The organism is Microbacterium sp. Mcb102, assembly GCF_024519805.1.
In the GTDB taxonomy this organism is placed as follows: Bacteria; Actinomycetota; Actinomycetes; order Actinomycetales; family Microbacteriaceae; genus Microbacterium.
The window spans coordinates 169890-536196 of the sequence record NZ_JALJRG010000002.1; the positions used below are offsets into that span (position 1 = coordinate 169890).

The following is a 366307-nucleotide window of genomic DNA, read 5'->3' on the forward strand; positions in this document are numbered from 1 at the left end:
GCCTCGGCGGCATCCAGATGCAGGGGCATGGCTGCGGCGGCGGTGCGCGCCGACTCCCACCCGTTCTCGACCATCCGATACTCGAGCTGGAAGTGCAGGCTGCCGGCGTTCTGGCCGGAGGCGTGCTGGTTCAACTGGTCTTTCTCCAGCAGCAGTACGGAGGCGCCCTCGCGTGCCAGCATCCAGGTCAGTGCCCCGCCGAGCAGGCCACCGCCGATGACGACCGCGTCGTACCGCATGGTCACGACAACGGCACGGTCGCGATGCCGAGCCCCTCCAGCGTGGTGCGGACACGGTCGACCTGCTCGGTCGAGAGTTCGAGCAGGGGGCGGCGGACGAAACCGGCCGGAACGCCCTGCAGGCGCAGAGCGGTCTTCATGATCGCCTGCTGGTTTCCGAACTGCGCACCGTAGTCCGGCCCGAACCAGCTGGTCATGACCACGCGATCGCGAGCGCCGAGTTCGATCGCCCGCGCCCGATCCCCCGCGGCGAGCGCATCCCAGAAGCCGGGGTGGTCGTTGCCGAGCGGGGCTCCGGAGCCCATGAGACCGTCACCGTGGCCGAGGGTTGCGAGGTCTGCCCCCAGCGCGTTGGTCGGAACACCGAAGTAGCGCACGCGATCCTCCACGAGATACATGGCGTCGAGGAAAGCCCGGAAGTCGCCGGTGGAGTTCTTGATCGCCACGACGTTCTCGATGTCGGCCAGTTCGCTCAGGAGGTCCGGGCTCAGGTCGACGATGCAGCCGCGCGGCCAGTTGTACACGGTGACGGGGAGCGATGTGCCGTCGGAGACCTCCTGGTAGAAGGCCACGATCTCCTCGCGGGTGGGCACCATGTAGGGCGGCGGCGTCACGAGGATACCGTCGAGCCCGGCCTCCTCCGCCGCGTGCGCGTGCCGGATCGCCTCGGCCGCCGTGAACGCGTTGCAGCCGCCGATCACCCGCATGTCCGCGCGGAACCGGCCGCCGAGGGTGAAGAGCTCTGCCCGTTCGGCCTCGGTCATGCTGAACCACTCGCCGGAGGTGCCGGCGAGGATAACGCCGTGCATCCCCTGCGCGGCCAGCCACTGCATCTGCCCTTCGAACGCGACGGGGTCCAGCTCCCCCTCGCGCGTGAACGGGGTGGTGATCGCCGGGATGTACCCGTGCCAGTCGACGGAGTTGCGGTCCATCTGTCTCTCCTTGCTCCGACTCGTGCGACTCACTCGACCGGCATGTCCTGGGCGTGGTGGTGCACGATCCGCCATCCGTCGGCGTCACGACGCACCACATCCGTGACGCGCACGAGCTCGACCAGCGGCTCGCCCGCCGCAGGGCGCACCTCGAGCACGTACCGGATCACCCCGGTGTCACCGAAGTCGCTCGTGACGATGCCGGTCGGCACGACGCTCGGCAGGGTCCGCCGGCGCTCTTCGGGGTCGGCTGCGGGCCCCCGCAGCTCGTCGAGTTCGGTGATGCCGTGCATGAGCGTCGGCCAGGGCGTCTCCCACACCGTCACGTCGTCGGCGAGGCGCGCATCGAACGCGGCACGGTCGGCGAGGTCCTCGTACAGGTCGACGATGAAGTGCTCGAGTTCGGCAGTGGCGGTCATGCGTGTTCCTTCGTCAGATCCTGCAGCAGACGCTCGCGCAGCGGCGCGAGCCCCATCGGTCCGAGCGCGAGTGCCCGGGTGTGGAAGTCGAGAGTGGATGCGGTGCTCGCCGTACGCGCCTCGGCCCAGAGCTTCGCGCCGACCTTGAACGCCAGGGCTTGGCCCGGCCAGCCGAGATAGCGGTCCACCTCGAACCGCGCGGTCACGGGGTCGACGAGGCCGTAGTGCACCAGGAAGTCGCGGGCGATCGCCGGCGTCCACTCCGTCTGGTCGGTGACCTCGTTGCGCCGCAGCGGCCGGCCGGTGTGCAGACCGATGTCGGCGACGATGCGCACCGTGCGCCACAGCTGTCCGAGCAGCATCCCCAGCCGTTCCGGGGCATCGCGCAGCAGACCCAGCTCGTCCGACAGGGCCTCCGAGTAGTGCGCCCAGCCCTCGGCATACCCGTGGATCTCGCAGAGGTAGCGCTGCCAGGGGTGCAGGGACGCATTGGCCCGGTTCACCGCATGCTCGAGGTGGTGGCCGGGGACGCCCTCATGATGGAGACTCGTGAGCTCCTGCCAGGTCGGCACCGACGTCGCTCCGGCGGGGATCGTCCAGACGATCTTGCTGCGCACCGAGCCGTCGGGCGCTCCGGGCGTGTAGTAGACGACGCCCTTCGCGGCCCGCGGAACAACGATGTCGACATCGCGCACGTCCGCGGGCAGCGTGAAGGCCGTGCCGTCGACCCGATCCAGGGTCCAGTCCAGGCGATCACGCAACCAGCCGACGACGTCGTCCGCATCGACGCGGTGCCCCGGGTCCTGCGCGAGCGTGCGCGCAGCGACCGAGACGTCTGCCGGCGCGCCGGTGCCGAGGATCTCCCCCGCGACGCCGCGCGCCTGCCGCCACAGTCGATCGAGTTCGTGCCAGCCGTAGTCGTACACCTCGTCGAGGTCGAGTTCGGTGCCGAGGAAGCTCTGCGCGGTCGCGCGATAGACGCCCTCGCCCACGGCATCCTGCTGCGGCGCGTGCGGCAGCAGTTCGTCGCGCAGCATCCGCTCGAAGCCCGCCATCGCGTCGGTCGCCGCGAGTGCCGCACGATCCAGGGCGATGCGGCGGGAGGCGGACAGATCTGCCGCGCGGAGGGAGCGGAAGTAGTCGACTCCGTCGGGGTCGATCCAGCCCGCGATCTGATCCGCGACCTCACGCACCTGCCGTTCCGCGGCGATGCCGGTGCCGATGAATTCGCCGCGCTCCCCCGCCGCGCGCGCCCACTTCAGGCGGCCGTCGAGCTGGGTCAGCGCCCGCGGCACCGCCGACAGGCGGGTGATGATCTCGTCGCCGGCGGCGTCATCCGTGACGGTGACGTCGTCGAACGCCTCGCGCACCAGATGCACCGGTGTCGCCAGCGGTGCGAGCAGCCGTGCGGTGAAACCGGTGTCGAACAGGGCGATGTCGCTGTCCATGCGTTCGCGAAGAGCGGCGTGCAGCGCGGCATCCTCCGTCGTCGGCTCGACGGTCGCCAGGGCGTCGCGCGTGCGCACGGCGAGCGCGCGACGTTCGACCGCCCAGTCGGCGCTGAGATCGGGCAGCCGATCCTGAGCGGTGACGCCCAGCGCCTGCGCGGCGGCCGGCTCGTGGTCGGCGAGTGTCGCGACGTACTCGTCGGCGATGCGCGCGGTCGAGGTGCCCGAGGTGGGGGTGTTCACCGCCCGGCCCGGTCGTCCCGCAGCACGGCGCCGCCCTGCATGACCCAGTCGATTCCGCGCAGCGCGGCCACATCCGCTGTCGGATCCGTGTCCGTGGCGATGAAGTCCGCGCGGGCACCGACCTCGACGACGCCGAGGTCGTCAGCTCCGAGCAGTTCCGCCGCGGACGAGGTGGCCGAGCGCATGACGTCCAGCGAGGTCATTCCCGCGTCGACCATGAACTCCATCTCGCGCACCGTCGCGGTCGTGCCGTCGAAGTCCGCGGCGGGAGGCATGTCGGTGCCCATGGCGATGCGCACCCCGCTCGCGATCGCGTTCTCGAGGCTCTCCCAGTGACGCGGGCCCGCACCGAGCGCGCGTTCCTTCATCCAGGAGGGCACGCCCTGCGCGTCGAAGAACTCCTCGCAGCGGCTGACCGTGATGGTCGGCACGTACCAGACGCCGCGCTCGCTCATCAGGTCGGTGACCTCGCGGGTCAGCTCGTAGCCGTGCTCGACGCAGTCCAGGCCGAGTTCGATGGCACGGCGCAGCGTCTCGGACGGTCCGACGTGCGCGGTGACCTTGCGGCCCCAGTCGTGCGCGGTCTGGATGACGGCGGCCATCTCGTCGTCGGTCAGCTGCGGGGTGTCGATCTGCTCGTGCTCTCCCGCGATCCCGCCGGAGATGCAGACCTTGATCAGGTCGGCGCCGTGACGGATCTGCAGGCGCGTCAGTCGGCGCAGGTCGTCGGCGCCGTCGCCCTCCAGTGCGTCGGACTCCCACCCGTGCCCACCGGTGCAGCACAGCGCGTGTCCGGCGGTGTACAGCCGGGGGCCCGCGACGATCCCGGCGTCGATCCCGCGGCGCAGGGCGAAGTCGAGGTAGCGGCTCTCGCCGACCAGCCGCGCGGTCGTGACACCCGCATGCAGGGTGCGTCGGGCACTGTCGGCCATCACCAGCAGCAGGTCGGGGTCGCCCTTGGAGGCGATCTCGGCCCCGGCCGTCCCGGGAAGCGCGAGCCCCAGGTGCACGTGCATGTTGATCAGCCCGGGGCTGAGGACCCGTCCGGCCAGGTCGATCACGCGTGCGTCGCCGGCATCCAGGGTGCCGGTGGCGCCGAGCCCAGCGATCACTCCGTCGGCGTCGACGAGGATGTCGAGCCCGTCCCGCAGGTGCTCGGAGCGCCCGTCGAAGATGCGGGCTCGGGTGAGGAGGACGCGGCGGTCCTCGGCGATGGTGATCATGCTTCTCCTCCCGTGGCGGAGGCCGCGACGGCCTCCGCGAGGTCTTCTTCTCTGCCCGGCAGCCGCTTCGTCGGGCCGATCTCCGGGATGGCATCGATGAGGCGCTGCGTATACGGGTGCTGCGCGTGCTGCCACAGTTGTTCGCTGGGACCGCGCTCGATGATCTCACCCGCGTACATCACCGCGGTCTCGTCGGCGATGGCCCGCACCAACGACAGGTCGTGCGAGATGAACAGCATCGCCATGCCGAGCTCGCGGACGAGGCCCTGCAGCAACTCGACGATCTGCGCCGAAGAGAAGGCGTCGAGGGCCGTGACCGGCTCATCGGCGACGACCACGCTGGGCTGGGCGGCGAGCGCACGGGCGATCGCGAGCCGTTGCCGCTGACCACCCGAGAACTGGGTGGGGTAGCGAGAGGCGGCCGACTCGTCGAGCCCGACCAGTCGCAGCAGTCGCGAGACCTCGGCGGCACGGGCGGATCGCTCCAGCGCATCGGGGGCACCGTCCAGCAGCTGCGCTCCGATCGAGCGACGGGGGCTCAGCGAGGCGTACGGGTTCTGGAACACCATCTGCAGCCCGCGGTCGCGACTCGGGCGGCGGCGCATCGTGAGCGGATGCAGCGGCTCTCCGTCGAAGCGCACAGTGCCCGAGGTCGGACGGTCGATCCCCACGGCGACCCGGGCGAGCGATGACTTTCCGCATCCCGACTCCCCCACGAGTCCGACGATCTGGCCGCGTTCGACGGTCAGCGAGACGCCCTTCACCGCGTGCACGGGCGGGGCACCGCGCCGGCGGTGCGTGACGACGACGTCGTCGATCTCCAACGCGCTCATCGTGCGCCTCCTCGGTGGGTGCGCTGCGCGGCGAGCGACTGCGCCCTGGATGCGATCAGCGCGCGGGTGTACTCGTGCGACGGGGTGTTGAGGATCTCGTTCGTCGGACCATGCTCGACGACGGTGCCGTCCTTGAAGATGTAGGTGCGGTCGGCGATCGCGCTCATCACCCCGAGGTCGTGCGTGATGAACAGCATCGACACTCCCGTCTCGCGCGCCAGGCGGTCGAACAGACGGAGGATGCCGGCCTGCACGGTGACGTCGAGCGCGGTGGTGGGTTCGTCGGCGATCAGCAGGCGGGGCTCGCACGCGAGCGCGATCGCGATGGCCGCGCGCTGGCGCATGCCTCCGGAGAACTGGTGCGGGTACGCCGTGATCGCCTGGCGCGGGTCACGGATGCGCACGAGATCGAGCAGCTCGATCGCTCGCGCCTGTGCCTGCTTCTGGCTCACGCCGGTGTGGTGGATGAGGTGCTCGGTGATCTGCGTGCCGATCCGCAGCAGCGGGTGCAGTGCGGCGGTCGGGTCCTGGAACACGATCGAGATGCGGTTGCCGCGCACCTCGTTGAGCTCCCGGGTGCTGAGGGCCAGCAGATCCCGCCCTTCGAACAGGACCCGGCCGGAGGCGGTCGCGCCCTCGGGGAGGATGCCCATGACCGCCGAGGCCGTCATGCTCTTTCCCGAGCCGCTCTCGCCGGCGAGGCCGACGACCTCACCCTGTCCGATCCGGATGCTCGTGTCGTGCACGAGCTCGATCTCGCCGTCCGGCGTCGGCATGACGACGGAGAGGTCCTCGATCGAGAGCAGCGTCGCGTCGCTCATCGCTTCCTCGCATTCCGTGAGCGCGGATCCAGGTAGTCCTGAACGGCGTCTCCCAGCAGGTTGAAGGCCATCACGATCGTGAGGATCGCGAGGCCGGGGAACAGGCTGATCCACCAGTTCCCGAGGTTCTGCGACCCGAGGGCGATCATCGCACCCCATTCCGCAGCCGGGGGCCGGGGGCCGAGGCCCAGGAACGACAGCGCGGCGAGCATGAGGATGGCGTTGCCGAGCTCGATCGTCGCCATCACGAGCGCCGGGCCGGCGCTGTTGGGGATCACGTCCTTGACGATGGACTTCAGGGTCGTCGACCCGAGCAGTCGTCCGGAGAAGACGTATTCCTGCTCGCGCACGCTGAGCACCGAGCTGCGGATGATCCGCGCGTACAGCGGCCAGGAGACGATCACGAGGGCGAGCACGGCATTTCCGACGCTCGGCCCGAAGGCCGCGGCGACCGCCATGGCGAGGATGATCTGCGGGAACGCGAGCACGAGGTCGGCCACGCGCATCAGCACGTTGTCCGCCGCCTTGCCGAAGTACCCGGCCGCGAGGCCGACGGTGCCGCCGACGAGCAGCGAGAACACGACGATGGCGAGGGCGAGTGGCAGCGAGAGCTGGGCGCCGTAGATGACACGGCTCAGCACGTCGCGACCGAGGTCGTCCGTCCCCATCCAGTGCGCGGCCGACGGTGCGTCCAGGAACGGTCCGCTCGTCTCGAGCGGGTCGTACGGCGCGATGACCGGGGCGAGGAGCGCCGCGAGGATCCACGCGGCGATCACGCCGAAGGAGATCACCGTCACCGGCGTCCAGAACGAGGTGCGCGGTGTGAACCGGCGGCTGCGACGGAATCCGCGACGCCGCGGCTCCTTCGCGACGGCGAGCCGGTCGGAGGACAGGATGGTCATTTCGCTCCGATCCGGGGGTCCACGATCGTGTAGAGCACGTCGACGAGGAGGTTGATCAAGGTGTAGACGACGGCGATGAACAGCGTCACGCCGAGGATCGCCTGCAGATCGAGCGAGAGGGCGCTCTTGTAGGCGTACTGCCCGAGCCCCGGCCACGAGAGCACCTGCTCGACGAGCACGGCGCCACCGAGCAGCGAGGCGAACATCAGCCCGGTCACCGTGAGCACCGGCAGCAGTCCCGCTTTGAAGACGTGGCGCCAGGTGATCGTCCGCGCCGGCAGGCCCTTGGCGGTGGCGGCGCGGATGTACTCGGCGTCCAGCACCTCGATCATGGCGGAGCGCACGAAGCGCAGCAGGCCCGAGACGGTGAGCGCGGTGAGGATGCCGACGGGGAGGATGAGGTGCCAGACGGCGTCGGCGAACACGTCCCACTGCCCGGCGAACACGGCGTCGAGCGAGTACATGCCGGTGACGGTGGGCGGCGGGTCGTACTCGTTGCTCAGTCGCCCGCCGTTGGGGACGAGTCCGAGCGCGTAGAAGAAGACGTACAGAGCGACCAGCGCCAACCAGAACGGCGGGGTGGAGAGCCCGACGAGGGACGCGCCGCGGATGCCGCCGTCGATGGCCGAACCCTTGCGGGTGGCGGCGATCATGCCCAGCGCGACGGCGATGACGATCGCGAGGATCATGGCGGGCAGCGCCACCTCGAGCGTCGCGGGGATGTACTGCGCGAGGTCCTGGGTGATCGGGCGGTGGGTCTGCTGCGAGATACCGAGATCACCCTGGAAGAGGTTCGCGATGTAGCGGCCGTACTGCACCCAGATGGGCTGGTCCAGCCCCCATTTCTGCTCGAACGCGGCACGCAGCTCGGGGTCGTCGTAGGCCTGCTGCGACAGGTTCGCGGCGGCCGGGTCCCCGGGGACGATGGTCATGAGCGCGAAGGTCACGACGGTGACCCCCCAGAGGAGGATGATCGCGCTGATCAGCCGGCGGCCGATCATCTGCAGGAGGGCTGGCATTGCTCGTTCGCCTTCGGTGAGGTGGTGAGAACCGGAGGTCGGCCGCCCGACAGGAGGGACAGGCGGCCGACCGCGGCGGACTACTTCGCGGAGATGGCCGCGAGGTCGACCGTCCAGCCTGCCGGCGTGTATGACGCATCGACCAGGTTCGAGGTGGCGACGACGATGCCGGCGTTGTTCGCGAGGACTACGAAGGGCGAAGTCTCGTTCATGACCTTCTGCCAGGCGATCATCGCCTCGGCACGGCCTTCCGGCGTCACCTCGGCGTTCACGGCGTCGCTGGCTTCGACGGCTCGCGGGTCGGCGCGCTCCACGGTCCATCCCGCACGCGTCGAGGTCGACGCACCGGGTGCCATGTTGTTCACGAGCGAGTCCGCAGCCGGGTAGTTCAGGCTGTTCGGCGAGAAGTTGATCTCGTTCTTACCCTCGGACTGCGACTGCAGGAAGACGTTGATCGGCTCGGGCTGCAGCTCGATCTCGATGCCGGCCTTCTTCGCGTCCTGCTGCACCTTCGTGACGATGGTGCCGAGGTCGACGCCGCGGTAGGTGATCGCCGGGTAGACGAGGTTCACCTTCGGCGAGGAGATGCCCGCCTCCTCGAGCAGCGACTTCGCCTTCTCGATGTCCTGCGGCTGCACCTCGGACTCGTCGAGCGCGCCACCGAATGCGGGCGGGACGAGACCGGCCGCGGCCGTCGCACCCTCACCGAAGATCTCAGCGATGCCTGCGCCGTCGACGCTGGCACGCAGAGCCGCGAGGAACGCCGGGTTGGAGGTGATCTCCGAGACGGCGGGGTCCTGGTTCACGCTGAGGAAGTACGACGTGTCGGCGACCCCGGAGACCTGGAGGTCGTCAGAGAGCTCGGCCGCCTGTGGACCGGAGAGATCCAGGGCGATCTCGTCTGCCTTGGCGCGCGAGATCGTGAGCTTCTGGTTCTGGACGTCGACGTTCTGCACGACCACGCGCGAGTAGGCCGGGGCGTCGCCCCAGTAGTCCTCGTTCACCTCGAGCACGACCTTCGAGCTCGAGTCGTAGCTCTTGATCTTGTACGGACCGGAACCGAGGCTGACCTCGTCGAGCTGCGTGCCGATCGTGTCCGCGGAGGCTGCATCGGCCGCGTCGGTCGCGCCGAGCTTCTCCGCCTCCTCGGCGTTCAGGATGCTCGCCGCGGGCATCGCGAGGACGACCGGGACGTTCGGGTTCGGGGTCGGGCTGGTCACGACGACGGTGTCGTCACCGTCCGCGGCGAAGGTCAGCCCCTCGACGGTCTGGGAGGAGGACCCCTTGAGGTTCTGCAGGCGCGTGAGGCTGAACACGACGTCCTCCGCGGTCACCGCGGAGCCGTCGGCGAACGTGGCGTCCGGGTTCAACGTGAAGGTCCAGGTCGTGCCGTCGTCGGACTGCACCCACTCGCTGGCGAGTTCCGGCACGACAGTGGTGACGTCGGAGCCCTCGTACGTCACGAGCGTGTCGTACAGCGCGTGCACGATGATGTTGCCGGTCTGCTCGTAGACGAGTCCCGGGTCGAGGGTCTTCAGCACGAACGAGGTGTCGACCGTGAGGGTCCCACCGCCGCCCGAGGCTGCATTGTTCGATGAAGCTGAACAACCGGCGAGCACGAGTGCGGCGACGGCGAGAGATGAGGCCAGTGCGAGGGGTTTCGCGAAGGATGAAGTCATCGTCGATCTTCCTGTGATCAGGGGGCAGGACGCAGTAGAGTTCTGGGAAGTTGATCCGGTTGCTCGCGCGTTCGGGGGAGCGGATTTCAATCTGATCGAGATTTTCAATCCGATTAAAAGATACAATCACATTGAAATCGAACATGCAACAGTCATCCGTTCGATCGAAAGGATCGATGAATCACGTGCTCGGCGAACGCCTCAAATCCCTCAGGGCCGCAAAGGGTCTCACCCTGCGGCAGCTCTCCGACCTGTCCGGCCTCTCGGTCAGCATGCTCAGCCAGATCGAGAGCGGCTCGGCCGACCCGAGTCTCGGTTCGCTGCGCAAGCTCGCCCAGGTGTTCGAAGCCTCGATCGCCACGCTGTTCAGCGATCCGGATGCCCCCAACGTGTCCGTCAGCCGGCCGGGCGCCCGGCATCGACTCAGCGGATCCGACGCGGGCTTCGTCTACGAGCGACTGACGCCGGGACGCGGCGACCTCGAAGTCCTCACCGCCGACATCCCCCCGGGGGCCGCGAGCTCCGCACACCCCTGGGGCCACCCGTCGACCGAGTGCGTCTTCGTCATCAGCGGGGAACTCACCGTCGAGATCGCGGGGCAGACGTACATCATCGTGGGCAGCGAGTCGATCACCTTCGACTCCCGCCAGCCGCATCGCTACATCAACGCCAGTGACGCGATGACCTCGATCGTCGTCTCGGTCACTCCCCCGTCACCGTGATATGACCCCGCCGCGGCCCACCGCCCGGCACACGAAGAAGCCCGCCACCCCGAATGGGGCGGCGGGCTTCTTCGTGAGCGAAGTGCTTACTCGGACTTCTTCTCGACAGCGTCCTCAGCGGCAGCCTCGGCTGCTTCGCCTTCGGCCTGCGACTCGGCGCCGGCCTCGGCTGCGTCCTCGGCGGGAGCCTCCTCAGCGGGGGTCTCCTCGACGACCTCGGCGGGCTTCTCCGCCTTCTCGGCCTTCGGCGCAGCAGCAGCCTTCTTGGTCGACTTCGCCTTCGGGGTGACGGGCTCGAGAACGAGCTCGATCACGGCCATCGGAGCGTTGTCGCCCTTGCGGTTGCCGACCTTCGTGATGCGGGTGTAGCCGCCCTCGCGCTCGGCGACGAGCGGTGCGATCTCGGAGAACAGGATGTGCACGACTTCCTTGTCACCGATGACCGACAGCACGCGACGACGCGCGTGCAGGTCGCCACGCTTGGCGAAGGTGATCAGACGCTCGGCGAGCGGACGAAGGCGCTTGGCCTTGGTCTCGGTCGTCTTGATCGACTTGTGGGTGTAGAGCGCCGCCGCGAGGTTGGCAAGCATCAGGCGCTCGTGTGCGGGGCCGCCTCCGAGGCGGGGACCCTTAGTGGGCTTGGGCATAATCGTCTAACTCCTGGTCAGAAAGGTCGGGTTTCAGAAGGACTCGTCTTCGCTGCCGCCGTAGAAGTGGGCGCCGTCGAAACCGGGCACCGAATCCTTGAGCGACAGACCGAGCGAGATGAGCTTGTCGCGCACCTCGTCGACCGACTTCTGGCCGAAATTGCGGATGTTCATGAGCTGCGTCTCCGACAGGGCGACGAGCTCCGAAACAGTGTTGATGCCCTCACGCTTCAGGCAGTTGTACGAGCGGACCGACAGGTCGAGGTCTTCGATCGGCATCGACAGCTCGCTGGAGTTCACAGCCTCCACCGGCGCCGGGCCGATCTCGATGCCCTCGGCCTCGACGTTCAGCTCGCGGGCGAGACCGAACAGCTCGGTGAGCGTCTTCGCAGCCGACGCGACGGCGTCGCGGGGGCTGATCGCCGACTTGGTCTCGACGTCGAGGACGAGCTTGTCGAAGTCGGTACGCTCACCGGCACGAGTCGCCTCGACGCGGTAGCTCACCTTGAGGACCGGCGAGTAGATCGAGTCGATCGGGATCTGACCGGCCTCGGCGTACTCGTTGCGGTTCTGCGTCGCCGAGACGTAGCCACGGCCACGCTCGATCGTGAGCTCGAGCTCGAACTTCGCGGTCTCGTTCAGCGTCGCGATGACGAGCTCGGGGTTCTGCACCTCGACACCGGCCGGAGCCGAGATGTCGGCGGCGGTGACCTCGCCCGAACCGGTCTTGCGCAGGTACGCCGTGATGGGCTCGTCGCGCTCCGAGGAGACGACCAGCTGCTTGATGTTGAGGATGATCTCGGTGACATCCTCCTTCACGCCGGGGATGGTGCTGAACTCGTGCAGCACGCCGTCGATGCGAACGCTGGTGACAGCAGCACCGGGGATCGACGACAGCAGGCTGCGGCGCAGCGCGTTGCCGATCGTGTAACCGAAGCCGGGCTCCAGAGGCTCGATGATGAACCGGCTACGGTTCTCGACGATCTTTTCCTCGGTCAGTGTGGGACGCTGTGCAATAAGCACTCTGTGTTCCTTTCGATCACATGCCCGCTATATGACATGTGGTGGGGTGAGGTTTTGAGTTGTGGAAGTCGATGCCCGTACGCGGGCGTCGAGCCGCTCGGACCACGAATGGGCCGAGCGGCTCGAGGCGCGTATCAGACGCGGCGACGCTTCGGCGGACGGCAGCCGTTGTGCGCCTGGGGGGTGACGTCCTGGATCGAACCCACCTCGAGGCCTGCGGCCTGCAGCGAGCGGATCGCGGTCTCGCGGCCGGATCCCGGACCCTTCACGAGGACGTCGACCTTCTTGACGCCGTGCTCCGCGGCCTGGCGGGCTGCGGACTCGGCAGCCATACCGGCGGCGTACGGGGTCGACTTGCGGGAGCCCTTGAAGCCCACGCCACCCGACGATGCCCAGGCGATGACAGCCCCGGACGGGTCGGTGATCGAGACGATCGTGTTGTTGAACGTCGACTTGATGTGGGCCTGGCCCAGCGCGATGTTCTTCTTTTCCTTGCGGCGCGGCTTGCGCGCGGCGGCCTTGGGTGCAGCCATGAAAGTGTTCTCCTAGTCCCTGGGGCCGCGCTTAGCGGGCCTTCTTCTTGCCTGCGACGGTGCGCTTCGGGCCCTTGCGGGTACGGGCGTTGGTCTTGGTGCGCTGACCACGGACCGGGAGACCACGACGGTGGCGGATGCCCTCGTAGGAGCCGATCTCGACCTTGCGGCGGATGTCTGCTGCAACCTCGCGGCGCAGGTCACCCTCCACCTTGTAGTTGCCTTCGATGTGGTCGCGGAGGGCGATCAGCTGGTCGTCGCTGAGGTCCTTCACGCGGATGCTCTCGTCGATCTCCGTCGCCTTGAGGATCTCGACCGAGCGGGTACGGCCGACGCCGTAGATGTAGGTAAGGGCGATCACCACGCGCTTGTCGCGCGGGATGTCAACGCCGGCAAGACGTGCCATGCGGTTCTCCTGGGTGTTGTGGAGGTGTGGAACAGGATCGGTGCCCGGGCCTCCGCCCCGAGGTGTCCCCCGCTTCCGCGGGTTCTGATCCTGCCGTTGTGTTTTCAGTTATGAGATGTGCGTGAGCGATGCCGCGCAGCTCGGGCCCGTCGAGCGGATCGGCGGGCCCGCCGGGGACTCAGCCCTGGCGCTGCTTGTGACGCGGGTTGCTCTTGCAGATCACCATGACGCGGCCGTGACGGCGGATCACCTTGCAGTGATCGCAGATGGGCTTGACGCTGGGGTTGACCTTCATGATGTTTCCTGTTCGCTGTCTTCGTACCGCCCCAGGCAGGGGCAGGCCGTTACTTCTCGACCGATCAGCGGTAGCGGTAGACGATACGGCCGCGGGTCAGGTCGTAGGGGCTGAGCTCCACGACCACACGGTCCTCGGGGATGATACGGATGTAGTTCTGCCGCATCTTGCCGGAGATCGTTGCAAGGACCTTGTGTCCGTTGCTGAGCTCAACGCGGAACATCGCGTTGGGCAGAGCCTCGGAGATCACGCCCTCGATCTCGATGACACCGTCTTTCTTAGCCATAGCCTCGCTGACGCTTCTGCAGATCGGTCGATCTGCGGTGGGTGATTGGGTTTGTGGTGCTGCGCCGACGGACACGCCGAATCAAGGCGCAAAGCACCAAAGATCTATGTTAGACGCTCCGGAGTCATCCGGCAACTTGACCGCCCGTGGCGGACAGCTGTCGGATCAACCGATCAGCTTCTCCATCTCGGTGATCTCGCCGGCCTGCAGGTCGAGGCGCTTGCCGTTGACCTCGATGGTCGGCGTGCCCCCGATTTCATGAGCCTTCGCCTGCGCCGCTCCGAACTTGCGATAGGTCTCGTCAGTGATGCACGAGACCGCATCGTCAGCGCCGACCTGCGATGCGAAGTCGGCGAGCTGATCCGTGGTGAGACCCGCGGAATTCTCTGCCGGCTGGTTGTCGAACAGCGTCTTGGAGTAGTCGAGGTAGAGATCCGGGTTCGACTCCGCAACGCAGAAGGCCGCGCCGGCGGAGCGAGACGAGTACTCGGTGCCCTGCGAGTAGCGGTCCAGAATCGCGATGGGGTGGTACTCGAGGGTGATGCGACCGTCGGCGGCAGCGGCTTCCAGCTGCTCGCCGTACTGCTCCTCGAAGCTGGCGCAGATCGGGCACTGGAAGTCGACGAAGACCGCGACAGTGTCCTCGCCGTCACCGAACGAGATCGCACCGGTCTCTGAATTGAACGTGTCGTTGGCCTTCGGTGCCGCGCCGGGCGAGGTGGCCTGGTTGTTGAGGAACACCACGAGTCCACCGATCGCCACCAGCACCACGACCACGGCGATGGAGACGCCGATCGCGAACCAGTTGGTGTTGCTCTTCGCCGCTGCCATTACTTTCCGATCTCTCGAGGCTCGACTCCGAATGGAGCGAGTCCGGCTCTTCCGCCATCGGGCGCAGTCAGCACCCAGATACCCCCATCATGCAGGGCGACGCTATGTTCCCAATGGGAGCCGTCCGTGCCGTCGACCGTCGTGACGGTCCAGTCATCATCCTCGATGAACGTCGAATCCCCACCCGCGGTGACCATCGGCTCGATCGCGAGCACGAGACCGGGTTTGACGTCTTCGCCACGGTCGGGCGTGCGGTAGTTGAAGACACTGGGGGCTTCGTGCATCTTGCGGCCGATGCCGTGCCCGACATACTCACGGAGGATGCCGTACGGGTCCCCCGACACCGCCGATGGGCCCTGAGCCTCGATGTAGTCCTGGATGGCCGCGCCGATCTCATCGATCGACGAGACGGATGCCATCGCGGCGATCCCCGCCCACATGGATCCCTCGGTCACGCGGGAGAGCTCTTCGCGCTGCGCGACCAGTTCCGGCCGCTCCGGGTCGGGAACCACGACCGTGATCGCACTGTCGCCGTTCCAGCCCTTGAACTGCGCGCCGCAGTCGACCGAGACGATGTCGCCGGGCTGCAGCACGCGCTCACCCGGGATCCCGTGCACGACCTGCTCGTTCACCGAGATGCACGTCGTGTGATGGTAGCCGCGCACCAGCTGGAAGTTCGACTCCGCGCCGCGGGCCAGGATCGTGCGGCTGGCCATCGCGTCCAGCTCGAGGGTCGTCACGCCGGCCTTGATCAGCGGGCGGACGGCATCCAGCGCTGCGGCCGTGATGAGCCCAGGCTCCACCATCGCTCGCAGCTGAGCCGGGGTCTTGTAGATCGACCGGCGGAACATCTCAGGAGGCGGAGGCCGCGAGGCGCAGGCCGCGGGCGGCCAGAGCCGCCGTGATCCGCTCGGTGACGTCGTCGAGAGCGCCGGTACCGTCGATGCGGTCGACGATGCCCTTGGCACCGTACACCTCGATGATCGGAGCGGTCTCCCGCTCGTAGATGTCGAGACGGTGGCCGATGGCCTCCGGGGTGTCGTCGGAGCGGCCCTGCTCGGTGGCGCGGAGCGTCAGACGCTCCAGGCTCTCCTCACGTGGCACGTCGAGGAGGATGACCGCGTCGAGCGACTCCCCCCGCCCCGCGAGGAACGACTCCAGGTGGGCGACCTGCGCAGTGTTGCGCGGGTACCCGTCGAGCAGGAACCCGTGGGCTGCGTCGTCCTGCGACAGCCGGTCGCGCACGATCTCGCTCGTCAGCTCGTCCGGAACGAGGTCACCCTTGTCGAGGATCGCCGTGACCTGCTGGCCCAGCGGCGTCCCCTCCTTGATGTTCGCGCGGAAGATGTCACCGGTCGAGACGACCGGGATGCCGTAGGACTCGGCGATGCGCACGCCCTGCGTGCCCTTGCCGGAGCCCTGCGGGCCGACGATGAGAAGACGTGCGGATGCTGTCATCGGAGGAGCCCTTCATAGTGTCGCTGCTGCAGCTGAGCGTCGATCTGCTTGACCGTCTCGAGACCCACACCCACGATGATGAGGATCGAGGCGCCGCCGAACGGGAAGTTCTGGTTCGCGCCGACCGTGGCCAGTGCGATCAGCGGGATGAGCGCGATCAGACCGAGGTACAGCGAGCCCGGGAGCGTGATGCGGGTGAGCACGTAGTCGAGGTACTCGGCGGTCGGGCGACCCGCACGGATGCCGGGGATGAACCCGCCGTACTTCTTCATGTTGTCCGCGACCTCGACCGGGTTGAACGTGATCGCCACGTAGAAGTAGGTGAAGCCGATGATCAGCAGGAAGTAGGCGGCCATGTACACCGGGCTGTTGCCCGTGGTGAAGTTCGCGGTGATCCAGCTGACCCACTCGGGCGGCGTGGATCCGTCCTGCGGAGTGTTGAACTGCGCGATGAGAGCCGGGATGTACAGCAGCGACGACGCGAAGATCACGGGGATCACACCCGCCATGTTCACCTTGATCGGGATGTACGTGTTGGTGCCGCCGTACGTGCGGCGACCGACCATGCGCTTGGCGTACTGCACGGGGATCCGTCGCTGGGATTGCTCGACGAAGACGACGAGCCCCATGACGATGATTCCCACCAGCAGCACGAGGAGGAAGACCTCGAAGCCCTTGGTCTGCCAGATGAGGCCCATGGCACCGGGGAACGTCGCGGCGATGGAGGTGAAGATGAGCAGCGACATGCCGTTGCCGATGCCGCGCTCGGTGACCAGCTCGGCGAACCACATGATGAGACCGGTACCGGCCGTCATGGTCATGATGATGAGCAGCTGCGCCCACCACACGTCATTGGTCAGCAACTGCTGGCAGGCGGCGAGATCGGTGGATCCGAACAGCTGGCCACTTCGCGCCACCGTCACGAGCGTCGTCGACTGGAGGAGCGCGAGCGCGATGGTGAGGTACCGCGTGTACTGGGTCAGACGGGCCTGACCGGCCTGTCCTTCCTTGTGCAGCGCCTCGAAGTGCGGGATCACCACGCGAAGGAGCTGGGTGATGATCGTCGCCGTGATGTACGGCATGACGCCGAGCGCGAAGATCGACAGCTGCAGCAGCGCGCCACCGGAGAAGAGGTTGACCAGTCCGAGCAGGCCGTCGGTGCCCGCGTTCGCCGCGAGGCACTCCTCGACGTTCGGGAAGTTCACGAACGGCGCAGGGACGTTGGAGCCGAGACGGTAGATCGCGATGATGGCGAGGGTGAAACCGATCTTCCGACGCAGGTCCGGGGTGCGGAAGATCCGCGCGATGGCGCTAAACAAGGACGTTCCTCCTGAAAAGTTGCCGATTCCCGAAGGACGGCTGAAAGACCAGGGTAACGCAATCCGGGGTTCCCGGAATTCGTCACCGATACCAGGCCCGCCGGATGCGGCCCCAGAGCGAGGTCTCGGAGTGTGAAACGACGAGAGGGGCCGGAGAATCTCCGGCCCCTCTCATCTTGCGGTTACTTGACGGATCCGCCCGCCGCGACGATCTTCTGCTCGGCAGAACCCGAGACCTTGTCGACCGAAACGGTGAGCTTCACGGCGATGTCGCCGTTTCCGAGAACCTTGACCTTCTCGTTCTTGCGAACGGCACCCTTGGCGACCAGGTCGCCGATGGTGACATCGCCACCCTTGGGGTACAGCTCCGCGAGCTTCTCCAGGTTCACGACCTGGTACTCGACGCGGAACGGGTTCTTGAACCCGCGCAGCTTCGGGGTGCGCATGTGCAGCGGCATCTGCCCACCCTCGAAGCCGACGCGAACGGTGTTGCGCGCCTTGGTGCCCTTGGTACCACGACCGGCGGTCTTACCCTTGGAGCCCTCACCACGGCCGACGCGAGTCTTGGCGGTGTTGGATCCGGGGACCGGACGCAGGTGGTGCACCTTCAGGACGCCGGGGCGGGATGCCGGAGCATCCTTCGCAGGCGCAGCCTTCTTGGCGGCCGGCTTCTTGGCCGGAGCGTCAGCCTTGGCGGCGGACGCAGCGGTCTTGGCCGGAGCCTTCTTCGCGGCGGGCTTCTTCTCAGCGGCAGCCTTGGGAGCTGCAGCCTTCTTCGGGGCCTTCTCAGCCTCGACGGCCTCGTTCTTCTCAGCCATTAGTCGATCTCCTCAACCTTGACGAGGTGTGCGACGGTCTTGACGTAACCGCGCGTCTGCGCGTCGTCGGGGCGGACGGTGGTGTCACCGATCCGCTTGAGACCGAGGCTGCGCAGCGTGTCACGCTGGTTCTGCTTCTCGCTCACCTTGGACTTGATCTGCGTGACCTTCAGTCGCGCGGCCATCAGGCACCTACCTTCTGTGCGGCGATGGCCTCGGCCTCTGCGCGCACGAGGCGGGCAGGGGCGACCTGGTCGAACTCGAGGCCACGACGCGCGGCGACCGCACGAGGCTCCTCGAGCTGCTTCAGGGCCGTGACCGTCGCGTGCACGATGTTGATCGTGTTCGACGAGCCGAGCGACTTCGACAGCACGTCGTGGATACCGGCGCACTCGAGCACGGCGCGGACCGGACCACCGGCGATGACACCGGTACCGGCAGCGGCCGGACGGAGCAGGACCACACCTGCGGCGGCCTCACCCTGCACGGGGTGCGGGATGGTGCTGCCGACACGCGGAACTCGGAAGAAGTTGCGCTTGGCCTCTTCGACACCCTTCGAGATCGCCAGGGGGACCTCTCGGGCCTTGCCGTAGCCGACGCCGACCAGACCGTTGCCGTCACCGACGACCACGAGGGCGGTGAAGCTGAAGCGACGACCACCCTTCACGACCTTCGAGACACGGTTGATCGTGACGACGCGCTCCAGGAACTGGTTGTCACCACGGTCGCGCGAGTTGCGGTCGCGGCCACCCTGGTTGCGGTCACCGCGGCCACCGCGGCGGCCATCACGCTGATCGCGAGCCGGCTCTGCCTGCGTGGTGCCCGCAGCCGTCTCGGAAGTGGCAGCTGCCGCTTCGGTCACTTCGTTCTCCTTGTTGTCACTCACAGTGCCAGACCCCCTTCGCGGGCGCCGTCGGCGATGGCGGCGACACGACCGGCGTAGCGGTTGCCGCCACGGTCGAACACTGCCTCGGAAACGCCGGCAGCCTTCGCACGCTCGGCGAGGAGCTCGCCGACCTTGCGGGCCTTGGCGGTCTTGTCACCCTCGAGCGAACGCAGGTCGGTCTCGAGCGTCGAAGCCGACGCGACGGTGTGACCCTTGCTGTCGTCGACCAGCTGCACGAAGACGTGGCGGGCCGAGCGGTTGACGACGAGGCGCGGACGCACCTCGGTGCCGACGACCTTCTTGCGAAGGCGGGCGTGACGACGCGCGCGGGCGTCAGACTTTGACTTGAGAGCCATGGTTACTTACCACTCTTTCCGGCCTTGCGACGCACGTTCTCGCCGGCGTAGCGCACACCCTTGCCCTTGTACGGCTCGGGCTTGCGGATCTTGCGGATGTTGGCGGCTGCCTCGCCGACAGCCTGCTTGTCGATCCCGCTGACGGTGAGCTTGGTGGTGCCCTCGACCGTGAGCGTGATGCCGGCGGGCGGGTCGATCAGGACCGGGTGCGAGAAGCCGAGGGCGAACTCGACCGAGCTCCCCTTCTGCTGCACGCGGTAACCGGTGCCGACGACCTCGAGACCCTTGGTGTAGCCCTGGGTCACGCCGATGATGTTGTTGTTGATGAGCGTGCGGGTCAGGCCGTGAAGCGACCGAGACTCGCGCTCGTCGTCGGGACGGGAGACCAGAACCTGGTTCTCCTCGACCGCGACCTCGATGGGGTTGGCCACCGTGAGGGTGAGCTCACCCTTGGGGCCCTTCACCGAGACCACGCGGCCTGCGACCGAAACGGTCACGCCCGCGGGAACGTCGATGGGAAGTCGTCCAATACGCGACATTTCGAATTACCACACGTAGGCGAGAACTTCTCCGCCCACGCCCTTCTGCTCAGCCTGACGGTCGGTGAGAAGACCGGAGGAGGTGGACAGGATGGCCACGCCGAGGCCGCCGAGGACCGTGGGGAGCTCGGTGGACTTCGCGTAGACGCGGAGGCCGGGCTTCGAGACGCGCTTGATACCAGCGATCGAGCGCTCACGGTTGGGGCCGTACTTCAGCGTCAGCGTGAGGTTCTGTCCGACGCGAGCGTCAGAGGTCTCCCAGCCGGCGATGTAGCCCTCCTGCTGGAGGATCTGAGCGATGTTCGTCTTGAGCTTGCTCGACGGCAGGGTCACGGAATCGTGGTGCGCCGAGTTCGCGTTACGCAGACGGGTCAGCAGATCTGCGACCGGGTCTGTCATTGTCATTGTTGTTTTCCTTTGTTCATGAGGTTCCGGCTGCCGTTACACGACAGACGGCCTGCGATGACACGCAATCTTCAATTGTAGGTGCATGTCGGCGAGTACTTCGACAGGCTCAGCAACCCATGGGTCCCTGAGCCTGTCGAAGGGTCACGCCTGTGCGTCTTCCGAGCGGAACGGGAAGCCGAGGTGACGGAGCAGTGCCCGTCCCTCGTCATCCGTCTTCGCGGTGGTGACGACCGTGATGTCGAAACCGCGAACCCGGTCGATCTTGTCCTGATCGATCTCGTGGAACACGCTCTGCTCCTGGAGACCGAAGGTGTAGTTGCCGTTGCCGTCGAACTGCTTGCCCGAAAGACCGCGGAAGTCGCGGATACGGGGCAGAGCCAGCGAGACCAGACGGTCCACGAACTCCCACGCGCGGTCACCGCGGAGGGTGACGTGCGCGCCGATGGCCTGGCCCTCACGCAGCTTGAACTGCGCGATGGACTTGCGGGCCTTCGTGACGATCGGCTTCTGGCCGGTGATCTTGGTGAGGTCGTCGACCGCACCATCGATCACCTTGCTGTCGCGAGCTGCCTCGCCGACACCGGTGTTCACGACGACCTTGACCAGTCCGGGGATCTGCATGACGTTCGCGTAACCGAACTCGTCCTGCAGAGCCTTCTTGATCTCGCTGTTGTACTTCTGCTTCAGGCGCGGCTGGATCTTGCCAGCCGGCGCGGCAGTGTCGGTGCTCATCAGAGGTCCTTACCGCTCTTCTTCGCGTACCGCACGCGGACGGTGCGCTTGACGCCGTCCTTGGTCTGCTCCTCGACCCGGTGGCCGACCTTGGTCGGCTTCTTGGTCGAAGGGTCGACGAGTGCGACGTTCGAGATGTGGATGGAGGCTTCGACGGTCTCGATGCCTCCGGTCTTGGTGCCACGCTGCGTCTGTCCGACGCGGGTGTGCTTGGTGACGTAGTTCACGCCTTCGACGATCACGCGGTTCTTGTCACCGAGGACGTCGAGGACCTTGCCCTGCTTGCCACGGTCGCCGCCACGCTCCTGCGTGGCACCGGTGATGACCTGAACCAGGTCACCCTTCTTGATCTTCGCCATGATTAGATGACCTCCGGCGCCAGCGAGACGATCTTCATGAACTTCTTGTCACGAAGCTCACGACCGACCGGCCCGAAGATACGGGTGCCGCGGGGCTCCCCGTCGTTCTTCAGGATCACTGCGGCGTTCTCGTCGAACTTGATGTAGGAGCCGTCCGGACGACGGACCTCCTTCTTGGTGCGGACGATGACCGCCTTGACGACGTCGCCCTTCTTCACGTTGCCACCGGGGATCGCGTCCTTGACGGTAGCGACGATGGTGTCGCCGAGACCGGCGTAACGACGCTTCGAGCCACCGAGGACACGAATCGTGAGGAGCTCCTTGGCGCCGGTGTTGTCGGCGACCTTGAGTCGGGATTCCTGCTGAATCACTTGGCCTTCTCCAGAATCTCCACCAGACGCCAGCGCTTCGTGGCGCTCAGCGGGCGGGTCTCGTTGATCAGGACCAGGTCGCCGATGCCGGCGGAGTTCGCCTCATCGTGCGCCTTGACCTTCGAGGTGCGGCGGATGACCTTGCCGTAAAGCGGGTGCTTCACGCGGTCCTCGACCTCGACCACGATGGTCTTGTCCATCTTGTCGCTGACGACGTAGCCGCGACGTGCCTTGCGGTAACCGCGGGCAGCGGAGTCGCGGACGTCGTGCTCGGACGACTCGTGTCCTGCGGCCTGCGTCTCCACAGTCGCTTCCTTCTTGGTGGCCATCACTCAGCCTCTTCCTTCACGGCGTCGTCGGCGGAGTCCGCCTTCTTCGCCTTCGACTTGGTCGCCTTCTTGGCCGGAGCCTCGACCGGAGCGGGCGTCGCACGGATGCCCAGCTCACGTTCGCGGATCACGGTGTAGAGGCGCGCGATGTCGCGCTTGACGGCGCGGATGCGGCCGTGGCTCTCCAGCTGGCCGGTGGCCGACTGGAAACGGAGGTTGAACAGCTCCTCCTTGGCCTTGCGCAGCTCCTCAACGAGGCGCTGGTCTTCGAATGTATCGAGCTCTGCCGGGGCGAGCTCCTTGGTGCCGATCGCCATTACGCGTCGCCCTCCTCGCGCTTGATGATGCGTGCCTTGAGCGGCAGCTTGTGAATTGCACGGGTCAGAGCTTCGCGAGCGAGCTCCTCGTCGACACCCGCGACCTCGAAGAGGACACGGCCCGGCTTGACGTTGGCGACCCACCACTCGGGAGAACCCTTACCGGAACCCATGCGGGTCTCGGCAGGCTTCTTCGTGAGCGGACGGTCGGGGTAGATGTTGATCCACACCTTTCCACCACGCTTGATGTGACGGGTCATCGCGATACGAGCGGACTCGATCTGACGGTTCGTCACGTAAGCGGGGGTCAGAGCCTGGATGCCGTACTCGCCGAAGGAGACCTTCGTGCCGCCGGTTGCCTGGCCCGAGCGACCCGGGTGGTGCTGCTTGCGGAACTTGACCTTACGGGGGATGAGCATTATGCCGACGCTCCTTCTGCGACAGGTGCCTCGTTGCGCGGGGCACGGCGGCGGTCGCCACCACGGTCGTCACGACGAGCCTTGGGTGCGTTGGCCTGCTCGCGAGCGAGCTCCTTGGCGGTCAGGTCGCCCTTGTAGATCCAGACCTTCACGCCGATGCGGCCGAAGGTGGTCTTCGCCTCGTAGAAGCCGTAGTCGATGTTCGCGCGCAGCGTGTGCAGCGGCACACGACCTTCGCGGTAGAACTCCGAGCGGCTCATCTCGGCGCCGCCGAGGCGGCCGGAGACCTGGATGCGGATGCCCTTGGCGCCGGCGCGCTGAGCGCCCTGCAGACCCTTGCGCATCGCACGACGGAACGCCACGCGAGCAGACAGCTGCTCGGCGATGCCCTGTGCGACGAGCTGAGCGTCAGCCTCGGGGTTCTTGACCTCGAGGATGTTCAGCTGGATCTGCTTGCCCGAGAGCTTCTCGAGGTCGCCGCGGATGCGCTCGGCCTCGGCGCCACGACGACCGATCACGATGCCCGGACGGGCGGTGTGGATGTCGACGCGGACGCGGTCACGGGTGCGCTCGATCTCGATGTTCGAGACACCGGCGCGGTCGAGCTGCGTCTTGAGCAGGTTGCGGATCTTGATGTCCTCGGCGACGTAGTCGGCGTAACGCTGACCCGGCTTCGTCGAGTCAGAGAACCAACGCGAGACGTGGTCCGTCGTGATGCCGAGACGGAAGCCGTACGGGTTTACCTTCTGTCCCATTACTTGCTCGCCTTCTTGTTGCTGTCGCCCGCGGCGGCCGGAGCTGCCTCAGGCGTCGAGAGCACGACCGTGATGTGGCTCGTGCGCTTCTTGATCTGGAAAGCGCGACCCTGTGCACGGGGCTGGAAACGCTTGAGCGTGGTGCCCTCGTCGACGTACGCGTTGGCCACGTACAGGTCCTTCTCGTCGAGGAACTCGCCGTCGCGATCTGCCTTGACCTGCGCGTTGGCCATGGCCGACGCGACAAGCTTGTAGATCGGCTCGCTGGCGCTCTGCTGTGCGAACTTCAGGATCGCCAGAGCCTCCTGGGCCTGCTTGCCCTTGATGAGCGCGACGACACGACGAGCCTTCTGAGGGGTCACGCGGATGTGTCGCACGCGTGCGATCGATTCGACCATTAGCGGCGCCGCCCCTTCTTGTCGTCCTTCTCGTGGCCGCGGAAGGTGCGGGTGGGCGCGAACTCGCCCAGCTTGTGACCGACCATGGTCTCGGACACGAACACAGGGATGTGCTTGCGTCCGTCGTGGACCGCGATCGTGTGACCCAGCATGGCCGGGATGATCATGGACCGACGGGACCAGGTCTTGATGACGTTCTTGGTGCCGGCTTCGTTCTGCACGACCACCTTGCGAAGCAGGTGATCGTCGACGAAGGGGCCCTTCTTAAGACTGCGAGGCATCTTCTCTTACTCCTACTTACGCTTCTTGCCGGCGTTACGACGACGCACGATGTACTTGTCGCTTTCCTTGTTGGCGTGACGGGTACGACCCTCAGCCTGGCCCCACGGGGAGACGGGGTGACGACCACCAGAGGTCTTACCCTCACCACCACCGTGCGGGTGGTCCACCGGGTTCATCGCGACACCACGCACGGTCGGGCGGACGCCCTTCCAGCGCATGCGGCCGGCCTTGCCCCAGTTGATGTTCGACTGCTCGGCGTTGCCGACCTCGCCGATGGTCGCGCGGCAGCGCGCATCGACGTTGCGGATCTCGCCCGAGGGGAGACGCAGCTGGGCGTAGGGGCCGTCCTTGGCGACGAGACGGACGGATGCACCGGCCGAACGTGCCATCTTCGCGCCGCCACCGGGGCGGAGCTCGATCGCGTGGATGACGGTACCCGTGGGGATGTTCTTCAGCGGGAGGTTGTTGCCCGGCTTGATGTCAGCCCCGGCACCCGACTCGACGATGTCGCCCTGCTTCAGCTTCGCCGGAGCGAGGATGTAGCGCTTCTCACCGTCGAAGTAGTGCAGCAGCGCGATGCGCGCGGTGCGGTTGGGGTCGTACTCGATGTGAGCGACCTTGGCGTTGACGCCGTCCTTGTCGTTACGACGGAAGTCGATGACGCGGTACTGGCGCTTGTGGCCACCACCGATGTGACGGGTCGTGATGCGGCCCTGGTTGTTGCGACCACCGGTCTTCGAGAGCGGGCGCAGCAGCGACTTCTCCGGCGTCGATCGAGTGATCTCGGCGAAGTCAGCCACCGACGAGCCGCGACGGCCCGGGGTCGTGGGCTTGTACTTGCGAATAGCCATTATTGTCCTTATCCCCCGGGTCAGCCGATTGCCGTGAAGATGTCGATGGTGCCCGACTTCAGGGTGACGATGGCGCGCTTGGTGTCCTTGCGCTTGCCGGTGCCGAAGCGGGTGCGACGAGCCTTGCCGACGCGGTTGAGGGTGTTGACCCCTGCGACCTTGACGCCGAAGATCTTCTCGATGGCGAGCTTGATCTCGGTCTTCGAAGCGCGCGGGTCGACGAGGAAGGTGTACTTTCCTTCATCGATGAGCCCGTAGCTCTTCTCGGACACGACCGGCTTCAGGATGATGTCGCGCGGGTCCTTGTTCAGGGCCGTCTGGAGAACAGATGCCTGCTCGCTCATGCGGAGACCTCCTGGTTGGCGCCGGACTTGGAGGCGATGAAGCCCTCGAGCGCGGCCTGGGTGAAGACGATGTCGTCGGAGACGAGCACGTCGTATGCGTTGAGCTGGTCGAACGTCAGCACGTGCAGGTTCGACAGGTTGCGGATGCTCTTCAGCGTCACGTCGTCGTTGCGCTCGATCACGACGAGCACGTTCTTCGACGAGACGACGTTGGTGAGGAAGTTCACCGCGGTCTTCGTCGAGGGCGTGCCGTCGATCCCGAAGGACTCGATGGCGTGGATGCGGTCGCCACGGAAGCGGTCGCTGAGCGCGCCCAGCAGGGCGGCCGCGATCATCTTCTTGGGCGTGCGCTGCGAGTAGTCACGCGGCTTCGGCCCGTGGACGATGCCACCACCGGTCATGTGCGGCGCACGGATGGAACCCTGACGGGCGTTACCCGTGCCCTTCTGCTTGAAGGGCTTGCGGCCGGCACCGGAGACCTCGCCACGACGCTTGGTCGAGTGCGTGCCCTGGCGAGCCGCCGCGAGCTGCGCGACGACGACCTGGTGGATGAGCGGGATGTTCGTCTTGGCGTCGAACAGCGCGGCGGGAAGCTCGATGGAGCCTGCCTTCTTGCCGTCTGCCTTGAGGACGTCGAGCGCGAGAGTGGAGTCAGCCATGTTCAGGCACCCTTCACTGCGTTGCGGACATAGACGATGCGGCCACGAGCACCGGGGACAGCGCCCTTGACGAGCAGCAGACCCTTCTCGATGTCGATGGCGTGCACCGTGAGGTTGAGGACGGTCACACGCTCGCCACCCATACGGCCGGCCATGCGCATGCCCTTGAAGACGCGGCTCGGGGTCGACGATGCGCCGATCGAGCCGGGCTTGCGGTGGTTGCGGTGCGAACCGTGCGAAGCCGAGACGCCCTTGAAGTTGTGACGCTTCATGACACCGGCGAAGCCCTTGCCCTTGCTCGTGCCGACGACGTCGACGAGCTGGCCGGCTTCGAAGGTGCCGTCGACCGTGAGCTCCTGGCCCAGGCTGTAGTCGCCGGCGTCCGCGGTGCGGATCTCGGTGACGTGACGACGCGGCGTGACGCCGGCTGCCTCGAAGTGGGCCGTGAGGGGCTTGTTCACCTTGCGCGGGTCGATCTGGCCGTACGCGATCTGCACGGCGTTGTAGCCGTCCTTCTCGGGCGTACGGATCTGCGTGACCACGTTCGAGGCGAGCTCGATGACGGTGACGGGAACGAGCTTGCCGCTCTCGTTCCAGACCTGGGTCATGCCGAGCTTCGTGCCCAGCATGCCCTTGGAAATCTTGGAGTTGATGTCAACCATGTCCGACCTCAGAGCTTGATCTCGATGTTGACATCGGCAGGCAGGTCGAGACGCATCAGCGAGTCGACGGCCTTGGGCGTCGGGTCGACGATGTCGATCAGACGCTTGTGGGTGCGCATCTCGAAGTGCTCGCGGCTGTCCTTGTACTTGTGCGGCGACCGGATGACGCACACGACGTTCTTCTCGGTCGGAAGGGGCACGGGTCCGACGACGGTCGCACCCGCACGGGTCACGGTGTCGACGATCTTGCGTGCGGACGTGTCGATGACCTCGTGGTCATACGACTTCAGGCGAATGCGGATCTTCTGTCCCGCCATTGTCTGCTCTCTCTCTTTAGGCGTCATACCGTCCGGGACCGGGTGGCCCTGGGGCATTGGACGCACGTCGGCGCTGTTCGCGCCTCGGCACGAGAACGGCTCTCACGAGTCGATCTGCTGCACCACTGTTCTTCTGTCAGCCGGACGCCGCGAGGCGACCGGATGCCCGACCTCCGCCGCGCACGGCGAACCCTTCGGTGAGAAGGGTGTCGGGGTGTGTGTTCTGCTACCCGCGGCCTAGAACCCTGCAGCCCCCATGAGGAACCGCCGTCTATGCACTGCCCTGGCAGTGATCCGGCGCACGCACAGCGGCGACGGAATATCGAACCTGTCTATTCTGCCACGGCTGATTTCACTTCTGCAAACCCGGGCGTGTCGCGCCTCTCAGCGAGGCGGTGACCGACGTCGAAATCCGGCTCAGAAGGAAGGAGATAGCGGGGCGAGGCATCCCCATGCCTCGCCCCGCTTGGGGAGGGCGTTCAGTGCGAGGGGGCACACCGAACGCGAGTAGCCCGGCGTGAAGGGACGCCGAACTCCTCGTTCGAGGGCGCGGCGGAAGACCCGCCGCGCAGGCAGGGTGACGCTCAGGCGCACAGAGTGCGCGCGTCGCACGATGATCCCCAAGATCGCTTATCCCCAGTTTCAACGCGGAAAGCCCGCGTGCTTCGGGAAACCGAACCCCTTCGGCTTCCCCGACCGCAAGATCCCCAGGCGGTCGAGACGATCCTACTCGATACATCTGCGAATCCGCCACATCTGACGACCACTAGATCGAACGGGGGCGTGCCTCTGCATACGAAAGCGGCGATCCACCCGGTGGTGGATCGCCGCTCGAAGAGTGCGGGGCTGCTACTCGTTGCCGACGGCCTTGTCCGCGCTGTCCCGGATCTCGTCGATCTTGTCTGCTGCACCCGGGGCGATCTTCTTCGCGAAGTCCGCGACGCCATCGAGGACCTTGTCACTGATGTCCTCGGCCTGGTCGCTCTTGACGGCCTCGGCGATCTTGTCCTTGTTCTGCTCGTAGAGGTCCTTGCCCTTGTTCACCGCGTCATCGATACCCATGTGAATCCCCTTCTCAGGTGTGCGTCGACGGAGAGGCCGACGAGATCATTGTGCACGTCTTGGCGCGGAGAGGAAACTCCCGACACGACACAAAGCACAGAGGGGCCGGACCCGAAGGTCCGACCCCTCTGCGAGGAAGCAGGTGCTTACTTGACGATCTTCGTGACCGTACCGGCGCCCACGGTGCGTCCACCCTCACGGATGGCGAAGCCGAGGCCCTCCTCCATGGCGATCGGCTGGATCAGCTCGACCGTCATGTCGGTGGTGTCGCCGGGCATGACCATCTCGGTGCCCTCGGGCAGCGAGATGACGCCGGTGACGTCGGTGGTGCGGAAGTAGAACTGCGGGCGGTAGTTCGTGTAGAAGGGGTTGTGACGCCCACCCTCGTCCTTGGACAGGATGTACGCGGTGCCCTCGAAGTCGGTGTGCGGCGTGACCGAACCCGGCTTGACGATGACCTGACCGCGCTCGACGTCCTCACGCTTCGTGCCACGGAGCAGGAGACCACAGTTCTCGCCGGCCCAGGCCTCGTCGAGCTGCTTGTGGAACATCTCGATACCCGTGACCGTGGTCTTGACGGTCGGACGGAGTCCGACGATCTCGACCTCGGAGTTGATGGCCAGCGTGCCACGCTCGGCGCGACCCGTGACGACGGTTCCACGACCGGTGATCGTGAAGACGTCCTCGACGGGCATCAGGAACGGCTTGTCACGGTCACGCTCCGGGTCCGGAACGCTGTCGTCGACAGCCTGCATGAGGTCCAGGATCGCCTGGGTCCACTTCTCGTCGCCCTCGAGAGCCTTGAGAGCCGAGACGCGGACGACAGGAGCGTCCTCGTCGAAGCCCTGGGCTGCGAGCAGCTCGCGGACCTCGAGCTCGACGAGCTCCAGGATCTCCTCGTCGTCGACCATGTCCGACTTGTTCAGCGCGACCAGCAGGTACGGCACGCCGACCTGCTTGGCGAGCAGCACGTGCTCACGCGTCTGAGCCATCGGGCCGTCGGTGGCGGCGACCACGAGGATCGCGCCGTCCATCTGAGCAGCACCGGTGATCATGTTCTTGACGTAGTCGGCGTGGCCGGGAGCGTCGACGTGAGCGTAGTGGCGCTTGGGGGTCTCGTACTCGATGTGCGAGATGTTGATGGTGATTCCACGCTGGCGCTCTTCCGGCGCCGAGTCGATGGAAGCGAAGTCACGCTGCACGTTGGTGTCGGACGGGAACTTGTCAGCAAGCACCTTCGAGATCGCTGCGGAGAGCGTGGTCTTGCCGTGGTCGACGTGACCGATCGTTCCGATGTTGACGTGCGGCTTGGTCCGCTCGAACTTGGCCTTAGCCACTGGGTCCTCCTCAGGACGTCGTTGTAAAGGTGACCGGGCACTGGTTTGCGACCGGTTCTCTACGGGTTAGGTTCTCAGTTTAGTAGAGAGGGAATGTGAAGTTGTAGGTGACCTGGGAACCCCGCGGCGCTTCGCGGTGCTCGGCGCCGCGGGGAGCCCAGAAGAGCGATTACTCGCCCTTGGTCTTCTGGACGATCTCGTCGGCCACTGCGCGGGGAACCTCAGCGTAGCTGTGGAACTCCATCGAGTAGACGGCACGGCCCGAGGTCTTCGAGCGCAGGTCGCCGATGTAGCCGAACATCTCGGACAGCGGGACCTGAGCGCGGACGACCTTGACGCCTGCGGCGTCTTCCATCGACTGGATCTGGCCACGACGCGAGTTCAGGTCGCCGATGACGTCGCCCATGTACTCCTCAGGAGTACGGACCTCGACGGCCATCAGCGGCTCGAGCAGCACGGGGTTGGCACGGCGAGCGGCCTCCTTGAAGCCCATGGAGCCCGCGATCTTGAACGCCATCTCCGAAGAGTCGACGTCGTGCGCCGCACCATCGACGATGGTCGCCTTGACGCCGACCATCGGGTAGCCCGCGAGCACACCGACGTTCATCGCGTCCTGGAAACCGGCGTCGATCGAACCGATGTACTCACGAGGGATGCGACCACCGGTGACGGCGTTCACGAACTCGTAGGTCTTCTCGGAGTCCAGGTCCATCGGCTCGATGGTGAACTGGATCTTCGCGAACTGGCCGGAGCCACCGGTCTGCTTCTTGTGCGTGTAGTCGTGCTTCTCGACGGCCTTCTTCAGGGTCTCGCGGTACGCGACCTGCGGCTTGCCGACGTTGGCCTCGACGTTGAACTCGCGCTTCATGCGGTCCACGAGGATGTCGAGGTGAAGCTCGCCCATGCCCTTGATGGTCGTCTGACCGGTCTCGGGGTTGAGCTCCGTGCGGAAGGTCGGGTCCTCCTCAGCGAGCTTCTGGATGGCGACGCCCAGCTTCTCCTGGTCGGCCTTGGTCTTCGGCTCGATCGCGACCTCGATGACGGGCTCGGGGAACGTCATCGACTCGAGGACGACCGGAGCTGCCGGGTCGGTCAGGGTGTCACCGGTGGTGGTGTCCTTCAGACCGATGACCGCGTAGATGTTACCCGCGGTGACCGAGGGGACCGGGATCTCCTTGTTGGCGTGCATCTGGAAGATCTTCCCGATGCGCTCCTTCTTGTTCTTGGTCGAGTTGATGACCGCAGAACCGGACTCGAGGTGACCCGAGTAGACGCGCACATAGGTGAGGCGACCGAAGAACGGGTGCACGGCGACCTTGAACGCGAGGGCTGCGAACGGGTCATTGGCGTCGGGGTGACGCTCGATGATCGTGTCGTAGTCCTTCGGGTCGTGTGCCTCGATCGAGCCCACGTCGAGCGGGTTCGGGAGGTAGTCGACGACCGCGTCGAGCATCGGCTGGACGCCGCGGTTCTTGAACGCGGAGCCGCAGAGCACCGGGTAGATCTCGGAAGCGACGGTCAGCTTGCGGATCGCGCCCTTGATCTCGGCGACCGTGAGCTCCTCGCCACCGAAGAACTTCTCGAGCAGCGCGTCGTCGGTCTCGGCGACGGTCTCGAGGAGCTGCTGACGGTACTCCGCCGCCTTCTCCTTGAGGTTCTCCGGGATCTCCTGGATCTCGTAGGAGGCGCCCATCGTGACGTCACCCTTGGAGTCTCCGGCCCACACCAGCGCACGCATCTCGACCAGGTCGACGACGCCGATGAAGTCGCTCTCCGCGCCGATCGGCAGCTGGATCACGAGGGGCTTGGCACCCAGGCGGTTGATGATGGTGTCGACGGTGAAGTAGAAGTCCGCGCCGAGCTTGTCCATCTTGTTGACGAAGCAGATGCGGGGGACGTTGTACTTGTCGGCCTGACGCCAGACCGTCTCGGACTGGGGCTCGACGCCCTCCTTGCCGTCGAACACGGCGACGGCACCATCGAGGACGCGGAGCGAACGCTCCACCTCGACCGTGAAGTCCACGTGGCCGGGGGTGTCGATGATGTTGATCTGGTTCTTGTTCCAGTAGCAGGTCACGGCGGCAGACGTGATCGTGATGCCGCGCTCCTTCTCCTGCTCCATCCAGTCGGTGGTCGACGCGCCATCGTGCGTCTCGCCGAGCTTGTGGTTGACGCCCGTGTAGAACAGGATGCGCTCGGTCGTCGTGGTCTTGCCGGCATCGATGTGCGCCATGATGCCGATGTTGCGGACCTTGCTCAGGTCCGTGAGCACGTCTTGTGCCACAGGAGTGTCCTTATCTTTTGGAGCAGTCGTACTGCGAAGAGGGGGTGCCCGCCCTTCGGCGAGTGGCCGAAGGGCGGGCGAAGCTGGTTACCAGCGGTAGTGAGCGAACGCGCGGTTCGACTCGGCCATCTTGTGCGTGTCCTCGCGGCGCTTGACCGCGGCACCCAGGCCGTTCGACGCGTCGAGGATCTCGTTCTGCAGACGCTCGGTCATCGTCTTCTCACGACGGCCCTTCGCGTAGCTCACGAGCCAGCGCAGAGCGAGCGTGTTGGCGCGGTGAGGCTTGACCTCGACCGGCACCTGGTAGGTCGAGCCACCGACGCGGCGGCTGCGGACCTCGAGGGTCGGGCGCACGTTGTCGAGCGCCTTCTTGAGCGTGGCGACGGCGTCCTGACCGTTCTTCGCCTCGACGCCGCGGAGGGCGCCGTAGACGATCGACTCGGCCAGCGACTTCTTGCCGTCGACGAGGATCTTGTTCACCAGCGAGGTGACGATCGGTGCGCCGTATACCGGGTCGTTGACGACGGGGCGCTTGGGGGCTGGTCCCTTACGAGGCATCTAACTCAACCCTTCTTCGCGCCGTAGCGGGAACGAGCCTGCTTACGGTTCTTGACTGCCTGGGTGTCCAGGGCGCCACGGACGATCTTGTAACGCACACCGGGGAGGTCCTTGACACGACCGCCACGGACGAGCACCAGCGAGTGCTCCTGGAGGTTGTGACCCTCGCCGGGGATGTACGCGGTGACCTCGGTGCCGTTGCGGAGCTTCACACGAGCGACCTTGCGCATCGCCGAGTTCGGCTTCTTGGGGGTGGTGGTGTAGACGCGGGTGCAGACCCCGGCCTGCTGCGGGTTCGACTTGAGCGCCGGCGCCTTGGTCTTGGTGACCTTGGGCGAGCGACCCTTGCGAACCAACTGCTGAATGGTTGGCACGTTCTCTCCTCATAGTGCTGCACGGTGACAGCGTGATGGGTTTCACATCATGACCCACCGGCACGCCGGAATCGACGCGCTTTTGGTGTGGTGGGTATGCCGTGGGGGCGGACCGGCATGGTGCCGACGCCCAGTGCGCACGTCAAGACGTGCACACACCTTGTCAAGTGTAATGCCGCGTAACGTGGTGGTCAAATGAACGCAAGTCCGGTGTGACGGCGGAGCGGCGCTCGGAGCATCACGGCAGGTCGGGGTCGAACGGCGAATCCAGCGACTCCGTCAGCTCGGCGAGCAGTGCCTCGATCTGCGGCTCCACGTGCTGGGAGATGGCCGCCTGGATGTAGATCCGGTGGCGAAGCAGGATGCCGCAGATCTCCCGCCCGACCATATTGGCGTACTCGTCGGCGAGGGCGACCTCCTGCCGGAGGGCGATCTTGGCTTCCTCGGTCAGAGGTGGCAACGCCGGCAGCTCCGCGGCGGAGTCATCGGCGAGCCCGGCGATGGTGAAGAGGAACGGCGCGCCGGGAACCGGCTCGGGGTCGAGCGGGAGGCCGTCGAATTCCGGATCGAGGTCTTCGGCAGGGCGGTAGCTGCGGGCGCGGTTCCGGGCGGCCTGCTGATCGAGCTCGCGCTGCAGCATGGGGAGATTCCGTGCCGTGTAGTCCGCGACGGCGTGATCGACGATGGTCTTGATGCGCGTCGAGAGTCCGTGCTGCACACCGTGCGGGGTGTTCGCACCGATTCCCGCCGCCGAGAGGATCGGCGATCCCAGACAGCGGCGGCATGGCGCGACGCGACCGCGGTGGGTCGCCGGCTCCCAGCGCGGCACCCAGCGCAACCAGGCCTCGACGGCCTGGTCCACCTGCGTCTCCAATGAGCGCTCCACCCCACCAGCGTACGGCGCGCCGCCCGTCGTGACCGCGATTTCGCGCATCGCGGCGGGGCGGCCGCGTCACTCCTCGTCTTCTTCGCGCTCCCAGGGCCAGCGCGGATGCGCGGCACGAGTGCGACGGAGGGCGATGCCACCCCAGCCGGCTATCAGCCCCGCGACCACCAGCACCGCACTCGCACCACCGCGGACCAGATCCCCCGCCACCGCAGTCGCGATCACGAAGTCGGACGAGCCGAGGACGACCGTGATCCACACCGCCGCGAGATGAGCCAGAGCTGCGAGGAGAGCGATCGCGATCGTCGCCACGAAGGAGGGATGGCCACGACGGAGCGTCGACCACAGCATGAGCGCGAAGACCGCGACCGCCGCCAGCATCCCGACGGCGCCCGGTGCCTGCCCCAACCCTCGCACCGCGATGATGTCGGTATCGGTGGCCACACTCAGGGCCCCCAGGCCGAACACCGCGAGCGCGAAGAAGCCGATCGTCGCGAGCACCACGGCCAGGACAGCCGAAACCCCCGCGGACTCGGGCCCGCGGGGGTTCGGCGTGGTGGAGTTCGTGATTACCTCGACAGCGTCGGACCGGCTTCGAGGGTGCGCTCGTACTCGCGCTGCGCCTCGGCGTTCAGTTCAGTCTTGCGAGCGCCGCTGCGCGACACCCATGCGCCGAACCAGATGGTCAGTTCGCGCGCGAACACGAATGCGGCGATGGCGAGCGGGGCGAGCAGCTGCTCGCCGACGAGGTCGAGGCCCTGAGACGACGTGAGCTTCCAGAACGGCGCCTCGAACAGCTGTCCGAGGATGTGGCCCGCATAGGCGATGACGCCGACGATGATGCCGAAGACCACCCAGAGGCCCCAGCGGCCGCGGTTGATGATCGCGCCGAGCAGCCAGAAGCCGAGGAAGAAGACGACGACCGGCGTCCAGTAGCCCCAGGTCATCAGCGGTGCCAGCGCGGCCTCACCGATGTTCTCGCCGTTCACCTCGCCGGCGATCGCGCCGAGACCCAGCGCCGTGCCGAGGTACAGCACGGCGAAAACGAGGGTCGCGAGTAGGCCGATGAGGCCGGCGGTGCCGCGGTTGCCGCGGTCACGGGGCGGCTCGGGAGCCTGCACGAAGATGGGTTGAGGCTGCGCTGCCGCGGCGACACCCGTCGCACCGATCAGCGGCTCCGACGGCACGATGCGTGTCTCGGTGTCGTCACCGTACTGGGCGTAGGCGGCCCCGGCCAGGCCGGACTGCTCGTGCCCGAACGGCACGGGCTCGCCCACGATCGGCTCCGGGTAGAAGGATTCGGTCTCCGCGTCGGCCTCCGCCCGGACGTCGCGCGCGGTCTCGCGCGACTCGACGATGGGTGCCGGAGTGACGGCGGGAGGCGGGGACGCGAACGTTCCGGGGTGGTCGCGCTCCGCGGCTTCGAACGCGGCGAGATCGGGGTCGACGATCTTCTCGTCGACGGCGTCTGCCGGTTTGTGGTCCGGCGCATCGGCGGAACCGGGGACATCCGCACCCGCCGCGGCGGCGGCGTCGAGACCGGCGTTCGCGCTGCCGACGACGTCGTCGACGTCAGTCGGCTTCTCGGGCTGGGGAGCGTCGGGGTCACTCATGGGGTGCGCCTCTCATCGGATATGTGCATTGTGAGGGTACCGCCGGGCCGACGACCGTCGACGCAGGCGTGCCGACGTGTCGGGATACACGCGTCGGCGTCCCCTCGCGAGCCGTCAGGGAAGGGCGTTGCGGAGCGCGGTTCCCGCGAACTCCGCGAGAGTCGGAAGGATCGGGAGGGACAGCCAGACGAGCGCCCCGATGATTCCGGCGCACACGATGCCGGCGAACCAGCTCATCGCCAGATTGCGCCCCGCCACCCGTGCCATGTCTCCACGGTATGGCCCGACCGGGATACTGGCCGGGCGCAACGCCGAGCATGCACGCGGCGTGGCGGGGCGTGACTCAGCGAGCGACGCGCCCCCGGAGCCGCCAGAGCAGCCAGAGACCCGACGCCGGGATGAGGAGGAACCCGAGGAGAAGGAGGACGTGCCAGGCACTGAAGCCGGGCAGCAGCGGGTTGTTCACGACCTCATCGGCAGGGGTGCCGGTGCCGGACGAGCTGCCGGTCGAGCTGAACTCCACGAAGCTCATGAACTGCACCAGGAACAACGAGACCGCGCCGAAGACGAACGGCACGATGATCGCGACGACCTTCTCCCACGTCTTCCAGAGGGTGCTGATGCTGACGAGTACCGCGCCGACGAACCAGCCGAGCACCGGGACGAGGAAACCGCCGAAGCTCAGCGTCAGCGCGGCAGCGATCGCGAAACCGCGCGTCGAGGTCGCCGGCGGTCGGGGCGCGGGCGGGGCCGCGACCGGCGCAGCGACCACGATCGCGGGATTCGCCGGCACCTCGTCCTGCGCCTCCCTCGCGATGGCCACCGGATCACCGAGCCGAGCGATCCGCGCGGCGGTATCCGCGGCGTCGAGGTCCTGCAGCTCTTCGACGATGCCGCCACGGATGTCCGACGCGACGCCGTGCGGGAGCCCGCGCATCGCCTCGTCGAGCCGGGCGAGATACTCCTCGCGCAGTGTGTCTGCTGTCGTCTCTGTCATGGTCGTCCCTCTCCGACGATGCCCGTCACGACACGGGCGAACGGGGTCCACTGCACTCGGAAGCGCTCGAGCTGCTCGGTACCCGACTCGGTGAGCCGGTAGTACTTGCGCACGGGCCCGCTCTCCGACGGCAGGTCGAACGTGCTGACCCAGCCGTTGTCCCGCAGCCGTCCCAGCAGCGGGTAGAGCGTGCCGATGCTGGCGATCAGTCCGGCGCCGGTGAGTGCATCGGCCAGCTGCCAGCCGTACATCGGCTCACGCGCGAGGAGTCCGAGCACGCAGTACTCGACCACCCCTTTGCGCATCTGCGATCCGACATCAGCTGTCATGCATGACAAGCTACCATGCCATGCACGCTACCGGCGACGCCGGCCCCCGCGGGTGAACCCCACCGAGGGTCAGCCCTTCGTCGCCCCCGCGGTGAGACCGCCGACGATGTACTTCTGCAGGAAGAGGAACAGGATCATCACCGGGATGGCGGCCATCACCGCGCCGGCCGAGAATGCCGACCAGTCCGCGTAGCGCGGATTCGCCACGAGCTTGGTGAGTCCGACGACGAGCGTCTGCTGCTCCACGTCGACGAGCATCACGCTCGCGATCACGTACTCGTTGACCGTGCCGATGAAGGAGAGGAGTCCGACGACGGCGAGGATGGGCGCGACCAGGCGCAGGATGATGGTGAAGAAGATGCGCGCGTGACCGGCGCCGTCGATGCGGGCGGCCTCGTCGATCTCCTTCGGGATGGTGTTGAAGAACCCGTACATCAAGTACGTGTTCACGCCGAGCGCTCCCCCGAGGTACACCAGGATCAGGCCGGTGTGGGTGTTCAGCCCGATGGCGGGGAACCAGTCCCCCAGGGTCGACATGAGCAGGAAGATCGCGACCACGGCGAGCAGCTGCGGGAACATCTGCACGACCACGATCGTGACGAGCCCGACACGGCGCCCGGCGAAGCGCATGCGCGAGAACGCATATGCCGCGCAGGCGCCGATGAAGACCGTGACCGCCCCGGTCACGACGGCGATCAGCAGAGTGTTGAGGAACCACGTGCCGTACGGGTTCTGCGGGTCGCTCAGGATGCGCACGTAGCTGTCGATCCCGATCGCGGAGAACAGCTGGTTCGATCCGGTCAGCGTCCCCTTCGGATTCAGCGACGCCGACACGACGTACAGAAGGGGGAACAGGGCGAAGGCGCTCACGACGATCGCGACGAGGTGTCGCCATCCGGTATCGGCGAACCAGGCGCCGAAGCTGCGGCGACGCGGGCCGGGTGTGCGCTCATCGGTCTTCGAGGCGGTGGTGGCGGCGGTGGCGGCGGCAGGGCTGGCGGTGCTCATGTCAGTTCAGCTCCTCGAGGGCCTTGGTCTTGCGGAAGCTGATGATCGAGATCGTCGCGACCACGATGAAGATCAGGATGGTGAATGCCGAAGCCAGTCCGTAGTCGCGGGTCTGCCCGGTGAACGCCACCTTGTAGACCATCGAGATCAGGATGTCGGTGTGCCCGACCGGGATCGACACGTCGCTGAAGCGGGGTCCGCCCTTGGTGAGCATGTAGATCAGGTTGAAGTTGTTGAAGTTGAACGCGAAGGACGAGATCAGCAGTGGCGCGACCGTGACGAGCAGCAGCGGCAGTTTGATGCGGCGGAAGACCTGCCACGGGTTCGCGCCGTCCATGACGGCGGCCTCGTTCACGTCCTCCGGGATGCCCTGAAGGGCGCCCATGCAGACGAGGAACATGTAGGGGAATCCGAGCCACAGGTTCACCAGCAGCACCGACACCTTGGCCAGCGTCGGATCCGTGAGCCACGGGATGTCCGCTCCCCCGAAGATGACCTGATTGATGAAGCCGAAGCTCTCGTTCATCATGCCGGCCCAGACGAGCGCCGACAGGAACGCAGGGAACGCGTACGGGAGGATCAGGATGATCCGGTACCCGTTGCGGAACCGCATCCGGGTGTTGTTGAAGACCAGCGCGAGCAGGAGCCCGAGGAAGAACGTCGTGGCGACCGAGATCAACGCGAACGCGAAGGTCCACAGCGTCACGGCGATGAGCGGTCCGCGGATCGAGGAGTCGGTGACCGCGCGCACGAAGTTGTCGAAGCCGACGGTGGTCTGCCACCCCGGGAGCAGCTGCTCGCCGTCATCGGCGGTGAAGGCTCCCTCGCCGGTGTCGGAGTAGACCGTGCCGGTGGTGGTGTCGGTGATGGTGTCGGCGGCCGCGTCGTACTCGAGCGTCGAGACGTACAGATACCCCTTCTGGCCGTCCGGAGCCCGCAGGGCGCCGTCATTGGGGTCATCGCTGAAGGGAACCGACAGCTTCTCGAGCTCTTCGGAGAGCGTGAACACGGTGGCCAGCTGGAGCGTCGTCCAGCCGTCGACCGCGACGGCCTGTCCGCCCTCGAACTGCGCGTCCACCTCTTCGAGCGGCTGCTCGGCCGTGCCGAGAAGCGCGTCGCCGGAGTCCGGGTCGGTGACCAGGAGACCATAGGTGCCGAACTGTTCGACGACCGTGACCGGATAGGTGGGAGAGTCCTCGACCCGCTCCTGCGCCGACGCGAGGAGCGAGGAGATGGCCTGGTCTTTCGTGCCGTTGTGCCCGGTGCCGTAGTTCGTGAAACCGATGTAGCCGGTGTAGAGCAGGGTGAACACCTGGAACAGGATCAGGAAGATGATGCCCGGCGTGAGGTACTTCGCCGCGATGCGCTTGCGGGAGAAGTAGATGTAGTTGACGAAGACGGCCACTACGACGACGATGCCGAGGATCAGCCACTCCTGGTGGGCGAAGAGCACGAACGCCGCGTACAGCGCGATCGCGTCGACGACGGCCAGCAGGAGGATCTTCAGCAGCATCCAGCCGATCGGGCCGGACGCGGCCTCGGCGATCTTCGCGGCCTGTCGCTGGCGTCGGGTCGGAGGAGCAGTGCGCTCGTCGATGTCTGTCATGTCGTCCTCGTCATGATCCTGCCGGGGCGGACCGGAGCGTCCACCCTGGCAGGGCCAGTGGGTGCTGTTACTTGATCGCGGCGGTCACGTCGTCGACGAGCTTCTGCCACGTCGTCTTCGGGTCCGCGCCGTTGATGATCGCGGCCTCGGCCACGCCCCAGAACTCCCACACCGCGCCCATGGCCGGGATGGCCGGCATCGGCACGGCGTCTTCGCCGACGGCCTGGAAGCCGGCGATGATCGGGTCGGACGCCGCGGTGTCGGCGGCTGCGGTGAGCGCCGGCAGGATGTTGCCGGCCTTGAACAGCTCGAGCTGCACGTCTTCGGTGCCGATGTAGTTGACGAGGAAGTCGTTCGCGGCGACCTTGTTCTTCGACTCGGAACTGACGAAGAAGCCCTTCACGCCGGCGAACGGCGAAGCGGTCTCACCGGTCGGGCTCGGGATCGGGTCGATCGCGACGTTGATGCCGGCGTCGGTTGCGGCGCCCACGTTCCACGGACCGGTCAGCCAGAAGGCTGCCGTGCCGTCGAGGAACTGCTGCTTGGCGATCTCACCGTCGACGTCGGTGTTCAGCACGCCTGCGGCGCCCTGCACACCCAGCCAGTCGGCGAACGCGAAGCCGCCCGCACTGCCGAGCTGCAGGTCGGTGGGGTCATAGCTCCCCGAGTCGTCGGTGCCGAAGACCGGAGCACCGAACGCGGTCTGGAACGGGTACAGGTGGTACGGGTTGCCCTCGGTGCCCTGCTCGACGACGAAGGTGCCCTTCGAGACCATGTCGTCGAAGCTGGTCGCGGCGGCCGGGACGAGGTCGGCGTTGCGCAGCACGGCGATGTTCTCGACCGCGTACGGAAGCATGTAGACGGTGCCCTCGTACGTTGCGGCCTGCAGCGCGACCGGAAGGTAGTCCTCGGAGCTGTCGCCGAGCTCGATCGGCGCGACGACGCCGTTGGTCGAGAGCTCGCCCAGCCAGTCGTGCGCACCCATGACGACATCGGGGCCCTTGCCGGTCGGCACCTGCTGGATGAAGTCGTCCTTCATGTCGTCGACCGACTTGCCGACGAGCTCGACCTTGACGCCGGTCTTGTCCTCGTAGGAGTCCGCCGCGGTCTGCAGCGCGTCCACGCGCTCGGCGTCGACCCAGACGACCAGCTTGCCGCTGCCTTTGGAGTCGGAGGTGTCGTCGCCGCTGGTCCCTGCGGAGCAGCCGGCAAGCGTCAGAGTCGAAACGATGGCGATCGCGCCTGCGGCGGCGATGCCCCTCTTGTTCACCTTCATTGGTGTGTGCCTCTCTCGGTGCTGGTGGCCTGCACAGACTGCAAGCGCTTACAGTATGCATCGAACGCGGTGGCTTTTGCAACGACAGCGAGCGTCGATACCAAGCCGTGACCGGGCTGAATGGAGGCAAGCATTGTGAAAACGCTTCCATGGGACGCGAGACGGAGCGCTCGTAGACTGGAGGCATGACGGATCGTTCCCTTCGCGTCGCGCGGACAGCGGCGGGTCTCCTCCTGACGCTGTCGGCGATCGCCCTGAGCGGCTGCACCGCGTTCGCCACGAACTACGCCGTGCTGGATCGAGACGCGGAGGCTGCGGACAGCGTGCCGGACGGGGTGGTCGAGCAGGACTCGGGCGACGTCGCTGACCTCTCGTCGGCGCGCTTGGTCGGCGAGCACTCCGGCAGCTCGATCTGGCTGTTGCGGGGCGTCGAGCCGTCGACGGTCTGCGTACTCGCCTACCGCGACGAGGACGAGTGGGGCATGGGCTGCGGCGGGGAGCGGGGCCCGGTGGAGATGAGCGGACCGGCTGGCCACTTCACGACGGTGCCGGACGACTACCCCACTCCGGACGGAGCCACCAGGATCTCCGACAATGTCTACGCGCTCAGCCCCTGAGTAGGATGAAACCATGGCTGACAGCTCATTTGACATCGTCTCGAAGGTGGATCACCAGGAGGCGGAGAACGCCCTGAACCAGGCCCGCAAGGAGATCGAGCAGCGCTACGACTTCAAGGGCACCGGTGCGTCGATCGCCTGGAGCGGCGAGAGCATCCTCATCATCGCGAACACCGAGGAGCGGGCGAAGGCCGTGCTCGACGTGTTCCAGTCCAAGCTCATCAAGCGCGGCATCTCGCTGAAGAGCCTCGAGTCGGGCGACCCGTTCGCCAGCGGCAAGGAGTTCCGCATCGTCTCGACGCTCAAGGACGGCATCTCCTCGGAGAACGCGAAGAAGATCAACAAGATCATCCGCGACGAGGGCCCCAAGGGCGTCAAGAGCCAGATCCAGGGCGACGAACTGCGCGTGCAGTCGAAGAGCCGCGACGACCTGCAGTCGGTCATCGCGCTGCTGAAGGGCGCCGACCTCGATCTCGACCTGCAGTTCATCAACTACCGCTAGGCGAACCTCCCGCCTGTACGACGAAAGGCCTCATTCGGCGAAAGACCGAGTGGGGCCTTTCGTCTGCCCGCGGGCGCGACTTCGGTCTTCCGGAGCCGCGCAGTAGGATCGCATACCGGAATACCGGCCCGAGTGGCCAAGACTGGAGAGGTCGCCGACAGCCGTGTGCCCCCACACGCGTCGACAGGCGTAGATCGTGTTGGAAACCGATGCGACCTCATGATGCGGTGGCCCACCCGGGGCGAATCATGGGGATGCTCGGGAAATGAAGGGCAACTGGGGGCAGGTCCATGAGCATTATCGGATCGACGAGTGTCGGCGAGAGCAAGCAGCTTCTGGCCGAAGAGGTGTTCCACCACCTCGGCAGACAGATCATCGAGGGCACGATCGAAGCCGGCGAACGCATCCGCGACGTCGACGTGGCCGAAGAGCTGCACGTGTCACGAACTCCCGTTCGCGAAGCACTTCAGCGTCTGGAGCGGCTGGGGATGGTGACGATGTATCCGAGCCGGTACACGGAGGTGACCGAGGTGACGTCGGAGACGATCGCGCAGTCGCTCGAGTTCGCCGGGTACCAGGCGGCGATAGCCGCCCGGTTGGCCGTGCCGCGCATCAGCGACGCGCAGCGCGATCACGTCGTGCGCCTCGTGGCCGCGATGCACGCGTCCCTCGAACACCCCGAGACGACCTCGGACGCGCGATGGGCGGTGTTCTCGTATCTCGGAGATCGGAGCGGGAACGCGCAGCACCGAACACTGATGGAGGACGCGAGCATGGTTCTGTTCCGCAACCTCCGCGACTGGGTGGTCCCCGTGACGGACCGCGCTCGGATGCGCGACGTGTACATCGCCTTCGCGGGCGCCGTCCGCGACGGCGACGGCGATGAGGCGGAGCGCCTCGTCCGGACGATGTACTACCTGTGACGCGAGATCAGATCGCCGCGCACCAGCCCGTGACCCAACGCTCGAGGCGTCGGTAGGCGTCCTCGCGCGCATCGTGGCGCGAGAGGAAGACGTCGTGCAGCGCACCGTCGATGCGCTCCACCGTCACACTCGCCCCGAGCCGCAGCGCCGCGCGCGCGATGTCGTCGACGACGAGCACGGAGTCTGCGCTGGTGAGCTCCTCCGACCACCGCGTCGGGGGCACGAACCGCGCCGAGAGCAACACGCACACCGGAGCCGTGATCCCCAGTCCTGCGGCCACGGCCTTGTGCCCGGAGAGGATCGCGTGCAACCAGCCCGCGTACACCGCCATGGTCTGCGCGGGGCGCCAGAGCGGATTCACCTCCATCGGATCATCCGGGTCGGCGACCTCCAGCTGAGCACGGGTGTAGAAGCCCAGGTCGACCTGCGGCGCCGCCTCCATGGGCCGGATGCGAGCCTGCAGCTCCACCATGGGCGCGATCGCCGCCCGCGCCGGCGCGAACTGGAACTCCAGCCACGGGCTGTTCAGGATCACCGCATCCGCCGCACCAGGATGACGAGACGCCCAGAGGCTCAGGACGAGCCCGCCGGTCGAGTGTCCGAGCAGCACCAGACGCCGGGACGACTCGATTCCGCCCTGCCCCCGTCCCATCGCTTCCAGCGCCGCCCCGATGTCCTCGTCGTAGGTGGCGAGGTCGGCGACGTAGCCGGGCGTCTGTCCGTCGCGGAGGCTGCGACCGTACTTGCGGAGATCGAGCGCGAAGAAGCGGGCACCCCGCGAGGTCCAGAAACGCGCGAGCCGTTTCTGGAAGAAGTAGTCCGACCAACCGTGCACGTAGAGCACGTCGACGCCGTCGAGCAACGGCCACCGTCCACGGATGCGGTTCCAGAGGTCCGGCTCGGCCGGGAGCGCGCGCACCAGGGTGGCCACCACCGGACCCTGCTCATCGGTGCCGAGGTCGAGGGTCAGCTGCTGGAACTCATCGCCGAGCACATCCCGGATCCATTCGGTCATGCATTCCTCCCCCGTCGTCGCCAGGCTAGCCGACGAGACCGGGGACGGCGGAGGCGAACCTCCTATTCGCCCCGGGAGACGCGCACCATCTCGTCGCGCGGCACGACCTTGACGCGGGCGCGCTCCTCGGGAGCACCAAGAGAGATCTCGTGCTCGTCGAGACGGTGCCACCCCTCGAGATCGGTCCAGCGCACGCCGCGCTCGCGCAGCAGCTCGACGACGGCCTCTTCGGAGGGGTCCTCCGGGTGCCACCAGGAGCCCTGGTCGTTGATGATGTGCCGAACGGTCTCCATGGCGTCGGACTTCGTGTGCCCGATCAGACCCACCGGGCCGCGCTTGATCCACCCGGTCGCGTAGATGCCGGAGACCCGCTCGTTGGAGTCCTTCGCGAGCACCTGGCCCTCACGGTTCGGGATGACGCCGTGCTTCTTGTCGAACGGCACACCGGGAAGGGGCGAGCCGAAGTATCCGATCGCACGGTACAGCGCCTGGATCGGCACCTCGCGCAGCTCCCCGGTTCCCACCGCGCCGCCCTGTCCGTCGGGCTGCGTGCGCTCGTAGACGAGTGCCGCGACGCGGCCGTTCTCGTCCTTGCGCACCTCGACAGGGCGCGCCCAGAAATGCAGGTGCAGACGGCGCGAGGCCGTGCCCCCGGCATTGTTCACCGAGTCGCGCTTGCGCCACGACTGCAGGATGCGGTCGATCACCATGACCTGCTTGTTGCTGGCGACCGCATCCTTCGAGGCCTCGTCGTAGTCGAAGTCCTCGTCGTAGACGACCATGTCGACGTCGCGCAGCTCGCCGAGCTCGCGGAGCTCCAGCGGCGTGAACTTCACCTGCGCCGGGCCGCGGCGACCGAAGACGTGCACGTCGGTGATCTCGCTGGCCTTGAGGCCCTCGTAGACATTGGCCGGCACCTCGGTGACGAGCAGATCCTCGGCGTGCTTCGCGAGCATGCGCGCGACGTCGAGCGCCACGTTGCCGTTGCCGAGCACACCGACGGATGCGGCATCCAGCGGCCACTCGCGCGGCACGTCCGGGTGTCCGTCGAACCAGCTGACGTAGTCGGCGGCACCGTAGGAGGCGACCGCATCGATCCCCGGGATGTCCATCGAGGTATCGCGGATCGCGCCGGTCGCGAAGACGACGGCGTTGTAGTGCTTCTTCAGGTCGTCGAGGGTGATGTCCTCACCGAAGCGCACGTTGCCGAACAGGCGGATGTCCCCGCGGTCGAGCACGTCTCGCAGCGCGTTGACGATCCCCTTGATACGAGGGTGATCGGGGGCGACGCCGTAGCGCACGAGTCCGTACGGAGCAGGGAGCTGTTCGAAGAGGTCGATCGAGACGTCGAACTTGCGCTCGGCCTTCAGCAGGATGTCCGCGGCATAGATGCCGGCGGGGCCCGCACCGACGATGGCCAGTCTGAGCTTGGTCATGGGAGGTCCTTTCGTATGCCGACGCAACCGGCGCGCGACCCGACGGTCGCGCGCGATCAGCTGGAGCGTTCGGCGAGGGTCTCTGCGAATCGGGTCAGCGCCTCGCGCACGGTGCCACGCGGCAGCGGTGCGAGCGCGTCGACGGCATCCCGCGTCCACGCGTGCGCGAGTTCGAGGGTCTTCTGCGTCACCCGGTGATCGCGCAGCTCGTCGAGCGGGCCGTCGAGGATCGCGGGGTCGGCGCCATCGGCGATGAGGGCCACCCCGTCATCGATGCGCGCCGCGAGGTCGACGGCGGCGTCATCGGGCTCGGCCTTCAGCAGCAGGTACGGCATGGTCGGGACGCCGGCGCGGAGATCGGTACCCGGCACCTTCCCGGTCTCTTCGGGCTTGGCCGACAGGTCGATCACATCGTCGAGCAGCTGGAACGCGACGCCGATCTTCTCGCCGTACACGCGCAGCGGCTCCTCGTACTCGCTCGGCGCGTTGGAGAAGATCACACCGCCCTGCGTGGCGGCGGCGATGAGAGAGCCGGTCTTGTCGGCGAGCACCTGGATGTAGAACGCGATCGGGTCGTCGTCCTGCTGCGGCCCGAGGGTCTCGTGCATCTGACCGAGGACCAGGCGCTCGAACGTGTCGGCCTGGAGCCGGATGGCGCGCTCACCGAGCCGGGACATCAGCTGGCTGGCGCGGGAGAAGAGGATGTCGCCGGTGAGGATGGCGATGTTGTTGCCCCACACGGCATGCGCCGCCGGCACGCCACGACGGCGGTCGGCGCCGTCCATGACGTCGTCGTGATACAGCGAGCCCAGGTGGGTGATCTCCAGCGCCTTGGCGACATCGATCACCTCGGAGGTGTTGCCGTCGCCGAGTTGGGCGGCGAGCAGCGTGAGCACGGGACGGATGCGCTTGCCGCCCGCCTCGTACAGATAGCGGCTGGCCGCATCGGCCAGCGGGTCGGCGACCCGGACGTCTTGGGCGAGGCCGGTCTCGACGAGCTCGAGGCCGTCTTCGATCGCGCGCGCGACCTTGCGTGCGGCAGGGCCGATGAACACGCGGTCGCTGAACCCCAGACGGCTGGCCAGCCGTGAACCCGGGGCGATGGGGCTCGAAGTCACGGTCCCAGCCTACCTGCGCCGGGATGCCGCAGTTGCGTGCGCGGCGCTCACGCGGGCTTGCGCGCTCGGTGCAGGGCCACGATGCCGAACGTGAGGTTGCGATAGGCCACGTCGCCCCACCCCGCCTCGCGGATCCAGGCCGACAGCTTCTTCTGGTCGGGCCACTCGCGGATCGACTCGTTCAGGTAGTCATACGCGTCGCCGTTCGTGCCTGCCACCCGGGCGACACGGGGCAGCACCTGCGCGTTGTAGAACCGGTATGCGCCGCGGAACAGCTTCCCCGGAGGCGTGGAGAACTCGTTGATCACGAGCCGGCCGCCGGGCTTGGTCACCCGATACAGCTCGCGCAGCGCCTTCTTCGGATCGTTGACGTTGCGCAGCGCGTACGACATCGTGACCGCGTCGAACTCGGCATCCGCGAACGGCAGCGCCGTGGCATCCGCCTGCACGAACGAGAGGTTGCGCGTCGCACCGTGGCGACGCCGGCCTTCTTCGAGCATCCCCGGTGAGAAGTCGGCCGCGACCACCTCGGCGCCGCTGCGGGCGAGCGACGCCGACGACGACGCGGTACCTGCCCCGAGGTCGAGGATCCGCTCCCCCGGCTTCGGGGCGACCGCACGGGTGGTCGCCGCGCGCCACAGCACGTCGTTGCCGAAGGTCATGGCCGTGTTGGTGCGGTCGTACCCGGCGGCGACCTGGTCGAACATGCCGCTGACGCGGGCGGGGTCCTTGCCGAGGTCGGCGCGGTTCTTCTCGTTCGAAGTCACGCGTTCAGTCTAGGCGCGAGGCCCAGGGCTTCGAGGCGGTCGAGCCACGGATCGGCGGTGGCATCGTCGAACGGTACGACCTGCGCGCGCACCCGATCCTCCAGGTCGAGCGCGAGCGTCTCGAGATGCTCCATGACGTCGACGGGATAGCCGTAGCGGACGCTGTGCTCGGCCCACTCGTCGCGGTCGTCGACCCAGGTGCCCCGGGCCCCGGCCACGCGCACGACATCGAGGTCCATGTCGATGCCGGTCGCGAGGAGCGGGTCGTCGGACCAGTGGATGTCCCACCCCAGGTCGATGTAGATCCGCATGCCGCGGCGGTGGCGACGGTTCACCGTCACGGCGTGGTCGCCGCTCGCCGGAACGAGCGTGACGTTGGGTCCGCCCGCATGGAACTCGGCCCCGGGCCGGAAGCTGTGCCAACCCACCGGCTGCCCGATCCAGTCGCCCCATTCGTCGGCGCCGAGATACACGCACTCGTGCCGCCAGTGCGGCGACCCGTCCCACTTGCGCCACTGGAAGACCATCTCGGTGCCGGGTGCGGGGCGTGCAGCGCTCATCCGTTCACCCTACGTCGGCGCAGATCCGTGCCGTGAGAGCGGCATAGGCTGGATGCGTGCACACCACCCACCTGATCGTGGAGACCCGAGAGATCGACCCGGTCGAAGACCTCCTCGCCTACGCGGATCCCGCCCGCCCGCTCGCCTGGCTGCGGCGCGGAGACGGCATCGTCGCGGTCGGCGAACCGCTGGCCGAGGTCCGTCAGCCGTCGGCGGCCGGACTGTCGCGCACTGCGGCGCTCGCGAACGCCTGGCGAGGCATGGTGGCACAGGCCGAGATCTCCGACCCCGTGGACCTGCCCGGCAGCGGGCTGGTGGCTTTCGGCGCGTTCGCCTTCGACGAGGAGTCGGCGGCCGACAGCGTGCTCGTCGTGCCGAGTCAGGTGCTCGGGCGCCACGGCGATCGCTTCTGGGAGACCCGCATCCGCCTCGCCGCATCGCCCGTCTCCGAGGAGCCGTTCGCGACCCAGCCGTACGGTCCGCACTGGGCCGGCACCGTCGGACCGGGCGCCCAGAGCCCGCAGGGCTACCAGGACTCGGTGCGCCGCGCGCTCACCCGCATCGCCGACGGCGAGCTGAGCAAGGTCGTGCTCGCGCGCGACCTCACCGGCAGCATCCCGGCCGGGTCGGACCTGCGCCGTCTCGTGCGTGCCCTGTCGACCGGCTACCCCGACACCTGGGCCTTCGCCGTGGACGGGCTGATCGGCGCGAGCCCGGAGACCCTCGTCACGGTGCACGACGGCACCGTGACCGCTCGTGTGCTCGCCGGTACCATCGGCCGGGGAGCGGATGCGGACGCCGACACCGCGGCATCCTCCCACCTCGCCTCGAGCACGAAGGATCTCGACGAGCACCAGTACGCCGTGCAGAGCGTGCTCGCCTCGCTCCGGACGCACACCCGGGCGTTGGCCGCGAGCGAGCAGCCCTTCCTTCTGAAGCTGCCGAACCTCTTCCATCTCGCGACAGACGTCGAGGGCGAGCTCGCCGACGGCGAATCGGCGCTCGACCTGGTGCAGGTGCTGCATCCGACCGCCGCCGTCGCCGGCACCCCGACGCCCGCGGCCATCGCCGCCATCCGCGAGCTCGAGCCCTTCGACCGCGGCCGTTACGCCGGCCCGGTCGGCTGGGTGGACGCCGCGGGCAACGGCGAATGGGCTATCGCCCTGCGCTGCGCACAGTTCACGGCAGGATCCGGGGAGATCGCGGTGACGGCATACGCCGGCGCCGGGATCGTCGCGGGCTCGGACCCCGAGAGCGAACTGCTCGAGACGCGGGTGAAGTTCCGGCCGCTGGTCGACGCGCTGGCCTGAGCGCGCTCAGCTCGCGGCGAGGCGCTTCTTCTCGGCCTCGACGTCGAAGTCGGCGACCGGCCACTGCGGGTCGATGTCCTCCAGGGCTGCGAGCAGCAGCTCCTGCACCGCGAGGCGGGCGTACCACTTGGCATTCGCCGGGATCACGTGCCACGGGGCCGCCTCGGTGGAGGTGCGGTCGAACACGGTCTGGTACGCCTGCATGTACTGCGGCCACAGCATCCGCTCGTCCACATCGCCGGGGTTGTACTTCCAGTACTTGTCCGGGCGTTCGAGCCGCTCCATGAGCCGCTCCTTCTGCTCCTCGGGCGAGATGTGCAGCATGACTTTGATGATGCGGGTGCCGGATGCCGCGACGCGGGCCTCGAACTCGTTGATCGCGTCGTACCGGCGCTCGATCTCCGCGGCGTCCGCCAGCTCGCGCACCTTGCCGATCAGGACGTCTTCGTAGTGGGAGCGGTCGAACACCCCGATGAAGCCCGGCTCCGGCAGACGCTTCTCGATACGCCACAGGAAGTCGTGGCTGCGCTCCTCGGGTGTCGGCGCCTTGAACGCGGCGAGCGCGACGCCCTGGGGATCGACCCCGCCGACCACGTGCCGCACGATCCCGCCCTTGCCGGCCGAGTCCATCGCCTGCAGCACCAGCAGTACGGCATCCTTCGCCACCCCGACCCGGCTCTCGGCGAACAACCTCTCCTGCAGATCGTTCAGCTTCTCGAGCCCCGCCGCGAGTTCTCGGGCGCCGTGCGACTTGCCGCCGACGTATCCGGGCTTGGTGTCGGGGTCGAGATCGGCGAGGCGGAATCCCTCGCCCACTCGTAGCGTCTGCGTCCAGCGGTGCGCGTCCATACGCACATCCTGCCAGTCAACGCGGCAGCGGCACCTCGATGATCTGACGGCCGCCGCGCGGAGTGGTCAGCGCCTGGTCGAGCGCCGTGCGGGTCGTGACCCTCTGGTACTCCCAGCCGTAGGCCGACGCGAGGTGCTCCAGGCGCACGGTGTGCGGGGTGTAGAAAGCGCGATCGAGGTCGGCCGGCGACGCGGACCCTGCGACCTCCAGGGAATCGAAGATGGTGCCGCCGCCGTCGTTGCCGATGATGACCTGGAGCCGAGGCTCGGTCTCGTCCGGAGGCAGCAGCAGCGCACCGACGTCGTGCAGGAAGGCGAGATCACCCAGCAGCACCCTCGTCACACCGGGGGCTCCGGCCGCCTGACTGGCGAGTGCGATGCCGGTCGCCGTCGCGATGGTGCCGTCGATCCCGGCGAGTCCGCGGTTGGCGTGCACGGGCACCTTCTTGCCGCCGAGCACCTGATCGGCGACGCGCACCAGCCGCGAAGAGCCGAACACCAGCCGGTCGTGCGGCCAGGTGGCCCGCCACACGGCGTCGACCAGGAGTGCACGGTCGAGCGGGCGGCGGACGGCGTCGAGCTCGGCTTTGACGGCTTCTCTGCGGGCGGCGAAGTCGGTGGAGGCCAACCCGTCGGGGTCGGGGGCGTCCTCGCTCAGGTCGACGACCTCGGCAGCCGAGGCCTGGAGCCAGTCGCCGAGCCAGGCGCGATCGGCGGGGCCGGGGGCGACGGATACGGCGCCGACGGCACGGGTGCGGTGGTTGAGGTTCAGATCCTCCCCGCCCCCGCGCACCGCGATCACGTCGACATCCGCACGGGCGAGGAGTGCTGCCACCTCACGGCTGAGCGTCGGGTGGCCGAGCACGACGACCCGTTCGATGCGCCCGCCGAGCTCGTCGCGCGACAGCGGCCGACGGTAGCCGTGCACGACCTGTCGCCCGAAGCGCGCACCGCTCACGATCTCGGCGATCAGGGGCCAGCCTCCTGCGTGGGCGACCTCCTCGGCATCCGCTCCCGCATCGGCGCCCGCGATCACGACGGTGCGCGGACCGCGCTCGAGTGCGAACGGCTCCTCCGCGAGCGGACGGGGCGCGTCGCCCGGGGCTGCCGTGATCGCGGTGAGGTCGCCCGAGAGCGGTTCCCTGGCGGGGAGGTTGAGGTGCACGGGGCCCGCGACGCCGGGCAGCGCGCCATCGACCTCGCGCGCGCCCATCGCGCCCGCCACAGCACGCTCGGCGAGCCCGGCCCAGTCACCGTCCCCCGGCACCGGGGCATCGATCTGGTCACGCACCCAGGGGTGGAAGAGACCTTCTTGGCGCGTCGCCTGATTCGCTCCGACGCCGCGGAGTTCGGGCGGACGGTCGGCGGTCAGCAGCAGCAGCGGGACACCGGCGTGGAAAGCCTCCAGCACCGCAGGAAGCAGGTTGGCGACGGCCGTGCCGGAGGTGCAGATCACGGCAGCGGGCACACCCGTCTCCCGGGCGATCCCGAGCGCGGTGAACCCGGCGACGCGTTCATCGATGCGCACGTGGACGCGCACGTGCCCGTCATCGGCGAAGCGCACGGCGGCGAGCGCGAGCGCCTGCGAGCGCGAGCCCGGCGACAGCACGACGTCGCGCACACCGTTCGCGACGAGGTCGGCGATCAGGGAAGCCGCGGCCTCCATCGCCGGCGACGCCGTCACGGGCGCGGGTCCGAGGCGGGAGGCTCGTCGGTCTCCTCGTCCAGACGGGCGAGCTCCTCTTCGAGGCGGCGGATGCGGGCATCCTGCTCGGTCTTGCTGATGCTGCGCAGGAACGCAGGGTCGTCGTCCGGCGCGATGACGGGGCGGGTACCGGAATCGTTCGCACGGCGCCGGCCGATCACGAACCAGAGGATTCCACCGATCACGGGGAGGAGCACCACGATCGCGATCCAGGCGGCCTTGGACACACCCCGGTGCCGCGTCGCCGGCTGCACTGCGCAATCGACGATGCTGTACACCCAGAACACGGCGGCGAGGAAGCCGCCGACGATCAGTAGTCTCGCCACCCCTCCAGTGTAGGCGTGTCAGCGGTGGCCCGGCCCCGGAGAGACAGAGGCACCGTTGCTAGACTGCGCGGGAAATGCTGCCCTCACCGCCGGATCGGATGCTGCGAGCGCGGGCTGATCGGACGCTGATCGCCCGCGCGATCACCGCCGTCGGCCTCGCGCTCCTGCTGGTGATCGGCGCCTGGTCCAGCTCCCACGGCCCGGCCGATGTGCACGCCACCCTCTGCCTCGCGTCCGGCGTCTCGTCTCCGACTGACACCGTGGCCGCCGGTGGTGGCCCCGACAGCGCATCCGCCGTCGATGTGCTCTCCTCCGACATCGGCGTCTGCGTGCTCGCCGTGCTGTGCGGCGTCGCACTGGTGCTGCTGTTCCTCCGGCTCCGCGGTCGGGGCTCCCGGCCCCTCGGCACCCGCGCTCCCCGCCTGACGTCGCCGAGCCGTGCCGGCCCGCGCCTCGTCGTCCCCGCCCTCTCCCTGACACAGCTCTCGATCTCCCGCACCTGACCCCGACGCGTGCAGCGAGCCGCCTCTCGCGGCATCCTTCCCCGTCGTACCCCTGTGTCTGGAGACCCCATGAAGAACTCTGTCAAAGCGACCCTGATCGCCATCGCCGTCGCCATCGTGCTGCTGATCGTCGGCATCGTGTTCGCCCTCAACCAGAAGGCGACCACCGCACCACCCGAAGGCGAGGAGCGGCAGACCGTGCGCACCGACTCGCACGTGCTCGACGACGGCGGCGAGGGCGCCGTCACCGTGGTCGAATTCCTCGACTTCGAGTGTGAGGCGTGCGGGGCGTTCTACCCGATCGTCGAAGAGCTGCGCGAGAAGTTCGACGGCGAGATCACCTACGTCGTCCGCTACTTCCCGCTGCCGGGGCACATCAACTCCACCCAGGCCGCCCTCGCCGCCGAGGCGGCGGCGCAGCAGGATCGATTCGAGGACATGTACCACCGGCTGTTCGAGACCCAGGCGCAGTGGGGCGAGCAGCCCGAGGAGACACCAGAGGTGTTCCGTGGCTTCGCCGAGGACCTGGGCCTCGACATGGCTGCCTACGACGCCGCGATCGCCGACCCCGCCACCGCGGAACGCGTGCAGGCCGACAAGAGCGACGGCGAGAAGCTCGAGGTGAGCAGCACCCCGTCGTTCTTCGTCGACGGCCGAAAGGTCGAGCTGCAGGAGTGGGACGACCTCGAGCAGGCGATCGAGAAGGCCGTCAACGGCTGACACGGCACGCCGGCTCAGGCGCCCTCGGAGACCGAGGCGCTTGAGCCGGCAGCCTCGGGCGACAGCAGCATGTCAGCGAGCCGGCGCCGAGCATTCCGATACCGCCCCCTCGCCGTGGACGCGGGGATATCGATGATGCGCGCCGCCTCCTCGAGCGTGAAGCCTTCCCAATGCACGAGCCCGATCAGATCCCTCAGATCGTCCGGGAGCCGGCGGACCGCATCACGCACATCGATCGCCTGGGCATCGTCGTGCGTGTGCGGATGGGTGGCCAGGTGGCCCCGCAGTCGCTCCGCGAGCTTCCACCGCCGCACGGATGCCCGTTCGGCGTTCGCGAGGATCCGCCTCGCGACCCCGAACAGCCACATCCGCGCCTCGATGTCGTCCTTCGGCAGGTCGTCGATACGCCGCCATGCCGTGAGCATCGTCTCGGACAGGAGATCGGCGGCGTCAGCGCTCGCCGTTCTCCGTTCGAAATACGCCAGCAGATCCGGCGAGCATGCCGAGATGCAATCGAGGGCACGGGCTCGGGCGCCCCCTCCCGACACCGGGTTCACCGGCCCTCCTCCGTGCAGATCGCCTGCCCGCTCGAGGCGATCATGTTGTCCGGCCGCTCGGGGTCGAACCCGCGCTCCTCGAGTTCGGTGATGACGACGTCATTCACCGCGCGCGACATGGCCATCTGCGCGATGACGTCGTCGACTGTGGGGAGGGTGGAGCGGCCCGATTCGATCCACGAGCGGGCGGTCTCGGTGACGTCGGGCTGCGCTTCCAGCCGACGCTCCCACTGCGCGGGATCGGCCGCCGCGACGACGTCGGTGTCCCGGAAGATGCTCTGGATCGCCGCGCGCACCTCGGGATTCTCTGCCGTGATCTCGCCCACCCGCTCCTCGCATTCGATCCCGCTGGGCAGCACATAGGTGAACGTCCCGTCCGGCGTCTCCGCCCACGGCCGCCAGAGGCCTGTGGCCGCGGCCGCTGCGCCGCCCGCCAACAGGAGGGCGACACCACCGGCGGCCGCGATCGCTCCGACCCGATGGGAGCGAGTTCGCCGACCACGCGTTCTCGTCGCGACCGAGAGCCTCGCCAGCTCCCATTCCAGCTCCGGCGTTCGCGGCGCGATCAGCTCGCCCGCGACCTGCAGCGCGCGGTCCAGATCGTCATCCCCGATGCCGCGCATCTCGTTCTCCTCGATTCGGTCCATACCTGTATATGTGCAGCACAGGACGAAACGTCCACGCCCACCCCGAAACGGTGAGAACGCCGGATGTGCACTCCCGATACGCTGAGACCAAAATCAGGGAGAGGGCCCGGACGACCATGGAACTGACGTCGATTCTGCAGGGGACGCACAACGCTCGAGAGCTCACCGGGCTCCCGCTCACCGGCGGCGGAACGCTCGCCTCCGGTCTCCTCTTCCGCTCCGACGCCCTCGCAGGGCTCACCGACGAGGGGCTGCAGGAACTCGTCGACCTCCGCATCGGGACCGTGATCGACCTGCGCACCGACGGCGAGCGCTCCCGCGCGGCGGACCGGCTTCCCGAAGACGGCACCGTCACCCTGCTGCCCCTGCCGATGCAGGGCGGCGCCATGGACGAGATGGTGAAGCAGCTGCTTCCCGCGGCGGGCGGCGCGAGCCTGTCGGTCACCCAGGTCGCCGACGTGCTGAAGCAGGTGCCGACGCTGGAGGGACTGTACGAGGCCATCCTGGAGGCGAGCGCCGCGCAGTTCGCGACCGTCGCGCGCACCGTGCTCACCGCCTCTCGCACCGAACGTCCCGGAGTGCTGTTCCACTGCACGGCGGGCAAGGATCGCACCGGACTCGCCGCGGCGATCCTGCTGTCGGTCGCCGGTGTGCCGCGCGAGGTGATCGTCGAGGACTACACGCAGACGGAGAAGAACCTGGCTCTCGGTTTCGCCGAGGCGCTCACCGGACTCATCACCTCCCTCGGCGTCCCCCTCACTCCCGCCCTCAAGACGCTGGCGACCGAGTCTCCCGCCTCGGCGATCGAGGCGGCCCTGGAGTGGATCGACGCGAACCACGGCGACGTCTCGGGCTATCTGCGCAGCGGCGGCATGACGAACGACGAGATCGCGGAGCTCCGCCGGGTGCTGCGCGGCGAGTAGCCACAGCACGGAGTCCCCTCGCTACGCTGAGCGCATGACTGAGGAGCGCTCCCCCACGCCCCGCCCGGCCATCGCCGTCGTCCGCCGCATCCCGGCGACGCTGATCATGGCGCTGCTCATCCTCATCGTCGGGGTCGCCTGGAACGGGCTCTGGGCACCGTTCGAGGACACGAAGCTGTTCTCGACCGTGGCCTACGGTCTGCCGAACCTCGTCGACGGCAAGTGGTGGACCCCGCTGACCGGCACGTTCTTCGTGAACCAGCCGTGGGTCTACGTGTTCACGATCGCCGGCTTCTGGGGCATGGCGTACCTGGAGTTCCGGCGCGGATCGCGGGTCGCACTCGCGTACTACTGGATCGGTCAGCTGTTCGCGATCTTCGCCACCGCGCTGCTGCTCCTCCTGCTCTCGCAGTTCCCCTGGGAGTGGGCCACGACCCAGGCGCAGGCGCTCGACGTCGGAGCATCAGGCGGAACCATGGCCTGCATCGCCGCGGCCGTCGGACTGTTCCGCCCACCGTGGCGGGTGCGCGGCTGGCTGATCCTGCTCGGCTTCGTGTTCATCGCGATGCTGTTCTGGGGCAAGATCGCCGACCTCGAGCACCTGCTCGCCGTGCTGCTGATCCTCGTGGTCGACCGCTCGCTGCGCGTGCGGCACACGACCGTCCGCGAGCAGAGGCTGATCGCGGTGATAGCCATCCTCGTGCTCGGCGCGGTCGAGATCATCACGACCCTCCTCCCCACCGACGGCCCGTTCGGCCCGACCGAACCCGCATCGGGTGGCTTCATCGACCTCGCGATCGACGTCGTCGTGATCCTGGTGCTCGTGAACGGTCTGCGCCGCGGCCGCCGCTGGACCTGGGTGCTCGCACTGCTGCTCGGCCTCTTCAACGTCCTGGTCGCGGCGCTCGTGCTCACCCTCATCACCGTCTTCAGCCAGGCCCAGGTCGACTTCCGCTGGGACGGCGAGACCGAGCTCTCCCTGGCGAACGGTTTCCTCTGGCTGGTCATGCTCGTCTACCTCATCTGGGTGCGCCGGGCGTTCGGGGCCAGGCGCAAGACGAAGCTCGGCATCCAGCCCTCCCCCACGGCGGACGACATGAAGAAGGAGCTGCGCACGCACGGCGGAGGCACGCTGTCGTGGATGACGACCTGGGACGGCAACAGCTACGCCCGGGTGACCGGCGGCATCGTCGCGTACCAGCGGCGCAACGGCGTGGCGCTGGCGCTCGCCGACCCGATCGGCCCGGCGGATTCTCGCGCCGAGGCCGTGACGGAGTTCATCCGCACCGCTGAGCAGGCAGGTCTCGTGCCGTGCTTCTTCAGCGCCGATGAGGCCACCCGGGCCGCCGTGCCCTCGACCTGGCGCAGCATCGTCGTGGCCGACGACACGATCGTCGACCTGCCGGGGCTGGAGTTCACGGGTAAGCGGTGGAACTCCGTGCGCACCTCACTCAACAGAGCCGGCCGCGACGACATGACCTTCCGGATGACGCACCTGAAGGCCGAGTCCTGGGGTGTGCAGCAGCAGCTGCGGGCGATCTCCGAAGCCTGGGTCGGCGACAAGGATCTGCCGGAGATGCGCTTCACCCTCGGCACGCTCGATGAGGCGGAGGACCCGGAGGTGCGCCTCGCGCTGGCCGTCGCCCCCAACGGCGACATCGACGGGTTCCTCTCGTGGCTGCCCGTGTACGGCGGCGACGGTGCGGTGCGCGGGTGGACGCTCGATCTGATGCGGCGCCGCGACGGCGGGTTCGGCCCGGTGATGGAATATCTCATCGGATCCTCAGCGAAGCAGTTCTCCGAGGAGGGGGCCGAGATCATGTCGCTCTCCGGCGCTCCCCTCGCCCACGACTATCCGCCGGATGCCGGAGTGATCGCCGCGCTCAGCGACCGGCTGGCGGATGCCCTGGAGCCGGTCTACGGCTTCGGCTCACTGCACCGTTTCAAGCAGAAGTTCCACCCGCGCTACGAGACCATGTACCTCCTGTTCCGCGACGAGAGCGATCTCACCCGCATCGGCGGCGCGCTCACGCGGGCGTTCCTGCCGGATGCCACCCTGCGGCAGTTCGCCGGGGCCGGACTCGAGCTCGTCCGCGGCGGTGGAAGGGACTGACTATTACGTTTTCCGGATAACACAACGCGATGCGGATTTCCGGATATCACCCGCCCCGCACCCGGCGGGCACGACGTGAGTACGATCGGTGTCGTGCTCGATGAAGACCGCCTCCGCTCCATGGCCGACGAACTCACCGGCGTGCCCGGTGTGCGCGCCGTCACACTCGGAGGCAGCCGAGCCCGGGGCACGCATCGCCCGGACTCCGACATCGACCTGGGTCTCTATGTCGACGCGGACGTCGACCGCGCGGGCCTGGGGCGTGTGGCGAGCAGCTGGACGGGTGCGCCCGTCGAGATCGCCGAACGGGGCGGCTGGGGTCCATGGGTCGACGGCGGCGCCTGGCTGATCGTCGACGGCGTGCCGGTCGATCTCATCCTCCGCGACGTGGACCGGGTGGCGGAGCAGTGCGCTCGCGCCGCGAGGGGCGAGTTCGCCTTCCACCCCCAGCCGGGGCATCCGCTCGGCTTCCTCGACGTCGCCTACGCCGGCGAGGTCGCGACGAGTGTGCCGCTGCGCGACCCGGAGGGGATCCTGATCGGCCTCGCCCGCAGCGTGACCCCCTACCCGGAGGCACTGCGGGATGCGTTCCTCACGAACCTCTGGCAGGTCGACTTCCTGCTGAACGCCGCCCTGAAGGGTGCGAAGTCCGGTGACGTCGCCTACGTGTCGCTGTGCGGGACCACGACGACCATGCTCACCGCGCACGCCTGGCACGCCTCGGCCGGCAACTGGGTCACGAACGAGAAGGGGCTCGTCACGAACGTCGCTCGCCTGCCGATCGACACCCGCGGGTTCAGTGCGGCGGCCGCCGAGGCGCTCGGGAGTCTCGGCACCTCCCCCGAAGAGCTGCTCGCATCGATCGTGCGGCTGCGGGAACTCCCGCGCCCGGTCGCGCACCCGGCGGATGTCCGCTGACGAAACCACGCGACGCCCGAAGGCCCCGGATCGGCTCAGTGCGCCGCGGGCGTCTGGGGGTGCAGTGCGAGCCAGGCGGTCCGGACGGCGCTGAGGGCCTGGTCGAGGTCGAGATCGCCGATGGTGCTCACGTAGCGCTTCGCCGCACGCTGAACCTCTGGAGGATGTGCTTTCCCCGGCGCGACTCGGGTTCCTCGAGTTCTGCTGGTTTCGATGAGACCTTCGGATTCGAGGGTCGCGTAGGCCTTCGCCACCGTCCCGGCCGCGACGCGCAGATCGGCGGCGAGTTGGCGTATGGAGGGCAGTCTCTGGCCGTCGGCGAGGTCCCCGGAGCGGATCAGGTCGGTGATCTGCCCGCGGATCTGCTCGAAGGGGACGACGCTGCTCTGTGGATCGAAGGTGATCATCGAGGCAGCCCCGCAGGCGCGGTCTCGGCGTTCCGCGGACCGGCCGGTGCTCCGGCCGCGAGCGCCGCGTCCGGGAGCGTGAAGGCCCAGAGCGTGGCGAGCGTGAGGACGACGATGCTGCCGATCATCAGGACGAGTCCCGCTCCCGCGAGCGTCTGACCGAGCACGTCCCAGATCGGGGGGACGCCTTCGAAATAGGTGTTGTGCATCGCCGACCCCGATTGGAGGGCGGTACCGCCGAACTGGAGCAGGAGCATCGCGCCGCCGACGGCGAGGATGATCCGATTGGTCGCCCGCCGCCAGCCGGCATCCACGTCGGCGCGCTCGCGCTGGGGCAGTGCGGGTGTGGAGCTGACGCGCCAGAGCGCGAGGAACGTGGCTGCCACGAGGACCACCGTCGCCACGAGAAGAGGAACACCATAGAACCAACCGGGGTAGGGGCTGCTGGCGCTGGCGGAGTCCGCGGTCTGGAAGGCGATGGTCCGGTAGCGGCCCGATCCGTCCGGACTCGACGTCACCCCCGTGAAGATGAGGAACGCGACCTGGAGGATCACGGCCGCCGCGAGCAGGCCCGCTCCCAGCGGGGGCACGAACGACAACGGCGTCCGCGGTGTCAGGGACGCCTCGCGTGCGGCGCCGGAGGCGACCACGACCGCACGAGGCGGGGTGGCGGAGTAGAGAAGCAAGCCCGCAGAGCCGCCCAGGGCAGGGGCGAGAGCGATCGGAAGTCCCACCAACGACTGCAGGAAGGACCCGGCCAGGAAGAGGGCGACGATCACGGCGCCGGAGAAGACGACGGCGATCACCGCCCGCCGCCTGGCCGCGTCGAGAAGCGACTGGACGGATGCCGCCAGCGGCTCGATTCGCCGTGGACGGCCACGGACGACCAACCACACGACGGCGACCACCGCCGCGACGCAAACGATGTATCCGACAAGCGCGATCCCCGCCATGATTCTGCCTCCGTGTATCACTCAGGTGATACAGAGTCTGCCCGTGGTGTATCAATCTGTCAATACACCAGCCGACGGCTCACGCGACGCGACGGGCTCCCGCGGGGCATCCGCGCCCGCACCGCCAGGGCGCTTGGCGGTGTTCGCGATGTGAGCGCGGCTGACCACGACCACGGCGACGATCATGATCGCGACGCCCAGCCAGTACGGGGCGGCGGGGCTGACCAGTGCGTAGAGCGCGCCCGCGATGAGCGGGGCCGCCGTGCCCATGGCCGCGTTCAGCGACTGCGTCGCCCCGCCGAGCCAGCCCTGTTCGTCGTCGCCGACGGCGTTCGACATGGCGCCGTCCATCGCAGCCTGCGAAGCACCCTGGCCGGCGGCGAGCATGAGGGCGCCGACGATGAACACCCACGGCTGGGCGAAGATCGACGCCACGATGGCGAGGGCTGCGAGGCCGATCATCTGCGTGACGATGCCGCTCACGATCACACCGCGCTCCCCGATGCGCGGGAGCAGGATGCCGAGCAGCACGCCCTGGATGAGGATGTCGATGATGCCGACCGCCGCGGTCAGGAGTCCGATCTGCGTCGGCCCCCACTGGATCGAGTCGAGCGCCAGCACGCTGAAGTTGTTCACGAAGAAGCCGAACGGCAGGGCGAGCAGGCCGAAGCCGATCATGAGCCCGCGCAGCTCCTTGCGTCCGAACGCCTCCTTGAACACCGCGAAGGGCTGCACGTCACGGAGCTTGATCGTGGCGATGCGGTTGCCGGGCTTCAGGCTCTCGGGGAGCAGGAAGATACTGAGGATCGCGATCGTGAGGGCGACCGCGGCAGTGAGGAAGACCGGGAGTTGGAGGCTCACGGCGGCGAGCAGACCGCCGATCCCCGGGCCGATCATGGTCCCGATGCCGGACAGCGCACCGAGCAGGCCGAAGCGCTTGGCACGCTGCTCGGGCGGGGTGATGTCGGCCAGGTAGGCGAAGAGGGCCGGCAGGTCGCCGGCCGTCAATCCCTGGATGACGCGGGCGAGGACGAGGACCCAGATCGCGCCGCCGATGCCGAACAGCGCCATCGAGAACGCGGCCCCGAAGGCGGCGACGATGATGACGGGTCGACGGCCGAACCGGTCGGAGAGGCGGCCGAGGAACGGTGCGGCCAGGAAGGCGCAGAGCCCGTTGACCGCCTCGAGCACGCCCACCCAGATGGCGAGGTCACTCTCGTGCGAGACGTACTGCAGCACCACGAAAGGCAGGACGGGGAGGACGACCGTCATCCCGATGACAGTCAGCATCGTCAGCACGATGAGCATGATCCACGCGCGGTTCTGTTCCCGACGCGTGAGGGGGTTAGGTGAAGTCATACCGAAAGTGTAGCGATACCAGTTTTGGTGTCAAGCCAGTTTTGTGGTCGGTTCACGATAAGGTGAGGACATGACGACCCCAGAGCCCCTCGGGCGCCGCGAACGGAAGAAGGCCGCGACCCGCAAGGCGATCTCCGACGTCGCGACGATGATGTTCCTCGAGCGCGGCTTCGACAACGTGAGCATCCGCGAGGTCGCCGACGCCGCCGACGTCTCCCCCACCACCGTCTTCGCGCACTTCCCGCAGAAGGAAGCCCTCGTCTTCGACGAGGACGACGAGCAGCGCGACCGCCTCGTCTCCACCGTCCGAGACCGGCCGACGGGCACCACGATCAACCGTGCGATCCACGACTTCTATACGGCCGAGCTCCGCGCGAACGTCGACGAGCACGGCAACGACGTCACCCGTGTGTTCCTGCGCTTCCTCAACGAGACGCCGGCACTGCGCGATTACGCGGCGAAGATGTGGCTCCGGCACGAAGACGCGCTCGCCGACGCCATCGCCGAAGAACTCGGTCTCGCCGACCCGATCGCCGAGATCCGTGTCTACGCCCGGTTCGTGCTGCAGATGCAGCTGCTCGTCAACGACAGCGACGACCCCCTCGGCACCCTGGACGCAGGATTCCGGCTGCTCGACAGCGGCTGGGCGCCGATCGAGGCGAAGATCGCCGAACTCCGGACTTGATTAACTTTAGATGCGCTAAAGTTAATCAAGCGACACGGTCGCCCACGTTAGGAGGCGACCATGGCACGTTTCGTCGAACGCTTGTGGAACCCGACCGGGTACGGTCAGCTGAGCCGACGCGACCGCGCGGCCGGACGCTACCGCGCCTACATCCCCGATGAACTCGGGTCTGCACTCCCTCCGATCGGCCCCGACGCCCAGGCCGCTGCGGAAGACGCCCTCACCGTACTCGCGCGTGCCGACGAGCGCATCGGCTCCCGATCCTCCTATCTGAACCACCTGCTCATCCGGTCGGAGAGCATCTCGTCATCATGGATCGAAGGCAACCGCATCACACCCAAGCGCCTCGCGGTGGCCGAGCTCCTCCATCACGGTCCCCGCGTCGCGCTCGACGTGATCGCCAACGTCCGCGCAACCGAAGACGCGATCGACACGCTCGCAGATCACCGTCACGTCATCAGCGTCTCCGACATCGAGGATCTGCAACACGTGATCGAGCCTTCCCTCGAGCGCGGGCTCCGGACGGAGCAGAACTGGGTCGGGGGAGCCGGGTGGAGCCCCCTGCGCGCCGAGTTCATCCCCCCGCCCGAGTCCGAGGTGGAACGACTGGTGTCCGACCTTGCCGGATTCCTCACCGAGACCTCAGGAAATGCCGTGGTCCGTGCCGCCATCGCCCATGCCCAGTTCGAGACGATCCACCCTTTCATCGACGGCAACGGGCGCACCGGGCGGGCGCTCATCCACACGGTACTGCGACGTGCGGATGCCGTGCGCCATGCACTGATCCCGATCAGTACCGTCTTCGCCGGCGATACGGATTCATACATCGCCGGCCTCTCGGCCTTCCGAGCGGACCCTCCGCGCCTCGACGAATGGGTGCTCGGCTTCGCGAGGGCGACTGAGATCGCCGCCACCAACGCGGTGCGCCTCGCGGATGACATCGCCTCGCTGGACGCACAGATCAAGGCCGACTTCATCACCTACCGCCGCGCGCAAGGCCTCGCGCCTGCCGTGCCGAGACGCGACTCCGTGGCCCTCCGCATCCTGGAGCACCTTGCGGCCGAGCCGGTCCTGACGCTCGATTCGGTCGCCGAGCGCCACGGCGTCTCGACCACGGCCGCCCATCGAGCCCTCACACTGCTGGCCGACGCAGACATCCTGTCCCGCACCAAGGACCAGCGCGGACGGCTCGTGTGCTGGACCGCCGATCGCCACCTGGCCCTCGTCGCGCTCACCGAACGCAGCAGCCGCGTCGGCGGGGCTGATACTGCGGCGCGGCCCCCGAGATCAGGGCCGCCCCTTCCGGACGTCGACCGCCTCGGACCGCTGCGCGCGGAGCCGATCGACGGCGACGAGACCGCGATCAGGCGACAGTGACCGAGGTCGAGGCGTAGTCCGCGAGCTCGATCGCCTCGGACTTGTCGAGCATCCGCGCGACGATCTGTCGCATCGGCCAGTGGTGCATGAGCCGAGCGGTGAACACCCGCATCCGGAGCATGAATCGACCGCGCGGAAGGAAGCCGTCCACACCACCGGGAGCCAGCGTGTGGGCAGTCGCGACGTAGGGATGCATGATCTCCTCGTAGCGGGCGAAGGCCGCGGCATGATCTCCGGCCGCACGCCCGAGCTCGCCGGCCAGCACATACGCGCTGCTCGACGGCATCGAGAGCTGGTTGCCGCGCGGACTCAGTCGTCGCGAGGTCGGCGGCGCAGGCTCGTGACGTCGGTGCGTCGCTGCTTGGCTTTGAGGCGACGCTCCTTCGACCCGCGACTCGGCTTGGTCGCACGACGCGGGGGCGCCGGCGGCCTCAGCGCTTCGGCGACCAGCGCGACCAGCCGGTCGCGCGCGGCGTCGCGGTTGCGCAGCTGCGCACGGTGCTCGGATGCCGCGATCGTCAGCACCCCGTCGACCAGACGGCCGCTGAGCCGATCGAGGAGCCGCTCGCGCTGATACGGCGTGAGCGCAGTGGAGTTCGCCGCGTCCCACACGAGTTCCGCACGCGAGTCGGCGGTGTTCACGCCCTGCCCTCCCGGACCCGACGACCGCGAGAAGCGCCACGACAGCTCGGCCTCGGGGATCGTGAGACCCGACGAGACCCGCAGACCGGGGCGATGGGCGGAAGGCATGTCTCCATCATCGGGCCTCACGCAGCCTCCCGCTGCAGCCCGGCTAGCATTGCGGGGTACGGCGAGCCGCGCGGCATCCGCTCCACGGCTGCACGCGCGGCCCTCACGCGGAGCGCGAATGAACTCATACCGGCAGGACGACTGGGCGGCGAGCCCCTCGTTTCCGTCGACCGTGGCCGAGCCGTACTTGATGGGCACGGGCGTCGTCACCGGGGAGGACACCGGCGCTCGTCCGCTCTCCCCTCCGCACAGCCACGCCGACCCGATGCTCGCCTGGTGCTACCGCGGCACGGTCTGGGTGCACCTGCAGGACGCGCGGTGGCGCCTGGCCCCGGGGCAGGGCGTGTGGATCCCCGCGAACACCCCGCACACCGCCCATCACGAGCCCGACTCGATCGGCTGCTACACCTACATCCCGGATACGGCCCTGCTCGCTCCGGTCGACCAGATCACCCGAGTTCTGGTGCCGCGGGCGGTGCAGGAGATGCTGCTCCACCTCGGCATCAACGACATGCCCACCGACTTGCGCGTGCGCATCCAGTCGGTGCTGATCGAGATGCTGCAGCAGCCGCTGCCCGAGGCCGCGAGCGAGTGGGGCGAGGTGCCGATGCCCACCGACGAACGGGTCGCCCCGCTGGTGCAGGCGGTACTCGCCGACCCCGGCGATCCGCGAGGTTCCGTCGAGCTGTTCCTCGCGCACGGACTCCACGAGCGCACGGTCCTGCGCATCTTCCAGAACGACGTCGGCATGAGCTTCGGCCGGTGGCGCACGGGAGTCCGGATGACGCTGGGCGCGCGCCTGATCGTGGACGGCACACCCATCGGCGCCGCCGCGCACCGCTGCGGCTACGCGACCACGAGCGCATTCTCCGCCGCCTTCAAGGAGCGGTTCGGAATCACCCCCCGCCAGCACGTCGCGCGCGTGCAGGCCGACACCGCCCATCAGCTGTACTGGCGCTGACCGCCCACGGTTGTTCCGACCGCCATTGTCGGTTCCACGACACAAGTCGTCGCTCCCGCGACACTGAGCGAGCCATCCGCGTTCTAACATCGTTCTGTTAGGGCATGCTTACCTAACTTCTCGCCGCGTCGACGCGGCACACCCCTCCCCCCTTCCCGAAGGAGAACCATGTCGCACGCTTCTGCGCGCCCGAAGATCCGCCGAGGCTCGGCCCTCGTCGCCGCGGCCATCGCCGCCGCGCTCACCCTGGCAGGGTGCACGGCATCCGGTGAAGCCGCCGGATCCGCACCCACGTCGGCCGCCGTCGACGGGGTGGTCATCGAGCACGGCCACGGGAAGACCGTGATCCCCGAGAAGCCCCAGCGCGTGGTCGCCCTCGGCTGGATGACGCCCGACATCGTCGCGGCCCTCGGCACCAACCCGGTCGGCATCGAAGAGGTCTGGGGCGCCGACGAGAGCGGCTACCAGCCCTGGTTCGAGGACTACGTCACCGAGGAATACGGCGAGACCCCCGAGATCATCCCCTTCGTCGAGGACGGCCCGAACTACGAGGCCATCAAGGAGCTCAAGCCCGACCTGATCCTGAGCCTCTACTCGGGCGTCACCGACATCGAGTACGAGCGCCTGAGCGAGATCGCTCCGACGGTGCCGTACATCGAGGGTCCGTGGAACCCGGGCACCTGGGAGGGCATGACCCGCACGGTCGGCAAGGCCCTGTCGGAGGAGACGAATGCCGAGGAGCTGATCGCCGAGACCGAGGAGCAGATCACCACCCTCTCCGGAGAGCACCCCGAGTTCCAGGACAAGACCTTCGTCTGGGGTCTGACCCTGAACGAGGGCGGCACCGACCTCGGCGTATACCTCGAGTACGACCCGCGCGTGCGCATCACCGAGGCGCTGGGCTTCACCTCCACCTCGGCGATGGACAGCTTCCTCGCGAGCGCCGAGGGCGACAACTGGTACACCGGCGTCAGCCTCGAGAACCTCTACGACGTGCAGGCCGACCTGTTCGCAGCCTGGGGCGGCAGCGCGGATGAGGGGAAGTACACGGTCGAGAACAAGGTCGTCTCCCGTTGGGAGCCGATCGCCGACGGGTCGTACGTGATCTACGCGAACGACGCCGAGGCCTCCGCGATCAGCGCACCGACCGTGCTGTCGCTGAAGTACATCCTCCCGAAGTACGTCGACGACCTCGCAGCCGCACTGCAGGGCGAGCCGACCATCGACGGGAAGTGACCCGCGAGATGTCCCTGGCGACGCATGACGACACGGACGTCTCGAACACAGGTGCGGGGAGTCGCAGCGACGACTCCCCGCACCGCAACGGGACGCTGGTGCCGGGACTCATCGTCTCCACCGCGGTGCTGGTGGTCGCCGTCATCGCCTCGCTCGCGATCGGCAGCCGGGCGATCGATCCCCTCATCGTGCTCCAGTCCCTGTTCTCCTACGACGACGAGAACCCGCTGCACCTGATGGTCATGGAGCTGCGGGTGCCGCGCACGCTGCTCGGCATCGTCGTCGGTGCCGCCCTCGCCGTGTGCGGCGGACTCATCCAGGCCTTCACCCGCAACCCGCTGGCCGACCCCGGCATCCTCGGAGTCAACGCCGGCGCCTCCTTCGCCGTCACCTTCGCGGTCGGCGTGCTCGGCCTGACGGCGCCGGGCGCCTACGTGCCGTTCGCCCTCGCGGGGGCCTTCGTCCTGACCGTGCTCGTCTACGTGCTCGGCTCGTTCGGGGCGTCGGGCGCGACCCCCATGAAACTCACGCTCGCCGGAGTCGCCCTCGGCGCGGCCTTCACCGGATTCACCACCGCGATCGTGCTGCGCGACCTCGGCACCCTCCAGGTCATGCGCTTCTGGGGTGTCGGCTCGATCGGCGGACGGACCCTCGACCAGCTCGCGTGGGCAGCCCCGCTCATCGCGATCGGTCTGCTGATCGGTCTCCTGTGCGCGCGCTCGCTGAACGCCCTCGCCCTCGGCGATGACCTCGCGCAGGCGCTCGGCGCACGCGTGCGCGTGACGCGGATCCTCGTCATCATCGCCGTCACCCTGCTGGCAGGAACCAGTGTCGCCGCTGCCGGCCCCATCGCCTTCGTCGGGCTCATGATCCCGCACATCGTCCGCTGGTTCACCGGACCCGATCAGCGCTGGGTGCTGACCTACTCGATGGTCATCGGCCCGGCGTTCCTGCTGTTCGCCGACATCCTCGGCCGCATCGTGCTCCCGAACGGGGAGATGCGCGTCGGGATCGTGACCGCTCTGCTCGGCGCCCCGATCCTGATCATCCTCGTGCGCCGGAAGCGGGTGAGCGGACTGTGAGCATCGACCAGAAGTCCGTCACCCTGCCCGCCATCAACTCTTCGCACACCGAGTTCGCCCCGGTCGATCACGGCCGCCGCCTGATCCGGATCGAGACCCGGCGCATCGCCGCCCTCATCCCGGTGCGCTCCGTCATCGTCAGCGTCGTGCTCATCATCGTCATCGTCGGAACCGGCCTGGCCTCGATGACCATCGGCGCCTACGAGATCGACTTCCCCGCGGTCCTGCGCGCCATCGTCGATCCGGCATCCGACCCCGACATCCGCCAGGTGGTCTTCGAGTGGCGTCTGCCGCGCGTGCTCTTCGCGGTGCTGTGCGGAGCAGCGCTGGCCCTCGCCGGCGGGATCTTCCAGTCCCTCACGCGCAACCCGCTCGGCTCCCCCGACATCATCGGCTTCGGGATCGGAGCCCAGTTCGGCGTGACGCTCGTGATGATCGTGCTCGAGCTGAGCACCTACATGTTCAAGGCGGCGGGAGCCCTCGTCGGTGGATTGCTCACCGCGCTGCTCGTCTACGTGCTGGCCAACAAGAACACGATGTCGTCGTTCCGCCTCATCATCGTCGGCATCGGCGTCTCGGCCGGCCTCGGGTCGCTCACCTCGTGGATCCTCATCTCGGTCAGCGTCGAGAAGGCGATGATGGCGGCGACCTGGGGCGCGGGCTCGCTCGCCTCGCTCGGCTTCGACCAGCTGATCCCGGCGGCGATCGTGTTCGCGGTCGTGACCGTGCTCTCCCTCCCCCTCGCCCGCACGCTGCCGGTGCTGGAGATGGGCGACGACGCGGCCACCGCGCTCGGCATCAGCCCCGGGCGCACCCGCCTCGCGGCCATGGTCTTCGGCGTGGCCCTGGTCGCTCTCGTCACCGCCGCCGCCGGACCCATCTCGTTCATCGCCCTCGCGGCCCCGCAGATCTCGCAGCGGCTCACCCGCTCGAACACCCCGATGGGCACGGTGCCCGTGATGCTGACCGGCGCCGCGCTCGTCGTGGTGTCGGATGCCGTCGCCCAGCTCGTCGCCGTGCCGGTCGGCGTCGTGACGGTGTCGGTCGGCGGCATCTACCTCGCCTGGCTGCTGGCCGCCCAGTACGCGCGCCGCACCTGAAAGGAACACCCATGACCGCTTCGCTGCTGGCCCGCGACATCACGCTGGGCTACGGAGAGACCCCCATCATCTCCGACCTGTCGCTTGAGGTCCCCGACGGCTCTTTCACGATCATCATCGGACCGAACGCGTGCGGAAAGTCGACCCTGCTGCGCGGGTTCGCCCGCCTGCTGCGCCCGACGACCGGCGCGGTGCTCCTCGACGGCGATGAGCTGCGCTCGCTCAAGCCGAAGGAGGCCGCCCGCAAGCTCGGCCTGTTGCCGCAGTCGTCCATCGCCCCCGACGGCATCACCGTCGCCGACCTCGTGGGCCGCGGTCGGTTCCCCCACCAGAGCGCCATGCGCACGTGGAGCAGCGCCGACGAGCGCGCGGTGTCCGAGGCCATGGCGGCGACCGGGGTCACCGACCTGTCGCGGCGCCTGGTCGACGAGCTCTCGGGCGGGCAGCGGCAGCGGGTCTGGGTGGCGATGGCCCTCGCCCAGCAGACGAAGCACCTGCTGCTCGACGAGCCGACGACGTTCCTCGACATCGCGCACCAGATCGACCTGATGGAGCTGTTCGCCGACCTGCACCGCGGCGGCACCACGCTCGTCGCCGTGCTGCACGACCTCAACCATGCCGCCCGCTACGCGACGCACCTCGTGGCGATGCGTGACGGCGCCATCGTGGCGCAGGGCGACCCGCGCGAGATCATCACCGCCGAGCTCGTCCAGGCCGTGTACAACCTGCCCTGCAAGGTCATCACGGACCCGGTGTCGGGCACCCCGCTGGTGCTGCCGCTCGGACGGCGGACGCCGTGACATCCACTCCGCGAAGGCTGTTCGGGATCGCACTGAAGTCCGATGGGCGCGGCATCGCCCTCGCCGGGGCCACCGCGCTGCTCATCGTGCACTCCCTCGCCGAGGCGACCATCCCGGTCCTCATCGGGGCGACGATCGACCGCGCCGTGCTGCCCGCCGACCCCGCAGCCCTCGCGCTCTGGCTCGGCGTGCTGGTCGGCACGTTCCTCGTGTTGACCGCGAGCTACCAGGCGGCCTCGCGGCTCATGGTCTCGATCTACGGGTACGGCGAGCAGGCGCTGCGCCACCTCGCCCTGTCGCGGATGCTGCGCCCCCGGCTCTCCCGTCGCGCGGTCACTCCGGGCGAAGCACTCACGTTCGTCACTTCCGACACCTACCGCGTGGCCGGAGTCGCCTGGTCGGTCGCGCAGCAGTGCTCGACGATCGCCGCGATCATCGGGGCAGGTCTCGCGATGCTCGTGATCTCGCCCGTCGCGACGCTCGTGGTGTTCGGCTCGACCATCGCGATGATGTTCGTGATGCAGGTGGTCTCGCGCCCGTTGGAGCGTCGCGGCTTCGCCGAGCAGCACGCCGCGACCGAGGCCGGGGCGGTCGCAGCCGACTTCATGAGCGGCTTCCGGGTGCTCGTGGGAATCGGTGCGCGCGAAGAGGCCGTGCGGCGGTATATCGCGGCGAGCGACACCTCCCGCCGTGCCGCGACGGCCGCCGGAAGATCGCTCGCCTCGTACGAAGCGGTGAGCGGCACCCTGGCCGCGGTCGCGACGACGGCCCTCGCCGGCATGTCTGCGTGGTTCGCGGCGGAGGGCCGCATCAGCATCGGCGAACTGGTGACCGTGCTCGGACTCGCCCAGTTCATCAGCGGGTATCTCGCGTACGCGGGCTCGTTCCCGAGCAACTGGATCCACAAGCTCGCCTCGGCCAAGCGCCTCGCCGAGGTGATCGACACCGAGGATCTGCTCGACCCGCCCGCCGCGTCTTCTCCGACAGAGCCGGCCGGGGGCGTCGTGCTGGCTTTCCGTGCCGACTCGGGATCCCCGCTCGTGGAGGTGCGCGAGCGTGAGGTGCTCGGCATCCGTCCCGCCGACAGCGACGCGGCCCGCGCGCTCTCCCGCCTGCTCGGGCTGCGCTCGCGCGCCGAGCCCGGGCTGGTGTCGGTCGCCGTCGACGGCGGACTCCGTGATCTGACCACCCTCGACCCCGTCGAGTACCGCCGTCGGGTCGTCGCCCCGCCACACGAGCAGACGATCGTGAGCGGGTCTCTGCGCGAGGCCGTGCGCGGCCACGGGGCGGACGGACCCGCGCATCCGCCGTTCATCGAGATGGCAGCACTGCACGACACCGTGGCGCAGGTGGGCGGCTGGGAATCGCAGGTGGGCGAGGCCGGTCGACGGCTCTCGGGCGGACAGCGCCAGCGCATCGGGATCGCCCGCGCCCTGCACGCGGAGGCCGACGTGCTGGTGCTCGACGAGCCGACCTCGGCCGTCGATGCCCTCACCGAGGCGCACATCGCCCACGCCCTCGCCGCGCACGAGGAGACCGTGATCGTGATCACCACCTCCCCCGTGCTGCTCGACGCCTGCGACCGGGTCATCGACCTCTCCTCTCCCGGATCGGATGCTCCCCATGAGTGATACGACCCCGACCGCCGCTCTGCTGCCCATCGCCTCCGGGGCCCGTGTACGGACCGTCGTCGGCGGGCTGCTGCGGCAGCATCCGGGCCGGGCCACCGCCGTCGCCGCGCTCTTCCTCGCGGCATCCGCGCTCGGGATCGTGATGCCCGCGTGCCTCGGCCGGATCGTGGATGCGGTCTCGTCGGATGCCGGCTTCGCGACCATCTCCGGCTGGGTGGCCGGAGCGGGCCTCGGTGCGATCGGCGCGGCCGTGATGATGCTGTGGGCCGTGCGAGTGCTCACCGGTCTGGTGCAGGACATGCTCGCCACCCTGCGCGAAGACGTGTTCGCCTCGGCGATGCGGCTGCCGGTCAGCGAGGTCGACGACGGCGAGAGCGCCGACCTGCTCTCCCGCGTCACCGGAGACGTGGATGCGGTGGCCGAGGCCGGCGGCAACGTCGCACCGACGCTCCTGTCGGCGGGCTTCGCGATCGGGGTCTCGGTGGTCGCGCTGACCGCCCTCGACCCGTGGCTCGCCCTCGCCGGAATCGCCTCGGCACCCTTCTACGTGCTCGGCACCCGGGCGTTCCTGCGGCGGTCGCGCGTGGTGTTCCGCGAGGTGCGGGTGCGCGAGGCCGCGCGCAGTCAGGCCGTGCTCGATGCGGTCGAGGGCATCGAGACTCTCACCGCGTTCAACGAGCAGGACCACGCGCTCGAGCGGGTCCGTGAGCGCGCCGAAGCGTCGATCCACATGCAGATCGAGGGCGTGCGGGTGACGAACCGGCTGTTCCGGTGGATCAACGGCGGCGAGCTCGTCGGGCTGGCTGCGATCCTCGGCACCGGGTTCCTCCTGCAGTCCGCAGGCGCGATCACGGTGGGCGCGGTCACGACGGCCGCGTTGCTGTTCCACCGCCTGTTCGGGCCGGTCGGACAGCTGATCTTCGGGCTCAACGACATCCAACGCGCGGCGATCGGGCTCGCGCGACTCGTCGGGGTCATCGACCTCGCGCCCGCCTCGGCCCCGCGGGACGAGGAGACGGATGCGGCACCACGGGCATCCGTGGGCATCGAGGTGCGGGACCTGACCTTCCACTATCCGACCACCGGTCGCGGCATCAGCGACGTGAACCTGCGGGTCGACCAGGGCACCACGGCGGCACTGGTCGGCACCTCGGGGTCGGGCAAGAGCACGCTCGCGCGCGTGATCGCCGGGCATCATCCGCCCACCTCGGGCAGCGTGCACCTCGCGTCGAGCGCGGAGGCCCCGTATTACCTGTCGCAGGAGCTGCACCACTTCCGCGGCACGATCGCCGACAACCTGCGGCTGGTCGCCCCCGAGGCGAGCGACGACGAGATCGTCGCCGCACTGCGGGCGGTCGGCGCCGAGTGGGCGGTCGAGGCGATGGTCTCCGAGCGGGAGGGCGGTGCCGCATCCGCGTCCGCCGTGCCGCTCGACGAGGGACGCATCCAGCAGCTCGCGGTCGCGCGGGCGTTCCTCGCCGACCCCGACGTCGTGATCCTCGACGAGGCCACCGCCGACGTCGGTCTCCATCACCGCGAAGCCGTGGAACACGCGATCGCGGCGCTGCGCAAGGGCCGCACCGCCGTGCTCATCGCGCACCGGCTGCAGCAGGCCGTCACCGCCGAGCAGATCGTCGTGTTCGCCGACGGCAGGCCGACGCAGCGCGGCACGCACGACGAGCTCATCGCCACGGCTGGTCTCTACCGCGACTCCTGGCTCGCCCAGACCCGCAGCACTCCCCACCCCCAGACCCCCACCGGCCACACCCCTGCCGGCCAGACCCCCACCACAGAGACGGAGACTCCGTGAGCATCCACCGCGGCATCGTCAGCAGCACCACCACCCTCACTCCGACCCTGGTCCGCGTCACACTCGGCGGTGACGGCATCACCGACTTCCTCAGCACCGGCATCGGCGACGAGTACGTGCGGGTGTTCTTCCCGCACGGCGAGGACCCGAAAGATGTCTCGCTTCCCGTACCGGCAGGCGACTGGTGGGAGACGCCGGAGGGCGCACCCGAAGCCCCGATGCGCACGTACACGATCAGCGGTGTGCGCCCGGATGCCGGCGAGCTCGACATCGACTTCGTGATCCACGAGGCGGGCATCGCGGGGCCGTGGGCTGCGCGCGCGGAGCCGGGGCACGTGCTCGGTCTGAACTCCCCGACCGGTCTCTACTCGCCGCCGGAAGACATCACGTGGCAGGTGCTCGTGGCCGACCTCACCGGGCTTCCCGCCGTGGCGCGCATCATCGCCGAGGTGCCGTCGGGCGTGCGTACCCGGGTCGTGCTCGAGGTGCCGAGCGAGGCGGACCGCGTGCCGCTCGAGGTCGGCCCCGACGTCGAGGTCACCTGGGTGGTCGGCGGCAACGGCCACGGCCCCAGCGCGCTCGGCCCGCTCGTCCGCGGCATCGTCGACGACCGGCTCCCCCTCGATGAGGGGTACGTGTGGGTGGCCGGCGAGACCGTGGCGCTGCGCGACGTGCGCAAGTACCTGCGCAAGGAGCTCGGCCTCCCCGCGACCCGGTTCAAGGTCGTCGGCTACTGGACGCCCGTCGCCGCCTGGGACGAGAAGTTCGCCGCGCTCCCCGACTCGGTGCAGAAGGAGTTGGATGCGATCTGGGCCGAGGCCGAGGGCGACGAGCCCGAGGACGTGCAGGTGCGCTTCGAGGAGCGGCTGGATCAGTTGGGGTTATGAGGGGGCAGGTGCACACCGACGAGACCAGCGTTCCCTGCGATGCGGACAAACCTGAGCAGTTACGCCGCTGCTGAGGTATCCTTGACTCATAACCACCCGGATGTTTCGACTACCGGGCGCGGCCCTCCGAGAGATCGGAGGGCCTGCTTTTTTAGGGCCAGGTCGATGGCTTCCGAATGGTCTTCCCGTCAACACCGATGAGTTCGGTCGGGAACTGTGACGCAGACAACGTTCCCCGCCGAATCTGGCGCACGGTCTCAAGACCCACGCAGTCGAACGCTTTGTTGTACATTCCGTTCGCTACAGACACGAGCGCTAATGCGTGCCCTCGTTCGCTGAGCATACGAACGGGAGCCACCAGGTCAGAGTCATTCGTGATCACGGCGTATGAGTCGGCGACCATCTCGAACGCGTCAATGATCAGATGCGAGGCGAGCGCGACGTCACTGCCCTTCTCTTCTGGGCGCTTCACCTTCACCGTGACCACCTTCCCCGACGCGTCCAGCTCCTCGGGCGACTTCGGCAGGTACTGGCGGTTGAACCGGAACGTTCCCTCGATGATGTCGACACCTACCGTGCGTAGGGCTCGCCAATACACCTGCTGGCGCTGTCCGACGCCTGGATCGTTCGTTTGCGGCTTGAGCTGCGCCGTGAAGAACTTGACGCCGACCACCTCTCGATGTGGGAAGAGCCTCTGGGAAAGGGAATTCAGATCCAGCCACTTGTGCTCGGGGAACCTGCGCTGAAGCAGCCCCTTGTAGAGCGCGAAACCGTCGACGTAGACCTGCACAGTTCGTCGCGTTCGCATCCTCCGATGCTAAGCATGACCTCGCCCGGAGAACCGTTCTCCACCGATATGCAACAGGCCGCTCGGTGTGTCGTCCGCTCGCCACGAGGACGGATCCCCGGTCGACACCGACGCGCCCGACTGGCAGGGTGAAGTGATGCGAGGCAACGGAACCAGCACCGGCATCCACTGGGGGCTGCTCGCCTTCGGCGCCCTCTTCGGGCTGACCTGCGCGGTGCTGATCCTCACCGAGGTGCTGAGCCCGACCCTGTGGTTCACCGTCGTCGCGATGGCCTGCGTGGTGCTGTCTCAGGCGCTCACGATCCGTTCGAAGCGACGGAACCGCTGACGATTCCGACTGCCGCCCGACGGCGGACCTGAAGTGGACGCGACGGCGGGAGTCGAACCCGCAACGCCATCAGGTATGAGCTGAGGCCCGGGACCGCCCGGATCGCCGCGATGGGAATGACGTTACCCGGCCGTGATCTGACCCGCCAGGACCGTTGCCTGGGATAACCCTATGAGTCTGAGGATGACGGATGCCGGTCACGCGGCGTCATCGGGCTCCGGGGCGTCGAGGGCGCGCAGCAGCCGGGCGACGGTCTCGCGCAACTCGCTCCGGTGCGGTTCGGCGAGCGCCACCGCGTACTCGACACCCTCGGGGATCCAGAGCAGTGCATACATGGCCTCGCGCCAGTCCGAGCCTCCGAACGGCCACCGCGTGCGGTCGTCGCCCACCGCCGTCGCTCCCTGCGACCACGGGCCGAAGCGCTCCTGCATCTCGGCGAGCGGCAGCTCCATCACCGCGGCTGCCTCGACCTTCTGCGGCGACCACGACGAGGCGATCAGCACGCGTTCCTCGATCTCCTCCTCGGTGATGTCGCGGCGGGCGAACAGTATGCGCGTGTGCTCGACGGCAGCGATGCGGTCGACGCGGAACGTGCGCCAGTCCTCGCGGTCGAGGTCCCAGCAGAGCAGGAACCACTTGCGACCGGCCGGCGCCAGGGCGTGCGGCTCGACCCGGCGCACGCTCTCGCGCCCTTCGCCATCCACGTACCGCAGCCGCAGCCGCTCGGTGTCGCGCGTGGCGAGCGCGATCTCCCCCAGCACCTCGGGCGAGACGACCGGACCGTCTCCGATGCGCGGTGCCTGCACCGATGCGGCGAGCGCGTTGACCCGCTGGCGCAGCGCCGACGGCAACACCTGCTCGAGCTTGGCCAGGGCGGTGAGCGTCACCTCGGGACCGCCGACGAGCTGCTGCGTGGCGGCGACCCGCAGCCCGATGGCCATCGTGACGGCTTCGTCGTCGTTGAGCAGCAGCGGAGGCACCGCACTCCCGGCCTCGAGCCGGTAGCCGCCGGCGATGCCCGGGGTGGACTCCACGCGGTACCCGAGCTCGCGCAGCCGGTCGACATCGCGGCGCACGGTGCGCTCGGTCACGCCCAGCCGGGTGGCGAGCTCGGTCCCCGGCCAGTGCCGGTGCGTCTGCAGCAGGTTGAGCAGAGCCAATGCACGCGAGGTGGTGTCGGTCATGCGTCTCAGATTGCCAGATGATGCGGACAGGATCTGTCCGCATGGGTTTCTACGCTCTCCCCATGAACGAATCCCTCATCGAGACCGAAAGCCTGACCAAGGTCTTCACCGTCAAGAAGACGCCGGTGCATGCCGTGACCGACGTCTCCTTCACCGCCGTGCGCGGCGAGCTCGTCGCCTTCCTCGGCCCGAACGGCGCCGGCAAGTCGACCACCCTGCGGATGCTGACCACCCTCATCCCGCCCACCTCGGGGAGCGCACGCGTCGTCGGCCACGACATCCGCACGGATGCCGCCGGGGTGCGCGCCCGCATCGGCTACGTCGGCCAGCTCACCAGCGGCAGCTTCTCGCAGCGGGTGCGCGACGAACTGCTGAGCCAGGGTGCCTTCTACGGGATGTCACGGCGCGACAGTGCTCGGCGGGCCGACGAGCTGATCGAGTCGCTCGACCTCACCTCCTTCGCGACGCGGACCGTGCAGCAGCTCAGCGGCGGGCAGAAGCGCCGGCTCGACATCGCGCTCGGGCTCATGCACGCACCGCCGCTGATCTTCCTCGACGAGCCTTCCACCGGACTCGACCCGCAGAGCAGGGCGAACCTGTGGGAGCACATCCTCGACCTGCGCACGCAGCACGGCACCACGGTCTTCCTCACCACGCACTACCTGGAAGAGGCCGACCGCTACGCCGAGCGCGTGATGGTCATGGACAAGGGGCGCATCATCGCCGACGACGACGCCGCCTCCCTCAAGGCGACGCTGGCCGGCGACGTGCTCACCTTCGGGTTCGCGGATGCTGCCGAGGCGGCGAGCGCCCGCGCCGTGGTCGCCCGCCTCAGCAGCGCCGAGGTCACGGTCGAGGGCGAGTCCATCTCGCTCGCGGTGCAGGACGGCGACCGGCTGCTGCCGGTGATCGTGCGCGAGCTCGACGCCGCCGGCATCCTCGTCCGCCGGGCGACCGGCGTCCCGCCCACGCTGGACGACGTGTTCCTCGCGCTCACCGGCCGCACCCTGCGCGACGCCGGCGAAGGAGCGGATGCCGCCGGCGAAGCATCCGATTCCGCCGACACCAGCACGACCTCCGCGAACAGCACGACCGCTGCGAACAGCACGACAGGAGTCCTCTCATGACCGCCACCGACACGCTCGTGCGCCCGAACCTCGCGCGCGACACCCGCAACGTGCTGACGCGCGAGCTCAAGCCCGTGGTCCGCGATCCGTTCACCCTGATCTTCAGTCTGCTGCAGCCGCTCGTCTTCCTCGGGCTGTTCGCTCCGCTGCTGATCGGCGACTCGGGGCAGCCGGCCGGCGAGACCCTGGCCTGGTTCGTGCCCGGCGTGCTCGTGATGATCGTGCTGTTCGGCACCGGTGCCACCGGTTCGAACCTGCAGTACGAGATGATGACCGGCTCGCACGAGCGCACCCTGGTCGCCCCGCTCGCCCGCTCCTCGCTGCTGGTCGGGCGTGCGCTCAAGGAGATCGCGCCGATCGTGGTGCAGGCGCTCGTGATTGTGCTGATCGCCTGGCCGTTCGGCTTCGCCGCCGACATCCCCGGGCTGCTCATCGGGCTGGCGCTGCTGGCCGTGTTCGGGGTGGGCCTCGGCTCGCTGTCGTATTCGCTGGCGCTGGCGACGAAGGACCGGGAGTGGCTGTTCTGGGGAGTGCAGCAGTCGCTGATCTTCCCGCTGCTGATCCTGTCCGGGATGCTGTTGCCGCTCGACGATGCTCCGGAGTGGATGCGCGCCGTGGCGTCGGTCAACCCGGTGAACTGGGTCGTGCAGGCCGAGCGGGCGCTGTTCGCCGGAGACCTCGGCGACGTGACTGTCCTGTGGGGGTGGGTCTCGGCTCTCGCGGTTGCGGTGGTCGGACTGATCGTCGGGGTGCGCGCCATCCGCCGCAGCAACTGACCCGGCCCGACGGTGCGCCGCCGCCTGGATGCGAAAACCCAGCCGCAGCGGCGCACCGTCGGCGTGTCCACCCGCGACGCGCCGGCGCCAGCACGATGCGTCCGGGTTTCGGCTGCCGACGCCGAGGGTTCAGTCGTTCGTGACCACGAGCTTGCCCCGGCTCACCCCGGCGGCGAGGTCGGCGAGGGCCTGCGGCAGACGGTCGAACGGGTACGCCTTCGCGACGACGGGGCGGATCGCGCCGCTGTCGACGAGCGCCGTGATCTCGCGCAGCTGGTCGCCATCCGCACGCATGAAGAGGAACTCGTACCGCACGCCGAGCTTCTTCGCCTGCCGCCTGATCTTGCGGCTGAGGCCTGCGATCGCGAGCCGCACGAGCGCGTTCAGCCCCTGGGCGCGGGCGAAGGCGGGGTCGGGCGGTCCCGATATCCCGACGACCAGCCCACCCGGCTTCAGCACCCGCAGCGACTTCTCGAGGTTCTCGCCGCCGAGGCTGTCCAACACGAAGTCGTAGCCCGACAGCTCCTCTGCGAAGTCCTGCCGACGATAGTCGATCACGATGTCCGCGCCGAGCTCGCGGACGAACTCGGCGTTCGCGGCACTGGCCGTCGTGGCGACCGTGGCCCCGAGGTGCGCCGCGAGCTGGATGGCGATGGATCCGACCCCACCGGCGCCGGCGTGGATGAGCACCTTCTGGCCCGCCGTGACCCCACCGCGCTCGACCAGCGCCTGCCAGGCCGTGAGGGCGACCAGCGGGAGCGACCCCGCCTCGGCCATCGAGAGACCGGCGGGCACGGGGGCGAGATCCTTCTCGGCGACGGCGATCCGCTCGGCGAACGTCCCGATACGGGCGGCGTCGGGACGGGCGTATACGCGGTCGCCGGGCCGGAATCCGTCGACGAGCCGACCGACACGGATCACCGTCCCCGCCACATCGTTGCCGAGGACCAGGGGCAGGTCGTAGGGCAGGATCTGCGCGAACTCCCCTTGGCGGATCTTCTCGTCCAGCTGGTTGAGCCCCGCGGCCTCCACCCGCACGAGGACGTCTCGGTCACCGACTTCGGGTTCGGCGACCTCCCGCTCCTCGAGCGGCTGCTTGTACTTGTCGACGACGAATGCACGCATGACGGCTCCTCAGGCGTTCGCCCGCAGCTGCGGGTAGACCGCTTCCAGCGGCGCGCTCAGCCCCGCCTTGACCTGCACCGAGATCTCGTCGGCAAGCACCTCGTACTCGTCGCGCTCGGTTGCGTCCAGCACGGCCCTGACGAGATCGGCCGGATCGGTCTTGGGGTCGGTGACGTGCTCGGCCATGGCGGTGTCGACGTAGCCGACGTGCACCCCCACGACGTGCACTCCCGCCGGGGCGAGCTCGAGGCGGAGCGAGTTCGTCGCCGACCACAGCGCCGCCTTGGTCGCGCTGTAGATGCCGCCGACGGCGTACCAGGCGAGGGCGGAGTGGATGTCGATGATCGCCGCTCCCTGGCGTCCGGCGAGAAGCGGTGCGTAGGCCCGCGTCAGGAAGAGCGGTCCGAGGAAGTTCGTCTCCACATTCCGGCGGATGTCCTCGTCGGAATGTGTCAGGATCTCCGCGGTCGGCACCGAGGCGCCCGCATTGTTGATCAGCACCGTCACGTCGGGCGCCGCGTCGACGGCGGCGCGGATCGACGCGGCATCCGTCACATCGAGGGCGAGAGGGACGACGCGTTCGTCGTCCCAGGTGCGCGGCGTGCGGGCGCTGGCGTATACCTTGGCGGCTCCGCGCGCGAGCGCCTGGTGGACGAACTGCGTGCCGATGCCTCCGTTCGCTCCGGTGACGAGGACGACGGCTCCGTGGAGTGAAGGCATGGACTGCTCTCTTCTTTGCGATGATGAGTGATAGTTGAGCGTGCGCATAAGCGACTCTCGTCATAACTGAGCGTAATCAGTTTCTATTCCCGGAGGAAGAGTATGTCGACGTCCGCTTCGAACGCCCTCGGTCGTCGCGAGCGCAACAAGCAGCAGAAACTCGAACGGATCACGGCCGCGGCGTCGGAGCTCTTCGCCGAGCACGGCATCGACGATGTCACGACCCAGCAGATCGCCGAGCGAGCCGATGTCGGCACCGGCACCCTGTTCCTCTACGCGAAGACCAAGGGCGAGCTGCTGCTGCTCGTGCAGAACGCGCACTACGCCGTCGCCCTCGAGAAGGGCATCGCGGCGGCCGAAGCGACTCCCGATGCGCGCGCGGCGATCGTCGCACTGCTGCGACCGATCGTCGAGTGCAACCGCGTTCAGGTCGAGAACGGACGCACCTACCTGCGCGAGATGGTGTTCGCCGAACCCTCTGACGGGCACCATGCCGAAGCGCTCCGCATCGTGGGCGAGACCGAGGACGCCGTGGCGTCGATCCTCCGCCGCGACCCGAAGACGAGCGAGGAACGTGCCGCCGCCCTCGCCCGTATCGTGTCCGCCATCATGTTCCTCACCCTGACGGCGAGCACGAACGTCGATCTGACCGTCGACGAGCTCGTCGACGACATCGACCGTCAGATCGTGGCTCTCCTCGGGCGCTGAGACGGCCGATTCAGCGCCGGAGGGAGTCGTCGAACGGGTTCGGCTCGAGCGTGTAGTCCGTCGACGCATCGGACCAGGTGCCTCCGCCGGACGGCGCCCGGCGCGCGCGGACCGCGGCCATCGCGCGAGTCGCAGGAGAACCCACCGCAAGCGCGACCGCGCCCTGCACCGTGCGATCCTCGGCGCCGAGCACGCTCGCCCGATGCCACGCCTCGTGCAGGGCTCCCCCGCGAGCGGCCGGGACGCGGCGTGCCGGCAGCGCGCCCGAGCGCCGCAGCGCCACGAGCTGCTCCACCCGCTCCCACCACGTCGACTCGACCTCGGGATGGAAGTAGTTGTCGCGGAGCCAGTCCGGATGCGGATGCCGGAACCGCCCGGCGACGACCTCGCTCCGACCGCCGAGCAGCCCGCTTCCCACGAACACCGTGTTCAGCAGGCTCTTGCTCACCCCGAAGGAGTCGAGCGCGATCACGGGCACTCCGAGCGCGGTGGCCTCGATCGCGGCGGTCGAGCTCACCGTGACGAGACCGGCGGCCGTCTGCAGGGCGGCGGACATCGAGTCGTACGAGAAGACCAGGTTCTGCGGAAGGCGCGACGGCAGCAACCCCGCGTAGGGCTCGCGTTCGAGGTGCGTCTCCGACTCCCCCGGCCGCGACCGCAGCTTCACCACCACGCGTCGCGCGGGCTCCGCCTCCGCCGCCCGGACCAGCATGGCCGCGATCTCGGCCCGCTCGTCCTTCCCGACGGGCACGAGCGCCTGCGCGGCGAACACGATGTCCGTCGCAGGCGGTCGCGCCGGAGCAGCCGGTGCCGGGCGCTCGGCGACCGCGATGCCACCGCGACCGCCGGCCGCGGCGTCGACCCGTATCCGCTCCGAGCGCAGCATCCGCTGCCGGCGCCGGGCGAACGGCAGGGTCGCGAGCGCCACGGGCGTCTGCACGCCGATCCGCCGACCGAGCTCTTCGAACGCGCGGACCTCGCGATGCGAATGCACCACCAGCAGGTCGGCGTGACGGCGGTAGTCGAGTGCTCCACGCTGCGCGGGGATCGCCATCCCCGGAAGTCCGGAGACCGTGACCGGACGGTGTTCGAGCGCATCGATCACCCGTCCCATCAGCCGCACGAACGGTCCGCGACCGGCGAGCAGGACCACATCCGGTCGCTGCCCGGCCAACCATCCGGCCGTCTCCGCGAACCCGATCCGGGTGACGTCATCGTCGCCGAGCGTCGTGCCGGCGAGCGCGGTGCGCTGCTGCGCGACGCTGGCGGTGAGCGGCGTGCGCACCATCAGCAGATGCGGCCGCAGTCCCGGCACCGACCCGAGGAGGGAGGCCGCCCACTTCACGAAGGAGTCGGCGTCCGCGATCGCGACGACGCGGATGCCGGTGGCACCGGTCATGCGGAGACGCGGCGCAGCTTCGCCATCGGCGCGCGCTCGCTGTCGAACACGCGCTTGACCCCGTCGCCGGTCGCGCGCTCGATCACGCGGATATCGCGCACCAGGTGCTCGAGACCGGTCGGCTCGAGGGAGGCCGCGTGGTCGGAGCCCCACATCGTGCGGTCGAGCGTGATGTGGCGCTCGACCGCAACTGCGCCGATGGCCACCGCGGCGAGGGAGATCTGCAGGCCGCGCTCGTGCCCCGAGTAGCCGACGGGCACACCCGGGTAGCGGTCGCGCAGGGTGGCGATCACGCGCAGGTTCGCCTCTTCGGGCTCGAGCGGGTAGGTCGAGGTCGCGTGCATGAGGACCACCCGGTCGGTGCCGAGCGTGTCGAGAGCCCGGTCGATCTGCTCGATGGTCGACATGCCGGTCGAGAGGATCACGGGCTTGCCCGTCTCGCGCAGGGCGACCAGCAGCTCGGTGTCGGTGAGGCTGGCCGAGGCGACCTTGTGCGCCACCACGTTGAGGTCTTCGAGGAAGTCGACGCTCGGCACGTCCCACGGCGACGCGAACCAGTCCAGGCCGAGCATGGTGGCGTGATCGCCGATCTCGACGTACTCGTCGCGGCCGAACTCGACGCGACGGCGGTAGTCGAGGTAGCTCATGACGCCCCACGGCGTCTCACGCGGAACGTCGCGCATGTGCTCGGGAGTGGAGATCTCGGGCGTGCGCTTCTGGAACTTCACCGCATCGGCGCCGGCGCGGGCTGCGACGTCGATGAGCTTCTTCGCGATGTCGACATCGCCGTTGTGATTGAGTCCGATCTCGGCGATGACATAGGCGGGACGACCGCCGCCGATCACTCGTGAGCCGATGCTGACAGTCATGATTCCTCCGGTCGTCGAGCGCTGGTGCAACCCCTCCCTCCTGACTACGGGCCGAGGATGAACACCGGGCGACGACCGGGTTACCGGCATCGGTCAGCTCGACAACACCCGTTCGATCAGTTCGCGAACAGCACCCTCGCCACCGCGGCGGCTCAGCACGACCCTGGCCTCTTCGATGACGAGCGGATGCGCGTTCGCGACCGCGATGGGCCACCCCACGATCCGCAGCGCCGGTAGATCGTTCACGTCGTTGCCGAGGTAGGCGATGTCGGCGAGGGGCACGTCGTTCTCCTGCGCCCAGTCGCGCAGTGCCGTCTCCTTGTCGTCGAGGCCATGGAGCACCGGAACGCGGAGCTTCGTCGCCCGGGCGCGGACCACGGGATTGACCTCGGTCGACAGGATGAGCAGCGGCACACCGGCGCGGCGCAGCAGGGCAACCCCCATCCCGTCCTCGCGGCTGACCCGCACCCGTTCCCCGCCGTCGGCATCGATGATCGCGGTGTCGTCGGTGTGCACGCCGTCGAAGTCGGTCACGACCGCCCGCACCGGGATGCGCCCTGGAACCTCGTGCAGGGTCGCGAGAGCACGGGCGACCCGGAGCTGATCCGCATCGTCGATCTCGATCGCCGTCCACTCCGGCACCGCAGCGATGCGGATCCTGCCGAAGAACCGATGCCGGCTCTCACGGAACCCCGCGGCCCGGAACACATAGAAGGCGCCGGTCTCGAGGTGGTGCGGCTCCCGGTCCTGGCGCCGCGGGCGGTGCGCGGCTTCGTGGTTGATCGCGACCGCCTCACCGCGGTCGTCTTCCCGCCACAGGAATCCGTAGGTCTCATGGGCCGCGAACACGCTGTCGGCGCGGTCTGCACGAATCTCCTCCACGGCCGCGGCGAGCGCGTCACTCGGGATGAACGGCGACGTCGCCTGCAGGAACGCCACGATCTCGACCCTCTCTCCGGCTGCTTCGAGCTCGTCGAGGGCATGCAGGATCGCGCTCTCCGAGGTCGCCGTGTCTTCGGCGAGCTCGGCGGGGCGGCGGATGACACGGGCTCCCGCGGTGTTCGCGACCGCGGCGATCTCGTCATCGTCGGTGGACACCACGACCAGGTCGATGCCGGATGCCGCGGTCGCCGCCCGAACAGCACGCTCGACCAGCGGGACTCCGCCCACTCGCTGGAGGTTCTTGCGCGGCACCTGCTTCGACCCGCCGCGCGCGGGGATGATCGCCACCGTGAGGGGCCGCTGCTCGTCCATGTCGTTCATCCTCGTCGTCATCGTCATCCTCGTCGTCATCGTCATCGCCCGCGCAGCGCCCGCCAGGCACGACCGACTCGTCGCCGCGCGCCGAGGGCGTGGAGCCGCCACTCCTCGACCCTGCCCACTCCGCCGGCGGGGCGCAATGCACGGTTCAGGGCGCTCTCCCGCGGTGCTCCCGGCAGCCGCAGCTCCGCAAGCCGTCGTGGCGCGAAATACCGATCCCTCTCGACCGAGTCCAGGTCGTGCAGCAGCTCTTCGGCGCGACCGCGCAGATGGGCGGCGTTCTCAGGCTGCATCGCGTAGCCGACCGCGTCGACCAACAGCTGCAAGCGGGCGGGGTCGCTGTAGGGCGCGTCGTCGCGGGTGAGGGCATCGACCAGGGTCACGGGTATGCGGTTGCTGTTCTCGAACGGCGTCAGCGCCGCCAGCACCCGGTCGTTGCCCGCCGATCCGATCGCCCGGCCGAAGAGCGTGTGCACCGTCGGCAGCGCGGTCGAGAACCCGGCGACGACGGCCAGCGCATCCAGTCGTTCGGCCAGCAGCTCGGCCGCGAGCGGGCCGCGATACTCGACGAAGTCGATCCCGTGCACGTGCGCCCGATCGCGGACCGCCGCGGTCATCAGCGGCGGTGCGGCGGGGTGCGGCTTGAAGACGATGCGCTGCGGAGTCCACCGCGCGGCACGGTCGATCAGCTGCTTCTGCAGGTCGATCTCCGCGGCGGGCGTCATGAGTCCGAGCGCCGACAGGTACTGGCCGAGGACGAGCACGCTGGGCGGATCGTCGCCGACGCCCGGGTCACCGGCATCCGTCTCCCGCAGTGCCGCCGCGAACACCGAGGGAGGAACCGGCACGATCTCCGCCCGAGGAGACCCGACGAGCGGCCGCACTCCGGGCACCACGTCCGCATGGACCACGCGTTCGATGCGCGCCGCGACCGCATACGGCAGCCGCACCCGCATCGGCGAGTAGGTCATGAGCCCATCCCCCACGATGGTGATCCGCGCGTGCGGGAACAGCGCCATCAGGGTGCGGGCCGGCGCGACCTGCGGGCTCTGCACGAACAGCTCCAGGCTCTGAGGATCGAGTCGCCACGCCCGTACGAGCAACCGCTCCAGGATCGGGAGGTCGGCCTCAGCGGGTTCCCACGAGCTCGGATGCAACGGGCCGAGGACATCTTCCAGCGGCTCGACGCGGTCGAACCGCGCGCGCAGCGGCCCGAGCACGGGGTCGCCCGCGATGCCGACCGCCGTCTCCGGCACCCGGCTCGAGGTGAACGGCACCAGGATGCGCTCCGCCCCGCCGTCGCGGCCGAGGAGCCCGGCGTCGATCGCCGCGGCGGCCGTGGCGAGTCCGTACGCACTGTGCAGCGCGAACAGCTGGGTCATGCCGTGCGCCCCGCCTGTCGGAGAACGCGCGCCAGCACCCGCCGGCGCGGCCCGTCGAAGCGCGTGAGCGTCTCGTCGAGTTCGTCGTCCGGCAGGCGGCGGAGCATGTCCCGGATGCCGCCGCGCATCTCGGCGCGCAGCCGCGGGCTCATCCGACGCGCACGCACCAGGTGGTGGGAACTGAGCGCGAGCGCGGTCCACACGACCTTGGGCAGGAAGCGCTCCGCCTCCGCGTCCTGCTCCACGACGGCGATGACCTCGTCCATCGCCCTGGCGAAGTCGAGCTGGCGGCGATCCCTGGCCTGGGTGAGCGACGTCGCGATGCCGCGTCGGTAGAGCAGCGCGGGGGCATCCACGACGGCGAACGACCCCGCGCGAAGATGGAGCCGCCAGATCCAGGGCCGGTCCTCCGCCGTGAACAGCCCCTCGGGGAACCGCGCCAGCCCGTCGTCGAGAACGCGGCGGTGGAAGACACCCGCCCACGCGTAGGGGTAGTCGACCATCGTGGATTCGTTCTCGGGCAGGATCGCCGCCCTCGGAACGAGCACGCGTTCGCGCCACGGGTGCGGGGCACGCACGAGCGCCCGCTGCGACCCGGTGACCGTGACGTGGTCGGTGCGGAGGAAGTCGCAGTCCAGCTCGCGCAACCGCGACACCAGCACCTCGAGCCGGCGCGGCTGCATCCAGTCGTCACCGTCGAGGAAGCAGAAGGCGTCGCCCTCGACCCGTTCGAGCCCTTGATTCCGGGCGGTCGCCAGGCCCCGGGCGATCGGGTTCCGGATGAGCTCGACGTTCGGGAGGCGCTCGGCATACGCGCGCATGAGGGCACCGGTGTCGTCACGCGAGCCGTCGTCGATGGCGACGAGCTTGAGCGCAGAAGGATCGTCGAACTGGCGGGTGAGCGTCTCGAGCGTCGTCCCGATATACGCGCCGGCGTCTTTCGCGGGCAGGATGACGGTGACGAGGGGTGTGCGCACGGAGCTCCAGGGAGAGGCGGTGTCCCGGAATCGTGCCAGGTCACCGTTGCCGGACGGCGACCTGGAGGTGAACGACCGGTGTCCGCCGATGCTGCGGCCCGTGCGCAGTGAGGTGTGGCCCCGTACCCGAACGGAGCCACACCTCCCAGTGCTACGCACTGCCGAACGCGAGGCGTTCGGAGAGCGGGGCCACCGATGATGGCCCCGCCCGCCTCGTGCCCTGCTGACCCCCATCAGCCGGACCCGGGACGTTGTGTGTCGTCGCGCTCCCTCCCCCCAGAGATACGCGCGACGACACGTAACATAATACATGTCGCATTTCGTGAAGCTGTACGTAGGCCGAGATACGACGCTCGACTCGCGGTCGAGTTCGCGAGGATCCGTTCGATCGGCGACGATGGGAGCATGCTCTGGCCCTTCGGATCGACGTGGCGTCCGGTGCGGCAGAAGCAGCGCGACACCCTGGACCTGCGATGGCTGACCGCCCGGACCTGGACCCGACGCTGGTACCCGCAGGGCATCGACCTCGGTGAGTGGCGGGGTCGACGCACCGTGGCGGTGAGCTGGTTCCGGCAACAGCTCGACGGCGTACATCTCGCCTCCCGCGTGACGTTCGTCGACCTCGAGCGCTCCCGCCATCTCGACGTGCTGCTCGCCGTCCCCGGCAACGACGGCGAACTGCAGCCGGCACCGATCCACGCCGGTGGACTCGCCTGGTTCGACGACCGAGTCTTCGTCGCGGCGACCGGACGCGGTATCTGGGAGTTCGATCTCGCGGATGTGCGGACGGTCCGCGGCGCCGCCGCTCAGCGCATCGCCGGCAGGCGGCCTCGGCGCGGTCGCACGACGGTGCTCGTCGCCGTCCGCACGCGCGTGCACCCCGTCGCGCTGCGCTGCTCGTATCTGGGTCGAGTGTTCGACGAGGACGGCACTCCCCTGCGGCGTGTCCTCATCGGCGAGCACCGCACCGACGACAGCGGCCGGATCGGCGAGTTCTCGATCCCGGAGGACGCCGACGGGCGGTTCACCGAGGAGCACGTCTTCAGCCCCGGCATCCCCCGCATGCAGGGCGCCGTGCGGTGGGGAGACCGCCACTTCGTCTCACAGTCCGACGGCCTGCGCCCCGGTGCGCTGTGGAGCGGGCCGCGGTCGGCGCTGGAGCAGGACGACATGCCCCTCCCGGTCGGCTGCGAAGACCTGGCGCTCGACATCGACGCCAAGCTGCTGTGGTCACTCGGGGAGCACCCGTGGCATCGGGTGGTGCGCGGCATCCCGTTCGCTCGACTCGGCATCGAGGGCACCGGCGCCGAGCCGCCCGCGCGGCGAACGTAGACTGGAGGGGTGAAGAAGCCCGCGCCTTTCCTCGTCTACACCGTGCTGCGGCTGCTGGCGTTCCTCGTCCCGCTCGCCATCCTCTGGTTCTTCTTCCCGATCTTCCGCGAATACTGGTGGCTCGCCGCGATCTTCGCCGCCCTCATCGGCATGAGCATCTCGATGCTGTTCCTGCGCACACCGCTCACCGACGCTTCGGCCCGACTCGCGGAGCGCCGCGAGAGTCGGTCATCGGGCAGCCAGGCCGATGCGGATGCCGAGGACCAGGCGATCGACGCGAACGAGCCCGGCGACGACCCGAAGGTCTGACCGCCGCGCTGCGGCTCAGCCGACGAACGCCCAGAACAGGGCGCCGGCGTACAGCAGTGATGTCAGCGACGTCAGGGCGAGCGCGGTCACCAACTCCCTCGGCTGCCGGTAGGCCCAGACGATGACGATGGCAGGGAGTCCCGCCAGCAGTGCGAGGAGCGAGATCCATGCGATCGGGAACAGCAGCGCGAGGAACACGGCGATGCCGAACGGCGCCAGGACGAACAGGGTGAACAGCACCTGCGTGGCGCGGCGTCCGATCAAGACGGTCAGGGTGCGCTTGCCGACCTCGCGGTCCTGGTCGATGTCACGCAGGTTGTTGGCGAGCAGCACGGCACACGCGAACAGGCCTGCTGCGATGGCTCCGAGCCACGCCTGCAGCGGCAGCTCGAACACCTGCACCCAGGTGGTGCCGAGCGTGGCGACGAGGCCGAAGAACACGAACACGAAGACCTCGCCGAGGCCGTAGTACCCGTACGGCCTCTTGCCGCCCGTGTAGAACCAGGCCGCGACGATGCACGCCGCACCGACGGCCAGCATCCACCACTGCTCGGTGCGCACGACGATCGCGAGCCCGACGACCGCGGCGAGCGCGAAGAAGATCAGGCCGATGATCAGGACGGTGCGTGGCTTCACCCGCCCGGATGCCGTCAGGCGCGCGGGCCCGACGCGGTGGGCGTCGGTGCCGCGGACGCCGTCGCTGTAGTCGTTCGTGAAGTTCACGCCGATCTGCAGCAGCACCGCGACGGCGAGGCACGCGAGCGCGATCACCCAGTGGAACTCGGGGCCGGTGCTGCGCGCCGCACCGGTTCCGATGATCACCGGGGCGATCGCGAGCGGGAGGGTGCGCAGCCGCGCGGCCCCGATCCAATCGGATGCGGTGACCGGCCCCGCCTCGACGACCGGACGCCGCGCCGGGTTGCCGCTGGTGCGGGCCGGGGTGTGCTTCGCGGTCCGACTCTTCTTCTTGCGCTGGGAGGATGCTGCCACGCAGGGAATCCTACTGGCCGGGGCGATGCCCGACCTCAGCGGGACGACGGATCAGGGGTTCGGGTTGCTGTCCTTGCCGTCGAGCCAGAGCGTGTCGGAGGCGTCGCCGTGCGCACCACCCGTGCCGACGTGCTTGCTGCTGATCTGCGGGCCCTTGGTGATCACGTGCACGAGGGCCATCGCGTGCCCCTGCCCCAGCGCGTAGTCCTCCTTGAGCCACGCGACGATGGGCGTGGCCTTCGTCGTGCGGTCGAACCCCTTCTCCGTCGCGAGCTCGATGAACTGTCGCGGGGTCAGCCCCGTCTTGGTCTCGATGTTGTCGAGGTATGCCTGGAAGGACATGGTGCTCCTGGTGCTCAGTCCTCGTCGAGGAACGTCTGGATGATGGTGGCGGATGCGTGGATGCCGATGATCCTGAGGACCCCGTCTCCCGCGTTGGTGAAGCAGTGCGGGACGAAGGCGGGGCCGGTCGCGGTGTCGCCCGCCCCGGCGACGAAAGTCTCCTCGCCCACGGTGATGCGGGCAAGTCCCTCGATAACGACCCAGGTCTCGGCGTAGGGATGCCAGTGCCGCCCCGGGCCTTCGCCCGGCTGGTTCTCGACGAAGAAGTACGACACCTCCGCGCCGTGCTCTGCGCCGACGAACCTGCGACTGCGGCCCGTGCCGATGCGGATGTCCGCGCCGGCGACGATTCCGGATCCGGGGGTTGTGCTGTTCATGACTCCAGTCTCGACAGCGCGCAGGGCCACCCCTAGAGTTTCGATGTGAATCGAAACACAGGGCCCGTCGAGGGCGTCGAGCACCCCGACCACCGCGTCGAGTTCCACCTGAGCCCCGGCGATGTCGAGGCGGTGCGATTCGGCATCTCGCCCGGGCACGAGCTGGCCCACGCCGTGCGGGTCCTGCGGCGCCCCGAGGCGCATCCCCTGCAGTGGGGGTGGCTGCGTGCCGTGCGCGAGCGCCTGCCCCGCGAGGAGTTCGCCCTGCTCGCGACCGTCATCGGGGACGACGGCTACCTGCCCGACTTCCTGACGACCGCACCGCGATGGGACCTGAGCCCGGAGGGCGAGCTCGACGAGCTGCGCATCACACCTCTCGACCCGATGCGCGTCGACTTCGGGAAGATGGTGCGGCGCTCGACCGGAGCGCGGCAGCGGGCGCTGGGCGAGATGCAGGGGAAGCCGGCACGGGCGCGCTCGATGATCGCCGACGCCTGGTCCGCGGTATGGGATGCCGCGCTGGCTCCCGTCTGGCCGCAGCTCGAACGCCTGTTGCGCGCCGACATCGCGTTCCGTGCGCAGCGGATCGCGACCGGCGGCATCGCGGGGATGGCCGGAGACCTGCACCCGCAGGTGACCTGGGGAGAAGGCGCCGTCCGCGTCTCGCTGCGTCGCCACAGCGAACAGGTCGACTGCCGGGGAAGCGGCCTGGTGCTGGTGCCGTCGGTCATGTCGTCGTGGGGCTGCATGGTGCTCACCGAGCCCCCGGCGCAGCCGACGCTGTTCTATCCGGCCCGCGGCGTCACCGCCGGCTGGGCGCGGGACACCGCCGACATCGAGGAGGCATTGGGCGCGTTGCTCGGTCCGGCACGAGCGGGCATCCTGATCAGAGCCGGCACCGCCCGCACGACATCGCAGGTCGCTCAGGATGCCGGTGTCGCGGTCTCGACCGCGTCGCATCACCTCACCGTGCTGCGGGGCGCGGGGCTGATCGGCAGCGAGCGCGACGGCACCCGGATGCTGCACCTGCGCACTCCGCTGGGCGAGGCGATGGTGGGCGCGGTGCTCTGACGCGCTCCCGACTACTCCGCCGAGCCGACCGGGATGATCGGCCGGTGCTCGTAGTAGGTCTGCAGCACCACGGTGGTGCGGGTGCTGACGTTCGCCGCGAGCCGCACGTCACGGACGAGCTCCTCGAGCGCACGCGGAGACGGCACGCGAACGAACAGCATGTAGCTCGCGTCACCGGCGATGGAGTGGCAGGCCTCGATCGCGTCGAGGTGCTCCAGCAGCTCCGGAGCGTTGTCGGGCTGGGCGGGGTCGAGCGGGGTGATCTCGATGAAGGCCGAGAGCGGGGTGCCCACCTGCTCGGGGTCGAGGATCGCCTGGTAGCCGGAGATGACTCCCCTCGTCTCCAGCCGGCGCAGACGCGACTGCACGGCCGAGACCGACAGGCCGACGGCCTCCGACAGCTGGGAGAGCGTGGCGCGCCCGTCACGGGAGATCGCGGTCAGGATCGCGCGGTCGACAGAATCATCCATGGCTGTAAGATTATCGTCAGGATTCCGTATATGCCGGAATCTTTCCGTTGAAAACTCCGATCGGAGGTCCCGATGTCCCTTCTTTCCGCCAACAGTTCCGCTGTCCAGGCCATCGTCGGCGAACCCGAGGTCGTCGAGGACGCGTCGATCGCCGAGCAGTCCGCCGCCTGGGCGCAGCTGAAGGACGCCGCGATCGCCCTCCGCGAGATGCAGATCAAGGACGGCTCGATCCCGGATGCCGCGCACCACGCCGCGGCCCGCGAGCTCGTCGGCGCGATCACCGCCGCGATCCGCGCACTCGCCCCTGCCTTCCCGCACGACGCGGAGTACCTCACCGCCTCCGTGGTCGACTTCGACCGCTGGGCATCCGAAGACTTCGGCGTGCCGGACTTCCTCGATTCGCTCATGGCCTTCCAGCCGCAGCAGACCCGCGTCGACGGCATCCGTCACCTCGTCGTGTTCCCGATGTACACGCAGAACGGTTCCAGCGACCGCCTGGTCGAGGCGCTGATCGTCGAGACGATCTGGCCCGAGTTCATCGCCGCCCTCGAGGCCGGCGACTACGGCAACAAGCTGTTCGTCTCGCTGCGGCTCGTCGACTTCACGCCCGGCTACGACACGAACTCGGCCGTGCTGTTCCCCGAGACCGTCGCGATGCGCGAGATCCCGACCTTCACGTGGGGCGCGATCTTCCAGGACCGCGAGGCCGCTCGCTACCGTCGCGTCACCCGTGCTGCTGCCGAGATCACCAACCTCGACCTGCCCGAGCGGGCCGCCGCGATGCTCGACGACCAGCAGGTGGCCGAGAAGACCTTCGTCATGTGGGACATCATCCACGACCGCACCCACATGCGCGGCGATCTGCCGTTCGACCCGTTCATGATCAAGCAGCGGATGCCGTTCTTCCTCTACTCCCTCGAGGAGATGCGCTGCGACATGACCGCGTTCCGCGAGTCGGTGAAGATCGAGCGCGCCCTCGCGGCCCGCATCGCCGCCGGTGAGGAGCTCACCGAGACGGAGCAGGAGATGCACGATTACGCGCACCTCGTGCAGTACGCGGTGATCTTCGACCGCATCTTCCGCTTCTCGATCACGGGCACCCGCACACGCAACTACGACGCGGTCGGCGGACAGCTGCTGTTCGCGTGGCTGCACCAGCGCGGCGTGCTGCACTGGACAGACACGGCTCTGACCTTCGACTGGGACGCCGTGCCGGATGCCGTCGTGGCGCTCGGCGACGCGATCGACGACCTGTACTGGCACTCGATCGACCGCCCCAAGGTCGCGCACTGGCTCGCCGCGTACGAGCTCGTCCGCGGCACGCTCACCCCGCACCCGGCCTCGCAGTGGGCCCGCGGCCTGTCGGACGAGATCCTGGCCGGCGCGCCGAAGGGGTACACGGATGCCGTGATGGACGACGAGTTCCCGCTGTCGATGTTCTTCGAGACCCTTCACAAGAAGATGAAGCCCGTCATCGAATCGACCGTGGGCATCCGCGGCACGGACGACTGATGACCACGCGCGCATGGCGCGCGTTCCGAGTGTGACGCTGGGGCGCACCGCGCTGCGGCCGGACCTGTTCTGCGGATCCCTCCGCGGGTTCCGGCCGCAGAAGCCCCTCCGAACCGGAAGAGTGAGCGACATGGATGAACTCATCGACTCGAGACTGTCCGGCCGCACGGTGGTGCTCGCCGGAGCGACCAGTGCGGCGGGGCGGGCGGCGGCACGCGCTCTGCACGGTGCGGGGGCACGGGTGATCGCGACCGGCCGGTCCGCAGAAGGGCTGCAGCCGTTGGCGGATGCGGGCACGGAGGTCTTCCTCGCGGATGCGACCTCGCTCGATGAGATGACGGTTCTGGCGGGGCAGATCGGCCCCGTCGACGCGGTCGTCCCCCTCGTCGGGGGCTGGCGCGGGGGCGGCGGCCTCGCCGGGCAGTCCGACGAGGACTTCGCCGCGCTGCTGCCCGCGCTCGAGGCCGTCCGCGCGACGAGCCGGGCGTTCGACACGGCGCTGCGCGCGTCGGGGGCGGGCCGGTTCGCGATCGTGTCGTCGACGGCGGTCGCGCGGCCCCTCGCCGGCGGGGCGAACTACGCCGCGGTGAAGGCGGCGAGCGAGGCCTGGACCCGGGCCGTCGCGCAGGGGTACGCGAAGTCCGCGCGCGATTCCGGTGAGCAGCTGCGCACCGCATCCGTCGTGTTCCGCGCCAAGTCGCTCGATCCCGAGGTCTTGGCCGCACGGCTCCTGATGCTCTGGGACACGGACGCCACCGCCCTCAACGACCGGGTGTTCGACCTCGACTGATCCCGAGTGTCGGACGATCCGCCGACGGAGTGACGATCTGCGGAACTTCTTCCATCGGAACCTCGGGGAAACGTCCGAACCTCGGGGAATCGTCCGAGGCTCGGGGAAACGTCCGAGGCTCAGCGGGACTCGTCGGGGCTCGGGGAATCGTCCGGGCTCAGCGGGACTCGGGCGGCATGCCGGGGACCACGGGCGGAGCCTCACTGTGCCGGGCAGGGCCCGACTCGATCGACGGCTCCTCCGCCACGGCTTCTGCGCCGGCATCACCGCCGTCTTCCCCGCCGTCCTCGCCGTGGTCGATCTCCTGCTCGGGCGCCTCGGCGTACAGCTCGGTGAGCTTGCGGTACGACCGGGTGAAGAAGGCGAGCGTCGCGGCCACGACCATGATCAGTCCCGCGAACAGGCAGATCAGCGCGATACCGCGGGCCTCGCCCTCGCCGAGCAGCCAGCCCCAGCTCTGTTGCCCCTCGCGGGTGTTCATGTAGGGGATGATCAGGAACTCGGCGATCGGGGCGATCAGGAACGCGGTGATCGGGGCCGCCGCCGCTTCCATCGCCGCGGCCACGCCGAACACGCGACCCTGCCGTTCGTACGGCACGACCTTCTGGATGATGGTCTGCTCCGCCGCCTCGACCGGGGGCACCAGGGCCATATAGGCCCACATGCCGATCACATACAGCGGCCACCACTCCCGCAGCATGAACACCGAGCCCAGCAGCCCCATGGCGATCACGACGAGCAGCATGGTGCGCATGGGCTTGGGGCCGAGCCCGAACTTCGCCACCAGGCCGCCGCCCACCAGGAAGCCGGTGGAGGCGAAAGCCAGTGCGAAGCCCCAGGTCTGCGCATCGAAGAGGGTCAGGCCGTACGGGTCCATGAGCGCCATGTAGACGCCCCCGATGAGGTTGTTGAAGGTCGAGAAGATGATCAGGGCGAACAGGCCGGGAGCGAGTCGGATCGCCCGCACGCTGCCGCGGAAGTCGAGCGCGCTCGATGCGTTCGGGTCGGGCTCCGGAGCACCCTCGGGGATGCGGATGAACAGCAGGTGGGCGAACGTGAGTGCCATGGCCGCGATCGCGATCGCGAGGGTCCATCCCATGCCGAGGAACCCGATCGACAGACCCGAGAACACGCTCGTGACGAGGAAGGCGATGCCCTGCACCGTGCCGACGAGCCCGTTGGCGTTCGCACGCTTGTCTTCGGGGATCAGCAGAGTCACCGTCGTGGACAGCGCGATGTTGCGCAGCTGCTCGATCACACCGCCGAAGAGGATCACCCCGGAGAACAGCCAGAACCACGGGCCACCCAGATCGAGCAGTGCCGCCTCGGGCTGCCAGAGGTAGAGGAGCCCTGCCACCAGGAAGGCAGCGGCGGAGATGACACTCGAGATCACCATGACCGTGTGCTTGCGGTTGCGATCGACGATCGTGCCGAACGCCATCGCGAAGAACGCGACGAACAGCATGTACGCGCCGCCGATGATGCCCGTGACCAGCACGGACTGAGTCTCGATGTACACCCAGAACGTGAGCGCGAACCAGAGGAAGCTCGTCGTCACGTTCGCGATGAGCGTGTTGACGAGGACGTTGCCGAATGCCCGAGTGGCGGCGGTGCGCTCCATGAAGTCGAGGGTAGGGCCGGCATCCGACATCCGGAAGACCCTCCCCCGGACCGCGAGGGCGATGCGGACAATTAGGCTGGGTCGGTGAGCATCCAGCATGACCCCGCGATCCGGGGCTTCGCCAGTGACAACTACTCCGGCATCCACCCCGAGGTCCTCGCGGCCATCGCGGCGGCGAACGGCGGACACCAGAGCGCCTACGGCGAGGATGCGTACACCGCGCGCTTGCAGGAGGTCTTCCAGGCGCACTTCGGCGAGGGCGTCGAGGCGTTCCCCGTGTTCAACGGCACGGGCGCGAACGTCACGGGCCTGCAGTCGATGCTGCCCCGCTGGGGCGCGGTGATCGCGGCATCCACCGCCCACATCAACGTCGACGAGGCCGCAGCTCCCGAGAAGATCGGCGGCTTCAAGCTGCTCACGGTCCCCACCGACGACGGCAAGCTCACCACCGAGCTGATCGATCGCGAGGCCTGGGGCTGGGGCGACGAGCACCGCGCGCAGCCGCTGGTGGTGTCGATCACGCAGTCGACCGAGCTCGGCACGCTGTACACGGCCGACGAGATCCGCACGATCGCCGACCACGTGCACGAGCGCGGCATGAAGCTGCACCTCGACGGCGCGCGCCTGTCGAACGCCGCCGCCGCCCTCGATCTGCCGCTGCGCGCGTTCACCCGCGACGCCGGGGTCGACGTGCTCACCTTCGGAGGCACCAAGAACGGCGCGATGCTCGGCGAGGCGATCGTGGTGCTGAACCCCGACGCGGCCGACGGCCTGAAGTACTCGCGCAAGTTCAACATGCAGCTGTCGTCGAAGATGCGGTTCGTCTCGGCGCAGTTGATCGCGCTGCTCGAGGGCGACCTGTGGCTGCGCAACGCGAAGCACGCGAACGCCATGGCCGCGCGTCTGCGTTCCGAGATCGAGGCCGGCATCGCCGACGGATCCATCCAGGGCGTCGACTTCACGCAGCCGACCCAGTCCAACGGCGTCTTCGCGATCCTGCCCGACGGTGTCGCCGACCAGCTCCGCGACTCGTTCCGCTTCTACGACTGGGATGCCGCGCGCAAGGAAGTGCGCTGGATGTGCGGCTTCGACACCGAAGAGGCCGACGTCGACGCGTTCGTCGCCGAGCTCTCCCGCCTCACCACGCGCTGACCTGCCCGAGCCCCTCGGGCGTCAGGATTCGACGACGCGCGTGAATTCCTCGCGCGTGGTGCGCAGGTGCGCGCGCATCGCGGCATCCGCGGCCTCGGCGTCGCCCCGACGCACCGCGTCGAGGATCTGCTCGTGCGCCTGCCAGCTCGACTCCTTCACGAAGTCGAAGCTCATCAGGTCGACGGGCTCGAACATGCGAACCCTCGCCTCCTCGACCGCATCACGGACGAAGGAGTTTCCGGAGGCCTCGGCGAGGGCGATGTGGAAGTCGGTGTCGGCGATGCGGGACTCGGCCTTCGTGCCGGCGGCGGCCAGGTCGCGCTGCGCCAGCACCATCGCCTCCAGGTCGGCGTCACTGCGGCGGTTCGCAGCCAGCGCCGCCCCACCGGACTCGACGATCGAGCGGAACTCGGTGAGCTCACCGATCTCAGCCGAACGCGTGCGCACCTCCTCGCGGATGAGCCGCGGGTCGAGGGCGGCATCCTGCACGAACGCCCCACCGGACGCACCGCGCGAGATCACGATCTGCCCGCTGCCCTCGAGGATCCGCAAGGCTTGACGCAGCGTCTCGCGCGAGACGCCGAGCTGCTCCGCGAGCCGGCGCTCCGGCGGAAGCCGATCGCCGGGGCGGATGCGGCCGAGCGCCATCTCGCGCCGCAGGAACCCGGCGACCGCCTGATAACCGGAGACCGGCTGCAGGACGGCACGGGAGAAGTCGTGCGGCGCGTCGTCACGCTCGCTCATCCGTGCTCCTCCGATCAGAGGGGCAGACCCGGGCGGTCGGAGCCCACGATCTGCTTCCCCACGAAGAAGTCAAGCACATCGGCGTCTCCGTGCCCTCCCAGTCCGCTCGCGCCGAAGAAGCTCTGCGACGACTCCGGCGACATGTCGAGCACGCTCGTGCCGTTGACCTTGACCTCACCGGCGACGAGCCGTGTGCCGAGTGCGGCCGCGGCGTGCTCGTCGGCGCCGAACACGTAGCCGGCGAGTCCGACCTGCCCGGTGTTCGCGAGCGCCACCGCCTCGTCCTCGTCGGCATAGCCGCCCACGAGCAGCAGGGGTCCGAAGACCTCGTCCGCGAGGCCGGGACCGTCGAGGACCGCCACCGTCGGCTCGAAGAACGATCCCTGTGCGGGCACCTGCGTGACGCGCAGCAGCTCGGCACCGGCATGCGCCAGCCGCTCCCGCTGCTCGACGAGCTCGTCGCGGCGCCCGGCGAACGCGACCGGCCCCACCTCGGTCGCATCGTCCAGGCTCGACCCGATCGCCCGGCGGCCGAACTCGGCGATCAGGAGACCTGCCAGCTCGTCCCGGCGCGCACGGTCGACGAGCACCCGGCGGGGTGCCTCGCACCACTGGCCCGACAGCTTCAGCACACCATCGGCCAGCGCCTTCGCCGTCTGCTCCAGGTCGGCGTCGGTGCGGACGATCGCGGCGTTGTTCGAGCCCAGCTCCAGCTGCAGTCTCGCGAAGCGCGGAGCGGCCGTCGCGGCGATCGCGCGCCCGGTCGGCGTCGAGCCGGTCATCGAGATCGCGGCGATGCGCTCGTCGGCGACGAGGCTGCGTCCGACGCCGCCGCTGCCCTGCACGAGACCCACCACCGCGTCGGGGATGCCGACCGCGTGCACACCCTCCAGCAGCAGCTGGGCGCTCCACGGCGAGAACGAGGACGGCTTGAGCACGACCGTCGCACCGGCCGCGAGCGCGAACGCCGTCTTCTTCACCGCCATGGCCGACGGGGCGTTCCACGGCAGGATCAGCGCGGTCGGCCCCCAGGGCACACGGTGCAGACGCACGGGCCCGTGCTCGGCGGCGAGCGCCCGCGAGTCGCCGACCGCGACCGCGCGCCGGGCGGCATCCCGCAGGGTCGCGCCGTTCGCCCCGCCGAACAGCCGCGTGACGGAGATCGGCACGCCGCTGTTGAGTGCGTCGAGATGCGCGACCTCCTCGGCCCGCTCGTCCAGCCAGTCGGCGAGCGCGTCCAGCTTCTCCGCGCGGCGCTCGGGGGCGAGGCCGCGCCAGCGCCCGTCGTCGTGCGCCTGCTGCGCCGCGGTCACTGCACGGCCGACCTGGTCGAGTGAGCTCGACGCGGAGGCGACCAGGGCCTCCCCCGTGTTCGGGTCATGCAGCCAGGTGCCGTCGCTCTCGGGGCTGTCCTCGGCGACGCCGGCGATCCAGGTGCGCAGGGCGGGGTACGTCATGTCAGATCCGATCGAAGTAGCGGTGCAGGTCCCAGTCGGTGACGCGGGCCATGAACGTCGTCCACTCGTGGTCGAGCAGCACCTGCTGATGCGAGATCAGCTCGGGAGTGAGCAGCTCCTGCACGAGCGGGCTCTCGCCGAACAGGATGCTCGCCTGACGAGGATCCGCGGGCATGGCCCCGTCGGCGGGAAGGTCGTAGGCGCTTCCGACCACGGCGTCACCCAGCACGGTCTCCTTCTCCATGCCGTCGCGCGCCGACGCCAGGACCCCGGTGAGGGTGAAGTACGGGTTCGTGTCGGCGCCGGGCAGGCGGAACTCGAAGCGCAGCGCCTGCGGCGAGTGCCCCACCACCCGCACCGTCGTGGTGCGGTTGTCGAAGCCCCAGGTCTGACCGCTCCCCGCCACGTCGGACGAGTTGCTGCGGCGGTAGGAGTTGACGGTCGGCGCGTACCAGGCCATCAGCGCGGGGGCGTGTTCGAGCGCGCCGGCGATCGCCGACCGCATCCGCCCGCTGAGGCGATCCGGAGCCGACTCGTCCCAGAACACCGCCGTGCTCTCGTCGTCGACGAACGAGACGTGCACGTGGCAGGAGGATCCGGGCTGGTCGTTGAGCGGCCGCGCCATGAACGTCGCCGACATGCCCGCGCGAGCGGCGGTGTCGCGCACCGCCAGCTTGTAGAGCGCGTGCCGATCGGCCATCTCCAGCGGGTCGCCGTACTCGAAGGTCATCTCCCACTGCCCGAGTCCCCATTCGCTCTGCGCGGCTTCGACGAGGATGCCGCTGGCACGGAGGTCGGCGCGCAGCTTCTGGAAGAAGGGCTCGTAGAGATTGCCCTCGTGGATCATGAAGTCCGACGGCGTGAGGGTGGTCGGGTCGAGGTCACGGAATCCGGAGCGGCGCAGCTCCCTGGGGTCGTTGCGGAACAGGTAGAACTCCAGTTCCGTCCCCGCGAGCGGGGTGAGCCCGAGCTCCCGGATGCGGGCGAGCTCCTGCTTCAGCAGCACGCGGGGCGAGAGCGGCATCGGCTCGTGCGTGTGCACGTCGACCGGGTCGGCGAGGCAAATGGCCACCCCCTCGAGCCAGGCCGCGGGGCGGAGGGTCTCGAGGTCGGGGATCAGCGTCACGTCGGGGACGCCGTTGTGCATCCCGCACAGCGCGAACTTGTTCGCATCGATCAGTTCGAGGCCCTGGTCGATGTCCCACGCCCAGGCACAGGTGCAGATGTCGACACCGTTCTCCACGACGCGGCCGAAGCCCTCGACCGGGATGCGGCGGCCGACGAGTCGACCCTGCAGGTCGGGCGTCGCGACGATCACGGTGCGGATGCCGGCAGCCTCCAGCTCGTCCGGAGCCAGGCGCACGTCGTCGATCATCGCGTCAGCCACCCTCCGTCGACGGGGAGCTGGATGCCGTCGATCCAGGACGCCTCGTCGCTGAGCAGCCAGGAGACCGCGGAGGCGATATCGGCGGGCACGCCCACCCGCGGCACCAGGAGGCGTTGCTTCATGAACTCCAGAGCCTCGGGGCTCGTGACGCTCTCGTAGTCGAAGAAGTCCGTCGCGATCGGGCCGGGGGCCACGCAGTTGACGCGGATGTTCTTCGCCGCGAGCTCGACCGCGAGCGCCTTCGTGAGCATCGGCACGCCGCCCTTGCTCGCGTTGTAGTGCGGTTGCGCGGTGCCGGTGCTCGTCACGACGACGAGAGCCTCGACGGTCGACAGGTTCACGATCGCCCCGCCGCCGGACTCGGCGATGAGCGGGGCGACCTCCTGCGCGACGAGGAACTGTCCCTTGAGGTTGATGTCGAAGACGAAGTCCCATGCCTCCTCGGTGAGGGTCTCGAACGAGTGCTCGGTGACGACTCCGGCGTTGTTCACCAGGAGGTGCAGCGACCCCCAGGCCGCACGCGCGAGGTCGACCGCCGCGCGGATCTGCTCCCGCGAGCGCACGTCCACCACGGACGCAAGGGCGGTGCCGCCTGCCTCCTCGATGAGGCGGACCGTCTCGGCCGCACCATCGGCGGACACGTCGGTCACGAGGACGCGCGCTCCTTCACCGGCGAGCCGGAGGGCCGTCTCCCGCCCGATGCCGGAGCCTGCGCCCGTGATGAGGGCGTTCTTGTCTGCGTGTCGCATTTCTTCTCCTTGTTCGGTGACGCCTAGGCGATGTTCTGTGTGGCGGACGCGGCGAGCGTCGCACGGGCGGCGGCCTGTGCGACCAGCCAGCCGAAGACCGGGTCGGCTCCGAAGGTCTCGGGATGCCACTGCACCCCGATCGCCGGAAGGCCTTCGAGCTCGATGGCCTCGACGACGCCGTCGGGCGCCCACCCGGTCACCACGACTCCGCGGCCGGGCACATCGACCGCCTGGTGATGGAAAGAGTTGACACGGGTCGTCTCGCCGTAGAGCGTCTGGGCGACGCTGCCCGGCGCCGTGCGCACCTCGTGCACCCGATGGGCGCGCGGGTAGGCGTAGGAGCCGTGCGACTCCCCCTCGCCCGGCGCCAGGTGCGAGTGGAGCGTGCCGCCGCGGACGACGTTGAGGAGCTGTGCGCCGCGGCAGACTCCGAGCAGCGGGATGCCGCCGCTGATGGCGGCCTCGATCAGCCCGGCCTCGAACGCGTCGCGCTGCGGGTCGATCAGAGGGGTGAACGGTCCCGGGGTCTGCCCGTAGAGGCGGGGATCGACGTCGTCACCGCCCACGATCACGACGCCGTCGAGGCGCTCGACGAGCTCGGCCGGCACGGCATCCATCGGCAGGTGCACCGGCAGCCCGCCGGCGTGCAGCACCGAGGTCGAGTACTCGCTGAGGTAGGCCTCGAGCGGAGCGTCGGCGAAACCGTGCGGAGCGCCGATCGCCGCGCCACGCAAGCGTCGTCCGGAGATGCCGATCAGGGGTCGGGGCAGGGCGGGGGTGCTGATGATGTCCATCCTTCGGGTGCGGGGCGGGCGTGTCGAGGGTCAGGCGCTCTCGTCGAATCGGCGCACGATCTGGGCGTACGCCTCGGGCGCCTTCGCGCGCATGATCGCGGCCTGCACGAGCCCGATCACCGGGGCGATGACCACGACTCCGACGAGGGTGATGCTGATCGGGCCCCAGGCGGGGTTCCCCTCGGCATCGACGTCGCTCACGAGCAGCGGGAAGTTGGCGGCGATGAGGACGGCTGAGACGGCGAGACCGACGAAGCCCAGAATCGGGGCGATCACGGTGCGCCATGGACTGCGCAGCACCCGGGTACGGGCGAAGTAGACCACGACCGAGAGGCACGTGACCGCCATCAGGATCACGATCGCGAGCGTCCCGATGCCGGCGAACCAGGAGAAGATGTTCTCCGGCGCGAAGCCGATCAGGGCGAGCACGATGATCGCGATGCCGGAGGTCGCCACCTGCACGATCGAGGCGACGTGCGGCGAACCGTGCTGCGCGTGCACCGTGCCGACGCGGTCGGGCAGCACCCGGGCGTTGGCCATGGCGTGGTGGTAACGGGTCAGCACGTTGTGCAGCGACAGCACCGCGGCGAACATGCTCCCGAGGAACAGCACGGCGACGGCGATCGAGCCGACCGGGCCGAGGTACTGCTCGGTGACACGGGTGATCAGCGTGGTCGGGTCTGCGGCCGCTTCCTCGATGATCGCTCCCTCGCCGACACCCACCACGACGGCCCAGGCGGCGAAGGCGTAGAAGACGCCGATCACGATCGCGGACGCGTAGGTCGCACGGGGGATCGTGCGCTCCGGCGTGCGCACCTCATCGCGGTAGACGACGGTCGACTCGAAGCCGATGAAGCTCGCGATCGCGAACATCAGGCCGAGTGCGGGAGCACCGGAGAGGACGTTCTGCAGCAGGAACGACCCGAAGGTCACACCCTCCGCACCGCCGGTGACGAGGATGACGATCCCCAGCAGCACGACGATGCCGATCTCGGCGAGCAGCACGACCACGAGGACGCGGGAGCTGAGCTCGATCTGCCGATAGCCGAGCGCGCCGACGAGCGCCACGGAGGCGAGGGTGAGCAGCCACCACGGGATCTCGGGGCCGCCGAGGAGGACGATGCTCGAGCTGATCGTCGCGCCCAGGTAGGAGAACACCGCGATCTGCACGGTCGTGTAGCAGACGAGCGCGAGGTAGGCGGTGGCGAGCCCGGGCGTGCGACCGAGCCCGTGGGTCGCGAACACGAAGAACGAACCTGCCTTGGGCAGGAAGCGGCTCATCGCCGTGAGGCCCACCGAGAAGAGCAGCAGGATCACGGTGGCAACGAGGAACATGACCGGGAAGCCGATGCCGTTGCCCACGAGGAAGCCGATGGGCACGAGTCCGCCGACGACCGTGAGGGGGGCTGCGGCCGCGATCACCATGAAGGTGACGGACACCGCCCCGAGGTTCCCGCGGAGATTGCGCTCCCGGGGTGCTGCCGTGCTGTGCGACGTCGTTGTCGAAGCATCCATGTCGAAGCATCCTTTTGCCGATTGGACTAATGGTCTACTTTCTAGCCCATTAGATTCGTCGACGCAAGAGTCACCCTCGGGAAGGCCCAGGGCGACCGGAGGGAGTGCGGGGTGCGGAGCCGACTAGCGGAGAAGGCCGAGGTAGGCGAGAGCCTGACGGATGAGGGTGCCTCGTCCGTTCTCCATCTCGGCGGCGACCGCATCCGACCCCGCGGCCTCCGGCGAGAACCAGGTGACCTCGAGGGCATCCTGACGCGGCTCGCACGTGCCGGTCACCGGCACGACGAACGCCAGCGACACGGCGTGCTGCCGGTCGTCGTGGAACGCACTCACACCGGGCATCGGGAAGTACTCGGCCACCGTGAACGGCAGCGGCTGCGGCGGCATGATCGGGAACGCCATCGGCCCGAGATCGTTCTCGACGTGCCGGAACAGGGCGTCGCGGATGGTCTCGCCGAAGCGCACCCGACCCGACACGATCGTGCGGGTCATCTCCCCCATCGGCGTGGACCGCAGGAGGATGCCGATCTCGATGACCTGCCCGGAGCCGTCGGTGCGCACCGGGATCGCTTCGACGTAGAGCATCGGCAGTCGGCGCCGCGCCTCTTCGAGTTCGAACTCACTCAACCAGCCGGGGTTGCCGTCGGGCGCCGGCGGGTTCGCGTCCGGGAACCCGCCGAGACCATCGTCTTCGGGCTCCGGATCGGGATCAGGTGTGCGGACCGCCATGTGTCCTTTCTACCAGCCGCCTCCCCCGACCGACACCGCGTGCACGTCGGTCGTCCCTGGCAGGATGACGGTGTGAGCGAGAACCTGACGATCGACGACACCGCGACCCGCTGGTCGACCTCCAACCGCGCACGGATGCCGCTGCTGGTACTGCTGCACGGCTACGGGGCGGATGAGCACGACCTGTTCGGACTCGTCCCGTACCTCCCCGAGGGCATCGCCGTCGCCTCCGTGGCCGCTCCCCTCGCGCCGCCGTGGCCGATGCCGGGGCGGTCCTGGTACGCGATCGAGGGGCTCGACGGACGCAGCCCCGAGGCGGTCACGGTCGCCGCCGAGGCGTTCCTGCGCTGGCTCGACGTCGCGGCAGTGGATGCCCCCTCGGTCGCACTGCTCGGCTTCTCGCAGGGCGCGGCGGTGTCGCTGCAGGCTCTCCGACTCGCACCCGAGCGCTTCGGCGCGGTCGCGGCGCTCAGCGGCTACGTGGCATCCGGCGAACTGCCGCACGATGAGGCACTGGCCGAGCTGCGCCCGCCGGTCTTCTGGGGGCGCGGCACGCACGACGACGTCATCCCGCCCGAGCTGGTCGATCACACGGCGCAGTGGCTGCCAGGCCACTCCGACCTGTCGGGCCGGGTGTACACCGGGCTCACGCACAGCATCTCCGAAGAGGAGCTGACCGACGTGCACCGCTTCCTCATGAAGTGGATCGACGGGATCGCGAAGAGCTGAGCTACGCGACCACTCCGCGACACGCCCGGGGTTGCGAAACTCCGACACGCCCGGGTATCGTCGGGGAGTCCTGTCCGCCGTGTCTGGAAGTCCTTTGATCTGATCCGTCGCCTCCGCGCTCCTCTTTCCGCGCGCTGACCCGACGATCGCCGACTCCACGGCAGACCCACCCCTCCGCATCCGTGACGTGTTCACGCCCGGCCGGGGCTCGGTGTCAGTGCACCCTCGCACTCGACAGGAGACACTCATGTCAACCCCCACCACTCTTCACGCGTCGGTCGTCCTCGACCGACTCACCTTCACCTGGCCCGACGGGTCGGTCGCGCTCGACGGCGTGTCCGGGGCCTTCGGCTCCGGACGCACCGGCCTCGTCGGCCGCAACGGCGCCGGCAAGTCCACGCTGCTGCGGCTGATGGCCAGCGAGCTCGAACCGACCTCGGGCATCGTCACGGCATCCGGTGAGGTCGCGTACCTCCCCCAGCAGCTGACCCTCGACGTCGACCGCCGCGTCGCCGAACTGCTCGGCGTCTCCGGGGCGCTCGACGCCGTGCGGGCGATCAGCTCCGGCGATGTCGACCCGGCCCACTTCGACGCGGTCGGCGACGACTGGGACATCGAGGCACGGGCCGAGGCATCGCTCGCCGAAGCCGGCCTCGCGCCGGAGTTCCTCGACCGCAGGGTCGGGGAACTCTCCGGCGGCGAGGCCGTGCTCGTCGCGATCGCCGGCATCCGCCTGCGTCGCGCGCCGATCACGCTCCTCGACGAGCCGACCAACAACCTCGACCGCGACGCCAGGGCGAAGCTCGCGGCGATGGTGCACGCGTGGAAGGGCACGCTCATCGTCGTCAGCCACGACCTGTCGCTGCTGGAGCTGATGGACGACACCGCCGAGCTCTACGCCCAGACGCTGAGCGTGTTCGGCGGTCCGTACTCGGAGTGGCGTACCTGGCTGGATGCCGAGCAGGATGCCGCGAAGCAGGCCGAGGTCGCTGCCGCCCAGGTGCTCCGCAAGGAGAAGCGGCAGCGGATCGAGGCCGAGGTCAAACTCGCGCATCGCGCCCGCACGGCGAAGAAGGCCGAGATCGAGAAGCGGGTCCCGAAGATCATCGCGCACGGCCGCAAGATGGCGGCCGAGGTGTCGGCGGGCAGACTCCGCACCGAGGTCGGGGCGAAGGAGGAGGCCGCGCATGCTGCGCGTGAGGAGGCCGGGCGCCGCGTGCGCTCGGACTCGTCGATGAAGATCGAGTTGCCCGATCCGCAGGTGTCCCGCAGCCGCCGCATCGCGACGGTCGGCGACGAGGAGCGGGCCTGGGTGATCCAGGGTCCGGAGCGTGTGGCCCTGATCGGCCGGAACGGCGCCGGCAAGACGACGCTGTTGGAGCGGTTGGTCGCGGGCGGTGTTCACAACTCCTCAAAAACGGCGGCCGATGGCCCGGAACACGGCTCTTCGGCCGATTCAGCCGAAGAATTGAGGAGTTATGAACGCCCGACCCTGCACATCGAGGCCCACACCGACCTGATCGGCTACCTGCCACAGCGGGTCGACGGCCTCGACGAGGAGCGATCGGTGTTCGAGAACATCGCGGCCGCGGCGCCCCAGGTTCCCGAGAAGGAGCTGCGCAACCGGCTCGCCCGGTTCCTGATCCGCGGCGCGACGGCGGAGCGCCCGGTGTCCGCCCTCTCCGGCGGCGAGCGCTTCCGGGTGGCGCTGGCGAAGCTGCTGCTCGCCGATCCCGCACCGCACCTCGTGGTGCTCGACGAGCCGACCAACAACCTCGACGTCGACACGGTCGATCAACTGGTCGAGGCGCTGCGCTCCTATCGGGGAGCGGTGCTCGTCGTCAGCCATGACGACGCGTTCCTGCGCCGACTCGACCTCGATCTGACGCTCGAGATCGACGGCGAGGGGGCTCTGCAGGAGGTCTCGCTGGGGTCGTGACGCGCGGCGCACCTGCACGACGCGATCACGCCTGCACGATCGGATCCCCCCGTCCGCTCGTGCCGGCGTGGCGTCGTCGTGCGGGTGTGGCGACCCCGATGTCCCCGGCCTCGACGAAGATGGAGGGATGAGCGACGTGCTCGAACGCTTCACCCCCGCCACCCAGGACTGGTTCCGGGGGGCTTTCCCCGCGCCCACTCCCGCGCAGGCGGGTGCGTGGGACGCGATCTCCGCGGGCAAGCACGCGCTCGTGGTGGCTCCGACCGGTTCCGGCAAGACACTGTCGGCGTTCCTCTGGGCGATCGACAGCGTGTTCCGCGAGCGCATGACCGAGACTGCCCCACCGGCCAAGGGCGAGCCGCGCACCCGCATCCTCTACATCTCCCCGCTGAAGGCCCTCGGCGTCGACGTCGAGCGCAACCTGCGGTCCCCGCTCATCGGCATCGGACAGTCGGCCCGGCGGCTCGGGGTGCCCGCCCCCGCGGTGACGGTCGGCGTGCGCTCGGGCGACACGACGTCGAGCGACCGCCGCAAGCTGGTCTCCGATCCGCCCGACATCCTCATCACGACGCCCGAGTCGCTGTATCTCATGCTCACGAGCCGCGCGGGCGAGACCCTGCGCGGGGTGCACACCGTGATCATCGACGAGGTGCACGCGGTCGCCGCGACCAAACGCGGTGCGCACCTCGCCGTGAGCCTCGAACGCCTCGATGCGCTGCGCCGGCTCAACGGCATCGAGACCCCGGCGCAGCGGATCGGGCTCTCGGCCACGGTCCGCCCCATCGACGAGGTGGCGCGCTTCCTCGGCGGCTCCGCACCGGTCGAGATCGTCGCACCGCCGGCATCGAAGACCTTCGAGCTCGGGGTGGTCGTGCCAATGGACGACATGACCAACCCGCCCCCGCCGCCCGGGGTGCCCGGGGAGGCGGCGGATGCCGAGTACAGCGAGGTCACCGGGTCGGTCTGGCCCCACGTCGAAGAGGCGATCGTCGACCGCATCCTGCAGAACAACTCCACCATCGTGTTCGCCAACTCCCGTCGGCTTGCCGAGCGCCTCACCGGCCGCCTGAACGAGATCTACTCCGAGCGGATCGGGGTCGAGCTCCCGGCCGCGACCGTTCCGGCCGCGATGATGGCGCAGGCGGGAGCGACCGCGGGCGCCGACCCCGTGCTCGCCAAGGCGCACCACGGCTCGGTGTCGAAAGAGCAGCGCGCCCAGGTCGAAGAAGAGCTCAAGTCGGGCGTGCTGCGCTGCGTCGTCGCGACGAGCAGTCTCGAACTCGGCATCGACATGGGCGCGGTCGACCTGGTGATCCAGGTCGAGGCCCCGCCGTCTGCAGCCTCCGGGCTGCAGCGCGTCGGCCGCGCCGGGCACCAGGTGGGCGAGATCAGCCGTGCCGCCCTCTTCCCGAAGCATCGCGGCGACGTGCTGCACACCGCGATCGTCACCGAGCGGATGCTGGCGGGCAAGATCGAGGCGATCCAGGTTCCGCGCAATCCGCTCGACATCCTCGCGCAGCAGACGGTCGCCGCGAGCGCGCTCGGAGCCATCAGCGTCGAGGAGTGGTTCGAGACGGTCCGCCGTTCCGCGCCGTTCCAGTCGCTGCCCCGCTCGGCGTACGAAGCGACGCTCGACCTGCTGGCCGGGCGCTTCCCCTCCGACGAGTTCGCCGAGCTGCGGCCGCGGCTCGTGTGGGATCGTGATGCCGGCACCCTCACCGGGCGTCCCGGAGCTCAGCGCATCGCCGTGACCAGCGGCGGCACCATCCCCGACCGCGGCCTGTTCGGGGTGTTCGTCGCGGGCGAGAGCACCGGTGCCCGCGTCGGCGAGCTCGACGAGGAGATGGTCTACGAGTCGCGCGTGGGCGACGTGTTCACGCTCGGCACCACCAGCTGGCGCATCGCCGAGATCACCCATGACCGTGTCAACGTGATCCCCGCGTATGGCCAGCCCGGCAAGGTGCCGTTCTGGCACGGCGACGGCATCGGTCGCCCCTTCGAGCTCGGTGAGGCGCTCGGAGCGTTCTCCCGCGAGGTGTCGGCGGCGACCCCCGAGAAGGCGGCGCAGCGACTGATCGACGCCGGACTCGACGAGCAGGCGCGGGCGAATCTCATGGCGCACCTGACCGAGCAGCGCGAGGCGACGGGCACGCTCCCCACCGACCGCACGCTCACCGTGGAGCGCGGCCGCGATGAGGTCGGCGACTGGCGGGTCATCCTGCATTCCCCGTACGGCATGAAGGTGCACGCGCCGTGGGCGCTGGCCATCAACGCCCGCGTGCGCGAGCGCCTCGGTGTCGAAGGATCGGCGGTCGCGAGCGACGACGGCATCATCGTGCGCATCCCCGATGCCGAAGCCGAGCCGCCCGGAGCCGAGCTGTTCGTGTTCGAGCCCGACGAGTTGGAGCACCTGGTCACCGAGGAGGTGGGCGGCTCCGCGCTGTTCGCCTCGCGGTTCCGCGAGTGCGCGGCCAGGGCGCTGCTCATGCCCCGCATGAACCCGAAGAAGCGCACGCCGCTCTGGCAGCAGCGGCAGCGGTCGGCGCAGCTGCTCGAGGTGGCGCGGCGGCATCCGACATTCCCGGTGATCCTCGAGACGCTGCGCGAGGTGCTGCAAGACGTCTACGACCTGCCGTCCCTGCGCAAGCTCGCGACCTCCATCGCCGATCGCCGGATCCGCCTGGTCGAGACCGAGCCCGGTCAGCCCTCGCCGTATGCCCGCGACCTGCTGTTCGGATACGTGGGCGCCTTCATGTACGAGGGCGACTCGCCGCTCGCCGAGCGCCGCGCCGCCGCGCTCTCGGTCGACCCCGCGCTTCTCGGTGAGTTGCTGGGAACCGTCGAGCTCCGCGAGCTGCTCGACCCCGAGGTGATCGCACAGTTCGAGCGGGAGGCGCAGCGACTCGATCCGGACCGCCGTGCCCGCGGTCTCGAGGGCGTCGCTGACCTGCTGCGGATGCTCGGACCGCTCGATGCGGAAGAGGTCGCGGCTCGTCTCGACCCCGCGAGTGTGCTCGAAGCGGAGGCCGAGTCCGTCGACACCGCGACCGCCGCCGCACTGCTCAGCGACCTGATCACCGCCCGGCGCGCGATTCCGGTGACGATCGGCGGCGTGAGCCGGGTGGCTGCGATCGAAGACGCGGGCCGACTGCGCGATGCGCTCGGGGTCGCACTCCCCACGGGCATCCCGGTGGCGTTCCTCGAACCGCTGGCCGACCCGCTGGGAGACCTCGTCGCCCGGCACGCCCGCACGCACGGCCCCTTCACGACGGATGCCGTCGCCACCCGGTTCGGACTCGGAGCCGCGGTGGCCCGCCACACCCTGCAGCGGCTGGAGAACGCCGGCCGACTCACGAGCGGCTACTTCCTGCCCGAGGCCGCCGGCAGCGGCGACGCGATCGAGTGGTGCGACAGCGAGGTGCTGCGACGCCTGCGGATGCGTTCGCTCGCGGCCATCCGCGGGTCGGTGGAGCCGGTCTCCCCCGAGGCGTATGCCCGCTTCCTGCCCGACTGGCAGCACGTGGGCCGACCGCTGGAGGGCGTCGACGGTGTGCTGAGCGTGATCGAGCAGTTCGCCGGCGTGCCGATCCCCGCGAGCGCGTGGGAATCGCTGGTCCTCCCCTCTCGTGTGCGCGACTACTCCCCTGCGATGCTCGACGAGCTCACGGCGGCGGGCGAGGTCATCTGGTCCGGTCACGGCACCCTCCCGGGGCGCGACGGCTGGGTGTCGCTGCATCCGGTCGACCTTGCGCCGTTCACGCTGCCGGAGCGCGACGCCGAGATCGCTTCCGACTCGTTGGAGTCTCGGATCCTCATCGCGCTCGACGTCGGCGGCGCGTACTTCGCGGCGCAGCTGAAAGACATGGCGGCGGCCGAGAACGAGCAGTCCGTGCTCGAGGCGCTGTGGTCGCTGACGTGGTCGGGCTACGTCACGAACGACACGTTCGGCCCCATCCGCTCACTCCTCGCCGGCGGTTCGCAGGCGCACAAGGTCAAGCGCCGGGCTCCCCGCGCTCGCACCTACCGTGGCGTGTCCTTCACGGGTTCCCCTGCGCCTCGGCCGACGTCGATCGGCGGGCGCTGGTCGCTGCTGCCAGCGCTCGAGACGGATGCCGCCCGCCGCGCCACCGTCACCGCGGGCCTCCTGCTCGACCGCTACGGCGTGGTCACGCGCGGAGCCGTGCAGGCCGAGGGCGTTCCCGGTGGCTTCGCCCAGGCCTATCGCGTGCTCGCCGGTTTCGAAGAGGCGGGCCACTGCCGTCGCGGTTATGTGATCGAGAAGCTCGGCGCCGCACAGTTCGCCGCCTCCGGCACGGTCGACCGACTCCGCACCTACGCCGGGCTCGCCGATCCACCGCCGCGCAAGGCCGTGACCCTCGCGGCCACCGACCCCGCCAACCCCTATGGCGCGGCTCTCGGCTGGCCCAAGCTCGACGGGGTCTCGCATCGCCCGGGCCGCAAAGCGGGCGGCCTGGTCGTGCTGATCGACGGCGTCCTCGTGCTCTCCCTCGAACGCGGCGGCCGCACCGTGCTGTCGTTCAGTGATGACGGCGAAGTGCTCCGCGCCGCCGCGTCCGATCTCGCGGCCACCGCACGCGCCCGACGACTCGACACCCTGACCGTCGAGAAGATCAACGGCGAAGGCGTCTACGGCACCGACCTCGCACTCGCCCTGCAGGAGGCGGGCTTCGTGGCCACCCCGCGGGGCTACACCCTCCGCAAGGTCGTCTGAACCATCCAGAGTGGTACCATAAGTGGTACCAGAAGGGATGCACATGGCCATCACCACGAGCGAAGCGCGCCGCGACCTCTTCGGCCTGATCGAGCGCGTCAACCTCGATCATTCCGAGATCGAGATCGTCTCCCGCCGAGGCGCCGCCGTCCTCATGTCGAAGTCCGAATACGACTCCCTGATCGAGACCAGCCACCTTCTGCGCTCCCCCGCGAATGCGAACCGGCTGCTCGTCGCTCTCGCCGCCGCACAGGCGGGCGATGTCGCAGAACATCCACTCGACGAGGCATGACCTCGCGAGTACTGGTCTGGACGTCGCAGGGGTGGGAGGACTATCTCCATTGGCAGACCGAGGATCGTCGGACTCTGAAGCGGATCAACCTCCTCCTGACCGACGTCCTGCGCGACGACCCCTTCGAGGGGATCGGCAAGCCGGAACCGCTGAAGCACGCTCTGGCCGGAGCCTGGTCTCGGCGCATCGATGAGACGAACCGACTGGTCTACACCGCCAATGACCATCAGGTCATCATCCTGCAGGCCCGCTACCACTACTGACCCCCCCTACGCTGGAAGCCATGATCCGAGAGTTCGCCGCCGGCATCCGCACCCTGCTGCGCGGATTCGGGCTCTGGCGCACGCGACCGGGCCTCATGGTGCTGGGCCTGATCCCGGCGATCATCGCCGTCATCGTGCTCGCCGCCCTGCTCGTGCCGCTGGTGATCGGCATGCCGTCGCTGTCCACGTGGCTCACCCCGTTCGCCGACGGATGGATCGAGCCGTGGCGCGGTCTGCTGCGCGCCGCCGTGAGCCTTGTCGTCGTCGCCGCCGCACTGGCTCTCGCGAGCGTGATCTTCAGCGCGCTGACCCTGACCATCGGCGACCCCTTCTATCAGCGCATCTGGCACGCGGTCGAGGTCGACCTCGGCTCGCCCCCGCCCGCCGACGGCGGCAGCTTCTGGACCACCCTCGGCGAGGGACTGCGACTGGTCCTCCTCGGCATCCTCATCGCCCTCTCCGTGCTTCTCATCGGCCTCATCCCGGGCGTCGGCGGCTTCCTGGGCGCTGTCGCCGGCGTCGTCCTGACCGGCCGACTGCTGGCGCGCGAGCTCACCGGCCGCGCCTTCGATGCGCGCGATCTGAGCCCCCTCGATCGCGCCGCGCTGTTCTCGGGCAGCCGCGCACGGGTGCTCGGCTTCGGCGTCGCCACACAACTCTGCTTCCTGATCCCCGGCGGCGCGGTCGCGATCATGCCGGTCGCCGTCGCCGGCAGCACGATGCTCGCCCGCGACATGCTCGCCCGCACGGGCACCACGGCGGCGGCCTCCGGAACGACGATGACACCTCCGCCGCCCGCTCCGAACGCCGTATCGTCACCGCTTCCGCCGCCGCCGCATCTCGGGGCAGGACCGGGAGCTTCCTGATGCCCGAGGGCGACACCGTCTTCCGCACCGCGCGACGCCTCGACGAGGCGCTGGCGGGCGGCGAGGTCACCCGCTTCGACCTCCGCGTCCCCCGATTCGCGACGCTCGACCTGACCGGGCAGCACGTGCACGGCGTCGTTCCCCGCGGCAAGCATCTGCTCATGCGCATCGGCGACAGCACGCTGCATTCGCATCTGCGCATGGACGGCGCGTGGTTCGCGTACCGCCCGGGCGAGAGATGGCGGCATCCGGCCTTCAAGGTACGTGCGATCGTCGGCACCTCCGAGCGTGATGCCGTCGGGGTCGACATCGCCGAGATCGAGGTCGTGCCCACTCGTGACGAGGACCAGCTCGTCGGCTATCTGGGTCCCGATCCGCTCGCGGACGACTGGGATGCGGCTGAAGCCCTCCGACGACTCGGAGCCGACACCCGCAGCATCCACGTCGCCCTCCTCGATCAGCGCAACGTCGCAGGGTTCGGCAACGAATACGCCGCAGAACTCCTGTTCCTGCGCGGAATCCTGCCGACACGGCCGACACCCGAGGTGGATGTGGCCGCCCTCCTCGACCTCGGCGTGCGCACCATCCGGGTCAACCGCGACCGCCGCAACCGCACCTTCACGGGCATCGACCGTCCGGGCCAGGGCACCTGGGTCTACGGCCGCGCCGGACGCCCGTGCCGCCGCTGCGGAACCCTCATCCGGCGCGGCGAGCAGGGCGCCGACCCGACCCGCGAGCGCGTCACGTTCTGGTGTCCGGTCTGCCAGCACTGAGTATCGGGCAGGAACGGCGCGAGTCGTTCAACCGCCGACATGCACCGGCCGAGCGTTCACCGGCGGGGCCCCGACCTCCTGCACGGTATGACCGCTGCAGGCGGTGTTCGTCATGCGAGCCTGCTCGATTCGCGACACGACGAACCAGCGCATCGCGTCGCGCAGCAGACACCAGCCGACCAGGTACCACCGGCCGTTCGTGGATGCGAACATCACGGGCTCGATCTCACGCGCGGTCGTGGCACCGGCGAGGGAGGTGTAGCGGATCCGGATCGTCCTCTGCTCGGCCATCGCCTCCTCGAGGACCGACCGGACGGCGCGGGAGGACGGGGGCGATCCGTCGACCCACACTCGACGCCCCAGGTCGGCGGCCCTCTCCCGCGTGCGGGGATCGAGCACGTCCATGATCTTCTGCACCCCGGCCGATGCCAGGTCGGCGTAGGGGGCGTCGGGCGCCGCCGAGACGGCCGCCAGGAGCGCCACGGCCTGGGCCGGTGAGAGCGTGATGGGCGGCAGGGAGGCACTCGATGCCAACCCGTAGCCACCACCGGGCCCCGGGCGCGACCACACCGCCGCACCGCTGCTCGCCAGCGCGGCGAGGTCGCGCTTCACAGTGCGGACGGACACCTCGAACTCGGCGGCGAGCCGCTCCGCGGTGCATCCTCGCGTGCCGTTGCGGCGCAGCATCTCGGTCAGGGCATGGAGCCGCTCGGTCCGCTTCACCGCCGGCACCTCGTTGAATTCATGACAGAAATAGTGCCATACACCTGTCCGGAGCTGCTGCGAGCATCGAGACATGACGACAGAAACACAGAATCCGACCATCATCCTGATCGCGGGTCACTGGCTCGGCGCGTGGGCCTGGGACGAGGTGCAGGAAGGGCTGACGACCGACGGGCAGAACGCCGTCGCGATGACACTCCCCGGCCTCGACCCGCACGATCCCGAGCGATCGTCCCGGACCCTCGACGATCAGGCCGTGGCGATCGAAGAGGCCATGGCCCGCGCCGACGCCTCGGTGGAGAACCCCGTGGTGCTCGTGGGTCACAGCGGGGCCAACGCTCCGCTCAGCATCGTCCTCGACCGGCATCCCGAGCGCGTCCGCCGGATCGTCTGGGTCGACTCCGGCCCCGTCGCAGCGGGAAGCGTCTTCGCGCCCGACCTCCCCGACACGGTGGCAGAGCTGCCCTTGCCGCCCTTCGAGATCCTCGGAGAACAGGCCAGCCTCGAAGGTCTGAGCCCCGACGTGCTCGAGCGCTTCCGTGCCCTAGCCGTCCCCGAGCCCGGGCCGGTACTCCGGCAGCCCGTGGAACTCACGGATGAGGCGCGCCGCCGAGTCCCCACCACCCTCGTCTGCTGCTCCATCCCCAGCGCTCAGCTTCTGGAACTCGCTCGCGCCGGGCATCCCATGTTCGCCGAGGTCGATGCCCTCGACGATCTCGAGGTCATCGATCTCCCGACCGGGCATTGGCCGATGTGGAGCCGCCCTGCGGATCTCGCGAAGATGATCGGTTCCGCGGCGACCCGCGTCGACTAGCGAACCGAAACGCACCGCGCTCCCTACATCCATCCGCGGGAATGAATCCGCCCGTGCCGTGGTTGTTGATATATCCGGAGAACTCCGGAGCACGGGAGGAATCGTGGGTAAGAACTACGTCGACATCGAGAACGACCAGGGCGCGACGCTGCGGTACCGCAAGCACGCGAATGGTCGAGGTCTCGTCGCGCATGGCGCGAAGGTGCATCCGAAGGCGCACATCGAGGCGGGTGCCTATATCGAACCGGGCGCGCGCGTCGGCGCCGGGGCCACCATCGCCCGCGGCGCCTGGATCGACGAAGACGCCGTGGTCGGCGAGGGAGCTTTCGTCGATGCGCACGCGCACATCGGTCAGGGAGCCGCGATCGGGGACCACGCGTACGTGGGTGTCCGCACCGACGTCGGCGCCGGAGCGCGCATCGTCCGCGGCGCCAGGATCGGCGACGACGAGACGGTCGCCGCCGGACTCACCATCGCGACGGATCAGAAGGGCCTCTGGCTCGCGGCCTGACGCCCCGCGCTCGACCTGAGCGGGTCGGGTGGAGCGACTACAGCAGTCGCCGCTCCGACGCCCACGCGGTGAGTTCATGCCGCGAGGAGAGCTGCAGCTTGCGCAGCACGGACGACACGTGCGTCTCGACCGTCTTGATCGAGATGAACAGCTCCGACGCGACCTCCTTGTAGGCGTAGCCGCGGGCGATCAGACGCATGACCTCCTGCTCGCGCGCCGAGAGCCGGTCGAGCTCATCCGTCGCGGTCGCTGTCTCCCCCGCGACGGCCCCGAACGCGTCGAGCACGAAGCCGGCGAGCCGCGGCGAGAACACCGCATCACCGTCGGCCACGGCATGAACGGCCTTGCTGACCTCGATGCCGGACGATCCCTTGGTGATGTAGCCGCGGGCGCCGGCGCGGATCACCCGCACGACATCGGCCGCCGCATCCGACACGCTCAGCGCGAGGAACCGGGCCGTCGTCGGCGCCGAGCCGCGGATCACGGCCTCTCCCCCGGTCGCGTCGTCGCCGGGGCCGCCCGGCAGGTGCACGTCGAGCAGCACCACATCGGGCTGCGTCGCGCCGATCACCGCGATGGCGGACGGCACGTCGGCAGCCTCCCCGACCACATCGACACTGGCATCGAGGTCGGCCCGCAGACCGGAGCGGAAGATCGAGTGGTCGTCGACGATCACGACGCGGATGCTGTCAGCCACGGTTCTCCTCCCGGGACGTGATGCTCAGATGCACCTCGGTGCCGTTCTCGTCGCTGCGGACCCCGCCCGAGCCGCCGGCGCGACGCATCCGGCCGATGATCGACTCCCGCACCCCGAGGCGGTCGCTGGGCACGTCGTCGAGGGAGAACCCGGCACCGCGGTCGCGGATGAACACGTCGACGCCGGTCGCGCTGCCCTCGATGTACACCGAGATCTCGCCACCGGCGTGACGAGCCGCGTTCAGGATCGCCTCTCTGGCCGCGGCCGCGAGCTCCCCACTCGCGCGCTCGGCGGAGAGGCCGGCCGAGACCACGTCGATGCGCACCGGGTAGTCGAGTTCGAGCGCTCCGGCGTAGTCACGCAGATCCGTCGGCAGGTCGCTGTCGGCCGGGGCGTCACCGTCGTACAGCCACGCCCGCAGCTCGCGCTCCTGCGCTCTGGCGAGACGCGCGGCCTCACTGGAGGCACCGGCCCTGTTCTGGATCAGCGCGAGCGTCTGCAGCACCGAGTCGTGCAGGTGCGCGGCCATCTGGCTGCGCTGCTCCTCGCGGATGCGGCGGACCCGCTCACCGGAGAGTTCGCGCCAGCGTGGGATCAGGGCCGACGCGACCACGGCGGCGAGCCCGGCGAGCGGGAGGAGCACCAGCGCCACCCCCGACCGGGCGACGGGCCAGGAGAGCAGCACCGTGAACAGCAGCGCCAGCAGCAGGATCGCGACGACCCGCACGGTCATCGTGTGCCGCGGCCCACGAGCCGTGTCGGTACGGTCGACGAGGGTGGCCCACAGCCCGGCACCGGTCGCGAACGCCGCCGCGCCGCCCACCACGACCGCGGCGAGATCCGGGGGGATCGACCCGCTCAGCCAGTCGCTGCCCCCGCGCCAGACCAGGACGACGAGCATCCCGACCGCGGCAGGAGCGAGCAGCAGCCAGGCCACCGGCATCCGCCTCGTCGGTGCGCTGTCACCCTCGGCCCACGGCATGAAGACCCAGCACCAGGCGTAGAGCAGGATGCCGGCGCCACCGCACAGGGTGAGCGCGATGAACAGCGTCCGCACCAGCCCCACGCGCACACCGAGGTGACGGGCGAGACCGGTGCTCACGCCGGCCACCAGACAGTCGCGGTCGCGGGTCAGCGGCGGGCGCGGCGGTGCAGCCACGCGCGGAGGTCGCGCAGGAGCGTGCGCCGAAGAGGACATGTGGCAATCCAATCATCCGTGTGCCCGCTCCGGGTCCTCCCCGGCGCAGAATCAGGGGTCGCTCAGGGGTTCCCCCCATGGCAGGCAGTACGCGGCTGCCGCCAGGATCGAAGCATGACGATTCCGACTGCGCCACCGCCCCCCGCCGATCACGCCGCTCCGGCCACCGGCACACCGGGCACCGGCATCCCTCGCGGAGCCGAGCGATTCCTCCTCTGGGTCGCCGGTCTCGGCGTCGCCCGGTCCGAGGGCTGGCTGGGCGGTGTCTCGGCGGGCATCGCCGCCCGACTGCGCATCGACCCGCTGATCGTCCGCGGCGTCCTCGTGGTCGCGGCCCTCTTCGGGCTGCCGGTCATCTTCCTGTACGCCGCGGCCTGGGCGCTGCTGCCGGACGTCGACGGCCGCGTCCACGTCCGCGATCTGCTCCGCCGCGACTACCAGCCGGTGCAGTGGGGCATCCTCGCGATGGCCGTCATCGGGCTGTTCCCGACCGCTCCCCTCGCCGGCCGCCTCTTCGGACTCGGCTACGACGGCTGGTCGGCCCTGTCTCTCATGAGCTGGATCATCGGCCTCGTCCTCGTCGCCGTCCTGCTCATCCTCATCGTGCGTGCTGCGAGCCGCACCCCGGGTGCTTCCGCGCCGGATCTGCCGATGGCTTCCGCAGATCAGGCGGCCCCGGCCGCGTCCGTCGCCCTCGGTGGTTCGGGTACCGCCGGGGGGACGGACGCCACACTCCCGTACGGCGCGTACGCTCCGGCGGATGCGGACACCGTGGTTGCGGACTCCGCCATCTCGGCCGAGGTCGGGGCATCCGACCTCCCGCCGCTCGACCCGGCAGCGACCGCGGCGATCCCACCGGCGCCTCCCGCCCCCCTGCCTCCCGGCTCGCAGGACCCCGCCGCCCTCGAGGCCTGGCGCGGCCAGCACGCCGCCTGGAAGGAACAGGACCAGGCATGGCGACGCCAGCAGCAGGACATCGAGCGCGCCGCCCGCGATCAGCTGCGCCGCGAGCGCCAGGCCGAGGCCGCCGTCTTCGCCTCCGAGGCAGCCGAGCGTCGGCGCATCCGCCGCGCATCGAACCCGCGCGCGGGCTTCGCATTCGCCGCGACCATCCTCGGTCTCGCGATCATCACGGGGGCGGCAGTCGGCCTCGTCGCGGGTGGCGACGTGGTCGGCACCGCGCTCGGACTGCTCGCCGCCGCCCTCATCCTGGCGCTCGGGATGATCGTCGCCGGGGCTTTCCGTCGACGCAGCGGCTTCCTGGCCTTCATCACCGTGCTCACGCTGGTGAGCGGGCTCGTCGTCGGGGGGTTCTCCACCCTGCAGGGCTTCAGCCTCGGCTGGGCGTCGGTCACGAACTACCGTGCGGAGCACATCCGGCAGCCGTTCGGCGAGCTCAACGTGACTCTGAATCAGCATGACGACGCGCCCCGGCCGATCGTGATCGAGAAGGGCTCCGGCGCGACCAACATCTACGTCGATCCGGGTGTCCAGCTGCAGCTGCGTGCGACCGTCGACACGGCGGACATCACCTGGACCCGCGTCGACGCGGAGTACTACAACGTCATCGATTCCGGCACCTGGGCGGGCACGCGGCGCGACGGGGAGTCGGTCGTCGCCGAGAACATCTCTGCGGAGAACGTGTCGACGACCACCATCCAGCCCGTCACCATCGATCAGAACAGCGGCGAGATCTCCATCACCGTCGTCGAGCCGAAGAAAGAAGACCAGTGATGAGCACTCCCACGACCACCGAACCGACCACCGAACCGACCACCGCGCCGCGCACCCGCTGGGCGGCCATCATCTGGGGACTGCTGTTCGCGACCATCGCGGCCCTCGCGCTCGGCCAGCTCGCCGACCCTTCCCGTCGGGAGACGATCGCGGACGCGCTGATGACCATGACGCCCACGACGATCACCGCGATCGTCCTGCTCACCGCCGGTGTGCTGCTGCTCGTCGGCGGGGCCGCCGGCCTCATCCGCCGTGCACAGCGCAAGCTGGCGGCCGCATCCCACCCGCAGCAGGAAGTGGCCGCGCCCTTCGCCGAGTAGCCTTGTCCGCATGGCGAATCAGGGAAGACGGCCCGCGAAGGGCGCAGGCCGCGGCACCCCCGTACGGCGCAACAAGGCCGCCCCCGCCGAGCGGTTCCCCCCGCAGAAGCCCAAGAAGAAGACGGCCAAGGTCGTCTTCGACGCCCCGCAGTCCGAGCCCGAGGCACCGCGCACCTTCCGATTGGGCGCGGTGCCCGGTGCGACTCCGGGCAAGTGGATCGATGCGTGGAAGCAGCGGATGCCGCGCGTGCCGCTCGAGCTCGTCCCGATCGAGGCGGCCACGCAGCGCGCCGCCCTCGACCAGCTGGATGCGGCGCTGGTGCGACTGCCGCTCACGGACGAGTCGCTGCACATCATCCCCCTGTACGACGAGGTCCCGGTGGTCGTGGCCGCCGCCGACTCGCACCTGATGGCGGTCGAGGAGCTCACGTCCGCCGACCTGGAGGGCGAGGTCGTGATCGGCCTGACCGACGACGTGCTCGGACCGCTCGACCTCCCCGGCACCACGCCGGCGGGCTTCGCCGCCCTGCCGACCCACGAGGCGATCGCGACCGCGGCATCGGGAGTCGGCATCGTGGTCGTCCCGATGTCACTCGCCCGCATGCATCACCGCAAGGATGCCGACCACCGCATCCTGGTTGAAGGACCGACCTCGACCGTCGCCCTCGTCTGGCCGCGCGAGCGCACCACGCCCGACGTCGAGACGTTCGTCGGCATCGTCCGCGGGCGCACCGCCAACTCCTCCCGGTGACCGGCGACGGTCGTCGCGCTCGTTAGAATCTCCTGATGGCCTCGCTCCTCTACGTCTGCGTGCGTCCCGAGCTCGGGGCGGCGGACGCTGAGCACGCCTCGTTCCGGCGGGCGCTCGGCGCCGACGTGGTCGACAGGCTCGATCTGCTGCACACGCCGCTCGACCTCGAGCGCGCGCGGGGCTATCGGGGCATCGTCGTCGGCGGTTCGCCGTACAACGTCTCCGACACCGTGAAGTCCCCGGAGCAGCTGCGCGTCGAGGCCGACCTGCGCACCCTGGCCGATGCGGCCATCGCGTCCGAGGTCGCCGTGTTCTTCACGTGCTTCAGCATCGGCGTCGTGACCCGCATGCTCGGCGGAGATGTCGTCACCGACACCCCGGAGCCCGCGAGCGCCACGGTCATCGACGTCACGCCCGAGGGTGCAGCCGACCCGGTGTTCGGCCCCAGCGGGCCCGCGCTCACAGTCTTCACAGCGCACAAGGAGAGCGCGGCGCACACCCCGCCCGGCGCCGTGCTGCTCGCGACCAACGACGCATGCCCGGTGCAGGCCTACCGGGTGGGCACGCATCTGTACGCGGCACAGTTCCACCCCGAGCCCACTCCCCGCGACTTCGCCGACCGGATGACGTTCTACCGCACAACCGGCTACTTCGACCCCGACGAGTTCGACGCGGTGCAGCAGCAGGTGCTCGCGGCATCCGTCACCGAGGGCGCGGCGCTCCTCCGGCGATTCGCCGAGACCTTCGCCTGAGTCAGCGCGCCTGAGTCAGCGCGCCTGAGTCAGCGCGCCTGAGTCAGCCGGCTGCCCCGTCGCGTAGCAGAGCCACTCGCTCCCGCAGGTATGCCTCCAGCGGCATGAAGCCTCCGGCGGCGCTCCAGCGCACCGACGGCACCCCGTCGACCAGGGCCAGCGGACCGGACGAGCGCCCGGCGTCCACGGCGTCCACGTCGATCACGCTCCACCCCACGTGCACGACCTCACCCTCGTCGAACCCGCCACGCAGCGCCTCGGCCCGACGCTCGGCCCGCTCGCGAGCCGACTCGGCCGTGTAGCCGCGGCGGCCGGGATCGGCAGCCCGCAGCACTTCGGCGGTGGCCAGCGCGTGCGTGTCGGTCAGCAGCAGCGCCCCGAGATGCCAGGCTTCGCCGACGCGCACGATGCGGCGCCCGCGCCACCGCGAATCGCGCTGCTCGCCCAGCCCCTCTTTCGGGGCGCCGGCGAGATCGGCCACAGCCGCGGTCAGCAGCGCCGATGCGGTGGTCACAGTTCCCCCTGCACAGCCTCGCCCGCGCGTGCCGGTCCGACGACCTCCGCGCGATCGCCGCGCAGCGTCATCCCGATCAGCGGATACAGCAGCACCGATAGCATGCCGGCCCCGACGAGTGCGGCGGCCGTGCCGGTGTCGAGCATGTCCTGATCCACACCGATCGCGGTGACCGCGACGATGATCGGCAGACCGGTGGCGGCCAGCAGCCCGAGCGCTGCCCGGTCGCGGACGCTCATCCCCGCGGGAGCCGAGAGCTGCGCCGCCGCACCGCGGATCACGAGCAGGGCGATCAGGAAGATCGGCACCAGCGCCAGCGCGGTGGGTGAGGTGAGCAGCGCTTGCAGGTCGAACGTGACACCGGTGTAGAGGAAGAAGATCGGCACCAGGAAGCCGAAGGCGATGGCCTCGATCTTGCTCTCGATCTGCTCGGCGGACTCCTTCGGCGCGCGCGTCATGATGATGCGCCAGACCGCACCGGCCACGAACGCACCGAGCAGCATGTCGAGGTCGAGCATCACGCTCAGCCCCACGAGCGCCGCGATGAGGAGGATCACGAACCGTACCCCGAACTGGTCGGACGTGTGCAGTGTGGCGAGGACGATGCGGTGGAGTCGGCCGTGGGGCACGCGATGCGCCAGCAGCACCGCGAGGCCTGCCAGCACCACGAAGGTCAGCAGCACGGCTGTGGCGATCGGCGTGGTCCGCGTGCTCAGGAAGATCGAGATCGCGATCAGGGGCAGGAACTCCCCGACGGCCCCGATCGTGCTGATCGCTCGCCCGAAAGGCGTGTCCAGCTCGCGGGCATCGCGCAGGATCGGCATCAGCGTGCCCAGCGCCGTGGAGCTGAGCGCGATGCCCACGACCACCATCCCCTCGCCCGGAGCGAAGAAGAAGCCGAGGCCGATGCCCAGCAGCACGCTGAGGAGCCAGCCGGCCGATGCCCGTGCGAGCGGCTTTCCGGCCACCATCTTGAAGTCGATCTCGGTGCCGGCGACGAAGAACAGCAGCGCCAGGCCGAAGTCGCTGAGCTTCTCCAGCAGCGGGCCGGGCTCGACCCAGCCGAGCACCGCCGGTCCGACGAGGATGCCGAGCACGAGCTCGAACACGACGATCGGCACCCGCACCACGGGGCGCACGCCCCGGGCGAGCAGGGGCGCCGCAACGGCCAGCAGGGGGATCAGCACCAGGCCGAGGTCACTCGCTTCCACGAGACTCAGAGTAGCGAGTCGCCTCCCGCGATTCGCCCCCGCTCAGCATCCACGGCAGAATCGATGCACACCCTCGAGGAGCCCCCATGTCTCAGCCCGATACCGCCCGCCTGCTGATCGCCTGCGACGACCAGCCCGGCATCGTCGCCGCTGTCGCCGGTGTGCTCGCCCAGCACGGCGCGAACATCATCTCGCTCGATCAGCACTCCACCGATTCCGAGGGCGGACGCTTCTTCCAGCGCACCGTGATCCACCTCGACGGTCTCTCCGCCGCGCGCCCGGCCCTCGAAGCCGACATCGCCGTCGTCGCCGAGCGCTTCGGCATGGAATGGTCACTGCACGATGTGGCCCGCCGCAAGCGCGTCGCGATCTTCGTCTCCAAGTACGACCACTGCCTGATGGAACTGCTGTGGCGCACGCAGCGCGGCCAGCTCGATATCGACATCACGATGGTCGTCTCCAACCACCCCGATCTGGCCCAGTCGGTGCGCTCGTTCGGCGTGCCGTTCGTGCACATCCCCTCCGGCGACAAGGCCGCCATGGAGGAGCGTCAGCTCGAGCTGCTGCACGGAAACGTCGACCTGGTCGTGCTCGCCCGCTACATGCAGATCCTCACCGACGACTTCATCACGCGTCTCGAGGTGCCGGTGATCAACATCCACCACTCGTTCCTGCCCGCATTCATCGGCGCGAACCCGTATGCGCGTGCCAAGGATCGCGGCGTCAAGCTCATCGGCGCTACAGCGCACTACGCGACGGCCGACCTCGACGAGGGCCCGATCATCGAGCAGGACGTCACGCGAGTGACCCACTCCGAGTCGGCGGCTCAGCTGCAGAGCCGTGGTGCCGATGTGGAGCGCCTGGTGCTCGCCCGCGCCGTGCAGTGGCATGCGGAGGACCGCGTGATCGTGCACGGCAAGTCCACGGTCATCCTCTAGCGGTCGGCGTCAGATCGGCCCAACGGGGCCTTCGCCACGGCTCCCGAGCACATCGACCGCAAGCCCGTGGGAAGCCGCTGCGAGGCGTCGGTCATTCGTCCATAACTCGGTACAACCGGCGATCTGAGCTGCGGCGAGGTGCACGGCGTCGGGGGTCTTCAATCCGAAGTCGGCCCGGAGCTCCGCCGAGCGGACGAAGACGGCCGCATCCAGAGCGACCACTTCGAGGCGTTCGAACATCGCGAGATAGCGGTCACGGAGCTCTGCGTTGCGTCCCCGTAGCGGACCGACGAGGCACTCCTGCAGCGCCAGAGGGCTCGACGCCACCGCCACATCCACCTCTCGGAGAGCGTTCCGGACGGCCACTCCTCTGGGCCCCTCGTCTTCGATTGCGTAGATCAGGATGCAGGAATCGAGATAGATCATTCCCAGGAGTCCCGGCTTTCCGCGATCTGGGCGTCGAGGTCAGCGGCGGAGCGAGAAAGGCGATGCGGCAGCGGGTCCTGTTCGATCCACTCCACGAGGAACCGTCCGCTACGCACCAGGTCGACCGGCCCGATCGGCACGAGCTTCGCCACCGGCTTCCCACGCTTCGTGATGACGACGTCTTCGCCCGCCTGAGAGTCGGCGATGAGCCGGGAAAGGCTGTTGCGCGCTTCCAGCACGTTGTGGTTCGTCATCTGGCCAGCTTAGCCAGCTACCTGGCTAAGTTCAATACGCGGAACCCCCGCCGCCAGCTCGGCGAACACCTCGGCGGCGGTGTCGTACTCGACCAGCGGGGCGGCCTGCCCCATCCACAGCGACTGCAGCGCGCCCAGGTTCTGCTGTCCGGCCGCCGTGCGGAACCGCCCGGTGAGCCAGTTCTGCATCGGGAACGGAGCGATCGTGCCGCTCGCCTCGATCGCCCGCACGACGCGGTTGCGCGCCCCGCGAGCCAGCCGTCCGCTCATCGCCCGGGTGAGCACGGTCTCGTCGGCCGCGGTGGAGCGGATCGCGTCGCGGTGGGCGTCGTTCACTGCAGACTCGGCGGTGGCGAGGAAGGCCGTCCCCACCTGCACGCCGGAGGCACCCAGCGCGAACGCCGCAGCCACCCCACGCCGGTCGGCGATCCCACCCGCCGCGATCACGGGCACTCCGACCGCGTCGACGACCTGCGGGACCAGCGCGAACGTCCCGACCAGCGACTCCTCCGCCGGGCGCAGGAACGACACCCGGTGACCCCCGGCCTCCGCTCCGGTGGCGACGACGGCATCCACGCCCGCCTCGGCGAGGGCGACCGCCTCGGCCACGGTGGTCGCGGTCCCCACGAGCCGGATGCCGCGGTGGTGAGCCTCCTCGACCACAGACGCGGAAGGCACGCCGAACACCACGCTGAGCACCGCGGGCGCGATCTCCCAGACCGCCTCGAGCTGCTCCTCCTGAGGCGGGTTGTACCGCTCCGGTCGGGCGGGCACCTCGATACCGACCGCCTCGTAGAACGGCTGTAGCGCCTGCGCAAAGATCGTGTGCTGCGGGTTCGGCTCGACCTCATCGCCCGTGGGGATCCAGATGTTCACCGCGAACGGCCGGTCGGTCGCCGCCCGCAGCTCGACCCCGGTCGCGCGGATGCGGTCACCGTCGTAGCCGTACAGGCCGAACGAACCGAGCCCGCCGGCGTCGCTCACCGCGGCGGTGAGGGCGGTCGAGGAGAGCCCGCCGAACGGGCCGAGGATGATCGGATGCTCGATCCCGAGCAGGGCGCGAAGGTCACTCATGCTTCGACGTTACGCCCGCAGCGGAGGGAGACGGTCGACCGTGACGGCCGGTCCCGCGGTCCCCGGTGCTACCCTCGGCTGCAGAGGGGAGTGCGCATGAGCGAGTGGTTCGGGCAGATGCTGAGCTTCGTCGCGACCGCGCTCGGACTCGTCTCGATGCCGGATGCCGCGGCCCTCGGTCTCGCCATCGCACTGCTCGCCGTGACGGCGCTGACGCTCGCGATCGTGCTGAGCGTGCGCCCCGAGGCCACCTCCGACGCCCCGCATCCGCTGCGGGCCATCGATGTCGGAACCCTGCTCACGCAGAGCGATCCTGACGCCGCCGGGCATCCACGCCCGCGGGCGCCGGGAGTCGCGACCGCCGCGTAGTCCGTCCACACGACGGGATCGCGCGGCTTTCGCCGACCCTTCCCGACGCCACGAACGGACACTTCCATGGACCCCTTTGCCTTCCCCCCTCTCGCCGCCCTCCTCGACGCCGCCTACGGCGCGCTGACCGGGCTCTCCGACCTCCTGACCCCGATCGCCGGAGCATCGGCCGCCGCCCTCGCGGTCGTGCTCGTCACTCTGCTGGTGCGCGCGCTGCTCATCCCCGTCGGCATCTCGCAGGCCAAAGCCGAGCAGACCAGGGCACGCCTCGCCCCGAAGCTGCGCGAGCTGCAGCGCCGCCACAAGAAGAACCCCGAGCGCCTGCAGAAGGAGATGATGGCGCTGTACAAGGCCGAGAACACCTCGCCGTTCGCGGGGATGCTCCCGGTGCTGGCGCAGGCCCCCGTCGTCGGCATCCTCTACACGCTGTTCCTCCGGCCGGAGATCGCCGGGCATCCGAACGAGCTGCTCTCTCACGACCTGTTCGGTGCTCCGCTGGGCACGAGCCTGGTCTCGGCCCTGTTCGGCGGCACGGCCACGCCGGCGACGTTCCTCGTCTTCGGGGTGCTGCTCGCCATCATGATCGCCGTGGCCGAGGTCACCCGCCGGGTGTTCCGCCCGACGCCGGTCGAGGGCGACGATTCGCCACTGAACTCCCCGACGATGCTGCGCGTGATGTCGTCGCTGCACTACCTGACGGCGGTGTTCGCGGCCTTCGTGCCGCTCGCCGCCGCGCTGTACCTCACGGTCACAGTCGTGTGGACGCTCGTGCAGCGCGTCATCCTGCGCCGACGCTTCCCGCTGCCGACGCCGGCGGTCAGTCGGGCAGCGGTATCGGGGCGGTGAAGGGGCCGGAGGGGCCGCCGTCGCGGCGGTCCTTCCGCACGCCGAGCGTCGCGCCGACGCTGGCGGCGATCACGAGGGCGACCGCGAGCATCCGCAGCGGGGTCGCATCCTGACCGAGGATCAGCCACCCCGCGAGCGTCGCGAACGCGGGCTCGAGGCTCAGCAGCACGCCGAACACGCGCTGGGGCAGACGGCGCAGCGCGGCCAGCTCGAAGCTGTACGGGATCACCGACGACAGCACCGCGGTGATGGCCGCGAGCAGCAGCAGCTGCGGGTCCATCGCGACCGTCGATGCTGCCGGGATGCCGACCGGGATGAGCAGCACGGCCGCCACCACGAGTCCCATCGCCAGGCCGCTGCTGCCGGGGATGAGCGCACCGACGCGGGCACTCATACGGATGTACATCACCCAGAACCCGGCCGCGATGAGGATGAACACGAGCCCGAGCGGGTCGAGCGGCTCGGCCCCGATCAGGCCGTCGATGCCGAGGGCGACCATGCCGAGGAGGGCGACACCGACCCAGGCGGCATCCGCCAGGCGACGAGTCAGCACGGCGGCGAGCACGAGCGGGCCGAGGAACTCGATCGCGACCGCGGGGCCGAGCGGGATGCGGTCGATCGCCGCGTAGAAGAACCCGTTCATCGCGGCCAGCGAGACGCCGAAGAGCACGGCGGCGAGCCACTGCGGGCGCGTCCACTTCCCGGGCCGCGGCCGCACGATGACGACGAGCAGGATCGCGGCGATCGCGACCCGCAGCGAGGTCACGCCCCACGGCCCGAGCACCGGGAACAGCTGCGCCGCAACGGCCGCGCCGAAGGGCAGCGAGAGGCAGGAGCCGATGACGAGTGCGACGCCCACGAGAGGGCCGGATGCGGCGGGCTTCTGCACCAGACAAGCTTAGGTGGCCGCCCGCCGCCGGCCGCCCTCAGATCAGAGCGGCTTGCCGCCCGTCACCGCGATCACCGAGCCGGAAGTGTACGAGGACTCGTTCGAAGCGAGGTACACGTAGGCGCTGGCGAGCTCCGCCGGCTGACCCGCGCGTCCGAGGGGCGTGTCCTGCCCGAAGGTCGCCAGCCTCTCCGCGTCCCAGCCGGTCGCGGGGATCAACGGCGTCCAGATCGGACCGGGAGCGACCGCGTTCACCCGGATGCCTCGGGGGCCTGCCTCCTCGGCGAGCGCCTTCACGAACGCCACCTGCGCGGCCTTGGTCATCGCATAGTCGATGAGACCCGGAGACGGGTTGAACGCCTGGACGGATGCCGTCACGATGATGCTCGCGCCGGGCTCGAGGTCGGGGTACGCCGCGCGGGCGGAGAACAGCAGACCGACGAGGTTCGTGTCGAACACGCGCCGCATCCGGTCGGTCGCCAGGCTCTCGAAGCCGTCGATGTCGTGCTGGTACGCGGCGTTGAGCACGAGCGTGTCGAGTCCGCCGAGCTCGCTCCGCGTGCGGGCGACGATGTCGGTGGCGAAGGCCTCGTCGCGCAGATCTCCGGCGAAGCTCACCCCCGTGCGTCCGGCCTCACGGACCAGGGCCAGAGTGTCCTCCGCGTCGTCCTGCTCCTCCGGCATGTGCGCGATCGCGACATCGGCGCCCTCGCGCGCGAAGGCGATCGCGACGGCTCGCCCGATGCCGGAGTCCCCGCCGGTGATGAGCGCTCGGCGCCCCGCCAGCCGGCCGTGGCCGACATAGCTCTCCTCGCCGTGATCGGGGTCGGGACGTGTCAGCTCCGTGAGCCCGGGCTGGTCCTGCTGCTGCGCGGGGAAGCCTTCTTCGCGATGCGCGTGCCGGGGGTCGGAAGTGTTGTCGGTCATGGCCGATCCTCCTCGTCTCGATGTGTCCGACCGACTCTTCCGGATCGGCAGCCGCGAGTGCAGGGGGTTGACAGCCGTGCAGGGAGGCAGGAGGAGCGCCGCCGCGAGAGGAGCTGTGCGGCGGGTCAGAGCTGAGGCGTGACGGGGACCTCTTCGGTACCGGGTTCCACGCCCGCCTCGGCGGGTTCGGGAACCAGGTACAGCCCGCTCGGCGCGTTGGCGGTGAAGGCGAGCGCCTCGATCCACGCCCGGTTGATGGAGGGCTGACGGCTGCCGAAGTACTTGAACACCAGCGAGCTGCCCGGCTGGATCCAGACCGTCGTGCGTCCGCCGCCGACGCTCGCGTCTTCACGCCAGCTGAACGGGAACGGCTCGCCACGGCGCAGCTTCGCGGTGATGACGAGCTGCAGGTGTGTGAGAGCGCGGTCCTCGATCTCGGTCTTCACTCCGCCTTCATAGACGAACTTGCCCATTCTGTGCTCCTTGGTCGCAGTCTGGCCGAGACGACGGCTCATCCTATTCTCGCTCACGCGGCGACAGTATTCTGCCTCTGTTCAGACCGATGGCGGATGCGGGTCCGCCATCGCGAAGTCAACCCCCTCGGCAGAACGAACACGCTCACCCTAATCTCGAACACCCGAGCTCGAGGAGGGCATTTCCATGAACGCACGACACATCGACGATCGCCCCGACGAGGGGTACACCCCCGGAACCACGCACGCCGAGTGGGGCGCGGGAAACCCCCGGCTGCGCATCACGCGCGACGATGAGCGCACCGAGTTCGCGCTCGAGGCCGACGTGGTCCGGGTCGGCTCCGCCGAAGGCAACGAACTGCGTCTGGCGGACACCGATCCCGTGCACGCCACGATCACGCACGACGACCGCGACGAGTATGTCCTGACCCTGCACGGCGAGGGCGAGATGAACGCCAGCGCCGGAGCGGACGCCATGCACCCGGGTGACGATTCCGAGACGCTCCGCACCGGTGCGCATTTCACGGCGGGACCGTGGACGCTGGTGTTCGCCCGCGACGAGTTCGCCGACCACGGGCGCCCCTTCGGCGGCCGCGCGGGCGGCGAGTACTCCGATCAGCCGTTGCAGCCGCCGCGTCCGGACTACGACGGCGACGAGTCCCGCTGAACGACGACGGGCACGACATCGGAGAGCGTCTCGCAGTGACGGATCACATCGAACGACTGAGCGACCTCGCCCGCGAGCGAGGGTTGCGTGTGGCTGTGGCGGAGTCCCTCACCTCGGGCCGGCTGGCGAACACCGTCGGTTCCGGGGCAGACGCGTCGGAGTGGTTCACGGGCGGCGTCGTGGCGTATCTGACGGATGTGAAGGAGCGGGTGCTCGGACTGGTCCCCGGGACGGACCCGTGCTCTGCAGCGTGCGCCGAGCAGCTCGCCATCGGAGCGCGCGATCTGCTCGACGCCGACCTCTGCGTGTCGACGACCGGCGTCGGCGGGCCGGATCCCGACGGCGGCCATCCGCCCGGGACGGTGTACCTCGGGTGGGCCACCCCCGACGCGGTCGGACACCGCCGCCTGGCGCTGACGGGCGATCCCGAAGAGGTCCTCGCCGCGACGGTCGAGGCCGCCGTCCGGCTCCTGGCCTTCCATGCCGAGGGCCTGCGACCCGCCGGGCCCCGCCGAAGCCCGCAGCAGACCGCGTAGCTCGGCCGACCACCGCGGCCGGGTCAGTGCCCCGGGAGCAGTCCGATCCGCAGGGGGGCGCCGGCTGCCGCCGCTTCTTCGAGGGCGGCATCGATCTCGTGCAGCCCGCGCACCGCGCCGACCGCGTCACCGAACGGATAGGCACGCCCGCGTCCGGCCAGGAACGCGACGGCCGCGGCGAGCTCGGCTCCCGTGTAGTTGTGGATGCCGGCGACCGTGACCAGGCGCCGCACGATGCTCTCGGCGTCGAACGGCACCGGATCGCCGGGGAACACGCTGCCGACCAGCACCACCGTGCCACCGACGGTCACCCCGGCGAGCGCCTCGCCCACAGCGTGGCCCGAGGCTTCGATCACGACGTCGGGCTCGCGGTCCAGACTCGTCGCGCCGAACCGTGCGGCGAGCGCGCGACGGTCCGGGTTGGGGTCGAGCACCTCGACCGTCGCCCCCTGCTCCGCGGCGATCGCGGCGGCGGAGAGCCCGACGAGCCCCGCACCGTGGATCCGCACGGCGGCACCATCGAGGTCATGGTCCCGGGCAGCCCTGGCCACGGCTGCCCACGCGGTCGCCGTCGCGCACCCCGCCGGGGCGAGCACGGCGGCCGGCAGCGCCTCGGGCACGCGCACGATGGCGGTACCCTCCCGCAGCTGCACGTGGCTCGCGAACGCACCGGTCAGGTCGCCGTGCGCACCGACCCGGTCGTGCCCGTACTTGCCCAGGCTGCGGCACTTCTGCGGCATCCCCCGCAAGCATCGGTCGCAGCTCGCGCACGAGATCGTCACCGACCACACCACGCGGTCGCCGATGCGCAGCGGAGCGCCGTCGACCGTGCTCGCGCCGGTGTCGCCGGTCGCGATCACCCTCCCGACGCTCTCGTGACCGAGCACGAGCGGGGTCGGCGCCGACCGGCGGCCCTGCACGGTGTGCACGTCGGAGCCGCAGATCGTCGACATCTCGACCGCGACGAGCACGTCGCCGTCGGCGAGCGCGACTCCCGGCACGGCGATGATCTCGTGCGGATGGCCTTCACCGATCCAGACCATCGCCGTCGCCGCCGGACGCAGCGCGACATCTCGGCGGTGACCAGGCGGACGGATCAGCAGCGTTCCCATGGCGATCCCTCTCAGGAGGCGGCGACGAGCGGGAGCAGCTCGCGCTGCGCGAGCGCGCCGCGGAGTGCGGTCACATCGCTCAGCACGGCATCCGCACCCGCCGCGCTCAGCGCCGGGCGATCGTGGGCACCGGTGAGCACGCCGGCGACGAAGCCGGCACCGGCCCGACGCCCGGACTCGACGTCGCTGACGGTGTCTCCGGCGACGGCGACCGCACGCACGGAGGACGTCTGCGTGCGCAGCAGCGCCGTGAGCACGAGGTCGGGTGCGGGGCGGCCGCGCCCCGCGTCGACGGGCGACAGCACGAGGTCGATGAGGTCCTGCCAGCCGAGCCCGTCGATCAGGGCATCGCGGGTCACCGGGGCGAACCCGGTCGTCAGCACGACCGTGAGCCCGGCATCCTTCAGCTCCTGGATGGCGTCGGCCGCGCCGGGAATCTCGGAGACGCCCTGCTCGGCGACGATCTCGGCGTAAGCCCCCTCGAACGCGGCGGTGGCACGCTCGGCCGCGGCCCGGTCTCCGGAGGCGAGGTGGGTGAAGACGTCGATCTTCGACTGGCCCATGGTCACGCGGACGTAGTCGAGGGCCTCGGCCCACGGCATCCGGTCGGCGACGCCCGTGCGCTCGGCGGCGCGCTGGAACGCCTGCTCCACGACGCCGTCGTCGAGCACGGTGGTCCCCGCCATGTCGAGGACGACGAGTTCGAGAGGAGTGGTCATGATGTTCCTTCCATTGCTGCCGTCCACCCGAAGGCGGCGGCGAGGTTCTCTTCGGCCAGGCCGAGGCCCGTGGTCATCCCGATGCCGGTGGTCGCGGCGAGCACGAGCACGCCGTCGTCGCCGCGGTCGATCAGGAACTCCTGCGGCCCCTTCGCGTACACGCCCTGCCACCGCTCGATCACGCGCGGGGCCGGGGCGTCGAACAGCGCCTCGGCCTCGGCGAGGAATGCGGTGAAGGCGGCCTCGGGCTGGAAGGGCGCCGGAGCGACCGCGGTCGCGTGCGAGTCGCCGATGATGAGCGTGCCATCCGGCAGCTGTGTGTACATCTGATTGAGGTCGATGGCGGCGAGGTCGGGCCGCTCGGCATGCAGGCGTTCCCGCAGCACCGTGGCCTCGACCCCGTCGGCGAAGCGCCCGTAGCGCACGAGCGACCAGCCGGTGAGCAGCGGTCCGGCGAGCGGATGCCGGAACGACACCGCCGCCCGCATCATGTCGAGGGCGCAGCGCGCGATCCCGTGCTGCTCGGCGACCTCGGGGAGCAACTGGTCGATGTCGTGGTTCACCGCGACGACGACGCTTCCGCAGCCGATCGGGCCCCGGGTGGTCTCGACTCGGCCCGCCCCCACCGCGGTGACCGCGGTGCGGAAGCGGAACTCCACTCCGAGGCTCGCGAGATGACGCACGATCGCGGTGGCCGCGGTGCGCGGATCGGTCTGCAGGTCGACCTCGATGTGCGCGCCGCCGACGAGGCCGTCGGCCCGGAGCGGGGCGAGACGCAGGAGCTCGTCGGCCTCGAGCAGGCGGATGCCGCCCTCGCGCGAGGCCGCCTCGAGCACGGCGATCTCGTCATCGTGGCGGGCGGCCACGAGTGTGCCCGACTCGCGCAGCCAGAAGCCGGCGTCTCTGGCGAGGCGCAGCCACAGCTCGCGGGAGACGTCGGCATAGCGCCGCGCCTCCCCTCCTTGGGCGCCGATGCAGAGGTGACCGAAGTTGCGGATCGTGGCGCCGACCGGGGCATCGGTTCGGTCGACGACGATCACGCGCAGCCCGCGACGGACCGCCGCGTATGCCGCACCGAGGCCGACGATCCCCGAGCCGACGACCACGACGTCGGCCGTGTTCGGAGTGCCGTTCATCGGAACACCTTCCGCATCCACATGGCGAGCCCTTCGACCACGAGCACGGTGACGAGGATCATCAGGACGATCGCGGTCACGGTCTCGTAGCGCGAACCCTGGCTGGCATTGAGCAGGTAGTACCCCACTCCTCCGCCGCCGACGATGCCGAGGATCGTCGCCGCGCGGATGTTCGTGTCGAGCATGTAGAAGCTGTGGCCGATGAGCGCCTGCATCCCCTGCGGCACGGTGGCCGAGGTGTAGGTCTGCAGACGCGTCGCGCCGACCGCGCGCAGCGCCCGCTCGGGGCCGCGGTCCACCTCTTCGAACGAGTCGGCGATGAGCTTGCCGAGCAGTCCGATGCCGCCGATCGCGAGGGCGATGACGCCCGCCTGCGCACCGAGGCCCGTGATGACGACGAGCACGATCGCGAGGATGAGTTCCGGGATGCCGCGGATGCCGACGAGCAGCAGTCGCGCCGTTCCGTGCGCCCCCGGGCTGGGAGCGACGTTGCGTGCGGCGAGGGAGCCGAGCAGCAGTGACGGGAGCAGGGTGAGCACGGTCGCGGCGAGCGCGATCGCGACCGTGTCGCGCATGGCCTCGAACATCGCGTTCGCGTCGTAGTTTCCGAACGAGGGCGGCCAGAACCGGGCGGCGACCTCGGGCAGCTTGGCCCAGAACGTGAAGAAGTCCATCCAGTTGATCTGGCTCACCACGACGCTGCCGATCACGACGAGCACGGCCACGACACCGGCGATCGTGTGACGCACACGCTGCGCCGTCCAGGGTCGCCGCACCGCGGTCTGGGGGCTGGTGGCCCATGCGGGGCGTCCGGCGGGTGCCGCTGCGGCATGCGCGCCGAGTCGGGGGTGCAGCATCCGATCCATCCAGGAGCGGGTGTGCTTCTGCTCGCCGAGCATCGCCCCGCGGACCATGCTGGAGACGATCTCCATCACGATGCAGAGGATGAAGATGACCAGGGCGATGCCGAGCCCCTTGCCGTAGTTGAGCGACTTGAAGGCGTACGACATCTCGAGGCCGAGGCCGGCGACGCCGACGTAGCCGAGCACCACGCTGCCGCGCAGGTTGATGTCGTTGCGGTGCAAGACCGTCGCCACCCAGCTGGGCAGTACCTGCGGCAGGATGCCGGCGCTGAACTCCTGCATCCTCGAGCCGCCCGCGGCGCGGATCGCGAGACGGGGGCCCTCGTCGATCTGCTCGATCGCGTCGGCGAACATCTTCGAGATCATGCCGATCGAGTGGATGCCGATGGCGAGGATGCCCGGGAGCGTGCCGAGCGAGAACATCAGCACGAACGCCATCGCGAGCACCACGTCGGGCAGAGCGCGGGTGAGGACGCCGATGAACCGGGCGGCGGCGCGCCAGCCGTTCCCCGGCGTCGTGTTGGATGCGGCGAGGTAGGCGATCGGCACCGACAGCACCGCGGCGAGCAGCGTGCCGACGAGCACGAGGCCGACGGTCAGGGCGATGAGCCAGGCCAGGTCGGCGGGCTCGGGGAACGAGAGGCCGCCCACACGCGCCATGAAGTTCTCGGCGTTGCCCCAGCTCTGCACCATCGCCGGGATGGAGATGTCGACCTCGCGGACGGCGAGGATGCCGAGCACGACGAGCGCGACCAGAGTGAGGGACGCCGCGATGCGCTCCGGCGAGATCGGTCGCTTCGGAGCCCGCTCGGCGACCGTCGAGGCCGCTGCGGTGCGCGGACGGTCGGCGAGGAGCGTCATGATGCCGCCACCTGCGCCGCCGCGACGACCAGCTCTTCCTGCACGGCCCGGATCTCGGCGGTGGTGGTCGCGACGCGACCGTAGATCTCCATGACCTCGGCCTTGGTGAGGTCGGTGGTGGGGGTGTCGAGCACGACCTCGCCGTGGCGGAGCCCGACGATGCGGTCGGCCCAGCTGATCGCCAGGTCGACCTGGTGCAGGCTGCACACGACCGTGAGTCCTTCGTCGGCGGCGATCTCGCGGATCAGGGCCATGACCTGCTCGCTCGATTCCGGGTCGAGCGAGGCGACCGGCTCGTCGGCGAGCAGGATGTCGGGCTTCTGCATGAGGGCGCGGGCGATGGCGACGCGCTGTTGCTGTCCACCGGAGAGGGTGTCGCTGCGCTGGTAGGCGCGGTCGAGCAGACCCACGCGGTCGAGGTGCTCGAGCGCGGTGAGCTTGGCGGCCCGCGAGTAGCCCCAGAGCCCGAGGCGCGGTCCGCGCACACCCGACAGCGAGCCGGTGAGCACGTTCTCGAGCACGGTGAGCGAGGGCACGAGCTCGAACTGCTGGAAGATGAACCCGACGCGGCTGCGGAGGCTGCGGAGCGCCCGGCCCTTCAGCGAGGGAACCTGGGAGCCGAGCACCTCCACGGAGCCTGCGGTGGGGACCTCGAGCCCGTCGAGGTGGCGCAGCAGCGTCGACTTCCCCGAGCCGGAGAGGCCGAGGAGAACGACGATCTCGCCGCGGGAGACCTCGAGCGAGGCACCCTTCAGGGCAGTGGTCGTGCCGAAGGTCTTCGTCACGCCGTCGAGACGGATGAGGGCGTCGGATGCCGAGGCGGTCATGTCGGAGCTCCTGTGATGTGGTGTGTGTCCTGCGGTGGGGCCCTCCGGCTCGCCGCGCGGGGCGGACGAGGCGGAGGGCACCGGGTGAGACGAAGGGGTCAGGCCGGGCTCAGCCCTGGCACTGCTCCGCTTCGGTCTCCTTGCAGATGTCGCGGATCAGGTCGTAGTAGGCGTCGTCGACCGGCTTCGTGGCGTAGAAGACGCTGCGGAAGGAGTCGCTGTCGGCGCTGTCGATGCCGGCGGCGATGATGTCGTCGATCGTGACCTCGGAGAGTCCGTCGACGAGCTGCTTCGAGACCTCCTCCGGAAGCGTCGACGAGTACACGAGCGGGGCACCGGGGACCATCGTCTCAGCGACGACCTTGACCTTGTCCGACTTCTCGACCTCGGAGTCCTCGGCGAAGCCGACCTCGCACTCGACCCCTTCGCCGACCTTGGTCACGCTCACATCGTGCTTGCCGGCGAAGACCGGAGTGATGTCGGTCTTCGGGTCGATGCCGGCCTCGATCAGGTTGTACGACGGGAACAGGTAGCCCGAGGTCGAAGACGGGTCCACGAAGCAGACCTTCTTGCCCTTGAAGTCCTCGAGGCTCTTGATGTCGCTGTCGGCGGGGACGATCGCCTGCGAGTAGTAGCCGGGCTCCTGACCCTCGTCGGTGACGATGGAGGAGATCGGGGTGAGCTTGGCACCGTTGTTGGTGGCGGTGACGTAGGTGAAGCCGGAGAACGAGGCGACGTCGACCTTGCCGGCGACGGCGGCCTCGATGAGCGCCGCGTAGTCGGTGGACTCGTGGTACTCGACGGTCTTGCCGGTGAGGTCGGCGATGAAGTCCATGAGCGGCTGGTAGTTCGTCTCGGTGTCGACCGAGTCGGGGACGACGCCGAAGACGAGGGTGTTCTCGTCGACCGCGAAGCCGCTCGCAGCGGACGATTCGTCGGCACCGGCAGTGCCGGTGGCCTCGGCGGAGCCGGAGCAGGCGGCGAGGCCGAGGGCGAGGAGCGCGACGCCGGCGAGGGCGGGGAGAGCGCGAAGCTTCATGAGGGCCTTTCAGGGTGTGAGGGGTGATCCACGGAAGACTCTCGCAGGCGCCGCGCCGAGATATGTACCTAACTCGGATTTGTTCAGGCCTCGTTTACCGAGCATTCTTCTGGATGAACACTCCAGAAACGTGCTCGCGCCCTCCGGGCTGACCAAGTAATGTACCTATGTGGCTGAAGCTGTGTACACCCAGATCGCCGACGACCTCCGCGCGCAGATCGCTGCCGGCGGACTGCGTCCTGGCGACGACGTCCCGACCGAGGCGGAGCTCGCCGAGAGATGGCACACGTCCCGCGGCCCGATCCGCAACGCGCTGGCGGCGCTGCGCGGTGAAGGCCTGATCGAGACGAGCCGCGGCCGGCCGGCCAGGGTCGTCGCCCGCAAGGCGAACCAGGCGGTGGACGTGTCGGTGCCGTTCACGCGCTGGGCCCGCGAGCTGGGTGTCTCCCCCGGGGCCGAGACGCAGGAGCTGAGCCTGCGCCGCGCCGGCGACCTGGCGGCGGCGCTCGACGTCGACCCGAGCGACACAATCGTCAGCGTCGTGCGGCTGCGCCTGCTCGACGGGCGCCCGACCATGCTCGAGCGCCTCAACTACACCGAGGCCGCGGGCCGACCCCTGTTCGATGTCGATCTCGACCAGGTGTCGATCACCGAGCACCTGTCGTCGGTCGGCCACCCGATCGTGACCCTGCAGCATGTGATCGATGCGGTGGCCGCCGATGATCAGGATGCCGCTCTGCTGCGTGTCCCGCGCTCTACGCCCATCCTGCGGCTGACCCGCACGTCTCGCGACGCGGAGGGGCGGATCTTCGAGGCCTCGGAAGACCGCTACCTCAGCGAGGTCGTGCGCTTCACGGTCGCCGCATCCGGCATCTCCACGGACGGGCATTACATGCGCGCGGTCGGCGGTTAGCGAAGCGGGTAAGCCCTGCTCGGAGGCCGGAGAAACGGGCCGTTAACGCAGAAGGCGATCGCGAGCGCGCAAGTTTTTCAGAAGCCAGAAAGACCGCGCCCGCGATCGCAGCGCTGGGGACGCTTTATCTGGGGAGCCTTCAGGATACGGCTGCGCGCAACCCGTTCCACACTGTCGAACGTCGAGACTTCCCTAGACTTTCGTCTAGGTTCTCGCGGATCGCGGAAAGGGTGCCTCCACACTCTAGAGCATCAGACGACCGGAAGTCGGGCCGACACGACCCAGAATCCGTCGACTTCGCCGGCGCTGAACTCACCGCTCGCGCCCATGACCCGCTCCGCCATCCGCCCGAGGCCCGTGCGGCTCGACGAGAGCTCGCGGCGCGGCGTGGTCGGAAGGGGGCTGCGCAACGTGAGGAAAGCGACCTCATCGTCCACGGCGAGGGTGATCTGCACCTCGCCGGGGCCGGCGTATTTGAGGATGTTCGTGGCGGATTCACGCGTGATGCGCGCGAGGACGATCTCGACGGCTCTCGGGATCCGCTCGTCCTGCGGATCACCCTCTCGGGCGACGGAGTGGCCGGCGGCTTCGAACTCCTCCGCCGCTTCGTCGATCGCGGCGGCGAGGTCGCCCGTCTGCACGCTCGACGACTGCGGACCGTCGTCGGCGAGTTCGATCACGAAGCGGAGATCGGTCATCGCCTTGCGCGCGGCGACTCGGATCGCCTCCTGCGAATCGGAACTCGTCTGGGGGTCTTCGAGCATCTGCACGTGCAGTGCGACCACCGTGAGGTGGTGCGCGATGCTGTCGTGCAGCTCACCGGCGATCCAGCGTCGCTCGGCGAGTACGGCTTGGCGCTCCTGCTCGGCGCGCGCCTCGAGTTCACGTTCGAGGCGGCTGCCACGGGCGAAAGCGAGCCGCAGGGCGAACCCGACAGCTCCAGCCACAGTGGCGAAGACGAGATAGAGGCCGATGTTGACGATCACGCCTGGTGCGGCGGCGAACGGAACGAGCGCCGCGGCGACCAGAAAACCGCCGGTGTAGGAAAGGATCAGCGAGGTCCACCCCAGTCGCATGACCAGACCGGCCGCAACTGCGGCGGCGGTCAAGACTTGGAGTTCCGATCCGGGGATGAATGAGACGGCGAACACGACGCCGAGGGCGCATGTCGCTATGAGCGGCTTCCAGAGATAGAGAGCGAACGACGCCGTCGAGGCGACGCTGACCAGAAGCGCGACCGGGTTGACACCCGGTGTGGTGAAGAAGCCGATGACGTCTGCGGCGATGGTGATCGAAACGATCACCAGAACGATGATCCGCTCGATCGCGCTGAGCTTCTCTCCTCGGTTCAGGCGGAGCGTATCCGCTGTTTCCCGGGTCGAGTGGTCAAAGGCCATGCTTCACTATCTCCTATTTGCCAACTAGATTAGTTGTGGAGACCAAAGAACTTGCCAACCTGCTGCCAGAAAGTCATAACGTTCACCTCCATTTTGTAGTCGTTCGTCGATGTCTGTATTCATCTTCTCGGCGAATCGCGGAGCGCACATCTGTCTCTCGTCTAGAGGTTTTTAGCCAAAGGTCTACATCGCCATCGCCCGTCGCCCGCGCCGTTAGGCTTCCCCCATGCAGGAAATCCGTGTCGTGATCGTCGATGACGATCCCCTGGTCCGCTCGGCGCTGTCGCACTTCGTCTCCCGCGACCCCGAGATCACCGTGATCGCCCAGGCGGAGGACGGCGTGGAAGCGATCGCCACGGTCGAACGCGAGCAGCCCGACGTCGTGATGATGGACGTGCAGATGCCCGAGATGGACGGCATCGAAGCCACCGGAGTGATCGCCGAACGCTGGCCGCACGTGCGCGTGCTCGCGGTCACCACGCTCGACGGCAGCGACACGGTGCTCCCCATGCTCAGCGCCGGCGCCTCCGGATACCTCCTCAAGGACTCGAGCGCCGAAGAGATCGTCACGGGCGTGCGCGAGGTGCACAGCGGCGCGAGCTCGCTCTCCCCGCGGATCGCGTCGATGCTGATCAAGCACGTGCGCGACTCCACCCCCGTCGCCGCGGACGCCGACGCCCTCGAACCTCTCACCGATCGCGAGACCGAGGTGCTGAACTGCCTCGCGAAGGGCATGTCCAACGCCGAGATCGCGAAGGCGCTGATCGTCTCGGAGGGGACGGTGAAGGCGCACCTCGGACGCATGATGTCGAAGTGGCACCTGCGCGACCGCGTGCAGATCCTGGTCACCGCCGCGCACGCCGGGCTCGTCAGCTTCCGCTGATCAGACCGCGAGGAGGACGATCCCCGCGACCACGACGAGCGAAGCCGCGATCCGCCAGCCCGGACGCGACTCCCGCAGCGCGAACACCCCGAACAGGCTCACCAGCACGACGCTCACCTCGCGCAGCGGCGCCACCAGCGCCACCGGGGCGATCTGGATCGCGGTCAGCACGAGGATGTACGACAGCGGCGACAGGATGCCGAAGACGAGGATCCGCCGCCACTGCGCGCGCCCGAGCGCCCAGACGGCATCCCATCGACGGCGCACCGCGAACGAGTAGAACGGCACCTGCAGCAGGCTCGTGCCGACCATGAACGCGACGGGCGAAAGGCTCCAGGTTCGCACCGCGTGCGCGTCCCAGATCGTGTAGACGGCGATCGCGACCCCGGTGAGCAGGCCGAACAGGATGCCGGGATCGATGCGCCGCGAGCCAGTGCCGGTCCCCCGATCGACCAGGCCGATCGCCACGACGCCGACGATCACGGCCGCCACCCCGATCAGCGCCACGATGGAGGGCCGCTCCCCGAGCAACAGCACCGCGACGATCACCGAGAGGAACGGCCCGGTGCCCCGTGCCGTCGCGTACACGGTGGAGAGGTTGCCCTCGCGGTAGCCGCGCTGCAGCACCGTCATGTAGGCCACGTGCAGCACGGCCGAGACGGTCACGCCCAGCGCGAAAGAGCCGAGGTCATCCGTTCCCAGACCGCCCGTGAACGGCACGACGCCGATCCACACGAGCGTGCTGCCGACCGCGCCCCACCAGAGGAACGGCGACCCCGCTCTGCTGACGCCGTGGGCGATGATGTTCCACGCGGCATGGGCGATGGCCGCCCCGAAGACGAGGACGAACGCGAGAGGGGACACGACGAGACCCTTCCGTCCGGCGCACGGCGCGACGAACAGGGTCCTCCGGGCTTTTGTCCTGTCAGATGACGGCCCTCCTACGGAGGAGGACCGTGGCGCCGCTCGGACCAGACGGGTGTGGACCCCGGAACCCTAGGCGCTATCGAGACGAGCCTAACCCTCCGGGATGAACGGCCGGGAAACGACAGCCCGCGGCAGGAAGCGGACCCGCGCATCACCCCGGCTACGCTCGAAGGACCGCTCGTCTCCAGGAAGGCCCGCCATGCCCGTCACCCCGGTCGCACTCGCCCACGCCGAGGACCTCGCCGACTTCGTCGCCGCCTCCCCGTCGAGCTATCACGCGGCGGCGGAGGTCGCTCGACGGCTGGAAGACGCCGGCTTCACGCCGCTCCGCGAGGAGGAGGCCTGGCCCGTCCAGGCGGGTGGACGCTACGTGGTCGTGCGCGACGGTGCCACGATCGCCTGGGTCGTGCCCACGGATGCCGCGGCCACCACGCCCGTGCAGATCTTCGGCGCACACACGGACTCCCCCGGCTTCAAGCTCAAGCCGCAGCCGACGACGGGTTCGCGCGGGTGGTTGCAGGCCGCCGTCGAGGTCTACGGCGGCCCGCTGCTGAACTCCTGGCTCGACCGCGAGCTGCGCCTCGCCGGACGCCTGGCGCTGGCGGACGGCCGCGTGGTGCTCGCCGACACCGGGCCGCTGCTGCGCCTCCCCCAGCTCGCGATCCACCTCGACCGGGGCGTCAACAACGGGCTCGCGCTCGACAAGCAGACCGAGACGCAGCCGGTGTGGGGACTCGGCGACCCGAGCGAGGCGGACATCCTCGCCGAGCTCGCCGCATCCGCCGATGTGTCGGCCGCCGACATCCGCGGCTACGACGTCGTGGTCGCCGACACCGCGCGGGGAGCCGTCTTCGGCAAGGACAGCGCGTTCTTCGCCTCCGGCCGCCTCGACGACCTCGCCTCGGTGCATGCCGGTGTGGTCGCACTCGCCGCGCACGAACCGGCAGCCGGTGGGCCGATCGCCGTGCTCGCCGCCTTCGATCACGAGGAGCTCGGCTCGGCGTCGCGCTCCGGCGCGGCCGGCCCGTTCCTCGAAGACGTGCTCGAGCGCCTGTACGCCGGGCTCGGGGCGGATGACTCCGAACGTCGGCAGGCGTACGCCTCGTCGTGGTGCCTGTCGAGCGACGTCGGCCACTCGGTGCACCCGAACTACGCGGCCAAGCACGACCCCGTGGTGCAGCCGGTGCTCGGCTCCGGTCCGATCCTGAAGATCAACGCGAACCAGAGGTACGCGACGGATGCCGTCGGCGCGGCATCCTGGTCGGCCTGGTGCGAGCGCGCCGGTGTGGCCGGCCAGGAGTTCGTGTCGAACAACGGCGTGCCCTGCGGATCGACGATCGGCCCGATCACCGCGACACGGCTCGGCATCCGCACGGTCGACGTCGGCATCCCGATCCTCTCGATGCACTCCGCGCGTGAGCTCGCCGGGGTCTCGGACCTGCACGACCTCACGCGCACCGCGCAGTCGTTCTTCGCGGGCTGACCCGCGGGCAGGATCTGGCTCGAGAACTCCGCCCGACCGCCTCCCGGCAGTGCCAGGATGTGACCATGACGGACATCAAGCCGGCCCTGATCGAGCGCGCGGGCATCGAGATCATCCCCGAATCCGAGCGGACCGCGAAGCCGCGCGACCTCTTCTGGCCCTGGTTCGCGGCGAACGTGTCGGTGTTCGGCATGTCGTACGGCTCTTTCGTCCTGGGCTTCGGCATCTCGTTCTGGCAGGCGACACTCGTCTCGGTCATCGGCATCGTGGTGTCGTTCCTGCTCTGCGGGCTCATCGCGATCGCCGGCAAGCGCGGTTCGGCGCCGACCATGGTCCTCTCGCGAGCGGCCTTCGGCGTGCAGGGCCAGAAGGTGCCGGGCATCGTCTCCTGGCTGACCTCGATCGGGTGGGAGACGTTCCTCGCGATCATGGCGGTGCTCGCCACGGCCACCGTGATCACGCAGCTGGGCGGCGACGGCGACAGCATCGCACTCAAGATCATCGCGACCGTGATCGTCGCGGCGCTGATCGTCACGGCATCCGTGCTCGGCTATCACACGATCATGAAACTCCAGTCGGTGCTGACGTGGATCACGGGTGTCGTCACCGTGCTCTACATCATCCTCGCGGCGCCCAGCATCGATCTCGCCGCCGTGCTCGCTCGTCCCGACGGCGGCATCGGCCAGGTGATCGGCGCCCTGGTCATGGTGATGACCGGGTTCGGGCTCGGATGGATCAACATCGCCGCCGACTGGTCGCGCTATCAGAAGCGCACGGCATCCGACGGGGCGATCGTCGCCTGGAACACGATCGGCGGGTCGGTGGCACCGGTGATCCTCGTCGTGTTCGGCCTGCTGCTCGGCGGCTCGAACGACGACCTCATGGCGGCCATCGGCGCCGATCCGATCGGTGCGCTCGCCTCGATCCTGCCGCTGTGGGTGCTCGTGCCGTTCCTGCTCACGGCTGTCCTCGCCCTCGTCTCGGGCGCGGTGCTGGGCATCTACTCCTCGGGACTCACGCTGCTCAGCCTCGGCATCCGCATCCCCCGCCCGTCCGCCGCCGCGATCGACGGGGTGATCCTCACGATCGGCACGATCTACGTGGTGTTCTTCGCGACCGACTTCCTCGGCCCGTTCCAGAGCTTCCTCATCACGCTCGGCGTGCCGCTCGCCTCGTGGGCGGGCATCCTGATCGCCGACATCCTCCGCCGGAAGAAGGACTACGACGAGGAGGCGCTGTTCGACAGCCGTGGCCGCTACGGAGCCTGGGACTGGACCTCGATCGGCACCATGGTCGTCACGAGCGTGATCGGCTGGGGTCTGGTGCTCAACGGCTTCGCCGAAGATGCGCCGTGGAACAACTGGCAGGGCTATCTGCTGTTCCTCGTCGGCGGCCCCGACGGCGCCTGGGCGTACGCCAACCTCGGAGTGTTCTTCGCGCTGGTTCTGTCGTTTCTGGTGACGTACTTCGCGCGGGCCGGCAAGATCCGGCAGCAGGAGAACGCGTGACCGCTCGGGCGCTCGACGACGCCTGGCTCGTGGTGATCGATCCGCAGGCGATCTTCGCCTCTGCGGACTCCGCCTGGGGCTCGCCGTTCTTCGCGGAGGCGCTGCCGCGCATCCGCGCTCTGGCCGCGGCATTCGGCGACCGGGTGCTGGTGACCCGGTGGATGCCGACCGCCGACCGGTCCACCTCGTGGGGCGACTACTTCGCCGCCTGGCCCTTCGCCGACCAGCCGCCGGGCGATCCGCTGTTCCAGCTCGTCCCCGAGGCGGCCGGGCTGTCACCGCATCCGACGATCGACCTGCCGACGTTCGGCAAGTGGGGTCCCGAGATCGAGGCCGTGGTCGGCCGCGGCGCTCACGTCGTGCTGGCCGGCGTCTCGACCGACTGCTGCGTCCTCTCGACGGCCTTGGCTGCGGCCGACGCGGGTGCCCACCTCACGATCGCGGCGGACGCCTGCGCCGGGTCGACGGCCGAGAACCACGCGGCCGCCCTGCAGGTGATGGGGCTGTATCCGCCGCAGATCACGATCAGCGACACGGCGACCGTCCTCGCCTGACGAAACGCCGAGCGGATGACGATCCGCCGACGAATTGACTTCGATCGATCGGCGAATCATCCGGGGTTCGGGGAATCGTCCGGGGTTCAGGGAACCATCCGGGGCTCGGGCGATCGTCCGAGGCCGGTCCCTCAGGCCGCGGCCCGCACGGCGGCGGCGATGTCGGAGGGGGAACCATGCCACGGCGCCCCGTGCCCCGGCAGCACCCACGAGGCCGTCACCGCGGTCAACCGGTCGAGCGAGGCGAGAGCCTCGGCGGGCTCGTCCGTGAACGGCGCGGGCTGCGCACCGGTCCGCCCGGTCAGCACGTGCCGCGTGGTCAGGGCATCGCCGACGAACACGGCATCCACGGCCGGAACGTGCACGGCGATGCTGCCCGGCGAGTGGCCCGGCATACCGATCACGAGAGGGGCGCCCGGCAGGTCGAGCACGTCGCCGTCGGCCACCTCGACCACCTCGGCGACGTGGTGCGTGCGCAGCGCATTCTTGCGGATTCCGTAGGCGAAGAAGCCCAGCGTGGGGCCGAACTTGGCGGGGCCCATCGGCGTCTTCGGCTTCTCCCCCGTGCGCACCCGGTGACTGTCGGCCGCGTGGATGAACACCGGGACGCCCGCCTCCTGACGGAGCCGCTCGGCGAAGCCGATGTGGTCGCTGTCGCCGTGGGTCAGGACCAGACCGCGGATGTCCGTGAGCGGACGACCGATGTCGTCGAGTTCGCGTTGAAGGTCGTGCCAGTGCCCGGGGAGGCCCGCGTCGATCAGGGTGATGCCCTCGGGCAGGTCGACGACGTACGCGGCGACGATGTCGTTGCCGATGCGGTGCAGGTGGGGTGCGAGCTTCATGGCGGGTCCTCTCGGAGTGTTTGCGATGGCTACGTTACGTAGCTATCATGGCTATTGTCAATAGCCATGCAGGAGGACGCGATGCCGACACCCGAACGCACATCCACAGCGGAGATCGTCGAGGCCGGGCGGGAGATCCTCGAGATCGCCGGCCCCGCGGGACTGACGATGCAGGCCGTTGCCGAGCGCGTGGGCGTGCGCGCCCCATCGCTGTACAAGCGGGTCCGGGACCGGGACGCGCTTCTCACCGCGGTGGCGACCGCCTCCATCGAGGCGCTCACGGCTCGACTCGAGGCCGTGGGCGACGACCTCACCGCCCTCGCCCACGCCTATCGGGCGTTCGCACACGCGCATCCGGAGGGCTTCCGGCTCATGTTCACCGTCGCTGCGCCCCACGATGCACTCGATCACTCGGCCGCGCCGCTGATCCGTGCGACAGCTGCGCTGGTCGGCGAGGACGACGCACTCGATGCCGCCCGTCTCTTCACCGCCTGGGCGACGGGCTTCCTGCAGATGGAACTCTCCGGAGCCTTCCGCCTCGGGGGTGACGTCGACCGCGCGTTCGGCTACGGCCTGCGTCGACTCCTCGCCGGGATGGCCGACTGACCCTGGCCCGGACTACTGGCACACTGATCGGTGGAGGGGTCCATGAGCATCGACGCGCACACCGAAGAACCCGCACGCCCGGCGAAGGCCCGCAAGCCGTGGCATCGGACGAAGATCGTCCTCGGCATCATCCTCGCCACGGTCGCCGTGGTCGCGATCATCGGAACGATCACGCCCTGGCCGTCAGCCATGGTCATCCGCTCCGTGTTCACCCAGGGCGGGGATGACACCGCCGCCGAGATGGAGAAGCACGTCCCCGACACGAAGCTCTCGGAGCAGAAGGATGTCGCCTACGGAGACGACGGCGCCGACACCACGATGGACGTCTTCCGCCCGGCATCCGCCGACGGCCCCCTGCCGACGGTCGTCTGGATCCACGGCGGCGCCTGGATCTCGGGCACGAAGGAGAACGTCGACCCGTACATGCGCATCCTCGCTGCCGAGGGGTACACGACCATCGCCGTGAACTACACGATCGGCCCGGAAGGCGTGTACCCGCTCGCCGTGCACCAGCTCGACGCAGCCCTGGCCTACATCGACGAGCATGCCGAGGAGCTCGGCGTCGACCCCGACCAGCTCATCCTCGCGGGCGACTCCGCGGGAGGCCAGCTCGCCAGCCAGATGGCGACGCTCATCACCAGCCCGGACTACGCCGAGATCATGGGCATCACCCCATCGCTCACGCCGGACCAACTCGTCGCGACCGTGCTCAACTGCGGCGTCTACGACCTGTCGGCTCTCGCCCAGCTCGACGGCATCGCCGGCTGGGGGTTCAAGTCGGCCATGTGGGCTTACTCGGGCACGAAGACCTGGGCAGAGGACTCGACCGGTGCCACGATGTCGACCATCGACTGGGTCACCGAGGACTTCCCGACGACCTACATCTCCGGCGGCAACGGCGATGGGCTCACCTGGCTGCAGTCGATCCCGATGGCGAAGCGCCTGGATGAGCTCGGGGTCGACGTGACGACACAGTTCTGGCCCGCACCGCACGAACCGCAGCTCCCGCACGAGTACCAGTTCCACCTCGACCTGCCGGATGCGCGGACCGCTCTGCAGAAGACGATCGACTTCCTGGACGCGAACACCACACGCTGACGGTCTCACTGCGAACCGCGCAGACATTTCACTTCTGTGACGATCGGCTCAGAAGTGATATGTTCGGCGCATGCACACCGAGAACGAACGCGCCCTCGAATCCGGGATCGTCACCGACCTTTCCGGGCGGATGACCTACGGGTCGTACCTGGCGCTGGACCAGCTGCTCACCGCGCAGCATCCGGTGAGCGACCCGCAGCACCACGACGAGATGCTGTTCATCATCCAGCACCAGACCACCGAGCTCTGGCTCAAGCAACTGCTGCACGAGCTCTCCTCCGCCCGCGAGCTGCTGGCCCGAGACGACCTGCGCGAAGCCCTCAAGCGCATCGCCCGCGTCAAGCGCATCCAGGATGTGATGACGCAGCAGTGGTCGGTGCTCGCCACCCTGACGCCCACCGAATACGCGCAGTTCCGCGGGGCGCTCGGCAACTCCTCGGGCTTCCAGTCCGTGCAGTACCGCGCGGTGGAGTTCGCCCTCGGCAACAAGAACGAGAAGATGCTGAGCGTCTTCGCCGACCACCCGGCCAACCTCGCGCTGCTCACCGCCGAGTGGGAGAAGCCCACGCTGTACGACGAGTTCCTGCGCTTCGCCGCGCGCCGCGGACTGCCCGTCCCGACCGAGATCCTCGACCGCGATGTGCGCGAGCCCTACCGTGAGACGCCGGAGCTCGTACCCGCGATCCGCGAGATCTACCAGGACCCGAGCCGGTACTGGGACCTGTACGAGGCGTGCGAGGACCTCGTCGACCTCGAGGACAACTTCCAGTTCTGGCGGTTCCGGCACCTCAAGACGGTCGCCCGCACGATCGGCATGAAGGTCGGCACCGGCGGCTCCAGCGGCGTCGGCTTCCTGCAGCGCGCCCTCGATCTGACCTTCTTCCCCGAGCTCTACACCGTGCGCACGGAGATCGGCCGCTGATGCCCGCCGCCACGTTCTTCGACGGGATCGGCTGGCGCGAGGGCGTCGTCGAGCTCGTCGACGGGCGCGTGCGGCTGCAGGATGCGGTTGCGACCACCGGACTCCCCCGCCTCGACGGTGTCGTCGTCGGCGGATTCACCGACCATCACGTGCACCTGCAACTCGTGGATCACTCCCCGCTGGCGGGCTCGCGCCTCGGCCGGGTGGTCGATCTCGGCGGGAATCCCGACGTTGTTCGGCGGCTCGCTGTTCACCAGGTCCGCATCGAGTTCGGCGGCGCCTTCCTGACCGCGCCGGGCGGCTATCCGTCGGACCGCTCCTGGGCGCCGGAGGGGTCGGTGCGGGAGATCGCCGATGCGCATGCCGCCGCCGCGGCCGTGACCGAGATGGCCGCGGCTGGAGCCTCGTGCATCAAGGTCACCAGCAACGGCACCGCCGGGCCGGTGTTCTTGGACGAGCTCCTGCGCACCATCGTCGGGCTCGCCGCCGACCGCGGGCTCCTCGTCGTTGCACATGCCGAGGGCGCAGGCGAAGCGGAGCGGGTCGTCGGTCTCGGCGCCGCCCGACTCGCGCACGCGCCCTTCACCGAACGGCTGAGCGATTCCGAGATCAGCCGGCAGGCAGCGAGCGCCTCCTGGATCTCGACCCTCGCGATCCACGACGACCCCGAGCGCGAGATCGCCATCGACAACGTCAGCCGTTTCCACGCGGCGGGTGGCACCGTGCTCTACGGCACAGATCTGGGCAACGGGCCGATGCCGGTCGACCTGAACCTGCGCGAGATCGCCGCCCTCCGCGAGGCCGGGCTCGACGACGCGGCTCTCCTGCGTGCGCTCTCTCCGGTGGACCTGCTCGACCCCGCCTCGCCCCTCCTGTTCCTCCCCGGAGGCACCCCCGCGGCCGCCGACCCGCTCGACGCCCGCCCCCTCACCCCCGCCGACCTGAAGGTGTGACATGACCGACCCCCGCGACACCGACCTGCTCGACGCCGCCCGTGCCCTCGACGCCGCCGATCCGCTGCGCGCCCACCTCGACGCGTTCGCCGAGGCTCCGGGTGTCACGGCCTACCTGGACGGCAACTCGCTCGGCCGCCCGCTGCGCGACATCCCGGAGAAGCTCGCCGCGTTCGTGCGGGAAGACTGGGGCACGCGGCTCATCCGCTCGTGGGACGAGCAGTGGATGGCGCTGCCGATGGAGCTCGGAGACCGCATCGGCCGGGTCGCGCTCGGCGCAGCCGCCGGCCAGACCGTCGTGGCCGACTCGACGAGCGTGCTGATCTACAAGCTCATGCGCGCCGCCGCATCAGCCGACCCTGACCGCACCGAGCTCGTGATCGAGGCCGGCAACTTCCCCACCGACCGATTCCTCGCCGAGGGCGTCGCCGCCGAGACGGGCATGACGCTGCGCTGGCTCGAACCCGATGCCGTGCACGGGGTGACCGTCGCCGACGTCGAGGCCGTCGTGTCGGAACGCACCGCCCTGGTCTCGCTGAGCCACGTCGACTACCGCTCCGGTGCCCTGGCGGACATGCCCGGCATCACGGCGGCGGTGCACGACGCGGGCGCGCTCATGATGTGGGACCTGTGCCATTCGGCCGGGGTGATCCCGATGCAGCTCGACGAGTGGAGCGTCGACATGGCCGTCGGGTGCACCTACAAGTACCTCAACGGCGGACCGGGCTCCCCCGCGTTCGCCTACCTGCGCCACGGACTGCAGGGCGTGCTGCGTCAGCCGATCCAGGGCTGGTGGAGCGCCGCCGACATCTTCGCCATGGGCCCGGAGTACGTGCCGTCGGGAGACATCCGTCAGCTGCTGAGCGGCACCCCGCCGGTGACGTCGATGCTCGCGATGCAGGGGATGCTCGACCTCATCGAGCAGTCCACGATCGCCGGTGTCCGGGCGAAGTCTCAGTCGCTGACCGACCTCGCGGTGCGCGCGTACGACGAGGTGCTCGCACCTCTCGGCGTGCGGCTGCTGAGCCCGCGCGACGCTGATCTCCGGGGCGGCCACGTGACGATCGGCCACCCGGACTTCCGTGACGTGACGCGACGGCTGTGGGCCGACGGCATCATCCCCGACTTCCGCTTCCCCGACGGCATCCGCCTCGGGCTCTCCCCGCTGAGCACCTCGCACGCCGAGACGATCACCGGGGTCCTGGCCGTGCGCGATGCCCTGGAGTCCGGTGACTTCTGACCTCGCCGCCGCGCCCGTGCTCGACGACATCGATGCACGCCCCGGCAGTACCGCCTCGCTGCTGCGGACACTCGTCGGAGTGTTCCTGCGCCCGCTCGGCGGCTGGATCTCGGCGGCCGACCTCGTCGCGCTCGCGGGCGACCTCGGGATCGAGGCGGGCCCCGCTCGCACCGGCATCACCCGCCTGAAACAGAAGGGGCTCCTGCTCGCGGAGCGCGACGCCGGGATCGGCTATCGCCTCAACCCGGCCGCCGTCGGGATGCTCGAGCGCGGAGACCGCCGCATCTTCGAGATGCGCGAGATGACGGATGCCGACCCCTGGTGCCTGATCTCGTTCTCGATCCCCGAGAGCGCACGCAGCATCCGCCACCAGCTGCGCCGCCGCCTGCAGTGGATCGGCGCCGGGGTCGTCTCCCCCGCGCTGTGGATCTGTCCGGGGCATCTCCAGGAGGAGGTGGAGCAGATCCTGGAAGAGCTCGACGCCCGGAGCTGGGCGACCCTGTTCCAGGCGTCCGCCCCCGCGCCGGCCGGCACGCCCGTCGAGGCTGCCGCGCAGTGGTGGGACCTCGCGGCCCTGCGCGCCGAGCACCTCGACTTCCAGGCTCAGCTCGCCGCGTTGCCGTCCGAGCCGTTCGCCGCCTACGTGCAGCTGATCGACCGCTGGCGGGTGCTGCCGTACACCGACCCCGGGCTTCCGCCGTCGATGCTGCCGGCCGACTGGCCCGGACGACGCAGCTTCGAGGAGTTCGCGCGGCTCTCCGCCGCGCTGGCCGCTCCCGCCCGCGCGCACGTGCGCGCCCGGACGACCGGACGCGCACGCGCCGTCTAGGACCTCGGCCCCGCCACCTCGGCGAGGAAGCCGGCGACGTGCTCCTGCAGACGCAGGATGCGCAGATCGCGCGCGAACTCGCGGTCGAAACCCTGGTACGCCAGCGGCGGGAGGATGCGCACGTTGCGGTTGCAGCCGAACTCGGCGCACGTGAGCACGCCGATCGAATCACCCTTGCGTCCGGCGGCACCGGCCTTGCGCGCCACGAACAACTGCACGTCGTTGCGGAGCGTGACGTCTTCGCACCAGGAGCACTGCGCCCGGGCGATCACGCGCTGCTCGGCACGCTGCAGGAACACACCGACCGGGGCGTCGTCGACCCACGTGACGACGTACGCGCGGCGGGGCATCTTCGGATCCACCCAGCCGAGGAAGTCGAGCCGATCGAAGTCGATCTCGGCGAAGCCGGGCGGGAGGGTCAGGTCGGAGACCTCCTTGCGGGAGGCGTTGAGGAAGGAGGCGCGGATGCCGCGCTCGTCGATGGGACGCATGAGAGAAGTGCTTTCGGAGTGGTCGCCCCGGAGGGCGAGTCGATCGGGGTGAGGATCCCCGGACGGATGCCGGGGTACGACGCAGCACCGGGGACGGGGGTTCCGCCTCCGGCCGGTCTTCAGCCTCTGCATGCGGCGCGGAAGGCGCCTGCAGCTCCGCTCTGCGCCCGAGGGGCGCTCATCGACGACAGCACCCCGAGAGACTACACCCGTTTGTTTCACTCCGTGTCGGCCCGCCTGGATCCGACCCGGAAGCCGACCTAGTCTTTCCGGAACGTCGATCCTGAAGGAGACCACCGTGTCCACGCCGCTGAACCGCCTTTCGCCCCTCCCGGTGCGTGAGCGTGCAGCGTGCATGTGCAGCCACGGCGACCGGTGCTCCTCGTTCGCACCCGGCCACGCGCTGCACCTGATCCAGGCGCGCATCGCCTCGGCGACACCCGCCGAGTGGGTCGACGCCCTGGTCGTGACGACGGATGCCGTCGCCGGCGACCTCGTCGTGCGCACCCTCGACGGCGAGGTCCACGAGCTGTGGAACGGATCCGGCGCGGCGCTCGAAGCAGCCCCGGGCACACCGGTCGCACTGCATGCCCGCTACGGGGTGCTCGCCGTGGGGCGCACGCAGTTCAACGTCGCCACCGTCTGACACGACCCGTCTTCGACGGGGCGCCGAGAACGATCGCGCCTCAGGCGCTCGCCATCATCATGTCCTTCATGGCCATGCAGGCATCCATGCAGGCCTGGCACGCCTGAGCGCACATGCGGCACACGTCGCTGTCGTCGGCATGCCGCATGCACTCGTCCATGCAGACCTGGCACATCGCGATGCACGCGTTGAGCATGGCCATCATCGAGGCCGGGGTCATGCCCTGCATCCGCATCATCGAGCGCATCATGGTGTTGCACATGTCGGCGCAATTCATACAGGCCGGCGAACAGTCCATCATCTGCGTCGAGCACACCGTGCACGCCTGCTCACACGCGGCACACGCATCCATGCACGCCTGCATGACGGACATGTCCATCATGCCCATGTCGGGCATCGACTCCATGTTCTTCGACATGGCGCCTATCATCATCGAGTCCATCGCTCACCGCTTCCTTCGAGGTCCGCGGGCAGGACCACCCGCCTGGCGCCAGGCTAGTCCCTCGGGGACCCCGCGTCGATGGGGCGGAGCGCTGACATGAGCGGGCCGGATTGTCAATCCCGTGGCCCGTTCCGCGCACGCGTGGAAAGGTCGGGATCAATCGAATCCGCCCTAGGAGAGGAGCAGAACATGAGTGCTGCAGATGACGTCAAGAACGCCGCCGAGAAGGCCGCAGGAAAGGTCAAAGAGGGCGTCGGCAAGCTCACCGACAACGAGCGTCTCGAGGCCGAGGGCCAGGCAGATCAGGTCAAGGCTTCGACCAAGCAGGCCGGTCAGAACGTGAAGGACGCCGCCGAGAAGACCGGCGACAGCGTGCGCGACGCGTTCGACAAGAAGTAGGACGAGAGTCCCCCGGAAACGGCAAAGAGGTGGGGCCCGCCATCGGGCGGGCCCCACCTCTTCGGGATCAGACCTCGGTCAGACCTTGCGGCTGCCGCTGATCGCTCGGATCAACCAGGCGATCACAGCGATCGCGAGGAGGACGAGTCCGACCCACAGGAGGAACTGGAGCGACTGCACCAGTCCTCCGGTGATCGCGAGGATCACTGCGACGACGATGACGATGATCAGGAGGATGTTCATCGGTCTTTCCCTTCTTTCGGGGCGCGAACGCCCGCCTGCGGTGACCCCACGCTAGCTCCCCGGAGCCATCTTCCCGAGGGGGTTGACTTCTACCCTCCGAGTGCGCGAAAGGATGAACCAATGCCAGGACGACGGAACAATTCGCTCAAGGACCCCGAGCTGTACGAAGAGCTCAGGGATGACGGGGCGTCCAAGGAGAAGGCGGCGCGCATCTCGAACGCCGCCGCGAAGGAAGGTCGCAGCGCCGTCGGGCGCCGTGGCGGAGAACACGGCGACTACGACGACTGGACCGTTCCGGAGTTGCGCAAACGCGCGAAGGAGCTGGGACTCACCGGCTACAGCGGAAAGCGGAAGTCCGAGCTGATCTCTGCCCTCAGGAATCACTGAGGCCGGGGATGACCCGCTTCGGCATCGAGGAGGAGTTCCTCTTCCTCGATGAGCACTCGCTGGTGCCCGTGGCCCTGGCCTCCGGCACGCGCGAGCGCATCACGCGGCTCCGCACCGGCGGCGAGGTCACGAAGGAGTATCTGACCTCGCAGATCGAGTGCCTCACCGAGCCCGTCTCGACCGGAGCGGATGCCGAGGCACAGCTGCGACACCTGCGCGAGCTGATCGGCTGGCATGCGCAGGAGCAGCAGGCGATCGCGGCCTCGTCGGGAACGCCGTTCGCCACGACGCGCTCTTCCGCCGTCTCCCCGTCCCCGCACTACGACGTGGTCGCCGAGCAGCTCGGCCATCTCACCCACGATCACGAGGTCAACGGCCTGCACGTGCACGTCGAGGTGCTCGACGACGAAGAGCGGGTGCGCGCACTCGACCGGGTGCGCGGCTGGTTGCCGGTGCTGCTGGCCCTCACCGGGAACAGCCCGTTCGTGGAGGGCCGCGACACCTCCTTCGCCAGCTGGCGCAGCATCCTGATCCGTCGTCTGCCCGGCTCGTGGAGCCCGCCGCACTTCCGTGACCTCACCGACTACCGCTCGGGAGTGCAGCGACTCATCGATCTGCGGGCCATCGCCGATGCCGCGTCGCTCTCCTGGGCGGTGCGCATCTCGGAGCGCTACCCGACGGTCGAGGTGCGGGTCTTCGACGCGCAGCTGACTCCGGAGGAGTCGGTGCTCGCCGCGCTGCTCAGCCGCGCGATCGTGCTGACCGACGACCAGCCTCCCGCCGCGATCGGCGCGGATGTGATCGACGCGTCGCTGTGGACCGCTGCTCGCCGCGGCATGGACGCGCGCGTGATCGACCCGACGACCGGGGAGATCGACGACGCGCGGACCGTCGCCGAGCGGATGCAGGCCGTGATCGCCCCGGCGCTTCGTGAACTCGGCGACGAGGAGTGGGCGCACGACGGGCTCGCCCGGCTGCGCACCGACGGCACCGGCGCCACTCGGCAGCGCCGCAGCGTCGAGCAGGACGGGACGGCCGGGCTCGCGCGACTCCTCCGCGCCGGAACGCCGGCACCTCACCCGGCACCAGCTGCGCCTCGACCCGATCCGCACGGGGAACGACAGGAGCCCGCGCCCGCGCCGGCAGCCTGACCGCGGCCGCCCGGGTGTCCACCGCCGGGAGTAATGTCGGCCTGTGGCCTCCTCCTTCGCCCCTCTCCAGCGGCTCGTGATCTCGATCGCCGTGCTCGCCTCGTTCGTGACGTTCCTCGACGGCACCGTCGTGAACGTCGCCCTGCCCGCGATCAGCCGCGAACTCGGCGGCGGCATCACCACTCAGCAGTGGGTGGTCGACGCGTACCTGATCACGCTGAGCGCGCTGATCCTGCTCGCCGGATCGGTGTCCGACGCCTACGGCCGCGTGCTGGTGATGCGCATCGGCCTGATCGCGTTCGGAATCGCCTCCATCGCGGTGGCCGCGGCCTTCGATCCGCTCATGCTGATCATCGCCCGGGCCGCGCAGGGTGCGGCCGGCGCGCTGCTGGTGCCGAGCTCGCTCGCGCTCATCACCGCGACCATGCGCGCCGACGTGCAGTCCCGGGCGATCGGTGTGTGGACCGCCTTCACGACCGGAGCCCAGCTCGTCGGCCCGCTGCTCGGCGGCCTGTTCGTCGACTACCTGTCCTGGCGCTTCGTCTTCCTCATCAACGTGATCCCCATCGGCATCACCCTGCTGCTGCTCGCCCGTCTGAAACTTCCGGAGCACCCGCGCGGCATCAAGGTCGACTGGTGGAGCGGTGCGCTGTGCGCGCTCGGCCTCGGCGCCGTGGTGTTCGCCCTGATCGAGCAGCCCAACATGGGATGGCAGTCCCCGGCGATCTGGATCCCCGCCGTCGTGGGCGCTGCCCTGTTCGCCCTGTTCCTGTGGCGTCAGCAGCACTCGGCGTCGCCGCTCATGCCGCTGTGGCTGTTCCGGGTGCGCGACTTCGGCTGGGGCAACCTCGCCACCCTCTTCGTGTACGCGGCGCTGTCGCTCAACGGCTTCGTCGTCGGCGTCTACCTGCAGCAGGGCGCGGGCCTCAGCGCCACGGCGGCCGGGCTCGCGAGCCTGCCGATGACGATCCTGATGATCCTGATCTCCTCCCGCGCGGGACAATGGGCCGGCCGGTGGGGGCCACGGATCTTCATGACCACCGGCCCGCTGATCATGGCGGTCGGCGCGCTCATGCTGCTGCTCGTCGGAGACGACTTCGACTACTGGTGGCAGGTGCTGCCCGCGATGATCGTGATGGGCCTCGGCCTCTCGCTCACGGTGGCGCCGCTGACCGCGGCGATCCTGGGGGCGATCGATGAGAACCACTCCGGCATCGCCTCGGCGGTGAACAACGCGATCTCCCGCGTCGCCGGTCTGCTCGTCGTCGCGATGCTCTCGACGATCGTCGGCGGCACGCTCGACCTCGACGGGTTCCACAATGCGGCCTGGGTCACGGCGGCGTTGCTCGTCGTGGGCGGCGTGGTGTCGTGGATCGGCATCCGCCGCAACCCGGCCGAACCGGCACCGGCCGACGTCGCCGCGTCCGGCGCCCCGCAGTGACCGTGCCCACGAGGATGCGCCGGGGCGTGACGCCGCTCGCCGCCGCCGTGCTGGTGCTGGCGCTCGGCGGATGCGCGGCGCCCGCCGCTCCCCCCGCGTCCGGCGAATCGTCCGCCCCCACCGCGTCGTTCAGCCTTCCGCCGTCCGGCGCGACCCCCGACTACCAGCTCGGCGGTGCGTACGAACCGGCAGCCGAGGTCGGGATCGTCGGCCGGGACCGGAGCGCGGAGCCGGCCGAGGGCGTGTACTCGATCTGCTACGTCAACGGATTCCAGACGCAGCCCGACGAACTCGACTCCTGGCCCCGCGACCTGCTGCTGCAGCGTGACGGAGAGGTGGTCTTCGACCCGGACTGGCCCGACGAGGCACTGCTCGACACGTCGACAGCCGAGCGCCGCGACCGGATCGCCGCCACGGTGATCCCGTGGATCGAGGGGTGCGCGGATGACGGCTTCGACGCCGTCGAGTTCGACAACCTCGACTCGTACACCCGGTCGGACGGGGCGCTCTCCTTCGACGACAACCTGGCGCTGGCCACGCTTTTGGTCGATTCGGCTCACAAGGCCGGCCTCGCGGCCGGGCAGAAGAACACGGCCGAGGATGCGGCGGTGCTGCACGACCAGGCCGGGTTCGACTTCGCGGTCACCGAAGAGTGCGCGGTCTACGCCGAGTGCGGCGCCTACACCGCGGTCTACGGTGATCACGTCATCGACATCGAATACGCCGACGAGCTGCCCCGCCCGTTCGCCGAGATGTGTGCGGACGACGACTCCCCGGCATCGATGGTGCTCCGCGACCGCGACCTGGTCACCCCGGCCGATGACAGCTACGTGTTCGAGACCTGTCGCTAGGCTGACGGCGTGACGAGGACAGGCACAGTGCCGCTCTGGGCCGCGGTGGTGGTGATCATCGCCCTGCTGGGCGCGTTCGTGGCATTCGGCGGCCTCGCTCCGGCGACGACGCAGCCGTTGCTCGTTCCCGTCGGCAGCGAGGTGCGCACCTCGCTGTATACCGTGACCGTGATGGACGCTGAGGTCACCGACGAGGTCGAGGAGCAGTATCTGGAGGCGGAGCCGGGTGAGACCCTGCTCATCGTCACGGTGCGACTGGAGAACCTCTCCGACCGCGCGGTCGGGGTGGAGGGCACGGCCGACCAGGTCGCCTCACGGCTGCTCTCCTCGAGCACACCGCTTCTCGAACTCTCAGGCGTGACCGTGACCGACACCGCGCGCTCCTGGCGGGCGGACGGTTCGCTGCGCGCGGTGGTGCTGCAACCCGGCGTCCCCGCCGATGTGCGCATCGCCTTCCCCGTCGCCGACGATGCGCTGGACGAGCACGAAGCCCACCTCGATGTGTACGACGCCAGGGAGCAGTCCGGCCAGGTCATCCTCTCGCCGTCGGCGATCACGTGGCGGCGGACCGACCTGATCGCCCGCACCCCCGTGGAGGTCGATCCGTGAGCGCGCGCGGCGGATGGGTTCCGTGGGTCGCGGGTGTCGCACTCGTCCTCGCGGCCGGCGTGGTGACGGCGGTTACACCGCCCGAGGATGCGCTGACCGATCCCTTCTTCACGAGGGTGGCCGTCGACGATACGGCGACTTCCCGTACCCTCATCGCCGCGGTGCAGGAGACCTCGTTCGCCGACAGATTGACGGTGGCGGACAAGTGGGAGGCTGACGGGAACTGGCTCGTGATCGAACTCGCCGTGTCCGCACCGACGACGGAGGAGGACGCCGTGATCGGCGTCGCCAGCCTCGTGGTCGACGGGCAGGTATTCCTGGCGAGCGAGCGTCCGCCGACATCGCTGCTTCGGGCCAAGCTGCGAGTGGGCACCGACACCGTCGGGACACTGGCGTTCGAGCTTCCGGAGGGCCTGCGGACCGGGAACGGAGAGCTGCGCCTCACCGGTGAGTACCCGACGCCGCGTCTCGACGACGTCATCACCTTCCCGCTCTCGCTCGATGAGGTGCCGCAGGAGACCGACAGGGAACTCGACGAGCCGCGATTGGGGGCGCCATGACCTGGTGGCGGACACAGCGCTTCGCGCTGGTGGCGCTCGTGGTGGCCGCGGCCGCCGCGATCGCTGTGCACGTCTGGTTCGATGTGCTGCCTGCCGCCCCGAAGAGCACGCAGGTGCAGGATGCGGAAGAAGGGAGGGCCGAGGTCGCCGGGCAGACACTCCGTCTGGACTCCGCCCGCTGGGATGAGTTCGAGGCACCGGCGGGATCGCGGACACTCAGCATCCGGATCGATGCCAGGGCGGAGGGCGAGTCCGCCGGATGCGGGATGTTCACCCTCGCCGAGACCGACGGCGCGCGCGTCTGGACCAACGCCCGGTCCGTGCTCGACGTGCCCTACGACGAGGGCGAGTCGGGCTGCCAGAAGGAGTCAGGCTCCTCCGTCATCCTCGCGGTGTTCCTGCTCCCCGACGACGCCGACGGGCCGTTCGTGCTCGACATCCCCGGCACCGACGAGATCGCGCGCTTCCCCATCGAACCCTGATTCGCGTGTGCCCATCCGTGCTTCCGGGCGACCCACCACGGTGTCGAAGGCGGTCGCCACGATCGCGACACGCAGCGGCTCAGCTACGGCGGCCACGGCGACGAGGAGAAGCGGGAAGAAGCCCGACCAGAACGCGGTGTCGTGCGCGCCGACGAGTTGCAGAACGCCGCGCGAGCCGACCTGCTCGGCCCACGACCACACGGCATACGCCAGTGCCGTGCAGCCGAACACGACGGGGCCGCCGCGCCAGATCAGGGCCAGTGCCGCCCACAGCCCTTCGAGGCGGAGTGCGAGGTTTCGCGCGAGGTTCGACACCGCACCAGGGGGCGCCTGCTCGATACGCCCCAGCACCGCCGGAGTCGCGTCGAAGGTCGTTCCGTAGATGACGCCGGCCACGGTCAACCATGCCGCGGGCACGACGACCGCGGCGACCACCAGTCCGACCAGCCACAGCACCGTCTCCCACAGCGTCGCCACCGGGAGCACGTGGGCTCCGAACCAGTCGCCGATGCCCTCGAACCAGGCGATGCCCGCTCGCTCGGCGATCCACTCCTTGGCCTGCGCCCACCACTGGCCCACCAGGGTGAAGAGCATGAAGGTCCAGACCACCTCGGCGTACGCGGCGAGCGCGAGCGTCCACGACGGCAGTCTCCCGCCGATCCGAGCGAGGAGCACGCGCACGACGAGCGCGATGACCAGCACGGCGACCGGCAGCACGCCCACCGCGATGAGGCCGCCGCGGTCGCCGAGCTGGGCGGCGTCGTAACTGGCGTCGCGCAGGGCGATGCCGCTCGCGATGTTGAAGAACGCCTTAATGTCGACGTCGAGCATTCCCCAGGCGGCATAGAACGCGAAGAACGGCAGGATGGCGACCAGCGTCGTCTGCGCGAACTGCCGGTAGCCCGGGCGGTGGTCGGATGCGCTGTGCGGCAGCGACCGCTGCACCGTGAGGTACATGGCGACGTACGACACCAGGCGCGCGGCCACGGCGAGCGGCAGGAGCAGGAGTCCGCCGAGCGTGGTGAGTCCGCCTACGAAACCCGCGAGCTGCACGAAGATCTCGTGAAGGGCCTCGCCGGCGAGATACCAGGCCGCCAACGCGAGACCGTGCCGTGCGAGGAGGCGCCCGAAGGTGCGCACGGCCGGGATCATGCCCCCACGGTACCGGTTCGCTGACCGCCTCTGCGGAGCGGATGTCGACACCCCGCCCGCGCCGCGGCGTGTATGCCCCGCACGCCCGTCTGCGTCAAGTCCCTGGAGCGGATGATCCACACGGGGCAGGATGCGAAGCATCGCACCGATGGGAGCCCTGTTCATGACCGTATCCGCCCCGGCATCCGCCCCGGCCGCAACCCTCCCCTTCGTCGACAGAGGGCCGCTGAGTCACGCCGTCATGTCGCACCTGACGGGCGACGACGCCGCTGCCGCCGACCACACGGGCCTCGCGACCGCTGCCGTGGCGGCGAGCGCTGACGTGGTGCGCGACGACGACATCCAGCTCGCGCTCTTCGTCCTCTACGCCTCGTCCTACGGATCGCTCCCGCAGCTCGATGCCGACCTGGAGTGGGACCCCGCCCTTCTCACCACCCGCCGGATCCTCGAGGAGGCGTTCGAGAGCGCGCTGCGCGCGAGGGTGCCGATGCCGGAGTCTCCCGAGCCGACCGTGGACGCCGTCGGCCGCGCGCTCTTCGCCCTGGCCGCCGCCGACACGGGACCGAGCCTCTCGCGGCACATCGCGAAGAAGGCCACCAGGGAGCAGGCGGAGGAGACCCTCATCCAGCGCTCGGTGTACACCCTGCGCGAGGCGGATCCGCACTCCTGGGCCATCCCCCGCCTGCAGGGACGCGCCAAGGCCGCCCTCGTCGAGATCCAGTCGGACGAGTACGGAGGCGGACGACCGCAGCGCGTGCATGCCGAGCTCTTCGCCCGCGCGATGCGTGCCGCGGGCCTCGATGCCACGTACGGGGCGTACGTCGACGATGTGCCGGCGATCACTCTCGCCTCGCACAACATGATGTCGATGTTCGGGCTCAACCGCCGCCTCGTCGGCGCGATCGTCGGGCACCTGGCCGCATTCGAGATGACCTCGTCCATCCCCTGCCGCCTGTATGCCGACGGCCTGCATCGTCTGGGGTTCGACCCGGATGTGGCGGCCTATTTCGAGGAGCACGTCGAGGCGGATGCGGTGCACGAGCAGATCGCCGCGCGAGACCTCGCAGGGAGCCTCGCCGAGGACCACCCCGACCTGCTGCCCGACATCCTGTTCGGCGCGGCGGCGTGCCTGACCATGGACGGCTGGGGCGGCGAACACATCCTGGAGTCCTGGCAGGCGGGCACCTCGTCGCTCCGACCGCGGGTGGCGTCATGAGTGCCCGGACCGAGCCGCCGTCGATCACGCCGTATCCCGACGGACCGCTGCTCGTGCGCGGCGACGTCGAACTGCGCACCGCCGACGGTGAGCCGATCGAGCCGCATCGCCGCACCGTGGCCCTGTGCCGCTGCGGGCTCTCGACCCTCAAGCCGTTCTGCGACGGCACCCACAAGGCGGCGGGTTTCCGCACCGACGACTGATCGCCGCGCCGACGTCGTCGCCGGTCAGGCCTCGGGCCAGTAGTAGCTGTCGGGCAGGGCACGGGCGCCGAAGATCGCCTGTCCGACGCGCACACAGGTCGCCCCCTCCTCGACGGCGATCTCGTAGTCCCCCGACATCCCCATCGAGAGCTCGCCGGTGCCGATCAGGTCGGGGGCGTCTTCTCTGGCCTGGTCTCGCAGCGTGCGCAGGAGGGAGAAGCATTCACGCACACGGTGCTCGTCGGGCGTCAGGATGGCGAGCGTCATGAGTCCACGCACGCGAAGGCTCTGATACGAGGGCAGCGCCTCGAGGAACGTGGGGAGTTCCTCCGGCGGCATCCCGAACTTCGAGTCCTCCGCCGAGGTGTTCACCTGCACGAAGACGTCGAGGCTGCGTCCTGCCGCCTGCAGGCGCCGGTCGAGCGCTTCGGCGACACGCAGCCGGTCGAGGGCCTGGAACTCCGCGGCGAACGCGGCGACGTCCCGTGCCTTGTTGGTCTGCAGATGTCCGATGATCGACCACGACACGTCGAGGTCGGTCGTCTCGCCGTGCTTGCGCACCGCCTCCTGCACCTTGTTCTCTCCGAGCAGCCGCATGCCGGACTCGATGGCGACCCGGACGCGCTCGGTGGGGACGGTCTTGCTCACCGGAAGCAGCGTGATGTCGTGCGGGTGACGCCCCGCGCGACGGGCCGCCTCGTCGATGCGTGCGCGGACCGCTGCGATGTTGGAACGGAAGTCGTCGACGGTGACCGCCGTGGGGTATCGATCGTCGGCCCCGTCCGGCCGTTCCATTTTTGACATAGGCCAAAGACTAACATAGGCTTAGGCCGATCTGATGTGAGGCTGGATCACCTCGCGCCACACCCGACAGGAGCCCCATGTCCCCGCTCGACGTGCTTCCCGGCCGCTCATCCGCCCCCTCCCTGCGCACCGAGGTGCCGGGGCCGCGGAGCCGTGCGATCCACGAGCGGCGTCAGAGATCCGTGGCCCGCGGGGTCGGCAGCGTGCTCCCGATCTACATCGACCATGCCGACGGCCCGTGGGTGACCGACGTCGACGGCAACCGCTTCCTCGACCTGGGGAGCGGTATCGGCGTGACCACGATCGGCCACGGGAATCCCGCCGCCATCGCCGCAGCGGCCGCGCAGCTCGAGCAGGTCACCCACACCCTCTTCACGGTGACCCCCTATGAGGGATACGTACGGCTCGCGGAGCGCCTCGCCGAGAAGACTCCCGGCGAGCACGAGAAGCGCTCCTTCTTCGCCAACTCCGGAGCGGAGGCCGTGGAGAACGCGGTCAAGATCGCCCGCAGACACACCGGCCGCCGCGCGGTCGCCGCACTCGACCACGCCTTCCACGGGCGTACGAACCTGGCCCTCGCCATGAACCACAAGGCGGCGTACGGCACCGGTTTCGGTCCCTTCGCTCCCGACGTCCACCGCGTACCGAACTCGTACCCGTACCGGGATGGCCTCACCGGCGAGCAGGCGGCGCAGCGCACGATCGACCACATCGAACAGCGCATCGGCGTCACCGACCTCGCCGCTCTGATCGCGGAGCCGATACAGGGCGAGGGCGGATTCGTCGTGCCCGCCGACGGCTACCTGCCCGCGCTGCAGGAGTGGTGCACCCGCAACGGCGTCGTGTTCATCGCGGATGAGATCCAGACCGGCCTCGGCCGCACGGGGACCTGGTTCGCGAGCGAGGGATTCGGTGTGGTGCCCGATCTCGTGCTCACCGCCAAGGGCATCGCAGCCGGTCTCCCGCTCGCCGGTGTCACCGGGCGCGCCGAGATCATGGATGCTGCCGACCCCGGCACCCTCGGCGGGACGTTCGGCGGCAACCCGGTATCCATCGCCGCCGCCCTGGCCGTCTTCGATGAGCTCGAGCACGGCGACTTCTTCGCCGAGGCGTCGCGCATCGGCGAGAGGCTCGAGCAGCAGCTGAACGACCTCGCCACGCGTCATCCGCTGATCGGGGACGTGCGCGGTCGGGGTGCGATGTACGCGTTCGAGCTGACCGAACCCGGGACGTCACGTCCGGCGGCCGGCGCGGCCTCGGCCATTGCGGCTTTCGCGGCACAGGAGGGGATCCTCCTCCTCACCGCGGGCAGCGACGCGAACGCGATCCGTTTCCTGCCGACCCTCACCACCACCGACCAGCAGCTCGACATCGCGATGGACGTGATCGATCGAGCATTGACGGCTCTCGCCTGATCCGTGTTCGACCGAACATCCTCACAGATCGCTCCGGATCCTCACCACCCCCGAAAGAACTCCATGCCCACGAAGATCGCCATCAACGGACTCGGGCGGATCGGGCGCAACCAGCTCCGCCTTCTCATGACGCGCAGGTCCGACCTGGAGCTGGTCGCGCTGAACGACCCGCGCGGCGCTCGCGGGATCGCCGACCTCCTCGAGAGCGACCGGGGAAGCGGCCGGCCGACAGCCGCGGCCCGACATGACGACAAGCATCTCTTCCTCAACGGCCACGCGATCCGCGTGTACTCCGCACACGACCGCCGATCCCTGCCGTGGGACGAACTCGGCGTCGACATCGTCATCGAGTCGACCGGCCAGGCCGCCCGCGCGGACGCCGCGAGGGAGCACCTCGCCGCCGGCGCCGAGAAGGTGATCATGACGTCGCCCGCTGCCGGCGACGACGGGACCTTCGTGCTCGGCGTGAACGACGGATCGTACGACCCCGACCGGCACCACGTGATCTCCAGCGGCTCGTGCACCACGCTCTGCCTGGCGCCGGTGCTGCAGGTGTTCGATGACGCCTTCGGGATCGACGCGGCGCTGATGACGACGGTCCACGCAGGCTCCATGGACGACTGCGTCCAGGACATCCCCCACGCCGACCTGCTGCCCGCGGGAACCCGAGACGCGAGGATCACGGCGAGCAGCCTCGGCGCCGCCGAGGCCGTCACGCGCGTCCTCCCGCACCTCGACGGGCGGCTCGAGGGCACGGCGCTGCGGGCTCCCACCCTCAGGGGGTCGATCACGCATCTCACCGTCACCGCGAATCGGACCGTCACCGCCGACGAGGTGAGGGCCGCGTACCAGGCAGGCGCGGACGATCGACTCAAGGGGATCCTGCGCTGCGCCGACGACGAGATCGCTGTCTCGGACTCGGTCATCGACCCGCACTCGTCGATTCTGGACACCACACTGATCCGCGTGATCGGCTCGCAGGTCAAGATCTCGGCCTGGTACGACGACGAGTGGGGATACTCGCACCGTCTCACCGAACTCGTCGCACACGTCGCAGAAAGGCGGACTCCATGACGACCTCGTCCTCGCCGCCGCGCACCGCGCTCGCATTCCGGCACGTCCACTTCGAAGGCCTGGGCATCCTCGAGCCGCTGCTGATCGAGCGGGGGTATCGCGTGGAGTACGTCGACCTCGGCGTGCAGGCGATCGACATCGAGCGGGTGGACGACGCGGATCTGCTCATCGTGCTCGGTGGCCCCATCGGGGTGTACGAGACCGTGCACTATCCGTTCCTGCACGCGTCGAAGGAGGCGATCGCGCACCGGCTGCGCGACGGCCGGGCGATGTTGGGCATCTGTCTGGGCGCACAGCTCATCGCCGAGGAGATGGGAGCAGCGGTCGCTCCGACCGGGTCCGTGGAGATCGGCTACGCGCCGCTCGAGCTCACGGCCGAGGGGCTCGACTCCCCCCTGCGCCCCCTCGACGGGCTGCCCGTCCTGCACTGGCACGGCGATGCCTTCGCCATCCCTGAGGGCGCCCGCCATCTCGCCCGCACTCCGGACTTCCCGAACCAGGCGTTCGCCACCGACACCGTGCTCGCGCTGCAGTTCCACCTGGAGGCCGACCATCGCACGATCGGCAATTGGCTCATCGGACACGCGCACGAGCTGCACCACCACGGCATCGACCCGCGAACGATCCGCGAGCAGGCGAGGATCCACGGCCCGCGGCTCGAGACCGCCGCTCGCACCGCGATCGCCGCCTGGCTGGACGAGGTCGACAGCCCAGCGCACCACGCCGACGCGAACTGAGACGGCACGACGAAGGGCCGGGACCTGACGGACCCGGCCCTTCGTCGGTGGCGGATCAGCTCGCGCGGCGCAGTGCCACGCTCGGGAAGTCCACCGGCACATCGAGGGCGATGTTCACGTAGTTCGTGAACAGGTTCAGCGCCACCTGGCCGATGGTCTCGACGATCTGCTCGTCGTTCCACCCCTGCGCGCGGACCGCGTCGACATCGGCCGAGGACACCTGTCCGCGGGCGTCGACGAGCTTCAGCGCGAATGCCAGCAACGCGGCCGTGCGCGGATCGTCGGACTCGCCGACCTGTGCTGCGGCGAGCGTCTCGCGCGTCAGACCGGCCTTCTTGCCGAGTGCGGTGTGCGCCGCGAGGCAGTAGTTGCACGAGTTGCGGTCGGCGACCGCCACGGCGATCTGCTCACCGAGCGCCGCGCCGAGGGTGCCGCCCCCGTAGGCGCCGAATGCGCTCCACATGCTGGTCAGGGCAGCCGGAGAGTGGGCGACGGCGCGGAACATCGCCGGCACGGTTCCGAAGGCCCCGGCGATCTGGTCGAGCTGCTCCTTGACGGGTCCGGTGGCCGATTCGCGTTCGATGAGAGAGACGTTGGGCATGTGATGCTCCTTCGTTAGCAGGATGAGGCCGATCGGCCTCACCTCGAGTCTTCCGAGAATCGCCGGACGATGCGCACCAGAACGTCTTGCATTCATGACCGATCGTCCAGATACTGGAACCATGCCCTCTGTCGACCGCCTCACTCCGCTGCTCGAGCGCTTCCGCGTGCGCACGCGCCTGTTCCACACCGGCCCCCTGTGCGGCACGACCGCCTTCCCGGCGAGCAGCGGTCACGGCTACCTGCACGTGCTGCGTCGCGGAGAGATGGAGGTGACCCACCGTCGCCCCGACGGCCGCACCGAGCGCGAGGTCATCACGCGGCCGAGCCTGCTGTTCTTCCCGCGTCCGCTCGATCACACCTTCCTCAACGCGCCGACCGACGAGTCGGACTTCGCGTGCGCGACGCTGGACTTCGACGGCGGTGCGACGCATCCACTCGTGCGCACGCTGCCGTCGGTGATCGTGCTGCCCCTCGACGAGGTCACCGCCCTCGCCCCGGCCCTCGACCTGCTGTTCTCCGAGGTCGACAACGTCCGCTGCGGACGCCCGCTCGTCGCCGACCGCATGTTCGAAGTGGTCCTGATCCAGCTGCTGCGATGGATGCTCGACAACAGCGGGCGCCTCGACCTCCCGCCGGGCCTGCTTCCCGGGCTCGCGGACGAACGGCTCGCCCCGGCACTCGTCGCGATGCACGAGGCGCCCGGCGATCCCTGGAACCTGGAGTCGCTGGCGCGCCGGTCGAACATGTCGCGGAGTGCGTTCGCCGCGCGGTTCAAGGACGTCCTCGGACGATCGCCCGGGGACCACCTCACCGAGTGGCGTCTCACCGTCGCACAGGAGCAGCTGCGCGCCGGGATGCCGGTGAGCACCGTCGCCGCGGAGCTCGGCTACGCCAGCGCCTCGGCCTTCTCTCGGGTGTTCGCCCAGCGCATCGGCCATTCGCCGAGAGCGTGGCTCGCCCTGGCCGCCTGACCCGCAGCGGAACCCCGGCGATCAGCCGCCGGCCGACATCACGGCCTCGAGACCGTTGACGACCCGGTCGAGGTCCTCGCGCGTGAGCGACGGGTGCACCGGGATCGAGAGCACCTCCTGCGCCGCCCGCTCGGTCTCGGGGAGGTCGGCCCCGGGGGCGTATCGCTGCAGCGAGGGCAGCCGATGGTTGGGGATCGGGTAGTAGACGCCCGCCCCGACCCCGTGCTCATCACGCAGAGCATCTCGCACCCGGTCGCGCTCGCCCCCGGCGATGCGCACCGTGTACTGGTGATACACGTGCTCGGCGCCGTCGGCGACCCGCGGGATCGTGAGCCCGTCGATGCCGGCGAGAGCCGCATCCAACAGCGCCGCATTCCGCTGACGCTGCCGGGTCCACTCCCCGACCTTCCGCAGCTGCACGCGTCCCACCGCGGCGTGCACCTCGCTCATGCGGTTGTTGTATCCGACGATCTCGTTCGCGTACTGCGTCTCCATCCCCTGGTTGCGCAGCAGCCGCATGGTGCGGGCGATGTCCTCGTCGGCGCACGCGACGATGCCGCCTTCGATGGCCGTCATGTTCTTGGTGGGATACAGGCTGAACATCCCGAATGCGCCGATGGTGCCGGCCGGACGACCGCGCCAGGCCGCGCCGTGCGCCTGCGCCGCATCCTCGTAGATCGCCAGACCGTGCTCGGCCGCCACCGCTTCGATCTCGTCGACGAGGAACGGATGCCCATAAAGGTGCACCGGCATGATGCCCTTCGTCCGCGGCGTGATCGCCGCGCGTACCCGTGCCGGATCGAGGGTGAAGTGCACCGGCTCGATGTCGACGAAGACGGGGGTCGCGCCCGCGAGGACGACGGAGTTCGCGACCGCAGCGAACGTGAACGACGGCACGATCACCTCGTCTCCCGGTCCCACTCCCGAAGCGATCAGGCCCAGCAGCTGCCCGCTCGTGCCGGAGTTGACGGCGACCGCCGTGCGCCCCTGGAGGAACTGGTCGGCGAACTCCGCCTCGAACGCGGCGACCTCCGGGCCCTGGGCGAGCATCCCGCTGCGCAGTACGCGCTCGACAGCTGCCACCTCCTCGTCGCCGATGAGCGGTTTGGCTGCGGGAATGAATGCGCTGTCCATGGCGGAGGCCCTTCGTCGGCGTCGGCTCGAGTGAGCCCGGTCTGAGGTGGAGGCAGGAATCGAACCTGCGTGCACGGTCTTGCGGACCGCGACCTGGCCACTCGGTCACTCCACCGGGTCGGAGGCGCTCAGCGCCCTGGCGGAGAGTATCCACTCAGAAAGGAGCCGAAGCGTCGGAGCGCGTCTGCGAGCACGTCGGTCTGAGGGAGGAAGGCGATCCGCACGTGATCGGGGGTACGCAGGTGGAACGCCCTCCCGTGCACGAGGAGGATGCGCTCCGCATCGAGGAGGTCGAGGACCAGCCGTTCGTCGTCGTCGATGCGGTGCAGCTCCGGATCGAGACGCGGGAAGAGATACAGCCCGCCACCCGCGGCCTGGGTGCGGACACCCGGAATCGCGTCGAGCGCGTCGAGCGCCGCATCCCGTTGCCGCGTGAGCCGGCCATCGGATGCGACCAGCGCGTCGAGCGAGTCATCCTGCGTCAGCGCGGCCGTGATCGCGTGCTGCGCGGGGACCGATGCGCACATCCGCATGGACGCCAGCAGGCGCACGCCGGAGAGGAACTGGTCATCGGCATGGAACCCGGTGAGCGTCATCCAGGCGGCACGGTAGCCCGCGACGCGGTGGGTCTTGGACAGCCCGGCGAACGTGACGCAGGGGACATCCGGCGCGATCTGTGCGGTCGAGAGGTGCTCGAACCCGGGATAGACGACCCGGTCGTAGATCTCATCGGAGAGCAGGAGCAGCCCGTGTCGGCGCGCGAGCTCGGCGATCTGCTCGAGCACCTCGCGCCCGTACACCGCCCCCGTCGGGTTGTTCGGGTTGATGAGGACGATCGCCGCGGTGTGCGGGCCGATCAGCGCCTCCATAGCCGCGATATCCGGCATCCAGCCGTCGGACTCGACGCAGGGGTAATGCACCGGCTGCCCTCCGGAGAGCACGGTCGATGCAGTCCACAGCGGATAGTCCGGGCTCGGGATCAGCACCTCGTCGCCCGGTTCCAGCAGCGCCTGCAGCGTGAGCCCGACGAGCTCGGAGACGCCGTTGCCGACCGTGATGTCGTCGATCGAGAGAGCGGGGAAACCGCGGCGGCGGGCGTAGTGCGCAGCGATCGCCTCGCGGGTCTCGGGCAGGCCGGCCGATTCCGAGTACCCGTGCGCGTGCGGGAGCGCGGAGCGCAGTGCCTCGACGATGGCCGGCGGAGCCTCGAATCCGAAGGGCGCCGGGTTGCCGATGTCGAGCCGCAGGATGGACTCACCGCTGCGCTCGAGTTCGGCTGCGCGTGCCGCGACGGGGCCGCGGAGGTCGTACAGCACGCCCTCCAGCCGGGAGGAACGCCCGATCCGATACTCGGCTTCGGCCATCCCACCCGCCCTCATGACTCCGCTCCCGTCCCGCGGGTGCCGGCGATGGCACCGGCGAGGTCGTCGACGAGGCGCTGCGTGTCGGCCTCGTCGAGGTCGTGCACGGTCAGACGCAGGTGGGATTCACCGGGCGAGCCGTCAGGATCGAGCGCGAACTCCGCACCGGAGCGGGCGAGCCAGCCTCGCAGCGCGAGGCGACGGGCGGCCTCGGCGGTATCGCCCTGCACGTCGACCCAGACATTGAGCCCGTCGTCGCCCTGCGCGTGCACTCCCCGTGCGGCCAGCTGCGCGACGAACGCGCGGTTGCGTGCCGCATAGTGTGTGCCGGCGTCGGCGATCAGGCTCTGCGTGGCGGCATCGCGCAGCATCCCGGCGGCGAGCCGCTGCATCACGTGACTGACCCACATCGTGCCGGGGCTGAGCCGCAGGGCGAGCCGGTTCGCCGTGACCGGGTCGGATGCCGTGACTGCGAGGCGCATGTCGGGTCCGAGGAACTTCGACACCGAGCGCACGAGCGCCCACCGCTGGTGCGCGGGAGCGATGATGCTGGAGTACGGCGTGGTCGAGAGCAGCGAGAAATGGTCGTCTTCGATGACCAGCACGTGCGGGTGCTCGGCGAGCACCTCGCGAAGCGCCATCGCCCGCGCCGCACTGATGCCGACACCGGTCGGGTTGTGCGCGCGCGGCGTGCAGACGATCGCGCGGGCGCCGCTCTCCAGTGCGGTGCGCAGCCCCTCGACGGTCATCCCCTCGCGGTCGACGGGGATCGCGACGGGCGCGTACCCCGCCAGGCGTGCGGTGTGGATGCTGGAGAGGAAGCACGGGTCTTCGAGACCGACACGGTCGCCCTGCACCAGGCTCTGGGCGAGCAGGCGCTCGACGGCGTCCACGGCCCCGGCGGTGATCGACAGACGGAACGGACGAGGGTGGTCGGCGGCGATCCACTCCGTGGCCCATTCGGCCAGTGCGGGGTCGATCACGGACTCGCCGTAGAGCACGTGGGCGGGCTCGACACCGGCGAAGGCGGCGGCGAGGTCGGGAAGGTGCGCGGCATCGGGGTTGCCGCTCCCGATGTCGCGCAGCACGGTCCCCGCGGTGAAGCCCTCGTCGGGGTTCTGCGCAGGACCGAGCACCGTCGTGCCGGTGCGACCGCCCGTGATAGCGATGCGCGCGGTGACCAGCGAGCGGTAGGCCGCGAGCACCGTGTTGCGGTTGACGCCGAGGCGGGCGGCGAGGGCCCGGACCGAGGGGAGGTGATCGCCGGGGGCGAGCTCGCCGCGATCGACGAGATCGCGCACGCTCTCCGAGATCTCGGCGGCGGTGGCGCCCGCGATGCGGTCGGAGACGTCGTCGCGATCGCGTGCCTGTGCCATGGCTCGACGCTATTCGAGATTTTGACCTATGTCAAAGTCGCGCCGAGGCGGCAGAGGAGCGGGACGTGCGCCACCGGCCCCGCTCCTCCCCTACTCCCGCGCCGCTACGACGCGACCAGCACCGCCTGCGCCGCTTCGAGCCCGCTGGAGTGCGCGCTCGCGACCGAGCTCTTGATCGCCCCGGCCCAGAACAGCGTGTCCTTCGCCGGCCGGTAGATCGTGTCCTGATCCCGCTCGCCGGTCGCATACGCCCCGAGGGCGAACTCGTCGTCGCGCCAGTCGTAGTTCGACGCGTTCACGTAGTCCAGCCCCTGGTCGCCGGCGAGCTTGCGCACTCCGGCGAGCGCCGCGTCGAACCGCTCCTTCTCCGGAAGCGCGAGCAGCTCCCGCGCGCGATCCCCGGTGTCCCAGGCCACGATGAGCTGGCCGTCGTAGCCGGGCATCCCGGTGGACTCATCCCAGAACTGGCAGGGCCCCTCGTCGTGCTGGTTCACCATGTCGAAGCTCTCCGGGCGCACCGGGTGGTCGAACTCGAGGATGGTCTTGTACGCGACGGTCTGCTTCACCGCGTCGATGGCCGCCATCCGGTCGTCCTCCAGCGGCGGCGAGAAGGTGATCGACTTCTTCTGCAGCACCCCGATGGGCACCGTGACGACACAGGCATCCGCCTCGAATGTCTCGGATCCCGCCTGCACGCTCACTCCGGATCCGGAGTAGTCGATCGTCTCGATCGGCGTCTCCAACCGCACCTCCACGCCTTCCCCCACGGCGTTCAGGATGTCGACGTACGGCGCGAGCAGCTTGTAGTCACCGGCGTACCCGTCGGGCTCGATCACCCCGGTCTTCGACACCGTCAGGCAGGCGGTCAGCGTGTCGACGACACCGGAGGCCGGGTAGACGGCGAACTGCTCGGTGTCGACCTGGATGCCCAACAGCGCGAGCGGGTAGTTCGTCGGCGCGATGCCGAGGCGCTCCAGGTACTGCAGCGCCGACTCCTTCGCCGTCGGCTCCGGCAGCGGCACCGCGAGCGCGGGCGTGCCCTCGGGGAAGGCGTAGAAGTCGGGGGTGTCCCAGCCGACCCACGGCGTGCTCGGGCTGTAGCGGGAGAACTTGTTCTCGAACTTCCGCCCCTCGATCCCGAGCTTCTGCGCCCAGGCCCAGGTCTCGGTGTCCGGCCCGCCGTGACACAGCGATGCACCGCGCTCGTGCGGGATGCTCATCAAGGTGCGGTCGGTCCACAGGCGTCCGCCCACGCGGTCGCGCGCCTCGAGCACGATCACCTTCTTGCCGGCGTCCATCAGCTCCCGCGCGGCGGCCATGCCGGCGGACCCCGCCCCGATGACGATGACGTCGTAGGAGCCTCCTCCGCTCCCCGCGGACGGCGAGGGCGATGCCTCATCCGGGCCGCACCCGACGAGCATGATCGCGCCCGCTCCGAGCATCCCGCCCAGCACTGCACGCCGCGAGAAGACGACGTCACTCATGCGCTTTTCCATCAACGAACTCCTTTGATCGTGGAAGACCGAAAACTGCTGTGTGCCTGACCGCAGCCCCCTGCAGTCCCCCAGATCTGAGCGAGCGCCGCATCCGACGACGCCCGCGTCCGCGTCAGCCGCGCTCGTCGACCTCCTTCCCGAGCCGCTGTGAGATCCACACCGGGATGAAGGACGCGACGATGACGACCGTCGCGACGACGTTGACGACGTTGGCCTCATTGGGCCGGGCCATCTGGTTCATGATCCACAGCGGCAGGGTGTCGACGCCGGGAGGCGCCGTGAAGATCGTCACGTACACCTCGTCGAAGCTGAGGGCGAAGGCGAGGATGGCGCCGGCGATGAGCGCGCTGCGGAACTGCGGCAGCGTCACCAGCACGAATGTCTGCCACGGGCTCGCCCCGAGGTCCTTCGACGCCTCCTCGATGCCGGGGTTCATCCGTCGCAGCCGCGCGAGCACGTTGTTGAACACCATGACGATGCAGAAGGTGCCGTGCGCGATGATCATGCCGTAGAACCCGACCTGGATGCCGATGGGCTCCAGGATCTGGTTGTACGTGTTGTTCAGGGCGACACCGGTGACGATGCCGGGCAGGGCGATCGGCAGCACCACGAGGAGGTTCACCGCACGCTGACCGAAGAACGAGTACCGCTGCAGCGCGAAGGCCACGAGCGTTCCGAGGATCACGGCGATCACGGTGGCACCGGAGGCGACGAGGACCGAGTTCAGCAGAGCCGCGCGCACCGGCTCGCTCGTGAACGCCTTGCCCCACCATTCGAGCGAGAACCCGGTGACCGGCCAGCTCACGATGCGCGCGGAGTTGAACGAATTGAGCACGACGAGCGCGAGCGGGATGTACATGAACGCGAGCACGATCGCGACGATGATTCCGAGCACGACCTTGGAGGTGCGGGACAGTCTCAGCATGCGCGACTCACATCCTTTCCAGAGCACCGGTGCGCTGCACGCTCACCAGGTAGACGACGACGAAGGCGATCGGCACGAGCGAGTACGCGGCCGCCAGCGGCGGGTTCAGGTTGATGTTCGACGCGATCACGCTGCCGATCATCTGCGTGTCGCCGCCGACGAACCGGGCGACGAGGTAGTCGCCGAGGCTCAGGGAGAACGTGAACACCGAACCCGCGATGAGGGCGGGCTTGATGAGCGGGAGCACGACCGAGACGATCGTGCGCCACGACCCCGCACCGAGGTCGGCGGAGGCGTCGAAGAGGTTGGGCGGCAGTTGTCGGATCGCGGTGTACACCGGGACCGCCATGTACGGCAGCCACAGGTACGTGAGGGTCAGCACGACGGTCAGGATGCTGAAGCCGGGGCCGGAGAGCCCGAGAGGTGCGAGCAGCCAGTTCGCGAAGCCCTGCTCGGTGAAGGTGATCCGCATCGCGAGCACCTTGACGAGGTAGCCGGCCCAGAGCGGCAGGGTGATCGAGACCGCGAGGAGTGCCCGCAACCAGGGCGAGGCGACCTTCGCCATGAAGATGCCGAGGGGGACGGAGATGAGCACGGCGAGCACCGTCACGGCGAGCGCGATCCCGAGGGTGCGCAGCGAGGTCGACAGGTAGGCCGGATTGACGAAGAGCTGCTCGAAGTTGCGCAGCGTGAAACCGGGCTTCACTTTCGAGGTGAAGGGGTCGGTGATCCAGAAGGCGGTCACGAGGAGCATGACCAGCGAGAAGATGTAGATCCCGATGAGCCAGGTCATCGGAAGAGCGAGGAGCCCGGCGATGCGGAGGCGGCGCTTCATGTCGATCCCGTTCGTGGTGGCGGAAGATCTGCGGAGGTGAGGGGCGGGCCGGAAGACCCGCCCCTCGATGCGGCTCAGCCCTTGACCGAGAGCCAGGCGTCCGTCCACTGCTGGAAGTTCGTGCAGGTGACGTCGGTGCGGCCGTCGATGCACTGCTCGATCGGCGTCGTCCAGAACCAGACGTTCTTGAAGTACTCCTCGTCGGTGGCGTTGAAGTAGTCGCAGTGCGCCTTCGCCTCATCGCTGGTGTCGCAGAAGGCGGCGTTCGCGGGCGCCATGCCGAAGTTCATCGCGATCGCGCCGTTCACCTCCGGCGAAGACGAGTAGTCCATCCACGCGTAGGCGCAGTTCGGGTTCTTCGACTCGGTCGCCATCATCCAGGCGTCCGACCATCCGGTCGAGCCCTCTTCCGGCAGCACGCTCTTGAACTTGTCATCCTCGGTGAGCTTGCGCAGCACCTCCCACGACGTGCCGAGCACCGTGGTGCCGCCCGCGAACGAGGTGATCTGCGCGGCCGGGTCGGACCAGTACTCGGAGACGATGTCGTTCTGCTGCTTGAGCAGGTCGATCGCCGCATCCAGCTGCTTCTGGTCGAGCGCGTACGGGTTCGTGATGCCGAGGTCGGGCTCGTGCGCCATCAGGTACACCGCGGCGTCGGCGATGTAGATCGGGGCATCGTAGGCGATGACCTTGCCCGCGTAGGGGCTGTCCTTCTCCCACGCGATGTCCCAGCTGGTGGGTTCCTCGGTCACGACCTCGCTGTTGTACTGGAGGATGTTCGCGCCGCGACCGATCGGGATGCCGTAGGACTTGCCGTTGATGGTGTCGTAGATCTGACCCTTCATGCCCTCGACGATGTCGTCGCCGAAGTTCGGGATGAGCTCGAGGTTGAGCGGCTGCACGTCGCCACCGGCGATCAGGCGCAGGCTCGCGTCGCCCGAGGCGGAGACCAGGTCGTAGTCGCCGGTGCGCATGAGCTGGACCATCTCATCGCTGGTGCCGGCGACGCGGCGGTTCACGACGCAGCCGGTCTCGGTGGTGAAGGCGTCGCTCCAGGCGGGCTCGACGAATCCACTCCAGGCGACGATGTTGACCTCGCCCTCGTAGTCGCCGAGCTCCTCCTGCATCGCGATGTCGGGAACGTCGATCTGGAGTCCGCCGCCCCCTTCGGCCGGCGTCTCCTCTCCGCCGGTGGAACAGCCGGACAGTGCCAGGGCGGCGACCGCGGTCATCGCCGCGGTAGCCAGGATCTTCTTACGCATGGATCGCTCCTTCGTGATCGGTGCTGCTGTGTTCTCAGGTGTTCGGGTGTTGCGGTGTTTCACGTGCGGTTCTTCAGGGAAGCCGGGCCGCGTGGTCGGGTGACCAGACGGCACGGACGTGGTGTCCGCGGGCGAGGTCGTCGTCGGCGGAGTGGCGCGCGTTCGGGCGTTCGGCGATGAGGTCGAGGCCCGCATCGGTCGTGACGAGGTAGCGGGTGGCGGGGCCCGTGTAGACGACCTCGCTGATGGTGCCTGTGAGCGAGACCTCGCCCGCGGCGAGCGCCGCATCCGGTCCGATCAGCCGCATCCGCTCCGGGCGCACACTCATGGTCCGCCGGTCGCCGGTCAGGCTCTCGGCCAGCTCTCCGCCGATGAGGTTCGAGAGTCCGAGGAAGCGTGCGACGAACTCGGTCTCCGGGCGCTCGTACACATCGCGTGCGGTGCCGACCTGCTCGATCCGGCCGCCGTTGAACACCGCGACGCGGTCGCTGAGCGTGAGGGCCTCCTCCTGGTCGTGGGTGACGAAGATGAAGGTGATGCCGACCTCGCGCTGGATCTGCTTGAGCTCGATCTGCATCTGCTCACGGAGCTGCTTGTCGAGCGCACCGAGCGGCTCGTCGAGCAGCAGCACCTGAGGGCGCAGGATGAGGGCGCGGGCCAGGGCGATCCGCTGCCGCTGACCGCCGGAGAGCTGATGCGGCAGACGGTCGGCGACGTGATCGAGCCGCACCTGCTCCAGCGAGGTCTGGACCCGCGCGGCCCTGGCGCTCTTGCCCTCGCCGCGGACGCGCAACCCGTAGCCGACGTTGTCGGCGATGGTCAGGTGCGGGAACAGCGCGTAGTCCTGGAAGACGGTGTTGACCGGACGGGCGTGCGGAGGGGTCCTGGTCACGTCGACGCCGGAGAGGCGGATGCTGCCGGAGGTGGTGTCTTCGAACCCGGCGATCATGCGCAGCACCGTCGTCTTGCCCGAGCCCGACGGACCGAGCATCGACAGGAACTCGCCCGAGGCGACCTCGAGGTCGAGGTCGCGGACGGCGGTGAACTCGCCGAACGACTTCGTGACGCCGCTCAGGGTCACCGTCCCGTCGGGGCGGGCGGCCTCTGCGGCTGCGGGTGCTGCGGGTGCCGTGGCGATCATCTCGCGCTCCTCGGTCATCGTCGAACTCGGAAGATTCCCCAAAACATATAAACCCAGAGGTAATATGTCAACAGCGAGTTTCTTGGGTATGGTGAGCGCGGAAGGGAGAATCGCAGAATGGCATCGAGCTCGACGACGCATCCGACGCACGCCCCTGCCGACCCCTCCCCCGACGCGGAGCACGAACAACCGCACCGCCTTCAGGGCGCACTGTTCCAGCCCATCGGCGACGAGGGCAGGGCGGAGCTCGTCGAGCGCCGCCTGGTCGACGCGATCACCCGCGGGCACCTCCGCGCCGGCGAGCGTCTCCCCTCCGAAGCCGACCTCAGTAAGAGCCTCGGCGTCGCTCCGGTGACCGTGCGCGAAGCGCTGCTCGCGCTGCGCGGTCGCGGCCTCGTCGTGACCCGACGCGGACGCAACGGCGGCAGCTTCGTCGCCGCACACGCCGACCCCCTGACGTTCGCGCGGGAAGCGGTGCGGCGCACCTCTCGCCTCGCCCTGCGTGACCTCGGCGCGCACTACGCCGCCATCACCGGTGCCTGCGTCCGCCTCGCAGCGAGGCGCGCCGACCCGAGCGAGACGCAGCGGGTGCGCCGTCGGATGGACCGGATCGACGAGCTCGACACCGAGGCGCAGCGCCGGCTGCTCGACGACGTGCAGATCGAGATCGTGGCCCTCAGCCAGTCCGCGCGACTGACCCGTGAGCAGATGAAGCTGCAGGCGGAGCTCTCGCCCTACCTGCGTCTCGTCGCGCACGAGACCGAGAATCTTCGACGGCAGGGCGCGCACCTCGCCGCCGTCATCGACGCCGTGGAGGCCGGAGACCCCGACGCCGCCGGGGCGAGGACCGAGCTCATGGCCGCCGAGACCATCGACGCGCTGATCCGGCTCCAGGCCGCGAACGGTTAGTTCCGAAGACCCGCATCGACGTGCACAGGAGGACGCGATGAACACAGCAACCGACACCGCCACCCAGGCCGCGGCCGCGATCGTGGAGGACTACTTCGCAGCGCCCGTGCGGGCACTGGTCGACTGGGTGGGCCCGTTCGCCACCCAGGTCGCCGAGGCCAGGGCCAGCGGACCGCTCACCCGCTCGAAGATCGATGCCCTGGTGCGCCCGCATGCCCTGAAGACACTCGACCTGCGCGGCGTGCCCGTCTACGGCGCCGGGTTCATCGCGGCGATCGATCTGCTCGCCGACGCCCACAGCCACCTGGCGTGGTGGCAGGGCGACGACCGGCGGCAGCTCGTGCTCGCCTCGCAGTCGCTCAACAAGGAGAACATCGACTACAGCGCGCTCGAGTGGTACCGCGTGCCGATGACCACCGGGGAGCCGCATGTGGCCGGCCCCTACGTCGACTACCTCTGCAGCGACGAGTACACGATCACGATCGCCGTGCCCGCCGATGTGGACGGACAGCGGATCGGCGTCGCCGGACTCGATCTGCTCGTCTCGGCGGTCGAGCGGGACCTGACCCACCGGTTCGCCGCGCTGGGCAGCGAGGTCACGCTTACCAACGGCGTCGGACGCGTGGTCGTGTCGACCGATCCGCGATGGGCGACCGGCGACTCGGTGCGCGGCAGCGGTCTCGCCGACCTCCCGCGGGTCGCCTGCCCCACCGTCGCGCTGGACGTGATCGTCGGCTGAGGAGCGCTAGCGGGCGCCGGACCCCCGGGCGGCATCGCGGGTACCGTGCCGCGGATCGTCGCGTACCGGCACTTGACCAATGGTAACCTCCTGGTTACCATTCTGAGCATGGACATCTTCGCGGCGATCGCCGATCCGATCCGTCGCGATCTGCTGCGTCGGCTGGCAGCGGGCCCCGCGCGCGTCGTGGACCTCGCCGACCGGCATGACATCTCACGACCGGCGATCAGCAAGCACCTGCGCATCCTGACCGACGCCGGGCTGACCCGCGGCGAACACCACGGTCGCGAGCGCCACTACTCGCTCGAGATCGAGCCGCTCGCCGTGGTCGGCGATTTCCTCGCGGAGCTGGTCGCCGGTCGCGCACCCGTGACGGCGCAGCACCTGGACGCGCTCGACACCGAGGTTCATCGCGCGGGCCGCGACCGTCGCCGCGCCGCATCCGCATCCCTGAGTACGGAGGAGAACATCGCATGAACCCGACCGGAGTCTTCGACGCCGAACGGCGCACCTTATCGCTGCAGCGGGTCTTTTCTGCACCCGTCACAGACGTCTGGGCGAGCATCACGGAATCCGACCGACTCGCACGCTGGTTCGGCACCTGGACGGGCGACCCGTCGACGGGGCGGGTCCTGGTCACGATGAATGCCGAGGCTGCGCCCATCCCGCCCGCCCCCTACGACATCCACGTGTGTGAGCCGCCGCATCGCCTCGACGTCAGTGCCGTCGATGAGTACGGCGCCTGGCGGCTGGTCGCCGAGCTGGTCGAGGCAGACGGGCGCACCACCCTCACCCTTCGGCAGGAGGACGTCGACCCCGGCACGTTGGGCGAGACGGGCCCCGGCTGGGAGTGGTACCTGGACCGATTGGTCGCCGCGTCCACCGATCGACCGCTGCCCTCTCTCGACGACTTCGACACGGAGTACATGCCGCTGGCCGCGGCCTACGCGGCGATGCCTGCCTGACCGCGGCGCGGCGAGCGGTCGGGGGCGTGCGTACGTCGGTGGCACCGGGCACGATGGGGGCATGACCGACGGCTACGATCCGGCGTTCCTCGGAGCGACTCTCCCCCTCCCGCGCCCCGCGCAAACGGTGCGCCCGCTCCCCTATCCGCGCTTCACGGTGCTGCTCGATCCTGCACGGCAGCTCGCCGCAGTGACCGCGGTGAACATCGACGGCGCCTCGCTGCAGGATCTCCCGCGCACCGGCGACTGGCGGCTCGACGAACGCGTGCCGGCCGCCGAGCAGACCGGGCCGGAGGTCTATGCCCGCAACGACCTCGACCGCGGGCACCTCGTGCGCCGCCGCGATCCCGGATGGGGACCGGTCGATGCGGCTCGCGCCGCCACCGAGGCGACCTTCTCCTACCCGAACGCCGCACCGCAGGCGGCCGGCTTCAACCAGTCGAAGGAGCTCTGGCTCGGCCTCGAAGACCATGTGCTCGCCTACGCCGAGACGACCGATCAGCGGGTGTCGGTCTTCACCGCGCCGGTCCTGGCCGACGACGACCCGCCGTACCGCGGCATCCGGATTCCGCTGCGGTTCTGGAAGATCGCCGCCTGGCAGGGACCGGACGGGCTCGCCGCCGCCGGGTTCCTGCTCGACCAGTCCGAGCTCGTCGACACGCGGGAGGGCGTGCTCGCCGTGCCGCCACTCTGGGCCTTCCGCACGTTCCAGGTGCCGATCGCCGACATCGCCGCTCTGACCGGCATCGACCTGGGCCCGCTGCCAGCTGCAGATGTGCGTGAGCGACCCGGAGCGCGGGAAACGGGATGGCGGAGTCTGGACACTGCGGATGACATCCTGCTGTGACGCCGGCGACGGAGCGCACTGGACCGGTGGAGTCGCCGACTCACTACCCTCACCCCTACGGCAGCCAGGAGATTACGACGTTGTATCATCAAGGACGGTGATGACGTCTGGGAGGTCGTATGGCAGCCACCCTCCACGACGTGGCGAATCTCGCCGGCGTCTCGATCAAGACCGTCTCCAACGTCGTGAACGACTATCCGCATGTCAAGGAGTCGACGAGGACCCGCGTACGCCAGGCGATCGAAGAGCTCAATTACCAGCCGAATCTGTCGGCACGCTCTCTCCGCTCCGGACGGAGCGGAGTGATCGGGCTGGTGCTGCCCGAGTTGAGCCTCAGCTACTTCGGGGAACTCGCCGACGCGGTCATCGCCGAGGCGGAGAAGCATGGTCTCGTGGTGCTCATCGAGAAGACCGGCGCCGATCGTGACCGCGAGATCGCCGTCCTGACCAGTCCGCGCATGCAACTCACCGACGGACTCATCTTCAGCCCGCTCGGCATGGGTCAGGCGGATGCGCGGCACTTCGAAGTCGACTTCCCGGTCGTGCTCCTCGGCGAGCGCATCTTCGGCGGCCCCGTCGACCACGTCACGATGCGCAACGTCGAGGCGGCGCAGGCCGCGACGGAACTCCTCCTGAAAGCGGGTCGCCGACGCATCGCCCTCGTCGGCGCGCACGTCGATGAGGATGTCGGGTCCGCAGCCCTCCGCACGCGGGGCTACGAGCAGGCGCTCACCGCCGCCGGCATCGAGGTCGATCCCTCTTTGGTGCGGTACACGACGCTCTGGCACCGGTCCAACGGTGCCGCGGCGATCCGAGACCTTCTGAGCGACGGCGTCGAGTTCGATGCCGTCTTCGGCCTCAACGACGCACTCGCCCTGGGGTCGATGCGCGCCCTCCAGGAGGCAGGCCTGCGCATTCCCGACGACGTCTCGGTCGTGGGCTTCGACGACATCGACGAGGCCCAGTACACGCTTCCGAGCCTGTCGACGATCAACCCCGGTCGGGAGCAGATCGCCGCTCTCGCCGTGGAACTGCTTCTCGCCCGTATCCGTGACGGCGGCGGTCGGCCATCGGAGCCCCGCGAGGTGCTGGTCGACTTCGAGGTGGTCGTCCGCGAATCCGCAGTCCCGGCCGACTGACGCCTGTCGGGATACCGGAGCGGAGCGGCCGATGTCTCCGACCGCCCCGCGCCCTGCATCACTCCTGCATCACTGGATGCCCTCCTTGATGAGGCGCCACTCCTGGCACGCCGCGCCCGTCGGGCCCCACTGCTGCGCGACCGCTCCGTCGGCGGTCGAGCAGGAGCCGATCTCGAGGAGCTTTCCACTGTTCGCGTTGGCGACGGTCCAGTAACCCGCACTGTTGGGCGAGAGGTTCCAGCGCTGCGTCGCGGTTCCGCTCGCCGACCGCTGTACCGCGTCGGTGCCGTCAGCCGTGGACGCCCCTGGGATCTCGAGGAGCTTCCGGCTGTTCTTGTTCACGAGTTCGAACGTTCCCCCCGTCGCGGGCTGCACCTTCCAGATCTGCGTGGCGTTCGCCGTCGGCCCCCACTGCCCGGCAGGGGCACCGTCGGTCGTGAGCGCAGACAGGATCTCGAGCACCTTGCCGCTGTTGCGGTTCTGCACCTGGAAGGTCGCCGGCAGGGTCGTCCCGCTCTTGTGGAGCTGGATCTGGTCGAGCTCGGCGAAGGTCCCCGAGTAGGCGAACCGCACGGTGTTGGACCCGGCGTTGAGGGTGACGGCCTTCTGCGCCCAGAGGTAGCGGCCCCAGTCAGCGGTGGCGGGATAGCTGATGCTCGACGCCGCCCCTCCGTTCACCGACACCGCATGGCCGCTCGTGGCCCCCGTGCCGTTCGCGTACCGGACGTTGAGGTCGTAAGTTCCCGCCTGCGGAACGTCCACGGTGAAGGTCACCGTGCTGTCGGCGAAGTTGATGTTGCCGACCTTGCTCCCGTTCGAGGCGTCGCCGTGCGTGACGAGCGTGGTGTTCGTCCGCGCGGCGTTCTCCGCCTCGTAGGCGGTCGCGGTGAGCGGGATCGTCCCGACCCGGATGTCGTTGTAGAGGTAGGTCTGACTAGGGTTCGACGGATTCGCGCGGTAGTTGTCGACGTTCACCGCCTGGTACAGCGTGCGTCCGTCCGGGCTGTAGTCGATCCCCTGCGCGAAGCCGGTGATCGAGCTCGGACCGTTGAACGTCACCGCAAAGGGCAGTCGCTCCCACGGACCGGCGCCGAGGTTGTAGTTGACGAAGAAGTTCTGTCCGCCGTCGAGGTTGCCGGCGGCATCGAGCCCCCACTTCGAGGCGACGACGATCATTCCCTTCGGCCCGCCGGTGGGCACCCACTTCACCGTCGGGGACGATCCGATTCCGCGACCGTCCGCGAGTTCGACCGGCGTTCCCAGACTCGTCGTCGATCCCCAATTGAGTCCGTCGGGCGACTTCTTGAAGAACACCGGCGACGCGTTCGAGAAGGCATATCCCTGCGCATTCACCACTTCATACGTCGCGATGTAGGAGCCGTCGGGCAGCTTGTCCACCGTGATCATTCCTGGGCGATGCGTGGAGTCGGTCGGAGCGGACACGTTCGAGAGCGCGCCCCACGTCTGGCCGCCGTCGAGCGAGCGCCGGTAGGACACGGCCTGGAGAACGCCATTCGCCTTCTGCCGTTCATCCGAGAAGTAGGCGACGAGCCCGCCCCCTCCATCGATCGCCAGCGTCGGCTCCCAGACGGTCGTGGTCGTCGACGTCGAGGAGGGGTCGTAGATCGCCGGTCCACCCGTGTCGATCGTGCTCACGTAGCTCCACGAGGCCCCTCGGTCGGTGCTCTTGTAGACGACGAGCTTCGTCACCGACGACGCGGCGTTGCGGTCAGCGGGTCTGATCTGACCGGTGAGCAGGATCGTGCCCGCCGCGAGGTTTCCGGTTGTCTGCGGGACCTCGAAGAGGAAGGGCTGCGCCAGGCGGTCGAGCTGCGTCGTGCTCTCCTGTCCGGCGGTCCCGGGGAACTGCAGCCCCGGGTTGACCGCCGAGATCTTCTGCCAGCTCGTGCCGTCGTTGGTGCTGCGGAAGATCGGCCACTCCTGGTGGCACGCCAGGGCCGGGTTCGCGAGGCAGGCCTGCGTGTCCGTCGTGGGGTTGGAGCTCGGGTTGACGTCCTTGATCAGACGCCCGTCGTCGAACGTGTTCAGGAGCGTCCCGTTGGAGGTGCCGTTGTGCTTGAGGGCGATGATCTTCGCGTAGGCCGTGCCCGTCGCGTCTCCGCCCTCATCGTTGAACGACGAACCGTCCGGTGGGGCGTACACGAGCGATCCGTTGCCCGTCGTCACCGCCTGAGCCGATGTCGCGACGAATCCCGTCGCCACGAGTGCCAGCGTCGCGGCGATGGCGGACAGTCCTGCCAGCCTCCCGCGCGATCTCTGTTCCGATAACCGCTTCATTGCGTCCTCCGAGGTTGAGGTCCTGACGCGGAGTTCCCCATCAGGATTTACATCGTTGTAAATGGAGAATTGCACAACGTTGTAAATCAGTCAAGAGCCGCGGCGATCAGCGCCGGGAATGCCGCAGGAACGCGTCGGCCACCGGCGTGCGATGCCGCTGGAGCACACCATCACTGTCCTCCTCGAGCGCCCACAGTCCCATGGAAAGGCGGTAGTCCATCGGCTTGCCGTCTCCCGGGCGATAGGACCACTCGACCATGTCCGTGATGCACCACCACGTGTATCCGATGACGTCGACGCCGGCCGCGCGAAGGTCCTCGACCGCCGCGATCGACGCATCCATCCAGGCGATCCGCTCTTCGACGGTGCCGGTATAGCTCGTCTCGGTCAGGAAGACGGGCCGCTCGTAGCGCGCGGCGAACGACTGGATGACGTCCGCCAGACCTTCGGTGCCGGCATCGAGGCGCGGCCGAAGATCGCGCGGACCCCCGGTGTGCACGACCCCTGCTTCGAAGACCTCCGTGGAGTGCTGCGGGTAGTAGTTGACCCCGACCACGTCGGGGATCGCCGTGTTCTCGATGGCCCAGGCGAAGTCCTCGTCGGTGAACCCGTTCTCCCCCAGGTATTCGGCGAGCGGGTGGTCGCCGCCGACGCGACCCATCACGAGATCCTGGACGATGTACGCGCGATGCCGGAGGTGCTCGTGAGTCTCGCTCTGCGCAGCGGTGTCCCCCGCGAACCGGAAGGAGGCCTCGACATGCACGAAATCGGCATCCGGATCGGCGGCGGCGATGGCCCGCTGCGTCGTGACGATGCCGCGGGAGATCCCACGGAGCACCTCCACGAAGCCACGATCGCCGGAGCAGTACGGCGGCCACTGCGCGAACTCACCGCAGTACATGATGTTCAGAAGCGGTTCGTTCAGAGGCGTGTAGTGCCGGATTCGACCTCGATACCTTTCGGCGACGGCGGCGGCGTACTCGGCGACGCGCTCCGGATACTCCGGGTTGACGAACTGATCCTCGAGCCAGAGCGGCGTCCCGTAGTGGACGAGATCGGCGATGAGCTCGATCCCCAGCTCGTCGAAGCGGTCGATGACCTTATCGAGCCACTCCCAGTCCCACTCACCCGGCGCCGGGTTCACGCGGTACCAGGGGATGCCCCACCGCACCATCTCACTGCCCACGTCGGCGCAGTAGCCGAGATCCTCCGACCAGAAACGGTAGTGCTGCATGAGTTCGTACTCATCCAGCGCGCGCTCACCCGGCCGGGTCTGAGGGATGAAGGTGTCTTCCACTCCCATCGCGAATCGCAGGCGTCCGTCCTCGAACCAGTTCACGTCGTCGTTCTCCTTCTCGGATCCGCGGATCCGTTTCGATCTCTCTGCCGCGTGTCGGCGCCCGACACACGGCAACCCGCACCGATCGGGAGCGTCGGTGCGGGTGGTCGTGCAACGGAGTCAGCCCGCCAGGGCCGCCTCCATCTCCTGCTGCGCCGTGCGGAGCAGCTCCGCGGGGTCGCCCCCGGCGAGCGCTTTCTGCGTGGCGGTGTCGAGTGCGGTGAGCACATCCGTCGACGGGATGACACCCGGCAGGAGTGCGGCACCGTATTGCGACTGCTCAGTGAGGGCCGACACGACGGGGTTCTCCGCCACGTCCTCGGCCGTAACCTCCGACGTGAGCGGGGGCCAGCCGGAAGCGAGCGACCACGTGACCATGTTCTCCTTCTGGTAGAACCAGCTGAAGAACTTCTCGGCCGCCGCCTTCTCCTCCGCTGACGCCTGAGCCGTGATGCTCATGTCGACGGCGAGAGCGGAGGCCACGATGCCGTCAGGCCCGGCCGGGAGCGGCGCGATGCCGTAGTCGATGCCCGATTCTTCGGAGACGGTGGCGAGCCACGGCCCCCCGAGGGTCATCGCGACCTTCCCCGCACTGAAGAGTCCGTCGGCGTCGGCGCCTGTGAGACCCGTCGGCGAGAACTTGCCGGCGGTGACGGCATCGGCCCAGTACGTGAGCGTTTCGACGTTCTCCGGCGAATCGACCACGACGTCACCGTCGGCGGTCACGACATCGCCACCGCCGCTCTTGAACAGAGACGGCCAGACGCCGTTGCCCACGGTCGCATTGTCCTGGAGCGCGAGTCCGTACTGCTCGGGCTCACCGTCTCCGTTCGCGTCGACGGTGAGCGCGGTCGCGGCAGCGACCCACTCGTCCCACGTCGTCGGCACCGAGACACCGGCTGCCTCGAACATCGCGGCGTTGTAGAACATCGTCAGCGGGGTGAAGCTCAGCGGAGCCCCGAAGCGCTCGCCGTCGACGATGCCGGTATCGACGGCACCGGGATTGAGGACGTCCGAGGCGCTGTCGCTCTCGTACCAGTCGTCGAGGGGCTGGAGCGCGCCTTTCGACGCGAAGACCGGGATGTTCTCGGGAGGGATCGCCATGAGCTGCGGCCCCTTCTTCGCGGTGAGCGCGGGCAGAGCCGAGTCCAGGAGTGTCGCCCAGGGCTTGACCGACGGCGTGATCTTCACCTCGTCTTGCGACTTGTTGAACTCGGCGACGAGGTCGTTCAGCACCTCGCCATCCGCTTCTGTGTAGCCGTGCCAGAAGTCGAGCTCGATCACTCCGCCTTCCTCGGAAGGTGTGCCGGCCGACGAGCAGCCGGCCAGGGCGAGCAGAAGGACGCTCGCGAATGCTGCGGGTAGTGCTTTCTTCATCAGGGGAACCTCCACTGTTCGACCACTCTGTCGGCGCGGAGGACGGGTGTCCTCATCATCGCTTTACAACGTTGTAAGTAAACGTTATAGAGGTTATGGTTCTCGATGTTCCGAGAAAAGTCAAGCCACTCGGCCCCTCGTCCCACCTGGGCGCTCCCGCAGCCGTCCAGCGCTCGTGACCGCGAGTTGACGAGCCGACCCCAAGGTCCTTACTGTGTGGGTTACAACGTTGTAGAGAGAAGTGACAATGACCGCCACGACTTCCCCACCCGCCCGCCGCCGTCGCCCGCCGGCGCAGCTCGGCGGACGCGGCCCGATCGCCGGGATCGCGAAGCGCCGCCTCACGATCCTCGCCTTCCTCGTGCCGGCCCTGACGATCCTCGCCCTGTTCGTCTTCTGGCCGATGGTGTCCGCACTTCGGCTGTCCTTCACCGACGCGAGCGGATTCGGGCTCGAGGAATACGTGGGCTTCGCCAACTACGTCGAGGTCTTCACCGACCCCGACATGCTCCAGGCGATGAGCAACACCGTGCTGTACACCGTGCTCTTCACGCCAGTGGCCGTCGTGCTCGCACTCCTGCTCGCCCTCGCGCTCAACAGCCCGCATCTCCCCCTGCGCGGCATGTTCCGCACATGGCTGTTCCTGCCGTTCATCGTCTCCCTCGCCGTCGCCGCGTTCGCCTGGCAGTATCTGCTCGACCCGCAGGTCGGTCTGCTGAACTACTGGCTACAGGCCTTCGGCATCCGCATCGGCAATGTGCTCCAGGATCCGGTGCTCGCGATGCCGACCGTCGTCCTGGTCGCAGTGTGGAAGAACTTCGCCTTCTACATGATCGTCTTCCTCGCTGGGCTCCAGGAGATACCGAAGAGCCTGTATGAGGCGGCCAACATGGACGGCGCCGGCCCCATCGCCCGCTTCCGCAACGTCACCCTCCCCCTGCTGGGAAACACCACGGGATTCGTGCTCATCATCGCGACGATCGCCGCGCTCCAGGCCTTCGACCAGATCTATGTGCTCACCGGCGGCGGACCGTACCGCAGCACGCAGACGATCGTCATGCAGATCTACCAGTCCGGATTCCGTGACCTCGAGCTCGGCTTCGCCTCGGCGGTGTCGTACGTACTGCTCATCGCGACGCTCCTCCTGAGCCTCGTCCAGTTCGCCCTCTCGGGCCGTCGAGCGAAGGACGCCGCATGACCGACATCGCCACATCCCGACGCCGACCCACCCGACTGCGTGTCGGACGCGGGCTCTGCTTCCTGGCGATGCTGTTCGTCACACTCCTCATCCTGCTGCCGATCCTCATCATCGTCTTCACCGCCTTCAAGCCGGTCTCCGAGGTCAACGCCTTCCCACCCTCGCTCGTTCCGGGGACGTGGACATTCGATAACTTCGAGCGGATCTTCACGGACCTGCCGTTCGCCCGACTGATCTTCAACAGCTTCGTCTTCGCGGGCGGAGTCACGATCTGCGCACTCGTCTTCGATTCTCTGGCCGCCTACGTCCTCGCCCGCATCGACTTCCGTGGAAGTCGTGTGCTCCTCGTCGTGATCGTGGCGAGCCTCATGATTCCGTTCCAGGCGACGCTCATCCCGATCTACCAGCTGGTCTCGGACTTCGGCTGGGTGAACACGTTCTGGGGCCTCATCATCCCCCGCGCGGCAGACGCCTTCGGGATCTTCTTCCTCCGCCAGTTCTTCCTCTCCCTCCCGCGCGACCTCGACAACGCCGCCCGCATCGACGGGGCTTCGGAGTTCCGGATCTTCCGCAGCGTCGTGCTCCCCAACGCCATCCCCGCACTTCTCACGCTCGGCATCTACACCTTCGTCAACAACTGGAACGACCTGCTGTGGCCGCTCGTCTTCACCACGGAGCAGGAGATGGGAACCATCACCTCCGGGCTCACGCTGCTCACGGGGCCGAGCGGCATCATCCCCTACGGCGTCATGATGGCGGGCTCCCTGATCGCCGTGGTGCCGCTCGCGATCATGTTCCTGTTCGTCCAACGGCGCTTCATCGAGAGCGTCGCGAGCACCGGGCTCAAGTAGACCCCCATCCGCACGCCGGCCGCGACCCGCTCGCCAGCACCGTGACGATTCGACCGAAAGGCAGAAATGACCGCCGCACGATTGACCTTCGACCCTCAGCTTCCGGTCGGAGCTGTGAACCGACGAGTCTTCGGCTCCTTCGTGGAGCACCTCGGCCGATCCGTCTACGACGGCATCTACGAGCCCGGACACCCGAGCGCCGACGCCGAGGGCTTTCGCTCCGACGTGAAGGCGCTGGTGTCCGAGCTCGGGGTGAGCGCGATCCGCTACCCCGGTGGCAACTTCGTATCGGGGTTCCGCTGGGAGGACAGCGTGGGCCCGCGCTCGCAGCGCCCCGCCCGACTCGACCTCGCCTGGCATTCGGCGGAATCGAACCAGGTGGGCCTGCACGAGTTCGCGACGTGGCTCGACTCCGTCGGCAGTGAGCTCATGCTCGCCGTGAACCTGGGCACACGCGGCACACTGGAGGCGCTCGACCTCCTGGAGTACACGAACCTGCGATCGGGCTCGGCACGGGCGGTGGAGCGGGCAGCCAACGGCCGCACCGAGCCGTTCGACGTGCGGATGTGGTGCCTCGGGAACGAGATGGACGGCCCATGGCAACTCGGTCACCGCTCGGCGGACGACTACGGCAAGCTCGCCGCCCAGACTGCTCGCGCCATGCGGATGTTCGATCCCACGCTCGAGCTGGTCGTCTGCGGCTCTTCGAGTCGCTCGATGCCGACCTTCGGCGACTGGGAACGCGTCGTCCTCTCGCACACGTACGACGACATCGACTACATCTCCTGCCACGCGTACTACGAGGAGAAGGACGGAGACCTCGCGAGCTTCCTCGCGTCGTCGGTCGACATGGACGAGTTCATCGAGTCGGTGATAGCGACCATCGATCATGTCAAGGCGGCGAAGCGCAGCGATCACGTCGTGAACATCTCGTTCGACGAGTGGAACGTCTGGTACAACACCCGGTTCGAGACCGTGGACAAGATCACCGGTGCGCAGAACTGGCCGACCGCGCCGAGGCTCCTCGAAGACGCGTACTCCGTGGCGGACGCCGTGGTGGTGGGTAGCCTCCTCATCTCACTGCTGCGCCGGGCGGACAGGGTGACCAGCGCCTCGCTCGCTCAGTTGGTCAATGTGATCGCCCCGATCATGACGGAGCCCGGCGGCATCGCCTGGAAGCAGACGACGTTCTTCCCGTTCGCCGTCACCTCGGAGCTCGCATCCGGGCAGTCGATCCCCACGCACATCGAGTGCGATCTCTATGACACCGACGCCTACGGGAGCGTGCCGGTCATCGACGCCGTGACCACGTTCGACGCCGCCACAGGCAGCGTCAGCGTGTTCCTGGTCAACCGATCGCAGACCGACCCGGTGACACTCTCGTTCGACGTCTCAGAGTTCGGAGCGGTGCGGGAGGCCCACGCCCGCACGCTCAGCGACGATGACGTGTACGCCGTGAACACACTCGAGGACCCGGAGCGCGTTGCTCTTCGCCAGAACGAGACCCTGGTCGTCTCCGATGGCGTCGCGGTCGTCGAGCTGCCGCCCGTCTCGTGGACGGCCATCAGTCTCCGGGTCTCCTCGGCGGCAGCCGCCGAGCAGGGCGCGTCTCGGTGAGCCCTCAGACCCCGGCGCGCACGACCTCCAGCGACGGGTAGTCGGTGTACCCCTCTGCCGTGCGCCCGTAGAACAGCTGCGGGCGCGGGTCGTTGAGCTCCGCGCCCTCTCGCCAGCGCTCGACCAGGTCGGGGTTGGCGATCACGGGGCGGCCCGCGGCGACGGCATCCGCCCACCCGTCGGCGACGAGCGCCTCGGCCTCCTCCCGCGTCGTGACGACGCCGAAGCCGGTGTTGATGATCAGGGGCGCGCCCGCCGTGCGCCGGATGTGCTGCACGAGCTCGCTCGTCGGTGCGGCACTCAGCACATCGCTGAAGGCGAGACCGAGCGGGGCGAAGCCCTGGGCGACGGCGGCGTAGGTCGCGTGGACGTCCGCGTCGTCCTCTTCGAGCACACCCTGGATGTTGTGCTGCGGCGACAGCCGGATGCCGGTGCGGTCGGCTCCCACCGCCGCCGCGACGGCTGTCGTGACCTCGATCGCGAAGCGGGCGCGGTTCTCGGGCGACCCGCCGTACTGGTCGTCACGGATGTTCGACACCGGCGAGAGGAACTCGTGGACCAGGTAGCCGTTCGCGCCGTGCACCTCGACGCCGTCGAAGCCCGCGGCGATCGCGTTGCGCGCGGCCTGCGCGAACTGCTCGACGACCTCGGGGATCTCGTCGAGGGTGAGCGCGTGAGCCACCGGCAGATCGACCTTGCCCACGGGCGTGTGCGTCTGACCCGGTGCGGCGAGCGCGCTCGGGGCGACCACGCGCGGCTGCCCCGAGATCTCCGGGTGCCCCACTCGGCCACCGTGCATCAGCTGCATGACGATCGTGCCGCCCGCCTCGTGGACCGCCGCGGTGACGGGCCGCCACCCCTCGATCTGGGCGGGCGTGACGATGCCCGGCTGGCCCGCATAGGACTTGCCCTCGGCAGCCGGCCAGGTGCCCTCGGAGATGATGAGGCCCTGACCCGCGCGCTGCCGGTAGTACTCCGCCATCACCTCGGTGGGCACGCCGTCGTCATCCGCGCGGGTGCGGGTGAGCGGCGCCATGACGACGCGATTGGACAGCTGCAGGGCGCCGAAGACGGCCGGATCGAAGAGAGTCACAGTGGGAGGTAAGGCTCGGGGCGAGCCTCGTATTCCCCTCAGTTGCCACCGAGGGCCGACAGCAGGTCGGCGAAGTGGTCGAGGTCGGCGGCCGTCCACTTGCGCAGCCGCTCGCCGATGCGGCCCTCGTAGCGGGAGCGGGCGACAGCGATCCGCTCCTGCGCCAGGTCGGTCGCGACGAGGACACGCGCGCGGCGGTCCTCCGGATCGTGCACGCTCTCGACGAGTCCGAGCTGCTCGAGCTGACGCACCTGACGACTCACCGCCGACTTGTCGGTCTGCAGATGCTCGATGATCGCACCCGCCGAGGTCGCCTTGCCTGTCGCGATCGACGTGAGCACCTGGTATCCCAGCGGCTGCAGTTCGGGGTGGACGGTCGCGGCGGCCTCGCGCCAGCTGATACGGATCCGCGCGAACAGACGGCCGAGTTCCTGCTCGACCCTGGTGACGGCCTGGTCGAGATCCGCCCCGCTCAGACGGCCCTCTTCAGAGGGAGATGCGGGGGTGTCGGCGGGGGCGTCGGACGAGGCGCTCATGCTCGCCAGTGTACGGCGAAGCCCCACTGTCGAACGTGACAGCGGGGCTTCACTCAGACCTCGGCGAGGAGTCGGAACACCTTGGATGCGGCCTGGATCTCGTCGGGCGTCAGCTCGTCGACCACGGCCTGCAAGCGTGTGCCGTATTCGCGGCGGACCTCGGCGAGCGCCTCGCAGGCCGACGGCGTCGCGCTCAGCACCCGGAGCCGCCCGTCCCGCTCGTCCGGCCGGGACTCGAGGAGTCCTGCCTCCTCCAGCATCCGCACCTGACGGCTGATGACCGACTTGTCCATCTCGAACCGCTCGGCCAGCTCATGCGCGTTCGCGGTGCCCGCCCGGGCGATGAATGTCAGCAGCTTGTACCCGGCCACCTGCAGCTCGGGGTGCACCCGAGCTGCAGACTCCTTCCAGAGCGACCTGGTCCTCGCGAAGATGAGGTTCAGGTGCGCCTGGAGGTCACCGAGCGCGCTGTCGACATCCGCCCGTCCGACCGCTTCGGGGGCGAGCATGTCAGCGCTCCTGGTCCCGATCTTCGCGTTCGAGGACGCGCACCGAACCGGTCGCGGGCGACTCGGACTCCGCACCTCCGAGCCGGATGGCCCCGGTGGAGAGCGACGCGCCGACCTCGGCCTCGGAGACCTCGATGACGGATTCCTCCGCCTGCTCGAGCATCTGCTCGGCGGCGTTCTTCGTCGACAGCGGCTTGTTCTTGATGAACGCGATCGCGATGATGGCGATCACCGCGAGCGGGATGGCGATGATGAACGAGTCGGCGATGCCGTGGCCGTAGGCACCCTCGACGATCGTGCGGATCGTGTCGGGAAGCTGTCCGACCTTCGGCACATCACCCGAGGCGAGGTGCTTGAGCGCATCGACCTCGGCGGGGGTCGTCGGCGTGAAGCCCTCGAGCGAGTCGGTGATGTACGACGCGACGCTGGTCGACAGCATCGCACCCATGACCGTGACGCCGATGGTGCCCGCGATCGTGCGGAAGAAGTTCACGTTCGACGACGCGGCGCCCAGCTGCTGCGGCGCGGTGTCGTTCTGCACGATGAGCGTGAGGTTCTGCATGACCATGCCGAGGCCCGCACCGAGGATGAACATGTAGACGGCGACCAGCGGGAACGGGGTGTCGTAGCGCAGGGTGGCCATCAGGCTGACGCCGATGGTGGCGAGCACCGAGCCCGTCAGCATCCAGCCCTTCCACTTGCCGAAGCGGCTCACGAGCTGGCCGATGATGATCGACGCACCCATCTGGCCGATGATCATCGGGATGGTCATCAGGCCGGACTCGGTGGGCGTGGCGCCACGAGCCAGCTGGAAGTACTGCGCGAGGAACACCGAGGTGGCGAACATCGAGACGCCGATGGCGATCGAGGCGATCACCGACAGCGTGAAGGTGCGGTTGCGGAACAGCGACATCGGCACGATCGGTTCCTTGACGAAGAACTCGACCGTGATGAAGGCGGCGATCGCGACTCCGGCGATGACGGCGAGCATGATGCTCGTCGAGGAGTCCCAGTCGAACTGGCTGCCGCCCATCGAGACCCAGATGAGCAGGGTCGAGACGCCGACCGCGAGGAGCACGATGCCGAAGTAGTCGATCGAGACCTTGCTATCGCGCTGCGGCTTGGGCAGGTGCAGCGTGAACTGCAGCAGGACGAGGGCGAGGATCGCGAACGGCACGCCGACGAAGAAGTTGGAGCGCCAGCCCCACACGTCGGTGAGGAGTCCGCCGAGCAGCGGGCCGCCGATGGTGCCGAGGGCCATGATGCCACCGACGACGCCCATGTACTTGCCGCGCTCACGCGGGGAGATGATGAGGGCCACGGCGATCATGACGAGCGACATCAGGCCGCCGACGCCGATGCCCTGGATGACGCGAACCGCGATGAGCATGTTCGTGTCGGTCGAGAAGCCGGCGATCACGGTGCCGACCGTGAAGAGGATGAGCGAGATCTGCACGAGGACCTTGCGGTCGACGAGGTCGGCGAGCTTGCCCCAGATGGGGGTCGAGACGGCGGTGGCCAGAAGGCTCGCGGTGATGACCCAGGTGTACTGGGACTGGGTGCCGCCGAGGTCGGCGATGATGACCGGCATCGAGGTCGACACGACGGTGCCCGAGAGCACGGCGACGAACATGCCGACGACGAGTCCGGAGATCGCGGTGAAGACCTCGCGGGCCGAGCGGGTGGCTTCGGGTGCTGAGGATGGGGTGTGTGTCACGGGGGTAACGCTCCTGCGTAGAAAGTTGATCGAGGTCAACCATACTCCGATAGTTGCGAAAGCGCAACTATCGAGAGGGTGTTCACAACTCCTCAATGAACGCGCGCGAAACCGAGCCCAGAGCCCCGGATCGCGAATCTCCCGACGATTCTGAGGAGTTATGCACGGCGCGCGTCTCGCTCACGAGCACCGCGGTCACACCGGCGGCACAGAGGGCGAATCCGCCGAGGGTGACGAGGGTGAGCGGCTCACCCAGCAGCAGCGCTCCGGCCAGCGCGGTCGTCGGAGCGATCAGGAAGAGCAGCGCGTTCAGAGCCGTGATGCCGACCCGGCGCAGCAGCCACCAGTAGAGCCCGTACGCGGCAAGCGTCGGGAAGACAGCGGCGAATCCGGCGGCGATCCAGAACGATGCGGATGCCGGCGGCGCGAGGGCACCGAAGACTGCGGCGACCGGCACGAGGGCCAGTGCGGTCACGCTCACGTGGATGGTGAGCGTGACAAGCGTGCCCGTACGCGGTTCCGAACGGCGCTGGAGGAAGGTGCCGACGATGAGGCTGGCCATGGCGAGGGCAGGCCAGACGTAGGCGGCGGGGTGCGCAGTCGAGTCGTCGAGCTGCGAGCGCACCACCAGGAGCACGCCCGCCGCGCCGATCAGAAGCCCGGCCCACTGCGCCCCGCGTACACGCAGTCCGAGCAGCGGACCGACGAGGACGGCGATGATGAGCGGCTGCACGGCGTCGATCAGCGCCGTGGTGCCGGTGGCGACGCCCGAGGCGACGGCCGCGTACACCGCGGTGCAGTATCCGAACTGGGCGAAGAGACCGATGAGCGCCTGCCGTCCCACATCAGCGCGGGTGACGTCCCGCCCCGCGCCGGTGAAGCCGACCACGGCGAGCAGGATCACAGCGAGAGGAACGAAGCGCCAGACGAGCAGCGTCAGCGGCGGCACCTCGACGGCGGCGATCGCCGGCACGAGGAATCCGGAGCTCCAGGTGACGACGAAGGCCACGGATGCCGCGATCGTCACGCCGACTCGAACTATACCGATCTGTATACCCAATCCCTCGACTATACAGGTTGGTATACTCGGGGCATGGCCGTCCCCGTTCCCGACCTCGCCCCGCTCACCCCTGGCGCCTCCCGCGTGCTCGACGCGGCGTCGCTGCTCTTCTACGAGCGCGGCATCCACGCGGTGGGCGTCGACACGATCGCCGAGGCCGCTGGCGTCACCAAGAAGACCCTCTACGACCGCTTCGGCTCCAAGGAGGCACTGGTCGTCTCCTACCTCCAGCACCGCGATGCACGATGGCGGACACACGTCGCCGAGCACCTGTCCCGCGTACCGGAGCCCGGCATCGAGCGCGTGCTCGCCGTGTTCGACGCGGCGATCACCTGGTCGGACGAGAACAGCCCGAAGGGGTGCAGCGCGATCAACGCACGCGCCGAGATCGGCGACGGCCACGACGGCCACCCGGTCTTCCCCGAAGTCGCGCGGCAGAAGGCCTGGCTGCTCGACCTCTTCGCCGAGCTCTGCCGGGAGGCCGGCGCCGCGGACCCCGACCTGATGTCGAAGGCCCTGATGCTGCTCTACGAGGGCGCCATCGTCACGGTCGGCATGGAGACGTTCGGCGCGCCGTTCGAGGTGGCTCGCGGACTGGCTCGCACGACGCTGGAGCGCGATCGGGGACTCCTCTCACCGGAACGATGAGAGGAACCCCCGACACACGGAGCGGAACCGCCGTCAGCTGGCGATCCAGTTGCCCTCCGAGTCACGGACGTAGCTGGAGATCTCCGCCTCGTGGACGAACATCGTGCCCGACGTCATCACGGCGAGGTTCATACCGGCGAACCGGGTGATGCCGCCGTCATCGGCGATCGCAGGGAGCCAGAACTCGGTGCTGTTGTCGTAATCCGATGCGGATGCCGCACAGTCCTGCACCAGCGTCAGGGTCGCGTAGTCGTCGGAGTGGTAGAGCCCGGGTGCGGCATCGGCGTCGTCGAGATCGGCGACCGGCACGGCGGCCATCAGCGGAGCCCACGCCGGCGTCGGCGTGAAGGGTGCGCCGATGCCGGCGACCTCCTTCAGCTCTTCGATGTGCGCGGGATCCGCGCCGTTCGCGAGCGCCTCCTCCTCGGTGCTCACGCCGAAGTCGCCGGTCAGCCGACGCTCGAACTCGTCCTCCGCCTGCGCCTCCCGCTCGGCCCGGGTCATCGACGGCTCCGTGAGCACGTCGGGCGCATCGCCCGCGTAGGTCATGGCGAGGTCGACGGCACAGTACTGCGCGCCGTCGAGCTCGCGGGGCGTGGCCCGCACCTCACGCACGAGCAGTGCGTCGGCATCGCTGCCCGCGGCCTCGATGAGAGCCTCCGGAACGCGGATGAGCAGCTCACCCGTGGTCGAATCGCCGTAGGCCGACTCGAACTCGAACACGCCCTGCTGCGGGCCCGCCGATTCCCCGGAGCATCCGGCGAGAGCGACCGCCGCGATCGCGGTGATCGTGAGGACAGGGACAAACTTCTTCGGCTTCATGGGCCGCCTTCCTTGTGCGCATGACCGGGCGCAGAGTCGCCCGGCGGCCCCGAGGGACTCTCTGCCCACTGTCGGCAGTGCAGGGAGATCCGACAGTGACGGCGCTCTTCCTTCTCGGCGGGCACCCCGAGCGGTACCGTGTCAGCGTGTCGACGGAATCGCGGAGTGAGCGGGCGCACATCGCCCCGGCAGACCTCGACGCGGCGATCGGCGACGTCGACTGGACGGTGCCGCCGCCCGGGTCGACGGCCTCGCGGTTCTCAGCGCCGAGCGGCGAGCTGGCCGTGGTGTCGCTGGGCGATCCCGCGCATCCGCGCGTGGTCCTGGTCCCCGGGGCGACCGGCTCCAAGGAGGACTTCGCCCTGATGCTGCCGCTCCTGGCGGAGGCCGGCTTCTTCGTGCAGTCGTTCGATCTCGCCGGGCAGTACGAGTCCCACGCCGCCGGCGCGCACACGAGCTACACGTACGAGCTGTTCATCGGCGACCTCATCGCCTTCCTCGAAGCCGACAGCCCCGCTCATCTGCTGGGGTACTCCTTCGCGGGCACGGTCGCGCAGCTGGTCGCCGTCCGTCGCCCCGACCTCGTGCTGTCCCTGGCGCTCCTGACCACTCCCCCCGGCGTGGGCAACGTGTTCGCGACCATGAAGTGGCTGGGCCCGATCGCGCCGATCGCGAGCCCACGTCGCGGTGCCGGTCTCATGATCTGGGGGATCGTGACGAACAAGAACCGGGTCCCGCCCCGGAGGCTCGAGTTCGTCCGCTCCCGGTTCGCGCTCACGCGCAGGCGCAGCGTCGACGAGATCGTCGGGCTCATGATGGCCGCCCCGGATGTACGTGACCGCGTGCGGGCGCTGCCGATCCCCAAGCTGGTCGTCGCCGGCTCGCACGACCTGTGGCCGCTGGCCGCCCACGAACGCTACGCCCACGACATCGGCGCCGACTTCCGCGCTTTCGCGACCGGGCACAGCCCGAGCGAGACCACTCCGCATCAGCTCACCGCCGACCTGCTCGATCTCTACGCGCGCGCCGACGGCTGACTCAGCCGCGGAGGGCCTCCGCATCAGCGTCACGCCGCGCCCGTCGCCGCACGCGCAGCGGCTCGTGCGACAGATGCAGCCGGACCGTGGGGAGCACGTAGCTCAGCCGACGTCGAAGCGACGCCCAATCCCGGAACGGGCGCGCCGACACCTCGACGACGAGACTCCGGTCCCGCAGCACCGTCATCTCCGGACGCACATGGAAGGACAGGTCGAAGTCGTCGTGGATGTTCTGCGGCTCCCGGTGCACCTCGCCGCTCAGCAACCGCCAGGTCTCGGCGCGCATCGCCATGTTGGAGCCGAACAGCGGGGCATGCCCGAGCAGCGGCGTGAGCACCGTGTACATGCCGCCGATGTAGAGGTGCTCCCCCATCCAGTGCACCAGCGGCGTGGAGCCGTAGAAGCTCGGGTCGCCGGTGAGGAAGTCGAGGCCGTCGCGGCTGCGGAAGATCCGCTCGATCCGCTCGATCCAGTCGGGCCTCGGGCGCGAGTCGGCGTCCAACCGCGCGATGATGTCGCCCGTCGCCGCGTCGTACCCCGCCGCGGACGCCCGGGGAATCCCCCGCACGGGCTCGGTCACGACGCGTGCGCCGAATCGCTCGGCGACCGCCACCGTGTCATCCGTGCTGCCGTTGTCGACGACGACGACCTCGTCGGCTCTGCGGGTCTGCCGCTCGAGAGCGCGCAGACACTGCTCGAGAAGGACGGCGTCGTTCCGCACCGGGATGACCACCGAGACGGAACGGGGGAAGACGGTCGTCATCGTTCTCCTCTCGTGCGTGCAGGCCTCGGAGACAGTCTCCCGCGTGCAGCCCCGTCAGACGGCGATTGAGAGAGGATGGATGGATGATCCGTGACGAGATCGGCAGATCGCTTCGATGACCGGCACGCGCCTGACCGGGAAACCCCTCGTCGCCATCGCGGCGGCGGTCGCTGCCTTCGCGGCCGTCGTCGGCGTCGTCTACAGACGCGTCATGTACCCGCCGCTGCCCCGCTCCCGGGAAGACCGGATCCGGATCGCCGCCGTCGGTGACAGCAACACCTATGGTGCAGGGATGCTGTTCCGAGGCCGGGGCCGCCGGTCCTACCCGGGCCGCCTCGAACAGCTCCTCGGCGACGGATACCAGGTGCTCAACTACGGCGTGAATCGGTGCACGCTGCAGCACGAAGGCGACTGGCCGTACGACGCGACTCCCCAGGCCACGGCGTCTCTGCACGCGGGGGCGGACATCGTGCTCGTCATGCTCGGCTCGAACGATGCCCGCGGCGACAACTGGAATGCGGAGCGCTACGAGACCCAGCTCGCCGCGTTCGTCGAGCGCTACCGCACGCGCGGCGCGACCGTCTTCCTGCTGACTCCACCCGTCGCGTTCCCGAATCGCCGCGGGGTCCACGAGCGGATCATCGCCGACGAGGTGGCCCCGATCGTGCGCGCCGTCGCGAGCAGGCTGGGGGTCGACCTGATCGATGTCTTCGACGTCACCCGCCGATCCGTCACGCGGCATCCGGACGGCATCCATCTCGATGCCCGCGCCAGCGCGATCGTCGCGGAGGCCGTCGCCGAAGCCCTCGTCCCGCCGACTGCGCCGCCGCTCGCCACTCACCCGGAGGGGTGATCCGCCGCCGCGAAGCCGCGTGAGAGCATGAGGGCGATGCGGTCCGAGGCCTCTGTCGCGAGTCCCCGTCGGCACGCCTGGCTGCGTGTCGACGTCATCGTGGCGCTCATCGCCCTCGTGATCCTGCTGCCGTCGAGCATCGCGATCCTCACAGAGCCGGCCACGCGCCCCGAGCCCTGGATCCTCGCGCTCATGATCGCCCTGTACGTGGTGCTCCACCTCACGACACTGCTCGCCGTGCGGCACCCGGTCGCCGCGATCGTGATCGCGAACGCCGTCATGTGCGCACTCGTGCTCGTCCCGGGTATCCGCGCGGCATCCGGAGCCTTCCTCCCCTCGGCCGCGGCCTACCTGCTCGTCATCGGCCAAGTCGCCGCGCAGACCCGCTCGAGCGTGCGGATCGCGGCGCTGGCGGGCGGCATCTTCGGCGCCGGCCTCATCGCCTTCACCGAGCTTCGACTCGACGATCCGGAGCTCCGCCTTGGGGCGTTCCTCGGACTCAGCGGTGCGATCGCGGCGGCCTGGGCGCTGGGGCTGGTCCTGCGGGTGCGGCGTGACCAGGCCGAGGAGCGGATGGCGGCGCGCGTCTCGCAGGCGATCGCGGATGAGCGCGGACGGATCAACCGCGACCTGCACGACATCGTCGCGCACTCGATGACGGTGATGATCGCGCAGGCCGAGGTCGCCCGCACGGTGCGCGCCGACGACCCCGACCGGAGTGACGCTGCTCTCGGGATCGTCGTGGACACCGGCCGTGAGGCTCTGCGCGGAATGCGTTCGGTCGTCGCCGACGATGCCCCGCGCCAGCCGTTGCCCACCGTCGACTCCCTGGAGGAGCTCGTCGAGGGCGTGCGTACTCCCTCGACCGACGTGCGGCTGAGCGAGTCGGGCACCAGGGCTCCACTTCGCGCCGACGCCGCGCTGGCACTGCATCATGCGGTGCGCGAGGCGCTCACGAACGCGATCCGTCACAATGCGCCTCCGGTCGCCATCGAGGTGCGGATCGACTGGCGACCGGAAGGGGTGCAGGCAACGATCGAAGACGACGGAGGGTCGGGCCCGGTCGTGACCGATCTCGGCAGCGGCGTGGGCCTGGTAGGCATCACTGAGCGGGTGCGGCTCGCCGGCGGCACGCTCACCGCGCACGGACGGGATCCGCGGGGATGGATCGTCACGGTGGATCTTCCGACCGAGAGGAGCATCGGATGACCCTGCGCATTCTGATCGTCGACGACCAGGAGCTGTTCCGCACCGCCATCGCGCTGATGCTCTCGCGCGATCCGCGCCTGTCGGACGTCGCCACCGCGTCGTCCGGCGAAGCAGCGATCGAGCATGTGCGCGCTCATGCCGTCGACGTGGTCCTGATGGACATCCGGATGCCGGGGATGGACGGCATCGCCGCCACCCGGGAGGTGCTGCGGCTCCGGCCCGCCACCCGGGTCCTGATCCTCACCACCTTCGACCTGGACGAGTACGTATACGCGGCGATCCGCGAGGGGGCGAGCGGCTTCCTCACCAAAGACGCCAGCCCGGCGGAACTCGCGGATGCCGCCGTCGCCGTGGCCTCCGGCGAGTCGGTGATGTCCTCACGCGCCACCGAGGCACTGATCGGGTTCGTTCGCGACGGGGCCCCCGGAGCAGACCCGGCGTCGGCGCTCGCCGCCCTCAGCCCTCGCGAGCAGGAGGTCGCCCGCGCTCTCGCCACCGGCGCCTCGAACGACGACATCGCTCGGACGCTGTTCCTCTCGGCGAACACGGTGAAGACGCATGTGAAGGCCGTCCTCGCGAAGCTCGGCGTTCCCGACCGGGTGCACGTCGTCATCTGGGCATACGAGAACGGGCTGCTGCGCCCGGGACGCTGACCGCTCTGCGCCCGCAGGTTCACTCCTGCGGGTGAGGAGGATGACCCCTGCGGTCGAAGTCGGCGGCGGAACGCGTTCCTAGCGTGGAAGCATGTCCATTCCCACACGCATCATCGTCCTCCTCGCCGCCGCAGTCGGCGCCCTGGCCGTGACCGCCACCAGCCTCGTGAGGATGCTCGCCCCCGGCACCGACGCACTGCCCTCGAGCCTCGTCGGCAACCTCGGTCACGGCGTCGAACTCGCGCTCTCCCTCACGGGGGCGCTCGCCGCGCTCCTCGTATCCGTGTCCGCACTGGCGACTCGTGACCTCGTGAACCGCGCCGTGCCGCGGTGGCTCCTGCACACGGTCGGTCTCGTGGCCGGGGGGCTCCTCGCCGTCACGATGCCCGGAGGGGTGATCGCCGCGGCGGGTTACACCTTCGCCATGATGGTCATCGTCGGCGCCCTGGTCCTCATCGTCCTCACGGTGCTGCGCCGTCCGCTGCTCGGTCTCCTCCTCGCCGCCGGGGTCGTCGGCGCCCTCGCCTACGCCGCCATCGGACTCGGGGCCGGGCCGCTCGTCCCACAGATCCTGGGCAGTTACGGCATGATCCTCCCGCAGGCCGGTCTGGCACTCGCGCATGTCGCCGCGGCCGCCGGCCTGCTGATCTGGATGATCGCCGATCCGTCGTCCCGCCGAAGCCGATTCGCGCGCGAGGCGCTCCGGCACCGCCGCGCGATCACGATCGTGGCGGCCGCGTGCGCCCTCCCCTACGCGTTCGCCCGCGCGAGCTGGCTGACGCCCTGGCCGCTGTTCGGCGGAGGCGCGGAGATGTTCGCCGCAGACCCCTCGGTCCGCGTGCTCGGTCTTGCGCTCGGCGCGGCCATGCTCACCGGAGGCGTGCTCACCCTGGGCCTGATCCTGCCCTGGGGCGAGCGGTTCCCCCGCTTCCTCGCGGGACTCGGCGGGCGATCGGTGCCGCCCGGGCTGGCCATCGTCCCGGCGAGCCTCGTCAGCGTCCTGTTCACGGCCGCCGGCATCCAGTTCGCGTTGGAAGGGGTGGGCACCGTGGAGAACTCCGTGTACGTGCTTCTGATGTTCCCGTTCTGGCTCTGGGGTCCGCTCCTGGGTCTCGCCACCTGGGCCTATGCGATGCAGCGGGCGACGCCGGCCGCGGCGAAGCGATCGAACTCCTCCGCTGCGCAGGTCACGGCCTAACCGGTCGGCGCCTCGGATCCGTCTTGGCGACGGCCCGGACTCGTCTCCCTCTGGCGGTCCTTGCGGAATTCGCCACCCGGGGCAAGAACAAGGGGACGACCAGTCCGGTCGTCCCCTCCTTCTGCGTGCTCGTCCGACTTGAATCAGTTCGGGGCTTTGCTGATCTTCGAATTCACGCGGTACCAGCGTGCGATGAGACAAATCCCCCCGACAACGAGGATTGCCCCAAAGACGAGAAAGAAGACCCGAAATCCAACTTCGGTTGCGATCGTCGCGTTGAGAAACGCGAGAGCTCCGCAGAAGAGAACTGCCACCCAGCCAGTGATGACTGCGCCTGATGGACGCGTGGTGCGCGCTTCGGTCACGTTGAACTCCTCACAACCTCGGAAATCTCTTGATCCAATTCCCGAATGACCCCGAAGTATAATGTTAGCGACTGGACTCAGCGTCAGTTCGCGCATGCATGCGGGCGTTCAGCGGTGATCAAGCTCACCATCCTGACCGAACGCCTCAACTGAGACGTCGGCCAGGAGCGCGGTCAGCCGTCTTCGGGGTCTTCCGCGAGGACATCGGCGTCGTCGGTGTCGCCTCCGTCGCTCGGGACCACCGTGGGCGGGTTCCCCTTGCCGTCCTCGGCGCCGAGGTTGTCGTTCTCCTCTGCACCCGGGCCCGGCTCCGTGCTGATGTCGTTCCGGTCGGTGCGGATGTCGTCGCTTCCACCACTCATGTGCGTTCCTTCCCGTGGGCAGACGCCGCAGGCCCCGCGCATGCGGGACGACGTCTATGTCGGTCCGACGCTACGACGGTGCAGGCGCAGTGGCACGCCCCTTGACACCGATGCGATCGGCGAGCACCTCTCGCGGTCAGCCGCAGAACGCGGAGGCGGAGTTCTTGAGCTGCTCGATCGCCTCGACTGTCTCGGGCGCCTGCAGATCGGTCATCCCGCCGATCTTCTCCGCACCCGAGCGGATGAGGTCGCCCAGCTGACCGTCGGTGTTCTCGGCCAGCCCGTTGAGCGAGGCGACCAGGTCGTCGCGCGCGGCATCCGCCTGCTCGGCCGAGAGCTCCCCCTGATCGAGCAGGGACTGGTACTGCCCGTACGCGTCGTCGATGGTGGTGCAGGCAGCCTGCACGTCGACGCCGAGAGCGTCGCCCGCCATCTGCGTCACCTGCGAGCAGCCCGCCAGGATGAGGCCGGCGGCGAGCACGAGCGGGAGGACAAGGAATCGGCGCATGCCCCGAGGGTAGCGGCTCGACCTGGCGCCTTCCTGCGCCCCTGCCGGTCGCCGTATGGAGCACTTGCACGGGCGCAGGCGTCTAACATCGCAAGCGCGCGATGGCCGAGGAGGTGGGCGCCTGATGAAGGTCATGCTCGTGGATGACGATGCGGAGATCCGCCTCGGCTTCACGACCGCCCTGCGGCGCCGCGGTCACACCGTCGACACCGCCGAGGACGTCGCCTCCGCCCGCCTGCTCGCCGAACGGATCGCTCCGGATGTCGCGATCATCGACGTCATGCTCCCCGACGGCGACGGGTTCTCGCTGTGCCGCGAGATCCGCACCCGATGGGGCTTCCCGACCGTCATGCTCACGGCGCGCGATGAGGATGCGGACATCGTCATCGGCCTCGACGCCGGAGCAGACGACTACATCACGAAGCCGGTCAGTGTGGCCGTGCTCGAAGCGCGCCTGCGGACGGTCCTGCGCCGCAGCTCCCGTCTCACCGCGGAGCCGCTCCGGGTCGGCACACTCGAACTGCATGAGGACTCCGCGGAGGCACTGGCCGACGGCGAAGCCCTGCCGCTGAGCCCCACCGAGTTCCGCCTGCTGCATGAGCTGGCGCTGAACGACGGTCATGCCCTGAGCCGCTCGCACCTGATCGACGCGGTCTGGGCGCAGTCGCCACCCGACACTCCGCGGGTGGTCGATACCGCCATCCAGCGGCTGCGTGCGAAGCTGACCGCGGCGAAGGTCGCGACGCCACAGCTGGAGACCATGCGGGGGATCGGATACCGGCTGCGATGACCGCACGCCGTCGTCGCCCCACCCTCCGCACGGCCATCGCCCTCGCCCTCGTCGGCAGCACGATCGCGGTCTCGGTGCTCGTCACCGGTGTCGTCGTGTTCACCGCGGGGCGCATCGTGTACGAGTCGCGGCAGGAGGGCCTGCTCGACGAGTTCTCCACGACCGCTGACGCCCTCTTCACCTCCATCTCCACCGCGTCCCCGAAGGACACGTGGAAGTACTACGCCGAGATCCTCCCCGGCGAGACCGTCATCATCGACCTCGACAGTGGCCGCAGCGCCGGAGAGCTCCGTCCGGGTCAGGTGCCGGATGCGCTGGGCATCGACGACAGCCGTCGCTCCGGCGATCTGACCTCGCTGATGACCACGCTCGACGATCGTGAAGTGTTCTTCGTCTCGACCGTCCGGGACGATCTCCCCCAGGATCCGAGCGCCCGCCTCGCCGTCGTCACGGCGTACTCGATGCAGCCGCAGCAGGAGCAGGTGCGAGAGCTCATCGTCTCGGGCGCGCTCCTCAGCGGGGGTGTCGTGGTCCTCGTCGTCCTGCTCGAGCGTCTGCTCGGCGGTGCGTTGACGCGCCCGCTTCGACGCCTGGTCGACACCGCTCATGCGGTCGGATCCGGCGACGGCCCGCCGGAATGGAAGCCGTCGTTCGACGACGTCGACCGCGTGGCCGATGCCCTCCACCTCTCCTCGGAACGTCTGGGCGACACCATCGGGCAGCTGCAGCGCCGTGAGGCGGAGTCCCGGCAGTTGGTCAGCGACGTCGCCCACGAGCTGCGCACACCGCTCACCTCGATGATCGCGGTCGACGAGCTCCTCGACGACGAGGAGCAGGCGACCGCGGAGGAGCGGGCGGTCGCCGCTGCGGTCGTGCGCGCCGGAACGCGCCGCCTGCACTCCCTGATCGAGCACCTGCTCGAACTCTCCCGCCTCGATGCCGGGGTCGCGCGCGTGCACCGCACGACCGTCGTGCTCGCGGAGCTGCTGACCGACGTCGTGGATGCGACCGGAGTCGACGTCGCCGAACTGTCGGTCGCCCCGGACCTTCGGATCCGCACCGACTCGTCGCGGCTGCACACCGTGGTGGCGAATCTGCTCACCAACGCGTCCCGGCACGGTCGCCCGCCCGTCACGGTCCGCGTGCACGAAGACGGCGACATGCTGCACATCGACATCGGCGACCACGGCCCCGGCATCGGCGAGCCCGATGCCGAACGGGTGTTCGACCGCTTCGTCACCACCGACCGTTCGCGCTCCGACGGTGTGGGCACTGGGCTCGGACTCGCGATCGCCCGCGACAACGCGCGGCTCCTCGGCGGGGAGCTCGCGCTGCTCCCCCGCTCCCCCGGCGCGACGTTCCGCGTGACCCTTCCTCGCCTGTGACACTCGTGTGACATTCGTCCTCGACGATGGCTGCTCGCCCATGTCGAGAGGTCTTCCCATGAGTCTCCCCCCTCCCCTTTCTCCGAGCCGACGACGCCGGAGACGCCTGCGGCGCTTCCTCACACTGACTGCGGTCGGGATCCTGATCATCGCCGGCGGCACGGTCGCGATCGCGGCGATCCGGCTGTCCCAGAACGTGACCACGGTCGAGCTGCAGCCGGTACGCGACAGCGAGGAGCCTCCCGCCGTGGCCGACTTCGACGGGGAGTTCGACGTGCTGCTCGTCGGATCGGACGGCCGCGCCGGGCAGGGCGTCCAGTACGGGGAGGGCGGCGATGTCGAAGGCAGCCGGAACGACGTCACCCTCCTGCTGCACGTGAACGAGGCGCACGACGCCGCCACCGTCATCTCCTTCCCGCGCGATCTGCTCGTCGACATCCCCGCGTGCACCGATCCCGAGACGGGTAGCACCTGGAACGCGGGCTGGCGGGTGCAGTTCAACGAATCGCTCGCCCGCGGCGGACTGGGCTGCGTCACCTCCACCGTCACCGCGGTGACCGGCATCGACCTCGCCTACGCGGCGGAGATCAGCTTCACCGGCGTCATCGAGGCCTCGAACGCCGTCGGCGGCGTCCCCATCTGCTTCGCCGGACCCATCCACGATCGGCACTCCGGGCTGGAGATCCCCGCCGCGGGGACGTACGACCTGAGCGGCGAGCAGGCCCTGGCGCTCCTGCGCTCCCGCTACGGCGTCGGCGACGGCAGCGACCTCGCCCGCATCTCCACCCAGCAGGTCTTACTATCCTCTCTCGTGCGCACGCTGCGCGACCAGTCGACCCTCACCGATCCGGTGAAGCTCTACAGCATCGCCGATGCGGCGACGCGGAACATGACGCTTTCGACGCAGCTGGCCGACCTGGGCACGCTGACCTCGATGGCGAAAGTGTTCAGCGAGCTCCCCCTCGAGAACATCGCGTTCGTGTCGTACCCGCACCTGCCCGCGGGCGACCGTGTGGTCCCCGACGAGGCCGCCGCGGCCACCCTGCTGGAGCGGGTGCGCGCCGGTGACACCGTGTCGATCGGCGCCGACCGCACCGGCCGCGGCAGCGAACTGTCCGGAGACACAGACCCGCCGAGCTCCGAACCCGACGACGGTGCGACCGAGGAGGAACCACCGGCCGACGCAGACCCACTCCCCGAGAACCTCGATGGACAGAGCGCGGCGCAGGACACCTGCGTGCGCCCCTACGGCGGCTAGCAGTCAGCGGGCGCGGGGCGGCGCGCCGAGCGGCACCCGCGCGTTGAGCGCGACCAGCGCGATGGCTCCCCCAGCGGCGATCGTCGCTCCACGCGACGCGTGACGTCCTTGATACGTTCGAGGCATGAACGTGTTCGGTGTGCTCCTCTCCCTGGCCGGCTCGATCCTCTTCCTGACCGCCCTGGCGATGACGCTGCGTGCGAATGCGACGAGCACGGTGCCGTTCTGGCGCAACCCGGCCGAGACCCCCGTCGGCTCGGTCGCGATGCGTTCGATCGGCGCGGGTCTCCTGGTCTTCGGAGCCGTGATGCTCACCGCTGAGGGCTGGCGGTGGCCGGTGCTGATCGTGCTCGTCGTTCCGGGGATCGCCTTCGTGGCGCTCGCCCTGCACAACCGGCGCATCGCGGCCACCACGGGCGGCGACTGAGCGCGCTCAGGACGGCGTAGGCCGCGTCGCCTCGACGTGGCCGGTCACGCGGCGACCGTGTCGATCGCCGCGACGACGGTCTCGAACCGTCCACCCGATACGACGTACTGCTCGTCGAGACCCGGCACGCGGATCGTGCCCTCGACACCGGCGGGGACGGAGAGCGAGTACCGGATCCCTTCGGCCACACGCTCCCATAACCCTTCGATGAGGCCGTAGGGCGAGTCGAATGCCACCCGGGCATGTTCGAGATCACCTCCGGGCTGCGGTGCCCACTCGATGCGACGGTATCCGGGTGCCGCCGGCGAGAGGCCGCCGATGACCCGGTGCATCCAGTCCGCGACGCTTCCGAGAGCGAAGTGGTTGAAGCTGGTCATCTCGCCGGGATTGATCGATCCGTCCGGGAGCATCGAGTCCCAGCGCTCCCAGATCGTCGTCCCGCCCATGCGCACGGTGTACAGCCACGACGGGCACTCGGTCTCGAGGATCAGGTCGTAGGCCGTGTCGACGTGTCCCGTGGACGTGAGCGCATCGCTGATGACCGGGGTCCCTGCGAAGCCCGTCGCGATGCGGTTGCCGGCCTCGCGCACGAGTGTCGCGAGCCGGCGGCCCGCGACGGCCTCCTCATCCACGCTGAGCAGACCGAATCGGATCGCGAGCGCGTAGGCCGTCTGCGCGTCGGACGTGAGCGTCCCGTCCCCGCGCACGTATTCGGCGCGGAAGGCATCGCGCGCCTCCTCGGCGATCCGCGCGTAGCGGTCGGCGTCGGCCGCGAGGCCGAGGAGCCTGGCGCTGTCAGCCAGACGCCGCGTCGAGAAGGCGAAGTACGCGGAGGCGACCAGGTACCTGTCGGTGCGCGCGTCGGCCGGATCGTGCGGCGGTGCCGCCGGGTCGAGCCAGTCACCGAGCTGATGACCGTCGCGCCAGAGCCGTGACGGTCCGGACTGGTCGATCATCCGCTCGACCCACTTCCGGCCGCTGTCGTACTGGCGGCGCAGCACCTCGAGGTCGCCGAACCGCTCGTGGAGCGTCCACGGCGTGAGCACCGAGACGTCTCCCCACACGGCCCCCGTCCGGATCGGGTTCCACGTGGGGCCGCCGGGAATCACCGGGACGAACCACGGGATGGTGCCGTCGGGCAGCTGCTCCAAGGCGACGTCGGTGAGCCAGTTCTCGAGGAAGCCGGCCGAGTCGTAGAGGAAGGATGCCGTGGGCGCGAAGACCTGCACATCGCCCGTCCAGCCGAGGCGCTCGTCGCGCTGCGGGCAGTCGGTCGGGATGCTGAGGAAGTTGCCGCGCATGCCCCACCGCACGTTCTCGTGCAGGCGGTTCAGATCGGGGTTCGACGTCTCCAACCAGCCGGTGCGGCGCATGTCGCTGTGGATGACGCGGGCGACCACGTCTCCCTCCCCGATCTCGTCGAGACCGGTGACCGTCGCGTACCGGAAGCCGTGGAAGGTGAACTTCGGCTCCCAGAAGCGCGGTTCTCCCCCGTCGAGCGTGATCAGATCCTGGGCGTCGGCCAGGCGCAGCGGCCGGATACCGAGCTCGCCGTGCTCCAGCACCTCGGCATGGCGCAGCGCGATCACGTGCCCGGCCGGCCCCTGCACCCGGACGCGCAGCCGCCCGACGAGGTTCTGGCCGAAATCGAGCAGGTGGGTGGTGTCGTCGACCCGGGTGACAGTGACGGGCGCGAGCTCCTCGGTGCAGCGGACCGGCGGGAGTGCCGGGGCGACAAGCGTCGCCGGGTCGCGATGTCCGACACGCACGGGGCTCCATCCGTCGTCACCGGCTCCGGGGCGCGACCACCCGGGCTGCTCCTCGCGGGCATCGTGCTTCTCGCCGTCGTACAGTCCGGACACCAGGACCGGGCTCGGCGCGGCCGACCAGCTCTCGTCGGTCGCGACGACCGTCGTGGTCCCGTCGTCGTGCGTGACCTCCAGCTGGGCGATGAGGGCCTGGTCCGTGCCGTAGAGATCGCGGTAACCACCGTTGAAGCCGAGGCGGCCTCGGTACCAGCCGTCGCCGAGCCAGGCGCCGACGGTGTTCTCGCCCTCGACGAGCTCGTCGGTGACGTCGAAGGTCCAGTACACGAGACGCTCGTCGTACTTCGTCCACCCCGGTGAGAACTCGTGGTCGCCGATGCGCACACCGTTGATCTCCGCCTCGTAGAGCCCGTGCGCCGTGACGTACAGGCGTGCCCGGGAGACCGGGCGGTCGAGACGGAAGGTGCGCCGCACGAGGGCCGGACGACGGTCGGTGTCGGGCGTCTCGGGCCACGGCGCGCCGACGGGAGCGGCGACCCAGTCGGCGGCATCCATCAGCCCCGCCTCGGCGGTCGTCTGGTCGCTCCAGGCGGACCAGCGCTGATCCTCGCCACGGACACGCACGCGCACGCGCACCTGCTCGCGGGAGGACAGCGGCTCGAACGGCCACGCCACGAGCACCTGGTCGGGAGTGCTGCCGGAGGCGATGACCGTGCCGTCCGCGCGCTCGCACTCGAGCTGCCATCCGTACTGGGTCCAGCCCTCCGGGGCTTCGGTCTTCCAGGAGAGTCGCGGCGTGCGAGCCCCCATCCCGAGGGTGTCGTCGATGTGCTCGAACCGGGGAGCGGAGACCTTCACGAACGTCCTTTCAGAGGTGGGCGCGCTCATCCCTTGACCGCTCCGGCCGTCAGGCCCTTCTGGATGCGCTGGTTGAGCACCAGGTAGATGATCAGGAGGGCGAACACGTTGATGCTGATGGCGGCGAACAGCGGACCGTACTGGGTCGTGCCGAACTGGCCGTTGAAGTTGAGCAGCCCGACCTGCAGGGTGCGCAGGTCGCCGGAGTTGGCGAAGGTCAGCGCGATGAGCAGGTCGTTCCAGAAGAAGAAGAACTGCACGAGACCGACCGTGAAGAGCCCGTTCTTCATCATCGGCAGCGCAATGGAGAAGAACTGCCGGTAGATGCTGGCGCCGTCGAGCGTCGCCGCCTCGAACACCTCACGCGGGATCGCCCGGAAGTACGTCGCCATCAGGAAGACCGTCAGCGGCAGGCCGGTGGCCGTGTACGTGATGATCAGCGGCCACAGCGAGCCGGTGAGCCCGAGTTGGAAGTAGGTGCTGAACAGCGGGAGCAGGATCATCTGCGTCGGCACCATGATGCCGGCGAGGAAGATGATGAGCACCCCGTTGCGGCCCTTCCATACGAGAACCTCGAGCGCGAACGCCGCCGCGGTGCCCAGGAGCAGCATGAGGAAGAGCGACGGCAGCACCGTGATGGCGCTGTTGAAGAGGGACTGGCCGAGACCGGCCGTGTCCCAGGCGACGATGTAGTTGTCGAAGTTCCACTGCTCGGGCAGCGCCCAGGTGGGTGACTCCAGGAACTCCCGCTGGCTCTTGAACGAGCCCAGCAGCAGCCAGATCAGCGGGTAGCCGACGACGACCAGGAGCACGGCGACGAGCAGCCAGATGGGTGTGCGGCGGAGCATCCTCGTCGCACGGCGGGATACGGGTGTCGACGCGCTCATGCCACGCCTCCCTTCTTCGCCGTGCGGGCATTGGCACGGAAGATGAACACGGTCACGACGAGGCAGATGATGGTGAGCAGCATCGCGATGGTCGAGCCGTAGCCGTAGTTGCCGTAGGTGAAGGCGTTGTCGAACATGGAGATCGTGAGCGGGCTGGTCGAGGTGCCCGGGCCACCGTTGGTGAGCGCGAGCACGCTGTCGAACACCTTCAGGGTCCCGTTGACCGAGAAGATCAGCGACGAGATCAGCACCGGGGCGGAGAGCGGCAGCACCACGTGGCGGACGAGTTTCCATCCGCTGGCGCCGTCGAGGCGGGCCGACTCCAGCACGTCCTCGGGGATGTCGATCAGGCCGGCGTAGAGGAGCACGCCGTAGAAGCCCATGGAGCGCCAGATGTCCATGATCGCGATGACGATGAACGCGCTCGCGCCGTCACCGAACCAGTCGACGGGCACCCCGCCGAGGCCCGACAGCATCGAGTTGACGACGCCCTCTGTCGGCGCGATCGAGAACAGCTGCTGGAAGAGCAGCGCGACGGCGACCGTCGGCATGACGACGGGGAAGAACACCAGGGTCCGGACGAGGCCGGAGGCGCGCTTGAGCGCGAAGACGTAGAGGAGCGAGAGCAGGTACCCGAGCAGGACCTGCCCGATGGTCACGACGGCGGCGTATTTCAGGGTGAACAGCAGGGCGGCGTGCACCTCGGAGTCGCCGATCAGCCGGACGAAGTTGTCGAGGCCGACGAACTCGAAGCCGACGATGGCGTTGCCCTCGAACAGCGTGTAGCCCAGCGACCAGAACACGGGGATGAGCATCACCACCGAGTAGATGAGCAAGGCGGGGCCTAGAAGGATGGCGATCGCCTTGCGGTCGCCCAGCACGTTCTGCATTCGTTCTCCTGAAGGATGAGGGGGCGGCGTGCGGGGACGCCGCCCCCTCTCGTTTTCTCGCTAGTCGAGGTCCGCCTGGATCATCGACATGAACTCCTCGGCGGAGACACTGCCGGTGATCAGCGGTGCAGCGTTGCGCTGGCTCGTCGTCGTGGCCTCCGCAGAGAACAGCGCCTCGAACCAGAGGACGGTCGTCTCGGTGTCGGCGACCTGCTCCTGGATGAGCTGCGTGAGCGGCGGCACATCGGTGACTTCGGTGTTCAGCGCGAAGCCGGACACGCGGTTCTCCTGCTCGAGCGCCACGGAGCCGTAGTTCTCGGTGATGCAGGACAGCCACGCCTCGGTGTCGTCGTTCACGGCCTTGGCGTTCATCGTGATGGGAAGGCCCACGTTGGCGGCGAGCTGCGAACGGTCGCCCGCACCGCCCTCGACGCCCGGGAACGGCATGAAGCCGACGTTCTCGGCGCCGATCTGGTTCACCTCGGGGTCGTTCGCCTGGCTCAGGAACCACGAGCCCATGTAGAACATCGCGGCGGAGCCGTTGAGGAACTGGTTCTCGCTGGTGGCCATGTCGATGGAGCCGACGCCCTTGCCGAAGTAGCCCTCGGCGCCGAGGTCGGCGATCGCCTGCGCGGCGGCCACGTACTCGGGGTCGGTGAGCTTCGCCTCGCCGTCGGCGACCTTCTGCAGTGCGTCCGGACCGAGGTCGCGGAAGAGGTAGCCGGAGATGAGGCGGGTGATCGGCCAGCCCTGCTCACCACTCGCGGAGAACGGCTGGATGCCGGCGGCCTCGAGCTTCGCGGCGGCGGCGGTGAGCTCGTCGAAGGTCTGCGGCTCGTCGATGCCCTGCTCGGCGAAGATCGCCTTGTTGTACCAGATGCCCTCGACGTTGTATTCGAAGGGCAGCACACGGAAGCCGCCGTAGAGGTTCTCGATGGTCGAGATCGCCGCGGGCTCGATGTTGTCGATCACGTCGAGGTCGGTGAGGATCTCCTCGAAGTCGGCGACGTTGCCCGAATCGGCGAGAGTCTTGGTCAGTGCAGGGGCGTTGCCCGCGCTGAAGAGCACCGGCAGGTCGCCCTGGCCGGCCTTGAGCTGCAGCTGCTGGTCGAGGTTCGACTGCGGCACCGTCTCGACATCGAGCGGCAGGGTGTCGGCCTCGGCGGAGCACGCCTTACCGGCGAGCGTCTCCAGGATGGCGGGTACTTCGGTGTTCTCGACGTTCACGAACAGGGACAGCGAGTCCGTGCCCGCCGTCGATCCCCCGCCGCCCCCGCATGCGGTGAGTGCGAGGGCCGATGCTCCGGCGATGGCGGTGATCGCACCGCGTCTCCAGAGCCGTGCTGTGGTCAGCTTCATGATTTCCTCCTTGAAACGGGCGAGCCGCATTGATCACACACTTGAAGCGCTTCAGATAGTACGCTTGAAGCGCTCCAAGATGCAAATGGCAATTCGTGACGAACGGACGACGAACACATGAACACCTCCCCCGACGCGAGTCGGCCCCGCCCGGTGATGGCTGACGTCGCCCGGCACGCGGGTGTCGCCCTCGGCACGGTGTCGAACGTGCTGAACAATCCGCAGATCGTCGCCCAGGAGACGCGCGAGCGGGTACTGAACGCCATCGACGAACTCGGGTTCGTGCGCAACAACGCCGCGCGCTCCCTCGTCACCGGGCGAGCGGACACCGTGGGTTTCGTCGTCGTCGATGTCGGCAACTCGTTCTTCGTCGACATGGCGCGCGGGGTCGAGGAAGAGCTCGACGCGCACAACATCCGCCTCCTCCTCGCCAACAGCGACGTGAACCTCGCGAAGCAGGACTCGTACATCAGCGTGTTCGAGGAGGCGAAGGTGGCGGGCATCCTCCTCGCCCCTCTCGACGCACCGCTCGATGCCGCTCGTGCCGCCCGCCACCGCGGCATGCCCGTCGTGCACGTGAACTGGCCGGGAGACGACGACGCCTGCGGCGTGGTCGTCGACGAGGAGCTCGGCGGCTACCTCGCGACCAGGCACCTGCTCGACCAGGGTCTACGACGTCTGGCCTTCGCCGGAGGCCCGTTCTCGCTCTCCGCGATCGCCCAGCGTCACATCGGAGCGCAGCGGGCGGTGGCCGAGGTCGCCGACGCCCATCTCGAGACGATCGAGACGCACAGCATCACCGTGCGCGGCGGCTATGCGCTCGGCGAGATGCTCAGCTCGCGCCCCGTCGGCGAGCGCCCCGAAGGGCTCGTCGCTGCCGCCGACGCCCTCGCCGCGGGAGCGATCCAGACCATGCAGCTGGCCGGCATGCATGTCCCCTCGGACATCGCGGTGGTCGGCTACGACAACAACCATTTCGCGCAGGACAGCTCGATCCCGATCACCAGCGTCGGCCAGCCGGGACACGAGATGGGGCGCACCGCCGCCCAGGTGCTCTACGAGGAGATCTCCGACCCCGCCGACCACACGCACCGCACGATCACGATGACGCCCACGCTCTTCGCCCGCGCGAGCTCGGCCGTCGTCTGACGCCGGCGGGAGCACTGCGCACCGGACGCACGGATCAGCTCGTGAACGTCCCGGTGTACTGCAGGTTCCCCCGGAACTCCACGGCGACCGTGTCCGGGGCGACCGAGATCGTGTACGGACTCCCCGGCGGGAACGGACCCGTGATCTCCACGTTGCCGATGTCGCCCGACTCCGCTCCGGCGGCCAGCTCGTTCCGGTTCATCAAGGTGACGACGTTGCGCTCTCGGAAGGCGGTCCAGTTGGGCGAGGTGTTCAGCAGCGCGTCTTCGATGCCGTCGATCTCCGGCAGGAAGATGGTGATCCGGAGAGAATTGATCGGATACGCGATCGTCGACGTCGCGCCGTTGTAGTTCGTGCCCGACAGATAGATCCCGGCGTTCTCATAGGCGTTGCCGATGAGGAAGAGCGTCCCGCCGTCTTGCTCCGATGCGGCGGCGAGCGGCGTCGCAGCCGCGACGGCGACGAGCGGGACTCCCCACGCGGCGCCGCGGAGAACGCCCCGTCGACTCACGCCCTGCGGTTCAGCGGATTCGTGCATGTTTCCCCCCGGAACGAACGATCACTTTCGAGTTTATGTGGCCGACACGCAGCGCGGCCTCGGGAACGATGATCCGCCCCCGAGGCCGCGCCGTCCGAGATCGCGACTACCCGCCGGCGCCGGTCAGCGTGAACGGCACGGTCGTGGCATTGCCCGCCACGTCGTACACGACCAGCGTGTTCGCCCCGACCTTGGCGCCGAACGCTTCCGGCTTCACGAAGTTGAGGTCGGACCAGACGTTGTCGGTCAGATCCTTCGCCACTCCGTTGACCGTCAGCCGATCGACCTTGCCGCCGTCGTTGAGCTTGTACGACACCAGGCTGTAGGAGCCGTTGGCGCCCACGGTGTACTGGCCACCCTCCTTGACCGTCACGGCGGGAGCCGTGACGTCGAGCGTGAACTTCAGGGTGGTGGCGTTGCCCGCCACGTCGTACACGACCAGCGTGTTCGCGCCGGCCACGGCGCCGAACACTCCCGGCTTCACGTGGTTCAGGTCGGACCAGACGTTGTCGGTCAGATCCTTCTCGACGCCGTTGAGGGTCAGCCGATCGATCTTCCCCTCGTCGTGGAGCTTGAACGACACCTGGCTGTAGACGCCGTCGCGACCGACCGTGAACTCCGCGCCGCTCTTGACGGTCGCCGCGGGAGCCGTGGTGTCCGTCGCCGCCGCCGTGACCGAGAGGTCGCGGAGACGCCCGAAGTTGTCGAACGAGCCGAAGCCCACCCGACCCTCGGGGAACGTCTTGTCGTTCGCGGTCATCAGCGGGGCGTCGAGTCCGTCGACGTAGACGGCGATGTCGCCGCTGTCCACGCAGCGGACCACGCGCACGTCGTGCCACTCCTCGTCGGTGACCGCCGGCGGAGCACCGACCGCGCCGTCCCACTGGTCGTCGATCCGCTCACGGTCGGCCTTGTTCACCTTGAAGATGCCGTTGTGCGGGTAGATCGAGTTGTCCTGCGAGAGGTGCGCGTAGTAGTACTCCGTGTCCGACTTCCAGCCGAAGACGATGATCACGTCGCGGTTGTTCACGGAGGCCTTCTCGTCGATCCGCACCTGGCCGGTGAGGTCGAACGATCCGAGCTCCGGTCCTTCGGTGAGGACGGCGTACTCGAACGGTCGGCGGATGCCGTCGTTCGGGTTGGTGCCCGCCTCGGTGAGCACGACCTCGTCGCCGGGGAAGTCCCACTTGGCCGGTGTCCGCGGCGCCCAGTCGCCCTCCGCCATCACGTCGGTGATGACCTCGCCGTCGGGCGTGCAGGTGGGCGGCGTCGGCGGTTCGACCGGGGGCACCGCGTACAGCGCGTACTGTGCGGCGACCTGTTCGGCCGTCGGCACGGTGTCGAGCAGCATGATGTCGTCCATCCGCCCGTTGAACGGGTTGGCTTCGCGCGTGTTCTGCGGGAAGCTGCCGCCGATCTTGATGCCGGCCGGTGCGGTGTCGGACGTGGATCCCTCACCCCACGGGTTGGCCGCGGTGTACTTCCCCGCCAGCTCCTCGCCGTTCATGAACAGCTTCATCTCGCCCGCCGCGAAGTCGAAGGTCGCCGCGAGATGCACCCACTGCCCCTTCTTGAGGATCTCGTTCCACGGCAGGTCGGCCGCGAACGTCCAGGAGCCGGCACCGTCGACACGACGCCCGAGCGCCACGAGCTTGAGCTCGCCGTCGACCGTGATGACCTCGAGCAGCGCCCGCACCGCGTGTCCGTCGGAGGTGCCGGTGAGCACGCCCGCGAGACCGATCGCGTTGTACACGTCGTCCGGGTTCGCGGTGCCCGAGTTCAGTGCCGGGTGATCGCCGGTCGGCTTGAACCAGCCCATGACGGAGGCCTTGTCCGTACCGGCGAACGCGTCCAGCGACTCGACCCCGTTCGCGTCGTAGATGCCCGCCTTCCAGTCGTCGTTCGACGCGGTCCGCGGACTCATCTGCTGGGTCTGCAGCGCCTCGCCCGCACCGGGGTAGGCCCGGTCGGCGACCCGCATCTCGACCCCGCCGTTGATCAGCGAGATGTCGGTGCCGGAACGACCTTGGTCGACCTCGATCGTCGGCTTCGCCGCATCCGGGTGGTCGAAGTCGTGGTGCGTGACGAGGTTCGGCGCGAGCGCCGGGAGGACGAACGGGTTGGTCGACTCATCGACCGAGCGCGCCCCCGTGACCTTCCAGATCTTGCCGTTCGCCTTGGAGACGAGGTACAGCTCGCCGTCGGCGTCGGAGCCGAACCGCAGGTCGACGCGCTTGTCGCCGACCAGCTCCTGGAACGTGGTCTCCTCGCCGTCGGCGAAGACCCGCAGCTCCTCGATGGTGGCGAGGTCGTCGATGTCGCCGTCGTTGCGCACCATCTCCTCGGCATCGGTGGACAGCACCCAACCGCGCACCAGATCGGTGAAGAGGTAGCGGCCCTGGAGTTCGGGGATGTCGCCGCGGTAGACGAATCCGCCGTTCACGGCCACTCCCGCATCGCCGGTCTGACCGGGGTCGCGGTTATGGTCGTAGGCGGCCACCGGATAGGTGAAGCCGTTCTCCGCGTCGTCCTTCGGCAGCGGGAAGATCTGCCGGTTCTCGGCCAGGAACGAGCCCTCACGCACCGACCAGCCGAAGTTGTCTCCCGGCTCGACGGCGTAGACCGACTCGACCTGCCACTCGCCGATGTGCGCGAGGTACATGGTGTGGTCGCCCTCGGTGTCCCAGCTGATGCGGTGCGGGTCGCGCATGCCGACGGCGTAGATCTCCGGCAGCGCATCCGCGTCATCGACGAACGGGTTGTCGGCCGGAACGCCGTACTCGCCGTTCTCACTGTCGTCACCGGTGGGGTTCACGCGCAGGATCTTGCCCTGGGGCGTCGCCAGGTCCTGCGGGTTGCCGTTGCCGACGCCGTTGCCGCCGTCGCCGACGAGGATGTAGAGGTTGCCGTAGTCGGCATCGCCCTCCGACACCGTGGGGTTGAACGCGATCTGCTGCACGGTGTGCACGCGGCCCGCGAACGGGATGCGCATGACCTCGCGGTGCGTGCCGGCGAAGGTCGCCGCCGACGGGTCATCGGCCTTCCACTCGGTGATCACGCTGTGGAACGCGGTGGTACCGAAGGCCGGGAAGTCCGGGGTGTCTTCGGTCAGCGCCGTGCCGCCCTCGGTGTGCACGGTGTAGAACAGCCCGTTCTCGGCGAAGTCCGGGTGGAACTCGGCCGATCCGAGACCCGTGCCGAGCCCCGCGCTGTTGTGGAAGTTGTCGATGAACTCGTTCCGGACGTTGAGGTACGGCACGTACTCGCCCGACTCCTTGTCGACCAGATAGAGGATGTCGTTGTTGTCGGGGACCATCAGCCGGCCGGAATCGTCCGGTACCTCGTCGAGGTGCGTGATGCGGTTGTGCCGCACCAGACGCTGGTCCTGCGTGGCCGGGGTCGTCTGTGACTTCGGCAGCTGTGCGAGCTCGGTCACCTCGATGCCGAGGTCGGCCAGCGCGGGGTCGGGGAGCGGGTTGAGCAACGGCTCGTTCGCCGTGCCGCCCGGTGCGCAGTCGCCGGGGTTGCCGGTGGCGATCGCGAGGTTCTCCCCCGTGTTGTCGACGGCGACGTCGTCGAGCAGGAGCCGTCCCGTGCTGGTGGCGCCGTTCTTCCAGAAGAACCGGTCGAGCGCGCCGTTCACCGCCTGGCGGAAGCCGAACTGCTGTTCGGTGCCCTCCGGGAGACGGGTCTGCTCCTCGTACGCGCCGCCCTGGCTGTACACGGTGACCTTGTCGGTCGCGTTGTCGGCGACGATCCACACGCACTGCCAGGCGTCCTTCGACCACACGCCCGCGGGCTTGAAGGCGCCGCCGTCGCGCACGCGCAGCACGTCGTCGTTCTGGTTGTTCACGTAGGCGCGGCTGTTCACGTAGTCGTTCGGCGCATCCACATCGGTGAGGCCGAACGAGGTGTCGACGCTGCCGGTGCGCAGGAAGCGGAAGAACAGCGTGCCGGTGTCACCCTCGGCGATGGCCGGGATCGCGCGATACGACTGCTGCCCGCCACCCACGGACTCGACGACCTGGTTGTTGCCGTTGAGCGGGTCGGCGATCACACGCGGAGCCGCAGACGACGTCCATCCGTCCTGCCCGTTCAGCGCGACGCGCTCATACGCCTCGAAGTCGACCAGCTCGGTGAAGGTTTCCGCCGCGGCAGCGGGGGTCGCGGTGAGCAGGGCTCCGACGACGGCCGCCGCGGCGACCAGCGCACCCGTTCGCCGCACCCCGAAGGATCGAGGAGGAGGTGCTGCCGATCGAGTGCTCGAACTCGCGGGTCGCATGGATCTTTCGTGCATCAGAAACCTCTCAACGTCGTCGTCGTGTGGTGTCGTGCCGATGGGTCGTGCCGCCTTCTCCGGGGCGGCACTGCAGCGGAGAAGGCGTGGAACGGTACTGCGGCTCGGGGGCGGAAACGCTTTCGCAAGCGCTTTCGTCGGATGGACGAGAAAGGCGGGAGGAGGCAGTCGCTGCCTCCTCCCGCCGGAGGTTCATCCCGCGTCGGGGACGGTGGGCTTGCCGCCGAGATACAGCGCGGCGAGGGTCGGATCCGCGAGGAGCTCGGATGCCGGACCCGAGATGTGCACCCGGCCGAGGTCGAGCACACACCCGATATCAGCGGTCTCGAGCGCCCGTCGCGCGTTCTGCTCGACGAGCAGCACGGCGGTGCCCGCATCGCGCATGCGCACGATCTGCTCGAACACCTTCTCGGTCGTCTTGGGGTCGAGGCCCATCGACGGCTCGTCGAGAAGAACGACCTTCGGGCTCACCATGAGCGACCGCGCGAATTCGACCTGCTTCTGCTGACCGCCCGAGAGCAGGCCGGCGAGCTGCTTCCACCGCTCCCCCACGATGGGGAAGAGGTTCTGCACGAAATCGACGCGCTCCTGGATGACCTTCTGATCCTTGAGGGTGAAGGCCCCGAGCATCACGTTCTCGCCGACCGTCATCTCCCGGAACACGCTGTGCCCCTGCAGGACGTGCGCGAGCCCGTGGCGCAGCATCGACTGCGGTCCCTCGCCGGTGATGTCGCGACCATCGACGCGGATGCTGCCCGAGCGGGGCTTGAGCATGCCGGATGCCACCTTGAGCACGGTCGACTTGCCGGCGCCGTTGGGCCCGACGAGACAGACGACCGATCCGGGCGGCACCTCGACGGTGAGCCCACGGAGCACGAGCGCCGCCCGGCCGTAGCCGGCCTCGATGTCGCGCAGCTCGAGCAGGTTCTTCGCTTCAGACTCCAAGGTAGGCCTCCAGGACTCGCGGGTCTTGCTGGATGATCTCAGGCGTTCCCTCGGCGATCTGGCGCCCGCGGTCGAACACCACGACGTGGTCGCACAGGCTCATGACCATCTCCATGTTGTGCTCGACGATGATGAACGTCTTGCCCTCTTCGTTGAGCTCGCGCACCAGGGTGGCGATGCGTCCGATGAGGGCGGGGTTCACCCCACCGGCCGGCTCGTCGAGCATGATCGTGTCGGGTTCGCCCATGAGCACGCCCGCCAGCTCCAGCAGTTTCTGCTGGCCGTAGCTGAGATTGCGTGCCTCGGCATGCTCGAGGTGATCGATGCCGACGCGCCGCAGCCAGCCGCGCGCCCGCTCCAACTCCTCCGGATCGTGCGCCGAGCGCAGCTGCTGGCGGATGCTCGTGCTACGCACCGCCACGAGCAGGTTCTCCATCACGGTCATGCGAGGGAAGACCCGGCACAGCTGGAAGCTGCGGCCGATGCCGGCACGGGCGATGCGGTCGGGCGACTTGCGGGTGATCGCCTGCCCCCGGTACCGCACCTCGCCCGAGTCGGGCTTGATCATGCCGGTCACGCAGTTGAAGAAGGTGGTCTTACCCGAGCCGTTCGGCCCGATCAGACCGTTGACCTTGCCCTCCTGGAAGGTGACCGTCGCACCGTCGACGGCGGTGACGCCGCCGAAGGACTTGGTCATCTCGACCGTGCTCAGGCTCTCCAGCGTCGTGGGCTGTGCCGTGGGGGCGTTCATGACGACGTCTCCTTCGTCGAGGCATCCGCTGTTCGGGCCGACGCATCCGCCGCCCGCTTCTCGTTCTGCTCGAGCAGCTGGCCGGCGGTCAACTCGCGGATCGATGCCGCGTTCGACGACCGCGTGAACAGTCCCTTCACGGCGGGGATGATGCCGTCGGGCATGAAGAGCACGACGATGCCGAGCAGGATGCCGGTGGCGATGAGGTGGAACTGCGTGTCGCCGAACTCGAGCTTGAAATACTCGAGCGCGAGACCGACGACGACGGCGCCGAGCAGCGGACCGAAGAGGTTGCGCACCCCGCCGAGCAGCGCCATCAGCACCATGTACGAGCCGATGAGGATCGAGAACTGGAAGATGGGATCCAGGTCTCCGAACCACAGCGCGTAGAGTCCGCCGCCCAGCGACACGAAGAGTGCCGACAGCACGTAGGCGATCAGCTTGTACCGCGTGGTGGGCACGCCGAGGGCCTGCGCTTTGTCTTCATCCTCGCGGACCGACTTGAGCGCGGTGCCGAACTTGGACCGGTCGATGATCCACCAGACCACCAGTGCGAAGGCCAGGAGGCCGGCGAACAGGTAGTAGAAGATGCGGTGGTGCTCGGGCCGCAGCACGTCGAACGGACGCGGGACGTTGAGTCCCTCGGAGCCACCGGTGACCTCGCGCCAGCTCTGGAACACCAGCAGCATGATCAGCACGAAGGCGATCGACACGATCACGAACGAGGCTCCGCGCACCCGGAGGGCGGCGATGCCGATCGGGATCGCGATGATCGAGACGAGCACGGCCGCGAGGATCCAGGCGACGAAGCCGGGCAGCGCCAGGTACTTGATGAGGAGGCCGGTGCCGTAGGCGCCGAGCCCGAAGTAGGCGGCGTGTCCGAGGGAGATGTAGCCCGTGAACCCGCCCATGAAGTTCCACCCCGTCGACAGCACGGCGTAGTTGAGGATGACGACGCCCGCCGACAGGATGTACGGGTTCGGGGCGATGGTCGGGAAGGAGAGGACGAGGGCTGCGCCCACGACGAGGAGGACGATCCGCACCCACTTCGACGACGAGCGCCGCACGGGGGCGGGAGGAGCGATCACAACCGTCTCGGTGGGGATCGGCTCTCTGCTAGAAACGCTGGGCAAGACGACCTCCGAAGAATCCTTGCGGACGGAACATGAGCGTGGCGAACAGGGCGACGTAGAACACCGTCTGTGCCCAGGTCGGCCCCAGCGGGAGCTGGAGCAGGCTCTGTGCGACGCCGAGGACGAGAGCCGCGATGGCGGCACCCGGGATGCTGCCGAGTCCGCCGACGACGATGATCGCCATGAGCGGTCCGATCCAGTGCCAGTGCAGCGACGGGTAGATCGTGGCGTCGAGCGAGAGCGCGGTGCCGCCGATCGCCGCCGTGGCGAGCCCGAGTCCGAACCCGTAGCCGGCGACCCGGTCGGTGTTGATGCCGACCAGTCGCGCGGCCTCGGGGTGCTGGATCGTCGCCCGCAGCGCCTGCCCGAACTTCGTGTACTTCAGCAGCACGAACAGGAGCGCGAGGGCCACCGCCGCCAGCCCGAAGGCGATGAGCTTGACCACCGGCACCTGCGCGCCGAAGAAGTCGAGGCTCGCACTCGCATACGGCAGGGGGATGCGGCGCTGGGTGCCGGTGAAGAAGAACCCGAGCGCCCCCTCGATGATCAGTGCCACGGCGAAGGTGAGCAGCACCGACATCATGGTCAGGGTCAGGGGCTTGAGCCTCGAGACGAGCAGTCGCTGCATCACGACCCCCGTCAGGAAGAACAGGGGCACCGTGACGACGAGCGACACGAGGGGGTCGATGCCGGTCTCCCGGTTGAACCACCACGCGAGGTACGCGGCCAGGATGAGGAAGGCGGAGTGCGCGATCATGACGACGCGCATGATTCCGAAGTACAGCGTGAGCCCGGCCGCCAGGAGGGCGTAGAGCCCTCCCAGCAGGATGCCGAGGATCAGGCTTTGCAGCAGCAGTGCTCCACTCACGATGTGCGGATCACCACGTCGGCTTCGGGAAGAGGAAGTCGGCTTCCTTGACGTCGTCCGGGAGGACGATCAGGATCTCGCCGTCGATCCACTGCTGGATGAGGTGCGCGCCGGTGGGCTTGCCCGTCTCGTCCCAGCTGAGCTCGCCGACGACGGTCTCCACGGAGTTGTCGCGCAGCCAGTCGATGAGCTCCTGCTGGCATTCACCCTGCTCGGCGCAGCCCGCGGCCTCGACCGCAGCGGCGACGACCTGACCGGTCGTGTAGGCGTTGGCCTCGTCCTCGGACGGCGGGTTGCCGTGCATCTCGGTGTACTTCTCGACGAACTCGATGTTGCTGGGGAACTGCGACTTCGGCGAGTAGCCGGTGGGGGCGAGGATGCCCTCGGTCGCACCGCCGATCGCAGCGGCGAACTCGGGGTTCGTCGGTGCGGTCGAGAACGCCGCGAGCTCCGGCTGATAGTTCAGCTGCTGCAGCGCGATGATCAGGTTGACGGCATCCTGATACTGCGTGCCGCCGATCACCATGTCGGCATCCGACTGCGCGATCTTGGCCGCGATGGTGGAGAAGTCGGTCGTGTTCGGCGGGTAGACCTCGTTCACGACGACCTCGACCCCGCCCTCTTCGAGCTTGTCCCTGAGGCCGTAGGCGGTGCCCTGCGCGAAGGGGTCGTCCATCGCGGCGACGGCGACCGTCTCGGGCCGCTCCTCCTCGGGAAGCGCGAGCAGGTAGTCCGCGAGGTTGTTGTAGTGGTCGTTCGCGATCGCGGGGGCCGCGTAGAAGAGGTTGTCGAAGCCCTGCTCGAAGACCTCCTCCGCCGCACCGGCCGGCTCGACGAAGAGCATGCCGTATTCCTGGGCGACGCGCGCCGAGGGAACGACGAGTCGCGTGGAGAACGGGCCGAACACGAGGTCGACGCCGTCCTGTGCGATCAGCGACTCGTAGTCCGAGACCACGCGGTCGGCGTTGGACTGGTCGTCGAGGATCTTGAGCTCGACCTGGCGTCCGAGGAGGCCGCCGTTCTCGTTGACGATGTCGCGCCAGGCCTCGTAGCCTCGCTCGACGCCCTTGCCGGGTTCGGAGAAGTCGCCGGTGAGCGGCAGAGAGATGCCGATGACGATCGGATCGTCGGATCCACCCCCCTCCGCCTGATCGCCGGGGGCCGAGCAGGCCGAAACCGTGAGCGCGGCGATCGACAGCGTTCCGATCGCTGCCGCGATCCGTCGACCGTGTCTGGGTGCAGTCATCCGAGTCTCCTACGTCATCGTAGCGAAAGCGCTTTCGTAAGCGCTTCCGCCACTATAGTGGGACCGAAGAACGAAGAGCAACCTACCTCGCAATCAGCGTTGATCTTGCTCCACAAGGGGGAGGTTTCGTGAAGCGTGAAGGCGCGCCACGACTCATCGATGTGGCCGAAACCGCAGGGGTCTCCCTGGCGAGCGCGTCGCGGGCGATGACCGGAGGCTCCGGCATCTCTCCCGAAGTGGCGGCGCACGTGCGCGTCATCGCGAAGCAGCTCGGTTACGAACCCAACATGCATGCGCGAGGACTCGCCGGCGGGCTCGTGCCGACGATCGGCCTCGTGGTGCACGAGATCGGCGACCCCTACTTCTCCGACATCGCCAGCGGCGTGATCCGCAGTGCGACGCTCGAGAACCGGTCCGTGCAGATCGCCCAGGCCGACCGCACCCCCGACAGCGAGCTCGCACAGGTGAAGTCGCTGCTGCGCCAGCGCGTCGGCTCGATCATCATCGCCGGTTCCGGATACGCCGATCCCGGACGCGAGCAGGGCATGACCGAGGCGCTGCTGGACTTCACCCTGTCCGGAGGCCGTGCCGCGGTCATCGGCCGCCACCACCTTCCGGTCGACGCGGTGCTGCCCGACAACCACCGGGCGGGCATCTCGGTCGGACGCCACCTCGCCGAGCTGGGGCACCGCCGGATCGGCGTCGTCGCCGGCCCGCTCGACCTCAACACGGTCGCCGACCGCATCGCCGGGCTCCGCGAGGGCACGAGCGATCCGGACCTGGAGCTCGTCGTGGTCTCCCACGAGTTCACCCGCGAGGGCGGCATCGCCGGGGCCCGCGAACTGCTCGACCGCGACGTCACCGCCATCGTCGGCCTCAACGACGCCATGGCCATCGGCATCCTCAGCGAACTGCGACAGCACGGCATCCGTGTGCCGGAAGAGATGTCGGTCGTCGGCTTCGACGACATCTCCGTCGCCCCGGATGTCGCGCCCGCCCTCACCACCGCGCGCATCCCGATGTTCGAGATGGGACAGCACGCCGTCTCGCTCATCCTCCGCCCGGCGAGCGACGAGGCGCGGACGATCGAGACCGCGCACGAGCTCATCATCCGTCAGTCGTCCGGCCCGCCTCGCGGCTGAGCAACCGAGGGGACGCGAAGCTCCGCAGGACGGCAGAACGCCCCGCCCTCCTGCGTGGAGGGCGGGGCGTTCGTCGCGTACTCCTACTGCCGCATCATCGCCTGGGTGACGTGGTGCTGCGCGTGATGGTCGTCGTGGTCGGGGTGCAGATCCGGCTGCGAATCGAAATCGACGCGAATGATCTTCCCGGTGAACTCGGCAATGGGACCGTAGTCCTCCGAGACGGGTGACCCCTTGTCCCATCCGATGTCGAACGTCTCGTCCATGGAGTATCCGACCGTGCACGTTCGCGGGATCTCGCCGTCGGCGACCGCGGCTCCGTCGACGGTGATCCGTCCGACGCCCCCGGCACCGAGCGGTTCCGGCCCCGTCTTCTCGAAGACGTAGTCGATGGTGTGACGCCCGGGGCTGAGCTTCTCGGTCCCGCGGATGTAGGTCAGCTCCGGCCCGGGGAAGTTGTAGCAGAACGTCGGGACGCCGTCGTTCAAGTACAGGCTCCATCCGGACGAGTCGCCGCCCATCGCCGCGATAGGACCGGTCGCACCGCCGTCGGGAACCTCGATGACGGCGCTCATCGACCAGGACCGGCTGAGCGTCGGCGGGGCCTCGAACGGCTGGATGCGCACGGCACCCTCGTACCAGGTCGTCTTCGGGTTGACGGCGTACAGCGCCTCCCGATCGAGCGCGCGCGCCTGGAACCGGTCATCGAGAGGCAGCACCTGGTACTTGCCCGCTTCTGCCCACCACAGCGACACGAGATCGATGCACTTGCGCACATCGGGATCGTCGAGATTGCTCGCGTCTTTGCCTTCCATGAGGTTGTGGGCCTCGGCCGGATCCTCGGCGACGTGGTACAGCTCCCACTTGTCCTCATCGAACGACCATGCGGCGGCGTTCTCCCACGGTTTGCGTCCGTGATAAGTGACCACCTTCCAGCCATCGTGGTACAGGCCCCTGTTTCCGAGCATCTCGAAGTACTGGGTCACGTGCGTCGACGGGGCGTCGGGTTCGGCCTCGAAGGTGTACTGCATCGACTCGCCCTCGATCTCCGCCTGCTGCACGGAGTTGACGAAGCGCGGCGCTTCGACGCCGACCGCATCGAGGATGGTCGGCACGATGTCGGTGACGTGGTGATACTGATGGCGCAGCTCACCGGCGGCGCTGATCCCGGCCGGCCAGTGGACCACCATCGGGTTGCGCACACCGCCCCAGTGCGTGTACTGCTTGCACAGCTTGAACGGCGTGTTCCCCGCGAACGCCCACCCGACCGGATAGTGGTTGTACGACCCGGGCTGACCCAGCTGATCCATGCGCTCCACGTTCCGCTCGACCGTCTCGGGCGGCTCTCCGGCGAAGATCGTCACGGACTGCTCGTTGAACAGACCGTTCAGGGTGCCTTCACCGGAAGAGCCGTTGTCGCCGACGAACACGAAGAGGAGGGTGTTCTCCAGCTGCTCGGTCTCTTCGAGGAAGTCGATCAATCGGCCGATCTGCTCGTCCGTGTGTTCCATGTAGCCGGCGTAGACCTCGGCCATGCGGGCGAAAAGACGCTTCTCGTCTGCCGAGAGGGTGTCCCACTCGGGCACGCCCTCGAGCATCGGCGACAGTTCCGCCGACTCCGGGACGATGCCCATCGCCTTCTGCCTTGCGAGTGTCTCCTCGCGGTAGGTGTCCCAGCCCGAATCGAACTTGCCCTTGTACCGGTCCGCCCATTCCGGCCAGATGTGGTGCGGCGCGTGCATCGCGCCGAAAGCCAGGTAGGTCAACCACGGCTTGTCCGGTGACAGCGACTTGTGCTGGGCGATCCAGCTCATCGCCCGCTCCGTCAGATCCTCGGAAAGGTGGTATCCCTCCTCCGGGAGCCGCGGCTGGTCGATCGCCTCCCTGTCGAGGAAGAGCTTCGGATACCACTGGTCGGAATCGCCGCCCAGGAAACCGTAGAACCGGTCGAACCCGAACACGGGGCCGGTCGGCCAGCGATCGTAGGGCCCGGAGATCCCGGTCTCCTCGGACGGCGTGTTGTGCCACTTGCCGATGCAGAAGCTCGTGTATCCGTGATCGTGGAGCATCGCCGCGATCCCGGCTTTGTTCTGCGGCTGGCGGGCGTTGTAGCCCGGGAACCCGCTCGCGAGTTCGGGGATGTTCGCCATTCCCACCGAGTGATGGTTGCGACCGGTGAGCAGACACGAGCGGGTCGGTGAGCACAGCGCCGTCGTGGTGAACGAGGTGTAGCGCAGGCCGCCGTCGGCGAGCCGAGAGATGTTCGGGGTGTGGATCAGACCACCGAAGGCATCGATCCATCCGAATCCGATGTCGTCGATGACGATGTACAGGACGTTCGGTGCGCCTTCCGGCGCTGTCGGCGGCATCGGAAATGCCGGTTCGGATTCCTCATACGTGCGACCGATACGGCCTGGGAACCGCTCGCCCTCGTGATATGTCTTCATCAGGTCCCTCATCGGTTCAGGTGAGAGCGGCGGTGAATCCGCCACCTCTCCAGAAACTATCGACCGTCGATGGCGACCGACAGGGGTTTTCATCTTGAGCGGGTGACCCGGAGGTCACCCGCTCAAGACTCAGGAGTTGCCGGCGGTGGTGTTCAGCTTCTTCATCACCTGGTTGATCGTGAACGACGCCGACTCCTGCCGTGCCGGGAACTCGGCGAGCGACTGCAGCATGCGCGCCACGTACGCCTGGGCCGGCACGAACAGGAAGATGCGGTCGATAACCCAGTCCCAGTAGGTGTTCGACGTGATGTCCGCCCGCTCGAACGGATCGGTGCGCAGGTTGAACAGCTTCGGGAAGCGCAGCTCGATGTACGGCTCCTGCCACACCAGCAGGGTTCCCGCGGCGCGCTGCTCGAGGAACACGAGCTTCCAGTTCTCGAAACGCAGCGCCGTCAGGTCGCCGTCGTCCGAGACGTAGAAGAAGTGTCGACGCGGACTGTGCTCGACCGCACCCGTGATGTAGTCGAGCTGGTTGTGTCCGTCGAGGTGCACCTTGTACTCGGTCCCGTGCAATTCGGTCCCGGACTTCAACCGCTCGGCCACGTCGTCGTCACCGACGGCCGCGAGCAGCGTGACGAACCAGTCGTTGTGGCTCACAATGCCGTTGAGCGTCGTCCCCGCGGGGATGTGCCCGGGCCAGCGGACCATCGCGGGCACCCGGTAGGCACCCTCCCAGTTCGAGTTCTTCTCGTTGCGGAAGGGGGTCATGCCCGCATCCGGCCAGCTGTTCATGTGCGGACCGTTGTCGGTGGAGTACATGACGATGGTGTTCTCGGCCAGCCCGAGCTCGTCGAGCAGGTCGAGCAGACTACCCACGACATCGTCGTGATCGAGCATCGTGTCGTGGTAGTTCGACTGCCAGCGCCCCGCTCGCCCCTTGCTCTCTTCCTTGGTGTGCGTGCGGAAGTGCATGTGCGTCGAGTTGAACCAGACGAAGAACGGGGTGTCGTCGGCGGCCTGCGTGCGGATGAAGTCGGCGGCCGCGTCGCGGAACTCCTCGTCGACCGTCTCCATGCGCTTCTTCGTCAGCGGACCGGTGTCTTCGATGCGCTGCGTACCGTCTCCGTTCGCCCAGGTGTGCAGCACCCCGCGCGGTCGGAACTTCTCACTGAACCCGGGGTACTCCTCATCCGTCGGGTAGTCCGGGTGCTCCGGTTCCTCCTCCGCATTGAGGTGATAGAGGTTGCCGAAGAACTCGTCGAAACCATGGGCGGTCGGCAGATGCTCGTCCCGGTCACCGAGGTGGTTCTTGCCGAACTGTCCGGTGGCGTAGCCGTGGTGCTTGAGCGCATCGGCGATGGTGGGGTCCTCGGGCTGGAGACCCAGCTTGGCCCCCGGCATACCCACCTTCGTCAAACCGGTGCGGTAGGGGTTCTGCCCCGTGATGAAGGCCGCCCGCCCCGCGGTGCAGCTCTGCTCGCCGTAGTAGTCGGTGAACTTCACGCCCTCGTCGGCGATGCGGTCGATGTTCGGCGTCCGATAGCCCATGAGACCGTCGGAATAGGTGCTGAGGTTGCTGATGCCGATGTCATCGCCCCAGATGATGAGGATGTTGGGCTTCTCGGCCATGAGTGACTCCTAGCTTCGACCGGTGAGGTGGGCACGTGCCCTCGGTCGAAGCCAAGCAGTATTCCGGGCGTGTGCCCAGGGGCCCTCACACGGAGCGGGTGAGCCGGAATCCGATGTGCGACATCCCGGTGTCCTCGGCCTGCGGCGAGCGCGCGGCGGGCCGGAAGCGCAGGCAGTAGTCCGGGGAGCAGAGGTGCGATCCGCCCTTGAGCACACGGCGCGGGATGTCGGGGAAACCCTCCTGCGCACTGGCGGCGGCGAGCAGGTTCGTGCGCTTGCCGGCATCGACCGGGGTGTCCGAGAGGCGGAGGTGGCGCGGAGTGTAGAAGTCGGTCGTCCACTCCCAGACGTTCGCGATCATGTCGTAGAGGCCGTAACCGTTGGGCGGGTACGAGCCGACGGGCGCCGTGCCGCCGACGCCCTGATTGTCGTACGGGAAGCGTCCGAGCCACGAGTTCGCCTGTGCGACCCCGTCGGGGTACGCCTCGTCGCCCCAGGCGAAGGCCGCACCCTCGAGTCCTCCCCGCGCCGCGTATTCGTGTTCGGCCTCGGTGGGCAGCCGCATCCCCACCCAGTCGGCGTAGGCCACGGCATCCTCGAACGCGATGTGGACTACCGGATGCTGCAGCCGGTCATCGATCGACGAGTCAGGGCCGAACGGCTTGCGCCAGAACGCCCCGGGCTGCCAGCGCCACCAGTTGCGCCAGTCACCCAGATTCGTCGGACCGGCGGTCGGAGTGAAGACCATCGCCCCGGGAACGAGGTCGGCGGGATCGGCTCCGGGGAACGCGGCGGGATCGAGCTCTCGTTCGGCGACGGTCACGTATCCGGTGGCGCCGACGAACTCGGCGTATTGCGCGTTCGTCACCTGATAGCGGTCGATGAAGAACGACTCGACCTCGCGCTCGTGCGCCGGCCGTTCGTCGGGATAGAAGTCATCCGACCCCATCAGGAACGTGCCGCCGGGGATGTGGACCATGTCGCGCGAGTTCGTCACGAGACTCAGCGTAGTGTTCGGCCGCGGCGGGAGGACCGGGAGTATTCCGGCCGGCGGATCCTGCGCTCAGCGGGACGCGTCGAACGCCCTGGTGCTCCCCCACAGCGGGCGGAACGCCAACTCCGCTGCACCGACGAGCAGCCGGTCGGAGCCGAGTTCGGCGGCGCGGATCGCGACCGCGGCAGCACTCTCGGGCATCGCCAACCGCGAGACCTCGTCGACCAGCAGGTCGTGCGCCCCCTCGTCGACGAGCGCCAGGAAGCCACCGAGAACAACGAGAGCCGGATTGAGCACGTTGACCGCGTTCGCCAGCGCACTTCCGAGGATCTTGGCCTGCCGCACCAGTTCCGCGTGCACCTCGGGCGCCTCCGTGGCGGCGAGGGCTGCGGCGAGCTCGTCGTCGTCGGCGTCGTCGAGCCCGAGCAGGTCGAGGAGGTGCCGGCGATTCACCTCGTCTTCCAGCACGCCGTCGTCGGTGCGACGGTCGGCGCCGTCGATGCCGGGCCGGTTGTGCCCGAACTCGCCCGCGTAGCCGCTCGCGCCGGTGGCGGCCAGACCATGGATCACGAGGCCACCACCGATGCCGGAGGCGCCGCCGTTGAGGTAGACGAGTTCGTCGATACCGCGGCCGGCGCCGAAGAGGTGTTCGGCCAGCGCACCGAGGGTCGCGTCGTTGTCGACGGCGGTGCGGATGCCGGTCGCCTCGTGGATCAGGGCGGCCAGCGGCTCGTCGGTCCAGCCGAGGTGCGGGGCGTTGCGCACCACGCCGTCGGCCGAGCGCACGAGGCCCGGCACGGCGACGCCGATACCGATCACGGCGCAGTCGGCGAGAGCATCCGTCCGCCAGCTCTCGAGGCGCTCGGCGACGAGGGCGGCGACATCGGCCGTGGTCGGCTGACCGGTGTTGACGATGCGCTCGCGGACGCGGATGCTGCGGTCGAGGGCGACGGCGGCGATCTCGACCGCGTCGACCTCGGGGTGCACGCTGATCGCGACGACGTCAGCCGAAGGCGCGACCACCGGAGAGGGGCGGCCGGCTCGCGCCGAGGATTCCGGCGGCCGCTCGTCGACGAGTCCGGCGGCGACGAGCTCCGCCACCAGCGCGGCGATGGTCGAGCGGTTGAGGCCCGTGGCCTCGGTCAGGGCCGAGCGGGAACGGGGGCCGTCGTGGTGGACGATCGAGAGGATCCACGCCAGGTTCGCTTCGCGGGAGCGCGGGGCAGCGGATTCAGGGGGCACGTTCCCACTTTAGGGGTGCGAATGCCACCTGTCATCGGTTATGTTGTGAAGCACAACTTATTGCGTCCGTGCATCCCGCACGCCCGCAGCATTCGCAGAGGAGCGATCATGCCCAACCCCACCCGCGACGACAAGTTCTCGTTCGGACTCTGGACCGTCGGCTACAACGGCACTGACCCGTTCGGCGGCCCGACCCGTCCGGCGCTCGACGTCGTGCACGCGGTCGAGAAGCTCGCAGAGCTCGGTGCCTACGGCCTCACCTTCCACGACGACGACCTGTTCGCGTTCGGATCGACGGATGCCGAGCGCCAGACGCAGATCGACCGTCTCAAGGGCGCACTCGCCGACACCGGCCTGATCGTTCCGATGGTCACCACCAACCTCTTCAGCGCCCCGGTCTTCAAGGACGGCGGCTTCACCTCCAACGACCGCCAGGTGCGCCGGTTCGCGCTGCGCAAGGTGTTCCGCCAGCTCGACCTCGGTGCCGAGCTCGGCGCCAAGACCTTCGTCATGTGGGGCGGGCGCGAGGGTGCGGAGTACGACTCCGCGAAGGACGTGCGCGCGGCACTGGAGCGCTACCGCGAGGCCGTGAACCTGCTCGGCGACTACGTGACCGACAAGGGCTACGACATCCGCTTCGCGATCGAGCCGAAGCCCAACGAGCCCCGCGGCGACATCCTGCTGCCGACGCTCGGCCACGCGATCGCGTTCATCGACTCGCTCGAACGCCCCGAGCTCGTGGGCGTGAACCCCGAGGTCGGGCACGAGCAGATGGCCGGACTCAACTTCACGGCCGGCATCGCCCAGGCGCTGTTCCACGGCAAGCTCTTCCACATCGACCTCAACGGTCAGCGCGGCATCAAGTACGACCAGGACCTCGTGTTCGGCCACGGCGACCTGCACAATGCGTTCTCGCTCGTCGACTTGCTCGAGAACGGCGGCCCTGGCGGTGTCCCCGCCTACGACGGCCCGCGCCACTTCGACTACAAGCCCTCGCGCACCGAGGACGAGGCGGGCGTCTGGGCTTCCGCCGCGGCCAACATGCGCACGTACCTGCTGCTGAAGGAGCGCGCCGCAGCCTTCCGCGCCGACCCCGAGGTGCAGGAGGCCCTGGCCGCCGCGAAGGTCGCCGAGCTCTCGACCCCGACGCTCAACGAGGGCGAGTCGTACGACGACTTCCTCGCCGACCGCTCCGCCTACGAGGACTTCGACGCGAACGCGTACCTCGGCGGCAAGGGCTTCGGCTTCGTGCGCCTGCAGCAGCTCGCCACCGAGCACCTGCTCGGCGCGCGCTGAGTCCGGCGATGGCACTCGTCCTCGGGGTCGACTCCTCGACCCAGTCCTGCAAGGTCGTCGTCGTCGACTCCGAGACGGGTGCCGTCGTCCGCTCCGGCCGCGCCCCGCATCCCGATGGCACGTCGGTCGATCCCGAGGCGTGGTGGGTCGCGTTGCAGGCAGCCATCGCGGATGCCGGCGGCCTCGACGACGTCGCAGCCTGGGCGATCGGCGGGCAACAGCACGGCCTGGTCGCCCTCGATACGCAGGGACGCGTCATCCGCGACGCCCTGCTGTGGAACGACACCCGCTCCGCGCAGGCGGCGGAAGACCTGATCGGCGAGTTCGGGGCCGCAGCCCTGGCCGATCGCACCGGGCTCGTGCCGGTCGCCTCGTTCACGATCACCAAGCTGCGCTGGCTGCGCGACCACGAGCCCGAGAACGCGGCTCGGGTCGCCGCCGTCGCCCTGCCGCACGACTGGCTGACCTGGCGCCTGCGCGGGTTCGGCCCCGAGCGGCCCGACCTCGACGAGCTGGTGACCGACCGGTCGGACGCCTCGGGCACCGGCTACTGGAACCCGGCGACGGGCGAGTATGACCGCGAGCTGCTCATCGCCGCGCTCGGCCACGACGCGATCCTGCCGCGAGTACTCGGACCGCGGAACTCCGTGACGGACGCTGCGTCGCGTCGCGTCGCCCCCGGTGCAGGAGACAACGCGGCCGTCGCGTTGGGCCTCGGCGCGCGGACGGGCGATGTCGTCGTCTCGATCGGCACCTCGGGCACGATCTTCGCCGTGACCGACCGTCCGGTGGCGGAACCGACCGGCATCGTCGCGGGGTTCGCTGATGCCGACGGCGGGTACCTGCCGCTGGTCTGCACGCTCAACGCCGCGCGCGTGCTCGACGTGATCGCCCGACTGCTCGGGGTGGACCACGACGGGCTGAGCACACTCGCCTTGATCGCGGAACCCGGCGCCGGCGGACTCGGACTCGTCCCGTACTTCGAGGGCGAGCGCTCCCCGAACCTGCCCGATGCCACCGCGAGCCTGACCGCCATGACGCTCGCTTCCACCACCCGCGAGAACCTCGCCCGGGCTGCGGTCGAGGGCATGCTCGGCGGGCTGCGCTTCGGGCTCGACGCGCTGCGCGAGCTCGGCATCCCCCTGGAGCGGGTGCTGCTCGTGGGCGGGGGCGCCCAGTCGCAGGCCGTGCGCGAGATCGCCCCGCTGGTGTTCGAGCTGCCGGTCGAGGTGCCGGAGGCCGCGGAGTATGTCGCCGTCGGCATGGCGCGTCAGGCGGCCTCGGTGCTCTGACAGGATCGGGGCATGATCACCGTTCACCTGCGCTACGAGATCGACCCCGACAAGCTCGAGGACTTCACCGAGTACGGTCGCACCTGGATCCGGCTCGTGGCCAAGCACGGCGGCACCCACCACGGCTACTTCCTGCCGAGCGAGGGCGACAGCGACGAGGCGTTCGCACTGTTCACCTTCCCCTCCCTCGCCGAGTACGAGGTCTACCGGACCGCGTCGAAGACCGATCCGGAGTGCGTCGAGGCGTTCGCCCTCGCGCGGCGGACGCAGTGCATCCGCCGCTACGAGCGTCGCTTCCTGAGCCCCGTCTTCGAGTGACGACGCGGGAAGCGGAGCCCGAGCGGCGAGCAACCGAACACGACCGCATCATCGTGATCGGTGCCGGTGTGATCGGCGCCGCGGTCGCACATCATCTGGCTCGCGCGGGACACGACGTGATCGTGCTCGAACGCGAGGCACCGGGGGCGGGGGTGACGGCCGCGTCGTTCGCCTGGGTCGGGATGGCCAAGAGCCCGGCCGACGCCTACGCCGGTTCCCTTCGTCAGCGTGCGCGGCCGGAGTTCGATCGCGTCGTCACGGAACTCCCCGCGCCCATCGGGCTCCGTGCGTTCGGCGCGGTCACCTGGGAGGAATCCGATGCGCTGACTCGCGCCTTCGTCTCCGATCACCAGGCCGCGGGACACCGGATGGAGCTGCTCACGGCCGACGAGGCGCGGATGCGGGAGCCTGGCCTTCGTGAAGTTCCCGACGTCGTGGCCTACGCCCCCGACGATGTCGGCGTCGACCCCGTCGGGTATACGCGCGCCCTGCTGCAGAGCGCGCAGGAGCACGGTGCGGAGGTGCGGACCGGTATCACCGTCGTGCGGGTGCTCAGCGATGACGGAGGAGTTCGAGGCGTTCTGACCGACCATGGCGAACTCGTGGCGAAAAGCGTCGTCATCGCTGCGGGCACCGCATCCGTGGGGATCGCCGCATCCGCCGGAGTGAACATCGACGTCGTGGGGTCGCCGTGCTGCCTGCTGCGCTTCTCCACGCCCCGCCCGCTCGCGCGCGGCATCCTCTCCACCCCGGAGCTCGAGGTTCGCCAGCTGGACGACACCACCCTCCTCGCCGCAGAAGACGTCCCCGAGGGCTTCTCCGGTGATCCGAGAGAGCTCGCCGTTGCCGCTCTCGCCGCGATCCGCCGCTCTTTCGTCGACACCGATGACGTCCGCCTCGAGCACGCCGTCATCGCCGAACGCCCGATACCGGCGGGCGGCCACCCTCTGGTCGGGCCGGTGCCGGCGATGCCCGGCCTCCATCTGGCGGTCGCTCACCCCGGCGTGATCCTGTCCGCCGAGATCGGACGCCAGGTCGCCGCCGACCACGCCGCGCTCTGAGGCTCCTCGAGGCCCGATCAGCCTTCGAGGTTCCTGCGCAGCGCAGTGGTGATGTCGTCGACCTGCGCGAGCTGCTCGGGCGAGAGCGCGTCGACGAACAGCGAGCGGATGGCGCGCAGGTGCGGCACGTTCGCGGCCCGGAACGCGTCGGCTCCGGTCTCGGTGAGAAGCACGTCGACGCCGTGCACGCCGTCGGCGCACGGGACTCGTCGGATGAGTTCGCGCTTCTCCATCCGTCCGAGGTGGTGTGACAGCCGACTGCGCTCCCAGTCGATCAGCGTCGCGAGCTCGGACGAGCGCGCCCTGCGGCCGTCAGCTTCGCTGAGCGCGAGCAGCACCTGGTAGTCGCCGGAGGAGAGCGACGACTCGCTCTGCAACTGTGCGGAGAGACGAGAGCGAAGGACCTCACTCGTCTCGATGAAGTCCCGCCAGATGCGCAGCTGCTCGGGCGTCGGCGTGCGGCGACGACGTTCTTCGATCATGACACCTCCTGGGAATTGATATGTCAATTCTACGGTTGCAAGGTATTGACACGTCAATCCGGAGGGACCGGTGCCGTGGAGAAGGGTCGTGATGGACATGACGGAACTCGAGTTCGGGCTGAACTCCTTCGGCGAGGTGGCGACGGACGGCGGTCGCATCCTGTCGGACGGTGAGACGCTGCGGCTGCTCGTCGAAGAGGCGCAGCTCGCCGAGTCGGTGGGCCTGGATGTCTTCAGCGTCGGCGAGCACTACCGCGAGGGGCACATGGACTCCGCGACCCCGGTGCTGCTGGCGGCCGCGGCGCAGGCCACGTCGACGATCGGGCTCGGCTCGTCGGTGACCGTGCTCTCGACGCAGGATCCGGTGCGGCTGTACCAGGAGTTCGCGACGGTCGACGGACTCTCGAACGGACGCGCCCAGCTCATCCTCGGACGGGCGTCGGCGATCGAGTCGTTCCCCCTCTTCGGGTACGACATCGCCGAGTACTAGCGGATCTTCGAGGAGAAGCTCGACCTGTTCCTGCGCCTGATGCGCGAGGACAACGTCACCTGGAGCGGCTCCTACCGCAGCCCGCTCGAGAATGTGCGCCTGCATCCGCGCATGCCCGAGGGCGGCATCCCGGCGTGGATCGGGATCGGCGGCAGCCCCGACTCCGTCATCCGCGCCGCCGAGAACGGACTGCCCTTGATGATGGCGATCATCGGCGGACGCCCCGAGCGGTTCGCCGGCCACGCCCGGCTCTACCTGCGTGCACTGGAGCAGTTCGGGCGGGCGGAACTCCCGATCGGGCAGCACTCGCTCGGCCTCATCGCCGACACCGATGATGAGGCGAAGAACGTGCACTGGAAGCACTGGGAGCCGGTCGTGACCCAGATGAGCAAGGAGCGCGGCTTCTACGCACCGACGCTCGAGCGCTACGAGGAGGAGGTCGACACCGGTGCCCTCTACGTCGGCTCCCCCGAGACCGTCGCGCACAAGCTCGCCGCCGCGGTTCGGAGCAATCACCTGTCCCGGTTCGACCTGAAGTACGACATCATGCACCTGCCGAAGGACGTGCGCGCGCGCAGCATCCGCCTCTTCGGAGAGAAGGTCGCCCCGCGCGTGCGCGAACTGCTCGCCGACGACCCGGGAGAGGGCGCGTTCGCCGACCCGGGTGTGGCCCGGATCACGAAAGACGGCAAGGCCGTCCACGCGTGAGGGAGATCACCATGAACGACACCATCGAAACCATCGGCATCCTCGGCGCGGGCAAGGTGGGCACCACGATCGCCCGCCTCGCCCTCGCCGCGGGATACCGCGTGCTCATCGCCGGCTCGGACGCTCCGGAGCGGATCGCGCTCACCATCGACGTCTTCGCCCCCGGGGCCAGCGCGGTGACGGCCGCGGACGCGACTGCCGGGACGGATGCCGTCATCCTGGCCCTTCCCCTCGGCAAGTACCGCACGCTTCCGGTCGAGCATCTGCGCGGGACGTTGGTGCTCGACGCCATGAACTACTGGTGGGAGACCGACGGGATCCGTGACGACCTGAGCGATCCACGCACCTCGACCAGCGAGCTCGTGCAGGAGTTCCTGCCGGAGTCGCGGGTCGTGAAGGCCCTGAACCACATGGGCTATCACGACCTCGAAGACGAATCGCGACCCGCCGGAGCGCCCGGGCGCAAGGCCATCGCCGTCGCGGGTGACGAGTCCGCCGACCTCGCCCGCGTCGCGGAGGTGATCGACAGGCTCGGCTTCGATGCCGTGCTCATCGACACCCTCGCGGCGGGAGCTGCGCTCCAACCCGGGAACCCCGCGTTCGGCGCCGACGTCACCGCCGACGAGCTGCGCAGACTGATCGGAATCGCCTCGCCGATCCCGCCGCGATGACCGCCGGAGGTCCGGGCGGGGGCGACGACGCTGGCCCGGCTAGGCTCCCAGAAGCCGTCGACGACCATGGAGGCACCGATGCCCACTCCCCCCAGGCTGCGCGCGAGCGCACTCGTGCTCGCAGGCATGCTGGCCTGTGCCGGATGCTCGGCGGCCGCCGTCCCGAGCCCGCCCGCGGCCGTCGGCGACGGCTTCCCCGGCACCTGCCTGCCGTCGGAGGTCTCCTGGCCCTCCGACTTCCTCGAATCCCTGCCCGGAGAGTCCGAGGCGACCGGCGGCACCATCGTCGGTCTGCGCCTCGAGTGGCTCGACGACGATTTCGCGTGGCGGCTGCGCAGCGCCGACACCCGTGAGGACGCGTTCGGCGAACGGGTCGACGACCCGAGCTTCGGCCGGGAGTCGCTGGTCGACGTCCGCACCCTGGAGGTTCTCTCGACCGGCGAGACGGAGCTCACCGAGGCGGAGCAGCAGCTGAACGGCAGCAGCGCCTATACCGCGGCGCAGCTCTCGGGCGAGGAATACCCCAGTCCACTCATCGTGGAGATGGCCCGCGTGATGGACGACGGCGCGCCCGTGTGGCAGCTCACGATGTGCGACACCGCCACCAACGAGCTGACGGTCACGACCCTGAATTGACGCACGCCCCGACCGCTTTACTCAGCTAACTTGCACGCTCGTGTGCACGTATTGTGTAAACTCGTCCTGTGAAACAGAGCTGGCGGGTCTACAAGCGCGACGTCAAGAGACTCTCCCGCGTACCCAAAGCCTGGATCATCATCATCGGGGTGCTCATCACCCCGGCCCTGTACGCGTGGTTCAACATCAACGCGTTCTGGGACCCCTACGCGAACACCGCGAACATCCGCGTGGCGGTGGTCGATCTCGACGAGGGCGCCACCTCCGACCTCACCGGTCACATCGACATCGGCGAGCAGGTGACCGCGCAGCTAGAGGACGACGACCAGCTCGGCTGGACGTTCATGGGCGAGGACGAGGCTCAGGAGGCCGTGAAGAAGGGCGACGTCTACGCCGCCATCGTCATCCCCGCGCAGTTCAGCGAAGACCTGGTCAGCATCACCAGCGGTGACTTCACCCAGCCGGCGCTGGAGTACTACGTCAACGAGAAGGCCGGCGCGATCGCGCCCAAGATCACCGACGTCGGCGCATCCGAACTCGACAAGCAGGTCACCACCGCTTTCAAGGAGCAGGTGGCACTCGCCGCGACGAACGCCCTCAAAGACGTCGGCGACTCCACCGAGCTGCGGCTGCTGAACGCCAGGGACAACACCCTCAACGCGTTCGACCAGGCAGCGCAGACCATCTCGTCGGCGCGCGAGAACCTCGCCGAGACGCAGGACGGGCTGACCTCGTCTCGCGGCACTCTCGCCTCCGCCCGGAGCACGCTCGGCGACGTCGACAAGACGCTCGGCGATGTGCAGAAGTCGCTCGACCAGACGCAGTCGATCATCGCCGAGACGCAGAAGGAGGTGATCGCCTTCACCGACAGCGCCACCACCGCGTTCCTCCAGGGCACCACGCTGCTCGCCGATGCGTCGTCGAAGGCGAACGTCTCGATCACCCGTCTCACCCAGAGCCTCGAGCAGGCGGGTGTGCGCATCGACGCCGGGATCGACGACGTCTCGAACGTGCTCGAGGCGAACGAAGCGGCCGCCGCGCGTCTGCAGGCGCTCGTGGACGACACCGACCTCAGCGACGAGACGAAGCAGCAGCTCACCGAGGTCATCGCCTCGCTGCAGCAGCGCAACGCCACCGACCAGCAGCTGCTCGCAGACCTGAAGGACCTCAAGGCCAGCGCATCCGACACCGTGGGCTCCGTCCAGGCGACGGCCGACGCGGTCGACAAGGCGATGCAGGACACCAGGGATGCGTCGTCGGCGATGCGCGACATCCTCACCCGCACCGTCCCCTCGCTGAACAGCGCCATGTCGCAGCTGTCGTCGAGCGTCGGATCGTTGTCGGCGGCGCTGGATGCGCAGAAGGGCGTGCTCGCCGAAGCCGACCAGCTGCTGGGCGGGTTGGACTCTCAGCTCGTGGCCACCTCGTCGGCACTGGAGAGCTTCGACGGCGACCTCGCCGGCATCGAGCAGGGGCTGCAGACCTCGCGCACCGACGTCGTCGCCCTCAACGCCGCATCCGAATGGGGTCTGCTGGGCACACTGACCGACCTGGAGCCCGAGCAGATCGCCCAGTTCATCTCCTCCCCCGTCGAGGTCGACGAGCACCTGGTGTTCCCCGTCGACACCTATGGGTCGGCGATGGCGGCGCTCTTCACGAACCTGTCGCTGTGGATCGGCGCCTTCGTGCTCATGGTGATCTTCCGCGTCGAGGTCGACACCGAGGGCGTCGAGGGCGTCACCGTGCGCGAGGCCTACTTCGGCCGCTTCTTCCTCTTCGCGACGCTCGCCGTCGGCCAGGCGCTGATCGTGTGCACCGGAAACCTGATCATCGGCGTGCAGACCGTCAGCGCCGCCGCCTTCCTCGGCACCGGCGTGCTCATCGCCCTCGCCTACGTGAGCATCATCTACGCCCTCTGCGTCGCGTTCGGGCACGTCGGTCGTGGCCTGTGCATCCTGCTCGTGATCATGCAGATCCCCGGCGCGTCCGGGCTGTACCCGATCGAGCTGATGCCCGGATTCTTCCGTGCGATCTATCCGCTCCTGCCGTTCTCCTACGGCATCGACGCGATGCGCGAGACGATCGGGGGCTTCTACGACGGCCACTACTGGCGCTTCCTGGGCGCCCTCGCCGTGTTCGTCGCTCTCGCGTTCCTCATCGGGCTCGTGCTGCGCCGCCGTCTCGCGAACTTCACCCTGCTCTTCAACCGGCAGGTCCTCGCCACCGACCTCCTCATCGGCGAAAAGGTGCAGGTCGTCGGCAGCGGATACCGGCTCACCGACGTGATCCGAGCGCTCTCGAACCGCGGGGAGTACCGCGAAGACCTCGCTCGCCGCGCCGAGCCGTTCACCCGCCGCTATCCGGCGCTGCTGAAGGCGACGGTGCTCACGGGGGTCGCGGGGCTCGTCGTGCTCGGGGTCATCACCTGGGCGCTTCCCGGATCGAAGGCGCTGCTGCTGGGACTGTGGACGCTCTGGATCCTCCTCGTCATCGGATTCCTGGTGGCCATCGAGTACATCAAGCACAGCTTCGAGAACGGTGCGGAGGTCGCGGCCCTCGACGACGCAGAGCTGCGTGAGCTCGCCCTCGTCGGTCCCGCCGGCCGTGACGCGGTCATGCCCGCCTCAGCGGAGGGGCCGCTCGGCACGGTCCGGTACGCACCGGTCGCCACGACCGAGGCGGAGGCGCCCGAGGCCCCGGATGCTCCGGCCGCCGGCGCCGAGGCAGACGCCCTGCTCACCGAATGGTTCGAGCCCGAGCCGGACACGCAGCCGTACCCGGAGACGGCGACGGAGACGGAGACAGGGCCGGATACGGAACCCCGCATCGGACCGGATCCCGAGCAGACCGCCGAGCAGGACGACGCCGAGCAGGCAGAAGAAGATCTCGCGGACGAAGAACCACTCACCGACGAAGACGAACACCGCGCAGCAGAAGGGGAGGACCGCGCATGAGGGACATCCTGCACCTGACGGCCCGCGACGTGCGGCACGCGACCCAGAACGTGATGGCGTGCATCGTCCTGTTCGGCCTCGTCGTCATCCCGTCGCTGTTCACCTGGTTCAACGTCATCGCCAGCTGGGATCCGTTCGCGAACACGAAAGACCTGAAGATCGCGGTCGCGAGCACCGACGCCGGGTACGAGAGCGACCTCGTGCCGATCCGCGTGAACGTCGGCGAACAGGTCCTCTCCCAGCTTCGCGGGAACGACCAGCTCGACTGGGTCATCACGGATGAGCACGACGCGATCGACGGGACGAAGTCCGGCGAGTACTACGCCGCCATTGTGCTGCCCGAGACGTTCAGCGCCGACATGCTGACGTTCTACGCCGACGGCGGCGACCGCACGCACATCGCCCTCTACACGAACGAGAAGAAGAACGCCCTGGCGCCGAAGATCACCGGACAGGGTGCGGAAGGGGTCTCGTCCGCGATCAGCGACACCTTCGCCCAGACGCTCGGCGACGTGGCTCTCGGCCTCGTCTCGTCGATGTCGGACTACCTCACCGATGAAGACACGCAGGCAGCGCTCACCCGCATCGAGGCCCGCCTCGGGAGCGTGGGAGATCAGCTGCGGTCCGGGGCGCACACGGCCGACACCTTCACGGCACTGCTGGAGGCGAGCCGACCCCTGCTCGACAGCGCCTCGGGCCTGGTGGACTCGGCCGGTGACGCATTCACCGACACCTCGGGCGCGCTCGGCAGCGGGGTGGACGCGGCGGGCACACTGAAGTCGACCCTGCAGACGGCCGCCCAGTCCCTGACGGATGCGCTCGCGGCGACGGCGAGTAGCTACGACGCCGTCGGTCAGCGCATCGACGAACTGTACGCCGGGGCCGACTCGCTCAGCGGCAGCCAGGTGCAGGCGATCACCACGCTCGCGGACCGCGTGCAGCAGCAGCTCGACCAGTACTCCGCGGTCAAGAACACCCTGGAGACCGAGGTCGGACCGAACCTTCCCGAATCCGCGCAGCCCGACTTCGACGCCGTGATCAGTCGGCTCGATGAGGCCATCGCCCGGCAGCAGGCCCTGCAGGAGCGCCTCCAGACCGCGGCGACCGAGATCGCGGCCGGCAACGACTCGGCGCAGAGCTCGCATCAGGAGATCACCGCCGCGATCGCCGCGGCGAAGAAGGCGATCACGGATGCACGGAGCACGTACGACAACGGGCTGAAGGCACAGCTGAACTCCCTCTCGTCGACCCTCACGCAGATCGGCTCCGACGTCTCGGCGATCCGCTCCGACCTCTCCGGCATCACGTCCGGCCTCTCCGGAGCATCCGATTCCGTGCAGTCGACCCTGTCGCGCGCACAGGAGGCCACGACGCAGCTGTCGGCATCGCTGAACACGTTGGCCGACCGGTTCGACACCGTGCAGCAGGCGATGACGAAGGCCGCGGACACCGGCGATCTCAGCGAGCTGATGGGCGCCGACCCCGGCGTGCTCGCCACGTCCCTCGCCGAACCCGTGCGCGTGGACCGCACCGCGGTCTTCCCCGTGGCCGGTTTCGGCGCGGCCATGGCGCCGCTGTACATGATCCTGGCCCTCTGGGTGGGTGCGCTGCTGATGACCGTGACGATCCGCGTCGACGTGAACGCCGAGACGCTCCCCGATCGCCCCGAACTCACCCCGACGCAGAAGTATCTCGGCCGCTACGGCATCTTCGGCCTGGTCGGACTCGCACAGAGCACGCTGCTGACCCTCGGGCTGATCCTCTTCGTCCAGGTCGAACCCGCGCATCCGCTCCTGCTGATCCTGGCCGGGTGGGCGATCTCGACCGTGTTCACCCTCATCGTCTACACGGCCGTGGTCGCGTTCGGCAACGCGGGCAAGGCGCTCTCGGTGCTGCTCCTGGTGATCCAGATCTCGGGTTCGGGCGGAGCGTATCCGCTGCAGCTGCTGCCCGACTGGTTCCAGAGCATCAGCCCGTTCCTGCCCGCGACCTACGCCGTGAACATGGTGCGATCGGCGATCGCCGGCGTCTACCAGGGCGACTTCTGGTGGTCGCTGGGCGCGCTCGCGCTGTTCGTCATCCCCGCGCTGCTCCTCGGTCTCGTGCTCCGTCGCCCGTTGATGACGTACAACCGCAAGCTCGTCGACGCACTCGCGTCGACCAAGTTGATGTCGTGACTCCTGTGTCTCCGCGAAAGGACCATGAAGTGACCTCACCGAATCCCCGACGTCGGCGCGATGCGCTCGCCAACCGCGAGGCCCTGCTGCGCGCGGCGCAGTCGGTGCTCGCGACCAACCCCACGGCGTCGCTCGACGTGATCGCCCAGGCCGCCGGCCTCACGCGTCGGTCCGTCTACGGCCACTTCGCCGACCGCGACAGCCTGCTGCGCGAGGTGATCGCCGTCGGCGCACAGCGGTTCAACGCGATCGCCGAGGCGACCGACGAATCCGACCCCCGCGTCACGCTGGCGCGGATGGCGACGCGGCTGTGGCGGGAGGCCTCGGCCGTCCGCGCGTCCGCCAACATCGCCCTCGATGATGCGCATCTGACCGACACCGTGCTCGCTCTGGCACCGCTGCGCCGACGGATCCGCGATCTGACGAGGGCCGGCGTGGACTCCGGGGCGTTCCGTGCAGACATGCCGGCCGAGCTGCTCGCCTTCCTCATCGAGGAGACGGCGCGGGCCACCCTGCGCGAGCTGCGGCTCACCACGACCGATGCGGACTCGACCGTCGTGCGCGTGGTGCTGAGCATCGTGGGCCTCTCGTGGACGGAGCAGGCCGAGCTCATCGGCGCGCACCCCGAGATCTTCGCGCAGGACTGAGACCGCGGCGGGCGGCTCGCTCGCGCCCGCTCGCGGTCGTTCAGGCCGTCGCTTCGCCGAACCGCCCCGGACTCGCCACAGCTTCGGCACTGACCGACCGATCCCCCGCGCGCACCCGGAACCAGAGGGTGAGCTCGGTCAGCGCCCGGACGAGGGTGTCCACATCTGAGCCGGCGTCCAGGTCGGCGAACGAGTCCCGGTAACCCTCGGGGCGCCTCTCGCCGCGATGCAGCACCCGGTACCCCATGGTCCAGTCCGAGAAGCGGCGCTCGGCGATCGACTCCTGCATGAGCACGCGCAGGTCGTGGTGTCGGGAGTCGTCGCGGATGACGTCGACGAGGTCCGCGACGGTCTCCGGATCCCCCTCCAGCACCTGGATGAAGCGCCCGTCTCGATGAAGGAGCATGCCGGTTATGGCACGCCCATCGTTGAGACGCCGGCACACGGTGAGGAGCTGCTCGAGTGCGGATTCACGGAACGGCTGGGAAGCAGTGCTGGTGTAGACCAGCGAGACCAGACCGGTGTCGGCTTTCGCGCTCACAACGCCACCCCCTGCTCACCGTCATGGAACTCGGGCGACGACTCGACCATCAGCTGTTCCACCGCGGCCGTGGCCGCCGGCAACGTCGGGAAGTCGCCCTGGGGCCGTGACCGGGCATCGAACGCGCGATACCCTCCGTCCGGTTGCCTGTCGATGTATCCGAGGAAGTCGCCGCGGCGGCTTCCGACATGGAAGCCCTCCTCGACGCAGGCCCAGAGGACGTCGTGATCGGGTCGGGCGGAGTTCGGCACTCTGGAACGATACGTGCGCACCGTCCACAGCGCGCTCCCCTTTACAGCCGCGGCAGCGGTGCGCTAAGCGCGCGCCGTAGGGGTTGCAGGAGCGACGATCCGCACGGTATTCGGCATCCGCTTCGAAAGCAGAGCCTTCGATCACCTCGATCGGCGGCCCTCGTCCGGGAGAATGGACGTTATGTCCGCGACACCCCGCCGGCCGCTGCTCTCCGCTGTGCGCCGCCTGCTGCACACCGACCCCTCCACGGTCGCGCACACCGAGGTCCTGCCCGTCATCGACGAACGCACGGTGCCCCGGGTGCTCGACCTGGCGACGAGGATCGGGGAGTCGATGTTCGCGGTCGGCGCCTCGGCCCATGAGGTGACGTTGGCCATCACCCGCGTCTGCGACGCGTACGGGATGAAGGGCGTGCAGGTCGACGTCACCTACAACTCGATCACGGTGTCGTTCCACCTGAGCGGCGAGGTCTGGCCCGAGACGCTGGTGCGCGTCGTGCGGGTCACCGCCCCCGACCATGCGAAGCTGCAGCGGGTGCAGGCCCTGGTCGCCGACATCGACGGTGGGCTCGACCTCGAATCCGCCCGCACGACCTTCCGAGCGATCCGCCGGGTCCCGTTCCGCTATCAGCAGCCGGTCGTGATCGTCGCCCGAGCCCTGCTCGCCGTCGGCGTAAGCATCATGCTCGGCGCCTCCCCGATCATCGTCGGACTCACGTTCGTCGCCGCCCTGTGCGCGGCTCTGACCCAGGCGGGTCTCGCTCGCCTCCGCGTTCCGCTGTTCTTCAGCCAGATCGCCGGAGGGTTCGTGACCACCGTCGTGGCGGTCGTCGTCTCGGCGCTGGGCTCGGCGGGGATCGAGCCGTTCGTCGGCATCCGGCCTTCCATCATCGTCGCCTCGGGCATCGTGCTGATGCTGGCCGGGCTCACCGTGGTCGGCGCGGCACAGGATGCGATCGACGGCTTCGCACTCACCGCCGGCGGGCGCATCCTCGACCTCACGATGCAGACCCTCGGTGTGGTGATCGGCATCCTCGTCGGCCTGGAACTCGGGAGCGTCCTGGGGTTCACCATGGACCTCCCCGACGACCCGGCACCGTTCGGCCCGATCCTGAACCAGTTCGTCGGCGCGATCATCATCGCGATCGCCGTCGCGGTGTTCAACGGCGCCGGCATCCGCATCATCCTGGTGAGCGCGCTGCTCAGTGCGGTGACCCTCGCGGGCTACTCGGGTTCGGTGGCGCTGAACCTGCACCCGGCTGCGGCGAGCGCGGTCGGCGCTCTGCTCGCGAGCTTCCTCGGGATGCTCATCGCCCGCAACCTGCACGTCCCGTCGGTCGCGGTCACGACGGCGGCCATCGTCCCCCTCGTTCCCGGTGTCGCCGTGTTCCAGGGCCTGCTGGAGATGGTGCACGCCACCGGGACGTCCACGGGGATGCTGGTCGCCGGCGGATCGCTCATCGACGCCGCAGTGATCGGCATCGGTCTGGCGTCCGGCGCCTCGCTCGGCCTCTACCTCGGCACCCCGGTGCGGGCGACTCTCGCGAGCGTCGCGAAGACCCGCGCCCGCGTCCGCCGCTGACCCCCGGTCCCCTCCCTCCCCCCCCTTCCTCTCACTCCTCCCACTCCCCGCCGAGTGCACGGCTTGGCGCCGAATGCACGGGGTATCCGCGTCGACGAGCCGTGCACTCGCGGGCACGCCGTGCACTCGGCGACCCCACGCGAACGACGCGCACCGGAAGTTGAGCAACATATCGGGTCGGACGTATAATTTCCGTGAATTCCGGCGGGGCTGAAAGGGCGCCCGTTCCACCGCACGATGCAGAGATCAGCATCCTCGGATGCGGTGCGCTCCTCGACAGCCGATGCCGGCCGACTGATTGGAGTGTTGAGATGTTCACGATGCCCGATCCCCGATTCGAGCTCAGGAAGATCACCGATACCGAGTGGCTGATCCTCGACCACCGCTACGCCGCGGATGACTCGCGCCGCACGGTCGCCTGCATCTTTCAGGTCGACACGGTCGAGGTCGAGGCCGTCTGGCTACGAGACCTGCCGCTCGCGACCTACTACATGTCTGCGGCGGATGTTCTGGAGGACGTGCAGCGGTTCCACTCGCCGAGCCGTGCCGGACGCCCAGTTCCGATCCCGCATCTGCCCCCGCTGGCCACCGCCTGACGTCGACGAGACGCCGGCGGGCGAGCCGACGAGGGTCGGGATTGTCCGGCCCGGCGCACGCGTCTGTCAATGGGCACGCGTGCCCGGGCCGGTGGGGCGAGACTGATCGCCCCACCCCTCAGCCGAATGGAGCCTCTGATGTCAGATCCGCAGAACAACCACGATGACCAGCCCCTCGTCGACGCCGTCGGCATCGACCCGGACATGCCGTCCACCGATGACGACATCGACGAGGACGACGATATCGACGTCGCCGACCAGGACGAGTGACCTGATTCGCACGTGCGCAACCCCCTGGCGTTCTCTTCCGGAGCGTCGCATCCTCGGGGCATGACACACCCAGACGACATCAAACAGCCCCTGGACCACCTGCCTCCCCTCGAAGAGCGGGACAAGGCGATCGAGATCGAAGAGCCGAGCTATCCGACCTCCGAGGCACCCGTCGGCGAAACCCACGCCTCGCCCGAGACGGCAGCCGAACCCGGCAAGCCGAACCGGCACGGCGTCGACAAGCTCCCGCCCGGAACGAACTGACCGCTGAGGACCAGCGGTCAGATTGCTTCTGCGGGTTCGCCGGTCGACGCTCACCGGATGCCGACAGTGTCCTGGGTATCCGGCGGCTCGGCGCTCGGCCCGCCCTAGGCTTCAGAGGTGCCCCGACCCGCTGCCTCTCGTCGACGGACGGTCGCGAGGGTCGCGGGCGCACTCTTCGCCTTCGCCACGGCCGTCGTGCTCGGGCAGCTCGGGGTGTCGGCAGCGACCTCGGGCACGGCCTCCCTCCTGATCGGGCCGCTCGATGAGCGCAGCCTCATGAGCCTCGCGATGCTGATCGCGTTCCTCTCCCTCGGCATCGGGCTGTGGAGCGTGGATGCGCCGCGGTGGATGCTGGCGCTCAAGATCATCGGCATCGTCCTCGCCGCCTGCGCCACCGCCCTCGCGGCCGTGGTCATCACGCTCGTGGGCGACGCGAAAGCCACGCCGCTGCTGCAGGGCGACTGCGACACGGGCTACGTCGTCGTCGAGCACCAGTCGCTGAGGGGGTCGAGTGGCACGGTGTACCGGCAGGACGGCCTCATCGCGACCTCGGTCGCGCGGACGTCCGGCGACGACGCGTACGAGCCGTTCGCGATGGGAGGTTACGCCGTGACCGAGGCGGGCGACACACTCTCCGTCTCGTACGCGATCAACCGGCCGAACGCGGGCTCGAATCCGCTGGGCACCTACGCGGGGGCTTTCTCCGTGCCCGTGCTCGAAGGGCGTACGCCGCAGTGCGGTCTCGACGCGCACCGCGAACCGCTTCCCTCCCCGGCCCCCGCGACGACTCCCGAGCCGGCGCCCGTGACCGCCGCATCGGTCGATGACGAGACGACGGAACTCGTGAGCGCCTCTCTCGACGCCGCCTCCGGAACCGCCGTCGACGCATCCGGCGCTCCGATCGACACCGCCGCCCTGCCCATCCGCTCCGTTGCGTGTGCCGAGGGTCCCGGCACCCGCCGCGAGCTGCGGCTCGACTTCCGCACCGACGACAACACCCGATCGGTCGCCGACATCCTGAAGATCTGGGACCGGGCCGGGTACGAGAAGGATCGTGCCATGCAGGAGGACATCCGCTACAGCGAGGGCCGCCCCGTGGAGCGGATGAGCGTGCGGGACACATCGAGCACCGACGGCCTGGTCCACCTCACCGTGAGCTCGGCCTGCATCGTCGAGTAGCGAGCCGTCCGAGGCCGGAGGATCTAACCGTCGCCCCGCTTCTCCGCCTCTTTCTGCACCTTCTCCGCCTGCTTCCTGGCCTCTTCTTCAGCCTTCTGCTGCGCCTTCTCCGCCTCCTTGGCCGCTTTCTCGGCGGCTTTCTGCTCGTCGGTCGGCTTTCCACCGCCGGGCTCGGTGTCCTCGGCGGGCACGACCGGCTCGGCAGGCTGCACGGGAGCGTTCACGGGTGTCACGGAGGGCTCCGGAGTCGTCGCGGGAGACTGCTCGGTGTCGACCGTGTCGGTCACGTCCGGATCCACGGCGCCTATGCCCGACAGCCACACACCGGTCAGGACGGATGCCGCGACCGCCGCGACCACCGCGCCGCCGATGATCCCCCGGCGACGTCTGCGAGCCTTTCGCGCTGTCCGACCGCGCGGTCGGACAGCTCCGTCGGGAAGAAGGAGGGTCGGGGTGGTGGCCGGCGATGACACGGCGCCCGCTGCGGCCATCGCGGCGACCGTGGCCGGGACGGCAGGACGCGGAGGCGCAGGCGGTGCCGGACGCGACGATGCTGACGATGCGGTCGCGAGTGCCGACGACGCGGCGAAGACCTCCGAGGCGCGCGGCCGATCCCCGGGGTCCGCTGCCAGCATCCGGGTCAGGAGGGTGGACCACTCGGATCCCAGCGCCGCCGGCACCTCCGGCGTCTCGATGAGCCGGGCCATCGCGGCACCGATACCCTCGGCCTCCGGGAAGGCTCGCGCACCGGTGAGGGCCTCGAGCAGCACCAGCCCCAGCGAATAGATGTCGGCGGGCGGAGCGGGCGGCTCCCCTCTCAACTGCTCCGGGGCGAGATACGCCGCGGTTCCGATCACGAGCCCGGGGGTGGTGAGCCGCGCAGCATCGACGAGGACGGAGATCCCGAAGTCGGCTAGTTTCGCCCCCGACCGGCTGCCGGCGAGCGGCGTCCGCGACATCAACACGTTCGACGGCTTGATGTCGCGATGCACGATGCCGGCGCCGTGCACGACATGCAGCGCCTCGGCGAGGTCCGCTGCGAGCCGGGCCACCTCGGCCGGTGCGAGCGGCCCCTGCGCGATGCGGGCGGACAAGGTCGGCCCATCGATGAACTCCATCACCAGGTACTCGGCTCGCCCCGGGACGAGCTGCGCGTCATAGAGCGTGACCAGGCCGGGGTGATTGAGCGAGGCGAGCACCGTCATCTCGCTGCGCGCACGACCGGATGACTGGGCGTCGTCCATCTCCTCGCGCAGCATCTTGATCGCCACGGTGCGGCCGAGGAAGATGTCGTCGGCGCGATACACGCGGGCCATACCGCCCTGCCCGACGCATTCCTGCAGCTGATAGCGCCCATCGAGCAGCGCTTCGGTAGGAAGCGAGTCATCGGTCATCGTCGAATCCTCCTGACGCCCGTCGGGTATCGGGCGGCGAACGCCCACCTTACGGATTCGACGCGCTCGAGGCTCGGGCCTTGACACGAGCGCCCACACACCCCCGGTACTGTTTTCTCAGGAGAACGGAGCCGATCATGGATGCTGCCGATGCGATCGGGCTGATCGCCGAGATCCTGTCGTGGATCGGCCTCGGGGTCGGTCTCCCCCTCCTGCTCATCGTCTTCCTGGTGAAAGTGCACGATGGCCGCTGGGTGCCGCAGGAGGTCTTCATCCTCGAGGACGACGGCCGCGCCCGTGCCCGATGGTTCACCGCCGGCGACTTCTGGGAGCGCCCGCTCCGCGCCGACGAATCCGGCCACTGGCAGGGCCGCGAAGAGGTCGATGCGTTCGTCAGCGAACACCACCCGAGCCTGATGCGATTCGAACCCCGCCGCCCTCTCCTCCATGCCGTTCAGGTGCTCGGAGTCACGCTCGCCAGCGTCGGTGCTGCGGCGGTCGTGCTCTCGATCATTCTGCTGTTCGTGGGGTGAATCGACGGCGGCCGGCCTGACAGGCACCGGCATTCCCCGGCAGGATGGAGGCATGCCCGTTCCTCCCCTCTCTTCACGCCCCTGGCTCGACTCGTACGCGGAGGGCGTCCCCGCAGACATCGATGAGCCGACGCAGACCCTTCCGGAGATGATGTCGGCGAGCGTGAAGGCGTTCGGCCGGCGTCCGGCACTGGATTTCTTCGGCGCGGTCACGACGTACCGGGAGCTCGGGGAGCAGATCGAGCGCGCCGCGGAGGGCCTGCGGCGGCTCGGGGTCGGCAAGGGCGACCGCGTCGCCCTCGTGCTTCCCAACTGTCCGCAGCATGTCGTGGCGTTCTACGCGACGCTTCGACTCGGCGCGATCGTGGTCGAGCACAACCCCCTCTACACACCGCGGGAGCTGCGACACCAGTTCGAGGATCACGGTGCGCGCGTCGCCATCGTGTGGGACAAGGCCGCCGACATGGTCGCAGGTTTTCCCGCCGACCTCCGGGTCGAGCACATCGTCAGCGTCGACATCACCGCGGCGATGCCTTTGTCGAAGCGCGTCGCGCTCCGCCTCCCGGTGCCCAAGGCTCGTGAGGCACGAGCGAAGCTGACCGGCACGCCGAAGGCACGGCACCTCGTCGCCTGGAAGAGTCTCGTCGACCATCGCCGGCTCTCGCGACGCGTGCCCGGTCCCACGTTGGGTGACACCGCACTGCTGCAGTACACGAGTGGGACGACGGGCGTTCCGAAGGGCGCGATCCTCACGCACTCGAACCTCCGCGCCAACGCGATGCAGGGGCGGGCGTGGGTACCAGGCCTCGTCGGCGGCGAGGAGACGTTCTACGGCGTGCTGCCGTTGTTCCACGCCTACGGCATGACGCTGTGCCTCACGTTCGCGATGAGCATCGGAGCGCGGCTCGTCCTGTTCCCCGCGTTCGATCTGGGGCTGGTCACCGCCGCGGCGCGCTCGACTCCGCCCACCTTCCTCCCCGCCGTGCCGCCGATCTACGACGCTCTGGCTCGCGCAGCCACGCGCGGGACCATCGATCTCTCGACGGTCCGCTTCGCCATCTCCGGCGCGATGAGCCTTCCGGTCGCGACGGTGAAGCGGTGGGAGGAGGCGACCGGCGGCCTCCTCGTCGAGGGCTACGGCATGACCGAGAGCTCGCCGGTGGCACTCGGCAATCCGATGGGGCCGACCCGTCGTCCCGGCACCGTCGGCGTGCCCTTCCCGAGCACCGAGATCCGCGTCGTCGACCCCGAGGACACCGATGTCGACATGCCGGCCGGCGAGCGCGGAGAGCTCCTCATCCGTGGGCCTCAGGTCTTCCAGGGCTACTGGGGGCGTCCGGGCGATACGGCGGATGCGCTGCTGGCAGACGGCTGGCTCCGCACCGGAGACATCGCCGAGGTCTCGGACGACGGGTTCGTGAGCATCGTCGACCGCCTCAAGGAACTCATCATCACGGGCGGGTTCAACGTGTCACCCAGCGAGGTGGAGGACGTGCTCGCGGCGCACCCGGACGTCACCGCCGCGGCCGTCGTCGGTCTTCCGAGGCCCCATGGCGGAGAAGACGTCGCCGCCGCGGTCGTGCTCCGCGAGGGCGCCACCCTCGACGTGGATGCGCTGCGCGACTTCTGCCGCACGCGGCTGACGCCCTACAAGGTACCGCGCCGCATCACCGCCGTCGACGACCTGCCCCGGTCGCTCATCGGCAAGGTGCTGCGTCGCCAGGTGCGCGACGAGCTGCTCAAGGATCGCTGAGGGGTCGAACCCACCCGTCAGTCACCGGACCGGCCCCGGCCGTGGGCGAGTGCACCAGAAGTGGCTCGCTACTTCGTCGCGTTCGGGTGATGCGTGTGCACCTGCTCGATCAACACGTCGCCACCGTCGACGTAGAACCAGATTCGCGCATCACCCTGGGCGGTCGGCTTGTGCTGCCAGCGCTCGTGACGAGCGTTGCCGCGCTGGATGAACTGCAGCTCGCCTCGCAGCGGATAGTTCGTCGGTGTTCGCTCGAGAGGGCTTCCCGTGAGGAAGTCCCATGTATCGGCCATGGGGTTGCGGATGGTCGCGACGAGGTCGCGCCAACCCCTGCGGGCGCCGGCGGTCGCGTATCGGATCGTGTATTCGGTCTTCTTCGTGGGCCTGGCGACCAGGTCGTCCTTGGCCACGCTCAGGGACGCTCGATCAGCTCGTCGTAATCCAGCCACTCCGCAGGTCGAGCGGAGAGCCCTGCGGCGATCGCGGTCGCCGTCTCCCGCCAGGACGTGAGCTCCGCGATCGCCAGATGGGGCTGTCCTGTGGCGAACGATGCGCGAGCCGCATCGACGAGATCCCGTGCGCACGTCGCCTGGTCGGTATCGGAGAGCGCCAGCATCCACGGGAAGCGGTCAGCCATCCGCGACGCGAGAGTGCCCTCCTCGTCGAGCGTGACCGTGATCAGGTCGGCGGCGAACTGCAGCAGCGCCGCGCGGGCGTCGGCCTCACGCTGCGACATCAGTACGAGCGGCTCACCGTCTCGGCGCGTGATCTGGACCGTGTGGTCCTCCGCCTCGGCGAAGACGTCAGCGGAGTGCTTGCTGAGATCGGACGAGCGCCGAGTCGTCGTGCGGAGGTCGTTGAGGATCGTCATGCGTTCATTCTATTCGGAATGTGTTCGGAAGTCTAAGGATGGTCCTGGAGCGCTTCGCCCTCGCATGGATCTCACAGAGTTCGAGAGCATGGTGACTTCATGACGCTAGGCAATTACCCGGTCAGGGCCTCGATCGGGGTGACCGATATCGAACGGTCGGCGGCGTTCTACGAGCAAGTGCTGGGCCTCGTCCCCGTGAGCATCGGCCCGAGTGCCGGAATCCAAGGAGGCGCTCGGTTCTACGCCTGCGGGCAGGGGACCGTGCTCAACGTTTTCGAGACGCCCACTGCGGGTTCGACGCGCTCGACAGTGGCCACCTGGTACGTCGACAACATCGATGCGGTCGTCGCCGGATTGACGGCGGCGGGGGCGCAATCCGTCCGCTACGAGGGATTCGGGCAAGACGATCATGGGATCGGACCGCGTGCGGGCGGTGGCCGCATCGCCTGGGTGGAAGACCCCGACGGAAACACCCTCGCCATCGAGTCCGACGATTGACCCCGTGAGCGACCACGGGCACCGCGAGGCACTCCCCGCTCAAGAGCGGGCGGAGCTGGAGCGCCGTCTGGCCGACATCCAGGTCGAACTCGAGGTGATCGCGCGCGAGCGACTGCGCGGGACGCTCGCAACGTTCCCCCCGGACGATGGCGAGGAAGAACTCGAGGCCGAAGCCGACGCCATCCGCGTCCGACTGGGGACTTCTCCCGCGATCGGACGCCCGCCGCGGGGGAGCTGGCTGGGCTGGGCCGCGCTGGTCGTGGCGATCGCCGCCATCATTGTGGTGGTCGCACTGCTCACCCGCTGAGATCTGCGGAGGTCAGGCGAGGTGCCGACCCAGCGCAATGAGGAGGCCGCGCGTGCCGTCCTCACGCCCCTGCCCGTCCGCCCAGAACTGGTCGAAGAAGACGCCGTGCTCCGTGTGCGTGAAGCGGGTACCGGCATCGATCGGTTCGAACTCCAACGACGCGACCGACGTCGACATGTGGGCCCCGTCGAGCCACATGTCGTACGTGGTGACGATGCGGACGTGTTCGACGATGTCGGTGTACGTCGCCTCGTACCGTGAAACCGGACCGCCGTGGAACTTGCCCTCGTCGATGTCACGGCCGCCGACGCGGAAGTCGAACACCCACTCCCGAGGGCGGATGCGGTCGGCGTCGCCCCACCAGCTCCGCTTGCTGTCCTCGTCGGCGAACGCCGCCCAGACGCGCTCGACGGGCGCCGCATAGTCGCGGGTCAGGGTGAATCCGGAGCGCGCGAGTCGGCGTTCGATCGTCATCCCCGCCTCCTATCGGGCCAGAGTGACGTGGATCGCGCCGCTCTCGGCGACTTCTGTCGTCACCTCGTGGGTGAGCTCGAAGCCGACCAGGTCGTCCCACAGTCGATGCCCTCGACCGAGGAACATCGGGGTGACCATGAGGTGCAGGTCGTCGATCAGCCCTGCGCGCAGGAAGTCTCGCGCCGTTCGGTAGCCTCCGCCGACGCGCACGTCGAGGTCGCCGGCCGCCTCCTTCGCCTCGGCGAGCACCTCGTCGATCGGAGCGTCGCGGAAGTGGAAGGTGGTTCCGCCGTTCATCGGCAGCGGCGCTCGGGGTGCGGTGTGGGTGAGGACGTAGACCGGGGTGCCGAACGGAGGCGTGTCACCCCACCAGCCCTTCCAGTCCGGATCGTCGGGGAAGGAGTGGAGTCCGAACATGCCGGCACCCATGATCTCGGAGCCGACTCCGTCGAAGAACGCGGCCGCATGACGGTCGTCGACGCCGGTCGTGCCCGCGCCGCTCGTGTCCCCGAAGACGTTCGCGCGAAACGTGCGGGTGGCGGTATACGCGGCGGTGAGGCGCGCCCAGTCCTCGCCCATCGGATTCTCGGGGGTCGCATCCGACGGCGTGTAGCCGTCCAGCGAGGCGAACAGGTCCATGCGGACACGTGTCATGTCAGTTCTCCTTCGGGGTCGTGAGAGCGAGGTGGATGCCGAGTCGGTCGGCGTGGTGCTCCGCGGGTGTGCGCTGCTCGCCGAGCCACAGGTGCAGCACATCGAGGGCGCCGGGCCGCAGACTCACGGTGCGCACCCGCCCGAGCTTCTCCGACGTCACGACTCCGGCACCCTCGAGCACGTTCAGGTGCTGCAGGAACGACGGCAGCGCCATGGCGAACGGCGCCGCGAGATCGGACACGACAGCGGGAGATTTCGCCAGCCGTTCCACGATGGCGCGACGCGTCGGATCCGCGAGAGCGCGGAACACGGCGTCGATCTCTTCGTGATACTTAGGCATGCACCTAAGTATCACGAAGGATCGACATCTCGTCAAGCGGGAGGGAGGCTATCCGGTCGTCACGCCCGGCTCCGCGGCGAACGGCACCATCCCGAAGCCGCGGTAGATCCGCGCCGGGCTCACGGCCCGCCCCTCGGCCACGGTGAGGGCCACGTTGCGGATGTCCCTGATCGACCGCGTCGGGTCGCCGTCGACGAGGATGAAGTCGGCGGCCTTGCCCATCTCGATCGTGCCCCGGTCTTCGGCGCGGTGCAGGTGCTCTGCGCACTCGATCGTGGCGATGCGGAGCGTGTCGACCGGACTGATGCCGGCATCGACGAAGAGCTCCAGTTCGCGATGCACGGTGACGCCGGTGCCGTCATCCGTTCCCGGCCACAGCTTCACGCCCTTCTGATGCAGCCGGACCACGATCTCCTGAAGGCGCCGGAACGCCGTCTCGTAGCTGTCGAGTTCGGCCTGGTCCCGGTAGGGCACGTAGGTACGTCGGCGATAGCGGCCGACGCCCGCCGGGAAGTGCTCGATGACCGGCTCGTGAGCGGCGATCACGGTGCGCGCCCTGCTCAGCATCAGCTGTTCGAGGATGACCAGGGTCACGTCGAGGCTCACGCCCCCGTCGACCATCGAGGTCATGGTGCGCTGGACTCGCTCCGAGTCGAGGTCGAGGTCGGCGACCCGGGTGAGCGCCGTCAGCCGCAGCGGCGTGCGCGTGTCCTCCTCCGGCTCCAGCACCCAGCCGAGTGCGAGCTGGTTCAGGTGCGTGATCTCGTCGTACCCGTCGGCGATGGCCCGATCGGCATCCATGAACGCCGGCACGTGGCCCTGCACCCGCATCCCCCGGTCGTGGGCGCGCGCGGCCGTCTCGGCGACCCAATCAGGTGTGAAGGAGTTGTAGATCTTGATCGCGTGGAACCCGCGGTCGGCATACCAGTCGACGGCTGCGCGCGCCTCGTCCAGACTCTCGACGACGTGGCCCATCCGCATCGCATGCGCGCTCCGGCCCTCGATGAAACCGGCGGGCACGGCGGAAGGCCCGCGCACCTCCCCCGTTTCGATGGCGCCCATCAGGGCGGCGAGCGCGTCGTTGTCGTTGCCCATGTCGCGGATGTTCGTGACTCCGGCGGCGATGTACAGCAGAGCGGATGACGTGTCGAGATGAGCATGCATGTCGTGCAGGCCGGGGATGGCGGTGCGACCGGCCCCGTCGATGATCGTGGCGCCGTCGGGAACCGCGATGTCGGGGCCGATCCCGGTGATGCGTCGCCCGTCGACCACGATGGTCTGCGGATCGCCGACCTGCCCGCTCACCGGGTCGAAGATGCGCACGTCGCGCACGACGAGCGTCCCGCCCTGGTGCAGCGTGGCCTCGCGGGAGAGCGTGGCGAAGCGGCGTCTGGTCGCTCGCTGCAGCGCCGCATCGATCTCGGCTGCCGCGGCGACGAGATCCGGGTGGAGCAGCAGCTCGCCGTCGGAGATCCCGAGCACCTCCCCGGTGACGCGGTCTCGCAGCACGTACTGCGGCCGCAGCTGCACACCCGTGAGCGCGAAGGCCTCGACATCACGGCCGCCGACTTCACCGAGCGGCACCGGGACGACCGCGACCTCCCCGGCCGGCAGCAGTGGAACAGGCCCTCCGGTGGCGAGGGCACGCTCGACCAGCAGCACCAGGCCGTACGGGCTGGCGTCGGCGGGAAGGTAGAAGCCCTCCGCCGTGGTGGTGCCCTCGTCGGCCTGGCTGCTCCAGCGCGCCGCCCCGTCGGGGTCGATCGCGAACCTCTCCTGCACCGTGCCGCCCATGAGCGACGTGCCGTCGATCTCCCACCGCACCGGCCGACCGGCATCGAGCCGGAGTGTCTCGGCGAGTCTCGCACCGCGGCCGTTGTTGTCGACCTCGTAGACGATGCGGGTGAGGCCGTCCGGATCGGTGTCGGCCGAGAGTGATCCGACAGGCTCGCCGTTGGACACGAGGATCAGTTGCACCGTCATCGGCGGGTCCCTGCTTTCGAGGTGTGGGTGATGGTTCGGCCGATCGCGTCGCGGGCCTCGACGAGAACCGTCTCATCGAGGGAGTGCCCGGCGATCAGCGGACGGATCTCGACGGCGGATGCCGGCACGCCGGAGTGCCGCACCGCGTGGATCGTGCTGGCCAGCGTGGTGGCGAGGTCGAAGTAGCCCCCGAGCAGGAGGACGCGCAGGTCAGGCCGCTCCTTCGCGACCTCGCCGAGGTTCGTCGCCACCGAAGTGCGGAAGATGGGCGGCATGGCCTCTGCCGGACGCCAGTCCCAGGCGAAGTTCAGATCGAGGGAGAGCGACACATAGGGCTCGTCCGCATCGACGGGTGCGCCCAGCTCGTCGCGGAGGTACCGGGCGATGGGCGCGGAGTGGATGACGTTGCCGCGGCCGAGACCGAGAGCCGGGTCATCGGCTGCCGGCGGACGACCGTCGGGATGGGGCTCGGGCAGCGGACCGGCCACGCGCACGTCCAGCCGTCCGACGACGAGTCCCTCGTCGGCCCGCAGGCGGCGGAGGAAGTCCTCGCTGCCCACGCGCAGGTCGGCGGCGAGCACGTCATCCGATGAGAGGCCGACGAGCTCGGCGATCCGTGCGGCGAGGCGGGTGCGGGTTTCGAGCTCGAGGGCCGCGCCCCGGTGCAACGCAGGAAGCACCTCGTCGACGGCGAAACGCTCCGCCTCGGCCCAGACCTCCGCGACGTGGTCGACGCCCGCGCAGACGTCACCGTGGAACCAGGCCGCCACCGCCATCGTCGGCAGCGCGAACACCGTGGCGAGGTCGTTCTCGGGCGCCTCGGCGACCGTCGTGGCGTCGAGCATCGGCGAGATGAGGGTGATGCTGTCCAACCGCAGATCCGTCAGCTGCGGGGCGACGGCGGCGAGCCGGTAGCCGCCGAAGCTCTCTCCGATCAGATGGATCGAGGCGTGCTCCCGGTCGTTCGCGCGGAGCCAGGCGCGGACGAAGGTCTCCACGGCATCCGCATCGCCGGGCACCGTGAGCAGCCGAGCCTTCGCCTCGTCCCGGAGCATCCTGCTGAACCCGGTGCCGACCGGATCGACGAAGACGAGATCGGCCGCGTCGAGCAGCGAGACGGCGTTCTCGACGACCTCACCCGAGCGGAGGATGCGCGGGCCCAGGGCGTTCATGTGCAGCGGAGACGACGAGGCGCCGGGGCCGCCGTTCCACAGGAAGGCGACAGGGCGCTCCGTGTCGGAATCCCGGACGTAGCTCGTCGCGCTGATGGTGGCATCCGGTTCGCCGTCGGGCCCGAGGAGGACCAGTTCGCTCCACCGCGCGACGCCTTCGCCGAGATCTGCGCCGAGCGATACGCGCCCCTCGATCGACCTCACCCGTCCACCACCCAGTCGGTGGTGCGGATGTCGCCGCCTCGGGGCTCGTAGCGCACGGTCACCTCCTCGCCGTCGCGCGCGATGACGATGTCGAGCGGGGTGGACCCATCCCGCGCCGCGCTGTACGAGAAGCGGCGTGTGACGAGTTCGTCGCCGTCGCGGAGTCCCGCGCGTTCGGCCGCAGACCCCGCGACCAGACCGGTGATGCGCCGCGGCTCCTGGAACGACACGATGTCGAAACCGAGGTCATGCTCGGGGGCCATAGCGGCCACCGGGCGAAGCACCCCCTGGAAGAGCTCCGTCGGTCGTTCGATCGGTTCGCCGGCCACCATCGCGTCGTAGTCGGTTCGCGCCCGCTCGCCGATGACCTTCTCGATCCGCTGCAGCCAGCCCTCCACGAGCACCTTCTCGCCGCGACGCTGCGCCCGCTGGATGTCGATGACGATGTCGTCGAGCGAGACCTCTCCGGCCGACTCCGCCCGCAGACGGGCATCGACGGCCACGAGGTACTGGATGCCCCGCCCATAGGGGATGGTCTGCGCCCGCAGATCCGCCCAGAACAGATCGGCCGCGGCCGCATAGCTCAGGTGCCGTCGCGGGTTCGCGTCGTACCGGCGGTACATGTCGGTGAGCTGTTCGCCGAAGGTCGCGGAGTCGAGTATCCCTGCTCGCCAGGGCAGCACCAGCGAATAGAACTCGGCCGTCCCCTCGCTGTACCAGGATCCGACGGTCCAGTCCTCGTCGAGGTGCGGCCAGTTGTGCACCATCTCGTGCGCGAGCAGAGTGCGCAGATCCGCCTCGTCGACCTCGGTCGTCGGCGAGTAGCCGAACGCGAACGACGACGGGAAGGATGTGCCGCCGGAGCCCTTGTCGGGGTTGCGGCGCACGAGCACGTGATACTGCGGATTCTCCTCTTCGAAGAACGCGCTCATCGTGGTGTGGATGTCTCGCAGGTAGCTGCTGAGGCCGTCGAGGTCGAAGGGCACGTCGCTGTAGGCGTGGATGCCGAAGTTCGTCGCTCCGTCCGGAGCGATGATCGGGGTCCCGGCGCCGAACAGGCAGTGCTCGATCGATGCGATGTCGCCCGACCAGCGCCGCACCTCATCGCCGGCGCCGTGGCTCGAGACCGCCGTCACGCCCTCGTCGAGGTGCCAGGTCAGCGAGAAGTCGAACTCGCTCTCCGCACTGAGCGGCACGGGAAGGAAGGTGCAGCCCGCACCGAACAGTCCGAGCGGCTCGCGGCGTAGGTCGAACAGCGGCCCGACCGGTGTGCGCAGATCCACGTCGCGCACGGGGGCCCGCACCGCGACCTCCACGACGCCGTCGACGTCGCGGGCGGCGAGGAAGTGCCGGTAGGTGCTCATGGGATCCGACGTGCCCTCGACCTCCGTCAGCGGGACGGCGCCGGCGGAATCGCTCACCCGGATGTCTTCCACTCGGTATACCGCGCCGGGGACGGAGGCGATCACGGCAGGGAGCCGGAGCAGCACCTCCCCCGCGGCGACGGGGCCGAACTCGGCGCGATAGCGGGCGTCGATGCCCGCCCATCCCTCGGCGCTGCGGAACGGGGTGAGCTCGAGATCGAACACGGGCAGAGTCATGAGAGCGCCTCCCAGCGCACCGTGGCGACCTGGTCGCCGGCCGGCAGATAGTCGAAGTCGAGCAGCTCGCCGTCACGAACGACGTGCAGCGACAGCGGCCGGTCGCTGTATCGGGACGCGTGGTACGGCAGTGCGAGATCGACCAGCGCATCCCCGTCGCGCACCCCGGCACGGGCGGCCGCGGAATCGGGACGCAGACCCTGCACGCGCCGCCCGTCGCTGCGGAAGGAGGCGACGTCGAAGCCGAGGTCGTACTCCGCAGCCGTCGCCGGGACCGCTCGCATCCCCTCGAACGGAGCATCCGGAAGCGGGATGGGGGTCCCGGCGGCCATGGCGTCGAAGTCGCGCTGCGCGTCGGCCCCCGTGAACACCGCTACCCGCTCCACCCAACCCGCGGCCCCGACCTGCTCGCCGGCGCGCTGCGCGCGGAGGATGTCGAGCACGACGTCGTCGAGCGCCTTCTCGCCGTCGGTGGCCTGACGGATCCGGCCGTCGGTCGCGATCAGGTAGCGGAGACCGCGCCCGTAGGGGATGCGCTGCGCGCGGGGATCGGCCCAGTAGGCGGCGGAGGCCGCATCGTTGTCGAGCCCCCGCAGGGCGTTGGTGTCGTACTGCTGGAACCTGTCGGTGAGCTGCGCGGCGAGCGCCGTGGTCGAGAGCATGCCGCTGCGGTGCGGGAGTACGTGCGAGTAGTACTCGGCGGTGCCCTCGGTGTACCAGGAGATCGCCGAGTGGTGGTCGTTCAGGGTCGGCCAGTTATGCGCCATCTCGTGTGCGAGGAGGCTCCGCAACTGATCCGTCTCGGTCTCGCCGACCGCCGAGAACGCGAACGCGAACGATCCGGGGAACGCCGAACCGCCCGTCCCCTGCCCGAGGTTCTTGCGGATGAGCACGTGGTAGCTCGACCCCTCGTCCTCGAAGAACCGGGTGAACTCGGTGTGCAGCCTCGCGACGTACTCGCCGATCTCGTCCAGATCGAACGGGGTGTCGTTGTAGGAGTGGATGCCGAAGTCCGCCGACCCCTCCGGAGTGCGGTGCGGGGTGCCGGCGGCGTAGTAGCAGAACGCGACCGACTGCAGCGGCCCGCTCCACGAGCGATCGCCGGTGCCGTAGCTCGACACCGCCTGGACGCCCTCGTCCAGGAGCCAACGGAGCGAGAAGTCGAAGACGGGACCGTCGGGGGTCGAGACGTCGCCGGGAAGCACCAGGAAGTTCAGGCCGGCGCCGAACAGTCCGAGCTCTTCGGCCCGGAGGTCGAACAGCGGCCCCACCGGAGTGAGTTCGTCGTGGGGTCGCACGGGCGCCCGGAAGGCGACCTCGACAGGGCCTTCCGTCGTGCGATCCGCGACCCAGTGACGGTAGACACCGGAGGAATCCGACGTGGGCTCGGCTTCCGTGAGCACGAGCGGCCCCGCGTCGTCGGAGACGTCGAGATCCTCGGTCCGGTAGGGCGTGGCCGGAATCGAGACGACGACCTCCGGGATGCTGAGCAGCGTCTCGCCCGCAGGCACCGCGGGCAGGTCGACGACGTACTGCACATCGAACGCCGTCCACACCTCGCCGTCCGCGACGGGCCGGAGGTCGAGCTCGAACCGCGGCATGCTCATCCCCGAGCCGCCGGTCGATGCGCGATGCACGACATCTCGACGCTGATCCCGAACGGCAGCCGGGAGACCTCCACTGCCGTCCGCACCGGGTGGGCGCGATCGCTCAGGTACGCCGCATACGCCTCGTTCATGGCCGGCCACTCGTCCATGTCGGTGAGGAAGCACACGATCTGCGCCAGGTCTTCGAGGGCGAATCCCTCCGAGTGCAGCAGCGCCTCGACGTTCTCGAGCGTGCGGCGGGTCTGCGCGCCGATGTCGTCGAGCACGGCGTCGCCCGTTGCCACGTCGATCGATCCCTGGCCCGACAGGTAGAGCACGTCTCCGACCCGCCTGGTCGTGGCGTAGGGGCCTTTGGGCTGCGGCACGAGGGTGGCGCGCGTGGTCATGAGTGTCCTCCATGGGGATGGTGTGCCGGCGCGAGCTCTGTCAGCGCAGACAGCAGCAGGTCGACGTCGTCGTGGGTCGTCGTCAGGTACGGCGAGACGCGCAGGGCGCCGTCCCGGACGGTCGTGGTGATTCCGCGGTCTTTCAGCCGGTCGGTCAGGGTCGGGGCGTCCGCCACCGCGAGGCTGACGATGCCCGATGCGGGCTCGGCGACGGCGGGCGGGAGGCCGAGCTCGGCTGCTCCGTCGGCGATGCGCCGGGCGAGCGAGAGCGTGTGCGCGCGGATGGCCTCGAGCCCGATCGCGTGCCGCACGCGGGCCGCGGCCTGCAGCGCGGCCATGCCGAACAGGTTGCTGTGGCCGACGGCCAGTCGCGGCGAGGGCGGCTCGTTCATGTAGCCGATGAGCCCCGGGACCGCGCGGTCGTCGAAGCGCTCGCCGGTCGCGACCACGGCGGCGCCGAATCCCGCCAGCAGCCACTTGTACGACGCGGCGACGTAGACGTCGGCGTGGCGCGCGGCACCGGGGAACAGCCCGGCAGCCTGTGCCCCGTCCACGATCAGGAGCGCGTCCGCAGACACGCACGCGTCGTGCAGCCGAGCAAGGTCGAGCACATCACCCGTCGTCGCGTGCACGTGCGTCACCGAGACCGCCCGCGTGGCCGGGCCGATCGCCGCGATGAGCGCCGTCGTGCGGTCGGCGTGCGCGGTGGTCGCGACCTCCTGGACGGAGAGCCCGCGGATCGTGTGCCACGGCATCCGCGGGCTCGGGAAGTCGTCGGCCAGCACGATGACCTCGTCGCCGTCGACGAAGGGGATCGCGCGGGCCACGGCGTTGATCGCCGTGCCGGTGTTCGCCAGCACCGAGACCGCGGTCGCCGCGACCCCGAGCTCGTCGGCCAGCAGCACCGACACGTCATCGGTGAGCTCGTGCCAGTCCGACGAACCGCGCGTCCCGCGACCGAGAGCGCGCGCGACTCCGGCGACGGCCGACTCCACCTCGACCGGGACCGTGCTCACCGCCGCGTGATCGAAGTACCCGCGCGGACGATGCGGGAAGTGGTCGGCGATGGCGCGTTCGTCGATCATGCGGCCGTCCCCCGGTCGATCCCCGGCGTCACCGAGAACCGGGGCACGGCGTCGAGCAGCATCCGCGTGTAGGGATCGTGCGGGTCGCGGAACAGGTCCTCCGCCGGCCGGTTCTCCACGACGACGCCCTGCCGCATCACGGCGATGTCGTCGCAGAGGTAGCGCAGCACATCGAGGTTGTGCGACACCACGGCGAGCGCGAGCCCGGACTCGCGGCGGATGTCGCGGAGGAGGTTGAGCACCGACGCCTGCACGCTCACGTCGAGCGCGCTCGTGGCCTCGTCGCAGACGAGCACCTCGGGTCGCACGGCCAGCGCACGGGCGATCGCCACGCGCTGACGCTGCCCGCCGGAGAACTGGAACGGATACTTCTCGACGTCCGTCGCACTCAGACCGACGATGTTCAGCAGCCGGACCGTCTCCGTACGGTGGTCTCCCGGGATGTCGTTGACCTGCAGCGCCTCGCGGATCGCGTCGCCCACGGTCATGCGCGGGTTCAGCGACGACATCGGGTCCTGGAACACCATCTGCACGATGCGAGGACGAGATCCCACGCCGCGCGCGGGCAGCGTCTCCAATCGGGCGCCGTTCCATTCCACGCGCCCGTCGGTGGGCCGGCTCATGCCCACGAGGGCGCGGGCGAGCGTCGACTTGCCCGATCCGGATTCTCCGGCCAGGCCCAGCGAGCGCTCGGTCGAGACCGCGACGCTCACGCCGCGCACGGCATGCACCCGAGTGGCCCCGCGTCCGTAGACCACGTGGATGTCCGAGCCGATCAACTGACCGCTCATCGTGCACCTCCTGCGACGCTCGCTGCGGAGTCCGTGTGCCGGGGCACCGGATGGGCGGCGCGGTATTCGTCCGTGTTCCACGAGTAGTCGTCGATCGTGGTCAGCTCGTGCGCGGTGCCACCCGAGAGATCGGGTACCGCGCCGAGCAGCGCCCTCGTGTACGGATGCTGCGGGTCACCGATCACCTCGGCCATGGGGCCCTCCTCGACGATGCGCCCGTCGTACATGACGATCACGCGTTCGCAGACCTGGCTGATCAGCGCCAGGTCGTGCGAGACCATCACCAGCGCCGTCCCGTCTTCCTCGTTGAGCTTCTTCAACAGGTCGATGACCTGCGCCTGCACCGACACGTCGAGCGCGGTCGTCGGCTCGTCGGCGAGGATCACCTGCGGATCGCCGAGCGTGGCCATCGCGATCATGACGCGCTGACGCTGGCCGCCCGACAGCTCGTGCGGATGCTGCCGAAGGCGCCGCGCGGGCTCGGGGATGCCGACGTTCTCGAGTGCTTCGATCATGCGCGCCTTCGCCGCAGCACCGCGCAACGAGGTGTGGGCGTCGAGCTTGTCGCGCATCTGCCTCCCCACCGTGAGCGACGGGTTGAGCGATGACATCGGGTCCTGGAAGATCATCGGCATCTTCGCGCCGATGATGCGGCGGAGGCGTGAACGGCTGAGCCCGCGCAGATCCGTGCCGAGGAAGGTGTGCGCGTCGACCTCGGCTTCGAGCAGGCCGGGGAGCATGTGGGCGAGCGCCGAGATGGTGAGGCTCTTCCCGGAGCCGGACTCTCCGACGATGCCGACGCGCTCACCGCGGCGGACGATCAGGTCGATCCCGCGCACGAGCTCGCGCCGATCGTCGCCGTGGCCGGTGAAGACGCGCAGGTTCTGCACACCGAGCACCACGTCTTGCGGCAGCTCGCCCTTCGGGGCCTGCGACGACGGTGCGTCGTCGATCTCGGCGGCGGGTGCTCCACCACGGCCGCGGTCGCGGGCGAGACGGCGCAGCATCCGGCCCGGGGTCATCACCGCGCCCCGCGGGTCGAGAAGCTCCGCGAGCTTCTCGCCGAGCAGGCTGAATCCGATCCCGGCGGAGACGATCGCCACGGCAGGGCCGATCGTGGTCCAGGGCGTGGAGTAGATGTCCTTCATCGCCTCGGCGATCATCCCGCCCCAGTCGTACTCGGGCGGCTGCACTCCGATGCCGAGGAACGAGAGGGCGGCCATCATCATGAGGCTCGCGCCCATGGTCACGACGGTGAGCGTGACGATCGGCTCGGCCACGTTGGGGACGATGTAGCGCCACATCAGTCGCCCCTTGGGCACGCCGAGAAGGCGCGCACTTCCGACGAAGTCGGCGCCCGCGACGGTGGCGGTGAGGTTGACCACCAGTCGCGCGGTCGACGGCACACCGGCGAGCGCGAGACCGAGCATCGCGGCGGTTCCCGAGCGGCCGAGCATCGTCGCCAGCAGCAGGGCGAGGATGATCGAGGGGAACGCGGTCGCCGCGGCGATCAGCTGGAACAGCACCTGGCGGGCACCGTTGCCGAGCACGGCCGCGAGCACCCCGATGAACACACCCAGAACGAGAGAGATGATGACGGCACCGAAGGTGAGCGCGAAGGTCAGTCGTGCCGCCACGAGCACACGGCTCAGGACGTCGCGCCCCAGGGCGTCGGTGCCGAACCAGTGCTCGAGAGAGGGCCCGGCGAGCGGATTGGCGGTGTCGAAGTCGTTCGCCTGCGGTTCGAGGAAGAACGGAGCGAAGAGGGCGGCGAGCACCCAGAACAGGACGAGGACGAACCCGACCAGGCCCGCCGGCGTCTGGAACACCCGCCGCAGCAGTCGTCGGGGCGTCTTGGTGCCGAGCGTGGTGGTGAGGGACTCGGTCATCAGCTGCTCCGGATCAGAGACTTGGGATCGACCTTCGCGAGGATCAGATCGACGATGAAGGTGGCAACGAGCGAGAACGTCGCGATGATGATCACCAGACCTTCCAGAAGCGGATAGTCGTACACGGCGATGGACTTGACGAAGAGGTTGCCGATGCCCGGCCATCCGAATACGGTCTCGGTGATGATCGCGCCGCCCATGAGCGAGGCCAGCATCATGCCCGAGTAGGTGAGCGTGGCGGTCATCACGTTGGGCAGCACATGCCGGAAGAGCACCACGCGGGGAGGAAGGTTGTTGGCGCGGGCGGTGCGCGTGTAGTCCTCGCGCAGCACCCGGGTCGTCTCGGCCTTCATCAGACGGCTGAGCACGGCGATGAGACCGAGCGACATCGTGAGCACCGGAAGGATGAACGCGGTCACGCCCTCTCCCCCGGCGGCCGGCAGCCAGCGCAGACCGACCGCGAAGATCATCACCAGGGAGATCGCGATGAGGAAGTCGGGGATCGAGGCGAAGAACCCGGAGATCGCGTTGAAGGCGGCGTTGGTGCGCTCGCCGCGCCCGTTCTCGGTGCGCACGGCCATCCAGATCCCGAGCGGGATCGAGACGAGCATCGCCAGCAGGAACGCGTAGAGGCCGAGCTGCACCGTGTACGGCAGTCGCGCGGCGATCTCGACGGCCACGCTGTTGCCTGTCGAGATCGATTCGCCGAAGTCGAAGGTGACGATCCGCTCGATGAACCGGCCGTACTGCTCCAGCAGCGGGTCATCCAGGCCGAGCTCCGCACGACGGGCGGCGACGTACTCCGGAGTCGCGGTGACGCCCGCGGCGGCGCGGACGGCATCCCCGCCGATGGCGCGGGAGAGGAAGAAGATGAGGGTGGCGATCAGCCAGAGGCTCAGGATCAGCGATCCGGTGCGTCGGACGATGAAGCCCACCCACGGCGATCGCGCCCCCTTCCGGGAGGACTCCGACGAGTCCTCCCGGGAGGGGGTGGTGACGGTGCTGGTCATCACGCGGTCTGTCCTGCGATCAGTTCTTGCGGAGGGTGAGCGGATCGACGAAGGCGCCCTTCGAGAAGAAGCTCACGCCCTCCCCGAGCACCCACTTGGAGTCGGCGGCGATGGTGGGCACCCAGTCCGCGCGCTCGACCACGGATGCCTCGGCCTCGATCCAGAGCGGGCAGGAGTCCAGTCCGCCGACCTGCGACGCCTCGCCCTGCTTCTGCGCGTAGACGGGGTTGTTGATCGCACCGAAGTTCGGGCCCTCGGGAGCCGCCGGGCCGACGAAGAACGGACGGAAGCCGGTGGGCTGCGACGCTCCCATGGAGACGAAGCTGACGCTCCATCCGGTGCCGGAGTACAGCACGTCCACGGCCTGAGCCGGTCCGCGGTTGTCGAGTTCGACCTTCACGCCGAGGTCCTTCCAGGCGCTGGAGACGAGCTCGGATGCGGCGGAGGTGAACTCCATCTGCAGCAGCTGCACGCTCAGCGGCACGCCGTCCTTGGCGTAGATCCCGTCGTCGCCCTTCGCGTAACCGGCTTCTTCGAGCGTGGCGGATGCCGCCTCGATGCCGCCGGTGGGGATGACGTCGGCGATCGCCTTCTGGTCGACGCAGATGTTCGAGGGTGCGCGCAGGAAGTCGGCCACGTAGCCGAGCCCCTGGGTCTGCACCTGGGTGAGCTCCTCGAAATCGAGGGCCTGGGCGAGCGCACGACGCACGGCTTCGTCCTGCGTCGGGTAGCCGTCGCGCTCGTTGAACATCATCATCGTGACGCCGGTGTCGGCCACCTGCTCGGTGAAGCCCGACTCGCCCTCCAGCCGCGCGAGCTGATCGACCTGCAGCAGCGCGGTGTCGGCGTCGCCGCCCAGGAGCAGGTTCACCTGGGTGTTGAGGTCTTCGACGATGTTCAGGTTGACGGTCTTCGGGAGGTCCTTGACCGAGAACCCTTCCGGGCCCCAGGCGTAGTCGTCGTTGCGGGTGAGGGTGATGTGCGAGCCGGTGACGAACTCGTCGACGACGTAGGGGCCGGTGCCGTCGGAGCCGGTGGTGAGCACCGACGGGTCTTCCAGCGCCGAGTCGCACACGATCCCCAGCTGGGTGAACGAGGGCTCTGCACCCAGGAACGGCATGCCGACCGTGAGGGCGACGTCGACCGTGCGGGCGGTGTCGTCGTACTCGACGGTGAAGTCGGAGGAGCCGAAGAAGTTGTTCACGAGCGGGGCGTTGGTCTCCGGGTCCTTCCACCGCTCGAAGTTGCGGGCGACGGTGCCGGCGGTGATCTCGCTACCGTCGGCGCACATCGCGCCCTCCTTGATGACGAAGGAGGCAGACATCGGCGTGAAGTCCCACGACTCCGCGAGTCCGGGAATGGCCTCGCCGGTCTTCGGGTCTTCCCGGACGAGCGCCTCGTAGATGAGCCAGGTGGCCTGGCGTCCGCCGGTGCTGAACGCGAGTGCCGGGTCGATGCTGTTGACCGTGTCCGGAAGCAGCATGGTGAGCTTCGAGCTGTCACCACCTCCGCCGGATTCGCCGGGGATGGCGGGGGTGCACGCGGTGAGCGCCATTGCCAGGGCCAGGCCGGCCCCCACCGCAGCGGGGACGAGGCGCGGGGACTTCGGGGTAGTGCGCAAGGGTCCTCCAGGGTTCGGGGCGAGCGTCGTCGCCTTCGACAGTTTGTTGGGCGCTATTCAACACCATGACGAAGAACGTTCATGTAACAACTGTGTTACGGCGGTGATAACTCGCCCGAATACCCCGTGATTCCGGGAGAGAGCAGATCAGCCTCCTATCCGGGCCGGGCAAGAATTCATTGCAAATTTCTACAATCTGTGCCAAATTCCAGGTACCCAGAACTGTGGAGGGACCATGACGGATACCGCACCGCCGACGTCGGACACGACATCGCGCATCCCCGCGTTCACCGATGAGGAGCGGGCGCATGCCGCCACGATCGTCGACATCGTGGGTCCGATCATCGTGCCGCTGGCCCGCGCGCTCGCTCCTCGCACCGAGGTGCTGCTGCACGACCTCACCAAGATGCCCGGCACGATCGCCGCGATCGGCGGCAACATCACCGGGCGCGGCATCGGCGGCCCGGCCACCGATCTGGGCCTGCGCACGTTCTCCTCGGGGTGGAACGAGCACCTCATCGGCTACCGGACCGAGACGAACGACGGGTTGCCGATGCGCTCGTCCAGCATCTTCTTCCACGCCGCCAGTGGTCGACCCGTCGCCTGCCTGTGCCTGAACACCGACGTGAGCGAAGTGGTGCGCGCGCAGGAGCTGCTGCGCAGCCTGAGCGCCATCACGACCATCGATCCGTCGCTGCGATCCGAGACGATGACCGCCGAGAAGTTCCCCGCCTCCGTCGAGGATCTCGCGCAGGGCATCCTCGCCGAGGCCGTCACCGAGACCGGCATCCCGGTCGAGGCTATGAAGAAGCGGCACAAGGTGGAGGTGGTCCGGCAGCTGCGCGATCGCGGCTTCTTCACCATGCGCGAGGCCGTGCCGATCGCCGCCCAGAACCTCGGGGTCGGTCGGCACACCATCTACAACTATCTGAACGAGATCGAGGAATCCGCGGACGCCTCGAACGAAGAGGAATAGGGATTCGTGGACGAACGACGCGTCATCCGCTCCGCCACCTGCAACGGACGCCCGATCGACTACGCGATGAGCCTCGAGCAGATCCCGCTGCGCACGGCCGACGGCACCCAGGTCGGCACGCTGTCGGCGTTCTCGTACATCGCCGAGACCGACGCCGAGACCCGTCGGCACCGCCCCGTGCTGTTCCTCACCAATGGCGGCCCCGGCGCCGCGTCCAGCTACCTGCATCTCAGCGGCATCGGCCCGTTCCGCGCCCAGATCCCCGCCGACCTGGAGTCGGGTGTCCGCGCTCCCTACGGCATCGAGGAGAGCCCGTCGTCGCTGCTGGATACCGCGGATCTGGTGTTCATCGACGCTCCGGGGACGGGGTTCGGCACGGTGGCGGAGGGCGCAGACCTCACGCCCTTCTTCTCCATGGAGGGCGATGCCGAGGCGTTCGCCCGGGCCCTCACCGAGTGGGTGGGCCGGCATCGACGCTGGGATTCTCCGAAGTACTTCCTCGGCGAGAGCTACGGCACCCACCGGGCCGCGTTCCTCGCGTCGAGCACACACGGCATGTCGACGGTGCCGTTGGACGGCATCGCGCTGCTGGGCCAGGCGGTCAACATCCAAGAGACGGCCGAGCGACCCGGCAACGTGCCCGGCGCCCTGGCGAACGTGCCGTACAAGGCCGCGGTCGCCTGGTACCACGGAGCAGGATCGCGCGAGCACGCGTCCGTCGAGGATGCCATCCACGCCGCGCTCGACTACGCCTGGGGCGACCTCGCCACCGCCATGCTGCAGGGGACGTCACTGCCTGGCGCCGAGCTGCAGGCCGAGGCCGCCCGCCTGTCCGGCATGATCGGGATCCCCGCAGAGGAACTGGTCCGGTCTCGCCTCTGGATCTCCAAGACCGACTTCCGCAAGCGACTGCTCCGGGATCGCGGGCTCGAGGTCGGCGTGAACGACAGCCGCTACACCTCCCCCGCGACCGATCCCGGCTTCGGCGAGCTCGGACTCGACGCCGCCGGCACGCATCTCTCCCCTCGCTACACCGCGGCGTTCGCGCAGCTCTTCGAGGAGCTCTTCGACGACACCCCCGGCATCCCCTATCTCGTCCACGACGCGAACGCCGCCAGGGAATGGGAATGGGCGGATCAGGGCGGCGCCCTGTTCATGTCGATGGGCAAGCCGTCGCCGTTCCACACCTACCCGTACCCGGCCCGTCTGAGCCGGTGGATGAAGCAGATGCCGACCGGGCGCCTGTTCATCGGCACCGGGATCTACGACTCCCTCACCACCATCGGCTCGGCGGATCATCTGCTTCGTCAGTGGGACCTGCCGCGGGAGCGCGTGGTCTCGCACTGGTACGACGGCGGTCACATGATGTACAGCGAGAGAGACACGATCGTGAAGCTCAACGCCGATCTGCGCGACTTCGTGACGGGCGGCCACGAGTGACCGCCCCGGTCCGGAAGGCGCGCATCGGCGGCGCCGAGATCGAGTACCGCGGCACCGTCGGGGAGATCGACGTCTCCGACGGTCAAGACGGCCCCGGTGCGCGCTACGTCTACACCGAGTACATCCGCACCGACCTGACCGACGACGAACGCGCCGCGCGCCCCGTGCTGTTCGCGTTCAACGGCGGCCCCGGCTCGTCATCGGTATGGCTGCACCTGGGCCTCGGACCTCGACGGGTGGCCGACGCCGACACGCTGCATCCGCGGATGGCTCCCCCCTTCGCACTCGTCGACAACGACGACTCTCCGCTCGATGTCGCCGACCTGGTGTTCATCGATCCGCCCGGCACCGGTTACAGCAGGATCCACCCGGATGCCGATCGCGAACGCTTCCACGGTGTGGAGCAGGATGCCCGCGCGACTCTGGAGTTCATCGGTCGCTGGGTGCGGCGCCACCGCCGGGAGCAGTCGCCGCGCTTCGTGATGGGTGAGAGCTACGGCACGCATCGCGCGGCACGCATGTCGCGTCTCGCGAACGGCGGCCCGATGCGCGGAGGCACCACGAGGGCGACCTCGCTGAACGGCGCGATCGTGCTCGGGCCGGCGTTCGGACTCGGCGAACCCGCCTGGAGCAGCGACGTCCAGGCGGCACTGGAATTCCCCACGCTCGTGCACACCGCGCGCCACCACGGTGCCGTTTCCGACCTCTCCGATGACGACGTCTCGGATTTCGCCCGCACCGAGCTGCTCCCGGCGCTCGTCGCCGGAACGCAGCTGGAGGATGCGGAGCGGGAGGCACTCGCGGCGCGCATGGGCGGGCTGCTCGGACTCCCCGCCCCGGTGATCATCGAGCACGATCTGCGTATCAGCCCGGATGCCTTCGCCCGGCTCGCGTTGCGTGAGCAGGGTCGCCAGCTCGGAATGTACGACAGCCGCTACACGCTCGCCGCCGACGGCGCCGGTTCCGACCCTGTCGCCGACGACCCGGCGATGGGCGCATACGCTCCGCAGTTCACCGGAGCGATCCAGCACTATCTGCGCGAGGAACTCGGATACGAGAGCGACGACGAATACCGCGCCATCGACTTCCGTCTCGCGATGGGCGGCTGGGACTGGGACGGGCACGACTCACCCCACAGCAACTGCTTCGGCGACTTCACCGAGGCGGTGCGTCGCGACGAGCGCTTCGAGCTGATGATCGGCGTGGGCGAGTACGACCTCGTCACGACCAGGGCGGCGACCGAGTTCACCTTCACCCGCTTCCGGTTCGATCGCTCGCGCGTACACCTGAAGGTCTACGGATCCGGCCACATGCCCTATCTCGGAGAGGCACCCCGGGTCGCACTCGCTACGGACATCCGGGAGTTCATCCGCGTGGGCGCTGCGCCGTAGCTCGACAGATCCCTCCGATGACGACGCGGCTACGCTGAGACGTATGGCAGACGATGTTCGCAATGTGCTCGAAGCTCTCTCCACGATCGACGAGCACTGGCAGCCGCATCGGCTCACCAGCATCAACGACTACGACGTCAAGGTGGTCAAGCTGCAGGGCGAGTTCGTCTGGCACACCCACCCCGACACCGATGAGCTGTTCATGGTCGTCAGCGGTCAGCTGACGATCCAGCTCCGCGACCGCGATGTCGTACTGAACCCGAATGACGTGTTCGTCGTGCCGCGCGGAGTCGAGCACTGCCCGAAGGCGACCGACGAGGTGCACGCGATCCTGTTCGAGCCGAAGGGCACGGTGAACACCGGAGACGCCGGCGGCGACATGACCTCAGACTTGCACGAATTCGACTGACATCTGTCCGTCGCTCAGACCCTCGGCCACTCGCTGGTCAGGTAGGCCTCGACGGCGCGGTGCCGGAAGCTGTAGGGCTTGCCCCTGTCGATGACGCCGCGCACGGTTTCCAGGCGTTGGGCTGTGGGGCCCACCTCGGTCACTTTCGAGAACCCCATCGCCTCGGCGATGCGGGTGGCTGTGCGCTCCGGGGCAGGCAGCGCTGACATCACCTGGAGGAACTGGCGCTCTCGGGCGGGGAGTCGTTCGAGGATCCGTTCCACGTGCGCGGTCGCTTCCCGTTGGGCGCCCTGCCAGCCGCGGCGGACCTGGTCTGCGGTGATCGTCGGAGTGGAATCTGCGTACCAGGACTGCTCACCGGCAAGCTGGAACAGGAACGGCTCTCCGCGGCAGACGTCGACGATGAGCGCTGCCGCGTCGGGGTCCATCCGCACGCGAGTTGATCCGCCGGTGCCGTCGGGAACTGCCCACCCCTCGAGGACGAACTCCTGAAGCGCTTGGGCAAGATCCTCGTCGTCGATGGCCGACAGAGTGGTGGTCTTGAAACGGCGGGCAAAGGTCGCCCCCATGCGGGCACCAGCCATGTCTTCGAAATCCGGGAGGCCGGTGAGGTAGACGGCGATCGGCAACGAGCGGCTGACGCGTGCGCCACCGGGCACGGCGACCTCGACCTGGTGCGTGAGGGCGTCTCCGAGTGCGATGAGCAGCTGGGACAGCGCCTTTTCATCGGTGATGTTCTGCACCTCGTCGATGTGGATCAGCGCCATGGCACGGCCGTTGGCGATCGCGGCGAGACCGACTTCGATCAGCAGCTCGGTGAGAGCCGTGAAGGGCTCGGGCCCGTCGACACCGCGAAGCGTGAGGGAGATGCCGGAGACGGCGACGGCCTGCACGCGTGCGATGGCATCGCCGATGCGCTTCTCACGCGACGAGGAGAGTCCCGCGTCGGTCGCGAGCTTCAGCACGGCTCCGGCGACGAGCTTCAGAGGGTCAGCTCCGGTGGGGATGCGCAGCTGCGGGGTGACCCAGTCGCCGGCACGCGATGCTTCCTGAGCGATGCGTCGCACCAGCGTCGACTTCCCGAGCCCCGGCTCCCCGAGGATCGTTCTGCCGCGCTCCGGTAGACCCGCGAGGCGGCGAGGACGCACAACATCGCGCCAGTCACTCAACTGCGCGGTGCGTCCTGCCCACACCTCGGGGATGGTGTCAGAGCCAGGGCTGAAGGGGTTGTCGAGTGCATCACGCATGTTGATAACATTATCAACGCACTGCAACCTTGATAAGGTTATCGGCCCATCGGGTCGCTCAGACCACGAGCGCCAGCACCGCGAGCACGATGGCTGCGACCGACGAGAGCGAGCGCACGCCGTTCAGGACGTTCCAGCGCCGTTCGAACGCCACGCGCGCAGCCGTCGATGACGACGTGGAGCCATCCAGGGCATTGTTCAACGGGACGTTGCCGGCGCCCGTGACGACGATCACCCCGACGAAGAAGATGACGCCCGACGCGACGAGCATCCATCCGCGCGCGTCGTCCAGATCGAGGAGCCCCGCCCACACGAGCGGGACCGGCGGCAGGAAGATCGGCAGCAGGAACAGCGGGTTCACGACAGCGCGGTTGATCGACCTCATCGACGAGACGAAGGTCTCGTCGTCGGTACGCCCCAGCCCCGGCATCACCCCCGTCGAGAACGACCAGAACGTTCCGCCTCCGAGCGCGAGAAGAACGAGACCGAGGGCGGCGAGGATGTCGGAGAGGTCCACGTCCTGCAATCTACACACCGCGCGGCAGCGTGTGACCCGCGGCCGCACGATGAGCGCGCACCCGGCCGCGTGACGCGCATGCCGGGGCCGGGCACCAGCGCCGACGGCCGGACGGATTCAAGAGCGCCTTCAGCTCCCGCGTGAGCCGGTGTGCCCTGTCAGTTCTTGGGGAGGGCGAGGGCGGCGATGAGCGCGTTCGTGAGCACCGCGCTCATCGTGCGGGCCACGGCCTCAGCCGCGGCTGCGGCACCCCAGTCGCCGCGCTCGATCGCCTTGGCGCGCGTGAAGACGTCGCCGCTCCACGGGATCTCCCTGTGGAACTGCGGCAGGGTTCCGCTCGCCGACAGGAGGGCGATGCTCGCGGCTGTGCGGATGTCGGGTGTCTCGCCGTCGGTCAGCACGGAGCGCACCCGCTCGATCAACACGGCACGTCGGTCGCTTCCCAGGGCGAGCTTCGTCGTCGGGAAGATTCCGAGCGATCTGCCGTGTTCCCTGGTGAGGTCGCCGCGCTCCACGAGGCGGTCGAGGACCGGTGCACGCAGGTTCGGGCCGATCGCCGCGAGCACCGTCTGCGCATCGCGCGGCTTCCGTTCGATGTACTCGAGCCCGGGCACGAGCAGCTCGTCGGGCGCGGCGTGAGCGTCGAGCGCGTGGATGCGGCTCGTGAGCGCTCCCTCGTTGCGCATCTCGATCCGCTCCTGCAGCGCCAGGTCGCCCAGCGCAGCGCCGCCGAGCACGTAGAAGAGGATGTTCTCCCCGGCGATGGACCCCGAATCGGGCTGGAAGAGCAGGAGCAGCACGTCTTCGACGAGCAGGGGCTCGCCGAGGTGCGGGTCGGGCGAATCGTTCGTGGAGCGGGCGTCGGGCTGGTCCGTCATCATCTCTCTCCTTCTTCGGGTGCGGCATCGGCGAGTGCAGCGTCGTCTGATGCAGCGTCGTCGCTCGGTGCGGCGCTCGACCCGAACGCCTGCTCCCTGGCGAGCGCGGATGCTCGGCCGAGCACGTCGAGCTGCGCCTCGTTGTACAGCCCACCGACGGTCTCCAGGAAAGCCTGCGCCGTGACGCGCGGGCCCTTCGACAGATGCTCGGTCGGCTCGCTGAGCCACGGGTAGTCGGTGAGGTGCTGCGCGATCACCGGCGCGAACATCTCTGCCACGCGCTGACGCGTCTGGTCATCCGCCTCCGCGGTGAGCGCTTCGAACTCTGCACTGCCGTCGTCGGATTCCGTCTCGACCATCGTGCGCAGATCCGCCATCGCCTCCGTGTCGTACAGCTGCTCGTAGACGAGCATGAGCGACCGCTCGGTGGTCGACAGTCTCCCCGCGACGTCCTCGAACCCGGCAGGCAGGTCGGTCGTCGATGCTCCGTCGACGATGGCGCGGATCTCGGCCCGTGCCCGCTGCAGCCGCTCGATGCTCGCGGCGAGGTCGGCGTCGATCGCGAGCAGCGCCTCTTTCGTGGTGTCCCCCGCAGAGCCGACGGACTCGATCTGGGCCAACGGGACGCCGAGGTCGCGAAGCCGCCGGATCTGCAGCAGCCGGACGAGATGCCGAGCGCGGTACTGCTTGTAGCCGTTCGACATCCGCTCCGGCTCCTCGAGCAGGCCGGAGCGGTGGTAGTGACGCACCGTGTTCACGGTCGTCCCCGCGAGCTCGGCGAGTTCACTCGTACTCCAGGGCATCCGTCCATCCTTCTGTCGGCACTCAGGGCCGGGGTCTCGGTCGTGGCGCTCAGCACCATTCAAGACCCTGTTCTCGGAACAGGGTCAAGACCCGACGTCGATCTGCCGAGGTCGCTTGACCCTGTGCTGTGAACAGGGTCTGTACTGCTTCTCGTGCCCCGCGCCGGCTTCCGGCCGCGCCTGAAGAGAAAGAGACACCGCCATGGTGGACAACCCGTACGAGTGGCTGCAGAGTGCCATCGACCAGCTGCCGGAGTTCCTGCAGCCGCTCCTCGTCATGCTGGCGGGCGCGATCCCCTACATCGAGGGCGAAGGCGCCGCCGGCCTCGGCATCCTCGCAGGGATCAACCCGATCGTCGCCGCCGTCGCGGGAGCAACGGGAAACATCCTGTGCGTCATCGGAGTGGTCTTCCTCGGTGCACGCATGAGAGAGGGCGTCGTGTCGCGGAAAGCAGCCCGCACCGAGGCGATGCGCCTCGAGCCCTCCCTCGTCGGCGGATCTGGCACGGCGCCGGCTCCCGGCGGAACGTCGCCGAGCGACGCGGATCCGGAGAAGCCGTCACGGAAGACGAAGGGACGGGCCAAGCTCGGTCGCTGGCTGGTGCGCTTCGGCGTTCCCGGCGCGAGCATCCTGGCTCCGCTCGCCCTGCCCACGATGCTGACGGCGGCGTTCTTCGTCGCGTCCGGGGTGAGCAAGCGATGGGTGATCCTGTGGCAGGTCGTCGCGATCGTCTTGTGGACGAGCCTCATCGCCGCCGCGGCAACCGGCGCACTCGCCCTCCTCGGCTGGTGATCACTCCGACAGGGAGTGGCCGAGCACGGAGAACGTCGCGACCTGAGCCGCCGTGGCGCTCGCCCCGCGCCTGCTCACCAGCAGACCGACGACCGACTCGGTGACGAGCATCAGCGCGGCGCGCGAGGTGTAGAGGAGCTCGTCGCGGAACGAGTCGTTGATCGGGGCGACGACCAGAGCCACATCGGCCATCTCGGCGACCGGTGAGCGCGGGAACGACGTGATCGCGAGCACCCGGGCGCCGCTCGCCCGGGCGGCCGTCATCACGTCGATCGATGCGCGATTCACCCCCGACCCGGACACGACCAGGCAGGCCGAGCCGGCGCCGAGCTGCGACGCGGTGATCTGCTGGCCGAGGGTGTCCGCCACGTACTCGGCGGGTCGACCGGCCGAGGTCAGGCGCATCGAGAGATCGGCGCCGACCGGCGCGGAGAGACCGTTGGCCGCGACGAGCAGCCGCGTCGCACCATCGAGCTCGCCGACGAAGGCCGCCAGGGTCTCCTCGGTGACCGCGGAGACGGTGTGCGCCAGGCGGGACGCGAAGCGGTCGACCGCACCACGAAGCGCCCCGAGCATCGTGGCATCGGCCGCGGCATCCTGCGATGGCGCCGAACTCGCCCGCTCGCGCGCGAGCGCCACCCGCAGCTGCGGGTAACCGTCGTAGCCGAGGGTCTGGGCAGTGCGCACCACGGTGGTGCGACCGACCTCGACGGCATCCGCGATCTCCTGCGCCGTGCGCTCGATCGAGATGTCGACATCGGCGGCGATCGCTTCGGCCACACGACGCTCGCTCGGCTGCATCGACGGAGCCAGCATCGCGATGCGCGCCGTCGGCGGCGTCTCAGCGGGTCCCTGCCACATCGGCGCGCTCCTTCTCCGGTTCCACGATCGCCTTGACCCGCGGGCCGCGCATGATCCGGCGGCGGATCGCACCGGAGACCGCATCCATCAGCATCGTCGCGATGACGACCACGATCAGCAGCATCCCGACCGTATCCCACTCGCGGAAGTTCGTGTAGTTCGCGAGCATGCTGCCGATTCCCCCCGCACCGACGAGTCCGAGGACCGCCGAGGTGCGGATGTTGATCTCGAAACGGTAGAGCGCGAACGACAGCAGCGTCGGGGCCGCCGCGGGCCAGAGCGCCCACCGCGTCACCTGCGCCGTGTTGCCACCGGCAGCCTTGACGGCCTCGGATGCGCCCTCCTGAACCGACTCGACCGTCTCGTAGACCCACTTGGCCTGCGTGCCGATTCCGGCGATCGCCAGCGCCAACGCACCGGTGAACGGGGTGAGCCCGGTGACGGTGAGCAACAGCAGCGCGATGATGACTTCGGGCACGGCGCGGATCACGGCGAACACCCCGCGGAGCGGCAGCCGCACCCAGACCGGTCCGACGTTGTTCGCGGCGAGCATGCCGAGCGGGATCGACACGATCACGCAGCCGATCGCGCCGATCCAGGCCATCGAGATCGACCGCCACGTCTCGAACAGCGCCTGCGGCAGCTTCTCCCAGTTGGGGTCGGCGAACATGAGCGTCAGGTAGTGCGCGATCTGTCCGGGCAGCGCGCCGAGGTCATTCCACGGGATCGGCAATCCTGCGGCGGCAGCCAGGACCACGACGCCGACGATGACGGCGACGACGGTCGGGACGAGACGGGACGGATGCCGGGGCAGCTCGAGCCCGATGCCCCGTGCGGTGGTCGAGAGCGTCATACCAATCGCCTCCGCAGGAAATTCGAGAACACTTCGATCAGCACCACGACGACGAGGATCTCGAGCACGATCACCGCGACGTCGTCGTAGGCGTAGAACGCCCGCCGCTCGTCGAGGAGTCGGCCGATGCCGCCCGCGCCGACGATGCCGAGGATCGCCGAGATGCGCACGTTGAGCTCGAGCGTGTACAGCCACTGGTTCGCGAAGAGCGGCCAGGTCTGCGGCAGCACGACGCTGCGGTTGATCTGCGTCTGGCCGCCGCCGGTGGCGCGTCCGGCCTCGATGACCGGGAGATCGGTGGAGTCGATCGCCTCCGACACGAGCTTGACGATGATGCCGATGTCGAACAGGAACAGGGTGAGCAGGCCGGGCAGCGCACCGACGCCGACCATCGCGACCAGGACGGTCGCGTACACGAGGTCGGGGACGGAGCGGATGACGTTGATGACGGTCCGCACCGCGATGCGGGACGGACTGTTCGGGTTGGTCGGAGCGGCGGCCCACAGCGTCAGCGGCACGGAGACCGCGGCGGCCACCGCTGCACCGACCACGGCCATCTGGAGCGTCTCGAGCATGGGCCCGAACGTGCGCGGCAGGAACGAGAAGTCCGGCTGCAGGAACTGCACGAGCAGCGCGGACCCGTTGTCCCAGTTGCGGATGAGCGCACCGAAGTCGAGCTCGATGCCGCCGATCGCCGGGATGCAGGTGGCGACGGTGAACGCGGCGAAGGCCAGGACGACGAGGCTGGTGCGCAGCCTGGAGGTGGGCTTGGGCGGCACGACGAGGGGGCGGGGCTCGGTGATCATGCGCCGAGCACATCCCTCGGCTGGATCGGACGCCCGTAGATCTGCTCGAAGTCGTGGTCTGCGGCATCCGCTGCCGGCCCGTCGTAGACGACCTCGCCGGCCCGCAGGCCGATCATGCGCGTCGTGTACTGACGTGCCAGGTCCATCAGGTGGATGTTGACGAGCACGGTGAGGTGCTCCTCGACGTTGACGCGGCGCAGGTCGTGCATGACCGCGTGCGCGGTGGGCGGGTCGAGGCTGGCGACCGGCTCGTCGGCGAGCATGACGCTCGGCTGCTGCGTCAGAGCCCGGGCGATCGCGACGCGCTGCTTCTGGCCCCCGGAGAGCTGACCTGCGCGGCTCCAGACCTTCTCGAGCATGCCGACCGAGTCGAGTGCGCGCAGGGCGAGCTCGCGATCCTGCACCGTGCTCAGGCCGAGCACGGTCCGCCAGGTCGCAGTGTGAGCGAACCGACCGACCAGCACGTTGCGGTAGACGCTGGCCCGATCGGCGAGGTTGAACCCCTGGAAGATCATTCCGATGTGCCCTCGGGTCTCACGCAGGCGTCGTCCGCGCATGCCGGTGACCGCATGCGGGCCGACGGTGACTGTACCGCTCGTCACCGGCACGAGACCGTTGATCGTGCGGATCAGCGTGGACTTGCCCGAGCCGGAGAGGCCGACCACCGAGACCATCTCGCCGGCGGCGATGTCGAGGGACACACCGCGGAGGGCGCGGGTGCCGTTGGGATAGGTGACCGAGACGTCGTCGAGACGGATCGACCACGACGCGGAGGCCGGGAGCAGGGCTCCGGCCTCCGCGCGCTGCGGATCAGTGTGCATGTTCTCAGTTCTGCGTGTCAGTTCGAGAACTCGGCGAGGATCTCGCCGTAGCGGGTGATCTCGTCCTCGGCGGTCTCGCTGGTCCAGTCGGAGAGCCCGACGAGGTCGAACATCACGGACGCCGCCTCTTCGGACGAGTCGGCGTAGCCGTCCAGCAGCTCGGTGAGCTCCGCGACGAGGTCGTCGGGAAGTGTCGAGGTGACCGCGACGCCGCCGTTGGGGATCATCTCCGTGTAGGCGAAGGCCACGACCTTCTCGGCGATGTCCGGGGCCTCTTCGGTCACGGTCGTGCGGGCGTCCCAGTATGCGAACGAGACCTCGGCGTCGCCGTTGTACACGGCGAGGACCGCGTTGTTGTTGCCTTCGACGGGCACCTGCGTGATGCCGGCATCCGTGTCGACGCCCTGTTCGCGCATCGCGACGACGGGGTACTGGTAACCGGCCGGCGACGTGGCTGCCTGCAGGGCGACCTTCGTGCCGTCGGAGATCTCACCGAGCGCCTCGATGCCGGCGGGACCGGAGCCGGTCGCGTCGGCGGCGGCCTCTTCGATGCCGTTGCAGTAGGAGAGCTCGATGCCGCTGGCCGCGTAGGTCGACATGACCGGCTCGTCCTCGCAGTACTTGTCGGGGTTGTTCGTGTACGCCACCGAGGCGTACGAGGTGGCGCCGAAGCGCACGTCGCGGAGGATGAGCTCGGCGTCGTAGCGCTCGGTCGCGTTGTACAGCGATCCGGCGTCGGTGATGATGACCTGCGCCTGGTCGGTGCCGAGGGCCTCGACCGTGGCGGCGTAGTCGGAGGCGACGACCCCCTTCACCTCGATGTCGAGGTTCTCGGACAGGTACGTGGTGAGCGGGTCGAGGGCCTGGGCGAGGTCTTCGCCCTCGACCGACGGGACCAGCGAAAGGGTGATGGAGGACGGCCATTCGGTCGTCTCGTCTGCCGTCTCGTCGGGTGCGCTGCTGCTGCAGCCGGCGAGCGCCAGGACGGCGACGGCGGCGATGCCCGTGGTGAGCAAGGACTTACGCATTCGGATCGTGCCTTTCGGTGAGGGTGGTGCTGCGGGGGGTACTGGAAGCCGCAGTCGCGGCCCAGGCTTCGATGTCGCCGTACAGGTCGGCGATGGTCCGGCCGCGCATCGTGACGGCGGCCGGGGAGCGTTCGGCGGTGGCGCCGACGAGCGCCGTGGCTGCGCCCTGCGCGGCGGCCGGTGCGAGGTCGAACTCGAAGATGTCGCCGACCGAGAGCACCGGCCCTTCGGCGATCGCCGCCTGGATGATGGGGATGAGCCCCGAGGGCTTGCCGACCGTGAAGTGCAGGTCGTCGAACAGGGGGGTGATGCCCCACCCCTCCAGCACGGGGCGGATGCCGGCACCGGGCGCATTGGTCGCGAGCACCAGCCGGACCCGCGGGTGGACACGGGTCAGGAAGTCGGCGAGCCCTGCCGGTGGCGCGATCGCCGCGTGCTCGGAGCCCAGCAGCGCCCGCGACGACTGGTAGGCGGCCTCGAGCGCATCGGCGGTCACTCCCTGCCCGGTCGCGAGTGTGCTGATCACGTCGTAGCCATCGCGGGCGTCGGTCTCGCCGCGTTCGAACGCGGCGAGGTCGGACATCGCGCGATCCGCGAACGTCGGGTCGTCGGCGGAGATGGCGACGGCGCGGGCGAAGGCTTCGAGCGGTCCCGCGCCGAGCGCGATGGTGCCGTCGAAGTCGAGGACGATAGTGGGGAGCACGGTTCTCCTGGTCAGGATCGGGACGATGCGTCCATAGTTGCAGTCGTTTATGGACGATACGACCATCCTGTGTGAACAGTGCGTGAACTCCCGTTCCGGTGCGGGCATCCGCGCCCGCTACGCTCATCGTCGTGATCGAACGACTGGATGCCGCGGCTACCGCGCACGACGCCGCCGACGTGCTGTCGATGTTCGACTGGCTCGGTCCGGCGATCGATGCCGATGCTCGGGACGAGCGCTTCGCCCGCTGGGGCCGATCCACCGCCGTGGACGAGAACGTCGGAGCGCCGGTGCTGTCACGGTCGACCTTCGAAGCGCTGCACGACCGCGCAGGTCTGGACACGGCGTGGCCGGTCGGCAACGCCGGACTGCTGCACGTGTACGGCTATCTGCTCTCGACCACGCCCACTCCGTACGGCCTGAAGCGCGATCGCTGGCTCGGCGATGAGCTGGCCCGCGCGTGCGGACTGGCCCCCGATGCCTTCGTCCCCTGGATCGGCGAACGCACACTCCTCGACCGCGTGACCGAGGTCGCCGAGACCCTGATCGCCGGCGTGCCGGTGCGGCGGCAACGACTCGGCGACGTGGATGCCGTCGTCGCGGTCGCCGATCGGCGGCCGCACCCCTCGGCGCTCGCCTACGCGCTCGATTCCCCCGCACAGGGTCGCCGACTCATCACGATGTTCCCCGTCGCCGACCCGACCGCGCTGCTCGCCGACCTCGACGCCTCACCCCCGCGCCTCCGTTGGAACGCCGAGGGCTGACCGCGTGACGGTTCAGAGCTGATCGAGGACGAGCTCCCCGCGCGAGTTCAACTGCTCCATCATGTGCGTGACCCGGTTGGCCTCGACCCTCGGCAGCGTAGGCTTGTCGAACTCGAAGACCAACGGGATGCTCGGGTGCACCCAGATGCTCAACCGCCCCGACTGCACTTCAGGCTTCGGCAGCCAGGTCATCATGAAGCTCTCGTTGCGGCGGAGCTTCGTGCCGATCACGATCTTGAGGTGCGCCAGAGTGGCATCGTCGATCTCGATCGCGGGGCGCGAACTGTTGTACTCCAGAGTTCCCATGAGAAGAACTGTACGCGCCGTCTAGCCGAGCTCGTACTCCGGACCTTCGGGTGCGTCGAGGGGCGGCCCCGAGGGGGACTCGACCGCGCGGGTGAGCGCCTGCAGACGACGGACCAGTTCGGGATCCTCCAGCTCCGGCCCGCTGCCGCTGATCGCCTTCGCCACGATCTGGCTGGCCGGACCGATCAGGAACTTCGCCGCCACGACGGTGCCGTCCTGCTCCCGCACCGGTATCTCGATGATCTCCGCGCGCTCCTCATCTCCCAGCGCGCGCCCGTACGCCAGCAGAGCGTCCGCGATGTCGTCACCGGTCAGGAACTCTTCGCCGCCATACAGGATCGATTGCATAGTGCCGTTCTACGGCACCAGCGCCGCATCCCCGCGCCCCTTGCCCGCTCACCCGGCGAATGCTAGCGGCACGCGGAGCCGGTGCCGCGCAGTCAGTCCTCGACCACGGCGAGCTCTTCGCGCAGAAGAGCGGCACCCGCACTGAGCGCGTGCAGCTTTCCACGTGCGACGTCACGAGGCAACGGCGCCAGGCCGCAGTTCGTGCTCGCCACGAGCTTGTCGGCATCGACGAAACGGAGCGCGTCGCGGAGGGTGTCCGCGACCTCTTCCGGCGTCTCGATGGTCTCGCTGGCGACGTCGATGGCTCCGAGCATGACCTTCTTACCCCGGATGAGTTCGATGAGGTCGAGAGGAACGTGGGAGTGGTGACTCTCGAGCGAGATGGTGTCGATGCTCGAGCGCTGCAGCAGCGGGAACGACGTCTCGTACTGCCGCCACTCCGCCCCGAGGGTCGCCTTCCAGTCGGTGTTCGCCTTGATCCCGTAGCCGTAGCAGATGTGCACCACGGTCTCGGCGCGCAGCCCCTCGGCCGCCCGCTCGAGCGCCGCGACTCCCCAGTCCCGCACGTCGTCGAAGAACACGTTGAACGCCGGCTCGTCGAACTGGATGATGTCGACGCCCGCGGCCTCGAGTTCTCTCGCCTCCTGGTTGAGGATCGTCGCGAACTCCCAGGCCAGCTTCTCGCGGCTCTTGTAGTGGCGGTCGTAGAGAGTGTCGATCATGGTCATCGGACCGGGCAGCGCCCACTTGATCGGCTGGTCGGTCTGCTGGCGGAGGAACTTCGCGTCCTCCACGAACACGGGCTTCTCCCGACCCACGGCACCGACGACCGTCGGCACGCTCGCGTCGTAGCGGTCGCGGATGCGGACGGTCTCCCGCTGATCGAAGTCGACGCCGGAGAGGTGCTCGATGAAGGTCGTCACGAAGTGCTGGCGCGTCTGCTCACCGTCGCTGACGATGTCGAGGCCCGCGACGCGCTGCTCCTGGACGGCGATGCGCAGCGCATCCTGCGTGCCCTCGACCAGCGCCTCCCCCTCCAGCTTCCAGGGAGACCAGAGGGTCTCCGGCTGCGCGAGCCAGGACGGCTTGGGCAGGCTGCCGACGATCGAGGTGGGAAGCAGCGTGTTCATGATCGGCGATTCTCCGGCCATCATCCGACGGAGACCAGGGAGGCGGCGGAGCTGCCGGCGGCCCACTGCTCGAGCAGCTCACCGTGCGGCTTCATGAGGTGCTCCTCCGTGTACTTCCCCTGCTCGGCCGCGAGCCGGCTGCGCTCGTCGCGGTCGTAGGCGATCTTCGTCACCGAGTAGTCCTGCTGCTCCAGGCTCGGCTGATAGACCTTCGCTGCGGCCGAGTTCGCGTTGTAGATCTCCGGTCGGTAGATCTTCTGGAACGTCTCCATGGTGCTGATCGTGCCGATGAGCTGCAGGTTCGTGTAGTCACCGAGCAGGTCGCCGCGGAAGTAGAACGCCAGCGGCGCGACGCTGCCGCGCGGCATGAAGTACCGGACCGAGAGACCCATCTTCCCGAAGTACGCGTCGGTCAGCGACGGGTCCTTCTGCTCGTATTCGACGCCGAGGATCGGGTGGTGGTTCTCGGTGCGACGGTATGCCTTGCTCGTCGAGACGCTGATGCAGATCACCGGCGACACCGCGAAGCGCTCCCGGTAGGCGGCCGAGTCGAGGAAGTGCTGGAAGAGCTTGCCGTGCAGGTCGCCGAAGTCGGAGGGAACGGTGAACCCTCCTGCCGCTGCCGTCGCCGCCGGAAGTCGCACGCTGAAGTCGTAGTCGCGGATGTAGGACGAGAAGTTGTTCCCCACGATCCCGTGGCTGCGCTTTCCGGTGAGACGGTCGACGATCTGGATGTCCAGGACCTCGAGCAGCGGGAAGTCCTGGTCCTCCCCCACCGCGGCGAACTGGACCGCGACGGAGACGATCTCGAGTTCGACGGTGTAGCGGTCACCGTGCGGGTTGTCCCACTCGGCGAGATCGTTGAATCGACGGTCGATCATCGACAGGGCGTTGCGGAGGTTCTGCTGGCGGTGCTCACCGCGCGCCAGGTTGGCGAAGTTCGTGGTGATGCGGGAGTTCTCCGACGGCGAATAGTCCTCGTCGAAGCGGGTCGTCGTGATGCGGAACGTGAAGTCGTGGGCCATGAGGTTGCCAATCGGTGAGCTGATCGGCCGGGCTCGGCCTCGCGAAAGGGGGTGACTCCATGGTGCGGTGCAAGCCGCCCTATCGAGAAATGCGCTGTGACTATGCCGTGGCATAGTCTGTGGCTATGGCCAAGCGTTCGAGCGGCATCACCCTGCAGCAGCTCACCTATTACATCGAGGTCGCCGCGGAAGGATCGATCAGCGCCGCCGCCGACCTGCTCTACGTCGCGCAGCCCACGATGTCGGCGGCGATGAAAGACCTCGAGAGCCGGGTGGACCGTGTGCTCCTCCTCCGCTCCGCGCGCGGCGTGACACTCACCACCGATGGCGTGGAGTTCCTCGGCTACGCCCGACAGGTCGTCGAGCAGGTCGCGCTCCTCGAACAGCGCTACCTCGACCGGCCACCGTCCCGACGCCTGCTCGGAGTGTCGACGCAGCATTACTCGTTCGCGGTCGACGCGCTGGTGCGGATGGTGAAGGCGACCTCGGCGGCCGAGTACGAGTTCTCGCTCCGAGAGACGCGCACGTGGGACATCATCGAAGACGTCCGCACCCTCCGCAGCGAGTTGGGGATCCTGTACCGCAACGACTTCAACGGGAACGTCATCGACAAACTGCTCCGCGACTCCGGGCTCGCGTTCCACCCGCTCTTCGTCGCCGAGCCGCACATCTTCATCTCCCGCAAGAATCCCCTCGCCTCGCGGGATCGTGTGAGCCTCGACGACCTCGCCGAGGTGCCGCGCCTGACCTTCGATCAGGGCGCGAACAACTCCTTCTACTTCGCCGAGGAGATCCTCTCCACCCTCTCGAGCCCGCAGGAGATCCGGGTCTCCGACCGCGCGACCATCTTCAACCTCATGATCGGACTCGACGGGTACACCATCTCGACGGGCATCATCAGCGACGACCTCGACCCCGAGATCGTCGCCATCCCCCTCGACGTCGACGAGCGCATCGAGATCGGCTGGATCGGCCACTCCGCGATCCCGCTCACCGAGCAGGCGCAGCGCTACCTCGCCGAGCTACGCACCGTCGTCTCGGGATTCGGGGTGGAACTGCTCGGGTGAGCCCGTCCCTCGCTATGCGGCGTTCGGCGCACCGCGCTAGGTTGAGCAGTCGAACCACTCCTGACCGGAAGGCAACAGCACATGCGCGTCACCCCTCGCGTCTGGATCGGCTTGGCGATCTACGTCGGTTACGTCGTCGTCATCTTCGTCGTGTCGAAGCTGAGCGGGGTGGCATATACCGACATCGGAAAGTCTGCCGAGTTCACCTGGCGCGGCGCGGTGCTCGATCTCGCTGTCGGCGCTGTCCTCCTCGCCATCACCACCTGGGCGTTGGGGTGGTGGAAGCCTGCGCTGTTCGAGCGGAAGCGATCGCACCACAAGTGGCCGATCTTCGTTCCGGCGTTGATGTTCGTCGTCGCTGTGGTGAACCTGTTCAGCACCGACTGGTCCCAGTTCGACGCGTCATTCCTCCTGTCCCTGCTCGCCCTCGGAGTCGCCGTCGGATTCTGCGAAGAACTGATGTCGCGAGGGCTCCTGCTGACAGCGTTCCGCTCACGCCTATCCGAGGTCTGGGTCTGGCTGCTCACCTCGATCCTCTTCGGCGCGATGCACCTGCTCAACGCCGCCCTCGGGGCCCCGCTCCCGGGCACTCTCGGTCAAGTGGTGATCGCCGCCATGTCCGGCACCTGCTTCTACATCGTGCGACGGGTCACCGGCTCTCTCATCTGGGCCATGGCACTGCACGGACTCTGGGATATATCCGTCTTCGCGGTCGGCTTCGCCCCGCTCAACGGTGCCGGGGCGAGCATCCTGGCGCCCGTCATCGGCATCCTCGCTGTCGTCGTCGTCCGCTGGGTGATCAAGGGAACAGACGAGAGGCCGGTCGGAGCAACGACCACCGCACCCGCACAGGCCTAGCCCGCCAGCGCGAGCGTCAGAGGTACTGCTCCATCCGCGCGGTGAGGTTCGCACGATGTTCTTCGAACCGGCGGCTGGTCTCGAGCGTGCTGATCCCCTCGCCTGCCGGCGTGAGGAGATCGAGATCGTCGCGCGCGAAAAACACGTCGTAGAACGGTGCGAGCTCCTCGTCGGAGTACTTGTGCAACCCCGCGAGCGTCTGCAGCGGCGTGCCCCAGCGGGCGGCGTTGGCATTCACGTCTGCCCCACCCTCCAGGAGCCGCTCGAGGAGCCACACCTCGCCGGCGAAGTCATGGGAGGTGTGGGAGAAGAGGATGTGCAGCGTCGAATACCCCTCCGGGGCGACGACTGCTCCCGCATCCGCCCCGTCGTCGAGCAGCCGATTCGAGATCGCGATACGAGCGTCGAGGTGCCGGTTTCCGAGCGCACGATGCAGCAGAGTCAGCCCCGTGGAGCTGACAGCGTGAGCATCTCCGTCGTAAAGGGCGAGAAAGTCCTCGTAGGAACCCGACTTCGCTGATCCGTATGCGCTCGGCATCATCCATCTCCTATCTGGCCGTGTTCTATCTGACTGTGTCCCACCATAGGTCGAGGCGGCGATGAACCCTCAACTCGTGATGCGGCCGCCCAGTGCGGGGCGTCGGGCCCACTTCATCCGCAGCCGCTGCATGGCCGTCAACCCGTCGGCGGGCGTGGACGCGTACGTCGAGGACTCGACGAACCATGGCTCGATCGCGAACATGTCGCCCTGCCAGCGGAAGCCGAGGCCCGTCATCGAGAGGCCGAGGATCCGGGCGAAGTCCTCGGCCGCGTCGTCCAGAGCCTGTCTCGACATGACGGCATCCGCGGGTCCGATGCGCTCGAGAACAGCGGTGAAGGCGGCCCAGAAGTCGTCGAATCCCCGCAACCACACCGGGTCCGTGCCGACCTCGCTCGGGAGTCGGCCATCGGGGACGACCACGTCCCGGGCGGCGGCATACGCGAGTCCGCGCCACCCGATCAGCACACAGCTCGTCACCTCGAACACCAGCCTGTCGACGGAGCGATGACCTTGGTACGTGGCGACAGCTGTATCGAGGTTGGCCTGCAGATCGGCGATGATCGCGGCCGGCTCCCACTGCGGCTCACCGCGGCGGAACTCTTCGCCGACACTGATCTCTGCCCGGTACTCCTCGATGATCGCTGCAGCTCCGCCCACGAGGTTGAGATCGCGAAAGCTCGCGGTCGCATCGGGCTGATGCACCTGCCCGTTTTGATGCATGACGACGTGCTGCGTTTCGTGCACGAGGACACGCCTGGCGATCAGTTCGTTGACCTCGGACTGGTCGCTGTCGAGATCATTGCGGAAGTGGTGCGCGTGGAGAAGCACGACGGCGCGGCCGTCCGGCAGCCGGATCGTCTTCCCTGCGGAGAGCCCCGCACCGTGCTCGACGGCATGGATTCCCGCGGCGTCCTTCTCGGGAGACCAGCGCGCCACCGAACCGGCCATATACCCGGTCACCACCAACTGCACGCGTGCAGGATCCGGGACAGAGCGGTCGAGGTGCGCCCAGCACCACGCGAGCGTCGTCGGCACCGACGGAGGCTCGAGCGTGACATCGACCAGCTCGAGATCGACACCCTCGATCAGCAGCTCGACCAGCGGCTGCGGCGTGCCGCCCGTCATCCGATCGCGCTAGTCACGGGGTGGCGAGCCAGGTTCGCCAGGGCGTTTCCGGGGAGATGTGCGCTGCGACGGCGTCGAGCATCCCCGCGAGTTTCTCCCACCGCGGCTGTGCGCCGAAGTACTCGTGGAGTCCGGTGACGAAGGCCTGTGCGCGGTCCAGTTGATCGTGTTGCAGGTACCACGCGAAGACGCCCTCGAAGAGGCTGAGCTTCTTCCCGGAGAGATAGTCGACGGCATCGGCCGTCGTCGTGAATTCGTTCATCCGGCCGAGCACCGCGTCGATACCGCGAACCCCGAGAGCCCCGATGTCGGCCGGGTCGGATTCCTGCGTGATGGTGATCGCCTCGGGGAGGCTCCGATCGACGTTGTGGGGGCGGAACATGAGATTAGTCGGGCGCGGCCTGCTATCCACCCCAGCCAGGAGTTCGCTGATCGCCGGCAGGTGGATGATGCCGTTGAGGTACACGAAGCCTTGCGCCCCGCCGACGCGACTGCGCTGAATCTCCACTGTCTGGACCGTCTCACCGACCGAGCGTCGGAACTTGGTGGTTCCATCCGCTTCGAACCCCTTCTCCAGGAGATACGGCTTCAGGGTGTCTTTCACAGCGCTGGTGATGATGTCGGCGGGCCTCATGTTCATCCACCTACTCTTTCGCTGCGGTCTCAGGAGCCTGCTGGCCGCGCTCTGCGAGGTAGGCGGCCGCACGGCGCTTCAGGTCGGAACGATGCGGTTCGCGCATGAGCTGGATGCTCTCGTACACCGAGCGGCCATCCTTGGCGGTGGCCAGCAGATCGAGGTGCGACTGTTCGAAGAGCACGTCGTAGAACGGCGCCAGCGTGGCATCCGAGAACTTCGCCTGACGGGCGATCGTGAGCAGCGGAGTGCGGAACCGACCGGAGAAGTGATTGATGTCGGCACCCGCCTCGATGAGCCGGCGCAGCAACGGCACCTCCGCCGGCACGTCGTGGTCACCCCGGCCGAGCAGGGCGTGCAGCACGGTGTTCCGCTCGCCACCGACCCCGGAGAGGGCGGTGGCATCGGCCCCCTCGTCGAGCAGGAACGAACTGATCGCCACGCGTGCCGAGAGGTCACCGTTGGTCAGAGCGCGGTGCAGCAGGGTCTGCCCGTCACCGAAGTCACGCCCGGCGTCGCCCGGCTGGAATGCGGCGACGAACTCGTCGAACGAGGCGTTCGCCGCGAGGAACCACACGTCGGTGCTCACGAGGCACCGCCCTCGGCGTGGCTGTGGAAGACATATGAGCGGAGAGGCATGCGCACCACGCTAGCCGACCTCGAAGGAGCCGCAGACCTCAACCCGTGGTTGGTGTTCGCGTGAGCCGGCGCCTCTTAGCGTGTGCTCCATGCAAGAATCAGATCACGCCCACGACGTCGACAGCCGTGACCGAATACCACGCCTCCGTGCAACCGATCTGACCCATCACTATGGTTCGACGGTCGCGCTCGACCGGGTGTCGCTGACGATCCTCGACGGCGAAGCCGTGGCGATCATGGGGGCATCCGGATCGGGGAAGAGCACGCTGCTCCTCGTGCTGGCCGGGGTCATCCGCCCCGACTCCGGCACGGTGATGCTGCACACCGAGCAGGGCGCGGTGGATGTGGCAGCGATGGCGGATCGTGAGCGCTCCGCCCTGCGGTTGACGGAGTTCGGTTTCGTGTTCCAGGACGGAATGCTCATTCCGGAGTTGACCGCCGTGGAGAACGTGTCTCTGCCTCTGCTGTTGAACGGCACGGGGCGGGCGGAGGCCCAGCAGACCGCCGAGAGTCTGCTCGCAGAGCTGGGCTTGGGCGGCATGGAAGACCGACGGATCGGTCAGCTCTCCGGCGGACAGGCGCAGCGGGTCGCCATCGCCCGCGCACGCGCGACGAATGCCCGCGTGATCTTCGCCGACGAACCGACCGGGGCGCTCGATTCGCGCACGGCGTCGGATGTTCTCGGGGTACTTCTGGCAGCGACATCCGGGCAGGGGCGATCCCTGGTCGTGGTGACGCATGACGAGGATGTCGCCGCGCGGTGCGATCGGGTGGTGCGCCTCCGCGACGGACGAATCGATGCCGCCAAGGAGGCGTCCCGATGAGACTGCGGGCGCTGGCCGTGCTCGTGCGTCCCTCCCGCGGCGACGCTTCCGCCGTGACGCTCCCGGTGGTGGCCTTCGCGATCATCGGAGCGGTGACGTATCTGGCCGCAGCCTTGGCGAGGTTGTTCTGGATGGCGTCGGATGACGGTTTCGGCCAGTACAGCATCCTGGCGGTCGCCATGGTCGCTGTGCTGGTGGTGCCCGCCGGCACCCTGGGGACATCGGCAGCTCAGCTTTCCGCCCGTCGAAGGGAAGACCGTCTGGCGGTGCTGCGTCTGCTGGGCGCGTCATCGACGTGGGTCCGTGGGTTCGCCGTGATCGAGGCGTCTCTTCTCGCTGCGGCTGGGGCGATCGCCGGCCTGCTCGGCTATGCCGTTCTCGTCCCCGCGCTCACCCTGGTGCCGATAGCCGGTGAGCGCCCCGCTCTCTCCGAGGTGTGGCTCCCGGCGTGGACACTCGGAGTTCTGGTCTGCGCCCTCACAGCCGTGGCGGCGATCAGTGCCGCGGTGGGGCTGCGCCGCGTGATCATCTCGCCTCTGGGAGTTCGGATGCGGACGGATGCTCCGCGTCTCCACTGGGTTCGGCTGCTGGCGGGCGCCGTCGTGCTCGCCGGTGGCGTCACTCTGATGCAGGTCACGTCGGTGAGCTGGGGCGCTGTGGGGATCACCGCGGCGATCGTGGTCGTGCTCGTGGCGGTCATGGCGGTTCTCAATCTCGTGGGGCCGTTCCTGATCGGCTGGCGCGCACGGCGAAAGCTCGCTCGCGCCCGGACGGCTGAAGACCTGATCGCAGCTCGCGGCGTGCTGGAGTCCCCGGCGGCGGCGTGGCGATGGGTGTCCGGGGTGGGACTGGCGAGCTTCATCGCGGTTCCGGCTGGCTCGGTTCTGGGGTTCCTCGACATGGTGCAGAACGGCGACACCGTCCTCGCGGCGGACCAGCTGGTGTTCTTCGCCGACATCCGCACGGTCGTCATCGCCGCGGTGGCGGTGTCGTATCTGCTCGTGGCATGCACGGTCGGCATCACTCAGGCGGCGTCCGTGCTGGAACGTCGCGCCCTCTACGTCAGCCTCGACCGGTTGGGCATGCCGCCACGGGTGATGAATCGCTCCCGACGTCTCGCCGTGGCCTCTCCGCTGTTCGTCGCGGCGGTCTTTCCGGCCGTGGCCGCATGCGTCCTGTTCGCCCCGGTGGTCGCACTGTCGGTCTTCACCGCCCCTCTGTTCATCGCCACCGTCATCGCGTGCATCGCGCTCGGCGTTCTGCTCGTGCAGCTCGGGGTCGTCGCGACGGCTCCCCTGCTGCGGCGCGTCCTCGCTGCGCCCGACCGGGCTCTGTAGCCCTCCGCCGGACGCCCCCATCCGTCGGTGGACCTCGAAGATCAACCCCTGGTTGGCGGGCGGGCGGAGTGCGGATTTCTACCGTTGAAACAGGTCGACGAAAAACGCGAAATCGAAGGAGACGCAATGACGATCGAGGTTCAGAATCTCAGCAAACGGTACGGCGATCGCTATGCCGTGCGAGACGTGTCGTTCACGGTTCAGCCGGGCGCGGTCACGGGTTTTCTCGGGCCGAATGGAGCGGGCAAGTCGACCACGATGCGCTCGATCGTCGGACTCGACCGCCCGTCCTCGGGACAGGCACTGATCGACGGGAAGCCGTACGCGTCCTACCGAGCGCCATTGCAGCAGGTCGGCGCGCTGCTCGACGCGAGATCGGCCCACAAGTCCCGCACGGCCGTGAACTACCTGGCCTCGATCGCGGCCACCCACCACATCCCGAGGGCCAGGGTCGATGAGGTGCTCGAGGCGACCGGACTGACCTCGGTGGCGAAGAAGAAGGTGGGCGGGTTCTCGCTGGGCATGGGCCAGCGGCTCGGCATCGCCGCCGCACTGCTGGGCGACCCGTCGACGTTGATCCTCGACGAACCCGTGAACGGTCTCGACCCCGAAGGCGTCACCTGGGTGCGTACCCTGCTCGGTGATCTCGCCGCTGAGGGGCGCACCGTGTTCCTCTCGTCGCACCTGCTCAGCGAGCTCGCACTGATCGCGGACCACGTCATCATCATCGGACGCGGCGAGATCATCGCGGACTCACCGATCGACGCTCTCACGGCGGGCGGGCAGACCAGAGTGCGGGTGCGCACCACGGACACCGCCGCATTGAGCAACCGGATCGCGAACGCCGGCGTCACGGTCACCTCTTCGGAGCTCGAGCTCTTGGAGATCGACGGACTCACCGCGGAGGAGATCGCTCGGGCAGCGCACGAAGCCGGCATCCTCCTGACGGAGCTGACGCCTGTACGCCAGACCCTCGAAGACGCCTACAACGCGCTGACCCGAGACGCCGTCGAGTATGCCTCGACCGGGCTCTGAGATCAGCTCCGCAGGAAGGACCATGATGACCACTCTCACCGAGCCGGTGAAAGCCACCGGAAGAAATGCCGACCTCCCCGGCGCGATCCGTTCGGAATGGATCAAGTTCCGGGGCCTCACCTCGAACTTCGCCCTGGCCGGATTCACCCTGCTGCTGCTCATCGCGAACGGGATCGCGATGCCGTTGGCCTATGTGTTCCGTGACCGCGGTTCGCCCAAGGCCGACTACGAGGCCTACGCGGAGATGATCGTCGACAAGACCGGATACGTCGGCGTCGTCCTCGCTGTCCTCGCCGCCCTGATGGTGACCAACGAGTACCGCTCGGGTCAGATCAAGACGACGCTCCTTTCGGTCCCCCAGCGGGTTCCGGCGCTGGTGTCGAAGGCCACGATCATCGCCGCCGTGTCCTTCGTGATCGGCGTGGTCAGCTCGAGCATCGGATTCGCGATCGCACCGACCATCCTCGCCGGCGGCGGCTACAGCTATCCGTTGGATACCGCTGATGCGATCCGCCTCATCCTCGGGTCGGGGCTCTACCTGGCGACGCTGAGCATCATCGGCATCGCCGTCGGCTCGCTCATCCGGAACGTGGTCGCGGCCGTCCTGACGACCATCGTGTTCCTGATCATCGTGCCGGTGATCCCGCAGATGTTCTCCGAGTACGGCACCGAGATCACCCGCTTCTTCCCGATCGAGTCGGGGTCGCTCCTGCTGGCACCGCTCGGAACCGACGCGATGGGGCCCTGGGGCGGCTATCTCGTACTCTTGGCCTGGACCGTCGTCCTGTTCACCGCAGCCGCGATCGTGCTCAGACGCCGGGACGCATGACAGCATTCGGGCGGCGGTCCGAACTCCGGGCTGCCGCCCCGACCCCGCAGAAGGAACAGCACGCAGGACGGATGCTCGAGAAGATGCGCTGGTTCACCTCACACCCGTTCGTCGTCGACGTGCTGGTGGTGATCGCCGCCGTCGCGCTGCAGGTTCTCGCCTTCGCCCTGGCCGGGCAGGGTCCGCTCTGGCCCGGTGCCCTGATCGCCGTCGTCTCATCCGTACCGCTGTTCTGGCGTCGCCGATCACCGTTGCTCGCACTCTGCGCGACGGTGTGCGTCGGTGCCGTCGCCGTATGGATCCTTCCCGGCATCGGGGCGCTGAGCTTCCCGTTCGCGTTCGCGCTCTACACCGTCGCCGCGACTCGCCCCTTTCCGCGCGCTGCCCTCGGGTACGCGATCGGCGTCTGCCTTCCTGCGCTGAGTGCCTTGGCGCTCTTCCTGACGAACGGGGTGGCGTTCTCACCGCTGTTCCTCGACCCGCTCGCCCTCGTCGCGCTGTCGCTGGGGCTGGCCGTGAAGAACCGCCGGCAACGTCAGGAGTCACACGCGGCGCTCGTGGAACAGCGGTTGGAGAACGCGCGGGTCAGCGAACGGAACCGGATCACCGCCGAGATGCACGACGTCGTCGCCCACTCGATCTCGATCATGATCGCCCTCGCGGACGGCGCATCGACCGGGTGGCAGAAGCATCCCGACCGTTCCGCAACCGCGCTGCGGAACCTGGGCGACGTCGGAAGAACCGCGCTCAGCGACATGCGTCGCATCCTTCACCTGCTCCGAGACGACGACGACGAACTCGCAGAAGCACTGCATCACTCCGGCCATAACCTCCCCGCCCTGGAAGAACTCGTCGACGTCTTCCGCGCTGCGGGACTCGCCGTGCACCTGGTCCGCGTCGGAAGCGCCATCCCGCACGACCCCACCCTGGCGACCACCGTCTACCGAATAGTCCAAGAGGGCCTGACGAACGCGCTGCGCTATGCCGAAGGAGCCACGCGCGTCGAGGTGCGACTCGAATCCGACGGGGCCCAGGTCGCACTCACGATCACCGACGACGGACACGCGCCCGCAGCCGGGGCACCGAGCCAGGGCAGCGGCAGAGGGCTCCGCGGCGTCGCGGAACGTGCCGCCGCGTACGCGGGCACCAGCTCCAGCGGACGACTCCCCACCGGCGGGTGGCTCACGACCGCGACCCTGTTCATCGACGATGAAAGCCGAGCCGATCCCTCATGACTCCGCCACCGATCCGCGTCCTGGTCGTCGACGACCAGCCCCTCGTACGCATGGGCAACGCCCTCGTGCTCGACAGTGCCGACGACATCGAGGTCATCGCCGAAGTCGGCAGCGGCGAAGAGGCCGTCGCCCTGGCAGCGGAACTGCGCCCCGACGTCGTGCTCATGGACGTGCGCATGCCCGGCATCGGCGGCATCGAAGCCACCCGACGGATCACGGCGGAAGACCCCCGGATCAAGGTCATCGTCTTCACAACCTTCGACATCGACGAGTACGCCTTCGGCGGGCTCCATGCAGGTGCGAGTGCGTTCCTCCTCAAGAGCGCCACGCCGGAAACACTCACCGCGGCCGTCCGCACCGTTGCCGCGGGTGACAGCGTCGTCGAACCGCGCATCACCACACGACTCATCGACCACTACGTGAAGCGCGACGCGACTCCGGTCACCGGCAGCCCGCCCTCACCCCTCGACCGTCTCACTCCTCGCGAATACGACATCTTCCTCGCGATCGCCACAGGGCTCTCCAATCCGGAGATCAGTGAGCGGCTGCACCTCACTCCGGCGACGGTGAAAACCCACGTCAACCGCGTCTTCGCCAAGCTCTACCTGAGGGATCGCGTGCAGGCGGTCATCCTCGCGTACAAGCTCGAGGTGCTGTGAGACCCTTTTCCGGCTGAATCTACGACTCCTGATCGGGGTCCACGGCGGCACTCGCCTCGAGCTCTCGAAGGCGCTTCAGCTGCGCCCACGGCCAGAAGGCGATCCACCCGATCGAGACGATCGAGGCGCCCATGATCATTGAAGCGATATCCATGCGACCCACGCTACGGAAACCGGATGCTCGCGAGCATCCCCCGTGCGACGGACTTGAGGCCCTGGGTTCCTGAAAACCCGTGACGGCATGGATACTTCGCGCGACTCCCGAGGTTCTTCCCCGATGCAACGCTTCGGCGATGATCGGACATGAGCAGTAGTGAACGGATCATCGGAGGAAACCCATGGACGACACACAGCTCAACCGGCTGCTCACTCCACACGACAAGTGGGCGGAGTCGCCCGAAGTCCTTGACGCGATGCTCGACCGCGTCGCCAGGAATGCCGCAGAGCAGACCGCGCGGCCTCCGCGTCGCCGGCGTGGTGTCCGCATCGCCGCGGTCGTGGCTGCACTTCTGGGCGTCGGAGCGATCGCGACTGCGGCAGCCGTCTACATCGCCCCGAGCTTCACCCCGGACGTCGTCATCCCGATCTCCTACGTCACGGATGAGGGCAAGACGGTCGAGTGCACATACTCGCTCGCGGTCACGTCCTGGGATGGCACGGACGTCACCGAGGCGAAGGAATGGATCGCCTCGCACGACTGGACCGGTATCGGCCAACGCGGCTACGACCTCGGCGAGAAGAACCCTGACTCTGTCGGCGACCCTGACGTGGCTCCCGAGCTCACCCAGGAGGACCTCGACCGGACGACCGTGTCCACAGGCATCGTCACCGCTATCGGGAACGAGATCCCGTTCGAGCTGATCAACGCACCCGGTATCGGCACCGCCGGCACGTCGACGTGCACGTGGGTGCGGCACTGATGCCCGGCCGTCCTGAGGAGCCCCTCGAAGCGCTGGTATCGATGTGGAGCGACGACAGGCTCGACCTTCCTCGCCTGATCGATGAAAGCAAACGTGCACTGTTCGGCTACTTCGCTCGACGGGTCGTCTCCACCGACGATGCCGCGGACCTCACCGGCGAGGTCCTGCTCACGATGTGGCGCAAGATCGACGCCATGCCGCCCGACCATATCGAAGCCCGGATGTGGATGTTCGGGATCGCCCGGAACGTCCTGGCCAACCACCGACGCGCCCTCTCCCGCAGACGGAAGCTCAGCGACAGACTCACGGGCGAAGCGCTCGTCAGCGGCGATGCCCGCCCCGTGCGTGATGACGTGTGGGAAGCACTCGAGGCACTTCCGGCGGGTGATCGCGAGATCATCCAGCTCGTCCACTGGGACGGGTCCTCCCTTGCAGAAACAGCGAAGATCCTCGGCAAGAAGCCGGCGACCGTCCGCAGCCGATACTCGCGGGCACGCGCGAAACTTCGGGCCGACCTGGCCCGTGAATCTGACTCTTAGGAGCTTCCGGCTGTAATGATCCGTCCGTCCGGTCGTCGGCCAGCGATCAGTCGATGAATCGCGCCATCGAGGTAGCTGGAGTAAATAATGGTGCGCCCTTCATGTATTAGCAGCACCGACAACCACCTGCCCATTGAGCATCACTGCGTTATTCGGGTTCTTCGCTTCCTTGGCAGGGTCGCTGAGCCTCCACCGCGCGCGGCAACTTCAGAAGAAACCAGCCCGCGAACGGGTGACGATGGCCGTCCCGATACTTCGCGCCGGGTCATCTGAACTACTCATCGCGCTCGCCCTCGAGCACTTGGAGGTTCTCGCCAGGCTTGCCGCGGAACTGATCCTCACGCTCGCTTACAAGCGCCAGTTGTTGCGATTGAGGTGCCGTCTACTCGATCATCGACGAAACGAGTTCCTCCGTCGGAGAGCGGGTAGCGGACCCGGGGATCTTGACAGCGGCTACAGTCCTTGAGTTGCGAGTCTGCCGAGTCGTGACCGCTGATTCCGACGCCCAGCCTTTGTGGTGTCGCTCGATCTCAGCGCGTGAGCGGCGGCCCCAACCGAGTCGATTCATCGTCGTCGCTTCGCCGACGCCCACAGTCGGCCTGAGTTTCCAGAGGGTCAGGATCGCTGCCCAGACTAGACCTGCATCAAAAAGGTATCCGGCCCGTGCATCGGCGGTGCAGGAGGAGCACCATCGATGAGCCGGATAGTGGGTATGGCACCACCATCACGCCCCTCCAAATCGCCCACGATGACGCCGCACTGGATCAACAGGCGCAGGCGAAGTGCAGTGCGCGGGCCAAAGACACGCCGCATCCTCGACAGTTAGGCTGTGCCCGGAACACTATCTCGAAAGGTCGGAACCCGGAGTGCCGATACCCTCGCATCTCATGGACGCAGCTGACGCAAAGGTCGCCAATCTCGTGGAGGCCGCAGTGGCGCTGGAACCGGCTGAGTTCTGCAGCCACCAAATTCTCGACCGAGTGCCATGGCTGTTCGACGACCGGGCGGCCTACATAGACTGGAAGCAGTCACTGGCGGAAGCGCTGGGTGTCGACCCGTATGCGATCTGCATCGTTGGGAGCGCCGCGACCGGAGTCAGTTTGTCGCCAACCAAGGGGTTCACGCTGTTTCACGAACGCTCAGACATAGACGTGGCCGTAATCTCAAACCATCATTTCGACCTCGCCTGGCGCAAGGTGCGCGACCTTTCCCTGCAGCCAAACCTTCTCAGCAAAACGATGAAGACAAAGATTGCGCGGCATCGCCGCGGATTGCTCTTCGACGGATGCATCGCCACCGACAAGATCCTGAGCATGCTCGAATACGGCCCGGCCTGGCAGGACGCTCTGCTACGTGCGGGAAAGAACCCGCCCGTTGTCGGACACACGGTCAAGGCACGATTGTACCGCGACTTTGAATCGCTGCGGGCCTACCAACTCAAGAGTGCGCGTCACGCGCGAGAGGAACTGGAATGAACGCTATCCGGAGTACTTTCCTGGAGCCCACCACTCAGACAGTGTCGTGGTTCAACAAAAGGCTTAGCGACGACGAGCTAGTGTTGAAGCCACTTTTCCAGCGCAACCCGGTGTGGACGTCCACCCAGAAGAGCTACCTGATCGACAGCATTCTGCGTGGCTATCCGGTACCGGAGATCTACCTTCAAACCACCGAGGACAAGGACGGCAACGATCGTCACATCGTTGTCGATGGCCAGCAACGCATTCGCGCCTGCCTTGAGTTCCTGGCCGGTAACTTCGCTCTTTCAGAACGAGATGCAGACTGGGATGGCGCCCGTTTCGATGATCTGACGAAGGACCAGAAGACAGCCCTTCGCCAGTACCGATTCGCGGTGCGAGTGCTTCCCGCACTCGACGAGACATTAATCAGAGAGATCTTCGGTCGCCTCAACCGAAACAACATGGCGCTGAACAAGCAGGAGCTGCGCAACGCGACCTACTGGGGCGAATTCATCACCACGATGAACCGGCTCGCCGACGATCCGTTCTGGGTCGACAGCGGGATCTTCACAGTCAATGACTTCCGCCGAATGCTCGACGTCGAGTTCATCAGCGAGCTCGCCATTGCGGCTCTTTACGGGCAGCAAAATAAGAAGGACAATGTTGACCGCCTTTACGGCGAGTTCGAGGAGGAGTTCCCGGCCCGCGCGGAGACCGAATCGACCTTCCAAGCAGTGTGCCAAGTACTGACCTCCGTGGTCGACTGGGATTCCTCGACACGGTGGAAGCGCAAGAGCGACTTCTACACACTGTTCGCGTTCTACGCGGAGCAGACCGACTCGCTGCCGCTGGCCAAGGACGAGGTTGAAAGACAGAAGGCCCGCCTGGCAGCGTTTAGCGCCTCAATCAGCACCTATCTTGCTGACGACGAGACGCCCGCCACTGAAGAGGTCCGCGATTACGCCAGATACGTGCAACGTGCAGCCAGCGACCTCCAGAGCCGGAGGGTTCGTCTAGCAGCGCTTCGCGCCCACCTCACTGAGACCGCGTACACACGGCCGACAGGCACCAAGTCCGCGACCCCAACGTCCAAGCTTGACGCGCTCAAGATCGAAGTCGAGCCCGAAGCTGAGGTTGACGAGGACTCAGATTAAAGGGTGTCATCCCTCCGCAGCAGCGCCGTACCCCGCATCCGTCGAATAAGACAACTTACCGAGGCATTCGGCGTCGCGACCTACCCGCTCCGCGACGGCGCAGCCACCGATCGGCGGATCTCCCATAATTCGCCCTGAGCACCCATGCCGCGCGGGTGAGCCAATGCTCATCAGGGGCGAATCGCCCTGCGATGAAGTCACTCGCCTGCATTCTGGATTGGGTATGCGTCACCAGCCTCGTTCCCCATGCGCGCCCCCTGGCGCACGAAGCTCTGAGCGTTTCCAGTCGCTCAGAGCCTGGCAACCATGAACTCTGTGTCACGGAGATCTCCGATACGCCAGTAGGGAATCACACTCAATCCCACCCGGGACGCCCAACCTACCTCGCGCCCGAGGACAGCAACATTCCTGGGCCTCACCGGCAGACGACTCATCTCGGGTTGACTCCGAACCTCTCTCGGGCGGCCGCACATTCACTGGTCGTTCCGTGTCATGCCTGATCGCCGGCAACGTCCACGAGCCTGGCGATGGCATCATGCGCCACAGCCGTCTGACGTACGTCTTCGAACAACCGGCCGTGGCTCGAGAGGTACCTTCCCGAGGGATGGGACTTGAACGACAAGAGCTCTAGGTTGGAGTGCAGGACCTTGCTGTCGCTGGCAAGCAGGTGAGGGGGAGCTTGTTTGAGCTTGGCTATGCGGAAGTTGGGGTACCGACGAGCTAATTGTTCCAATCGACGAACCACTTCTTGATCGCTTTCAGCCTCGTCAACGTCGAAGTATCCGATGCACACCCTGGCGCCACGTCGCAAGTTCGACTCGAGTTGCGCCGTCGTCGCATGATCCAGTACAGCGGCGCTGAGCCTGCCCGTCAGCACCGAGATGCGGCGGTCCGTTCCCGTCAAGGAGGCCCGAGCGAACGCTTGCTGCGCCATCGGACTCAGTTGCTCGAAACTCACCGCCCGCGCGCTCTCGCCGAGGATTGCCTCGGCTTCATCCCACGCCGGCACCTCATCATGCACGACCTGCATCCGGCTCATCTGGCCGGATGCCAGCTTCTCGAACTCCCGGGCATGGATTGGGCTCTCGTCGCCGTCCACAACCCAAGCGACCTCAGGAATAGGCTGCACCTCATCCGTAAAGAGCAGTAGCTTCGCGGGAAGGTAGCGGTGTTTCACCACGCTCGCACGAAGAATCGCGAGAAGTTGGAGGTGGCGATGCCCTCGCTTCTCCACGCGAACGAGATGCTCGAGGTCTTGAAGTCGAATGTGCGACGCCTCGACGTGCTCATGACGAGACGCCGGAACGATTCGCATCGCTCTCTCTCTCGCCTGCGACTTAGTGATGAGGTCCCGGTCTCGGTATTCGGTGACTCGCCACAGTGTCCGGTCGAAGCTGGCCGGCAGCTCGAGGTCAACAGGCGTAACCGCGCGCAGAGTCAACGCGGCCTGAGTGCCCTGTGCTGTGAGCCCAACCTTTCCGGTTGAGGAATGATAGCCAAGGTTCCCCACGGCCAGTTGATTGACCATCGCACTTTCAAGCTGAGATGTCTCCAGCCCCAGAAGTCCGGCAACCTGTTCGGCAGAAGTCAGCCCGGCGTGCACTCCGCGCAGAAGGAATTCCTCAAGCAGAGGAAGATCCTTGTCCTCCTGAGCAGCAACTAGAACACGTAGGACTGTGACGGGGAGTGCCACGTCTTCGATCGCGATCAGCTTTCGACCAGGCCGAGCTTCTTGAAAGCGCAAGAACAAATCATGGTCCGTCAAGTAGGTCATACTCGTCTCATCTCGCAAGTGTCTGCGTTCTCGCGGATGTAGTCAATGACCTTCCTGAGGCCGCCAGGCTTCGCCTCGCAGAACTCGGCATCCCCAACGATCGTCAGGCCGAACTTCGCGCGCGAAAGCGCAACATTGATTCGTCTCCAATACGGTTCGCTCAAGAATCCGAGCTTTCCCGCATCGTTGCTCCTCGTGACGCTGAAGACGGCCAGATCACACTCGCGTCCTTGCACCGCATCGACGGACTCGACTTCAACATGCAGGTGACTGAGCTCCGCCGCAACGCGGTCGAGGCGTCGCTTGAGTTCCTCCGTCTGGCTCCGGTAAGGCGCGATGACGATCACGTGATACCCGCCGCCCTCGGATGCGGGTATCAATCCGCTCTCGATCGCGCGCTGGATCGCACCAAGCCGGTCGATTACGGCATCAGCCTCGCAGTTGTTCACGAAGCTTCCCGCGGTTCGAGCATCGCGGGTTTCTCGGCGATTCTTGAGGCCGGAAGTGTCCAGCCACAGCACCGGTTTGCTGAGCAGGTCGTATCCTCTCAACCCCTCGACCGCCGACGAACGCAACCAGCCCTCGTAGAAGCAGGTGGAGATCATGTCTCCGATGGCGGGAACCATACGGAACTGCTCAGTTAGCCGGAACTGATTGGTGGCTGGTAGGTGCGTCGCCAGCCGTTCGAACAGGGTTTCCCTGACCTGTGCCGGCAGGAGATCAGCTTCGCGCAAGATCGCCGGCTCCCGCAACAGATCCTCATCGAGAGGCGGCAGCTGGTTGGTGTCCCCGACCAGGACTATACGAGACGCGCGCACCATCGGGACAAGAACCTCGGTGCTCGTCGACTTCGAGGCCTCGTCGATGATGCATAGATCGAACGTCAGCGACCGGGCCGAAGGATGCCCTATGAAGCCAAGGCATGTGCCGGCGACGACAGAGCTGTCTTCGAGCAGGATGGTCGCCATCCGTCGATCCGTGGAAACGCGTTGTATCCATTCGGCCTGAAGCTTCAATAAGGCGAGGAGCCGGTTCGAATCTTCGGACTGCTCCAGAATCATTTCGAGCGCGGCGTCTACATCGTCCGTGCTGACTGCTTGCCCAATTTCGATCTCGTCCCCGAGGGCTGCTCTAGCATTTTCCAGCGCCTTCTCCTCCCGGGCGACGGCGTCGTCAAACTGCCGCTTCAGCTCGTCGAGACTGGGCGTCAACTCGAGGCGGCTCGCCGTCGTATCATCGGCGAGCTGCGCCGACTTGATCTGCGAAGCGCTCTTCGATCGAGAACGATGAGCGACTCTCCACTCCTCGAGATGCATCGCTGCGCTCAGATGGGTGGGATCCATACCGCCTGCCGCAGATAGAACAGCAAACGCTCCGTCGGCATTCTTGCGAACATTTTCGGCCCATCCCTGAAGCTTGAGATCGAGTCTCAGGCTCGACGACGTTTCCGCTACCCGCTCATCGTCTTCGCGCGCCATACGGACAATCGAGCTAACGCCGAGTGCTTGGATTCGCTCGAGAGCGTTATCGATCGCCACGTGAGTTTGGCTGACAAGCAGGATCCGAGCGGAGGAATTTCGCTCGAGCTCCTGCGCGACGAGCTCGGCAATCATCCGAGTCTTCCCCGTGCCGGGAGGCCCCGTCACGAGCACGCAATCATCGGTGCCGAGCGCTGCTCTCACTGATGCCTGCTTGTCTGCATCGAGCGTGGTTGCCCACGTTACCTCTCCGATTTCGCGCGGGGGTTGAGCGGCAGCGGGTTCAGCCAAGATGTCCGCGAGCGATGGGAGCATCGCGTCACCGCTCTCGAGTCGTTGCAAAGCATCTCGCTGGCGATCGATGGCGATCTGTGTCGGTCCCAGATATGGTGTGAGCTTCCCTGCTTGAGGAATACTCCCCAGGTCGTGCCAATTCCAACGAATCGTCAGGTTGCTCGGGCTTTGCTCGACGGCCGCGCCACGAGCCCGCACTCTTCCGACCTCGTCGGTGTACTCCCACTCGCTCCCTCGGATATCCAGGTCTAATGGCTCACTCAGTGTGAAAGCACTTTCGGTGTGGCCGCGGGCCTCCGCGCGGTCGAACCTGATGGTGGGCATCATGCCCAGTCCCAGCGCTTCGCGAGCCGTGAGTGTGCGCTGCCACACCCCGAGAAGTTCACGAACCAGCGCCTCACCCCCGTTAGCTAGTCGCTCCTGTTCCGCTTCTCGATGCTCGCGAAGGCGGGCCAACAGCAAGTTTTGAGACTCACGAGCCGCCAAGACGCTAAGCGGGGATGCCAAGGACCAGTCGACGAAAGTGTCCGTGACGATCGATGCCTCTCGCTCGCGTTCGAGGGCCTCGTATTCTGTTTTCCTTGCTGAGACGACCACGAGTTCTTGGGTCGAAGAATCACGACGCACAAGAAGTTTCAGCGCTTCGCCCAAGACGAGGAAGGAGTTGAAGTCATAACTGTTCTGTTGCGGATCCCAATACGAACTGGCATGCGTTCGGCCCGCAAGATCATGCTCGACGATCGTTCGAGCGGCGGCAGCACCGCTTTCAGCCGCCACGGCTGCGATCGCTGACTTCGTCAACTTGAGGGTGACTCGCAGTCGCCTCTCTTCTGCTGGCGAATCGTCGAGGACAAGCTCGAGTTGCCGGAGGAACTCTTTGCCACTCACGGGGCGATCCGTGGGTGCTAGTGCCACCGACCGCCGAATGAGATTGTCCAAGACGTCCGGCAGGCCGAGCGCATCGAGCGCAGGCTCAAGTTCGTGAAACTCCGAAGCTCGGTTACCTTCGTCGCTGAGACCCTGGATCGCAAGGACTCCAAGCGAAAACACATCACGCACGAACGGCAACTCTGACTCCCGCTCCGGGGGCGCATAGAGGTGGCTGCGAAGCGATCCGACGGTCGCCGTTGTATCGTCCCGCATACGATGTTGCTTCGCGATTCCGAAGTCGGCCAAAAGAGCGGTGCCCTGGTCGCTCCAAAGAATGTTCCCCGGCTTGACATCCCGATGCGTGATTCCGTTGCTGTGCAGGAACGCGATAGCCCCAGCAACGGGGCGCAATACTTTCTCGCAAAAATCGCGCCAGTCCCACGACTTCGAATCGGCGAGCACATCGCCTAGATTCTGATCGACCCAGTCGAAGATTAGGAACGGGGTGGTGGTCTCCTCTTCCACGCCGTGATCGATCAACGTGATGATGTTCGGATGCGAAGCCTGGTTCGCTTTACGTAACAGACCAACCTCACGCTCCACCAACTTGCGGAGCACGCCGTCGGTACCACCCGAAACGAACTTAACCGCGACCGAACGGCCATCGCTCATGGAAATCGCTTTTCGAACAACCGCAGAGCCACCGGCGCGGGGTTTATAGTTCTCGAGCATCAGGTACCGACCGTCAAGAATCTCGGGTTGCGCCATTGCCCCGCAGTCTCCCTCTTCAGAGCCCCGCGAATGCGGATCGTTGCTCGCCTTCCACGACCGTAGCAGTCACCCCCCGCGTCGACGAGACCGAATTTCATGAAGCATCTGCCACCGATCTCAACGGGTGCCATCACACGAAATCGGCAACGGCCGAGGTAGGGTTCAGAGCGAGATGGCGAACGCGCTTGCCGCAGACAGGCTCATCTCAGTGAGGGTCGCGAGCAGATTCACAAGTTGCCTGCGCCGCATCCGACCTGCGTTCTAATTACTGCCTCGTGGCTGCTGCCCGCACTCCGAGCATGACGAAGGCCCCTCATCCCAGTGTTTCCAAGGGATTCGGGGCCTTCGTGGTGGCGGTGACGGTGGGATTTGAACCCACGGTAGGGGGTTACCCTACACAACTTTTCGAGAGTTGCACCTTCGGCCGCTCGGACACGTCACCGCGGAATAGCTTACGCGACGCGGGGCGAGCGCGCGAATCGAGCGATGCGGGTCACCAGGCGGCGGCGACCTCGGCGTGGGTGCACAGGATGCCCTCGGTCGAGCCGGCGGGTGCGCGGCCGATGCCGCACTCGGTCGCGACGCCGAACTCGGCCGCGTACGGGGATGCGGCGGCGATGCGGCGCGCGGCCCCCTCGGCGCCATCCTCCCGGTGCACGAGCCCGAGGTACAGCTCGTTCACGGGCGCGAGGTCGGCGAGCGGCGCGAAGTAGGCGGCGTCGTCGTGGGCGATCGGCACGGGCAGATGCAGCCACGTGAGCGGGCGGGCGGATGCCGCGGCCACGGCGTTCGCGTAGCGCACCAGGTTCGCGGCATCCGTCGGCTCGAAGAAGTGCTTCTCTCCCGCGTCGCCGTAGCAGAGGTGCACGCCCACCTCGACTCCTGCGGGCACGGCGTCGACCAGCGCGGCCAGGCGCTCGACGAGCCCGTCGAACGGATCGCCGGGCCACCATGCCTCCATGACCGCTCCGTAGCCGGCCGCGCGCTCGATGATGCCCATCTCGCTGGCGACGTCCCACTGCACGGCGAGGTCCTCGTGCGGGATCGCCGCGAGGATCTCGGCGAGCTCCCGGAGGATCGCGGCGGTGTACACGGGTTCGATCGCGGCCCGATCGTCGCCGTGGAAGAACGAGGAGATCACGGCCAGCGGGGTCGGCAGCGACACCTGGAATCGGATGCCGGCGGGCACAGCCCCCTCAGCGCGGAGGCGCGTGAACACGGCGTACGACTCGATCGCAGCGGCGGCGTAGCCGAGCGGCGGCAGGGCGATGCTCGCGGCATCCACTCCCTCGGCGATGCGCAGGCCGCGCGCGTCGATCCCTGCGGGGAACGGGATGGGCTCGTCGCCGATGCGCTCGATGCCGTCGGCCCGGCCGATCACGTCGGGCTGGAACATGATCCAGTGGAATCGCGTGCCGACCTCGCCGTCCGGGATGCGGCGGAGCCGATCGCCGAGAAGCTCTGCCGCCGTGCGCATCGTGGTCTCGGCGTCGTCGAAGTTCACACTGCCCACGAGGAGGGCGCCCTGCGGCTGAGTCATGCCCTCAGAATATCGGCGCGCAGGACCGGCGCCCTCGTGCTTTTGCACGGCAGGATCCCTCCGCGCGCGCGGCCGAACCGGGTTAGGATTGCCTAAGAACCCGCCGCCTGTGGGGGCAGCGATGACGGGAAGGGTACTCATCATGGGCTTCATCGCGTCCGAGGCACTGGCCGAGACGGGCTACGTCGTCCTCGACGACCACACGTCGGCCGCCGATCCGGCCGAATGGCTCGATCTGGAGTACGTCGGGTGGCGCTCCTCGGGCATCACGCGCTTCGCCCCGCTCACCAGCTACGCAGGCGACGTCGACTGCAACGGCTTCTGGAACCACACGCCGCCGCGGGCCGACAAAGACGGCGTCTGGGTCGAGTCGCAGATCGCGATCGCCCCCACGCTCCAGCGCCGGGCACAGGAGCCGGGCGCCGGCATCGGCCGCTGCCGCGTGATCGAGCTGCAGCCCAACGAGTACGCCGACGCGATCTACAACCTGCATCAGGACGACAACAACCGCCTCAACGAAGAGGGAACCGGGTGGGTGGTCCGCGGGTTCTTCAACCTCTCGGACGACACCGAGTCGATGCTGATCCTGCGCTCAGACCGCTTCGACCCGGCCACCGAGATCCGCCTGCCGCTGCGCGCGGGCTCGCGCATCATCGTCGACACCCAGCGCTTCTGGCACGCGGTCTGGCACCGCGGCACCGCCCCGCGCTACGCCCTCATCACGTCGTGGACGAGCGGACCCGAGCTCGACGCGTACATCGCCGCGAACCACGGCGACCCGCATCCGCCGACCGTCGACCTCGACCCTCAGTTCGTCGACGACGCGCAGGTCGAGCTGCACCGCCGCATCGAGGAGCGCCGCCGCGCCTTCGAGGCACAGGGCATCGTGATGGAACCGCCCGTCGACATGAGCGTCTGACCGCTCATGTCCGGCACGCTCGACGCTACCCTCGGCCTATGACCTCCGCCGCCGTGCTCACCGTGTCCGATCGCGGTGCGGCAGGCACCCGCGCCGACACGGCCGGTCCCCTCGCCGTCGCCGCGCTCCGCGAAGCGGGGTTCGACTGCGCCGACCCTGTGATCATCCCCGACGGCGCGGATGCCGTCGAGCAGGCGCTGCACGAACTCCTCGCCCGCGGTCTGCGGCTCATCGTCACCACCGGCGGCACCGGCATCGCCGCGCGCGACGAGACCCCCGAGGGCACCGCACGCGTGCTCGAGCGACAGCTTCCGGGAATCCCGGAGGAGCTGCGGCGGCAGGGTGCCGCGAGGTTCCCCGCCGCGATGCTCAGCCGCGGCCTCGCCGGCACCGCGCAGGGCGCGCTGATCGTGAACCTGCCCGGCTCCCCCGGCGGCGTCGCCGACGGCATGCCGATCATCCTGTCGGTCGCGGAGCACGTGATCGCCCAGCTCGACGGAGAGGACCACCGATGACCGTCACCCTTGCCGCGATCAGCGACACGGCCCTGTCTCTCGATGCGCACCTCGCCGCGGTGGACGACGCCCGCGCGGGCGCGGTCACGACGTTCCTCGGACGCGTCCGCGACCACGACCCGGATGCCGCCGGCGAGGTCGTCGCCCTCGAGTACTCCTCGCACCCGGATGCCGAGCGGATCCTTCGCGACCTCGCCGAACGCGCCGTCGCCGCAGGTGTCAGCGGAGAGGCGATCGTCGCCGTGAGCCACCGCATCGGCCGCCTGCCCGTCGGCTCGGCCGCTGTCGTCGTCGCGGTCGCCGCCGCACATCGCGACGAGGCGTTCGTGGTGTGCCGCGAGATCATCGAGGCCATCAAGCGCGAGCTCCCGGTCTGGAAGCGTCAGGTCGAGGCCGACGGCACCACCGCCTGGAAGGGTATCGGCGGCTGAGCCTCAGCCTCCGGCGAACGGAGGCAGCACGTCGACGGTCCCCACCCCCGCCAGCGCGAAGTCGTCGTCCACCCTGGCGCCGTCCACGAGCAGCGCACAGCGGTCGAGGATCGCTCCGAGTGCCGGATGCGCGTCCACCAGCTCGGCCCGCAGCGCGCCGAGGGTCACCGCATCCGTGGGCTCCGTCGCCCGGCCCGCCGCATCCTCCGCTGCCGCGAAGTACCGCACCGTGGCCATCAGCTCTGCTCCTGAGCCGCATGCGCGTTCGCGAGCTCGACGATCGCGGCGACCGCGGCCCGCACGTCATCGGGCGAGCCGCCCGCACGACCGGCGACCAGACCGGCGACGAAGGCGCTGAACGGCGCGGCCGGGCGCGCGACCCCGTTCGCGACATCTCTCGCGAGGTCGAGGATCAGCGCGACCGGCACATCGTCCGCCCCCAGGTCGAATCGTTCGCGCAGCTCGGCCGCCCAGGCGTCGAGCGCCTCCGGAGGAAGAGTGCGGCTGTTCTCGGTCATGGCGTCTCCTCGAATTCCTGTCGTGCGCGAGCCAGGTCGGCGGGCGAGTCGATGTCGGCGGTGGTCCCCTCCTGGTCGACGACCCACTCGATGGCGAGACCGCCGAGGAGGGCGTGGACCGAGGCGTTCCGGTCGGTCTCGATCACGTCGAGCGCGCCGCGGACCGATGCCGTGCGATACAGGCCGGCCAGCCACTGCGGCTGCCCGTCTGCAGAGAACACGACACCGTCGACGGATGCCGCTGCCCCCGCATCATCGGCGCGGTGGGAGAGCAAGCCGTGCACGACCGCATCCGGTCGCGCGAGGTCCCCGGCGAGGATCAGCACCCTCTCCGCCGGCATCCGCGCGAGTCCCGCCGCGATCCCCGCCACCGGACCGCCGAGCGGCGGCTCCTCCCTGGTCCAGACCACGTCGGCCGACTCATCGAGCACCGGACCGACCGCCACGATCGGCCCGACCCCGCCTGCGACCAGCGCTTCCACGGTGCGGGCGAACAGCGATCGCCCCTCCAGCGTGAGAAGAGGCTTCGCGATGCCGCCCATCCGGCGACCCTCGCCACCGACGAGCAGCACGGCGCCGACCCCGGCGTGCGACGACGTGGTCACTCCCCGGGCCTCCGCCAGGACCCGCTGCGCCCGCCCTCCTTGGCGACGATGCGCACGTTCTCGATCGTCACGGCGCGATCCACACCCTTGATCATGTCGACGACGGCGAGAGCGGCGACCGAGACGGCGGTGAGCGCCTCCATCTCGACCCCGGTGCGATCGGCCGTGCGCACGGTGGCGCTGATCCGGATCCCGGTGTCTTCGATGTCGAGGTCGACGACCGCGCCGTGCACGCCGATGACATGTGCGAGCGGCAGCAGTTCGGGCGTGCGCTTGGCCGCCTGGATGCCGGCGATGCGGGCCACTGCGAGCACATCGCCCTTGGGCACCGTGCCATCGCGGAGCAGGGCGACCGTCTCCGGCTCGCAGCGCACGAAGCCCGCGGCGGTCGCGGCCCGCACGGTCGGCTGCTTCTCGGTCACATCGACCATGCGCGCGTGGCCGGCCGAATCCAGGTGGGTGAAGGTCATGACAGCTCCATCACGTCGATGAGGTCGCCGACCGAGACCTGTTCGGTCTCGGCGGCGACGATGGCATAGGCGGTGGCGGCCCCGAGGCCGACCGCGAGGTGCGAGCCGGATCCCCCGCGGGTCGCCGGATGCACGAGGCCCTCCGCGTCGATCACGGCGGGCAGATACTGACGTCGCCCGGGAGGGGTTCGCCATCCGACGCCCGCGGCGAGACGTCTCCGTGGGCGATGGATATCGCGGCGGCCCTGCAGGCGCAGCAACGCCGGCCGCACCAGCACCTCGAAAGAGACGGCCACGCTCACCGGATTGCCGGGCAGGCCGAACAGCAGCATCCCCTCAGCCGTCGCCCCGAACCCCTGGGGCTTGCCCGGCTGCATCGCGACCTTCACGAACTCCATCGCGTCGCTCAGACCCTGCCGCACCGGCTCGTATGCGCCGGCACTCACGCCCCCGGAGAAGATCACGGCATCGAGCCCGAGCGTGGTCGCACGCGCCACAGCGTCGGCCGGGCCGGCACCATCGTCACCGACGATCTCCCGGAACACGACCTCGGCCCCGGCCTCGGCTACGAGCCCGGCGAGCAGCAGCCCGTTCGATTCCGGAATCTGCCCTCGGGCCAGCGGCTCCCCCGGCGGGACGAGCTCGGCGCCGGTCGAGACGATGGCCACCTGCGGCCGCGGGGCGACGGCGACCCGAGCGATGCCGACGGATGCCAGTGCGGCCAGCTGCCGGGCGCCGAGCAGCGTGCCCGGCTCGAGAACGACGGCACCGGCCGCGGCATCCGCCCCCGCCCGACGCACATGCGAGCCCTCCGCCGCCGGTGCGCGAACCACCCGGATGTCCCCCAGGGAGTCGGCGAGGCCACCCACGGTGTCTTCGAAAGGCACGACTGTGTCGGCCGCAGCCGGCACCGGAGCGCCGGTCATGATGCGGGCGGCCGTGCCCCGAGCGAGTGGTGGATCCTCCGCGCTGCCCGCCGGGACGTCCACCACGACGCGCAGCACCGCCGGATGCGCGTCGGATGCCGTGGCGACGTCGGCGAAACGCACCGCGAAGCCGTCCATCGCAGAGTTGTCGAAAACGGGGACGGGGTTCTGCGCGCGAGCAGGCTCCGTCAGCGTGAAGCCGACCGCCTCGTCCAGAGTCCGGGTGACCGCCGGACGGGTCCGCACGGCGGCGAGCACCACGGCGAGCTGCTCTTCGACCGTGCGCATGCCGCTCATCGCGCGCTCCAGGCGTCCATGCCGCCGGTCAGCACCACGGCGTCGGCCCCGGCGTCCCGCAGGGCTGCCGCAGCGCGCACTGCCCGCAGTCCGCGCTGGCACACGACGACGATCCGGCCCTCGGCGGAAAAGGCCTCGGGACGACCGAGTACTTCCGCCAGCGGAGCGTGCCGGGCTCCGGGGATCGCGCCGGTGGCGATCTCATCCGCCTCGCGCACATCGAGCACGAACGCTCCGGCGGCGACCTCGTCGTCGAGTGCGTCCGCGGCGACGTGAGGTACCGCCGGGCGCGCGGGAACCGAGGTCGCCGCGCTGGTCGTCGCCGCACCGGCCGTCTCCGCGCGCCCGCGCAGCGGAACCTCACTCATCCGTCCCCGCAGCGCGTCGATCAGCAGTACGCGACCGAACAGCGGCTCCCCGATGCCGGCGATGAGCTTGATGGCCTCCATCGCGAGCACCGAACCCACCTGGAGGCAGAGCGCCCCGAGCACTCCCACCGCCGCGCAGCTCGGCAGTTCGCCGACCCCCTCGGGCGGGTACAGGTCGCTCAGCACGACCGGCGGCACTCCCTCGGGCGGAGCCGACCAGAACACCGTCACCTGAGCCGCGAACTCCTGCACGACACCCCACACCAGCGGCACCCCGAGCCGCTCGCAGGCCGCAGCCACCAGCGTGCGGGTCTCGAACGTGTCGGACCCGTCGATCACGAGGTCGGCCTCGGACAACAGCGCCTCGGCATTGGCCGCGGTGAGTCGTTCGCGCACGGGACGAACGGTCGTCTCCGGCGCGAGATCCGCCGCGACGCGCACCGCGCTGTCGACCTTGGGCGCGTCGACGTCGGCCAGGCGGTGCAGCACCTGACGCTGCAGGTTCGAGAGCTCGACCACGTCGTCGTCGATGACCGTGAGGGTGCCGACGCCGGCTGCGGCGAGCGCGAGCACGACGGGAGATCCGAGCCCACCCGCACCGACGACGGTGACGTGGGCCGCGCGCAACCGTCGCTGTCCGATTTCGCCGAGGTCGGCGAGGACGAGGTGCCGGGCGGTCCGCTGTGCTTCCGCGGCGCTGAGTGCTGCGACGGGCTCGACGAGCGGAGGCAGCGGCATGCGCTCAGGCTACCCCGGGACGCGTGGCAGCGGGCCCTCCGAGCGCCGGAGAAATCCCCCGCCGAAGGACCGATGATGCGGCAGATCTCCGCGGATGCGGAATATGCACGGCAGATGGCCTGGATCTGCGGAACTCGCGCCTTTAGGCTCGGTCTGTGACCACCTATCGCATCGCCGAAGCCGCACGGCTGCTCGGCGTGAGCGACGACACGGTGCGGCGGTGGGTCGACCAGGACGCACTGCCGGTCACCGCCGACAGTCCCGCCCGCATCCCCGGCGAGGCCCTCGCCCAGCACGCGGTCGCCCTCGCCGCCGCGCCACCCACTCCGGGCGATGTGCTCTCCAGCGCCCGCAACCGCTTCACCGGACTCGTCACCCGCGTGCAGATCGACGGCGTCATGGCGCAGGTCGACATCCAGGCGGGTCCGCATCGATTCGTTTCCCTGCTCTCGGCCGAGGCCGTTCGCGAGCTCGATCTGCAGCCGGGGTCTCTCGCTGTCGCGGTGATCAAGGCCACCACCGTGATCGTGGAGACGCCGCGGTGAACCACCGGCTCCTCACCGGGTCGGCAGCGCTGGTCCTCGCCCTGCTGCTGGGCGGCTGCTCTGCCGTCTCCTCCGCCGATCCGTCGCCCTCCCCCGCCGAGGGAGAGCTCACCGGCGAGGTCACCGTCTTCGCCGCGGCCTCGCTGAGCCCGGTCTTCGACGAGATCGCCGCGGCCTTCACCGCGGAGCACCCGACGGTCGACGTGGCTCCGATCGTCTACGACGGGTCGAGCGTGCTCGTGACGCAGCTCGCCGAGGGCGCACACGCCGATGTCCTCGCCACCGCCGACGAACGCACGATGCAGACGCTCATCGACACCGGCCTCGCCGACGACCCGGAGCCGTTCGCGACGAACACCCTCGTGGTCGCGGTGCCCGCAGGAAACCCCGCCGGCATCACCTCTCTCGCCGACCTCGCAGACGCGACCACCGTGCTGTGTGCGCCCGAGGTGCCCTGCGGGGCGGCATCGCAGACGCTGCTCGACGCCGCCGGCGTCTCGGTCACGGCGGCGAGCCTCGAGCAGAACGTCTCCGCGGTCCTGCAGAAGATCGTCGCCGGCGAAGCGGACGCCGGTCTGGTCTACGCGACCGACGTGGTGGGCGCAGACGTCGAGAGCTTCGCTCCGGAGGGCAGCGACGAGGTCGTGAACCGCTACCCGATCGTCGCACTCGACGGAGCCACGGATGCCGGAGGAGCATTCACCGAGTTCGTGCGGGGTCCGGTCGGCCGCGGGATCCTCGCCGACCACGGCTTCGGTACGCCGTGATCGGGGATCGGCCCGCGAGGCGGAGCATGACGAGGACGAGCACGACGACGATGCGACGGGTCGACACGGGAGCGGCGCCCCCGTTCCTCCTGGTCGCGCCCGCCGTGCTCGGCATCCTCCTGCTCGCGCTGCCGCTGGTCGCCCTGCTCACGCGCGCGTCCTGGTCGACCTTCTGGACCGACATCACCTCCACGGTGGCACTGGACGCCCTCCGCCTCTCACTCACCACCGGGCTCGCCGCGACCGCGCTGTGCATCGTGCTCGGCCTCCCGCTCGCCCTGCTGATCGCCCGCTCGGGACCGCGCACCTCCGCCCTGCTGCGGGCTCTCGTCGCGGTGCCGCTCGTGCTCCCGCCGATGGTGGGCGGGGTCGCCCTACTGTTCCTCCTCGGCCGTTCCAGTCCACTCGGGGGCGTCATCGCCGCGTGGTTCGGCACCGGCATCCCGTTCACGCCGGCGGCCGTGGTGCTCGCGCAGGCGTTCGTGGCGCTGCCGTTCCTGGTGCTCGCGGTCGAGGGGACGATCCGCAGCACGGGGAGCCGATACGAGCGCACGGCTGCCACACTCGGGGCCTCGCCGAGCACGGTGCTGTGGCGGGTCACGCTGCCCCTCGCCGCGCCCGGCATCGTGGTCGGGGTGATCCTGTGCTTCGCCCGCGCCATCGGCGAGTTCGGGGCCACAGCCTTGTTCGCCGGCAATGCCCCCGGCGTGACGCAGACCATGCCGCTCGCGATCTACACCGCCTTCAACGGGGCCGGTGCCGGCCGCGAGACGGCGGTGGCCCTGTCGATCCTGCTGCTGGGGACGGCCGTCGCCGTGTTGCTGCTCGTGCGGGCGTGGCGGCCGGGGGCCCTCCGATGACCGGCGACGTCGGCTCGCTCGACCACGGCGCCCTCGACGCTCACGTCATCGTGCGGCATGCGGGTCTCGATGCCGCGCTCCGCGTCGCCGCGGGCGAGTTCGTCGCGATCATGGGCCCGAGCGGTGCCGGCAAGACCTCTCTCCTCGAGGCGATCTCGGGGCTCGTGCGACTCGACGAGGGGCACGTCGACCTCGATGGGATCCGCCTCTCCGGACCGCGGCAGCACACGCCGCCGTCACGCCGTGCGATCGGCCTGCTCGGGCAGGACGCCCTGCTGTTCCCGCACATGACCGCGGCAGAGAACATCGCGTTCGCCGCCAGGGCCGCCGGACGCACCCGCGAGGAGTCCACCCGACGCGCGACGGAGTGGCTGGACCGCATCGGCCTCGCCGGGTATGGCACCCGCAGCCCCGACGAGCTCTCCGGCGGACAGCGCCAGCGCATCGCCCTCGCGCGAGCCCTCGCCGCCTCGCCGCGGCTGCTGCTGCTCGACGAGCCGTTCACCTCGCTCGACGTCGAGGCCGCGGCCCAGTTGCGCGAGGTCGTGCGCGAACAGCGCGGAGCCACCACGACGATCCTCGTCTCGCACGGCATCCTCGACGCCCAGGCTCTCGCGGAGCGGCTGGTGATCGTGCAGGCCGGGCGCATCGTCCAGGATGCCGCCGTCGCTGAAGTGCTCGCCTCCCCGGCGACTCCCTTCGCCGCGGCCGTCGCCGATTCGGCACACTGACGCGGCCTCCCGATCCCGGGTCTGCACGGTCACGGGCGCCGGTCAGGCGCGCCGGTCAGGGGTGCCGGTCAGGGGCGACGCAGCCGCTCCGGATCCGGAGTGGAGATCGGATCCCACCCTCGCTTCGGCGCCCGCGATCCACGCTGCTCGTCGCGCGAGCGGTAGACGATGTAGGGGCGGAACAGGTACCCGACCGGTGCGGAGAACACGTGCACCAGGCGAGTGAACGGCCACAGGCCGAACAGGAGTGTCGCCGTGATGACGTGCAGCTGGAAGAGCAGCGGCACATCGAGCATCAGGTCGGGTCGCGGCTGGAGGATGATCAGCTGACGCAACCAGGGCGAGACCGTCTCGCGGTAGTGGAACCCCTCCCCGAACACCTGGTAGACGACGGTGGCCGCCGTACCGAACAGCAGTGTCGCGCCGAGGAACACGTACATCACCTTGTCCATGACGGTGGTCGCGAGGAACACCGCCGCGACCGTGCGGCGTCGGTAGATGAGGATGGCGAGCCCCGCCAGGGTGAGCACCGCCGCGGCCGTTCCGAGCACGGTCGCCCCGATGTGATACATCTCCTCGTTGATACCGATCGCGTACAACCACTCCCGTGGGATGAGGAGCCCGACGACGTGTCCGGCGATCACCATGAGGATGCCGAGGTGGAACATCGGGGATCCCCAGCGCAGCAGTCTGTTCTCGTACGTCTGAGAGGAGCGGGTCGTCCACCCGAACTTGTCGTAGCGGTACCGCCAGATGTGGCCGACGACGAAGATCGCCGCGCACACGTACGGCAGCGCGACCCACAGGATGATCTGCACGCTCATCTCGACTCCCTCGCTCGGAATGCGGGCATCGGCAGACTCAGACCGACCGTCTCGGCGGGCGGCCCCTCGTTCACCAGCGCGAGCACTCGCTCTCTCGTGGCCTGGTCGACTTTCGGCAGCGACAGCGTCACAGCGCGCACGGGATCCGCCCAGCGGCTGTCCATGCTCTCCAGCGCAGCCCGCAGCACTTCGACGCCCTCCCGGTGCGCGGCCAGGAGCGCGTCGGCGATGGGAGACCCCGACAGCGCGGAGAACTCCAGCACAGCCGGCAGGTAGTCGGGCAGGTCGGCCGCGTCGAACTCCCAGCCGGCTGCACGGTACGCCTCGAGGAACGTGACGAGTGCGGTGCCACGACGCCGAGTGTCACCGGTGGCGTAGTAACTCAGGTACAGCGAGCACTTCCGTTTCAGGTCGAACGTCGTCACGTATTCGCGCTGCAGCCCGGATGCCCCGTCACGCTCCGCCCCATCGAGGAACCGCGTCATCGGCTCGGCCACGGGCCGGGGCAACGCGGAGATGTGCTCGCGCAGCACGGGGATGCGGTCGAACCACACGGCGTCCGGGTACTCCAGAAGCAGCGACGCGAGCATATGCACCGTCCGGCGCTGACCGGGGGTGAGCGTCGTGGGAGCCAACGTTTCGGGAAGCGGACGCAGCGGTGTGACCCGCTCCGTCCGGTCCCGGATCGGGAGCACGCTGCTCACGAGTCCGCCTCCGGCGGGAACAGGCCGCCCGGCCTGCCGTTGCCGTCCCAGTTCAACAGGTTCAGGCGATTCGGTGTCGACGGCCTGTCGGCGGTCTGCCGGTCGGCCAGCACGTGGAAGTTCTCGACCGCGACCGGCGTCGGGTAGCCGCTGTTCGCTCCGAAGGGGCCGGCGCCACCCATGCCGGGCCCGTCGTCGTAGTCGAGCGAACAGGCCATCTCCTCCAGCTCATGCGCCCGTTCCGCGTGCGCTGCCGGGATCACGTACCGTTCCTCGTACTTCGCGATCGCGAGCAGCCGGTACATCTCCTCGATCTCGTTGCCGGTCATGCCGACCGCCGTCGCGATGCGCTCGTCGCGCTCGTCATCGAGACTGACCCCGCGCATGTAGGACCGCATCGCCGCGAGCTTGCGCAGCGATGCATCCACCGGTTTCGGGTCGCCCGCGGTGAACATCTCGGCGAGGTAGCCGATCGGGATCCGGAGCTTGTCGATCGCGGCGAAGAGCGTCCGCGCATCCTCCCCGTCGCTGCCCGATCCGGTGATCACGTCGACGACGGGCGACAGCGGCGGGATGTACCAGACCATCGGCATCGTCCGATACTCGGGGTGCAGGGGAAGCGCGACCTTGTACTTCTGGATCAGCCGGTGGATCGGGCTCCGCTGGGCGGCATCGATCCAGTCCTCGGGGATCCCGTCACGACGTGCCGCCTCGATCACCGCGGGGTCGTTCGGGTCGAGGATCACCGAACGCTGCGCCTCGAGGAGCTCGTGCTCGTCTTCCACCGCCGCGGCCTCGGCGACCCGATCGACGTCGTAGAGCACCAGTCCGAGATACCGCAGTCGGCCGACGCAGGTCTCCGAGCACACGGTGGGCAGCCCCACCTCGATCCGCGGGTAGCACATGGTGCACTTCTCGGCCTTGCCGGTCTTGTGATTGAAGTAGACCTTCTTGTAGGGGCAGCCCGACACGCACATGCGCCAACCGCGGCACGCATCCTGGTCCACGAGGACGATGCCGTCCTCTTCCCGCTTGTACATCGCACCCGAGGGGCACGATGCCACGCATGAGGGATTGAGGCAGTGCTCACAGATACGCGGCAGGTAGAACATGAAGGCCTTCTGGAACTCGGCCTCGACCTGCTCGCTCATCTTCTGCAGGATCGGGTCCTCCTGCATGGTCTCGATCGAACCGCCCAGGTCGTCGTCCCAGTTGGCCGACCACGAGATCTTCATGTCCTTGCCGGTGATCAGGCTCTTCGGTCGAGCCACCGGGGTGTGCTCGCCGCTCGGAGCGTTGACGAGCATGTCGTAGTCGTACGTCCAGGGCTCGTAGTAGTCGTCGATGCCCGGCAGCTTCGGGTTGGAGAAGATGCGCATGAGCTTCGCCAACCGTCCGCCGCTCCGCAGCCGCAGCCGACCGCGCTTGTCGCGCACCCAGCCGCCGCCCCACTTCTCCTGGTCTTGATACCCACGCGGGTACCCGACACCGGGCCGTGTCTCGACGTTGTTGAACCAGACGTACTCCATGCCGGTGCGGTTCGTCCACGCCTGCTTGCACGTGACCGAGCAGGTGTGACATCCGATGCACTTGTCGAGGTTCATCACCATCGACATCTGCGCCATGACCTTCATCGGTACCGCACCTCCTGGTCGCGGCGACGGATCGTGGTGACCTCGTCGCGTTGGTTCCCGGTCGGGCCGAGATAGTTGAACGCCCACGACAGCTGCGCGTAGCCGCCGATCAGATGACTCGGTTTGAGCAGGATGCGGGTGAGGGAGTTGTGGATGCCGCCGCGCTGTCCGCTGATCTCCGAGATGGGCACATCCACCGTGCGATCCTTCGCGTGGTACATGTACACGGTGCCCTCCGGCATGCGGTGGGAGACGTTCGCCCGCGCGACGACCACCCCGTTGCGGTTGTAGGACTCGATCCAGTCGTTGTCACGGACACCGATCTTTTCGGCGTCCTGCGGACTCATCCAGATCGTGGGGCCGCCGCGCGACAGCGACAGCATGAAGAGGTTGTCCTGATACTCCGAGTGGATCGACCACTTGGAGTGCGGCGTCAGGTAGCGCACGTGCACCTCTGCCCCACCGTTCGTCCCCGGAACGACGTCGCCGAACAGACGGTGCATGTCGAGTGGGGGCCGGTAGATCGGAAGCGCCTCGCCGAGCTCGTCCATCCAGTCGTGGTCGAGGTAGAAGTGCTGGCGACCGGTCAGGGTGTGCCACGGCTTGAGATGCTCGACGTTGATCGCGAAGGCCGTGTAGCGCCGACCCCCGTGCTCCGACCCCGACCACTCCGGCGACGTGATCACGCTGCGCGGCTGAACCGACACGTCGGAGAAGGTCAGGTGCGTCCCCTCATGCTCCTCGGCGAGGAAGGCCATCTTCTGACCAGTGTGCTTCTCGAGTGCGTGAAAGCCCTGCACAGCGAGGCGGCCGTTGCTCGTGCCCGAGAACGCGAGGATCATCTCGCACGCCCGACGATCGTCGTCGAGGCGCACCGATCCGGCATACGGTCCTGCCTCGACGACGCCGTTGCTCCGTTTGAGCTTCTCGATCTCGGGCTCGGCACGGTACGTGATGCCCTTGGTGGTCATGCCCAGCTTCTGTGTGAGCGGTCCGAGCGCCTTCCACCTGTCGAAAAGATTCGGATAGTCCCGCTCGACGACGATCAGCTTCGGCATGGTCACACCCGGCACGCGGGGCAGATCCTGCACCGTGCCGTGGGGCGTCGCCATGGCATCCGGGGTGTCGTGCTGCAGGGGCGCCGCCACGAGGTCCCGCCGCACACCCAGGTGCGTGCGGGCCATCTCGCTGAACTTCTCCGCCAGCATCCCGAACGTGTCGAAATCGGTCTTGGTCTGCCATGGCGGCGCGATCGCCGGGTTGAACGCATGGATGAACGGGTGCATGTCGGTCGACGAGAGATCATGCTTCTCGTACCAGGTCGCCGCCGGCAGCACGATGTCGCTGAAGAGCGTGGTGCTCGTCATGCGGAAATCCGCCGTCATCAGCAGATCGAGCTTGCCCTCCGGAGCCTCGTCCCGCCAGGTCATGGTGGTCGGGCGCGAGCCCGGCGCTGTTTCGTCGGCGCGGATCGCCGCGTCGGTGCCGAGCAGATGCTTGAGGAAGTACTCGTTGCCCTTGCCCGAGGAGCCGAGGATGTTCGCCCGCCACACCAGCACGACGCGCGGGAAGTTCTCCGGCGCATCCGGATCCTCGACGGCGAACTTCAGGGAGCCGTCGTCGAGGCTGTCGACCACGTACTGCGCCGGTTCCTTTCCGATCGCATCGGCCTCGTCGCACAGATCGAGCGGGTTCCGGTCGAATGTCGGATAACTGGGCATCCATCCGCGCTGCACGGACTCGACGAGACAGTCGGCCGTGGTGCGGTCGGCGAAGCGGCCGAGACCGAGCGGAGACGACAGCTGGTCGGCCGGCAGCCCGTCGTAGCGCCACTGATCGGTCGCCAGATACCAGAACGCGGTCCCGATGGTGTGACGCGGCGGGCGCCCCCAGTCCGCTGCGGCCGCGTACTGCTGATACCCCGTGATCGGACGCACCTTCTCCTGACCGACGTAGTGCGCCCAGCCGCCGCCGTTCACCCCTTGGCATCCGGTCATCGTCGTCAGCGCCAGGAAGGTGCGGTAGATCGTGTCGGAGTGGAACCAGTGATTCGTGCCGGCACCCATGAGGATCATCGACCGGCCGCCCGACCGCTCGGCATTGTCGGCGAACTCGCGCGCGATGCGAAGCGCCTGCGGCGCCGGGACCGAGGTGTGTTCCTCCTGCCACGCCGGTGTTCCGGGACTGCTCGCGTCGTCGTAGCCGGTCGGCCACGCACCCGGCAGCCCTTCGCGACCGACGCCGTATTGGGCGAGCATGAGGTCGAACACGGTCGTGACCTTCCGCCCGGCGACCGTGCGCACCGGAACGCCGCGCACGACGACCCCGGACCCGCCGGCATGCTCCTGACCCGGCTCCGGATCGAGATCGAAGCGCGGCAACCGCACCTCGACGGCATCGTGATCGCCCGGCAGATCGCTGATGGAGAGCGGCGGGACGACGTCGCCGAGGTCGAGGTTCCAGCGCCCCTCGTCCTCCGCCGTGAACCGGTGGCCGAGCGAACCGTTCGGAACGACCGGATTCCCGACGGCATCGAGCAGCACCGGCTTGAAGTCGGCGCGCGCCTGCGCTGCAGCGTCCCCGTCGAGATCGGACGCCGTGACGAACTTGCCGGGAACCAGCCCGCCGTTCCGCTCCTCGAGCGCCACGAGGTAGGGCGCATCGGTGTAGCGCCGCATGTACTCCTCGAACCGCGGCGTCCGCTTCTCGACGAAGTGCTCGCGGAGGATGACGTGGCCCATGGCGAGCGCGAGTGCAGCATCCGTACCCGGGTGCGGCGCGACCCACTCGTCGGCGAACTTGGTGTTGTCGGTGTAGTCCGGCGAGACCGTGACGACCTTCTGGCCGCGGTAGCGCGCCTCAGCCATGAAGTGTGCGTCCGGCGTGCGGGTGACCGGGACGTTCGAGCCCCACATGATGAGGTAGCCGGCGTTCCACCAGTCGGCGGACTCCGGCACGTCGGTCTGATCGCCGAACACCTGGGGGCTCGCGACCGGCAGGTCGGCGTACCAGTCGTAGAACGACAGCATCGTGCCACCGAGCAGATTGAGGAAGCGCGAGCCCGCTCCGTGGGACACCATCGACATGGCCGGGATCGGCGAGAAGCCCGCGACGCGATCGGGGCCGTACTTCTTCACCGTGTGCACGTGGGCAGCCGCCGCGATCTCGAGCACCTCATCCCAGGTCGCGCGGATCAGACCCCCCTTGCCACGGACGCGTTTGTAGGCGGTGGCCTTCTCCGGATCTTCGACGATCGAGGCCCAGGCGTCGACGGGGTCTGCGTGCACGGCCCGAGCTTCACGGTAGAGCTGCGCGAGCGTCTCGCGGATGTACGGATAGCGCACCCGGGTCGGCGAGTACGTGTACCAACTGAAGGCGGCACCCCGGGGGCAGCCGCGCGGTTCGTACTCCGGCGAGTCGGGACCGATGGAGGGGTAGTCGGTCTGCTGTGCTTCCCACGTGATGATGCCGTCCTTGACGTACACCTTCCACGAGCACGAGCCCGTGCAGTTCACACCGTGCGTCGAGCGCACCACCTTGTCGTGCGACCAGCGGTCGCGGTAGAACGCATCGCCCGAGCGGCCGCCTTCCAGAAACAGCGACCGCAGATCGGAGGAGACCTCGCCCGGCGTCATGAACCTGCCGAGGCTCACCAGCCCATCGGCGAGAGCGCCATCTGTGGAGTGCGGACTCTCGGTTCGGATGCCAGGGGTCATCGTGTCTCCTTCAGGCGGCCTTTGACTCAGCATCCAACACCCGAGCCCGGACCCGCACAAGGGTGCGCCGTGTTAATCCGCGGGGCAATTAGCACGGGAGAACAGGGTGGTGTGCGGGGTGGTCGCGGGGCTACTCTCATCGCTCAGAGGAGGAACCACCCATGAGTTCTGCCGCAACTTCCCCCGCCCCGTCCGAACTCAAAGGCGGCTTCGCGCAGGTGATCCTCGCGACTCTCGCCTCCACGGTCGGGTTCTGGGCCTGGATGGCGATCGCTCCACTGCAGAAGGCGTACGCCACCGATATGGGCCTCGATGAGGGGCAGATCTCGCTGATGCTGGCCACGCCCGTGCTGGTGGGCGCGCTCGGACGCATCGTCGTCGGTGCGATGACCGATCGCTTCGGCGGGCGGAAGATGTTCACCGCCGTGCTGCTGATCTCGGTTCCGGCCGTCCTCCTCGTCGCGGTGGCGGGAGAGATCCGCAGCTTCCCCCTGCTGCTGATCGCCGGGTTCTACCTCGGTGTCGCCGGAACGATCTTCGCGGTCGGCATCCCGTTCTCGAGCGCCTGGTTCCCGCCGGCTCGACGTGGGTTCGCGAACGGCGTCTTCGGGATGGGGATGATCGGCACGGCCGTCTCGGCGTTCTTCACGCCCCGCCTGGTGGAGTCGATCGGCTACCTCCCCACGCACCTGGTGATCGCGGGGGCACTGGCCGCACTCGCCGTGCTTTCCTGGTTCTTCCTCCGCGACTCGCCGGTCTGGCGGCCCAACACGGAGCGATTCGTGCCGAAGGTCATCGGTGCGCTCAAGCTCGCGGTGACGTGGGAGATGGCCTTCCTCTACGGCATCGTTTTCGGCGGCTTCGTCGCATTCTCGACCTTCCTGCCCAAGTACCTCACCACGATCTATCCCGACGACGTCGATGTCGTCGGAGCGGGGACACGAACCGCTCTGTTCGCCGCGGCGGCGGTCGTCGCGCGTCCCATCGGCGGCGTGCTGGCCGACCGCTTCGGCCCCAAGGTGATCGCACTGATCTCACTCGGTGGGATCGTCTCCCTCGCCTACATCGTGGGCCAGCAGCCGCCCGAGGGCGTGGTCACCGGGGTGACCTTCATCCTGATGGCCGCGGCGATGGGGCTCGGCATGGGGGCGGTCTTCGCCTGGATCGGCCCATCGACGCCACCGGAGAAGGTCGGATCGGTCAGCGGCATCGTCGCGGCAGCGGGCGGCCTCGGCGGATACTTCCCGCCGCTGGTCATGGGAGCGACATACAACCCCGACACCAACTCCTACTCGCTCGGTCTATGGCTCCTGGTTTTCGTCGGCGCCTTCGCCCTGGTGGTCGCGGGAATGCTCCGAGACGTCGGTGGAAAGCGTAACCTGGGCAGATCGTGACGACCGTTCCTGTGCAGATCGGACGCCGGATGCCGCCGGCGCCGGCGTCGCACCCGACGTCGGGTGCGCTCCTCGATACGCATGGTCGGAGCCACAAGGACCTCCGCATCTCGCTCACCGACAGGTGCTCGTTGCGCTGCACCTACTGCATGCCGGAGCAGGGCAACGAGTGGCTCGCGCGCGAGTCGATCCTGTCCGTCGACGAGATCGTCCGGGTCGCCCGTATCGCCGCCGAGGCCGGCATCACGACCTTCCGCCTCACCGGCGGCGAACCGCTGCTACGCCGCGACATCGTCGACATCGTGCGTCGACTGCGAGAGATCGACACCGAGGACGGCCCCGTCCAGGTCGCGATGACGACGAACGGAATCCGCCTCGACGAGGTGCTCGACGACCTGATCTCCGCCGGTCTGAGCCGCCTGAACATCTCGATCGACACGCTGCGCCCCGACAGGTTCGCCGCCCTGACGCGACGTGACCGCCTCGACGACGTGCTGCGCGGGATCGCGGCGGCCTCGGCCTCGGGGCTGCGTCCCCTCAAGCTGAACACCGTCGCGATGCGCGGAGTCAACGACGACGAGCTGTGCGACCTCGTCGAGTTCGCGACAGCCCGCGGAGCCGAGCTGCGCTTCATCGAGCAGATGCCGCTCGACTCCGGTCACACCTGGGATCGCGATCAGATGGTCACGCGGGAGGAGATCCTCGACACGCTCTCCGAGCGCTGGACGCTGACCGAGATCCCCGGCCGGGGTGGGGCACCCGCCGAGCGGTGGCATCTCGACGGAGGGGCGGCGACCGTCGGCGTGATCGCCTCGGTGACGGCTCCCTTCTGCGGCGCATGCGATCGCCTGCGCCTCACGGCCGATGGGCAGCTGCGGAACTGTCTTTTCTCCACCGATGAGTTCGACCTCCTGCCCGTGCTTCGCGCCACGGGCGACCCCGGCAGCGACGCGGCGGTCGACGACGTGCTGCGGCGCTGCGTCTGGGCCAAGCTGCCCGGACACGCGATCAACGACCCGGCCTTCCTCCAGCCTGCACGCGGCATGAACGCGATCGGCGGCTGACGCCCCGCCGGAGCAACCTGCGCGAGCGTGGCTCAGACCGTGCGGCCGCCGTCGAGGCGCACCACGCGGTCGACCGTTCCTGCGGGCGGGGCCACGTGCGAGATCAACAGCACCGACTGCTCCCCTGCCGCCTCGAGCAGGTCGCGCAGCAGCGCATCGGAAGCATCAGGGTCGACCCCCGCGGTCGGCTCGTCGAGCACCAGCACAGGGAACCCACGCAGCAGGGCGCGGGCAAGGGCGATGCGCTGCGCCTGACCGCCCGACACGAGCGCGCCCCGGTCGCCGACCCGGGCGTCGAGACCGCCACGCTCCCGCGCCCACTCACCGAGACCGACCCGGTCGAGCACGGCATACAGTTCGTCGTCGGTCGCCGTGTCGCGCGCGAAGAGCAGGTTCTGGCGGATGTCCTCATCGAACAGCTGGGGGCTCTGCTCGCAGAGGCCGATGGTCCGACGCAGCGCCGGCCCGGACATCTCCGCCGCGTCCTGCCCGTCGATCAGGTACTCGCCCTGCACGCGGAGGAAGCCGACGAGCACAGCCGCCAGCGAGCTCTTCCCCGCCCCACTCGGCCCTGCCACCAGCACCCGCTCCCCTGGCCGCAGATCGAGGTCGACCCCCGTGAGCGCAGGAGCACCGCCGGGCCAGTTCGCGCGAACGCCACGCATCCGGATCGTCGGCGTACCGTCGAACTCGACGTCGTCGCCCGCGTCTGGGCGGAGCTCGTCGGGCATCCGCTCCGGCAACGTGTCGACGATGCGCTCCGCGCTCGAACGGACGCTCCGCCATGACGCCGCGGCCACCGGCACCGCGCCGAAGATCTCGAACACCACCATCGGCACCAGGACTGCGACGGCCAGCCACGGCCCGTCGATGGAACCGTCGACGAGTCCGGGCGCGGCAGCGGCGAGCGCCCACACGGATGCCGCGCCGGCGACCGCGGAGACGACGCCCGCGGCGATGGCCTGCGCGAATGAGGCGCGGTCGACGACGCGTCGCAGGGCGGAATCCGCCGCCGCGATCCGCTCGCGCGCCTGCGCCTCGGCACCGTAGGCCAGGAGCACGTCGAGGCTGCCGAAGTAGTCGACCAGCGCGGCCGAGAGCTCGGCCCGTCGCACGGACACGAGCGCTTCGGCACGCGAGCCGAACACCCAACCGAGTCCGATCGCCGCGGCCGCAGCGACCACCAGGCACAGCGCCAGGGTGAGGGCGGCCGGCGGCGAGAAGAACGCGATGAAGCCCACGGCCCCGACCGCCACGACCGCGGCGACCCCGAGCGGCTGCACCACACGCAGCGGCAGGTTCTGCAGGTTCTCGACGTCGTCCACCAGGGCGGTGAGCATCTGTCCGCGATCCGTCGCACCGAGACCGGCCGGAGAGAGCGGTGTCAGTCTCCGCACCATGTCGGCCCGCGTCGAGGCGAGCTGTCGCAGCGCAGCATCGTGGCCGCTCAGCCGCTCGAGATAGCGGGTGACGGCGCGGGACACCGCGAAGAACCGCACGCCGACGACCGCGATCGACAGCGGGACGAGCGAGTCGACGATGGACGCGCTCACGATCAGCCAGCCGCTGACCGCCAGCAGGCTCACGGCGGCGGCGGCCGACAACACGCCCCAGACGAGGCCGGGGACGAAGCGTCCGATCGGCGGCTGCGCGAGCTGCAGGACACCGCGGATCCGTTCGCGACGTGTCGACCCGCTCATGCGTTCACCCCCAGCGTCACGATGTGATCGGCGATGTGCCGCGCGGTCCGACGGTGCGACACCAGGAGGATGCTCGCCCCGGCATCCGCTCGTGCGCGCAGCGACCGCCAGAGCCGGTCCTCGGTGTCGGGGTCGAGAGCACTCGAGGGCTCGTCGAGCGCGAGCATCCGGCGCGGGCCGGACGACTGACGGTACAGCGCTCTGGCGACAGCGACGCGCTGCGCCTGACCGCCCGACAGACCGCTGCCCTGCACGCCGAGTTCGAGGGCGGGGTCGATGCCCTCCGCACAGGCGTCGTCGAGCGCCACTCGGATGCGGTCGGCATCCGGTTCCGGATCGCCGAGTGCGACGTTCGCCGCCACTGTCCCCCGCTTCAGCCCCGGAGTCTGCCCGGCCCAGGCGAGCCAGGCCGCCGGGGAGAGCCCACGGAGGTCGTGCCCGGCGAAGGTGGCCGTCCCGTCGAAGTCGGCCGCGCCCCGAAGTGCCGCGAGCAGGGAGGACTTGCCCGCGCCGCTCGGCCCCTCGATCAGCGTGATCGTTCCGGGCTCGGCGGTAAACGAAACGGGCGGCAGATCCCGCACGCGCAGCCCTTCGACCACGAGGGCTCCCGCATCCGCCGGTCCCGCCGGTCCCACTTGCAGGATCGATTCACGGATGCCGGACGATTCGCCGGCGATTCCTCCTGCATCCGTGGAACCGTCCTGCATCTGTACCCGGGCCCGTGCCGCGTCGAGCACCTCGAACACGTCTTCGGTCGCCGCGACCCCCTCGGCGGCCGCGTGGAACTGCACCCCCACCTGTCGGATCGGCAGGAACGCCTCGGGCGCGAGCAGCAGCACGAACAGCCCGACCTCGAGTGTCAGGTCGCCCGACAGCAGCCGGAACCCGACCGACACCGCGATCAGTGCGACCGCGAGCGAGGCCAGCAGCTCCATCGCGAAGCCGGACAGGAACGAGAACCGCAGCACCTTCATGGTCTCGCGGCGGTACTCGTCGGCGGTGACCTCGATGCGGTCGGCCGCCCGCCGGTCACGCCCGAACAGCCGCAGCGTCGACAGCCCCTGCACCGTGTCGGCGAAGCGGGCGGCGAGGCGCTGCAGCGTCTGCCACTGCCGCGTCTGCACGGTGCGGGTCGCCATCCCGATGAGGATCAGGAACAGCGGGATCAGCGGCAGGGTGATGATCGCGGTGAGCCCGCTCGGCCAGTCCTGCCACCACATCACCGCCACCAGCACCGGCGTCGCGATCACGGTCAGCACGAGCTGCGGGATGTAGCGGGCGAAGTACGCGTCGAGCGCTTCCAGTCCGTGTCCCGCGGTCACGGCGAGCTCGGTCTGGTTCCGCTGCGCGAGCCACCCCGGTCCCAATCGACCGACTGCGGAGATCAGGGCCGAGCGCAGTTGCATCCCGGTCTTCGCGGCGGCCCGGGTGCCCGCGGCATCCGAGGCGGCGATCAGCAGCCCGCGCAGCAGCGCCGTGAGCAGCAACCAGATCAGGGATGCCGAGACGTCACGCCCCGCGATCGCCCCGGTGACGGCATCCGTCAGCAGCCAGGCGAAGACGATAACGACCGCCGTCTGGACGACGCCGATCAACGCGGATGCCGCGAGGAACCCCCTCGCGGCACCCGCGTAGCGCAGCAGTCTCGGATCGACGGGTTTCACGCGTGCGCCGGAGCCCCCTCGATGGACTTCCGGGTGACGCGCTTACGGAACACCCAGTAGGTCCACGCCTGGTACGCGAGCACGAGCGGCATCGCGATCAGGGCGGTCCAGCTCATGATCTGCAGCGTATAAGGGGTGCTGGATGCGTTGGCGATCGTGAGGCTGTAGGCCGGGTCGATCGTCGACGGCATCACGAACGGGAACAGGGCGGCGAACAGCATCACCACGGCGAACAGCACCGTGAGCATGCCGGAGAAGAACGCCCAGCCGTCGCGCCGAACGAGCGAGAGCCCGACAGCTGCGATGAGACTGACCGCCGCGAGCGCACCGGCACCGATGACGAGCCAGAGCAGCGGAGCCTCGCGCCCCATCGCGATCGCGACCGTCCAGATCACCGTTGCGGCCGCCACGAGGATGGTCGGGATGGCCGCCCTCTTCGCCAGACGCCGCGCATCCTCGTGCACCTGACCGTCGGTCTTGAGCGCGACGAAAAGCACGCCGTGCAGGAAGAACAGCAGCAGCGTGGTGACGCCGACCAGCAGGGCATACGGGTTCAGCAGCGCGAAGAAGCCGCCGACGTAGATGTGGTTCTCGTCGATCGCGACGCCCTGCACGATGTTGCCGAAGGCGACGCCCCACAGCAGCGCCGGCACGACCGAGCCGATCACGATCATCCGGTCGAAGCCGGCCTTCCACTTCGCGCTGTCGCGCTGGTGCCGGTACTCGAACGAGACGCCGCGCAGGATCAGCGCGAGCAGGATCAGCAGCAGCGGCAGGTAGAACCCGCTGAACAGCGTCGCGTACCACTCGGGGAACGACGCGAACAGCACGGCGCCGGCGACGATGACCCAGGTCTCGTTGAGATCCCAGACCGGACCGATCGTGTTGATGACCTGACGGCGCGAGACGTCGTCCTTGCCGAGGAACGGCAGCGACATGCCGACTCCGAAGTCGAACCCGTCGAGCACGAAGTAGCCCACGAAGAAGAAGGCGACGATGAAGAACCAGAGTGTTGCGAGATCCATGATGCTCCTCCCTCTCAGTAGACGACCGACGGCAGCTGGGCCGTCTCCTCGTGCGGTTGCTCGTCGGTGTCCGGTCCCTTCTGCGCGGCCCGGATGATGAGGCGGATCTCGACGACGGCGAGCGCCGCGTAGATCGCCGTGAACGAGATCAGCGAGATCAGCACCTCGAGGCCGCTGACTCCCGGCGAGACACCGTCCTGGGTGGTCATCAACCCGAACACGATCCAGGGCTGTCTGCCCATCTCGGTGAAGACCCAGCCCATGATGTTGGCGGCGAGCGCGAGCGGGAACGACCAGATCGCGAGCTTCCACATCCACTGCGCCGGGGGCTTCTTGGCGCCCTTGCGGGTCAGCCAGAGGCCGGCGACGGCGACGAGGGCGGCCGCGATGCCCAGGCCGATCATCCAGCGGAACGCCCAGTACGTGATCCACAGGACCGGGGCGAAGTCCTCGAGCCCCGTCGCGGCGTACGTCTGGGCGTACTCGGCGTTCAGGTCGTTGATGCCGTGCACGCACGCGTCGAGCGTGTGCGTCGACAGCAGCGACAGCAGGTACGGCACCCGGATCGAGAACAGCTCGGAGCTGCCGTCCGGCGTGCCCAGGGTGAAGAGGCTGAAGGAGGCATCCGGTCCGCAGACCGTGTTGAACGTCGCCTCCGCTGCCGCCATCTTCATCGGCTGCGCGGCGTACATCGCGAGTCCGAGCTGGTCTCCTGTGAGCACGACCCCGGCGGTCGAGACGATCATCGCCCACAGCCCGAACTTGAGCGAGATGCGCATGGTGTCGAAGTGCTGGCCGCGCGAGAGATGCCAGGCCGACACCGAGATGACGACACCGGCGGCGAACATGAACGCGCCGAAGATCGTGTGCGGGAACGCGGCGAGCGCGACGGGGTTGGTCAGCAGGGCCCAGAAGTCGGTCAACTCGGCGCGGTTGGTCGCCTCGTTGAAGGTGTAGCCGACCGGGTTCTGCATGAACGCGTTGGCCGCGATGATGAAGTACGCCGAGAGGATGCTGCCGATCGAGACGCACCAGATCGTGGCGAGGTGCAGCTTCTGAGGGAGCTTGTCCCAGCCGAAGATCCACAGTCCGATGAACGTCGCCTCGAAGAAGAACGCGAGGAGTCCCTCGAAGGCGAGCGGGGCGCCGAACACGTCGCCGACGAAGCGGGAGTAGTCCGACCAGTTCATGCCGAACTGGAACTCCTGCACGATGCCGGTGACGACGCCCATGGCGAAGTTGATCAGGAAGATCTTGCCGAAGAAGCGGGTCAGGTGCAGGTACTGGACCTTGCCGGTGCGCACCCACGCGGTCTGGAAGATCGCGGCCACCAGGGCCATGCCGATCGTCAGCGGAACGAAGAGGTAATGGTAGACGGTCGTCAGCCCGAATTGCCATCGGGCGAGAGCGAGCGGATCAAGCCATTCCATGCGCTACTCCTGTTCTGTGAGGCCGTTGCCCCGCGGTGTGACGCCGCAGCGTCGTTCCCTCAGCCATCCGCGCCGTGGCGTCGCGCAGCTGGACGGTGCAATCCGATGCGAGGACCGCGTCGCGGACGCACTCGGCTTCGAGTGGTCCGCCGGCCTCGTTCAGCACGCTCTGCATGAGCTCGAGATGCACGCGGCACAGCATCGGACGGTCCTCCGACCGACTGGCCGCATGCGGGCACGGGCTGAGGTCGACCGAGAGGCTGCCGTCGTCGACGACCGGCTCGAAGCCGCTCTCCTCCAGGTGCTCCACCAGCGCGTCGAGCTGATACGTGGCCTCACGGCCGAGGTCGGACGCCGCGTCGGGAATCATGCTGCGCATCAGGTCGCCCCGACGCGCAGCCGCCTTGGCCTTGTCGCGCGCCACCGGGCTGGACGCGCCCGGCGCGCCCGTGGCTGCCCGGTAGAGGGTGCGCGGTCGTCCGCGCGTCTTGCGGTGCTCGACGGTCGGGATGACGTGGCCGCCTTCGATCAGGCGCTGCAGGTGCTCGCGGACCGTGTTGGGATGCAGACCCGTGGCCTCGCACAGCTCCGCGATCGTCAGTTCGGCGCGCGCCCTCGTGCTTCCCGCCTCGAAGAGCAGGTGCAGGATCTGCACCCGGGAGTAGCTCGATATCGGCCCGCAAACGGACCCGCCGTTGGCCATGGTCCCAGTATCCCGTGATACCGGGACTTTGCACCGGTGTCCGGCCGTGAATAAACACCTGGTCGATAGGGATGTCCGATCCCGGCGATAGCCTGGCAGCATGGCCACCCGAAAACCCGCTCCTCCAGCCTACGTCTGCACGGAATGCGGGTGGACCACCGCCAAGTGGGTCGGCCGCTGCGGCGAATGCCAGCAGTGGGGCACGGTTCAGGAGCAGGCAGCGCAGACCGGCATCCTCCGACGCGTCGGCCCCGTCGCTCCGACGGCGGATCGCGCGGCACGACCGATCACGCAGATCACGACGCAGGATGCTCCGCGGCGCTCGAGCGGCGTCGGGGAGTTCGACCGGGTGCTCGGCGGCGGCATCGTGCCCGGAGCCGCGATCCTGCTCAGCGGCGAGCCGGGAGTCGGCAAATCGACCCTGCTGCTCGAGGTCGCGGCCCAGGCGGCTCGCGGCGGTCGCCGTGTCCTGTACGCCAGTGCCGAGGAGTCGCCGGGCCAGGTGCGTCTGCGCGCCGAACGTACCGGCGCCCTGCACGACGAGCTGTACCTGGCGAGCGAGACCGACCTGGCGACCATCCTCGGCCACATCGACGAGGTCAAGCCGCAGCTCGTGATCGTCGACTCGGTGCAGACCGTCTCGTCGTCGCTGATCGACGGTGCCGCCGGGCAGCCGAGCCAGGTGCGCGAGGTCGCGGCGACCCTGATCCGCATCGCGAAGGACCGCGATCTGCCGATCATCATCGTCGGCCACGTGACGAAAGACGGCCAGGTCGCCGGCCCCCGCGTGCTCGAGCACCTGGTCGACGTGGTGTGCCATTTCGAGGGCGACCGGCAGACGTCGCTGCGCTTCATCCGCGCGCTCAAGAACCGCTTCGGTCCGACCGACGAGGTCGGCTGCTTCGAGATGACGGGTGACGGAATCGCCGAAGTCCCCGACCCTTCTGGGCTCTTCCTCTCGCAAGGGGCCACCGAGCCCGGCACGTGCGTCGCGATCTCGCTCGAGGGGCGCCGCGCGCTTCCCGTCGAGGTACAGGCGCTCACGGTTCCCAGCAACGCCCCGAACCCCCGCCGCATCGTGCACGGAGTCGACTCGTCGCGCGTGGCGATGGTGCTGGCGATCCTCGAGCGGCGCGCGAACATCAAGACGAGCACGCTCGACGTCTACGTGTCGACCGTGGGCGGGGTGCGCTTCACCGAACCGGCAGCCGACCTCGCGATCGCCATCGCGGTGGCCGGCTCCATCCAGCAGTTCTCGGTGCCGCGCACGGTCGCCGCCGTGGGCGAGCTCAGCCTCGCCGGCGAGATCCGTCCGGTCACCCAGGCGGCGCAGCGTCGGTCCGAGGCCGCCCGGCTCGGCTACGAGCAGGTCGTCGACGACCGGTCGAAGACCCTCCGCGCCGCGCTCGGGGACGTGCGCGCACGCAACACGTCACGCCGTTCCGATCACGACGTCCCGCCGTTCTGATCGACCCCGGCGGGTCGCTGCAGCCCCCGAGGGTCTCGGCTCTCAGGCGTCGAGCGCCTTGAGCAGCTCGACCGGGTCCGCCTGCATCGGATGCGGGCCCGCGATGTCGAGGAACACGGTCGTGATCGGATGCGCCGCCAGGAAGCTCCGGAGCCAGTCTGACGTGTAGATGCCCACGCCGGGCGGGAGGTTGGCGGGCTTGTTCTTCGCGTCACTGAACAACAGCAGCGCGAGGTCACCGGTGTTCGCGTCACGGTAGGTCCATACCTCTCCGCTGTCGAGCGGATTGTCGCGGGCTCCCGGCTTGATCAGCGGCACGACCGTGGTGCCGTTACGGAGGGCGAGGGCGACCGCTGCGACGTCCTGCTTCTCGAGCGCCAGGGCCAGAGCCTCCGAACGGAAGTCCTCGGGGGCGGGCTTCTTCTTCCCGGGTTTCGCCTTCTTCGCTGCCATGCATCCAGCTTATGCAGACGGCGAGGCGCCGCGCGCGGAATCGACCGCGGAGATGTAAGGGGCCCTCTCGAGTCCTCCATTGGGGACTGGGGTACTCGAGAGGGCCCTCGGACTCTCGGTGCGGCGATGTCGAAGCGCTGGGGACGCTGTAGTTCGACGCCACTGGGGATGGCATGTTGCCGCATGATGCGGAGAGTCACCTCAATGGTATCCCAAAGATCCGCGCCTGTCTGCCTCAGACAGCCGAGGATGCCAAGGTCGCGCCTTTCCGCATGGGAAGCCGCTCAACGCGACGCATTTCGAAGGCGCTGCGGCGCGATCACTTCGAAGTGCGAACAGCGAACTCGAACGACGGGTCAGTACAGGAGGATCTGCGTGGTCGTGAGGCTCGTGAACCCGCCGATGGAAACCTCGACGTGGTACGAGGCTCCCCCGCCGGGAGCGCGCTGACGGTTCTCCTGGTCGCAGGTCTCGACGCTCGAGCGGGTGCGATCCCAGGTCACCGGGTCTTTGCTGGTGACGGTCGTGCCGGCGGTGAGCGTCGCGATCATGCTGCTCGGGTTCTCCTGGCAGTCCGTCGACCGCCACCAGACGTCGGCGCCGCTGGAGATCGTGAAGACCTGCGTCGTCGAGCCGACATCGAGCGTGCAGTCCTTCGTGCCCTTGTTGGTCAAGGAGATGGAGAGCTTCGGCAGGACACCCGCGGCATAGGTCTCCGCGTCCGTGACCGCCGAGACCTCGACGTCTTTCGCCTCGCAGGCGACGATCGCCGGCGTCTGCTCGGACGAAGGGCTCGGCGACGGCGACTCGGCGTCGGTCGTCGGGGTCGTGGTCGTGGTGGGCGTCTCCGACGACGAGGATGCCGGCTTCGGAGAGGCATCCGCGGCTGCCCAGGGCTTCGCGAGCAGGAGCCAGATCCCGATGCCGATCGCGGCGACGAGCAGGATGAGCCCGATCACCACGACCAGTCGCCGACGACGATAGACGGCAGCGGAAGGACGGGGCATGGTTCCAGGTTAAGCGATCCCGCCCGTGCAGCCTGGGAGGCCGCGGCGGTGGTCTGCCGTGGGCCCTCAGAGCACCTTGAGCATGCGCGTGTTGCCGAGCGTGTTCGGCTTGACGTGCGCGAGATCGAGGAACTCCTCGACACCCGCGTCACCGCTGCGCAGCAGCTGGGAGTACACGTCGGGGTCGACGACCTGCTCGCCGATGGGAGTGAAGCCGCGGCGGCTGAAGAACTCGACCTCGAACGTGAGGCAGAACAGGCGCGACAGCCCGAGCGTGCGCGCGTTCTCCTCGAGACGATCGACGATGGCCCGGCCGACGCCGTGGTGCAGCCAGTCATCCTGCACGAGCAGGGTGCGCACCTCGCCGAGATCCTCCCAGAACACGTGCAGCGCGCCGCATCCGATCAGCACACCGTCGGCCTCGGCGACGACGAACTCCTGCACCGCGCCGTAGAGCACCGCCAGGTCTTTACCGAGCAGGATGCGCTGCTCCACGAGGGGCTGCAGCAGGTTGCGGATGCCGACGATGTCGGCGCTGCGGGCCGGCCGGACGATGTACTCGCTCACGGGACAAGCCTAGAACCCACGACCCGTCGCCGCCTGTGCCGGACACAGGAAAGGGGCGGATGCCGCAGCATCCGCCCCTTTCGTGATTCAGCCTTCGTGATTCAGCCGGAGGTCACTCCCCGCTGGCGACCGCCAGGTCGGGAGTGCCGGCGATCGCGCCGCCGCCGGTGTTGGCACCGACCGCGACCTTCTCGCCGCGCGGGCCGTGCTCGAACAGGAACTCCCCGTCCTTCGCGTCGACCTTCACGTGGTCACCCGAGTTGAGCTCACCGTGCAGGATCTTCTCCGACAGACGGTCCTCGACCTCGTGCTGCATCGCGCGACGCAGCGGTCGGGCGCCGAGCGCCGGGTCGAAGCCGATCTCGATGAGACGCTCCTTGGCGGCCTGCGACAGCTCGATCGTCATGTCGCGGTCCAGCAGACGCTCGCCGAGGCGCTTGGCGAACAGATCGACGATCTGCACCAGCTCGGTCTTGGACAGCTGCGGGAACACGATGATGTCGTCGACACGGTTGAGGAACTCGGGCTTGAAGTGCCGCTTGAGCTCTTCGTTCACCTTGCCCTTCATCCGGTCGTAACTGGTCGAGTCGTTGCCCTCGATCTGGAAGCCGACGGGACCGCCCGCGATGTCACGTGCACCGAGGTTGGTGGTCATGATGATGACCGTGTTCTTGAAGTCCACGATCCGACCCTGGCCGTCGGTGAGCCGACCCTCTTCGAGGATCTGCAGCAGCGAGTTGAAGATGTCGGGGTGGGCCTTCTCGATCTCGTCGAAGAGCACCACGCTGAACGGCTTGCGGCGCACCTTCTCGGTGAGCTGGCCACCCTCTTCGAATCCGACGAATCCGGGAGGGGCACCGAACAGACGCGAGACCGTGTGCTTCTCACCGAACTCGCTCATGTCGAGCGAGATGAGAGCCGCCTCGTCGTCGAACAGGAACTCGGCGAGCGCCTTGGCGAGCTCGGTCTTTCCGACACCCGTGGGGCCGGCGAAGATGAACGAGCCCGAGGGACGCTTCGGGTCCTTGAGACCGGCACGCTGACGACGGATGGTCTTGGAGAGGGCGGCGATCGCCTCTTCCTGACCGACGACGCGCTGGTGCAGGGCCTTCTCCATGAAGACGAGTCGGCTGGACTCCTCTTCCGTGAGCTTGAACACGGGGATGCCGGTGGCCTGTGCGAGCACCTCGGCGATCAGACCCTCGTCGACGACCGCGGAGGTCGCGACGTCGCCCGCACGCCACTGCTTCTCGAGACGCAGACGCTCGGCGAGGAGGCTCTTCTCCTCATCGCGGAGGGATGCGGCCTTCTCGAAGTCCTGCTCCTCGGAGGCGACTTCCTTCTGCTCGCGCACCGTGGCGATCTTCTCGTCGAACTCACGCAGCTCGGGCGGGCTCGACAGGATCGACAGACGCAGGCGTGCGCCGGCCTCGTCGATCAGGTCGATCGCCTTGTCCGGAAGGAACCGGTCGGAGACGTAGCGGTCGGCGAGGTTCGCCGCGGCCACGATCGCACCGTCGGTGATCTGCACCTTGTGGTGCGCCTCGTAGCGGTCGCGCAGCCCCTTGAGGATGTTGATGGTGTGCGGCAGCGTCGGCTCGTTGACCTGCACCGGCTGGAAGCGGCGCTCGAGCGCCGCATCCTTCTCGAAGTGCTTGCGGTACTCGTCGAGCGTCGTGGCACCGATGGTCTGGAGCTCACCACGAGCGAGGAGCGGCTTCAGGATGCTGGCCGCGTCGATCGCACCCTCGGCGGCACCCGCACCCACGAGGGTGTGGATCTCGTCGATGAAGACGATGATGTCGCCGCGCGTGCGGATCTCCTTGGTGACCTTCTTCAGGCGCTCCTCGAAGTCACCGCGGTAGCGGGAACCGGCGATGAGAGAGCCGAGGTCGAGCGAGTAGAGCTGCTTGTCCTTCAGCGTCTCGGGAACATCGCCCTTGACGATCGCCTGGGCCAGACCTTCGACGACGGCGGTCTTGCCGACGCCGGGCTCGCCGATCAGGACGGGGTTGTTCTTGGAACGGCGGGAGAGGATCTGCATGACCCGCTCCGCCTCCTTCTCGCGCCCGATGACCGGGTCGAGCTTGTTGTCGCGCGCGGCCTGGGTGAGGTTGCGACCGAACTGGTCGAGCACCGCGGAACCACCCTGGGTGCCGGCAGGCGAGTCGTTGGTCTGCGCGCCGACGGATGCCGGCTCGCGGCCAGGGGCTCCGGAGAGCAGCTGGATGACCTGCTGGCGGACCTTGTTGAGGTCGGCGCCGAGCTTGACGAGCACCTGAGCGGCGACGCCCTCGCCCTCACGGATGAGGCCGAGCAGGATGTGCTCGGTGCCGATGTAGTTGTGGCCGAGCTGCAGGGCCTCGCGGAGGCTGAGCTCGAGCACCTTCTTGGCGCGCGGCGTGAACGGGATGTGCCCGGTCGGCTGCTGCTGACCCTGGCCGATGATGTCCTGCACCTGCTCGCGCACGGCGTCGAGGGAGATGCCGAGGCTCTCGAGGGCCTTGGCGGCGACGCCTTCACCCTCGTGGATGAGGCCGAGCAGGATGTGCTCGGTCCCGATGTAGTTGTGGTTGAGCATCTTCGCCTCTTCTTGGGCGAGGACGACCACTCGACGGGCTCGGTCCGTGAATCTCTCGAACATGCTGTGACTCCTTATTCGCACGGGGCGAAGACGCGTGAAGCGCTTGTACATCGAGAGTAACCACCACATCGGGCACGTATGCCCGTGTTCGCCGTGGGCATACCGGGGCTTGACCGTGTTATCGACAGTCGTTATGTTAACGACAGTCGATAACAACCGAACTCAAGGAGGCAGCGATGCGCACCAGAGAAGGACGCCCCTCACTCGTCGACGGGATCGCCCTCGGACTCATCGCCACCGGCGCCGTCAGCGTCGGGATCGGCGCGATCGTCGCCGTGACCTCGGCCGCATCCGAGATCTTCGGCACCGCGCCGACCGTGTCGATGCCCGTGCACGACGTCGACCTGACCGCGCTGGACGGAGTCTCCGGCGTGAGCGCGGCGACGGTCGACACCGCGCTCGTCACGGTTCCGGCGATGCCTTCGGGGGCCCGCTGGATGCTGCTCCTCGAGACGCTGCTCCCGGCCCTCGCGACCGTGGCGCTGTGCGCCGGCGTCTGGTGGCTCGGCGTCTCCCTCATCCGCTCGCGGCCCTTCCGCGCATCGCTCGGCTGGATGTTCGCGGTCGCCGCCATCCTGATGATCGCCGGCTCGTTGTTCGGACAGTTCGCCGGCGGCGTCGGCCGGGCCATGATCGTGCAGGACCTCGCCGCCACCGATCCGCAGGTCGAGGACGTGCTGTGGACGCTCCTCGTGCAGTTCGACCTCGCACCCGTGGGCTGGGCGTTCGCCCTCGCCCTCGTCGCCGGTCTGTTCGAGATCGGCCGAAGACTGCAGCGCGACACGGAAGGACTCGTCTGATGACCACGACGAACACGACCACCAGAGCCACCCGATCCGAGACGGCGGATGCCATCACCGTGATCCTCTACGCCGCCGCGGCGCTGGTCACGGTCGCGTTCGCCACGATCCTGCGCATCGCGCGCACGTTCCGCGAGACCGGAATCGCCTGGACGATCCTGATCGACCAGCAGCCGATCTCGGCGACGACCGACTCGGGCGCCATCTCGATCGAAGGGTTCGCCGACGAGGCGATGATCATCGCGAGCGGCGTGGACACGGTGTCGATCGTCGCGATCGTCGCCGCCATCGCGCTGTGGGCTCTCGCGGCGCTCCTCGTCATCGCGAGCGTGACCCTGGTCGCCTGGAACTTCCTGCGCGGCCGGTTCTTCGTCCGCGCGAACGTCTGGGCATTCAACATCATCGGCTGGACGCTCGTGGGAGCGCCGATCCTGATCGTGATGCTGGAGACGATGGGGCGCAACGGCGTGACGAGCGCTCTCGGTCTCGGCGACGGTGAGCCCGTACATCTGGTCGAGTTCTGGACGATCGCGCCGTTCTTCGCCACCGGGGTGACCGTCGGACTGGTCGCCGTCGCATTCCGCCGCGGCATCCGCCTGCAGCACGAGAAGGCGGCGCTCGAGAAGGAGACGGAGGGACTCGTCTGATGCTCACCTTCGGATCTGACGAACTCGGACAGTCCCTGCTCTACATCGGGATCGGGCTCGCGGTGATCGCCCTGATCGTGGCGGTCGTCGTATGGAACAGTCGCCGCCGTGGGAGCCGCACCGTCGCCCTCGATGCCGCCCTCACCCTCTCCGCGTGGTGGATCCTGCTCTCGGCCGTGGGCGCAGTGATCGTCATCGCGAAAGCGTTCACCGTCGACTGGGCCGAGCTCCACGGCGAGACGAACGTCTGGGTGGCATGGCCGGCGGACCTTCCGTGCTCCGAATTCGGCGACAGCGCGACGACCATGCTCACCTGCGGCGGGTCGTCGCTCGCGGATTTCACGGTCGGGAACGCCTCCCTCGGGCTTCGCCTCCTCGCGGCAGCGGCCCAGCTGAGCACCCTCGCCCTGACGACCATGCCCGCCGTGATCCTCGCGGTCATCTGCTTCCATACGCTGCGCGGACGCGTGTTCTCGCGCACGGTCACGCGGGCTCTCGTGGGCGGCGCGATCGCCGTCCTCGTGTTCGGCGTCGCCGCCGACCTGCTGGGCGGGATCGCTGCGACCGCCGGGCTGCGCGAGGTGTTCCCGCCCGACAGCGAGTGGTACCCCTCGGCCTACCAGCTCACCGTCACCCCGCTCCCGTTCGGAGCCGCGCTCGCGCTCGTCGCCCTCGCCGCCGTCTTCCGCCAGGGCATGCGTCTAGAGCAGGACAGGGCTCGCCTGCAGCAGGAGACCGAGCGCCTGCAGAAGGACACGGAGGGACTGGTGTGACCCCGGCCGAGAGCGACGACGAGTTCACCGGCATCCACTGCCGGCTCGACGAGCTGCTCGCCGAGCGCGGGATGACCCTGACCGAACTCAGCGCCACGGTGGGGGTGAGCATCGTGAACCTGTCGGTGCTGAAGAACGACCGCGCCCGCGCCATCCGGTACTCCACGCTGCGCGCGATCTGCGAGGCGCTCGACTGCGAGGTGGGTGAGCTGCTGGTGCTGGCTCCGCGCTGACGCGACACCCGCGTCATCGTTCGTCACATCCGCCCAGGGAATTCCCAGGCGGTCATAGCGTTGGGCCTCAGGGCGCGCACTCGGCGCGCCGTGATCCTGGAGTCCCCACCCTCATGAGCACCACCGCACGCGCCCAGAAGGCGCCTGACACCCGCGGGCCGGTCCGGAAGCTGCTGACCTCGTTCGGCTTCCAGATCCTCGCAGCCCTCGTCCTCGGCATCGCCGCCGGTCTGATCGGCCGCCAGCTCGGAGCCACGGCGGAGAACCCCAACGGTCTGTCGGCCACCCTCGACACCATCGGCAACTCGTATGTGACGCTGCTGCGCGCCGCTGTCGTCCCGCTGATCTTCACGGCCATCGTCGCCAGCATCTCGAACCTGCGTCGCGTGCAGAACGCCGCACGCCTGGCCGGCCAGACGATCCTGTGGTTCGCGATCACCGCCTTCATCGCGGTCATCATCGGCATCGTGCTGGGGCTCGTGATCCAGCCGGGCAACCGCGCCGGAGAGGGTCTCGAGACCGGGGAGCCGTACACCGTGGGCACCTGGTGGAACTTCCTGCTGGGCCTGATCCCGCAGAACTTCCTCGGCCTGACGGTCAACACCTCGCCCGGCGCAGCCGACGGCACGTTCTCGTCGAGCGTGGGCTTCAACATCCTCCAGGTCATCGTGGTCGCGGCCGTCATCGGAATCGCGGCACTCAAGGCCGGTAAGAAGGCCGAGCCCTTCCTCATCTTCACCGAGTCGCTGCTGAAGGTCATCCAGCGCGTGCTGTGGTGGATCATCCGCATCGCCCCGCTCGGCACCTTCGGTCTCATCGGCTCGGCCGTGATCAAGTACGGCTGGGAGAAGCTCGCCTCGCTCGGCTGGTTCGCCGCCGCCGTCTACATCGGCCTCGCGCTCGTGCTGTTCGTCGTGTACCCGATCCTGGTGCGCACGCACGGCCTGTCGATCAAGCAGTACTTCTCGGGCGTCTGGCCCGCCGTGCAGCTGGCCTTCGTCAGCCGCTCCTCGATCGGCACGCTGCCCCTCACCGAGCGCGTCACCGAGCGCAACCTCGGCGTCCCGCGCTCCTACGCGTCGTTCGCCGTGCCGCTGGGCGCGACCACCAAGATGGACGGCTGCGCCGCGATCTACCCGGCCATCGCCGCGATCTTCGTCGCCCAGTTCTTCGGCATCGAGCTGAACTTCGTGCAGTACCTGCTGATCGTGATCGTCTCGGTCGTCGGCTCGGCGGCCACCGCCGGCACCACTGGCGCGGTCGTCATGCTCACGCTGACGCTGTCGACCCTGGGCCTGCCGCTCGAGGGCGTCGGGCTGCTGCTCGCCATCGACCCGATCCTCGACATGGGCCGCACCGCGGTCAACGTCGCGGGCCAGGCACTGATCCCGACCATCGTCGCCAAGCGCGAGGGCATCCTGAACGAGGAGCTCTACAACGCGCCGCGCGAGGGCCTGCCCTTCGCCGACGACTCCGGCGACGACGAGGATGCTCCTGAGGCGGATGCCGCCACGGACAAGGAGCCGGTCGGCACCCGCTGACCCCATTCCCGCCTCGCACAGAGCGCCCCGCCCCTTCTCGGGACGGGGCGCTCTGGCGTTTCAGGTCAGGCCCGGCTCTGCTGACGGGTCGCGCCGCGGGTGTCGAGCGCGAGCTCCTCAGCATCCATCGCGGCGATCAGCTCGCGCATGACCTCTTCGTCGAGGTTGCCCGCGTCGCGCTCGGCGAGGAGGATCTCGCGCCGCACCTGCAGCCATCCCCGGGACAGGGCGACGAGGTCTTCGTAGGACGGGCGGCTCGCGGCATCCTCCACCTTCTGCGCCTCGTCGGTGTCCTTCTCGACCCGCGTCATGCGCTTCGTGAACGCGTCGAACACACCGAGGTCGACCTCGCCGTACTTCGCCTCCCACTCGACGCGCCTCTCGGCGAGGAACTTCTTCCCGGCCTCGCGGCTCTTCGCCCGCACTTCGGCGAGCGCCGCTTCGTCTTCCTTCTCATCGGCGTCGCTGGCGATCCCGAGGCTCCGGATGAGCAGCGGCAGCGTGAGCCCCTGCAGCAGTAGCGTGCCGACGGTGACGATGAAGGCGACCACGACGATGGCGTGCGAGGCTTCGGCGTCGAGCGTCGCGAGGTCGGCGGCGGCCACCGCGATCGCGAGGGTGACCACGCCGCGCATGCCCGCCCAGGAGATGACGGCGCTGTCCTTCCAAGTGAGCTTGAGCCCCGCCATCCGGTCGCGCACGATCTGGCTGCGAAGCTCGTCGGCCGTGTAGTCCCCCCAGCGCCGGGACTTGCGGTGCCGCTTCTCGAACTCGCCGCTCTGCACACCCCGGTCCCACCGTTCGAGCTTCCGGCGGTCCTGGAAGTTCGCCCAGGCACTCGTCGGGTAGATGTAGAGCGGCCGCACGACCAGGACGACCAGCAGCACGGCACCGGAGAGCAGGAGGATGTGTCCGACCGACTCGCTGCCGAGATCGCGGAGCACGCGCGGGAACTGCAGCCCGATGTAGGCGAACACGAAGCTCTCCAGCAGCAGGTCGGCCGAGAGCCAGAGCGGCTTCTCCTGCTGACGGGTCGTGTAGTCGGTGCGCGGGGAGTTGTACCCGACGTAGAGGCCCATCGCGACGACGGCGAGAACCCCGGAGCCCAGCAGATGCTCGGCGATCGCATAGGCGCCGAACGGAGCGAGGAGCCCGAACGTGCCGATCACGACCGCATCGCTGATGCGCATCCGCAGCTGGTGCAGGACGATCCCGAACACGAGGCCGATGCCGACCCCGATCGCGACGGCCAGCAGGAACTGCCCGATCCCACCCCAGACCGAGACCGTGGCGCCGGCGAGGATCGCCGCGAACACCCGGTACAGCGTGAGCGAGGTGGCGTCGTTGATGAGGCTCTCGCCGGAGAGGACGGTCATGATCCGGCGGGGCAGACCGAGTCGGCGACCGATCGCCGCGGCGGACACCGCATCGGGCGGGGCGACGATCGCACCGAGCAGCAGCGCGCCGGGGAGGGTGAGCGCGGGGAAGATCCACCAGGCCACGAATCCGACAGCGAGGGCGGTGATCAGCACGAGCCAGATCCCGAGCCTGCGGATCTGCGGCAGGCTGCGCTTGAACCCGACGAACGAGACGTCGAGCGCGGCCGAGTACAGCAGCGGCGGCAGCACCAGGCTGAGGAGCAGGTGCCCGTCGATGTCGATGTCGGGGACGAACGGGAGGAACGAGACGGCGAGCGCCACGACCGTCACCAGCAGCGGCGCCGGCCACCCTCGTGAGCGCGCGAACGCCGCCACCGCGACCGAGCCGACGAGGACGTAGAAGATGCCTGCTTCCATGAGGGAAGCGTATCGCCGCCCTGCATGGCTTCCCGGCGCTCAGGAGCGGCGGGAGGTGGGCCTTTCCCGATCAGAGGCGGACGCGGAATCGTCGGCGAGGGATTCGCGCAGGTCGGCGTTCTCGTCCTGCAACTCGAGCACCCGGGCGATCCCGACGATGTTGAGGCCGTCGTCTCGCAGCTGCGCCGCGCGCCGAAGCCGGTCGATGTCGTCGTCGCTGTAGCGCCGGGTGCCGCCCTTGCTGCGCGCCGGCAGGAGCAGACCCTTGCTTTCGAACAACCGGAGCGTCGCCTCGGGAAGGTCGACGAGCTGAGCTGCCACGGCAATGCCGTAGAGCGGTGTGCGTGAGTCGCGGTGCGTCATCCTGAAAAGTCCCTCAGCTCGGGTTGCGAGTTCTCCGAAGTTGTTCTATAAAAAATCTATAGCACGAGATGCAGATAACCTGCATCGAATCACCGCCCAACTGGGCCGCACGAAAGGAGACACCCCATGGCACTCACCTTCGATCCCTTCAGTCAGCTCGATCGCTTCGCCGCGAGCGTGCTGGACTCCGTTCGCGCACCCCGGCTGATGCCGGTGGATCTGTACCGCGACGGCGACCGGTACATCCTGCACGCCGACCTGCCGGGAGTCGATCCCGGATCGATCGACGTCGACCTCGACGGCGGCCAGCTGACCCTCCGGGCGCAGCGCACGGCCGACAGTCGAGAAGGAGTGCGCTGGCTCGCCCGCGAGCGCGGTGCCGGCTCGTTCCTGCGGCAGTTCTCGCTCGGCGAGGGCGTCGACCTCGACGGCATCAGCGCCTCGTACGACAGCGGCGTGCTCTCGGTGATCATCCCCGTGAGCGAACGCGCCAAGCCGCGCAAGATCACCGTGGAGTCGACCGAGCAGCGCCAGGCCATCGACGCCTGACCTACCGGGGGTGGCGCCGCGCGCGCCACCCCCGCCACGCCGGTCGCAGCCTGATCGGGGAATGCCGGAGAGCGGCGGCGGGTTGTCCCTCGGGATGAATCACGTCGCCCTCTCCGTCCTCGACCTCGTCCCGGTGCGCACCGGCCAGACCAGTGCCGAGGCCATCGCCGCCTCCCTGTCCCTCGCCGAGACCGCCGATCGGCTCGGCTACCGCCGGTACTGGTTCGCCGAGCACCACAACATGCCGTCGGTGGCCTCCACCACTCCCCCGGTGCTGATCGCGGCGGCCGCCACCCGCACCTCCCGCATGCGCCTGGGCTCCGGCGGTGTGATGCTGCCCAACCACGCCCCGCTCATCGTCGCCGAGCAGTTCGCGGCGCTCGAGGCCATCGCCCCCGGACGCATCGACCTGGGTCTCGGCCGCGCCCCCGGCAGTGACCCCGTCATCACGCAGCTGCTGCGCGGCTCGGGCACCACGAGCGACGTCGAGCAGTTCCCCCGCCACGTGCAGGACATCGCGGCGCTGCTCTCGGCCGAGGGCGCTGCGCTGCGGTTCACCTCGGGCGGCGAGTACACCGTGCGCGCGACACCCGCCGCGACCGGCACCCCCGAGGTGTGGCTGCTCGGATCGAGCGACTACTCGGCACAGCTGGCCGCCTCGCACGGCCTGCCCTACGTCTTCGCGAACCACTTCTCGGGTCAGGGCCTCGAGCGCGCGCTCGACCTGTATCGCACCGGCTACCGTCCGAGCGAGGAGCACCCGGAGCCGCGCACCTTCCTCACGGTCAACGCGGTCGCCGCACCCACGCAGGAGGAGGCGGAGGCGCGCGCCCTCCCGCAGTTGCGCATGATGGCGCGACTGCGCCTGAATCAGCCGCTCGCCGCTCTCGAGACCGTCGAGCAGGCGGCCGCGGCCGAGACCGACGCTGCGACCGACGAGGTCGTACAGGCCGCCCGCTCGCGGTGGTTCGTCGGCACGGGCGAGAGCGTGGCCGCGGAGATCAGCGCCTTCGCCGAACGATACGGTGTCGACGAGGTCATGCTGTCGCCGGTCGCCGGCGCCTACGATGCCGAACCGAACGACGCACCGACCGGTCGCGCACAGACGCTCGAGCTCATCGCCGCCGCGCGCTGAGCTCCTGTCAAGCCCTGGCTTTCCCGCCGGTACAGGCGTAGCGTCACGCACAGTGCCGTCGACAGGGGCGCAGCCCCTTCGGCGATCGCACTGTCGGCAGCAGCAGAAGGAGTTCGATGATGAGCACCACCAAGACTCTCGCCCTCTGGGTCGCCTATGGCCGCAACGGCGTCGTCGGCAGCATCCGCCACGATGACGCCGGTTACACGGTGACGATGGTCGGCTCCGACGAGGCGACCGGGACGTACCCGAACCTCGCTTCAGCGAAGGGCTCCCTGCATTCCCATATGGCTCCGGGCAGCGACTGGCCCCGCTTCCAGGAGCACTGAACCACGGCATCCGCCTGACCGTGCTGGGCGGTCGGGCGGGTGACGTCAGACGTCGGGCTCGCCGGAGAGGATGCCGCGCAACCAGTCGCGCGCCTCGATGAAGATGTCGTCGGAGTAGCGCTCGGGGTAGTGCACGATCTGCCGGTCGGCGCGCGGATACGAGCCGAGGAACACGACCCGAGGGCTGAATCGCCGGATGCCGAGCAGCGCGTCGGCCATGCGCTCGTGCTCGATGTGACCGTCGGCGTCGATGACGAACCGGTAGCGACCGAGCTCGTCGCCGATGGGCCGCGACTCGATGAGCGACAGGTTGATGCCGCGGGTCGAGAACTGTTCGAGCATCTCGAGGAGCGAGCCGGGGTGGTCGTGCGGGAGTTCGACGATGAGCGAGGTCTTGTCCGCCCCGGTCGGCTCGGGCGAACGGGTCGTGCGGGTGACGAGGACGAAGCGAGTCACGGCCTGGGCGTTGTCGCCGATGCCCTCCGCGAGCACGTCGACGTCGTAGTGGTTGACGATGCCGGGTGCCGCGATGGCCGCCTGCGCGGGCAGCGTGCCGTCGAGGACGCCGATCGCGGATGCGACGTTGCTCGATGCGGGCACGTGCGAGTGCGAGGGGAGATGGGCGCCGAGCCAGCCGTGGCACTGGGCGTACGCGACCGGATGCGCCGCGATCACCTCGACCTGGTCGAGCGTGGTCCCCCGCGGCGCGACGAGCACGAAGTTCACCCGCACCAGGTATTCGCCGATGATGCGGAGGCCGGGGAGCGTCGCGAGGGCGTCCTGCGTGGTGGAGACGCCGCCCTCGATCGAGTTCTCGATCGCGATCATCGCGGCGTCGCTGCGGCCCTCGAGCACGTCGGCCAGAGCTTCGCCCACGTTGTGCACGGAGCGCCACTGCTGACCTCGGGCTTCGGCCACCTGTTCCAGCGCCGCCTCCGTGAAGGTTCCCGCAGGGCCCAGATAGCTGTAGGTACGGCGTTCAGTCACGGGTTTCACCTTATCCCCCAGCTGACAGACCGATATGCGGATGACTTCGCGGATGCGATCCTGCCGATCAGGGGGCAGACTGAAGAGATGACCAGCCGTGCCGGCCTCCCCGCGGAGGAAAGTGACCTGATCGACGTCGACGAGCTGATCGCCGCCTACTACGACCGCGCACCGAACCCCGACGTCGCCGCCGAGCGGGTCGTGTTCGGCACCAGCGGCCACCGTGGGTCGTCGCTGTCGAACAGCTTCAACGAGAACCACATCCTCGCCACGACGCAGGCGATCGTGGACTACCGGGCCACCCAGGGCATCGCCGGTCCGCTGTTCCTCGGTCGCGACACGCATGCGCTGTCACTGCCGGCCGAGCGCAGCGCGATCGAGGTGCTGCTCGCCAACGGCGTGGACGTGCGCGTCGACTCGCGCGACTCGTGGGTGCCGACGCCGGCGCTCAGCCACGCGATCCTCACGTACAACCGCGGCCGCGCGGCCGACGACCCGGGCCGCGCCGACGGCATCGTCGTGACGCCGTCGCACAACCCTCCGCGTGACGGCGGCTTCAAGTACAACCCGCCGCACGGCGGACCCGCCGACACCGATGCCACCGGCTGGATCGCCGACCGGGCGAACGCGCTGATCGCCGCGGGGCTCGAGGGCGTCAAGTCGGTGCGGTTCGCCGACGTCGACTGGGACGCGCTCGACGGCTACGACTTCCGCGACGCCTACGTGCGCGACCTGCCCTCCATCATCGACATCGATGCGATCCGCAACGCCGGGGTCAGCATCGGCGCCGACCCCCTGGGCGGAGCATCCGTCGAGTACTGGTCGCTGATCGCCGAGATGCACGATCTCGACCTCACCGTCGTGAATCCCGAGGTCGATCCGACCTGGCGCTTCATGACTCTCGACTGGGACGAGAAGATCCGGATGGACCCGTCGTCGCCCTCGGCGATGGCCTCGCTGGTCGCGAAGAAGGGCTCATACGACGTCCTCACCGGCAACGACGCGGATGCCGACCGGCACGGCATCGTCACCCCGGATGCCGGGCTGATGAACCCGAACCACTACCTGGCCGTCGCGATCGACTACCTGTTCTCGCACCGGCAGGACTGGCCGCGGGATGCCGCGATCGGCAAGACGCTCGTGTCGTCGATGATCATCGACCGCGTCGCCGAGTCGCTCGGCCGGCGGTTGCTGGAAGTGCCCGTCGGATTCAAGTGGTTCGTGCCCGGTCTGCTCGACGGCTCGGTCGCGTTCGGCGGCGAGGAGTCGGCCGGCGCATCCTTCCTCCGTCGCGACGGCTCCGTCTGGTCGACCGACAAGGACGGCATCCTGCTGTGCCTGCTGGCCGCCGAGATCATCGCCGTCACCGGCAAGACGCCGTCGGAGCGGTACCGCGAGCTGGAGGCGGCGTTCGGGGCATCCGCCTATCAGCGCGTCGACGCACCGGCGACGCCCGAACAGAAGGCGACGCTCGCGAAGCTCGCTCCCGAGGCCGTGACGGCGACGACTCTCGCCGGTGAGGACATCTCGGCGAAGCTCTCCCACGCCCCCGGCAACGGCGCGGCCATCGGCGGGCTCAAGGTGCAGACCGAGCACGCCTGGTTCGCCGCCCGACCGTCGGGCACCGAAGACGTCTACAAGCTGTACGCCGAGAGCCTGCGCGGCCCGGAGCACCTCGCCGAGGTGCAGGCCGAGGCGCGCGCCGTGGTTTCGGCTGCGCTCGAGGGCTGAGGCAACCGCCACCAAAACGGGTATGTCCCCCAGAAGGGGGACATACTTTTCTCACCTTTACCCGTATCGTCAGTAATGTTTTACACATCACTCACGATAGGGAGAGGCCATCACTATGGAAACGAAGAAGCAGATTCGACTGGGGCTGATCGGAACGTTCAGCGCGATAGCACTGGTCGCGCTCACCGCGCTGCCCGCCGCCGCGATGACGACGTACTACGGCCCGCACGACTGTTACTGGCCCATGCACGCGTATGTGGAAGGCTCCGCTACGAACACCGTGACGCTGAAGATCACCGGGACGGCGCGAACGGGAACCAAGTCCGGAACCTGGGGCAACGGCGCCGTCGCCACCCGCCGCTACGTGAACAGCCCCAACGAGGATCAGCAGAGCGGATCAGCGTACACGAGCGCCTCCCGTTGGGTATATCAAGGCTACGACTGCAGCTACTGAGGTCGGTGATGAAGCGAACCGCAGCGGTGCTACTCAGCGCAATCATCGCAACCCCCGCACTACTCCTCGGAGGATGCGCGAGCTCAGCCCCGGAGCCGCGCGCGACTGCGGAAAGCGTGGATCTGGGGATCGATCCAGAGTTCGGCAGCACCATGGCGTCATGCATGGTCGATCACGGATGGGACGCGGACGTCACCGGCGACGGCGGAGTGTTGAGCAACGTCCCCGATGGACAGGAAGAGCCGTATGACGCAGACCTCGCGGAGTGCGCGAAGGAGAACGGACTCGACAAGATCGCCCCCGCACTCACCGAACCCGAGTTGAGGCTGCTTTATCTCATGGAGCTGGACACGGCCGAGTGCATCCGCGGTCAGGGCCTCGATCCAGGGAGCCCACCGAGCGAGCAGAGCTTCGTGGAAGGTGCACTCGCCGATGGGAACGCATGGGACCCGTACGCGGAGGTGTACACGACCTCGAACTCCCAGGTCACCGAAGACGAGTACTTCGCACTTCTCGAAGAGTGCCCTCGGCCGGGATACTAGATGTCTTCATCACCTGTCGACTCGGCATACCGCGAGGACATCGCCGGACGGCCTCGCGGTCGCCTGCGCGGTGCGATGATCCTCGCGGCCATCGCCCTGCTGGTGATCGGTGCCGCGAGTACTTGGGCCGTCGTGACGATCCTCCGTCCCGCCGACGATCCTCTGTCCTCGGCGGGACACTCCTTCGTCGCGGTGGAACACGGCAGTGTCGGGTACGCGGTGAGCCTCAACACGATGACTGAGTGGGCGCAGCAGCCCATCGGCACCAACCGTGCCGCGGGAATCGTCACGGATATCGCCGTCGAAGCAGGCACCGCGGTCACCTCCGGCACGGTGCTCTACACCGTCGATCTGCGTCCGGTCGTCGTCGCTCAGGGCGCCGTTCCGATGTTCCGATCCCTCGGTCTCGACAGCGCGGGCGCGGACGTTCGCCAATTGCAGGAGATGCTTCGCGACAGCGGCCAGTACGGCGGCAGCATCGACGGGGTGTTCGGCGAGGGAACCAAGGGCGCCGTCAGCCGCTGGCAGAGGACGCTTGGCGCACAACCGTCGGGGATGGTCGACGTCGGTGACGTCATCTTTGTGCCGTCGCTACCCGCGCGCGTGACGCTCGACACCGCCGTGATCAATCGCGGGGCAACGCTCACCGGGGGCGAGAGTGTCGTACGCGGACTCTCGCCCGCTCCGACATTCCAGATCCCCGTCACCGAGGCTCAGGCGGCGATGATGCCCACCGGAACGAAAGTCGAGATCACCTCTCCGCGCGGAGAGACATGGGAGGCGACCGCCGAAGAACAACTGCGCGGTGACGAAGGCGCCATTGATATCCGTCTGAGCGCACCGGACGGAGAGTTCATCTGCGCAACCGCGTGCAGCGAGATACCGCCTACGGGCAAGACCGCCCTCCGTTCACGGATCATCGTCGTCGCAGAAGTCGAAGGACTTGTCGTGCCCTCTGCGGCGCTGGTGACCGTCGCAGACGGATCGACAGCTGTTGTCGATGAGGACGGGCGTGAGGTCGCGGTGAAGGTCGTTGCGTCTGCGAAAGGGATGTCGGCGATCACCGGGGCGCGGCAGGGGTTGCGTGTACAGATCCCCGGGAGTGCGACGAAATGAGTTCCGCGACCGGCATGAGGTTGCGCGCCGATGACCTGACCTTCCGGTACGACGCCGATCATCCGCTCATCGAAGGCTGGTCGGCAGAATTTCCCGCCGGTTCGACAACGGCGCTGACGGGCCGGTCTGGCCGCGGAAAGTCAACGGTGCTGTACCTGCTCGGCCTCATGCTGAAGCCGAGCAGCGGGGAAGTGTTGATCGATGGGACTTCGAGCCGTGTGTTCCGCGATGCGCAGCGCGCGCATCTGCGCGCCGAAAGGATCGGATTCGTCTTTCAGGATGCCGCCCTCGACACCACGCGATCCGTGCTGGACAACGTCACTGAGACGGCTCTGTACCGCGGACTGCCTCGACACGCTCTCGAGCCGCGAGGACACGAGCTTCTCGCGCGGTTCGGTGTCGATGTGCCGGCGCAACGCAAACCCGGGCAAGTGTCCGGGGGTCAGGCACAGCGCATCGCTCTCTGCCGGGCTCTCCTCAACGCGCCGGACATTCTCTTGGCCGATGAACCCACGGGAAACTTGGACCCGACGACGGCAAGCGTCGTCGTCAAGGCACTGCAGGATCATGCCCGCGCGGGGGCCGCTGTCATCATCGTCACGCACTCCCCCGAGGTCGCGAGCGCGTGCGACCGGGAGATCACACTGTGATCGGTCCTGTTCTCCGCGAATCGCGAGCGGCGATCCGCTCCCAACCGGTGGCTTCCCTCATCACGGTCCTGATGGTCGTGGGCATGATCGTCGTCGTCATGCTCACCACCGGGCGCACCGTCGGAGCCGAGCAGAACGTTCTCAACTCCATCGACTCCGCAGGCACGCGCTCGATAACGATCCGCGCCGATCCCGATTCCGGCCTCACCGCCGACGTTCTCGACCGGATCGACGGGATCGAAGGGATCGAGTGGGCCGCGGGCTTGTCGGCTGCGGTGGATGCCACCAATTCGCGCGTGCCAGGCGGGGCGCACGTTCCCGTTCGCCTCGCCTACGGCGCCGACCTCGAGCGACTAGGAATACCCCATGAGTCCCCGTTACCAGGCGCCCTGGTTTGGGAGTCGGATCAGGCAGCGGAGCAGCTCGGCACTCCAGACTTCGTCGGTGGAGTCTCAATCGTCGACTCGGGCGGCGCCTTCGGCATAGGCGGGCGACTTGAGGTTCCAGAATTTCTTCGGAGATTCGAGCCTCTGGCGCTGGTCCCACACCCCGTCGATGGCGACGAGCGAATCGCTGTCCTTATCGTCATCGCCACGTCACCCGAACTCGTCGGCCCGATCAGTGAGACAGTCGTATCTCTGCTCGGCGTCGAGGACGCCTCGAAGACGAAGGTACAGACGAGTGAGGCGCTGGCCGATCTGCGAGGACTAATCGACGCGCAACTCCGCGGATTCTCCCGAGGCCTCGTGATCGCTCTCCTCACTCTGACCGCCCTTCTGGTCGCTGTTCTGCAGTACGGCCTGGTGCTGATGAGGCGAAAGGATTTCGGCCGGAGGAGGGCGCTCGGGGCGAGTCGCGCGCTCATCATCACCCTCCTCCTGATGCAAACCGCGGTGCTCTGCGTCATCGGCACCGGGATCGGAATCGGCATCTCGCTCGTCGCGCTCGCCGCGAGTGGCGACCCCTGGCCAGGGGCAACCTTCACCGGAGCGCTGGCGGTGGTCGCTGTGAACACGGCTCTCGTCGCTGCCATCGCTCCGGCGATTCTGGCGAGCCGTCGAGAACCGATCAACGAACTCCGAATCCCGTGAATTCTGTCGCCAGAACAGGGAGCGCGCGACCTCAGGACTCCGCGGCGCGGGCCAGCACGGCGCCGGCCTCGCGCAGCCAGCGCGCGGGGTCGGCGAGAGCGGCCTCGGAGGAGCCGGCGAGATCGGTGAGAGAAACGGATGCCGCGAAGAGCGCGGTGTCCGCATCCGCGGTGATGCGCCCGGCGGCGAGCAGCGCGCGGGTGTCCGCGACGGCGGCGACGCCGGCGAGGAACGAGGGCACCTTGCCGTCGCCGGACTGTCCGTCGTAGGAGCCTTCGCCCGTGATGACGAAGTCGGCGTCGGCGATCGCGTCGGCGAGGCCGATGAGCTCGGCCACCTCGGCGGCGCCGGGTGCGAGCACACCGCCCCACACGACGAGCGCGGCACCGGTGCCTCCCGCCGCGCCGTACCCCTCCCCCGCCGGGTCGATGCCCAGCAGGTCGGCGAGGCGGCGCAGACCGTCGTCGACGAGCGCGATGTCCTCCGTCGCGCGCAGCCCCTTCTGCGGGCCGAACACTGCGGCCGCACCCCGTGGGCCGGTGAGCGGGTTGGTGACGTCGGTCAGCACACGCACCTCGGGCGCCGCTCGCAACCCCGTCAGGTCGACCGTGGCGATCTGGGCGAGCCCGCGGGCACCGCGGGCCACGGGTGCGCCGGAATCGTCGAGGAACCGCGCACCCAGCGCGGTGAGCATCCCGGTGCCGCCGTCGGTCGAGGCGCTCGATCCGATGCCGACCACGAGACACGAGACACCGTGATCGAGGGCTGAGGCCATGGCCTGGCCGAGGCCCGTCGTGTCCGCATCCCAGGGCTGCAGCTCGTCGAGGAGCTCGATTCCGGAGGTCGAACCGAGGTCGACCACCGCGGTTCCCGCGGGCGCATCCTCGCTCGGCGGCAGCAGCAGCCACGAGGTGTCGATGCGGGTTCCGGCAGGCCCGTCGACGACCACGGGCATCCGAACCGCACCGGGGACCGCGGCCTCGAACGCGGCGACCGTGCCCTCGCCGCCGTCTGCCATCGGTCGATGCACGAACTCCGCGGCCGGATCGACCGCGGTCCATCCCTCGGCGAGCGCCGCCGCGGCGTCGGCCGCCGTGAGCGTGCCCTTGAAGCTGTCGGGCGCCAGCACCACGCGGGTCATCGGGGGATCGCGGGAGTGCTCGCCCGCACGACGACTTCGAGCGGGAGCGGCGACTGCTCCCAATCGGCGTCGACCGTCGCGCGGAAGGCCTGGTAGCCCACCTCGGTCAGCGGTACGCGGACGGTCGTCAACGCCGGGGACACGTCGCTGCTCGCGGGCACGTCGTCGAAGCCGCAGACGGCGATGTCCGCGCCGATCTCGCGACCGGCCTCGCGGATGGCGGACATCGCACCGATCGCGACGACATCGCTGATCGCGAAGACGAGGGTTCCCGCCGGCACCCCGTCGGCGAGGGCGGCCGCCATGCCCGCCGCACCCGATTCGCGCCGGAAGTCCCCCCGCCGCACGCTCTCCACCGCACCCCCGGAGGCCTCGAACCCGGCGCGGAAACCGGCCAGACGATCATCCGAGGTGCGCACGCCCTCGGCGGTGCCGAGCACGATCGCTGAGCGGTAGCCGAGCTCGGCCATCCGCCGACCGAGCGCCTCGGCGCCGGAACGGTTGTCGATCTCGATGCGCCGATCCGCGTCGCCGTCCGGCCCGAAAGCGACGACCGTGCCGCCCAGGCGGGCGAACTCGGCGAGCTCGTGCGCGGTGTCGACCTCCCTGGGCTCCTGCGTGCGCGAGGCCGCGAGGATCAGCCCGCGCGGACGCTGGCCGCGCAGAGCACGCACGATCCGCGCTTCCCGCTCCTGATCGCGTTCGGTGATCGCGATGGTCACGACCAGTCCGTGCTCGTCGGCACCACGCGCGACGCCGGATGCGATCAGCCCGAAGTAGGGGTCGGCGATGTCGGCGACGAGCAGGGCGATGACGGGAGACGTGCCCCGAGCGATCGCCTGGGCGGAGACGTTGGCGGTGTAGCCGAGTTTCGCCGCCGCGGCTTCGACGCGTTCGCGGAACGATTCGGCCACCTTGCGCTCCGAGCCGTTGAGCGCGCGCGAGGCCGTGGCCAAGGAGACACCGGCCTCGCGCGCCACGTCGTGCAGCGTGGGCGCGGGGCCGCGGGGATGACGTGAGGCGCGCTCCGACGACGGCCGCTCCGCGGGGGATGCGGGGTTGGTCATGACTCCGAGCCTACTTCCCGGAAATTCGTCACGCGGGCCTCTCCAGATAGTCGCGCAGCGCTGCCGCCTCGCGGGCGAGCAGGGCCGGATCGTCGCCGGGCACGAACTCGAGAAGCGCATCCCGTGGGGGCGCCGCGGCCGATGCCGCCGCCGCGAAGAACCGGGTCCACAGCGCGTCCCGCGCGCGCAGGGGCAGCCGCTCGTCCTGTGGCCACCAGGAGAAGACGTGGGCCGCCCGCGTGTGCGCGGCGAGCGCGAGGTACTCCTCCAGCACGGTGTCGACGGAGGCTCCGACCGTCGGCTGCCAGTAGGTCGACAGCGCCGGGCTGCCGACCTCGGCGAGGAGCCGCAGCGTCGTCGGCGCCGTGTCGGCGAGCGTGCGGGAGTGGAACTCGAGAGCGAGGGCGATGCCGCGGCCCGCCGCCTCTGCTGCCGCGGCCTGCAGTCGGTCGACCACCGCGCTCCAGTCGTCGGGGGTCGCGGCATCCGAGCCGATCCTGCCTGCCCAGATGCGCACACGATCGGCTCCGAGGGCCTCGGCGCTGTCGAGCACCGGGGTCAGGGGCTCGTCCGCTCCGGCGCGGAAATACGACCCGTACGACGCGACCGCGAGGCCCGCGTCCGCGGTGAGGTGGGCGACCTCCCCGGCTCGGACGACGTCTCCCGACGGCACGTGCACATCGCCGCCCCACTCGATCGCCTCGAGCCCGGCATCCGCTGCGAGCTCGATGATCCGCTCGGGCGCGAGCGCGCGGAAGGTCACCGAGCACAGTCCTGGGCGGGTGCGGGTCATGGCGTCATCCTCTCAGTCCCGTTCCTGCCGGCGACCGGCGGGCGTCATCCGAGGTGCGGGGAGACGGCCGCGGCGAAGGTGTCGGCCGTGCGGCGCACGACGTTCGAAGGAGCATCCGCCCAGATGTCGGCGTTGAAGATCTCGACCTCGATGTCGCGGTCGTACCCGGTCGCGATGACCGCACGGGTGAGCGAGCCGAAGTCGATCACCCCGTCGCCGGTGTAATGCCGCGAGAGCAGCACGTCGGACGGGAGGGGCGTCTTCCAGTCGCACACCTGGTAGGTGGCGATGCGGCCTTCACGCCCCGCGCGGGCGATCTGCTCGAGCACCTGCGGGTCCCACCAGATGTGGAAGGTGTCGACCGCCGCCCCCACCACCTCGGGCTCGAAATCGGCGGCGATGTCGAGCGCCTGACCGAGCGTCGAGACGACCGCACGATCGGAGGCGAACATCGGATGCAGCGGCTCGATCGCGAGTGTGACCCCCGCGGCCTTCGCTTCGGGAGCGAGAACGCCGATCGCATCGCGGACACGCTCGCGCGCCCCGATCAGGTCGCGCGACCCCTCGGGCAGGCCACCCGCGACGAGCACGAGCACCGCGGTCGAGCCCTCGGCACCGGCGGCAGCCAGGGTCGCAGTCTCCTCGATCGCCCGACGGTTGTCGTCGAGCGCGGCCTCCCGTTCGGCCCCGACGGGCAGCGTGAAGAACCCGCCACGGCAGTGGGTCGTGAAGCGCAGCCCCGAGTCCGACAGCATCCGGGCCGCGACGTCGAGGCCGACCTCGTTGACCGGCTCGCGCCACAGTCCGATCGCCTGGATGCCGGCGTCGGCGGTGACCCGCAGGGCCGTGGCCAGGTCGGCGTACTTGATGGTCGCCTGGTTGATCGACAGGCGCGGGTCCACGGCGCTCACGCGTCCACTCCGTTCAGGCGCAGCATCCCGTGCCACCGTTCGCGGGCGAGGTCGGGCTGCTCGAGCGCGAGCGAGGCGTTGGCGAGCTCGACGATGCGGCTCAGATGCGGCAGGCTGCGCGCGGAGTGCAGGCCTCCCACCATCTGGAACGCCGGTTGGTGCCCGTTCAGCCAGGCGAGGAAGGCGACACCGGTCTTGTAGTAGAAGGTCGGCGCGGCGAAGACCTGTCGGCTGAGCTCCTCGGTCGGGCCGAGGATGCGCAGGTACGCCTCCGGGTCTCCGGCATCCAGCGCCTGGATCGCCGCCGACGCCACCGGGGTGATCGCCGCGAACGCCCCGAGCAGTGCGTCCGAGTGCCCCGCGCCGTCGCCGACGGTGTCGCCGCCGATCAGGCTCACGTAGTTGAAGTCGTCGCCGGTGAACATGCGCACGCCCTCGTGCAGTCGCTCCCGCACCGAGATCTCGGACTCGGCGTTCAGCAGACTCATCTTGACGCCGGCGACCTTGCCGGGGTTCTCCTCGATCACATCGAGCAGCACCGCGGATGCCGTCTGCCAGTCGTCGGCTCCGAAGTATCCGGCCAGCTCGGGGTCGAACGCCGTGCCGAGCCAGTGCAGCACCACGGGAGCGGTCGCGCGCGACAGCACCTCACGGTAGACGCGACGGTAGTCGTCGGCGCCCGTCGCGACACGGGCGAGGTGGCGGGAGGCCATGAGCACGGGGCCGGCCCCCTGCTCCTCGGTGAAGTGCAGCTGCTCGAGGTAGGCGGCGATCACCTGGTCGATCGAGATGTGCGTCTCAGCGACATGGTCGGTGTTGACGCCGACCACGACCGAGCCGCCTTCCTCTCGGGCGACCTCGGCGCTGCGGGAGATCAACTCGCGGGTGGCCGCGGCATCCAGTCCCATGTTCCGCTGTGCGGTGTCCATGGCGTCGGCGACGCCGAGTCCCCACGAGTACACGTTGCGCCGGAACGCGAGCGTGGCGTCCCAGTCGATGTCGGCCGGCTGCCCCGGGGTGTTGTCGGCGTGGACCTTCGGCACCACGTGCGCCGCGGCATAGGCGACGCGGCTCTGCAGCGGGGCGGTCGGACGGGTGTACGCGCCCGAGTCGTTGAGGGCGACGTCGGCGGTCTCACCGGTCACGCGGAGAAGTCGGAGGGTGCTCATGCGCGCCTCAGCCCAGGGTCAGCGGCTCGAGGGCGATCTTGCGACCCTCGGCACTCGAGGTCAGACCGGCCTCGGCGAACTGCACGCCGCGGGCGCCGGCGAGCAGGTCGAACGGGTAGTCGGTGCCCTCGACGTAGGAGACCAGGTACTCCTCCCACTGCTGACGGAATCCGTTGAGGAACACGTCGTTGGTGGGCACCTTCTGCCAGTCGGCGTCGTAGTCGCGGGTGTCTTCCAGGTCGGGGTTCCAGACCGGCTTGGGCGTGGCGTTGCGGGGCTGGATCTTCGCGCCGAACAGCCCGACGACGGCCGAGCCGTGCGTGCCGTCGACCTGGAACTCGACGAGCTCGTCGCGGTTCACCCGCACGGTCCACGACGAGTTGATCTCGGCGATCACGCCGCCCTCGATCTCGAAGATGCCGTAGGCGGCGTCTTCGGCGGTGGCGGTGTAGTGCTCGCCCTTCTCGTCCCAGCGGTCGGCGATGTGCACGGCCGCCTGCGCGTAGACGCTCTTGACCTCGCCGAAGAGGTTCTCGAGCACGTAGTTCCAGTGCGGGAACATGTCGGTGATGATGCCGCCGCCGTCTTCGGTGCGGTAGTTCCAGCTCGGGCGCTGCGCCGGCTGCCAGTCGCCCTCGAACACCCAGTAGCCGAACTCGCCGCGCACCGAGAGGATGCGACCGAAGAAGCCGGAGTCGATCAGGCGCTTGAGCTTCTGCAGGCCCGGCAGGTAGAGCTTGTCGTGCACGACGCCGGTCTTGATGCCGGCCTCCTTCGCGAGGCGGGCGAGCTCGAGCGCCTCCTCGAGCGACTCGGCGGTCGGCTTCTCGGTGTAGATCGCCTTGCCGGCGGCGATGGCCTTGCGGATCGCGGTGGCGCGGGCCTTGGTCACCAGGAAGTCGGCGTAGATCTCCCACTGGGGGTCGGCGAGGGCGGCGTCGAGGTCGGTCGTCCAGTCTTCGATGCCGTGCTTCGCGGCGAGCTCGGCGAGCTTGGCCTCGCTGCGACCGACGAGGATCGGCTTGACCGTGATGCGGGAGCCGTCGGGCAGCTCGATGCCGCCCTCTTCGCGGATCGCGAGGATCGAGCGCACCAGGTGCTGTCGGTATCCCATGCGTCCGGAGACGCCGTTCATGATGATGCCGATCTCGCGGGTGTTCGCCTGGGTCATGGTGTTCCGTTTCTTTCGCGGGAAGCTGTCGGTGCTTCCTCTCGACCGTGAGTGGAAAGCGCTTTCCGAGATCATGCCACGAGACGAGAGCCGAACGCAACCGAAGCGCTTTCGCGCCCGAGGTCAGCCCGCGCTGTCGCGCTCGACGAGCTCGGTCGGGATGACCGCGGAGCCCTCGGACCGCGGGGCACCCTCGATCGCATCGACCAGCGCTGCGACCGCACGGTGGGCGAGGGCGGCGAAGTCCTGCCGGATAGTGGTCAGCGGCGGACGGTAGTTCGCCGCATCCGGCACGTCGTCGAAGCCGATGACCGCGACGTCCTCGGGCACCCGGCGGCCGGACTCGGCCAGGGCGCGCATCAGCCCGAGCGCCATCTGGTCATTGGCGCAGAAGACCGCGGACGCTCCGGCGAGCGCTCCCCCCGCCGAGTATCCCGAGTCGGCGCTCCAGTCACCCCGGACCACGGCGGGCGGGTGGATGCCGGCGGTGCTGAGGGCCGCTCGCCACCCCCGTTCGCGTTCGGCGGCCGCGAAGGAATCTTCGGGGCCGGCGAGGTGGTGCACCGTCTCGCGTCCGAGGGCGAGGAGCCGAGCAGTCGCCGCAGCCGCACCGCCCGCATGGTCGCTGTGCACGGAGGTGACCCCCGCGTCGGTCGGCGCATCGACCACGACCAGGCGCAGTCCCGCGGGGGGCTGCGACGCGGGCACGAGTGCCGAGGCCTCGTTGAGCACGATCGCGCCGTCGACCTCCTGCTCGGCGAGCCGCTCGAAAGCCTCGGCGACGCCGTCGGTCGCGGTCACGAGCGTCAGGGCGTATCCGCGTTCTGCCGCCGCTTCGGCCGTGGCCTGCAGCATCCGCGAGTTGCCGACCGTGGCGAGGGTGGTGACCACGAGGCCGATGGTCTGCGAGCGTCCGGTGCGCAGGGCGCGGGCGGCACGGTGCGGGCGATACCCGAGGTCGGCCATCGCGCTCTCGACGCGGGCGCGGGTGTCCGGGTCGACACGCGGGCTGCCGTTGACGACGCGCGACACGGTCTGGCCCGAGACCCCGGCGCGGGCGGCGACCATTGCCATCGATACACGTCCCGACGGTGATGCGTGCCGTCCCGAGCGCGGTTCCCCGACCAGGTCGCGTTCGTCTCCCACGCACTTTCTCCGTTCGCCGCCGGTGCACAACTCCGCAATGTTGACGTTATCACAGCCCTGTGGCTACCATGTTTACGTGAACACGCACGATCTTCCTGAGTTGCGCACCGAGACCCTCGGCGCCGGCGTCGTCAAACGCGCCACCACCCTCGCCGACGGCCGCGACCTCATCTACTACGACGACCCGGGCACCGCGCTCGGAGCCGAGCGCGCCGTCGATGCCCGCACCCTCGACCCGCGCCCCGACACCGCGACGATGCGCCTCGACGTGCTCACCGGCGACTGGATCACGGTCGCCGCCAACCGGCAGAACCGCGTCATGATGCCCAGCGCCGAGGCCGACCCGCTCGCGCCGCAGACACCGGGCAACCCCTCCGAGGTGCCGTCCCGCTACGACGTCGCGGTGTTCGAGAACCGCTCCCCCGCATTCGGTCCCGCCCTCGCCGAGGCCGTCGGCACCGCGCCACAGGCATCGAACGCGCCCCGAGGCCTCGACGACCTCGCCGCCCTGGGCCTCGGTCGCACCCGCACGTCGGTCGGCCGCTGCGAGGTGGTCTGCTTCAGTCCCGACCACTCCGGCTCCTTCGGCACGCAGTCCGTCACCCGCGCCCGCACGGTCATCGAGGCCTGGGCCGACCGCACGACCGCGATCTCGAAGCTGCCCGGCATCCAGCAGATCTTCCCGTTCGAGAACCGCGGCGAGGCGATCGGGGTCACCCTGCCGCACCCGCACGGCCAGATCTACGCCTACCCCTACGTGACGCCGCGCACCACGCGACTGCTCGAGTCGATCGACCGCACCGCGCCCGACCTGTTCCAGCACATCCTCGAGTCCGAGCAGGCCTCCGAGCGCGTGGTGTTCCGCGGCGAGCACTGGACGGCCTTCGTCCCCTTCGCCGCCCGCTGGCCGCTCGAGGTGCACCTGATGCCGCACCGCCACGTGCCCGACTTCGCCGAGACGACCGAGGCCGAACGAGACGAGCTGGCCCCGCTCTACCTGCGCCTGCTCCGCGGCGTCGATGCCCTGTACGACACCCCGACCCCGTACATCGCCGCCTGGCACCAGGCGCCCGTGCACATCGGCCGCGACACCGTGCGCCTGCACCTGCAGCTGACGAGCCCGCGCCGGGCCGCCGACAAGCTGAAGTTCCTCGCCGGGTCTGAGGCCGCGATGGGGGCGTGGGCCGCCGAGGTCCCGCCGGAGGTGGGTGCCGCACGCCTCCGCGAGGCGATCGAACGCTCATCCCCGAACCAGACCTCATCCCCGGACCAGACCTCCGACGGAGCATCCGCATGACCGCCGCCCACGACGACGCCCGCGCACTGTTCGCCGACCTCACCGGCCGCGAGCCCGACGGCCTCTGGTCGGCACCGGGCCGCGTCAACCTCATCGGCGAGCACACCGACTACAACGACGGCTTCGTGCTGCCGTTCGCCATCCCCCAGCGCACGGTCGCCGCAGTCGGGCTGCGCGGCGACGATCGCGGCCGGGTCATGGTCGGTTCGACCTTCGCCGAGGAACCGGTGGAGGTCGGCCTCGACGAGCTCGACGGACTCTTCCCGACCGCGCCGGGCACACACCCCGTCGTCCCGGAGTGGGCCGCCTACCCGCTCGGAGTCGCCTGGGCGCTGCGGCACGAGACCGCCGAGGACGGCCCGTTCCACGGCCTCGACATCGCGATCGCCTCCGACGTGCCGGTGGGGGCCGGGCTCTCCTCCTCCGCCGCGATCGAGGGGGCGACGGCATCCGCCCTCAACGAGCTCTGGGGCACAGGCCTCGACGCCACGGCTCTCGCCCGCGTCGGACGCCGCGCCGAGAACGAGGCCGTCGGGGCCCCCACCGGGATCATGGACCAGATGGCGTCCATGCTCGGTCAGCCCGACACCGCGATCTTCCTCGACTGCCGCTCGCTCGAGGCCCGGCCCGTGCCGCTCGGCATCGCCGAGGCCGGACTCGCGATCCTCGTGATCGACACCCGCGTGAAGCACGCCCACTCCACGGGGGGCTACCGCGAACGCCGGGCGTCGTGCGAACTCGGGGCATCACTCATGGGCGTGCCCGCCCTGCGCGACGTGTCGATCGCCGACCTTCCCCGCGCTCAGGAGCTGATGGACGACGTGACCTTCCGCCGCGTGCGTCACATCGTCACCGAGAACCAGCGCGTGCTCGACACCGTCCAGGTGCTGCGGGAGAAGGGCGCGAGAGCCATCGGCGACCTCCTCGTAGCGTCGCATGTGTCAATGCGGGACGACTTCGAGATCTCGACCGTCGAGCTCGACACCGCGGTCGACACCGCGCTGGCCGCCGGCGCTCTCGGCGCCCGCATGACCGGCGGCGGTTTCGGCGGTGCTGCGATCGCGCTGATCGAGCAGGATGCCGTCGAGGCGGTGTCGGGTGCCGTGACCGCCGCGTTCGCCGCCTCGGGATTCGGCGCCCCGCACCTGTTCACGGTCACCCCCTCCGCAGGTCCGCTCCGCGACGCCTGAGAGAATGATCGATCGAGCCGCGACCACTCCGCGGCAGGAGAGGAACGCAATGTCCTGGATCGTCACCGGCGGCGCCGGCTACATCGGAGCCCACGTCGTCAGGGCCCTCGCCGAAGCAGGGCTCACCCCGGTCGTGCTCGACGACCTCTCCAGCGGCGTCGCGTCGTTCGTGCCCGAGGGCGTGCCGTTCGTGCAGGGCAGCATCCTCGATCGCGACCTGGTCGAGAAGACGTTGCGCGACCACGACGCCCAGGGCGTCATCCACGTCGCCGGGTACAAGTACGCGGGCGTCTCGGTGCAGCGCCCGCTGCACACCTACGCGCAGAACGTCGAGGGCACCCGGATCATCCTCGAGGCGATGGAAGCCGCGGGCGTCTCGAACATCGTGTTCTCGTCGTCGGCTGCGGTGTTCGGCACCCCCGACGTCGCGCTCGTCGTCGAGGACACCGCCAAGAAGCCGGCCAGCCCCTACGGCGAATCGAAGCTCATCGGCGAATGGCTGCTGCGCGACCAGGCGATCGCGACGGCCGACTCCGCGCGTCCGCTGCGACACACCTCGCTGCGGTACTTCAACGTGGTGGGCTCCGCCGACCCGACCGTCTACGACGTGAGCCCGCACAACCTCTTCCCGATCGTGTTCGAAGCGCTGCTCGCGGGCAAGACCCCGAAGATCTTCGGTGACGACTACGACACCGCAGACGGCACGAACGTGCGCGACTACGTGCACGTGGGCGACATCGCCGCCGCCCATGTCGCCGCCGCCCAGCGCCTCGCCGACGGAAGCACCATCGAGCCCGCGTACAACCTCGGCTCCGGTGACGGGCTCAGCGTGAAGCAGATCATGGATGCCGTCGCCCGCGTGACCGGCATCGACTTCACACCCGAGATCGGCCCCCGCCGCCCCGGCGACCCCGACCGCATCGTCGCCACCGGCGAGCTCGCCGCCCGCGACCTCGACTGGACCATGCGGTACACGGTCGACGAGATGGTGCGCACGGGGTGGGAGGCGCGGCAGGCTGCATCGGTCTGAGTCTTCGACTTGTGGGGACGGGCTCCGGGCCGCGCCTCCTCCGTGCTGGGTACGAGGAGAAGACCTCAGACGTCGCGGGCGCGGATGGGGTAGAGCCAGAAGCACAGCCACGCGAGGGCGGTGAACCCGAGCGGGATCACGGCGAGCATCAGACGGATTCCGCCGTCGACGCTCTCGGGCTGCGCGTCGCCGAGCGTGGCATCGAATCCGGATGCCGTCAGCACCACCGCGGCGACGACCGCCTGCAGCACGACCGATCCTCGCACCACGAAGCCGTTGACCCCGAAGTAGGCCCCCTCGCGGCGGTGCCCGGTGCGCACGGCATCCTCGTCGATGATCTGCGCGAGCATGACCTCGAGCAGCTGCAGCAGGCCGCCGACGCCCACCCCGACCGCGACGCCGACCAGCACCGCCCCGAGCACGTTCGACGGGGCGAGGTAGCCGAGCACGGCGACGCCGAAGACCGCCACGCTCCACAGCACCGCCGTGCGCGGCGAGGTGCGGCGGACGACCGCGCTCCACAGCACGATCGACGGGATCGCGGTGACGAAGATGGCCCCGAGCAGCAGACTGCCCTCTCCCTCGGCAGCCCCGAGCGAGTACCGCACGTAGAAGGGGATCGCGGCGAGGATCACCGCGATCGAGGTCTGCACGAACAGCGACCCGAGCACGTAGGGGACGAAGGCCCGATTGCGGAAGGTGTACTTCAGCTGGTCGCCCCACCGCATGGCCTCGGAAGCCGCCTCCGGGACCCGGCGCTCGATCATCCCGCCGAGGAACGACCACACGAGCAGCACCAGGCAGACGGCGCCCAGCACCAGGGCCATCCCCGGCCACCCGAGCGCGCTGTACAGGGCGGGCGCGCCGGCGGTGCCGAGGACCATGCCGAGGATCGCGAAGATCTGCCGCGGCACGTTGCCACGGGCGCGCTCCTCGGTGGTGCGGAAGATCTCGGGGAACAGGGCCGAGATGTTCAGCACCACGACGACGAACGCGATGTCGTACACGGCCACGACCACGAGGAACCACACGATGAGGCCGGCCGCCGGGAGCTCGGGCGGCATCCACACCAGCGCGAAGGCGACCACGAGCGGCACGATGCCCAGACCGATCCACGGGATGCGCCGACCCCAGGGAGTGCGCAGCCGGTCGGAGATCGTGCCGACGACCGGATTCAGCACCGCGTTCAGCACACCGTGGGCGATCATCGCCGCGGCCACCCATCCGGCTGGGACAGCGAGGTGTGAGACGTAAAAGTAGACGATGAAGGCCGAGAAGGTCTGCGCCATCAGTTGGGTCGGGAACCCGGATGCCCCGAATGCGATCGTCTGCGCCCTGGTCGGCGCCGCATCCAGCCGTCGATCGCGCAGGCGTTCGCCCAGAACCGTCATCGCGCGGACGACCGCTGCAGGTCGCGCAGGTCACGCCAGCCGATGCGCACGAGAGCCTCGTCTTCGATGGCCTGCAGCACGGCGGGGTCGGTGAGCAGACGCAGCTCGTACCCACGCTTCGCCGCGCTGAAGTCGACCGCGGCCCGGAGCTCGTCGTCGTCGATCATCGGGTGCAGGTAGATCTCGGTGACGCCGGCAGGAACAGCGCGCAGCAACGCGATGAAGCCGTCGCGCACCTGCTCGTAGGTCTCCTCGTCGGGCTCGCCCTCGCGGAGGAGCTCGAAGGGATGCGACCAGAGCCGATCGATGATCTCGATGCCGCTGGCGTCCGCTGCGGCCGCCGCGTCGTCGAGCTTGGCCTGCAACGCGGCATCCTCCCCCACCCCGTCCATCGTCCGCGGCAGCCGGAACGGGAGGCCGTTGCGGGCGGCGAGCTCGAACACCGGGCGCAGGAAGTCGTGGCCGGTGACGAGGCCGTAGACCGAGCCCATGTGGTTGTCGAGGTGCGTCACGTCGACCCCGGCGTCGAGCGCGGCCTGCAGCTGGGCGGCGAGCTCGGCGGCGACATCGTCGTCGGTCGCATCCCGCTCGACGGTCGCGACATCAGCGGGGAAGAAACCGTCGGCGTCGACGAGGCTCGTTCCCGTGCCGGTCAATGGGCGCCAGCGGTAGCGTCTCCACTCGCTGGTGAGCACCAGGTGCACGCCGACGTCGAGGTCCGTGCGGGAAGCCGCGAAGGCCAGCGCTTCGGGCGACCACGAGCACGGGACCATCACGGTCGTCGAGTCGATGTGCCCGGTCGTGAGCAGCTCGACGATCGCGGTGTTCGCCGCATGGCACATGCCGAAGTCGTCGGCGTTGAGGATGATCGCCCTGGCGCCGGGTGCGAGGCCGAGGCGGTCGGCGAGATCGGAGGGAGCGGTCATCAGAGGTCCTGTCGGGTAGGGACGGGCGATCGGGGGCGACGATCGGGGGTGCTCAGCGGCCGGGCTTCGGCGTCGGCGTCAGGATGCGGGTGAAGAGCATGCTGCGGAGGGCGGATGCCGCTTCGTCGACGGCGCCGACCAGCGGGGCTTCCGGGCCGAACGAGGAGACCAGGAACCGCAGCGGCAGCTGGGCGGCATACTCGTCTGCGACGCGCTGGATCGCGTCGACCAGCACGGGATGGGCTGCCGTGCCGCTGAGGATGAACGCCTCCGGGTCCAGCACCAGGCCGATGCTGCCGGCCACGAGGACGATGCGCTTGCCGATCTCGGCGACGACCCGGATCGCGGCTTCGTCACCGCGACCGGCGGCTTCGAGATGGTCCTCCAACGTGGCCTCGGCGTCTCGCCCTTCCCCGAGTGCGAGATCTCCGACCACGGCGTCGCTCACGATGGGCGCCCCGATCGGGAGCGGAGTCTGCGGCAGGTACATGACCTCGCCCGCGACACCGGAGAATCCGCGGTGCAGTGCGCCGTCGATCACGATGCCGGCACCGAGCCCGTCGTCGAGGAGCAGCAGAGCGAAACTGGCGAGGTCGCCGCCCACGCCCGCCGTGAGCTCGGCGAGGGCGGCGAGGTTGACGTCGTTCTCGATGCGTACCGGGCAGCCGAGCGATGCGGTCAGCGCAGCGCGGAAGGCGCCGCCGTCCGGACCGAGATCGTCGCGGATGCCGCCATCGGCGGTGACGATCCCGGGAATGCCGACGACAGCGAGGTGGATCGCTCCCTTGGCCGCCTTCACCGAGCCTCGGCAACGGTCGACGAGGGCGACGATGCGCTCGACGCGATCCTCCTGCAGCGGTAGCACGGCGTGCTCCTCTGCGTGCACGACTCCGCGGGCGTCGACGAGCACCACGTGCGCGGCATGGTGGTCGATGTGCACGGCGGCGGCGAACCCGAGCCGCGGATGCAGGGTCACACGACCGGCGGCAGGCCCCCGCGTCTCGCGGTCGATGCCTGCCGAGGCGACGGCGCCCGCTGCCTCGAGCATCCGCAGCACCTGGGTGACGGCCGTGCGGGACAGCCCCGTCGCCGACATCAGCTCCGCGCGGGTCTGCGGACCGCTGCGCGCGAGCGCCTCCAGGATCGCGCGACCGTTGAGCGTGCGTAGCAGGCCCTGCGGTCCCGCGAGTGGTCTGGACATGTGCTCCGGCGTCTACCTCTCAATTCACGGACGGCCCCAGAAACGGGGCCCGGCGCAATGCCCGCAAGCATGCCACATCGTGTCGCACAGGTCGACAGTTCACGCCGAGCCCGGTCGTGGCCGCTCATGCTCTGAGCACTGTCGAGCGGCAGGGGGCTGCCGTCGTCCGTGGCGTCGCAGATCGTGGTGTCGCGGGTCGTGGTGTGCGCCATCGTCGGGTGGGGTCCCACCAGGCGGGTCCGCGGACGTGGGGTGTGCCGTGGCGCATGCGG

384 protein-coding genes, 3 tRNA genes and 1 pseudogene (1 of these 388 running past the window's edge) are annotated in these 366307 nt (G+C 68.8%); 159 read left to right on the plus strand and 229 right to left on the minus strand.

Features of this window, described 5'->3' with window-relative positions; translation table 11 throughout:
* The 10 genes from OC372_RS06970 to OC372_RS07015 all read right to left on the minus strand — a co-directional run.
* Positions 1-239: the beginning of an NAD(P)/FAD-dependent oxidoreductase gene (locus tag OC372_RS06970; RefSeq protein WP_262001574.1), read on the minus strand. 934 nt of this gene lie to the left of the window's left edge; only the first 239 of its 1173 coding nucleotides appear in the window; its start codon is at positions 237-239; its stop codon lies beyond the left edge, outside the window.
* A 2-nt stretch (positions 240-241) separates the two neighbouring features.
* A complete protein-coding gene (locus OC372_RS06975; RefSeq protein WP_262001331.1) occupies positions 242-1171 on the minus strand; it encodes a dihydrodipicolinate synthase family protein in 930 nt (309 codons plus the stop codon).
* A gap of 29 nt (positions 1172-1200) precedes the next feature.
* Complete coding sequence (locus OC372_RS06980) at positions 1201-1590, minus strand: YybH family protein (RefSeq protein WP_262001332.1); 390 nt, start codon at positions 1588-1590, stop codon at positions 1201-1203.
* Positions 1587-3281 carry a DUF885 domain-containing protein gene (locus OC372_RS06985; RefSeq protein WP_262001333.1) on the minus strand — a complete coding sequence of 565 codons (1695 nt, stop codon included), beginning with the start codon at positions 3279-3281 and terminating at the stop codon, positions 1587-1589. The genes OC372_RS06980 and OC372_RS06985 overlap by 4 nt, the downstream gene beginning before the upstream one ends.
* Positions 3278-4504, minus strand: coding sequence for an amidohydrolase family protein (locus tag OC372_RS06990; RefSeq protein ID WP_262001334.1), 1227 nt, complete (start codon positions 4502-4504; stop codon positions 3278-3280). Before OC372_RS06990 ends, OC372_RS06985 begins: the two co-directional genes overlap by 4 nt.
* Complete coding sequence (locus OC372_RS06995) at positions 4501-5337, minus strand: ABC transporter ATP-binding protein (protein ID WP_262001335.1); 837 nt, start codon at positions 5335-5337, stop codon at positions 4501-4503. The genes OC372_RS06990 and OC372_RS06995 overlap by 4 nt, the downstream gene beginning before the upstream one ends.
* Complete coding sequence (locus tag OC372_RS07000) at positions 5334-6158, minus strand: ABC transporter ATP-binding protein (RefSeq protein WP_262001336.1); 825 nt, start codon at positions 6156-6158, stop codon at positions 5334-5336. The genes OC372_RS06995 and OC372_RS07000 overlap by 4 nt, the downstream gene beginning before the upstream one ends.
* Entirely contained in the window at positions 6155-7060 is a 906-nt protein-coding gene (locus OC372_RS07005; protein ID WP_091029577.1) for an ABC transporter permease, read from the minus strand. The genes OC372_RS07000 and OC372_RS07005 overlap by 4 nt, the downstream gene beginning before the upstream one ends.
* The gene (locus tag OC372_RS07010; RefSeq protein ID WP_262001337.1) at positions 7057-8079 is read right to left on the minus strand and encodes an ABC transporter permease; all 1023 of its coding nucleotides are present in this window, start codon (positions 8077-8079) and stop codon (positions 7057-7059) included. The genes OC372_RS07005 and OC372_RS07010 overlap by 4 nt, the downstream gene beginning before the upstream one ends.
* Positions 8080-8159: 80 nt before the next feature.
* Complete coding sequence (locus OC372_RS07015) at positions 8160-9758, minus strand: ABC transporter substrate-binding protein (protein WP_262001338.1); 1599 nt, start codon at positions 9756-9758, stop codon at positions 8160-8162.
* 176 nt (positions 9759-9934) lie between these two features.
* Here OC372_RS07015 and OC372_RS07020 point away from each other — a divergent pair, with 176 nt between their 5' ends.
* Positions 9935-10480, plus strand: a complete 546-nt coding sequence (locus tag OC372_RS07020) for a helix-turn-helix domain-containing protein (protein WP_036302868.1) — start codon at positions 9935-9937, stop codon at positions 10478-10480.
* 86 nt (positions 10481-10566) lie between these two features.
* Here the strand turns inward: OC372_RS07020 and rplQ are convergent, their stop codons facing one another.
* From rplQ to OC372_RS07240, 44 genes are all read right to left on the minus strand, one after another.
* The gene (gene rplQ, locus OC372_RS07025; RefSeq protein WP_105710441.1) at positions 10567-11127 is read right to left on the minus strand and encodes a 50S ribosomal protein L17; all 561 of its coding nucleotides are present in this window, start codon (positions 11125-11127) and stop codon (positions 10567-10569) included.
* Between the two features lie 33 nt (positions 11128-11160).
* Positions 11161-12150: a DNA-directed RNA polymerase subunit alpha gene (locus OC372_RS07030; protein ID WP_029260932.1), complete on the minus strand. Its 990-nt coding sequence runs from the start codon at positions 12148-12150 to the stop codon at positions 11161-11163.
* 134 nt (positions 12151-12284) lie between these two features.
* Positions 12285-12683, minus strand: coding sequence for a 30S ribosomal protein S11 (gene rpsK / locus OC372_RS07035; RefSeq protein WP_017829189.1), 399 nt, complete (start codon positions 12681-12683; stop codon positions 12285-12287).
* 31 nt (positions 12684-12714) lie between these two features.
* Entirely contained in the window at positions 12715-13089 is a 375-nt protein-coding gene (rpsM, locus tag OC372_RS07040; protein ID WP_017829190.1) for a 30S ribosomal protein S13, read from the minus strand.
* Between the two features lie 178 nt (positions 13090-13267).
* On the minus strand, positions 13268-13384 hold the full coding sequence (gene rpmJ, locus OC372_RS07045) for a 50S ribosomal protein L36 (protein WP_005050492.1): 117 nt from the start codon (positions 13382-13384) through the stop codon (positions 13268-13270).
* Between the two features lie 64 nt (positions 13385-13448).
* Entirely contained in the window at positions 13449-13670 is a 222-nt protein-coding gene (infA, locus tag OC372_RS07050; protein WP_017201569.1) for a translation initiation factor IF-1, read from the minus strand.
* A 165-nt stretch (positions 13671-13835) separates the two neighbouring features.
* On the minus strand, positions 13836-14501 hold the full coding sequence (locus OC372_RS07055; protein WP_029260931.1) for a DsbA family protein: 666 nt from the start codon (positions 14499-14501) through the stop codon (positions 13836-13838).
* Positions 14501-15352 carry a type I methionyl aminopeptidase gene (gene map / locus OC372_RS07060; protein WP_262001339.1) on the minus strand — a complete coding sequence of 284 codons (852 nt, stop codon included), beginning with the start codon at positions 15350-15352 and terminating at the stop codon, positions 14501-14503. Before map ends, OC372_RS07055 begins: the two co-directional genes overlap by 1 nt.
* Before the next feature lies 1 nt (position 15353).
* The gene (locus OC372_RS07065) at positions 15354-15959 is read right to left on the minus strand and encodes an adenylate kinase (protein WP_029260929.1); all 606 of its coding nucleotides are present in this window, start codon (positions 15957-15959) and stop codon (positions 15354-15356) included.
* Positions 15956-17278: a preprotein translocase subunit SecY gene (gene secY / locus OC372_RS07070; protein WP_029260928.1), complete on the minus strand. Its 1323-nt coding sequence runs from the start codon at positions 17276-17278 to the stop codon at positions 15956-15958. Before secY ends, OC372_RS07065 begins: the two co-directional genes overlap by 4 nt.
* 182 nt (positions 17279-17460) lie before the next feature.
* Complete coding sequence (rplO, locus tag OC372_RS07075; protein ID WP_036302867.1) at positions 17461-18096, minus strand: 50S ribosomal protein L15; 636 nt, start codon at positions 18094-18096, stop codon at positions 17461-17463.
* Positions 18096-18281 (minus strand): 50S ribosomal protein L30, encoded by a 186-nt coding sequence (rpmD, locus tag OC372_RS07080; RefSeq protein WP_017201575.1) that lies wholly within the window; start codon positions 18279-18281, stop codon positions 18096-18098. The genes rplO and rpmD overlap by 1 nt, the downstream gene beginning before the upstream one ends.
* Positions 18281-18982, minus strand: coding sequence for a 30S ribosomal protein S5 (gene rpsE, locus OC372_RS07085; protein ID WP_029260927.1), 702 nt, complete (start codon positions 18980-18982; stop codon positions 18281-18283). Before rpsE ends, rpmD begins: the two co-directional genes overlap by 1 nt.
* Positions 18979-19338, minus strand: coding sequence for a 50S ribosomal protein L18 (gene rplR, locus OC372_RS07090; RefSeq protein WP_029260926.1), 360 nt, complete (start codon positions 19336-19338; stop codon positions 18979-18981). The genes rpsE and rplR overlap by 4 nt, the downstream gene beginning before the upstream one ends.
* A gap of 2 nt (positions 19339-19340) precedes the next feature.
* A complete protein-coding gene (gene rplF, locus OC372_RS07095; protein WP_029260925.1) occupies positions 19341-19877 on the minus strand; it encodes a 50S ribosomal protein L6 in 537 nt (178 codons plus the stop codon).
* A gap of 6 nt (positions 19878-19883) precedes the next feature.
* A complete protein-coding gene (gene rpsH / locus OC372_RS07100) occupies positions 19884-20282 on the minus strand; it encodes a 30S ribosomal protein S8 (protein ID WP_029260924.1) in 399 nt (132 codons plus the stop codon).
* Between the two features lie 144 nt (positions 20283-20426).
* Positions 20427-21017, minus strand: a complete 591-nt coding sequence (rplE, locus tag OC372_RS07105) for a 50S ribosomal protein L5 (protein ID WP_029260923.1) — start codon at positions 21015-21017, stop codon at positions 20427-20429.
* The gene (gene rplX, locus OC372_RS07110; protein WP_029260922.1) at positions 21017-21376 is read right to left on the minus strand and encodes a 50S ribosomal protein L24; all 360 of its coding nucleotides are present in this window, start codon (positions 21374-21376) and stop codon (positions 21017-21019) included. The genes rplE and rplX overlap by 1 nt, the downstream gene beginning before the upstream one ends.
* 2 nt (positions 21377-21378) lie before the next feature.
* Complete coding sequence (rplN, locus tag OC372_RS07115) at positions 21379-21747, minus strand: 50S ribosomal protein L14 (RefSeq protein WP_017201583.1); 369 nt, start codon at positions 21745-21747, stop codon at positions 21379-21381.
* On the minus strand, positions 21744-22076 hold the full coding sequence (gene rpsQ / locus OC372_RS07120) for a 30S ribosomal protein S17 (RefSeq protein ID WP_021201120.1): 333 nt from the start codon (positions 22074-22076) through the stop codon (positions 21744-21746). The genes rplN and rpsQ overlap by 4 nt, the downstream gene beginning before the upstream one ends.
* Positions 22076-22393 (minus strand): 50S ribosomal protein L29, encoded by a 318-nt coding sequence (rpmC, locus tag OC372_RS07125; protein WP_017829202.1) that lies wholly within the window; start codon positions 22391-22393, stop codon positions 22076-22078. Before rpmC ends, rpsQ begins: the two co-directional genes overlap by 1 nt.
* The gene (gene rplP, locus OC372_RS07130) at positions 22393-22812 is read right to left on the minus strand and encodes a 50S ribosomal protein L16 (RefSeq protein WP_017829203.1); all 420 of its coding nucleotides are present in this window, start codon (positions 22810-22812) and stop codon (positions 22393-22395) included. The genes rpmC and rplP overlap by 1 nt, the downstream gene beginning before the upstream one ends.
* A complete protein-coding gene (gene rpsC, locus OC372_RS07135) occupies positions 22812-23567 on the minus strand; it encodes a 30S ribosomal protein S3 (protein ID WP_017201587.1) in 756 nt (251 codons plus the stop codon). Before rpsC ends, rplP begins: the two co-directional genes overlap by 1 nt.
* On the minus strand, positions 23567-23965 hold the full coding sequence (gene rplV, locus OC372_RS07140; RefSeq protein WP_017829204.1) for a 50S ribosomal protein L22: 399 nt from the start codon (positions 23963-23965) through the stop codon (positions 23567-23569). Before rplV ends, rpsC begins: the two co-directional genes overlap by 1 nt.
* Positions 23965-24246 (minus strand): 30S ribosomal protein S19, encoded by a 282-nt coding sequence (gene rpsS / locus OC372_RS07145; RefSeq protein ID WP_017829205.1) that lies wholly within the window; start codon positions 24244-24246, stop codon positions 23965-23967. The genes rplV and rpsS overlap by 1 nt, the downstream gene beginning before the upstream one ends.
* Positions 24247-24258: 12 nt before the next feature.
* Positions 24259-25098, minus strand: a complete 840-nt coding sequence (gene rplB, locus OC372_RS07150) for a 50S ribosomal protein L2 (protein WP_017201590.1) — start codon at positions 25096-25098, stop codon at positions 24259-24261.
* A gap of 20 nt (positions 25099-25118) precedes the next feature.
* Positions 25119-25442 (minus strand): 50S ribosomal protein L23, encoded by a 324-nt coding sequence (gene rplW, locus OC372_RS07155; protein ID WP_017829206.1) that lies wholly within the window; start codon positions 25440-25442, stop codon positions 25119-25121.
* A complete protein-coding gene (rplD, locus tag OC372_RS07160; RefSeq protein ID WP_021201122.1) occupies positions 25439-26101 on the minus strand; it encodes a 50S ribosomal protein L4 in 663 nt (220 codons plus the stop codon). The genes rplW and rplD overlap by 4 nt, the downstream gene beginning before the upstream one ends.
* Positions 26102-26103: 2 nt before the next feature.
* Positions 26104-26763 (minus strand): 50S ribosomal protein L3, encoded by a 660-nt coding sequence (gene rplC / locus OC372_RS07165; protein WP_029260921.1) that lies wholly within the window; start codon positions 26761-26763, stop codon positions 26104-26106.
* A gap of 8 nt (positions 26764-26771) precedes the next feature.
* Positions 26772-27080 carry a 30S ribosomal protein S10 gene (gene rpsJ / locus OC372_RS07170; protein WP_017201594.1) on the minus strand — a complete coding sequence of 103 codons (309 nt, stop codon included), beginning with the start codon at positions 27078-27080 and terminating at the stop codon, positions 26772-26774.
* An 849-nt stretch (positions 27081-27929) separates the two neighbouring features.
* On the minus strand, positions 27930-28142 hold the full coding sequence (locus tag OC372_RS07175; protein WP_029260920.1) for a hypothetical protein: 213 nt from the start codon (positions 28140-28142) through the stop codon (positions 27930-27932).
* Positions 28143-28288: 146 nt separating this feature from the next.
* Positions 28289-29479, minus strand: coding sequence for an elongation factor Tu (gene tuf / locus OC372_RS07180; RefSeq protein ID WP_028502475.1), 1191 nt, complete (start codon positions 29477-29479; stop codon positions 28289-28291).
* 169 nt (positions 29480-29648) lie between these two features.
* Positions 29649-31763 carry an elongation factor G gene (gene fusA, locus OC372_RS07185; protein ID WP_029260918.1) on the minus strand — a complete coding sequence of 705 codons (2115 nt, stop codon included), beginning with the start codon at positions 31761-31763 and terminating at the stop codon, positions 29649-29651.
* Between the two features lie 87 nt (positions 31764-31850).
* Positions 31851-32321 carry a 30S ribosomal protein S7 gene (gene rpsG / locus OC372_RS07190; RefSeq protein ID WP_017201608.1) on the minus strand — a complete coding sequence of 157 codons (471 nt, stop codon included), beginning with the start codon at positions 32319-32321 and terminating at the stop codon, positions 31851-31853.
* A 5-nt stretch (positions 32322-32326) separates the two neighbouring features.
* Positions 32327-32695, minus strand: a complete 369-nt coding sequence (gene rpsL, locus OC372_RS07195) for a 30S ribosomal protein S12 (RefSeq protein ID WP_017201609.1) — start codon at positions 32693-32695, stop codon at positions 32327-32329.
* A 238-nt stretch (positions 32696-32933) separates the two neighbouring features.
* Positions 32934-33581 carry a hypothetical protein gene (locus tag OC372_RS07200; RefSeq protein WP_029260917.1) on the minus strand — a complete coding sequence of 216 codons (648 nt, stop codon included), beginning with the start codon at positions 33579-33581 and terminating at the stop codon, positions 32934-32936.
* 66 nt (positions 33582-33647) lie between these two features.
* Complete coding sequence (locus OC372_RS07205; RefSeq protein ID WP_105710593.1) at positions 33648-34082, minus strand: hypothetical protein; 435 nt, start codon at positions 34080-34082, stop codon at positions 33648-33650.
* 68 nt (positions 34083-34150) lie between these two features.
* A complete protein-coding gene (locus tag OC372_RS07210; protein WP_105710444.1) occupies positions 34151-35194 on the minus strand; it encodes an ABC transporter in 1044 nt (347 codons plus the stop codon).
* Positions 35195-35308: 114 nt separating this feature from the next.
* Positions 35309-35461, minus strand: a complete 153-nt coding sequence (locus OC372_RS07215) for a hypothetical protein (protein WP_156027125.1) — start codon at positions 35459-35461, stop codon at positions 35309-35311.
* A gap of 76 nt (positions 35462-35537) precedes the next feature.
* Entirely contained in the window at positions 35538-36191 is a 654-nt protein-coding gene (locus OC372_RS07220) for an HAAS signaling domain-containing protein (RefSeq protein ID WP_262001340.1), read from the minus strand.
* A complete protein-coding gene (locus OC372_RS07225; RefSeq protein WP_029260913.1) occupies positions 36188-36520 on the minus strand; it encodes a PadR family transcriptional regulator in 333 nt (110 codons plus the stop codon). Before OC372_RS07225 ends, OC372_RS07220 begins: the two co-directional genes overlap by 4 nt.
* Positions 36521-36589: 69 nt before the next feature.
* Positions 36590-37528 carry a sugar ABC transporter permease gene (locus tag OC372_RS07230; protein ID WP_105710446.1) on the minus strand — a complete coding sequence of 313 codons (939 nt, stop codon included), beginning with the start codon at positions 37526-37528 and terminating at the stop codon, positions 36590-36592.
* A gap of 1 nt (position 37529) precedes the next feature.
* Positions 37530-39134: an ABC transporter permease subunit gene (locus OC372_RS07235; RefSeq protein WP_262001341.1), complete on the minus strand. Its 1605-nt coding sequence runs from the start codon at positions 39132-39134 to the stop codon at positions 37530-37532.
* 67 nt (positions 39135-39201) lie between these two features.
* Entirely contained in the window at positions 39202-40410 is a 1209-nt protein-coding gene (locus tag OC372_RS07240; protein ID WP_262001342.1) for a maltose ABC transporter substrate-binding protein, read from the minus strand.
* 185 nt (positions 40411-40595) lie between these two features.
* Here OC372_RS07240 and OC372_RS07245 point away from each other — a divergent pair, with 185 nt between their 5' ends.
* From OC372_RS07245 to OC372_RS07255, 3 genes are all read left to right on the plus strand, one after another.
* Positions 40596-41027, plus strand: coding sequence for a hypothetical protein (locus OC372_RS07245; protein ID WP_029260909.1), 432 nt, complete (start codon positions 40596-40598; stop codon positions 41025-41027).
* A 13-nt stretch (positions 41028-41040) separates the two neighbouring features.
* A complete protein-coding gene (locus OC372_RS07250) occupies positions 41041-41529 on the plus strand; it encodes a YajQ family cyclic di-GMP-binding protein (protein WP_017829222.1) in 489 nt (162 codons plus the stop codon).
* 290 nt (positions 41530-41819) lie between these two features.
* On the plus strand, positions 41820-42452 hold the full coding sequence (locus tag OC372_RS07255) for a GntR family transcriptional regulator (RefSeq protein WP_029260908.1): 633 nt from the start codon (positions 41820-41822) through the stop codon (positions 42450-42452).
* Positions 42453-42459: 7 nt separating this feature from the next.
* Here the strand turns inward: OC372_RS07255 and OC372_RS07260 are convergent, their stop codons facing one another.
* The 5 genes from OC372_RS07260 to OC372_RS07280 form a co-directional block, all read right to left on the minus strand.
* Positions 42460-43467: an alpha/beta hydrolase gene (locus tag OC372_RS07260; protein ID WP_262001343.1), complete on the minus strand. Its 1008-nt coding sequence runs from the start codon at positions 43465-43467 to the stop codon at positions 42460-42462.
* A gap of 62 nt (positions 43468-43529) precedes the next feature.
* Positions 43530-44903, minus strand: coding sequence for an FAD-dependent oxidoreductase (locus OC372_RS07265; RefSeq protein ID WP_262001344.1), 1374 nt, complete (start codon positions 44901-44903; stop codon positions 43530-43532).
* Between the two features lie 56 nt (positions 44904-44959).
* On the minus strand, positions 44960-46021 hold the full coding sequence (locus OC372_RS07270) for a polyprenyl synthetase family protein (protein WP_029260905.1): 1062 nt from the start codon (positions 46019-46021) through the stop codon (positions 44960-44962).
* Between the two features lie 47 nt (positions 46022-46068).
* The gene (locus tag OC372_RS07275) at positions 46069-46728 is read right to left on the minus strand and encodes a class I SAM-dependent methyltransferase (RefSeq protein WP_262001575.1); all 660 of its coding nucleotides are present in this window, start codon (positions 46726-46728) and stop codon (positions 46069-46071) included.
* Positions 46729-46784: 56 nt separating this feature from the next.
* Positions 46785-47348, minus strand: a complete 564-nt coding sequence (locus tag OC372_RS07280; protein WP_262001345.1) for a hypothetical protein — start codon at positions 47346-47348, stop codon at positions 46785-46787.
* Positions 47349-47404: 56 nt separating this feature from the next.
* On the opposite strand from OC372_RS07280, the gene OC372_RS07285 reads away from it, so the two are divergent.
* Entirely contained in the window at positions 47405-48658 is a 1254-nt protein-coding gene (locus OC372_RS07285; RefSeq protein WP_262001346.1) for an isochorismate synthase MenF, read from the plus strand.
* A 6-nt stretch (positions 48659-48664) separates the two neighbouring features.
* On the opposite strand, the gene OC372_RS07290 is transcribed toward OC372_RS07285, so the two are convergent.
* Genes OC372_RS07290 through OC372_RS07300 form a run of 3 tightly spaced genes read right to left on the minus strand, consistent with a single transcriptional unit; the run spans position 48665 to position 51538 of the window.
* Entirely contained in the window at positions 48665-49507 is an 843-nt protein-coding gene (locus tag OC372_RS07290; protein WP_262001347.1) for a polyphosphate kinase 2 family protein, read from the minus strand.
* 16 nt (positions 49508-49523) lie between these two features.
* Positions 49524-51173: a 2-succinyl-5-enolpyruvyl-6-hydroxy-3-cyclohexene-1-carboxylic-acid synthase gene (menD, locus tag OC372_RS07295; protein WP_262001576.1), complete on the minus strand. Its 1650-nt coding sequence runs from the start codon at positions 51171-51173 to the stop codon at positions 49524-49526.
* A 14-nt stretch (positions 51174-51187) separates the two neighbouring features.
* A complete protein-coding gene (locus tag OC372_RS07300; protein ID WP_029260899.1) occupies positions 51188-51538 on the minus strand; it encodes a PLD nuclease N-terminal domain-containing protein in 351 nt (116 codons plus the stop codon).
* 74 nt (positions 51539-51612) lie between these two features.
* Here OC372_RS07300 and OC372_RS07305 point away from each other — a divergent pair, with 74 nt between their 5' ends.
* A complete protein-coding gene (locus OC372_RS07305; protein ID WP_262001348.1) occupies positions 51613-52041 on the plus strand; it encodes a hypothetical protein in 429 nt (142 codons plus the stop codon).
* Between the two features lie 69 nt (positions 52042-52110).
* Complete coding sequence (locus tag OC372_RS07310; RefSeq protein WP_262001349.1) at positions 52111-52761, plus strand: DsbA family protein; 651 nt, start codon at positions 52111-52113, stop codon at positions 52759-52761.
* Positions 52762-52775: 14 nt separating this feature from the next.
* Here the strand turns inward: OC372_RS07310 and OC372_RS07315 are convergent, their stop codons facing one another.
* Complete coding sequence (locus tag OC372_RS07315) at positions 52776-53318, minus strand: RNA polymerase sigma factor (protein ID WP_262001350.1); 543 nt, start codon at positions 53316-53318, stop codon at positions 52776-52778.
* A complete protein-coding gene (locus OC372_RS07320) occupies positions 53315-53965 on the minus strand; it encodes a hypothetical protein (RefSeq protein WP_262001351.1) in 651 nt (216 codons plus the stop codon). The genes OC372_RS07315 and OC372_RS07320 overlap by 4 nt, the downstream gene beginning before the upstream one ends.
* Positions 53966-54081: 116 nt before the next feature.
* Between OC372_RS07320 and OC372_RS07325 the strand changes: the two genes are divergently transcribed.
* The 3 genes from OC372_RS07325 (at position 54082) to OC372_RS07335 (ending at position 57919) form a co-directional block, all read left to right on the plus strand.
* Positions 54082-54888, plus strand: coding sequence for a tyrosine-protein phosphatase (locus OC372_RS07325; RefSeq protein WP_262001352.1), 807 nt, complete (start codon positions 54082-54084; stop codon positions 54886-54888).
* A gap of 34 nt (positions 54889-54922) precedes the next feature.
* Positions 54923-57001 (plus strand): bifunctional lysylphosphatidylglycerol flippase/synthetase MprF, encoded by a 2079-nt coding sequence (locus OC372_RS07330; RefSeq protein WP_262001353.1) that lies wholly within the window; start codon positions 54923-54925, stop codon positions 56999-57001.
* Positions 57002-57094: 93 nt separating this feature from the next.
* A complete protein-coding gene (locus tag OC372_RS07335; RefSeq protein WP_258134116.1) occupies positions 57095-57919 on the plus strand; it encodes a nucleotidyltransferase domain-containing protein in 825 nt (274 codons plus the stop codon).
* 35 nt (positions 57920-57954) lie between these two features.
* Here OC372_RS07335 and OC372_RS07340 read toward each other — a convergent pair whose 3' ends face one another.
* From OC372_RS07340 to tet(42), 3 genes are read right to left on the minus strand one after another with little or no spacing between them, the layout of a single operon-like run.
* Positions 57955-58326, minus strand: coding sequence for a GntR family transcriptional regulator (locus OC372_RS07340; protein ID WP_105710461.1), 372 nt, complete (start codon positions 58324-58326; stop codon positions 57955-57957).
* A complete protein-coding gene (locus OC372_RS07345; protein WP_262001354.1) occupies positions 58323-59279 on the minus strand; it encodes a hypothetical protein in 957 nt (318 codons plus the stop codon). The genes OC372_RS07340 and OC372_RS07345 overlap by 4 nt, the downstream gene beginning before the upstream one ends.
* Before the next feature lie 51 nt (positions 59280-59330).
* The gene (gene tet(42) / locus OC372_RS07350; RefSeq protein WP_262001355.1) at positions 59331-60638 is read right to left on the minus strand and encodes a tetracycline efflux MFS transporter Tet(42); all 1308 of its coding nucleotides are present in this window, start codon (positions 60636-60638) and stop codon (positions 59331-59333) included.
* Positions 60639-60708: 70 nt separating this feature from the next.
* Here tet(42) and OC372_RS07355 point away from each other — a divergent pair, with 70 nt between their 5' ends.
* Together OC372_RS07355 and OC372_RS07360 are read left to right on the plus strand one after the other, a co-directional pair.
* On the plus strand, positions 60709-61323 hold the full coding sequence (locus tag OC372_RS07355) for a TetR/AcrR family transcriptional regulator (protein ID WP_105710463.1): 615 nt from the start codon (positions 60709-60711) through the stop codon (positions 61321-61323).
* Between the two features lie 60 nt (positions 61324-61383).
* A complete protein-coding gene (locus OC372_RS07360) occupies positions 61384-62700 on the plus strand; it encodes a Fic family protein (protein WP_262001356.1) in 1317 nt (438 codons plus the stop codon).
* Here OC372_RS07360 and OC372_RS07365 read toward each other — a convergent pair.
* Positions 62687-62986, minus strand: a complete 300-nt coding sequence (locus tag OC372_RS07365; protein ID WP_262001357.1) for a hypothetical protein — start codon at positions 62984-62986, stop codon at positions 62687-62689. The two genes, OC372_RS07360 and OC372_RS07365, sit on opposite strands and share 14 nt — an antisense overlap.
* A gap of 23 nt (positions 62987-63009) precedes the next feature.
* Entirely contained in the window at positions 63010-63450 is a 441-nt protein-coding gene (arfB, locus tag OC372_RS07370) for an alternative ribosome rescue aminoacyl-tRNA hydrolase ArfB (RefSeq protein ID WP_262001358.1), read from the minus strand.
* 118 nt (positions 63451-63568) lie between these two features.
* Here arfB and OC372_RS07375 point away from each other — a divergent pair, with 118 nt between their 5' ends.
* From OC372_RS07375 to OC372_RS07410, 8 genes are all read left to right on the plus strand, one after another.
* Positions 63569-64411 (plus strand): helix-turn-helix transcriptional regulator, encoded by an 843-nt coding sequence (locus tag OC372_RS07375; RefSeq protein WP_262001359.1) that lies wholly within the window; start codon positions 63569-63571, stop codon positions 64409-64411.
* A 168-nt stretch (positions 64412-64579) separates the two neighbouring features.
* A complete protein-coding gene (locus OC372_RS07380; protein ID WP_262001360.1) occupies positions 64580-65647 on the plus strand; it encodes an ABC transporter substrate-binding protein in 1068 nt (355 codons plus the stop codon).
* Entirely contained in the window at positions 65644-66729 is a 1086-nt protein-coding gene (locus OC372_RS07385; RefSeq protein ID WP_262001361.1) for a FecCD family ABC transporter permease, read from the plus strand. The genes OC372_RS07380 and OC372_RS07385 overlap by 4 nt, the downstream gene beginning before the upstream one ends.
* Positions 66726-67829: a FecCD family ABC transporter permease gene (locus OC372_RS07390; protein ID WP_262001362.1), complete on the plus strand. Its 1104-nt coding sequence runs from the start codon at positions 66726-66728 to the stop codon at positions 67827-67829. Before OC372_RS07385 ends, OC372_RS07390 begins: the two co-directional genes overlap by 4 nt.
* Positions 67830-67840: 11 nt before the next feature.
* The gene (locus OC372_RS07395; RefSeq protein ID WP_262001363.1) at positions 67841-68629 is read left to right on the plus strand and encodes an ABC transporter ATP-binding protein; all 789 of its coding nucleotides are present in this window, start codon (positions 67841-67843) and stop codon (positions 68627-68629) included.
* Positions 68626-70260, plus strand: coding sequence for an ABC transporter ATP-binding protein (locus tag OC372_RS07400; RefSeq protein ID WP_262001364.1), 1635 nt, complete (start codon positions 68626-68628; stop codon positions 70258-70260). The genes OC372_RS07395 and OC372_RS07400 overlap by 4 nt, the downstream gene beginning before the upstream one ends.
* Complete coding sequence (locus tag OC372_RS07405; protein WP_262001365.1) at positions 70253-72070, plus strand: ABC transporter ATP-binding protein; 1818 nt, start codon at positions 70253-70255, stop codon at positions 72068-72070. The genes OC372_RS07400 and OC372_RS07405 overlap by 8 nt, the downstream gene beginning before the upstream one ends.
* Positions 72067-72957, plus strand: a complete 891-nt coding sequence (locus tag OC372_RS07410; RefSeq protein WP_105710474.1) for a siderophore-interacting protein — start codon at positions 72067-72069, stop codon at positions 72955-72957. The genes OC372_RS07405 and OC372_RS07410 overlap by 4 nt, the downstream gene beginning before the upstream one ends.
* 151 nt (positions 72958-73108) lie before the next feature.
* Here OC372_RS07410 and OC372_RS07415 read toward each other — a convergent pair whose 3' ends face one another.
* A complete protein-coding gene (locus OC372_RS07415) occupies positions 73109-73765 on the minus strand; it encodes an NYN domain-containing protein (protein WP_262001366.1) in 657 nt (218 codons plus the stop codon).
* A 136-nt stretch (positions 73766-73901) separates the two neighbouring features.
* Between OC372_RS07415 and OC372_RS07420 the strand changes: the two genes are divergently transcribed.
* Positions 73902-74093, plus strand: coding sequence for a hypothetical protein (locus OC372_RS07420; RefSeq protein WP_029260876.1), 192 nt, complete (start codon positions 73902-73904; stop codon positions 74091-74093).
* 34 nt (positions 74094-74127) lie between these two features.
* Here OC372_RS07420 and OC372_RS07425 read toward each other — a convergent pair.
* Both OC372_RS07425 and OC372_RS07430 read right to left on the minus strand, forming a co-directional pair.
* Positions 74128-74203, minus strand: a tRNA-Met gene (locus OC372_RS07425).
* 87 nt (positions 74204-74290) lie between these two features.
* On the minus strand, positions 74291-75277 hold the full coding sequence (locus tag OC372_RS07430; RefSeq protein ID WP_262001367.1) for a helix-turn-helix transcriptional regulator: 987 nt from the start codon (positions 75275-75277) through the stop codon (positions 74291-74293).
* Positions 75278-75339: 62 nt separating this feature from the next.
* On the opposite strand from OC372_RS07430, the gene OC372_RS07435 reads away from it, so the two are divergent.
* Positions 75340-76404, plus strand: a complete 1065-nt coding sequence (locus tag OC372_RS07435) for an ABC transporter ATP-binding protein (RefSeq protein WP_262001368.1) — start codon at positions 75340-75342, stop codon at positions 76402-76404.
* Positions 76401-77180, plus strand: coding sequence for an ABC transporter permease (locus OC372_RS07440; protein ID WP_105710476.1), 780 nt, complete (start codon positions 76401-76403; stop codon positions 77178-77180). The genes OC372_RS07435 and OC372_RS07440 overlap by 4 nt, the downstream gene beginning before the upstream one ends.
* A 129-nt stretch (positions 77181-77309) precedes the next feature.
* Here OC372_RS07440 and OC372_RS07445 read toward each other — a convergent pair whose 3' ends face one another.
* Complete coding sequence (locus OC372_RS07445; RefSeq protein ID WP_262001369.1) at positions 77310-78305, minus strand: NADP-dependent oxidoreductase; 996 nt, start codon at positions 78303-78305, stop codon at positions 77310-77312.
* Positions 78306-78314: 9 nt separating this feature from the next.
* Positions 78315-79025: an SDR family oxidoreductase gene (locus OC372_RS07450; protein WP_262001370.1), complete on the minus strand. Its 711-nt coding sequence runs from the start codon at positions 79023-79025 to the stop codon at positions 78315-78317.
* Between the two features lie 102 nt (positions 79026-79127).
* Here OC372_RS07450 and OC372_RS07455 point away from each other — a divergent pair, with 102 nt between their 5' ends.
* Positions 79128-79733, plus strand: coding sequence for a TetR/AcrR family transcriptional regulator (locus OC372_RS07455; protein ID WP_262001371.1), 606 nt, complete (start codon positions 79128-79130; stop codon positions 79731-79733).
* Positions 79734-79743: 10 nt separating this feature from the next.
* Here OC372_RS07455 and OC372_RS07460 read toward each other — a convergent pair whose 3' ends face one another.
* The 5 genes from OC372_RS07460 to OC372_RS07480 form a co-directional block, all read right to left on the minus strand.
* Positions 79744-81132 carry a DUF6716 putative glycosyltransferase gene (locus OC372_RS07460; RefSeq protein WP_262001372.1) on the minus strand — a complete coding sequence of 463 codons (1389 nt, stop codon included), beginning with the start codon at positions 81130-81132 and terminating at the stop codon, positions 79744-79746.
* The gene (locus OC372_RS07465) at positions 81129-82001 is read right to left on the minus strand and encodes an N-acetylneuraminate synthase family protein (RefSeq protein ID WP_262001373.1); all 873 of its coding nucleotides are present in this window, start codon (positions 81999-82001) and stop codon (positions 81129-81131) included. Before OC372_RS07465 ends, OC372_RS07460 begins: the two co-directional genes overlap by 4 nt.
* Positions 82002-82094: 93 nt before the next feature.
* On the minus strand, positions 82095-83276 hold the full coding sequence (locus tag OC372_RS07470; protein WP_262001374.1) for an acylneuraminate cytidylyltransferase: 1182 nt from the start codon (positions 83274-83276) through the stop codon (positions 82095-82097).
* 20 nt (positions 83277-83296) lie between these two features.
* Positions 83297-84643 (minus strand): alpha-2,8-polysialyltransferase family protein, encoded by a 1347-nt coding sequence (locus tag OC372_RS07475; RefSeq protein ID WP_262001375.1) that lies wholly within the window; start codon positions 84641-84643, stop codon positions 83297-83299.
* Complete coding sequence (locus tag OC372_RS07480) at positions 84640-85620, minus strand: glycosyltransferase family 2 protein (RefSeq protein WP_262001376.1); 981 nt, start codon at positions 85618-85620, stop codon at positions 84640-84642. The genes OC372_RS07475 and OC372_RS07480 overlap by 4 nt, the downstream gene beginning before the upstream one ends.
* Positions 85621-86025: 405 nt before the next feature.
* Here OC372_RS07480 and OC372_RS07485 point away from each other — a divergent pair, with 405 nt between their 5' ends.
* Together OC372_RS07485 and OC372_RS07490 are read left to right on the plus strand one after the other, a co-directional pair.
* A complete protein-coding gene (locus tag OC372_RS07485) occupies positions 86026-86952 on the plus strand; it encodes a hypothetical protein (protein ID WP_262001377.1) in 927 nt (308 codons plus the stop codon).
* Between the two features lie 9 nt (positions 86953-86961).
* A complete protein-coding gene (locus OC372_RS07490; protein WP_029260863.1) occupies positions 86962-87261 on the plus strand; it encodes a DUF4229 domain-containing protein in 300 nt (99 codons plus the stop codon).
* A gap of 15 nt (positions 87262-87276) precedes the next feature.
* Here the strand turns inward: OC372_RS07490 and OC372_RS07495 are convergent, their stop codons facing one another.
* From OC372_RS07495 to OC372_RS07505, 3 genes are read right to left on the minus strand one after another with little or no spacing between them, the layout of a single operon-like run.
* Positions 87277-88251 carry a 1,4-dihydroxy-2-naphthoate polyprenyltransferase gene (locus OC372_RS07495; RefSeq protein WP_029260862.1) on the minus strand — a complete coding sequence of 325 codons (975 nt, stop codon included), beginning with the start codon at positions 88249-88251 and terminating at the stop codon, positions 87277-87279.
* 51 nt (positions 88252-88302) lie between these two features.
* A complete protein-coding gene (locus tag OC372_RS07500) occupies positions 88303-88593 on the minus strand; it encodes a DUF4287 domain-containing protein (RefSeq protein ID WP_029260861.1) in 291 nt (96 codons plus the stop codon).
* A gap of 14 nt (positions 88594-88607) precedes the next feature.
* Complete coding sequence (locus OC372_RS07505) at positions 88608-88970, minus strand: cupin domain-containing protein (RefSeq protein WP_105710483.1); 363 nt, start codon at positions 88968-88970, stop codon at positions 88608-88610.
* Between the two features lie 45 nt (positions 88971-89015).
* Between OC372_RS07505 and OC372_RS07510 the strand changes: the two genes are divergently transcribed.
* Positions 89016-90041 (plus strand): ArsR/SmtB family transcription factor, encoded by a 1026-nt coding sequence (locus tag OC372_RS07510; protein WP_262001378.1) that lies wholly within the window; start codon positions 89016-89018, stop codon positions 90039-90041.
* 11 nt (positions 90042-90052) lie between these two features.
* Here OC372_RS07510 and OC372_RS07515 read toward each other — a convergent pair whose 3' ends face one another.
* Positions 90053-90511, minus strand: a complete 459-nt coding sequence (locus tag OC372_RS07515; RefSeq protein WP_029260858.1) for an Lrp/AsnC family transcriptional regulator — start codon at positions 90509-90511, stop codon at positions 90053-90055.
* Between the two features lie 72 nt (positions 90512-90583).
* Here OC372_RS07515 and OC372_RS07520 point away from each other — a divergent pair, with 72 nt between their 5' ends.
* Positions 90584-92023, plus strand: coding sequence for a DUF6421 family protein (locus OC372_RS07520; protein WP_105710485.1), 1440 nt, complete (start codon positions 90584-90586; stop codon positions 92021-92023).
* 130 nt (positions 92024-92153) lie between these two features.
* Positions 92154-92813 (plus strand): SDR family NAD(P)-dependent oxidoreductase, encoded by a 660-nt coding sequence (locus tag OC372_RS07525; RefSeq protein ID WP_262001379.1) that lies wholly within the window; start codon positions 92154-92156, stop codon positions 92811-92813.
* A gap of 157 nt (positions 92814-92970) precedes the next feature.
* On the opposite strand, the gene OC372_RS07530 is transcribed toward OC372_RS07525, so the two are convergent.
* On the minus strand, positions 92971-94434 hold the full coding sequence (locus OC372_RS07530; protein ID WP_262001380.1) for an MFS transporter: 1464 nt from the start codon (positions 94432-94434) through the stop codon (positions 92971-92973).
* Between the two features lie 84 nt (positions 94435-94518).
* On the opposite strand from OC372_RS07530, the gene OC372_RS07535 reads away from it, so the two are divergent.
* Positions 94519-95586, plus strand: a complete 1068-nt coding sequence (locus tag OC372_RS07535) for a threonine aldolase family protein (RefSeq protein ID WP_091029346.1) — start codon at positions 94519-94521, stop codon at positions 95584-95586.
* Between the two features lie 21 nt (positions 95587-95607).
* Here the strand turns inward: OC372_RS07535 and OC372_RS07540 are convergent, their stop codons facing one another.
* The 7 genes from OC372_RS07540 to OC372_RS07570 form a co-directional block, all read right to left on the minus strand.
* Positions 95608-96330 carry a FadR/GntR family transcriptional regulator gene (locus OC372_RS07540; protein WP_051662290.1) on the minus strand — a complete coding sequence of 241 codons (723 nt, stop codon included), beginning with the start codon at positions 96328-96330 and terminating at the stop codon, positions 95608-95610.
* A 14-nt stretch (positions 96331-96344) separates the two neighbouring features.
* Positions 96345-97787, minus strand: coding sequence for an aldehyde dehydrogenase family protein (locus tag OC372_RS07545; protein WP_262001381.1), 1443 nt, complete (start codon positions 97785-97787; stop codon positions 96345-96347).
* Position 97788: 1 nt separating this feature from the next.
* On the minus strand, positions 97789-99162 hold the full coding sequence (locus OC372_RS07550; protein WP_146114814.1) for a glutamine synthetase family protein: 1374 nt from the start codon (positions 99160-99162) through the stop codon (positions 97789-97791).
* The gene (locus OC372_RS07555; RefSeq protein ID WP_105710490.1) at positions 99159-99923 is read right to left on the minus strand and encodes an SDR family NAD(P)-dependent oxidoreductase; all 765 of its coding nucleotides are present in this window, start codon (positions 99921-99923) and stop codon (positions 99159-99161) included. The genes OC372_RS07550 and OC372_RS07555 overlap by 4 nt, the downstream gene beginning before the upstream one ends.
* Positions 99924-99946: 23 nt before the next feature.
* Positions 99947-100717 carry a gamma-glutamyl-gamma-aminobutyrate hydrolase family protein gene (locus OC372_RS07560; protein WP_262001382.1) on the minus strand — a complete coding sequence of 257 codons (771 nt, stop codon included), beginning with the start codon at positions 100715-100717 and terminating at the stop codon, positions 99947-99949.
* A gap of 30 nt (positions 100718-100747) precedes the next feature.
* Positions 100748-102232 (minus strand): APC family permease, encoded by a 1485-nt coding sequence (locus OC372_RS07565; RefSeq protein ID WP_262001383.1) that lies wholly within the window; start codon positions 102230-102232, stop codon positions 100748-100750.
* Between the two features lie 123 nt (positions 102233-102355).
* Positions 102356-102961: an NUDIX hydrolase family protein gene (locus tag OC372_RS07570; RefSeq protein WP_262001384.1), complete on the minus strand. Its 606-nt coding sequence runs from the start codon at positions 102959-102961 to the stop codon at positions 102356-102358.
* Positions 102962-103033: 72 nt separating this feature from the next.
* Here OC372_RS07570 and OC372_RS07575 point away from each other — a divergent pair, with 72 nt between their 5' ends.
* The 7 genes from OC372_RS07575 to OC372_RS07605 all read left to right on the plus strand — a co-directional run bounded on the left by OC372_RS07575 (position 103034) and on the right by OC372_RS07605 (position 112555).
* The gene (locus tag OC372_RS07575) at positions 103034-103690 is read left to right on the plus strand and encodes an alpha/beta hydrolase (RefSeq protein WP_262001385.1); all 657 of its coding nucleotides are present in this window, start codon (positions 103034-103036) and stop codon (positions 103688-103690) included.
* A gap of 247 nt (positions 103691-103937) precedes the next feature.
* Positions 103938-105629, plus strand: coding sequence for an ABC-F family ATP-binding cassette domain-containing protein (locus OC372_RS07580; RefSeq protein ID WP_262001386.1), 1692 nt, complete (start codon positions 103938-103940; stop codon positions 105627-105629).
* Positions 105630-105756: 127 nt separating this feature from the next.
* Positions 105757-110361, plus strand: coding sequence for an ATP-dependent helicase (locus OC372_RS07585; protein ID WP_262001387.1), 4605 nt, complete (start codon positions 105757-105759; stop codon positions 110359-110361).
* A gap of 43 nt (positions 110362-110404) precedes the next feature.
* A complete protein-coding gene (locus OC372_RS07590; protein WP_091029280.1) occupies positions 110405-110653 on the plus strand; it encodes a type II toxin-antitoxin system Phd/YefM family antitoxin in 249 nt (82 codons plus the stop codon).
* Entirely contained in the window at positions 110650-110916 is a 267-nt protein-coding gene (locus tag OC372_RS07595) for a Txe/YoeB family addiction module toxin (RefSeq protein WP_029261377.1), read from the plus strand. The genes OC372_RS07590 and OC372_RS07595 overlap by 4 nt, the downstream gene beginning before the upstream one ends.
* A gap of 20 nt (positions 110917-110936) precedes the next feature.
* Positions 110937-111782 (plus strand): EI24 domain-containing protein, encoded by an 846-nt coding sequence (locus OC372_RS07600; RefSeq protein WP_262001388.1) that lies wholly within the window; start codon positions 110937-110939, stop codon positions 111780-111782.
* Positions 111782-112555 carry a DNA-formamidopyrimidine glycosylase family protein gene (locus tag OC372_RS07605; RefSeq protein ID WP_029261375.1) on the plus strand — a complete coding sequence of 258 codons (774 nt, stop codon included), beginning with the start codon at positions 111782-111784 and terminating at the stop codon, positions 112553-112555. The genes OC372_RS07600 and OC372_RS07605 overlap by 1 nt, the downstream gene beginning before the upstream one ends.
* Positions 112556-112582: 27 nt before the next feature.
* Here the strand turns inward: OC372_RS07605 and OC372_RS07610 are convergent, their stop codons facing one another.
* Positions 112583-113278 (minus strand): helix-turn-helix transcriptional regulator, encoded by a 696-nt coding sequence (locus OC372_RS07610; RefSeq protein ID WP_262001389.1) that lies wholly within the window; start codon positions 113276-113278, stop codon positions 112583-112585.
* Between the two features lie 73 nt (positions 113279-113351).
* On the opposite strand from OC372_RS07610, the gene OC372_RS07615 reads away from it, so the two are divergent.
* Both OC372_RS07615 and OC372_RS07620 read left to right on the plus strand, forming a co-directional pair.
* Entirely contained in the window at positions 113352-114092 is a 741-nt protein-coding gene (locus OC372_RS07615; RefSeq protein ID WP_262001390.1) for an alpha/beta fold hydrolase, read from the plus strand.
* 103 nt (positions 114093-114195) lie between these two features.
* Complete coding sequence (locus OC372_RS07620) at positions 114196-114603, plus strand: DapH/DapD/GlmU-related protein (protein WP_029261372.1); 408 nt, start codon at positions 114196-114198, stop codon at positions 114601-114603.
* Positions 114604-114640: 37 nt separating this feature from the next.
* On the opposite strand, the gene OC372_RS07625 is transcribed toward OC372_RS07620, so the two are convergent.
* Positions 114641-115300, minus strand: a complete 660-nt coding sequence (locus OC372_RS07625; protein WP_215070350.1) for a LuxR C-terminal-related transcriptional regulator — start codon at positions 115298-115300, stop codon at positions 114641-114643.
* Complete coding sequence (locus tag OC372_RS07630) at positions 115293-116459, minus strand: ATP-binding protein (protein WP_231481675.1); 1167 nt, start codon at positions 116457-116459, stop codon at positions 115293-115295. Before OC372_RS07630 ends, OC372_RS07625 begins: the two co-directional genes overlap by 8 nt.
* Positions 116460-116612: 153 nt before the next feature.
* Between OC372_RS07630 and OC372_RS07635 the strand changes: the two genes are divergently transcribed.
* The 4 genes from OC372_RS07635 to OC372_RS07650 are packed head-to-tail and all read left to right on the plus strand — an operon-like array spanning position 116613 to position 120055.
* Entirely contained in the window at positions 116613-118232 is a 1620-nt protein-coding gene (locus OC372_RS07635; RefSeq protein WP_262001391.1) for a PspC domain-containing protein, read from the plus strand.
* Positions 118232-118552: a hypothetical protein gene (locus OC372_RS07640; protein ID WP_262001392.1), complete on the plus strand. Its 321-nt coding sequence runs from the start codon at positions 118232-118234 to the stop codon at positions 118550-118552. The genes OC372_RS07635 and OC372_RS07640 overlap by 1 nt, the downstream gene beginning before the upstream one ends.
* 10 nt (positions 118553-118562) lie before the next feature.
* Positions 118563-119303: a substrate-binding domain-containing protein gene (locus OC372_RS07645; protein WP_262001393.1), complete on the plus strand. Its 741-nt coding sequence runs from the start codon at positions 118563-118565 to the stop codon at positions 119301-119303.
* Between the two features lie 35 nt (positions 119304-119338).
* Positions 119339-120055: a glutamine amidotransferase-related protein gene (locus tag OC372_RS07650; protein WP_262001394.1), complete on the plus strand. Its 717-nt coding sequence runs from the start codon at positions 119339-119341 to the stop codon at positions 120053-120055.
* Between the two features lie 43 nt (positions 120056-120098).
* On the opposite strand, the gene OC372_RS07655 is transcribed toward OC372_RS07650, so the two are convergent.
* Together OC372_RS07655 and OC372_RS07660 are read right to left on the minus strand one after the other, a co-directional pair.
* Entirely contained in the window at positions 120099-120569 is a 471-nt protein-coding gene (locus OC372_RS07655) for a glutaminase (protein WP_262001395.1), read from the minus strand.
* Complete coding sequence (locus OC372_RS07660) at positions 120566-121780, minus strand: cation:proton antiporter (RefSeq protein WP_036303154.1); 1215 nt, start codon at positions 121778-121780, stop codon at positions 120566-120568. Before OC372_RS07660 ends, OC372_RS07655 begins: the two co-directional genes overlap by 4 nt.
* 86 nt (positions 121781-121866) lie before the next feature.
* Between OC372_RS07660 and purU the strand changes: the two genes are divergently transcribed.
* Positions 121867-122718: a formyltetrahydrofolate deformylase gene (purU, locus tag OC372_RS07665; RefSeq protein WP_029261363.1), complete on the plus strand. Its 852-nt coding sequence runs from the start codon at positions 121867-121869 to the stop codon at positions 122716-122718.
* A 9-nt stretch (positions 122719-122727) separates the two neighbouring features.
* Here the strand turns inward: purU and OC372_RS07670 are convergent, their stop codons facing one another.
* From OC372_RS07670 to OC372_RS07680, 3 genes are read right to left on the minus strand one after another with little or no spacing between them, the layout of a single operon-like run.
* A complete protein-coding gene (locus OC372_RS07670; RefSeq protein WP_262001396.1) occupies positions 122728-123144 on the minus strand; it encodes a type II toxin-antitoxin system VapC family toxin in 417 nt (138 codons plus the stop codon).
* Positions 123141-123398 carry a type II toxin-antitoxin system Phd/YefM family antitoxin gene (locus OC372_RS07675; protein WP_105710509.1) on the minus strand — a complete coding sequence of 86 codons (258 nt, stop codon included), beginning with the start codon at positions 123396-123398 and terminating at the stop codon, positions 123141-123143. The genes OC372_RS07670 and OC372_RS07675 overlap by 4 nt, the downstream gene beginning before the upstream one ends.
* 9 nt (positions 123399-123407) lie before the next feature.
* Positions 123408-124472 (minus strand): NAD(P)H-dependent flavin oxidoreductase, encoded by a 1065-nt coding sequence (locus tag OC372_RS07680; RefSeq protein ID WP_262001397.1) that lies wholly within the window; start codon positions 124470-124472, stop codon positions 123408-123410.
* Positions 124473-124568: 96 nt separating this feature from the next.
* On the opposite strand from OC372_RS07680, the gene OC372_RS07685 reads away from it, so the two are divergent.
* Together OC372_RS07685 and OC372_RS07690 are read left to right on the plus strand one after the other, a co-directional pair.
* On the plus strand, positions 124569-124841 hold the full coding sequence (locus OC372_RS07685; protein ID WP_029261361.1) for a DUF6412 domain-containing protein: 273 nt from the start codon (positions 124569-124571) through the stop codon (positions 124839-124841).
* Between the two features lie 66 nt (positions 124842-124907).
* Entirely contained in the window at positions 124908-125687 is a 780-nt protein-coding gene (locus OC372_RS07690) for a YidC/Oxa1 family membrane protein insertase (RefSeq protein WP_262001398.1), read from the plus strand.
* Here the strand turns inward: OC372_RS07690 and OC372_RS07695 are convergent.
* From OC372_RS07695 to OC372_RS07705, 3 genes are all read right to left on the minus strand, one after another.
* Positions 125659-126576 (minus strand): EamA family transporter, encoded by a 918-nt coding sequence (locus OC372_RS07695; RefSeq protein WP_262001399.1) that lies wholly within the window; start codon positions 126574-126576, stop codon positions 125659-125661. The two genes, OC372_RS07690 and OC372_RS07695, sit on opposite strands and share 29 nt — an antisense overlap.
* A 42-nt stretch (positions 126577-126618) precedes the next feature.
* Positions 126619-127503 (minus strand): SDR family oxidoreductase, encoded by an 885-nt coding sequence (locus OC372_RS07700; protein WP_262001400.1) that lies wholly within the window; start codon positions 127501-127503, stop codon positions 126619-126621.
* Between the two features lie 125 nt (positions 127504-127628).
* On the minus strand, positions 127629-127976 hold the full coding sequence (locus OC372_RS07705; RefSeq protein WP_105710515.1) for an ATP-dependent DNA ligase: 348 nt from the start codon (positions 127974-127976) through the stop codon (positions 127629-127631).
* A gap of 187 nt (positions 127977-128163) precedes the next feature.
* On the opposite strand from OC372_RS07705, the gene OC372_RS07710 reads away from it, so the two are divergent.
* Together OC372_RS07710 and OC372_RS07715 are read left to right on the plus strand one after the other, a co-directional pair.
* Positions 128164-128643: a hypothetical protein gene (locus OC372_RS07710; protein WP_262001401.1), complete on the plus strand. Its 480-nt coding sequence runs from the start codon at positions 128164-128166 to the stop codon at positions 128641-128643.
* A gap of 35 nt (positions 128644-128678) precedes the next feature.
* Entirely contained in the window at positions 128679-129179 is a 501-nt protein-coding gene (locus tag OC372_RS07715) for a CinA family protein (RefSeq protein ID WP_262001402.1), read from the plus strand.
* Between the two features lie 23 nt (positions 129180-129202).
* Here OC372_RS07715 and OC372_RS07720 read toward each other — a convergent pair whose 3' ends face one another.
* The 6 genes from OC372_RS07720 to OC372_RS07745 form a co-directional block, all read right to left on the minus strand.
* A complete protein-coding gene (locus OC372_RS07720) occupies positions 129203-130291 on the minus strand; it encodes an alcohol dehydrogenase catalytic domain-containing protein (protein WP_262001403.1) in 1089 nt (362 codons plus the stop codon).
* Between the two features lie 11 nt (positions 130292-130302).
* Positions 130303-131010 carry a phosphonatase-like hydrolase gene (locus OC372_RS07725; RefSeq protein ID WP_262001404.1) on the minus strand — a complete coding sequence of 236 codons (708 nt, stop codon included), beginning with the start codon at positions 131008-131010 and terminating at the stop codon, positions 130303-130305.
* On the minus strand, positions 131007-132146 hold the full coding sequence (locus OC372_RS07730; protein ID WP_262001405.1) for a TIGR03364 family FAD-dependent oxidoreductase: 1140 nt from the start codon (positions 132144-132146) through the stop codon (positions 131007-131009). Before OC372_RS07730 ends, OC372_RS07725 begins: the two co-directional genes overlap by 4 nt.
* Positions 132143-133870: a phosphonate ABC transporter, permease protein PhnE gene (gene phnE, locus OC372_RS07735; RefSeq protein ID WP_262001406.1), complete on the minus strand. Its 1728-nt coding sequence runs from the start codon at positions 133868-133870 to the stop codon at positions 132143-132145. The genes OC372_RS07730 and phnE (OC372_RS07735) overlap by 4 nt, the downstream gene beginning before the upstream one ends.
* Positions 133867-134697, minus strand: coding sequence for a phosphonate ABC transporter ATP-binding protein (gene phnC, locus OC372_RS07740; protein WP_262001407.1), 831 nt, complete (start codon positions 134695-134697; stop codon positions 133867-133869). The genes phnE (OC372_RS07735) and phnC (OC372_RS07740) overlap by 4 nt, the downstream gene beginning before the upstream one ends.
* A gap of 109 nt (positions 134698-134806) precedes the next feature.
* Positions 134807-135736: a phosphate/phosphite/phosphonate ABC transporter substrate-binding protein gene (locus OC372_RS07745; RefSeq protein WP_262001408.1), complete on the minus strand. Its 930-nt coding sequence runs from the start codon at positions 135734-135736 to the stop codon at positions 134807-134809.
* A 169-nt stretch (positions 135737-135905) separates the two neighbouring features.
* Here OC372_RS07745 and OC372_RS07750 point away from each other — a divergent pair, with 169 nt between their 5' ends.
* Positions 135906-136649: a GntR family transcriptional regulator gene (locus OC372_RS07750; RefSeq protein WP_262001409.1), complete on the plus strand. Its 744-nt coding sequence runs from the start codon at positions 135906-135908 to the stop codon at positions 136647-136649.
* A 251-nt stretch (positions 136650-136900) separates the two neighbouring features.
* Here the strand turns inward: OC372_RS07750 and OC372_RS07755 are convergent, their stop codons facing one another.
* The gene (locus OC372_RS07755) at positions 136901-138046 is read right to left on the minus strand and encodes a sensor histidine kinase (protein ID WP_105710522.1); all 1146 of its coding nucleotides are present in this window, start codon (positions 138044-138046) and stop codon (positions 136901-136903) included.
* Between the two features lie 226 nt (positions 138047-138272).
* Between OC372_RS07755 and OC372_RS07760 the strand changes: the two genes are divergently transcribed.
* Positions 138273-138929: a response regulator gene (locus OC372_RS07760; RefSeq protein ID WP_029261076.1), complete on the plus strand. Its 657-nt coding sequence runs from the start codon at positions 138273-138275 to the stop codon at positions 138927-138929.
* Here OC372_RS07760 and OC372_RS07765 read toward each other — a convergent pair whose 3' ends face one another.
* Entirely contained in the window at positions 138930-139793 is an 864-nt protein-coding gene (locus OC372_RS07765) for an EamA family transporter (protein ID WP_262001410.1), read from the minus strand. It abuts the gene before it with no gap.
* A 262-nt stretch (positions 139794-140055) separates the two neighbouring features.
* On the opposite strand from OC372_RS07765, the gene OC372_RS07770 reads away from it, so the two are divergent.
* The 3 genes from OC372_RS07770 to OC372_RS07780 all read left to right on the plus strand — a co-directional run bounded on the left by OC372_RS07770 (position 140056) and on the right by OC372_RS07780 (position 143401).
* A complete protein-coding gene (locus OC372_RS07770; RefSeq protein ID WP_262001411.1) occupies positions 140056-141339 on the plus strand; it encodes a M18 family aminopeptidase in 1284 nt (427 codons plus the stop codon).
* Between the two features lie 65 nt (positions 141340-141404).
* Positions 141405-142847, plus strand: a complete 1443-nt coding sequence (locus tag OC372_RS07775; RefSeq protein WP_262001412.1) for a purine-cytosine permease family protein — start codon at positions 141405-141407, stop codon at positions 142845-142847.
* Complete coding sequence (locus tag OC372_RS07780; protein WP_105710526.1) at positions 142844-143401, plus strand: cysteine hydrolase family protein; 558 nt, start codon at positions 142844-142846, stop codon at positions 143399-143401. Before OC372_RS07775 ends, OC372_RS07780 begins: the two co-directional genes overlap by 4 nt.
* A gap of 131 nt (positions 143402-143532) precedes the next feature.
* Here the strand turns inward: OC372_RS07780 and OC372_RS07785 are convergent, their stop codons facing one another.
* The gene (locus OC372_RS07785; RefSeq protein WP_262001413.1) at positions 143533-144243 is read right to left on the minus strand and encodes an MBL fold metallo-hydrolase; all 711 of its coding nucleotides are present in this window, start codon (positions 144241-144243) and stop codon (positions 143533-143535) included.
* 81 nt (positions 144244-144324) lie between these two features.
* On the opposite strand from OC372_RS07785, the gene OC372_RS07790 reads away from it, so the two are divergent.
* From OC372_RS07790 to OC372_RS07815, 6 genes are all read left to right on the plus strand, one after another.
* A complete protein-coding gene (locus OC372_RS07790) occupies positions 144325-144849 on the plus strand; it encodes a TetR/AcrR family transcriptional regulator (protein ID WP_262001414.1) in 525 nt (174 codons plus the stop codon).
* 42 nt (positions 144850-144891) lie between these two features.
* Entirely contained in the window at positions 144892-145947 is a 1056-nt protein-coding gene (locus OC372_RS07795) for an alpha/beta hydrolase (RefSeq protein WP_262001415.1), read from the plus strand.
* Between the two features lie 70 nt (positions 145948-146017).
* Complete coding sequence (locus OC372_RS07800) at positions 146018-146869, plus strand: tryptophan 2,3-dioxygenase (protein ID WP_105710530.1); 852 nt, start codon at positions 146018-146020, stop codon at positions 146867-146869.
* Positions 146869-147822, plus strand: a complete 954-nt coding sequence (locus OC372_RS07805; RefSeq protein ID WP_262001416.1) for a hydrolase — start codon at positions 146869-146871, stop codon at positions 147820-147822. The genes OC372_RS07800 and OC372_RS07805 overlap by 1 nt, the downstream gene beginning before the upstream one ends.
* Position 147823: 1 nt before the next feature.
* A complete protein-coding gene (locus tag OC372_RS07810) occupies positions 147824-149062 on the plus strand; it encodes a kynureninase (protein ID WP_262001417.1) in 1239 nt (412 codons plus the stop codon).
* A complete protein-coding gene (locus OC372_RS07815) occupies positions 149052-149891 on the plus strand; it encodes a PaaX family transcriptional regulator C-terminal domain-containing protein (protein ID WP_262001418.1) in 840 nt (279 codons plus the stop codon). The genes OC372_RS07810 and OC372_RS07815 overlap by 11 nt, the downstream gene beginning before the upstream one ends.
* Here OC372_RS07815 and OC372_RS07820 read toward each other — a convergent pair.
* Positions 149888-150382, minus strand: a complete 495-nt coding sequence (locus OC372_RS07820) for an FBP domain-containing protein (protein WP_029261064.1) — start codon at positions 150380-150382, stop codon at positions 149888-149890. The genes OC372_RS07815 and OC372_RS07820 overlap by 4 nt on opposite strands.
* Before the next feature lie 298 nt (positions 150383-150680).
* On the opposite strand from OC372_RS07820, the gene OC372_RS07825 reads away from it, so the two are divergent.
* Positions 150681-151028, plus strand: a complete 348-nt coding sequence (locus tag OC372_RS07825) for a hypothetical protein (protein WP_029261063.1) — start codon at positions 150681-150683, stop codon at positions 151026-151028.
* Positions 151029-151068: 40 nt separating this feature from the next.
* Here OC372_RS07825 and OC372_RS07830 read toward each other — a convergent pair whose 3' ends face one another.
* Positions 151069-151446: a hypothetical protein gene (locus tag OC372_RS07830; protein WP_244175856.1), complete on the minus strand. Its 378-nt coding sequence runs from the start codon at positions 151444-151446 to the stop codon at positions 151069-151071.
* A gap of 213 nt (positions 151447-151659) precedes the next feature.
* Between OC372_RS07830 and OC372_RS07835 the strand changes: the two genes are divergently transcribed.
* A complete protein-coding gene (locus tag OC372_RS07835) occupies positions 151660-151869 on the plus strand; it encodes a CsbD family protein (RefSeq protein ID WP_029261061.1) in 210 nt (69 codons plus the stop codon).
* Between the two features lie 78 nt (positions 151870-151947).
* Here the strand turns inward: OC372_RS07835 and OC372_RS07840 are convergent, their stop codons facing one another.
* Positions 151948-152112: a hypothetical protein gene (locus OC372_RS07840; protein ID WP_017201713.1), complete on the minus strand. Its 165-nt coding sequence runs from the start codon at positions 152110-152112 to the stop codon at positions 151948-151950.
* A gap of 120 nt (positions 152113-152232) precedes the next feature.
* Between OC372_RS07840 and OC372_RS07845 the strand changes: the two genes are divergently transcribed.
* From OC372_RS07845 to OC372_RS07875, 7 genes are read left to right on the plus strand one after another with little or no spacing between them, the layout of a single operon-like run.
* Positions 152233-152499 (plus strand): Rho termination factor N-terminal domain-containing protein, encoded by a 267-nt coding sequence (locus OC372_RS07845; protein WP_105528701.1) that lies wholly within the window; start codon positions 152233-152235, stop codon positions 152497-152499.
* 8 nt (positions 152500-152507) lie between these two features.
* Positions 152508-153650, plus strand: coding sequence for a YbdK family carboxylate-amine ligase (locus tag OC372_RS07850; protein ID WP_262001419.1), 1143 nt, complete (start codon positions 152508-152510; stop codon positions 153648-153650).
* A gap of 43 nt (positions 153651-153693) precedes the next feature.
* On the plus strand, positions 153694-155091 hold the full coding sequence (locus tag OC372_RS07855; RefSeq protein WP_262001420.1) for an MFS transporter: 1398 nt from the start codon (positions 153694-153696) through the stop codon (positions 155089-155091).
* A 14-nt stretch (positions 155092-155105) separates the two neighbouring features.
* Positions 155106-155942 (plus strand): endo alpha-1,4 polygalactosaminidase, encoded by an 837-nt coding sequence (locus tag OC372_RS07860; protein ID WP_262001577.1) that lies wholly within the window; start codon positions 155106-155108, stop codon positions 155940-155942.
* Between the two features lie 9 nt (positions 155943-155951).
* Positions 155952-156551: a DUF4352 domain-containing protein gene (locus OC372_RS07865; RefSeq protein WP_262001421.1), complete on the plus strand. Its 600-nt coding sequence runs from the start codon at positions 155952-155954 to the stop codon at positions 156549-156551.
* On the plus strand, positions 156548-157111 hold the full coding sequence (locus OC372_RS07870; RefSeq protein WP_105710537.1) for a hypothetical protein: 564 nt from the start codon (positions 156548-156550) through the stop codon (positions 157109-157111). Before OC372_RS07865 ends, OC372_RS07870 begins: the two co-directional genes overlap by 4 nt.
* Positions 157108-157593, plus strand: coding sequence for a hypothetical protein (locus OC372_RS07875; protein WP_146114816.1), 486 nt, complete (start codon positions 157108-157110; stop codon positions 157591-157593). Before OC372_RS07870 ends, OC372_RS07875 begins: the two co-directional genes overlap by 4 nt.
* Here the strand turns inward: OC372_RS07875 and OC372_RS07880 are convergent.
* Entirely contained in the window at positions 157480-158745 is a 1266-nt protein-coding gene (locus tag OC372_RS07880) for a hypothetical protein (protein WP_262001422.1), read from the minus strand. The genes OC372_RS07875 and OC372_RS07880 overlap by 114 nt on opposite strands.
* Positions 158746-158908: 163 nt before the next feature.
* Here OC372_RS07880 and OC372_RS07885 point away from each other — a divergent pair, with 163 nt between their 5' ends.
* Complete coding sequence (locus OC372_RS07885; protein WP_262001423.1) at positions 158909-159961, plus strand: iron-containing redox enzyme family protein; 1053 nt, start codon at positions 158909-158911, stop codon at positions 159959-159961.
* Entirely contained in the window at positions 159958-160164 is a 207-nt protein-coding gene (locus OC372_RS07890) for a CDGSH iron-sulfur domain-containing protein (protein ID WP_029262217.1), read from the plus strand. The genes OC372_RS07885 and OC372_RS07890 overlap by 4 nt, the downstream gene beginning before the upstream one ends.
* 24 nt (positions 160165-160188) lie before the next feature.
* On the opposite strand, the gene OC372_RS07895 is transcribed toward OC372_RS07890, so the two are convergent.
* Complete coding sequence (locus OC372_RS07895; RefSeq protein WP_262001424.1) at positions 160189-160968, minus strand: YggS family pyridoxal phosphate-dependent enzyme; 780 nt, start codon at positions 160966-160968, stop codon at positions 160189-160191.
* Between the two features lie 77 nt (positions 160969-161045).
* On the opposite strand from OC372_RS07895, the gene gabT reads away from it, so the two are divergent.
* The 3 genes from gabT to OC372_RS07910 all read left to right on the plus strand — a co-directional run bounded on the left by gabT (position 161046) and on the right by OC372_RS07910 (position 164194).
* Entirely contained in the window at positions 161046-162383 is a 1338-nt protein-coding gene (gene gabT / locus OC372_RS07900) for a 4-aminobutyrate--2-oxoglutarate transaminase (RefSeq protein WP_262001425.1), read from the plus strand.
* A 63-nt stretch (positions 162384-162446) separates the two neighbouring features.
* The gene (locus OC372_RS07905; RefSeq protein WP_262001426.1) at positions 162447-163457 is read left to right on the plus strand and encodes a type I glyceraldehyde-3-phosphate dehydrogenase; all 1011 of its coding nucleotides are present in this window, start codon (positions 162447-162449) and stop codon (positions 163455-163457) included.
* Positions 163454-164194: a glutamine amidotransferase gene (locus OC372_RS07910; RefSeq protein WP_262001427.1), complete on the plus strand. Its 741-nt coding sequence runs from the start codon at positions 163454-163456 to the stop codon at positions 164192-164194. The genes OC372_RS07905 and OC372_RS07910 overlap by 4 nt, the downstream gene beginning before the upstream one ends.
* Before the next feature lie 55 nt (positions 164195-164249).
* On the opposite strand, the gene OC372_RS07915 is transcribed toward OC372_RS07910, so the two are convergent.
* A complete protein-coding gene (locus tag OC372_RS07915) occupies positions 164250-164795 on the minus strand; it encodes a carboxymuconolactone decarboxylase family protein (protein WP_262001428.1) in 546 nt (181 codons plus the stop codon).
* A 121-nt stretch (positions 164796-164916) separates the two neighbouring features.
* Between OC372_RS07915 and OC372_RS07920 the strand changes: the two genes are divergently transcribed.
* Positions 164917-165768 (plus strand): AraC family transcriptional regulator, encoded by an 852-nt coding sequence (locus tag OC372_RS07920; protein WP_262001429.1) that lies wholly within the window; start codon positions 164917-164919, stop codon positions 165766-165768.
* 21 nt (positions 165769-165789) lie between these two features.
* On the opposite strand, the gene OC372_RS07925 is transcribed toward OC372_RS07920, so the two are convergent.
* The 9 genes from OC372_RS07925 to OC372_RS07965 form a co-directional block, all read right to left on the minus strand.
* Positions 165790-166902 (minus strand): DegT/DnrJ/EryC1/StrS family aminotransferase, encoded by a 1113-nt coding sequence (locus OC372_RS07925; RefSeq protein WP_262001430.1) that lies wholly within the window; start codon positions 166900-166902, stop codon positions 165790-165792.
* A 44-nt stretch (positions 166903-166946) separates the two neighbouring features.
* Positions 166947-167017 (minus strand) — tRNA-Cys (locus tag OC372_RS07930).
* 13 nt (positions 167018-167030) lie between these two features.
* Positions 167031-168266 carry a pyridoxal phosphate-dependent aminotransferase gene (locus OC372_RS07935; protein WP_262001431.1) on the minus strand — a complete coding sequence of 412 codons (1236 nt, stop codon included), beginning with the start codon at positions 168264-168266 and terminating at the stop codon, positions 167031-167033.
* 11 nt (positions 168267-168277) lie between these two features.
* Entirely contained in the window at positions 168278-169639 is a 1362-nt protein-coding gene (locus tag OC372_RS07940) for an aminotransferase class I/II-fold pyridoxal phosphate-dependent enzyme (RefSeq protein ID WP_262001432.1), read from the minus strand.
* Positions 169640-169743: 104 nt separating this feature from the next.
* Positions 169744-171123, minus strand: coding sequence for an NAD(P)/FAD-dependent oxidoreductase (locus OC372_RS07945; protein ID WP_315985392.1), 1380 nt, complete (start codon positions 171121-171123; stop codon positions 169744-169746).
* Positions 171124-171247: 124 nt separating this feature from the next.
* Positions 171248-172060, minus strand: coding sequence for an ABC transporter permease (locus OC372_RS07950; RefSeq protein ID WP_029262206.1), 813 nt, complete (start codon positions 172058-172060; stop codon positions 171248-171250).
* A gap of 7 nt (positions 172061-172067) precedes the next feature.
* Complete coding sequence (locus tag OC372_RS07955; RefSeq protein WP_262001433.1) at positions 172068-172895, minus strand: ABC transporter permease; 828 nt, start codon at positions 172893-172895, stop codon at positions 172068-172070.
* 74 nt (positions 172896-172969) lie between these two features.
* The gene (locus OC372_RS07960; RefSeq protein WP_105710547.1) at positions 172970-174157 is read right to left on the minus strand and encodes an extracellular solute-binding protein; all 1188 of its coding nucleotides are present in this window, start codon (positions 174155-174157) and stop codon (positions 172970-172972) included.
* Positions 174158-174230: 73 nt separating this feature from the next.
* Complete coding sequence (locus OC372_RS07965) at positions 174231-175298, minus strand: ABC transporter ATP-binding protein (protein ID WP_105710605.1); 1068 nt, start codon at positions 175296-175298, stop codon at positions 174231-174233.
* A gap of 117 nt (positions 175299-175415) precedes the next feature.
* Here OC372_RS07965 and OC372_RS07970 point away from each other — a divergent pair, with 117 nt between their 5' ends.
* The 6 genes from OC372_RS07970 (at position 175416) to OC372_RS07995 (ending at position 179897) form a co-directional block, all read left to right on the plus strand.
* Entirely contained in the window at positions 175416-176207 is a 792-nt protein-coding gene (locus OC372_RS07970) for a FadR/GntR family transcriptional regulator (protein ID WP_215070251.1), read from the plus strand.
* 37 nt (positions 176208-176244) lie between these two features.
* Entirely contained in the window at positions 176245-176946 is a 702-nt protein-coding gene (locus OC372_RS07975) for a cache domain-containing protein (protein ID WP_029262201.1), read from the plus strand.
* Between the two features lie 108 nt (positions 176947-177054).
* The gene (locus OC372_RS07980; protein WP_029262200.1) at positions 177055-177423 is read left to right on the plus strand and encodes an ArsR/SmtB family transcription factor; all 369 of its coding nucleotides are present in this window, start codon (positions 177055-177057) and stop codon (positions 177421-177423) included.
* The gene (locus tag OC372_RS07985) at positions 177420-177911 is read left to right on the plus strand and encodes an SRPBCC domain-containing protein (RefSeq protein ID WP_029262199.1); all 492 of its coding nucleotides are present in this window, start codon (positions 177420-177422) and stop codon (positions 177909-177911) included. Before OC372_RS07980 ends, OC372_RS07985 begins: the two co-directional genes overlap by 4 nt.
* 61 nt (positions 177912-177972) lie before the next feature.
* A complete protein-coding gene (locus OC372_RS07990) occupies positions 177973-178758 on the plus strand; it encodes a DNA/RNA non-specific endonuclease (RefSeq protein ID WP_262001434.1) in 786 nt (261 codons plus the stop codon).
* Between the two features lie 119 nt (positions 178759-178877).
* Positions 178878-179897: a LacI family DNA-binding transcriptional regulator gene (locus OC372_RS07995; RefSeq protein WP_262001435.1), complete on the plus strand. Its 1020-nt coding sequence runs from the start codon at positions 178878-178880 to the stop codon at positions 179895-179897.
* Between the two features lie 69 nt (positions 179898-179966).
* Here the strand turns inward: OC372_RS07995 and OC372_RS08000 are convergent, their stop codons facing one another.
* The 3 genes from OC372_RS08000 to OC372_RS08010 all read right to left on the minus strand — a co-directional run bounded on the left by OC372_RS08000 (position 179967) and on the right by OC372_RS08010 (position 184911).
* Positions 179967-182195 (minus strand): RICIN domain-containing protein, encoded by a 2229-nt coding sequence (locus OC372_RS08000; RefSeq protein WP_262001436.1) that lies wholly within the window; start codon positions 182193-182195, stop codon positions 179967-179969.
* A 106-nt stretch (positions 182196-182301) separates the two neighbouring features.
* Positions 182302-183534 (minus strand): family 1 glycosylhydrolase, encoded by a 1233-nt coding sequence (locus OC372_RS08005; protein WP_262001437.1) that lies wholly within the window; start codon positions 183532-183534, stop codon positions 182302-182304.
* A gap of 120 nt (positions 183535-183654) precedes the next feature.
* Positions 183655-184911, minus strand: coding sequence for an ABC transporter substrate-binding protein (locus OC372_RS08010; RefSeq protein ID WP_262001438.1), 1257 nt, complete (start codon positions 184909-184911; stop codon positions 183655-183657).
* A gap of 247 nt (positions 184912-185158) precedes the next feature.
* On the opposite strand from OC372_RS08010, the gene OC372_RS08015 reads away from it, so the two are divergent.
* The 3 genes from OC372_RS08015 to OC372_RS08025 all read left to right on the plus strand — a co-directional run bounded on the left by OC372_RS08015 (position 185159) and on the right by OC372_RS08025 (position 188577).
* On the plus strand, positions 185159-186109 hold the full coding sequence (locus OC372_RS08015) for a carbohydrate ABC transporter permease (RefSeq protein ID WP_262001439.1): 951 nt from the start codon (positions 185159-185161) through the stop codon (positions 186107-186109).
* Positions 186106-186960, plus strand: a complete 855-nt coding sequence (locus OC372_RS08020; RefSeq protein WP_262001440.1) for a carbohydrate ABC transporter permease — start codon at positions 186106-186108, stop codon at positions 186958-186960. Before OC372_RS08015 ends, OC372_RS08020 begins: the two co-directional genes overlap by 4 nt.
* A gap of 66 nt (positions 186961-187026) precedes the next feature.
* Complete coding sequence (locus OC372_RS08025) at positions 187027-188577, plus strand: alpha-N-arabinofuranosidase (protein WP_262001441.1); 1551 nt, start codon at positions 187027-187029, stop codon at positions 188575-188577.
* A gap of 4 nt (positions 188578-188581) precedes the next feature.
* On the opposite strand, the gene OC372_RS08030 is transcribed toward OC372_RS08025, so the two are convergent.
* The 5 genes from OC372_RS08030 to OC372_RS08050 are packed head-to-tail and all read right to left on the minus strand — an operon-like array spanning position 188582 to position 193459.
* Positions 188582-189670 (minus strand): alkene reductase, encoded by a 1089-nt coding sequence (locus OC372_RS08030; RefSeq protein WP_262001442.1) that lies wholly within the window; start codon positions 189668-189670, stop codon positions 188582-188584.
* A gap of 38 nt (positions 189671-189708) precedes the next feature.
* Positions 189709-190206 (minus strand): MarR family winged helix-turn-helix transcriptional regulator, encoded by a 498-nt coding sequence (locus OC372_RS08035; protein WP_167634593.1) that lies wholly within the window; start codon positions 190204-190206, stop codon positions 189709-189711.
* Positions 190207-190259: 53 nt separating this feature from the next.
* Positions 190260-190715 (minus strand): MarR family winged helix-turn-helix transcriptional regulator, encoded by a 456-nt coding sequence (locus tag OC372_RS08040; RefSeq protein ID WP_262001443.1) that lies wholly within the window; start codon positions 190713-190715, stop codon positions 190260-190262.
* Between the two features lies 1 nt (position 190716).
* Positions 190717-192483 (minus strand): MDR family MFS transporter, encoded by a 1767-nt coding sequence (locus tag OC372_RS08045; RefSeq protein WP_168380835.1) that lies wholly within the window; start codon positions 192481-192483, stop codon positions 190717-190719.
* A 31-nt stretch (positions 192484-192514) separates the two neighbouring features.
* Positions 192515-193459 carry a DMT family transporter gene (locus OC372_RS08050; RefSeq protein WP_262001444.1) on the minus strand — a complete coding sequence of 315 codons (945 nt, stop codon included), beginning with the start codon at positions 193457-193459 and terminating at the stop codon, positions 192515-192517.
* A gap of 66 nt (positions 193460-193525) precedes the next feature.
* On the opposite strand from OC372_RS08050, the gene OC372_RS08055 reads away from it, so the two are divergent.
* On the plus strand, positions 193526-194140 hold the full coding sequence (locus tag OC372_RS08055; RefSeq protein ID WP_105710564.1) for a TetR/AcrR family transcriptional regulator: 615 nt from the start codon (positions 193526-193528) through the stop codon (positions 194138-194140).
* A 33-nt stretch (positions 194141-194173) separates the two neighbouring features.
* Here the strand turns inward: OC372_RS08055 and OC372_RS08060 are convergent, their stop codons facing one another.
* Positions 194174-194962, minus strand: a complete 789-nt coding sequence (locus OC372_RS08060) for a hypothetical protein (RefSeq protein WP_262001445.1) — start codon at positions 194960-194962, stop codon at positions 194174-194176.
* Positions 194963-195108: 146 nt separating this feature from the next.
* Between OC372_RS08060 and OC372_RS08065 the strand changes: the two genes are divergently transcribed.
* Positions 195109-195999 (plus strand): alpha/beta fold hydrolase, encoded by an 891-nt coding sequence (locus OC372_RS08065; RefSeq protein ID WP_262001446.1) that lies wholly within the window; start codon positions 195109-195111, stop codon positions 195997-195999.
* A gap of 1 nt (position 196000) precedes the next feature.
* On the opposite strand, the gene OC372_RS08070 is transcribed toward OC372_RS08065, so the two are convergent.
* Complete coding sequence (locus tag OC372_RS08070) at positions 196001-196762, minus strand: glycosyltransferase family A protein (RefSeq protein WP_262001447.1); 762 nt, start codon at positions 196760-196762, stop codon at positions 196001-196003.
* Between the two features lie 115 nt (positions 196763-196877).
* Here OC372_RS08070 and OC372_RS08075 point away from each other — a divergent pair, with 115 nt between their 5' ends.
* The 4 genes from OC372_RS08075 to OC372_RS08090 all read left to right on the plus strand — a co-directional run bounded on the left by OC372_RS08075 (position 196878) and on the right by OC372_RS08090 (position 200675).
* Positions 196878-197615 carry a GDSL-type esterase/lipase family protein gene (locus tag OC372_RS08075; protein WP_262001448.1) on the plus strand — a complete coding sequence of 246 codons (738 nt, stop codon included), beginning with the start codon at positions 196878-196880 and terminating at the stop codon, positions 197613-197615.
* Between the two features lie 36 nt (positions 197616-197651).
* The gene (locus tag OC372_RS08080) at positions 197652-198824 is read left to right on the plus strand and encodes a sensor histidine kinase (protein WP_262001449.1); all 1173 of its coding nucleotides are present in this window, start codon (positions 197652-197654) and stop codon (positions 198822-198824) included.
* The gene (locus OC372_RS08085) at positions 198821-199477 is read left to right on the plus strand and encodes a response regulator (protein WP_262001450.1); all 657 of its coding nucleotides are present in this window, start codon (positions 198821-198823) and stop codon (positions 199475-199477) included. Before OC372_RS08080 ends, OC372_RS08085 begins: the two co-directional genes overlap by 4 nt.
* 91 nt (positions 199478-199568) lie before the next feature.
* The gene (locus OC372_RS08090; RefSeq protein ID WP_262001451.1) at positions 199569-200675 is read left to right on the plus strand and encodes a hypothetical protein; all 1107 of its coding nucleotides are present in this window, start codon (positions 199569-199571) and stop codon (positions 200673-200675) included.
* Between the two features lie 143 nt (positions 200676-200818).
* On the opposite strand, the gene OC372_RS08095 is transcribed toward OC372_RS08090, so the two are convergent.
* From OC372_RS08095 to OC372_RS08105, 3 genes are all read right to left on the minus strand, one after another.
* On the minus strand, positions 200819-201040 hold the full coding sequence (locus tag OC372_RS08095) for a hypothetical protein (protein ID WP_146114817.1): 222 nt from the start codon (positions 201038-201040) through the stop codon (positions 200819-200821).
* Between the two features lie 173 nt (positions 201041-201213).
* Entirely contained in the window at positions 201214-201402 is a 189-nt protein-coding gene (locus OC372_RS08100) for a hypothetical protein (protein WP_091028620.1), read from the minus strand.
* A gap of 136 nt (positions 201403-201538) precedes the next feature.
* Positions 201539-201910: a hypothetical protein gene (locus tag OC372_RS08105; protein ID WP_262001452.1), complete on the minus strand. Its 372-nt coding sequence runs from the start codon at positions 201908-201910 to the stop codon at positions 201539-201541.
* Between the two features lie 124 nt (positions 201911-202034).
* On the opposite strand from OC372_RS08105, the gene OC372_RS08110 reads away from it, so the two are divergent.
* The 4 genes from OC372_RS08110 to OC372_RS08125 all read left to right on the plus strand — a co-directional run bounded on the left by OC372_RS08110 (position 202035) and on the right by OC372_RS08125 (position 205770).
* Positions 202035-202700: a response regulator transcription factor gene (locus tag OC372_RS08110; RefSeq protein ID WP_051662591.1), complete on the plus strand. Its 666-nt coding sequence runs from the start codon at positions 202035-202037 to the stop codon at positions 202698-202700.
* Positions 202697-204085, plus strand: a complete 1389-nt coding sequence (locus tag OC372_RS08115; protein ID WP_262001453.1) for a sensor histidine kinase — start codon at positions 202697-202699, stop codon at positions 204083-204085. The genes OC372_RS08110 and OC372_RS08115 overlap by 4 nt, the downstream gene beginning before the upstream one ends.
* A 58-nt stretch (positions 204086-204143) precedes the next feature.
* On the plus strand, positions 204144-205343 hold the full coding sequence (locus OC372_RS08120; protein WP_262001454.1) for an LCP family protein: 1200 nt from the start codon (positions 204144-204146) through the stop codon (positions 205341-205343).
* A 124-nt stretch (positions 205344-205467) separates the two neighbouring features.
* Positions 205468-205770, plus strand: a complete 303-nt coding sequence (locus tag OC372_RS08125; protein ID WP_262001455.1) for a hypothetical protein — start codon at positions 205468-205470, stop codon at positions 205768-205770.
* A gap of 44 nt (positions 205771-205814) precedes the next feature.
* On the opposite strand, the gene OC372_RS08130 is transcribed toward OC372_RS08125, so the two are convergent.
* Genes OC372_RS08130 through OC372_RS08145 form a run of 4 tightly spaced genes read right to left on the minus strand, consistent with a single transcriptional unit; the run spans position 205815 to position 211530 of the window.
* Positions 205815-208424: an alpha-L-rhamnosidase gene (locus OC372_RS08130; RefSeq protein ID WP_262001456.1), complete on the minus strand. Its 2610-nt coding sequence runs from the start codon at positions 208422-208424 to the stop codon at positions 205815-205817.
* Entirely contained in the window at positions 208421-209281 is an 861-nt protein-coding gene (locus OC372_RS08135) for a carbohydrate ABC transporter permease (RefSeq protein WP_262001457.1), read from the minus strand. The genes OC372_RS08130 and OC372_RS08135 overlap by 4 nt, the downstream gene beginning before the upstream one ends.
* On the minus strand, positions 209278-210171 hold the full coding sequence (locus OC372_RS08140; RefSeq protein WP_215070205.1) for a carbohydrate ABC transporter permease: 894 nt from the start codon (positions 210169-210171) through the stop codon (positions 209278-209280). The genes OC372_RS08135 and OC372_RS08140 overlap by 4 nt, the downstream gene beginning before the upstream one ends.
* Before the next feature lie 60 nt (positions 210172-210231).
* Entirely contained in the window at positions 210232-211530 is a 1299-nt protein-coding gene (locus OC372_RS08145) for an ABC transporter substrate-binding protein (RefSeq protein WP_167634614.1), read from the minus strand.
* Positions 211531-211647: 117 nt separating this feature from the next.
* On the opposite strand from OC372_RS08145, the gene OC372_RS08150 reads away from it, so the two are divergent.
* Positions 211648-212679, plus strand: coding sequence for a LacI family DNA-binding transcriptional regulator (locus OC372_RS08150; protein WP_262001458.1), 1032 nt, complete (start codon positions 211648-211650; stop codon positions 212677-212679).
* A 34-nt stretch (positions 212680-212713) separates the two neighbouring features.
* Here OC372_RS08150 and OC372_RS08155 read toward each other — a convergent pair whose 3' ends face one another.
* The 7 genes from OC372_RS08155 to OC372_RS08185 form a co-directional block, all read right to left on the minus strand.
* Positions 212714-213217 (minus strand): hypothetical protein, encoded by a 504-nt coding sequence (locus OC372_RS08155; RefSeq protein WP_262001459.1) that lies wholly within the window; start codon positions 213215-213217, stop codon positions 212714-212716.
* A 106-nt stretch (positions 213218-213323) separates the two neighbouring features.
* A complete protein-coding gene (locus OC372_RS08160) occupies positions 213324-217442 on the minus strand; it encodes a PQQ-dependent sugar dehydrogenase (RefSeq protein ID WP_262001460.1) in 4119 nt (1372 codons plus the stop codon).
* 264 nt (positions 217443-217706) lie between these two features.
* Positions 217707-218459, minus strand: a complete 753-nt coding sequence (locus tag OC372_RS08165) for an ABC transporter ATP-binding protein (RefSeq protein WP_029262176.1) — start codon at positions 218457-218459, stop codon at positions 217707-217709.
* Positions 218449-219210 (minus strand): ABC transporter ATP-binding protein, encoded by a 762-nt coding sequence (locus OC372_RS08170; protein WP_262001461.1) that lies wholly within the window; start codon positions 219208-219210, stop codon positions 218449-218451. The genes OC372_RS08165 and OC372_RS08170 overlap by 11 nt, the downstream gene beginning before the upstream one ends.
* A complete protein-coding gene (locus tag OC372_RS08175) occupies positions 219207-220298 on the minus strand; it encodes a branched-chain amino acid ABC transporter permease (protein WP_258134128.1) in 1092 nt (363 codons plus the stop codon). Before OC372_RS08175 ends, OC372_RS08170 begins: the two co-directional genes overlap by 4 nt.
* A 28-nt stretch (positions 220299-220326) precedes the next feature.
* The gene (locus OC372_RS08180) at positions 220327-221211 is read right to left on the minus strand and encodes a branched-chain amino acid ABC transporter permease (RefSeq protein WP_029262173.1); all 885 of its coding nucleotides are present in this window, start codon (positions 221209-221211) and stop codon (positions 220327-220329) included.
* A gap of 10 nt (positions 221212-221221) precedes the next feature.
* Positions 221222-222457, minus strand: a complete 1236-nt coding sequence (locus tag OC372_RS08185; RefSeq protein ID WP_262001462.1) for an amino acid ABC transporter substrate-binding protein — start codon at positions 222455-222457, stop codon at positions 221222-221224.
* 128 nt (positions 222458-222585) lie between these two features.
* On the opposite strand from OC372_RS08185, the gene OC372_RS08190 reads away from it, so the two are divergent.
* Positions 222586-223599 (plus strand): LacI family DNA-binding transcriptional regulator, encoded by a 1014-nt coding sequence (locus OC372_RS08190; RefSeq protein WP_262001463.1) that lies wholly within the window; start codon positions 222586-222588, stop codon positions 223597-223599.
* 83 nt (positions 223600-223682) lie between these two features.
* On the opposite strand, the gene OC372_RS08195 is transcribed toward OC372_RS08190, so the two are convergent.
* The 4 genes from OC372_RS08195 to OC372_RS08210 form a co-directional block, all read right to left on the minus strand.
* Positions 223683-226046 (minus strand): arylsulfatase, encoded by a 2364-nt coding sequence (locus OC372_RS08195; RefSeq protein ID WP_262001464.1) that lies wholly within the window; start codon positions 226044-226046, stop codon positions 223683-223685.
* 129 nt (positions 226047-226175) lie between these two features.
* Complete coding sequence (locus tag OC372_RS08200) at positions 226176-227675, minus strand: arylsulfatase (RefSeq protein WP_262001465.1); 1500 nt, start codon at positions 227673-227675, stop codon at positions 226176-226178.
* 85 nt (positions 227676-227760) lie between these two features.
* Positions 227761-228654: a formylglycine-generating enzyme family protein gene (locus OC372_RS08205; RefSeq protein WP_262001579.1), complete on the minus strand. Its 894-nt coding sequence runs from the start codon at positions 228652-228654 to the stop codon at positions 227761-227763.
* A gap of 84 nt (positions 228655-228738) precedes the next feature.
* On the minus strand, positions 228739-229911 hold the full coding sequence (locus tag OC372_RS08210) for an ROK family protein (protein WP_262001466.1): 1173 nt from the start codon (positions 229909-229911) through the stop codon (positions 228739-228741).
* A gap of 108 nt (positions 229912-230019) precedes the next feature.
* Between OC372_RS08210 and xylA the strand changes: the two genes are divergently transcribed.
* Genes xylA through OC372_RS08230 form a run of 4 tightly spaced genes read left to right on the plus strand, consistent with a single transcriptional unit; the run spans position 230020 to position 233878 of the window.
* The gene (gene xylA / locus OC372_RS08215) at positions 230020-231207 is read left to right on the plus strand and encodes a xylose isomerase (RefSeq protein ID WP_167634617.1); all 1188 of its coding nucleotides are present in this window, start codon (positions 230020-230022) and stop codon (positions 231205-231207) included.
* A gap of 8 nt (positions 231208-231215) precedes the next feature.
* A complete protein-coding gene (gene xylB, locus OC372_RS08220) occupies positions 231216-232499 on the plus strand; it encodes a xylulokinase (RefSeq protein WP_262001467.1) in 1284 nt (427 codons plus the stop codon).
* A 12-nt stretch (positions 232500-232511) separates the two neighbouring features.
* On the plus strand, positions 232512-232817 hold the full coding sequence (locus OC372_RS08225) for an NIPSNAP family protein (RefSeq protein WP_262001468.1): 306 nt from the start codon (positions 232512-232514) through the stop codon (positions 232815-232817).
* Complete coding sequence (locus tag OC372_RS08230) at positions 232814-233878, plus strand: NAD(P)/FAD-dependent oxidoreductase (protein WP_262001469.1); 1065 nt, start codon at positions 232814-232816, stop codon at positions 233876-233878. Before OC372_RS08225 ends, OC372_RS08230 begins: the two co-directional genes overlap by 4 nt.
* A 17-nt stretch (positions 233879-233895) precedes the next feature.
* Here the strand turns inward: OC372_RS08230 and OC372_RS08235 are convergent, their stop codons facing one another.
* Positions 233896-234360, minus strand: coding sequence for a MarR family winged helix-turn-helix transcriptional regulator (locus OC372_RS08235; protein ID WP_262001470.1), 465 nt, complete (start codon positions 234358-234360; stop codon positions 233896-233898).
* Between the two features lie 97 nt (positions 234361-234457).
* Here OC372_RS08235 and OC372_RS08240 point away from each other — a divergent pair.
* The 6 genes and pseudogenes from OC372_RS08240 to OC372_RS08265 all read left to right on the plus strand — a co-directional run bounded on the left by OC372_RS08240 (position 234458) and on the right by OC372_RS08265 (position 242643).
* Positions 234458-235558, plus strand: a pseudogene (locus OC372_RS08240) (LLM class flavin-dependent oxidoreductase).
* An 11-nt stretch (positions 235559-235569) separates the two neighbouring features.
* Positions 235570-236229 (plus strand): NADPH-dependent F420 reductase, encoded by a 660-nt coding sequence (locus OC372_RS08245; RefSeq protein ID WP_262001471.1) that lies wholly within the window; start codon positions 235570-235572, stop codon positions 236227-236229.
* Positions 236230-236307: 78 nt separating this feature from the next.
* Positions 236308-236865 (plus strand): hypothetical protein, encoded by a 558-nt coding sequence (locus OC372_RS08250; RefSeq protein WP_262001472.1) that lies wholly within the window; start codon positions 236308-236310, stop codon positions 236863-236865.
* Between the two features lie 68 nt (positions 236866-236933).
* Positions 236934-239819 (plus strand): YhgE/Pip family protein, encoded by a 2886-nt coding sequence (locus OC372_RS08255; RefSeq protein ID WP_262001473.1) that lies wholly within the window; start codon positions 236934-236936, stop codon positions 239817-239819.
* The gene (locus tag OC372_RS08260) at positions 239816-241996 is read left to right on the plus strand and encodes a YhgE/Pip domain-containing protein (protein ID WP_262001474.1); all 2181 of its coding nucleotides are present in this window, start codon (positions 239816-239818) and stop codon (positions 241994-241996) included. Before OC372_RS08255 ends, OC372_RS08260 begins: the two co-directional genes overlap by 4 nt.
* Before the next feature lie 29 nt (positions 241997-242025).
* Positions 242026-242643 carry a TetR/AcrR family transcriptional regulator gene (locus OC372_RS08265; RefSeq protein WP_262001475.1) on the plus strand — a complete coding sequence of 206 codons (618 nt, stop codon included), beginning with the start codon at positions 242026-242028 and terminating at the stop codon, positions 242641-242643.
* A gap of 40 nt (positions 242644-242683) precedes the next feature.
* Here the strand turns inward: OC372_RS08265 and OC372_RS08270 are convergent, their stop codons facing one another.
* Both OC372_RS08270 and OC372_RS08275 read right to left on the minus strand, forming a co-directional pair.
* Complete coding sequence (locus OC372_RS08270; protein ID WP_262001476.1) at positions 242684-243184, minus strand: BLUF domain-containing protein; 501 nt, start codon at positions 243182-243184, stop codon at positions 242684-242686.
* Positions 243181-243435: a hypothetical protein gene (locus tag OC372_RS08275; RefSeq protein WP_105710589.1), complete on the minus strand. Its 255-nt coding sequence runs from the start codon at positions 243433-243435 to the stop codon at positions 243181-243183. Before OC372_RS08275 ends, OC372_RS08270 begins: the two co-directional genes overlap by 4 nt.
* Before the next feature lie 181 nt (positions 243436-243616).
* Between OC372_RS08275 and OC372_RS08280 the strand changes: the two genes are divergently transcribed.
* The 5 genes from OC372_RS08280 (at position 243617) to OC372_RS08300 (ending at position 247326) form a co-directional block, all read left to right on the plus strand.
* A complete protein-coding gene (locus OC372_RS08280; RefSeq protein WP_262001477.1) occupies positions 243617-245017 on the plus strand; it encodes a threonine/serine exporter ThrE family protein in 1401 nt (466 codons plus the stop codon).
* A 320-nt stretch (positions 245018-245337) separates the two neighbouring features.
* Positions 245338-245613 (plus strand): hypothetical protein, encoded by a 276-nt coding sequence (locus tag OC372_RS08285; protein WP_262001478.1) that lies wholly within the window; start codon positions 245338-245340, stop codon positions 245611-245613.
* Between the two features lie 138 nt (positions 245614-245751).
* On the plus strand, positions 245752-245883 hold the full coding sequence (locus OC372_RS08290) for a hypothetical protein (protein WP_258134278.1): 132 nt from the start codon (positions 245752-245754) through the stop codon (positions 245881-245883).
* Positions 245884-245943: 60 nt separating this feature from the next.
* Positions 245944-246147 (plus strand): hypothetical protein, encoded by a 204-nt coding sequence (locus OC372_RS08295; protein WP_029262377.1) that lies wholly within the window; start codon positions 245944-245946, stop codon positions 246145-246147.
* A 117-nt stretch (positions 246148-246264) separates the two neighbouring features.
* Positions 246265-247326, plus strand: coding sequence for a hypothetical protein (locus OC372_RS08300; RefSeq protein ID WP_262001479.1), 1062 nt, complete (start codon positions 246265-246267; stop codon positions 247324-247326).
* A gap of 23 nt (positions 247327-247349) precedes the next feature.
* Here the strand turns inward: OC372_RS08300 and OC372_RS08305 are convergent, their stop codons facing one another.
* Positions 247350-248720, minus strand: a complete 1371-nt coding sequence (locus tag OC372_RS08305; RefSeq protein ID WP_262001480.1) for a serine/threonine-protein kinase — start codon at positions 248718-248720, stop codon at positions 247350-247352.
* A gap of 137 nt (positions 248721-248857) precedes the next feature.
* On the opposite strand from OC372_RS08305, the gene OC372_RS08310 reads away from it, so the two are divergent.
* Together OC372_RS08310 and OC372_RS08315 are read left to right on the plus strand one after the other, a co-directional pair.
* Positions 248858-249253: a hypothetical protein gene (locus OC372_RS08310; RefSeq protein WP_262001481.1), complete on the plus strand. Its 396-nt coding sequence runs from the start codon at positions 248858-248860 to the stop codon at positions 249251-249253.
* Between the two features lie 52 nt (positions 249254-249305).
* A complete protein-coding gene (locus tag OC372_RS08315) occupies positions 249306-251006 on the plus strand; it encodes a long-chain-fatty-acid--CoA ligase (RefSeq protein ID WP_262001482.1) in 1701 nt (566 codons plus the stop codon).
* Positions 251007-251074: 68 nt separating this feature from the next.
* Here the strand turns inward: OC372_RS08315 and OC372_RS08320 are convergent, their stop codons facing one another.
* Positions 251075-251416: a hypothetical protein gene (locus OC372_RS08320; protein ID WP_105712295.1), complete on the minus strand. Its 342-nt coding sequence runs from the start codon at positions 251414-251416 to the stop codon at positions 251075-251077.
* Positions 251417-251418: 2 nt separating this feature from the next.
* A complete protein-coding gene (locus OC372_RS08325; protein WP_262001483.1) occupies positions 251419-251877 on the minus strand; it encodes a prevent-host-death protein in 459 nt (152 codons plus the stop codon).
* Positions 251878-251976: 99 nt separating this feature from the next.
* Between OC372_RS08325 and OC372_RS08330 the strand changes: the two genes are divergently transcribed.
* A complete protein-coding gene (locus tag OC372_RS08330; RefSeq protein WP_262001484.1) occupies positions 251977-252375 on the plus strand; it encodes a VOC family protein in 399 nt (132 codons plus the stop codon).
* A 4-nt stretch (positions 252376-252379) separates the two neighbouring features.
* A complete protein-coding gene (locus OC372_RS08335) occupies positions 252380-252682 on the plus strand; it encodes a hypothetical protein (RefSeq protein ID WP_262001485.1) in 303 nt (100 codons plus the stop codon).
* A gap of 12 nt (positions 252683-252694) precedes the next feature.
* Here the strand turns inward: OC372_RS08335 and OC372_RS08340 are convergent, their stop codons facing one another.
* The 13 genes from OC372_RS08340 to OC372_RS08400 are packed head-to-tail and all read right to left on the minus strand — an operon-like array spanning position 252695 to position 267499.
* Positions 252695-253156 carry an SRPBCC domain-containing protein gene (locus OC372_RS08340; RefSeq protein ID WP_262001486.1) on the minus strand — a complete coding sequence of 154 codons (462 nt, stop codon included), beginning with the start codon at positions 253154-253156 and terminating at the stop codon, positions 252695-252697.
* A gap of 9 nt (positions 253157-253165) precedes the next feature.
* Positions 253166-253810: a dihydrofolate reductase family protein gene (locus OC372_RS08345; RefSeq protein ID WP_262001487.1), complete on the minus strand. Its 645-nt coding sequence runs from the start codon at positions 253808-253810 to the stop codon at positions 253166-253168.
* 1 nt (position 253811) lies between these two features.
* Complete coding sequence (locus tag OC372_RS08350; RefSeq protein ID WP_262001488.1) at positions 253812-254150, minus strand: ArsR/SmtB family transcription factor; 339 nt, start codon at positions 254148-254150, stop codon at positions 253812-253814.
* Between the two features lie 48 nt (positions 254151-254198).
* Positions 254199-256133, minus strand: a complete 1935-nt coding sequence (locus tag OC372_RS08355; RefSeq protein ID WP_262001489.1) for an amidohydrolase family protein — start codon at positions 256131-256133, stop codon at positions 254199-254201.
* On the minus strand, positions 256130-257509 hold the full coding sequence (locus tag OC372_RS08360) for a S10 family serine carboxypeptidase-like protein (RefSeq protein ID WP_262001490.1): 1380 nt from the start codon (positions 257507-257509) through the stop codon (positions 256130-256132). Before OC372_RS08360 ends, OC372_RS08355 begins: the two co-directional genes overlap by 4 nt.
* A complete protein-coding gene (locus OC372_RS08365; RefSeq protein ID WP_262001491.1) occupies positions 257506-259110 on the minus strand; it encodes a hypothetical protein in 1605 nt (534 codons plus the stop codon). The genes OC372_RS08360 and OC372_RS08365 overlap by 4 nt, the downstream gene beginning before the upstream one ends.
* Entirely contained in the window at positions 259107-260717 is a 1611-nt protein-coding gene (locus OC372_RS08370; RefSeq protein ID WP_262001492.1) for a hypothetical protein, read from the minus strand. Before OC372_RS08370 ends, OC372_RS08365 begins: the two co-directional genes overlap by 4 nt.
* A complete protein-coding gene (locus OC372_RS08375) occupies positions 260714-261103 on the minus strand; it encodes a RidA family protein (protein ID WP_091029766.1) in 390 nt (129 codons plus the stop codon). The genes OC372_RS08370 and OC372_RS08375 overlap by 4 nt, the downstream gene beginning before the upstream one ends.
* Positions 261100-262188, minus strand: coding sequence for an aminotransferase class V-fold PLP-dependent enzyme (locus tag OC372_RS08380; protein WP_262001493.1), 1089 nt, complete (start codon positions 262186-262188; stop codon positions 261100-261102). Before OC372_RS08380 ends, OC372_RS08375 begins: the two co-directional genes overlap by 4 nt.
* The gene (locus OC372_RS08385) at positions 262185-262979 is read right to left on the minus strand and encodes an ABC transporter ATP-binding protein (RefSeq protein WP_262001494.1); all 795 of its coding nucleotides are present in this window, start codon (positions 262977-262979) and stop codon (positions 262185-262187) included. Before OC372_RS08385 ends, OC372_RS08380 begins: the two co-directional genes overlap by 4 nt.
* On the minus strand, positions 262976-264868 hold the full coding sequence (locus tag OC372_RS08390; protein WP_262001495.1) for a dipeptide/oligopeptide/nickel ABC transporter permease/ATP-binding protein: 1893 nt from the start codon (positions 264866-264868) through the stop codon (positions 262976-262978). Before OC372_RS08390 ends, OC372_RS08385 begins: the two co-directional genes overlap by 4 nt.
* On the minus strand, positions 264868-265878 hold the full coding sequence (locus OC372_RS08395; protein ID WP_105712310.1) for an ABC transporter permease: 1011 nt from the start codon (positions 265876-265878) through the stop codon (positions 264868-264870). Before OC372_RS08395 ends, OC372_RS08390 begins: the two co-directional genes overlap by 1 nt.
* 19 nt (positions 265879-265897) lie before the next feature.
* Positions 265898-267499 (minus strand): ABC transporter substrate-binding protein, encoded by a 1602-nt coding sequence (locus OC372_RS08400; RefSeq protein WP_262001496.1) that lies wholly within the window; start codon positions 267497-267499, stop codon positions 265898-265900.
* Positions 267500-267734: 235 nt separating this feature from the next.
* Here OC372_RS08400 and OC372_RS08405 point away from each other — a divergent pair, with 235 nt between their 5' ends.
* From OC372_RS08405 to OC372_RS08420, 4 genes are read left to right on the plus strand one after another with little or no spacing between them, the layout of a single operon-like run.
* Complete coding sequence (locus tag OC372_RS08405) at positions 267735-268475, plus strand: transcriptional regulator (RefSeq protein WP_091029785.1); 741 nt, start codon at positions 267735-267737, stop codon at positions 268473-268475.
* Between the two features lie 6 nt (positions 268476-268481).
* Positions 268482-269915, plus strand: a complete 1434-nt coding sequence (locus OC372_RS08410; protein ID WP_262001497.1) for a S10 family serine carboxypeptidase-like protein — start codon at positions 268482-268484, stop codon at positions 269913-269915.
* Positions 269912-271306 carry a S10 family peptidase gene (locus OC372_RS08415; RefSeq protein WP_262001498.1) on the plus strand — a complete coding sequence of 465 codons (1395 nt, stop codon included), beginning with the start codon at positions 269912-269914 and terminating at the stop codon, positions 271304-271306. The genes OC372_RS08410 and OC372_RS08415 overlap by 4 nt, the downstream gene beginning before the upstream one ends.
* Before the next feature lie 43 nt (positions 271307-271349).
* Complete coding sequence (locus OC372_RS08420) at positions 271350-271715, plus strand: cupin domain-containing protein (RefSeq protein ID WP_029262391.1); 366 nt, start codon at positions 271350-271352, stop codon at positions 271713-271715.
* A gap of 14 nt (positions 271716-271729) precedes the next feature.
* On the opposite strand, the gene OC372_RS08425 is transcribed toward OC372_RS08420, so the two are convergent.
* The 5 genes from OC372_RS08425 to OC372_RS08440 are packed head-to-tail and all read right to left on the minus strand — an operon-like array spanning position 271730 to position 275160.
* Positions 271730-272962 carry an ATP-binding protein gene (locus tag OC372_RS08425; protein WP_262001499.1) on the minus strand — a complete coding sequence of 411 codons (1233 nt, stop codon included), beginning with the start codon at positions 272960-272962 and terminating at the stop codon, positions 271730-271732.
* 58 nt (positions 272963-273020) lie between these two features.
* Positions 273021-273479, minus strand: coding sequence for a DUF1772 domain-containing protein (locus tag OC372_RS08430; protein ID WP_262001500.1), 459 nt, complete (start codon positions 273477-273479; stop codon positions 273021-273023).
* 10 nt (positions 273480-273489) lie between these two features.
* A complete protein-coding gene (locus tag OC372_RS19365) occupies positions 273490-273600 on the minus strand; it encodes a CGNR zinc finger domain-containing protein (protein ID WP_197021053.1) in 111 nt (36 codons plus the stop codon).
* A gap of 37 nt (positions 273601-273637) precedes the next feature.
* On the minus strand, positions 273638-274360 hold the full coding sequence (locus tag OC372_RS08435) for a GOLPH3/VPS74 family protein (protein ID WP_262001501.1): 723 nt from the start codon (positions 274358-274360) through the stop codon (positions 273638-273640).
* Positions 274357-275160, minus strand: a complete 804-nt coding sequence (locus tag OC372_RS08440; RefSeq protein ID WP_262001502.1) for a MerR family transcriptional regulator — start codon at positions 275158-275160, stop codon at positions 274357-274359. Before OC372_RS08440 ends, OC372_RS08435 begins: the two co-directional genes overlap by 4 nt.
* Before the next feature lie 202 nt (positions 275161-275362).
* Here OC372_RS08440 and OC372_RS08445 point away from each other — a divergent pair, with 202 nt between their 5' ends.
* On the plus strand, positions 275363-275953 hold the full coding sequence (locus OC372_RS08445; RefSeq protein ID WP_262001503.1) for a small multidrug efflux protein: 591 nt from the start codon (positions 275363-275365) through the stop codon (positions 275951-275953).
* On the opposite strand, the gene OC372_RS08450 is transcribed toward OC372_RS08445, so the two are convergent.
* From OC372_RS08450 to OC372_RS08475, 6 genes are read right to left on the minus strand one after another with little or no spacing between them, the layout of a single operon-like run.
* Positions 275954-276814 (minus strand): MurR/RpiR family transcriptional regulator, encoded by an 861-nt coding sequence (locus OC372_RS08450; RefSeq protein ID WP_262001504.1) that lies wholly within the window; start codon positions 276812-276814, stop codon positions 275954-275956. It lies immediately after the preceding gene.
* Positions 276795-277667 carry a phosphonate ABC transporter, permease protein PhnE gene (phnE, locus tag OC372_RS08455; RefSeq protein WP_262001505.1) on the minus strand — a complete coding sequence of 291 codons (873 nt, stop codon included), beginning with the start codon at positions 277665-277667 and terminating at the stop codon, positions 276795-276797. Before phnE (OC372_RS08455) ends, OC372_RS08450 begins: the two co-directional genes overlap by 20 nt.
* Positions 277664-278473, minus strand: a complete 810-nt coding sequence (phnE, locus tag OC372_RS08460) for a phosphonate ABC transporter, permease protein PhnE (protein WP_262001506.1) — start codon at positions 278471-278473, stop codon at positions 277664-277666. Before phnE (OC372_RS08460) ends, phnE (OC372_RS08455) begins: the two co-directional genes overlap by 4 nt.
* Complete coding sequence (gene phnC / locus OC372_RS08465; protein WP_262001507.1) at positions 278470-279294, minus strand: phosphonate ABC transporter ATP-binding protein; 825 nt, start codon at positions 279292-279294, stop codon at positions 278470-278472. Before phnC (OC372_RS08465) ends, phnE (OC372_RS08460) begins: the two co-directional genes overlap by 4 nt.
* Before the next feature lie 17 nt (positions 279295-279311).
* A complete protein-coding gene (phnD, locus tag OC372_RS08470) occupies positions 279312-280322 on the minus strand; it encodes a phosphate/phosphite/phosphonate ABC transporter substrate-binding protein (RefSeq protein ID WP_105712321.1) in 1011 nt (336 codons plus the stop codon).
* A complete protein-coding gene (locus OC372_RS08475; protein ID WP_262001508.1) occupies positions 280315-281025 on the minus strand; it encodes an HAD family hydrolase in 711 nt (236 codons plus the stop codon). The genes phnD and OC372_RS08475 overlap by 8 nt, the downstream gene beginning before the upstream one ends.
* A gap of 131 nt (positions 281026-281156) precedes the next feature.
* Here OC372_RS08475 and OC372_RS08480 point away from each other — a divergent pair, with 131 nt between their 5' ends.
* Positions 281157-281789, plus strand: a complete 633-nt coding sequence (locus OC372_RS08480) for an amino acid deaminase (protein WP_262001509.1) — start codon at positions 281157-281159, stop codon at positions 281787-281789.
* 12 nt (positions 281790-281801) lie between these two features.
* On the opposite strand, the gene OC372_RS08485 is transcribed toward OC372_RS08480, so the two are convergent.
* The 4 genes from OC372_RS08485 to OC372_RS08500 all read right to left on the minus strand — a co-directional run bounded on the left by OC372_RS08485 (position 281802) and on the right by OC372_RS08500 (position 284598).
* On the minus strand, positions 281802-282095 hold the full coding sequence (locus OC372_RS08485; RefSeq protein WP_029262405.1) for a hypothetical protein: 294 nt from the start codon (positions 282093-282095) through the stop codon (positions 281802-281804).
* Between the two features lie 21 nt (positions 282096-282116).
* Complete coding sequence (locus OC372_RS08490; protein WP_262001510.1) at positions 282117-282443, minus strand: hypothetical protein; 327 nt, start codon at positions 282441-282443, stop codon at positions 282117-282119.
* A gap of 92 nt (positions 282444-282535) precedes the next feature.
* Positions 282536-283573, minus strand: a complete 1038-nt coding sequence (locus OC372_RS08495) for a methionine synthase (RefSeq protein ID WP_262001511.1) — start codon at positions 283571-283573, stop codon at positions 282536-282538.
* 20 nt (positions 283574-283593) lie between these two features.
* Positions 283594-284598 (minus strand): DUF1852 domain-containing protein, encoded by a 1005-nt coding sequence (locus OC372_RS08500; RefSeq protein ID WP_262001512.1) that lies wholly within the window; start codon positions 284596-284598, stop codon positions 283594-283596.
* A gap of 125 nt (positions 284599-284723) precedes the next feature.
* Here OC372_RS08500 and OC372_RS08505 point away from each other — a divergent pair, with 125 nt between their 5' ends.
* Positions 284724-285665, plus strand: coding sequence for a LysR family transcriptional regulator (locus tag OC372_RS08505; protein ID WP_262001513.1), 942 nt, complete (start codon positions 284724-284726; stop codon positions 285663-285665).
* Between the two features lie 81 nt (positions 285666-285746).
* Positions 285747-286523: a CPBP family intramembrane glutamic endopeptidase gene (locus OC372_RS08510; RefSeq protein ID WP_262001514.1), complete on the plus strand. Its 777-nt coding sequence runs from the start codon at positions 285747-285749 to the stop codon at positions 286521-286523.
* A gap of 16 nt (positions 286524-286539) precedes the next feature.
* On the opposite strand, the gene OC372_RS08515 is transcribed toward OC372_RS08510, so the two are convergent.
* The 4 genes from OC372_RS08515 to OC372_RS08530 all read right to left on the minus strand — a co-directional run bounded on the left by OC372_RS08515 (position 286540) and on the right by OC372_RS08530 (position 289412).
* Complete coding sequence (locus OC372_RS08515) at positions 286540-287064, minus strand: ankyrin repeat domain-containing protein (RefSeq protein ID WP_262001515.1); 525 nt, start codon at positions 287062-287064, stop codon at positions 286540-286542.
* Between the two features lie 66 nt (positions 287065-287130).
* A complete protein-coding gene (locus tag OC372_RS08520; protein WP_262001516.1) occupies positions 287131-288189 on the minus strand; it encodes a hypothetical protein in 1059 nt (352 codons plus the stop codon).
* Between the two features lie 13 nt (positions 288190-288202).
* Positions 288203-288829, minus strand: a complete 627-nt coding sequence (locus tag OC372_RS08525; protein ID WP_262001517.1) for a DUF4304 domain-containing protein — start codon at positions 288827-288829, stop codon at positions 288203-288205.
* Between the two features lie 4 nt (positions 288830-288833).
* A complete protein-coding gene (locus OC372_RS08530) occupies positions 288834-289412 on the minus strand; it encodes a hypothetical protein (RefSeq protein ID WP_262001518.1) in 579 nt (192 codons plus the stop codon).
* A gap of 139 nt (positions 289413-289551) precedes the next feature.
* Here OC372_RS08530 and OC372_RS08535 point away from each other — a divergent pair, with 139 nt between their 5' ends.
* From OC372_RS08535 to OC372_RS08560, 6 genes are all read left to right on the plus strand, one after another.
* On the plus strand, positions 289552-290286 hold the full coding sequence (locus OC372_RS08535) for an ABC transporter ATP-binding protein (protein ID WP_262001519.1): 735 nt from the start codon (positions 289552-289554) through the stop codon (positions 290284-290286).
* On the plus strand, positions 290283-291623 hold the full coding sequence (locus OC372_RS08540) for a permease (protein ID WP_262001520.1): 1341 nt from the start codon (positions 290283-290285) through the stop codon (positions 291621-291623). The genes OC372_RS08535 and OC372_RS08540 overlap by 4 nt, the downstream gene beginning before the upstream one ends.
* Positions 291624-291749: 126 nt before the next feature.
* Positions 291750-292658 carry an ABC transporter ATP-binding protein gene (locus OC372_RS08545; protein WP_262001521.1) on the plus strand — a complete coding sequence of 303 codons (909 nt, stop codon included), beginning with the start codon at positions 291750-291752 and terminating at the stop codon, positions 292656-292658.
* 22 nt (positions 292659-292680) lie between these two features.
* Complete coding sequence (locus tag OC372_RS08550; protein WP_262001522.1) at positions 292681-293487, plus strand: ABC transporter permease; 807 nt, start codon at positions 292681-292683, stop codon at positions 293485-293487.
* On the plus strand, positions 293484-294722 hold the full coding sequence (locus tag OC372_RS08555) for a sensor histidine kinase (protein WP_262001523.1): 1239 nt from the start codon (positions 293484-293486) through the stop codon (positions 294720-294722). Before OC372_RS08550 ends, OC372_RS08555 begins: the two co-directional genes overlap by 4 nt.
* On the plus strand, positions 294719-295381 hold the full coding sequence (locus OC372_RS08560; RefSeq protein ID WP_262001524.1) for a response regulator transcription factor: 663 nt from the start codon (positions 294719-294721) through the stop codon (positions 295379-295381). Before OC372_RS08555 ends, OC372_RS08560 begins: the two co-directional genes overlap by 4 nt.
* A 19-nt stretch (positions 295382-295400) precedes the next feature.
* Here OC372_RS08560 and OC372_RS08565 read toward each other — a convergent pair whose 3' ends face one another.
* Positions 295401-295535, minus strand: coding sequence for a hypothetical protein (locus tag OC372_RS08565; RefSeq protein ID WP_262001525.1), 135 nt, complete (start codon positions 295533-295535; stop codon positions 295401-295403).
* 184 nt (positions 295536-295719) lie between these two features.
* On the opposite strand from OC372_RS08565, the gene OC372_RS08570 reads away from it, so the two are divergent.
* From OC372_RS08570 to OC372_RS08585, 4 genes are all read left to right on the plus strand, one after another.
* Positions 295720-296301, plus strand: a complete 582-nt coding sequence (locus OC372_RS08570) for a hypothetical protein (RefSeq protein ID WP_262001526.1) — start codon at positions 295720-295722, stop codon at positions 296299-296301.
* Positions 296301-296840: an RNA polymerase sigma factor gene (locus OC372_RS08575; protein ID WP_262001527.1), complete on the plus strand. Its 540-nt coding sequence runs from the start codon at positions 296301-296303 to the stop codon at positions 296838-296840. The genes OC372_RS08570 and OC372_RS08575 overlap by 1 nt, the downstream gene beginning before the upstream one ends.
* 887 nt (positions 296841-297727) lie before the next feature.
* Positions 297728-298315, plus strand: a complete 588-nt coding sequence (locus OC372_RS08580) for a hypothetical protein (RefSeq protein ID WP_262001528.1) — start codon at positions 297728-297730, stop codon at positions 298313-298315.
* A 41-nt stretch (positions 298316-298356) separates the two neighbouring features.
* Positions 298357-299451 carry a DUF262 domain-containing protein gene (locus OC372_RS08585; RefSeq protein ID WP_262001529.1) on the plus strand — a complete coding sequence of 365 codons (1095 nt, stop codon included), beginning with the start codon at positions 298357-298359 and terminating at the stop codon, positions 299449-299451.
* Between the two features lie 490 nt (positions 299452-299941).
* On the opposite strand, the gene OC372_RS08590 is transcribed toward OC372_RS08585, so the two are convergent.
* The 4 genes from OC372_RS08590 to OC372_RS08605 all read right to left on the minus strand — a co-directional run bounded on the left by OC372_RS08590 (position 299942) and on the right by OC372_RS08605 (position 306178).
* Entirely contained in the window at positions 299942-301225 is a 1284-nt protein-coding gene (locus tag OC372_RS08590) for a hypothetical protein (RefSeq protein WP_262001530.1), read from the minus strand.
* Positions 301222-304635: a serine/threonine-protein kinase gene (locus OC372_RS08595; RefSeq protein ID WP_262001531.1), complete on the minus strand. Its 3414-nt coding sequence runs from the start codon at positions 304633-304635 to the stop codon at positions 301222-301224. Before OC372_RS08595 ends, OC372_RS08590 begins: the two co-directional genes overlap by 4 nt.
* Before the next feature lie 354 nt (positions 304636-304989).
* A tRNA-Ser gene (locus OC372_RS08600) sits at positions 304990-305080 on the minus strand.
* Positions 305081-305131: 51 nt separating this feature from the next.
* Complete coding sequence (locus OC372_RS08605; protein WP_262001532.1) at positions 305132-306178, minus strand: hypothetical protein; 1047 nt, start codon at positions 306176-306178, stop codon at positions 305132-305134.
* Positions 306179-306320: 142 nt separating this feature from the next.
* Here OC372_RS08605 and OC372_RS08610 point away from each other — a divergent pair, with 142 nt between their 5' ends.
* Genes OC372_RS08610 through OC372_RS08620 form a run of 3 tightly spaced genes read left to right on the plus strand, consistent with a single transcriptional unit; the run spans position 306321 to position 308043 of the window.
* Complete coding sequence (locus tag OC372_RS08610; protein ID WP_315985393.1) at positions 306321-307097, plus strand: hypothetical protein; 777 nt, start codon at positions 306321-306323, stop codon at positions 307095-307097.
* 38 nt (positions 307098-307135) lie between these two features.
* Positions 307136-307612, plus strand: coding sequence for a molybdenum cofactor biosynthesis protein B (locus OC372_RS08615; protein WP_262001534.1), 477 nt, complete (start codon positions 307136-307138; stop codon positions 307610-307612).
* Entirely contained in the window at positions 307609-308043 is a 435-nt protein-coding gene (locus OC372_RS08620) for a molybdenum cofactor biosynthesis protein MoaE (RefSeq protein ID WP_029262418.1), read from the plus strand. Before OC372_RS08615 ends, OC372_RS08620 begins: the two co-directional genes overlap by 4 nt.
* A gap of 3 nt (positions 308044-308046) precedes the next feature.
* On the opposite strand, the gene OC372_RS08625 is transcribed toward OC372_RS08620, so the two are convergent.
* Genes OC372_RS08625 through OC372_RS08650 form a run of 6 tightly spaced genes read right to left on the minus strand, consistent with a single transcriptional unit; the run spans position 308047 to position 311965 of the window.
* Positions 308047-308280 carry a MoaD/ThiS family protein gene (locus OC372_RS08625; protein WP_262001535.1) on the minus strand — a complete coding sequence of 78 codons (234 nt, stop codon included), beginning with the start codon at positions 308278-308280 and terminating at the stop codon, positions 308047-308049.
* Complete coding sequence (locus OC372_RS08630) at positions 308280-308561, minus strand: DUF6457 domain-containing protein (protein WP_105711917.1); 282 nt, start codon at positions 308559-308561, stop codon at positions 308280-308282. Before OC372_RS08630 ends, OC372_RS08625 begins: the two co-directional genes overlap by 1 nt.
* Positions 308558-309166, minus strand: a complete 609-nt coding sequence (locus OC372_RS08635) for a molybdenum cofactor guanylyltransferase (protein ID WP_262001536.1) — start codon at positions 309164-309166, stop codon at positions 308558-308560. The genes OC372_RS08630 and OC372_RS08635 overlap by 4 nt, the downstream gene beginning before the upstream one ends.
* Positions 309163-309636 carry a cyclic pyranopterin monophosphate synthase MoaC gene (gene moaC / locus OC372_RS08640; RefSeq protein ID WP_167634669.1) on the minus strand — a complete coding sequence of 158 codons (474 nt, stop codon included), beginning with the start codon at positions 309634-309636 and terminating at the stop codon, positions 309163-309165. The genes OC372_RS08635 and moaC overlap by 4 nt, the downstream gene beginning before the upstream one ends.
* Positions 309633-310859: a gephyrin-like molybdotransferase Glp gene (gene glp / locus OC372_RS08645; RefSeq protein WP_262001537.1), complete on the minus strand. Its 1227-nt coding sequence runs from the start codon at positions 310857-310859 to the stop codon at positions 309633-309635. The genes moaC and glp overlap by 4 nt, the downstream gene beginning before the upstream one ends.
* Complete coding sequence (locus OC372_RS08650; RefSeq protein WP_262001538.1) at positions 310856-311965, minus strand: HesA/MoeB/ThiF family protein; 1110 nt, start codon at positions 311963-311965, stop codon at positions 310856-310858. The genes glp and OC372_RS08650 overlap by 4 nt, the downstream gene beginning before the upstream one ends.
* Positions 311966-312120: 155 nt before the next feature.
* Between OC372_RS08650 and OC372_RS08655 the strand changes: the two genes are divergently transcribed.
* Genes OC372_RS08655 through OC372_RS08670 form a run of 4 tightly spaced genes read left to right on the plus strand, consistent with a single transcriptional unit; the run spans position 312121 to position 314868 of the window.
* Positions 312121-312510 carry a molybdopterin-binding protein gene (locus OC372_RS08655; protein ID WP_262001539.1) on the plus strand — a complete coding sequence of 130 codons (390 nt, stop codon included), beginning with the start codon at positions 312121-312123 and terminating at the stop codon, positions 312508-312510.
* The gene (gene modA / locus OC372_RS08660) at positions 312507-313277 is read left to right on the plus strand and encodes a molybdate ABC transporter substrate-binding protein (RefSeq protein ID WP_219860807.1); all 771 of its coding nucleotides are present in this window, start codon (positions 312507-312509) and stop codon (positions 313275-313277) included. Before OC372_RS08655 ends, modA begins: the two co-directional genes overlap by 4 nt.
* 26 nt (positions 313278-313303) lie before the next feature.
* A complete protein-coding gene (locus OC372_RS08665; RefSeq protein ID WP_410054858.1) occupies positions 313304-314137 on the plus strand; it encodes an ABC transporter permease in 834 nt (277 codons plus the stop codon).
* Entirely contained in the window at positions 314134-314868 is a 735-nt protein-coding gene (locus tag OC372_RS08670; protein WP_262001540.1) for a sulfate/molybdate ABC transporter ATP-binding protein, read from the plus strand. Before OC372_RS08665 ends, OC372_RS08670 begins: the two co-directional genes overlap by 4 nt.
* A gap of 68 nt (positions 314869-314936) precedes the next feature.
* Here OC372_RS08670 and narI read toward each other — a convergent pair whose 3' ends face one another.
* The 4 genes from narI to OC372_RS08690 are packed head-to-tail and all read right to left on the minus strand — an operon-like array spanning position 314937 to position 321746.
* Positions 314937-315692 carry a respiratory nitrate reductase subunit gamma gene (narI, locus tag OC372_RS08675; RefSeq protein WP_262001541.1) on the minus strand — a complete coding sequence of 252 codons (756 nt, stop codon included), beginning with the start codon at positions 315690-315692 and terminating at the stop codon, positions 314937-314939.
* Positions 315689-316396, minus strand: coding sequence for a nitrate reductase molybdenum cofactor assembly chaperone (gene narJ / locus OC372_RS08680; protein ID WP_262001542.1), 708 nt, complete (start codon positions 316394-316396; stop codon positions 315689-315691). Before narJ ends, narI begins: the two co-directional genes overlap by 4 nt.
* Complete coding sequence (gene narH, locus OC372_RS08685; RefSeq protein WP_262001543.1) at positions 316393-318030, minus strand: nitrate reductase subunit beta; 1638 nt, start codon at positions 318028-318030, stop codon at positions 316393-316395. Before narH ends, narJ begins: the two co-directional genes overlap by 4 nt.
* Positions 318027-321746: a nitrate reductase subunit alpha gene (locus tag OC372_RS08690; protein ID WP_262001544.1), complete on the minus strand. Its 3720-nt coding sequence runs from the start codon at positions 321744-321746 to the stop codon at positions 318027-318029. The genes narH and OC372_RS08690 overlap by 4 nt, the downstream gene beginning before the upstream one ends.
* A 161-nt stretch (positions 321747-321907) precedes the next feature.
* Between OC372_RS08690 and OC372_RS08695 the strand changes: the two genes are divergently transcribed.
* Complete coding sequence (locus tag OC372_RS08695; protein WP_262001545.1) at positions 321908-323140, plus strand: MFS transporter; 1233 nt, start codon at positions 321908-321910, stop codon at positions 323138-323140.
* A 29-nt stretch (positions 323141-323169) separates the two neighbouring features.
* Entirely contained in the window at positions 323170-324204 is a 1035-nt protein-coding gene (gene moaA / locus OC372_RS08700; RefSeq protein ID WP_262001581.1) for a GTP 3',8-cyclase MoaA, read from the plus strand.
* 32 nt (positions 324205-324236) lie between these two features.
* On the opposite strand, the gene cydC is transcribed toward moaA, so the two are convergent.
* Genes cydC through OC372_RS08725 form a run of 5 tightly spaced genes read right to left on the minus strand, consistent with a single transcriptional unit; the run spans position 324237 to position 330726 of the window.
* Entirely contained in the window at positions 324237-325904 is a 1668-nt protein-coding gene (gene cydC / locus OC372_RS08705; RefSeq protein WP_262001546.1) for a thiol reductant ABC exporter subunit CydC, read from the minus strand.
* Positions 325901-327568 (minus strand): thiol reductant ABC exporter subunit CydD, encoded by a 1668-nt coding sequence (gene cydD, locus OC372_RS08710; RefSeq protein WP_262001547.1) that lies wholly within the window; start codon positions 327566-327568, stop codon positions 325901-325903. The genes cydC and cydD overlap by 4 nt, the downstream gene beginning before the upstream one ends.
* A complete protein-coding gene (gene cydB, locus OC372_RS08715; protein WP_029262438.1) occupies positions 327565-328593 on the minus strand; it encodes a cytochrome d ubiquinol oxidase subunit II in 1029 nt (342 codons plus the stop codon). Before cydB ends, cydD begins: the two co-directional genes overlap by 4 nt.
* A gap of 14 nt (positions 328594-328607) precedes the next feature.
* Complete coding sequence (locus tag OC372_RS08720) at positions 328608-330023, minus strand: cytochrome ubiquinol oxidase subunit I (RefSeq protein WP_029262439.1); 1416 nt, start codon at positions 330021-330023, stop codon at positions 328608-328610.
* On the minus strand, positions 330010-330726 hold the full coding sequence (locus OC372_RS08725) for a helix-turn-helix domain-containing protein (protein WP_262001548.1): 717 nt from the start codon (positions 330724-330726) through the stop codon (positions 330010-330012). The genes OC372_RS08720 and OC372_RS08725 overlap by 14 nt, the downstream gene beginning before the upstream one ends.
* A 100-nt stretch (positions 330727-330826) precedes the next feature.
* On the opposite strand from OC372_RS08725, the gene radA reads away from it, so the two are divergent.
* The gene (radA, locus tag OC372_RS08730) at positions 330827-332194 is read left to right on the plus strand and encodes a DNA repair protein RadA (protein WP_029262441.1); all 1368 of its coding nucleotides are present in this window, start codon (positions 330827-330829) and stop codon (positions 332192-332194) included.
* Positions 332195-332236: 42 nt separating this feature from the next.
* Here radA and OC372_RS08735 read toward each other — a convergent pair whose 3' ends face one another.
* The 4 genes from OC372_RS08735 to OC372_RS08750 form a co-directional block, all read right to left on the minus strand.
* Entirely contained in the window at positions 332237-332647 is a 411-nt protein-coding gene (locus tag OC372_RS08735; RefSeq protein ID WP_029262442.1) for a hypothetical protein, read from the minus strand.
* A gap of 356 nt (positions 332648-333003) precedes the next feature.
* Positions 333004-333654: a hypothetical protein gene (locus tag OC372_RS08740; protein ID WP_262001549.1), complete on the minus strand. Its 651-nt coding sequence runs from the start codon at positions 333652-333654 to the stop codon at positions 333004-333006.
* Between the two features lie 66 nt (positions 333655-333720).
* The gene (locus OC372_RS08745) at positions 333721-334221 is read right to left on the minus strand and encodes an amino-acid N-acetyltransferase (protein WP_029262444.1); all 501 of its coding nucleotides are present in this window, start codon (positions 334219-334221) and stop codon (positions 333721-333723) included.
* A 112-nt stretch (positions 334222-334333) separates the two neighbouring features.
* Complete coding sequence (locus OC372_RS08750) at positions 334334-336865, minus strand: ATP-dependent Clp protease ATP-binding subunit (protein WP_029262445.1); 2532 nt, start codon at positions 336863-336865, stop codon at positions 334334-334336.
* Positions 336866-337041: 176 nt separating this feature from the next.
* On the opposite strand from OC372_RS08750, the gene OC372_RS08755 reads away from it, so the two are divergent.
* The 5 genes from OC372_RS08755 (at position 337042) to OC372_RS08775 (ending at position 340859) form a co-directional block, all read left to right on the plus strand.
* Positions 337042-337665, plus strand: coding sequence for a hypothetical protein (locus OC372_RS08755; RefSeq protein ID WP_262001550.1), 624 nt, complete (start codon positions 337042-337044; stop codon positions 337663-337665).
* Entirely contained in the window at positions 337665-338312 is a 648-nt protein-coding gene (locus OC372_RS08760; RefSeq protein WP_262001551.1) for a hypothetical protein, read from the plus strand. Before OC372_RS08755 ends, OC372_RS08760 begins: the two co-directional genes overlap by 1 nt.
* Entirely contained in the window at positions 338312-339085 is a 774-nt protein-coding gene (locus tag OC372_RS08765) for a hypothetical protein (protein WP_262001552.1), read from the plus strand. The genes OC372_RS08760 and OC372_RS08765 overlap by 1 nt, the downstream gene beginning before the upstream one ends.
* A complete protein-coding gene (locus tag OC372_RS08770; protein WP_262001553.1) occupies positions 339082-339318 on the plus strand; it encodes a helix-turn-helix domain-containing protein in 237 nt (78 codons plus the stop codon). The genes OC372_RS08765 and OC372_RS08770 overlap by 4 nt, the downstream gene beginning before the upstream one ends.
* Before the next feature lie 113 nt (positions 339319-339431).
* The gene (locus OC372_RS08775; RefSeq protein WP_262001554.1) at positions 339432-340859 is read left to right on the plus strand and encodes a dicarboxylate/amino acid:cation symporter; all 1428 of its coding nucleotides are present in this window, start codon (positions 339432-339434) and stop codon (positions 340857-340859) included.
* Positions 340860-340924: 65 nt separating this feature from the next.
* On the opposite strand, the gene OC372_RS08780 is transcribed toward OC372_RS08775, so the two are convergent.
* Positions 340925-342655: a cation:proton antiporter gene (locus OC372_RS08780; RefSeq protein WP_105711936.1), complete on the minus strand. Its 1731-nt coding sequence runs from the start codon at positions 342653-342655 to the stop codon at positions 340925-340927.
* Positions 342656-342694: 39 nt separating this feature from the next.
* A complete protein-coding gene (locus tag OC372_RS08785) occupies positions 342695-343018 on the minus strand; it encodes a MerR family transcriptional regulator (protein ID WP_105711937.1) in 324 nt (107 codons plus the stop codon).
* A gap of 126 nt (positions 343019-343144) precedes the next feature.
* Here OC372_RS08785 and OC372_RS08790 point away from each other — a divergent pair, with 126 nt between their 5' ends.
* The 3 genes from OC372_RS08790 to OC372_RS08800 all read left to right on the plus strand — a co-directional run bounded on the left by OC372_RS08790 (position 343145) and on the right by OC372_RS08800 (position 345031).
* Positions 343145-343567 carry an Hsp20/alpha crystallin family protein gene (locus OC372_RS08790; RefSeq protein ID WP_029262455.1) on the plus strand — a complete coding sequence of 141 codons (423 nt, stop codon included), beginning with the start codon at positions 343145-343147 and terminating at the stop codon, positions 343565-343567.
* A gap of 94 nt (positions 343568-343661) precedes the next feature.
* Positions 343662-344702, plus strand: a complete 1041-nt coding sequence (locus OC372_RS08795) for an LLM class flavin-dependent oxidoreductase (protein WP_262001555.1) — start codon at positions 343662-343664, stop codon at positions 344700-344702.
* A gap of 119 nt (positions 344703-344821) precedes the next feature.
* Positions 344822-345031 carry a methyltransferase gene (locus tag OC372_RS08800; RefSeq protein ID WP_262001556.1) on the plus strand — a complete coding sequence of 70 codons (210 nt, stop codon included), beginning with the start codon at positions 344822-344824 and terminating at the stop codon, positions 345029-345031.
* Between the two features lie 45 nt (positions 345032-345076).
* Here OC372_RS08800 and pheA read toward each other — a convergent pair whose 3' ends face one another.
* Positions 345077-346027: a prephenate dehydratase gene (pheA, locus tag OC372_RS08805; protein WP_029262458.1), complete on the minus strand. Its 951-nt coding sequence runs from the start codon at positions 346025-346027 to the stop codon at positions 345077-345079.
* A 78-nt stretch (positions 346028-346105) separates the two neighbouring features.
* Between pheA and pgm the strand changes: the two genes are divergently transcribed.
* The 6 genes from pgm (at position 346106) to OC372_RS08835 (ending at position 351602) form a co-directional block, all read left to right on the plus strand.
* On the plus strand, positions 346106-347749 hold the full coding sequence (gene pgm, locus OC372_RS08810) for a phosphoglucomutase (alpha-D-glucose-1,6-bisphosphate-dependent) (RefSeq protein ID WP_262001557.1): 1644 nt from the start codon (positions 346106-346108) through the stop codon (positions 347747-347749).
* A gap of 115 nt (positions 347750-347864) precedes the next feature.
* On the plus strand, positions 347865-348203 hold the full coding sequence (locus OC372_RS08815) for a hypothetical protein (RefSeq protein ID WP_105711939.1): 339 nt from the start codon (positions 347865-347867) through the stop codon (positions 348201-348203).
* Between the two features lie 5 nt (positions 348204-348208).
* Complete coding sequence (locus OC372_RS08820; protein WP_262001558.1) at positions 348209-348745, plus strand: hypothetical protein; 537 nt, start codon at positions 348209-348211, stop codon at positions 348743-348745.
* Positions 348746-349861 carry a peptidoglycan-binding protein gene (locus tag OC372_RS08825; protein WP_262001559.1) on the plus strand — a complete coding sequence of 372 codons (1116 nt, stop codon included), beginning with the start codon at positions 348746-348748 and terminating at the stop codon, positions 349859-349861.
* Positions 349858-350511, plus strand: coding sequence for an ABC transporter ATP-binding protein (locus tag OC372_RS08830; RefSeq protein WP_262001560.1), 654 nt, complete (start codon positions 349858-349860; stop codon positions 350509-350511). The genes OC372_RS08825 and OC372_RS08830 overlap by 4 nt, the downstream gene beginning before the upstream one ends.
* 47 nt (positions 350512-350558) lie before the next feature.
* The gene (locus OC372_RS08835) at positions 350559-351602 is read left to right on the plus strand and encodes an ABC transporter permease (RefSeq protein ID WP_262001561.1); all 1044 of its coding nucleotides are present in this window, start codon (positions 350559-350561) and stop codon (positions 351600-351602) included.
* 31 nt (positions 351603-351633) lie between these two features.
* Here the strand turns inward: OC372_RS08835 and OC372_RS08840 are convergent, their stop codons facing one another.
* The 7 genes from OC372_RS08840 to OC372_RS08870 all read right to left on the minus strand — a co-directional run bounded on the left by OC372_RS08840 (position 351634) and on the right by OC372_RS08870 (position 358928).
* The gene (locus OC372_RS08840; RefSeq protein WP_262001562.1) at positions 351634-352743 is read right to left on the minus strand and encodes a glycerate kinase; all 1110 of its coding nucleotides are present in this window, start codon (positions 352741-352743) and stop codon (positions 351634-351636) included.
* Entirely contained in the window at positions 352740-353810 is a 1071-nt protein-coding gene (locus OC372_RS08845) for a LacI family DNA-binding transcriptional regulator (RefSeq protein ID WP_262001563.1), read from the minus strand. The genes OC372_RS08840 and OC372_RS08845 overlap by 4 nt, the downstream gene beginning before the upstream one ends.
* A 28-nt stretch (positions 353811-353838) precedes the next feature.
* The gene (locus OC372_RS08850; RefSeq protein ID WP_262001564.1) at positions 353839-354603 is read right to left on the minus strand and encodes a sugar phosphate isomerase/epimerase family protein; all 765 of its coding nucleotides are present in this window, start codon (positions 354601-354603) and stop codon (positions 353839-353841) included.
* A gap of 44 nt (positions 354604-354647) precedes the next feature.
* Positions 354648-355514, minus strand: a complete 867-nt coding sequence (locus tag OC372_RS08855) for a sugar phosphate isomerase/epimerase family protein (RefSeq protein WP_262001565.1) — start codon at positions 355512-355514, stop codon at positions 354648-354650.
* The gene (locus OC372_RS08860) at positions 355511-356683 is read right to left on the minus strand and encodes a dihydrodipicolinate synthase family protein (RefSeq protein WP_262001566.1); all 1173 of its coding nucleotides are present in this window, start codon (positions 356681-356683) and stop codon (positions 355511-355513) included. Before OC372_RS08860 ends, OC372_RS08855 begins: the two co-directional genes overlap by 4 nt.
* Before the next feature lie 7 nt (positions 356684-356690).
* Positions 356691-357854 carry a Gfo/Idh/MocA family protein gene (locus OC372_RS08865; protein WP_262001567.1) on the minus strand — a complete coding sequence of 388 codons (1164 nt, stop codon included), beginning with the start codon at positions 357852-357854 and terminating at the stop codon, positions 356691-356693.
* Between the two features lie 123 nt (positions 357855-357977).
* The gene (locus OC372_RS08870) at positions 357978-358928 is read right to left on the minus strand and encodes a LacI family DNA-binding transcriptional regulator (protein ID WP_262001568.1); all 951 of its coding nucleotides are present in this window, start codon (positions 358926-358928) and stop codon (positions 357978-357980) included.
* Positions 358929-359076: 148 nt separating this feature from the next.
* Between OC372_RS08870 and galT the strand changes: the two genes are divergently transcribed.
* From galT to galE, 3 genes are read left to right on the plus strand one after another with little or no spacing between them, the layout of a single operon-like run.
* A complete protein-coding gene (gene galT, locus OC372_RS08875) occupies positions 359077-360297 on the plus strand; it encodes a galactose-1-phosphate uridylyltransferase (RefSeq protein ID WP_262001569.1) in 1221 nt (406 codons plus the stop codon).
* On the plus strand, positions 360294-361487 hold the full coding sequence (gene galK / locus OC372_RS08880; RefSeq protein ID WP_262001570.1) for a galactokinase: 1194 nt from the start codon (positions 360294-360296) through the stop codon (positions 361485-361487). Before galT ends, galK begins: the two co-directional genes overlap by 4 nt.
* Positions 361488-361536: 49 nt before the next feature.
* Positions 361537-362517, plus strand: coding sequence for a UDP-glucose 4-epimerase GalE (gene galE, locus OC372_RS08885; protein ID WP_262001571.1), 981 nt, complete (start codon positions 361537-361539; stop codon positions 362515-362517).
* A gap of 65 nt (positions 362518-362582) precedes the next feature.
* On the opposite strand, the gene OC372_RS08890 is transcribed toward galE, so the two are convergent.
* From OC372_RS08890 to OC372_RS08900, 3 genes are read right to left on the minus strand one after another with little or no spacing between them, the layout of a single operon-like run.
* Positions 362583-363908 (minus strand): MFS transporter, encoded by a 1326-nt coding sequence (locus OC372_RS08890; protein ID WP_262001572.1) that lies wholly within the window; start codon positions 363906-363908, stop codon positions 362583-362585.
* Positions 363905-364834, minus strand: a complete 930-nt coding sequence (locus tag OC372_RS08895) for a polysaccharide deacetylase family protein (RefSeq protein ID WP_105711960.1) — start codon at positions 364832-364834, stop codon at positions 363905-363907. The genes OC372_RS08890 and OC372_RS08895 overlap by 4 nt, the downstream gene beginning before the upstream one ends.
* A gap of 52 nt (positions 364835-364886) precedes the next feature.
* Complete coding sequence (locus OC372_RS08900; RefSeq protein WP_262001573.1) at positions 364887-366035, minus strand: ROK family transcriptional regulator; 1149 nt, start codon at positions 366033-366035, stop codon at positions 364887-364889.
* Between the last annotated feature and the right edge of the window lie 272 nt (positions 366036-366307).

What these genes read in the sequence shown, in the direction of transcription:
- OC372_RS06975 (WP_262001331.1), bottom strand. Translation starts at nt 1,171, where the DNA reads ATGGACCGCAACTCCGTCGACTGGCACGGGTACATCCCGGCGATCACC.
- OC372_RS06980 (WP_262001332.1), bottom strand. Translation starts at nt 1,590, where the DNA reads ATGACCGCCACTGCCGAACTCGAGCACTTCATCGTCGACCTGTACGAG.
- OC372_RS06990 (WP_262001334.1), bottom strand. Translation starts at nt 4,504, where the DNA reads ATGATCACCATCGCCGAGGACCGCCGCGTCCTCCTCACCCGAGCCCGC.
- OC372_RS06995 (WP_262001335.1), bottom strand. Translation starts at nt 5,337, where the DNA reads ATGAGCGCGTTGGAGATCGACGACGTCGTCGTCACGCACCGCCGGCGC.
- OC372_RS07000 (WP_262001336.1), bottom strand. Translation starts at nt 6,158, where the DNA reads ATGAGCGACGCGACGCTGCTCTCGATCGAGGACCTCTCCGTCGTCATG.
- OC372_RS07005 (WP_091029577.1), bottom strand. Translation starts at nt 7,060, where the DNA reads ATGACCATCCTGTCCTCCGACCGGCTCGCCGTCGCGAAGGAGCCGCGG.
- OC372_RS07010 (WP_262001337.1), bottom strand. Translation starts at nt 8,079, where the DNA reads ATGCCAGCCCTCCTGCAGATGATCGGCCGCCGGCTGATCAGCGCGATC.
- OC372_RS07015 (WP_262001338.1), bottom strand. Translation starts at nt 9,758, where the DNA reads ATGACTTCATCCTTCGCGAAACCCCTCGCACTGGCCTCATCTCTCGCC.
- OC372_RS07020 (WP_036302868.1), top strand. Translation starts at nt 9,935, where the DNA reads ATGAATCACGTGCTCGGCGAACGCCTCAAATCCCTCAGGGCCGCAAAG.
- rplQ (WP_105710441.1), bottom strand. Translation starts at nt 11,127, where the DNA reads ATGCCCAAGCCCACTAAGGGTCCCCGCCTCGGAGGCGGCCCCGCACAC.
- rpsK (WP_017829189.1), bottom strand. Translation starts at nt 12,683, where the DNA reads ATGGCTGCACCCAAGGCCGCCGCGCGCAAGCCGCGCCGCAAGGAAAAG.
- rpsM (WP_017829190.1), bottom strand. Translation starts at nt 13,089, where the DNA reads ATGGCACGTCTTGCCGGCGTTGACATCCCGCGCGACAAGCGCGTGGTG.
- rpmJ (WP_005050492.1), bottom strand. Translation starts at nt 13,384, where the DNA reads ATGAAGGTCAACCCCAGCGTCAAGCCCATCTGCGATCACTGCAAGGTG.
- infA (WP_017201569.1), bottom strand. Translation starts at nt 13,670, where the DNA reads ATGGCTAAGAAAGACGGTGTCATCGAGATCGAGGGCGTGATCTCCGAG.
- OC372_RS07055 (WP_029260931.1), bottom strand. Translation starts at nt 14,501, where the DNA reads ATGGCAGCGGCGAAGAGCAACACCAACTGGTTCGCGATCGGCGTCTCC.
- map (WP_262001339.1), bottom strand. Translation starts at nt 15,352, where the DNA reads ATGTTCCGCCGGTCGATCTACAAGACCCCGGCTCAGCTGCGAGCGATG.
- OC372_RS07065 (WP_029260929.1), bottom strand. Translation starts at nt 15,959, where the DNA reads ATGACAGCATCCGCACGTCTTCTCATCGTCGGCCCGCAGGGCTCCGGC.
- rplO (WP_036302867.1), bottom strand. Translation starts at nt 18,096, where the DNA reads ATGGCTGAGAAGAACGAGGCCGTCGAGGCTGAGAAGGCCCCGAAGAAG.
- rpmD (WP_017201575.1), bottom strand. Translation starts at nt 18,281, where the DNA reads ATGGCCGCGCGACTGAAGGTCACGCAGATCAAGTCCAAGGTGAGCGAG.
- rplR (WP_029260926.1), bottom strand. Translation starts at nt 19,338, where the DNA reads ATGGCTCTCAAGTCAAAGTCTGACGCCCGCGCGCGTCGTCACGCCCGC.
- rplF (WP_029260925.1), bottom strand. Translation starts at nt 19,877, where the DNA reads ATGTCGCGTATTGGACGACTTCCCATCGACGTTCCCGCGGGCGTGACC.
- rpsH (WP_029260924.1), bottom strand. Translation starts at nt 20,282, where the DNA reads ATGACAATGACAGACCCGGTCGCAGATCTGCTGACCCGTCTGCGTAAC.
- rplE (WP_029260923.1), bottom strand. Translation starts at nt 21,017, where the DNA reads ATGAGCACCGACACTGCCGCGCCGGCTGGCAAGATCCAGCCGCGCCTG.
- rplX (WP_029260922.1), bottom strand. Translation starts at nt 21,376, where the DNA reads ATGGCGAAGATCAAGAAGGGTGACCTGGTTCAGGTCATCACCGGTGCC.
- rpsQ (WP_021201120.1), bottom strand. Translation starts at nt 22,076, where the DNA reads ATGGCCACCAAGAAGGAAGCGACTGTGGAGACGCAGGCCGCAGGACAC.
- rpmC (WP_017829202.1), bottom strand. Translation starts at nt 22,393, where the DNA reads ATGGCGATCGGCACCAAGGAGCTCGCCCCGGCAGAGCTCGATACATTC.
- rplP (WP_017829203.1), bottom strand. Translation starts at nt 22,812, where the DNA reads ATGCTCATCCCCCGTAAGGTCAAGTTCCGCAAGCAGCACCACCCGGGT.
- rpsC (WP_017201587.1), bottom strand. Translation starts at nt 23,567, where the DNA reads ATGGGACAGAAGGTAAACCCGTACGGCTTCCGTCTCGGCATCACGACG.
- rplV (WP_017829204.1), bottom strand. Translation starts at nt 23,965, where the DNA reads ATGGTCGAATCGATCGCACGCGTGCGACACATCCGCGTGACCCCTCAG.
- rpsS (WP_017829205.1), bottom strand. Translation starts at nt 24,246, where the DNA reads ATGCCTCGCAGTCTTAAGAAGGGCCCCTTCGTCGACGATCACCTGCTT.
- rplB (WP_017201590.1), bottom strand. Translation starts at nt 25,098, where the DNA reads ATGGCTATTCGCAAGTACAAGCCCACGACCCCGGGCCGTCGCGGCTCG.
- rplW (WP_017829206.1), bottom strand. Translation starts at nt 25,442, where the DNA reads ATGAGCGAGCAGGCATCTGTTCTCCAGACGGCCCTGAACAAGGACCCG.
- rplD (WP_021201122.1), bottom strand. Translation starts at nt 26,101, where the DNA reads ATGGCTGACTCCACTCTCGCGCTCGACGTCCTCAAGGCAGACGGCAAG.
- rplC (WP_029260921.1), bottom strand. Translation starts at nt 26,763, where the DNA reads ATGGTTGACATCAACTCCAAGATTTCCAAGGGCATGCTGGGCACGAAG.
- rpsJ (WP_017201594.1), bottom strand. Translation starts at nt 27,080, where the DNA reads ATGGCGGGACAGAAGATCCGCATTCGCCTGAAGTCGTATGACCACGAG.
- OC372_RS07175 (WP_029260920.1), bottom strand. Translation starts at nt 28,142, where the DNA reads ATGGGTATCGATGACGCGGTGAACAAGGGCAAGGACCTCTACGAGCAG.
- rpsG (WP_017201608.1), bottom strand. Translation starts at nt 32,321, where the DNA reads ATGCCTCGTAAGGGACCAGCCCCCAAGCGCCCCGTCGTCAACGACCCG.
- OC372_RS07210 (WP_105710444.1), bottom strand. Translation starts at nt 35,194, where the DNA reads ATGAGTGACCCCGACGCTCCCCAGCCCGAGAAGCCGACTGACGTCGAC.
- OC372_RS07215 (WP_156027125.1), bottom strand. Translation starts at nt 35,461, where the DNA reads ATGGCACGGGTGGCGGGGCGCAATCTGGCGATGAGCTGGTTCGCCGGC.
- OC372_RS07220 (WP_262001340.1), bottom strand. Translation starts at nt 36,191, where the DNA reads ATGACAGAGACGACAGCAGACACACTGCGCGAGGAGTATCTCGCCCGG.
- OC372_RS07225 (WP_029260913.1), bottom strand. Translation starts at nt 36,520, where the DNA reads ATGACAGCTGATGTCGGATCGCAGATGCGCAAAGGGGTGGTCGAGTAC.
- OC372_RS07230 (WP_105710446.1), bottom strand. Translation starts at nt 37,528, where the DNA reads ATGAGCACCGCCAGCCCTGCCGCCGCCACCGCCGCCACCACCGCCTCG.
- OC372_RS07235 (WP_262001341.1), bottom strand. Translation starts at nt 39,134, where the DNA reads ATGACAGACATCGACGAGCGCACTGCTCCTCCGACCCGACGCCAGCGA.
- OC372_RS07240 (WP_262001342.1), bottom strand. Translation starts at nt 40,410, where the DNA reads ATGAAGGTGAACAAGAGGGGCATCGCCGCCGCAGGCGCGATCGCCATC.
- OC372_RS07245 (WP_029260909.1), top strand. Translation starts at nt 40,596, where the DNA reads ATGACGGATCGTTCCCTTCGCGTCGCGCGGACAGCGGCGGGTCTCCTC.
- OC372_RS07250 (WP_017829222.1), top strand. Translation starts at nt 41,041, where the DNA reads ATGGCTGACAGCTCATTTGACATCGTCTCGAAGGTGGATCACCAGGAG.
- OC372_RS07255 (WP_029260908.1), top strand. Translation starts at nt 41,820, where the DNA reads ATGAGCATTATCGGATCGACGAGTGTCGGCGAGAGCAAGCAGCTTCTG.
- OC372_RS07260 (WP_262001343.1), bottom strand. Translation starts at nt 43,467, where the DNA reads ATGACCGAATGGATCCGGGATGTGCTCGGCGATGAGTTCCAGCAGCTG.
- OC372_RS07265 (WP_262001344.1), bottom strand. Translation starts at nt 44,903, where the DNA reads ATGACCAAGCTCAGACTGGCCATCGTCGGTGCGGGCCCCGCCGGCATC.
- OC372_RS07275 (WP_262001575.1), bottom strand. Translation starts at nt 46,728, where the DNA reads ATGTTCGACCAGGTCGCCGCCGGGTACGACCGCACCAACACGGCCATG.
- OC372_RS07280 (WP_262001345.1), bottom strand. Translation starts at nt 47,348, where the DNA reads ATGAGCGCTGCACGCCCCGCACCCGGCACCGAGATGGTCTTCCAGTGG.
- OC372_RS07290 (WP_262001347.1), bottom strand. Translation starts at nt 49,507, where the DNA reads ATGGACGCGCACCGCTGGACGCAGACGCTACGAGTGGGCGAGGGATTC.
- menD (WP_262001576.1), bottom strand. Translation starts at nt 51,173, where the DNA reads ATGGAGGCCGCGGCTTCCCTGATCGCCGACCTCGTCGCGAACGGTGTG.
- OC372_RS07305 (WP_262001348.1), top strand. Translation starts at nt 51,613, where the DNA reads ATGCTGCCCTCACCGCCGGATCGGATGCTGCGAGCGCGGGCTGATCGG.
- OC372_RS07310 (WP_262001349.1), top strand. Translation starts at nt 52,111, where the DNA reads ATGAAGAACTCTGTCAAAGCGACCCTGATCGCCATCGCCGTCGCCATC.
- OC372_RS07320 (WP_262001351.1), bottom strand. Translation starts at nt 53,965, where the DNA reads ATGGACCGAATCGAGGAGAACGAGATGCGCGGCATCGGGGATGACGAT.
- OC372_RS07325 (WP_262001352.1), top strand. Translation starts at nt 54,082, where the DNA reads ATGGAACTGACGTCGATTCTGCAGGGGACGCACAACGCTCGAGAGCTC.
- OC372_RS07330 (WP_262001353.1), top strand. Translation starts at nt 54,923, where the DNA reads ATGACTGAGGAGCGCTCCCCCACGCCCCGCCCGGCCATCGCCGTCGTC.
- OC372_RS07340 (WP_105710461.1), bottom strand. Translation starts at nt 58,326, where the DNA reads ATGATCACCTTCGATCCACAGAGCAGCGTCGTCCCCTTCGAGCAGATC.
- OC372_RS07345 (WP_262001354.1), bottom strand. Translation starts at nt 59,279, where the DNA reads ATGGCGGGGATCGCGCTTGTCGGATACATCGTTTGCGTCGCGGCGGTG.
- OC372_RS07355 (WP_105710463.1), top strand. Translation starts at nt 60,709, where the DNA reads ATGACGACCCCAGAGCCCCTCGGGCGCCGCGAACGGAAGAAGGCCGCG.
- OC372_RS07360 (WP_262001356.1), top strand. Translation starts at nt 61,384, where the DNA reads ATGGCACGTTTCGTCGAACGCTTGTGGAACCCGACCGGGTACGGTCAG.
- OC372_RS07365 (WP_262001357.1), bottom strand. Translation starts at nt 62,986, where the DNA reads ATGCCGTCGAGCAGCGCGTATGTGCTGGCCGGCGAGCTCGGGCGTGCG.
- arfB (WP_262001358.1), bottom strand. Translation starts at nt 63,450, where the DNA reads ATGCCTTCCGCCCATCGCCCCGGTCTGCGGGTCTCGTCGGGTCTCACG.
- OC372_RS07375 (WP_262001359.1), top strand. Translation starts at nt 63,569, where the DNA reads ATGAACTCATACCGGCAGGACGACTGGGCGGCGAGCCCCTCGTTTCCG.
- OC372_RS07380 (WP_262001360.1), top strand. Translation starts at nt 64,580, where the DNA reads ATGTCGCACGCTTCTGCGCGCCCGAAGATCCGCCGAGGCTCGGCCCTC.
- OC372_RS07395 (WP_262001363.1), top strand. Translation starts at nt 67,841, where the DNA reads ATGACCGCTTCGCTGCTGGCCCGCGACATCACGCTGGGCTACGGAGAG.
- OC372_RS07405 (WP_262001365.1), top strand. Translation starts at nt 70,253, where the DNA reads ATGAGTGATACGACCCCGACCGCCGCTCTGCTGCCCATCGCCTCCGGG.
- OC372_RS07415 (WP_262001366.1), bottom strand. Translation starts at nt 73,765, where the DNA reads ATGCGAACGCGACGAACTGTGCAGGTCTACGTCGACGGTTTCGCGCTC.
- OC372_RS07420 (WP_029260876.1), top strand. Translation starts at nt 73,902, where the DNA reads ATGCGAGGCAACGGAACCAGCACCGGCATCCACTGGGGGCTGCTCGCC.
- OC372_RS07430 (WP_262001367.1), bottom strand. Translation starts at nt 75,277, where the DNA reads ATGACCGACACCACCTCGCGTGCATTGGCTCTGCTCAACCTGCTGCAG.
- OC372_RS07435 (WP_262001368.1), top strand. Translation starts at nt 75,340, where the DNA reads ATGAACGAATCCCTCATCGAGACCGAAAGCCTGACCAAGGTCTTCACC.
- OC372_RS07440 (WP_105710476.1), top strand. Translation starts at nt 76,401, where the DNA reads ATGACCGCCACCGACACGCTCGTGCGCCCGAACCTCGCGCGCGACACC.
- OC372_RS07445 (WP_262001369.1), bottom strand. Translation starts at nt 78,305, where the DNA reads ATGCGTGCATTCGTCGTCGACAAGTACAAGCAGCCGCTCGAGGAGCGG.
- OC372_RS07450 (WP_262001370.1), bottom strand. Translation starts at nt 79,025, where the DNA reads ATGCCTTCACTCCACGGAGCCGTCGTCCTCGTCACCGGAGCGAACGGA.
- OC372_RS07455 (WP_262001371.1), top strand. Translation starts at nt 79,128, where the DNA reads ATGTCGACGTCCGCTTCGAACGCCCTCGGTCGTCGCGAGCGCAACAAG.
- OC372_RS07460 (WP_262001372.1), bottom strand. Translation starts at nt 81,132, where the DNA reads ATGACCGGTGCCACCGGCATCCGCGTCGTCGCGATCGCGGACGCCGAC.
- OC372_RS07465 (WP_262001373.1), bottom strand. Translation starts at nt 82,001, where the DNA reads ATGACTGTCAGCATCGGCTCACGAGTGATCGGCGGCGGTCGTCCCGCC.
- OC372_RS07470 (WP_262001374.1), bottom strand. Translation starts at nt 83,276, where the DNA reads ATGACGACGAGGATGAACGACATGGACGAGCAGCGGCCCCTCACGGTG.
- OC372_RS07475 (WP_262001375.1), bottom strand. Translation starts at nt 84,643, where the DNA reads ATGACCCAGCTGTTCGCGCTGCACAGTGCGTACGGACTCGCCACGGCC.
- OC372_RS07485 (WP_262001377.1), top strand. Translation starts at nt 86,026, where the DNA reads ATGCTCTGGCCCTTCGGATCGACGTGGCGTCCGGTGCGGCAGAAGCAG.
- OC372_RS07500 (WP_029260861.1), bottom strand. Translation starts at nt 88,593, where the DNA reads ATGTCCTTCCAGGCATACCTCGACAACATCGAGACCAAGACGGGGCTG.
- OC372_RS07505 (WP_105710483.1), bottom strand. Translation starts at nt 88,970, where the DNA reads ATGAACAGCACAACCCCCGGATCCGGAATCGTCGCCGGCGCGGACATC.
- OC372_RS07515 (WP_029260858.1), bottom strand. Translation starts at nt 90,511, where the DNA reads ATGGATGATTCTGTCGACCGCGCGATCCTGACCGCGATCTCCCGTGAC.
- OC372_RS07520 (WP_105710485.1), top strand. Translation starts at nt 90,584, where the DNA reads ATGTCCCTTCTTTCCGCCAACAGTTCCGCTGTCCAGGCCATCGTCGGC.
- OC372_RS07525 (WP_262001379.1), top strand. Translation starts at nt 92,154, where the DNA reads ATGGATGAACTCATCGACTCGAGACTGTCCGGCCGCACGGTGGTGCTC.
- OC372_RS07530 (WP_262001380.1), bottom strand. Translation starts at nt 94,434, where the DNA reads ATGGAGCGCACCGCCGCCACTCGGGCATTCGGCAACGTCCTCGTCAAC.
- OC372_RS07540 (WP_051662290.1), bottom strand. Translation starts at nt 96,330, where the DNA reads ATGAGCGAGCGTGACGACGCGCCGCACGACTTCTCCCGTGCCGTCCTG.
- OC372_RS07545 (WP_262001381.1), bottom strand. Translation starts at nt 97,787, where the DNA reads ATGACGTACCCCGCCCTGCGCACCTGGATCGCCGGCGTCGCCGAGGAC.
- OC372_RS07550 (WP_146114814.1), bottom strand. Translation starts at nt 99,162, where the DNA reads ATGATCGACGACGTGCGCCTGGCTCCGGACGAGCTGGAGGCTGCCGGC.
- OC372_RS07555 (WP_105710490.1), bottom strand. Translation starts at nt 99,923, where the DNA reads ATGCGACACGCAGACAAGAACGCCCTCATCACGGGCGCAGGCTCCGGC.
- OC372_RS07560 (WP_262001382.1), bottom strand. Translation starts at nt 100,717, where the DNA reads ATGGACATCATCAGCACCCCCGCCCTGCCCCGACCCCTGATCGGCATC.
- OC372_RS07565 (WP_262001383.1), bottom strand. Translation starts at nt 102,232, where the DNA reads ATGGATGCTTCGACAACGACGTCGCACAGCACGGCAGCACCCCGGGAG.
- OC372_RS07570 (WP_262001384.1), bottom strand. Translation starts at nt 102,961, where the DNA reads ATGGCGGTCCGCACACCTGATCCCGATCCGGAGCCCGAAGACGATGGT.
- OC372_RS07580 (WP_262001386.1), top strand. Translation starts at nt 103,938, where the DNA reads ATGTCAACCCCCACCACTCTTCACGCGTCGGTCGTCCTCGACCGACTC.
- OC372_RS07585 (WP_262001387.1), top strand. Translation starts at nt 105,757, where the DNA reads ATGAGCGACGTGCTCGAACGCTTCACCCCCGCCACCCAGGACTGGTTC.
- OC372_RS07590 (WP_091029280.1), top strand. Translation starts at nt 110,405, where the DNA reads ATGGCCATCACCACGAGCGAAGCGCGCCGCGACCTCTTCGGCCTGATC.
- OC372_RS07595 (WP_029261377.1), top strand. Translation starts at nt 110,650, where the DNA reads ATGACCTCGCGAGTACTGGTCTGGACGTCGCAGGGGTGGGAGGACTAT.
- OC372_RS07600 (WP_262001388.1), top strand. Translation starts at nt 110,937, where the DNA reads ATGATCCGAGAGTTCGCCGCCGGCATCCGCACCCTGCTGCGCGGATTC.
- OC372_RS07605 (WP_029261375.1), top strand. Translation starts at nt 111,782, where the DNA reads ATGCCCGAGGGCGACACCGTCTTCCGCACCGCGCGACGCCTCGACGAG.
- OC372_RS07615 (WP_262001390.1), top strand. Translation starts at nt 113,352, where the DNA reads ATGACGACAGAAACACAGAATCCGACCATCATCCTGATCGCGGGTCAC.
- OC372_RS07635 (WP_262001391.1), top strand. Translation starts at nt 116,613, where the DNA reads ATGACGATTCCGACTGCGCCACCGCCCCCCGCCGATCACGCCGCTCCG.
- OC372_RS07640 (WP_262001392.1), top strand. Translation starts at nt 118,232, where the DNA reads ATGAGCACTCCCACGACCACCGAACCGACCACCGAACCGACCACCGCG.
- OC372_RS07645 (WP_262001393.1), top strand. Translation starts at nt 118,563, where the DNA reads ATGGCGAATCAGGGAAGACGGCCCGCGAAGGGCGCAGGCCGCGGCACC.
- OC372_RS07650 (WP_262001394.1), top strand. Translation starts at nt 119,339, where the DNA reads ATGGCCTCGCTCCTCTACGTCTGCGTGCGTCCCGAGCTCGGGGCGGCG.
- purU (WP_029261363.1), top strand. Translation starts at nt 121,867, where the DNA reads ATGTCTCAGCCCGATACCGCCCGCCTGCTGATCGCCTGCGACGACCAG.
- OC372_RS07670 (WP_262001396.1), bottom strand. Translation starts at nt 123,144, where the DNA reads ATGATCTATCTCGATTCCTGCATCCTGATCTACGCAATCGAAGACGAG.
- OC372_RS07675 (WP_105710509.1), bottom strand. Translation starts at nt 123,398, where the DNA reads ATGACGAACCACAACGTGCTGGAAGCGCGCAACAGCCTTTCCCGGCTC.
- OC372_RS07680 (WP_262001397.1), bottom strand. Translation starts at nt 124,472, where the DNA reads ATGAGTGACCTTCGCGCCCTGCTCGGGATCGAGCATCCGATCATCCTC.
- OC372_RS07685 (WP_029261361.1), top strand. Translation starts at nt 124,569, where the DNA reads ATGAGCGAGTGGTTCGGGCAGATGCTGAGCTTCGTCGCGACCGCGCTC.
- OC372_RS07690 (WP_262001398.1), top strand. Translation starts at nt 124,908, where the DNA reads ATGGACCCCTTTGCCTTCCCCCCTCTCGCCGCCCTCCTCGACGCCGCC.
- OC372_RS07700 (WP_262001400.1), bottom strand. Translation starts at nt 127,503, where the DNA reads ATGACCGACAACACTTCCGACCCCCGGCACGCGCATCGCGAAGAAGGC.
- OC372_RS07705 (WP_105710515.1), bottom strand. Translation starts at nt 127,976, where the DNA reads ATGGGCAAGTTCGTCTATGAAGGCGGAGTGAAGACCGAGATCGAGGAC.
- OC372_RS07710 (WP_262001401.1), top strand. Translation starts at nt 128,164, where the DNA reads ATGAACGCACGACACATCGACGATCGCCCCGACGAGGGGTACACCCCC.
- OC372_RS07720 (WP_262001403.1), bottom strand. Translation starts at nt 130,291, where the DNA reads ATGGGAACGCTGCTGATCCGTCCGCCTGGTCACCGCCGAGATGTCGCG.
- OC372_RS07725 (WP_262001404.1), bottom strand. Translation starts at nt 131,010, where the DNA reads ATGACCACTCCTCTCGAACTCGTCGTCCTCGACATGGCGGGGACCACC.
- OC372_RS07730 (WP_262001405.1), bottom strand. Translation starts at nt 132,146, where the DNA reads ATGAACGGCACTCCGAACACGGCCGACGTCGTGGTCGTCGGCTCGGGG.
- phnE (WP_262001406.1), bottom strand. Translation starts at nt 133,870, where the DNA reads ATGACGCTCCTCGCCGACCGTCCGCGCACCGCAGCGGCCTCGACGGTC.
- phnC (WP_262001407.1), bottom strand. Translation starts at nt 134,697, where the DNA reads ATGACCGCCTCGGCATCCGACGCCCTCATCCGTCTCGACGGCGTGACG.
- OC372_RS07745 (WP_262001408.1), bottom strand. Translation starts at nt 135,736, where the DNA reads ATGAAGCTTCGCGCTCTCCCCGCCCTCGCCGGCGTCGCGCTCCTCGCC.
- OC372_RS07755 (WP_105710522.1), bottom strand. Translation starts at nt 138,046, where the DNA reads ATGGCCTTTGACCACTCGACCCGGGAAACAGCGGATACGCTCCGCCTG.
- OC372_RS07760 (WP_029261076.1), top strand. Translation starts at nt 138,273, where the DNA reads ATGCAGGAAATCCGTGTCGTGATCGTCGATGACGATCCCCTGGTCCGC.
- OC372_RS07770 (WP_262001411.1), top strand. Translation starts at nt 140,056, where the DNA reads ATGCCCGTCACCCCGGTCGCACTCGCCCACGCCGAGGACCTCGCCGAC.
- OC372_RS07775 (WP_262001412.1), top strand. Translation starts at nt 141,405, where the DNA reads ATGACGGACATCAAGCCGGCCCTGATCGAGCGCGCGGGCATCGAGATC.
- OC372_RS07785 (WP_262001413.1), bottom strand. Translation starts at nt 144,243, where the DNA reads ATGAAGCTCGCACCCCACCTGCACCGCATCGGCAACGACATCGTCGCC.
- OC372_RS07790 (WP_262001414.1), top strand. Translation starts at nt 144,325, where the DNA reads ATGCCGACACCCGAACGCACATCCACAGCGGAGATCGTCGAGGCCGGG.
- OC372_RS07795 (WP_262001415.1), top strand. Translation starts at nt 144,892, where the DNA reads ATGAGCATCGACGCGCACACCGAAGAACCCGCACGCCCGGCGAAGGCC.
- OC372_RS07800 (WP_105710530.1), top strand. Translation starts at nt 146,018, where the DNA reads ATGCACACCGAGAACGAACGCGCCCTCGAATCCGGGATCGTCACCGAC.
- OC372_RS07805 (WP_262001416.1), top strand. Translation starts at nt 146,869, where the DNA reads ATGCCCGCCGCCACGTTCTTCGACGGGATCGGCTGGCGCGAGGGCGTC.
- OC372_RS07810 (WP_262001417.1), top strand. Translation starts at nt 147,824, where the DNA reads ATGACCGACCCCCGCGACACCGACCTGCTCGACGCCGCCCGTGCCCTC.
- OC372_RS07820 (WP_029261064.1), bottom strand. Translation starts at nt 150,382, where the DNA reads ATGCGTCCCATCGACGAGCGCGGCATCCGCGCCTCCTTCCTCAACGCC.
- OC372_RS07830 (WP_244175856.1), bottom strand. Translation starts at nt 151,446, where the DNA reads ATGTCGAAGAACATGGAGTCGATGCCCGACATGGGCATGATGGACATG.
- OC372_RS07835 (WP_029261061.1), top strand. Translation starts at nt 151,660, where the DNA reads ATGAGTGCTGCAGATGACGTCAAGAACGCCGCCGAGAAGGCCGCAGGA.
- OC372_RS07840 (WP_017201713.1), bottom strand. Translation starts at nt 152,112, where the DNA reads ATGAACATCCTCCTGATCATCGTCATCGTCGTCGCAGTGATCCTCGCG.
- OC372_RS07845 (WP_105528701.1), top strand. Translation starts at nt 152,233, where the DNA reads ATGCCAGGACGACGGAACAATTCGCTCAAGGACCCCGAGCTGTACGAA.
- OC372_RS07850 (WP_262001419.1), top strand. Translation starts at nt 152,508, where the DNA reads ATGACCCGCTTCGGCATCGAGGAGGAGTTCCTCTTCCTCGATGAGCAC.
- OC372_RS07860 (WP_262001577.1), top strand. Translation starts at nt 155,106, where the DNA reads ATGCGCCGGGGCGTGACGCCGCTCGCCGCCGCCGTGCTGGTGCTGGCG.
- OC372_RS07875 (WP_146114816.1), top strand. Translation starts at nt 157,108, where the DNA reads ATGACCTGGTGGCGGACACAGCGCTTCGCGCTGGTGGCGCTCGTGGTG.
- OC372_RS07880 (WP_262001422.1), bottom strand. Translation starts at nt 158,745, where the DNA reads ATGATCCCGGCCGTGCGCACCTTCGGGCGCCTCCTCGCACGGCACGGT.
- OC372_RS07885 (WP_262001423.1), top strand. Translation starts at nt 158,909, where the DNA reads ATGACCGTATCCGCCCCGGCATCCGCCCCGGCCGCAACCCTCCCCTTC.
- OC372_RS07890 (WP_029262217.1), top strand. Translation starts at nt 159,958, where the DNA reads ATGAGTGCCCGGACCGAGCCGCCGTCGATCACGCCGTATCCCGACGGA.
- OC372_RS07895 (WP_262001424.1), bottom strand. Translation starts at nt 160,968, where the DNA reads ATGTCAAAAATGGAACGGCCGGACGGGGCCGACGATCGATACCCCACG.
- gabT (WP_262001425.1), top strand. Translation starts at nt 161,046, where the DNA reads ATGTCCCCGCTCGACGTGCTTCCCGGCCGCTCATCCGCCCCCTCCCTG.
- OC372_RS07905 (WP_262001426.1), top strand. Translation starts at nt 162,447, where the DNA reads ATGCCCACGAAGATCGCCATCAACGGACTCGGGCGGATCGGGCGCAAC.
- OC372_RS07910 (WP_262001427.1), top strand. Translation starts at nt 163,454, where the DNA reads ATGACGACCTCGTCCTCGCCGCCGCGCACCGCGCTCGCATTCCGGCAC.
- OC372_RS07915 (WP_262001428.1), bottom strand. Translation starts at nt 164,795, where the DNA reads ATGCCCAACGTCTCTCTCATCGAACGCGAATCGGCCACCGGACCCGTC.
- OC372_RS07920 (WP_262001429.1), top strand. Translation starts at nt 164,917, where the DNA reads ATGCCCTCTGTCGACCGCCTCACTCCGCTGCTCGAGCGCTTCCGCGTG.
- OC372_RS07925 (WP_262001430.1), bottom strand. Translation starts at nt 166,902, where the DNA reads ATGGACAGCGCATTCATTCCCGCAGCCAAACCGCTCATCGGCGACGAG.
- OC372_RS07935 (WP_262001431.1), bottom strand. Translation starts at nt 168,266, where the DNA reads ATGGCCGAAGCCGAGTATCGGATCGGGCGTTCCTCCCGGCTGGAGGGC.
- OC372_RS07940 (WP_262001432.1), bottom strand. Translation starts at nt 169,639, where the DNA reads ATGGCACAGGCACGCGATCGCGACGACGTCTCCGACCGCATCGCGGGC.
- OC372_RS07945 (WP_315985392.1), bottom strand. Translation starts at nt 171,123, where the DNA reads ATGAGTGACGTCGTCTTCTCGCGGCGTGCAGTGCTGGGCGGGATGCTC.
- OC372_RS07950 (WP_029262206.1), bottom strand. Translation starts at nt 172,060, where the DNA reads ATGCTGAGACTGTCCCGCACCTCCAAGGTCGTGCTCGGAATCATCGTC.
- OC372_RS07955 (WP_262001433.1), bottom strand. Translation starts at nt 172,895, where the DNA reads ATGAAGCGCCGCCTCCGCATCGCCGGGCTCCTCGCTCTTCCGATGACC.
- OC372_RS07960 (WP_105710547.1), bottom strand. Translation starts at nt 174,157, where the DNA reads ATGCGTAAGAAGATCCTGGCTACCGCGGCGATGACCGCGGTCGCCGCC.
- OC372_RS07965 (WP_105710605.1), bottom strand. Translation starts at nt 175,298, where the DNA reads ATGATCGCCACGGCACCCGCAGCACCCGCAGCCGCAGAGGCCGCCCGC.
- OC372_RS07970 (WP_215070251.1), top strand. Translation starts at nt 175,416, where the DNA reads ATGGCATCGAGCTCGACGACGCATCCGACGCACGCCCCTGCCGACCCC.
- OC372_RS07975 (WP_029262201.1), top strand. Translation starts at nt 176,245, where the DNA reads ATGAACACAGCAACCGACACCGCCACCCAGGCCGCGGCCGCGATCGTG.
- OC372_RS07980 (WP_029262200.1), top strand. Translation starts at nt 177,055, where the DNA reads ATGGACATCTTCGCGGCGATCGCCGATCCGATCCGTCGCGATCTGCTG.
- OC372_RS07985 (WP_029262199.1), top strand. Translation starts at nt 177,420, where the DNA reads ATGAACCCGACCGGAGTCTTCGACGCCGAACGGCGCACCTTATCGCTG.
- OC372_RS07990 (WP_262001434.1), top strand. Translation starts at nt 177,973, where the DNA reads ATGACCGACGGCTACGATCCGGCGTTCCTCGGAGCGACTCTCCCCCTC.
- OC372_RS07995 (WP_262001435.1), top strand. Translation starts at nt 178,878, where the DNA reads ATGGCAGCCACCCTCCACGACGTGGCGAATCTCGCCGGCGTCTCGATC.
- OC372_RS08000 (WP_262001436.1), bottom strand. Translation starts at nt 182,195, where the DNA reads ATGAAGCGGTTATCGGAACAGAGATCGCGCGGGAGGCTGGCAGGACTG.
- OC372_RS08010 (WP_262001438.1), bottom strand. Translation starts at nt 184,911, where the DNA reads ATGAAGAAAGCACTACCCGCAGCATTCGCGAGCGTCCTTCTGCTCGCC.
- OC372_RS08015 (WP_262001439.1), top strand. Translation starts at nt 185,159, where the DNA reads ATGACCGCCACGACTTCCCCACCCGCCCGCCGCCGTCGCCCGCCGGCG.
- OC372_RS08020 (WP_262001440.1), top strand. Translation starts at nt 186,106, where the DNA reads ATGACCGACATCGCCACATCCCGACGCCGACCCACCCGACTGCGTGTC.
- OC372_RS08025 (WP_262001441.1), top strand. Translation starts at nt 187,027, where the DNA reads ATGACCGCCGCACGATTGACCTTCGACCCTCAGCTTCCGGTCGGAGCT.
- OC372_RS08035 (WP_167634593.1), bottom strand. Translation starts at nt 190,206, where the DNA reads ATGAGCGCCTCGTCCGACGCCCCCGCCGACACCCCCGCATCTCCCTCT.
- OC372_RS08040 (WP_262001443.1), bottom strand. Translation starts at nt 190,715, where the DNA reads ATGCTCGCCCCCGAAGCGGTCGGACGGGCGGATGTCGACAGCGCGCTC.
- OC372_RS08055 (WP_105710564.1), top strand. Translation starts at nt 193,526, where the DNA reads ATGGCCGTCCCCGTTCCCGACCTCGCCCCGCTCACCCCTGGCGCCTCC.
- OC372_RS08060 (WP_262001445.1), bottom strand. Translation starts at nt 194,962, where the DNA reads ATGAAGCCGAAGAAGTTTGTCCCTGTCCTCACGATCACCGCGATCGCG.
- OC372_RS08070 (WP_262001447.1), bottom strand. Translation starts at nt 196,762, where the DNA reads ATGACGACCGTCTTCCCCCGTTCCGTCTCGGTGGTCATCCCGGTGCGG.
- OC372_RS08075 (WP_262001448.1), top strand. Translation starts at nt 196,878, where the DNA reads ATGACCGGCACGCGCCTGACCGGGAAACCCCTCGTCGCCATCGCGGCG.
- OC372_RS08080 (WP_262001449.1), top strand. Translation starts at nt 197,652, where the DNA reads ATGCGGTCCGAGGCCTCTGTCGCGAGTCCCCGTCGGCACGCCTGGCTG.
- OC372_RS08085 (WP_262001450.1), top strand. Translation starts at nt 198,821, where the DNA reads ATGACCCTGCGCATTCTGATCGTCGACGACCAGGAGCTGTTCCGCACC.
- OC372_RS08090 (WP_262001451.1), top strand. Translation starts at nt 199,569, where the DNA reads ATGTCCATTCCCACACGCATCATCGTCCTCCTCGCCGCCGCAGTCGGC.
- OC372_RS08100 (WP_091028620.1), bottom strand. Translation starts at nt 201,402, where the DNA reads ATGAGTGGTGGAAGCGACGACATCCGCACCGACCGGAACGACATCAGC.
- OC372_RS08105 (WP_262001452.1), bottom strand. Translation starts at nt 201,910, where the DNA reads ATGCGCCGATTCCTTGTCCTCCCGCTCGTGCTCGCCGCCGGCCTCATC.
- OC372_RS08110 (WP_051662591.1), top strand. Translation starts at nt 202,035, where the DNA reads ATGAAGGTCATGCTCGTGGATGACGATGCGGAGATCCGCCTCGGCTTC.
- OC372_RS08115 (WP_262001453.1), top strand. Translation starts at nt 202,697, where the DNA reads ATGACCGCACGCCGTCGTCGCCCCACCCTCCGCACGGCCATCGCCCTC.
- OC372_RS08120 (WP_262001454.1), top strand. Translation starts at nt 204,144, where the DNA reads ATGAGTCTCCCCCCTCCCCTTTCTCCGAGCCGACGACGCCGGAGACGC.
- OC372_RS08125 (WP_262001455.1), top strand. Translation starts at nt 205,468, where the DNA reads ATGAACGTGTTCGGTGTGCTCCTCTCCCTGGCCGGCTCGATCCTCTTC.
- OC372_RS08130 (WP_262001456.1), bottom strand. Translation starts at nt 208,424, where the DNA reads ATGAGCGCGCCCACCTCTGAAAGGACGTTCGTGAAGGTCTCCGCTCCC.
- OC372_RS08135 (WP_262001457.1), bottom strand. Translation starts at nt 209,281, where the DNA reads ATGAGCGCGTCGACACCCGTATCCCGCCGTGCGACGAGGATGCTCCGC.
- OC372_RS08140 (WP_215070205.1), bottom strand. Translation starts at nt 210,171, where the DNA reads ATGCAGAACGTGCTGGGCGACCGCAAGGCGATCGCCATCCTTCTAGGC.
- OC372_RS08145 (WP_167634614.1), bottom strand. Translation starts at nt 211,530, where the DNA reads ATGAAGCTGACCACAGCACGGCTCTGGAGACGCGGTGCGATCACCGCC.
- OC372_RS08150 (WP_262001458.1), top strand. Translation starts at nt 211,648, where the DNA reads ATGAACACCTCCCCCGACGCGAGTCGGCCCCGCCCGGTGATGGCTGAC.
- OC372_RS08155 (WP_262001459.1), bottom strand. Translation starts at nt 213,217, where the DNA reads ATGCACGAATCCGCTGAACCGCAGGGCGTGAGTCGACGGGGCGTTCTC.
- OC372_RS08170 (WP_262001461.1), bottom strand. Translation starts at nt 219,210, where the DNA reads ATGAACGCCCCCACGGCACAGCCCACGACGCTGGAGAGCCTGAGCACG.
- OC372_RS08185 (WP_262001462.1), bottom strand. Translation starts at nt 222,457, where the DNA reads ATGACTGCACCCAGACACGGTCGACGGATCGCGGCAGCGATCGGAACG.
- OC372_RS08195 (WP_262001464.1), bottom strand. Translation starts at nt 226,046, where the DNA reads ATGAAGACATATCACGAGGGCGAGCGGTTCCCAGGCCGTATCGGTCGC.
- OC372_RS08200 (WP_262001465.1), bottom strand. Translation starts at nt 227,675, where the DNA reads ATGGCCGAGAAGCCCAACATCCTCATCATCTGGGGCGATGACATCGGC.
- OC372_RS08205 (WP_262001579.1), bottom strand. Translation starts at nt 228,654, where the DNA reads ATGGTCCACATCCCCGGCGGCACGTTCCTGATGGGGTCGGATGACTTC.
- xylA (WP_167634617.1), top strand. Translation starts at nt 230,020, where the DNA reads ATGCCCAACCCCACCCGCGACGACAAGTTCTCGTTCGGACTCTGGACC.
- xylB (WP_262001467.1), top strand. Translation starts at nt 231,216, where the DNA reads ATGGCACTCGTCCTCGGGGTCGACTCCTCGACCCAGTCCTGCAAGGTC.
- OC372_RS08225 (WP_262001468.1), top strand. Translation starts at nt 232,512, where the DNA reads ATGATCACCGTTCACCTGCGCTACGAGATCGACCCCGACAAGCTCGAG.
- OC372_RS08235 (WP_262001470.1), bottom strand. Translation starts at nt 234,360, where the DNA reads ATGATCGAAGAACGTCGTCGCCGCACGCCGACGCCCGAGCAGCTGCGC.
- OC372_RS08245 (WP_262001471.1), top strand. Translation starts at nt 235,570, where the DNA reads ATGAACGACACCATCGAAACCATCGGCATCCTCGGCGCGGGCAAGGTG.
- OC372_RS08250 (WP_262001472.1), top strand. Translation starts at nt 236,308, where the DNA reads ATGCCCACTCCCCCCAGGCTGCGCGCGAGCGCACTCGTGCTCGCAGGC.
- OC372_RS08260 (WP_262001474.1), top strand. Translation starts at nt 239,816, where the DNA reads ATGAGGGACATCCTGCACCTGACGGCCCGCGACGTGCGGCACGCGACC.
- OC372_RS08280 (WP_262001477.1), top strand. Translation starts at nt 243,617, where the DNA reads ATGTCCGCGACACCCCGCCGGCCGCTGCTCTCCGCTGTGCGCCGCCTG.
- OC372_RS08285 (WP_262001478.1), top strand. Translation starts at nt 245,338, where the DNA reads ATGCCCGATCCCCGATTCGAGCTCAGGAAGATCACCGATACCGAGTGG.
- OC372_RS08290 (WP_258134278.1), top strand. Translation starts at nt 245,752, where the DNA reads ATGTCAGATCCGCAGAACAACCACGATGACCAGCCCCTCGTCGACGCC.
- OC372_RS08295 (WP_029262377.1), top strand. Translation starts at nt 245,944, where the DNA reads ATGACACACCCAGACGACATCAAACAGCCCCTGGACCACCTGCCTCCC.
- OC372_RS08305 (WP_262001480.1), bottom strand. Translation starts at nt 248,720, where the DNA reads ATGACCGATGACTCGCTTCCTACCGAAGCGCTGCTCGATGGGCGCTAT.
- OC372_RS08310 (WP_262001481.1), top strand. Translation starts at nt 248,858, where the DNA reads ATGGATGCTGCCGATGCGATCGGGCTGATCGCCGAGATCCTGTCGTGG.
- OC372_RS08315 (WP_262001482.1), top strand. Translation starts at nt 249,306, where the DNA reads ATGCCCGTTCCTCCCCTCTCTTCACGCCCCTGGCTCGACTCGTACGCG.
- OC372_RS08325 (WP_262001483.1), bottom strand. Translation starts at nt 251,877, where the DNA reads ATGACGATCCTCAACGACCTCCGCACGACGACTCGGCGCTCGTCCGAT.
- OC372_RS08330 (WP_262001484.1), top strand. Translation starts at nt 251,977, where the DNA reads ATGACGCTAGGCAATTACCCGGTCAGGGCCTCGATCGGGGTGACCGAT.
- OC372_RS08340 (WP_262001486.1), bottom strand. Translation starts at nt 253,156, where the DNA reads ATGACGATCGAACGCCGACTCGCGCGCTCCGGATTCACCCTGACCCGC.
- OC372_RS08345 (WP_262001487.1), bottom strand. Translation starts at nt 253,810, where the DNA reads ATGACACGTGTCCGCATGGACCTGTTCGCCTCGCTGGACGGCTACACG.
- OC372_RS08350 (WP_262001488.1), bottom strand. Translation starts at nt 254,150, where the DNA reads ATGCCTAAGTATCACGAAGAGATCGACGCCGTGTTCCGCGCTCTCGCG.
- OC372_RS08355 (WP_262001489.1), bottom strand. Translation starts at nt 256,133, where the DNA reads ATGACGGTGCAACTGATCCTCGTGTCCAACGGCGAGCCTGTCGGATCA.
- OC372_RS08365 (WP_262001491.1), bottom strand. Translation starts at nt 259,110, where the DNA reads ATGACTCTGCCCGTGTTCGATCTCGAGCTCACCCCGTTCCGCAGCGCC.
- OC372_RS08370 (WP_262001492.1), bottom strand. Translation starts at nt 260,717, where the DNA reads ATGAGCATGCCGCGGTTCGAGCTCGACCTCCGGCCCGTCGCGGACGGC.
- OC372_RS08375 (WP_091029766.1), bottom strand. Translation starts at nt 261,103, where the DNA reads ATGACCACGCGCGCCACCCTCGTGCCGCAGCCCAAAGGCCCCTACGCC.
- OC372_RS08380 (WP_262001493.1), bottom strand. Translation starts at nt 262,188, where the DNA reads ATGATCGACGAACGCGCCATCGCCGACCACTTCCCGCATCGTCCGCGC.
- OC372_RS08385 (WP_262001494.1), bottom strand. Translation starts at nt 262,979, where the DNA reads ATGAGCGGTCAGTTGATCGGCTCGGACATCCACGTGGTCTACGGACGC.
- OC372_RS08390 (WP_262001495.1), bottom strand. Translation starts at nt 264,868, where the DNA reads ATGACCGAGTCCCTCACCACCACGCTCGGCACCAAGACGCCCCGACGA.
- OC372_RS08395 (WP_105712310.1), bottom strand. Translation starts at nt 265,878, where the DNA reads ATGACCAGCACCGTCACCACCCCCTCCCGGGAGGACTCGTCGGAGTCC.
- OC372_RS08405 (WP_091029785.1), top strand. Translation starts at nt 267,735, where the DNA reads ATGACGGATACCGCACCGCCGACGTCGGACACGACATCGCGCATCCCC.
- OC372_RS08420 (WP_029262391.1), top strand. Translation starts at nt 271,350, where the DNA reads ATGGCAGACGATGTTCGCAATGTGCTCGAAGCTCTCTCCACGATCGAC.
- OC372_RS08425 (WP_262001499.1), bottom strand. Translation starts at nt 272,962, where the DNA reads ATGCGTGATGCACTCGACAACCCCTTCAGCCCTGGCTCTGACACCATC.
- OC372_RS08435 (WP_262001501.1), bottom strand. Translation starts at nt 274,360, where the DNA reads ATGATGACGGACCAGCCCGACGCCCGCTCCACGAACGATTCGCCCGAC.
- OC372_RS08440 (WP_262001502.1), bottom strand. Translation starts at nt 275,160, where the DNA reads ATGCCCTGGAGTACGAGTGAACTCGCCGAGCTCGCGGGGACGACCGTG.
- OC372_RS08445 (WP_262001503.1), top strand. Translation starts at nt 275,363, where the DNA reads ATGGTGGACAACCCGTACGAGTGGCTGCAGAGTGCCATCGACCAGCTG.
- OC372_RS08450 (WP_262001504.1), bottom strand. Translation starts at nt 276,814, where the DNA reads ATGTGGCAGGGACCCGCTGAGACGCCGCCGACGGCGCGCATCGCGATG.
- phnE (WP_262001505.1), bottom strand. Translation starts at nt 277,667, where the DNA reads ATGACGCTCTCGACCACCGCACGGGGCATCGGGCTCGAGCTGCCCCGG.
- phnE (WP_262001506.1), bottom strand. Translation starts at nt 278,473, where the DNA reads ATGATCACCGAGCCCCGCCCCCTCGTCGTGCCGCCCAAGCCCACCTCC.
- phnC (WP_262001507.1), bottom strand. Translation starts at nt 279,294, where the DNA reads ATGCACACTGATCCGCAGCGCGCGGAGGCCGGAGCCCTGCTCCCGGCC.
- phnD (WP_105712321.1), bottom strand. Translation starts at nt 280,322, where the DNA reads ATGCGTAAGTCCTTGCTCACCACGGGCATCGCCGCCGTCGCCGTCCTG.
- OC372_RS08485 (WP_029262405.1), bottom strand. Translation starts at nt 282,095, where the DNA reads ATGGGAACTCTGGAGTACAACAGTTCGCGCCCCGCGATCGAGATCGAC.
- OC372_RS08490 (WP_262001510.1), bottom strand. Translation starts at nt 282,443, where the DNA reads ATGCAATCGATCCTGTATGGCGGCGAAGAGTTCCTGACCGGTGACGAC.
- OC372_RS08495 (WP_262001511.1), bottom strand. Translation starts at nt 283,573, where the DNA reads ATGAACACGCTGCTTCCCACCTCGATCGTCGGCAGCCTGCCCAAGCCG.
- OC372_RS08500 (WP_262001512.1), bottom strand. Translation starts at nt 284,598, where the DNA reads ATGGCCCACGACTTCACGTTCCGCATCACGACGACCCGCTTCGACGAG.
- OC372_RS08505 (WP_262001513.1), top strand. Translation starts at nt 284,724, where the DNA reads ATGGCCAAGCGTTCGAGCGGCATCACCCTGCAGCAGCTCACCTATTAC.
- OC372_RS08510 (WP_262001514.1), top strand. Translation starts at nt 285,747, where the DNA reads ATGCGCGTCACCCCTCGCGTCTGGATCGGCTTGGCGATCTACGTCGGT.
- OC372_RS08515 (WP_262001515.1), bottom strand. Translation starts at nt 287,064, where the DNA reads ATGATGCCGAGCGCATACGGATCAGCGAAGTCGGGTTCCTACGAGGAC.
- OC372_RS08520 (WP_262001516.1), bottom strand. Translation starts at nt 288,189, where the DNA reads ATGACGGGCGGCACGCCGCAGCCGCTGGTCGAGCTGCTGATCGAGGGT.
- OC372_RS08525 (WP_262001517.1), bottom strand. Translation starts at nt 288,829, where the DNA reads ATGAACATGAGGCCCGCCGACATCATCACCAGCGCTGTGAAAGACACC.
- OC372_RS08535 (WP_262001519.1), top strand. Translation starts at nt 289,552, where the DNA reads ATGCAAGAATCAGATCACGCCCACGACGTCGACAGCCGTGACCGAATA.
- OC372_RS08540 (WP_262001520.1), top strand. Translation starts at nt 290,283, where the DNA reads ATGAGACTGCGGGCGCTGGCCGTGCTCGTGCGTCCCTCCCGCGGCGAC.
- OC372_RS08545 (WP_262001521.1), top strand. Translation starts at nt 291,750, where the DNA reads ATGACGATCGAGGTTCAGAATCTCAGCAAACGGTACGGCGATCGCTAT.
- OC372_RS08550 (WP_262001522.1), top strand. Translation starts at nt 292,681, where the DNA reads ATGATGACCACTCTCACCGAGCCGGTGAAAGCCACCGGAAGAAATGCC.
- OC372_RS08555 (WP_262001523.1), top strand. Translation starts at nt 293,484, where the DNA reads ATGACAGCATTCGGGCGGCGGTCCGAACTCCGGGCTGCCGCCCCGACC.
- OC372_RS08560 (WP_262001524.1), top strand. Translation starts at nt 294,719, where the DNA reads ATGACTCCGCCACCGATCCGCGTCCTGGTCGTCGACGACCAGCCCCTC.
- OC372_RS08565 (WP_262001525.1), bottom strand. Translation starts at nt 295,535, where the DNA reads ATGGATATCGCTTCAATGATCATGGGCGCCTCGATCGTCTCGATCGGG.
- OC372_RS08570 (WP_262001526.1), top strand. Translation starts at nt 295,720, where the DNA reads ATGGACGACACACAGCTCAACCGGCTGCTCACTCCACACGACAAGTGG.
- OC372_RS08575 (WP_262001527.1), top strand. Translation starts at nt 296,301, where the DNA reads ATGCCCGGCCGTCCTGAGGAGCCCCTCGAAGCGCTGGTATCGATGTGG.
- OC372_RS08580 (WP_262001528.1), top strand. Translation starts at nt 297,728, where the DNA reads ATGGACGCAGCTGACGCAAAGGTCGCCAATCTCGTGGAGGCCGCAGTG.
- OC372_RS08590 (WP_262001530.1), bottom strand. Translation starts at nt 301,225, where the DNA reads ATGACCTACTTGACGGACCATGATTTGTTCTTGCGCTTTCAAGAAGCT.
- OC372_RS08595 (WP_262001531.1), bottom strand. Translation starts at nt 304,635, where the DNA reads ATGGCGCAACCCGAGATTCTTGACGGTCGGTACCTGATGCTCGAGAAC.
- OC372_RS08605 (WP_262001532.1), bottom strand. Translation starts at nt 306,178, where the DNA reads ATGACTCAGCCGCAGGGCGCCCTCCTCGTGGGCAGTGTGAACTTCGAC.
- OC372_RS08610 (WP_315985393.1), top strand. Translation starts at nt 306,321, where the DNA reads ATGGGCTTCATCGCGTCCGAGGCACTGGCCGAGACGGGCTACGTCGTC.
- OC372_RS08615 (WP_262001534.1), top strand. Translation starts at nt 307,136, where the DNA reads ATGACCTCCGCCGCCGTGCTCACCGTGTCCGATCGCGGTGCGGCAGGC.
- OC372_RS08620 (WP_029262418.1), top strand. Translation starts at nt 307,609, where the DNA reads ATGACCGTCACCCTTGCCGCGATCAGCGACACGGCCCTGTCTCTCGAT.
- OC372_RS08625 (WP_262001535.1), bottom strand. Translation starts at nt 308,280, where the DNA reads ATGGCCACGGTGCGGTACTTCGCGGCAGCGGAGGATGCGGCGGGCCGG.
- OC372_RS08630 (WP_105711917.1), bottom strand. Translation starts at nt 308,561, where the DNA reads ATGACCGAGAACAGCCGCACTCTTCCTCCGGAGGCGCTCGACGCCTGG.
- moaC (WP_167634669.1), bottom strand. Translation starts at nt 309,636, where the DNA reads ATGACCTTCACCCACCTGGATTCGGCCGGCCACGCGCGCATGGTCGAT.
- glp (WP_262001537.1), bottom strand. Translation starts at nt 310,859, where the DNA reads ATGAGCGGCATGCGCACGGTCGAAGAGCAGCTCGCCGTGGTGCTCGCC.
- OC372_RS08650 (WP_262001538.1), bottom strand. Translation starts at nt 311,965, where the DNA reads ATGCCGCTGCCTCCGCTCGTCGAGCCCGTCGCAGCACTCAGCGCCGCG.
- OC372_RS08665 (WP_410054858.1), top strand. Translation starts at nt 313,304, where the DNA reads ATGACGAGGACGAGCACGACGACGATGCGACGGGTCGACACGGGAGCG.
- OC372_RS08670 (WP_262001540.1), top strand. Translation starts at nt 314,134, where the DNA reads ATGACCGGCGACGTCGGCTCGCTCGACCACGGCGCCCTCGACGCTCAC.
- narI (WP_262001541.1), bottom strand. Translation starts at nt 315,692, where the DNA reads ATGAGCGTGCAGATCATCCTGTGGGTCGCGCTGCCGTACGTGTGCGCG.
- narH (WP_262001543.1), bottom strand. Translation starts at nt 318,030, where the DNA reads ATGAAGGTCATGGCGCAGATGTCGATGGTGATGAACCTCGACAAGTGC.
- OC372_RS08690 (WP_262001544.1), bottom strand. Translation starts at nt 321,746, where the DNA reads ATGACCCCTGGCATCCGAACCGAGAGTCCGCACTCCACAGATGGCGCT.
- OC372_RS08695 (WP_262001545.1), top strand. Translation starts at nt 321,908, where the DNA reads ATGAGTTCTGCCGCAACTTCCCCCGCCCCGTCCGAACTCAAAGGCGGC.
- moaA (WP_262001581.1), top strand. Translation starts at nt 323,170, where the DNA reads ATGCCGCCGGCGCCGGCGTCGCACCCGACGTCGGGTGCGCTCCTCGAT.
- cydC (WP_262001546.1), bottom strand. Translation starts at nt 325,904, where the DNA reads ATGAGCGGGTCGACACGTCGCGAACGGATCCGCGGTGTCCTGCAGCTC.
- cydB (WP_029262438.1), bottom strand. Translation starts at nt 328,593, where the DNA reads ATGGATCTCGCAACACTCTGGTTCTTCATCGTCGCCTTCTTCTTCGTG.
- OC372_RS08720 (WP_029262439.1), bottom strand. Translation starts at nt 330,023, where the DNA reads ATGGAATGGCTTGATCCGCTCGCTCTCGCCCGATGGCAATTCGGGCTG.
- OC372_RS08725 (WP_262001548.1), bottom strand. Translation starts at nt 330,726, where the DNA reads ATGGCCAACGGCGGGTCCGTTTGCGGGCCGATATCGAGCTACTCCCGG.
- radA (WP_029262441.1), top strand. Translation starts at nt 330,827, where the DNA reads ATGGCCACCCGAAAACCCGCTCCTCCAGCCTACGTCTGCACGGAATGC.
- OC372_RS08735 (WP_029262442.1), bottom strand. Translation starts at nt 332,647, where the DNA reads ATGGCAGCGAAGAAGGCGAAACCCGGGAAGAAGAAGCCCGCCCCCGAG.
- OC372_RS08740 (WP_262001549.1), bottom strand. Translation starts at nt 333,654, where the DNA reads ATGCCCCGTCCTTCCGCTGCCGTCTATCGTCGTCGGCGACTGGTCGTG.
- OC372_RS08750 (WP_029262445.1), bottom strand. Translation starts at nt 336,865, where the DNA reads ATGTTCGAGAGATTCACGGACCGAGCCCGTCGAGTGGTCGTCCTCGCC.
- OC372_RS08755 (WP_262001550.1), top strand. Translation starts at nt 337,042, where the DNA reads ATGCGCACCAGAGAAGGACGCCCCTCACTCGTCGACGGGATCGCCCTC.
- OC372_RS08760 (WP_262001551.1), top strand. Translation starts at nt 337,665, where the DNA reads ATGACCACGACGAACACGACCACCAGAGCCACCCGATCCGAGACGGCG.
- OC372_RS08765 (WP_262001552.1), top strand. Translation starts at nt 338,312, where the DNA reads ATGCTCACCTTCGGATCTGACGAACTCGGACAGTCCCTGCTCTACATC.
- OC372_RS08775 (WP_262001554.1), top strand. Translation starts at nt 339,432, where the DNA reads ATGAGCACCACCGCACGCGCCCAGAAGGCGCCTGACACCCGCGGGCCG.
- OC372_RS08780 (WP_105711936.1), bottom strand. Translation starts at nt 342,655, where the DNA reads ATGGAAGCAGGCATCTTCTACGTCCTCGTCGGCTCGGTCGCGGTGGCG.
- OC372_RS08785 (WP_105711937.1), bottom strand. Translation starts at nt 343,018, where the DNA reads ATGACGCACCGCGACTCACGCACACCGCTCTACGGCATTGCCGTGGCA.
- OC372_RS08790 (WP_029262455.1), top strand. Translation starts at nt 343,145, where the DNA reads ATGGCACTCACCTTCGATCCCTTCAGTCAGCTCGATCGCTTCGCCGCG.
- OC372_RS08795 (WP_262001555.1), top strand. Translation starts at nt 343,662, where the DNA reads ATGAATCACGTCGCCCTCTCCGTCCTCGACCTCGTCCCGGTGCGCACC.
- OC372_RS08800 (WP_262001556.1), top strand. Translation starts at nt 344,822, where the DNA reads ATGAGCACCACCAAGACTCTCGCCCTCTGGGTCGCCTATGGCCGCAAC.
- pgm (WP_262001557.1), top strand. Translation starts at nt 346,106, where the DNA reads ATGACCAGCCGTGCCGGCCTCCCCGCGGAGGAAAGTGACCTGATCGAC.
- OC372_RS08815 (WP_105711939.1), top strand. Translation starts at nt 347,865, where the DNA reads ATGGAAACGAAGAAGCAGATTCGACTGGGGCTGATCGGAACGTTCAGC.
- OC372_RS08825 (WP_262001559.1), top strand. Translation starts at nt 348,746, where the DNA reads ATGTCTTCATCACCTGTCGACTCGGCATACCGCGAGGACATCGCCGGA.
- OC372_RS08830 (WP_262001560.1), top strand. Translation starts at nt 349,858, where the DNA reads ATGAGTTCCGCGACCGGCATGAGGTTGCGCGCCGATGACCTGACCTTC.
- OC372_RS08840 (WP_262001562.1), bottom strand. Translation starts at nt 352,743, where the DNA reads ATGACCCGCGTGGTGCTGGCGCCCGACAGCTTCAAGGGCACGCTCACG.
- OC372_RS08845 (WP_262001563.1), bottom strand. Translation starts at nt 353,810, where the DNA reads ATGACCAACCCCGCATCCCCCGCGGAGCGGCCGTCGTCGGAGCGCGCC.
- OC372_RS08850 (WP_262001564.1), bottom strand. Translation starts at nt 354,603, where the DNA reads ATGACCCGCACCCGCCCAGGACTGTGCTCGGTGACCTTCCGCGCGCTC.
- OC372_RS08860 (WP_262001566.1), bottom strand. Translation starts at nt 356,683, where the DNA reads ATGAGCACCCTCCGACTTCTCCGCGTGACCGGTGAGACCGCCGACGTC.
- OC372_RS08865 (WP_262001567.1), bottom strand. Translation starts at nt 357,854, where the DNA reads ATGACCCAGGCGAACACCCGCGAGATCGGCATCATCATGAACGGCGTC.
- OC372_RS08870 (WP_262001568.1), bottom strand. Translation starts at nt 358,928, where the DNA reads ATGGCAATGGTCGCCGCCCGCGCCGGGGTCTCGGGCCAGACCGTGTCG.
- galK (WP_262001570.1), top strand. Translation starts at nt 360,294, where the DNA reads ATGACCGCCGCCCACGACGACGCCCGCGCACTGTTCGCCGACCTCACC.
- galE (WP_262001571.1), top strand. Translation starts at nt 361,537, where the DNA reads ATGTCCTGGATCGTCACCGGCGGCGCCGGCTACATCGGAGCCCACGTC.
- OC372_RS08890 (WP_262001572.1), bottom strand. Translation starts at nt 363,908, where the DNA reads ATGACGGTTCTGGGCGAACGCCTGCGCGATCGACGGCTGGATGCGGCG.
- OC372_RS08895 (WP_105711960.1), bottom strand. Translation starts at nt 364,834, where the DNA reads ATGACCGCTCCCTCCGATCTCGCCGACCGCCTCGGCCTCGCACCCGGC.
- OC372_RS08900 (WP_262001573.1), bottom strand. Translation starts at nt 366,035, where the DNA reads ATGTCCAGACCACTCGCGGGACCGCAGGGCCTGCTACGCACGCTCAAC.